Origin of the sequence: Klebsiella sp. 10-1, assembly GCF_009758445.1 — a bacterium.
In the GTDB taxonomy this organism is placed as follows: domain Bacteria; phylum Pseudomonadota; class Gammaproteobacteria; order Enterobacterales; family Enterobacteriaceae; genus Klebsiella; species Klebsiella scottii.
The window spans coordinates 227,459-688,831 of sequence record NZ_WQRE01000001.1; the positions used below are offsets into that span (position 1 = coordinate 227,459).

General features: G+C 58.0%; 416 protein-coding genes, 13 tRNA genes, 8 pseudogenes and 1 riboswitch (2 of these 438 only partly in view). Of the genes and pseudogenes, 203 read left to right on the plus strand and 234 right to left on the minus strand.

All coding sequences use genetic code 11. The features are described 5' to 3' along the window. Both ybbP and GO007_RS01070 read left to right on the plus strand, forming a co-directional pair. Positions 1–1,368 carry the 3' portion of a putative ABC transporter permease subunit YbbP gene (gene ybbP / locus GO007_RS01065; protein WP_095094544.1) on the plus strand. It extends 1,047 nt beyond the left edge of the window, so only the last 1,368 of its 2,415 coding nucleotides appear in the window; the start codon falls outside the window, past its left edge; the stop codon is at positions 1,366–1,368. A gap of 334 nt (positions 1,369–1,702) precedes the next feature. Then, entirely contained in the window at positions 1,703–2,848 is a 1,146-nt protein-coding gene (locus tag GO007_RS01070) for a porin (protein ID WP_095094546.1), read from the plus strand. Between the two features lie 60 nt (positions 2,849–2,908). On the opposite strand, the gene mnmH is transcribed toward GO007_RS01070, so the two are convergent. The 5 genes from mnmH to ppiB form a co-directional block, all read right to left on the minus strand. Further along, complete coding sequence (gene mnmH / locus GO007_RS01075) at positions 2,909–3,985, minus strand: tRNA 2-selenouridine(34) synthase MnmH (RefSeq protein ID WP_095094548.1); 1,077 nt, start codon at positions 3,983–3,985, stop codon at positions 2,909–2,911. A 111-nt stretch (positions 3,986–4,096) separates the two neighbouring features. Further along, a complete protein-coding gene (gene purK, locus GO007_RS01080; protein WP_095094550.1) occupies positions 4,097–5,164 on the minus strand; it encodes a 5-(carboxyamino)imidazole ribonucleotide synthase in 1,068 nt (355 codons plus the stop codon). Next, entirely contained in the window at positions 5,161–5,670 is a 510-nt protein-coding gene (purE, locus tag GO007_RS01085; RefSeq protein WP_095094553.1) for a 5-(carboxyamino)imidazole ribonucleotide mutase, read from the minus strand. The genes purK and purE overlap by 4 nt, the downstream gene beginning before the upstream one ends. A 119-nt stretch (positions 5,671–5,789) precedes the next feature. Further along, the gene (lpxH, locus tag GO007_RS01090; protein ID WP_095094555.1) at positions 5,790–6,512 is read right to left on the minus strand and encodes a UDP-2,3-diacylglucosamine diphosphatase; all 723 of its coding nucleotides are present in this window, start codon (positions 6,510–6,512) and stop codon (positions 5,790–5,792) included. Positions 6,513–6,515: 3 nt separating this feature from the next. Beyond that, the gene (ppiB, locus tag GO007_RS01095) at positions 6,516–7,010 is read right to left on the minus strand and encodes a peptidylprolyl isomerase B (RefSeq protein ID WP_095094557.1); all 495 of its coding nucleotides are present in this window, start codon (positions 7,008–7,010) and stop codon (positions 6,516–6,518) included. Between the two features lie 173 nt (positions 7,011–7,183). On the opposite strand from ppiB, the gene cysS reads away from it, so the two are divergent. After that, entirely contained in the window at positions 7,184–8,569 is a 1,386-nt protein-coding gene (gene cysS / locus GO007_RS01100) for a cysteine--tRNA ligase (RefSeq protein WP_095094559.1), read from the plus strand. 121 nt (positions 8,570–8,690) lie between these two features. On the opposite strand, the gene ybcJ is transcribed toward cysS, so the two are convergent. Both ybcJ and folD read right to left on the minus strand, forming a co-directional pair. After that, on the minus strand, positions 8,691–8,903 hold the full coding sequence (gene ybcJ, locus GO007_RS01105; protein WP_095094561.1) for a ribosome-associated protein YbcJ: 213 nt from the start codon (positions 8,901–8,903) through the stop codon (positions 8,691–8,693). Between the two features lies 1 nt (position 8,904). After that, complete coding sequence (folD, locus tag GO007_RS01110; protein WP_041144398.1) at positions 8,905–9,771, minus strand: bifunctional methylenetetrahydrofolate dehydrogenase/methenyltetrahydrofolate cyclohydrolase FolD; 867 nt, start codon at positions 9,769–9,771, stop codon at positions 8,905–8,907. A 353-nt stretch (positions 9,772–10,124) separates the two neighbouring features. Between folD and GO007_RS01115 the strand changes: the two genes are divergently transcribed. After that, positions 10,125–10,201 (plus strand) — tRNA-Arg (locus GO007_RS01115). Positions 10,202–10,219: 18 nt separating this feature from the next. Here GO007_RS01115 and GO007_RS01120 read toward each other — a convergent pair. Next, positions 10,220–10,561, minus strand: a pseudogene (locus GO007_RS01120) (site-specific integrase); the annotation flags it as partial. On the opposite strand from GO007_RS01120, the pseudogene GO007_RS01125 reads away from it, so the two are divergent. From GO007_RS01125 to GO007_RS01165, 12 genes and pseudogenes are all read left to right on the plus strand, one after another. Beyond that, positions 10,562–10,909, plus strand: a pseudogene (locus tag GO007_RS01125) (ead/Ea22-like family protein); the annotation flags it as partial. Further along, positions 10,910–11,221, plus strand: coding sequence for an ASCH domain-containing protein (locus GO007_RS01130; protein ID WP_095094563.1), 312 nt, complete (start codon positions 10,910–10,912; stop codon positions 11,219–11,221). It begins immediately after the preceding pseudogene. Further along, entirely contained in the window at positions 11,218–12,036 is an 819-nt protein-coding gene (locus GO007_RS01135; protein WP_095094565.1) for a hypothetical protein, read from the plus strand. The genes GO007_RS01130 and GO007_RS01135 overlap by 4 nt, the downstream gene beginning before the upstream one ends. Next, complete coding sequence (locus tag GO007_RS28885) at positions 12,036–12,176, plus strand: hypothetical protein (protein ID WP_189339810.1); 141 nt, start codon at positions 12,036–12,038, stop codon at positions 12,174–12,176. The genes GO007_RS01135 and GO007_RS28885 overlap by 1 nt, the downstream gene beginning before the upstream one ends. Next, the gene (locus tag GO007_RS29375; RefSeq protein WP_255430868.1) at positions 12,176–12,298 is read left to right on the plus strand and encodes a hypothetical protein; all 123 of its coding nucleotides are present in this window, start codon (positions 12,176–12,178) and stop codon (positions 12,296–12,298) included. Before GO007_RS28885 ends, GO007_RS29375 begins: the two co-directional genes overlap by 1 nt. A gap of 38 nt (positions 12,299–12,336) precedes the next feature. Continuing rightward, positions 12,337–12,786, plus strand: a complete 450-nt coding sequence (locus tag GO007_RS01140) for a DUF1367 family protein (protein ID WP_095094567.1) — start codon at positions 12,337–12,339, stop codon at positions 12,784–12,786. Between the two features lie 6 nt (positions 12,787–12,792). Further along, positions 12,793–12,972: a NinE family protein gene (locus GO007_RS01145; RefSeq protein ID WP_095094569.1), complete on the plus strand. Its 180-nt coding sequence runs from the start codon at positions 12,793–12,795 to the stop codon at positions 12,970–12,972. A 218-nt stretch (positions 12,973–13,190) separates the two neighbouring features. Beyond that, positions 13,191–13,802: a recombination protein NinG gene (locus GO007_RS01150; protein ID WP_095094573.1), complete on the plus strand. Its 612-nt coding sequence runs from the start codon at positions 13,191–13,193 to the stop codon at positions 13,800–13,802. Next, positions 13,799–13,933, plus strand: coding sequence for a YlcG family protein (locus GO007_RS29465; protein ID WP_143350126.1), 135 nt, complete (start codon positions 13,799–13,801; stop codon positions 13,931–13,933). The genes GO007_RS01150 and GO007_RS29465 overlap by 4 nt, the downstream gene beginning before the upstream one ends. Positions 13,934–14,084: 151 nt before the next feature. Beyond that, positions 14,085–14,180, plus strand: a pseudogene (locus tag GO007_RS29015) (antitermination protein); the annotation flags it as partial. Beyond that, positions 14,173–15,666, plus strand: a pseudogene (locus GO007_RS01160) (DUF927 domain-containing protein); the annotation flags it as partial. The pseudogenes GO007_RS29015 and GO007_RS01160, both read left to right, overlap by 8 nt. 181 nt (positions 15,667–15,847) lie before the next feature. Beyond that, positions 15,848–16,251, plus strand: a pseudogene (locus GO007_RS01165) (single-stranded DNA-binding protein). A gap of 26 nt (positions 16,252–16,277) precedes the next feature. Here the strand turns inward: GO007_RS01165 and GO007_RS01170 are convergent. The 4 genes from GO007_RS01170 to GO007_RS01185 form a co-directional block, all read right to left on the minus strand. Continuing rightward, positions 16,278–17,126 carry a hypothetical protein gene (locus GO007_RS01170; RefSeq protein ID WP_095094575.1) on the minus strand — a complete coding sequence of 283 codons (849 nt, stop codon included), beginning with the start codon at positions 17,124–17,126 and terminating at the stop codon, positions 16,278–16,280. A 9-nt stretch (positions 17,127–17,135) separates the two neighbouring features. Next, positions 17,136–17,795: a helix-turn-helix domain-containing protein gene (locus GO007_RS01175; protein WP_143350127.1), complete on the minus strand. Its 660-nt coding sequence runs from the start codon at positions 17,793–17,795 to the stop codon at positions 17,136–17,138. A gap of 11 nt (positions 17,796–17,806) precedes the next feature. Beyond that, a complete protein-coding gene (locus GO007_RS01180; RefSeq protein WP_095094579.1) occupies positions 17,807–18,616 on the minus strand; it encodes a TIGR04255 family protein in 810 nt (269 codons plus the stop codon). Between the two features lie 483 nt (positions 18,617–19,099). Next, positions 19,100–19,645, minus strand: a complete 546-nt coding sequence (locus tag GO007_RS01185) for a hypothetical protein (protein ID WP_095094581.1) — start codon at positions 19,643–19,645, stop codon at positions 19,100–19,102. Positions 19,646–20,083: 438 nt separating this feature from the next. On the opposite strand from GO007_RS01185, the gene GO007_RS01190 reads away from it, so the two are divergent. The 3 genes from GO007_RS01190 to GO007_RS01195 all read left to right on the plus strand — a co-directional run bounded on the left by GO007_RS01190 (position 20,084) and on the right by GO007_RS01195 (position 21,796). Further along, positions 20,084–21,223 carry a hypothetical protein gene (locus tag GO007_RS01190; protein ID WP_095094583.1) on the plus strand — a complete coding sequence of 380 codons (1,140 nt, stop codon included), beginning with the start codon at positions 20,084–20,086 and terminating at the stop codon, positions 21,221–21,223. A 166-nt stretch (positions 21,224–21,389) separates the two neighbouring features. Beyond that, positions 21,390–21,560, plus strand: a complete 171-nt coding sequence (locus tag GO007_RS28890; RefSeq protein ID WP_189339811.1) for a hypothetical protein — start codon at positions 21,390–21,392, stop codon at positions 21,558–21,560. After that, positions 21,560–21,796 carry a hypothetical protein gene (locus tag GO007_RS01195; RefSeq protein ID WP_223261738.1) on the plus strand — a complete coding sequence of 79 codons (237 nt, stop codon included), beginning with the start codon at positions 21,560–21,562 and terminating at the stop codon, positions 21,794–21,796. The genes GO007_RS28890 and GO007_RS01195 overlap by 1 nt, the downstream gene beginning before the upstream one ends. Positions 21,797–22,206: 410 nt before the next feature. Here the strand turns inward: GO007_RS01195 and xisR are convergent, their stop codons facing one another. The 9 genes from xisR to GO007_RS01240 all read right to left on the minus strand — a co-directional run bounded on the left by xisR (position 22,207) and on the right by GO007_RS01240 (position 31,995). Next, positions 22,207–22,473, minus strand: coding sequence for an excisionase family protein (gene xisR, locus GO007_RS01200; RefSeq protein ID WP_223261739.1), 267 nt, complete (start codon positions 22,471–22,473; stop codon positions 22,207–22,209). 975 nt (positions 22,474–23,448) lie between these two features. Continuing rightward, entirely contained in the window at positions 23,449–25,182 is a 1,734-nt protein-coding gene (locus tag GO007_RS01205) for an ABC transporter ATP-binding protein (RefSeq protein ID WP_095094585.1), read from the minus strand. A gap of 7 nt (positions 25,183–25,189) precedes the next feature. Further along, a complete protein-coding gene (locus GO007_RS01210; protein ID WP_095094587.1) occupies positions 25,190–26,137 on the minus strand; it encodes an acetamidase/formamidase family protein in 948 nt (315 codons plus the stop codon). 58 nt (positions 26,138–26,195) lie between these two features. Then, positions 26,196–27,800, minus strand: coding sequence for an ABC transporter substrate-binding protein (locus GO007_RS01215; protein WP_095094589.1), 1,605 nt, complete (start codon positions 27,798–27,800; stop codon positions 26,196–26,198). Positions 27,801–27,812: 12 nt separating this feature from the next. Then, entirely contained in the window at positions 27,813–28,733 is a 921-nt protein-coding gene (locus tag GO007_RS01220) for an ABC transporter permease (RefSeq protein WP_095094593.1), read from the minus strand. After that, entirely contained in the window at positions 28,733–29,581 is an 849-nt protein-coding gene (locus GO007_RS01225) for an ABC transporter permease (protein WP_095094595.1), read from the minus strand. Before GO007_RS01225 ends, GO007_RS01220 begins: the two co-directional genes overlap by 1 nt. Next, positions 29,578–30,171: an ANTAR domain-containing response regulator gene (locus GO007_RS01230; protein WP_095094597.1), complete on the minus strand. Its 594-nt coding sequence runs from the start codon at positions 30,169–30,171 to the stop codon at positions 29,578–29,580. Before GO007_RS01230 ends, GO007_RS01225 begins: the two co-directional genes overlap by 4 nt. Continuing rightward, positions 30,168–31,295, minus strand: coding sequence for a transporter substrate-binding protein (locus GO007_RS01235; RefSeq protein WP_095094599.1), 1,128 nt, complete (start codon positions 31,293–31,295; stop codon positions 30,168–30,170). The genes GO007_RS01230 and GO007_RS01235 overlap by 4 nt, the downstream gene beginning before the upstream one ends. Before the next feature lie 316 nt (positions 31,296–31,611). Then, positions 31,612–31,995: a hypothetical protein gene (locus tag GO007_RS01240; protein WP_095094601.1), complete on the minus strand. Its 384-nt coding sequence runs from the start codon at positions 31,993–31,995 to the stop codon at positions 31,612–31,614. A gap of 308 nt (positions 31,996–32,303) precedes the next feature. Here GO007_RS01240 and GO007_RS01245 point away from each other — a divergent pair, with 308 nt between their 5' ends. Next, a complete protein-coding gene (locus GO007_RS01245) occupies positions 32,304–34,238 on the plus strand; it encodes a TonB-dependent receptor domain-containing protein (RefSeq protein ID WP_095094603.1) in 1,935 nt (644 codons plus the stop codon). On the opposite strand, the gene GO007_RS01250 is transcribed toward GO007_RS01245, so the two are convergent. Together GO007_RS01250 and GO007_RS01255 are read right to left on the minus strand one after the other, a co-directional pair. Continuing rightward, complete coding sequence (locus tag GO007_RS01250) at positions 34,228–35,592, minus strand: ATP-binding protein (RefSeq protein WP_223261740.1); 1,365 nt, start codon at positions 35,590–35,592, stop codon at positions 34,228–34,230. The two genes, GO007_RS01245 and GO007_RS01250, sit on opposite strands and share 11 nt — an antisense overlap. Then, entirely contained in the window at positions 35,580–36,332 is a 753-nt protein-coding gene (locus GO007_RS01255; protein WP_095094605.1) for a response regulator transcription factor, read from the minus strand. The genes GO007_RS01250 and GO007_RS01255 overlap by 13 nt, the downstream gene beginning before the upstream one ends. 220 nt (positions 36,333–36,552) lie before the next feature. Between GO007_RS01255 and GO007_RS01260 the strand changes: the two genes are divergently transcribed. Both GO007_RS01260 and GO007_RS01265 read left to right on the plus strand, forming a co-directional pair. Beyond that, positions 36,553–36,918, plus strand: a complete 366-nt coding sequence (locus GO007_RS01260; protein ID WP_223261741.1) for a hypothetical protein — start codon at positions 36,553–36,555, stop codon at positions 36,916–36,918. 64 nt (positions 36,919–36,982) lie between these two features. Further along, positions 36,983–37,321, plus strand: a complete 339-nt coding sequence (locus tag GO007_RS01265) for a hypothetical protein (RefSeq protein ID WP_095094607.1) — start codon at positions 36,983–36,985, stop codon at positions 37,319–37,321. Positions 37,322–37,500: 179 nt separating this feature from the next. Here GO007_RS01265 and GO007_RS01270 read toward each other — a convergent pair whose 3' ends face one another. The 9 genes from GO007_RS01270 to GO007_RS01310 all read right to left on the minus strand — a co-directional run bounded on the left by GO007_RS01270 (position 37,501) and on the right by GO007_RS01310 (position 47,565). Beyond that, positions 37,501–39,432 carry a BglG family transcription antiterminator gene (locus GO007_RS01270; protein ID WP_095094609.1) on the minus strand — a complete coding sequence of 644 codons (1,932 nt, stop codon included), beginning with the start codon at positions 39,430–39,432 and terminating at the stop codon, positions 37,501–37,503. A gap of 24 nt (positions 39,433–39,456) precedes the next feature. Further along, the gene (locus tag GO007_RS01275; protein WP_095094611.1) at positions 39,457–40,368 is read right to left on the minus strand and encodes a DMT family transporter; all 912 of its coding nucleotides are present in this window, start codon (positions 40,366–40,368) and stop codon (positions 39,457–39,459) included. Next, the gene (locus tag GO007_RS01280) at positions 40,365–41,807 is read right to left on the minus strand and encodes a glycoside hydrolase family 1 protein (protein ID WP_095094613.1); all 1,443 of its coding nucleotides are present in this window, start codon (positions 41,805–41,807) and stop codon (positions 40,365–40,367) included. Before GO007_RS01280 ends, GO007_RS01275 begins: the two co-directional genes overlap by 4 nt. A 67-nt stretch (positions 41,808–41,874) precedes the next feature. Then, complete coding sequence (locus tag GO007_RS01285) at positions 41,875–43,095, minus strand: PTS sugar transporter subunit IIC (RefSeq protein WP_095094615.1); 1,221 nt, start codon at positions 43,093–43,095, stop codon at positions 41,875–41,877. 16 nt (positions 43,096–43,111) lie between these two features. Continuing rightward, complete coding sequence (locus tag GO007_RS01290) at positions 43,112–43,429, minus strand: PTS sugar transporter subunit IIB (protein ID WP_095097948.1); 318 nt, start codon at positions 43,427–43,429, stop codon at positions 43,112–43,114. Positions 43,430–43,592: 163 nt separating this feature from the next. Next, positions 43,593–45,227, minus strand: a complete 1,635-nt coding sequence (ptsP, locus tag GO007_RS01295) for a phosphoenolpyruvate--protein phosphotransferase (RefSeq protein WP_095094617.1) — start codon at positions 45,225–45,227, stop codon at positions 43,593–43,595. Positions 45,228–45,247: 20 nt separating this feature from the next. Further along, positions 45,248–45,505 carry an HPr family phosphocarrier protein gene (locus GO007_RS01300; RefSeq protein WP_095094619.1) on the minus strand — a complete coding sequence of 86 codons (258 nt, stop codon included), beginning with the start codon at positions 45,503–45,505 and terminating at the stop codon, positions 45,248–45,250. A gap of 52 nt (positions 45,506–45,557) precedes the next feature. Continuing rightward, on the minus strand, positions 45,558–45,905 hold the full coding sequence (locus GO007_RS01305; RefSeq protein WP_095094621.1) for a PTS lactose/cellobiose transporter subunit IIA: 348 nt from the start codon (positions 45,903–45,905) through the stop codon (positions 45,558–45,560). A gap of 742 nt (positions 45,906–46,647) precedes the next feature. Further along, complete coding sequence (locus tag GO007_RS01310; RefSeq protein ID WP_095094623.1) at positions 46,648–47,565, minus strand: LysR family transcriptional regulator; 918 nt, start codon at positions 47,563–47,565, stop codon at positions 46,648–46,650. A gap of 116 nt (positions 47,566–47,681) precedes the next feature. On the opposite strand from GO007_RS01310, the gene GO007_RS01315 reads away from it, so the two are divergent. After that, complete coding sequence (locus GO007_RS01315; protein WP_095094625.1) at positions 47,682–48,875, plus strand: serine hydrolase domain-containing protein; 1,194 nt, start codon at positions 47,682–47,684, stop codon at positions 48,873–48,875. Continuing rightward, complete coding sequence (locus GO007_RS01320; RefSeq protein ID WP_095094627.1) at positions 48,872–50,044, plus strand: MFS transporter; 1,173 nt, start codon at positions 48,872–48,874, stop codon at positions 50,042–50,044. The genes GO007_RS01315 and GO007_RS01320 overlap by 4 nt, the downstream gene beginning before the upstream one ends. A 119-nt stretch (positions 50,045–50,163) precedes the next feature. Here GO007_RS01320 and GO007_RS01325 read toward each other — a convergent pair whose 3' ends face one another. Further along, positions 50,164–50,667 carry a hypothetical protein gene (locus tag GO007_RS01325; RefSeq protein ID WP_198389031.1) on the minus strand — a complete coding sequence of 168 codons (504 nt, stop codon included), beginning with the start codon at positions 50,665–50,667 and terminating at the stop codon, positions 50,164–50,166. 534 nt (positions 50,668–51,201) lie between these two features. On the opposite strand from GO007_RS01325, the gene acuR reads away from it, so the two are divergent. Continuing rightward, complete coding sequence (acuR, locus tag GO007_RS01330) at positions 51,202–51,864, plus strand: acrylate utilization transcriptional regulator AcuR (RefSeq protein WP_095094629.1); 663 nt, start codon at positions 51,202–51,204, stop codon at positions 51,862–51,864. An 80-nt stretch (positions 51,865–51,944) separates the two neighbouring features. On the opposite strand, the gene acuI is transcribed toward acuR, so the two are convergent. Continuing rightward, positions 51,945–52,928, minus strand: a complete 984-nt coding sequence (gene acuI, locus GO007_RS01335; RefSeq protein WP_095097952.1) for an acrylyl-CoA reductase (NADPH) — start codon at positions 52,926–52,928, stop codon at positions 51,945–51,947. A gap of 342 nt (positions 52,929–53,270) precedes the next feature. On the opposite strand from acuI, the gene GO007_RS01340 reads away from it, so the two are divergent. Further along, positions 53,271–54,440, plus strand: a complete 1,170-nt coding sequence (locus tag GO007_RS01340; protein ID WP_095094631.1) for a MalY/PatB family protein — start codon at positions 53,271–53,273, stop codon at positions 54,438–54,440. A gap of 113 nt (positions 54,441–54,553) precedes the next feature. On the opposite strand, the gene egtB is transcribed toward GO007_RS01340, so the two are convergent. From egtB to GO007_RS01370, 6 genes are all read right to left on the minus strand, one after another. Then, on the minus strand, positions 54,554–56,710 hold the full coding sequence (egtB, locus tag GO007_RS01345; protein ID WP_370525507.1) for an ergothioneine biosynthesis protein EgtB: 2,157 nt from the start codon (positions 56,708–56,710) through the stop codon (positions 54,554–54,556). 73 nt (positions 56,711–56,783) lie between these two features. Further along, entirely contained in the window at positions 56,784–57,365 is a 582-nt protein-coding gene (locus GO007_RS01350; RefSeq protein WP_095094635.1) for a DUF308 domain-containing protein, read from the minus strand. A gap of 680 nt (positions 57,366–58,045) precedes the next feature. Beyond that, entirely contained in the window at positions 58,046–58,354 is a 309-nt protein-coding gene (locus GO007_RS01355; protein WP_095094637.1) for an ArsR/SmtB family transcription factor, read from the minus strand. Between the two features lie 107 nt (positions 58,355–58,461). Next, positions 58,462–59,586 (minus strand): alkene reductase, encoded by a 1,125-nt coding sequence (locus tag GO007_RS01360; RefSeq protein WP_095094639.1) that lies wholly within the window; start codon positions 59,584–59,586, stop codon positions 58,462–58,464. A 48-nt stretch (positions 59,587–59,634) separates the two neighbouring features. Next, positions 59,635–61,125: an aldehyde dehydrogenase family protein gene (locus tag GO007_RS01365; RefSeq protein WP_095094641.1), complete on the minus strand. Its 1,491-nt coding sequence runs from the start codon at positions 61,123–61,125 to the stop codon at positions 59,635–59,637. A 334-nt stretch (positions 61,126–61,459) separates the two neighbouring features. Beyond that, positions 61,460–62,233, minus strand: a complete 774-nt coding sequence (locus GO007_RS01370; protein ID WP_095094643.1) for an SDR family oxidoreductase — start codon at positions 62,231–62,233, stop codon at positions 61,460–61,462. A gap of 126 nt (positions 62,234–62,359) precedes the next feature. Between GO007_RS01370 and GO007_RS01375 the strand changes: the two genes are divergently transcribed. The 5 genes from GO007_RS01375 to GO007_RS01395 all read left to right on the plus strand — a co-directional run bounded on the left by GO007_RS01375 (position 62,360) and on the right by GO007_RS01395 (position 68,092). After that, positions 62,360–63,274, plus strand: coding sequence for a LysR family transcriptional regulator (locus GO007_RS01375; RefSeq protein WP_095094645.1), 915 nt, complete (start codon positions 62,360–62,362; stop codon positions 63,272–63,274). A 232-nt stretch (positions 63,275–63,506) separates the two neighbouring features. Then, complete coding sequence (locus GO007_RS01380; protein WP_095094647.1) at positions 63,507–64,859, plus strand: LLM class flavin-dependent oxidoreductase; 1,353 nt, start codon at positions 63,507–63,509, stop codon at positions 64,857–64,859. A 7-nt stretch (positions 64,860–64,866) separates the two neighbouring features. Further along, entirely contained in the window at positions 64,867–65,820 is a 954-nt protein-coding gene (locus tag GO007_RS01385) for a glycine betaine ABC transporter substrate-binding protein (RefSeq protein WP_095094649.1), read from the plus strand. Beyond that, complete coding sequence (locus GO007_RS01390) at positions 65,817–66,629, plus strand: ATP-binding cassette domain-containing protein (protein WP_095094651.1); 813 nt, start codon at positions 65,817–65,819, stop codon at positions 66,627–66,629. Before GO007_RS01385 ends, GO007_RS01390 begins: the two co-directional genes overlap by 4 nt. Further along, positions 66,626–68,092, plus strand: coding sequence for an ABC transporter permease (locus GO007_RS01395; RefSeq protein WP_095094653.1), 1,467 nt, complete (start codon positions 66,626–66,628; stop codon positions 68,090–68,092). The genes GO007_RS01390 and GO007_RS01395 overlap by 4 nt, the downstream gene beginning before the upstream one ends. Positions 68,093–68,129: 37 nt before the next feature. Here GO007_RS01395 and GO007_RS01400 read toward each other — a convergent pair whose 3' ends face one another. The 7 genes from GO007_RS01400 to GO007_RS01430 all read right to left on the minus strand — a co-directional run bounded on the left by GO007_RS01400 (position 68,130) and on the right by GO007_RS01430 (position 74,089). Further along, complete coding sequence (locus tag GO007_RS01400; protein WP_095094655.1) at positions 68,130–69,188, minus strand: tyrosine-protein phosphatase; 1,059 nt, start codon at positions 69,186–69,188, stop codon at positions 68,130–68,132. Between the two features lie 9 nt (positions 69,189–69,197). Beyond that, positions 69,198–70,055, minus strand: a complete 858-nt coding sequence (locus tag GO007_RS01405; RefSeq protein ID WP_095094657.1) for a PTS system mannose/fructose/sorbose family transporter subunit IID — start codon at positions 70,053–70,055, stop codon at positions 69,198–69,200. After that, positions 70,052–70,846, minus strand: coding sequence for a PTS mannose/fructose/sorbose/N-acetylgalactosamine transporter subunit IIC (locus GO007_RS01410; RefSeq protein WP_095094659.1), 795 nt, complete (start codon positions 70,844–70,846; stop codon positions 70,052–70,054). Before GO007_RS01410 ends, GO007_RS01405 begins: the two co-directional genes overlap by 4 nt. Before the next feature lie 41 nt (positions 70,847–70,887). Then, on the minus strand, positions 70,888–71,361 hold the full coding sequence (locus tag GO007_RS01415) for a PTS sugar transporter subunit IIB (RefSeq protein ID WP_095094660.1): 474 nt from the start codon (positions 71,359–71,361) through the stop codon (positions 70,888–70,890). A gap of 10 nt (positions 71,362–71,371) precedes the next feature. Then, positions 71,372–71,803 carry a PTS sugar transporter subunit IIA gene (locus tag GO007_RS01420; RefSeq protein ID WP_095094662.1) on the minus strand — a complete coding sequence of 144 codons (432 nt, stop codon included), beginning with the start codon at positions 71,801–71,803 and terminating at the stop codon, positions 71,372–71,374. Between the two features lie 273 nt (positions 71,804–72,076). Then, positions 72,077–72,928, minus strand: coding sequence for a MurR/RpiR family transcriptional regulator (locus GO007_RS01425; RefSeq protein WP_095094663.1), 852 nt, complete (start codon positions 72,926–72,928; stop codon positions 72,077–72,079). A 171-nt stretch (positions 72,929–73,099) separates the two neighbouring features. After that, positions 73,100–74,089, minus strand: coding sequence for a GlxA family transcriptional regulator (locus tag GO007_RS01430; RefSeq protein WP_095094665.1), 990 nt, complete (start codon positions 74,087–74,089; stop codon positions 73,100–73,102). Between the two features lie 253 nt (positions 74,090–74,342). On the opposite strand from GO007_RS01430, the gene GO007_RS01435 reads away from it, so the two are divergent. The 4 genes from GO007_RS01435 to GO007_RS01450 all read left to right on the plus strand — a co-directional run bounded on the left by GO007_RS01435 (position 74,343) and on the right by GO007_RS01450 (position 78,216). Then, on the plus strand, positions 74,343–75,179 hold the full coding sequence (locus GO007_RS01435; RefSeq protein ID WP_095094670.1) for an alpha/beta fold hydrolase: 837 nt from the start codon (positions 74,343–74,345) through the stop codon (positions 75,177–75,179). Between the two features lie 201 nt (positions 75,180–75,380). After that, a complete protein-coding gene (locus GO007_RS01440; protein ID WP_189339812.1) occupies positions 75,381–76,082 on the plus strand; it encodes a response regulator in 702 nt (233 codons plus the stop codon). Between the two features lie 20 nt (positions 76,083–76,102). After that, on the plus strand, positions 76,103–77,347 hold the full coding sequence (locus GO007_RS01445; protein ID WP_157349057.1) for a sensor histidine kinase: 1,245 nt from the start codon (positions 76,103–76,105) through the stop codon (positions 77,345–77,347). An 89-nt stretch (positions 77,348–77,436) separates the two neighbouring features. Continuing rightward, the gene (locus GO007_RS01450) at positions 77,437–78,216 is read left to right on the plus strand and encodes a MipA/OmpV family protein (RefSeq protein ID WP_095094674.1); all 780 of its coding nucleotides are present in this window, start codon (positions 77,437–77,439) and stop codon (positions 78,214–78,216) included. A 368-nt stretch (positions 78,217–78,584) separates the two neighbouring features. Here GO007_RS01450 and GO007_RS01455 read toward each other — a convergent pair whose 3' ends face one another. Further along, complete coding sequence (locus GO007_RS01455; RefSeq protein WP_095094678.1) at positions 78,585–78,935, minus strand: DUF1304 domain-containing protein; 351 nt, start codon at positions 78,933–78,935, stop codon at positions 78,585–78,587. Between the two features lie 307 nt (positions 78,936–79,242). Between GO007_RS01455 and GO007_RS01460 the strand changes: the two genes are divergently transcribed. Then, positions 79,243–79,746 (plus strand): hypothetical protein, encoded by a 504-nt coding sequence (locus GO007_RS01460; RefSeq protein ID WP_095094681.1) that lies wholly within the window; start codon positions 79,243–79,245, stop codon positions 79,744–79,746. A 9-nt stretch (positions 79,747–79,755) separates the two neighbouring features. Beyond that, on the plus strand, positions 79,756–80,202 hold the full coding sequence (locus tag GO007_RS01465) for a DUF421 domain-containing protein (protein WP_095094683.1): 447 nt from the start codon (positions 79,756–79,758) through the stop codon (positions 80,200–80,202). A 32-nt stretch (positions 80,203–80,234) separates the two neighbouring features. On the opposite strand, the gene GO007_RS01470 is transcribed toward GO007_RS01465, so the two are convergent. The 4 genes from GO007_RS01470 to GO007_RS01485 all read right to left on the minus strand — a co-directional run bounded on the left by GO007_RS01470 (position 80,235) and on the right by GO007_RS01485 (position 84,202). Next, a complete protein-coding gene (locus tag GO007_RS01470) occupies positions 80,235–80,861 on the minus strand; it encodes an IbrB-like domain-containing protein (RefSeq protein WP_095094685.1) in 627 nt (208 codons plus the stop codon). Then, positions 80,861–82,072 (minus strand): phosphoadenosine phosphosulfate reductase, encoded by a 1,212-nt coding sequence (locus tag GO007_RS01475; RefSeq protein ID WP_095094687.1) that lies wholly within the window; start codon positions 82,070–82,072, stop codon positions 80,861–80,863. Before GO007_RS01475 ends, GO007_RS01470 begins: the two co-directional genes overlap by 1 nt. Before the next feature lie 50 nt (positions 82,073–82,122). Next, the gene (locus GO007_RS01480; protein WP_143350128.1) at positions 82,123–82,785 is read right to left on the minus strand and encodes a helix-turn-helix transcriptional regulator; all 663 of its coding nucleotides are present in this window, start codon (positions 82,783–82,785) and stop codon (positions 82,123–82,125) included. A gap of 550 nt (positions 82,786–83,335) precedes the next feature. After that, entirely contained in the window at positions 83,336–84,202 is an 867-nt protein-coding gene (locus GO007_RS01485; RefSeq protein ID WP_095094691.1) for a GNAT family N-acetyltransferase, read from the minus strand. A gap of 856 nt (positions 84,203–85,058) precedes the next feature. On the opposite strand from GO007_RS01485, the gene cadC reads away from it, so the two are divergent. The 5 genes from cadC (at position 85,059) to lysS (ending at position 93,811) form a co-directional block, all read left to right on the plus strand. Further along, a complete protein-coding gene (cadC, locus tag GO007_RS01490; RefSeq protein WP_095094693.1) occupies positions 85,059–86,570 on the plus strand; it encodes a lysine decarboxylation/transport transcriptional activator CadC in 1,512 nt (503 codons plus the stop codon). 365 nt (positions 86,571–86,935) lie between these two features. Next, the gene (gene cadB / locus GO007_RS01495; RefSeq protein WP_095094695.1) at positions 86,936–88,273 is read left to right on the plus strand and encodes a cadaverine/lysine antiporter; all 1,338 of its coding nucleotides are present in this window, start codon (positions 86,936–86,938) and stop codon (positions 88,271–88,273) included. Between the two features lie 82 nt (positions 88,274–88,355). Beyond that, positions 88,356–90,503 carry a lysine decarboxylase CadA gene (gene cadA, locus GO007_RS01500; RefSeq protein ID WP_095094697.1) on the plus strand — a complete coding sequence of 716 codons (2,148 nt, stop codon included), beginning with the start codon at positions 88,356–88,358 and terminating at the stop codon, positions 90,501–90,503. Between the two features lie 59 nt (positions 90,504–90,562). Beyond that, entirely contained in the window at positions 90,563–92,035 is a 1,473-nt protein-coding gene (dtpD, locus tag GO007_RS01505) for a dipeptide permease DtpD (protein WP_095094699.1), read from the plus strand. 258 nt (positions 92,036–92,293) lie between these two features. Beyond that, positions 92,294–93,811, plus strand: a complete 1,518-nt coding sequence (gene lysS, locus GO007_RS01510; protein ID WP_095094701.1) for a lysine--tRNA ligase — start codon at positions 92,294–92,296, stop codon at positions 93,809–93,811. A gap of 55 nt (positions 93,812–93,866) precedes the next feature. Here lysS and GO007_RS01515 read toward each other — a convergent pair whose 3' ends face one another. The 6 genes from GO007_RS01515 to GO007_RS01540 all read right to left on the minus strand — a co-directional run bounded on the left by GO007_RS01515 (position 93,867) and on the right by GO007_RS01540 (position 100,799). Further along, positions 93,867–95,270 (minus strand): amidohydrolase family protein, encoded by a 1,404-nt coding sequence (locus GO007_RS01515; protein ID WP_095094703.1) that lies wholly within the window; start codon positions 95,268–95,270, stop codon positions 93,867–93,869. Positions 95,271–95,294: 24 nt separating this feature from the next. Then, positions 95,295–96,245, minus strand: coding sequence for a carbamate kinase family protein (locus tag GO007_RS01520; protein WP_095094705.1), 951 nt, complete (start codon positions 96,243–96,245; stop codon positions 95,295–95,297). Between the two features lie 90 nt (positions 96,246–96,335). Next, a complete protein-coding gene (locus GO007_RS01525) occupies positions 96,336–97,754 on the minus strand; it encodes a YlbE family protein (RefSeq protein WP_095094707.1) in 1,419 nt (472 codons plus the stop codon). Then, positions 97,754–99,301, minus strand: coding sequence for an acyl-CoA synthetase FdrA (gene fdrA, locus GO007_RS01530; protein WP_095094709.1), 1,548 nt, complete (start codon positions 99,299–99,301; stop codon positions 97,754–97,756). The genes GO007_RS01525 and fdrA overlap by 1 nt, the downstream gene beginning before the upstream one ends. Further along, positions 99,291–100,154, minus strand: coding sequence for an oxamate carbamoyltransferase subunit AllH family protein (locus tag GO007_RS01535; protein WP_095094711.1), 864 nt, complete (start codon positions 100,152–100,154; stop codon positions 99,291–99,293). The genes fdrA and GO007_RS01535 overlap by 11 nt, the downstream gene beginning before the upstream one ends. A gap of 39 nt (positions 100,155–100,193) precedes the next feature. Then, a complete protein-coding gene (locus GO007_RS01540; RefSeq protein ID WP_095094713.1) occupies positions 100,194–100,799 on the minus strand; it encodes an ankyrin repeat domain-containing protein in 606 nt (201 codons plus the stop codon). Between the two features lie 265 nt (positions 100,800–101,064). Between GO007_RS01540 and GO007_RS01545 the strand changes: the two genes are divergently transcribed. The 3 genes from GO007_RS01545 to GO007_RS01555 all read left to right on the plus strand — a co-directional run bounded on the left by GO007_RS01545 (position 101,065) and on the right by GO007_RS01555 (position 103,130). Beyond that, positions 101,065–101,559 carry a DUF1097 domain-containing protein gene (locus GO007_RS01545; protein ID WP_095094715.1) on the plus strand — a complete coding sequence of 165 codons (495 nt, stop codon included), beginning with the start codon at positions 101,065–101,067 and terminating at the stop codon, positions 101,557–101,559. A 159-nt stretch (positions 101,560–101,718) separates the two neighbouring features. After that, positions 101,719–102,651, plus strand: coding sequence for a LysR substrate-binding domain-containing protein (locus GO007_RS01550; protein WP_095094717.1), 933 nt, complete (start codon positions 101,719–101,721; stop codon positions 102,649–102,651). A gap of 65 nt (positions 102,652–102,716) precedes the next feature. Then, a complete protein-coding gene (locus GO007_RS01555; RefSeq protein ID WP_095094719.1) occupies positions 102,717–103,130 on the plus strand; it encodes a DNA breaking-rejoining protein in 414 nt (137 codons plus the stop codon). A 39-nt stretch (positions 103,131–103,169) separates the two neighbouring features. On the opposite strand, the gene GO007_RS01560 is transcribed toward GO007_RS01555, so the two are convergent. Beyond that, positions 103,170–103,703: a phospholipase D family nuclease gene (locus GO007_RS01560; RefSeq protein WP_095094721.1), complete on the minus strand. Its 534-nt coding sequence runs from the start codon at positions 103,701–103,703 to the stop codon at positions 103,170–103,172. 533 nt (positions 103,704–104,236) lie between these two features. Here GO007_RS01560 and GO007_RS01565 point away from each other — a divergent pair. The 3 genes from GO007_RS01565 to GO007_RS01575 are packed head-to-tail and all read left to right on the plus strand — an operon-like array spanning position 104,237 to position 107,720. Beyond that, positions 104,237–105,160 carry a sugar ABC transporter substrate-binding protein gene (locus tag GO007_RS01565; protein WP_095097958.1) on the plus strand — a complete coding sequence of 308 codons (924 nt, stop codon included), beginning with the start codon at positions 104,237–104,239 and terminating at the stop codon, positions 105,158–105,160. Between the two features lie 33 nt (positions 105,161–105,193). Further along, positions 105,194–106,678: a sugar ABC transporter ATP-binding protein gene (locus GO007_RS01570; protein WP_095094723.1), complete on the plus strand. Its 1,485-nt coding sequence runs from the start codon at positions 105,194–105,196 to the stop codon at positions 106,676–106,678. Between the two features lie 19 nt (positions 106,679–106,697). Then, positions 106,698–107,720: an ABC transporter permease gene (locus GO007_RS01575; protein WP_189339832.1), complete on the plus strand. Its 1,023-nt coding sequence runs from the start codon at positions 106,698–106,700 to the stop codon at positions 107,718–107,720. Positions 107,721–107,768: 48 nt separating this feature from the next. On the opposite strand, the gene GO007_RS01580 is transcribed toward GO007_RS01575, so the two are convergent. The 7 genes from GO007_RS01580 to GO007_RS01610 are packed head-to-tail and all read right to left on the minus strand — an operon-like array spanning position 107,769 to position 114,185. Beyond that, positions 107,769–108,995 carry a Zn-dependent hydrolase gene (locus tag GO007_RS01580; RefSeq protein ID WP_095094727.1) on the minus strand — a complete coding sequence of 409 codons (1,227 nt, stop codon included), beginning with the start codon at positions 108,993–108,995 and terminating at the stop codon, positions 107,769–107,771. After that, positions 108,992–109,474, minus strand: coding sequence for an L-2-amino-thiazoline-4-carboxylic acid hydrolase (locus GO007_RS01585; RefSeq protein ID WP_095094729.1), 483 nt, complete (start codon positions 109,472–109,474; stop codon positions 108,992–108,994). Before GO007_RS01585 ends, GO007_RS01580 begins: the two co-directional genes overlap by 4 nt. Before the next feature lie 17 nt (positions 109,475–109,491). Further along, on the minus strand, positions 109,492–110,649 hold the full coding sequence (locus GO007_RS01590) for a branched-chain amino acid ABC transporter substrate-binding protein (RefSeq protein WP_095094731.1): 1,158 nt from the start codon (positions 110,647–110,649) through the stop codon (positions 109,492–109,494). Between the two features lie 27 nt (positions 110,650–110,676). After that, the gene (locus tag GO007_RS01595) at positions 110,677–111,396 is read right to left on the minus strand and encodes an ABC transporter ATP-binding protein (protein ID WP_095094733.1); all 720 of its coding nucleotides are present in this window, start codon (positions 111,394–111,396) and stop codon (positions 110,677–110,679) included. Continuing rightward, complete coding sequence (locus tag GO007_RS01600) at positions 111,389–112,156, minus strand: ABC transporter ATP-binding protein (RefSeq protein ID WP_095094735.1); 768 nt, start codon at positions 112,154–112,156, stop codon at positions 111,389–111,391. Before GO007_RS01600 ends, GO007_RS01595 begins: the two co-directional genes overlap by 8 nt. Beyond that, positions 112,153–113,262 carry a branched-chain amino acid ABC transporter permease gene (locus GO007_RS01605; RefSeq protein WP_095094737.1) on the minus strand — a complete coding sequence of 370 codons (1,110 nt, stop codon included), beginning with the start codon at positions 113,260–113,262 and terminating at the stop codon, positions 112,153–112,155. The genes GO007_RS01600 and GO007_RS01605 overlap by 4 nt, the downstream gene beginning before the upstream one ends. 8 nt (positions 113,263–113,270) lie before the next feature. Next, entirely contained in the window at positions 113,271–114,185 is a 915-nt protein-coding gene (locus GO007_RS01610; protein ID WP_223261742.1) for a branched-chain amino acid ABC transporter permease, read from the minus strand. A gap of 207 nt (positions 114,186–114,392) precedes the next feature. On the opposite strand from GO007_RS01610, the gene GO007_RS01615 reads away from it, so the two are divergent. Beyond that, positions 114,393–115,322: a LysR substrate-binding domain-containing protein gene (locus GO007_RS01615; RefSeq protein ID WP_095094741.1), complete on the plus strand. Its 930-nt coding sequence runs from the start codon at positions 114,393–114,395 to the stop codon at positions 115,320–115,322. A 4-nt stretch (positions 115,323–115,326) separates the two neighbouring features. On the opposite strand, the gene GO007_RS01620 is transcribed toward GO007_RS01615, so the two are convergent. The 6 genes from GO007_RS01620 to GO007_RS01645 all read right to left on the minus strand — a co-directional run bounded on the left by GO007_RS01620 (position 115,327) and on the right by GO007_RS01645 (position 122,483). Beyond that, complete coding sequence (locus tag GO007_RS01620) at positions 115,327–115,869, minus strand: hypothetical protein (protein ID WP_095094743.1); 543 nt, start codon at positions 115,867–115,869, stop codon at positions 115,327–115,329. 54 nt (positions 115,870–115,923) lie between these two features. Then, on the minus strand, positions 115,924–116,937 hold the full coding sequence (locus GO007_RS01625; RefSeq protein WP_095094745.1) for a LacI family DNA-binding transcriptional regulator: 1,014 nt from the start codon (positions 116,935–116,937) through the stop codon (positions 115,924–115,926). Between the two features lie 21 nt (positions 116,938–116,958). Continuing rightward, positions 116,959–118,368, minus strand: coding sequence for a sucrose-6-phosphate hydrolase (locus tag GO007_RS01630; RefSeq protein WP_095094747.1), 1,410 nt, complete (start codon positions 118,366–118,368; stop codon positions 116,959–116,961). Then, positions 118,368–119,738 (minus strand): sucrose-specific PTS transporter subunit IIBC, encoded by a 1,371-nt coding sequence (locus GO007_RS01635; protein ID WP_095094749.1) that lies wholly within the window; start codon positions 119,736–119,738, stop codon positions 118,368–118,370. Before GO007_RS01635 ends, GO007_RS01630 begins: the two co-directional genes overlap by 1 nt. Before the next feature lie 136 nt (positions 119,739–119,874). Continuing rightward, a complete protein-coding gene (locus GO007_RS01640; RefSeq protein ID WP_095094751.1) occupies positions 119,875–121,392 on the minus strand; it encodes a carbohydrate porin in 1,518 nt (505 codons plus the stop codon). 167 nt (positions 121,393–121,559) lie between these two features. Beyond that, positions 121,560–122,483, minus strand: a complete 924-nt coding sequence (locus tag GO007_RS01645; RefSeq protein WP_095094753.1) for an aminoimidazole riboside kinase — start codon at positions 122,481–122,483, stop codon at positions 121,560–121,562. 146 nt (positions 122,484–122,629) lie between these two features. On the opposite strand from GO007_RS01645, the pseudogene GO007_RS29470 reads away from it, so the two are divergent. Then, positions 122,630–122,823, plus strand: a pseudogene (locus tag GO007_RS29470) (hypothetical protein); the annotation flags it as partial. Between the two features lie 55 nt (positions 122,824–122,878). On the opposite strand, the gene GO007_RS01650 reads toward GO007_RS29470, so the two are convergent. Genes GO007_RS01650 through GO007_RS01660 form a run of 3 tightly spaced genes read right to left on the minus strand, consistent with a single transcriptional unit; the run spans position 122,879 to position 125,883 of the window. Continuing rightward, positions 122,879–123,682, minus strand: a complete 804-nt coding sequence (locus tag GO007_RS01650) for an ABC transporter ATP-binding protein (protein ID WP_095094755.1) — start codon at positions 123,680–123,682, stop codon at positions 122,879–122,881. Beyond that, positions 123,679–124,707 carry a FecCD family ABC transporter permease gene (locus tag GO007_RS01655; RefSeq protein WP_189339833.1) on the minus strand — a complete coding sequence of 343 codons (1,029 nt, stop codon included), beginning with the start codon at positions 124,705–124,707 and terminating at the stop codon, positions 123,679–123,681. Before GO007_RS01655 ends, GO007_RS01650 begins: the two co-directional genes overlap by 4 nt. Positions 124,708–124,764: 57 nt before the next feature. Beyond that, positions 124,765–125,883: an ABC transporter substrate-binding protein gene (locus GO007_RS01660; RefSeq protein WP_095094759.1), complete on the minus strand. Its 1,119-nt coding sequence runs from the start codon at positions 125,881–125,883 to the stop codon at positions 124,765–124,767. Positions 125,884–126,153: 270 nt separating this feature from the next. Between GO007_RS01660 and GO007_RS01665 the strand changes: the two genes are divergently transcribed. Next, positions 126,154–126,549, plus strand: coding sequence for a hypothetical protein (locus GO007_RS01665; RefSeq protein ID WP_095097961.1), 396 nt, complete (start codon positions 126,154–126,156; stop codon positions 126,547–126,549). A gap of 186 nt (positions 126,550–126,735) precedes the next feature. After that, positions 126,736–127,227, plus strand: coding sequence for an RcnB family protein (locus tag GO007_RS01670; RefSeq protein WP_095094761.1), 492 nt, complete (start codon positions 126,736–126,738; stop codon positions 127,225–127,227). A 154-nt stretch (positions 127,228–127,381) separates the two neighbouring features. On the opposite strand, the gene GO007_RS01675 is transcribed toward GO007_RS01670, so the two are convergent. Further along, positions 127,382–127,561, minus strand: a complete 180-nt coding sequence (locus GO007_RS01675) for a hypothetical protein (RefSeq protein WP_095094763.1) — start codon at positions 127,559–127,561, stop codon at positions 127,382–127,384. A 253-nt stretch (positions 127,562–127,814) separates the two neighbouring features. Between GO007_RS01675 and GO007_RS01680 the strand changes: the two genes are divergently transcribed. The 11 genes and pseudogenes from GO007_RS01680 (at position 127,815) to GO007_RS01725 (ending at position 141,536) form a co-directional block, all read left to right on the plus strand. After that, entirely contained in the window at positions 127,815–128,993 is a 1,179-nt protein-coding gene (locus tag GO007_RS01680) for a M20 aminoacylase family protein (protein ID WP_095094765.1), read from the plus strand. A gap of 19 nt (positions 128,994–129,012) precedes the next feature. Next, on the plus strand, positions 129,013–129,789 hold the full coding sequence (locus GO007_RS01685) for an ABC transporter substrate-binding protein (protein ID WP_095094767.1): 777 nt from the start codon (positions 129,013–129,015) through the stop codon (positions 129,787–129,789). Between the two features lie 181 nt (positions 129,790–129,970). Then, positions 129,971–130,924, plus strand: a complete 954-nt coding sequence (locus GO007_RS01690) for an aldo/keto reductase (protein WP_095094769.1) — start codon at positions 129,971–129,973, stop codon at positions 130,922–130,924. A 78-nt stretch (positions 130,925–131,002) separates the two neighbouring features. Beyond that, positions 131,003–131,106 (plus strand): annotated as a pseudogene (locus tag GO007_RS29025) (aldehyde dehydrogenase family protein); the annotation flags it as partial. Positions 131,107–131,440: 334 nt separating this feature from the next. Then, on the plus strand, positions 131,441–132,745 hold the full coding sequence (locus tag GO007_RS01695) for an NAD(P)/FAD-dependent oxidoreductase (RefSeq protein WP_095094771.1): 1,305 nt from the start codon (positions 131,441–131,443) through the stop codon (positions 132,743–132,745). 354 nt (positions 132,746–133,099) lie between these two features. After that, positions 133,100–134,185 (plus strand): YncE family protein, encoded by a 1,086-nt coding sequence (locus tag GO007_RS01700; RefSeq protein WP_095094773.1) that lies wholly within the window; start codon positions 133,100–133,102, stop codon positions 134,183–134,185. Positions 134,186–134,247: 62 nt separating this feature from the next. After that, complete coding sequence (locus GO007_RS01705) at positions 134,248–136,446, plus strand: TonB-dependent receptor (RefSeq protein WP_095094775.1); 2,199 nt, start codon at positions 134,248–134,250, stop codon at positions 136,444–136,446. A 127-nt stretch (positions 136,447–136,573) separates the two neighbouring features. Next, on the plus strand, positions 136,574–137,950 hold the full coding sequence (gene pheP / locus GO007_RS01710) for a phenylalanine transporter (RefSeq protein ID WP_095094777.1): 1,377 nt from the start codon (positions 136,574–136,576) through the stop codon (positions 137,948–137,950). 150 nt (positions 137,951–138,100) lie between these two features. Further along, positions 138,101–139,342: an MFS transporter gene (locus GO007_RS01715; RefSeq protein ID WP_095094779.1), complete on the plus strand. Its 1,242-nt coding sequence runs from the start codon at positions 138,101–138,103 to the stop codon at positions 139,340–139,342. Between the two features lie 17 nt (positions 139,343–139,359). Continuing rightward, positions 139,360–140,388, plus strand: coding sequence for a sugar phosphate isomerase/epimerase family protein (locus tag GO007_RS01720; protein WP_095094781.1), 1,029 nt, complete (start codon positions 139,360–139,362; stop codon positions 140,386–140,388). Continuing rightward, positions 140,385–141,536 (plus strand): Gfo/Idh/MocA family protein, encoded by a 1,152-nt coding sequence (locus GO007_RS01725; RefSeq protein ID WP_095094783.1) that lies wholly within the window; start codon positions 140,385–140,387, stop codon positions 141,534–141,536. The genes GO007_RS01720 and GO007_RS01725 overlap by 4 nt, the downstream gene beginning before the upstream one ends. Before the next feature lie 40 nt (positions 141,537–141,576). Here the strand turns inward: GO007_RS01725 and GO007_RS01730 are convergent, their stop codons facing one another. After that, positions 141,577–141,993 carry an Exc2 family lipoprotein gene (locus GO007_RS01730; RefSeq protein WP_095094785.1) on the minus strand — a complete coding sequence of 139 codons (417 nt, stop codon included), beginning with the start codon at positions 141,991–141,993 and terminating at the stop codon, positions 141,577–141,579. Positions 141,994–142,300: 307 nt separating this feature from the next. On the opposite strand from GO007_RS01730, the gene GO007_RS01735 reads away from it, so the two are divergent. Then, positions 142,301–143,281, plus strand: a complete 981-nt coding sequence (locus tag GO007_RS01735) for a LacI family DNA-binding transcriptional regulator (protein WP_095094787.1) — start codon at positions 142,301–142,303, stop codon at positions 143,279–143,281. A 2-nt stretch (positions 143,282–143,283) separates the two neighbouring features. Here GO007_RS01735 and GO007_RS01740 read toward each other — a convergent pair whose 3' ends face one another. After that, positions 143,284–144,528, minus strand: a complete 1,245-nt coding sequence (locus GO007_RS01740; RefSeq protein ID WP_095094789.1) for a mechanosensitive ion channel family protein — start codon at positions 144,526–144,528, stop codon at positions 143,284–143,286. A 77-nt stretch (positions 144,529–144,605) separates the two neighbouring features. Then, on the minus strand, positions 144,606–146,033 hold the full coding sequence (locus GO007_RS01745) for an MFS transporter (protein WP_095094791.1): 1,428 nt from the start codon (positions 146,031–146,033) through the stop codon (positions 144,606–144,608). A 109-nt stretch (positions 146,034–146,142) separates the two neighbouring features. On the opposite strand from GO007_RS01745, the gene GO007_RS01750 reads away from it, so the two are divergent. Next, the gene (locus GO007_RS01750) at positions 146,143–147,009 is read left to right on the plus strand and encodes a helix-turn-helix transcriptional regulator (RefSeq protein WP_095094794.1); all 867 of its coding nucleotides are present in this window, start codon (positions 146,143–146,145) and stop codon (positions 147,007–147,009) included. 100 nt (positions 147,010–147,109) lie between these two features. Here GO007_RS01750 and nfsB read toward each other — a convergent pair whose 3' ends face one another. The 3 genes from nfsB to GO007_RS01765 all read right to left on the minus strand — a co-directional run bounded on the left by nfsB (position 147,110) and on the right by GO007_RS01765 (position 148,852). After that, positions 147,110–147,763, minus strand: a complete 654-nt coding sequence (gene nfsB / locus GO007_RS01755; RefSeq protein ID WP_095094796.1) for an oxygen-insensitive NAD(P)H nitroreductase — start codon at positions 147,761–147,763, stop codon at positions 147,110–147,112. A 139-nt stretch (positions 147,764–147,902) separates the two neighbouring features. After that, a complete protein-coding gene (locus GO007_RS01760; RefSeq protein WP_095094798.1) occupies positions 147,903–148,271 on the minus strand; it encodes an MmcQ/YjbR family DNA-binding protein in 369 nt (122 codons plus the stop codon). After that, positions 148,271–148,852, minus strand: coding sequence for a TetR/AcrR family transcriptional regulator (locus GO007_RS01765; RefSeq protein WP_095094800.1), 582 nt, complete (start codon positions 148,850–148,852; stop codon positions 148,271–148,273). Before GO007_RS01765 ends, GO007_RS01760 begins: the two co-directional genes overlap by 1 nt. 192 nt (positions 148,853–149,044) lie before the next feature. On the opposite strand from GO007_RS01765, the gene GO007_RS01770 reads away from it, so the two are divergent. Both GO007_RS01770 and GO007_RS01775 read left to right on the plus strand, forming a co-directional pair. Beyond that, on the plus strand, positions 149,045–150,145 hold the full coding sequence (locus GO007_RS01770; protein WP_095094802.1) for an MBL fold metallo-hydrolase: 1,101 nt from the start codon (positions 149,045–149,047) through the stop codon (positions 150,143–150,145). 32 nt (positions 150,146–150,177) lie between these two features. After that, positions 150,178–150,519: a RamA family antibiotic efflux transcriptional regulator gene (locus tag GO007_RS01775; protein WP_041144482.1), complete on the plus strand. Its 342-nt coding sequence runs from the start codon at positions 150,178–150,180 to the stop codon at positions 150,517–150,519. A 36-nt stretch (positions 150,520–150,555) separates the two neighbouring features. On the opposite strand, the gene GO007_RS01780 is transcribed toward GO007_RS01775, so the two are convergent. Beyond that, a complete protein-coding gene (locus GO007_RS01780) occupies positions 150,556–152,700 on the minus strand; it encodes a TonB-dependent siderophore receptor (protein WP_095097964.1) in 2,145 nt (714 codons plus the stop codon). A 154-nt stretch (positions 152,701–152,854) separates the two neighbouring features. Between GO007_RS01780 and GO007_RS01785 the strand changes: the two genes are divergently transcribed. Then, positions 152,855–154,477, plus strand: a complete 1,623-nt coding sequence (locus GO007_RS01785; RefSeq protein WP_095094805.1) for an alpha/beta hydrolase-fold protein — start codon at positions 152,855–152,857, stop codon at positions 154,475–154,477. On the opposite strand, the gene GO007_RS01790 is transcribed toward GO007_RS01785, so the two are convergent. After that, entirely contained in the window at positions 154,406–154,654 is a 249-nt protein-coding gene (locus tag GO007_RS01790) for a DUF1158 domain-containing protein (protein WP_095094806.1), read from the minus strand. The genes GO007_RS01785 and GO007_RS01790 overlap by 72 nt on opposite strands. Before the next feature lie 498 nt (positions 154,655–155,152). Between GO007_RS01790 and GO007_RS01795 the strand changes: the two genes are divergently transcribed. Genes GO007_RS01795 through GO007_RS01805 form a run of 3 tightly spaced genes read left to right on the plus strand, consistent with a single transcriptional unit; the run spans position 155,153 to position 162,121 of the window. Then, positions 155,153–157,876 carry a cation-transporting P-type ATPase gene (locus GO007_RS01795; protein WP_189339813.1) on the plus strand — a complete coding sequence of 908 codons (2,724 nt, stop codon included), beginning with the start codon at positions 155,153–155,155 and terminating at the stop codon, positions 157,874–157,876. Between the two features lie 59 nt (positions 157,877–157,935). After that, the gene (locus tag GO007_RS01800) at positions 157,936–159,015 is read left to right on the plus strand and encodes an efflux RND transporter periplasmic adaptor subunit (protein WP_095094810.1); all 1,080 of its coding nucleotides are present in this window, start codon (positions 157,936–157,938) and stop codon (positions 159,013–159,015) included. A 13-nt stretch (positions 159,016–159,028) separates the two neighbouring features. Then, positions 159,029–162,121, plus strand: coding sequence for an efflux RND transporter permease subunit (locus tag GO007_RS01805; protein ID WP_095094811.1), 3,093 nt, complete (start codon positions 159,029–159,031; stop codon positions 162,119–162,121). Positions 162,122–162,129: 8 nt separating this feature from the next. On the opposite strand, the gene GO007_RS01810 is transcribed toward GO007_RS01805, so the two are convergent. Together GO007_RS01810 and GO007_RS01815 are read right to left on the minus strand one after the other, a co-directional pair. Further along, positions 162,130–162,858, minus strand: a complete 729-nt coding sequence (locus tag GO007_RS01810; protein ID WP_095094814.1) for a phosphodiester glycosidase family protein — start codon at positions 162,856–162,858, stop codon at positions 162,130–162,132. A gap of 49 nt (positions 162,859–162,907) precedes the next feature. Next, a complete protein-coding gene (locus tag GO007_RS01815; protein WP_095094816.1) occupies positions 162,908–164,023 on the minus strand; it encodes a YbdK family carboxylate-amine ligase in 1,116 nt (371 codons plus the stop codon). A 362-nt stretch (positions 164,024–164,385) separates the two neighbouring features. On the opposite strand from GO007_RS01815, the gene GO007_RS01820 reads away from it, so the two are divergent. Genes GO007_RS01820 through GO007_RS01850 form a run of 7 tightly spaced genes read left to right on the plus strand, consistent with a single transcriptional unit; the run spans position 164,386 to position 172,426 of the window. Beyond that, positions 164,386–166,050, plus strand: coding sequence for an ABC transporter substrate-binding protein (locus GO007_RS01820; RefSeq protein ID WP_095094817.1), 1,665 nt, complete (start codon positions 164,386–164,388; stop codon positions 166,048–166,050). A gap of 18 nt (positions 166,051–166,068) precedes the next feature. Continuing rightward, the gene (locus GO007_RS01825; RefSeq protein WP_045854382.1) at positions 166,069–167,022 is read left to right on the plus strand and encodes an ABC transporter permease; all 954 of its coding nucleotides are present in this window, start codon (positions 166,069–166,071) and stop codon (positions 167,020–167,022) included. 2 nt (positions 167,023–167,024) lie between these two features. Next, on the plus strand, positions 167,025–167,918 hold the full coding sequence (locus tag GO007_RS01830; protein WP_095094819.1) for an ABC transporter permease: 894 nt from the start codon (positions 167,025–167,027) through the stop codon (positions 167,916–167,918). A 3-nt stretch (positions 167,919–167,921) separates the two neighbouring features. Next, positions 167,922–168,965 (plus strand): ABC transporter ATP-binding protein, encoded by a 1,044-nt coding sequence (locus tag GO007_RS01835; RefSeq protein ID WP_095094821.1) that lies wholly within the window; start codon positions 167,922–167,924, stop codon positions 168,963–168,965. Beyond that, a complete protein-coding gene (locus GO007_RS01840) occupies positions 168,955–169,965 on the plus strand; it encodes an ABC transporter ATP-binding protein (protein WP_095094823.1) in 1,011 nt (336 codons plus the stop codon). Before GO007_RS01835 ends, GO007_RS01840 begins: the two co-directional genes overlap by 11 nt. A gap of 18 nt (positions 169,966–169,983) precedes the next feature. Further along, positions 169,984–171,168, plus strand: a complete 1,185-nt coding sequence (locus GO007_RS01845) for an amidase (protein ID WP_095094825.1) — start codon at positions 169,984–169,986, stop codon at positions 171,166–171,168. After that, a complete protein-coding gene (locus GO007_RS01850; RefSeq protein WP_095094827.1) occupies positions 171,158–172,426 on the plus strand; it encodes a Zn-dependent hydrolase in 1,269 nt (422 codons plus the stop codon). Before GO007_RS01845 ends, GO007_RS01850 begins: the two co-directional genes overlap by 11 nt. A gap of 28 nt (positions 172,427–172,454) precedes the next feature. On the opposite strand, the gene pdxR is transcribed toward GO007_RS01850, so the two are convergent. After that, a complete protein-coding gene (gene pdxR, locus GO007_RS01855) occupies positions 172,455–173,921 on the minus strand; it encodes a MocR-like pyridoxine biosynthesis transcription factor PdxR (protein WP_095094829.1) in 1,467 nt (488 codons plus the stop codon). A 232-nt stretch (positions 173,922–174,153) separates the two neighbouring features. On the opposite strand from pdxR, the gene GO007_RS01860 reads away from it, so the two are divergent. Genes GO007_RS01860 through GO007_RS01875 form a run of 4 tightly spaced genes read left to right on the plus strand, consistent with a single transcriptional unit; the run spans position 174,154 to position 177,127 of the window. After that, on the plus strand, positions 174,154–175,005 hold the full coding sequence (locus tag GO007_RS01860) for a transporter substrate-binding domain-containing protein (RefSeq protein WP_095094831.1): 852 nt from the start codon (positions 174,154–174,156) through the stop codon (positions 175,003–175,005). A gap of 47 nt (positions 175,006–175,052) precedes the next feature. After that, positions 175,053–175,694 (plus strand): amino acid ABC transporter permease, encoded by a 642-nt coding sequence (locus tag GO007_RS01865; protein ID WP_095094833.1) that lies wholly within the window; start codon positions 175,053–175,055, stop codon positions 175,692–175,694. 13 nt (positions 175,695–175,707) lie between these two features. Further along, on the plus strand, positions 175,708–176,373 hold the full coding sequence (locus tag GO007_RS01870) for an amino acid ABC transporter permease (protein WP_095094835.1): 666 nt from the start codon (positions 175,708–175,710) through the stop codon (positions 176,371–176,373). Further along, complete coding sequence (locus tag GO007_RS01875; RefSeq protein ID WP_095094837.1) at positions 176,366–177,127, plus strand: amino acid ABC transporter ATP-binding protein; 762 nt, start codon at positions 176,366–176,368, stop codon at positions 177,125–177,127. The genes GO007_RS01870 and GO007_RS01875 overlap by 8 nt, the downstream gene beginning before the upstream one ends. 50 nt (positions 177,128–177,177) lie before the next feature. Here the strand turns inward: GO007_RS01875 and GO007_RS01880 are convergent, their stop codons facing one another. Next, positions 177,178–177,942, minus strand: a complete 765-nt coding sequence (locus GO007_RS01880; RefSeq protein WP_095094839.1) for an SDR family NAD(P)-dependent oxidoreductase — start codon at positions 177,940–177,942, stop codon at positions 177,178–177,180. A gap of 180 nt (positions 177,943–178,122) precedes the next feature. On the opposite strand from GO007_RS01880, the gene GO007_RS01885 reads away from it, so the two are divergent. Further along, complete coding sequence (locus GO007_RS01885; protein WP_095094841.1) at positions 178,123–179,460, plus strand: aspartate aminotransferase family protein; 1,338 nt, start codon at positions 178,123–178,125, stop codon at positions 179,458–179,460. 65 nt (positions 179,461–179,525) lie between these two features. On the opposite strand, the gene GO007_RS01890 is transcribed toward GO007_RS01885, so the two are convergent. The 5 genes from GO007_RS01890 to GO007_RS01910 form a co-directional block, all read right to left on the minus strand. Beyond that, positions 179,526–180,230 carry an ABC transporter ATP-binding protein gene (locus tag GO007_RS01890; protein WP_095094843.1) on the minus strand — a complete coding sequence of 235 codons (705 nt, stop codon included), beginning with the start codon at positions 180,228–180,230 and terminating at the stop codon, positions 179,526–179,528. Beyond that, positions 180,217–181,053 (minus strand): ABC transporter ATP-binding protein, encoded by an 837-nt coding sequence (locus tag GO007_RS01895; protein ID WP_095094845.1) that lies wholly within the window; start codon positions 181,051–181,053, stop codon positions 180,217–180,219. Before GO007_RS01895 ends, GO007_RS01890 begins: the two co-directional genes overlap by 14 nt. Beyond that, positions 181,046–181,879, minus strand: a complete 834-nt coding sequence (locus GO007_RS01900; protein ID WP_095094847.1) for an ABC transporter permease — start codon at positions 181,877–181,879, stop codon at positions 181,046–181,048. Before GO007_RS01900 ends, GO007_RS01895 begins: the two co-directional genes overlap by 8 nt. Continuing rightward, the gene (locus GO007_RS01905) at positions 181,879–182,928 is read right to left on the minus strand and encodes an ABC transporter permease (RefSeq protein ID WP_223261743.1); all 1,050 of its coding nucleotides are present in this window, start codon (positions 182,926–182,928) and stop codon (positions 181,879–181,881) included. The genes GO007_RS01900 and GO007_RS01905 overlap by 1 nt, the downstream gene beginning before the upstream one ends. A 92-nt stretch (positions 182,929–183,020) precedes the next feature. Then, positions 183,021–184,589 (minus strand): ABC transporter substrate-binding protein, encoded by a 1,569-nt coding sequence (locus GO007_RS01910; RefSeq protein WP_095094849.1) that lies wholly within the window; start codon positions 184,587–184,589, stop codon positions 183,021–183,023. A gap of 210 nt (positions 184,590–184,799) precedes the next feature. On the opposite strand from GO007_RS01910, the gene GO007_RS01915 reads away from it, so the two are divergent. Next, positions 184,800–185,459, plus strand: a complete 660-nt coding sequence (locus tag GO007_RS01915; protein WP_095094851.1) for a GNAT family N-acetyltransferase — start codon at positions 184,800–184,802, stop codon at positions 185,457–185,459. 122 nt (positions 185,460–185,581) lie between these two features. Here the strand turns inward: GO007_RS01915 and GO007_RS01920 are convergent, their stop codons facing one another. The 8 genes from GO007_RS01920 to GO007_RS01955 all read right to left on the minus strand — a co-directional run bounded on the left by GO007_RS01920 (position 185,582) and on the right by GO007_RS01955 (position 194,541). Continuing rightward, the gene (locus GO007_RS01920) at positions 185,582–186,367 is read right to left on the minus strand and encodes an SDR family oxidoreductase (protein WP_095094853.1); all 786 of its coding nucleotides are present in this window, start codon (positions 186,365–186,367) and stop codon (positions 185,582–185,584) included. A gap of 116 nt (positions 186,368–186,483) precedes the next feature. Next, positions 186,484–187,281: an SDR family oxidoreductase gene (locus tag GO007_RS01925; RefSeq protein WP_095094855.1), complete on the minus strand. Its 798-nt coding sequence runs from the start codon at positions 187,279–187,281 to the stop codon at positions 186,484–186,486. Positions 187,282–187,347: 66 nt separating this feature from the next. Continuing rightward, positions 187,348–188,415 carry an ABC transporter permease gene (locus GO007_RS01930; protein WP_095094857.1) on the minus strand — a complete coding sequence of 356 codons (1,068 nt, stop codon included), beginning with the start codon at positions 188,413–188,415 and terminating at the stop codon, positions 187,348–187,350. A gap of 17 nt (positions 188,416–188,432) precedes the next feature. After that, positions 188,433–189,977: a sugar ABC transporter ATP-binding protein gene (locus GO007_RS01935; protein ID WP_095094859.1), complete on the minus strand. Its 1,545-nt coding sequence runs from the start codon at positions 189,975–189,977 to the stop codon at positions 188,433–188,435. 1 nt (position 189,978) lies between these two features. Beyond that, entirely contained in the window at positions 189,979–190,599 is a 621-nt protein-coding gene (locus GO007_RS01940; protein ID WP_095094861.1) for a DUF2291 family protein, read from the minus strand. Between the two features lie 43 nt (positions 190,600–190,642). Next, positions 190,643–191,578, minus strand: a complete 936-nt coding sequence (locus GO007_RS01945) for a D-ribose ABC transporter substrate-binding protein (RefSeq protein ID WP_095094863.1) — start codon at positions 191,576–191,578, stop codon at positions 190,643–190,645. 132 nt (positions 191,579–191,710) lie between these two features. After that, positions 191,711–193,231 (minus strand): FGGY family carbohydrate kinase, encoded by a 1,521-nt coding sequence (locus GO007_RS01950; protein ID WP_095094865.1) that lies wholly within the window; start codon positions 193,229–193,231, stop codon positions 191,711–191,713. 359 nt (positions 193,232–193,590) lie between these two features. Further along, positions 193,591–194,541 (minus strand): sugar-binding transcriptional regulator, encoded by a 951-nt coding sequence (locus GO007_RS01955; protein WP_041144517.1) that lies wholly within the window; start codon positions 194,539–194,541, stop codon positions 193,591–193,593. 462 nt (positions 194,542–195,003) lie between these two features. Between GO007_RS01955 and GO007_RS01960 the strand changes: the two genes are divergently transcribed. Together GO007_RS01960 and GO007_RS01965 are read left to right on the plus strand one after the other, a co-directional pair. Then, complete coding sequence (locus GO007_RS01960) at positions 195,004–195,834, plus strand: transketolase (protein ID WP_095094867.1); 831 nt, start codon at positions 195,004–195,006, stop codon at positions 195,832–195,834. Then, entirely contained in the window at positions 195,827–196,762 is a 936-nt protein-coding gene (locus tag GO007_RS01965; RefSeq protein WP_095094869.1) for a transketolase family protein, read from the plus strand. Before GO007_RS01960 ends, GO007_RS01965 begins: the two co-directional genes overlap by 8 nt. Positions 196,763–196,804: 42 nt before the next feature. Here GO007_RS01965 and entD read toward each other — a convergent pair whose 3' ends face one another. Both entD and fepA read right to left on the minus strand, forming a co-directional pair. After that, entirely contained in the window at positions 196,805–197,446 is a 642-nt protein-coding gene (gene entD, locus GO007_RS01970; protein ID WP_095094871.1) for an enterobactin synthase subunit EntD, read from the minus strand. Positions 197,447–197,513: 67 nt separating this feature from the next. Continuing rightward, a complete protein-coding gene (gene fepA, locus GO007_RS01975) occupies positions 197,514–199,754 on the minus strand; it encodes a siderophore enterobactin receptor FepA (protein WP_095094873.1) in 2,241 nt (746 codons plus the stop codon). Between the two features lie 238 nt (positions 199,755–199,992). Here fepA and fes point away from each other — a divergent pair, with 238 nt between their 5' ends. Genes fes through entF form a run of 3 tightly spaced genes read left to right on the plus strand, consistent with a single transcriptional unit; the run spans position 199,993 to position 205,368 of the window. Continuing rightward, positions 199,993–201,213, plus strand: coding sequence for an enterochelin esterase (gene fes, locus GO007_RS01980; protein WP_095094876.1), 1,221 nt, complete (start codon positions 199,993–199,995; stop codon positions 201,211–201,213). Between the two features lie 59 nt (positions 201,214–201,272). After that, positions 201,273–201,476 carry an MbtH family protein gene (locus GO007_RS01985; RefSeq protein WP_095094878.1) on the plus strand — a complete coding sequence of 68 codons (204 nt, stop codon included), beginning with the start codon at positions 201,273–201,275 and terminating at the stop codon, positions 201,474–201,476. Positions 201,477–201,486: 10 nt separating this feature from the next. Next, positions 201,487–205,368, plus strand: coding sequence for an enterobactin non-ribosomal peptide synthetase EntF (gene entF / locus GO007_RS01990; RefSeq protein ID WP_095094881.1), 3,882 nt, complete (start codon positions 201,487–201,489; stop codon positions 205,366–205,368). A 112-nt stretch (positions 205,369–205,480) separates the two neighbouring features. Here entF and fepC read toward each other — a convergent pair whose 3' ends face one another. From fepC to fepD, 3 genes are read right to left on the minus strand one after another with little or no spacing between them, the layout of a single operon-like run. Then, on the minus strand, positions 205,481–206,275 hold the full coding sequence (gene fepC, locus GO007_RS01995) for an iron-enterobactin ABC transporter ATP-binding protein (protein ID WP_095094883.1): 795 nt from the start codon (positions 206,273–206,275) through the stop codon (positions 205,481–205,483). Further along, positions 206,272–207,264 (minus strand): iron-enterobactin ABC transporter permease, encoded by a 993-nt coding sequence (fepG, locus tag GO007_RS02000; RefSeq protein WP_095094886.1) that lies wholly within the window; start codon positions 207,262–207,264, stop codon positions 206,272–206,274. The genes fepC and fepG overlap by 4 nt, the downstream gene beginning before the upstream one ends. After that, positions 207,261–208,268 (minus strand): Fe(3+)-siderophore ABC transporter permease, encoded by a 1,008-nt coding sequence (gene fepD / locus GO007_RS02005; RefSeq protein ID WP_095094889.1) that lies wholly within the window; start codon positions 208,266–208,268, stop codon positions 207,261–207,263. Before fepD ends, fepG begins: the two co-directional genes overlap by 4 nt. A 284-nt stretch (positions 208,269–208,552) precedes the next feature. On the opposite strand from fepD, the gene entS reads away from it, so the two are divergent. Then, positions 208,553–209,794 carry an enterobactin transporter EntS gene (gene entS / locus GO007_RS02010; RefSeq protein WP_095094892.1) on the plus strand — a complete coding sequence of 414 codons (1,242 nt, stop codon included), beginning with the start codon at positions 208,553–208,555 and terminating at the stop codon, positions 209,792–209,794. Between the two features lie 42 nt (positions 209,795–209,836). Here entS and fepB read toward each other — a convergent pair whose 3' ends face one another. Next, positions 209,837–210,796 (minus strand): Fe2+-enterobactin ABC transporter substrate-binding protein, encoded by a 960-nt coding sequence (gene fepB, locus GO007_RS02015; protein WP_095094895.1) that lies wholly within the window; start codon positions 210,794–210,796, stop codon positions 209,837–209,839. A 187-nt stretch (positions 210,797–210,983) separates the two neighbouring features. Here fepB and entC point away from each other — a divergent pair, with 187 nt between their 5' ends. From entC to GO007_RS02050, 7 genes are all read left to right on the plus strand, one after another. Beyond that, complete coding sequence (gene entC, locus GO007_RS02020; RefSeq protein ID WP_095094898.1) at positions 210,984–212,159, plus strand: isochorismate synthase EntC; 1,176 nt, start codon at positions 210,984–210,986, stop codon at positions 212,157–212,159. Positions 212,160–212,168: 9 nt separating this feature from the next. Further along, a complete protein-coding gene (gene entE / locus GO007_RS02025) occupies positions 212,169–213,776 on the plus strand; it encodes a (2,3-dihydroxybenzoyl)adenylate synthase EntE (RefSeq protein ID WP_095094901.1) in 1,608 nt (535 codons plus the stop codon). A gap of 13 nt (positions 213,777–213,789) precedes the next feature. Continuing rightward, positions 213,790–214,641 carry an isochorismatase gene (locus GO007_RS02030; protein ID WP_095094904.1) on the plus strand — a complete coding sequence of 284 codons (852 nt, stop codon included), beginning with the start codon at positions 213,790–213,792 and terminating at the stop codon, positions 214,639–214,641. Beyond that, positions 214,641–215,396, plus strand: coding sequence for a 2,3-dihydro-2,3-dihydroxybenzoate dehydrogenase EntA (gene entA / locus GO007_RS02035; protein WP_095094907.1), 756 nt, complete (start codon positions 214,641–214,643; stop codon positions 215,394–215,396). The genes GO007_RS02030 and entA overlap by 1 nt, the downstream gene beginning before the upstream one ends. Next, positions 215,397–215,810 (plus strand): proofreading thioesterase EntH, encoded by a 414-nt coding sequence (entH, locus tag GO007_RS02040; protein WP_095094910.1) that lies wholly within the window; start codon positions 215,397–215,399, stop codon positions 215,808–215,810. It begins immediately after the preceding gene. A 256-nt stretch (positions 215,811–216,066) separates the two neighbouring features. Beyond that, on the plus strand, positions 216,067–218,172 hold the full coding sequence (gene cstA / locus GO007_RS02045; protein ID WP_095094913.1) for a pyruvate/proton symporter CstA: 2,106 nt from the start codon (positions 216,067–216,069) through the stop codon (positions 218,170–218,172). Between the two features lie 62 nt (positions 218,173–218,234). Further along, a complete protein-coding gene (locus GO007_RS02050) occupies positions 218,235–218,432 on the plus strand; it encodes a YbdD/YjiX family protein (protein WP_095097970.1) in 198 nt (65 codons plus the stop codon). 142 nt (positions 218,433–218,574) lie between these two features. Here the strand turns inward: GO007_RS02050 and GO007_RS02055 are convergent, their stop codons facing one another. Then, complete coding sequence (locus GO007_RS02055) at positions 218,575–219,672, minus strand: oxidoreductase (protein WP_095094916.1); 1,098 nt, start codon at positions 219,670–219,672, stop codon at positions 218,575–218,577. Positions 219,673–219,835: 163 nt separating this feature from the next. Between GO007_RS02055 and GO007_RS02060 the strand changes: the two genes are divergently transcribed. From GO007_RS02060 to GO007_RS02075, 4 genes are read left to right on the plus strand one after another with little or no spacing between them, the layout of a single operon-like run. Further along, positions 219,836–221,338 carry a sugar ABC transporter ATP-binding protein gene (locus GO007_RS02060; RefSeq protein ID WP_095094920.1) on the plus strand — a complete coding sequence of 501 codons (1,503 nt, stop codon included), beginning with the start codon at positions 219,836–219,838 and terminating at the stop codon, positions 221,336–221,338. Beyond that, the gene (locus GO007_RS02065) at positions 221,335–222,333 is read left to right on the plus strand and encodes an ABC transporter permease (protein ID WP_095094922.1); all 999 of its coding nucleotides are present in this window, start codon (positions 221,335–221,337) and stop codon (positions 222,331–222,333) included. Before GO007_RS02060 ends, GO007_RS02065 begins: the two co-directional genes overlap by 4 nt. A gap of 20 nt (positions 222,334–222,353) precedes the next feature. Then, positions 222,354–223,418, plus strand: coding sequence for a sugar ABC transporter substrate-binding protein (locus GO007_RS02070; protein WP_095094925.1), 1,065 nt, complete (start codon positions 222,354–222,356; stop codon positions 223,416–223,418). 9 nt (positions 223,419–223,427) lie between these two features. Next, entirely contained in the window at positions 223,428–224,672 is a 1,245-nt protein-coding gene (locus tag GO007_RS02075) for an LVIVD repeat-containing protein (protein ID WP_095094928.1), read from the plus strand. 71 nt (positions 224,673–224,743) lie between these two features. On the opposite strand, the gene mtnK is transcribed toward GO007_RS02075, so the two are convergent. Beyond that, on the minus strand, positions 224,744–225,943 hold the full coding sequence (gene mtnK, locus GO007_RS02080; RefSeq protein WP_095094931.1) for an S-methyl-5-thioribose kinase: 1,200 nt from the start codon (positions 225,941–225,943) through the stop codon (positions 224,744–224,746). Positions 225,944–226,046: 103 nt separating this feature from the next. Between mtnK and mtnA the strand changes: the two genes are divergently transcribed. After that, positions 226,047–227,075, plus strand: coding sequence for an S-methyl-5-thioribose-1-phosphate isomerase (mtnA, locus tag GO007_RS02085; RefSeq protein WP_095094934.1), 1,029 nt, complete (start codon positions 226,047–226,049; stop codon positions 227,073–227,075). On the opposite strand, the gene codA is transcribed toward mtnA, so the two are convergent. From codA to GO007_RS02105, 4 genes are all read right to left on the minus strand, one after another. Next, on the minus strand, positions 227,072–228,325 hold the full coding sequence (gene codA, locus GO007_RS02090) for a cytosine deaminase (protein WP_095094937.1): 1,254 nt from the start codon (positions 228,323–228,325) through the stop codon (positions 227,072–227,074). The genes mtnA and codA overlap by 4 nt on opposite strands. Continuing rightward, positions 228,322–229,557: a PucR family transcriptional regulator gene (locus GO007_RS02095; RefSeq protein ID WP_095094939.1), complete on the minus strand. Its 1,236-nt coding sequence runs from the start codon at positions 229,555–229,557 to the stop codon at positions 228,322–228,324. The genes codA and GO007_RS02095 overlap by 4 nt, the downstream gene beginning before the upstream one ends. A 2-nt stretch (positions 229,558–229,559) precedes the next feature. Continuing rightward, positions 229,560–230,822 (minus strand): cytosine permease, encoded by a 1,263-nt coding sequence (gene codB / locus GO007_RS02100; RefSeq protein ID WP_095094942.1) that lies wholly within the window; start codon positions 230,820–230,822, stop codon positions 229,560–229,562. Between the two features lie 117 nt (positions 230,823–230,939). After that, on the minus strand, positions 230,940–231,254 hold the full coding sequence (locus tag GO007_RS02105; protein WP_143350129.1) for a hypothetical protein: 315 nt from the start codon (positions 231,252–231,254) through the stop codon (positions 230,940–230,942). Between the two features lie 134 nt (positions 231,255–231,388). Between GO007_RS02105 and GO007_RS02110 the strand changes: the two genes are divergently transcribed. From GO007_RS02110 to GO007_RS02120, 3 genes are read left to right on the plus strand one after another with little or no spacing between them, the layout of a single operon-like run. Then, the gene (locus GO007_RS02110; protein ID WP_095094944.1) at positions 231,389–232,000 is read left to right on the plus strand and encodes a methylthioribulose 1-phosphate dehydratase; all 612 of its coding nucleotides are present in this window, start codon (positions 231,389–231,391) and stop codon (positions 231,998–232,000) included. Between the two features lie 25 nt (positions 232,001–232,025). Further along, complete coding sequence (locus GO007_RS02115) at positions 232,026–233,522, plus strand: FGGY-family carbohydrate kinase (RefSeq protein ID WP_095094946.1); 1,497 nt, start codon at positions 232,026–232,028, stop codon at positions 233,520–233,522. Next, on the plus strand, positions 233,519–234,547 hold the full coding sequence (locus GO007_RS02120) for a 2-hydroxyacid dehydrogenase (protein WP_095094949.1): 1,029 nt from the start codon (positions 233,519–233,521) through the stop codon (positions 234,545–234,547). The genes GO007_RS02115 and GO007_RS02120 overlap by 4 nt, the downstream gene beginning before the upstream one ends. A gap of 15 nt (positions 234,548–234,562) precedes the next feature. On the opposite strand, the gene GO007_RS02125 is transcribed toward GO007_RS02120, so the two are convergent. Genes GO007_RS02125 through GO007_RS02145 form a run of 5 tightly spaced genes read right to left on the minus strand, consistent with a single transcriptional unit; the run spans position 234,563 to position 240,032 of the window. Then, positions 234,563–235,507: a carbohydrate kinase family protein gene (locus GO007_RS02125; RefSeq protein WP_095094952.1), complete on the minus strand. Its 945-nt coding sequence runs from the start codon at positions 235,505–235,507 to the stop codon at positions 234,563–234,565. 10 nt (positions 235,508–235,517) lie between these two features. After that, on the minus strand, positions 235,518–236,519 hold the full coding sequence (locus GO007_RS02130) for an ABC transporter permease (protein WP_095094955.1): 1,002 nt from the start codon (positions 236,517–236,519) through the stop codon (positions 235,518–235,520). Then, entirely contained in the window at positions 236,516–237,505 is a 990-nt protein-coding gene (locus tag GO007_RS02135; protein ID WP_095094958.1) for an ABC transporter permease, read from the minus strand. The genes GO007_RS02130 and GO007_RS02135 overlap by 4 nt, the downstream gene beginning before the upstream one ends. Further along, on the minus strand, positions 237,502–239,007 hold the full coding sequence (locus GO007_RS02140) for a sugar ABC transporter ATP-binding protein (protein ID WP_157349112.1): 1,506 nt from the start codon (positions 239,005–239,007) through the stop codon (positions 237,502–237,504). The genes GO007_RS02135 and GO007_RS02140 overlap by 4 nt, the downstream gene beginning before the upstream one ends. Before the next feature lie 44 nt (positions 239,008–239,051). Continuing rightward, positions 239,052–240,032 carry a sugar ABC transporter substrate-binding protein gene (locus GO007_RS02145; protein ID WP_095094964.1) on the minus strand — a complete coding sequence of 327 codons (981 nt, stop codon included), beginning with the start codon at positions 240,030–240,032 and terminating at the stop codon, positions 239,052–239,054. A 415-nt stretch (positions 240,033–240,447) separates the two neighbouring features. On the opposite strand from GO007_RS02145, the gene GO007_RS02150 reads away from it, so the two are divergent. Then, positions 240,448–242,769 (plus strand): molybdopterin-dependent oxidoreductase, encoded by a 2,322-nt coding sequence (locus GO007_RS02150; protein WP_095094967.1) that lies wholly within the window; start codon positions 240,448–240,450, stop codon positions 242,767–242,769. Positions 242,770–242,813: 44 nt separating this feature from the next. Here GO007_RS02150 and GO007_RS02155 read toward each other — a convergent pair whose 3' ends face one another. Then, complete coding sequence (locus GO007_RS02155) at positions 242,814–243,356, minus strand: 1,2-dihydroxy-3-keto-5-methylthiopentene dioxygenase (protein WP_095094970.1); 543 nt, start codon at positions 243,354–243,356, stop codon at positions 242,814–242,816. Further along, complete coding sequence (gene mtnC / locus GO007_RS02160) at positions 243,353–244,042, minus strand: acireductone synthase (RefSeq protein WP_095094973.1); 690 nt, start codon at positions 244,040–244,042, stop codon at positions 243,353–243,355. Before mtnC ends, GO007_RS02155 begins: the two co-directional genes overlap by 4 nt. Before the next feature lie 223 nt (positions 244,043–244,265). Here mtnC and GO007_RS02165 point away from each other — a divergent pair, with 223 nt between their 5' ends. Further along, complete coding sequence (locus GO007_RS02165) at positions 244,266–245,411, plus strand: pyridoxal phosphate-dependent aminotransferase (RefSeq protein WP_166646131.1); 1,146 nt, start codon at positions 244,266–244,268, stop codon at positions 245,409–245,411. Between the two features lie 150 nt (positions 245,412–245,561). Here the strand turns inward: GO007_RS02165 and citR are convergent, their stop codons facing one another. After that, positions 245,562–246,458 (minus strand): DNA-binding transcriptional repressor CitR, encoded by an 897-nt coding sequence (citR, locus tag GO007_RS02170; RefSeq protein WP_095094979.1) that lies wholly within the window; start codon positions 246,456–246,458, stop codon positions 245,562–245,564. Positions 246,459–246,665: 207 nt separating this feature from the next. Then, the gene (gene dsbG, locus GO007_RS02175) at positions 246,666–247,412 is read right to left on the minus strand and encodes a thiol:disulfide interchange protein DsbG (protein WP_095094982.1); all 747 of its coding nucleotides are present in this window, start codon (positions 247,410–247,412) and stop codon (positions 246,666–246,668) included. A gap of 403 nt (positions 247,413–247,815) precedes the next feature. Here dsbG and ahpC point away from each other — a divergent pair, with 403 nt between their 5' ends. Together ahpC and ahpF are read left to right on the plus strand one after the other, a co-directional pair. Beyond that, entirely contained in the window at positions 247,816–248,379 is a 564-nt protein-coding gene (ahpC, locus tag GO007_RS02180; RefSeq protein ID WP_095094985.1) for an alkyl hydroperoxide reductase subunit C, read from the plus strand. A 246-nt stretch (positions 248,380–248,625) separates the two neighbouring features. Further along, a complete protein-coding gene (gene ahpF / locus GO007_RS02185; RefSeq protein WP_095094988.1) occupies positions 248,626–250,191 on the plus strand; it encodes an alkyl hydroperoxide reductase subunit F in 1,566 nt (521 codons plus the stop codon). Positions 250,192–250,296: 105 nt separating this feature from the next. Here the strand turns inward: ahpF and uspG are convergent, their stop codons facing one another. Beyond that, entirely contained in the window at positions 250,297–250,725 is a 429-nt protein-coding gene (gene uspG, locus GO007_RS02190; protein ID WP_045854448.1) for a universal stress protein UspG, read from the minus strand. Positions 250,726–250,912: 187 nt separating this feature from the next. After that, positions 250,913–251,323 carry a nucleoside diphosphate kinase regulator gene (gene rnk, locus GO007_RS02195; RefSeq protein ID WP_095094991.1) on the minus strand — a complete coding sequence of 137 codons (411 nt, stop codon included), beginning with the start codon at positions 251,321–251,323 and terminating at the stop codon, positions 250,913–250,915. A gap of 245 nt (positions 251,324–251,568) precedes the next feature. Between rnk and GO007_RS02200 the strand changes: the two genes are divergently transcribed. Then, a complete protein-coding gene (locus tag GO007_RS02200; protein WP_095094994.1) occupies positions 251,569–252,399 on the plus strand; it encodes an alpha/beta fold hydrolase in 831 nt (276 codons plus the stop codon). A 31-nt stretch (positions 252,400–252,430) separates the two neighbouring features. Here GO007_RS02200 and rna read toward each other — a convergent pair whose 3' ends face one another. Both rna and dcuC read right to left on the minus strand, forming a co-directional pair. Next, positions 252,431–253,228 carry a ribonuclease I gene (rna, locus tag GO007_RS02205; protein WP_095094997.1) on the minus strand — a complete coding sequence of 266 codons (798 nt, stop codon included), beginning with the start codon at positions 253,226–253,228 and terminating at the stop codon, positions 252,431–252,433. Between the two features lie 81 nt (positions 253,229–253,309). Further along, positions 253,310–254,683 carry an anaerobic C4-dicarboxylate transporter DcuC gene (gene dcuC, locus GO007_RS02210; protein WP_095095000.1) on the minus strand — a complete coding sequence of 458 codons (1,374 nt, stop codon included), beginning with the start codon at positions 254,681–254,683 and terminating at the stop codon, positions 253,310–253,312. A gap of 292 nt (positions 254,684–254,975) precedes the next feature. Between dcuC and pagP the strand changes: the two genes are divergently transcribed. Then, positions 254,976–255,551, plus strand: a complete 576-nt coding sequence (pagP, locus tag GO007_RS02215; protein WP_095095003.1) for a lipid IV(A) palmitoyltransferase PagP — start codon at positions 254,976–254,978, stop codon at positions 255,549–255,551. 194 nt (positions 255,552–255,745) lie between these two features. After that, positions 255,746–255,955 (plus strand): transcription antiterminator/RNA stability regulator CspE, encoded by a 210-nt coding sequence (gene cspE / locus GO007_RS02220; protein ID WP_004859511.1) that lies wholly within the window; start codon positions 255,746–255,748, stop codon positions 255,953–255,955. A gap of 57 nt (positions 255,956–256,012) precedes the next feature. Here the strand turns inward: cspE and crcB are convergent, their stop codons facing one another. Next, a complete protein-coding gene (crcB, locus tag GO007_RS02225; protein ID WP_045854454.1) occupies positions 256,013–256,396 on the minus strand; it encodes a fluoride efflux transporter CrcB in 384 nt (127 codons plus the stop codon). A gap of 90 nt (positions 256,397–256,486) precedes the next feature. On the opposite strand from crcB, the gene GO007_RS02230 reads away from it, so the two are divergent. After that, the gene (locus GO007_RS02230; protein ID WP_095095006.1) at positions 256,487–257,275 is read left to right on the plus strand and encodes a deaminated glutathione amidase; all 789 of its coding nucleotides are present in this window, start codon (positions 256,487–256,489) and stop codon (positions 257,273–257,275) included. A gap of 127 nt (positions 257,276–257,402) precedes the next feature. Next, the gene (gene tatE / locus GO007_RS02235) at positions 257,403–257,609 is read left to right on the plus strand and encodes a twin-arginine translocase subunit TatE (protein ID WP_041144572.1); all 207 of its coding nucleotides are present in this window, start codon (positions 257,403–257,405) and stop codon (positions 257,607–257,609) included. Positions 257,610–257,848: 239 nt separating this feature from the next. Here tatE and lipA read toward each other — a convergent pair whose 3' ends face one another. The 15 genes from lipA to leuS all read right to left on the minus strand — a co-directional run bounded on the left by lipA (position 257,849) and on the right by leuS (position 273,258). Continuing rightward, complete coding sequence (gene lipA, locus GO007_RS02240) at positions 257,849–258,814, minus strand: lipoyl synthase (RefSeq protein ID WP_095095009.1); 966 nt, start codon at positions 258,812–258,814, stop codon at positions 257,849–257,851. Positions 258,815–258,999: 185 nt separating this feature from the next. After that, positions 259,000–259,944: a YbeF family transcriptional regulator gene (locus GO007_RS02245; protein WP_095095012.1), complete on the minus strand. Its 945-nt coding sequence runs from the start codon at positions 259,942–259,944 to the stop codon at positions 259,000–259,002. A gap of 136 nt (positions 259,945–260,080) precedes the next feature. After that, positions 260,081–260,725 (minus strand): lipoyl(octanoyl) transferase LipB, encoded by a 645-nt coding sequence (lipB, locus tag GO007_RS02250; RefSeq protein ID WP_095095015.1) that lies wholly within the window; start codon positions 260,723–260,725, stop codon positions 260,081–260,083. A 94-nt stretch (positions 260,726–260,819) separates the two neighbouring features. Continuing rightward, positions 260,820–261,083: a DUF493 family protein YbeD gene (gene ybeD / locus GO007_RS02255; RefSeq protein ID WP_041144576.1), complete on the minus strand. Its 264-nt coding sequence runs from the start codon at positions 261,081–261,083 to the stop codon at positions 260,820–260,822. Positions 261,084–261,197: 114 nt separating this feature from the next. Continuing rightward, positions 261,198–262,397: a D-alanyl-D-alanine carboxypeptidase DacA gene (dacA, locus tag GO007_RS02260; protein WP_045854459.1), complete on the minus strand. Its 1,200-nt coding sequence runs from the start codon at positions 262,395–262,397 to the stop codon at positions 261,198–261,200. Positions 262,398–262,539: 142 nt separating this feature from the next. Beyond that, positions 262,540–263,661 (minus strand): endolytic peptidoglycan transglycosylase RlpA, encoded by a 1,122-nt coding sequence (rlpA, locus tag GO007_RS02265; RefSeq protein WP_095095019.1) that lies wholly within the window; start codon positions 263,659–263,661, stop codon positions 262,540–262,542. 11 nt (positions 263,662–263,672) lie between these two features. Further along, entirely contained in the window at positions 263,673–264,785 is a 1,113-nt protein-coding gene (gene mrdB / locus GO007_RS02270; RefSeq protein WP_095095022.1) for a peptidoglycan glycosyltransferase MrdB, read from the minus strand. Then, on the minus strand, positions 264,785–266,686 hold the full coding sequence (gene mrdA / locus GO007_RS02275) for a peptidoglycan DD-transpeptidase MrdA (RefSeq protein ID WP_095095025.1): 1,902 nt from the start codon (positions 266,684–266,686) through the stop codon (positions 264,785–264,787). Before mrdA ends, mrdB begins: the two co-directional genes overlap by 1 nt. A gap of 27 nt (positions 266,687–266,713) precedes the next feature. Beyond that, positions 266,714–267,181, minus strand: a complete 468-nt coding sequence (gene rlmH, locus GO007_RS02280) for a 23S rRNA (pseudouridine(1915)-N(3))-methyltransferase RlmH (RefSeq protein WP_041144581.1) — start codon at positions 267,179–267,181, stop codon at positions 266,714–266,716. Between the two features lie 4 nt (positions 267,182–267,185). Continuing rightward, positions 267,186–267,503 carry a ribosome silencing factor gene (gene rsfS / locus GO007_RS02285; RefSeq protein ID WP_004859547.1) on the minus strand — a complete coding sequence of 106 codons (318 nt, stop codon included), beginning with the start codon at positions 267,501–267,503 and terminating at the stop codon, positions 267,186–267,188. Positions 267,504–267,712: 209 nt separating this feature from the next. Next, positions 267,713–268,342, minus strand: a complete 630-nt coding sequence (locus GO007_RS02290) for an adenosylcobalamin/alpha-ribazole phosphatase (protein WP_095095028.1) — start codon at positions 268,340–268,342, stop codon at positions 267,713–267,715. A gap of 54 nt (positions 268,343–268,396) precedes the next feature. Further along, positions 268,397–269,047, minus strand: coding sequence for a nicotinate-nucleotide adenylyltransferase (gene nadD / locus GO007_RS02295; protein WP_189339814.1), 651 nt, complete (start codon positions 269,045–269,047; stop codon positions 268,397–268,399). Beyond that, positions 269,040–270,071 (minus strand): DNA polymerase III subunit delta, encoded by a 1,032-nt coding sequence (gene holA / locus GO007_RS02300; protein ID WP_095095030.1) that lies wholly within the window; start codon positions 270,069–270,071, stop codon positions 269,040–269,042. The genes nadD and holA overlap by 8 nt, the downstream gene beginning before the upstream one ends. Beyond that, positions 270,071–270,661 carry an LPS assembly lipoprotein LptE gene (gene lptE / locus GO007_RS02305; protein WP_095095033.1) on the minus strand — a complete coding sequence of 197 codons (591 nt, stop codon included), beginning with the start codon at positions 270,659–270,661 and terminating at the stop codon, positions 270,071–270,073. Before lptE ends, holA begins: the two co-directional genes overlap by 1 nt. Positions 270,662–270,675: 14 nt before the next feature. After that, positions 270,676–273,258, minus strand: a complete 2,583-nt coding sequence (gene leuS, locus GO007_RS02310) for a leucine--tRNA ligase (protein ID WP_095095036.1) — start codon at positions 273,256–273,258, stop codon at positions 270,676–270,678. A gap of 225 nt (positions 273,259–273,483) precedes the next feature. Here leuS and GO007_RS02315 point away from each other — a divergent pair, with 225 nt between their 5' ends. Then, positions 273,484–273,966: a zinc ribbon-containing protein gene (locus GO007_RS02315; RefSeq protein WP_095097976.1), complete on the plus strand. Its 483-nt coding sequence runs from the start codon at positions 273,484–273,486 to the stop codon at positions 273,964–273,966. Positions 273,967–274,021: 55 nt separating this feature from the next. On the opposite strand, the gene GO007_RS02320 is transcribed toward GO007_RS02315, so the two are convergent. The 9 genes from GO007_RS02320 to miaB form a co-directional block, all read right to left on the minus strand. After that, a complete protein-coding gene (locus tag GO007_RS02320; RefSeq protein ID WP_041144587.1) occupies positions 274,022–274,747 on the minus strand; it encodes an amino acid ABC transporter ATP-binding protein in 726 nt (241 codons plus the stop codon). Then, positions 274,747–275,421, minus strand: coding sequence for a glutamate/aspartate ABC transporter permease GltK (gene gltK, locus GO007_RS02325; RefSeq protein WP_041144588.1), 675 nt, complete (start codon positions 275,419–275,421; stop codon positions 274,747–274,749). The genes GO007_RS02320 and gltK overlap by 1 nt, the downstream gene beginning before the upstream one ends. Before the next feature lie 2 nt (positions 275,422–275,423). Next, positions 275,424–276,164, minus strand: coding sequence for an amino acid ABC transporter permease (locus GO007_RS02330; protein WP_095095039.1), 741 nt, complete (start codon positions 276,162–276,164; stop codon positions 275,424–275,426). Positions 276,165–276,327: 163 nt separating this feature from the next. After that, positions 276,328–277,239 carry an amino acid ABC transporter substrate-binding protein gene (locus GO007_RS02335; protein ID WP_095095041.1) on the minus strand — a complete coding sequence of 304 codons (912 nt, stop codon included), beginning with the start codon at positions 277,237–277,239 and terminating at the stop codon, positions 276,328–276,330. Positions 277,240–277,602: 363 nt separating this feature from the next. Beyond that, a complete protein-coding gene (lnt, locus tag GO007_RS02340) occupies positions 277,603–279,141 on the minus strand; it encodes an apolipoprotein N-acyltransferase (RefSeq protein ID WP_095095044.1) in 1,539 nt (512 codons plus the stop codon). 22 nt (positions 279,142–279,163) lie between these two features. Further along, entirely contained in the window at positions 279,164–280,042 is an 879-nt protein-coding gene (corC, locus tag GO007_RS02345) for a CNNM family magnesium/cobalt transport protein CorC (RefSeq protein ID WP_095095048.1), read from the minus strand. A 98-nt stretch (positions 280,043–280,140) separates the two neighbouring features. Further along, positions 280,141–280,608: an rRNA maturation RNase YbeY gene (ybeY, locus tag GO007_RS02350; protein ID WP_041144593.1), complete on the minus strand. Its 468-nt coding sequence runs from the start codon at positions 280,606–280,608 to the stop codon at positions 280,141–280,143. Further along, positions 280,605–281,651: a PhoH family protein gene (locus tag GO007_RS02355; RefSeq protein ID WP_095095051.1), complete on the minus strand. Its 1,047-nt coding sequence runs from the start codon at positions 281,649–281,651 to the stop codon at positions 280,605–280,607. The genes ybeY and GO007_RS02355 overlap by 4 nt, the downstream gene beginning before the upstream one ends. Positions 281,652–281,831: 180 nt before the next feature. Continuing rightward, a complete protein-coding gene (gene miaB, locus GO007_RS02360; RefSeq protein WP_095095054.1) occupies positions 281,832–283,256 on the minus strand; it encodes a tRNA (N6-isopentenyl adenosine(37)-C2)-methylthiotransferase MiaB in 1,425 nt (474 codons plus the stop codon). Between the two features lie 273 nt (positions 283,257–283,529). Between miaB and ubiF the strand changes: the two genes are divergently transcribed. Further along, the gene (ubiF, locus tag GO007_RS02365) at positions 283,530–284,705 is read left to right on the plus strand and encodes a 3-demethoxyubiquinol 3-hydroxylase (protein ID WP_095095057.1); all 1,176 of its coding nucleotides are present in this window, start codon (positions 283,530–283,532) and stop codon (positions 284,703–284,705) included. 121 nt (positions 284,706–284,826) lie between these two features. On the opposite strand, the gene GO007_RS02370 is transcribed toward ubiF, so the two are convergent. The 12 genes from GO007_RS02370 to nagB form a co-directional block, all read right to left on the minus strand. After that, positions 284,827–284,901 (minus strand) — tRNA-Gln (locus GO007_RS02370). A gap of 35 nt (positions 284,902–284,936) precedes the next feature. Further along, positions 284,937–285,011 (minus strand) — tRNA-Gln (locus GO007_RS02375). Positions 285,012–285,055: 44 nt separating this feature from the next. Further along, positions 285,056–285,132: transfer RNA gene (locus tag GO007_RS02380), tRNA-Met, on the minus strand. Positions 285,133–285,153: 21 nt separating this feature from the next. Continuing rightward, positions 285,154–285,228: transfer RNA gene (locus GO007_RS02385), tRNA-Gln, on the minus strand. 37 nt (positions 285,229–285,265) lie between these two features. Beyond that, a tRNA-Gln gene (locus GO007_RS02390) sits at positions 285,266–285,340 on the minus strand. 22 nt (positions 285,341–285,362) lie between these two features. Next, a tRNA-Leu gene (locus tag GO007_RS02395) sits at positions 285,363–285,447 on the minus strand. Positions 285,448–285,456: 9 nt separating this feature from the next. Beyond that, positions 285,457–285,533 (minus strand) — tRNA-Met (locus tag GO007_RS02400). A gap of 227 nt (positions 285,534–285,760) precedes the next feature. Continuing rightward, positions 285,761–287,425: an asparagine synthase B gene (gene asnB / locus GO007_RS02405; protein ID WP_095095060.1), complete on the minus strand. Its 1,665-nt coding sequence runs from the start codon at positions 287,423–287,425 to the stop codon at positions 285,761–285,763. A 278-nt stretch (positions 287,426–287,703) separates the two neighbouring features. Next, positions 287,704–288,456, minus strand: coding sequence for an HAD-IIA family hydrolase (locus tag GO007_RS02410; RefSeq protein WP_095095063.1), 753 nt, complete (start codon positions 288,454–288,456; stop codon positions 287,704–287,706). Positions 288,457–288,507: 51 nt separating this feature from the next. Continuing rightward, positions 288,508–289,728: a DNA-binding transcriptional regulator NagC gene (nagC, locus tag GO007_RS02415; protein WP_095095066.1), complete on the minus strand. Its 1,221-nt coding sequence runs from the start codon at positions 289,726–289,728 to the stop codon at positions 288,508–288,510. A gap of 8 nt (positions 289,729–289,736) precedes the next feature. Next, positions 289,737–290,885 carry an N-acetylglucosamine-6-phosphate deacetylase gene (nagA, locus tag GO007_RS02420; RefSeq protein WP_095095069.1) on the minus strand — a complete coding sequence of 383 codons (1,149 nt, stop codon included), beginning with the start codon at positions 290,883–290,885 and terminating at the stop codon, positions 289,737–289,739. A 142-nt stretch (positions 290,886–291,027) separates the two neighbouring features. Continuing rightward, positions 291,028–291,828, minus strand: coding sequence for a glucosamine-6-phosphate deaminase (gene nagB, locus GO007_RS02425; protein ID WP_045854476.1), 801 nt, complete (start codon positions 291,826–291,828; stop codon positions 291,028–291,030). Positions 291,829–292,140: 312 nt separating this feature from the next. Between nagB and nagE the strand changes: the two genes are divergently transcribed. The 4 genes from nagE to GO007_RS02445 all read left to right on the plus strand — a co-directional run bounded on the left by nagE (position 292,141) and on the right by GO007_RS02445 (position 298,163). After that, complete coding sequence (gene nagE, locus GO007_RS02430) at positions 292,141–294,093, plus strand: PTS N-acetyl glucosamine transporter subunit IIABC (RefSeq protein ID WP_095095072.1); 1,953 nt, start codon at positions 292,141–292,143, stop codon at positions 294,091–294,093. A 178-nt stretch (positions 294,094–294,271) separates the two neighbouring features. Continuing rightward, on the plus strand, positions 294,272–295,939 hold the full coding sequence (glnS, locus tag GO007_RS02435; RefSeq protein WP_095095074.1) for a glutamine--tRNA ligase: 1,668 nt from the start codon (positions 294,272–294,274) through the stop codon (positions 295,937–295,939). A 440-nt stretch (positions 295,940–296,379) separates the two neighbouring features. After that, entirely contained in the window at positions 296,380–297,783 is a 1,404-nt protein-coding gene (chiP, locus tag GO007_RS02440) for a chitoporin ChiP (RefSeq protein WP_095095077.1), read from the plus strand. A gap of 47 nt (positions 297,784–297,830) precedes the next feature. Next, complete coding sequence (locus GO007_RS02445) at positions 297,831–298,163, plus strand: ChiQ/YbfN family lipoprotein (protein ID WP_095095080.1); 333 nt, start codon at positions 297,831–297,833, stop codon at positions 298,161–298,163. A gap of 79 nt (positions 298,164–298,242) precedes the next feature. Here the strand turns inward: GO007_RS02445 and fur are convergent, their stop codons facing one another. The 4 genes from fur to ybfF form a co-directional block, all read right to left on the minus strand. After that, complete coding sequence (gene fur, locus GO007_RS02450) at positions 298,243–298,695, minus strand: ferric iron uptake transcriptional regulator (RefSeq protein ID WP_095095083.1); 453 nt, start codon at positions 298,693–298,695, stop codon at positions 298,243–298,245. Between the two features lie 292 nt (positions 298,696–298,987). Then, complete coding sequence (fldA, locus tag GO007_RS02455; protein ID WP_148250773.1) at positions 298,988–299,518, minus strand: flavodoxin FldA; 531 nt, start codon at positions 299,516–299,518, stop codon at positions 298,988–298,990. Positions 299,519–299,668: 150 nt separating this feature from the next. Continuing rightward, positions 299,669–299,962, minus strand: coding sequence for a LexA regulated protein (gene ybfE / locus GO007_RS02460; RefSeq protein ID WP_095095086.1), 294 nt, complete (start codon positions 299,960–299,962; stop codon positions 299,669–299,671). Positions 299,963–300,095: 133 nt separating this feature from the next. Further along, positions 300,096–300,869 carry an esterase gene (ybfF, locus tag GO007_RS02465; RefSeq protein WP_095095090.1) on the minus strand — a complete coding sequence of 258 codons (774 nt, stop codon included), beginning with the start codon at positions 300,867–300,869 and terminating at the stop codon, positions 300,096–300,098. Positions 300,870–301,052: 183 nt separating this feature from the next. Between ybfF and seqA the strand changes: the two genes are divergently transcribed. Further along, complete coding sequence (gene seqA, locus GO007_RS02470) at positions 301,053–301,601, plus strand: replication initiation negative regulator SeqA (RefSeq protein ID WP_095095093.1); 549 nt, start codon at positions 301,053–301,055, stop codon at positions 301,599–301,601. Between the two features lie 33 nt (positions 301,602–301,634). Beyond that, positions 301,635–303,275: a phosphoglucomutase (alpha-D-glucose-1,6-bisphosphate-dependent) gene (gene pgm / locus GO007_RS02475; protein ID WP_095095097.1), complete on the plus strand. Its 1,641-nt coding sequence runs from the start codon at positions 301,635–301,637 to the stop codon at positions 303,273–303,275. A gap of 99 nt (positions 303,276–303,374) precedes the next feature. On the opposite strand, the gene potE is transcribed toward pgm, so the two are convergent. The 9 genes from potE to kdpF all read right to left on the minus strand — a co-directional run bounded on the left by potE (position 303,375) and on the right by kdpF (position 315,347). After that, complete coding sequence (potE, locus tag GO007_RS02480) at positions 303,375–304,694, minus strand: putrescine-ornithine antiporter (protein WP_095095101.1); 1,320 nt, start codon at positions 304,692–304,694, stop codon at positions 303,375–303,377. After that, positions 304,691–306,889: an ornithine decarboxylase SpeF gene (gene speF / locus GO007_RS02485; RefSeq protein WP_095095102.1), complete on the minus strand. Its 2,199-nt coding sequence runs from the start codon at positions 306,887–306,889 to the stop codon at positions 304,691–304,693. The genes potE and speF overlap by 4 nt, the downstream gene beginning before the upstream one ends. Positions 306,890–307,145: 256 nt before the next feature. Next, positions 307,146–307,250 carry a leader peptide SpeFL gene (gene speFL / locus GO007_RS02490; RefSeq protein ID WP_143350131.1) on the minus strand — a complete coding sequence of 35 codons (105 nt, stop codon included), beginning with the start codon at positions 307,248–307,250 and terminating at the stop codon, positions 307,146–307,148. 277 nt (positions 307,251–307,527) lie between these two features. Further along, a complete protein-coding gene (gene kdpE / locus GO007_RS02495) occupies positions 307,528–308,205 on the minus strand; it encodes a two-component system response regulator KdpE (RefSeq protein WP_095095103.1) in 678 nt (225 codons plus the stop codon). A 28-nt stretch (positions 308,206–308,233) separates the two neighbouring features. Beyond that, on the minus strand, positions 308,234–310,921 hold the full coding sequence (gene kdpD / locus GO007_RS02500) for a two-component system sensor histidine kinase KdpD (protein WP_095095104.1): 2,688 nt from the start codon (positions 310,919–310,921) through the stop codon (positions 308,234–308,236). Between the two features lie 2 nt (positions 310,922–310,923). Next, complete coding sequence (gene kdpC, locus GO007_RS02505; RefSeq protein ID WP_095095105.1) at positions 310,924–311,499, minus strand: potassium-transporting ATPase subunit KdpC; 576 nt, start codon at positions 311,497–311,499, stop codon at positions 310,924–310,926. A 10-nt stretch (positions 311,500–311,509) separates the two neighbouring features. After that, positions 311,510–313,558, minus strand: coding sequence for a potassium-transporting ATPase subunit KdpB (gene kdpB / locus GO007_RS02510; protein WP_095095108.1), 2,049 nt, complete (start codon positions 313,556–313,558; stop codon positions 311,510–311,512). A 20-nt stretch (positions 313,559–313,578) separates the two neighbouring features. Beyond that, positions 313,579–315,258, minus strand: a complete 1,680-nt coding sequence (gene kdpA, locus GO007_RS02515) for a potassium-transporting ATPase subunit KdpA (protein ID WP_095095111.1) — start codon at positions 315,256–315,258, stop codon at positions 313,579–313,581. After that, positions 315,258–315,347, minus strand: a complete 90-nt coding sequence (kdpF, locus tag GO007_RS29040; protein ID WP_015584874.1) for a K(+)-transporting ATPase subunit F — start codon at positions 315,345–315,347, stop codon at positions 315,258–315,260. The genes kdpA and kdpF overlap by 1 nt, the downstream gene beginning before the upstream one ends. 309 nt (positions 315,348–315,656) lie before the next feature. Between kdpF and GO007_RS02525 the strand changes: the two genes are divergently transcribed. The 3 genes and pseudogenes from GO007_RS02525 to phrB all read left to right on the plus strand — a co-directional run bounded on the left by GO007_RS02525 (position 315,657) and on the right by phrB (position 317,924). Further along, complete coding sequence (locus GO007_RS02525; RefSeq protein WP_095095114.1) at positions 315,657–315,863, plus strand: DUF2517 family protein; 207 nt, start codon at positions 315,657–315,659, stop codon at positions 315,861–315,863. Positions 315,864–315,965: 102 nt separating this feature from the next. Further along, positions 315,966–316,454: pseudogene (locus GO007_RS02530) on the plus strand (DUF1722 domain-containing protein); the annotation flags it as partial. A 27-nt stretch (positions 316,455–316,481) separates the two neighbouring features. After that, positions 316,482–317,924: a deoxyribodipyrimidine photo-lyase gene (gene phrB, locus GO007_RS02535; protein ID WP_095095120.1), complete on the plus strand. Its 1,443-nt coding sequence runs from the start codon at positions 316,482–316,484 to the stop codon at positions 317,922–317,924. Here phrB and dtpD (GO007_RS02540) read toward each other — a convergent pair. Next, entirely contained in the window at positions 317,896–319,374 is a 1,479-nt protein-coding gene (gene dtpD / locus GO007_RS02540) for a dipeptide permease DtpD (protein WP_095095123.1), read from the minus strand. The genes phrB and dtpD (GO007_RS02540) overlap by 29 nt on opposite strands. Before the next feature lie 270 nt (positions 319,375–319,644). Here dtpD (GO007_RS02540) and GO007_RS02545 point away from each other — a divergent pair, with 270 nt between their 5' ends. From GO007_RS02545 to nei, 6 genes are read left to right on the plus strand one after another with little or no spacing between them, the layout of a single operon-like run. Continuing rightward, complete coding sequence (locus tag GO007_RS02545) at positions 319,645–320,388, plus strand: type 2 GTP cyclohydrolase I (RefSeq protein ID WP_095095125.1); 744 nt, start codon at positions 319,645–319,647, stop codon at positions 320,386–320,388. Positions 320,389–320,402: 14 nt separating this feature from the next. After that, positions 320,403–321,059: a 5-oxoprolinase subunit PxpB gene (pxpB, locus tag GO007_RS02550; RefSeq protein ID WP_095095128.1), complete on the plus strand. Its 657-nt coding sequence runs from the start codon at positions 320,403–320,405 to the stop codon at positions 321,057–321,059. Further along, positions 321,053–321,985: a 5-oxoprolinase subunit PxpC gene (gene pxpC / locus GO007_RS02555; RefSeq protein ID WP_095095132.1), complete on the plus strand. Its 933-nt coding sequence runs from the start codon at positions 321,053–321,055 to the stop codon at positions 321,983–321,985. The genes pxpB and pxpC overlap by 7 nt, the downstream gene beginning before the upstream one ends. Next, a complete protein-coding gene (gene pxpA, locus GO007_RS02560; RefSeq protein WP_095095134.1) occupies positions 321,975–322,721 on the plus strand; it encodes a 5-oxoprolinase subunit PxpA in 747 nt (248 codons plus the stop codon). Before pxpC ends, pxpA begins: the two co-directional genes overlap by 11 nt. A 49-nt stretch (positions 322,722–322,770) precedes the next feature. Then, positions 322,771–323,415, plus strand: a complete 645-nt coding sequence (gene pcp / locus GO007_RS02565) for a pyroglutamyl-peptidase I (RefSeq protein ID WP_095095137.1) — start codon at positions 322,771–322,773, stop codon at positions 323,413–323,415. Positions 323,416–323,430: 15 nt separating this feature from the next. Next, complete coding sequence (gene nei, locus GO007_RS02570) at positions 323,431–324,222, plus strand: endonuclease VIII (RefSeq protein ID WP_095095142.1); 792 nt, start codon at positions 323,431–323,433, stop codon at positions 324,220–324,222. A 99-nt stretch (positions 324,223–324,321) separates the two neighbouring features. Here the strand turns inward: nei and gltA are convergent, their stop codons facing one another. Further along, the gene (gltA, locus tag GO007_RS02575) at positions 324,322–325,605 is read right to left on the minus strand and encodes a citrate synthase (protein ID WP_095095145.1); all 1,284 of its coding nucleotides are present in this window, start codon (positions 325,603–325,605) and stop codon (positions 324,322–324,324) included. A 180-nt stretch (positions 325,606–325,785) separates the two neighbouring features. Next, positions 325,786–325,917, minus strand: a complete 132-nt coding sequence (locus GO007_RS29690) for a hypothetical protein (RefSeq protein WP_421672170.1) — start codon at positions 325,915–325,917, stop codon at positions 325,786–325,788. 324 nt (positions 325,918–326,241) lie between these two features. Here GO007_RS29690 and sdhC point away from each other — a divergent pair, with 324 nt between their 5' ends. The 26 genes from sdhC (at position 326,242) to pnuC (ending at position 349,844) form a co-directional block, all read left to right on the plus strand. Next, on the plus strand, positions 326,242–326,646 hold the full coding sequence (gene sdhC / locus GO007_RS02580) for a succinate dehydrogenase cytochrome b556 subunit (RefSeq protein ID WP_045854497.1): 405 nt from the start codon (positions 326,242–326,244) through the stop codon (positions 326,644–326,646). Beyond that, positions 326,640–326,987 carry a succinate dehydrogenase membrane anchor subunit gene (gene sdhD / locus GO007_RS02585; protein WP_041144632.1) on the plus strand — a complete coding sequence of 116 codons (348 nt, stop codon included), beginning with the start codon at positions 326,640–326,642 and terminating at the stop codon, positions 326,985–326,987. The genes sdhC and sdhD overlap by 7 nt, the downstream gene beginning before the upstream one ends. Further along, positions 326,987–328,753 (plus strand): succinate dehydrogenase flavoprotein subunit, encoded by a 1,767-nt coding sequence (sdhA, locus tag GO007_RS02590; RefSeq protein ID WP_095095151.1) that lies wholly within the window; start codon positions 326,987–326,989, stop codon positions 328,751–328,753. Before sdhD ends, sdhA begins: the two co-directional genes overlap by 1 nt. Before the next feature lie 15 nt (positions 328,754–328,768). Further along, the gene (gene sdhB / locus GO007_RS02595) at positions 328,769–329,485 is read left to right on the plus strand and encodes a succinate dehydrogenase iron-sulfur subunit SdhB (RefSeq protein WP_095095154.1); all 717 of its coding nucleotides are present in this window, start codon (positions 328,769–328,771) and stop codon (positions 329,483–329,485) included. A gap of 507 nt (positions 329,486–329,992) precedes the next feature. Next, positions 329,993–332,800 carry a 2-oxoglutarate dehydrogenase E1 component gene (gene sucA / locus GO007_RS02600; RefSeq protein ID WP_045854500.1) on the plus strand — a complete coding sequence of 936 codons (2,808 nt, stop codon included), beginning with the start codon at positions 329,993–329,995 and terminating at the stop codon, positions 332,798–332,800. 14 nt (positions 332,801–332,814) lie between these two features. Then, the gene (gene odhB, locus GO007_RS02605) at positions 332,815–334,035 is read left to right on the plus strand and encodes a 2-oxoglutarate dehydrogenase complex dihydrolipoyllysine-residue succinyltransferase (RefSeq protein ID WP_095095157.1); all 1,221 of its coding nucleotides are present in this window, start codon (positions 332,815–332,817) and stop codon (positions 334,033–334,035) included. A gap of 121 nt (positions 334,036–334,156) precedes the next feature. Next, positions 334,157–335,323, plus strand: coding sequence for an ADP-forming succinate--CoA ligase subunit beta (gene sucC / locus GO007_RS02610; protein WP_095095160.1), 1,167 nt, complete (start codon positions 334,157–334,159; stop codon positions 335,321–335,323). Then, positions 335,323–336,192 (plus strand): succinate--CoA ligase subunit alpha, encoded by an 870-nt coding sequence (sucD, locus tag GO007_RS02615; protein WP_041144638.1) that lies wholly within the window; start codon positions 335,323–335,325, stop codon positions 336,190–336,192. The genes sucC and sucD overlap by 1 nt, the downstream gene beginning before the upstream one ends. A 1,290-nt stretch (positions 336,193–337,482) precedes the next feature. Further along, positions 337,483–339,051, plus strand: a complete 1,569-nt coding sequence (gene cydA / locus GO007_RS02620) for a cytochrome ubiquinol oxidase subunit I (protein ID WP_095095162.1) — start codon at positions 337,483–337,485, stop codon at positions 339,049–339,051. Positions 339,052–339,066: 15 nt separating this feature from the next. Further along, positions 339,067–340,206 (plus strand): cytochrome d ubiquinol oxidase subunit II, encoded by a 1,140-nt coding sequence (cydB, locus tag GO007_RS02625; protein ID WP_095095165.1) that lies wholly within the window; start codon positions 339,067–339,069, stop codon positions 340,204–340,206. 17 nt (positions 340,207–340,223) lie between these two features. After that, positions 340,224–340,337 (plus strand): cytochrome bd-I oxidase subunit CydX, encoded by a 114-nt coding sequence (gene cydX, locus GO007_RS02630; protein WP_004100325.1) that lies wholly within the window; start codon positions 340,224–340,226, stop codon positions 340,335–340,337. 130 nt (positions 340,338–340,467) lie between these two features. Continuing rightward, the gene (ybgE, locus tag GO007_RS02635) at positions 340,468–340,752 is read left to right on the plus strand and encodes a cyd operon protein YbgE (protein ID WP_095095170.1); all 285 of its coding nucleotides are present in this window, start codon (positions 340,468–340,470) and stop codon (positions 340,750–340,752) included. Between the two features lie 285 nt (positions 340,753–341,037). Further along, positions 341,038–341,442, plus strand: coding sequence for a tol-pal system-associated acyl-CoA thioesterase (gene ybgC, locus GO007_RS02640; RefSeq protein WP_041144642.1), 405 nt, complete (start codon positions 341,038–341,040; stop codon positions 341,440–341,442). Continuing rightward, the gene (tolQ, locus tag GO007_RS02645) at positions 341,439–342,131 is read left to right on the plus strand and encodes a Tol-Pal system protein TolQ (protein ID WP_095095173.1); all 693 of its coding nucleotides are present in this window, start codon (positions 341,439–341,441) and stop codon (positions 342,129–342,131) included. The genes ybgC and tolQ overlap by 4 nt, the downstream gene beginning before the upstream one ends. 3 nt (positions 342,132–342,134) lie before the next feature. Then, positions 342,135–342,563, plus strand: coding sequence for a colicin uptake protein TolR (tolR, locus tag GO007_RS02650; protein WP_015367661.1), 429 nt, complete (start codon positions 342,135–342,137; stop codon positions 342,561–342,563). A gap of 102 nt (positions 342,564–342,665) precedes the next feature. After that, complete coding sequence (gene tolA, locus GO007_RS02655; protein ID WP_095095176.1) at positions 342,666–343,988, plus strand: cell envelope integrity protein TolA; 1,323 nt, start codon at positions 342,666–342,668, stop codon at positions 343,986–343,988. A gap of 129 nt (positions 343,989–344,117) precedes the next feature. Then, positions 344,118–345,410: a Tol-Pal system beta propeller repeat protein TolB gene (gene tolB, locus GO007_RS02660; protein ID WP_041144645.1), complete on the plus strand. Its 1,293-nt coding sequence runs from the start codon at positions 344,118–344,120 to the stop codon at positions 345,408–345,410. A gap of 34 nt (positions 345,411–345,444) precedes the next feature. After that, positions 345,445–345,969 (plus strand): peptidoglycan-associated lipoprotein Pal, encoded by a 525-nt coding sequence (pal, locus tag GO007_RS02665; protein ID WP_004859700.1) that lies wholly within the window; start codon positions 345,445–345,447, stop codon positions 345,967–345,969. Between the two features lie 9 nt (positions 345,970–345,978). Continuing rightward, on the plus strand, positions 345,979–346,776 hold the full coding sequence (gene cpoB / locus GO007_RS02670; RefSeq protein WP_095095179.1) for a cell division protein CpoB: 798 nt from the start codon (positions 345,979–345,981) through the stop codon (positions 346,774–346,776). A 162-nt stretch (positions 346,777–346,938) separates the two neighbouring features. Further along, positions 346,939–347,014, plus strand: a tRNA-Lys gene (locus GO007_RS02675). A gap of 140 nt (positions 347,015–347,154) precedes the next feature. After that, a tRNA-Val gene (locus GO007_RS02680) sits at positions 347,155–347,230 on the plus strand. 3 nt (positions 347,231–347,233) lie between these two features. After that, positions 347,234–347,309: transfer RNA gene (locus GO007_RS02685), tRNA-Lys, on the plus strand. A gap of 144 nt (positions 347,310–347,453) precedes the next feature. Then, positions 347,454–347,529: transfer RNA gene (locus tag GO007_RS02690), tRNA-Lys, on the plus strand. Positions 347,530–347,660: 131 nt separating this feature from the next. Continuing rightward, positions 347,661–347,736: transfer RNA gene (locus GO007_RS02695), tRNA-Lys, on the plus strand. A gap of 311 nt (positions 347,737–348,047) precedes the next feature. Continuing rightward, on the plus strand, positions 348,048–349,091 hold the full coding sequence (gene nadA, locus GO007_RS02700) for a quinolinate synthase NadA (RefSeq protein WP_095095182.1): 1,044 nt from the start codon (positions 348,048–348,050) through the stop codon (positions 349,089–349,091). A gap of 33 nt (positions 349,092–349,124) precedes the next feature. Beyond that, positions 349,125–349,844 (plus strand): nicotinamide riboside transporter PnuC, encoded by a 720-nt coding sequence (gene pnuC, locus GO007_RS02705; RefSeq protein WP_095095185.1) that lies wholly within the window; start codon positions 349,125–349,127, stop codon positions 349,842–349,844. Here pnuC and zitB read toward each other — a convergent pair. Together zitB and GO007_RS02715 are read right to left on the minus strand one after the other, a co-directional pair. Then, positions 349,841–350,779: a CDF family zinc transporter ZitB gene (zitB, locus tag GO007_RS02710; RefSeq protein ID WP_095095188.1), complete on the minus strand. Its 939-nt coding sequence runs from the start codon at positions 350,777–350,779 to the stop codon at positions 349,841–349,843. The two genes, pnuC and zitB, sit on opposite strands and share 4 nt — an antisense overlap. Positions 350,780–350,888: 109 nt before the next feature. Then, the gene (locus tag GO007_RS02715) at positions 350,889–351,236 is read right to left on the minus strand and encodes a YbgS-like family protein (protein ID WP_095095191.1); all 348 of its coding nucleotides are present in this window, start codon (positions 351,234–351,236) and stop codon (positions 350,889–350,891) included. Between the two features lie 318 nt (positions 351,237–351,554). On the opposite strand from GO007_RS02715, the gene aroG reads away from it, so the two are divergent. Further along, positions 351,555–352,607: a 3-deoxy-7-phosphoheptulonate synthase AroG gene (gene aroG, locus GO007_RS02720; RefSeq protein WP_095095194.1), complete on the plus strand. Its 1,053-nt coding sequence runs from the start codon at positions 351,555–351,557 to the stop codon at positions 352,605–352,607. A gap of 93 nt (positions 352,608–352,700) precedes the next feature. Here aroG and gpmA read toward each other — a convergent pair whose 3' ends face one another. The 7 genes from gpmA to modE form a co-directional block, all read right to left on the minus strand. Then, positions 352,701–353,453 carry a 2,3-diphosphoglycerate-dependent phosphoglycerate mutase gene (gpmA, locus tag GO007_RS02725; RefSeq protein ID WP_041144652.1) on the minus strand — a complete coding sequence of 251 codons (753 nt, stop codon included), beginning with the start codon at positions 353,451–353,453 and terminating at the stop codon, positions 352,701–352,703. Positions 353,454–353,787: 334 nt separating this feature from the next. Then, entirely contained in the window at positions 353,788–354,831 is a 1,044-nt protein-coding gene (gene galM, locus GO007_RS02730) for a galactose-1-epimerase (RefSeq protein WP_095095197.1), read from the minus strand. After that, entirely contained in the window at positions 354,825–355,973 is a 1,149-nt protein-coding gene (gene galK, locus GO007_RS02735) for a galactokinase (protein WP_095095200.1), read from the minus strand. Before galK ends, galM begins: the two co-directional genes overlap by 7 nt. A gap of 2 nt (positions 355,974–355,975) precedes the next feature. After that, positions 355,976–357,022, minus strand: coding sequence for a galactose-1-phosphate uridylyltransferase (gene galT, locus GO007_RS02740; protein WP_095095201.1), 1,047 nt, complete (start codon positions 357,020–357,022; stop codon positions 355,976–355,978). A 9-nt stretch (positions 357,023–357,031) separates the two neighbouring features. Beyond that, positions 357,032–358,048, minus strand: a complete 1,017-nt coding sequence (gene galE, locus GO007_RS02745) for a UDP-glucose 4-epimerase GalE (protein ID WP_095095203.1) — start codon at positions 358,046–358,048, stop codon at positions 357,032–357,034. 206 nt (positions 358,049–358,254) lie between these two features. Beyond that, positions 358,255–359,730 (minus strand): molybdate ABC transporter ATP-binding protein ModF, encoded by a 1,476-nt coding sequence (gene modF, locus GO007_RS02750; RefSeq protein WP_095095206.1) that lies wholly within the window; start codon positions 359,728–359,730, stop codon positions 358,255–358,257. 67 nt (positions 359,731–359,797) lie between these two features. Then, positions 359,798–360,586, minus strand: coding sequence for a molybdenum-dependent transcriptional regulator (gene modE / locus GO007_RS02755; RefSeq protein WP_095095209.1), 789 nt, complete (start codon positions 360,584–360,586; stop codon positions 359,798–359,800). Between the two features lie 152 nt (positions 360,587–360,738). Between modE and GO007_RS02760 the strand changes: the two genes are divergently transcribed. From GO007_RS02760 to modC, 4 genes are all read left to right on the plus strand, one after another. Beyond that, complete coding sequence (locus tag GO007_RS02760; RefSeq protein ID WP_041144659.1) at positions 360,739–360,888, plus strand: AcrZ family multidrug efflux pump-associated protein; 150 nt, start codon at positions 360,739–360,741, stop codon at positions 360,886–360,888. Between the two features lie 139 nt (positions 360,889–361,027). After that, positions 361,028–361,804 carry a molybdate ABC transporter substrate-binding protein gene (gene modA / locus GO007_RS02765; RefSeq protein ID WP_095095211.1) on the plus strand — a complete coding sequence of 259 codons (777 nt, stop codon included), beginning with the start codon at positions 361,028–361,030 and terminating at the stop codon, positions 361,802–361,804. Then, a complete protein-coding gene (gene modB / locus GO007_RS02770; RefSeq protein WP_095095212.1) occupies positions 361,801–362,490 on the plus strand; it encodes a molybdate ABC transporter permease subunit in 690 nt (229 codons plus the stop codon). The genes modA and modB overlap by 4 nt, the downstream gene beginning before the upstream one ends. 2 nt (positions 362,491–362,492) lie before the next feature. Beyond that, a complete protein-coding gene (modC, locus tag GO007_RS02775; protein ID WP_095095215.1) occupies positions 362,493–363,551 on the plus strand; it encodes a molybdenum ABC transporter ATP-binding protein ModC in 1,059 nt (352 codons plus the stop codon). On the opposite strand, the gene GO007_RS02780 is transcribed toward modC, so the two are convergent. Next, positions 363,552–364,370 carry a pyridoxal phosphatase gene (locus GO007_RS02780; RefSeq protein ID WP_095095217.1) on the minus strand — a complete coding sequence of 273 codons (819 nt, stop codon included), beginning with the start codon at positions 364,368–364,370 and terminating at the stop codon, positions 363,552–363,554. Positions 364,371–364,543: 173 nt separating this feature from the next. Between GO007_RS02780 and pgl the strand changes: the two genes are divergently transcribed. Further along, entirely contained in the window at positions 364,544–365,539 is a 996-nt protein-coding gene (gene pgl / locus GO007_RS02785; protein ID WP_095095219.1) for a 6-phosphogluconolactonase, read from the plus strand. Between the two features lie 89 nt (positions 365,540–365,628). Here the strand turns inward: pgl and GO007_RS02790 are convergent, their stop codons facing one another. From GO007_RS02790 to GO007_RS02805, 4 genes are all read right to left on the minus strand, one after another. Beyond that, positions 365,629–366,426: an anti-sigma factor family protein gene (locus GO007_RS02790; RefSeq protein ID WP_095095223.1), complete on the minus strand. Its 798-nt coding sequence runs from the start codon at positions 366,424–366,426 to the stop codon at positions 365,629–365,631. Continuing rightward, positions 366,423–366,938, minus strand: coding sequence for a sigma-70 family RNA polymerase sigma factor (locus tag GO007_RS02795; protein WP_223261764.1), 516 nt, complete (start codon positions 366,936–366,938; stop codon positions 366,423–366,425). The genes GO007_RS02790 and GO007_RS02795 overlap by 4 nt, the downstream gene beginning before the upstream one ends. A gap of 22 nt (positions 366,939–366,960) precedes the next feature. Further along, on the minus strand, positions 366,961–367,512 hold the full coding sequence (locus tag GO007_RS02800) for a tetratricopeptide repeat protein (protein ID WP_095095226.1): 552 nt from the start codon (positions 367,510–367,512) through the stop codon (positions 366,961–366,963). A 203-nt stretch (positions 367,513–367,715) separates the two neighbouring features. Further along, positions 367,716–368,999 (minus strand): putative acyl-CoA thioester hydrolase, encoded by a 1,284-nt coding sequence (locus tag GO007_RS02805; RefSeq protein ID WP_095095229.1) that lies wholly within the window; start codon positions 368,997–368,999, stop codon positions 367,716–367,718. Positions 369,000–369,274: 275 nt separating this feature from the next. On the opposite strand from GO007_RS02805, the gene hutI reads away from it, so the two are divergent. From hutI to GO007_RS02835, 6 genes are all read left to right on the plus strand, one after another. Further along, positions 369,275–370,534 carry an imidazolonepropionase gene (gene hutI / locus GO007_RS02810; protein ID WP_189339815.1) on the plus strand — a complete coding sequence of 420 codons (1,260 nt, stop codon included), beginning with the start codon at positions 369,275–369,277 and terminating at the stop codon, positions 370,532–370,534. After that, positions 370,531–371,487, plus strand: a complete 957-nt coding sequence (hutG, locus tag GO007_RS02815) for a formimidoylglutamase (RefSeq protein WP_095095235.1) — start codon at positions 370,531–370,533, stop codon at positions 371,485–371,487. The genes hutI and hutG overlap by 4 nt, the downstream gene beginning before the upstream one ends. Positions 371,488–371,543: 56 nt before the next feature. Then, entirely contained in the window at positions 371,544–372,269 is a 726-nt protein-coding gene (locus GO007_RS02820) for a histidine utilization repressor (RefSeq protein ID WP_095097985.1), read from the plus strand. Positions 372,270–372,411: 142 nt separating this feature from the next. Next, the gene (hutU, locus tag GO007_RS02825; protein WP_045854530.1) at positions 372,412–374,097 is read left to right on the plus strand and encodes a urocanate hydratase; all 1,686 of its coding nucleotides are present in this window, start codon (positions 372,412–372,414) and stop codon (positions 374,095–374,097) included. A gap of 1 nt (position 374,098) precedes the next feature. Continuing rightward, entirely contained in the window at positions 374,099–375,631 is a 1,533-nt protein-coding gene (hutH, locus tag GO007_RS02830; RefSeq protein WP_095095239.1) for a histidine ammonia-lyase, read from the plus strand. 100 nt (positions 375,632–375,731) lie between these two features. Next, entirely contained in the window at positions 375,732–377,120 is a 1,389-nt protein-coding gene (locus GO007_RS02835; RefSeq protein WP_095095242.1) for an amino acid permease, read from the plus strand. 50 nt (positions 377,121–377,170) lie between these two features. Here GO007_RS02835 and GO007_RS02840 read toward each other — a convergent pair whose 3' ends face one another. Together GO007_RS02840 and bioA are read right to left on the minus strand one after the other, a co-directional pair. Next, on the minus strand, positions 377,171–377,647 hold the full coding sequence (locus GO007_RS02840) for a kinase inhibitor (protein ID WP_095095245.1): 477 nt from the start codon (positions 377,645–377,647) through the stop codon (positions 377,171–377,173). A 69-nt stretch (positions 377,648–377,716) separates the two neighbouring features. After that, positions 377,717–379,006: an adenosylmethionine--8-amino-7-oxononanoate transaminase gene (gene bioA, locus GO007_RS02845; protein ID WP_095095248.1), complete on the minus strand. Its 1,290-nt coding sequence runs from the start codon at positions 379,004–379,006 to the stop codon at positions 377,717–377,719. Positions 379,007–379,091: 85 nt separating this feature from the next. Here bioA and bioB point away from each other — a divergent pair, with 85 nt between their 5' ends. Genes bioB through bioD form a run of 4 tightly spaced genes read left to right on the plus strand, consistent with a single transcriptional unit; the run spans position 379,092 to position 382,740 of the window. Then, complete coding sequence (gene bioB / locus GO007_RS02850; RefSeq protein WP_095095251.1) at positions 379,092–380,132, plus strand: biotin synthase BioB; 1,041 nt, start codon at positions 379,092–379,094, stop codon at positions 380,130–380,132. Then, a complete protein-coding gene (gene bioF / locus GO007_RS02855) occupies positions 380,129–381,286 on the plus strand; it encodes an 8-amino-7-oxononanoate synthase (RefSeq protein WP_095095254.1) in 1,158 nt (385 codons plus the stop codon). Before bioB ends, bioF begins: the two co-directional genes overlap by 4 nt. Continuing rightward, entirely contained in the window at positions 381,270–382,025 is a 756-nt protein-coding gene (gene bioC / locus GO007_RS02860; RefSeq protein WP_095095256.1) for a malonyl-ACP O-methyltransferase BioC, read from the plus strand. The genes bioF and bioC overlap by 17 nt, the downstream gene beginning before the upstream one ends. Next, positions 382,018–382,740, plus strand: coding sequence for a dethiobiotin synthase (bioD, locus tag GO007_RS02865; protein ID WP_095095259.1), 723 nt, complete (start codon positions 382,018–382,020; stop codon positions 382,738–382,740). The genes bioC and bioD overlap by 8 nt, the downstream gene beginning before the upstream one ends. On the opposite strand, the gene GO007_RS02870 is transcribed toward bioD, so the two are convergent. Next, the gene (locus GO007_RS02870) at positions 382,682–383,404 is read right to left on the minus strand and encodes an ABC transporter ATP-binding protein (RefSeq protein WP_095097988.1); all 723 of its coding nucleotides are present in this window, start codon (positions 383,402–383,404) and stop codon (positions 382,682–382,684) included. The genes bioD and GO007_RS02870 overlap by 59 nt on opposite strands. A gap of 737 nt (positions 383,405–384,141) precedes the next feature. Here GO007_RS02870 and uvrB point away from each other — a divergent pair. Beyond that, entirely contained in the window at positions 384,142–386,157 is a 2,016-nt protein-coding gene (uvrB, locus tag GO007_RS02875) for an excinuclease ABC subunit UvrB (RefSeq protein ID WP_095095262.1), read from the plus strand. Positions 386,158–386,425: 268 nt separating this feature from the next. Here uvrB and pmrB read toward each other — a convergent pair whose 3' ends face one another. From pmrB to yvcK, 4 genes are all read right to left on the minus strand, one after another. Next, entirely contained in the window at positions 386,426–387,523 is a 1,098-nt protein-coding gene (pmrB, locus tag GO007_RS02885; RefSeq protein ID WP_095095268.1) for a two-component system sensor histidine kinase PmrB, read from the minus strand. Positions 387,524–387,525: 2 nt separating this feature from the next. Then, positions 387,526–388,200, minus strand: a complete 675-nt coding sequence (gene pmrA, locus GO007_RS02890; RefSeq protein WP_095095271.1) for a two-component system response regulator PmrA — start codon at positions 388,198–388,200, stop codon at positions 387,526–387,528. After that, the gene (gene eptA / locus GO007_RS02895; protein ID WP_095095274.1) at positions 388,197–389,843 is read right to left on the minus strand and encodes a phosphoethanolamine transferase EptA; all 1,647 of its coding nucleotides are present in this window, start codon (positions 389,841–389,843) and stop codon (positions 388,197–388,199) included. Before eptA ends, pmrA begins: the two co-directional genes overlap by 4 nt. Positions 389,844–389,955: 112 nt before the next feature. Beyond that, on the minus strand, positions 389,956–390,861 hold the full coding sequence (gene yvcK, locus GO007_RS02900; protein WP_095095277.1) for a uridine diphosphate-N-acetylglucosamine-binding protein YvcK: 906 nt from the start codon (positions 390,859–390,861) through the stop codon (positions 389,956–389,958). 209 nt (positions 390,862–391,070) lie between these two features. After that, positions 391,071–391,209: riboswitch (molybdenum cofactor riboswitch) on the plus strand. Here yvcK and moaA point away from each other — a divergent pair. From moaA to GO007_RS02930, 6 genes are all read left to right on the plus strand, one after another. After that, the gene (moaA, locus tag GO007_RS02905; RefSeq protein ID WP_095095283.1) at positions 391,197–392,186 is read left to right on the plus strand and encodes a GTP 3',8-cyclase MoaA; all 990 of its coding nucleotides are present in this window, start codon (positions 391,197–391,199) and stop codon (positions 392,184–392,186) included. It overlaps the preceding riboswitch by 13 nt. Before the next feature lie 22 nt (positions 392,187–392,208). Continuing rightward, positions 392,209–392,721, plus strand: coding sequence for a molybdenum cofactor biosynthesis protein B (gene moaB / locus GO007_RS02910; protein ID WP_095095286.1), 513 nt, complete (start codon positions 392,209–392,211; stop codon positions 392,719–392,721). 3 nt (positions 392,722–392,724) lie between these two features. After that, positions 392,725–393,213 (plus strand): cyclic pyranopterin monophosphate synthase MoaC, encoded by a 489-nt coding sequence (moaC, locus tag GO007_RS02915; protein ID WP_095095289.1) that lies wholly within the window; start codon positions 392,725–392,727, stop codon positions 393,211–393,213. Further along, positions 393,206–393,454, plus strand: coding sequence for a molybdopterin synthase sulfur carrier subunit (gene moaD, locus GO007_RS02920; RefSeq protein ID WP_095095292.1), 249 nt, complete (start codon positions 393,206–393,208; stop codon positions 393,452–393,454). The genes moaC and moaD overlap by 8 nt, the downstream gene beginning before the upstream one ends. A gap of 1 nt (position 393,455) precedes the next feature. Further along, positions 393,456–393,908: a molybdopterin synthase catalytic subunit MoaE gene (gene moaE, locus GO007_RS02925; protein ID WP_095095294.1), complete on the plus strand. Its 453-nt coding sequence runs from the start codon at positions 393,456–393,458 to the stop codon at positions 393,906–393,908. Positions 393,909–393,952: 44 nt separating this feature from the next. Continuing rightward, complete coding sequence (locus tag GO007_RS02930; RefSeq protein WP_095095297.1) at positions 393,953–394,657, plus strand: Bax inhibitor-1/YccA family protein; 705 nt, start codon at positions 393,953–393,955, stop codon at positions 394,655–394,657. Positions 394,658–394,741: 84 nt separating this feature from the next. Here the strand turns inward: GO007_RS02930 and GO007_RS02935 are convergent, their stop codons facing one another. Genes GO007_RS02935 through GO007_RS02945 form a run of 3 tightly spaced genes read right to left on the minus strand, consistent with a single transcriptional unit; the run spans position 394,742 to position 397,709 of the window. Continuing rightward, a complete protein-coding gene (locus GO007_RS02935) occupies positions 394,742–395,707 on the minus strand; it encodes a lysylphosphatidylglycerol synthase domain-containing protein (RefSeq protein WP_095095301.1) in 966 nt (321 codons plus the stop codon). Beyond that, positions 395,707–396,951, minus strand: a complete 1,245-nt coding sequence (gene clsB / locus GO007_RS02940; protein ID WP_095095304.1) for a cardiolipin synthase ClsB — start codon at positions 396,949–396,951, stop codon at positions 395,707–395,709. Before clsB ends, GO007_RS02935 begins: the two co-directional genes overlap by 1 nt. Beyond that, positions 396,948–397,709 carry an endonuclease/exonuclease/phosphatase family protein gene (locus GO007_RS02945; protein ID WP_095095306.1) on the minus strand — a complete coding sequence of 254 codons (762 nt, stop codon included), beginning with the start codon at positions 397,707–397,709 and terminating at the stop codon, positions 396,948–396,950. Before GO007_RS02945 ends, clsB begins: the two co-directional genes overlap by 4 nt. 131 nt (positions 397,710–397,840) lie before the next feature. On the opposite strand from GO007_RS02945, the gene GO007_RS02950 reads away from it, so the two are divergent. After that, entirely contained in the window at positions 397,841–398,278 is a 438-nt protein-coding gene (locus tag GO007_RS02950; RefSeq protein ID WP_095095307.1) for a YbhQ family protein, read from the plus strand. A gap of 196 nt (positions 398,279–398,474) precedes the next feature. Here the strand turns inward: GO007_RS02950 and GO007_RS02955 are convergent, their stop codons facing one another. The 5 genes from GO007_RS02955 to cecR form a co-directional block, all read right to left on the minus strand. Next, on the minus strand, positions 398,475–399,581 hold the full coding sequence (locus GO007_RS02955) for an ABC transporter permease (protein ID WP_095095314.1): 1,107 nt from the start codon (positions 399,579–399,581) through the stop codon (positions 398,475–398,477). Between the two features lie 82 nt (positions 399,582–399,663). Further along, positions 399,664–400,785 (minus strand): ABC transporter permease, encoded by a 1,122-nt coding sequence (locus tag GO007_RS02960; protein ID WP_095097991.1) that lies wholly within the window; start codon positions 400,783–400,785, stop codon positions 399,664–399,666. 1 nt (position 400,786) lies between these two features. Beyond that, a complete protein-coding gene (locus GO007_RS02965) occupies positions 400,787–402,526 on the minus strand; it encodes an ATP-binding cassette domain-containing protein (RefSeq protein ID WP_095095320.1) in 1,740 nt (579 codons plus the stop codon). Further along, positions 402,519–403,514 (minus strand): secretion protein HlyD, encoded by a 996-nt coding sequence (gene hlyD / locus GO007_RS02970; RefSeq protein ID WP_095095326.1) that lies wholly within the window; start codon positions 403,512–403,514, stop codon positions 402,519–402,521. Before hlyD ends, GO007_RS02965 begins: the two co-directional genes overlap by 8 nt. After that, on the minus strand, positions 403,511–404,188 hold the full coding sequence (gene cecR / locus GO007_RS02975; protein ID WP_095095329.1) for a transcriptional regulator CecR: 678 nt from the start codon (positions 404,186–404,188) through the stop codon (positions 403,511–403,513). The genes hlyD and cecR overlap by 4 nt, the downstream gene beginning before the upstream one ends. A gap of 258 nt (positions 404,189–404,446) precedes the next feature. On the opposite strand from cecR, the gene rhlE reads away from it, so the two are divergent. From rhlE to ybiB, 3 genes are all read left to right on the plus strand, one after another. Further along, positions 404,447–405,817 carry an ATP-dependent RNA helicase RhlE gene (gene rhlE / locus GO007_RS02980; protein WP_095095332.1) on the plus strand — a complete coding sequence of 457 codons (1,371 nt, stop codon included), beginning with the start codon at positions 404,447–404,449 and terminating at the stop codon, positions 405,815–405,817. Between the two features lie 207 nt (positions 405,818–406,024). Next, a complete protein-coding gene (dinG, locus tag GO007_RS02985) occupies positions 406,025–408,169 on the plus strand; it encodes an ATP-dependent DNA helicase DinG (RefSeq protein ID WP_095095335.1) in 2,145 nt (714 codons plus the stop codon). A gap of 125 nt (positions 408,170–408,294) precedes the next feature. Next, positions 408,295–409,263 (plus strand): DNA-binding protein YbiB, encoded by a 969-nt coding sequence (gene ybiB, locus GO007_RS02990; protein WP_095095338.1) that lies wholly within the window; start codon positions 408,295–408,297, stop codon positions 409,261–409,263. A gap of 250 nt (positions 409,264–409,513) precedes the next feature. Here the strand turns inward: ybiB and ybiJ are convergent, their stop codons facing one another. The 6 genes from ybiJ to GO007_RS03020 all read right to left on the minus strand — a co-directional run bounded on the left by ybiJ (position 409,514) and on the right by GO007_RS03020 (position 414,866). Then, the gene (ybiJ, locus tag GO007_RS02995) at positions 409,514–409,774 is read right to left on the minus strand and encodes a DUF1471 family protein YbiJ (RefSeq protein ID WP_095095340.1); all 261 of its coding nucleotides are present in this window, start codon (positions 409,772–409,774) and stop codon (positions 409,514–409,516) included. 285 nt (positions 409,775–410,059) lie between these two features. Further along, positions 410,060–410,326, minus strand: a complete 267-nt coding sequence (locus GO007_RS03000) for a DksA/TraR family C4-type zinc finger protein (RefSeq protein WP_095095343.1) — start codon at positions 410,324–410,326, stop codon at positions 410,060–410,062. Positions 410,327–410,519: 193 nt separating this feature from the next. Further along, positions 410,520–411,197, minus strand: coding sequence for a PKHD-type hydroxylase YbiX (ybiX, locus tag GO007_RS03005; RefSeq protein ID WP_095095346.1), 678 nt, complete (start codon positions 411,195–411,197; stop codon positions 410,520–410,522). Positions 411,198–411,242: 45 nt separating this feature from the next. Further along, entirely contained in the window at positions 411,243–413,531 is a 2,289-nt protein-coding gene (locus GO007_RS03010) for a catecholate siderophore receptor Fiu (RefSeq protein ID WP_095095349.1), read from the minus strand. Between the two features lie 289 nt (positions 413,532–413,820). Beyond that, positions 413,821–414,084: a YdgH/BhsA/McbA family protein gene (locus GO007_RS03015; RefSeq protein WP_095095352.1), complete on the minus strand. Its 264-nt coding sequence runs from the start codon at positions 414,082–414,084 to the stop codon at positions 413,821–413,823. Between the two features lie 167 nt (positions 414,085–414,251). Beyond that, on the minus strand, positions 414,252–414,866 hold the full coding sequence (locus GO007_RS03020) for a flavin reductase family protein (protein ID WP_095095371.1): 615 nt from the start codon (positions 414,864–414,866) through the stop codon (positions 414,252–414,254). Positions 414,867–414,961: 95 nt separating this feature from the next. Here GO007_RS03020 and rlmF point away from each other — a divergent pair, with 95 nt between their 5' ends. Then, on the plus strand, positions 414,962–415,876 hold the full coding sequence (rlmF, locus tag GO007_RS03025; protein ID WP_095095378.1) for a 23S rRNA (adenine(1618)-N(6))-methyltransferase RlmF: 915 nt from the start codon (positions 414,962–414,964) through the stop codon (positions 415,874–415,876). Positions 415,877–415,934: 58 nt separating this feature from the next. Here the strand turns inward: rlmF and ybiO are convergent, their stop codons facing one another. From ybiO to rhtA, 6 genes are all read right to left on the minus strand, one after another. Further along, the gene (ybiO, locus tag GO007_RS03030; protein ID WP_095097994.1) at positions 415,935–418,151 is read right to left on the minus strand and encodes a mechanosensitive channel protein; all 2,217 of its coding nucleotides are present in this window, start codon (positions 418,149–418,151) and stop codon (positions 415,935–415,937) included. Positions 418,152–418,260: 109 nt separating this feature from the next. Continuing rightward, positions 418,261–418,983 carry a glutamine ABC transporter ATP-binding protein GlnQ gene (glnQ, locus tag GO007_RS03035; RefSeq protein ID WP_045854565.1) on the minus strand — a complete coding sequence of 241 codons (723 nt, stop codon included), beginning with the start codon at positions 418,981–418,983 and terminating at the stop codon, positions 418,261–418,263. Continuing rightward, positions 418,980–419,639, minus strand: a complete 660-nt coding sequence (gene glnP, locus GO007_RS03040) for a glutamine ABC transporter permease GlnP (protein WP_095095381.1) — start codon at positions 419,637–419,639, stop codon at positions 418,980–418,982. Before glnP ends, glnQ begins: the two co-directional genes overlap by 4 nt. A 168-nt stretch (positions 419,640–419,807) precedes the next feature. Beyond that, complete coding sequence (gene glnH / locus GO007_RS03045; protein ID WP_095095384.1) at positions 419,808–420,554, minus strand: glutamine ABC transporter substrate-binding protein GlnH; 747 nt, start codon at positions 420,552–420,554, stop codon at positions 419,808–419,810. Between the two features lie 402 nt (positions 420,555–420,956). Next, on the minus strand, positions 420,957–421,460 hold the full coding sequence (gene dps, locus GO007_RS03050) for a DNA starvation/stationary phase protection protein Dps (protein ID WP_095095388.1): 504 nt from the start codon (positions 421,458–421,460) through the stop codon (positions 420,957–420,959). Positions 421,461–421,704: 244 nt separating this feature from the next. Continuing rightward, positions 421,705–422,592 carry a threonine/homoserine exporter RhtA gene (gene rhtA / locus GO007_RS03055; RefSeq protein WP_095095391.1) on the minus strand — a complete coding sequence of 296 codons (888 nt, stop codon included), beginning with the start codon at positions 422,590–422,592 and terminating at the stop codon, positions 421,705–421,707. Positions 422,593–422,945: 353 nt separating this feature from the next. Here rhtA and ompX point away from each other — a divergent pair, with 353 nt between their 5' ends. Further along, entirely contained in the window at positions 422,946–423,455 is a 510-nt protein-coding gene (gene ompX / locus GO007_RS03060) for an outer membrane protein OmpX (protein WP_045854570.1), read from the plus strand. A gap of 104 nt (positions 423,456–423,559) precedes the next feature. Here ompX and GO007_RS03065 read toward each other — a convergent pair whose 3' ends face one another. Continuing rightward, positions 423,560–425,137 (minus strand): phosphoethanolamine transferase, encoded by a 1,578-nt coding sequence (locus GO007_RS03065; RefSeq protein ID WP_095095394.1) that lies wholly within the window; start codon positions 425,135–425,137, stop codon positions 423,560–423,562. 268 nt (positions 425,138–425,405) lie between these two features. Beyond that, positions 425,406–425,531 carry a manganase accumulation protein MntS gene (mntS, locus tag GO007_RS03070; RefSeq protein ID WP_095095397.1) on the minus strand — a complete coding sequence of 42 codons (126 nt, stop codon included), beginning with the start codon at positions 425,529–425,531 and terminating at the stop codon, positions 425,406–425,408. A gap of 183 nt (positions 425,532–425,714) precedes the next feature. Here mntS and mntR point away from each other — a divergent pair, with 183 nt between their 5' ends. The 6 genes from mntR to GO007_RS03100 all read left to right on the plus strand — a co-directional run bounded on the left by mntR (position 425,715) and on the right by GO007_RS03100 (position 432,135). After that, a complete protein-coding gene (gene mntR, locus GO007_RS03075; RefSeq protein ID WP_095095400.1) occupies positions 425,715–426,188 on the plus strand; it encodes a manganese-binding transcriptional regulator MntR in 474 nt (157 codons plus the stop codon). Further along, positions 426,185–427,297 carry an anion transporter gene (locus tag GO007_RS03080; RefSeq protein ID WP_095095403.1) on the plus strand — a complete coding sequence of 371 codons (1,113 nt, stop codon included), beginning with the start codon at positions 426,185–426,187 and terminating at the stop codon, positions 427,295–427,297. Before mntR ends, GO007_RS03080 begins: the two co-directional genes overlap by 4 nt. Positions 427,298–427,404: 107 nt before the next feature. Continuing rightward, complete coding sequence (locus tag GO007_RS03085) at positions 427,405–428,442, plus strand: aldo/keto reductase (RefSeq protein WP_095095406.1); 1,038 nt, start codon at positions 427,405–427,407, stop codon at positions 428,440–428,442. Between the two features lie 158 nt (positions 428,443–428,600). Beyond that, entirely contained in the window at positions 428,601–429,977 is a 1,377-nt protein-coding gene (locus tag GO007_RS03090; protein ID WP_095095409.1) for a glycoside hydrolase family 1 protein, read from the plus strand. Between the two features lie 112 nt (positions 429,978–430,089). Beyond that, a complete protein-coding gene (locus GO007_RS03095; RefSeq protein WP_095095412.1) occupies positions 430,090–431,409 on the plus strand; it encodes a PTS sugar transporter subunit IIC in 1,320 nt (439 codons plus the stop codon). 12 nt (positions 431,410–431,421) lie between these two features. Next, positions 431,422–432,135, plus strand: coding sequence for a GntR family transcriptional regulator (locus GO007_RS03100; protein ID WP_076945013.1), 714 nt, complete (start codon positions 431,422–431,424; stop codon positions 432,133–432,135). Positions 432,136–432,198: 63 nt separating this feature from the next. Here the strand turns inward: GO007_RS03100 and ldtB are convergent, their stop codons facing one another. Further along, on the minus strand, positions 432,199–433,119 hold the full coding sequence (gene ldtB / locus GO007_RS03105) for a L,D-transpeptidase (protein WP_045855429.1): 921 nt from the start codon (positions 433,117–433,119) through the stop codon (positions 432,199–432,201). Positions 433,120–433,488: 369 nt separating this feature from the next. Between ldtB and GO007_RS03110 the strand changes: the two genes are divergently transcribed. After that, positions 433,489–435,084 (plus strand): ABC-F family ATPase, encoded by a 1,596-nt coding sequence (locus GO007_RS03110; RefSeq protein ID WP_095095416.1) that lies wholly within the window; start codon positions 433,489–433,491, stop codon positions 435,082–435,084. A gap of 78 nt (positions 435,085–435,162) precedes the next feature. On the opposite strand, the gene GO007_RS03115 is transcribed toward GO007_RS03110, so the two are convergent. Both GO007_RS03115 and GO007_RS03120 read right to left on the minus strand, forming a co-directional pair. Then, positions 435,163–437,529: a glycoside hydrolase family 31 protein gene (locus tag GO007_RS03115; RefSeq protein ID WP_095095419.1), complete on the minus strand. Its 2,367-nt coding sequence runs from the start codon at positions 437,527–437,529 to the stop codon at positions 435,163–435,165. Positions 437,530–437,543: 14 nt separating this feature from the next. Further along, entirely contained in the window at positions 437,544–438,845 is a 1,302-nt protein-coding gene (locus tag GO007_RS03120) for an MFS transporter (RefSeq protein WP_095095422.1), read from the minus strand. A gap of 301 nt (positions 438,846–439,146) precedes the next feature. On the opposite strand from GO007_RS03120, the gene GO007_RS03125 reads away from it, so the two are divergent. Then, a complete protein-coding gene (locus tag GO007_RS03125) occupies positions 439,147–440,220 on the plus strand; it encodes a LacI family DNA-binding transcriptional regulator (protein ID WP_095097996.1) in 1,074 nt (357 codons plus the stop codon). Here GO007_RS03125 and GO007_RS03130 read toward each other — a convergent pair. From GO007_RS03130 to moeA, 6 genes are all read right to left on the minus strand, one after another. Beyond that, positions 440,217–441,482: a DUF1479 domain-containing protein gene (locus GO007_RS03130; RefSeq protein WP_095095425.1), complete on the minus strand. Its 1,266-nt coding sequence runs from the start codon at positions 441,480–441,482 to the stop codon at positions 440,217–440,219. The two genes, GO007_RS03125 and GO007_RS03130, sit on opposite strands and share 4 nt — an antisense overlap. A gap of 140 nt (positions 441,483–441,622) precedes the next feature. Then, positions 441,623–442,438, minus strand: a complete 816-nt coding sequence (locus tag GO007_RS03135; RefSeq protein ID WP_095095428.1) for a Cof-type HAD-IIB family hydrolase — start codon at positions 442,436–442,438, stop codon at positions 441,623–441,625. Between the two features lie 192 nt (positions 442,439–442,630). After that, positions 442,631–445,063 carry a formate C-acetyltransferase/glycerol dehydratase family glycyl radical enzyme gene (locus GO007_RS03140; protein ID WP_095097999.1) on the minus strand — a complete coding sequence of 811 codons (2,433 nt, stop codon included), beginning with the start codon at positions 445,061–445,063 and terminating at the stop codon, positions 442,631–442,633. A 4-nt stretch (positions 445,064–445,067) separates the two neighbouring features. Continuing rightward, positions 445,068–445,967 (minus strand): glycyl-radical enzyme activating protein, encoded by a 900-nt coding sequence (locus tag GO007_RS03145; RefSeq protein ID WP_095095431.1) that lies wholly within the window; start codon positions 445,965–445,967, stop codon positions 445,068–445,070. 154 nt (positions 445,968–446,121) lie between these two features. Beyond that, complete coding sequence (gene moeB / locus GO007_RS03150; RefSeq protein WP_095095434.1) at positions 446,122–446,877, minus strand: molybdopterin-synthase adenylyltransferase MoeB; 756 nt, start codon at positions 446,875–446,877, stop codon at positions 446,122–446,124. Continuing rightward, the gene (gene moeA, locus GO007_RS03155) at positions 446,877–448,112 is read right to left on the minus strand and encodes a molybdopterin molybdotransferase MoeA (protein WP_095095437.1); all 1,236 of its coding nucleotides are present in this window, start codon (positions 448,110–448,112) and stop codon (positions 446,877–446,879) included. Before moeA ends, moeB begins: the two co-directional genes overlap by 1 nt. A gap of 253 nt (positions 448,113–448,365) precedes the next feature. Here moeA and iaaA point away from each other — a divergent pair, with 253 nt between their 5' ends. From iaaA to gsiD, 5 genes are all read left to right on the plus strand, one after another. Continuing rightward, on the plus strand, positions 448,366–449,307 hold the full coding sequence (gene iaaA / locus GO007_RS03160; RefSeq protein WP_095095440.1) for a beta-aspartyl-peptidase: 942 nt from the start codon (positions 448,366–448,368) through the stop codon (positions 449,305–449,307). 13 nt (positions 449,308–449,320) lie between these two features. Next, complete coding sequence (gene gsiA / locus GO007_RS03165; RefSeq protein WP_095095443.1) at positions 449,321–451,177, plus strand: glutathione ABC transporter ATP-binding protein GsiA; 1,857 nt, start codon at positions 449,321–449,323, stop codon at positions 451,175–451,177. A 37-nt stretch (positions 451,178–451,214) separates the two neighbouring features. Then, complete coding sequence (gene gsiB, locus GO007_RS03170) at positions 451,215–452,756, plus strand: glutathione ABC transporter substrate-binding protein GsiB (protein ID WP_095098002.1); 1,542 nt, start codon at positions 451,215–451,217, stop codon at positions 452,754–452,756. Positions 452,757–452,855: 99 nt separating this feature from the next. Further along, positions 452,856–453,776, plus strand: coding sequence for a glutathione ABC transporter permease GsiC (gene gsiC / locus GO007_RS03175; protein WP_095095446.1), 921 nt, complete (start codon positions 452,856–452,858; stop codon positions 453,774–453,776). A 1-nt stretch (position 453,777) separates the two neighbouring features. Beyond that, a complete protein-coding gene (gsiD, locus tag GO007_RS03180; protein WP_095095450.1) occupies positions 453,778–454,689 on the plus strand; it encodes a glutathione ABC transporter permease GsiD in 912 nt (303 codons plus the stop codon). A gap of 87 nt (positions 454,690–454,776) precedes the next feature. Here gsiD and rimO read toward each other — a convergent pair whose 3' ends face one another. Beyond that, entirely contained in the window at positions 454,777–456,102 is a 1,326-nt protein-coding gene (gene rimO, locus GO007_RS03185; RefSeq protein ID WP_095095453.1) for a 30S ribosomal protein S12 methylthiotransferase RimO, read from the minus strand. A gap of 305 nt (positions 456,103–456,407) precedes the next feature. Between rimO and GO007_RS03190 the strand changes: the two genes are divergently transcribed. Next, positions 456,408–456,887 carry a hypothetical protein gene (locus GO007_RS03190; RefSeq protein WP_189339834.1) on the plus strand — a complete coding sequence of 160 codons (480 nt, stop codon included), beginning with the start codon at positions 456,408–456,410 and terminating at the stop codon, positions 456,885–456,887. Positions 456,888–457,204: 317 nt separating this feature from the next. On the opposite strand, the gene GO007_RS03195 is transcribed toward GO007_RS03190, so the two are convergent. Next, on the minus strand, positions 457,205–457,483 hold the full coding sequence (locus tag GO007_RS03195) for a hypothetical protein (protein ID WP_095095458.1): 279 nt from the start codon (positions 457,481–457,483) through the stop codon (positions 457,205–457,207). A gap of 1,211 nt (positions 457,484–458,694) precedes the next feature. Between GO007_RS03195 and bssR the strand changes: the two genes are divergently transcribed. Both bssR and GO007_RS03205 read left to right on the plus strand, forming a co-directional pair. Further along, a complete protein-coding gene (gene bssR / locus GO007_RS03200; RefSeq protein ID WP_095098005.1) occupies positions 458,695–459,078 on the plus strand; it encodes a biofilm formation regulator BssR in 384 nt (127 codons plus the stop codon). Positions 459,079–459,181: 103 nt separating this feature from the next. Further along, on the plus strand, positions 459,182–460,294 hold the full coding sequence (locus tag GO007_RS03205; RefSeq protein WP_095095465.1) for a PQQ-dependent sugar dehydrogenase: 1,113 nt from the start codon (positions 459,182–459,184) through the stop codon (positions 460,292–460,294). 2 nt (positions 460,295–460,296) lie between these two features. On the opposite strand, the gene GO007_RS03210 is transcribed toward GO007_RS03205, so the two are convergent. After that, positions 460,297–460,917, minus strand: coding sequence for a glutathione S-transferase family protein (locus GO007_RS03210; RefSeq protein WP_095095468.1), 621 nt, complete (start codon positions 460,915–460,917; stop codon positions 460,297–460,299). Positions 460,918–461,173: 256 nt separating this feature from the next. Between GO007_RS03210 and dacC the strand changes: the two genes are divergently transcribed. Further along, positions 461,174–461,373: the beginning of a serine-type D-Ala-D-Ala carboxypeptidase gene (gene dacC / locus GO007_RS03215; protein WP_095095471.1), read on the plus strand. 1,003 nt of this gene lie beyond the right edge of the window; only the first 200 of its 1,203 coding nucleotides appear in the window; it begins with the start codon at positions 461,174–461,176; its stop codon lies off the right edge, out of view.

Genomic DNA, 461,373 nt, shown 5'->3' on the forward strand with positions numbered 1-461,373 from the left:
CTGGTGGGCCTGCGGCCCTATCGGCTGCTGCTGGCGACGCTGCCGCTGCGGGTACTTCGTCAGGACGTGGTGGCTAACGTCTGGCCGCTGAAGGTCTATATTCCGCTGGTGTGCGCGGTGGTGGTTATCCTGCTGGCGTGGCTGATGGGCGGCAGCCCGCTGCTGTGGGCGGTACTGGCCGGCGCGGTGGTGCTGGCGCTGCTGTGCGGCCTGCTGGGATGGGGGCTGCTGTGGCTGCTGAAGCGGGTGACGCTGAAGGCGCTGCCGCTGCGCCTGGCGGTCAACCGACTGCTGCGCCAGCCGTGGTCGACGCTAAGCCAGCTGGCGGCGTTCTCGCTGTCGTTTATGCTGCTCGCCCTGCTGCTGGTGCTGCGCGGCGATCTGCTGGATCGCTGGCAGCAGCAGCTGCCGCCGGAAAGCCCCAACTACTTCCTGATTAATATTGCCCCGGATCAGGTCGCGCCGGTCAAAGCTTTCCTCGCCGGGAACCAGACGGCGGCGACGGAGTTCTACCCCATCGTCCGCGCGCGCCTGACGCAGATTAACGGCCAGGCGACGGAGGGCAATAAGGATGAAGCGCTGAATCGCGAGCTGAACCTGACCTGGAGCGACGACAGGCCGGATCATAATCCGCTGGTGGCCGGCGCCTGGCCGCCAAAAGCGGGTGAAGTGTCGATCGAGGAGGGGCTGGCGCAGCGCCTGGGGGTTAAGCTCGGCGATAGCGTCACCTTTACCGGCGATACCCAGGACTTCAGCGCTAAGGTGACCAGCGTGCGCAAAGTTGACTGGGAGAGCCTGCGGCCAAACTTCTTCTTTATCTTCCCGCCGGGCGCGCTCGACGGACAGCCGCAGAGCTGGCTGACCAGCTTCCGCTGGGATAACGGCAGCGGCATGTTGACGCAGCTGAACCGAGAATTCCCGACCGTCAGCCTGCTGGATATTGGCGCCATTCTGCGTCAGGTGGGTCAGGTACTGACTCAGGTCAGCCGCGCGCTGGAAGTGATGGTGGTGCTGGTGACCGCCTGCGGTATTTTACTGCTGCTGGCGCAGGTTCAGGTCGGGATGCGCCAGCGCTATCAGGAGCTGGTGGTCTGGCGCACGCTGGGGGCCGGAAAGTCGCTGCTGCGCACCACTCTATGGGCGGAGTTTGCCCTGCTGGGCGTGGTGTCCGGGATCGTGGCGGCGATAGGGGCTGAGGTGGCGCTGGCGATGCTGCAAACCAAAGTCTTTGATTTCCCCTGGTCTCCGGACTGGCGATTGTGGGTGATGCTGCCGCTCTGCGGGGCGCTGCTGCTCTCCCTGTGCGGCGGCTGGCTGGGGCTGCGTTTGTTAAAAGGCAAAGCGCTGTTCCGCCAGTTTAGCCAATAATTCAGCGCTCTTAGCATCTGCAGGCCCGGGGTTGAGTACCAACGCCCCGGGCTTTTTACTGCGTTCCGTTTAAGCCTGACGCGCGGTTAGCGGTTCATTCATTGCTCTGCGACGGCAAAGCGCGCCCCTGAAAGCGTGGCGGCGGCGCGACGGAGATAGTGCATTTGCATGACGGTTTGATGAAATTCGCGGCGGCTTTCTTTTAACGGCACAAAATGATAAGTCACTGATTTTTAAGAGCACGAAAGCTTAAAAACGCGACAACACGACGCTCGTAATCACGGTTAATATTCACCTTGCAAATATAAGGTTGCTTATTACTCAAGGAAAAAGCATGGCACATAAAATAAAAGCGCTGGCGATGACGATCGGCGCAGTACTGGCAGTGACTTCTTTTGCTTCCCAGGCTGAGATTACGCTGCTGAAACAAGATCCGCAGGCCGGCGACCCGTTAAGCCGCCTGAACTTCACCGTCGGCGGAAGTATTCGTCCGCAGTTCAACATGATGTCCGGCGATGGCGATAAAGGCTCCTATAAGCGTAACGGTTTCGACGGCGGTACCCGTTTCCGCTTCGCCGCTGATTATTATCTGTTTGATGATATTAGCTGGATCAGCTATTACGAACTGGGGGTCAATATTCCGGCGCTGTTCGACTGGGATAATCACTATGCGGAAGGCGCTAATAACACCTCTCGCCGTATGCTGTATACCGGGCTGAAGAGCGACACCTGGGGGACGCTAACCTACGGTCAGCAAAACAGTATTTATTACGATGTGGTCGGCGCTAAGACGGATATTTGGGATTACGACATGATCGCCCAGGCGCCGGGTAACGGGATCAACGGCGATTACGATGGTTCTTACCGCTCGCGCAATATGCTCAAGTATAAGAAATCTGCCGGCGACGTCGATCTTTATGCTTCTTATCTGTTTGAAGATAATGAGTATCTGCCGGGGAATGGCCTGCGCTATAAGCGTAAAGGCGGGGGCTCCGTTGGCGTGGATTACCACATCATGAAGGACCTGACCTGGGGTACGGCGTGGAACTATACGCGTGCCGAAATGCGCGATCCTTCCAGCGCTGAGAATAAAACCTATGACCAGAATATCCTCGGTACCGCCCTAAGCTGGACGCCGGATAACTGGACCTTCTCCTTCGGCGGCGGCTGGTATCAGAACTTCCTGACCACCAAAAAAGCCGATGTGAATAATTACTTCGCCGGCGATGCCTGGGGTATTGAGTACTTTGCGGGCTATAAAATCCCGGTTGGCCAGTACGCGCTTAAATCCGTTCAGCCGTACTTTATGGGCGACCGCCTGGAATACGTGAACGGACGTAACTACCAGCGCATTGATAACGGTCTGGGGATCAGCTTCCAGCTGGATTATGGCTTCCGCGTTGATTACGAACACGTCTTTACTTCGAGCACCGACAACCTGGGCGATATGAACCTGGTGCGTCTGCGCTACGACTTCTAAACCGCGACCTCCCGCGCAGCGCGACGCCGAAAATCCCGGCTTGCGCTGCGTTTACGCGGGCTACCGCGCCAGCCAGGAGGCGACGTCCTGCCAGGTTCCGCGAAAGATAATCTTCTCTGCCTTTTTACCCAGCTGATAGCGATACATTGGGTCGTAGTACTCTTTCAATAGCGGAACAAGCCACGCAAAATGCGCATCGGTGCTCGCCGTACGCAGCTGTTCAGCCAGCGCGTCATCAAGCAGGGCGGTGAGCTGAGCAAAACGCTGGAGCCCCAGGCGACGGCGGATAGCGAACAGGCCGTGGTGCAGATACGCGCTGTACTCCTGCCAGCCCCGATCTTCGCCGTACGCGGCTATAAAGTCGCGGTGCATCCGGTCAAAATACTCCTCCCGCAAGCGCGCCAGGCGGACGTCAAACGGGTCCTCCACCACCGCCAGCGGCGATTGCGCCATGCGCTCGCGCAGGCATTCCGGCAGATGGTTGGCGCCTATCATATGCCCTTCATCCTCCAGCACCCAGCGGCGCTGGCTGGCCGCTTTTTTCAGCATTGCGACCGCGAGGTGGTTTTCAAACGTCGCCTGAGCATGCTGGTCGCGCAGCGTCCGCCCGAACGATGAGCCGCGATGGTGGGCGAGCCCTTCGAGGTCGATTCCGTCGGGCCGCGTGCCGACCAGCTGAGTTTTACCGTTGCCGGTGCAGCCGCCGATAAGCACTATCGAGCGCTGGACCAGCTCCTGCGTCAGCTGGATGGCGGCCTGGCGCAGCGCCTTATAGCCGCCGACGATCAGCGGATAATCGACGCCCGATTCGCGCAGCCACTGCTGAACAATGTGCGAGCGCTGGCCGCCGCGGGCGCAGCAAAGATAGCCCTGAGGATTGCGTAAGCAGGCTTCACGCCACGCCCGCATGCGTTGGGCGCGAATGTCGCCATTGACCAGGCGATGGCCGAGCGCCAGGGCGGCTTCTGCCCCCTGACGTTTATAGCAGGTGCCGACGGCGGCGCGTTCTTCATCGTCCATCAGCGGCAGGTTGAGCGCTGCGGGGAGAGCGCTTTGGCTGAATTCAACCGGGGCGCGTACGTCAATGAGTGGGGTATCCGCGGCGAGAATTGCGCGGTAATCCGTCCCATTATTCATGGGTCTTCCTTTTGCAGTGAAACCGAGATTTTCTGTAAAGCGAAGGAGGGATTCTACGCGCCTGAAGGCGTGCCGGGGAAGGAATAACGCGCTTCCCCCGGCACGAAAGGCTTAGTTAAGCTGTGACTGCGCCCAGAAAATACCGCTGGCGTACTCCGGCGGCAGCAGCGGCTTTAACGCTTCGAGCGTGGCGCTCAGGCGGTCGGTATCGCTGTCGGTGAGGTTCAGGTGGCCCACTTTGCGGCCCGGACGAACCTCTTTGTCATACCAGTGCAGGTGCACCAGCGGCAGCTTCAGCCAGTCGTAATTGAGATCGGTGCCGATCAGGTTGATCATCACCGACGGGCTGTTGACCACCGGCGGCGGCAGCGGCAGGTCGGTAATGGCCCGCAAATGCAGCTCAAACTGGCTGATGGAGGCGCCGTTCTGCGTCCAGTGGCCGCTGTTGTGCACGCGCGGGGCCAGCTCGTTGATCAGCAGACCATCGGCGGTGACGAAGCACTCCATCGCCATGACGCCGACGTATTTCAGCTCTTCCATAATGGCGGACAGCATGCCTTCGGCCTGATCCTGCTGGCGGGCATTGGCCTGCGGGAAGGCCACGCTGGTGCGCAGAATCCCGTCCTGATGCAGGTTGCGGGTCAGCGGATAGAACACCGTGCTGCCATCCTGAGCGCGGGCGCCAACCAGCGACACTTCGCCGGAGAAGTTAATTCCCCGTTCGACGATGCATTCGCCGTAGTTATCGTCGGGCAGCTGCGCGCAGTCGTTCTCACGCAGACGCCACTGGCCGCGCCCGTCGTAGCCGCCCACGCGGCGTTTAACGATAGCCAGCTCGCCCAGGGTCGCGAAAATCTCCGGCCACTGGTTTTTATCCGCCAGCAGCTGCCACGGCGCGGTGGCCAGGCCCAGCCTGTCGAACAGCTGCTTTTGCGTCAGGCGATCGGCAATAATGGGAAACACGTCGCGGTTAACAAACGCCGGGTGACGTGCCAGTTCGCGGGTGAGGGCCGTTTCCGGCCAGCGCTCGATTTCAGCGGTGATGACGCTTTGCTGAAACGGCACCGCTTCAGGATCGGCCTCAAGGCCAACCGGCCAGACCGCGATACCCAGCGGCTCTCCGGCCTGGCGCAGCATGCGGCCGAGCTGGCCGTTGCCGAGGATACAAACCTGCTTCATGCCGCACCCCGTGGGTCCGGATTATCCAGCACTTCATCGGTTTGCGCCTGGCGCCATGCGCTCAGGCGCTGGTGCAGTTCGGCGTCGTGCACCGCCAGAATCTGCGCCGCCAGCAGGGCGGCGTTGGCGGCGCCGGCTTTACCTATGGCCAGGGTGCCGACCGGGATCCCGCGCGGCATCTGGACGATGGAGTAGAGGCTGTCAACGCCGCTCAGCGCAGCGCTCTGTACCGGCACGCCTAAGACCGGGACCAGCGTTTTCGCCGCAATCATGCCCGGCAGATGCGCCGCGCCGCCCGCACCGGCAATAATCACCTGATAGCCGTTGCTTTCCGCGCCTTCGGCGAAGCTGAACAGCTTATCGGGAGTACGGTGCGCGGAGACCACTTCAACATGGTACGGAACGTTCAGGGCATCAAGGATTTCTGCGGTAAACTGCATGGTAGCCCAGTCGCTTTTGGACCCCATCACGATGGCGATACGCGCCGAATTATTGCGGGAAGACATGCGTCTTAAAACTCCTGTGGGTGTGCTTCACACTGCTTTAGAGGCCACAGAGAATAACACGATATACGGGCGAGGAAAACGGTTGCGTAGGCTGATGTCGGCGGAAAATAGCGCGATAATTAAAACGGGAAAGGGATCAGTTCAACGTCGTCTTTGGTGACTTTGACCATCGAACCTTCGCTGTGCCACGCGCCGAGGACCACGCGAAAAGCCGGCATGCCGTTAGCCTCCATTTGGTGGATGGCCGGGCGATGGGTATGACCGTGGATCAGCCACTGTACGCGATGCTTTTCCAGGGTCGCCACTACCGCCTGTTGGTTAACGTCCATAATCTCCATCGACTTACTGCTGTTGGCCGCGGTGCTGTTGGCGCGCATTTTAGCGGCGATACGGCGGCGAATAAACAGCGGCAGGGCAAGGAAAAGACGTTGGATCCACGGTGTATGCACCTTAGCGCGAAACGCCAGATAGCCGGCATCGTCGGTACAGAGGGTGTCGCCATGCATAATTAAAACGCGGCGACCGTAGAGATCGAGCACGTTCTCTTCCGTCAGCAGCGTCATACCGCAGGCGCGGGCAAAGCGCTGGCCGATAAGAAAATCGCGGTTGCCGTGGACGAAAAAGCAGGGGACGCCGGAGCGGGTCAATGCGCTGAGCGCGGCGGCGATTTCCTGATGCAGCGGGTTAGGATCGTCATCGCCGATCCAGGCTTCAAACAGGTCGCCGAGGATATAGAGCGCGTCCGCCTCGCGGGCCTGGCCGCGTAAAAAGCGGAGAAAACCGGCGACGATCGCCGGTTCTTCGGTTTGCAGATGCAGGTCTGCAATAAAAAGTGTCGCCACGAATTATTCGCTGACGCTGACGCTTTTGATCACCACATCTTCTTTCGGCACATCCTGATGCATGCCGCTGCGGCCGGTAGAAACCGCTTTGATTTTGTCTACCACGTCCATGCCTTCAACGACTTCAGCAAATACGCAGTAGCCCCAACCCTGCAGGTTTTCACCAGAGAAGTTCAGGAAGTCGTTATCAGCCACGTTGATGAAGAACTGCGCGGTGGCGGAGTGCGGCGCCTGAGTACGGGCCATCGCCAGAGTACCGCGGGTGTTTTTCAGACCGTTGTTAGCTTCGTTCTGGATCGGAGACTTGGTTGTTTTCTGCTCCATGCCCGGCTCAAAACCGCCGCCCTGGATCATAAAGCCGTTGATAACACGGTGGAAAATGGTGTTGTTGTAGAAACCTTCGCGGCAGTAGTCCAGGAAGTTTTTAACTGTTTCCGGCGCTTTTTCGTCAAAGGTTTTGATTACGATATCGCCATGATTAGTGTGGAAAGTAACCATTTTTGCATCCTGTTCCGATGATTGTGGTGCTTGAACCCAAGGTTGGGCGTGACATAGGGGGCTGTTATAGCATAACCGCGGGGTTGGATCACCTTGCATTGTGTGCTGCTTCGGGGTTGAATTCAGGTTAGAATACGCGGCTTATCACTACACACGTTTACACGGAATCTTCGATGTTAAAAATTTTTAATACACTGACGCGCCAAAAAGAAGAGTTTAAACCTATTCATGCCGGGGAAGTTGGCATGTACGTGTGTGGTATCACCGTTTACGATCTCTGTCACATCGGTCACGGCCGTACTTTTGTCTCTTTTGACGTGGTGGCTCGCTACCTGCGCTTCCTCGGCTATAAGCTGAAGTATGTTCGCAACATTACCGATATTGACGACAAAATCATTAAGCGTGCGAATGAGAACGGCGAAAGCTTCGTGGCGCTGGTCGATCGCATGATTGGCGAAATGCATAAAGATTTTGATGCGCTGAATATTCTGCGCCCGGACCTTGAGCCGCGCGCGACGCATCATATTGCGGAAATTATTGAAATCACCGGGCAGCTGATCGCCCGCGAGCACGCCTACGTGGCGGATAACGGCGACGTGATGTTCTCGGTTCCGACCGATCCGAACTACGGTCAGCTGTCGCGCCAGGATCTGGAGCAGCTGCAGGCGGGCGCTCGCGTTGACGTGGTTGACGTCAAGCGTAACCCGATGGACTTCGTGCTGTGGAAGATGTCGAAAGAGGGTGAGCCGAGCTGGCCGTCTCCGTGGGGCGCAGGGCGTCCGGGCTGGCACATCGAATGTTCGGCGATGAACTGCAAACAGCTGGGCAACCATTTTGATATTCACGGCGGCGGTTCGGATCTGATGTTCCCGCACCACGAAAACGAGATCGCGCAGTCTACCTGCGCGCACGACGGTGAATACGTGAACTACTGGATGCACTCCGGCATGGTGATGATTGACCGCGAAAAGATGTCGAAATCGCTGGGCAACTTCTTTACCGTGCGCGATGTGCTGAAGTTCTACGATGCCGAAACCATCCGCTACTTCCTGATGTCCGGCCACTATCGTAGCCAGCTGAACTACAGCGAAGAGAACCTGAAGCAGGCGCGTTCTGCGCTGGAGCGGCTGTACACCGCGCTGCGCGGTACCGACAGCAGCGTAGCCCCGGCCGGCGGCGAGGCGTTTGAAGCGCGCTTTGTGGAAGCGATGGACGATGATTTCAACACCCCGGAAGCCTATTCGGTGCTGTTCGATATGGCGCGCGAAGTGAACCGTCTGAAAACCGAAGATGCGCAGGCGGCGAACGCGCTGGCGGCGCATATGCGTAAGCTCTCCGGCGTGCTGGGCCTGCTGGAGCAGGAGCCGGACGTGTTCCTGCAGAGCGGGGCGCAGGCGGATGATGGCGAAGTGGCTGAGATTGAAGCGCTGATTCAGCAGCGTCTCGATGCGCGTAAAGCGAAGGACTGGGCCGCAGCGGACGCCGCGCGTGACCGTCTCAACGAGATGGGTATCGTGCTGGAAGATGGCGCTCAGGGCACCACCTGGCGCCGCAAGTAGGCCTGGAGCCGTACCCCGGGCGAGGCGTCCGGGGATATCAGAGTCTTGCGCGAAATAAATTAAGCGAAATAAAAATGCCGGACCTTCAGGGGCCCGGCATTTTTTTATTCAGCGACGGCAATCAGGCGGTGATGGTTACGCTCTGGCCTTCAAAGCTCACAGTCTGGCCGGCAACGATCTTGCAGCGCTTGCGGGTTTCAACCGCCCCGTCGACTTTAACCAGACCGTCGGCAATGACGATTTTTGCCTGCGCGCCGCTTTCGCTCCAGCCTTCCAGCTTCAGCAGATCGCACAGCTCAACGTGCGGGTGTTTACCCAGAGAAAAAGTCGCCATCTTAGGCCTCCTGAATGTCGTGATACTCTTCGCACGCCTGCAGCGTGTTCTGAATTAGGGTGGCAACGGTCATCGGGCCGACGCCGCCAGGGACTGGCGTGATGTATGACGCGCGCGCGGCGGCATCTTCATAGACCACATCGCCAACCACTTTGCCGCTTTCCAGGCGGTTAATCCCGACATCGACCACAATCGCGCCTTCTTTAATCCATTCTCCCGGAATAAAGCCCGGTTTACCGACCGCGACGATCAGCAGATCGGCATTTTCGACGTGCTGGCGCAGGTTTTTGGTAAAGCGGTGGGTAACGGTGGTGGTACAGCCTGCCAGCAGCAGCTCCATGCTCATCGGGCGGCCGACGATGTTAGAGGCGCCGATCACCACCGCGTTCAGGCCGTAGGTATCGATGTTGTAGCGCTCAAGCAGCGTCACAATACCGCGCGGCGTGCACGGGCGCAGACGCGGAGCGCGCTGGCACAGGCGGCCGACGTTGTAGGGATGGAAACCATCGACGTCTTTGTCCGGCGCAATGCGTTCCAGTACTTTCACATTATCGATCCCGGCAGGCAGCGGCAGCTGCACCAGGATACCGTCGATAGCCGAATCGGCATTCAGCGTATCGATAAGCTCCAGGAGCTCCGCTTCGCTGGTGGTTTCCGGAAGATCGTATGAGCGGGAGATGAACCCCACCTCTTCACACGCTTTGCGCTTGCTGCCGACATAAATCTGCGATGCCGGGTTGCTGCCAACCAGCACGACGGCTAACCCTGGAGCGCGTTTTCCGGCCGCAGTGCGCGCCTTCACTTTTTCCGCGACTTCAGAGCGCACCTGCTGCGCAATCGTTTTACCGTCAATAATTTTTGCTGCCATCAGAGAGAGGATTCCATCTGTATCTTAACGAAAGGGGGATGCGGATATTTTGTCAGAAGCCAGCCTCCCTGTCAGTCCTCGTTTGATTTTTTATCGCTTTTCGGCGCGAGGGGGGACGATAAACCATATCGTTGAGGCGGGTTTAAGATGAATAAATGGCGGACCAGCACGCATTTAAGCCGATGTTATGCTGGGAAATGACCGCGAGGATTGGATAATCCTTAGGCATCGCCTGTCGCATAAGTAGACAAGTGACCTACAGAAAACAGTTTGATGGCAAAATGCATTGACTCATCAGGCGTGCACCGTATAATTCCCGGCGATTGCACATCATGAAGCTCCCGCTTCTCAGTGCGCCCTTAGCTCAGTTGGATAGAGCAACGGCCTTCTAAGCCGTAGGTCACAGGTTCGAGCCCTGTAGGGCGTACCATTTAAAATCAACCACTTATCAACTTCCTCCAGCCGCTGATTTTTCCGTGTGGGACATATTTGGGACATTTTCCTCAAAAATAGAGTCAATTTGTCGCGCATGTTCCGTTAAGTGGTTGGGTGCCAGGTGAGCATATCGCCGCACCATCTCAATGCTCTCCCAGCCTCCCATTTCCTGCAGGACAGATAGCGGTACGCCGGACTGAATTAACCAACTGGCCCACGTATGTCTCAGGTCATGAAAACGGAAGTCTTCAATTCCTGCTCGTTTGCATGCCGAGTTCCACGCGCGGTTATCATCAACCCGCATCTTCCTAACCGCGGGTGTTAGTGACCTGTCTGGTCGATGCCATGCTTTCGTGAGAAGGCGCAGGCCAAAAACGCACTCGTTGCCGGCGGCATTGAAGCTGCGGCAAAGCTGCATGGGCGCATCGCCGAGCTGGAACCTATCAACGCAGCAGCCGAAAAACTGGTCCGCTGCAAAGGTCGCTATCACAGCGAGCAGAACTATCGCGCTCTGGCGGCGCTGTTTGGCGTAACGGCTCCAGACCTGCCGCCGCTGGATGGGGAGTCCCGCACCTTCACCGTGAAGCTGCCGCCCCGGGTTGATATCTCAAATGTCCCATTTGCAGCGCTCACCTGGAATTGCTGCCTGGACGAGATCGAGAAGCGTCTTACTGCCGCTGGCATCAAGTGGGAGGCTGAGTAGATGGCTAACCTTCAGCTTGCAGTGAACGGTGAGTATTTCGACGCAATGAAGCGAGGCGAGAAAACAGAAGAGTATCGCCTCTTCAATGAGTATTGGCGGCGCCGGCTGGTCTGTGAGGCCTGGGAAGATTTCCCAAGGAAATTTGACCGCCTGATTATCACGCGGGGCTATCCGCGAGCAGACGACCACGACCGCCGCATTGATATCCCATATGACGGATTCGAAATCAAAACCATTACTCACAAACATTTCGGCGACGAGCCTGTGAAGGTATTCGCCATCAAGGTGAATATCGAAGGAGCCAACCAATGACCAGCAAATTAACCAGAGAGTGGTTACAGCATCAAATTTCTGCAATTGAGGCTGTTGGCATTACTGACAGCAATACGTTGTTAGCGTTCAAGCTGGCGCTGGCCGCAATGGACAGCGAGCCTGTATATCAGGTTTTCGAGCCAAGCGACGGCCGATGGATGGATGTTAATGACGAAGAGGAAATGATTCGTCTGAGAAGTATTGGCGGAGAAACTCGCACGTTATACACCGCGCCTCCAACGCCAGTGGCGGACAGTAAGCAGGTAACCTATGACAACATCAAGGCTATTGAATTGGCTGTTAAGTCATTAGAGGACACCATAAAGCGAGCTAATCGTTTCAGATATTGCCTTGGGGCATTGATGAATCTCTATGAGGAGGTTGCTTTGCTGAAAAACCGCATGGGGATAGTCGGTGAGCCGGTGGATATCACTGACGATATGGCCCACGCATTCCACCATGCGTTAACAGATAGCATGATTGGTGCTGACGACGTAGAGGAAATTAAGACCGGATTACGAGTTGTTTTCGCTAATCTGACGGCTCCCATAGTAAGTGCTAAATACCCTGAAAGACTGCCATGCTCCGTGCTTTTAGAGCCTGGGTTGCGTTTCGGAAAGGGCATTAAAACCAGTACAGTTCTGGCCGTGGCGATGATTAACGCTGCCAGAGATATCACGGTGGCAAAAATTAATGCCAAAGGCGCAAAGTTCGACGGTTATGTAAACCATGTAAACTGGTTTGATCGTTCAATGAAAGAGGTCAGCGAAGCCGTTAAAGCGGTTATCCCTAACGTTGAGCGGGAGGTGAAGTGATGTCCAGGCTAACTTTCGTCGTTGAGTTCGAAGATGGCAAAGAGCCACCGGTACACGTGCACATGGAAGTGTTAGGCGGGAAGGTTGTCGCGGTGGCGTTTCGTGATGCTCTGGAAGAGCCAGAAGAGGATGGTGACTGATGTCTAAATGCAGCGTCCTGCTTTACGCAATGGTGGTTGGCTTCGGCCTGGCTGCAGGCATCCGGGTTTACATTGCCTGGGAATCGTTAATCAATCTGGCGTGGGGTGCTATCAGTGGCTAAATCCCCCGCAGAACGCAAAGCCGCGCAGGAGGTAGTTATTGCAAATCGACCTAGTTAAACACCCAGGCGGTGTATTCTCCCCAGCAAATGAAACAGACCTCGATCGACTCCAGCGATTCAAAAACGGCGAAACCTACGTAGCCGAAATCAAACTCACCAGAAACCCCGCTTTTCATCGAAAGGTGATGGCCTTCTTTGGCTTCTGTTTTGCTCACTGGTGCGCAAACAGAGCGGGGCTTGAGCATATGGACGAGCACAGCCAGTTCGATAGGTTCCGCAAGGACCTGACGATTCTGGCTGGCTTCTATGTGCAGACGGTGAGACTGAACGGCGAAATCAGGACTGAGGCCGAAAGCCTCGCGTACGCCAAAATGGATCAGGAGAAATTCGAGAGGGCCTACAAAGCGCTGATTAACGCCGCCATAAAACACGTATTCGCCGGCACAACCGACCCGACAATCCTCAACCGATTACAGTCATTTTTCTGAGGTGATATGAATCGACGAAGTCCCACCCAAATAGTTTTAGACAGCCTCATATTTACTCCCACCAGGCGAAGTAGAAACAAGACCAAGCCGACCCCCACGGCATCCGAAGTAAAGAGCTACGACCCAACATATCCGCTACTGGCTAAGCGCTGGTTGCGAGTTAAAGCGAGGAGGAGACATGGCTAAGCCCAGAACGTGCAACAAGGTTTATTCGCAGCTAGAGCAGGACTACATCCGCCGCGTTGCCGGCCGGGTTCCGGCTCTCATAATCGCACGCCAGCTAAAGTGCTCACAGAGTGGCGTACAGCAGTGGGCTCAGCAGCACGGCGTTAAATTGCGGGTTCCGCACCGGGTATTACTGAAGCACTGGCCGGAATGTATCGAACACATAACCAAGCGGAGTGATGGATATGGCGAGCAGGCGTCGATGCAAAAATGAAGAGTGCCGGGAATGGTTTATCCCAAAATTTGATAATCAGTGGTGGTGTAGCGCTGATTGTGGCGTAAAGCTGGCGCTGGATGGACGAAGACGAGTCAGGGAAAAAGCAGAGAAGGCCGCCGATAAGAAACGACGACGAGAGGAGCAGCAGCAGAAAGACAAACTCAGGATTCTAAAACTCGCCTTAAAGCCCCGCAGTTACTGGATTAAACAAGCCCAACAAGCCGTTAATGCCTTCGTCAGAGAGCGAGATCGTAATTTGCCCTGCGTTTCTTGCGGCACGTACACATCAGCGCAGTGGGATGCCGGGCACTACAGAACAACTGCGGCCGCGCCACAGCTGAGGTTTGATCCCCGGCAAATACATAGACAATGCATCGTATGCAACCAGCACAAAAGTGGAAATCTGGTTCCGTACCGCATTGAGCTGATACGGAGGATAGGGCAGGGGGCGGTTGACGACATCGAATCGAACCACGATCGACATCGCTGGACTATCGAGGAGTGCAAGCGGATTAAAGCCGAGTATCAGCAGAAGCTGAAAGACCTTCAGAGAGAAAGGGGTGAGGCGGCATGAAGCAAAAAGTCATCGAAGCGCTACGCGTCAGGTGGATCCGGCTTCAGCTATTTCCACGCGGCAGAACCTTTCCAGATAACTACATCCTTCTTCGTCAGTTTTACCGGTTATACAGGGGGCCAGAATGCTGACTGCATTTCTCGTATTTTATTCGTTTATGGCAGGGATGATGGCTGAGTGGTCTCACACAAGGCAGATGGAGCTAGGAATCAATACTCACCTGATTAAAGTGGCTCTGACGGCGGGGTTATTTTGGCCAGTAATGCTATGGAGGATAGCCAAATGAGGCTTGAAAGCACTGTTAAATTCCACGCCCCAAAATCCCCACAACTATCCGACTCTCCACGAGCTACAGCCACCGAAGCGCTAAACCGTACAGGCGATACCCCTTGCTGACATTGGTGAGCGCGAAGGCTGGCGAACGCTCAAAGCTGGTGGTGTGAATGTAACAACCAAGAGCGGTTTACGCGCAACGCTAGCCGACTGGCTGCAGAGCTGTGCCAATGGAGAGGTATGGCGCATTGCGCATGCTACGGGTTGGCAGTGTGGCGCCTATATCATGCCTGATGGTGAGATCATAGGTACGCCAGAACAACCTGTGCTGTTTAACGGGCGGAGTTCTGCCGCGTCCGGTTACACCACCAGCGGTACCGGGCAGAGCTGGAGGGAGAGCGTAGGGCGTCTGGCCTTTGGCAACTATTCCATGATGACTGGCGTGGCCGCAGCTCTGGCAGCTCCATTGATTGGTCTTGCTGGTGCTGATGGATTCGGTATCCACCTCTACGAACAGTCGAGTGCGGGTAAGACCACCACTGCTAATGTGGCATCCAGTCTCTACGGAAACCCGGATGTACTGCGCCTTACCTGGTACGGCACCGCGCTTGGGCTGGCGAATGAGGCCGCCGCACATAATGACGCGCTGATGCCGCTTGACGAAATCGGGCAGGGGGCTGACCCGGTGGAGGTCTATAAATCGGCCTACGCGCTGTTTAACGGCACGGGAAAACTGCAGGGAGCGAAGGAAGGGGGGAACCGCGACCTGAAGCGCTGGCGTACTGTGGCCATCAGTACCGGTGAGATGGATCTGGAGACCTTCATTGCCAGTGCCGGCCGTAAGGCTAAAGCGGGCCAACTGGTTCGCCTGCTGAACATTCCAATGCGTCGGGCAGTGCGTTTTCATGAACATGCCAATGGTAAACACCATGCCGATGCTCTGAAGGATGCATATCAGCATCACCACGGAGTGGCCGGGCGTGAGTGGGTTAAGTGGCTGGCGGACCACCAGCACGAGGCTGTAGGCGCTGTCAGGGCAGCGGAAGAGCGCTGGCGCAGCCTGATCCCACCGGATTACGGAGAGCAGGTCCATCGCGTCGGCGCCCGGTTCGCGATTCTGGAAGCCGCACTACTGTTGGGTAAGGTGATCACCGGCTGGGATGAGCAGACGTGTCGGGATGCTATCCAGTACAGCTATAACGCCTGGCTGCGCGAATTTGGTACCGGCAATAAAGAACATCAGCAAATTATCGAGCAGACAGAGGCATTCCTGAACGCTTACGGGATGAGCCGCTTTGCACCGTTCCCGTATGACCCGACCAGCCTCCCTATCTCCAACATGGCGGGATACCGGCAGAAAGGCGGGCACGAGACTGACCCGATAGTGTTCTACACCTTCCCCGCAGCCTTCGAAGGGGAGATTGCCCGCGGCTTTAACTCCCGTCAGTTTGCGGAGGTATTGAAGAAGGCTGGCATGTTGACACCACCGACTTCAGGCCGGGGGTTCCAGAGAAAGTCACCACGCATTGATGGGCGACAGATTCGGGTTTATGTCCTGCAGTATCTGCCGGACGACGACCAGCCAGAGTAAAAGCATTCTTTCATGTGTGTAGTTTAGGTGTTGGTTCAGTTGGTTCAGTTGCCTCAGTAGTTATATATATCTGTTTAATAAGGTTTCATGTTTGAAAAATGAACCAACATTGAGGCAACAAACTACCATTTTGAACCAACACTAAATCAGGTACAGGGCATCAGAAGAGAGGATCACAGCGATGACAGCTCAAATTTCAGCATATGGCCGGCTGGTGGCCGATCCGCAGACCAGAACAACGGGAAAAGGCACGAACATGGCTATGGCCCCTCTGGCGGTGGTGCTGCCCTGTAATACGGCAGATAATAGAGAGGCTACCTTCTGGCTGGGCGTTATTGCCTTTGGCAAGTAGGCTGACACGCTGGCCAGGTACCGTAAAGGCACCTTGTCAGCGTGGCGGGCAATATGCTACTCAATCAGTGGACGGGTCAGGATGGCGGTACCCAGCAAGGCTTTCAAGTCATTGCGGACAGTGTCGTCAGGGCCAAAACGGTACGCGGTAAGGCAGGACAACAGGGACAAGCTACAGATGCCCTGCGCCGGGCTCATGAACAGCAACTTCAGACTACAGGTGATAGCAGGTAAATTTTCTTCTTATGCATTTAGCAATTTTATAAACCTGTACCGATGAAATCGCCATGAGTTTCATCTTCAAGACTGATATATTCAACTCTCCATTGATCCATTCTTCTTAGGGCATGAAGTGAAAAATGTGTGTCTGCAATTGCTATACACTTATCCAATTCGATAAGTTCTGAGTGGCCTAATTTCGGATCGCCGTAAAATTTAAAAAATAGATCAACTAGTTCAGTGCAGGCCTTTTCTGCAGATTCTCGTGCAATCGGACCACCTTCTGTCGCGTCGTACACAACACTGATGGATAGCTCGTATGGAGAGCCCTCCTCAAGATCATCAAACCTGTCTTCGCCCAAATCAAAAAAAACGCCGATAAGGTGCTCCGCGTTTGTTGCAATGATAGAAGCAACTTCTTTTTCGAAGATGAATTTTTTTCCATCATCATAAGCACGCAAACGGTCTTCAAAAACATTGGGGAAAGCAGGACGCCCATACTTAGCAGCCAGCCACTGCTTTAGCCCTTGCTTTTCTTCTACTGAAATAGCAAAGGCTGGATCACTCTCTTCACAATGAAAAGCTTCCTTTGGCAGAATTTTTTTCCTTTCGTGTCGTAGTTCTATAGCGTTTCTTTTGGGGCTTTCTGGGTTTTCGAAACATAAATCAAGAATTCGCGGGTGTTTAGCCCTTTTCATCTGGTTGGACCCCTTTTTCAAGGGGCCAATAATGATCTCAATATTTTTCTCGGATTTGCTCTGTAAATCACAGTCATGGGTAATCACTACCGCTTTACAGTCTGTTTCTTCAGGATTTAGCAAGTTAAGTGAAACAGCATCATCATGCTTAAGAACATGGCCCTGACGCCATGATGTACCTGGTTCCAGCATAAGTCTAATTTAGTCCTCTACTGTTCCTGGGATAGAAACAGATGATTTCCATCCATCTGTTGGTTTGGCCTTGCTAACAGAAAAATTGGCAGACTCTGCTGCGGCATTCATTGCCCGTGCTTCGTCAATCAATACTTGTACTGGTTGATGCCAATCTTTCCCATTCCTGATGATATCCATTAATGAGCGGCCATCGAACGCTTTCATCTTTATCAGTAGCTTCACGTTGTCTAAGCAGGCTTTAGAGAAAGCATCAGCCACACCACTGAGGTTGAGGATAAATTCTGTTTTTGACTGATCGTCTGGTTGGTTTTCTCCCGACAGCCATTTATAAAGTGCTTGTCGGGTTATACCTAAATCTTTTGCCAATTCAGACATTGATGGAGACAGAACCTCTCTGATGTTGGCTAAATGTTGCGCAACATTTCTTACATCAAGCTCAGTCACAAAAACTGGTGAATGATTATCTTCAAAAGCAAATTGTACTCGTGGCTGAACATATTGGCGCCATGACTGATACGAATCGACTGGATATGAAGCCCCCGTACCAACTAACAAGCATGAAACAACGGCGGCAGCTTTCTGGGTTGTAGTGCCAAAAGTCGGTGTAGGTAAATAGCGTTCAGTCGTTCTAACGCTTCCAGTTGGAGTAGCATACATTTGATTCATCTCCCCCACGTTTAGTTCCATTTTGAACGGGCAAAATCTGAAACCATCCCTTGAAATGCCTCTTTCACTTTACCATGTAAGGATAACAGCTGTTTTTCGATTAATTCTAAGTTTGGCTGCATATTACCTTCTACGTAGTGATCTGTGTCGATAATTGCATGCCAACGATGTTCTGTGTTGGTAAATCTTGGCAAAGGGGCTATCCCGTTAGGAACCATGTCTGGTGGAAAACCTAGTTGAGAATTCATTTTATGAATGCGTGATATCATAAAACCCTGTGGTATCAGAGGCTCAACAGAGGTTTGAAAAACAGACTCTTGAATAGCCTGAATAGGTGTTAGCCCAAACTCTACGCCATGTAATTCTTTAGCCAGATAACTTTCTAACGACTCATCCCCTTGAGGAATGATCGCATCAAGATAACGGAGTCCTATTCGGCTGACAAATGTTGGCTTGGCGAACTCCAGAACTTTCCCTAACCCTAAAAGCAAGGATGCGATAAATGGTTTGTGGGTAACATAGTCAGTTGTATGATAAGTAATAAAATCATTACCTAACACGAAACCGGCTGTTTTTTCCGCATTCATCATTAGCCATTGGGTTACTGACTCAAATGAAGGAATCGGTGGTTCATTTGGGCTCCGCATTTCAAATTTTAGTTGAGTAGACGCGTTAACCTCAAATAGTGGAAACCCTTCAACTCTTAGGGCATCCTGTATGTCAGCAACATACTTGTTCATTGCAGCAATAGGCGTAAATTTCACCTGAATCAGAGCATAGTATACGGGCGCATTACTCATACGTTCATTAGTAGTGCTCATGACGCCCTCCTTGATTGGCTTCATTATGTGTGATGTGTGGCTCTCTCGATAGTGTAGCTAGTTTACACTTAGGTTGACACATTCTCCATCTGTAAGTTCATATTTACATCAATAGTATGAGCAACTAGTGCTATTGCTAAATAGATATATCTAAAGCTCAACGCAGGGTTTGGCCTTGATGGGAAGAAGGTGACGTATCTTTGCTTGGCTGTCATTGGGCATGAAACGCTGAATGCTCGGCGTGATACAGTTTATCCTCTTCATGCGTGGTGACTGTTGCTGCGTGGCAGTTTGAGCGTTTCACGTAGAATCATACCGCCCCATGAAAGTGCCCATATCTTATTTATAGGCAGAAACGGTGTGTTCTGGCTATGTATGGCAGAAATGGTGTGTTCTGCCTATAGATAGGCAAGTTGGATGTGTTCTGGCTATGTATAGGCACAAGTGATGTGTTTTGCCCATGAGTGTTGATATCTCTTAGTGTTAACTTGCTGCGCTGGGAGGGATCGGGTATCTCAGGTCTATTTGTGGCGCATCACTTAGAAGACGGCCAGATTTTGCCATCAGGTATCCGGCGATTTCTTCAGGCGTCAAATCTACATGAAGCATGTCTTCATCCTGGAACCATTCATTAGGCCAGTAGATGAGATCGGACGGATTGGCGTTAAAGTTTTTCTCCAGCAATCCCAGAGCGTAGCTTTGTTCAGATTCCTTGCCTTCAGCATTGCACACGAAACTAATTATCTGAACTAGTTCATCCCAGGCTAAATCCGCAAAGTATTTTTCCTGATTAAATGCCATCCGGGTAAAGTTCTTTGCGTCGGTCCATGAGGAAAAGTCACGGAAATCAGAGAATTCATACGGATTAACGGCCTGCCTGTTCCAGTCATCAATCAACGCTTTTAGCCCTGCATCATCTTCGTCGGCGCCGTTATCAATTTGCGAAAGTATCTCTTCGGCTACATCCGCCAGTTCCTTAAGTTTCTGACGGCTGATTTTGGCTGGTTTCATGCGTTCAGGTAATGGCATCGGGGTCTTCCTTGTTAGGTTGAGGCATGGCTGCGGCAGGTCGTTAGACAATCTTCGCCAAAGGTTCATTCAAAGTCCATAAACAATCGATTCCATTTCTGATAACGACCTGGAGTGGTTAAAGTGACGTTGTGATGAATGCCTGGAGAAGGTAAACGCCAACCAGTCCGTGCTGAGGATTTCGGTGGCCTTCACAAGGCAGCAAATGAGGCCGGCACAGTAGGGACGATCGTAGCTTGGAAAGGAGACATTATTCTTCCTGCCTGTCCTTGTGCCAGCTTTGGCTAACATTCATGGGTGTCTTTATTTGAATGCTGTGGATGTATACGAGGTCTATGTTTCTCGCGATATTCTGGTCGTTCTTTGTACTGACGGCTATCGTGGCATGATACGCCCTATGTTAGGATTAATCCTGGTTAACGTAATGGGATTAGGGATATGAAAAAGGCACTTTTAGCGTGTGTTATTGCCACCAGTCTCTTGGCTGGATGCGGCCCGAAGGAGCTAACTCCTGAGCAAAAACAGGAGGTTGGTAATCTTCGGAGTGAACTGGCTCAGACAGAAAAAGAAATAGCCGAGGCGACAGCGTTGCAGGAGCAGTATTCTGGTGGATTAATCAAAAATCTAACAGTTGCTAGACTTGAAGTCTTGGGAACAAACAAGGCTTTGTTAGAGCAGCGTATTAATGCCATAGAGGCGGGGGCTAAAATTGAAGTATCAATAAGCAGTGTAAAACCAAACCCTGAAGCAGCTACGGCTTTAAAAGCAGAAATTGATAACCTGGACAACCAGATTGCTGATGCAAAAAAAGAAGCAAGCCAATATAGCGGTGGTCTACTGCAGGCGCTGAAATTGTCTGCTATTGCGACGCAGGAACAAACGAGGGCGATGCTCCAGCAACGATATCTTTCTGCTACGTATGGCTTAGCTGAAGTGAAAGTACCTAGTGAGCAAGCAAGCGAAGTAACAACAGAGAAACAAACAGATAAAGTAGTACCTAATCCCACCAGCACGCCGTTACTCCCAGCAGGTGAGGGGCCATTTGGTTTAGAAGTCGGTTTATCTAAGAAAAATATTGAAGATATGATCGGAGAAGAACTTAAGCTAATGGCGAATAATGTAAATCTTTATACTGCTAATTCTTTACCAAAAAATAATTCCAGTTTTGAAGCATACGGATTGTTAATTTCACCAACCGTAGGTCTATGCCAGATAAGAGCTCTTGGAAAAGATATTGATACAGATAGTTATGGCTTTGCTATTAAATCAAGATTTAAAGAGCTCAGTGAATCACTATCTTCTATCTATGGTAAAGCAGCGCAAAATGATTTTCTCCTTTCTGGTTCAATATGGAAAGACCCTAGAGACTGGATGATGGGATTGTATAAACATGAGCGATATTTGTCAGCAGAATGGAAAGGTACAGCAGATGCCCCACTAAAGAATAAACTAAGTTCTGTATCTATCGAGGCTAGAGCAAATAGTTCTGATAAAGGGTACATTTTCCTTCAGTATAATTTTAATAACTATAATGTCTGCGAAACAGAAATTGAAGCGTCGAAAAAAAGCTCGCTCTAAAATACCTATTAAATTGTGAGCCCCGCTTTGACGGGGCTTTTTATTGTCTGAAGATAAGAAAAATCGATCGTGATGATAAAATGATCGTTTCATATTTTGCAGTAGATGTGATGAGTGTTGATAAAATTGCAAGTATAATCACTGTATAAATATCAGGAGGTACGCAATGGCAACACCATCCGTAAAACCCGTTCTCCTCAGCCTGGAAAAGATCGAGAAACTCCGTACGCTGCAGGAAAATGAACGGAAGAAATCACCGTTGGGAATTGCTCCAACCATCCACGTTATCGCGCGTCAGTTGATGGAACGCGCTTTAAGCACGCAAATGGAGGCGTAATGGAACAACTACAACGACTGGCAGAGGCTATCGCTGAAACCTACATCCGCGATCTGCGCCGGGAAACGGGAGATAATGTCATTACCGTTGATGGCGTCAGCGGCAATGTTGAAACGCACCTTTTAGCTGCGGGGCTGGTGGATAACTCAGTTTCAGCAGCCAAAAACCAATACGGGGCGACATTTGAACGTGAAGCGTATCAAATGTTACTGCGGTTACCGTATACCACTGTATAACGATGTTATACGGAGGGGGTTTCGCATAACTGACTGTTTTCTTCATCCATCCTCACCTTGGGTATGTGGCGCTGGTGGTCATAAATTTTGGAATGCTTTGGAAATTTGAGAGCTACCGCTGGCCGCAGGATCACGCTGGCGATAGTCTGAAGTTGAAATGCTTGCTTGGGGCATCCAAAAAAGATGCTTGTTAAATTTATACTGTTTGATACGGATTTGGATTGCGCTGCTTGGCAAACGTGCGGCGTGGTTGGCGCTGCATACTATAGGGGCGATCGGGCGTATTAAATTTGCCGGTTCTACATACGGGATATTCCCGTATGTAGAACCGGCTCACTAGCTTCGCGAGACAGTATCCAAACGTGAAGTATCCAGGATGGTATCCACCGAAAAACTAACTTTTCGAAGACTTATCTATATCGCCGGGGCCGAGCAATGGACTGTCGTTCAATCCATCGATCAATTTCGTCAATGTTATAAAAGCATGGGCTGTTATCCCAAGGTTTTCCATCGAATGCCACATGCTTGTACTCTCTTCCCTCGATGAAGGTATTCTCTCGAGCTTTCTTCAGCGTCCCTTTTTTGATTCCCTTCAGTGCTATTAACTGCTCCTCCGCAACCCATTTCCCAGGGTAGGCGATTAAATTTATGATTTGTGGCTCTGAGTCTTTTCCCACAGCTATCTCCTGTTTTAAATGCTTTCTTGAGTGTTTATGTAAGGTTCATCGTTGACCTACCTTTTGTAACAGGGCGCAGCATGCCGTTGTGCAAGATCAATATTGACCAATGTTTCAACGAATACCTTCGTTGTTCACTACATCTCAGAGATGGTCAAAGAATGGCATCAACAGAATCTGTATCGGTAATGACCGGCTGAATTTGTGATTTTGCTATTTGAATCACAGCGAATGTTGGTTCAACTCGCCAAATGTTGGTTCAAAATGAAGTAGTGTTGGTTCAGTTTTTGGGGAAATATATAAATAAAACAAAGGTCTTTACGTTTTGAGGCAACTGAACCAACCGAACCAACACATTTTGCATGTATATAGAGAAATTTTTCCGCACATAAATTTAGGCGTGATTTTGTACCGGTGGATATTACCGACATGTGAGAAGGTACCCTGAGACCCAAATTGCGCGATAAATAGTCAATTCTCATCCGCAGAAAAATATATGGGGGTACATTTGGGGGTATGTGCGATTTTCGTAACCTATGTAGTTAAATAAAATCAATTTGTTACGTGTTTATATCGAATCCTGTAGGGGTACCATTTTCACTTCTCTTAACGTCTCCTGAAGTCTACTAAATCCAGCATACACGCGGCATTCGCCAATATCCCATTACCTCAACGCCTGCTATCGTCTACTGAAATCGCCATTCATGTGGGGTAGATTCCGGCTCAATGAAATGAGATACCCCAAAATGAAGCTACCATCCCGCCGGGTCGATATATCTAAACTTAAAGATAAATCCTCCAGGTCATTGCGGACAGCGTCCTCAGCCGCCAGAACGGTACGTCCTGGAGGCTGGTCAGGGCCGCAGGGAGAGGCAGCAGATGCGCTGGGTCCGGGAACCGCAACCCGGCAGAAAAAGCGTTGTTGCCTCGTCTGAATCACCGGTGGAAAACCCGACGGCTTAACGCTTTCGTCGATCAGCAGGCGGCGAGGTGTCCGCCGCCAAAATCAGTAAAGCGCTGCCGGACGCTCTGCCAGCCCAGGGGTTTGATGGGGTCAGGGCGCTCCGGTATTGCGCTGGCGACGCGGGGTTCGCGCTTGCGCTGCACGTCCGGCATAGGAACGGCGCTGAGCAGGTGTCTGGTATAAGGATGCTGCGGATGGTGCAGTACCCGATCGCGCGGGCCGATCTCCACGATCTGGCCGCCAAACATCACCGCCACCCGATGGCAAATGCGTTCCACTACCGCCATATCATGGGAAATAAACAGATAGCTGAGCTGGTAGCGCTGGCGCAAATCCTCCAGCAGCGTCAGCACCTGCGCCTGTACCGACACATCCAGCGCCGAGACCGATTCATCGGCGATAATCACTTTAGGGTTCAGCGCCAGGGCGCGCGCGATGCAGATGCGCTGGCGCTGGCCGCCGGAAAACTGGTGCGGATACCGCCGCATCGCGTCAGCAGGCAGGCCTACCTGCTGCAACAGCTGCGCCACCCGCTCCGTGCGCTGTGCCACAGGCATCTGCTCATGAATCAGCAGCGGTTCCCCCATCAGATCGAAAATGGTTTTGCGCGGATTAAGCGCCGCAGAGGGATCCTGAAACACCATCTGCAAATCACGCCGTATCGCTCTTAACGCCTCACCCTGCAGGCCGTGCATCTCCTGCCCGCTGAGCTGCGCGCTGCCGCTAAACGGCACCATATTCATCAACGCCTTCGCCGTCGTTGATTTACCGCAGCCGCTTTCCCCGACGATGCCCAGCGTTTCGCCGGGGAAAAGATCGAAGCTGACGCCATCTACGGCATGAACTTCGCGGCGCATGCGCAGGCCGTCGCCGCGCACCGGAAAGCGTACGCAGAGGTCGCGGACGCTGAGCAGCGGTTGGGTCTGTTCAACCGGCGCCAGCGCGGGCGCCTGGCCCAGCACCGGCACCGCCTGCAGCAGCTGGCGGGTATAGGGCGCCTGCGGCGCGGTAAACAGCGTTTTTACCGGGGACTGCTCCACGATTTTGCCGTGATTCATGACCAGCACGTCATCGGCCATTTCCGCTACCACCCCCATATCGTGGGTGATCAGCAGCAGGCTGGTGGAAAACTCCTGCTGCAGCTCGCGCATCAAATCGAGAATTTGCGCCTGAATAGTGACATCAAGGGCCGTCGTCGGCTCATCTGCAATCAGCACCTGCGGTTGACACAGCATCGCCATGGCGATCATCACCCGCTGGCGCATGCCGCCGGAAAGCTCGTGCGGATACTGCTGCAGGCGCTTCTCCACCTGGCCGATTTTGACCGCGTCCAGCATCGCGCCGATCCGCCCGCGCCGCTCGCGGCGGCCCAGCGCTTCGTGCCGTTGCAGGGTCTCTTCCAGCTGCTGGCCTACCGTCATCAGCGGGTTGAGCGAGGTCATCGGCTCCTGAAAAATCATGGCGACCGCTTTGCCGCGCAGCTGTTGCATTTGCCGCTCCGGCAAGCTGAGCAGATCCTGATCAGCAAAAATCACGGCGCCGCCAGGAATATGCGCTTCCTCAGGAAGCAGTCCCATGATCGCCAGCGAGGTCAGCGACTTACCGCTGCCCGACTCGCCGGCGATGCACAGGGTTTTTCCTGGCCAGAGCGCAAAGCTGACGTCATCCACCACCCGCTGTGTACCAAACTGGATCGACAGGCGCTCCACCGAGAGTAGCGGCGCCGGGAACATGGCTGCTGACATAACGCTCCTAATTAAACACGCTGTTGGGAAAATAGAACGACACCACCCAGTTAGGCCGATCGACGATTTCGCTGATGCGCAGATCGCCGCACACGGAACAGAGCATATAGGCCTCTTCTGCCGACATTCCCTGTTCGCGGCACAGGGCATCGATGGTGTAGCTTACCGCGTCGCGGGCGGCGGTCATCAGATCCGGGCCAATGCCGGTGAAGGCGCTGTAGCCTTGCCGATCCAGATGACGGGTCACCGGACCTGGGGTGGTAAAACGCGGCGTTTTCAGCGGCATATCCTTAACCACCTCCAGCTTTACCACCACATCCATGGCGCTTTCGATCGCCGTGCCGCAGACTTCGCCATCGCCCTGTGCGGCGTGGGTGTCGCCAATTGAAAACAGCGCGCCTTCTACTTCCACCGGCAGCCATAGCGTGCAGCCGGCGGCCAAATCGCGAATATCCAGATTGCCGCCGACGCGGCGCGGCGGCACCACCGAATGATGGCCGGCGGCGGCGGGGGCGACGCCGATGGTGCCGGCGAAGGGCTTCAGCGGCACGCGGCCATAGCGGCCAAAGGCGCAGGGGGATAAGTTCTGTCTGTCATACTGCCAGAGCGTCAGCGCCGGCTCGGGAAACGCATCGGCCAGCAGACCGAAGCCCGGGATATTGGCGGTCCAGCCGAAGCCGCTGGGATGAAATGATTCCAGCGTGACCTTCAGCGCATCGCCCGGCCGGGCGCCCTCCACATAGACCGGCCCGCTGACCGGGTTGAGCTTATCAAAAGGCAGCGTCGGGATATCCGCTGCGGTTGAGCCGGCGCTGAACCAGCCGTTAGCGGCATCCAGGCAGTGAAACTCCAGCTGGCTGCCGGAAGCCACGCGCAGCGCCGGGCTCAGGCTGTTGTCCCAGCCGAAATGGTGTTGCATATGATGAATGGTCTTCACCAGACAATTTTGGCACATCTTGAATCCCCTTTAAGCAGCGGCACCGTTCCGGCAAACGCGGCACGATGCCGGCAGATTATTTCAGCCCGATATAGTCGTAGTTGACCGGTACATGGACCGGATCCACATAGAGGGCATCCTCGCCGCCCATACGCGCGGAGTGCACGGTGTAACGCTTCTCGTTGAATACCGGCACCCAGGGCGCGTCGCTCATCGCCGTGGTAAAGATTTTGCGCCAGGCTTCAATACGCGCGCCCTGCTGGTCAGGTTTCACCATGTTGTCCGCCGCGGCCGCCTGTGCGTCCAGCGCCTTGTTACAGTAACGCGCCCAGTTCCATCCGCCCTCTACCGCCCCCGCGCAGCCGAGGATCGGGCCATAGAAGTTGGAGGGGTCCGGAAAGTCGGCGATCCACGCCATGCCGCCGGACCAGACCATCGGCGCCTGGCTAGCGGAACCGCCCGCCGCAATCACGTTCGCCTGGGCCAGGGATTTGATGCTGGCGCGAATGCCCACTTTAGCCAGATCCTGCTGGATGGACTGGGCAATACGCGGCTGCGGATCGGTATTCATCACGTACAGTTCGGTCGCAAAACCGTTGGGAAAGCCCGCTTCGCTGAGCAGCTGCTTCGCTTTTTCCGGATCGTAGCTGAAACCCTGATAAGCCTTGTCGTAGCCGGGCATAGCGGGCGGCAGCGGCTGATTGGCCGGCGCCGCGCGTCCGTTGATGATGCGCACGATGCGGTCTTTGTTGACCGCCATGTTCACCGCCTGGCGAACCTTGAGGTTATCGAAGGGGGGCAGCGTGGTTTTCATCGTCACGTAGCCGGTCTGCAGCTGGTCGCCGGTGACCATCAGGCCCTTATAGGCCGGGTTGTTTTTAAACGCCAGAAACTGCGCGGGCGGCACGCCGTCGCCGGCGATATCCACTTCGCCTTTTTCCAGCCGCAGCAGGGCGACCGAGGGATCCTGGCCTATTTCAAACTTAATGCGATCCAGCCGCGGCACGCCGGCTTTAAAGTAGTTCGGGTTCTTGCGGAAAATCAGCTCCTGGCCCAGCTTCCACTCCTGCAGCTCAAACGCGCCGCTGCCGACCGGATGCTTGCCGAAGTCCGGGCCCCATTTCGCCACCTCCTCATGCGGCACCACCGAGGCGAAGTTCAGCGCCAGCACGTGCAGGAAGGTGGCGTTGGGCTCTTTCAGGGTGATCTTTACGGTATGATCGTCCACGACCTCGATGCCGCTCAGGGTTGTGGCTTTACCGCTGGCCTCTTCGTCATAGCCCGCGATGGGGCTGAAGAATCCGGCGCCCGGGCTCTGGGTTTTCGGGTTGACGGTACGCTCCAGCGAATATTTCACGTCCGCCGCCGTGACCTCGCGGCCGTTGTGGAATTTAACCCCTTTGCGCAGCACAAAGGTGTAGACCTTGCCATCGTCGGAAACGGCGTAGCTTTCCGCCAGATCGTTCACCAGCTCGGTGGTGCCGGGGCGGTAGTCCATCAGGCCGTCGAACAGGCTTTTGATCATCGACCAGTTTTGCCAGTCATAGCCAATGGCCGGATCCAGAGTCGCCACGTCGTTCTGGTATGTCACCACGATATCGCCGCCGGTCTTCTCGTCAGCCTGCGCGCCATAAGAGAAACAGGCTGCGGCCACCGCCATTGTCAGTAACGCTTTTTTCATCATTTTCCCCTGCTACTTTTTGACATCAATGCGCGGATCGACCCACGGCAGCACCAGATCCGCAATAAGGTTGCCGCCAACAATGGCAACCGCTGAGACGGTGGTGACCCCGACAATAACCGGAATATCCACCTGTTGAATCGCCTGCCAGGCCAGCTGACCGATGCCTGGCCAGCCAAAGACCGACTCGACCACCACCAGCCCGCCCATAAATATGCCGATATCAATGCCGATCATCGGAATCAGCGGCAGCACGGCATTTGGCAGCACGTGGCGCAGCAGCACGCGGGTTCTGCCGAGCCCTTTTGCCCGCGCGGTGCGGATAAAATCCTGGTGCAGCACTTCAATCATCGATGAGCGCAGCATGCGCGAGTACCAGCCGCTGCCGAGCAGGCCGAGGGTGAGCGCCGGCAGCGCCAGATGGCTGAAGCCGCCGTAGCCCCCCATCGGGAACCAGTTGAGCACCACGGCGAAAAGATAGAGAAACAGCATCGCGGCGATGAACTGCGGTGCCGAGACGCCGATAAAGGAGAGCGCCATCAGCAGCCGGTCCGCCAGCCCGCCGCGCTTTAGCGCCGCCAGGGTGCCGAGAGCGATCCCCAGCACCAGCTCGCAGAAAATCCCCGCCGCCATCAGCTGCAGCGAAGGCCCGATACGGGCGGAAATCAGTTCGCTCACTTCGCTGCGCTGAATAAACGAGCGACCCAGATCGCCGTGCAGCAGCCCGTTCAGATAGCGCAAATATTGCTGATAAAACGGCAGATCCAGCCCCAACTGATGGCGGATGTTTTCGACCACTTCCGGCGTGGCGCTGCGTCCGGCGATTTGGCGTGCCGGATCGGCGGGCAGCATAAACAGCAGCAGGTAGCAGATCAGCGTAACGCCAAGCAGGATCAGCCCGGCATGCAACAGACGTTTTCCCAGAAACAGCATCAGCTTCTCCGTTTTAAACCAGGGTCGAGGGCGTCGCGCAGGGCGTCGCCGGCGATATTGAAAGCGAGCGACAGCAGCACGATCGCCGCACCGGGAAAGAACACCAACCACGGGGCCGAGGTGAACCAGGTCTGGCTTTCAAAGATGATATTGCCCCAGCTCGCGGTCGGCGGCTGTACCCCCACCCCGAGAAACGAGAGGGTGGCCTCCAGCAGTACCGTGGTGGAGATGCCCAGGGTGGCCCAGACCAGTACCGTAGGCACCAGATGCGGAATTAGATGCACGCCGAGAATGCGTAAGGTTCCGGCCCCCAGGGTACGTTCCACGGCGATAAAGTCGCGGGCGCTGAGGGCGCTGGTTTCGGCGTAGATAACCCGGGCGATCTGCACCCAGTTCACCATGGCGATCACCATCGCCACGATCCAGACGCTGGGCTGGAAAATCGCCGCCAGCGCAATCGCCAGCAGCAGCGCCGGAAACGCCATCATCAGATCGGTAAAGCGCATCAGCAGCCCTCCGATACGCCCCTGCATATAACCGGCGCTCAGCCCCACCAGTACGCCAGTCAGTACCGCAATACCGTTGGCGACCACGCCGATCAGCAGCGAAGTTCTCGCGCCGTAAATCAGCCGCGAGAACAGATCGCGCCCCAGCAGATCGGTTCCCAGCCAGTAAGTAGCGTTGGGCGGGAGCGGGGCGCCCTCAAGGCTCAGCCCCTCGACAAACTGTTCATTGGGATCGAAGGGCGTGAGCCAGGGGGCGAACAGCGCGGCCAGCACCACCAGCAGAATAAACAGCAGCGAGAGCAGCAGCGCGGGCCGCCGCAGGAGATACCCCATCCGGCTCATTGCGCCCCCCGTTCGCCGGGCGCCATCCGCAGCAACCACTGCTGCGCCACCTGCGCCACCGGCTGGTTGGTGCGCATCGATTCCGTGCGCAGGCGAACCCAGGCCTGTTGTTCATCAATATTTTCCGCCATCATCAGGGCCGCCAGCGCCCTGGTAATCTGCGGCATCGCCGCCAGACGCTGGCGCAGAAGCGCCTGCTGCTGCCGGCCGTCATTCTGCTGCTGACGCAGCCCTACCGCCATCATCAGGGTGGTATAGATGGCCCGCTGGGTAATGGGTTTGGCGAGGATCGCCGTGGCTCCCAGCTCCAGCGCGCGCTGTACCTGGGAAAGCCCCTCGTGCGAGGTCAGCGCAATCACCGGTATCCCCGCCAGATTGACCTGTTGCAGGGTCAGCGGGCTGGCGAACGCCTCCAGCTCCACCAGCACCGCGCAGGGGGTAAGCGGCGGCGCGGCCTCATCCGCCGTCAGGTGATGCCAGCGAATGCCCATCCGCGTGAGATTCTTTTCCAGCGCTTCACGGCTCCTCGCTTCACAATCCACCAGCAGGAGCGGCTGAGCATCAAAATCCGGGGACAGTAGCGTTTTCATTTCACAATCCTCAGGGTAGGTCTGGCCGAAACCGTCCGACCGTGGCGCAGGTCGGTCGCAGAAAGATAGGGGTCGGGCATCACCGGCTGCGGTTCGCTATGCAGCAGCTGAAAGCGGGTTTGCTGCAGCTCGGCGATATGGCAGGGCAGGCAGGCGTGGTTGTTTTGCGCCAGCACCGAGCGAGCGCCAGGCGACCGCGCGTCATGCTGGCGATACAGCGCCGCCAGCACCGCTTCCGGCTGGCTGTCTCCGGCCTGACGCAGGCTGTCGGCAAACAGCCTTACCGCCCGCCAGGCGCCGATGTAGTAGTGGGAGATGCGCTGCGCGCCGTGCAGCAGGCGCTGCCGCGCGCAAAAGTCGGGGTCGACGCTTTCAAAAAACGGGCCGCAGGAGAGCAGGCGCACCGCCCGCAGCGGGGCAACCTCATCGACTTCCGCTTCGGTAAAGTTACAGCTGAGCACTGCTAGCGTTCGCCGCTCGCGAACACAGGCCGCGTCCAGTGCGCGCAGAAAAGCGTAAGAGCTTTCGCCCACCAGGTTGTTGAGCACAAAATCGACATCTGTGCTGAGAATCGCCTCGACCAGCTCCGTTACGCTGCTGTTTCTCAGGTGCAGATATTTTTCACCCGCCACCGTGCCGCCGGAGGCTTCCACCACTTCGCGGGCGATGCGGTTGCTCTCCCAGCCCCAGACGTAGTTGGAGCCGGTCAGCCAGGCGCGGGTTCCGAACGTATCCAGCGCCAGCCGCAGCAGCGGCAGCAGGGTCTGGTTCGGGCAGCCGCCGAGATACACCACCTGCTCGCAGCTCTCGAACCCTTCGTAAGGACAGCCGTACCACAGCAGCAGGTTATGCTGCTCCAGGTCAGGGATTATCTCCTTACGGCTGGCGGAGGTTATGGTGCCGAAAATATGGCGGATGCCGCGATCGATAAAGTCGCTCACCGCTTCGCCGTAGGCCGCCAGCTCGCCCGCCGGGTTGATATGCCGGGCCCGGAGCTGAAATGGGGAAGCGGGATCGGCATTGATTTCCGCCAGCGCATGGCGCGCGCCGGACAGCGCGCTGTTCGCCATATGGCTATAGGTCCCTTCCGTTGACAGCAGAATGCCGATATCAATGGTTTGCACGTGCTTTGCTCTCCGCCTCAATAAAAAAAGCCCGATCGTCCTTAGCAGGACAATCAGGCTTCATTACCTGTCGATATTTAATGGGAACAAGGCTTAAGGGTTGCCCCGGCTTGTATATAACCGGCATGAAAAATTCATGCCATCTTTAAAGTTCTGCGAGATCATCAGGTTAGAATTTTTGATTTTGCGGCATTGCACTACGAGGATGCAGATTCCCCAGCATAGTGCAGGGTTCTACTGCATGGAACAGGAAGATCTCTCGATCAATATTGCGGGATATAGCTGCTAGCTTTAGCCCAAAGGGCAGGGATAATGCTTATTCGTCCTCACCCTCGGAGAGGTCTGTGTAATCATAATAACCGTTGTGACAGTTAAGAATGACGTACGCTGAGTATCGACTCTTTTCGCCAATAACCAATAATTTCCCGGACCAGGCGTTGTCTGAAAAGGAGGGCGTTGTAATGAATGCCACCTTAGATAACCCCATCTTTTCCAGACGATCGTCCTTTGCCGCCATCCTGAACCACGACTGAATGAATTTTGTTTTTATCTCTTCAGCATCAAACTTTCGACAGGATTGTTGAAATTCATCGCTGGCTGGGAAAACCCGAGAAAACGCCATCATCACGAAAATGGCGGAAATCGTCAAAACGGCCCCACATAATATCATCAGTAAGCTATACGCTAGTTTTCTCATCATTATCCATCTCCCTGTGAAAGTTTTTTCACTTCAGCCATCGCGTATTTATGCCGGGTCTGCACTATGCAGCTGGCAAAGATCTGGATGGTTCAATCTATTGATGCATCAGTATAGCGATCGGCCCGATCCGTCCAAACTTTTTCAAAGAACGATCGGTAAACAGAACGCTCCCCCGGCAGCATTGCCGATAGTCGGTGCCATACGCGGGCCATCATGGGTCCGGAAGTCATTTATCTGTCTCACTTTGTCCAATTTTCACAGATGCGGATGATTACTATTAGCGTTTTTGTCGGGGGCGTTAATCAATCATGTGCAACTCAATCATTAAATTTAAACGAACTGAATTAGCCAGTCTGATCCTGCTATTCACCTCAGCGGCCAGCGCAGCAGAGTCAGAGACGATGGTGGTCACAGCATCCGGATTTGAACAGCGGCTGGAAGATGCACCCGCGTCAGTGACCGTGATTTCAGGCGAGGATCTCCGTAAACGTTCTATCCAAAACCTGGCTGATGCCGTTCGCGATGTCGAAGGTGTAGCCGTCATCGGCGGCGCCAATGAAAATGACATCTCCATTCGCGGCATGCCGGGAGATTACACGCTCATCCTTGTTGACGGAAAGCGCCAGAGTGGTCGCGATTCCCGGGTGAATGGCAATGCCGGTTATGAGCAGAGTTTTATCCCGCCGGCGGCCGCCATCGAACGTATTGAGGTGATTCGCGGGCCAATGTCATCGCTTTACGGGTCAGATGCGATTGGCGGAGTCATCAATATCATTACCCGTAAGGTCAATAAGCAGTGGGGCGGGTCGCTCTCCTGGGACTATGCTGCTCGCCAGCATGACGACCAGGGCAATGCGGCAAACACGCAGTTTTACCTGGCGGGTCCCTTGGTCGATGACAAGCTGGGCTTACAGCTATGGGGGCGCTATCTGGATCGTCAGGCCGATGATGATGTGCAGAACACCAATGGCTTCAGCAAAGCCGACCATAAGGACGTAACCGGGAGGCTGTCATTCGCGCCAACCGATAATCAGGAGCTGCAGCTTGAAGGCGGCGTCAGTCGCCTGAAAAACGGTGACGGCGAGAGTGCAAACTGGGCGACGCGTGAACAAAAAAATAACCGCGATCACTGGTCTGTCAGCTACGACGGCCGCTGGGACTGGGGAACATCGACGGTTTCTTTTGCTCAGGAAAAAACCAGCCGTGAAGGATTAGCCAGCCCTTCACAGAGTGACGTTTACGGCCGTAAACCCACCATCAAAAATAGCGTGCTGGATGCAAAACTGATCGTGCCAACCATGTACCATACCGCCACGCTGGGCGGACAGTGGCAGGAAAATGAGCTAAAAGACTGGAACCAGGGAGATGGTACACGCCAGGATCATCGCTATAGCGTGGTGCAACGAGCGCTGTTCATCGAGGACGAATGGCGGCTCGCTGAATCGTTCTCGCTCACCGGTGGATTACGCCTTGATAATCACGAACAGTACGGCAATCACTACAGCCCGCGCTTATATGGCGTTTGGTATGTCAGTGATGAGTGGACCCTGAAAGGCGGCGTCGCGCGAGGCTTTAAGGCGCCGGAAATTCGCGCGGTGATTGACGATTACGCGGTACTGCGCCGCAATACCTGGGCCATGCTCGGTAATCCCAATCTGAAGCCTGAAACCAGTACCAATTACGAGCTTTCCGCGATGTGGTCGAATCGTGACGATCTTTCTGCCAGCGCTACGCTCTTCTACAACGACTTCCAGGACAAGCTTTCCACGCTAACGACGGATCGACGCTGGAACGGTTATATCGTGATGGAGCGTATCAATATTGATAAAGCGATCATCAGAGGCGCGGAATTAACCGGCAGCTGGAAGATAACGCCTGAGCTATCGTTAAAGGCTAACTATACCTTCCTGGATTCAGAGCAGAAAAGCGGCAGCAATAAAGGGGCGCCGCTGGCTTTAACTGCTAAGCATAAAGCCAGCCTGCGCAGCGAATGGGATTACACGGGACAAACGCAGTTTTGGGCAGCGGCTAACTATTACGGTAAAGAGTACGGGACCTCCGTTACCGCTGAGCCGGCCCCCGATTACCTGACGGCAGATGTTGGCGTGTCGCATCAGCTTAGCCGGAATCTGGCCCTCAATGGCGCTATTTACAACATTGGCGATAAGCGTCTGAACGACGAAACCTACGGTACGGTCAACTACGGTCGAACCTTCTGGGGGGGAGTGACGCTCAGCTTCTGATCGCTCCTGGCAGCAAAATCGTTGCACATAAACCGGCGGGCGAGCGATTCTTCAGGCTCAGCTCGCCGCCGTGGGCATGGACGCAAGCACGGGCAATCGATAAACCTAAACCCAGCCCGCCGCCAAAGTGGTGTCGGGCGGCGCGATTATCATTCAAGCGAACGAAGGGTTCGAAGACCTGCTCAAGCTGTTTCTCCGGGATACCCGGACCGCTGTCCAGAACATCTATCCTTACCATGTTGCTCTCCGTTGTGAGTATGACGGATGCCTCGCCTGCATAGCTCAATGCGTTCTCAATAAGATTGCTTAGTACCCGTTTTATCGCCAGCGGTCGGCAGTTGATCGTAATCTCTGCCTCTCCCTGCCAGTTAACTGACTCGCCTTTTTGGCCGTAACGATGCGTCAGATCGCTCAGTAACTTGCTCAGGTTGCAGCGGCAGGTTTTCTCCTGCGGCGTTTCATCACGGATAAAGTTCAGCGTTTCACTGACCATACTCTGCAATTCAATGAGACTTTCCAGCATGTCATCACGAGCCTCTCCGGCGTCCATGAGTTCTATCTGCAGGCGCAGTTCTGTCAGCGGCGTGTTGAAGTCGTGGCTCATTGAGGCCAGCATACGGGTCTTGCCTTCCAGATGTCGGGCAAGACGTTGCTGCATCAGATTAAAGCTACCCGTCAGGTCTTTCGATTCCCGCGGGCCAACGAGAGGTAGACTACCGGTCCAGTCTCCCCGACTAAGGGCATCAGCGGCGGCGGCAAGTCGCTGAATCGGCCTGACAACGCGGTGGGTGAAGTAAAGACTCAGCAGGATCAGCGGAACCGTCATGATGACCAGTGACAGTGAGAGCAGCTGTATCCATGCATATGCCGGATCAAGCGGCTGTATGCCGTTCAGATAAGTCCCGTCAGGCAAAGAGAGCGTCGATCGCAGCCTTAAAGGGTCGCTATTTTCCGTACTAAAGAGATGCCAGCGCGCCGGCCCACCGTTGGAACGCTCGAGCTGAAACGTCACCTGCATGTCCGGCGCAAATCCCTTTAACTTCAAAATAGCGTCACGCAGGCGCCGCTCTTCACGCCGCATGGGGAAAGGCGTCACTTCAGCATGATCGGCAATCCAGAACCTGGCGCCATCCTCACGAAGAATATGTAACGGAGAACCAGCCGCCAGCTGGCTGGTAAGATAGGCCAGCTCAATACGTTCCACAGCCAGATTACGCGTGGCAGGAGAGAGCAAATTACCGATCAGCTGAAGGCCGCCCACCGCGAGCAGATTGGCAATCACAATTGCCGAAACCATCAGCAAACCAAGCTGGCTCATCATTCTCTGCGGCAGCAGGCGTTTTAGCTGAGGCATTCGTCGCGCGCCTCAACCTGCGAAGCCAGACGGTAGCCCTCTCCCCATACCGTATCCAGCAGAACAACGCCCGGAAGCAACTGCTGCAGGCGGTTTCGTAGGCGGCTGACCTGTCGATCGATTGCCCGGTCAAAAACCTCATTTCCGGGCGTTATGCAGCGATCCATCAGCACTTCCCGGCTGAGTACAGCACCCGGGCTGGAGAGAAAAGCGGTCAGGAGCCTGGCTTCCACAGTACTCAGCTTCAGCGTTATCCCCTGTGGATTGGTGACCGTGCGGCTGACCGGCCGGTAGATCAACCCGGAAAAATTCATCGTACGATCGGGCCGTTGGTGAGCAGTATGCTGTGGCCCATCCGTTCTCCGGGCACGCCTCAGCACGGTATGGATGCGGGCAAGTAGCTCACGCGGCTCGAATGGCTTTACCACGTAATCATCAGCCCCCATCTCCAGCCCACTGATGCGGTCGTCAAGCGCGTCCTTCGCAGTAAGCAGGATGACAGGCGTTTTGTATTTGCGCTGAATCTGCTGGCAAAGCAGCATGCCGTCACCGTCAGGCAGCATGACATCCAGAACGATCAGGTTAAAGGTGTTTGAACGCAGCATTGACCACATTGAGGTGGCATCATCAGCCGTGATGACATTGAGGCGCTGACGCCGCAGCCATGCAGCAAGCGGTTCGCGAATTTTTCGGTGATCATCAACGACTAAGATACTGACAGGAAAAGAAAAGTTATCCATTATTACTGACGACTTAGACGCGGCGGAGGGAAGAATAGCATAACAATATAATGAGAATGAGTGTTATTTTCAATAATCGTGTTGGCCTCTTTATCGCAAATGGTTGGCTGCCAGTTTGCCGTGTTTCAGTTCAAACCAGACGTTCAAGGTTAAGATACTATTGAGCCTGTGTATAAGAACGCCCGGTTAATATGAGCGGCATTTATTCGAAGGAGGACTTATGGCGATGAATAAAACCGCTATAAGCATTATCGCCGTTATGCTTTGTGGTTGCGTGGATCCTGGTCGTGTTGGCATTCACCCGGAATTAAAAACGGTATATTTCGCCGGGCAAAAGCCCGCTGTAGAGAATTGTCTGTATTCAGCAGCGCTCTCGCAGAAATTGTCCTTAATGAAGGATGACCCTTTGCCTGGAGGGACGCAACGCTACAATTTGCAGGACGCCAACTATGAAGATGTGGCGTGGGTTGATGTCTCATCCTTTGGTAAAAAACAAACAAGCGTAGATTTTTATTATGCCCCTCATGCTCCGGACGTACAGAGGGCCATTTTGTCTATGATATCCAGCTGCCAAAACGACCTTTAATTACACGTTCTGCCGTGTAGCGGTTATCCGGAAGCAAATATTACGTCAGCGCGAGAAAATCAGTATGACATTCAAATTAACGGTGGCGATTGGTGTAGTTCTGGTAGCGGTAGCGACAGCCCTGTTTTTTCCCAAAATATTTCGGGAGTTGCAAACCAATAGTGAGTTAGAAAAAATGTTGCAGCAACCCGACAATACTTATCTCCTTTTCAGCCAGTGCAAAAAGGACGTTTCGGATGTTGATCGCTGCTACAACGCTTACAGTGCTGCGGTACAGCTAGCTGACTCAAAAAACTGTACTCCGTCCGGTATTGAGCTCAAGCGTAAATTTAAACGACTGGTAGAGCACTCGAAAGATCGAGATATTGAGAATGAAATAAACAAAGAGTGCCGCCTGAAGTGAGCGTTCCTTATGCAACCAGATGCCCTTCTTAACAGGGCAGCATCGACTGCGTTACCCTCAAAGGACCCCAAAAGCCGTTTTCCGGCATGTAGCGTAGCGTTTCCATGTCCATAAATATCCCAAGGCGCGAATACGGCGTATCGGCTACGGGCTGTCAAATATGCGGGTATTTTTTAGATTTAAAAACATTCAATAATAGTGGTGACAAACTCCTGCCACGTGCGGCATTCGCTGGCCTTTTTCAAATTCGGCGGCTCGAGGAGCAGTACGATAAGGTTATCGAAGATATCGTAGAACAGGGCCCTCTCGGCCTGATTAATCGAAAATAGCAGCACTACATTGACCATGTTATTGCCCCACGGGAAGCTTTTCTCGCTAATCACGACGCATAGCCCGGTTTTGTCCGCATTCATCTTCATTGAATGCGGAACGGCGATATTGCCAAAGGTGGTGGAGTAGTTGTGCTCCCGCTGGAAAACATCGTGCACGAAATCCGCATCCACGTAGCCGTGGCGGTGCAGCGCATCCGCCATAAACGGAATCGCTTCGTTTTCATCCGCCAGCTGCGGATTGTGGAAAAACAGTTTTTCGTTGGAGATAAGCTGCAGGTTTTCCAGCAGCCGGGCCCGTTTCTTCTTCTGCCGTACGCGCTCGATTTTATACTGCAGGGCCGAAATATCCCTGTCGGTCAGAAACGGATTAATATAAACCCATTCCATCAGGGTTTGCGGGATCCGCAGCGTGGAGATCAGAAAGTCAGGCGCCGGCAGGTTGGCAAACTCTTCATAGGAGGTAATTATAGCCCGAATAATAAGCTGCTGGCCGAACAGGCTGTCAATCTGCGATATTAGCTGGTTGGTATGGTTATGATAGTGCGGCACCAGCAGCACGCAGCTCACCTTATTTTGTCCGGCGATCTGGTTGCCCAAAATGCTGCCAATATGCAGCGCAATATAGGCAATTTCATGCTCGTCCACGGTGAAGCCGGTGGCCTGGCGAATTTTTTCCGAAATCGCCACCGCGCAGTCAAAAATAAGCGGGCAGGATGTCCGAATCTGTTCAGTTAGGGGATTACGGGTAACGTGCCCATGCTGAAGCCGCACCAGCAAATTTTTAATATGGATGGTGAATCGCACCAGGAACTGCTCGCTGTCGCCATCAATAAAATCATAGCGCCGCATTTCTTTGCACAGTATCGCCACCAGCTCCATGCACTCTTTGCCGGCCAGCACCTCGATATTCCCGGCGTGGATTTCGTCCATGTCGATTCTGATAAGACTGCTGAGCAGAACCACGGTGAGCGCTTCGGCTTCCTGTTCGCTATAAATCACCTCGAAGTGCTGCTCAATTTCGTTAATGACGTGGCGCGCCAGCGTTGTTTCACGCTCATCATATTTTCTTTCACCGGCAGCGGGCGAGGCGGCGGAACACGGATTAAAGGTGTGGTCGTTCCGAATGCGATCAATACTGATAACGACATCCAGCACCAGGCTTAGCAACGCATATTCGTTGATGAAGTAGTGCCAGGATTTACATGATTCGACCAGAATAGAGACCAGCTGGTCGATATCGTAGCGGGGAAATATCCGTCCGATTTCCGTCAGGCTGAGAATATTCGCGCTAAATTCCGCGTACAGAATGCTGGAAAACATCCGCCGTTTGTCCTGCTCCAGCCCCTCAATAGCCAGACAATCGTTGGTCACGGTGAGGTACAGATTAAAATCTTTCAGTTTTTTTCTGACCAGCAGCAGATCTTTTTTGACGGTTTCATAGCTGACGCACAGCACATCGCTCAGACCGTACAGGTCGGGCAGTTGCGCCGTCGGCTGGCGGCTGTTGAGGAGCTGGGTCAGCAGGTAGTTAATTCTTTCTTCCGGCGTTTGCGGCATTTTATGGGCATGGCTGGAGAGCACGCGCATGATGCGCTCTTTATCCACCGCATAACCGCGATGCGAAGACTGGATAAGCCCTGGCTCATGCGCGTTTATCTCGGCAATGTAGTTCTTCACGCTGCGATCGCTGACGGCCATATTCATAGCCAGCATCTGTGCGGTTTGCGCGTCAGCGCCGTCGAGAAACAGCCGCAGCAGTTTCAGATGCTTATTTTGCATTTCCTCTCCTTTGTCTGACGCGTTTCAGCGCGGATCTGAGCCTGCCGACAGGGCGTCTTTCCGCCGCGGCGAGCGGTTCATCACCGTGAGCCCGGCGATCGTCAGCAGCATACCCAAACATGCCCACAGCCCCAGCGTTTCATGGAAAAATATCATTCCTGACAGCGTAGCCACTACCGGTTCTATCGAGGCCATCATCGCCGCCTTGCCTGCTTCTCCCTGGCCGATCGCCTGAGTATAAAGCAGATAGGGGAGCGCCGTATTCAGTATGCCGATAACGGCTATCCAGACCACCGACCCGGGCGCCGCGTACAGGATGGCAAGTCCATGAGGTATATCGACCGCACACAGCGCGGCCGCGGTGCCGAAGATAAAACACCAGGCGGTGATCGTCAGCGGATTGCCGCGCCGCGCCTCTATTTTCGCCAGCACGGCGTAAAGCGCATACAGCAGCGCGGCGAGAAGACCAAAACCGATCCCGCGTGCGGAATAGTGCTGAGCCGCGGGGGAGACGCCGGCCGCAAGGCAGATCCCGCCTAAAGTTAGCCTCAGCGCCACCGTTTTACGCGGCGTCAGCGGCTCACGAAATACCCGGACTGAAAGCAGCATGACGATGGCCGGAGACGTATAAACCAGCACCGCGGTCAGCGAGAGCGAAAGTTCCCGTACCGACAGCACGTAGCACAGCGAGTAGAAAAACAGGCATCCTGCGCCCATTATCGCCAGCGAGGGAAGCTGGCGCAGACGGATATGCATTCCGCCGGGGCGGCGCAGCGCAATGATGCTCACCGCTGCGGCGGCAACCGTCAGGCGCAGGGCACCGATTTCGGCCGCCGTGAAGCCATAGGCGCCAAGATGGCGCATTACCAGGCCAGACGTACCCCAGCAAATGCCGGCGCCCAGCGCCAGCAATGCGGGTTTTTCTGATGCTATCAAAGCTCTTCACCGTGGCTGGCAATCGCCCGCTGATACCAGCTATAGCTTTTCTTCGGACTCCGCGCGGCGCTACCCCGGCCGTAATCGTCTAAATCAACATAGATAAAGCCGTAGCGTTTGCTCATCTCCGAGGAGGAACAGCTGACGATATCAATAGGCCCCCAGGGGAAGTAGCCAATGACATCAACGCCGTCACGGACCGCTTCTTTCACCTGCGCCAGATGCGCGCTCATATAATCGATGCGATAGTCGTCGTTAACCTCGCCATTCTCTTCTTTCGTGTCGAATGCGCCAATCCCATTTTCGGCAATCATGACGGGAACCTGATAGCGATCCCAGTAGAGGTTGAGCTTGGTACGCAGGCCGATGGGATCGATGCCCCATCCCCAGTCGCTGGCCTGAATGTTTGGGTTAGGGTAGGACGTTTTATGCTTCAGCACGCTCTGCGCGTCGCTTATACGGGTGTAGTAATATGAGATAGCGAGAAAGTCGGCCGTATTGCGTAAAGCCTCTTCGTCGCCGGGATAGAAATGCAGCTGAATATTATGCTCTGCAAAATAGCGGAACGCATATCCCGGATAGCGGCCCCGCAGCAGCACATCGCCGTAAAAATACTCCATTTGATTGCGACGCACGGTCGCCAGCACGTCTTCCGGCTTGCAGGTCGCGGGGTAGCTAATGCCGTCGGCAAACATCATGCCGATACGAAATTCCGGATTGATGCGGCGCGCAATCTCGGTAGCTTTTGCGCAGGCGACCATCTCGTTATGCACTCCCTGATATTTTGCTTCATGAAGATTGGCTACTTTATCTTCCGCAATCCCGAGGTGGTTGAATGACTCATGAACGATCAGGTTTATCTGGTTCACAATAATCCAGTACTTCACCTTGTGCTGATAGCGGGTAAAGACCGTCTCACAGTAGCGGACGAAGAAATCAACCAGCTCTCGTGAATACCAGCCGCTATAGGCGGTAGTCAGATGCAGCGGCATTTCATAGTGGGAGAGGGTGATCACCGGCTCCATGCCGTTGGCGATAATCTCATCGATCAGGTTATCGTAAAACTGCAGTCCGGCCTCGTTTGCGACCCGATCGTCGCCGTTAGGGTAGATTCTCGACCAGTTAATCGAGGTACGGAAAGCATTCATGCCGGTGGCGGCTAGCAGCTGCAAATCTTCTTTATAGGTATGATAAAAATCGATGGCATTACGTTTTGGATAAACGCCCTGGTCATCCGTCATCGCATTGCGGATATATTCGGTCGTGATCTCTTCGTTGTATTTTTTTTCGAGCGCAACATCATTACGAAAAAGATTAATATCCGCCACACACCATCCTTTACCATCCTCCTGCCAGGCTCCTTCACATTGATTAGCGGCTACCGCGCCGCCCCAGAGAAAGTTATTGGGAAATCCATCAGGAACGCTTTTACTGGTCAAAATAGGTCACTCCTTTTATTAAGCGGCCGGCTGGCCGCTGCTCGGGAACAGGGTATAAAGTACGGTTTCAGGATGCCGCAGCTTCCGATTCAACCTGCTGTTTTTCATACATTTTGAAAAAGGGATACCAGATCAACGTACTGACGGTTGCCACGACGGCGAACAGCACCAGCCCGCTTAAATCTTGCGATACAATCCACGTCGAAATAGGGAACGGGCAGTACCACATATCAAAGACGGCGGCCGGGATATTGACGACTCCCATGTCGAGAACGACATAGGTAATTAGCGGTAAAATAATGCCCTGGAGCCACAGCGGGACCATTAATATTGGGTTCCACGCTACCGCGCCAAAAATGACCGGTTCATTAATATTAAAGATTCCCGGAACCAGCGATGCCGACCCTAGCGCTTTCAATCTTTTAGATTTCGATCTGACCAGCATAATCACCAGCGGTAGGGTTGCGCCTATCCCACCGATCGCTACCCACCCGGAATAGAGCACTTCTGCCGTCACAATGTTTTTGGCTACCCCACCGGCGGCCACCGCTGCCATATTGGCGGTAATACCGGCGAGAAAAATAGGCTTGGTTATAGGGAACAGCACCCAGCCGCTGATCCCCATCGAGTAGAGAAATACGCCTAAAAAGGTAATCAGTAAAAATCCTGGCAGCGTCTGCGCGAAGCTGGTGATCGGCATAAAAATATTAAGTAATATTTGATACAGATCCAGCTGCAGTACGTATACCGCCAGCCATCCGGTCACCGTCACCACCAGGATTGGAATAATCGCATCAAACCATACCCTGACAAAATCTGGAATCGCGCTGTCTTGTTTAAAGAATGAATACCTGCCGGCAATCCCCATAATAAAGGCAACATAGATCCCGGCAATAATAGAAACAAACATCCCGCCGGCGCCAAAGTATTTAAATTGCAGGACTGAAACCTCCTGCAGTTTGACAATAATCATAAACAGGGCAATTCCGGACATACCGGCAATTAAGCGCATTTTGTTGATTTTCTTTTTTTCCATATAGTTAAATGGAATCAAAAATGCAATAAATACGGAAAGCAGCCCCATCGTGTAGCTGGATATTGTCGATAGGTTGGGGAACCACGGCAGAAAATTTTTCAGAATCGATAAAACGGTTACCAGCGAGCCAACCAGAATCATCGGCAGCACCTGCATGATTGAGTCTTTGAGCGTTAAAACCCAAACATTGCGGTTGACCTTGTTCATTGGCGGTGCAAAATGCACCTCCATCCAGTCGATAAATTTTTGCATATCGGTTATGCCTCGCTTAACCTTTCTTTAATTCGCCAAGAAGATGATCCAGCGCTTTAGCGCCATCCAGCAGTGAATAATAAGATTTATCCATTAAGATGACTTTGATGTTCATGGTTGCCACTTTTTCTTCCAGTTCCGGAATTAAATATTTGAGGTGTGGCCCAACCATCAGGCAGTCGATTTCCTGTAAAAAGCTTTCAACTTCGGCTTCGCTACGAGCAACGACGCTACAGTCGAGCCCGCGCTTTGCCGCTTCCTTGCGAATGTTCGCGGCAAGAAAACCGCTGGATGCTCCCGAGCCACAAATCAGCAATACGTTTAATTTCTTCATTTGCGTATAAACCTTTATATAAGTGTTGTGATGTAGGGTCATTTTATTATGGTCATCATTATTGCCGGCATTCAAATATGCTATTTCACTGTCGAAGTGAAAATATTTACTTACGCCGGCAGAGATGAAAATAAGTGATCGCCATCACGCTGAGTGAACGTTTTTATTTAAAAATAATTTGCTGAATCGCTTTTTTTAACGGCAATAGTCCCGGTGGTGATACTGAAAGTTCAGCAACACCCAGACGAATAAAATATTCGCTCAGCGCTAAGTCTGCCGCCAGTTCGCCGCAAACGCCCACCCATATTCCATGCTGATGCGCATGGGCGCAGACCTGCTCGATCAGGCGTAATAGCGCCGGGTGCGTCGGATCGCCGTAGGGGGCAAGCGCCTGGTTCTGGCGATCGACCGCCAGGGTGTACTGCGTTAAATCGTTGGTGCCGATACTAAAGAAATCCACCTCAGGCGCTAACAGGTCGCCGGTCAGTGCGGCCGCGGGCGTTTCGATCATTATCCCCAGCTCAATATCCGCCCGGTAGGGGACTCCTTCCGCATCCAGCTGCTGGCGACACTGCTGGTAAAGATCTTTCAATGCCCGCACTTCCCAAAGCGACGCCACCATCGGGAACATAATGGCAATGCGTCCCCAGGCGCTGGCCCGTAAAATTGCGCGGAGCTGGGTTATCAGCAGTTCTGGTTGCGACAGGCACAGGCGAATTGCCCGGCAGCCCAGCGCCGGATTTTCTTCTTTCTCCAGGCGCAGCGCTGCGGTCTGTTTATCCGCGCCGAGGTCCAGCGTACGAATAATCACCCGTTTGCCGTTCATGCCTTCGGCAACGGCGCGATAGGCGGCAAACTGCTCCTCCTCGCCGGGTAGATCCTGGCGCCCGAGGTAGAGAAATTCGCTACGAAACAGGCCGATGCCTTCTGCTCCGTTGTCCAGGGCCGACGCCAGTTCCTGCGCTGAGCCGATATTCGCGTACAGCGCGATGCGGCGTCCGCAGCGCGTGATGGCCGGTTCGTCTTTGGCGGTGAGCAGAATCTCGCGCTGCCGGGCCTGCTGTTCCAGCTCCTTACTATAACGCCGACGCGTTTCATCATCGGGCGTCAGGCAGAGGCGGCCGCTATTGCCGTCAATCACCGCCTCCAGGCCGTCCCATGCGGAGGGGAGTTCCGCCAGATCCAGGCCGACGAGCGCGGGGATCCCCATTGCGCGAGCCAGAATAGCGGTATGGGAATTGGCTGAGCCCTGGCGGGTGACGATGCCGGCGACGCGCTGCCTGTCGAGCTGTACGGTCTCGCTGGGGGTCAGATCGTCGGCAAGAAGAATTGCCTCTCCGTCGGGCTGCCGTAGCCCGGGGGCCTGATGGCCGCAGAGAATGGCAACCAGTCGCCCGGAGACATCCCGCACGTCCGCGGCGCGCGCCTGGAAATAGGCATCTTCCATGGCGGCCAGCTGGTTGGCAAACAGCTCTCCGGCCTGCTCGACGGCCCAGGCGGCGTTGAGCTTCTGCTCGCCGATCGCCTCGCGTATTTCCTGCTGGAAATCGTCGTCCAGCAGCATTAGCTGATGAGCTGCGAACAGCTGGGCGGTTTCTTCTCCGCTCTCCGCGCGGACCTTATCCTCCAGCGCCTGTAGCTGTATTAGCGCGGTACTGCACGCGCGCTCCAGTTTTGCCAGTTCCTGCTGCGGGCTGTCGATAGGCTCCGGGCTGACGTGCGATTTTGCTGGCCGGTAGCACCATATTTGCCCCCGTGCGATACCTGATGAAACGGCTTTACCTGCTACGATCTGCATGAACTTTCCTTAAGCGATAATCAAAGATGCTGCTGGAAAAAGTCGTGCAGCGCGGCGATCGCCTGCTGCTCATCCGCGCCGCTGGCGCTGATCGTCACCGTATCGCCGACCTTCACGTTCAGGCCCATTACGGTGAAGATTTTTTTCAGGCTGACCTGCCGATCTTGCCTGGCAATATGCAGAGTGGAGCTGTAGCCCAGCGCCAGCCGCACCAGCAGACCCGCCGGTCGAGCGTGGATGCCGAGATCGTCGCGGATAGTGTATTGAAATTGTTCCATTAACGTTTCCTGTTAAAAGGGAGGCGGGTAGTTTTATCGCATGCTTTTACCGCTATCTATGTGGTTCCAGCTCGCCTATGCGCTTATCAAGGGTGCGAAAGATTTTGAGCAGATGACGGCTCATCAGCAGCTCGCTATTAATGGTCATCAGCGTATCCTGCGCGTGGGTAAATAGCAGAGATGGCGGGAAGACTTCACCGTGGATTTCGCTCTGCACAATATCGGTCTGGTTGCCGTGGGCTGTTTTTATTTTCTGCTGGGCCTGGGTGATTTTTTCATCCGCGAGGCTAAACTGGTTTTTTTCAATGGCAGAGAGCGCATCGGTAATTAAAGCGCGGGCATCGCCGGCATCCATAATAATATTCATTGCCGTACTATTAATCTGTTCTGTTTTATCCATTGGTTATCTCACTATGCAGTTAATCTCTTTATTGCCGTTGTTTATTAGCTTCGGATGGAGAGAGAAAATGAACTCTTGCTGAAGAGCAGTTCACCACAGGCTTTCGGTGAGCAACAAATAAATAATTTCCCACCCGCAAGGAAGACTTTTACTTTTTTTGGCTTATATATTGTAACTTGTTGTTTTTGTTTTTTTTAATTTTGAGTGTGGTGGTGTTTTTTACTATTTATTATAGTTGGGTTGAGTCGATTTTAATTTAATTGTGAAGTGTGTCACATTATTAGACTATCGTATGTAGGTGACTGCTGCTCCGATCTTTTTCTATCGCCGCTTAATAACGCTAGTATCCGCATGGAAATGATGATCCTATCGCTATTGAATGGAATGCAAGGTGGTTTTTATCGAGCAGTATTCCAGCCAGGCTATTTAGCATTACCGTTCCTGGCAATAAATTAGCGGTGTTCAGCATTGAAACCGATGAAATCACTGCCTTAACCAATAAGAGTGATGAGCTAAGGTATGCAGATATTATCGCTACCAATATCTAATATGGCCGGATACCGGCAGAAGGGCGGACATGAGTCTGAGCCGATGGCGTTTCACTCCCGCCGCTTTTGAGGGGGAGATTGCCCGTGGTTTAATTCACGCCCGTTTGCGAAGGCATCGGAAAAGGCCGGCATACCGATGCCGGAGGGGGGAGCTTGCGGTTCGTATCCTTCCGTCCACTGCCGCCGAAAGCTCATCATCTGCTCCGGGTCGACTGCCCGCTGGCGGAGGGCGGAAACACCCGAGCGCACAGAAAATCGACCATAGCCCGAACTTTCGGCGAGGGATGCCTGCTGGCGGGCCAGAGCACGTGGAATACGCCAGCGCGTTCCACGCGATCGGCCAGAATGGCGCACAAGCGTCCATCCGCCAGCGCTTCCCCGATCGAGAATTCCGGCAGATAGGCGATGCCCAGGCCTTGAAGAGCAAAGCACACCCGCGTCTCAATGTTGTTGCAGATCATCGAGGTGGGAAGCTGCAGCTCGGGGTCTCCAGGCGCCTGCCGTAGCGCCCACGGCTCCAGCTTGCCGCTGTTGGGAAAGCGGTAGTGCAGGCAGGTGTGCTCCAGCAGATCGGCAGGCACTTTGGGTATACCTCGCCGCGCCAGGTAATCGGGAGAGGCGACCAGCATCGAGCGGAAGGTGCCCAGTCTCCGCGCCGACAGGCGCGAGTCCGTCGGGTTTCCCGTTCTCACCACCACGTCGAAACCTTCTTCGATCACATCGACCAGCCGGTCCGTGAAGTCGAGATCCAGCTCGATGGCCGGGTACTGGCGCATGAACTCGCCGAGCACCGGCAGCACCAGCGAGCTGACCAGAGGCAGGCTGACCCGCAATCGGCCGCGCGGCGCAGCCGTCGCCTGCGACAGCTCCAGTTCCGCGGCCTCAATCTCGGCAAGGATGCGGCGGCTGCGCTCCAGGAACAGCGTACCCTCGGCCGTCAGCGTGACGCTGCGGGTGCTGCGATGAAACAGACGCACGCCGAGCTTCTCTTCCAGCCTCGCCACGCTTTTGCCGATGGCCGATGCCGATACGCCCAGCAGCCGGCTGGCCGCGACGAAGCTGCGCGTCTCGGCGACCCGCACGAACACCACGAAGCCGTTAAGGTTGTCCACTTCACCCCTCCATTACGGACAAATAGTTCCGCTAAGAAAGGAACTGTACCCTACTTTTTCTTTAATAGCTGCGTTTCTATCATGGCGGGAATGTTCACTGATGAAAGGAATTTCCCATGTCGGTTCCCGCATTTTCGCTGCAGGCAGGCGTCCCGCTTGCGCCTCTGTCCGCCCGCATTCAGGCCGTTGTGCAACAGGCGCTGGACGAGCGGCGTCTGGTCGGTGTCGTGGTCCTGGCGGCCCGCGACGGCGCGCTTATTCACCGCCAGGCCGCCGGCTGGGCCGATCGCGAAAGTCGTCGGATGATGACCGCGGATGCGCTCTTCCGCCTGGCATCGGTGAGCAAGCCTATCGTCTCAACGGCGGCGCTGGCGCTGGTGGCGCAAGGCAGGCTCAGCCTGGACGACAGCCTCGATCGCTGGTTGCCCGAGTTCAGGCCACGATTGGCCGACGGCCAACCTGCGCGGATCGCCGTATGGCAGCTGCTAAGCCATACGGCAGGGCTGGGCTACCGATTCTTCGAGGCTGATGCCAACGGGCCCTATGCGCAAGCCGGCGTGTCGGACGGCATGGATGCGTCCGGGATTAGCCTGGCGGAGAACCTGCGCCGTATCGCCAGCGTGCCGCTGCTGTACGAACCAGGCACGAGCTGGGGTTATTCGCTGGCCACCGATGTGCTGGGCGCCTTGATCGAGCGAGTGCATGGCGAACCGCTTGACGCAGCCGTGCGCCAGCTCGTGACCGGCCCGTTGGGCATGGCGGATACCGGTTTTGTCGCGCCGGATGCGCAGCGCGTAGCGACCGCCTACGTGAGTGATGCGCCTCAGCCGCACCCGCTGGCGGAAGGTGAAACCGTTTCGCCCTTCGAGGGGGCGGTCGGCATTCGCTACAGCCCTGCACGCATCTTCGATCCGCAGGCATTCCCTTCGGCTGGCGCGGGCATGGCGGGCACGGCCGAAGACTTTCTGCGCCTGCAGGAAGCCCTGCGTCAGGGCGGCGGTGCGATTCTGCCCAACGCATTGATTGCGGAAATGGCGCGCGATCGGACGGGGGATCTGGAGCTGCCCAATGCGCCGGGATTCGGCTTTGGGCTGGGGTTTTCGGTCTTGCGCGATCGGACGCTGGCCGCTTCGCCCGAGTCGGAGGGCACCTGGCGTTGGGGAGGCGCCTACGGCCACTCCTGGTTCGTGGATCGGGCGCTGGGGCTTAGCGTCGTCGCTTTCACCAACACCTTATACGAAGGGATGTCGGGTCGTTTCGTCAGCGATCTGCGCGATGCGGTCTACGGTGCCCTGGAGGCTGAGCGATGAGTTCGACTCCTCAGGATCGCATGCCTGTCGCATCGCTACTGGCGCTTGCGATGGCGGCTTTCATCACTATTCTGACCGAAGCGCTGCCGGCCGGCCTGCTGCCCCAAATGGCGCAGGGCCTGGCCGTCTCCGAGGCGTGGGTCGGCCAGACGGTCACTATCTATGCCATCGGTTCGCTGGTGGCGGCCATTCCGCTGACCGCCGCGACGCAAGGGGTCCGTCGCCGGCCGCTGCTGCTGGCCGCCATCGCCGGCTTCGCCATCGCCAACACGGTGACGACGCTTTCCGCCAGCTATGCGCTGACGATAGTGGCACGCTTCCTGGCGGGCGTTTCTGCTGGGCTACTGTGGGCTCTGCTGGCCGGCTATGCGGCGCGGATGGTGCCAGAACATCAGAAGGGCCGCGCCATTGCTATCGCGATGGTGGGCACGCCGCTGGCGCTTTCTCTGGGGGTACCTGCCGGTACTTTGCTTGGCAATCTGCTGGGTTGGCGCATCTGTTTTGGCATCATGAGCCTGATGGCGCTAGTGCTGATGGGCTGGGTGAGGCTGAAAGTGCCGGACTTCGCGGGGCAGTCGGTGGAAAAACGCCTGTCGCTGGGGCACGTGTTCACCCTGCCGGGTATTCGCCCGGTGCTGTTCGTCGTGCTGGCCTTCGTTCTCGCGCATAACATCCTCTACACCTACATTGCTCCGTTTCTGCTGGCGGCGGGAATGGTGGAGCGCACGGATTTGGTACTGCTGGTTTTTGGTATTACGTCGGTATCCGGTATCTGGATCATCGGTGTGCTGATCGACCGGTATCTGCGGGTGCTGACTCTGGCAAGTACGGTCTTATTCGGCGTTGCGGCGCTGATGCTGGGCATAGCCGGCACCGAGCCCATCGCGGTCTATGCGGCGGTGGGTACCTGGGGGCTGGCTTTCGGTGGCGCAGCGACCTTGTTCCAGACCGCGCTGGCCAGAACCGCCGGCGATGCTGCCGATATCGCGCAGTCCATGCTGGTTACAGCCTGGAACGCGGCGATTGCCAGCGGAGGTATTGTTGGCGGCGTGCTGTTAGATCGTCTTGGCGTAGGGGCATTCTCTCCTGCGCTCCTGGTGCTACTGCTGGCTACGCTCCTGGTGACCTGGTCGGCCAGATATCACGGCTTTCCCGCGTCAGTGGGATGAGATCAGATGGAGCCGCGCCATCTTTCTTATTTCCTTGCCGTAACGCTCACGCGGCCATCAGCGTGAGCGTTACATGGTTCGGCGCAACCGGCTGAGCGCTATTAGGCAAATCCAGCCTGTTACAGCATTTTTGCCCACGCGTGGCCAGGGTGCAGGCGATCGAGACAATCCCGCAGCCATAAGCGCTCAGACGGAAGTAATCCCGGCGCGGCCTTCGCGAAATCTTCCTCGTCCTTCGCCCGGCGGTATCTGGCCTTGAACAGCAGCACGGCAGAAGGGGTGAGGTAAGGGACTCCTTCCGCGGTCAGCGCGACCATTTCGCTGCGGGGGCGCGTGATTTGCCGATCCCGCTTATAGACCCAATGCTCATCCGTTCCCGGCTCAATCATCATATCCGCCCGCCAGCGGTCAGCGGGGCGATCGAAACACCAGATCTGGGCAATCTCCGCCTTCGGTTCCCGGTCGGCCGCCAGCCGTTCGAGCACACCGTCATTAACGGTGTAAAATTCCAGATCGCGCAACTCATCGCGGAAAATGCGCAGATCTTCGCGCAGGATCGTGAACTCGAGATCCTCATGCTCGCGCGTCTTCTCCCCGTGCCACAGGTCGAGAGCAGCCGCCAACGACGCACCAGGGCCTCGATACGCGGCTCAGCCGACCAGATAGCTCGGCGGGGCTCCAGGGCTCCCACTTTTCCTCGTCCGGTACAACCTGTCGATCGTTCATGCTATCGGTTCCCATTATCTGGTTGTCATCGGCCGGCTTTGGCTTTGCTGACGCCGGATCGCCGCCTCGGTTACGCCGTCAGAAACACTACCGCAGCGATGAAGACAATCACAGGAAAAGTAATCCCTGTTTTATCATCCCTCATTGTGGTGCTGGCCTGATAAATTCCCGTTTTTTTCCCGGATGGCGTTGTAACAGAAGTCTTTTTTATTTTTTAAGTTCAGCTGGCTGGATGATTTTAGCGCGTTGAAATTCTTCTTTACTCTACCGACATCAACCGGCATCAAGTAGTATCTGTTGGTATATGTGATGGTACGCCTGTTCCATGAAACCCTGTACCAGCAGCCAGCAACTAAACGGCAGGTCGCTAATGGCATTGGCCTTAGCGAACAGAAACAGGCTTGCTTGATTATTTATGCAGGAGATGAGATATGACAGATGCGCCACGCGGGCGGGGAAGGCCCCGGAAAACGGAGAGTACATATTCAGATACGCGTAATGATTTGATCCGCAGCGGGCTCGAACTTCTGACGCAAAATGGTTTTCTTTCTACCGGCGTCGATGCCATCGTCAAGAACGCAAATGTCCCTAAAGGCTCATTTTATTACTACTTTCAAAGCAAAGAAGAATATGTGCAAACCGTGCTGGGCGCATATGACAGTTTTTTTGAACACAAACTAAAAAAACATCTTCATAATAAATCCGGTACCCCGATGGAGCGCATGGAAAGCTTCATCAACGACGCCTGCGAGGGGATGAAAAAATACGAATTCACCAGAGGGTGCCTTGTTGGCAATATGATGCAGGAGAGCCCGGGGCTTCCGCCATCATTTATAAAGCAGCTTCAGGATATTTTAGATAGCTGGCAAAACATCGTTTCCTCCTGTCTCTACGATGCGCTATTAGCTGGTGATATCACCTCCGATGTTAATGAAAAACAGCTGGCGGCTATTTTCTGGAGCGGTTGGGAAGGGGCCGTGATGCGGGCGAAGCTTTATTGTTCAACGCAACCCATTCACGACTTCTGGGACTATTTTAAAATCTCCGTCAGATATCGCCATGAGCAGAATGAATTCAGTGAGAAGCTGGTTTAAGGGCCCGGAAGCGAGCCCTTGGCAAAGTTTGATACTTAGCTATCCGTCTGCTTTTCTCTCAGGATATATTGGCAGCGGCCTTAGTTGCACTGAATAACCGCGCGCCCGCGGATTTCGCCATTAAGCAACTTTTCAGCGACATTGATTGCTTCACTGAGAGGGTAAACGGTGGTCATGCTCTCCAGCTTAGCGAGCGGTAAATGTTGTAAAGCTTTCAGCCAGATGCCCGCTCTTTTCTCTTTAGCGAACATGACGCTGTCAACGCCCTTTAAGGTGATCCCGCGGAGGATAAACGGCGCCACGTTGCCCATCAGCTCCATACCCTGAGCCATACCGCAGGCAGCAACAATTCCGCCATATCGTACCCCGGCACAGGCGTTGCAGAGGGTGTGGCTACCAACGGTATCAATGGCCGCCGCCCAGCGTTCTTTTTGCAGCGGCTTGCCTGGGTTTGAGAGTTCTGCACGATGAATAATGTCGTTTACGCCTATCGTTTTATAGAGCCAGGGCGCCTCTTCAGGACGGCCGGTAGAGGCCGTAACGTGGTACCCCATAGACGATAGGATCATCGCCGCGATGCTTCCTACCCCTCCGCTGGCGCCGGTAACCAGTATCGGGCCATCTTCAGGCTTAACGCCATGATTGAGAAGCGCGTCCACGCACAGCATCGCGGTGAAGCCTGCGGTCCCAATGGCCATGACGTGTTTGCTGCTTACCCCAGCCGGAACAGGGGTCAGCCAGTCGCCATTAACCTGGGCCTTCTCTGCAAGTCCGCCCCAGTGTTTTTCGCCAACGCCCCAGCCGGTCAGGAGGACCTTATCGCCAGCCTGATAGTCGGGATGAGAGCTGGCGGAAACCGTACCGGCGAAGTCGATGCCCGGCACCATCGGGAAATGGCGGACGATAGGGCCGCGTCCGGTGATGGCCAGGGCATCTTTATAGTTGATGGATGAGTAGTCGACATTGACGGTCACATCCCCCTCGGGTAGCTCACTTTCCGCTATTTCAGCAAATAGTGCGGCGTAGCGATTTTCTACTTTATTGATTAATAATGATTTAAACATTTTCACCTCGTGTGTCTGGTTGTATGACAGTCAGGTATTCAGGAGTATATAAAAAATATTGACCGATCGTCTAATAATCATCATTACTATCCCTGTGCTGTCCGATATTCAAGAATTGTTCGACTTGTCATCGCCTTATCGAAGGCGTTCTTGATAAATATCAACGTGAGGTCAGATTTGTCGTGTCTGAAACGGGGAGGCATTCAGGGCTAAGCGAGCACCCGATACCGCCGAACGGTGATGGACGACCTCCACTCCGGTCGTCGTCACGTCCGTTGCGGCGGTAGTACCTTTATGCTAATGCTCTTAGGAAAATCAGCGTAAACTCGGGGCCTGTTAACGATGGCAGAAGAAGACGGTATTTTTGATACGATTATTAACCGGGCCGATTCTCCATCAATCAAATGGGGAGGTTCCCGGCAGGCTGAAGTCATTTCGTTTGGCATAGCTGATATGGATTTTCAGTCCCCATCCTGCATTCGCAATGCATTAATAAACAAAGCTAAAAGCGGTCTCTATGCGTACGAGTATAAAACGGATGGTTACTACCAGGCGATTAGCGGTTGGTTCAACGATCGTCACCACTGGACAATTGAAAAAGAGTGGCTGACCGACGGCCCCGGAAGCTGGGCCATGCTCGCTCTGTGCCTTCAGGCATATACGATGCCAGGAGATAACATCCTCATCCACGCTCCCCATTTTCATCCTGCGGTTAGCGTCATAGAAAGCGCAGGGCGAAAGATTGTCGCGCAAGCGCTCGCTTTCGATGGCGTCAGATACATTTTTGACCCGCGTATCTTTGAGGAAACCCTCGTCAGACAAAACGTCAGACTGTTTTTCCTTATGAATCCTCATAACCCAACCGGCCTGATGTTCAGCAGAGCAGAGTTATCCGTTATCGCAGAGATCTGTGAAAAGTACGGCGTGCTGGTGGTTTCAGATGAAATCAACGGCTATCTGACCTACGACGATGCCGTATTTGTTCCCTACGCCAGTCTATCTTCGGTTAGTCGCCTTAATTCAATCACGCTTACCTCCCCGTCCAAGGCCTTCAATCTGCAGGGGCTGACCTATGCGATCGGCATCATCCCCGACAAAGTAAAGCGGCAGAAACTGCAACAAGTCCGGGTCGGTATGGGCGTTGATTTTGCGACTAATGTATTTAGCATTGCGGCAGCCGAAGCCGCTTATCGCTATGGAGGAGAATGGCTCATTTGCCTTAACCGCTATCTCCAGGGCAATCTGGATTTTATGGATAGCTATCTGAAGACCAACCTGCCGCAGGTAAAACTGATCAGACCGCACGGCGGTTATATCGCCTGGCTGGATTTCACCGCGCTTCGCCTCACTCCTGAGGCACTCAGAAACATCATCCTCGAAAAAGCCAAGGTAAACCTGACATGGGGAGAATCGTTCGGTCACGAAGGCGAGGGATTCGAGCGTATCAATTTTGCCTGCCCCAGAGGAACCCTGGCGAAAGGGCTTGAGCGAATCAAAAACGCATTTTCCTGACTCAGGTACCGCAGACCGGCCCTGGATTAAAACGGTGCCTGGTTTTGCCTCAGGATCGTTCCTTTGCCAGCCTGCGGGCCTGCCCGTTCACGTCAGCCACGCCCGGCGCGCGATTACGCAGTAAACAGCAAGAAAATAGCGAACTGCGGGTCCGGGCTGATCCACCGTCGGGCCACCGTCCAGCCCTCGCGTTCCACCAGGGTTGTAAAGGCCGCGGGGGTGAATTTATACGAGTTTTCCGTGTGCAGGGCTTCCCCCGCCGCGAAGTGGAAGACCCGGTCGAGAACGCGTACCTCCTGTTCGCGCCGGCTGACCAGCCACATTTCCATCCGGCTCGCCGCGGCGTTCCACACCGCACGATGCTCGAAGGCGTCAGGGTCGAAGTCGCCGCCCAGTTCGCGATTGATCCGCGCCAGCAGATTCCGGTTGAACGCCGCGGTGACGCCGCCGGCGTCGTCGTAGGCGGAAAGCAAAGTCGCTTCATCTTTCACCAGGTCGACGCCGACCAGGAACTGCGATCCGGCGCCGAGCAGCAGTCGCACGCGGCTCAGAAACGCAGCCGTGTCGCCGGGCGAGAAGTTGCCGATGGTCGAGCCGGGGAAGAAACCGATGCGGGGACGACCGTGAGCGTCCGGAGGCAAGGACAGCGCGGAGGTGAAGTCCTCCGCCAGCGGGCAAACCGCCAGGCCGGGATAGTCGTCGCGGATCGCCGCCGCGGCCCGCTCCAGCGCATCTACGCTGATGTCCACCGGCACGTAGGCAGCGAGCCGAGGCGCGGCGTCAAGCAGCACGCGGGTCTTCAGGCTCGCGCCGCTGCCGAACTCGACCAGCACCGCGTCATCGGCAATGCGGTCGGCTATTTCGGCAGCGGCCGCGCGCAGCAGCGCAAGCTCGATTCGCGTTGGGTAGTACTCGGAAGTCTGGCAGATGGCTTCGAACAGACGCGAACCCGCATCGTCATAGAAATATTTCGGCAGGAGGTACTTGTCCGGTCGCGCAAGCCCTGCGAGCACGTCCTCGGCAAAAGCCGACGGCAGTCGCGCGTTCTCCCCGGCGGCGTCCCCGGCAAGCCGCACGCCGCTGAACATCCACCGCGCCTCTGGCGGGAAAAAATTGCGATAGGTCGCGCGCGTATGGCCGGGGGGCGTGATCGACGAGCCGCCGCGCAGGCTCATCTGCCCGACCATGAACTTGCCGTTGTACTCGCCGACGGCTCCGGGCTGCGGATGGAAGCCCGGGTAGGCGTCGTAAGCGCTGCGGGTCCATTGCCAGGCTTCGGTATACAGATCACGCAGGCCCGCGGCGGTCACCGCCGCATGCTCCCATTCCGCCTCGGTCGGCAGGCGTGCGCCCGCCCATTCGGCGTAGGCGACCGCTTCGTAGTAGCTGACGTGCAGGACCGGCGCGCCGGGATCGACAGGAGCTCGTCCTTGCAGGCCAAACTCAGCCCAGCCATCGGATTCGCGACGCCAGTATAGCGGCGCCTGCCAGCCCTCGGCCTGTACCGTAGCCCAGCCACTGGCCAGCCAGAGCTCCGGCCGGCGGTATCCGCCATCGGCTATGAAAGCCATCCACTCTCCGTTCGTCACCAGGCGGTCGGCCAGCGCATAGGGCTGCAGATAGACCCTATGACGCGGGGTTTCATTGTCGAAGGCAAAGCGGTTCCCGACGGCGCCAATCTCGACGATCCCTCCCTCGACCCGGCACCATTTCAGCGGGGCGGCTGGCGGATACGTTCGCGCCGGTCCCGGCCGATAGGCCGGAGTGAGCGGCGAACGTGAGAACAGGTGCAGCACATCCATCAGGATGAGCTCCTGGTGCTGCTCCTCGTGAGCCAGACCCAGCTCAATCAGCGGTGCCAGGGCCGGGGAAATCGAGCGCAGCAGGCGCGCCATACCCGCATCGACGTAGGCCCGGTAGCCCAGCACATCGCGGGCAGAAGGGCGGGTAATAAGGCCTCGTTCGGGGCGGGGCTGGCGCGGCCCCACGGCCTCGTAGTAGGAGTTGAACAGATAGCCGAAGGACGGGTCGAATGCGACGTAGTCCGCCAGGTGCGGCAACAGCAGAAAGGTCTCGAAGAACCAGCTGGTGTGGCCCAGGTGCCATTTGGTCGGACTGGCATCGGGCATCGATTGTACCACCTGATCCTCGGGGCTCAACGGCGCGGCCAAAGCCTCGCTCCTGGCACGCACCCGGCAATATAGCTGATAAAAATGGTCCCCGTTGTCGACGGGGACGGGGGCATTGCAAAGTTGTCTCATTTGGGTCATTCCTGAACGTCCAAAGACAGGGAGTCATATCGCCCTGGCTCAGGCGATGCTGCTGTCCAACGGGTAGAACCGATCAGTCGGCGAGCACGGCGCGCTGGCGGACATTCTTGACGGTCAGCCAGATCGCAGAGACGAGAAAGTAGAACGCGCCGAAGGCCGCATAGGGAGCAACCGTGGTCACGTCCAGCGCCATGCCGCTATGAGCCTGCTTGAACATGAAAGCGCCGGCGAGCGCGGACTGGGCGCCGCTGAGGATCATCGGCCATTGGCCGCTCGTCGTTTTCCAGCGCCGCACGCCCGTAGCCAGCTGCAGCAGGCCGGAGAAGATCGCCCAGGCGCCGAACACCGTAATCACCATAGGCATGCCGACGGTAAGCGCTCCGCAGACGGCGAGGGCGATGATGATGCTGACGATGAAGTTGAACTTTTGCGATGGATTCGCGCCCAGGCCGCCGCTTCTGCGCGCGTCCAGATAGTTAGCAAAGGCGTCCCAGGCCGGATACAGGATCAGCAGGGCCGCACCGACGGCGGGGTTGTGCTTGCCGACGAAAGCGGCAAGAGCGATCCAGACAATCGACACCCCGGTGCGCAGGAAGTAGTAGGTCTGGAGCCATTGGTTCAGCGACCGATTAGCGGTGGCAGCGGTATTTGGCATGTCAGTTCTCCCGGTCGTCAGGCCATCAAAACCGTTAACGACCTATTAGTAGGTAGAATGTAAGGGTGGTTGTGTCCCTGCCATACGCGCGGGGACTGACTTGAGTACAGGGCAGCAAAGTGACGGCTGGATGAGACGGTTCGTCTAATGATGTTTCTGCTCAAGTGAACAGACATTAACCTACTAGTAGGTAGGTGGTCAATGTGTTATCTTGCATAACCGTGGGGGCTGGCGCGAGGGAGTGATAGCTATGGCAGGGTTTATGCGAACTTTAACAAGTATTCAGGTGATAAACACTCTGCTTTTAGGCGCAATCGTGGGCTTTAAGCCGGCCTGTTAAGCTTTTCCGGTCATAGAAAAACCGATCCGCAGCCTGACCGCGGACCGTGTGAGAATATCCCTCCAGCCAGGAATGTTTCCTTGCTGATGACGCTGCGATTCTGAGACAACACATGCCATATAAACCACAGGATATAGGCCATCTGGCTGCCGGTTTGCCATCCATTGAGTGGCTTTTTATGGCGTCGGTGACTTTAGATATCAGCGTAGGTGGGACATCGGCGACGCTGCTTTAAACGCGCTGACGATTGCGTGCGCGGCCATGCCGCTGGCGTACAGGCATTAATTTGGCCGGCCATTTGGCGTGATGTGGGGCAGGATCTTCTTAATCAGCCGGCGATTCAGATCTCTTTTTTCAGCAGCTGGAAAAACTCTGCGATTTTCTCATTATCACGCTTGTAGTATGTCCAGGGGCCGATGCGCCGGGATGTGACAAGCTGCGCTCGCTGCAGGGCGGCAAGATAAAGCGATACGGTAGACTGCGACAATCCCACCTTTTCCTGGATAATGCTTACGCACACGCCAACCTCATCTGCATCAGCATCTGGCTGATGAAAATGTTTTTTAGGTTCTTTAAGCCACTGGAGAATTTCTTTTCGCACTGGATTGCTTAGCGCTTTCAGAACCTCATTTAGTTTGATTTCAGACATTCTCGCTAAGCTCCTGTAGATAAGTTGTCATATCCCAATATTACAATACTTAGATATGATATGCATCATCTCTGCCTGGGCGGCAGAGATGATGTTTTACCAACTGATCATTTGTAAAGAGGATAGTCGGTATAACCTTTTGCTGAGCCGCCATACATAGTAGAAGGATCGACTTCATTGAGCGCCCAGCTATTTGCCAGCCGGGCTGGTAAATCAGGATTCGCGATGAAGGGGCGGCCAAACCCAAAAATGTCTCCCCAGCCGGCATTCAGGATCCGCTCAGCACGCTCTTTTGTATAACGACCGGCATACATTATGGTGCCGCTGAAAATGCTGCGCACCTGCTGGTAGAACAATTCCGGCAATTCAGGCGCGTTATCCCAGTCGGCCTCAGCGAGGGAAAGGTAGGCGATGCCGATTTCCTGAAGAATTTTAATCGCTTCAGTGTAGGTTTCGTGCGGATTGTCCTCCACAAGCCCGAGATATACGCGCTCTTCATTGGTGCTGGCAAACAGAGGAGCAAAACGCACTCCTACGCGATCTTTACCGACCACGTTTGCCACCGCTTCAGTCACTTCGCGCAGAAATCGCAGGCGATTCTGCAGCGAACCGCCGTACTCATCATCGCGTTTGTTGCTATGAATGGACATGAACTGGTTAACCAGATAGCCATTTGCGCAGTGGATTTCTACCCCATCAAAACCGGCGTTCAGCGCATTTTGCGCGGCGCGGGCATACATGCGGACAATCTCCTTTACCTCGCCGGTTTCGAGGGCGCGCGGCATCGACGCGACGGCCAGGGTGCCGGTTCCAGGCCCGGTTTCGATGAAAACTTTAACGTTATTACCGGCGGGAATCGCGGAAGGTGCGACGGGGGCTGCACCTCCTGGCTGCAGGGACGTATGGGATATCCGCCCGACGTGCCACAGCTGGGCAAAAATAATCCCTCCTCTGGCGTGTACGGCGTCGGTGACTTTCCGCCAGCCCTCTACCTGCGCGGCGTTGTAGATCCCCGGAGTCCACGCATAGCCCTGTCCGCGAGGCTCAATCTGCGTCCCTTCAGTCACCATAAAGCCCGCTCCGCTTCGCTGGGCATAGTATTCAGCCATCAGCTCATTGGGGATATCGCCCGGCTGCGAGCTGCGTGAGCGGGTCAACGGCGGCAGGACGACGCGGTTTTTCAGCGTAAAATGGCCAATCCTGGCGCTGGTGAAAAGGCTATTCGATTTCATTAAATACCTCGATATATAGAAATTTAGATATTGGTGGTTAAAGTAAACTCAGAACAGATTGAAAGGCTGTTCAGCCAGACTGATGTAAATGTTTTTCTTCTGCGTATACGCATCGAGGATAGATTTATGGGTTTCACGACCTAAACCGGATCTCTTATAGCCGCCAAACGGGGCATGAGCCGGGATCTCATGGTATGTATTTACCCAGATACGACCGGTTTCTATCGCCCGGGATACGCGTAGTGCCCGGTTGATATCCTGCGTCCATACCCCACCGGCCAGTCCGTATTCGGAATCATTTGCCAGCCTGATAACTTCTGCTTCGTCGTCAAACGGGATGACGCACAATACCGGACCAAAGATTTCTTCGTATGCAACCCGCATGTCGTTGCGCACGTCCACCAGGATGGTGGGTTCGATGAAATATCCGTTGTCGTATTTTTCACCCTGGAGACGTTTACCGCCGGTCAGAATGGTGGCTCCTTCCTCTTTCGCGATCGCAATGTAGCCGAGGATGCGATTCATCTGGGTTTCGCTGATCTGGGCGCCCATCTGAGTCTGCTCGTCAAGCGGGTTACCGACGCGGACGTGGGTGAAATGCTTCATGAGTCGTGCCAGGAAATCCTGGTACACCGAACTGTGCACAAACAGGCGGGCGCCTGATTCACATACCTGACCCTGATTCCAGAGAATGGCCAGCGCGGCCCCTTCAACGGCACGATCCATGTTGGCATCAGGGAAGACAATGTTGGCAGACTTGCCGCCCAGTTCCAGCGTGGCCGGAATGATTTTCTTCGCTGCTGCCGCGGCGACAATTTCGCCGACGCGGGTAGAACCGGTAAAGGCCAGCTTACGGACGTCCGGATGATCGAGCAGAGCCTGGCCGGCAGTCGCTCCCAGCCCGGTCACGATGTTGACCACCCCGGCCGGAAGAACCCGGGCAAAGATTTTTGCCAGTTCCATAATGGTGACGGGGGTCATTTCTGACGGTTTGATCACCACGGTATTGCCGGCGGCAATCGCCGGGGCAATTTTCCACGCGGCCATCAGCAAGGGGAAATTCCACGGAATAACCTGACCGACTACGCCCAGCGGTTCGCTGAGAACGATGCTAAGGGTATTTTCATCAAGCATCGTCGCTTCATCGGACTGGCTGCGGATAACGCCGGCAAAATAGCGAAAGTGGTCAATGGCGCCAGGGATATCAATCATCCTCGATTCCCGAATCGGTTTGCCAACGTCAAGGGCCTCCAGAATGGCAAAGCGTTCAGCCTGTTCTTCAAGCTGGTCTGCAATTTTAAGAAGGGCGAGGGATCTCTGTGCGACCGTTGTTTTTTTCCAGGATTCAAATGCCTGTGTCGCAGCCTGAACTGCACGGTCGATATCGCCGGCAGTCGCATCCGGGATGCGGGTAATGAACTCGCCGTTAGCAGGATTACGGCTTTCAATAGTTCGCCCGCTTTCTGAATTAACCCACTGATTATTGATGAATAAACCGTACTCCTGGTCTGGTTTGAACGGCGTTTCGGTGGTGTTCATCTATAGCTCCATATGACGTTGTTTTGCGATGTTGTAAATACACTATTCTACATATTTATATTTATCAATATGTATATGTAAAAAATTTAAGCGCAACGAGCGGGGATTTTTAAAAATCCATTAAAAACAAATGATTAATTTTTTTGCGTGAAGTGGTCTGAGCGCTGTGTATAAAAAAGGGTCTCAGCTGATTGGATCGGATCTTCGGAGAAGGGCGTTATACAGAAAAGCCCGGTTTTCGGTCAGGAAAAGCGGCATCATCGGGGGGCCTCCTAAGGAAGGGGAAGAGGAAAACGGAAGCCCCTCGAAATCGGAGGGGCGATTAGCCAATGATTTATTTCGTGGTGTAGCCACCGTTGACCAGAATCGTCTGTCCGGTCATCCACCAGCCGTCGCTAACTAAAAAACGGATCCAGGGAACGATGTCACTGATATCCGTCAGGCCAGTTTTACTGAAGGGGGACAGGGCTGCTGCTGTTTTATGATAGGCGACGGCATCGGCACCTTCGGCGGGGTAGAAGAAGGGCGTGTCCATGGGGCCTGGGCCGATGGCCGTGACGGAAATACCGCGTTCACCCAGCTCTTTAGACGCCGCTCGCGTGAAGTGTTCAACCGGCGCTTTCATACCGGCATATGCCGAATAGAATGGCGTGTAAGCCCCAAGAAGCGAGGTCACTAACGTACAGATTTTTCCGTTATCTTTAACGTGTTTACCCGCTTCTTTCAGGAAAAAGAAGGCAGTTTTAGCGTTAACGGCGCTCATTTCATCGAACTCCGCCTCGCTGATTTCAGCCATCGGTTTCTTGAGAACTTTACCTACGGTATTGATGGCAATATCGGGTTGCCCCACCGCTGCCGTGGCATCAGCAAAGAGTTTTTCCATCGCGGCGGCCGAAGTCAGATCGGCCTGCAGCGCAACGGCTTCGGCACCGACGGATTTGATCCAGGCAACGGTAGCTTCGGCCTCTTCACGCGTCGCATTACTGTTGTAGTGGATAGCGATGGCGCGGGCGCCCTGCTGGGCGAAGTCTCGGGCAATGAGTCCTCCGAGATTCTTTGCCCCGCCGGCGATGAGAACGGTTTTACCTTTGATAGCGTGATCTACCATGGTTTAGCTCCTGTTTCGGTTATTGTCCGGGCGAATCCCGTCAATAGCAGCTTAATACCTGCCGGTTATGTATAAAGGGGCTAATCCTGCATACACTATCCAGAATTAACGAATAGTGAGGCGAAAATGGATACGATCGATCTTTTCCGGATATTTATCCGAGTGGCGGAAAACGGCAGCTTTATTCGCACCGCTGAGACCTTGAACCGACCGGCTTCTACTATCTCTGCCGCTATTCGGGAGCTGGAGTCCCGCCTGGGAACTCGTCTTTTACACCGCACCACGCGCAGCGTCTCCCTGACCTCTGACGGGAACGCGCTGTATGCGCGCTGCCTGGTTGTGGTACAGGACGTAGAGGAGACGGAAAACCTTTTCCGGCAGTCCAGCGGGCAGGTGAGGGGGAAAATTAAGGTTGATGTTCCGGGCCGGGTTGGAAGCCGCATCGTTATTCCTGCGCTACCGGAATTTTTTGCCCGCCACCCGTCGATTCAGGTGGATCTCGGCATAACCGATCGCAGCGTTAATCTCCCGGAGGAGGGGGTGGATTGCGCCGTTCGCGTCGGCGTGCTGAACGATTCAGGAATGGTGGCGCGTCGGGTGGGCGAGCTGAAGTTTATTAACGTGGCTTCTCAAGGCTACATCTCTTCCTTTGGCTCGCCGGCATCGCCGGAACAGCTCGATAGTCACGTGGCCGTAGGATACGTCTCGCCGACCACCGGGCGCAGGGAGCGCTGGGAGTGGGCGCGGGACGGGGAGATATTCGGCGCCGACGTCAACAGCCACCTGACCGTAAACAGCGCTGAGGCCTATATTGCGGCCTGCGTAGCAGGAATGGGCATGATTCAGATCCCTGAATATGATGTGAGCGAATGGCTGTCCGCGGGGATACTATGCGAAGTGATGCCGTCCTGCTTACCGCAACCGCTGCCGGTAAGTATTTTGTATCCCAGCCGACGGCATCTGTCGCGGCCACTTCAGCTATTTATTGCCTGGCTTGAGCCGCTTTTACGGGAAAAAATGCGCCTCAGCGCCGGAGCGTAATCGATGCGCCGGGCGCCTGCTCGCGCGGTGGCGGCAGGATATCGGCGGCGAACAGCGCCACCGCGGAAGGTACCGTCATCGGCCCCTTTCCGGCTGCCGATGCTGCCTGCTGATGGCATATAAAATATGCCAAAATGGTATTTGAATGGCGTTTCTTATTCCAATAAGTTTAGCTGATTGTTTAGCCTCACGCTGCCGTGTCTACGGCAGTTAACAATCGGAATTCGCTTCTATGAACCGCGTGAAAAAGCCGTTGGTGCTTTCGCTGTTGCAGTACCCAAGCGGCCATCATGTCGCCGCGTGGCGCCATCCGGAGACGGACCCAAAGGCCAATATCTCCGTCGATCGCTATATTGCCAGCGCGCGCGCCGCCGAGGAGGCAGGGTTTGATATCACCTTTATTGCGGACCGCCTTGGCATTCCCGAAGGCCCTCTCGAGGCTACGCGGCGCGTGGATGAATGGTCGCATGGCTTTGAGGCGCTGACCCTGGCCGCGGCGATTGCGGCCACCACTCAGCGCATCGGCATTGTGGTCACCGCCAGCACCACCTTCAATGAACCTTACACCCTGGCGCGCCAGCTGGCTTCGCTCGATCTTATCAGCGGCGGACGTCTGGGCTGGAATATCGTGACGTCGGGCCTGTCGAGTGAAGCCACAAATTTTAACCCGACGGAGTTTCGTCACGATAAACGCTACGAGCGCGCAGAGGAGTTTATTGCGGCGGTGCGGGCGCTGTGGGGCTCCTGGGATGTCACAAAATTTCCGCGCGATAAGCAAAGCGGCGTTTTTTTTGAAGCCGATGCGCTGCGTGAGCCTGGCTTTCAGGGCCGCTGGTTCCGCGCGCTGGGCGGGCTGAATGTCCTTCCCTCGGCGCAGGGGCAGCCTGTGCTGCTGCAGGCAGGGGCTTCGCCCGCGGGACGGGATCTCGCCGCCCGCCATGCCGAAGCGATCTTCGTCGCGGCGCCCACGCTGGAAGAGGCGGTTGCCTATCGTCAGGATCTGCACGCCCGTCGTAAAGCGGCAGGCCGCAGCAGCGACGACCTTTATATTCTGCCCGGCATTTTTCCGGTGATTGGCAAAACCGCAGCCGAGGCCCAGGCGAAGTTTGACCAGCTACAGGGGCTGATCGCCGAAGACGTCGCGCTGGCGCTGCTGGGGAGCTATCTCGGAGATATTGATTTAACGGATGTCGATCCCAATGGCCCTCTGCCACCACTTCCCGCGTCCAATTCCATTGCCAGCCGCCAGCAGCTGCTGCGGGAGCTGGCGGAGCGCGAAAACCTCACCGTGCTGCAGCTGGCGCGGCGCATTGCCGGCGCGCGCGGCCACCTGCAGATCGTCGGCACCCCGGAGCAGGTGGCGGCGGAGATGATCCGCTGGTACGAAGCGGGCGGGGCGGACGGCTTTATGCTGCTGCCTCCAACCTTCCCGGAAGGGCTGGATCTCTTTATTTCCGATGTTGTTCCCCTGCTTCGCGAGCGCGGTCTGCTGACGCCGCTGGAATTTAGCGGCACGCTGCGCGAGAGGCTCCGTCTGCCCGTCCCGCAACCTCATCTCACACACAATATTGACCCGGAAGGATGATAACCAGATGAAATTTTTAGCTAAAAAAATGATTGTCGCCCTTCTGCTGGCGACACCCGCAGCCCACGCCGTAAGTATCGTGGATGCCGGCTATGCCACCGCTCAGGGCACGGCGTATGTCGTCAAACTGCTGCTCGCAGATCAAACGGGGGCGGAGACCAAAATTGTGCCCGTCTCTTCCGTGCCGGTTATCTGGGAAGGGCTGAACCGCAACAACGGCGAGATCGATATCTGGACAGACGTCTGGCTACCCAATCAGGATGCGCTGGTGGCGAAATACGCCGGGGCCGGCAAGAACGTCACCCTGGCGAAAAACGCCTATGCCGGAACGCAGGGTTACTGCACCCTGACGGCGACCGCCGAGGCGCACAACATTCATTCCGTCTATGACCTGACCGACCCTGACAAAGCAAAAGTTTTTGCACCGAAAGGTTCGGAACGCGGTCAGATCTGGCTGGGCGCGGCGGGCTGGCTGTCCACTAATTATGAAGAGATCCGCGCGCGGACCTATGGCTTCGCGCCGTTCTTCGACCTGACCCGTTCCGATGAGGCGGTGGCGACGGCGGCGCTGGATAACGCCGCGAAAACGGGCGGCGCCTGGATTGGCTACTGCTACGCGCCGCATCAGAACTACGTCCGCTACAAGCTCACGAATCTGCAGGAGCCTGAACATAATCCGGCGACCTGGCAGGTTGCGGATCAGTCGGACCCGGACTGGTTAAAGAAATCGCGGATCAGCACCGGTTATGGCGATGCGGCGATCCACATCGCCTACAGCAATCACTTTGCCCAAACGAACCCTGACGGAGTGAAAATCGTTGAAGCTATCCACTTCAACACCCAGGATGTCAGCGCCCTGGCGTATGCGATTGCCGTTGAAGGGAAGACGCCGGAACAGGCTGCACGCGGCTGGCTGGATGCGAATAAGGCGCGCGTTGCTGACTGGCTGAGTGCGAAATGATCCAGCTGGAAAATGTCTGGAAGGTATTCGGTTGCGATCCGCAGCATGCCATCGCTACGCTGCGGCGCGACCCCGACGCCCGCCTGCCCGCAGGCGGCCTTGCCGCAGTGCGCGGTATCGATATGAGCGTCGAGCGCGGCGAGTTGTTATGTATTTTAGGTCTCTCCGGGTGCGGCAAATCCACGCTGCTGCGCATGGTTAACCACCTGATCGCACCCAGCATCGGCTGCGTGCGAATCGCCGGGGAGCCGATTGCCGATCTCTCGCCTGCCAGGCTGCGTGAGCTACGCGCTCGCCGCATCGGCATGGTGTTCCAAAGTCATGCTCTCATTGAACATATGAGCATTCAGGAAAACGTGGCATTACCTTTGGAAATCCTCGGGGTCGCCCGCGCCCGGCGCGAAACGCGAGCGGAAGAGCTTCTGGAACGATTAGGACTCGCCGGGATGGGGCAGCGCGGGATCGACACGCTATCCGGCGGGATGAAGCAGCGGGTTGGGCTGGCGCGCGCGCTGGCCTCAGATCCGGACGTTTTGTTGATGGATGAGCCCTTCAGCGCTCTGGACCCGTTAATCCGCGATGACCTGCAGGCCGAGTTTCGCAGCCTGTCGCGCGATCTTAATAAAACCACGCTGTTTATTACCCATGATGTCGCCGAGGCGCTGCGCATCGCGGATCGTATAGCCGTTATGCGGCAGGGCAGATTTGAGCAGTTGGCCACGCCGGCGGAGCTATTGGCCAGTCCGGCCAATGAGTATGTCGCCAGATTTATCCGCATTGGCATGGCGAAAGCAGAGGAAATCACATGATGCACCAGCCGGATGTCGTGACGCCGTTTTACCAGCGCGCGTTTAGCCAACTGCAGGATGGATCGCGCAGGCTGCCGCCTTTTCATGCCAAAGCGGCGTTGTTCGGCAGCTTCTGGCTTGGCGCACATCGGTTTCGGGGGCTGTTCTGGCTATTTTTAAGCGCGGAACTTATTGGGGCGGCGCTGATCGTTCTTGCCCTGAGCCACGGCCTGTCGCGCGACCAGCAAGAGCGCGTGACCACTCTGGTCGAACTCGCGAGCCAGCGTGCGCAGGAGGCCGCCGTGGCCCACAAACAGGACCCGCAGAGTGCGATGACGCAATCCCTGGAACGATCCGCCGCGTCGCTGAGCAAAGCCGCCAGCGATGCGCGGACGGCGCTTGAGGCCGAGCGGGGAGGGCGCGGTCTTATCCTCGGCGGGCTGGCCGCGCTGCTGGGGACGCGCGTCATTTTGGGATTCATGGCCGTGCCGTTGATGGCCGGGCGTTTGCGCAGAGCGCGCCTGACGGAGGATTTTAGCGGTATGGCCTGTTCGACCGGCTCCGCCATCTTCGCGGCGCTGATTTGGTTGGCTATTGTGCCGATGGCGCTCTTAAACTATGCCGGAATGATCCCCGCTCAGATTTTCAACCCCGCCGGGTTACCCGATCTGGCGTCGAACGCATCGCGGTGGATTGATGAGGCGATGGGCGCGTTGGCCGCGGCCCTTGCTCCCGCTGCGCAGCATATATCCCGGGTGATTGATGCGCTGCTGAGTGGCCTGGAATATGCTCTGATTGCCACGCCGTGGCCCGTGGTGTTTATCGTACTCCTCGCCTTTGCTGCGCAACGCGGCGGCTGGCGTTTGGCATTTGGCGTCGGGGTAGGGCTGGCCTATATCCTCGCCTTTGGTTACTGGATCAAAGCGATGCAGACGGTAGCTTTGCTGGGCACGGCGTCGTTTATCGCCATCGCGATCGGCATCCCGCTCGGCATCTGGAGCGGTTATAACCGGCGCGTGGCGTCCGTTATCAGGCCGGTCCTTGATTTTATGCAAACCACGCCCGCTTTCGTATACCTGATCCCGATCATTGCTCTGTTTGGTATCGGTAAGACGGCTGGGATTATTGCCACCATCATCTTCGGCATCGCCCCGGTGATTCGCCAGACGGCCTTTGGTATTGCCAACGTTCCGGCCGCCGTGCGGGAGGCGGCTCTGGCTTTTGGCGCCGGGAGGGGGTTTATGCTATTTAAAGTCGATTTGCCGATTGCCCGCCCGGCGATTCTGGCGGGCGTCAGCCAGACGGTGCTGATGAGCCTGTCGATGGTGGTGATTGCCGCGCTAATCGGCGCAAAAGGTTTAGGCGAGGATGTCCTTTCCGCGCTGCAGTACGCCGCCCAGGGGAAAGGCATTCTGGCAGGGCTGGCGATCCTGATCTGCGCGATCGTTATTGACCGGATGGTGCAGTTCCGGCGGCGATCCTGAGCCAGCGCCGCGGGCGCGTTTACGCATAGCGGACCCGTTAATCATCGGTTAAATAGTTCTGCCGCATCTTATCAAAGGCCTGTTGTGAAAAACCCAGCTCGCTGTGGATATAGTTAGCGACGCTACCGGAAAGGGCTTTGATGGTGTTAAGCACTTCAATAATAAATGATTCACGGGTATCGATTAACGTATGAAGATAGGCAAGGACATCCTCATCGTCGGTTATTTTGCGGTAGGCGTCCATTTTTATAGCGTTACGCTCCATGCGATTAGCCTGCGTGACCATATAATCGGCGATGATATCCTCTTCGGATACGCCGAGCATCGATAGCGCCAGAAGAACGCCATAACCTGTGCGGTCTTTTCCCCCACGACAGTGCTGGATATTAGGCGCGTTATGGGGATCGAGCAGCACATCGATCATGCGCTTAAATGCGCGCTTAGATTTTTCGCTGGTCACAAAGTGGCGATATTGCTCTAAAACCTGCGCGCCTCGGCCATTAATTAATTCCGCGGGGATGTCGCGCATCACGCTTTCGATTAACGCGCGATCTTCATTGCTGGGTTCCGCAGAAAACTGTGCCGCCAGCTCCGCCGTTTGTGCCGTTGCGTTTAAATGGTAGGTTCTCTCTTCGCCGACGCGGTCGTTCGGGCTTTTGGCGATTTCATTGTCGCTTCGGTAATCGATGATGGATCGAATATTAAGGCGTTGGATGTAGGATAACGCCTGCCGATCGAGTTTGTACAAATGGTTGGAGCGAAATAGCACGCCCCATTTTACGGTTTTCCCCCCGGCTGCGGGATACCCCCCAAAATCGCGGAAGTTATTTAATCCAGAAACCGGCAGCGTTCGCTCGGCGAAAAGGATCGACCGGCCGCTGTGCTCCAGAATAAAATAGATACGCTGTTCGGCCCGTAAAGGGTCCTCCAGTTCATACGGGCTGGCGGCATGTTGGGTAATAAGGTAGCGCTCTTTTGTTTTGACATCATTATCTTTGGTCCAGTACAGCGCTGCGTTTTCCGCGGGAGCGGTAAAAGAAAGCGTGAGATAATTTTTATTATTTCTAGATACTGACGGGATCTGACATAAACGCATTTTTTATCCTTAAGCTAAAATACCGAAGGTCGAACAAACAACGCCGAGCACTATCATCGAAATAATGAGCGTTACGGTATATTTCCCGCGCAGCCTTTTGACGAGGAAAAACACGCCTAAAGAAAAAAGCAGGGTTAATAAATTAGGCGTAACTTTATCAAACATCTCCTGCACTTTGATGGACTGTTGACCCACCGCAATGACCAACGGCGTTGATATTTTGACCGTCGTGGCGATTAAAGAACCGAGCACCATAACCCCAACAACGTTGGCGATGTTGGTGATACGTTGAATAATGTTGGAATTTTTCGACTGCTCGATTAAATCTACGCCCTTGTTATAGCCATAGTGGATAAAGAAGTATTTGGTACCAATGTTGACGATATTAAATAACAGAAACATCAGCACCGGGCCAATGAGATTACCCTGTAGCGCAAAGGCCGCGCCAATACTTCCGCAGATGGGTAGCCAGGTAAACTTTAACAGGCTGTCGCCCAGGCCGGCCAGCGGCCCCATTAATCCGGCTTTTACGGAAACAACGGCGTCCTTTTCTTCTTCGCTCGTTTTTTCTTCCAGCGCGGCGGTGATGCCTAAAATAAGAGCGCCGGTGTTTATTTGCGAGTTAAAAAACTCGAAATGGCGCTGCATTGCCTTAATTCGTGTCTCTTTATCGGCTTGCGCGTAGAGTTTATCAAGAACGGGGATCATGCAGTGCGCAAAGCCGATGGTCTGCAGCTTTTCATAGTTATATGAAAAGGACATTGTTTGCAGATTCCAAAAAATACGATTCAGATCTTTTTTATTCAGCTTGCGCGGATGGGAAGCGTGCTCTTCACTGACGTCTGTACGGATATTTTCGGTATTCATAAGTCGTACTCTTCTTCAGATGTCGCGGCGGAGTTTTTTTCGTCCGGCGTCGCATTGTTAGCGTTGTTAATTCCGTTGGTGTAGGCCATGTCATACAAAACGGCAAACGCCAGGGCAATAAAGGTGATAGGAATAATTGGCAGCTTCAAATACGTTGTCAGGATGAAACCGAGCAAGAAGAAAAACCACATTCTGCCTTTTAATAACATCAATAGCAGGATACATACGCCGACGGCCGGGATCATTTTTGATGCGACGCCCATACCGGTTAAGACGTTTTCAGGGATCGCCGCTAAAATTTTACTTACCAGATCGCCGCCGAAGTAGATCGCCAGAAAGCAGGGGATGGCGCGAATTAAAAACCACAGCGGAGTGGAGAAGTAATGCACTTTAACCAGCCCTCGGTAGTTGCCATCATGGATAGATTTTTCTGCCCAGAGGTTAAGAAAGCTGGCGAAAGAGCGCCATACGATAAGCAGCTGCTGGCATAAAATAGAGACCGGAACCGCAAGCGCAATCCCTGCGGCAATCCCCCCTTTGGAGGCAATCCCCAAAGCGACGCCGATGATAGAGCCGGCAATAATGTCGGGGGCGGAGTAGGCGCCAACGTTGCCGATGCCCATCCACATCAGCTCCAGCGTGGCGCCGATCGCCAGTCCCTGAACCGTATCGCCCATGATAATACCGGCAACGGTGCCGGTTAGCAGAGGCCGGCGGAGCATCTGCGGGCCCACGTCATCCATTGAGCAAATGCCTGCCCAGATAGCGACTAAAAGCGCTTCAATTAACATTTGATATTCCTCATTTATTATAAAATAAATGTTCCAGGTACTTATTTAAGTAACGTGTGAAGCTCAATGACGGGGTCTTTAGGCACCATTTGTACTTCTACGGCAATATCTTTGGCGATAAGGGATTTAAACGCCGCTTCTTCTTCCGGCGTAACGGCAACCGCGCGGGTCAGGCTTTTGCGCCCCTCCTGCATGCGCATGCCGCCGACGTTGAGGGTGGTAATGTTTAAACCGTTTGCCACCAGAATATTGACGTCGACGCTATTGGTGAATAACAGCATCGTGCGTTTCTTTATTTCCGTTTTTTTCAGAACATCTATGAATTTTTGTACCCCAAAAACGAGGACCTTCAGCTCAGGCGGCGCGGACATGGTCAGCACGGACTGCTGAACTTTATCGCCTGCGACCTTATCGTTAATAATCAGCACCTGCTCGATATCATGATTTTTTACCCAGGTCGTAATTACCTGGCCGTGGATAAGGCGGTCGTCTATTCTTGCAACATTAACTGGCATGATATTCCCCTTAGAGATCGGCGGCTTGCTGCTGTTCTTCATTTAAAATATCCCCGACGTTGAAACAGCTTTGCGGAAATACTTCAGCAATAAGTTTGCTAACCGCAGGCAGCGGCAGGTCGCGGTTGTTAAAGACTTCAAGCAGCGTTGGAATGTTAAATCCGCAGAATAAAACAACGTCATCATAGGTTAATACCAGCTCGCTGGCTAAATTACAGGGCGAACCGCCCAGCATATCAACCAGAATGAGAACGCCATTTTCTTTATTCAGCGCACGATAGGCCTCGGCCAGCCGCGCGCGCACCTCGTTGATATTGCTCTCTTCCTCAATGGAAATAACCAAAACATGACTTTGCTTACCAATGAGCATCTCCGCGCAGGTGAGGGCTCCCTGGGCAAAGGGGCCGTGGCTGATCAAGATGACGGGAAGTTCGGCTGACATAGCTTTCCTTTTTTGTAATATTGTTACTATGATTAATTTTAATTATAGTAATACTATTACTTTTTGCTTAAGGAAATACCGTGAAACACTATTTTGACCGATATGTGATAACGATCGCTCTTTGGCAATGAGCCAGCTTGAGCTTTCAGAGGCCGTTTTCCGGCCGGGGAGTGAGGAGTAGGGGCGAGCTTAAGACGCGGAGATGAGCGGAACACCGCCGGCGCTGGGAGAGATGCTCAGCCGCGCAAGGCGATCGGCTGAGCGGCGGCAGCTTCAGGGCTTATGATTTTGACGATAAAAACGCTCGGCGCGCATCTGGATTTGTTTGAGCAAGCGCTCGTCATATTGCTGGACGAAAAGGTTGGTCACCAGCATGTTAATCACCGCCAGCTGCGACATTTTGGAGCGGATGGGGATCAGGCGTGAGACGCTCTCCGTAGAAACCGTGTGCAGGACGATGTCGGCTAAGGCGGAAATGCGGCTTTGCCCCATTTTAGTCACGGCAATGGAGGGGACGCGGAGCTGCTGTGCCAGGGTCAATAGCATCACGCCCTCCTGGTTTTCGCCAGAATGCGAGATAATAATCAGCAGATCGTTTTCATCCAGGGTATTAACAATACTAAACTGAATGCTGTAGTCCAGATGGCAGCTGACATCCTTTTTAATTTTGATTAGCTGATATTCAAGTTCTTTCCCTACAAGGCCGCTGCTGCCTGCGCCATAAATAACGATTTTATGGCTTTTCCTGATCAGCGCATTGGCTTCAAGAAGCGTACCGGCATTAGCAAGAGCGTGCGTCTCATCGATTGATGATTTCTCTATCTGCAGGATTTTAGCATTAACGGCCTCTATTGAGTCATCAAGGCAAATATCCTCCTGGAGAAATTTATTATTGTTTAGCGTGCTGGATGAGGTCATCAAATCAATTTTCAGATCGCTGAACCCCTGATAACCTAGCTTGTGGCATAAGCGTAAAATAGTGGTGGTGCTCACGCCATTTACCTTAGCCAGCATCTGAATACTCATACTTTTCAAGGACTGTTTGTTTTCAATGATATAATTGGCGACATTCCGTTCTTTGGCCGATAGTTCGTGACTAACTTCACGGATTTTTACGTCGAACATTTAACAGCCTTTATCATATTAAGAATATTATTGCGATAATCATACAATTGAAAAAAGAAAACATCAAGTTATAAACATTTCTGCTTAATTCCTTACGTGGCGGCAATTAAATAATATGCCGGGTGCCTTTGTTCGTTAATTAAAATTAAGCCGGGGCAGCGGCAGGCCGCTTTATTCCAGACCAAAACGCTGCCGGTACTGTCCCGGCGTTACGCCGGTGATTTTGCGAAAAATCTTGCGGAAGGCTGAGGGATCGGTATATCCCACTTCCCAGGCAATACGGTCGGCCGAACGCCCGGTTAACTCCAGGGCATCCCGCGCTTTCATGATGCGAACCTGCTGCAGATACTCCGTTGGCCGCACGCCCGTCGCTTTCTGAAAGCGGCGGAGAAAAGTCCGCGGGGTCATCCCCGCCAGCGCCGCCATTTCATCGATGCTTTGCTGTTCAGAATATGTCGCATGGAGGTGATGCTGGACGCGCAGAATGACGGGGTCGCCGTGGTCGAAATGCGGAATAAATGCCGAATAGGTGTTTTGCTTGCGGCGGGGAGGGTCGATAAGTAAAAAACGCGCTGTGGCCAGCATGGTACCGTTTCCCAGCAGCTTCTCTATCAGCGTCAGGCCGAGATCTGTCCAGGCAAGAATGCCGCCAGCGGTGATAATATCGCCGTCGTCGATAACCATATTTTCCGCCGCGACGTCAATCTCCGGGAAACGCTCCGACAGGGTCTGAGCAAACGCCCAGTGCGTCGTTGCGCGACGATGATCGATAAGCCCGGTCTCCGCTAGTACGAACGCTCCGGCGCAGACCGAACAGAGCGTCACGCCGTCATGGTACAGGGCGCTCATCCAGGCGGCAGGGGCCGCCATCGGCTTCATCTGAGCGGGCATGACCAGGCTGGGTGGGGCTATCGCGTGGCTCAGGCGATGCGGCTCATCCGGATGGCTGTCCCAGACGCACGCCACCGTATCGCCGTCGGGCATGACCTGCCAGTGCGACACCCGGATCGCGCGAACGCGCTCCTCGCCGGAAATGCTCACCGCCCAGTCCGCCGCGATCCTGAACATATCCGTCAATCCATATACCGCCGCCAGCTGGCACTCGGGATAAATCAGCAGACCCACTTCCGCCACGATGCTCTTTTCAACAGAAGGCTTCATTTGTCATTTTTGCCTCTTATAGTGTCATTTTTGACAATTCTATCTCCCGACGTATTCCATAACAATAGCTCCATCGGCCAACAACAGCGATGACCTGAACGATAAAGGAGCGGATATGCCAGACGAACGGTTTGCGATTTCACGGCGGCGTCTGCTGATCCTCAGCGGTACGTTGTCTGCCGGTATCGGGCTGTCACTTTCGCCCTTAGCCCGGGGTATGACATCATTCTCATCACAGACAGGAGATATTCCTATGAGCAACGGCATTATTACTACCAAAGACGGTACCCGAATTTTCTATAAAGACTGGGGCCCTAAAAACGCGCAACCCGTCGTTTTCCACCACGGCTGGCCGTTAAGCGCTGACGACTGGGATAATCAGATGCTGTTCTTTTTATCGCAGGGGTATCGGGTGATTGCTCACGACCGTCGCGGTCATGGGCGTTCCGACCAGACCGATACCGGCAACGAGATGGATACTTATGCCGCCGACGTCGCTGAACTTGCCCGCGCGCTGGATCTGAAAAATGCTATCCATATCGGCCACTCTACCGGCGGTGGAGAAGTGGCACGCTATGTCGCCAGGGCCGAAAAAGGGCGCGTGGCGAAGGCGGTGCTGATGGGCGCGGTCCCGCCGATTATGCTAAAAACGGCCGCTAACCCGGAAGGGCTCCCGCTATCCGTGTTTGATGGCTTCCGCTCCGCGCTTGCCGCCAACCGCGCGCAATTCTTCATTGACGTGCCGTCGGGTCCGTTCTACGGCTTTAACCGCCCGGGGGCCAAAATCAGCCAGGGCCTGATCGATAACTGGTGGCGTCAGGGCATGGCAGGCGGCGCCAAAGCGCAATATGACTGTATCAAAGCGTTCTCTGAAACCGACTTTACGCAGGATTTACTGGCGATTGATGTACCGGTACTGGTAATGCACGGCGAAGACGATCAGGTGGTGCCTGTCGATGACGCCGCGCGCAAATCAATCAAGCTGCTGAAGCACGGGACGCTGAAAACCTACCCGGGGCTCTCGCACGGGATGTTTGCCACCCATCCTGAGGTAATAAACCCGGACCTGCTGGCGTTCGTTAAATCTTGAGCCTATACGCCGGACCCAGCCTACGCTGCGGGTCCGGCTTTTATCCGTGAGCGGACAGGCATCGCCGTCGGGTCGCATGCGGAGGGCGCTGGGCCGCCCGGGCAAAGTAATTATCGGGCGCCGCGCTGCTGCCTGAAACTAACTGATAGCTGACGCTGTCTTTAATTCATTGGCGCAATGCTTTTGGTGTGGAAGATAAAGATGACGTCCGTTTTGTTGATTGAGGATGATAACCGGCTGGCCGGCATGCTGATGCCGTACCTTGCCCAGTACGAATTTAGCGTGGTACACAGCGCCAGCGCGCAGGACGCGCAAAATAAGATGAAGCAACGCAAGTTCGATGTCGTGCTGCTGGATTTGATGCTGGGCGACGCCGACGGCCTGGCGCTGTGTCGGCAGATTCGCACCCGGTTCCAGTACGACCCGGCGATTATTATGGTGACGGGCCGGGGAGATCCGGCGGATCGTATTATCGGGCTCGAAGTGGGGGCCGACGACTATCTGGCAAAACCCTTTGAGCCGCGCGAGCTGCTGGCGCGCATGCGCGCGGTGTTACGGCGTATGAAGCCCGGAGCGGCGTCGGGCGGCGACAGCGTCATTCGTTCCGGCGCGCTGGAAATTGATACCGCAGCGCGCAGCGTCACGCTTAACCAGCAAGCCTGCAGCCTGACCTCCTTACAGTTTGACCTGTTGGTCTCGCTGGCGCGCAATGCGGGCCGCGTACTCAACCGCGAACAGATCTGGCAGTCAGTGCGCGGCGAAAGCTATGACAGCTTCGATCGCGCCATCGATGTCCATATCGGGCGTATCCGACAGGCTATCGAGGACGATCCGCAGGTGCCGAAGCGCATCATTACCGTGCGCGGCGTCGGTTACGTCTTCTCAGCACTACCGAACTCATGAAACGGCTCGCCTGTTTTCCCATGCACCTGCAGATCTTTTTTGCCTTTAGCTGCGCCCTTGCGCTGGTGGTGATCTGCACTATCGCCCTGTGGCTATGGAACAACGATAACAACCGTCATTTGAACGCCTTCGCCACCTTCTCCGAGCTGGTGGAACAAAATCTTCCGCCAGCTTCCGCTCCGCGCGCCGTGCAATTCCAGGCCATCGATAGTTGGATCCAGCGCACCCATACGCGCTTCTCCCTGTACGCCGCCGATGGCTCTCCGCTTAGCCGCCCGCTTAATCCGCCGCTCTCTTTCCCGCTGCGCGTGGCGTCAGGAGGATTATTTGATGACTGGTACGGCACGCGTTTTGTCTGGCAGCTCAAGGATAAGCGCGTGCTGGTCATTCAGCTAAGCAGCGACCGGCAAAAGCGCCCGTGGCTGTTTATTCTGATGCTGCTGGCCATGACGACCAGCGTGGTGCTGGTGTCGTTTCCGGTGATCCGTCGCTTAACGGCCCGCCTGGAGTCGTTACAGCAGAGCGTCGAGTCGCTCGGCAAAGGCAATCTTGGCGCGCGCGTGCAGGTTACCGGGCGCGATGAAGTGGCGCAGCTCGCGGCCAGTTTTAACCGTGCTGCCACACAGATTGAGCAGCTGGTTCAATCACAAAAAACGATGCTGGCTAATGCCTCGCACGAGCTGCGTTCGCCGTTGATGCGTATTCAAATGGCGGCGGCGTTATTAGTGCAGAAGGAGTCGCCCGCCTCCCGCGAGCTGCGGCGCAGCGTCGGTGAGCTGGATGAGCTGGTGGAGGAGATTTTGACGCTGAGCCGCCTGACGCTGGCGACCAGCGTCATTACCGGCGATTTCCAGCCGGCTGATATAACCGCCATTGCGGCCGAGGAGTGCGCCAGCGCGCAGGTGGAGTTACGGGCTGAGCATGTGACAGCCGAGGTGGATGCGCGGTTAATACGGCGCCTGCTGCGCAACCTGATTGAAAATGCGCGGCGCTATGCGGGTCATGATATTTCGGTCGTCCTGAAGCTTACCGACCGGGAGCACTTCACCCTCGAGGTGAAAGATCGCGGCCTCGGCATTCCGGAAGCGGAAATGGAGCGTATCTTCGAGCCATTTTATCGGCTCAGCAGCAGCGGAAACGGCTACGGGCTTGGCCTGGCGCTGGTTCGTTCAATCACCGAATACCACCGGGGCGCCCTTTCGGTACGCAACCGTAGCGGCGGGGGAGCCTGTTTTCAGGTGCGTATGCCTGTCGCAGTTACATAACTTTACCGGAGGTAAAAAGAGGGGTTACAGGAGCCTGTTCTAATAAGCCAACTCATTGTCGGCTTCCTGTAACGGTAAGGATCATCTACATGCTATCCACGTTGGCTAAACCCTTTACGCTCCTGTGCCTGCTCTCTACGGCAACTTTTCCCGCCATCGCCGAGCCGTCTGATAACGGACTTTCCGGTTTTATCGGCGGCGGCGTGGGAGTAAAGCCGAAGTACTCCGGCGCTAAAGAGTCCAAAACGACGTTCGTACCCGCATTAAAGCTGGCTTACGGGCCGTTTTTTGTCGGCGGAGTGGACGATCTTACGGCGCTGGGGTGGGAGTTTGCCCGCACCGAAAGCTGGACTTTTTCGCTTGGCGTGGGCGCGGATCTCTCTCCCCGTCAGGAGTCTGATGATGAACACCTCAGAGGGCTGGGCGATATTCGCTTCTCGCCGCGCGCCTTTAGCTCGGCTGTGTATGAAAATAGGCTCTTCAACGGCGGCGTGATTTTGACCCAGGATATCGGGGGGAATCAGCAGGGCTTTAAGCTCATCTCCTGGGCGCATCTTCAGTGGCGGCCGCTGGAGAGCCTGCGCTTTTATACCGGCCCAAGCCTGAGCTGGGGGGACAGCGATTACATGCAGACGCAGTACGGCGTCACCGCCGCTCAGTCGGCGCGCAGCGGCCTGTCACGCTACGACAGCGGGGCCGGGCTGGAGAAAGTAGGCTGGCAGCTGGGTATGGACTATTCGGTGACGCCGGCATGGCTGATCGGCGCCCGGATCAGCGCGCAGCATCTGCAAAACGATGCCGCCGACAGCCCCGTTACGCAAAAGTCAGGGCAGGTTAACGGCGTCCTGTTTGCCGCATGGCGCTTCTGATAAGCGCGGACCTTTTCCGCTCAGGCGGGGGATCGCGCATCAAATGCCGTACGGCGCGCTCGTTTTAGCCGCTGGTCGGGGCGTTTTTCCGGCGTCCCGCTAAAGCGACATTCCAATCACCGCGTTGACAACGGCGGAGGACATCAGCACGCCGCCAACGATAAAGCACGCCCGGTTCTTCCTGGTCGCGCCCAGGGTTAAGAGAACAACGGCAAGAGTGAAAAAAGGTATGGCAATAATGCTGAACGTGTTCAGGATGACCTCCGCGAAGAGTAAGAAAAGCCGGCCGTAATTAAGGAGTGGCTGATTATTAAGCAACTTAGCGTAATTTGCAGCAGGCCGGTAGCGCCGGCTTATTTTATCCGCCGTCAGCCGATGAGCAGAGCAGCCAGCGCCGCGATGGCCGGGAAAGCCTGAACGTAGAGTATTTTCCTGCTTGCCGTAATCGAACCGTATATCCCGGCAAGCAGAACGCAGCACAGGAAAAAGACTTTAAACTGCAAGCCGCTCTCTCCCGCCCATAACCCCCATAGTAAACCCGCCGCTAAAAAGCCGTTGTACAGTCCCTGGTTAGCGGCCAGCACCCGAGTGTCGCGAGCAAAATCAGCGCTCAGGTTAAAGGCTTTGTGACCAGTTTTTGTATCCCATAGAAACATCTCGAGGATCAGTATGTAGAGGTGGATGGCGGCCACCAGGGCGATAAGGAGATTGGCTAACACGACAGGCCTCGCTGAAAATGTAGGTGCTGGGTGATTATAGTTAAAACTCGTTTGCGCCGCTGCCCGTTATTTCTCAGGGGGAGCGGCGCCTTTCCGCAGACCTTCGCGATCGCAGCAAATACGCCTGGATTAAAACCGGCACAATACTGGTATCGAGAATAGCCTCATGCTGACTTCATCGCGCCATCAGCTTGACATATTAAGCGTGCTTGCTATTGCTTAATCAGGCAATAGGCTGAGCCTTAAAGCAATGTTTCCTTGTAAATCATCGGCCTTATAGTTTACAGGCGAAGCGGCGGGGTGATGAATGGCAGGTAATAAGGTGAAGTTGCCCGGTATAAAAGAGAGTCAGCGCTTGCTGAATTTTGAGGCGGCCTCAAGGACGGTGGGGCTGGTTATTCTGCTGGCTATTATCTGCGCTGCATTAGCCGGTGGATTTTCTGTCGGGTATTTTAGTGAGGCTGAAAAAGTCAATGCGCCGCGAACGGTAAAAGTCGACTATGAATATTTTGGTCGGTTACAAAAAGAGTTTCGCCTCAAAATCACGGCACTTCCGCTCCCGGCTGATAAATATGTATTCAGCCTCGGCGGCGATTTTATTGAAAATTATGAGCCGGGCAGCATCTGGCCACAGCCGGACGGTATGTATAGCCAGGGAAAGACGCTGTATCTGATTTATAACAATGTGAAAAATAAAGGTGATTTCTCCATCTGGCTGTACGTCACGCCGGCGAAGCCGGGGAGAACGGAGAATTCCATCCAGGTGAACGCCGAGCCTGAAATCCGCTTTTGGCAGTTTATTTATCCTTAGGGGGCTGGTATGGAGATGGTTTTCCGGGCGTTAGCCATTTATTTAATCCTGCTGGTGGTATTTAAAATTGCCGGACGCCGTGCATTATTACAAATGACCAGTTTCGATCTGATCCTGCTGCTGATTATCAGCGAGGCGACGCAGCAGGCCCTGCTAGGCAACGATTTTTCGGTTACCGGGGCAATGCTGACGATTATTACGCTGGTGGTGGTCGATATTCTGTTTGGGTTAATGAAAAAGTATATTTCTGGCGCGGAGTCGGCGCTTGACGGCTCCCCTGTTGTGCTGGTGGCCGACGGGGTGCCGTTAACCGATAACCTGAAAAAGGTCGACGTCTCTTGCGACGACATCCTGGTCGCCGCGCGTCAAAATCAAGGCATTACGGAATTTCGCAAAATAAAATATGCCATTCTGGAGCGTAACGGCCATATATCGGTTATCCCGGCAGAAAAGTAGGGAGCGCATCATGGCGGGCTCAGGCCATCGAGCTATTCAACCGTCCAGGCCTGGCTGAAGTTATCATTGATAAAAATCTCCGCCAGCCCGCTAATCTGCTTCAGGCGTAAAACCTCATCTTTGTCCATTCCCAGCTCCTGGCCGATGCGCATATCGTCCCAGCCCAGGCGGTAAAGATCGCGCACAATATCCGACATCGCGGCGATCTGGTGTTTCCCTCTGGCGCGGTTGTGGCGAATGGTCGCGGCGATACGCTCTTTCTTCCCCTGACGCGATGAGTTAATCAGCGTAACCGGCAGATAGCCATGAAGGCGATGGTGAATCTGCGGGTTGGAAGCGCTTATCAGGTGGCGATGAAAGCCATCGACAACCAGATACTGCTCCTGCTGGCGAGCGACCACCACCGGCTGGGTGAATCCATCCATTTCTACCGAGCGTTCCAGCAGCTTTTTTTCCGTTGCGCTCATGCTATTGGGATTATAGTCATTGGCCGTGACTGATTCGGCGTCGACCCACAATACGCAGTCCACGGGCTCATCGCAGAAGGGACTGTGCCGGTGGATGAGCATTTTAAGCTGGTTAATGGCGTCAATCTTACTTTCTGTATCTGAGAAAGAGTCAAGGTATTCGGCCACGACCTTGTTGATATCCGTTGACATTACAGCGTCCCCCATGTCTTTCGTTTGTTACTGATATTGTTGCAGTATCTCTTATAATGCTGGGATTGGGTCGGGCTGAATGACAGCGTCCGGCACCAGTAATCATTCTTGAGAATCGTTTTGCAGATCCTGCGCCAGGAGGGGATATCGCGGAAGCCAAGATCCTTCTCCTGGGCATCGGGAATATCCTGCGGAAAGCCGCGCGTCTGATACCAGCGCAGGTAGATGGCGATCTTGTTGCGGTAATGCTCCGCGGTTTTATCCGGCATGCTTTCAAGCAGGAACAGCGCGTAGCTGCGCCAGGTATGCTGCTCCGGTTTACGCATTTGCGTCCTGAGGGCGAAATAGTCGCCGCTTTCGTTCGCATATTTCGCCGCGCCGTGCGCGCCGCATACCCGGCGACACATCTTCTCCCATGTTTCTGGTTCGAGCGTGTGGTACAGCCACAATCCGCGACGCTGCTCCGGGCCAAAAGGCTCGCAAACGCGCATGTTTTTCAGCGTGACGCCGGCGCGGTACATCAAATCGTACAGCGGGTTATAGGGCAGCTTTGATTTCGCATTGAAGATCCAAATATCCTGAGTTCGCCAGTCGTACAGCGGATAGCAGGTGTAGCTGTCGCCCCCCGGCAGCGCGGTAGTCCAGGGTTTTTCATTATCAAAGCGCGATTTTGTCTGCGATGTCAGCGCCATATAGCGGTGCAGCGATTCGTCGGTACGAATGCCGATCAGCGAGGCCAGGCTGCGTCCGGCGGCCAGCCACTGAATAAATGCCGGCACAAAGGATTCGAAGGTCATCGGATATTGGTAGAAGGGAAGGTCGGCGCTGCGGGTCACAGCCCCAGCCGGCGGCTGGCGCACCCATTCGGCGCCGGGTTCCCAGCAGATCCATTCCGGCTGGTGCTGCGATACGCCGCTTACCGTGGTCAGCGGCAGGGCGATCCAGTAAAACTTGCTGATTACGTCCTGATAGAGCGCCCGCATTTTTTCCACATGCTCAATAGTTAATAGATACTGCGCCTCCCAGTCAATAAACAGAACCACGAACTTTTTCCGCTTCTTGCGCGCCACGGTTGCCGCCAGGTGAAATAAGACGGTTGAGTCCTTGCCCCCGGAGAAAGACAAACAAACCTGCTCAAATGATTCAAATACCCAATCCAGGCGGAGTAGCGCCGCGTCAAAAACGTCCATGTCGAGCTTTATTTTCTTCACCAGGCCTCCTGGTTGTTAAACGTAGGTGTAGGGGGGCAGGCCCAAATTGGTTAAGGGAATAACCAGCCAATATAGTTGAGCAGAGCGATTTTATTATTTACGCCGAGCTTATCTTTAATTCTCAGGTAGTAATGGGAGACCTGTTTATTGCTCATGCAGAGTATGCGTTCGACGCCACCGCGGGTCGGCGAGGTATATGCGGCACGAAGAACGTCATACTCTCTTTTTGTTAAATGGCCGCCGCTGCGCATTTGGCTATAATATCTCAGGAGCTTACCAATGCTGGCGACATTGTTGCTCTTGAGCTTTCTACGCCATTCCCGTAAGCCGGCCTGTTTAGAGATGAAAAAATCAGCCATGCCGTCTTTTATTTGGCGATCGCTGATAATTAAAACCGAAGCGTTGCCGCGAATGATCAGCACCTGAATAACCGCGAGAAGAGCGCAGATATTAGGAAAGTAGCTTTCTTCAAGAACAAAGAGATCCCCGGCGCCGCAGGGCCTTATCGACGCTTTTAGCGTCTCAAGGCCGTCGCTTACGTACTGGTTCGCCATATATGAATAAGAAGAGATCTCCGTTGACGGCGGGATATCCGTAAGGCGACCGCCACTATAGTTTTTTAATAATAATTCAAGATCCAGGTAAGCGTAGTGTTCGGTATCGGGTTTAATTATCTTACTCTGCCGATCGGGTGAGCTTATTTGTTCATGCATAGAAAATGCCCGCAATTTTAATTGTTCACAGGGAGCGTCTGAACTCATGGTGAAAATGATAAGGCGGGTTGTGTTGTTTTTGGTAGTTAATTTATCTTAAGTAATCTTTAGTACGGAAGGTTGCCATTTTAATCATTGAACCTCAGATCTTTTTATTTCTTATTTTTCTTTAGGTTCTGACTTATATCATTGACATTTTTAATTTATTTCATTGCTGGTTTCGACAGGGCGCGATCTAAAGACGGGAGGGCTCTATTTTTGCCCGTGCTGAAGCGGAATAAATGCTTAACTTTCGCCGCCGCCGCAAAAGATCGTTATAAGTAAGGGATCCTCTATCAGGCCGGAGATGAAGTCAACACTATTCACCCCTTCCTGAACGGCTATTTAAAACAATGTGTAGCGATAAAGTAAAAATAAAGCGATGTCATTAATGCTGGCGATAAATAATAAAGGAGAGCGGAGTGCCATTCATCCGCCGTTTTGTCCCCTCATGAGGGCTCATAAGGGGATTTTCCGGTGCGTAAAGCCAACGGCCAGCCGCCGCCGCGGCTCAGGCATGCGATAGCGTCGGGAACATCAGCTTGTTGCCCTTAAAAATGTTCTCTTTTGCGGTATAGATAAATAAAAAGTCGTCACCCTCGATTTTTTCATACTCGCCGATTCGACCTTCGATCGGGGTGAAGCCTAAAATCGCCAGCTGAGTTTGTTGGTCGGCGAGCTCATTGACGATCGCTGACATCGAACGGGTGGCGTCGCAGAAAATATCGAAGCAGATTAGCGCGCGATCGTTTTGCATCGCGATCGCCACGGCACCATTTTTTTCCGAATAGTAGACGAAGTGCTTCATAAACGCGGAGCAATAGAACATCAGCAGGCCGAAGTTATCGTGCGCCGAGAGCTGAGAGAAGGGATTGGATTTTTGATAATAGTGCTTCAGGATCGCCACATCGCTCTCTTTATCCATATCAAGCCGGCGGAAGTCTCCCGGGGTTGGAGTCACCGGCAGGGTATATTGATACTCATCGTACTGCTCGAAACCAAATCGTGGATAGAAATCCACGGTAGTAGAGTTAGCAAACAGAAAGATCGCATCAGCTTTATCTTTCCAGTCATCCAGAATGTGGTTAATCAACCGCGTCGCGAGGCCTTTATCGCGATGGTCGGTATCGGTCATCACGGTGCCGATCTGAATATAATGGACGATCTTTCCTTGCCACTTCAGATCGATGACGTTGGCGGAGGCATTAGCGATAACTCTATTATTATCAACGAAAGCGTAGGGAATATATGACCCGGTCCAGTAGCCTTTTTTGTACCAGTCCTTAAATGAGAGATCAAAGGTCTTAATAGCCAGGTCAATGAAGCTGTTCCTTAACGCATCATTATCCATAACCTGTTTGACTAATTTGTATTTCATTGGCCGGTCTTCCTTTTTATTTATTGTGCTACACGACAGTGCTAATACTAAATTAATATTAAAAATCAATGACTCATCTATACAGTTAAGTATGAACGGTTCACGATATTTGTACACCCCGCAGCCCGCAGTCATTTCTCAGGACGTTGGCTCGGTCACAGTAAATAAGGGGAAGCGGGCTCTTTGCCGACTTTGCGGAGGTTGTTGCGCGAGGGGACGGCGATTACCGCCGGAGCAGTGGTGACCAAAGACGTGCCGCCGTATGCTGTGGTGGGTGGTAATCCGCCAAATTTATCAAATACCGCTTTGCGGAGTCAGATATTCAGCGTCTGCTTGCGCTGAACCTCTACGTTTTGCCGGAAGACGACCTGCTGGCGCTGCTGTCCGGCGAGGATATTACGGCGCTGGAGCAGGCGGTGCGGCGCTATCGCTAGCTCGTCAGGCGCGAAAAGGCCCGGAGCAAAAGGGCTCCGGGCGAGTCCCGGTTTACTTCGCCGCGACGGGGGGGAGTCGAGATAGCCCTCCTGGCCCCCGCCTTTCAGCGCAGCGCGGATAAAGGGTAGCGATTAAATAGCATGATGCGTCTCCCAGGAGTCCGTTCGCCGCCGGCGCGTAAACCCTCGCGCCCCCCGGAACGGACCTTGAATAAATGATGGACGCAGAATAGTCCCCGGCTATTTTTAATGAAATGACAAAAGTGTTAATAGACTATTGCTGATTTTGTCTAAAAACAAAAAATGGCTAAACTTAATAAATGCAGAGTGATATAACGCGCTCAAGGTCATGACCCCTATCATAAATAGGTAGGGGAAATGTGGTATCATCCCGCCTTTCCCTTTTCGTTTGGGCTCTTTTTATGCAACAACCTGTTGTTCGCGTTGGAGAATGGCTGGTTACCCCCTCTGTTAACCAAATTAGCCGGAAGGGACGCCAGCTTACCCTTGAACCGCGCTTGATCGATCTTCTGGTTTTCTTTGCCCGCCACCCTGGCGAGGTGCTCAGCAGGGATGAACTTATTGATAATGTCTGGACGCGCAACGTTGTGACCAGCCATGTTGTCACCCAGAGCATTTCTGAACTGCGCAAGTCGTTGAAGGATGGCGACGACGGTAGCCTCGAATATATCGCAACGGTACCGAAGCGCGGCTATAAGCTGACGGTGCCGGCTATCTGGTGTACGGAGGAGGGGGAAGAGCTGACGCCGCTCGCGCCGCAGGCGATGCCGGAAGCCACTGCGCCATCTTCGCCCGCCGCGCCCGACGTTCAACCCCCAACCAGAACCGAGAAACGTAAGCGGATCAGCACCTTTATTGTCTGGGGTCTGTTCCTGCTGGCGCTGGGAACCTGCGTGGCGCTGGTGGCGCTGTCGAGCATCGAATCGCGCGCGCCGGTCAATAAAGCCCGCCTGCTGTTAAACCCGCGCGATATCGATATCCACCTGCTTGACGGCAACTCCTGCACCAACTGGGCGTCCCAGCACTCCTACGCGGTGGGGCTTGGCAGCCTGGTCACCACGTCGCTGAATACCTTCTCCACCTTTATGGTGCATGATAAAACCAACTACAACATCAACGAACCGAGCAGTTCCGGTAAAACCCTGACCATCGAGTTCGTCAACCAGCGGCACTATCGCGCCCAGCAGTGCTTTATGTCGGTGCAGATGGTGGATAACGCCGACGGCTCCACCATGATGGACAAGCGCTATTTCATCACCAGCGACAACCAGCTGTCGATTCAAAACGACCTGCTGAACAGCCTGTCGGAAGCGCTGAAGCAGCCGTGGCCGGAGCGTATGCAGACCATGCTTAAGCAGTACCAGCCGTCGCAAAGCATAGCGCTGACCCATTTCTATCAGTCGCATCAGCTATTAATGAATGGTGATGTCGATTCATTAGGGAAAGCCAGTGCGCTGCTTGATGACGTGATTAAACAAGCCCCTGACTTTTCCTATGCGTATGCGGAAAAGGCGCTGGTAGATGTATTACGCCATTCGCAACAGCCGCTGGATGAACAGCAGCTCGCGGCGCTGTACGCAGAAATAAACCGGGTTGGCGATATGCCGGGTATTAAAGATCTGGCGGTGTTTTATCAAATTAAAGCCGTCGATATGCTAGGGCAGGGGAAAGTAGACGAAGCGTACCACGCGATTAATACCGGCATCGACCTGGAAATGTCGTGGATGAATTATGTGCTGCTGGGTAAAGTCTACGAAATGAAGGGGGAGAACCGGGAAGCCGCCGATGCTTACCTGACCGCCTTTAATTTACGTCCGGGCGAAAACACTTTTTACTGGATTGAAAACGCGGTATTCCAGACCTCGGTTACGCGCGTTGTGCCATATCTCGATAACTTCCTCTCTTCAGAATAAGTAAACCCTCACCGCGCGAATGGTTTCGGGCCTGGTGAGGTTAAACTTATGTTTCTCATGAGGCCGGTGGTTGTTATATTTATGCGGTAATTTAACTGCCGGTTGCAACACATTTTCAACACTGAGAGCGTATTGTAACTGACTGTAATTTAATGATGTTTATCTTTTTATGATATCAACATGTCATCCTGATATGTTAATCCAAAAAGGTCAAAGTATCATTTGTCTGACGTTTGCTGTTATTTCACTTTATCTTTAGGACTTATCTCGTATGAGTCAGTAATCTTATTGGCAGTTGGTCGGGTCAATAAAAGATTCACTATCATGATCTGTACCTCCCAAATAAACTTAGGAGAAAAGCAAACATGAGTTCTGCCAAGAAGATCGGGCTATTTGCCTGTACCGGCGTGGTCGCCGGTAATATGATGGGGAGCGGTATTGCATTATTACCCGCGAACCTCGCCAGTATCGGTTCAATTGCTATCTGGGGGTGGGTGATTTCTATTATTGGCGCAATGTCTTTGGCTTATGTTTATGCCCGACTGGCGACCAAAAATCCGCAGCAGGGGGGGCCAATTGCGTACGCTGGTGAAATATCTCCGGCGTTCGGTTTTCAGACCGGGGTGCTTTATTATCATGCCAACTGGATTGGTAACCTGGCGATCGGGATTACCGCCGTATCTTATCTGTCGACATTCTTCCCAATATTAAATAACCCGGTTCCGGCCGGTATCGCCTGTATCGCGATCGTCTGGGTATTTACCTTCGTTAATATGCTCGGTGGGACCTGGGTTAGCCGCCTGACGACAATTGGTCTGGTGCTGGTATTAATTCCGGTGGTCATGACGGCGGTTGTCGGCTGGCACTGGTTTGACGCTGCAACCTATCAGGCCAACTGGAACACCTCCACCACCCCCGACAGCCACGCGGTAATCAAAAGTATCCTGCTGTGCCTGTGGGCTTTCGTCGGGGTTGAATCCGCTGCCGTCAGTACCGGGATGGTGAAAAACCCGAAACGTACCGTGCCGCTGGCCACCATGCTGGGTACCGCGCTGGCAGGTATCGTTTATATCGCCGCAACTCAGGTGATTGCCGGGATGTACCCTGCAGCCCAGATGGCCGCATCGGGCGCACCGTTCGCCATTAGCGCTTCAACTATCCTCGGCGGCTGGGCGGCTCCGATGGTTTCCGCCTTCACCGCCTTTGCCTGCCTGACGTCTCTCGGTTCCTGGATGATGCTGGTTGGACAGGCCGGCGTACGTGCCGCCAACGACGGCAACTTCCCGAAAATCTACGGCGAGCTTGATAGCAACGGTAACCCGAAAAAAGGCCTGCTGCTGGCGGCGGTGAAAATGACCGTGCTGATGGTGCTGATTACCCTGATGAACTCCAGCGGCGGTAAAGCATCTGACCTGTTCGGCGAGCTGACCGGCATCGCGGTACTGCTGACCATGCTGCCTTACTTCTACTCCTGCGTTGACCTGATTCGCTTCGAAGGCATCAACATCCGTAACCTGGTTAGCCTGATTTGTTCGGTGCTGGGCTGCGGCTTCTGCTTCATCGCCCTGATGGGGGCAAGCTCCTTCGAACTGGCCGGTACCTTTATCGTCAGCCTGATTATCCTGATGTTCTACGGCCGCAAAATGCACCAGCGCCAGCATGAAAATGACCCTGCTGACAACTCTACCGCTGGCGCGCATTAATCAGTAACCCCTTTTCCTGGAGCTCCTTCCTGCACCTGTCACCACGCGACGGGAGGGGCTTTCTATATCTGGAGATTTGACTATGAACGTTATCGCAATCATGAATCATATGGGCGTCTACTTTAAAGAAGAGCCTATCCGTGAGCTGCATCGCGCCCTTGAACGCCTGGACTTCCGTATTGTCTATCCGAACGACCGCGAAGATTTACTGAAACTTATCGAAAATAACTCCCGCCTGTGCGGCGTTATCTTCGACTGGGATAAATACAATCTTGAGCTGTGCGAAGAGATCAGCAAGCTGAACGAATATATGCCGCTGTACGCTTTCGCCAACACCTACTCCACGCTGGACGTAAGCCTCAACGATCTGCGCATGCAGGTTCGCTTCTTCGAATATGCGCTGGGCGCGGCCGACGACATCGCCGACAAAATCAAACAGAACACCGATGAATATATCGATGCTATTCTGCCGCCGCTGACCAAAGCGCTGTTCAAATACGTGCGTGAAGGCAAATACACCTTCTGTACCCCAGGCCACATGGGCGGTACCGCCTTCCAGAAAAGCCCGGTCGGCAGCATCTTCTACGATTTCTTTGGCCCGAACACCATGAAATCGGATATCTCCATCTCGGTTTCTGAGCTCGGCTCCCTGCTGGATCACAGCGGCCCGCATAAAGAAGCGGAAGAGTATATCGCCCGCGTATTTAACGCTGAACGCAGCTACATGGTGACCAACGGGACCTCTACCGCCAACAAAATCGTCGGCATGTACTCCGCTCCGGCCGGCAGCACCGTGCTGATTGACCGTAACTGCCACAAATCGCTGACCCATCTGATGATGATGAGCGACATTACGCCAATCTACTTCCGCCCGACCCGTAACGCCTACGGTATCCTCGGCGGTATCCCGCAGAGCGAATTCCAGCACGCGACCATCGCGAAGCGCGTTAAAGAGACCCCGAACGCCACCTGGCCGGTGCATGCGGTGATCACCAACTCCACCTACGACGGTCTGCTGTACAACACCGACTTCATCAAGAAAAACCTCGATGTGAAATCCATCCACTTTGACTCTGCGTGGGTGCCTTACACCAACTTCTCGCCAATCTATGCCGGTAAATGCGGGATGAGCGGCGGTCGTGTGGAAGGGAAAATCATCTACGAAACCCAGTCCACCCACAAGCTGCTGGCGGCGTTCTCCCAGGCTTCAATGATCCACGTGAAAGGTGATATCAACGAAGAAACCTTTAACGAAGCCTACATGATGCACACCACCACCTCCCCGCACTACGGGATCGTGGCGTCCACCGAAACCGCCGCGGCGATGATGAAAGGTAACGCCGGTAAGCGTCTGATCGACGGCTCTATTGAACGTTCTATTAAGTTCCGTAAAGAGATCAAACGTCTGAAAGGCGAGTCCGAGGGCTGGTTCTTCGACGTATGGCAGCCGGAGCATATCGACGGGGCTGAATGCTGGCCGCTGCGCTCTGACAGCGCATGGCACGGTTTCAAAAACATCGATAACGAACACATGTACCTCGATCCGATTAAAGTCACTCTGCTGACTCCGGGGATGAAAAAAGACGGCACCATGGACGAGTTCGGTATTCCGGCCAGCATCGTGGCGAAATACCTCGACGAACACGGCATCGTGGTGGAGAAAACCGGTCCGTACAACCTGCTGTTCCTGTTCAGCATTGGTATCGACAAAACCAAGGCCCTGAGCCTGCTGCGCGCGCTGACCGACTTCAAACGCGCGTTCGATCTGAACCTGCGTGTGAAAAACATGCTGCCGTCTCTGTACCGTGAAGATCCTGAATTCTATGAAAACATGCGCGTTCAGGAGCTGGCGCAGAACATTCACAAACTGGTTGAGCATCACAACCTGCCGGACCTGATGTTCCGTGCGTTCGAAGTGCTGCCAAAAATGATAGTAACGCCGTACGCCGCGTTCCAGAAAGAGCTGCACGGTCAGACGGAAGAAGTCTATCTCGAAGAGATGGTCGGTCGCGTCAATGCCAACATGATCCTGCCGTATCCTCCGGGAGTTCCGCTGGTTATGCCGGGTGAAATGATCGCCGAAGAGAGCCGTCCGGTGCTGGAATTCCTGCAGATGCTGTGCGAAATCGGCGCCCACTACCCGGGCTTCGAAACCGATATCCACGGCGCATACCGTCAGGCGGATGGTCGCTACACCGTTAAGGTGCTGAAAGACGAAAACAACAAGTAACTGAAGCACCGAAGGGAAGTGGCCTGCCGCTTCCCTTTTTCACGCTGCAAGGAGACCTCATGAAAACACCCTCACAGCCGCGCGCGATCTATTACATCGTGGCGATTCAAATCTGGGAATACTTCAGCTTTTATGGCATGCGTGCCTTACTTATCCTCTATCTCACCCATCAGCTTGGCTTTGATGACAGCCACGCCATCAGTCTGTTTAGCGCCTACGCCTCTCTGGTTTACGTTACCCCCATTCTTGGCGGCTGGCTTGCCGACCGCCTGCTCGGCAATCGCACGGCGGTCATTGCCGGCGCGCTGCTGATGACGCTCGGCCACGTGGTGCTCGGCGTCGAATCCGACTCAACCTGGAGCCTGTACCTCGCGCTGGCGATCATTATCTGCGGCTATGGCCTGTTCAAATCCAACATCAGCTGCCTGCTCGGCGAGCTGTATGCCGTTGACGATCATCGTCGCGACGGCGGTTTTTCGCTGCTCTACGCGGCGGGGAACGTCGGCTCAATCGCCGCGCCGATTGCCTGCGGGCTGACCGCCCAGTGGTACGGCTGGCACATTGGCTTTGCGCTGGCGGGGATCGGCATGTTTATCGGTTTGCTGATTTTCTTAAGCGGCAGCCGCTACTTCAGCCACACCCGCGGCGTCGACAAGCAGGCGCTGCGGGCGGTGACGTTTGTGCTGCCAGCCTGGGGCTGGCTGGCGGTGATGCTATGCGTGGCGCCGGTGTTCTTTACGCTGCTGCTGGAAAATAACTGGTCCGGCTATCTGCTGGCGATCGTCTGCGTGTTTGCCGCCCAGATGGTGGCGCGGATTATGATCCGCTCTCCGCAGCACCGCCGGGCGCTGTGGCAAATCGTTCTGCTGATGCTGACCGGCACGCTGTTCTGGGTTCTGGCGCAGCAGGGCGGCAGCTCGATCAGCCTGTTTATCGACCACTTCGTTAACCGGCGCCTGCTGAATATTGAAGTGCCGACGGCGCTGTTCCAGTCGGTCAACGCGGTGGCGGTGATGGCGGCGGGCGTAGTGCTGGCGTGGCTGATGCGCCCGGAAGGCGCAGCCCGCTCCGCGCTGCGGGTATGGCTGAAATTTGCCTTTGGCCTGGTGCTGATGGGCTGCGGATTTATGCTGCTGGCGCTTAACGCCCGCCACGCAGCCGTCGACGGCCAGGCCTCAATGGGGCTGATGGTCGGCGGGCTGGCGCTGATGGGATTTGCCGAGCTGTTTATCGACCCGGTGGCGATGGCGCAGATTACCCGCCTCAACATGCCCGGCGTGACCGGGGTGCTGACCGGTATTTACATGCTCGCCACCGGCGCGGTCGCCAACTGGCTGGCGGGGATGGTGGCGCAGCGGACCACCGAATCGCAAATCAGCGAAACGGCCATTGCCGCTTATCAGCACTTTTTCTCCCAGATGGGCGCATGGACGCTCGGCTGCGTGGCGGCGATCGTGGTGCTGGCGTTTGCCGCAACCTGCAGCCTCGGCAAACGTCGCGCCGCCGGCGAAATTCCCGGCGGCGGCGCGTAAGCCATGAGGCTATCGCAAGTGCGGGAGCGGCATACGCTCCTTGCACCGTTCAATAATCAGGAGGAGGATATTCTGGCTGGTGCGGAAGCCGAAGACTAAAAATCGTTAGTGAAGCGATGGCTGAGTGAGATCGGCCGGAAGTGAAGCCAGGTTCGTTAAGATTGTTCTCCGGTGATGACGCCCGAGACGGGCCGCGCCGGATGGTGACCTGGTTCAATTATCGAAGCAAGTTTGAAAGCAGGGTTATGAGGAACCAACATGTCTGAACAACAAGCACAAAGTGCCGATGAGGCAATTGACCTTAATAATGAACTGAAAAGCCGTCGCGAAAAGCTGGCTGCGCTGCGCGAGCAGGGTATCCCGTTCCCGAACGATTTTCGCCGTGACCATACCTCTGACCAGCTGCACGCTGAATTTGACGGCAAGGACAACGAAGAACTTACCTCCTTGAACGTTGAAGTCTCCGTGGCTGGCCGCATGATGACCCGTCGTATCATGGGTAAAGCCTCCTTCGTCACCTTGCAGGACGTCGGCGGCCGTATCCAGCTGTACGTGGCGCGTGACGATCTGCCGGAAGGCGTCTACAACGAGCAGTTTAAAAAGTGGGACCTCGGCGACATCATCGCCGCCCGCGGCAAGCTGTTCAAAACCCAAACCGGCGAACTGTCGATCCACTGCACCGAGCTGCGTCTGCTGACCAAAGCCCTGCGCCCGCTGCCAGACAAATTCCACGGCCTGCAGGATCAGGAAGCGCGCTATCGCCAGCGCTATCTGGATCTGATTTCCAACGACGCCTCGCGTCACACCTTTAAAGTGCGCTCGCAGATCCTCGCGACGATGCGTCAGTTCATGGTGGCTCGCGGCTTTATGGAAGTCGAAACCCCGATGATGCAGGTGATCCCCGGCGGCGCCTCCGCCCGTCCGTTTATCACCCACCACAACGCGCTGGACATGGACATGTACCTGCGTATCGCGCCGGAACTGTATCTTAAACGGCTGGTTGTTGGCGGCTTTGAACGCGTGTTCGAGATTAACCGTAACTTCCGTAACGAAGGCATCTCCGTGCGCCATAACCCCGAGTTCACCATGATGGAACTCTATATGGCGTACGCGGATTACAAAGACCTGATCGAACTCACCGAGTCGCTGTTCCGCACCCTGGCGCAGACCGTGCTGGGTAAAACCGAAGTGCCTTACGGCGACCAGGTTTTCGACTTCGGCAAGCCGTTTGAAAAGCTGACCATGCGCGAGGCTATCAAGAAATATCGTCCGCAAACCGAGATGGCGGATCTGGATAACTTCGATGCGGCGAAAGCGATTGCCGAATCTATCGGCATCAACGTTGAGAAGAGCTGGGGCCTGGGCCGCATCGTCACCGAAATCTTTGACGAAGTGGCGGAAGCGCACCTGATTCAGCCGACCTTCATCACCGAGTATCCGGCAGAAGTTTCGCCTCTGGCGCGGCGTAACGACGTCAATCCGCAGATCACCGACCGCTTTGAGTTCTTTATCGGCGGACGTGAAATCGGCAACGGCTTCAGCGAGCTCAACGATGCCGAAGACCAGGCGCAGCGTTTCCTCGATCAGGTGAACGCTAAAGCCGCCGGCGACGACGAAGCGATGTTCTATGACGAAGACTACGTGACCGCGCTGGAGTATGGCCTGCCGCCGACCGCCGGTCTGGGCATCGGCATCGACCGGATGGTGATGCTGTTTACCAACAGCCATACCATCCGCGACGTGATCCTGTTCCCGGCAATGCGTCCGCAGAAATAAGCGGCCGTAAAAAGCAAAGCCCCGAGGCGCGTCGGCATCCCGGGGCTTTTTTATGTCAGCTGGCCGACGATCGGGCGCGGCCCACGCTCCCCCAGACCATCCGGCCCCGGTGGAAGGTTGCGGTGCGCGGCGAAATGCGCGCCACCGCTTCGGCGGAGCAGGAGGCGTCAACCAGCACGAAGCTGGCGTCGTCCTGGACTTTTGGCCACACGCGCTCGCCCTTATCGTTCAGCGGCAGCACGTCGCCGGTGGCAATCGCCAGCGAGCGGGAGAGCGTCTGCTCATTTGGGCGAATGTAGAGCTGGGCGTAGAGATTGGCTTTTTCCAGCATATCGCCGAGGCCGTACGGCGACCAGTGATCGATGACGCTGTCGGTGCCGGTCATCACAAACACGCCTTTCTCACGCAGCTGGCTCAGCGGCATATGCAGGGTGCCGATCGGCACGGTTGAGGCGATGGTTATCCGCGCCGCCGCCATGCGGTCAGCAATCGCATCGACCTGCTGTTCGTTGAGGGTCGCCAGGGCAAAGGCGTGGCTGATGGTCAGCTTGCCTTTCAGCTGCGGGGTTTTCTCCACGGTTTCTACCATGTAGTTTATCGCCGCCACGCCCGCCGGGCTGGTTTCGTGCAGATGAATATCCACCCCTTTGTCATAATCCAGCGCGATCTGGAACATGGTATCGAGTGACTTCTCCATCGCGCCGTCAACGTTGGTCGGATCGAGCCCGCCGACATAGTGCGCCCCGGCCTGCATCGCTTCGCGTACCAGCGACTCGGAGTGCGACAGCAGCAGGCCGTGCTGCGGGAAGGCGACGATTTCACATTCGAATCCCGGACTGCGCCGCGCCAGCACCGCCTGCAGGTTTTCGAGGTTTTTTAGCCCCGAAGTCGGTTCGATATTGCAGTGGCTGCGGGCGACGGTGGAGCCTTTGGACTGGATCAGATCGATCAGCTTCTCCGCGTGCTGCTGGGTATAGGGCTGCAGCTCCGGCAGGAGCTTCTGCTCAAGCTTAATCATATCCTGAATCGTGGTGCCCGCCGGGCGGTTCAGGGAGCGCCACGGGCCGCCGTAAAAGGTTTTATCGAGGTGGATATGCATGTCGCGCATCGCCGGGAGCATCAGCATTCCCGCCGCGTCATAGCGGGGAAGGGTGGCATCGGGATGGCTTTTATTGGGCCGCAGGGCCGCTATCTTCCCGTCGCGAATCTCCAGGGTCTGCAGTTCGGTGCGGGTATGGACCACCGCTCCGTTTTCATAGCCGAAGCCGCTCTCCAGCAGCACGTTATCGAGGTAATAGTGTTTATCGCTGAGGCTCATGGTCCCCTGAGGATCGCTGCAGGCGGCCGCTGCGCTGCTGTCCGCGTAGGCGGACGGCGCCGCGGCGCCGAGCAGGGCCGCGGCGGCGGCTATTTTTCCACTGCGGGTGATAAATTCCCGGCGGCTATTGTCTTTGTTCATCTTTCTTCCTTTAGTCATGCACAGTTAGTCATGCACAATGTGGGTGCCCGTTTCCCCGCGCAGCGCGGCGGGCAGGCGCTCCGGGGTGGTAATAATGACCCGGCTGCCGCCGTGGGCTAAAAATGCCAGGCTGGCGACGATTTTCGGCAGCATGCTGCCCGCCGGAAAGTGGCCCTCCTGCATATAGCGGGTCATCTCTCCGACCGTCACCGTTCCCAGCGCCTGCTGGTTGGCTTTGCCAAAATGAATGCACACCTTTTCAACGCCGGTGGTAATAACCAGCACGTCGGCGTGGATCTCACGCGCCAGCAGCGCGGTGGAAAGGTCTTTATCGATGACCGCATCCACGCTCTGATAATCGCCCTGTTCGCCGCGCACCACGGGAATGCCGCCGCCGCCGGCGCCAATCACCAGGAAGCCCTGGCGGGTGAGGGTTTGAATGGCCTCGGCCTCGACGATGCGCTTTGGCTCCGGCGAGGCTACCACCCGGCGATAGCCGCGTCCGGCATCTTCGACGAAGCGCCAGTCGGGATGAGCCCGCTGCAGCTCGTCGCGCTGGGCTGCGCTAAAAAATGCGCCAATCGGCTTGGTGGGATGAGCAAACCCCGGATCGTTTTTATCCACCTCAACCTGGGTGACGATCGTGACCGCCTTTTGCTCGCCGCGATGGGCCAGGCGATTATTGAGCGCCTGCTGGATCAGATAGCCGATGCCGCCCTGGGTATCGGCGACGCAGTTGGCCAGCGGCGTTAGCGGCAGGCCTTCGCGCTCGTGGGCGATTTCGGCGCGACGTAAATCCAGCCCGACCTGCGGCCCGTTGCCGTGGGTGAGCACGATGTTATAGTCCGATGCCAGCATCTCCAGCACCGTATCCGCCACGGCTTTCACGGCTTCGGCCTGATGCTCAATCGACTGGCTGGCGTTATCTTTTATGATGCTGTTGCCGCCAATGGCAACGACCACGAGTTCTTTCATTGTCCAGATTCCGCTACAGAGGGTAAGAGAGCTATTGCTGTTCACCGTTGCCCGGACGCGGCGCCTGCGCCGCTCCCGGACAACTCTTTGCTACGCGAGGTAGCGCTCGCTCCAGCGCAAAATCGCCTTTTCAAAGCAGGCGAACGGCGGGTGGACAATGCCGGCGCCGATCATGCCGATCCCGGCATCTTTATGCGCGATGGCGGTATTGATCACCGGTAGAATGCCGCTGCTGCCGACGCGGGTGATATCGATAGCGGTCGGGATGCCCATAAAGCCGAGCAGCGGAATGGTGACGTTGGGGTTTTCACCGAGGGTGATTTCGCGCATCTGGCGTGAAAAATCGATAGCCTCCTCAACCGTGCCGCCAACCAGCGCGACGATAGCGGGGGCCGTCGCCATCGCAAAACCGCCGATGCCGTAGGTTTCGGTAATCGCGCTATCGCCGATATCCAGCCCGGAGTCTTCCGGTTTATAGCCGGCAAACATCGGGCCGATAACCTGCTGGGCCGGGCCGGTAAACCACTCTCCCGGCAGGCCGCTGACGCGCAGGCCGAACTCGACGCCGTTGCGCGCCATGGTGGTGACCACGGTGCTGTACTCAATGCCGTGGGCCGCATCCATCGCCGCTTTACACATCGCCATCCACGTCGGGCCGGAGAAGTAGTCGCTGCTGGCGACAAACTCGAAGACTTCGCGCTGCTGCTCGACGGAATAGCCGGCCTGAATAATGCCCGGCGTCAGCGCCTGGATCAGCAGGGTGGTGCCCGCATTGTTGCGGTTGTGGCACTCGTCGCCCATATGCAGAGCCTGAGCCAGCATCAGGCGCAGATCGATTTCGCCAACGATCTTCATTGCGTCCCGCAGCATCGGCCCCTGAACGTCGCGCATCCAGTTGAGGCGATCGATCACGCTCTGGTCGTTGGCCCCCATGCGCAGGATCTTCGCCATCTGCTCGCTCATGTTGGTAAACGCCACGTTGCCGTAGGTTTTATTCTCGACAATATGCATAAACATTGAGGCCGAGGTGACGCCCGCCATTGAGCCGACGCAGTCGTGCTCGTGGCACGGCGAGAAGATGATCTCCCCGGAAGCCGCCAGCTCTGCGGCCTCATCCAGATCCTGTGCCAGGCCTTCAAACACCAGCGCCCCGGTCACCGCGCCCTTCATTGCGCCGCACATCTGCTCCCACTGCACCGGCGGCCCGGCGTGGAGGATGGTTTTGGCGGTCATGCCGGGAACCACGTTAATGGCCTGGTCGAAGCCGGTCAGCACCGGGTGCGACTGAATAATGCGCTCCAGCGCCTGCTGGTTGGCGGCGGCGATTTTGTCGGCCAGCGCGGAGTCGGCGATGGCGTCCAGCGCCTGTACTATCCGCATATTTCCCTGGCCCGGCGGCGTCCAGTCGAGCTGAGTAACGGCGGCGTGCTGCTTTTTCAGATCGTCGCTGAACAGGGCGATCCCAACGTTAATCACGTTCAGCGGCTGGTTGAATAGTGGCTGGCTCATCAGGCTTTCTCTCCTTTGCAGATAAACTCGCGCGCCAGCAGGCCGGTATGGCTGCTGCTGCTGGTCAGAATGACGCCCGCATCGCTAAGCATGCGGCGCTGTTGCTCCAGGGAAGGGGCGTCGAGGTCGGTGCCCAGCACGTAGCCGAGGATCGCCAGTGGGCGCCCGTCGGCGGCGGCAATAGCCTGCGCCTGCTTAATCGCCTCCAGCATCGCGCCGGCCGGGTCTTCATGGGAGCCGAAGCCGAGCACGAAATCCATGACGATGACGCCGACCTGCGGATCGCGGGCCTCCTGCAATAGCCGCTGGATGCGGTTGGTCGGGTCGATCATCGGGTGCGGCTTGCCGTTGGTGAAGTCGTCGTCGCCAAAATCGAGGAAGGTATGCTTAATGCTGCGGTTGATATCCGTCAGGCGCAGGGCCGGATCGGGCTGGATATTGCTGTAGACCTCGGCCTCTTTTTCCAGCAGCGCGAACATCGTTTCATCGCACAGGGTGCCGCCGCAGAACAGGCCGCGAATATACTTCTGCTGCGGAGTCAGGCGCCCGCGAACCTCGGCAATCAGCGCCCGATCGGCAGCCTGGCGATCGTCGTCTGCGGGCGTAATGCCGCAGAGCGCGACCGCTTTCAGCGCCGCTTCGTAGGTGCCGCGGGCAAACTGCAGGCCGCTCTCATCCGCAGGCGTTTCGGCGCGACCGAGGAAGCAGGCCACCACCGGCTTGCGGCAGGCGCGGGCGCGCTCAACGACCTTCCGCGCCACCGCCGGAGCCGGGGGTTTGGAGATCAGGACGATGATTTCGGTCTGCGGATCGTTTTCCAGCATCCCGATGGCGTCCAGCATCATCAGGCCGCCGATTTTTTCGCTCAGATCGCGGCCGCCGGTGCCGATAAGCTGCGACACGCCGCCGCCGAAATCGTGGATCCTGACGCTCAGCTCCTGGCTGCCGGTGCCGGAAGCGCCGATAATCCCGATATTGCCGCGGCGCACCGCGTTGCCAAAGCACAGGGCGGTGCCGTTAATAATGGCGGTGCCGCAGTCCGGCCCCATCATCAGCAGACCTTTTTCATGGGCCAGCTGCTTAAGCGCCAGCTCCTCTTCTACCGTGACGTTATCGGAGAACAGCATAACGTTAAGGTCGTTTTGCAGCGCCTGGCGGGCTTCCCGGGCGGCGAACAGGCCGTTGACCGAAATCACCGCGAGATTGCTCTCGGGAAGATGCTTTTTGGCGCTGGCAAGCGTGGCATAACGGGCTTCATGCTGGCCGCTCTGCGCCTTGTTGTGGAACAGCTCTTCGATGGCCGCCAGGGTTTGTTCGTTGTCCGCGCCGTCGCGACCCTTAATGACGATCATCAGGTCGCCGTTTTTCGCTGCCGCCAGCTCCGGCGTCAGCAGCCCGAGATTTTTCAGCACCCCTTTGTTCATTTCCGTGGCCATCGCCACAAACGCCTGCTCGACGCCGTCGAGCTTATTAGCCCGCGTCGAAATCGACATCAGCGAAACGGAATCAAAATAGGTATTTGGCTTAACGATTATTTTAACTGACATCATTTCCTCCATACGCCTGGCTCAGGGCGCAGGCGTCCGCCATGCCGTACAGCATGTCGCAGCCGGAACTTGAGCCAATATTTTTAATATCGCCAATAGCGTCGACAGAAAAAGATTCTGGTTCATTCAGTAAATAATGAATAAAGCGCGCAATACTTTCTCTGTAACGCTGGTTTAATGCAGCCTCTAAGGTTATGGCGCTGAGCGTCGTGGTATTATTCCCGGTGCGCTGGAGGGCCAATAAAAAATCTTCCCGGTATTTTTCTGCCGGGTGTCCTGGGAGCAATAAAATAGTGCTCATGCCAACCAGGTAATCATCCGCCGAGGGCGTCAGGCCAATACCCAACCCCAGCATCGAGGATACCGCAGGCGTAATTTCTTCTCCCTGCTGCAGGGCCGCTAGTAAAATGCGGCGGCGTTGCCGTAATTGCCGGCTAATTTCCTGATGAAAAGGATTATTGCCGCGATAGAGAAATAAAGTTTCATCTTCGCGCAGCTGCTGGCGGAGCGTTTGGCTCCAGCGCCGCCACGGAATATGCCGCAGGCGGTCGACGCTCAGCGTCGGTTTGGCCATTTGCCAGCGCCGGCATAGCGATGTCTCTATCCATCCGCTATCGCCGAACGCGATGCCTGAATCAAGAAAGCGAACCGGCTGGCCGGGCCGCAACAGATTGTCAAAGTGTGTGAGTGCCAACCTACAGCTGTTGGGCGCGTTATCGTAATCCGCGCAAAGCAGCGTCAGCATCCGCTGCGGACCCGGAACAAACAGATTTACCGCCCGGGAAAAGAGCTGTTCAACCCGCCCGCTGCCGCGCTGTGCGAGAAACCGTTCGTCCGCAGTTAGCGCTTGCACACACCGCCGTCCGGAGGTGTCGATAGCGGTTCTCCTCGGCTAGGCGCCCGCGGCAATCAGCAGCCGGGCTATTTCGCTAAAGCCTTTATCCCGCGCCAGCTCCAGCGGAGTTCGGCCATATTTATCGGTCATATGCGGGCTGGCGCCGTGCTCCAGCAGCAGCGCAACGATCGCCTGCTGCGTGTCGCCGCCGTCGTTGAGCACGATGGCTTCCAGCAGCGGCGTCCAGCCGACAAAGTTGGTGTGATTAACGTTAATCGCGGTGTGCGTCAGCAGCTCTTTGACGATCGCCAGATGGCCTTTTTCACAGGCTGGGGTCAGGCCGACTCCGCCGAAACGAGTTAAACAATTCAGGTCCGGAGCGGCGGGAAGAATTAAACGCAGCAACGTTAAATCATTATTCAGGCAGCTTAGCAGGAAGGGGTTAAAACAGGTCTGGTCCTGTTTATTAATATCGATTCCCGCATCGATAAGCTGCGCCACGCAGTCATAGTGTTGATGGAGGCTGGCAAGGACAATTGCCGTCTGGCCGAGGCGGTTAGTGCTGTTAATATTAACGCCCTGGAGCAGGCACTGTTTTAATTGTGCGAGGTTTCCTTGCTCCGCCGCTAACAGGTATTCAGTGATGAGATTTTCCCTGGACATAAACCGGCTCCGGATAAATTTGCGCTGATGCTTTTGGTCGATGGGCTGAGAATAGCAATGAAAAAATGATAAAAGAACCCGCTTAAAATTTATTCGCCGGAAAGCGGCCGATTGTTGAATGTTATTTAATAATGGATGCAGACTGTGCGGTGGCGCACCCTTTGCTGGTTTCTCCGTATTCCCCTTAATGCAATCGGGTTTTATTTATATATAGTTGCCGAACGTAATAACGACTCCTGGAAACGGTTAACCGGAGGAGGACAAGATGAACGGACTCACGGCTACGGGGATTACTGTCGGAATTAGCGCCGGCGTCTGGCAGCTGATCTCCTCGCAGGTTGGGCTTGAGCACGGCTGGGAATTATTAGGTACGATTGGCTTCGTCGCCTTCTGCAGTTTTTACGCCGCGGGCGGGGGAAAAGAGGGGTTTATCAAAAGCCTGTTTGTTAACTATTCCGGGGCGGTGTGGGCGTTTCTTGCGGCGCTGGCCTCGGGATGGGTCGCCGCGCTGAGCGGCATATCGGGCTTCTGGGCCAGCGTCATCGTCACGGTGCCGTTCTCGGCCGTGATTGTCTGGCAGGGACGGTTTGCTCTGACTTCGTTTATCCCCGGCGGCTTTCTCGGCATGACGCTATTCTTCGCCTCCGGGCTGAACTGGCCGGTGACGCTGCTGGGCTTCTTTGCCGGCAACTGCGTCGGCCTTATTTCCGAGTATACCGGCCGTCGGCTGAGCGAAGCGACGTCGAAACCCGAGGCCTGAAACGACGCCGCTGGCCGAAGGAACCGGGAGCTCCTTCGGCCAGGCTGTCAGCATGGCGTTAAAAGTTATTCAAAAATGGTTGCCCAATCATCAGCGCAGCAAATACATTCAGCGTGAGGATCTAACGGATGGCCGGTTGACGAGAGCAGGAGCGGGCGCATGAACTCAATTTTTACCGAAGAGAATCTTCTGGCGTTTACCACGGCGGCGCGCTTTGGCAGCTTTAGCAAGGCGGCGGATGAGCTGGGGCTCACGACCTCCGCCATCAGCTATACCATTAAGCGGATGGAGACCGGGCTGGACGTGGTGCTGTTTACCCGCAATACCCGCAGCATTGAGCTCACCGAATCCGGCTACTACCTTTTTCGCAAAGCCACCGACCTGCTGAATGATTTCCACGCCATCAAGCGCAGCATCGATACCATCGCCCAGGGCATCGAGGCGCGGGTGCGGATCTGCATTAATCAGCTGCTGTATACGCCGCGCCACACCGCGCGCCTGCTGCAGGTGCTTAAAAAACAGTTTCCCACCTGCCAGATAACCGTCACCACCCAGGTTTATAACGGCGTCTGGGACGCCATTATTAATAATCAGGCCAACATTGCCATCGGCGCCCCGGATACGTTGCTTGACGGCGGCGGCATTGATTACACCGAAATCGGCGCGATTCGCTGGGTATTCGCCATTGCCCCGGATCACCCGCTGGCGTTTATGCCGGAGCCTATCTCCGAAAGCCAGCTGCGCCTGTATCCGAATATCATGGTGGAAGACACCGCGAATACGATTAATAAAAAGGTCGGCTGGCTGCTGCATGGTCAGGAGGCGATCCTGGTGCCGGATTTTAATACCAAGTGCCAGTGCCAGATCCTCGGCGAGGGAATTGGCTTTCTGCCGGATTATATGGTCCATGAAGCGATGGACGAGCGGCTGCTGGTGACGCGCCAGATCCACAACCCGCGCCAGGATTCGGGAATGCTCCTCGCCACCCAGCACGCGGCGACCGGGCAGGTGACCCAGTGGATTAAAAAGGAGTTTCGTCCGGGCGGCCAGTTGACCGCTATTTATCAGGATTTACTCCATCGGGGGAAATAACGGGAACGGACCCGGCCACTTTATGTGATATAACAGCGGGTATAAAAACATAAGGTGTTAATTAAATGAGAAAATTAAAGCTAATTGTTGGCGGCTTGATCTGTGCTGGTTGTTTATTAACGCCGGTATTATCGCTGGCAAATTATAAAATAAATACCCAGCCGATTCATTTCGCTAAAGGCACCAGCGGCGCCACGCTCCATAATGCGGTGAGCGGGGCCGATGTGAAAGACTATACGCTGGTGGCTAAAGCGGGCCAGACGATGCGCGTCAGTATGAAAAGCAGCGCCCACCATCCCTATTTCAACGTCATTAACCCGGCTAATGAAACGGTTTTTAATGGCTCCATGCGTGAAGGCGATTTCGAGCAGCGCCTGGCGACCGGCGGGAAATATACCGTTCGCGTGTACCAAATGGGCGGCGCGCGCGATGAGGGTAAAACCAGCCCCTATAAGCTGACGCTTAAAATTATCCACTAGCCTGCCGGCAAACCGCCTGCGGGCGGCTATTTAGTGCGCTTATAGCCCGCCGGCGGGAGTACCCTGCGCCCACCGCGATCGCCAGTGTGCGATATACTTCCTCGCAATCTCCGGCCGGTTACGAATAACCACTACGTTTTCGCTATTCATCGTTTCCGCCGAAGGGGCGTAGTTAAATGACCCGGTTTCCACCGTTGCGCCATCGGCGATAATCGTCTTGTCGTGCTGAATGTGATAGTGGCCATCGACGCGGAGCGGCACGCCATGTTGCACCATATATTGCATCATGAGCCGGCTGGCTTTCGCGCGGTTGCGCTTTTTATCCACCACGATCCGCACGTCAACGCCGCGATCCCTGGCGGCCACCAGCGCACGGGCAATATCCGGAGCCTGAAAGGCGTAGGCGATCATGCGGATCGAGATGTGGGCCTGATTAATCGTTTGTAGAACCAGCTGCCGGGCCGATCCCTCCGGTGAAAAGCCCACCTCGACATCAGGCGCGGCCTGGGCGAAAGCGGACAGCGATAGCGCCGTTGCGAATATCAGCGGCTGATAGATTGAGGAGCGCAGCATAACTGTCCTGTCGAGATCGGGAGAACCGGAAGGGCGCAGTCTACGCTCCCGGCGGCGCATCGTTCCAGTGTCTATCCATGATAAAGCATGTCCATCCATGAATGATTCCCCAATGAAACCATCTCCTGCTGAATGCCAGTCCCGCCCTATCGGCTCGTGAGCAAACTGCTGGCCGCCTCTCATTTTTCGCTCGTTTATGCAGCAATGTTAGATATCTGTCAAAGTTCTGTTACTACGTGGTTTTAAAATTTTCATTTCAGTTATTTAATTATAAAAGTTTCAAATAAGTTGTTAATGAAACAAACTGACTGAAATGTGATGACCGCAAGCGTAGATGATTAATGAACTGCTGTTTTAATAATTCATTATAAATCAACTGATTTTAGCGGTTTTTAGCGAAGGGTGAGCCGACGGCGCTGGCAGAGACGCGTGCTCTGGCCGAAGGACAGGCAGGTGTTTGCCCCGTTATTTATGAAATGAATTTTTCATTTATCTCAATAAACTGGCGTATCAACGACGCTCAAGGATCAACTGTGAATATCAAGAAAACGATTGTTGCCTCTTTGTTAGCCTGTATGTTGCCTGCGGTTGTTATGGCAAAAGATATTTCCGTCGGCGTTTCGATGGCGCTTTTTGATGATAACTTTCTGACGATCCTGCGTACCGCAATGCAAAAAGAGATGCAAAAAGATGGCGTCAAGTCGCAGGTTGAAGACGCCAAGGGCGACGTGGCGCAGCAGCTCCAGCAGGTTCAGAACTTCATCGGCCAGGGCGTTGATGCCATCATCGTTGCCCCGGTCGACACCAACGCGGTGAAACCGATTATAGATCAGGCGACCAAAGCCGGTATTCCGCTGGTGTTCGTTAACCGTCGCCCGCAGCTGCCGCTGACGGACAAAATGGCCTACGTCGGCTCGGATTCAGTCCTCGCCGGTCGTCTGCAGATGGAAGCGCTGGCGAAGGCGATGAACGGTAAAGGAAACGTCGCGATTCTGCTGGGCGATCTGGCGAATGAATCGACCCGCGACCGCACCAGGGGCGTGGAAGAGGTGGTGGCAAAATACCCGAATATTAAAATTGTGCAAAAGCAGACCGCCAAATTCATGCGTAATGACGCGGTGGACGTGGTGAGCAACTGGATGACCAGCGGGGAAGATATCCAGGCCATTGCGTCAAACAATGATGAAATGGCTATTGGCGCGCTGCAGGCGCTGGGCAGCAATCCAAACCATATTCTGATCGCCGGCGTTGACGGCACCCCCGACGCGCTGCAGATGCTCAAAAACGGCAAGATGATCGCCACGATTTTCCAGGACGCGAAAGGTCAGGGTGAAGGCGCGGTCAACGCCGCCATCAAGCTGGCTAACGGTGAGAAAGTAGAAAAATTCATCGACGTCCCTTACCAGCTGATTACCAAAGAAAACATGTCTGATTTCGTCAGCCGCAACCAAAAATAACCATTCCAGGCCCAGCGGTACGGAGGTTGATGTATGAACGCTTTTGCCCTAGAAGCCGAAGGTATCAGCAAGTTCTTTCCCGGCGTGAAGGCGCTCGATAATGTCTCATTACGCGTGCGCCCGGGAACGGTGCACGCGCTGATGGGCGAAAATGGGGCCGGTAAATCCACGCTAATGAAATGCCTTATCGGGATTTACCGGCCCGATAAGGGCGCAATAAGAGTCAAAGGCCAGCCGGTTCAGTTTCAGGACACGATGGATGCGCTGCGATCGGGGATCTCGATGATCCACCAGGAGCTTAATCTGGTGCCGCATATGACGGTGGCGGAAAATATCTGGCTGGGCCGCGAGCCGATGAAGTATGGCTTTGTCGATCATCGCCAGCTGATTAGCCAGACCCAGGCGCTGCTGAATAAACTCAATATTCGCCTCGCTGCCGATCGGCTGGTGGGCGATCTTAGCATCGCCGCCCAGCAGATGGTCGAAATTGCCAAAGCGGTCTCGTGGAACGCCGATATCGTCATTATGGATGAGCCGACCTCGGCATTAACCGAAGGGGAGGTCGCGCACCTGTTTACGATTATTCGCGACCTCCGCGCGCAGGGTAAAGCCATCATCTATATCAGCCATAAGATGGATGAGATTTTTGCTATCACCGATGAAGTCAGCGTCTTTCGCGACGGCAGCTGGGTGGACAGTAAACAGACGGCGGAGTACACCCGCCAGTCGTTAATTACCCAGATGGTCGGGCGTGAATTAACCCAGCTGTTCCCAAAATTCAATAATACGATTGGGGAGGATGTCCTGAGCGTGCGGAATCTGTCGCGAAAGGGCTATTTCGATGACATCAGCTTCAGCGTGCGTCGCGGCGAAATCCTCGGCGTTGCCGGGCTGGTCGGGGCCGGACGCAGCGAAGTGATGGAGTGTCTGTTCGGCATGGAGAGCTTTGACGACGGAGAGGTCCTGATTGATGGCGTCCCGGTGAAGATCGATTCTCCTTCCGTGGCCATCGAAAAAGGGATGGCGCTGCTGACCGAGGATCGTAAAAAGTCAGGCCTGTTCCTCGTCCTGTCGGTGCTGGAGAATATGAGCATCGTCAATATGCCGGAATATGTCGGCAAAAGCGGGTTCGTGAAACATATGAAAATGGCGGAAGACTGTATGGCGCAGATCCGCCGCCTGAATATAAAAACTCCGACGATGGATCAAATTATTAATAACCTCAGCGGCGGTAATCAGCAAAAAGTACTGATTGCCCGCTGGCTCTTAGCCCAGCCCAAAATATTAATTCTCGATGAGCCGACCCGCGGTATTGATGTGGGAGCGAAGGCTGAAATTTACCATCTGATTAGCGAACTGGCGAACCGTGGCGTCGCGGTGATTATGGTTTCTTCTGAACTACCGGAAATTCTCGGGATGAGTGACCGCGTGATGGTCATGCACGAAGGGCGTATTACCGGCATCCTTGAAAAAGATGAGGCCGATCAGGAAACCATTTTGTCGCTGGCATCCAATTGAGGCGTAGAGAATGAGCAATATGAAATTGACCGCAGCTCCCGTAAATGAGAAACCCTCTTTCTTTCGTCATCTGCGGCATAAAATGCCGAAAGATACCGGGATATTTATCGTCATGGTGGTGATTGCCCTGACTTTTGAAATTGCCGGCTGGTTCGTTCGCGACCAATCATTTTTAATGAATAGCAACCGCCTGGTGCTGATTGTTTTACAGGTGGCAATTATCGGTATTATCGCCGTTGGGGTGACTCAGGTGATTATTACCACCGGGATTGACCTCTCCTCCGGTTCGGTTATCGCCCTTGCGGCGGTGGTGGCGGCGAGCCTGGCGCAGACCTCGGACAGCCTGACGCCGATGTTTCCGTCGCTGGTCAACCTGCCGGCGGCGATCCCCGTTTTGGCCGGGATCGGCGTCGGCCTGCTCTGCGGATTGACCAACGGTTTTCTGGTGACCCGCACCGGGATCCCGCCGTTTATCGCCACCCTCGGGATGATGGTCTCCGCCCGCGGTCTCGCGCAGTATTACACCCAGGGCAACCCGATTAGCTTCCTGTCCGACAGCTTTACCGCCGTGGGGCAGGGGGCGATGCCGGTCATTATTTTCTTTGTGATCGCCGCGCTGTTCCATGTCGCGCTAAAGCATACCCGCTACGGTAAATACGTCTACGCCATCGGCGGCAACATGACCTCGGCGAAAGTTTCCGGCATCAACGTCAACAAGTATCTGGTTATCGTTTATACCATTGCCGGCGCGCTCTCCGGCCTCGCCGGCGTGGTGCTGGCGGCGCGCGTCAGCAGCGGCCAGTCGAGCATGGGGATGTCCTATGAGCTGGATGCCATTGCCGCCGCGGTGATCGGCGGCAGCAGCCTGATGGGCGGCGTCGGGCGGATTACCGGAACGCTGATAGGGGCGGTGATCCTGGGGCTGATTAAAAGCGGCTTCACCTTCGTCGGGGTGGATGCCTACGTGCAGGATATTATTAAAGGCATCATTATCGTGGCCGCGGTGACCATCGATATGCGCCGCAACCGTAAAAAAAACTAGGTTTTAAAAATGGCCCGCCGCGGGCCATTGGTTTTCATACGCGGGGGGCTACGCCTCGTTTGCCGCCAGCAGCAGGCTGTGCAGCAGGACGTTGGCCCCTTTTTCGGCCCAGGCGGGCAGAATATTTTCGGCCTCATTATGGCTAATCCCCTTCTCGCAGGGGATAAATATCATGCTGGCGGGGGCTACCTTGCTGATATAGCAGGTATCGTGCCCGGCGCCGGAAACCATCCGTTTAGCGCTGTAGCCGAGCGCCTGGGCGGCCCGCTCGCTGCGCGCCAGGCAGTTGGGATCGAAGGCGATGGGCGCGTAGTCAAAAATGCGCTCGACCTCTGCCGTCACGCCGCGCTGGCCCAGCGCCGCGGCGGCGCGGCGCAGCGCGAGCTCCATCGCTTCGAGGGCGTCGCTTTGCGGATGGCGAAACTCGACGCTGCACTCCACGCGGCCGGGCACCACGTTGCGCGAACCCGGCGTCACCTGCACGGTGCCGACCGTCGCGCGGCCGTCTGGCTGGTGGGCAAGACCGATCTCTTCCACCGCCAGCGCCAGCTCGGCAAAAGCGGTTAGCGCATCGCGACGGCTGCCCATCGGCGTGGTGCCGGCGTGCGCGGCGAAACCGGTCAGGCTGACGTTGAACCAGCGCTGGCCCATTGCCGCGTGCACGAGGCCGATATCAATTCCTTCGTCTTCCAGAATCGGCCCCTGTTCGATATGCACCTCGTAGCAGGCGTGCAGGGGAAATGCGGCCGTCGGGTGCTGGCCGCGATAGCCGATAGCCTCCAGCGCCGCGCCGACGCTGACGCCGGTGCGATCTTCGCGGGCAAGGGCCCACTCTTCGCTGAACTGCCCGGCCCACACGCCGGAGGCGAGCATCGCCGGGGCAAAGCGCGCGCCCTCTTCGTTGGTCCAGTTCACCAGCACGATATCGCGCTCGGTTTCGCTGCCGCGTTCGTTAAGCGCCCGCAGCGCCTCCAGCCCCGCCAGTACGCCGTAGATACCGTCATAGCGGCCGCCCAGCGGCTGGGAGTCGACGTGCGAACCGGTCAGCACCGGCGCCAGCGCCGGGTTTTTACCCGCCCGGCGGATAAACATATTGCCCATGCTATCGACCCGGTAGCCAAATCCCGCCTCCTGCGCCCAGTCGCGCAGCAGATCCCGGGCCTGGCGGTCCTCTTCGCTCAGCGTCAGCCGGGTGACGCCGCCGGCGGGCGTCGCGCCGATGGTCGCCATTGCGTTAAGCGTTGCCCACAGGCGCTCGCCGTTGACGGTTATCATGATGGGTCCTTCTTTACGCGATAGCGGAAATCACAGCACGGCGCGCCCTGCATAATGGTCGTCGTGCGGGTCAGCTCAACCTCCGGCGCATAGCCGACGATAAACTTGTCATCGCGGGCGCAGGAGAGCAGGTGGCCAATCTCGCCGAGGCCCATCTGGTGATACATTTCGGCATAGCGGCAGCGGTTAACGTTGTAGTTGTACTGCCGATCGTCGGCATCCAGCACGGTGACCTCCAGCGCGTTGTCCTTTTCCCACAGATACTGCAGGGCGATAAAGCTCTGTATATCCGCGCCGTTGGGCTCTTTGGCGGCGAAGGTTTTCCCCGCCTCAATGGCGGCGTTTTCAATCGCCTCGCCGATGACCGCCTGGGCGCGAGCTTTGCCAATCTCGCGGACCAGGATGTCGTAAATCGGCTTAATAATCTCTGCTTCAATTTTGCGGCGGGCGAGAATGCCCAGCTCATTATTGTCACTCATCACGTTGCCTCACTGCGTTACTTCGTGGCGCCGCCGCCGAGTACGGTTTGCGGCTGCCATTTACCGTCGACGACTTTGTAGACGGTAAAGGTTGGCGACTTCAGGTTGCCCTCTTTATCAAAGGCGATCTGCCCGGTGACGCCTGAGTAGCTGATGGCGCGCAGGGCGGGCAGGTAGACGGCCGGATCGACGGAGTCGGCTTTTTCCATCGCCGCGACCAGCACGCGCGTAGCGTCGTAGGCGAACGGCGCGTGCAGCTCGATATGGGTGTGATAGCGCGACTGATAGGCCTGCTCAAAGGCCTTGCCGCCCGGCATCTGCTCTACCGGCAGCCCCGGCTCCAGCGCCACCACGCCGTTGCCCTCTTTTTGCGCCAACTGCAGGAAGGTCTGGCTGACGAAGCCGCCTGCGCCCATCAGGGTGGCGCTGAGCCCCAGCTGCTTGATGCGGCGCGCCAGCGGTGCGGCCTGGCTGTCGACGCCGCCGAAGAAGATCAGATCGGCGTTTTTGCTGCGAATCGCCGTCAGCACGGCGCTGAAGTCCACCGTTTTGTCATCGACGTACTGGCGATCGACGATATCGATCCCCTGGGCCTTCAGCGACTTAATAAACTCATCCGCCAGGCCCTGGCCGAAGGCGGTGCGATCGTCGATCACCGCAATGCGTTTGGCCTTCAGGGTCTGCACCGCGTACTGGCCGGCAAACTGGCCGCCGTCATCGTCATGGCCCATCACCCGGAAGCTGGTATCGAAGCCCTGTTTGGTATACGCATGACCGGTCGCCACAGGCGCAACCTGGGCGATCCCTGCGTCGTGATAGACCCGCGCCGCCGGAATGCTGGTGCCGGTATTCCAGTGGCCGACCACGCCCGCCACGCCGCTATCCACCAGGCGCTGAGCCACGGCTACCGCGGTGCGCGGGTCAGACTGGTCGTCTTCTGATTGCAGCTTAAAGGTTACCGCCTTGCCGCCGATCGTCGGGTGCTGCTTGTTGATATCGTCAATGGCCAGCCGGGCGCCGTTTTCCAGGTCCTTGCCGATACGCGCGGAAGGGCCGGTTAGCGGGCCGGCAAGGCCGATAGTGACGGTTTCGCCGGCGGCGGACCATGCGGCGGTTGAGGCAAAACCGCTGAGCACAATAGCGGCGCTGAGCGCACTGATTTTTGCTGTTTTCATTGTTTTTCCCTGATGTTGGTTGGTGTGTTAAACGGGCATTTCGCCCAAATAAATCTGTGCAATGCGGTCGTCGGCCAGCAGCGCCTGCGATGCGCCGCGCTCAACGATGCTGCCGCTGTCCATCACCCACGCGCTGTCGGTGGCCTCCAGCGCCAGGCGCGCGTTCTGCTCAATGAGCAGCAGCGCCACGCCGCGCTGGCGCAGGGTGGCAATAACGCGAAAAACATTCTCCACCATCAGCGGCGCCAGCCCCATCGACGGCTCGTCGAGGATCAGCAATCGCGGGCGGCTGAGCAGGGCGCGGTTCAGCGCCAGCAGCTGCTGTTCGCCGCCGGAGAGCAGCCCGGCCAGCTGATGCTGGCGCTCGCCGAGGCGGGGAAACTGGCTGAAGATGTCGTCCATCTCCCGCTTAACCGCCGCGCCGTCGCGGCGCAGCCAGGCGCCCATCTGCAGATTTTCCAGCACCGTCATGCGGGCGAAAATGCCGCGGCCTTCCGGCACCATCACCAGCCCTTCACGCAGCAGCGTTTCGGCCCGGCGTTTGCGTACCGGCCTGCCGTTGAAGAAGATGTCGCCGCTAAACGGCTCCAGGCCGGTAACGGCGCGGACGGTGGAGCTTTTGCCCGCGCCGTTGGCGCCGATAAGCGTCGTCTGCTCGCCCTCCTGGACGCTAAACGACACCTCGCGTACCGCCTGGATGCCGCCGTAGTGCACCCCAAGACCGCTGACGGTTAACAGATCAGACATGCGCATTTCCTCCCAGCCAGGCGGCGATAACCGCCGGGTCGCGACGTACGGTTTCAGGCGTGCCGCTGGCCAGCGTTTTGCCATAGTCCAGCACCATCAGGCGATCGCAGATCCCCATCACCAGCTTGACGTCATGCTCAATCATCAGCAGCGTTTTGCCGTCGTTACGGATGCGCAGCAGCAGCTCGCCAAGCGCCACTTTTTCCGCGGCATTCATCCCGGCGGCCGGCTCATCCAGCGCCAGCAGACGCGGATCGGTAGCCAGCGCGCGGGCAATCTCCAGACGCCGCTGGTGGCCGTAGGCGAGGTCGCAGGCGCGGTAGTGGGCGAACTGCGCGATGCCGGCATACTCCAGCCAGTGCCACGCCAGCTCGCGGGTTTGCGCCTCTTCGGCGCGGGCGCGGCGGTGGCGGCTCAGCGCCGCCCACAGGCCGTTGCGGGTACGTACGTGGCGGCCGACCATCACGTTTTCCAGCACCGACATCTGGTTAAACAGCCGCACGTTCTGGAAGGTGCGGGCGATACCGGCGGCGGTGACTTTCTCAATGTTCTTCGGGAAGTAGGGCTGACCGGCAATGGCGAACTCGCCGCTGTCCGCCGGATAGAGCCCGGTTATCAGGTTAAAGCAGGTAGTTTTACCCGCCCCGTTGGGGCCGATAAGACCGTAGATTTCGCCCTCGTTGATGGTGAGCGAGACGTTATCGACCGCCGTCAGGCCGCCGAAGCGCTTTGACATATGGCTGACGCTTAGCAGGCTCATGCTTTGGCTCCTTTATGTCCGGCGGGCCAGATGCCCTGCGGGCGCAGCAGCATCACCAGCACCAGCGCCAGGCCGTAGAACAGCTGGCGCAGAATTTCCGGGTCAATCAGCACTTCGCCAAACAGCGCCTGCTGCAGCGGGGCGGCCTGGCTGCGCAGCAGCTCGGGCAGGGCGGTCAGCAGCACGGCGCCGAGGATAACGCCTGGGATATGCCCCATTCCGCCGAGCACCACCATCGCCAGGACCGCAATCGACTCCTGCAGGGTGAAGGATTCGGGGGAGACAAAGCCCTGGAATGCGCCGAACAGCGCCCCAGCGACGCCGCCGAACGACGCGCCGATGGCGAACGCCAGCAGCTTATAGTTACGCAGATTAATGCCCATCGCCCGGGCAACGTCCTCATCCTCACGGATGGCGTGCCAGGCGCGGCCGATCCGCGAGTGCTGCAGGCGCAGGCAGACGAAAATAATCGCCACAATCACCAGCATTAGCAGGTAGTACCACAGCCACAGCGCCGGAACCTTAACGCCGAACCAGTGATAGACGCCGCTGAATTTAAGACCAAACAGGCTGAGCGTATCGATGCCGGAAATGCCCTTTGCGCCGTTGGTAATATTCACCGGGCGATCGAGGTTGCGCATCAGAATGCGGATAATCTCGCCAAAACCGAGCGTGACAATGGCCAGGTAGTCGCCGCGCAGCTTGAGGGTCGGCGCCCCCAGCACGATGCCGCAGCCCGCCGCCACCAGCGCGGCGAACGGAATAATCAGCAGCCAGGAGGTGTGCAGGCCGTCCGGGAACCAGGCCAGCAGCTGCGGGAACGCCTCCAGCAGATGCGGGGAGGCCAGCAGCGCCGCCAGGTACGCGCCGACGGCGTAAAAGGCGATAAAGCCCATATCCAGCAGGCCGGTGTAGCCGACCACGATGTTGAGACCCAGCGCCAGCATGATGTACAGCAGGGCGAAGTCGATGACCCGCACCCAGTAGTTGCCGCCGAGCTGGCTGGCGACCATCGGCGCCACCAGCAGCGCGCAGATAAACAGGGTCATGCCGGACCAGAAGCGACGGGAGGCGGCGGGGGCCGCGACGAGTTGTGCCGTTGTCATATTTTTTCCTATGCCCGATGCGCGACGCGCTCGCCGAGTAAACCGGCGGGACGGAACACCAGCACCACAATCAGCACCATAAAGGCGAAAATATCCTGATAGTTGCTGCCGAAGACGCCGTGGGTCAGGTCGCCGAGATAGCCGGCGCCCAGCGATTCGATGATCCCCAGCAGCAGGCCGCCGAGCATCGCGCCGCGAATATTGCCGATGCCACCGAGTACCGCCGCGGTGAAGGCCTTAATGCCGGGGAGAAAACCCATTGAGAAGCTGGCGCTGCCGTAGTTGCTGGCCATCATGACGCCCGCCAGCGCCGCAAAAGCGCCGCCAATCGCGAAGGTGAGGGTGATAATGGCGTTGGGGTTCACCCCCATCAGCGTGGCGATGCGCGGGTTCTCCGCCACCGCGCGCATGCCGCGGCCTAAGCGGGTAAATTCCACCAGCAGCCACAGGCCGAGCATGACCGCAAAAGCCAGCGCAACGGTGACGATGCCGGTCACGGTGACGATCGCCGGCGGATGCGCTTCGCTGCCGTGGGTAATGGCGATCGGCTCCATCGGCAGGATCTGCGGGAACATCTGCGGGTTGCGGGTCCAGATAATCATCGCCGCGGTTTGCAGCAGCACCGATACGCCGATCCCCGAGATCAGCGGCGCCAGGCGCGGAGCGTTGCGCAGGCGGCGGTAGGCAAAGCGCTCAACCGCCATCGCCAGCAGCGCGCATACAGCCATAGCCAGCATCAGCGCCAGGATCAGCTGGGCCAGCGGCGGCAGGTTGGGAAAATGGGCGTTCAGCGCGTTCATTGCCGACAGCGTCGTCAGCGCGCCGATCATCAGAATATCGCCGTGGGCAAAGTTAATGATGCGCAGGATGCCGTACACCATGGTGTAGCCGAGCGCGATAAGGGCATAGATGCTTCCCAGCATGATCCCATTGATGAATTGTTGTATGAGTGTGTCCAACCGAGTTACCCGACAATTTGCTCAAATTACGGCTACCATCCAATAAATGAATTAAATTGTAAAATACGGATATATTCTTTCTTATTATGAACGCGAATTTATCTATATTTATGATATTTAATATAATTAAATACCGTATCGGATCTCATTTAGCGCTAAGAAAATCAATATATGAAAAAAACAGAACAGTCAGCGGAGCGGGAAGTATGGACGGAAAGCGGCCTGGTCAACGATCCGCCGCTGCGGGCAGTGCGCGCATTTGAAGCTATCGCCCGTCTCGGCAGCATCACCCTGGCCGCCCGGGAGCTGGCGATATCGCCGTCGGCGGTCAGTCATCAGCTGAAGGTGCTGGAAGGATACCTGCAGATCCCGCTCACCGAGCGGCAGGGGCGACGGCTGACCCTCAGCCTGCAGGGGCGCGAATACTACCGCTCCATTCGCGCGGCGTTTAACGTTCTGCGCCAGGCCACCGAGCATCTGGTCGATCAGGTCCAGAGCCAGCAGGTGACGATCAGCCTGATCCCGCTGTTTGGCATGGGCTGGTTTATTCCTCGCCTGCCGTCATTTGTCCACGCCAACCCGCAGACCGAAATCAATGTGGTTTACGCCAACCACCGTAACTACCTCAGCGACGCCTCGGATATGTCGATTCGCTTCGGCAACGGGCAGTGGGCGGGATATCAGAGTGAAAAGCTGATTTCCGGCCGAATGGTGGCGGTGTGCAGCCGGGCGTTTATCCGCCTGCACGGGCATATTGATACGCCGGAGCAACTGCTGCAGATGCCGCTGCTTCATGACGAGGAGCGCAGCACCTGGAACCAGTGGTTTGTGCAGCAGGGGGTGAGGCGCCCGCCGCGATCGACGGGGCCGCTGTTCGAGGACGGGCTGTTAACCCTCGCCGGCGTGCAGGCCGGGCTGGGCTGCGCGCTGATGCGCGAACCGCTGATCGCGCCGTACCTCAACAGCGGCGAGCTGGTGAAAATCTTCGACGCGGCGATCGATGACGGCCGGGATTACTATCTGTGCGTGCGCCAGGACAGCGAAATGACGCCTAACGGCAGGCTGCTGCAGAGCTGGCTGCGCAGCGAGGCGCTGGGATAGCCCACTAGTCATCGACCGTTGACGTTTGCGCATACAGGATCACGATGCCCAGCGCGTTGCTGCGTTTTATAATCGTAATCCGGTTGTCACCGGGATAGTAGCCAAAGGGGTAGCAGATGCGGATCTCTTTTTGTAGCTCCGGTTCTTCAACGTACGCCCCGGAGCAGCTGCGCGAGCCGCCGGAGGCATACTGGTAGGGGGCGGTATAGGTTGATACTTCACCGGGCTGCAGCCAGGTCAGGGTGATCAGTATCACATGCTGAATTAACATGGCGAGGGCAAACGTCACCACAAAACTGCCGACTATGGCGTTGAACAGCTGGCGAGGAGGCATATTGCTGACGACGCCCTTACGGATGATTAACCAGATAAACAGGGCCATGATAAGCAGGGCCAGCGCTAAGGCGGCATACAGCATGCCGCGAATCACGACCGGATTGAGAAATGTTTCACGGTCGATTTCAACGCTCCACGCCACGGCAAAAAAAATCACCAGCAGCGTAGAAACGGTGACGGATATTAACCACGGATATGAATATTTCTTCACTGACTAGCCTCCCTGCTGCAATCAGTATGCGCTTAAGAATTTACCCAATGCCGCTCATATTTTTGCCTGGTGACGAATTTGCAGCGTCGCCGGCAGGTAGCGCTGCAGCGGCTCCGGGGCCGCGCCGTCGATTAGCTGGCTGATGAGGTCATAGCAGTGCCAGGCCAGCTGGCGATTATCCTGCTGGACGGTATCAATGCGCAGCGACAGCGAGTCATACAGATAGTGGTCATCAAAGCTGGCGAGGTGGATGCCGGAATCCAGTAAATTATGCTGGCTCATATAGCGCAGCACCCCTTCCAGCAGGCCGCAGGCGGCGGTGAACAGCGCCTTCGGCGGTCGCCCCAGCCGCGCGCAGAGCGCGGCAAACATTTCGTAGCCGGAGCTGGGATGATAGTTGCCGTTAATCACCCATTCGGGGCGGAGCTCAACGCCCGCCTGCGCCAGTCCCTGGGTGAAGCCGGCCAGCCGGTCCCGCGAAGGCGAAAGCCGCGGCTGGCCGCCGAGAAACCAGAACTCGTCGGCGTGTTGGGGGGCGATCCGTGAGATCAGCTCGGCGGTGGGGGTGATGGAGTCGGTCATCACCAGCGGCAGGCTGCTGCCGCTGGGGCTGCGGTCAAACAATACTACCGGCAGCTGTTCGCTGAGCTTGAGATAATCCGCGTCGTTGTGCATGCAGGAGGCGACGATCAGCCCGTCAACCTGGCGGGCAATCATATTATTGACCACCATGCTTTCCTGAGCCGGGTTTTCGTCGGTGCAGGAGATCAGCAGCTGAACGCCCGCCTCGCGGCACAGCATCTCCAGCTCATGGGAGAAGACCGCGAAGCCGTAGTTGGTGATTTCAGGCACCACCAGTCCGATGGTATGGCTGCGGTTATCGCGCAGGGAGCGGGCGTGAATGCTCGGCTGATAGTGCTGCTCGCGGGCTATGGTCTGGACGCGTTCGCGGGTTTCCTGAGCCACGCGCAGCTCTTTGCCACGACCGTTCAGCACGAGGCTGGCGGTCGCTTTCGAGACGCCCGCCAGCTCGGCGATATCTTTAATGGTAACGCGTTTGGTTTTCATCACGACAGCATACGCCCGAAATTAAAACGCTGATTCTACCATGCATGGCCGCAGCGGCCAGTAGCAGAATGCAGCCGGCGTCGCACCGCTGAAAATCATTTGTCCGGGATACTGTGGGAAATAGCGGCTGCTCATCACGCCTTCCCCTCCGTTGATGAAAACCTCAACGCTTGAGCTGTCGCATAAAATCCGCAGGGCATGCACCTCTCCCCGCCAGTAGCGGTAGAGCGCTTCGTCGGAGGCCAGGCTGCGCCGTTCGAGGCGAATGCCGTCGGCGTCGAGAGTGAGCTTGAGGGCGCCGCCGAAATCAATCGCCAGCTCGTCGCCGGGCGCGACCTCAAAGGCGATGTCCACTGGCGCCAGCGGCAGGGTTGGCCCCTGCCAGCTGCGGGCTTCACCGCGCAGGTCCGTCAGTTCGCGCACCGGATGCTGGTAGAGTTTTCCGTCGCGTAGCTCCAGCTCCCGCAGGCAGGTCATCTGGTGGATCCAGCCGTGGGCGAGGGTCGGCTGGCGCATCTCTTCGCCGTCCGGAACCCCCATCCAGCCGACCAGCAGCCGACGGCCGTCGGCGGCCTGCATGGTCTGCGGGGCGTAAAATTCGAACCCGGCATCCAGCTCATTAAGCGCGCCGTGGTCAAAGCTGGCGCTGGCGTAGTCGAAGCGGCCCGCCATCCACACGGCGGGGTAGGTGTTGAGGTAGCGGTCGGCCTCGCGGGCGATGCCCTGGGGGCAGCAGATCAGGATATGCTGGTCAGCGAGCGGGAACAGATCCGGACACTCCCACATATAGCCGGCATCGTGCAGGCCGTTGACGTCGCTGCCGGCAATTTCGCCTTCCGCCTCCCACTGGTGCAAATCCGCGGAGCTGAACAGCAGCACCTTACCGCGCTTTTGCAGGTCCTGGGCGCCGAGGACCATGTACCAGCGGCCTTCGTGCTGCCAGACCTTCGGGTCGCGGACGTGGCCGGTATAGCCCTTCGGCAGCGGCAGCACCGGGCCGGTTTTGCTAAAGGTACCGTCGCTGTTTTCCGTTGCCAGGCACTGCCACGCGGTTCTGCTGCCGTCTTCAAACTTCACGTTGCCGGTGTAGCACAGGGTCAATTTTCCGTCGTTATCGACGGCGCTCCCCGAGTAGCAGCCGCTGCGGTCGTACTCTTCGTCCGGCATCAGCGCGATCGGCTCATGCTGCCAGTGCAGCAGGTCGGCGGAGCTCCAGTGCCCCCAGCACTTGAACTTATGATCGCAGGCTATCGGGTTCCACTGATAAAACAGATGATAGCGCCCGGCAAATTCGATAAAGCCGTTAGGATCGTTCATCAGGCCGGTGGTCGGGGCCAGGTGCCACTGCGGATAGTGGCTATCGCGCAGCGCGCGCGGCTGGCCCTGCATTACGGCCCGTAAAATTGCCGGCAAACGTGAAGGAAGTGACATTATTCAGCGTCCGTTTTGTATTTCAGCAGCAGGGAAACGGTGAAGGCCACGCCGAAGGCGATAACCATCCCGATGATGTAGTTCAGCAGCGAGCTGGCCTGCACGATAGCCATGCCGGGGATCGCCGTCAGCCCGACCGCCGTCATGTAGACGTGCATCGAAACCACCCACGCGCCGCCCGCCGCGCCGCCGATAAGGGCCGCGATAAACGGCTTCACGAAGCGTAGGTTAATACCGAATATCGCCGCCTCGGTGATCCCCAGCATAGCGGAAAAGGCTGAGGGCAGGGTGATGGCTTTGATTTTGGCATCTTTGGTTTTAAACCATACCGCCAGACAGGCGCCGCCCTGGGCGACGTTGGCCATGGCCCAAATCGGCAGCAGGAAGTTGACGCCGATCGACGGGTTGCCCAACAGCCCTGCCTCAATGGCGTGGAAGCTGTGGTGAATGCCGGTGATCACGATAACCGAGTAGAGGCCGCCGAACAGCAGCCCGGCCAGCCAGCCGGCGTGGGCGATCAGGGTGCTAAGAATAAACGAGATGCCATCACCCAGCGCGCGGCCGGCGGGGCCGATAATCAGCAGAGCGATAAAACCGGAAATGATAACCGTCAGGAACGGCGTCAGGATCAGATCGAGGGCGTCAGGGATCACCCGGCGCAGCTGTTTCTCGACGATGCTCATAAACCATACCGCCAGCAGCACCGGGAATACCGTGCCCTGGTAGCCGATCATGGCGATTTCCAGACCGAAAAAGTTCATCGAATGGAAACCGGCGGCCACGCCCCAGGCGTTGGTGAGCGCCGGGTGGGTTAAGATGCCGCCCAGGGTTGCGCCGAGATAAGGGTTGCCGCCAAATTCGCGTGCGGCGGTGAAGCCAATCAGGATCGGCAGAATGATAAATGCCGCCGAGCTGCACATATCGAGAATGATATAGATGGCGTTGCTCGGATCGACCCAGCCGTAGGTTTTTACCATCCCCAGCAGGCCCATCAGCAGGCCGGAGGCGACGATAGCCGGGATAATGGGGACGAAGATGTTCGACAGCAGGCGCGCAATGCGCTGGAAGGGGTTGAGCTTTCTCGCCGCAATATTGGCGGCTTCCGACTTGCTGGACTCGCCGATCCCGGCGGCCTGGATAAACGCGGCGTAGACTTTGTTCACGATGCCGGTGCCAAAGATAATCTGCATCTGGCCGGCGTTATTAAAGCAGCCCTTCACCCCTTCGATTTCGCCGATGGCCTTCTTGTCGGCCAGCGAATCATCGACCAGCACCAGACGCAGGCGCGTGGCGCAGTGCGCGGCGCTGGCGATATTTTCCTTACCTCCCAACAGCGGAAGCAGCGAGCGGGAAATGTGTTCGAAATCCATAGTACCCTCTGAATGCGTAATGATTTGCGTGTTTGGTCCCGTGGTGACGGGGGCGCAGTCTCTGCGTTGTTATTGTGTCCGGGGCGATGAAACGCGCTTTGTCGCCCCGGTTGTTTCTGTCGTCAGGTGTTAACCATCAGAACCAGGTTTCCATTTGCATACCGAACGACCATTCGCCGCCCGATTTAAAACCGCTGCTGCCTAAAGCGTCATCGCTGGCGTAATTATCCAGTTTTTTGCTCCAGTCCATCCACGAGGTGTAGAGACGGATCTCCGGACGACTGAAGAAATCACCGATGCTGCCGACCTTAAAGGTCGGTGCGAAGGTGAGCTTATAGAAGCTACCGTTCACCGCATGACGGTCGTTATAGCCCTCGGGTTTGAGATCCATGTATTGGTAGGTGCCTTCGTAAGCGAGGGCGAAGTTCTGGTTGATCTCCTGAATCAGACGCATGTTGAGGGTCGCCCACTGATAGCTGTCGCCATCGACATAACGGTCTTTACTGCTCTGCGCCAGTACCGCCGGGGCGATAAACCAGTTCTCGCTGAGCGGCGTGGTGCCGTAGCTGGCGAAGCGCCAGGTATTGGCTCCCGGACGCAGTGCCCCGTCGGAACCGAGGCCTTTCACCTCTGCGCCCAGACCGTGCCCGTAGAGCAGGGCCGTTTTGCTGCTCCCTTCCCGTAGGCCGTAAAAACTGTCGTTGTGCAAACCGAGTAGCGTATGTACCCCGGTATTTGCCGCATCGCCTTTGACCAGATTGCCGTTGGTATCTTTCCGCTCGTCATTATCTTTCGCCCGCATCCCGCTGACCATCACCTGCACCGGGCCGATGAAGTTGTTCATGCTGAGGATGTAGTTCTGCACGCTATTGCTCGAATCATCAATATCGCCGAAGTTGCGTCCGTATAGAGAGAAGTTACTGCGCAGACTGTCGTTCCACTTCACGTCGTAAATACCGCCGCCGGTACCCGCGAGGAATACCACGTCGGAATCGACCCAGTGAATATCAAAGTTGTCGCGGTCAAAGCGTTTCCCGGCCCACAGGGTTGAACCTTTGAACGGTCCTTCGAAGGTCGGCAGGTTGCCCAGTTCTACGAAAGCCTGGCGAACGTTCAAATCGCTGGTGCTTGCCGTCCAGTCGTTGTAGGTGGTTTGTCCGTCGGCCACCATCACTTTGAAGCGGGTCGTCGCGCCGTTATCCAGGGTCTGCTTATGTTCAAGATTCATTTCAACATAGGTGTCGGCCTGGTTCCCCAGGCGGCCGATAGCCCCACCGGTTTCCCCCGCAGGCGTCATATATGCGCCGGATTTAGTACTGGAGGCTGAGTCGTTCATGATTACGCCGGAGCGGGCGTAGCCGTGGAACTCAAAGCCGCTCTTTTCATCGGCTTTCTTCTCCAGCTGGGCGGTGCGCTGGGCTACCTGCTGGGTGTTGTCCTGGGTTTTCTGCTGCTGCGTGGTGAGCTGCTCGACTTTCTTCTCGGCCGACTCGGCGCGGTTTTCCGCGGTCTGCGCCCGGTTTTCCGCGTCCTGCAGGCGTTTTTCCAGGGCGATCAGACGGGCTTCGATGGTGCTTAAATCCGTTTGCGCATGGGCCGATCCGGCACCGGTTAGCAAAGCAATAAGGACGGCAAGTGTGCGTTTTTTATACATGCTGTTCGCATCCCAAAGGTAAATTGAATGGTGTGTTGTTTTTGCTAAACCGGTTTAAGTCATATGTTAAACACGACTGATAACATCTTGAAATGAATTTTGCTAAACCGATTTAATAATTGTGACGGAGGCAACAAAGCGGGCCGTTGAGGACGGCCCGCGGGGGATCAAAACTGGCGATTGAGATCGTGCTGCCAGGGGAGGGCGGTCATGGCGCCTTTGGCGGTGGTCGCCAGCGCGCCGCAGGTCTGCGCCAGCAGCAGCGCGGGCTCCAGCGACGCCAGGTCGGTGGGTATTCCGTTGGCGGCGAGGCTGGCGAGCAGCCCGGCGACGAAGGCATCGCCAGCGCCGGTGGTGTCGACGCTGACCACCGGTTTCGCCGCAAAGTGGATCGTCTGCTGCTGGAAAGCCGCCAGCACGCCGGCTTTACCCTGGGTGACCAGCAGCAGCTCCGGGCGGTAGCGCTGGGTTAAGATGGCGATACCCTGCGCCAGATCGCTGCTGCCGCTGATAAGGACCAGCTCCTCCTCTGAGAGCTTCACCACGTTGGCAAGCGACAGCGCCCTGTCGAGGCAGGCCTGCAGCAGCGCCGGGTCCTGCCACAGGTCCTCGCGAATATTGGGGTCGAAGCTCACCCAGCCGCCGACGCTTTTTATCTTCTCCATCGCCGAGAAGGTTGTGCTACGGCTTGGCTCAGCGCTGAGGGCAATAGAGCAGACGTGGAGCCACTGGCGGGGCGCGAAGAGCGGTAAATCCTCCGGCTGCAGGAAAAGATCGGCGCTGGGGCGCACCATAAAGGTAAAGGTTCGCTCGCCGTAGCTGTCGAGGTCGACCACCACGGTTGACGTTCTCTGCTGCGGGTCGAGGCGCATATGGCTCACGTCGACCCGTTCCTGACTCAGCGTCTGGTACATAAAGCGGCCGAAGGGATCGTCGCCGACGCGACCAATAAATCCGCTCTCTCCGCCGAGGCGGGCAATGCCTACCGCGACGTTGGCCGGCGCGCCGCCGGGACACTGCAGCAGCCGCCCTCCGCTCTCCGGCAGCAGGTCCACCACCGCATCTCCGACCACCCAGACTTTTGCGTTCATGCTCATTTCACCTCATTGCTAAACTATATTAAACCGGTTTAGCTTTATTAAAGCATAGCCCTGTGCAGATCGAAACGCCGTGATGCGTAAAGTGGGAGACAGGACAAAAAAACGCGGCGCCAGGATTGACGCCGGAAAATGGCCGCCGGGCGCGGCGGGAATATGCCCGTTTTGCGATCGGGGATGAAAAGGGCGACTTTTCCGATCGAATGGTCGATACCCGTCGCCGGACGTGGAAAGCGGGCGAAGCCGCGTAGCGGCAGCAAAAGAGAACGTTGTTCAGGCGCGTAATGCCTTGCACTCCGCGGTTGGCGGGGAAAATACCCGGATTGCCTCGCTATCTCTCTCGATCGCTCATTCCCGCACCAGGCCGGCGCTGTTTAACATTCCCCCGCCTACGTCGGCACCGCGCTACCGACCAGACCGTCAATAATCACCTGCATGACCCCCTGGGAGCAGGGCTCAATGCGTCCCCGCACGCCGTACACCTCGGCTAATATCTGCGGAGTAATAACCTGCGACGGAGCGCCTTCGGCCAGCAGAAGCCCCTCTTTTAACATCAGCACGCGATCGGCATGGCGTAGGGCGATATTAATGTCATGCACCACCACCAGGGTGACGATGTTGCGCCTTCGGGTCTCTCTGCGCACCAGATCCATCACGTGAAACTGATAGTTTAAATCCAGCGCGCTGAGCGGCTCATCGAGCAGCAGCAGCGCAGGCTGGCGGATAAGCGACTGGGCCAGGCCGACGAGCTGCTTCTGCCCGCCGGAAAGCCTATCGAGGTAGCTTAGCGCCAGATGTTCAATGCCCAGCTGGCGCAGCAGGGACATCACCTGCGCCTCGCTTTCCGCGCCGTGCAGCCCGCCGGCCGCGCGCTGGGCGACGATAATCGACTCCAGCACGTGCAGGTGGACGCCCGCCGGCAGCGTTTGCGGCAGATAAACCACCTTTTCCGCCCGCCGGGCAAACGGCAGCGCCAGCAGATTTTCCCCGTCAAGCGACAGCTCGCCCGTCGAGGGGCCCAGACCGGCCATCGCCCGCATCAGGGTCGATTTACCGCTGCCGTTGGGGCCCAGCAGGGCGGTGATTTTACCGCGCGGCAGCTGCGGTACCGTCAGGTCGCGGATAACCTGGCGCTTCGGATAGCCGGCGCTAAAGCGCGACAGCGCCAGTCCGGTACAGGTGTGCGGATTCATACGTTCCCCCGATGGCGTAAAATGATGCTCAGAAAGAACGGAACGCCAACCAGGGAGGTGACGATCCCTACCGGAATAATGGCGCCAGGGATCAGATTCTTCGACGCCACGGACGCCAGCGACAGCACCAGCGCGCCGATCAGGGCGCTGGCCGGGAGATAAAAGCGATGGTCTTCGCCGAAAATCAGGCGCGCGATATGCGGGGCCACCAGACCGATAAAGCCAATTGGACCGACGAACGCCACCGAAATAGCCGACAAAATGCTGATCCGCAGCAGGGTGGTTAAGCGCAGGCGACGCACGTTAATCCCGAAGCTCATGGCCCGATCTTCGCCAAGGCGCAGCGCCGTCAGCTTCCATGAGCTCAGCATCGATAGCGGCATCACCACCGCCAGCACCGCGAGTAAAATACCGACCTTCTGCCACGAGGCGCGGTCAATACTGCCCATAGTCCAGAACACCAGCCCCTGCAGCGTGTCTTCGTTGGCGACAAACTGCAGCATCGAGACCAGCGCGTTGAAGGTAAAGACCAGCGCGATACCGAACAGAATCACCCCGGAGGAGGCCACCTGCGTCCAGCGGGTAATGCCGTCCAGCAGCAGCGCGGCCAGCAGCGCGAAGATAAACGCGTTGGCCGAGATAAACCACTGGCTGGGGATACCCGGAATGCCGATCCCCAGCACGATGGCCAGCGCCGCGCCGAACGCCGCCGCCGATGAAACGCCAAGGGTAAAGGGGCTGGCCAGCGGATTGTTGAGGATGGTCTGCATCTCCGCTCCGGCGAGGCCGAGCGCGAGGCCCACAATAATCGCCATCAGGGCGTACGGCATGCGGATATCCCAGACGATGACCCGCGTTCCGGCGCTGGCGCCGGCAGGATCGATCAGGGTTTGCCACAGCGTATGCAGCGGCATCCCGGACGGGCCCATCATAAAATCGAGCAGCAGCGAGGTGACAATCAGCACCACCAGCAGCAGCATAAAACCCACACGGCGGCGCACGATGCGGCGATAGTTTGCCATCACCTCCCGTCCGGCGCTGAGGACGCCGATGGCGGATTCAGTCGTCGAGCTCATGGGCACTTACTCACCTTGTTTCCAGGAAAAGACGAAGGGCAGATCGGGCAGCGAGGTGAAATGGCGCACGATATAGCGGTAACTATCATCCGGATTAAGACTGTTAAACGTCTGCGGATAGATATCTTTCGCCAGATACTCCATGCCGACGATATTCCACGGATGGTTGTAGAAGTGGTGATAAATCCCGTAGGCCCGGCCGGCCTTCACCGGCGGAATGTCGCTGACCCCGGTCCGCGACAGCAGAACCTGAGCCTGAGCGTCCACCTCCTGCTGATTAACCCGGTAGCCCAGCGGCAGAACCTGGCTGTTGCCGCGTTTTGAGCCGGTCATGATATAGGCGTCGGGCTTCATGCTGATAACCTTCTCCAGCGCCACAAAACCGGAGGCGCCGGGCAGCACCTGCGCGCCGATGTTGTTGGCCCCGACCGCTTCAACCAGCCCGCCCCAGCCGCTGTGTCCGTGGGTAAAGCAGCAGGCGTCGCTATTGCCTGCCAGTGCCTCCACGAAGACATTCGCCTTTGGCTCGATGGCCGCGGTTTTCTGGCGAATGGCCTGCAGCTGCTGGCGATAGTAGTCGGTATAGGCTTTAGCGTTGTTTTCACGGTTGAGCACCTGGCCCAGCAGGTCGATGCTCGGGGCGGTATCTTTCGCCGGATTCACTTCGTAATCGACAAACAGCACCGGAATATTGAGCGCGCCGAGCTTGCTGATAATGCCGCTCTCTTCCAGCGCCGGCTTCGCGCGCAGCTGGGCAATCATCAGGTCCGGCTGGCGGGAAATCACGCTTTCAAGGTCAATATTGCCCTTGTCGCTAAAGCCCATATCAAGAATGCTCGCCGACTGCGGCCACTTCTGCTGCAGCATTTTCCAGGTTTCAACATCTTGTTTTTTCGCCAGATTATTCCAGGCGACCAGCCGCCTGAAGGGATTATCCCGGTCCAGAAGCGCCAGCGCCATAATATCCCGGCCATCCTGCAGGATGATGCGCTGCGGCTCGTGCTGGAGAGTAATGCTGCGGCCGTCGAGGTCGGTTACGGTGAGCGGATATTGGGTGGCATGGCCGTATAGCGGAGCGGAGATTAGCGCAGTGAAAATAAGCGAACCTACTGATTTTATTGCCATAATGTGAGTTCCGTTTGCTAATTATAAATATAATGATTTTGATAATTATTCTCGTGTGAAAATAAACGGCAGATATATGAATCGTTGATTTCATAAAATGTAACAACTTTACTGGAATTTATAAGAGTGGCCGGAACCCGCCATTCGCTGCTTAAAAAACAGGCAATTAACGTTAAAGGAAGTTTTAAGAACTATCCCTAAAGCCAAACGGCAGCATCTTGTGCCATGCTGAATGCGACTCATAACAATAAGCACGTTAGAGAGGATATTATGAAAAAGGCAATGATTGCGTTATCTGCGATTCTGGTAGCAGCTCCTGTTTTTGCTGCGACAACCACCACACACGCAACTGATGAAACCGTCGCGGCGGCCCATGAAGGGGCAAACACGGCGAAAGAAAAACTGCATAAGGCCCAGAATGAGGGCGATGAGCTGAAGCTCAAATCCCAGCACGCGGCTGAAGGCAAAAGCGATAGCTTAGGCAGCAAGGTCAGCGAAGGCACGCAGAAAACCTGGAACAAGACCAAAGAAGGGACTGAGAAGGGTTGGGATAAGACCAAAGAAGGGACTGAAAAAGGCTGGAATAAAACCAAAGCCGCCACCGAGAAAGGCTGGGATAAAACCAAGCAGGGTGCTGAAGATTTAAAAAAGAAAGTCACTGAGTAATCACTGACTGTTCCACATAAAAGGGCCGCGCAAGCGGCCTTTTTATTTTGCTATTTCAGGCGTAATCCCCACAGTTCGATTAAGGTAACTGCCCCGGTAATATGCCAGGAATACTCCTGGTTATCCCGATACTCACCGTTTCTCCACATTCTGGCGGTAAAAAGGAAATACATCAGGAGGTGGACAATGAAAAAGATTATTTCTCTGGCGGTTATTTTATCCTGCACGTTAACGTCTCTGGCCTATGCCGATGGCCCGAACGGCAACAACAACCCCGGCCAGCAGCAGGTATGGCAAAATGAGTCCGGGCACGGAAAAACGGACGGCAATCGTCAACAGGGCCCCGGCAACGGGCCGCAGGGAAAGCAGGCGAACGGCCATCAGGATAGTGGCAATAATCGCGGACCGAATCGCGGCGAGCAGGAGCGCGGTAAGGCTTCGCAGGCGCGCCATGAGCAGGAGCATTTTGCCTGGAACGGCCATGACTTCCGCAAAGGACAGCCCGCGCCTGAGCGCTTCCGCGGCAATGCGTATCGGATTAATGACTGGAACGATCGCGGCCTGCCGGCGCCTCCTCAGGGGCAGCACTGGTCCTATATTGACGGCAACTACGTCCTGATTGCGGCGGCGACCGGGATCATCACCTCAATTCTGGTGAATGGTCTTCTCAACCACTAGCAGTCGATATCCCGGAGCGGTATTCCGTACCGTCTCCGGGAATGCCCGCCGTCAAGCCAGGGACGACGCTGCTCCCTGTCCCCGAACCCGATCCCGATCCGTGCGGCCTGTTCTCTATTTAGCCCATCATCCGGCCAGTCGCTGTAGCCGTTAATCATAAAAGGCCACGACGGTTCGCCGCCGCTTTCTGCGAAAGGGAAATAGCCCGCTCGTTGGCGCGCTTTTTTAATGCGTCGGGCGGCGGCGTATTTTCCCGGGCCGCTTGATAAACCGCTGAATAATCATTAGTAAATAAGATGACGCCCCCCTCAGGAATTAGAAATCCTGCTTGCATTAAACGCTTATCCAGATAAGTTATTCAGTCTGAGTATATTCTTCGTCCTTCAGGTTTTCAGCGCCGCTGGAGCGTGAATTATTGAAGATATCTTTACCCAATGGCTTTTGAGTTGCGGCAAGGCGGCAGCGCATCCCCCCGGAGCTGACATAAGCAAGCGGCCGTACGCCGCGCCCGTCGGGGCGAAACCTGGTATTGCCAACGCAGATGCGGCCTGAAAGACAGGGGTATATCTTATTTCCCGGAGACCGGCATGACAGATTTTGTAATTCCAGAAATAAAAGCAGCTGAAGATGAAATGATTGCGATCCGTCATTATTTACATGCCAATCCGGAATTAAGCCTGGAAGAGTTTAATACCAGCGAGCTGGTGGCCGGAAAACTGGCGGAGTGGGGCTATCAGGTGACCCGCGAGCTGGGAAAAACCGGGCTGGTAGGCTCATTAAGCAAGGGCGACTCGCCGCGCACCATCGGGCTGCGCGCCGATATGGACGCGCTGCCGATTTTTGAAACCACCGACCTGCCCTGGGCCAGCACCGTTGCGGGAAAAATGCACGCCTGCGGCCATGACGGCCACACCACCATTCTGCTGGCGGCGGCGAAGTATATCGCTTCTCCGGCCTGCGAATTTAACGGTACCGTGCACCTTATTTTCCAGCCCGCGGAAGAGGCCATCGGCGGGGCGGATTTAATGATCAAAGACGGGCTGTTCGAGCGTTTCCCCTGCGATCGTATTTTTGCGCTGCACAACATGCCGGGGCTGCCGGTCGGCAAGCTGGGCTTTTACGCCGGGAATTTTATGGCCTCGGCGGATACGGTCAAAATCACCGTTCATGGCTACGGCGGGCACGGCGCCCACCCGGACCGCACGGTTGACCCCATTCTTGCCGGCGCGGCGCTGGTCATGGCCCTGCAAAGCATCGTCGCCCGCAACGTGCCGCCGGGAGAAACCGCCGTTGTCACCGTCGGGACCTTCCAGTCGGGCATCGCCTCCAACGTCATTCCGGAAAGCGCGGTCATGGAGCTGACCGTGCGGGCGATGAAGCCTGAAGTGCGCGATCTGCTGATTAAACGCATCCACGAAATCACCGAGTTCACCGCCAAAAGCTACGGCGCAACCAGCGAGATCGAGGTTTATGACTCCTATCCGGTGCTGACGAACAGCGTTGAGGAGACCGCGTTTGCCAGGGAGCTGGCGCTGGAGGTCTTCGGCAGCGAGAAGGTGCTGCCATCGATCTCGCCGATGAACGCCCGCGAAGATTTTGCCTTTATGCTGCAGGCGCGTCCGGGCTGCTACTTCCTGCTGGGCAACGGCGAGAAGGGCGGAAAGGGCAGCTGCATGGTGCATAACCCGGGCTATGACTTTAATGATGACATTATTAGCACCGGCGCGACGCTTTTCGCCCGGTTAGTTGAAACGTACTGCCGCTGATCTCTGGAGCTCGTAAATAATGAAAAAATCTCTTCTGCTGTGGGTTGCGCTGATGGCCTCAACGTCGGCGCTGGCCGCAGAAAATAAGGAAATTCGCTTTGGCGTCGATCCGACCTTTGCGCCGTTTGAATGGAAGGACCCGCAGGGCAAGCTGGCGGGTTTCGATATTGATTTAGGCAACGCCATCTGCCAGCAGCTGCAGGCCAAATGCGTGTGGGTGGAAAGCAACTTCGACGGCATTATTCCGGCGCTGAAGGCGCGTAAATTTGATGCCATTCTGTCCGGTATGTATATGACCGAGAAGCGCAAAGAGCAGATTGGCTTTAGCGATAAGCTCTATAACGGCCCGGTGTTCCTCGTGGCGCGCAAAAATACGCTGAGCGGCAATACGCCGGAGCAGCTGAAGGGCAAAACCATCGGCGTGGAGCAGGGCTCGGCGCAGGAAACGTACGTTAATCAGCACTGGCGTCCGGCGGGAATTAATATCGTGGCCTATCAGGGCGCCGACAGCGTGGTTCGGGATCTGGAGTCCGGGCGTATCGACGGCGCGGTGCTCTCCGGGATGATGGCGGACTATAGCTTCCTGCAGCAGCCGCAGGGCAAAGATTTCGCCTTCGTTGGCGGTCATTTGCAGGACGATAAGCTGTTTGGCGCCGGGGCGGCCATTGGCCTGCGCAAGGACGACGAAGCCTTACGTCAGGAGATTAACGGCGCGATTGCCAAAATTCTTGCCGACGGAACCTATAAAAAACTGGCCGGGAAATATTTTAGCTTTGACGTCTATTCCGGGACATAATGCGGTTATGCATTCGGCGGGCACGGAAAGCCCGCTTCAGGCTTCCTTTCTCTACTATCATTTCTGACCCTGGCTCGATTTCTCAGGACGCAGAATATAAACGAGACCCTAACTAATTCGAGTTGAACCAGGCCGGGCGCGGGCAACCTGAAGGATGACGGGTCAATAAGGAGTGAACGGCATGATGACACGTCCATTGGGCAAAACCGGATTTTCCATTGCGCCGCTGGTTTTTGGCGGCAACGTTTTCGGCTGGACCTGCGATGAAAAAAACAGTTTTACCATTCTTGATGCTTTCGTTGACCACGGCTTTGACGCTATCGATACGGCGGACGTTTACTCCCGCTGGGCGGACGGCAATCAGGGCGGAGAGTCGGAAACGATTATCGGTCGCTGGCTGCAGGCGCGGCCAGGGATGCGCGACAGGGTCAAAATCTTCAGCAAGGTCGGTTCAGATATGGGGCCTGCCGGGCAGAAGGGACTGGGTAAAGCCTGGGTCCAGCAGGCGGTAGAAAACTCGCTGCGCCGCCTGAATACCGATTATATCGATCTCTATTTTGCCCACTGGCCGGATCCGCAAACCCCGCTGGCGGAAACCCTGGAAGCGTTCCAGGCCCTGCAGCAGGCCGGAAAAATTCGCGCGACGGGCGCGTCAAACCTCGATGCGCAGCAGCTTTCAGCGGCGCTGGAGGTGGCGCGTAAGGGCGGCCTGCCGGCCTGGCAGGTGCTGCAGCCGGAATATAATCTTTATCACCGCTCCGCTTTTGAAGGCGCGCTCTGCGATCTCTGCATCAGCCGCGAGATTGGCGTGGTGACCTACTACAGCCTGGCCTCCGGCTTTTTGAGCGGCAAATACCGCCAGCAGGCTGACCTGACGCAGAGCCAGCGCGGCGGCGGCATCGCTAAATACCTCAATCCGCGCGGTATGCGCATTATCGATACCCTGGAAGAGGTCGCCGGGCAGCACCATGCTAAACCGGCGGAAGTGGCCCTCGCCTGGCTGATGAGCCGGGAAGGGGTGACCGCGCCGATCGCCAGCGCGACCAGCGTAGCCCAGGTTGAAAGCTTTGCTCGCGCCGCCGGGCTGACGCTCAACGCCGCGCAGCTGGCGCGGCTCGAAATTGCCAGCGCCTGACGGCCGCCCGCCGGAGCCGTCGGGCTCCGGTTTTTCCCCGGCTAGCGGTGCGTCGTAACGTTCAGCACCTGCGCGCTGGCGCTCCCCTTTGGCGGCATAAAGGGTCAGGCATCGGCCGTGAGTCTGGCCGCGCGTTTATCGATAATTACGCCGAACTTAAATCCGTCATGGTGCGTTATTAAGGCGGGGCTGACCTGACGAAATATACTCGTTAGGGCTTACCTGTCGTCGGGAATAAAATAATACTTTTGGTTTATATTTAAATCACCCTCCCTCCGGCCGCTAACTAACAATTTAGTGGCCGTTTTATTTACCTCATATATGTCTGCCGGTTAATTCACCGAAAACTTGTACAATAATAAGCTGGTTGGAAATTGGCGCTTATCCATTTTGACCTTATTACTACAGGCTGCGGAATTATTTCTTTTGCTTATCGCTTCTCGGCGAACTGTTGTTAATTAAATATTAATTAATGATTTTTAATTAACATTTGTTTTTTATTTTCAGGAGGTCGCAGTGACTGCGCCATTAAAAAAAATTGTCATTGTCGGCGGCGGCGCCGGCGGGCTGGAGCTGGCCACGCAGCTGGGGCATAAGCTTGGCCGCCGTAATAAGGCTCAGATTATCCTCGTCGATCGCAGCCAGAGCCACCTGTGGAAGCCGCTGCTGCATGAGGTGGCGACCGGATCGCTGGATGCCGGCGTGGATGCCCTGAGTTTTATGGCGCATGCCAGTAAGAATTATTTTGAGTTCCAGCACGGTTCCGTTATCGATATTAATCGCGACGCGAAAACCATCGTGCTGGCGGAGCTGCGCGATGAAAGCGGCGAGCTGCTGGTTGCCGAACGCACGCTTGGCTGGGACACCTTAGTGATGGCGCTGGGCAGCACCTCTAACGACTTTAATACCCCGGGCGTGAAGGAGAACTGTATTTTCCTCGACAGCGCCGAACAGGCAAAGCGCTTCCATCAGCAGATGCTTAACCTGTTCCTCCGGCATTCGGCTAACCCGCAGAACCTCGGCAAGGTGAACATTGCGATTGTCGGCGGCGGGGCGACGGGCGTCGAACTGTCGGCCGAGCTGCACAATGCGGTGAAAGAGCTGCGGCGCTACGGCTATAAGCGCCTGACCAACGAGGCGCTGAACGTCAGCCTGGTTGAAGCCGGGGAGCGTATTCTCCCGGCGCTGCCGGAGCGCATCTCCTCGGCGGCACGCGACGAGCTGACGAAGCTGGGCGTCAAGGTGCTGACCCAAACCATGATCACCCGCGCCGACGAGCGGGGCCTGCATACCAAAGACGGCAACCTGATTAGCGCGGACCTGATGGTGTGGGCTGCCGGCATCAAGGCGCCGGACTTTATGCGCGAGATTGCGGGCCTTGAGACCAACCGGATCAATCAGCTGGTTGTTGAGCCGACGCTGCAGACGACGCGCGATGCCAATATTTTTGCCTTCGGCGACTGCGCCGCCTGCCCGCGTCCGGAGGGCGGATTTATTCCCCCGCGCGGCCAGGCGGCGCACCAGATGGCCCTCTTCACGGCGAATAATATTATTGCGCAGATGAAAGGCCGGCCGCTGAAATCGTTCGTCTACCGCGACCGCGGCTCGCTGGTCTCGCTCTCCGGCTATACCACTCTGGGGAGCATTATGGGCCATCTGCCGGTGGGGCCGATGATGGTGGAGGGGCGTCTGGCGCGTTTGGTCTACGATTCGCTGTACCGTATGCATCAGGTGACGCTGCACGGCTATGTGAAAACCGGCCTGCTGATGCTCTCCGGCGGGATCAACCGCATCATTCGTCCGCACCTCAAGCTGCACTAAAGGTGAGATAACCTCCCGGACGGCGGCGCAGGCGGCGGTCCGGGAGGCGTTAAATCCGGCTGCCCGTCCCGGCGCTAATCCGGCGACAAAACCCTTCGCGTATCATCCTCTAAAATCAGCCGATTACTGTTTTTGCCCTCGGCGGAGGCGATTGCGCTTGCCTGATTTTCGATAATGAGTATAGTTCTCATTCTTCTTTTTGTTTGCAGGCTAAGTAGGGAATGACCTGCGTTAGTGAGTCGCTCACAGGGAAACAGCGAAGGCGTAGGGTGGGGCTCAGTACGATAAGGCTGAAGAAAACAATATCGGCCAGGAGCTACCATCAGGTCATTGATTTTGTAAAGGATACCTCCTGTGAAATACGCTATCCCGGCCCTCGCGCTGGCTATCTCTGCGGTCTTAAGCGGCTGTGCCGCTACCCATACTCCTCCTGTTACTCAACCGGTTGCCGAAAGCGCCGCCGCTGCCGCCGTGGCTCAGCCGCTGAAGCGCGAGCTGGCCGAAGGTCTCTACGAAATGGCGCTGAGCCCGAAAGGCGATGCGCTGTATGTCGCCAGCGCGGAAGGTTTTAAAGACGTGCAGGGCGGGGCGGTATATAAGCTCGACCCGAAAACGCTGAAAACCATCGGCCTGAGCTACACCGACCTGAAAAACTTTGCCGTCCAGATAACCCCGGATGGCGAAACGCTGTTCGTCACCAACTCGCTTGACGGCGGCATCAGCGCCATTGACACCGCCACCGGCAAAGTCAAAAAGCGCCTGCTGTTTAGCGAGCGCAACGAGAAGGGGCTGCCGTACGGCGCGCGCCAGATCCTGCTGCTGAATAATACCCTCTACGTGGGTGCCGTTGCCGATCCGGCGCAAATCTGGGTGGTTGATGCCAATACGCTGAAGCTGAAAGCCCGGATTAAAAATACCGGCAAATGGATGACCGGCCTGCACTATTCCTCGCAAACCGGGCGTCTGTATGCGGCCAACGGCGGCGGGGAAATCCTCGTAATCAACCCGCGCAATAACCGCATTGAACAGCGCTGGAAGCCGCTGGGCGACAAGCCGGCGCTGCTGCTGAATATCGCCGAAGATAGCGAGACCGGCCGCCTGTTCGTCACCGATAACTCAAAAGCGAAAACCACCCTGGTGCTGGATATTCACAGCGGCAAGGTGATTAAGCAGCTCGACGTGGGCGACTCGCTGGCGGTGCTGTTCAACCCGAAACGCAATGAGATTTATATCTCCCAGCGCGAGTCCGGCAAGGTTATCAGCCTCGACGGCACCAGCTACGCGCAGAAACATCAGTGGGATATTCCGGCCAACCCGAACAGCCTGCTGCTCTCAGCCGATGGTCAGACGCTGTTTGTTACCGTCAAGCAGCCGTTTAATAAAGATCATTCGACCAAAGGTCCGGACAGCGTTGCCCGCATCGACCTGACGAGTAAATAAATAAAATTGGCCCGGCAGCGGGCCCTTTGTTTCACTTCTTTTTCTCCTCCACGGGACAAATTATGCACGTCACTCATACTTCATCTTTCCCGCTACGTAAAACGCTGCTGGCGTTAACGATTGGCGCCATCACCCACGGCGCTGCGGCGGCGGACGACGCGGCCGGCAGCAAGAAAAGCGAAGAGGTTATGGTCATCCAGGCGAGCGAAGGCGGCGACTTTAAAGCCGGCGGCGACCTGGTGGTTCCGGCATTCCTTGATGGGCAGATTGCCCACGGCGGCCGTCTGGGCATGCTGGGCGAACAAAAGGCGATGGACGTCCCCTTTAACGTCATCGGCTACACCGCCAAACTGATCCAGGACCAGCAGGCGCGCACCATTGCCGACGTGGTCAGCAACGATGCGGGGATCCAGACGGTCCAGGGCTACGGCAACTTTGCCGAAACCTATCGCATTCGCGGCTTTAAGCTCGACGGCGACGATATGACTATGGGCGGCCTCGCCGGGGTGGTGCCGCGTCAGGTGATGGATACCCAGATGCTGGAGCGCGTGGAGGTCTTTAAGGGCGCCAACGGCCTGCTTAACGGCGCCGCCAGCAGCGGCGTCGGCGGGATGATTAACCTTGAACCGAAGCGGGCTGAGGATCTTCCCACCGCCCGGGTGGGCGTCGACTATACCTCCGATTCTCAGATCGGCGGCAGCCTCGACCTCGGCCGTCGTTTTGGCGACGATAACCAGTTCGGCGCGCGCGTAAACCTGGTGCATCGCGAAGGCGAGGCGGCGGTGGAGAACGACCGCCGCCGGACGACGCTGGCCTCCCTGGGGCTGGACTATCGCAGCGACCGCTTGCGCTCCTCGCTCGATTTTGGCTACCAGAAAAAGACCTTCCACGGCGGCGAGATGGGGGTTAACGTCAGCGGCGTCGACTTCGTGCCCGCGGTGCCGGATAACCGCAAAAACTACGGCCAGAAGTGGGGCTACAGCGATATCGAAAACGAATTCGGGATGGCAAAGGCGGAGTACGATCTCAGCGACAGCTGGACGCTGTACGGCGCCCTCGGCGGCCAGCATGCGCACGAGACCGGCACCTACAGCACGGCGAAGCTGCTGAATAAAAACGGCGACGCCACCGCCGGGCGTCTGGATACCAACCGGATTATCGACGCCTTCAGCGGCATGGGCGGCGTGCGCGGCAATTTCAACACCGGCGCAATTTCCCATCAGATCAACGTCGGCTACTCGGCGCAGATCAAGCGCGATAAAACCGCGTGGCGGATGTCGACGAAAAACCCGGCCATCAATATTTATGACGGCCACGACGTGCCGATGCCGGATAACACCGCTTTTGGCGGCAACTACTTCGACCCGCTGACCACTTCGCGCAGCCGTACCCAGGGCTGGCTGCTGAGCGATACGCTGGGCTTCTTCAACGACAAGGTGCTGCTGACCGCCGCCGCCCGTCATCAGAAGGTGGTGGTGCGTAACTACAGTAATAAAACCGGCGTGGAAGATCCCACTTCGCTCTATACCCAAAGCCGCTGGACGCCGACGGTGGGGCTGGTCTACAAGCCGTGGGAATCCCTGTCGCTGTATGCTAACCATACCGAAGCGCTGCAGCCGGGCAGCGTGGCGCCGAATTCCGCCGCCAACGCCGGGCAGAGCACCGGGATCGCGCACTCGAAGCAGGATGAAGTGGGCGTGAAGGTTGACTACGGCACCGTCGGCGGGTCGCTGGCGCTGTTTCAAATCAAAAAGCCGAACGCGATTTCCGATGCCAACGGCTACTACGGGCTGGACGGCGAACAGCGCAACCGCGGCGCCGAGCTGAACGTCTTCGGCGAGCCGATGCTGGGGCTGCGCCTCAACGGCAGCACGCAGTGGCTCGATCCTGAGCAGAGCAAAACGGCTAAGGGCGCCAACGACGGTAAAGACGCGGTGGGCGTCGCGCGCTTCTATGCGGTGCTGGGGGCCGAATATGATATCAAGCCGGTCGAGGGCCTGACGGCGACCGCCCGCGTTAACCACACCGGTTCGCAGTACGCCGATGCGGCTAACACGAAAAAGCTCGATAGCTACACCACCCTCGATCTGGGCGTTCGCTACCGCATGCGCCTCAACGCCGATCGTAACGAGATGGTCTGGCGCGCGGGCGTCACCAACGTGACCAACGAGAAGTACTGGTCCGGCGTCGATGATTCCGGCACCTATCTGTCGGTGGGCGATCCGCGCACCCTCCGCGTATCGATGAGCTACGATTTCTAAGGCCAAAGCGCGGGGCGGGCCCGGACAGCTCGCCCCTCGTCGCCGGCAACAAACGCAACTGCGGCTTGAAGTCGGACGAGCATAAGTGTAAAAGGACCCCCTTCACTAAAACTGACAGGGGATCGACGTGAAAGACGCGTCAACGCAGTCGGATACCGTAGAACAAAGCGGTCCGATGCTTCATCGCGGTTTACAGAACCGACATATCCAGCTCATCGCCCTCGGCGGCGCTATCGGCACCGGCCTGTTTCTCGGCATTGGCCCGGCGATTCAAATGGCGGGACCGGCAGTTCTGATCGGCTACGCCGTCGCCGGGATCATCGCCTTTCTCATCATGCGCCAGCTTGGCGAAATGGTCGTGGAAGAGCCCGTCTCCGGCTCGTTTGCCCACTTTGCCTATAAATACTGGGGCCCGTTTGCCGGCTTTCTTTCCGGCTGGAACTACTGGGTGATGTTCGTGCTGGTGGGCATGGCGGAGCTGACCGCCGCCGGCATCTACATGCAGTACTGGCTTCCGGACGTGCCGACCTGGGTGTGGGCCGCGGTCTTCTTTATTGTCATCAACGCCGTTAACCTCGTGAACGTTCGCCTGTACGGCGAGGCGGAGTTCTGGTTTGCGTTGATTAAAGTGCTGGCGATTGTCGGGATGATCGGCTTCGGCCTGTGGATGCTGTTTGGCGGCCACGGCGGCAGCAACGCGGGATTCGATAACCTGTGGCGTCACGGCGGCTTCCTGGCCACCGGCTGGCATGGCCTGGTGATGTCGCTGGCGGTGATTATGTTCTCCTTTGGCGGCCTCGAACTGATCGGCATTACCGCAGCGGAAGCGCAGAACCCGGAAAAGAGCATTCCGAAAGCGGTGAACCAGGTGGTCTACCGTATCCTGCTGTTCTATATCGGTTCGCTGGTGGTGCTGCTGGCGCTCTATCCGTGGGTGGATATCAAATCTGACAGCAGCCCGTTCGTGATGATTTTTCATAATCTCGACAGTAACGTGGTAGCTTCTGCGCTCAATTTCGTCATCCTGGTGGCCTCGCTGTCGGTCTATAACAGCGGCGTGTATTCCAACAGCCGGATGCTGTTCGGCCTGTCGGTGCAGGGCAACGCGCCGAAGTTTCTCGCCCGGGTCAGCAAGCGCGGCGTGCCGGTCAACTCCCTGATCCTCTCCGGGGTGATCACCTCCCTGGTGGTGCTGCTCAACTACCTGCTGCCGCAAAAGGCGCTGGGCCTGCTGATGGCGCTGGTGGTGGCGACGCTGCTGTTGAACTGGATAATGATCTGCATGGCGCATCTGAAATTCCGCGCCGCGCAGCGTCGTAAGGGGCGGGAGTCGAAGTTTAAGGCGCTGCTGGCGCCAGGCGGAAACTACCTCTGCATCGCCTTCCTGGCGCTGATTCTGGTGCTGATGTGCACTATCGACGGAATGCGGCTGTCGGCCATTCTGCTGCCGGTGTGGATCCTGTTCCTGTTTATCGTCTTCAGGCTGCTGCGCCGCCCGGCGTAACGCCCGCGGCTCCGTCGTCCGGCGGAGCCGTTACCCTTTATTGTGATCTTCTTCGCGCTTAGCGCATTTGCTTAAGGATCTTCTTTTTGTAATCGATTACTTTGTTTGTCGAGCGGTTTTGTAATCGATTACTTTTTGAGGGCGGTCAAAATGGTATCAACAGCTGAAGGTCGTGAAAGTGCCCGCGTACAGCACCGGTTTCTGGTGCCGCGCCTGTCGTTAATGATGTTTATGCAATTCTTTATCTGGGGGAGCTGGTCGGTCACCCTCGGCCTGGTGATGACGCGCTACGATATGGCGCTGCTGATCGGCGATGCGTTCTCTGCCGGGCCGATTGCCTCAATTTTATCGCCGTTTGTGCTGGGGATGCTGGTCGATCGCTTCTTCCCGTCGCAGAAGGTGATGGCGGTGATGCACCTGGCGGGGGCGGCGATCCTGTGGTTTGTCCCGCAGGCGCTGGTTGCGCAAAACGGCGCGCTGCTGATCGGCCTGCTGTTTGGCTATACGCTGTGCTATATGCCGACGCTGGCGCTGACCAATAATATCGCTTTCCACAGCCTGGCGAACGTCGATAAAACCTTCCCGGTGGTGCGCGTCTTCGGCACCATCGGCTGGATTATCGCCGGGATCTGTATCGGCGTCACCGGTATTTCCAACACCACCGCCATCTTCAGCCTTGCGGCGCTGTGCTCGGTGGCGCTGGCGCTCTACAGCCTGACGTTGCCCCATACGCCGGCGCCGGCGAAGGGGATGCCGGTAAAGCTGCGCGATCTGCTCTGTGCCGACGCCTTTGCGCTGCTGAAAACGCGCCACTTCTTTATCTTCTGCCTGTGCGCCACGCTGATCTCCATTCCGCTGGGGACCTACTACGCCTACACCGCCTCATACCTGGCGGATGCCGGCGTGGCTGACGTCAGCACCGCGATGTCGTTCGGCCAGATGTCGGAAATCTTCTTTATGCTGGTGATCCCGCTGCTGTTCCGCCGTCTCGGGGTGAAATATATGCTGCTGGTGGGGATGATGGCGTGGTTCGTACGCTACGCCTTCTTTGCCCTTGGCGTCAGCGAAGAGGGGCGCTTCCTGCTTTATCTCGGCATCCTGCTGCACGGCGTGTGCTACGACTTTTTCTTTGTCGTCGGCTTTATCTATACCGACAGGGTGGCGGGGGAAAAGGTAAAAGGCCAGGCGCAGAGCATGATCGTGATGTTCACCTACGGCATCGGCATGCTGCTCGGTTCGCAAATCTCCGGGGCGCTGTATAACCAGCTGGTTGCCGGACAGGCCGTACCGCAGGCGTGGGTCACCTTCTGGTGGATCCCGGCGATCGCGGCGGCCGTTATCGCACTGATTTTCCTTTTCTCTTTCCAGTATCGTGAGAAAGAGCAGCATTAATTATTTCGGAGGTGGTGATGAGAACTATCAAGGGGCCGGGCATTTTTCTGGCGCAGTTTATCGGCGCGCAGCCGCCGTTTAACACCCTCGACGGGCTGGCGGAGTGGGCCGCGGGTCTGGGCTATCGCGCGCTGCAGATCCCGTGCAATCATCCGGCGATCTTTGACCTTGAGCAGGCGGCCGCCAGCCAGACCTACTGCGACGACGTTAAGGGGCGGCTGGCGGATCGCGGGCTGGTGATTAGCGAGCTGTCTACGCATCTGGAAGGGCAGCTGGTGGCGGTGCATCCGGCGTACGACGCGGCGTTTGATGGCTTTGCGCCCTCGGCGCTGCGCGGAAATCCGCAGGCGCGTCAGCGGTGGGCCAGCGAAAAGGTGAAACAGGCGGCGATCGCTTCCGGGCGATTAGGCCTGGCGGCGCACGCCACGTTTTCCGGGGCGCTGGCGTGGCCCTATTTTTACCCCTGGCCGCCGCACAACCCGCAGCTGCTTGAAGACGCGTTTAGCGAACTGGCCCGCCGCTGGCGGCCGATCCTCGATTGCTTTGACGAGCAGGGGGTGGATCTGTGTTACGAAATTCATCCCGGCGAAGATCTGCACGATGGCGTGACCTTTGAGCGTTTTCTGCAGCTGGTTGATAACCACCCGCGCTGCAATATGCTCTATGACCCCAGCCATCTGCATTTACAGCAGATGGACTATCTGGCCTACATCGACATCTATCATCAGCGGATAAAAGCCTTCCACGTCAAAGACGCGGAGTTCCGCCGCGACAGCCGCTGCGGCGTTTACGGCGGCTACCAGAACTGGCTCCAGCGGGCGGGGCGCTTCCGCTCGCCGGGGGACGGGGAGATCGATTTTAAGCGTATTTTTAGCAAGCTCGCCGAGTATGACTATGCGGGCTGGGCGGTGCTGGAGTGGGAGTGCTGCCTGAAAGAGGCGGAAGCCGGCGCCCGTGAGGGCAGCGAATTTATCCGCCGCCATATCATTCCGGTCTCCGGGCGCGCGTTTGACGATTTTGCCGCAGGAAGCGAGGTGCAGGGATGATTCAGGTCGGCATTATTGGCAGCGGGTTTATCGGCCCGGCGCATATTGAGGCGCTGCGCCGGGTAGGCGATATAGAGGTGGTGGCGCTGGGCGACCATAGCCTGGCGCAGGCGGAGCAAAAGGCCCGGCAGCTGAACGTAGCCCATGCTTACGGCAGCGTCGAAAGCCTGCTGGCTCATCCGGGCCTGCAGGTGGTGCATAATTGTACGCCGAACCATCTGCATGCTGAGATTAATCGCCAGATCCTGCGCGCCGGGCTGCACGTATTCTCGGAAAAGCCGCTATGCATGCTGCCGGAAGAGGCGCGCGAGCTGGTGGCGCTGGCGGAAAAGGCCGGGGTGGTGCACGGCGTGAGCTTTGTCTACCGCCAGTATGCGATGGTTCAGCAGGCGGCCAGCATGATCCGTGAGGGCCTGGTCGGGCGGCTGTTTTCGGCGCACGGCGGCTATTTACAGGACTGGATGCTGCTGCAAACGGACTACAACTGGCGGGTGGAGTCGGCGCTGGGCGGGGCGTCACGGGCGATGGCGGATATTGGCTCGCACTGGTGCGATACGGTGCAGTTTATGACCGGACGCCGCATCACCGAGGTGATGGCCGACCTCTCTACGGTATGGCCGACCCGCCGGGCGGCTTCGCAAGGCGATGCGACCTTCGGCCAGCAGGATGACGGCCAGGGCGACGAGGAGCGGGCGGTGGATACCGAAGATCGGGGATCGGTGCTGGTGCGCTTTGATGACGGCAGCAAAGGCTGCTTCAGCGTCTCGCAGGTGAGCGCCGGCAGGAAGAATCAGCTGACGGTTGAAATCAGCGGCAGCGCCTGCGCCCTGGCGTGGGATCAGGAGATCCCCCAGCGGCTATGGGTCGGCCAGCGCGGGCAGCCAAACCAGATCCTAAGCGATGACCCGGCCTTGATGCAGCGGGACGTTGCCGGCAGCGCGCACTTCCCCGCCGGTCATATCGAAGGCTGGCCCGACGCCTTCAAAAACATGATGCTGAGCTTCTACCAGGCGGTGCGCGTCGGGGCAATGCCGGATGCGCGCTCCCGGCGGTTCGCATCGTTTTATGAAGGGGCGGACGTGATGTATATCGTTGATGCTATTTTGCGCAGCCATCAGCAGCAGCGCTGGGTCAGCGTCGAGAGGTAGCGTGGGGATAATGCGCCGCCTGAGGCGGCGCATTGACGGGCTATTTCACGCCGAGATAGCCATCGAGATAGGCGGCGGAAAGCTCGCGGCCAAACAGCTGCGCGTCTTTATCCTCCATCGATGAAGTCCACTTATCGTCAGACTTACGGTCAAAAGAGTGCTCGGTCTTCGTCCCCTGGCTGGCCTGCTGCTTAATCTGCTCGGCCCTGCTTCTGGCGTCGCTTTCACTCATTCCCGCCGCGCGATCCTCTTTGCCGAGCTGATAGATTTTACTGAACGTCGGCAGATTTAAGCGGTAATTATCCTGGACATTGACGGCAAAATTACCGCCGACAAAATCGGAGCGATGGGAGACAAAATAGTAGGCGTGGCGCTCGGGGGAAGGCTTTGAGGCGCTGCAGCCGGAAAGAACGGCCGCCGCGCAGGCGATGGCGATAATCGTTGATTTTAATTTCATTGTAACATCATCCCTAACTATGAGTGGTTTAACTATTTGAAACTTAATAATTATTAATTAATCGGAGGCGTAAATAACGCTCTGTTTTTATCTTCTTTTGGACCTATTTTGCATAAAAAAAAGACAGCGTAAACGGCAGAAGAGAATAGCCCTGATAATTGATAGTTTTTCGCCGCAGCCGCAGCGGCGAACGATTTTACGGCCCGGGCGGGCCATCGCGCCGTTCCCGACGATGCTGGATGCCTGCGGCACGCTCATTTATGATAGCCTGCGTCATATTACGCTTATCGCAGGAAGTGCAGCCCCTATGTCAATTCAGAAAATTGCTCGTCTGGCGGGCGTCTCGGTGGCGACGGTATCGCGCGTGCTCAATAACAGCGAGACCGTTAAAGAGAAAAATCGCGAGCGCGTGCTGCAGGCAATTGCGGAAAGCAACTATCAGCCCAATCTGCTGGCCCGCCAGCTGCGCACCGCCCGCAGCTATATGATCCTGGTGATGGTCTCAAATATCGCCAATCCCTTTTGCGCCGAGGTGGTGAAGGGGATAGAAGAAGAGGCCGAAAAGCACGGTTATCGTATTTTACTCTGCCATTCCGGCTCCGATTTGGCGCGCTCGACCTCCGGATTACGGCTGCTCTCCGGGAAAATGGTTGATGGCGTCATTACGATGAACGCGCTCGCCAGCCTGCCGGAGCTGACCACGCTTATCGGCGACGCGCCCTGGGTGCAGTGCGCCGAATACGCCGATGCCGGCAATATCTCCTGCGTGGGGATTAACGATCTTGATGCGGCCCAGGGGGCGGTGCTGCGCCTGGCGGAGAGCGGTCGTCAGCGTATCGCCCTGATTAACCACGATCTGAGCTATCGCTACGCCCGCCTGCGCGAGCGCGGCTATAAAAGCGTGCTGCACGTGCGGGATCTCAGCTATCAGCAGGTGGCCTATGCCAGCGAACTCAGCGCGGCGGCCGGCAAAGCGGCGATGGAAACCCTGCTGGCGGCGAAAGAGCGGCCTGATGCGGTTTTCGCGGTGGCGGATTCACTGGCCGCCGGCGCGCTGCGGGCTATTGCCCAGGCCGGGCTGCGGGTTCCGGAAGATATTGCGGTGATCGGTTTTGATGGGACCGAGCTGGCGGAGATGGTCTCGCCCCAGCTGACCACCGTTGAGCAGCCCTCGCGCGATATTGGCCGCACGGCGGTGACCCTGCTGCTGAAGAAAATCGATAACCCGACGGCGGAAGCCGAGCGGGTGATGATGGACTGGCGCGTGATTATCCGCGCCAGTGCCTGAGGTCAGGAGCCGATGCTCCCGGCCAGCGAGCGAATGTCGTTGCCGGTAGGCGACTGGTGAATGCGCAGGCCAAACTCGTCGACCACGGCGAAGATGTGGTCGAAGATATCGGCCTGAATGCTCTCATATTCCGCCCAGACCACGGTGTTGGTGAAGCAGTAGATCTCAATCGGCAGGCCGTTGGCATCCGGGGCCAGCTGGCGCACCATCATCGTCATATCTTTACGCAGCCGCGGATGGTTGCGTAAGTACTCCTGCAAATAGGCGCGGAAGGTGCCGATATTGGTCATCTTGCGCAGGTTCAGCACCGAGAGATCGGCGGCATTTTGCTGATTCCACAGGCTGATCTCCTCATGCCGCGAGTTCATATAGGGTTTCAGCAGCTTTGCCTGAATTAACCGCTGCTGCTCCTGCTCATCGAGAAAATGGATGCTGGTGGTGTCAATATTCAGGCTGCGCTTAATTCGGCGACCGCCGGAGGCTGACATTCCGCTCCAGTTTTTAAAGGAGTCAGAAACCAGCGACCAGGTCGGCACGGTGGTGATGGTATTATCCCAGTTGCGGACTTTTACCGTCGTCAGGCCAATATCGATAACCGCGCCGTCGGCGCCGTATTTCGGCATTTCCAGCCAGTCGCCGAGCTTGAGCATGTCGTTGGCGGAGAGCTGGATGCCGGCGACCAGGCCGAGAATAGGGTCCTTAAATACCAGCATCAGGACCGCGGCCATTGCGCCAAGGCCGCTAATCAGAATAGCCGGCGACTGACCAATCAGCAGTGAAATCACCAGAATCCCGATGATAATGGCGCTGACCAGCTTAATGCCCTGGAATATGCCCTTCAGCGGCAGCTGCGACGCGGTGGCGAATTTTTGCGAGAGATTGAATACCACGTCCAGCAGCGAAAAGAAGGACAGCAGGGCATATATCATCACCCACAGCTGAGCGCAGGTGGTTAATATGTCGGCGGCTTCGCTGCCTTTTTGCAGCCACAGAACCGCCTGCACGTTGACGATAATCCCCTGGAGGGTAAAGGCCAGCCGGTGAAACAGCTTGTTCTGGGTAATGATTTGCAGCCACAGGTGGCTGCTGGCCTGCGCGCGCTTTTCGAAGGTCCGTAGCACTACCTTATGCAATATAAGATGGACGATGATTGCGGTCAGAAAAATAATGCCGAAGATAATAATGAGCGAGGTCGTAGGGGTAATTTTGATGCCTGCTGCGGCGATTTGCGATATTAATTCCTGCATAACGTCTCCTTTACATCCAGCGGTTATGATGACCGCTGGATGTCTATTATGCAAATCTCCGGTTACGCGCCGATGAACTATGAGGCGGCGACCAGCGGGCGAATATTAAGATGGTGACGCAGGCGCAGCGCGATGGCGCCGAGTAGCAGCATCATCACGACCTCAACCGCCAGAAAGTCGATCAGCGCCAGCGCGTAGTCGCCGCCGCTGCGCCGGGCGAGGGCTAAAAAGAGCGAACCCAGCAGCGCCGGGCCCAACCCCAGCGAGGCCTGCTGAAGCGTGCTGAGGATCGCGCTGCCGGCCCCCGCGTCGCTGGCGCTAATATCGCGCATCCCGATACGGTAAAAGCTGTTCACGATCAGCGCCTGGCCATAGCCGACCAGCACGGTGGAAGGGACCAGCGCCAGCGCCGAGGTGCGGGTGCCGAAATGATAAAAGGTCGCCATCAGCAGCAGCAGGCCGATAATCTGCACAGTCAGGCCGATCAGCAAAATTCGCCCCATGCTGTAGCGGGCAATCAGCTTTGGCGCGTACAGCGCGGAGACGAAATAGGCCACCCCAAGGGCGATAAAGCTGTTGCCCGACTGCCACGGCGCCATGCCCATTCCGGCCTGCATGGTCAGCGCCATGCAGAACATAAAGCCGGACCAGGCGCTGAAAAACAGCAGGGCGGTTGCCATGCCGAAGCGGATGCTGGTGAGCCTGAGCAGGCGAGGAGGCAGCAGCGGCTGCTCGCCGCGACGCTGTTTGCGCAGCGCGCTTACGCGCATCCATGCCAGCAGCGGCAGCACCGCCGCCAGCATCAGCTGCAGCGTCCACGGCCAGTGCAGCTCCGGCCCCAGCGCCATCGGGAACAGCAGGCAGCAGAGGATCAGCGCCAGGCTGAAGGTGCCCTGCCAGTCGATTCTGGAGCGCCCTTCGCGGCGCGTTTCCGGTACGTAGCGGCGGCTGAAAGCCAGCACCAGCAGGCAGATTGGCACGTTGATAAAGAACGCGTTGCGCCAGCCCAGCCCGGCAATATCCGCCGACACCAGCCAGCCGCCGCCCATCTGGCCGACGATAAACGCAATCCCGCCGATGCCGCCATAGAGGCTGATGGCGCGCGCGTGGGCGGTGCCCTTGAGGGTTACGTGCAGGGTGGCGAGGATCTGCGGGACGATCAGCGCCGCCCCGGCGCCCTGCAGCGTACGGGCCGCCAGCAGCGCGCCGATGGAGTTGGCCATCCCGCAGAGCAGCGAAGCGACGCCAAACAGCGTCACGCCCCACATAAACAGGCGCCGGCGACCGTAGTTATCGCCAAGCTTGCTGCCCATCGCCAGGCACACGGCAAAAGCGACGCCGTAGAGCGCGACGATCAGCTCCAGCTGGGTGGCGCTGGCGTCCAGCGAGCGGGTGATTGAATCCAGCGCGACGTTGGTAATTGAGGTATCGATCAGCGGCAGCATCTGACCGGTCAACAGCAGAAATAAACCGGCGCGGCCGGGTGAAACAGCAGACGAATTCATTGGATCTCTCCATTGCGTCATTCAGCGGATGGACGTAGCATCAACGATAAATTAAACGGGTACCAGTTCCTGCTTATACTGGTATTGGCACTACCATGCTGGAGGTCATATGACCGTAATGCCGCAACGCGCACCGCTGCCGGTCGCGCCCGATGACAGCCGTAAGCAGCTGGGCGCCTTTCTGCGCGCCCGCCGTGAGAGCCTCGATCCGCAGCGTCTCGGCCTGCCGCGCGTCGGGCGGCGGCGAACGCCCGGCCTGCGCCGCGAAGAGGTGGCGATGCTCGCCGACGTCGGCGTCACCTGGTACACCTGGCTGGAGCAGGGGCGGGACGTTAATCCCTCTGAATCGGTGCTGGCCGCGGTGGCGAATGCGCTGCAGTGCAGCCCGCTGGAGACCCGGCATCTGTTTGTGCTGGCGGGAGTGACGCCGCCGGAAGCCGCCCAGGTTACGGTTTGCGAAGGGATCAGCCCCGGCACCCGGCGGATGCTCGATAGCCTGATGCCGCAGCCGGCCAGTATCCAGAAACCGAACTTTGATATCGTGGCGTGGAACGAGAGCTTTTGCCGGCTGATGGGCCTCGATTTCGCCACCCTCCCCGAGGAGGACCGCAACTGCATCTATCTCTATCTGACCAACGAAACCTGGCGCAGCCGGATCGAAAACCGCGACGTGCTGGCGACGTTTGTCTCCTATTTCCGCGCGGCGATGGCCGAGCATCGGGGCGATCCGCTATGGGAAAATAAGCTGGCGCGATTTTTCGCCGCCTCGGCGGAGTTTGAGGCGCTCTGGCACCAGCGCTACGAGGTCCGCGGCGTGGAAAATCAGGTGAAAAACTTCAACCATCCGCAGCTGGGGCGCTTCAGCCTGCAGCAGATGTACTGGTACTCGGCGCCGCGCAACGGCTCGCGGCTGCTGGTCTATCTGCCGATGGATGAGGCCGGCGAGCGGGCGCTGGCGTGGCTGGATAACCAGTAGGGCCGGCGGATTTCAGACGCCTGAAGTCGGCGTCGGGGGCGTGAAGCCGGCCCGGGCGAGGGCGCAAGAGCGCCGCCCCCGGGCTTTCTGCGGGGCGAGATTAAATCTCGGTAATGGTGGTCGCCTGCGGCAGGCGTGATTTTGGCAGCGCGGCGTTGAAGTCTTCGACGCTATGATGGCCAACCGGCACCACCACCAGGCTGGTATAGCCCTGCGCTTTGAGGTCAAACTCAGCATCAAGGATCGCGAAATCGACGCCTTCAATCGGCACCGCATCGAGGCCCATTGCGGCCACGCCGAGCAGGAAATTACCGACGTTCAGATAGACCTGTTTGGCCATCCAGTGGTTAGCGTCTTTAAAATCTTTGCGGTGCATATCGGCAAAGAAGGTGCGGCCTTTGTGATTACCCGCTTTCGCTTCCGGCGTCGCGAAACGGCCGTCGGCCTCCTCCTGATCGACCACGCGTTCCAGCCAGGCATCGTCCAGCTCGGTTTTTGCGCAGAAAACAACCACGTGAGAAGCATCGAGAATTTTACGTTCGTTGAACACGTAGGTGCCGCTGGCCGCTTTAGCTACCCGCGCTTTGCCTTCATCGGTGCTGGCAACGATAAAGTGCCACGGCTGGGAGTTGGTGCTCGACGGGCTGAACTGCAGCAGCGTTTTCAGGTTTTCCGCCTGTTCTGCCGTCAGTTTTTTGCTGGCGTCAAATGCTTTGGTGGAGTAGCGCTTTAGGGCGACAGAAACGATATCCATAACTCTTCCTCAGGTTTAATCTCAAGATAATTTGAGTTTACAGCCCCTTACGGAGCGTTCGGTGAAGGAAGAGTACAGCGATGCCGGGGAAATGATAAGAGACAAAAATGCGATAACACTTATCGCGCTGCGCTGAAAATCATTCAGGGCGCAGCCGCTGCTGGACTTTTTTCGGCAGTTTGTTCACCACCTGGTTCCACGAGTCGTCAATCAGCTCCGCCAGCAGATCTTCGCTGATGTCGGCGCCGGGAACTACGGTAATCCAGTGCTTCTTGTTCATGTGGTAGCCCGGCTCAATGCTGCGATAAATCTCCTGATTAAGCAGCGATTTTTGCGGCTCGGCCTTCAGATTCACCAGCGCCCGGCCGCGAATGTGCGTGGTCAGCATAAAAATGCGTCCGCCCACTTTAAACACGTCGTACTCCGGGCCGAACGGCCAGCAGTGCTCGGTAAACGGGTAGGCCAGCGCCATTCGGTGGGCGCTGGCGTGCAGTGACGCAGGTGTCATCAGGCGGCATCCTCATGCAGCGCCTGCCACATGGCTTCAAACCCGAGCGCGATCAGCTCCCGGGCGCGGTGCGGGTCGTGGCTGGCAAATTCGATAGTCGTTTCCGCCAGCGACAGAAACAGCGCATCGCAGAAGGCGCGATAGGCGTCGCTCTGAAAGATAGCCTTTATCGACAGCTGGCACATCTCGTTGAGTTCGGGGAACATCTCTTTAACGCGAGTGCGGGTTTCGTCGGTGATCCTTTCGCTAAGCGCCATCCGGCGGATGGCCTTGTGCTCCATCGGGCTGCGAATACCCCAGTCGATATAGCTGTTCCAGATATTGCGCGCGTTCTCTTTTGGACGCTTCTCGTTCGGCGTCAGCCCGGCCACCATCGAGGCAACCAAACCCGATTTGATAGAGAGGTACAGTTCGTTGAGCAGATCGTCCTTGGTGGCGAAATAGCGGAACAGCGTCCCCTCGGCAACCCCCGCGCTGCGGGCTATGGCCGACGTTGAGGCGGCAATACCTGACTGGGCGAAGGCGGCGGTTGCGGCCTCCAGTAACGCCTGCTTTTTATCTTCACTCTTAGGACGAGCCACTGCGCTTTACCTCGCACGTAATTAAACCCGGATCTAAGCATGCCTGGTCATGGCACTGCAACGGTGTATGTCAAAAATTGAAAATCGTCTTGACGACTTTCGTCTTCTTCCTAATAATGAGTGCTTACTCACTCATAATCAAGTCTTATAGTAGCAAAACCTTTGGGACAGAGGGTTGAGCCTGGTCCGAATATGAACCGTGTCATTGTCAGCGTGGTCGCCATCATGTTATTAGCCTCAGCAACAGCTTTACCGTTTGTGTTAAATGCCGGGTTTGGTAAGGCGCCACAGGGCGCACAGCTTAGCCTCGTTGAACAATCGCCGCACTACCATGACGGCCAGTTTCATAACCAGCTGTCCACGCCGAGCTTTACCGGACAGAAAAATATGCTGGCCGCGATGTGGGATTTTCTGGTGACTAAACGCGAAAACGCCAGGCCACAGCAGCCGCTGCCGCTGGTCAATACCGATCTTGCCAGCCTTCCGGCAGGGCAGGACGCGATGGTGTGGCTCGGCCACTCCTCCTGGTTTTTGCAGCTGGCGGGCAAACGTATCCTGATTGACCCGGTCTTCAGCAACTATGCCGCGCCGTTTTCGTTTATCAACAAAGCCTTCCCGGGTGACTACCCGTGGCGCGCCGAGCAGATGCCGGAAATCGATCTGCTGATTATCTCGCACGACCACTACGACCATCTCGATTACGCAACCATCAAAGCGCTGATGCCGAAAATTAAGCGCGTGGTTACGCCGCTTGGCGTCGGCTCACACCTGCGCTACTGGGGAATGGACGGGGCGATTATCAGCGAGGCGGACTGGAACGAGTCGGTGAAGATCAGCGATGAGTTCACCGTGCACGTGCTGCCGGCCCGCCACTTCTCCGGGCGCGGCCTCAAGCGCAACCAGACGCTGTGGGCCAGCTTTATGCTGGTGACGCCGCAGCAGAAAATTTACTACAGCGGCGATAGCGGCTATGGCCCGCATTTCAAGGCCATCGGCGAGCGGTTTGGCGCGGTGGATCTGGCGATTATGGAAAACGGCCAGTACGACCAGGACTGGAAATATATTCATATGATGCCGGATGAGACGGCGCAGGCTGCCGACGATCTCGGCGCTCGCGCGGTATTGCCGGGACATGCCGGGCGTTTCGTGCTGGCAAAGCACAGCTGGGACGACCCCTATAAACGGCTGGCTGCGGCCAGTGAAAAACGCGCATGGCGTTTGCTGACGCCAATGCTGGGCGAGCCGGTTTGGGTCGCTGATAAGACACAATCATTTAATGCCTGGTGGCAGTAATCGCCAGTATGGTTCAAGAGGAGAGAGGACTTATGACTATTTCCGCTCAGGTGATTGAGACTATCGTCGGGTGGATTGATGACAATTTGCATCAGCCGCTGCGTATTGATGATATTGCTCGCCACTCCGGTTACTCAAAATGGCATCTGCAACGACTGTTTTTACAATATAAAGGGGAGAGTCTGGGGCGCTATATTCGTGAACGTAAGCTGCGGCTGGCGGCGCGCGATCTGCGCGATACCGACCAGCGGGTTTACGATATCTGCCTGAAATACGGCTTTGATTCGCAGCAGACGTTTACCCGCATTTTTACCCGGACGTTTAACCAGCCGCCGGGCGCCTACCGTAAAGAAAACCACCATCGCGCCCATTGAGACGCATCCGCCGGGGGAGACCGGCGGATGCTTTTCTTACCAGGCGTAGTTCACCGTCGCCGTTACCGTTCTGCCAATACCGTAGAAACATGCGCTATCGCTGGCGCATGATGCGACGTATTTGGTATCGGCGATATTATTCACGTTGAACTGCACCTTCGCCCCCTGCAGGCGCGGGCTAAGCTCGCCTAACTCATAGCTCACCATCGCGTCATACAGATCCACCGACGGCACCTTGAAGGTGTTTTTGGCGTCACCGTAGCTGGTGCCGATATAGCGCATGCCTACCCCGGCGGTCAGGCTTTTCAGCGCGCCGCTCGGCAGCGTGTAGCTGGTGAAGGCCGACGCCATATGCGTCGGGATACGCGCCGGCGTTTTCCCTTCGGTTCCCGCCACGGTGGTGCTGACGGTTTCGGCGTCCGTCCAGGTGTAGGACGCAATCAGGTTCAGGTTGTCGAATACCGTGGCGTGCGCCTCGGCCTCAATCCCTTTCGAACGCACTTTGCCGCTGTTTTCAAACCATCCCGCCGCGCTGTTGTAGGTGGCGACGTTGCTCTGCGTCAGGTCGTACATCGCCAGGGTCATCAGCGCATTCTGGTTTGGCTGATACTTCAGGCCCACCTCCAGCTGCTTGCCCACGCTAGGGTCGAACGGACCGACTCCCGGCGCCCGGTTGGTTTGCAGGTTAGGTTCAAAGGAGGTGCTGTAGCTGATATACGGAGAGAGGCCGAAATCAAAGGCGTACAGCAGGCCGGAGCGCCAGGTGAACTTGCTGTCGTTTTTCTGGCTGCGGCTGGCGTCGGTAAAATCGGTCGTCCGCACCTCCGCCCAGTCATAGCGGCCGGAAAGCAGCAGCTCCCAGTTCTCCCAGCTCAGCTGATCCTGCAGATAGACGCCCAGCTGGTCGAGATTCTGCTGCTCATCGCTGGCGGTGCTGAAGGTACTTTCGTCGACGTTAACGCCGTACTCCGGATGGCGCCAGTCGAGATCGTACTGCGATCCGCCGGCGCGGCCGAGGTACTGTTTATCCTTGCTGGTCTTATAGTCCAGCCCGCCGATGGCGGTATGCGTCAGCTGGCCGCTGGTAAACTGCGCCTCAAGCTGGTTATCAATGCCGAACTCATCGGTCTGCCGCTCCTCGCGCTGGGCGCGGCGCGACAGTACCGAACTGTTGGCGTCGCTGGTGGTGTACACCAGGTAGCGATACTTCTGCTTGATGGTGGCGTAGCGCGCGTTCTGGCGCAGCGTGAAGGTGTCGTTAAGCTGATGCTCAAACTCATAGCCGATCATCGTTTGCTCGCGCCACGACTGATTATAGTTAGGGTCGCTGACGTTAAAATCGCGCGGAATATAGCTGCCGTCGACGCTGCTGACGGTGCCGTAGCGCGGCAGGAAGTTACGGTAGCCGGCATCGGGATCTTTTTGATAGCTGGTGAGCAGCGTGAAGCGGGTGGCCTGGTTTGGATACCAGGTCAGCGCCGGCGCAATCGCCATCCGCGTCTCTTTGTAGTCGTCGATCTGGTTATTCTGGCTGCGGCCGATACCGTTCAGGCGATACAGCAGGCTGCCGTCATCGTTCAGCGGGCCGCCAAAATCGAAGGCCCCTTCGGCCAGATTGTTATTGCCGGTGCGGAACTGCACTTCGTGAACCGGCTGGCTGGTAGGGCGTTTGCTGGTCATGCTGATAAGCCCGCCGGGATTGACCTGACCAAACAGCACCGAGGCCGGGCCGCGCACCAGCTCCACGCGCTCCAGCAGCCACGGGTCGAAGGTGCCGGTTTGCGATGAGGCGGTGGCGCCGTAGCTCAGGCCATCGAGATATTTTGGCACGTAGCTGAAGCCGCGAACGAAGACTTCGTCATTGCGGTTGGAGGACCCGCGATACTCGGTAAAGACGCCGGCGCTGTAGCGCAGCGCCTGGGATACCGAGGTAACGTCGAGGGCCTTCATCTGATCGCGGGTGACCACCGAGACCGACTGCGGCGTTTTGATAAGCTCGGCGGCGGTTTTGGTGGCCGATAGCGTTTTTGTCGCCACGATGCCCCTGAGCGGCGCGGTAGGATCTTCGCCGCTGCCCGCGGTGACCACCAGCGTCTCCTCCGCCGCCCGTACCTGCCCCGCGCATGAAGCCAGCGCCAGACCCGTGACCCAGATTTTTGTTATATTATTATTTTTAAACATATTTTCTGCTATATCCTTGGTTTTAATTGCCATAGAAATCCGTTTTTCCGCTAAGGGAAAATCTAACGGTCATCACTAACCTCCTGGATGTTATTGCAAATCATTCCCATTTGCATTAGCGTTGTTAACAAATTCTTACAGGGATAATCGGGCAATGAAGATGGCATGGAGTGGTCTGCTGGTGGGGATGAGCGCGCTACCGGCGGCGGCAATGAACTGCGAGTCTCCCTCGCTGCAGGGAGAGTTGCAGGGAAAATTCGATGCCAGCGGTGAGGTCTGTTTTGACCTGCCGACGTTGGGTGAAAACTACGTCACCGCGACCCTTTCCGGGGTGACGGATGCCCGTCTGCTCGATGAGCACAGCCGCCGTCTGCGCACGCTGCTGGCGGGCGGGCCGGCGGACGGCGAACAGACGCTGCTGTTCTCTCTGCCGGTCAACCGCCCTTCGGCGCTGGTGCTGCACGGCGAAGAGGGCACCCGCTGGCGCTTTCAGTGGCGGATGAAGGAGACGACCGCGCTGGCAAAAAACCAGCCTCTGGACCCCGTTAGCCCGCGTCTACAGCTGCTGATGCGGGAGCTGGCGGCGGGAGGCTCAACGGCGGGCTTCTGGCAGGAGCGCGAGCAGGAGGGGACGCCGATGGTTGAGGCGCTGGACGCGAGCCATAAGCGCGTCACCTTCCTGTGGCGCGGGGCAAGCCGCAACGTGTTTATTCTGGGATCGCCGGCGGGCGATCACGATCCGCTGTTTCGTCTCGGCAGCTCCGACGTCTGGTTCCGCAGCTACGTCGTTCCGGCGGATACGCTGATGCAGTACAAGCTGGCGCCGGACGTGCCGGTGATTGACGGCAGCGCGCGCGACCAGCGGCGGGCGATTCTGGTCAGTGCCCAGGCCGATCCGCTGAATCCGCAAAGCGTCAACGCCGCCAGCGATCGCTGGAACCGCTATTCGCTGCTGGCCCTCAATCCGGCGCGTTTCTGCACCCCGCAGCGGATGGCTCAGCCGCTGCGCTACGGCACCTTGACCCGCCATCAGCTGTACAGCGACTTTTTGCAAAATAGTCGAGAGGTATCGATCTATCGCCCGCGCCTGCCGCAGCCGGCGCGCTGGACGCTGATGCTGTTTGATGGCAAAACCTACCAGGATGAATACCACTTCGCCAACGTCCTCGATAGCCTGATCGCCAGCCACGCGCTGCCGCCGGTTAACGTGGTGTTTATCGATAGCCTCGATCACCCGCGGCGGGCAAAAGAGCTGCCGCCCAACCCCTTCTTCGCCGACTTTATGGCCCATGAACTGCTGCCCTGGCTGCGCCAGCAGGGGCTGAGCCTGACGCGGCAAAAAACCGTGGTCGCCGGTTCGAGCTACGGCGGCCTGGCCGCTTCATGGGTGGCGCTGCGCTATCCGCGCCAGTTCGCCAACGTGCTCAGCCTGTCGGGTTCGTACTGGTGGGCGCCGAAGGGGGAGGAGGCGAGCTGGCTGACGCGGCAGTATCAGCAGTCGCCGCGCTATCCGGTGCGCTTCTGGCTGCAGGCGGGTAAGTTTGAGACCTCGGGGCCTGACGGCGGAATTTATGCCAATACGCTGGAGTTTGAGCAGGTGCTGCGCGACAAAGGCTATCGCGTCAGCTTCCACCCCTCCTCCAGCGGCCACGATTATGCCGCATGGTGCGAGGCGCTGGTGGCGGGGATGCGCGATTTTACCGGACTAACGCTCAAGGGAAAACCAGCGGCGCCAGATCCAGCGCAGCACCACGTATTCAATCGCGCCAAGCGCTAAAAACCACAGGCAAAACAGCAGGGTGTAGAGCTGGTTGAGATCGAGCAGGTGAAAGGTCGCAACCAGCTTCTGCGCCAGCGTTAGCCCAAGGGAGGGGGCCGGCAGCAGCAGGCAGGAGAGCAGAGCCAGCAGCAGGATACCGGCGGCAGAGATCAGCGTTTCAAGCGGATGTTTCATTACTTGTTAATCGTCAGTTAAAAAACATATTGTCGGGCAAAATATTCTTTAACGCAATATTCTTTCGCCGGCTATTATTTTCTCCTCTCTGTATTATATCTGATACTTCAATTTTAATTTTTCTGTTAATTTAAATGGAGACTTTTGTGATTAAGTTAATAACACTTTAATGTAAATTAAAGTCATTATTAGATCGTCGCTTTTACAAAACTATAGGTGCTGTAGCCCACCAGAGTGGCGATAATGATAGCCAGCAGGATGTACAGCACCAGGCGGCGTCCGCGGTAGATTCCAAACATAATAGGCCTCGTTTAATATAGGTTTATTAATCTTCTGTAATAGTTGCTTAGAGAAATAACTTATCATATATTTTGATTTTTGCGAGAGATTAAAAATTGCCCTTGGGTAATCTCTTGCACCCCGTGAAATTATAATCGTTCATTGGCCAGAAATGATTTCAGGCTTTCCGAATCACGGAGTTTATAAGGAAAATTTAATTTGACCAGAATGATAAATCCCCGCAACGCGCCCCTTTCGGGAGAGGCCGCATCCCGTCAGGCTTATCAGCAGACCGTGGCTGATGTTCTGGCGCAGAAAGAGAGCCGTGCCGACGGCCTGACCTCCGCCCAGGCCGCAGAGCGCCTGGAAACCTATGGCCCTAACGCGCTGCCGGAAAAGAAAGGCAAGCCGGGCTGGCTGCGCTTTCTCGCGCATTTTAACGACGTCCTGATCTTTGTCCTGCTGGCCGCCGCCGCGCTCACCGCGGTGATGGGCCACTGGGTGGATACGCTGGTTATTCTTGGCGTCACCGTTATCAACGCCCTGATTGGCCACGTGCAGGAGAGCAACGCCGAAAAATCCCTGCAGGGCATTCGCAATATGCTCTCCAGCGATGCGCGGGTGCAGCGCAACGGCAGGCACGAAACCGTGGCGACCCGCGAGCTGGTGCCGGGCGATATCGTTATTCTGCGCGCCGGCGACCGCGTCCCGGCGGACATGCGCCTGATTGAAACCCACAGCCTGCGGGTGGAGGAGGCGATCCTGACCGGCGAATCGACGGTCGTGGATAAGACCACCGACGCGCTGCAGGGCGAGCTGCCGCTGGGCGATCGCACCAATATGCTGTTCTCCGGCACCACCATCAGCGCCGGCGCCGGCGTTGGCGTGGTGACCGCCACCGGCCAGGAGACCGAGCTCGGCCATATCAACCAGATGATGGCGGGGATTGAGAAGCACCGCACGCCGCTGCTGGTGCAGATGGACAAGCTCGGAAAAGCGATTTTCGTCATCATCCTGGCGATGATGGCCGCGCTGTTCATCTTTAGCCTGGCGCTGCGCGACATCCCGATTGGCGAACTGCTGCTGTCGCTGATTAGCCTGGCGGTGGCCGCGGTACCGGAAGGTTTACCGGCCATCATCTCGATTATTTTATCGCTGGGCGTACAGGCGATGGCGCGGCAGCGGGCGATTATCCGCAAGCTGCCGACCGTCGAAACCCTCGGGGCGATGACCGTGGTGTGCTCGGATAAAACCGGCACTCTGACGATGAACGAAATGACCGTCAAAGCGATCGTTACCGCCGACTGCTGCTACCGCGTCGAAGGTGACAGCTACGAGCCGCAGGGCGATATCTGCCTCGAAGGCAGCGACGAGCCGGTGCAGATTAAGCCGGGCAGCGTGCTGGAAAACTGGCTGCGGACCATCGACCTGTGTAACGACAGCCAGATCGTCAAGGACGAGCGCGGGCTGTGGGGCATTACCGGCGGGCCAACCGAAGGCGCGCTGAAGGTGCTGGCGGCGAAAGCGCAGCTGGCGCCGGTTGACACGCGTCTGATTGCCAAAATTCCGTTCGACTCGCAGTACAAATATATGGCCACCCTGCAGCAGATTGGTGATGAGGCGCGGGTGCTGATTACCGGCGCGCCGGACGTTATTTTCGCCATGTGCCGCCAGCAGATGAGCAAGCAGGGCGCGGTACCGTTCGAGCTGCAGTACTGGGAAGATGAGATGGCGCGCTTCGCCCGTCAGGGCCTGCGTATGGTTGCCGCCGCCAGCAAGCCGGCGGCCGCCGGCAGCGCGACGCTGACCCACGATGATCTGCGCGAAGGACTGGTGTTCCTCGGCATCGCCGGGATGATGGACCCGCCGCGTCCGGAAGCCATCGACGCCATTCACGCCTGCCAGAACGCGGGGATCCGCGTGAAGATGATCACCGGCGATCACCCGCAGACGGCGATGAGCATCGGCCAGATGCTGGGGATCACCAACAGCAGCCAGGCGATGACCGGCTACCGGCTGGAGCACATGGATGATGCCGAGCTGACAAAAGTCGCCGCAGAGTACGATATTTTCGCCCGCACCAGCCCGGAGCATAAGCTGCGCCTGGTGAAGGCTCTCCAGGATAACGGCGAAGTGGTCGGGATGACCGGCGACGGCGTTAACGACGCGCCGGCGCTGCGTCAGGCCGACGTCGGTATTGCGATGGGGATTAAAGGGACGGAAGTCACCAAAGAAGCCGCCGATATGGTGTTGACCGACGACAACTTTGCCACCATCGCCAGCTCGGTAAAAGAGGGGCGTCGGGTCTACGACAACCTGAAGAAAACCATCCTGTTTATCATGCCCACCAACCTGGCGCAGGGGCTGCTGATTATCATCGCCCTGCTGGCGGGGAACATTATTCCGCTGACGCCGGTGCTGATCCTGTGGATGAACATGGCGACCTCCGCCACGCTCTCCTTCGGCCTCGCCTTTGAAGCCGCCGAGCGCAACGCCATGAACCGTCCGCCGCGTAAAACCGGCCAGCACGTGATGGATGCCTTCGCCGTCTGGCGGGTGGCGTTCGTCGGCACGATGATCGCCGTCGCCGCCTTTATCCTTGAGGCCTGGCTGGCGCCGCGCGGCCACAGCCCGGAGTTTATCCGTACCGTGCTGCTGCAGATGCTGGTGACCGCCCAGTGGGTGTATATGATTAACTGCCGCAGCAGCGACAGCTTCTCGCTGAACATGGGCCTGCTGCGTAATAAAGGCATCTGGCTGGTGAGCGGCGTGCTGCTGCTGATGCAGCTGGTCATCATCTACGTCCCGGTGATGCAGACGATGTTTGGCACCGAAGGGCTGCCGCTGCGCTACTGGTTTATCACCCTCGTCATCGGCATGGTGATGTTCCTGGTGGTGGAGGTTGAGAAACGCCTGACCCGCCGTTGGCGTAAAACCGCCTGAACCTTCGCGTCCCTCCCCGTCCGGGAGGGACGCGATAACGTCAGCAAGGAATTCCCCTCATGAAAAAAATACTCCGCTGCGCCTTACTGGCCTGCGGCCTGGCCGGCTGCACCCTCAGCGCCGCCGCCGCGCCGGCGATCCCGGTCCGCGTGGCGACCGTCGAACGCACCGCCCATGTCGATGAACGTCAGCTTCCCGGACGCGTCGAGGCGATTCACGCGGTCGAGATCCGCGCCCGTACCGAAGGCGCGATCGTCCAGCGCCATTTTGCGGACGGACAGTACGTCAAACAAGGCGACCGCCTGTTTACCCTCGATGACGCCCAGCCCCGCGCCGCGCTGGCGCTGGCGCAGGCCGAGCTGAAAAGCGCGCAGGCTTCGCTGCGCCAGGCCGAACAGCTGCTTAGCCGCTATCAGCGCCTGAAAAACAACCACTCGATTAGCCGCAACGATGTCGATAACGCGCAGATGCAGCGCGATGTCGCCGCCGCCGCCGTGGAGCAGGCGCGGGCGCGCGTTGCCGCCGGACAGATTACGCTCGGCTACACCCGTATTGATTCGCCGGTGACCGGGCGCGTGGGCCACAGCCTCTTTCACGTCGGCAGCCTGGTGAATCCGGCCAGCGGCATGCTGGTGGATATCGTGCAGCTTGATCCGATCCGCGTCTCTTTCGCCTTAGATGAAAGCGCTTTTTATAGCAAGGCGGGGCAGCACGACGATATTGGCGCGCTGAAGCAGGCGTGGCAGGCGCAGATCGCCCCGGGCGGCGAGCGCGAAGAGGGCGTGCTGACCTCGGTTGATAACCGCATCGACAGCCGCACCGCCAGCGTCGTGATGCGCGCCGAATTTGCCAATCCGCAGCATCGCCTGCTGCCGGGCGGCAGCATGACGGTGATTTTGCGCCCGCGCCAGCAGCAGGAAAGCCTGACGATCCCGCTGGCGGCCGTGCAGCAGGACGTGGAGGGCTTTTACTGCTGGGTGCTGACGGCAAATGACACCGTCGCGCTGCGTCGGGTAACGCTGGGCGAGCAGCAGGGGCAGCGCTACGCGGTAGCGCAGGGGCTGGATGTCGGCGAGCGCGTGGTGACGGAAGGCGTACAGCGCCTGCGTGACGGTGCGGCCGTGCGGCTACTGAAATAAGGAAGGAGAAGGGATGCTGACGTTTTTTATCCGTCGCCCGCGCTTTGCGATGGTGATTGCGCTGCTGATAACCTTTATCGGCGCGGTGTCGCTGAAGCTGATTCCGGTTGAGCAATATCCACAAATTACGCCGCCGGTGATCAGCGTCAGCGCCAGCTGGCCGGGCGCCAGCGCGGGAGATGTGGCCGAGGCGATCGCCGCGCCGCTGGAAACCCAGCTCAACGGCGTTGACCATATGCTGTACATGGAGTCCACCAGCTCCGATGAGGGGACCTACAGCCTGAGCCTGACCTTTGCGGCCGGCACCGACGCCGACCTGGCGGCGATCGATGTGCAAAACCGCGTCTCGCAGGCGGTGGCGCAGCTGCCCGCCGAGGTGCAGCAGAACGGGGTGCAGGTGCGCAAGCGGGCGACCAATCTGCTGATGGGGATCAGCCTCTATTCGCCGACGGAAACGCTCTCGCCGCTGTTTGTCAGCAACTATGCCAGTACCCAGGTGCGCGAGGCGCTGGCCCGGCTGCCGGGCGTCGGCGAAGTGCAGATGTTCGGCGCCCGCGACTACAGCATGCGCGTCTGGCTGCGTCCGGATCGCATGAATGCGCTGAACGTCACCAGCGAAGATATTGCCCAGGCGCTGCGGGAGCAGAACGTGCAGGGCGCCGCCGGGCAGGTGGGAACGCCGCCGGTGTTTAACGGCCAGCAGCAAACGCTGACCATCAACGGTATCGGGCGCCTGAGCGATGCGGCAAGCTTCGGTCAGATAGCGATCCGCAGCGGCGAGCAGGGGCAGCTGGTGCGCCTTTCCGAGGTGGCGACTATTGAGCTCGGCGCGCGCAGCTACAGCTCCGGCGCGCAGCTCAACGGTCGCGACTCGGCCTATCTCGGGGTTTATCCCACGCCGACCGCCAACGCGCTGCAGGTTGCCAGCGCGGTGCGCGCCGAGCTCACGCGGCTACACGCGCGCTTCCCGCCGGATCTCACCTGGGAGGTGAAGTTCGATACCACGCGCTTTGTGTCGGCGACCATCAAAGAGATTGGCGTTTCGCTGGTGCTCACCCTGCTGGCGGTAGTCGCGGTGGTTTCGCTGTTCCTGCAAAGCTGGCGGGCGACGCTGATTGTCGCCCTGGCGATCCCGGTATCGCTGATCGGTACCTTCGCGGTGCTCTATCTGCTGGGCTACAGCGCCAATACCCTCAGCCTGTTTGCCGTTATCCTCGCCCTGACGATGGTGGTGGACGACGCCATCGTGGTGGTGGAGAGCGTCGAAAGCCAGATGGCGGAAGGCGCGGGCCGCCTGGAGGCGACCGCCCAGGCGCTGCGTCAAATCGCCGGGCCGGTTATCGCCACCACCCTGGTGCTGCTGGCGGTGTTTGTGCCGGTGGCGCTGCTGCCGGGCATTGTCGGCGAGCTCTATCGCCAGTTTGCGGTCACCCTCTCCACGGCGGTCACGCTGTCGAGCATCGTGGCGCTGACGCTGACGCCGGCCCTCTGCGCGCTGCTGCTGCGCCCGCGTCCGGCGCAGCCCGCGGCCGTCTGGCGGCTGTTCAATCGCGGTCTCGATCGTCTGCGCGACGGCTACGGGGCGATCGTCGCTCGCATGAACCGCCGTCCGTGGCTGGCGCTGACGGCGGTCGCGCTGGCCGCCGGGGTGGTGGCGTTCAGCTTCAGCACCATGCCGAAGGGCTTTCTGCCCGAGGAAGATCAGGGCTACTTTTTCGCCAGCGTTCAGCTGCCGGAGGCGGCTTCGCTGGAGCGCACCGAAGCGGTGATGGCCCAGGCGCGCGAGCTGCTGCTGGCCAATCCGGCGGTGGAGGACGTCATTCAGGTGTCGGGCTTCAATATTTTGAACGGCACCAGCGCCTCAAACGGCGGGTTTATCTCGGTGATGCTGAAAGATTGGCACCTGCGGCCGCCGCTGGAGCAGGTGATGAGCAAGCTGCAGGGGCAGCTGCTGGCTCTGCCGGAGGCGACGATTATGGCCTTTGCGCCGCCGACGCTGCCGGGGTTGGGCAACGCCTCGGGCTTTAACCTGCGCATTCTGGCCCAGGCCGGACAATCGTCGGCGGAGCTGGAGCGCGTGGCGCTGCAGGTGCTGCAAATTGCCAATCAGAATCCGCATTTGAGCCGGGTCTTTACCACCTGGAGCAGCAACGTGCCGCAGCTGACGCTGAGCGTCGATCGCGATCGCGCCGCCCGGCTGGATGTCCCGGTTTCGCGGATCTTCAGCAGCCTGCAAACGGCATTTGGCGGCACCCGCGCCGGGGACTTTAGCATCAATAATCGGGTCTACCACGTGGTGATACAAAACGAGATGCAGTGGCGCGAGCGGGCGGAGCAGATAAGCGAGCTCTACGTGCGCAGCAACCACGGCGATCGGGTGCGCCTGAGCAATCTGGTCACCGTCACCCCGGCGGTGGGGGCGCCGTTTATCCAGCAGTACAATCAGTCCCCGTCGGTATCGATAAGCGGCTCGGCGGGAGAGGGCGTCAGCAGCCGCGCGGCGATGGCCGCAATGGCGGAGATTCTGCAGGCCAATTTGCCGCAAGGTTACGACTACGCCTGGAGCGGGATCTCATGGCAGGAGCAGCAGACCGGTAATCAGGCTATCTGGATCGTGCTGGCGGCGGTGGCGATGGCGTGGCTGTTCCTCGTCGCGCAGTATGAAAGCTGGACGCTGCCGGCGAGCGTGATGCTGTCGGTGCTGTTCGCCATCGGCGGGGCGCTGCTGTGGCTGTGGATCGCCGGCTACGCCAACGACGTGTACGTGCAGATTGGCCTGGTGCTGCTCATCGCCCTTGCGGCGAAGAACGCGATCCTGATCGTCGAGTTCGCCCGGGCGAAGCGCGAAGAGGGGATGTCGATAGCCGACGCCGCCCGGGAAGGGGCTATCCGCCGCTTTCGCGCGGTGCTGATGACCGCGGTCTCTTTTATTATCGGGATCATGCCGATGATGTTCGCCACCGGCGCCGGGGCGCAGAGTCGGCGGATTATCGGCACCACCGTGTTCAGTGGCATGCTGGTGGCGACGCTGATTGGCATTCTGTTTATTCCCTCGCTGTTCGTGCTCTTTCAGCGCCTGCGCGAGTGGGGACACCGCCGGATGTAGGTCCGGCGCTACCGGGCTTCCACCGTAATCATGCTGACGAACGGATGGTACTGCCAGGGTACGCCGCCGCCCCGCTGGTACATTTTCGAAATGGTGCCGTCGAGGTAGAGCATCTGCCGGACGTTGAGCTTTGACTGCGCGTAGCAGGCGAAATCGTAGAAATTGGTTTCCCGCTCGCTGAGCATGAATATTACCTGTCCCTCGCGGGTGAGGCCGACGCCGTTGCGCAGCTTGCGCGAGGCGGCCGACGGCTTCAGCCGCCAGTTTATCCTGCCGTTTTCGATCAGCATCGGGCCGGACTGCACGGCGTAATCGATGGCCGGCGACGGCCGGTATTTATCGATGCTGACAATCCCCGCCTGCTGGCCTTTAACAAAAAAGACCCCGCCGGGACGAATGAAAAAGTTGCCGCCGCCGGAGGCGCGGTTGAGCGCGGTCAGCCGTTTGCCCTTTTCGATATACAGCCCCAGCGGGGCATAGGCTTTATCGTAAATCCCGCCGTTCATCGCCATCCGCACGCGGCCGTCGCGATTGATATCCGCCAGCAGCGATCGCAGGGAGCCCCAGGCGCTACCGTCGCCGTTTTTCCAGTACATGGCGATCCGCTCCTGCTGCGGATTGACGGCGTAGCTTTGCAGCGTCAGCGACGGGTCGGTGAGGGTGCATTTTCCGGCGGCAAAGGCCGAAAACGGTAACAGCATCAGCGCGACGAGTCGCGGAGAGAGGCGCGGGAGCATGGGCATTCCTTGAAGCGGCTAAGGCGGGCAGTATACCTTTTTGCCGGCGCTACGCCGCCCAGATCTCGCAGTGCTTTTGCACCAGGCCGATCAGCGAGCCGCCGTTGGCGACAAATTCGCGCATGCGCCGGGCTTCGCTGCGATCCTGCTGCGCCTGGCGGACGATGGCGTCGAGGGCGCTGGTGGCATTGAGCCTGTGGGCGAAGGGGACCAGGCGATCCGCCAGGCGTAAAATCTCCTCCCGGACGGTGCGCCGCTCGCCGGAGCGGACGTCGGTGACGATCCCCGCGAGGCCGTAGCGGCAGGCCTGGTAGCGGTTGAAGGGATAGAGCAGATAGTCTTCGGGCTGCGGGGTAAAGGGCCTTTCCGTCAGCAGCCAGCAGGCAAGGATCTGAATATAGCCGGCAATATTTACCGCCTGCGCAACGGTCAGCGGGGTATCCATCACCCGCACCTCAACGGTGCCGAAGCGCGGACTGGGACGAATATCCCAGTGCAGATCCTTCATGCTGTCGATCATGCTGGTATAGCTGAGGCGCCGGAACAGCCCGTTAAACGCCTGCCAGCCGGTGACCCACGGCATCGGACCGTTGTCAGGGTAGGCGGAAAAGAGGTTCAGGCGGGCGGTGGCGAATCCGCTGTCGGCTCCGTCGAGCCAGGGAGATGCCGCGTTAAGCGCAATAAAATGCGGCACGTAGCGCGACAATCCGTGGACAAGATAAATCGCATCGTCGCCGTTTTGGCAGCCGACGTGGACGTGCTGGCCGAACACCGTTGACTGCTGCGCGAGGTAGCCAAAGTGCTCGACGGTCTTCAGGTAGCGCGGGTTGCTGCTGATCTGCTGGCGCTGCCAGGCCTGAAACGGATGAGTGCCGCCGCCGCATATTTGCAAATGCTGCTGCGCGCCGGCGCGCAGTATCTCCTGCTGAATAGTGGTCAGCTGCGCCATCGCCTGGTGAATGTCGTGGCAAATCCCCGTCGCCACCTCAAGCATGCTCTCGGTGATATCGTGCTTAACCTCCCCGGCAGGAATGGCGTCCTCCACGGCCGCAATCAGCGCCGAGGAGTCCTGGCTCAGATCGTATCCCGGCGGGTTGACCACCTGCAGCTCCAGCTCGATACCGAGCGTAAAAGGGGCCGAAACGTGAAAATCAGGTAATGACATGGCGATTCCTTGCGTACGGATATGCCAAAAGTATAGGTAAAATTTTTCCGGCTTAGAGCCTGTCCCGTCGGATGAGTGGGACAAACGCTTATAAATTGAGGGGGATTATGAATTTATTTTATATAAGCTTCCGCTGCGTTATTATTACCTGCCGCGACAAAATAAGCTGGTGCAGTTCTGCAACATATTTCACGATGGCGGTGCGGGAGAATAAGCTGTTATTATTTTATTAATACATATCATGTAGATAACATAATTTATTCTTATTTTATAAGCGCTTTCACACTTATTTTCGTGACGTTCAGATGTGGTATGCATCTTGCCTGTTAAATAACGACTTTTTATTTAACAGGGACATTGTGATGCTCAAAAATACCTTACCCATGCGTAAACTCCGCCCCGTGGCCGCGGCGGTTGGGGCGCTGGCGCTGCTGACCTCCCTGCAGGCGACCGCCTCAACGCTGCGAATTGCGATGACCGCGGCCGACATCCCGTTAACCCTCGGCCAGCCTGACCAGGGCTATGAAGGCAACCGCTTCACCGGGATCCCGCTGTACGATGCGCTGGTGGAATGGGACCTCTCACAAGGGGAGAAACCGAGCGGGCTGGTACCGGGCCTGGCGACGGAGTGGCACGTTGACCCGCAAAATCAGACCCGCTGGATCTTTACCCTGCGCCCCGGCGTGAAGTTTCATGACGGTACCGACGTTAACGCCGACGCCATCGTCTGGAACGTCGATAAGGTCTTAAACAAAAATGCGCCGCAGTATGCCCCAGGGCAGATCGGCAATACGCTGTCCCGTATGCCGACGCTGACCGGGGCCGAAAAAATTGACGATCGCACCGTCGCGCTCACCACTTCCGAAGCCGATGCCCTGCTGCCGTACAACATTACCAACCTGTTTATCGTCTCGCCGACGGCATGGCAGAAACTGTATGCCGCGGTACCGGCCAGCGCCGGCGATACCGCCGCGCGCGGCAAGCTGGCGTGGACGGAGTTCGCCGCCCATGCTGTGGGCAGCGGCCCGTTCAAAATGGAAAAACTGGTTCCTCGCCAGCAGCTGATCCTCGATAAAAACCCGGACTACTGGAATAAAGACCGCATCCCGCGGGTCGATAAGGTGGTGCTGATCCCGCTGCCGGAGGCCAATGCCCGCACCGCGGCGCTGCTGTCGAAGCAGGTGGACTGGATTGAGGCTCCGGCCCCGGACGCGGTGGATCAAATCAAAGCCCAGGGCTTTAAAATCTACGCCAACACCCAGCCGCACCTGTGGCCGTGGCAGTTCTCATTCGAAGAGGGCTCGCCGTGGAAGGATATTCGCGTGCGCAAGGCGGCCAACCTGTGCCTTAACCGCGCGGAGCTGAAGAGCTACCTTGGCGGCTATATGACCGAAGCGACCGGCGTCTATGAGGCCGACAGCCCGTGGCACGGCAAGCCCTCCTTCCAGATCAAATATGACCCGGAAGCCGCCCGTAAGCTGATGACCGAAGCGGGGTACAGCACCGGCAAACCGCTGCACGTTACCGTCGCCACCTCGGCGTCCGGCTCCGGACAGATGCAGCCGCTGCCGATGAATGAGTACATTCAGCAGAGCCTGAAAAGCTGCTTCTTTAACGTCGACATCAAGGTGACCGAATGGAACACCCTGTTCACCAACTGGCGCCTCGGGGCAAAAGACCCTTCGGCAAAAGGCATTGATGCCATCAACGTCAGCGCGGCGGTTAACGACCCTTACTTCGGCATGATCCGCTTCTCAACCGCCAAAGCGTTCCCGCCGGTGGCGACGAACTGGGGCTATTTCTCCACCCCGGAAACCGAAAAGCTGGCAACGGCGGTGAAGCACGCCTTTACCCCCGAAGAGATGAACAAAGCGGCCGGCGAGCTCCACGCCGCGCTGGTGGACCAGGTCCCGTTCCTGTTCGTCGCGCATGACGTGGGACCGCGGGCAATTTCGCCGGCGGTTAGCGGCGTGGTGCAGCCGCAGAGCTGGTTTATCGATCTCAGCCTGGTGAGTAAGAAAGAGTAATCGTGACGGGAGCCAAAGATGATCAATACGCTGCTGTACCGCGTTCTGCTGGCCGTGCCGACCATGCTCGGCGTGGCGGTAATCTGTTTCATGCTGGTGCAGATTGCGCCGGGGGATCCGCTGGTGTCGGTGATGCCGCCGGACGCCTCGGAGGCGCTGCGCCAGACGCTGATGCAGGCCTACGGTTTTGATAAACCGCTGCCGCTGCAGTTCGTTCACTGGCTGTGGCGGGCGCTGCACGGCGACTTAGGGATGTCTGTAGCCACCGGACGACCGGTGATCGGCGAAGTGATGACCGCCGTCAGCTACTCTCTGCGCCTGGCGCTGCTGGCGACGATTATCGGCTTCGTGCTCGGCAGCCTGTTTGGCTTTGTCGCCGGCTATTTTCGCAACAGCATCATCGATCGTCTGGCATCGGTGCTCTCGGTGTTTGGCGTCAGCGTGCCGCACTACTGGCTGGGAATGCTGCTGGTGATTGCCTTTAGCGTCAAGCTGGCGGTCTTACCCGCCACCGGCGGCGGGCCGATCGGCGAAATCGGCTGGCAGTGGGATTGGGATCATCTGCAGTTTATGCTGCTGCCGGCGATCACCCTGTCGGTGATCCCGACCGGGATCATTGCCCGCACCGTGCGTTCGCAGGTCGCCGACATTCTGAGCCAGGAGTTTATCGTCGGGCTGCGCGCTCGCGGGCTGGGCGAATCGCGCATTTTCCTCCACGTGGTGAAAAATGCCGCCCCGACCGCGCTGGCGGTCATGGGGCTGCAGGTGGGGTATCTGATGGGGGGCTCGATTCTGGTGGAAACGGTGTTCTCGTGGCCCGGCACCGGTCTGTTGCTCAACACCGCTATCTTCCAGCGCGATCTGCCGCTGCTGCAGGGCACCATCTGGGTGCTGGCGCTGTTCTTTGTGCTGCTCAATCTGCTGGTGGATATTCTGCAAACCGCCCTCGATCCGCGCATTAAGAGGAGCTGACAATGGTGGATACCTTGACGACGAAAGCGCGACCCGCTTCCCCGGCCATTCCCGCCCGGCAGGGCTACTGGCGCGGCGTATTCCGCCGCCTGCTGCGCGATCCCGGCGGCGTGGCGGTCGGGTCAATTATTCTGCTGCTGCTTATTCTGGCGCTGTTTGGCCCGTGGCTGATAATGAAAGACCCTTACCAGACGTCGATGTTTCTGCGCCTGAAGCCGATTGGCACCGACGGCTTTCCGCTGGGCTCCGACGAGCTGGGCCGGGATATGCTGTCGCGGCTGATTCTCGGCACCCGGCTGTCGCTGTTTATGGGAATTGTCCCGGTGGTCTTCGCCTTTTTCATCGGCGGAGCGATCGGCATCGTCGCCGGCTACGCGGGCGGTAAAACCAACACCATCATCATGCGCACCATCGACGTGTTTTACGCCTTTCCCTCCGTCCTGCTGGCGATTGCGCTCTCCGGCGCGCTGGGGGCGGGCATTGGCAACGCGCTGCTGTCGTTAACGCTGGTTTTCGTCCCGCAGGTGGCGCGCATCGCCGAAAGCGTCACCGCCCAGGTGCGGCACATGGACTATATCGACGCCGCCCGGGCAACCGGGGCCAGTGCTTTGACGATTATCCGGGTTCAGGTGTTAGGCAACGTGCTGGGACCGATCTTCGTCTTCTCAACCGGTTTAATTTCGGTCTGCATGATCCTCGCCTCCGGGCTCTCGTTCCTTGGGCTGGGCGTGCGTCCGCCTGAGCCGGAGTGGGGATTGATGCTCAACACGCTGCGCACGGCGATTTATACCCAGCCGTGGGTGGCGGCCCTGCCGGGATTGATGATTTTTATCACCTCCATTTCGTTCAATATCCTCGCGGACCGCCTGCGCGCGGCGATGGCGATCAAGGAGTAAACGATGCAACCTTTTGTCAATATTGACCTCGGCGGCCCGGCCCAGCCGCTGCTGCAGGTCAACAATCTGTTGAAATACTTTCGCGCCGGCGGCGGGAAGGGACATGAAGTGGTGCAGGCGGTGGATGACGTCAGCTTTACGGTGGTCAAAGGCGAAACGCTGGGCGTCGTCGGAGAGTCGGGCTGCGGGAAATCAACCACCGCGCGGCTGCTAATGCAGCTCCTGAACCAGGATCGCGGAGAGCTGGTTTTCGACGGACTTGAGGTGGGATCGTCCCGCCTGCCGATGAAAGAGTACCGTCGCCAGGTGCAGATGGTGTTTCAGGATAGCTACGCCTCGCTCAACCCGCGGATGACTATGGAGGAGAGCATTGCCTTCGGCCAGCGCGTGCACGGGGTCAGCGCGAAGGAGGCCAGCGAGTACGCGCGCTATCTGCTGGCGCACGTTGGCCTTGAGCCGGGGCGCTTTGCCCACCGCTATCCGCACGAGCTTTCCGGCGGCCAGCGCCAGCGGGTGAATATTGCCCGCGCGCTGGCGATGAAGCCGCGGCTGGTGATCCTCGACGAAGCGGTCTCGGCGCTGGATAAATCGGTGGAGGCGCAGGTGCTGCAGCTGTTGCAGGAGCTGAAGCGCACGCTGGAGCTGACCTACGTATTTATCAGCCACGATCTGCACGTGGTGCGCTGGCTGTCGGATCGGATCCTGGTGATGTATCTCGGCGAGGTGGTGGAAATCGGGCCAGCGGAGCAGCTGTTTACCGCCTCGGCCCATCCCTATACCCGGGCGCTGCTGAGTTCGATGCCGTCAATGGACCCGAAAAACCGCACCCTGACCTCGCCGCTCAGCGGCGATCCGCCCAGCCCGATTTCACCGCCAGCGGGCTGCCGCTTCCATACCCGCTGCCCGCACGCCAGAACGGTCTGCGCCGAGGTGAAACCCGCCCTCGAAAGCGTGGGGGAGGGGCATCAAAGCGCCTGCCTGATGGCGCAGCCGGCGTCGCCCTGGCATCACGCTATCGCCGTACGGGAGGTACGCCATGTCGCATGAAGCCTTTGTCCATATCCGCGATCTGCGGGTTGAATTCCGCCGCGACGGTCAGACGATCAATGCGGTAAACGGCGTCTCTTTTGATGTGCAAAAGGGCGAGGTGCTGGCGCTGATTGGCGAGTCCGGCTCCGGAAAAAGCGTGACCCTCAGAGCGCTGATGCGCCTGCATCCTCCCAAAAGCAGCGTCCTTTCCGGAACCCTGCGGGTGGATGGCGAAGCGGTGCTGGAGATGAGCGCTTCCCGGCTGCGGCGCTATCGCGGCGCGCGCTGCGCAATGATATTTCAGGAGCCGCTGCTGGCCTTCGATCCGGTGTATACCGTCGGCCAGCAGATCGTCGAAGGCCTGCGCCGCCATGAAGGGCTTTCGCGCCCGGCGGCAAGGGAGCGGGCGCTGGAGGCGCTGCGTCAGGTGCGCATTCCGAGCCCCGAGCGGCGGCTGGATGCCTATCCGCACGAGATGTCCGGCGGGATGCGCCAGCGGGCGATGATCGCCCTCGCGCTGTCGTGCAACCCGCAGCTGCTGCTGGCGGATGAACCGACCACCGCCCTCGACGCGACGGTGCAGATCCAGATCCTGATCCTGCTGCGCGAGCAGCAAAAGGAGCGCGGGCTGTCGATTATCTTTGTTACCCACGACATCGGCGCCGCGGTGGAAATTGCCGACCGCGTGGCGGTGATGTACGCCGGGCGCATCGTCGAAGAGGCGTCGATGGAGGATATTCTCTACCGTCCGCGCCACCCTTATACCCAGGTTCTGCTGGGCAGCCGCCCGAAAGAGGGGCTTAAAAAAGGCGATGCGCTGCGCTGCATCCCCGGCTCGCCGCCGGACTTAGCGCGCCTGCCGGCGGGCTGCGCGTTTGCCGACCGCTGCCCCCATGCGAGGGCGGTCTGCGGGCAAAGCCAGCCGGCGACGGAGCAGGTTGGTCAGCGTCACGTGGTGAGCTGCCATCGCTGGCGGGAGCTGGCCGCCAGCGTCGAGAACCAGGCGCAGTACGCCTGAAGCAATAAGGAGACAAGCATGCAGGATGATATTCGCGCGTTTATGCCCTATCCGGCGCACCCGGTTCCGCACGCGCACAGCGGGCCGCTGAGCGGCATGACCTTTGCGGTAAAAGATCTGTTCGACGTGGCGGGCTACCCGACCGGCGGCGGTAATCCGCATCTGCTGGCGCTCTCCGGGATTAAAAGCCGCACCGCGCCGGTCGTGCAGACGCTGCTGGATAGCGGCGCGCGGTTTATGGGCAAAACCCACACCAGCGAGCTGGCCTATTCGATGAGCGGCCACAACGTTCATTACGGCACCCCGCGCAACGGCGCGGCGCCGAATCATATTCCCGGCGGCTCCTCCTCGGGCTCGGCCTCGGCGGTCTCCAGTGCGGCCTGCGATTTTGCCCTCGGCACCGACACCGGCGGTTCGGTACGCACGCCGGCGAGCTACTGCGGGCTGTTCGGCCTGCGGCCAACCCACGGGGGGATCTCCCTCGACGGCTGCCAGCCGCTGTGCGCCACGATGGACACCTGCGGCTTCTTTGCCCGTTCGGCGGAGGTCTTTAGCGTCGTCGCCGGATGCCTGCTCGGCGGCGAGCGCCCGGCGGTCGATGACGTCAGGCTGGCCTGCCACGAGGCGCTGTTTTCACGCCTGCCGCTGCGCAGCCAGCAGGCGCTGCTGCCGGTACGCCAGCGCCTGAGCCGCGCTTTTGGCGAAATAGCCTCGCTTAGCGCGCCGCTGCCGGACGTCGACGATATCTATCTCGCCTTCCGCCAGATTCAGGGTTATGAAGCCTGGCAGGCGCAGGGAGAGACGATTGAGCGCTACGGGCTGCAGCTGGGGCCGGACGTGCGCGAGCGGTTCCTGTGGGGGAAAGCGGTGACGGCGGCGCAGTTCGACAGCGCCTGCCAGCAGCGGGCCCGCTTCAGCGCCTGGTGGGATCGGCAGCTGGGCGAGGCCATCTTAGTGCTGCCGACGGTGCCTGACGGCGCGCCGCTGCTGACGGCGCAGGCCGATGAAATTGAGGCGGTGCGCCGCCTGTCGCACGATCTGTTGCTGATTTCCGTTATGACCCGGCGCCCGCAGGTGACGCTGCCGGTCGCCCTGGTGGGCGGCCTGCCGCTGGGTATTTCATTCCTGGGGCCGCGCGGCAGCGATCGTCTGCTGGTGGAGCTGGCCGCCGCTTTTGTGCAAGGAGAAGACAATGAGCAGTGATGTCCTTTTTACCCCGGTCGCCGGGGTTGACGCCGATCGGGTCAACGGCGAACGGCTGTGGGATTCGTTAATGGCGCTGGCGGAGATTGGCGCGACGCCGAAAGGCGGCTGCTGTCGTCTGACCTTAACCGATCTCGACAGGCAGGGGCGGGATCTGGTGATCGGCTGGGCGAAAGAGGCCGGGCTGAGCGTCACCGTTGATAAAATCGGCAACGTTTTTATGCGCCGGGAAGGGCGCAACCCTCAGCTGCCGCCGATCGTTTCCGGCAGCCATATCGATACCCAGCCCACTGGCGGCAAGTTTGACGGCAACTACGGCGTGCTGGCGGCGCTGGAGGTGGTGCGCACGCTGAACGACCTCGATATCGAAACCGAAGCGCCGATTGAGGTGGTGTTCTGGACCAACGAGGAGGGCTCGCGCTTTGTACCGGTGATGATGGGCTCCGGGGTCTTTGCCGGCGTGTTTGCGCTGGAAGATATCTATGCCGTGCAGGATGCGGAAGGGAAAACGGTGGGCGAAGAGCTGGCGCGAATTGGCTATATCGGCAGCCAGACGCCGGGGGATCGGCCGGTCGGCGCCTATTTTGAAGCGCATATTGAGCAGGGCCCGATCCTCGAAGCCGAAGAGAAGGTGATTGGCGTGGTGCAGGGCGTGTTGGGCATTCGCTGGTACGACTGCGTGGTCAGCGGCCAGGAGTCTCACGCCGGGCCGACGCCGATGCGCCTGCGAAAAGACGCCCTGCAGGTGGCAACCCACATTATGCAGGAGGTGGTGGCGATCGCCGGGCGCAGCGAAGAGGGGCGCGGGACCGTTGGCCGGGTGCAGGTGTATCCGAACAGCCGCAACGTGGTGCCGGGCGAAGTGGCCTTCTCTATTGATATGCGCAATCTCAGCGACGAGCTGGTGGATGAGATGGACCGCCAGCTGCGGGAGTTTATCGCCAAAGTCGAACAGGAGAGCGGCCTCGCGGTGGCGCTGAAAGAGGTCAGCCACTATCCGGCCGCGCCGTTCAATCCGGATTGTCAGGCCGCGATTGCCGCAGCGGCGCAGCGGCTGGGCTATCCGGCCCGGGCGATCGTCTCCGGCGCCGGGCATGATGCGGTGTACATGAGCTATCTGGCGCCAACCGGCATGATTTTTATCCCCTGCAAGGACGGCATCAGCCATAACGAAATCGAGTACGCCTCGCCGGAACACGTCACCGCCGGCGCTAACGTGCTGCTGCAGGTGATGCTGCAATACGCCCGGGCGGTATAGTCCTGCGCAACGGTAGCCCTTAGCCGGGCTACCCCATCTGCTCCAGCTGGCCGCACAGCACCTCAACCCCCTGTTCGATGGCGTCGGGGTTGATGGCGTGGAACCCCATACGAAAGAAGTTATCCGGCGGAGCGTCGCTGAGAAAATGGCGCGCGCCGGGCTCAATCAGCACTCCCGCATGGGCGGCGCGCCAGGTGAGCTGCTGGGTATTGATATGTTCCGGCGTCGCCAGCCAAAAGGCGTTGGCGTACTCGCTGCCGGGTATGATCCGGCAGTCCGGGAGATGGTTCTGCAGGGCGCTATTGAGCCGATCCCAGCGCTGGGCCGAATCGTAATGGTAGCGCCGCAGGTGCGTTTCATAGTGCCCCTGGGCGAGGAAGTGCGCCATCTGATACTGAATATTGGTGGGCGGATGGCGATAGATCAGGCGCCGCAGCGCCCGCGCCTCGTCGATAAGATCCGGGTCGGCCACCATAAAGCCCAGGCGCAGCCCCGGCGACAGCGCTTTTGACAGGCTGCTGACGTACACCACGCGCCCGCTACGATCGCTGGCCTTCAGCGCCGGCAGCGGGTTGAGCATAAAGTTACTCTCCGAATCGTAATCATCCTCAACGATCACCGCGTCATGGCTCGCGGCGTACTCCAGCAGCTGGCTGCGCCGGGCCTTACTCATCGCCACGCCGGTGGGGACCTGGTGGCCGGGAGTCACGTAGTAGTAATCGCAGGGGGCGTCGTTGAGCACAATCCCTTCGTCATCCACCGGATGCGGCACGATGTCGGCATCCGCCAGCAGGAAAGTATTAATCGCTTCGCGAAAGCAGGGATTCTCCACGCCGACCCGGGTCGCGGAGGACATCAGCAGACGGGTGAGCAGGTACAGCGCGTTCTGCGAACCGAGGGTGATCAGGATTTCATCCGCAGCGGCCACAATTCCGCGCTTCGGCAGCACCCGGGTGCGGATTTGCTCAATCAGCATCGGCACGTCCTGGTCAACGTGATCGACCACCCATGCCGGATCGCGCACGCCGCCGTGCAGCCAGTTGGCCGCCGAGCGCCAGGTCGCCAGCGGGAACTGGCGGGTATCCGGCTGGCCGTAGATAAACGGATAGCGGTAGTTCATCCAGCCGGCGGGTTTGAGGATCGACTCCTGCTGGCTGGGCGTCATCTGCAGCCGGGTGCCCCAGCGTGGTGCAGCGGCCTCGTCTTCCGGTGCACTCTGAACGGCGGCGCCGGCGGTGGGCTGCGGATAATCCGGGTGCAGATAGAACCCGCTGCGCGGCCGGCTGATGAGATAGCCTTCGTTGACCAGGCTTTCAAAAACCAGGGCCGTGGTATTGCGCGAGACCCGCAGCTGGCTGGCCAGCTGGCGGCAGGAGGGGAGCGGGGTATCGGCGGCGAAGATACCGCTCAGAATGGCGTTAATCAGCGTCTCTCGTACCTGTTCCTGCAGCCCGCGATGCGGGTCGAAATCGACGTGTAAAAGGTGACGGATCATGCTCAGCTCCTTACGCAAAAACGGTATCGGGCATGTTGCAAACTCCATACCACCCTGAAAATGACTGACACATCTACGCGGCGAATCTGGCTCTATGGAGAAATTGAAAACGCTCCATACAGTAAGAAACCATCTATCGGTCGTGGACCGGAACGTCCGTCGGCACATATTTTGCAAAACCTTTCCGTGTTCCGGAGTGAACCAGTCTGGCGAATTAATGAGGGGTAGATTGATGAACAAATCATTGGGTTCAGTTTGTCTGGGCGCCGTTATGGCAATGGCCTTTTCTTATCACGCAGCCGCCGCCGATCTTCCGGCAATCGAAAAAGCGGGTACCCTGAAAGTCGCGACCGAAGATGATTACGCGCCTTTTAACTTTATGAATAATGGCCAGGCAGATGGTTTTAACAAAGATATGCTCGATGAATTGCGTAAATATGCGAAATTCAACGTCGACCAGAGCATCCTGCCGTGGACCGGCCTGCTAGCGGCGGTCTCAACCGGCCAGTACGATATGGCCCTCACCGGCGCGGTGATTACCGACGACCGGCTGAAGGTGTTTGACTTCACTCCGCCGTGGGCATCGGCGCAGCACTATTTCGTGAAACGCGCCGGGGATAACTCCCTCGATACCATCGCCGCGCTTAGCGGCAAAAAGGTTGGCCTGCAGGCCGGCAGCGCGCTGCTGGCGCGGCTGCCGGAGCTGAAAGCGATGCTGGAGAAAACCGGCGGCAAGCTCGGGCCGGTGGTGGAGTATCCCTCTTACCCGGAAGCCTACGCGGATCTTGCCAACAAGCGCCTTGATTACGTGATTAACGTGGTGATTTCGGTGAACGACCTGGCGAAGTCTAAGCCCAAGGTTTTTGCCAAAGGGCTGGCGGTTTCCGGTCCGGGCTATATGGCGTGGCCTATTCCTAAAAACTCACCGCAGCTTTTGGCCTATATGACCAAATTTATCAACCATATGCGAGAAACTGGCCGCCTCGCAGAGCTGCAGAAAAAATGGTTTGGTGAAACCTACGACAACCTCCCGACGGAGGCGATAACCAGCCCTGAGCAGTTCCATAAGCTGGCGGGTCTGTAACATGTCGCGGCGGGCAACCGCCGCCTGTTGATGCGAAGGAGGGCCACATGGATGCAATTTCCTGGCAGTTATTGATTGAAGGCGCGTGGACGACCCTCTGGATTTCGGCTATCGCCATCGCCCTCGGGGTGGTGATTGGCCTGCTGATCGCGCTGGTACGGATGCTGCGAATTCCGCTTATCGATCAGCTGCTGGTCGTCTATATCAGCCTTGCCCGCGCCACGCCGCTGGTGACGCTGGTGCTGTTTCTGTTCCTTTCGCTACCGACGGTGGGGATCAATCTCGATAAGAACCTGTCGGCAATCGTGGCGCTGACGCTGAATACCTCGGCATTTAACGCCGAGATCTGGCGCAACGCGTTTCGCACCTTTCCCCGCGAGCAACGCGAGGCCGCGGAATCCGTCGGCATGCGGCGCTGGACCTACTTCCGCTACATCATGCTGCCGCAAATGTGGATCGAGAGCCTGCCGGCGCTGGTTAACGAAATGTCCTTTCTGATCAAAGGCAGCCCGGCGATTGCGGTGATTGGGGTGGTGGACTTAACCCGCGTCACAAACCGTATCTCCTCGGTGACCTACGAACCTTTATCGCCGATCCTCGCCGCGGGGCTGCTGTATGTGGTCATTATCGGGCTGCTGCTGAAGCTGCAGAGTATGGCGGAACGCAAAGCTAAACGCCTGGCGCGCTAAAACAGGAGATCCTATGAATCAGTGGGCCGTTATCTGGTCGGTGCGCGACAGCTTTATTGCCGGTTTGTTTGCCACCCTTGAACTATTTATCATCGCGGCGCTGGCCGGTTTATTTATCGGGATTGTGCTGTGCTATCTCACCGAATATCAGAAGAAGTTCCTTAACCGGCTCATTATCGGCTTCGTCAGCCTGATGCGGGCCATTCCTTTTTTAATTCTCGCGTATCTGCTTTATTACGGACTGCCCGAAATCGGTATCAGCCTGGAGGCCTGGACGGCAGGGCTGGTGGCTCTGATTATTTATCATGGCGCCTATTTCTTTGAAATACTGCGCAGCCAGCGGCGGGTCTTCTCCAGCGGCTATATTGAGGCGGCGGTGGCCCAGGGCTTTTCGCGCTACAAAATATTTATCCGCATTATTCTGCCCAATATCGTTTCATCATCGCTGCCGCTGATGGGCAACCAGCTGATTATTTGCCTGAAAGATACCGCGTTTCTGAGCATTATCACCGTCCAGGAAATTACCGCCGCCGCTAACAGCGTCCAGGCGACCTATTTTATCCCGTTTAACGCGTTTATCGTCGCCATTGCGCTCTACTGGGCGATCGGCATTCTGCTGGAGCTGCTTGTTAAGCGGCTGAGCGCCTGGGGAGCGAAAAGAGGAATGAGCCATGCCTGATTCAACCGCTGTCAGCATTAAAAATGTCTCCAAACAGTTTGATAATATTGAAGTGCTCCGCGACATCAACCTGACGGTTGAAAAAGGCACGGTGGTCAGCATTCTGGGGTCGTCGGGGTCCGGAAAATCGACGCTGCTGCGCTGCATGAACTGGCTGGAGCAGCCGGATCGCGGCGAGATCCATATCGGCGGCCTGCGCCTCGGGGTTGATGAACGCAGCGGCCGGGCCATGTCCCACCGCCAGCTGTCAAAGGTGCGAGAGCGGGTGGGCATGGTATTCCAGAGCTTTAACCTGTGGCCGCACCTGACCGTGCAGCAGAACGTCAGCGAAGCCCTGCTGCACGTGAAGGGAATGAAGCGCGGCGAAGCCAATGAGATGGCCCTGCGTCAGTTGGAGAAAGTCGGCATGGCGCACAAAGCGGATGTCTATCCGATCACCCTGTCAGGCGGGCAGAAGCAGCGGGTGGCGATTGCCCGCTCGCTGGCCATGTCGCCGGAAGTGATTCTCTTCGATGAGCCCACCTCGGCGCTGGACCCTGAGCTGGTCAACGAAGTGCTGGGGGTGATGAAAGCGCTGGCGGCCGAGGGCTACACGATGGTGGTGGTGACCCACGAGATGGACTTTGCTCGTCAGGTATCCGATGAGGTGGTGTTTCTTGAGAAAGGGCTGCTGATTGAGAAAGCGCCGCCGGAGAAGTTCTTCACTAATCCGGACTCCGAGCGGGTACGGCAGTTTTTGCAGAGCAGCCGCTAGCACTAAAAAGCCCGGTCGGCTGGCCGACCGGGCCTGTTCAATACGCTGTTTTAATCGCGATCGATGGCGAACGGCTGCCAGGCCTGACGTACCGGCATCACCTCCACGCGGTTGATATTCATATGATCCGGCAGGGTGGCGATATAGAACATCTGTTCGGCAATATCCTGCGCGCTCAGCGGCGTGGTGCCGCGATAGAGGTTATCGGATGCCGCCTGGTCACCTTTGGTGCGTACCAGGGTGAATTCGGTCTCGGCGATCCCCGGCGCGAGGTCGGTGACCCGCACCCCGGTCCCCAGCAGGTCGCAGCGGAGGTTATAGCTGAACTGCTTCACGAACGCTTTGCTTGCGCCGTAGACGTGGCTGCCGGGATAGGGCCACTGGCCGGCGATAGAGCCGATGTTGATAATCGAGGCCCCGGCGCCGTGCTTAATCAGCGTCGGCAGCAGCGCGTGGGTGACGTTGACCAGCCCGGTGACGTTGGTATCGATCATCGTTTTCCAGTCCTGCAGGTCAACCTTTTGCGCCGGCTGCGGCGACAGCGCCAGCCCGGCGTTGTTAATCAAGGTTTTGATATCGGCGAAGGCCGCCGGCAGCGCGGCCACCGCCGCCTCCACCGCATCGCTGTCGCGCACGTCGAGCTCGATAATATGCACCGGCACCTTTTGGCTCAGCGCATCCTTCAGCTTCTCCAGCCGCGCCAGACGGCGGCCGCTGAGCACCAGCGACCAGCCCGCCTCGGCAAAAACCTGCGCCGCCGCTTCGCCAAAACCCGAGGTTGCCCCGGTAATAAATACCACGTTGTTGGTCGTCATTTCATTCTCCTGTGTGCCTGGTTCACCCACTATAAAAATCCGCGGCGGGCGCGCACAGGGCCAGTCGTCATGCGGCGATGTGACACCGTGTCACATCGCCTGCCGCGCACTGGCTCTATCCCTTTTTCGGCAATGCGCCCAATGATAGGGACAACAACAACGCCATCAGAGGGGCAGGGTATGAAGCTGGCACTACAAGACGATGTATCGGTAAGCAACGATGACGTACGCCAACTGGATCGCGCTTATGTATTTCACTCATGGTCGATGCAGGGCAATTTAAACCCGCTGGTGATTGCCGGAGCCAAAGGCTGCGAGCTGTGGGATTACGAAGGTAAAACGTACCTTGATTTCAGCAGCCAGCTGGTCAACGTCAATATCGGCTATCAGCATCCTCGGGTGCTGGCGGCGATGAAGGCGCAGCTGGAGGAGCTGGTGACCATCGCGCCGGCTACCGCCAACCTCGCCCGCGGCGAAGCGGCGAAGCGCATCGTTGAGCTGGCGCCGGAAGGCTTTAGCAAGGTGTTCTTCACCAACGCCGGCGCGGACGCCAACGAAAATGCGATCCGCATGGCGCGGCTGTATACCGGGCGCGATAAGGTGCTGTCCGCCTACCGCTCCTATCATGGCAATACCGGCAGCGCGATTGCCGCCACCGGCGACTGGCGTCGGGTGCCGAACGAGTATTCGCGCGGCCACGTTCACTTCTTCAACCCGTACCTCTATCGCAGCGAATTTAATGCCGCCAGCGAAGAGGAGGAGTGCCAGCGCGCGCTGGCGCACCTGCGCAGAATGATCGAGTGCGAAGGCCCTGGCGCTATCGCCGCGATCCTGCTGGAGTCTATTCCGGGCACCGCCGGGATCCTCGTGCCGCCGGATGGCTATATGCAGGGCGTGCGGGCGCTGGCCGACGAGTTTGGCATCGTGCTGATCCTTGATGAAGTGATGGCCGGCTTTGGCCGCACCGGCAGCTGGTTCGCCTTTGAACAGGATGGCGTTGTGCCGGATCTGGTGACCTTCGCCAAAGGGGTTAACGCCGGCTACGTGCCTGCGGGGGGCGTGCTGATTAGCGAGCCGATAGCCCGTCACTTTGACGATCATTTCTTTGCCGGCGGCCTGACCTACTCCGGCCACCCGCTGGCGATGGCGGCCATTGTGGCCACTATCGACGCGATGAAAGAGGAAAAGATCGTCGAAAATGCGGCGACGATTGGCAACGGCGTGCTGCGCCAGGGGCTGGAGGCGCTGGCGCAAAAGCACGCTATCATCGGCGACGTGCGCGGGCGCGGGCTGTTCCAGGCGCTGGAGCTGGTCAGCAGCCGCGCGCAGAAAACGCCGCTGGCCGCCTCCGATATGGCGGCGATTAAGGGCGCATTAACCGAGGCCGGACTGCTGGCCTTCGTGGTGGAAAACCGGATCCACGTGGTACCGCCCTGCACCATCAGCGCCGAGCAGGTCGAAAAAGGGCTGGCTATTTTTGACGCGGTGTTCGCCCGGTTTGCCGATCTGGCGAAGTAGAACACGCGCCGCGGCCGCCTCCCGGATTGGGCATTTACGCCGGGGCGGCCTGCGGATCGACAACCTCAGTTCATTCGATGCTCGCCGTTGACCAGCGCTTCGCGGTTGAAGAAGCGCTGGATCGCCCCTTCCGCCATAAACGCCGCCCGGTCCGACATATGGGCCACCACGTCCGCGTCGTGACTGACCAGCAGGTAGGTCATACCGTGTTCCTGCTTCAGCCGGTTCAGCAGGTTGAGGATCTCCGCCTGTACCGACATATCCAACGCCGACGTCGGCTCATCCAGCAGCAGAATCTGCGGGCGCAGCAGCAGCGCGCGGGCAATCGCCACGCGCTGGCGCTGGCCGCCGGAAAGCTGGTGCGGATAGCGGCGCGCGGCATCGGCGGGCAGCCCTACCTGCTCCAGCGCGGTGGTGACCCGCTGCTCAATATCGCTGATGCCGTGAATTTTCAGCGGCTCCGCGAGGGTGCGCCACAGGGTATGGTTTGGATGCAGCGAGGCGTACGGGTCCTGAAACACCATCTGCACGTTGCGCCGCAGCTGGCCCTGAAAGCGAACGCCCGGCGTAATGGCTTTGCCGAACAGCGCGACGTCGCCGCTCCAGTCGCGCTGCAGGCCGCCGAGTACCCGCAAAATGGTGGATTTTCCGCAGCCGGAAGCGCCGATCAGGCTGAAGGTCTCCCCGGCGTCAACGCTAAAGCTGGCGGCAGAAACCGCCGTTTTATCGCCGAAAATAACCTGTAACGCTGCGAGATTAACGACCGTCATGCGCCGCCTCCGTAAAGGATTGATTTCTGTCGAGGGTCGGCAGCATCTGGCCGTAGGTCTGCGCGTCGGGACGGCAGGTCCACAGCGTGCGGGTATACGGGTGGGTGGCCGCAGGCAGGTCGCGCGCCGCCATCTCGTCGACCTGCGCCCCCTGATACATCACCAGCACCCGATGGCAGTGTTCGGCCACCAGCGGCAGGTCGTGGCTGATCAGCAGCATCGCCATCTGCCGCTGCTCGCACTGTTCAACCAGCAGTTCGAGGATCTGGCTGCGCAGGCGGGCGTCGAGGGCCGAGGTTGGCTCATCGGCAATCAGCACCTTCGGGTTGTTGAGCAGCGCCAGGGCAATCATCACCCGCTGGCCCATGCCGCCGGAGAGCTCCCCCGGATAGCGGCCGAGCACCGGTAAATCGAGGCCCACGGCGGCAACGGCGGCTTTTACCGCCTCCAGCCGCTGGCGGCGGTTCAGGCGCTGGTGCAGCGTTAGCGCCTCCTCCAGCTGCGCCTGGATGCTGAGCACCGGGTTTAGCGCATAGCGCGGGTCCTGCAGCACCAGCGCCATATCGTTGCCGCGCAGCGCGCGCCAGCCGCGGTTGTTGAGGGTTAGCGCGTCGCGGCCCAGCACGTTGAGCGCGCCGGCGCTGACCACGCCCGGCCTGCGCACCAGCCCCATCAGGGCGCGGGCGGTCATCGATTTCCCGGAACCCGATTCGCCAACCAGCGCCAGGCGCTCGTTGCCGAGCGTAAAGCTTAAATCGTTCACCACCCGGGCGCCGGGGTAATCAATGGAGAGCCCCTGGACGTTGAGTCGGATATCAGTCATGTTGCGGCTCCAGAACGTCGCGCAGGCCGTCGCCCAGCAGGTTAAACGCCAGGCTGGCGATCAGGATCGCCGCCCCGGGCGCGGCGGCGATCCACCATTGGTCGAAAATCACCTGCATTCCATCGGCGATCATCGCCCCCCATTCCGCCATCGGCGGGCGGGCGCCGAGGCCAAGAAAGCCCAGCCCGGCGGCGGCGAGGATAATGCCCGCCAGATCCAGCGCCAGGCGCACGATGGCCGAAGGCAGGCACAGCGGGAGAATATGGCCCATCAGCAGCCGCCAGCCGCGAATGCCCATCATTTCCGCCGCCGCCAGGTAGTCGCTATGGCGCAGGCGCTGAATTTCGCTCCGCGCCTGGCGGGCGTAGGCCGGCCAGGTGGTGAGCGCCAGCGCCAGCGCGCCGTTGACCAGACCCGGGCCGAGCATGGCGACAAAGGCAAAGGCCAGAATCAGCCGCGGCATCGACATCACCACGTCGGTAAAGCGCATCAGTCCGCGTTCCAGCCAGCCGCCGTAGTAGCCGGAGAGAATGCCCACCAGCAGGCCGGCTGGAAGGGTAATCAGGGTGACCAGCGCGACCAGCCCTAGCGCCGGCCGGGCGCCATAGATCAGGCGCGAAAGCAGGTCGCGGCCGTAGCTGTCGGTGCCGAGCCAGTGTTGGGCTCCCGGCCCCTGCAGGCGGGCGGCGGCATCCTGCCAGTTGGGGTCCAGCGGCGCCAGCCACGGCGCGAACAGCGCCACCAGCACCAGCAGCAGAATAATCACCAGCCCGCAGAAGGCGGCGGGGGAGCGGCGCAGGCGGCGTAAAAACAACCAGGTCGGCATCAGCGCACCCTCGGGTCGGTTAACCGTACCAGCAGGTCGGTGAGGTTATTAATCAGGACGAAGCTGGCGCCAATCAGCAGCGTGCCGCCCATGATCGCCGTGGTGTCGCCGGCAAACAGCGCGGTGGTCAGATAGCGCCCAATTCCCGGCCATGAGAAGACGGTTTCGGTGAGCACCGCGCCTTCAAGCATGGCGGTGTAGGCCAGAGCGATCACCGTCAGCAGGGTGCCGCGAATATTGGGCAGCACGTGGCGCAACAGGATCGTCATTTCGCTGGCCCCTTTGGCGCGCGCCAGCAGGATGTACTCTTTGTTCATCTCGCTCAGGCATGCGGATCGCGTCAGGCGGGTGATGCTGGCCAGCGAGTAGTAGGCCAGCAGCAGCACCGGCAGCAGCAGGTGGCCGACGGCATTTTTAAACGCCTCTTTGTCACCCGACAGCCAGGTGTCAATCAGCGCAAATCCAGTGCGCGGCTCGACGCTGTACTGATAGATATCGTCCAGCCGCCCCGGGCCAGGCGTCCACTGCAGCCTGGCGTAGAACAGCGCCAGCATCAGCAGGCCGAGCCAAAAAATCGGCACCGAGTTGCCGAGCAGGGTAAAGGTGCGTACCGCCAGGTCCCACGGCGAGCCGACGTAGCGGGCGCAGAGCACGCCGGCAATGACGCCAAGCAGGGCGCCAATAATCAGCGCCAGCGTCGCCAGTTCGAGCGTCGCCGGGAAGGTGGAGAGCAGGTCGTGAAGCACCGGCTGACCGGTGGCGCTGGCGGTGCCAAGATCGCCGTGCGCGAGCCGGGTGAGATAGTGCCAGAACTGTACCGGCAGCGGCCGGTCAAGGCCGAGCTGGTGGCGTACCTGATCGTAGGTGGACTGGCTGGCGTGGTCGCCGACGATTTGCAGAACCCGGTCAACCGGCGACAGCGCCGAGAGCGCGAAGGTCACCAGCAGCAGGCCGAGCAGAGTTAGCGCCAGGGTGAGCAGCCCCTGAAATAGCGCGAGCAGAGGGCGCTTTGCGCGCCGCTCCGCTCCGGTGGGTGAAACAGCAGACATGGTTATTCCGTAGGTAAAGAGTGCAGTGTAACCGTTGCGGGTAAAATCCCCGGACCGCGGCGTAACGCCGGTTCCGGGTGACTAAAATATCGCTATTTGCTTACCCGATCGTACCAGACCATATCGGCGTTCAGGCCCTGCTGGTAACCCTTCACGTTGTCGCGGACCACAATCTGCGTTTTTCCCTGATCGACAAACACGTACGGCGAGCTGCGCTGCAGCTCTTCCTGCATCTGTTTATACAGTCCGAGGCGTTTGGCGGCATCCGGCTCGGCAACTGCCGCGAGGGTGGCTTTATTCAGCTCCGGGATTTGCCAGCCGTTAAGACCGGCCACGGTGCTCGACTTCCCGTCGTTGTAAGCAAAGGCGCTGGCGTTGGAGTGGGCGTCGAAGTAGTCGGGGATCCACAGGCGAATCGCCGCCTGATGCTGCTTCGCCCGCACGCGGGCGTACACCTGGCTACCGGCCGCCGGCAGCAGATCGATCTTCACGCCGCCCTGGGCGAAGCTGGCCTGCATGGACTGGGCGATAGTGATAAACGGCGGTTTGTTTTCGACATCGAGGGTGAAGTGGGCGTCTTTAATTCCGGCTTTGGCGAGGATCGCTTTGGCTTTCGCCGGGTCGAATTTAAACGGATTGTTGTCCAGCGCCCCCGGCAGACCGACCGGCAGGAAGCTCTGATGGACAAAATACTGGCCTTTGAGCAGGTCCTTCGTGATGCCGTCGTAATCCACCAGCCAGCGCGCGGCCTCCCACAGCGCCGGGTTTTTCAGCAGCGGGTTGGCGGCGTTGCCGGTGTTAAACGCCAGATAGTTTTGTTCCGCCGACGGGATGCTCAGCACCTTCACGCCGGGCTTGCCCTGCAGGGCGGCAATCTGATCGGCGCCCAGATCGCGCGCCACGTCGGCGTCACCCTGCTGGATCAGCAGGCGGCGGGAGGCCGGATCGGGCACGTTTTTGATGATGATGCTTTTCAGCTTCGGCGCGCCGGTGGGCGAGCTGTCGTTGGCCTCCAGCACGATGGCCTGATGCGGTTGGTAAACGCGCATTTTAAAGGCCCCGCTGCCCGCCGAGTGCATCTTCAGCCAGCCGTTGCCGAAATCGTTATCTTTGGCATTCGGCGCCACCAGCTTTTCATCGACGATAGAGGCGATAGGCGTGGAGAGAATATTCAGCGCCACCGCCGGGCTCACCTCGGCGGTCCAGTGCAGCGCCAGCGTGTGGTCATCCACCTTCTTCAGCTGGTCGGCAATGTTGTCCGCCTGCCAGCCGAGGACGTTGAGGATAAAGGCCGGTGATTTATTCAGGGTCACCGCGCGGGTGTAGGAGAAAATAACATCTTCCGGGCGTACCGGGTTGCCGGAGGCGAACTTCGCCTCGGGCTTGAGCTTAATGGTCAGCGTTTTCGCCGCCGGGTCCGCCTGCCAGCTCTCTGCCAGAATAGGGGTGATTTTTTCAGGGTTGTCGCGGTCCGGCTGCACCAGACGCTGGTAGAGGCTCGGTACCGTCTGGATGCTGGAAAGTTCGTTGGCTTCCGCCGGGTCGAGGCTGACGATGTCGTCGAGGCCTTGGGCAACGACCAGGGTAGTTGGCGGCGTGGCGGCATGGACGGCGGCGGATAGCGCGGTCAGCACCAGTAATGACAGCAGTTTTTTAGTCATGAGCAATCCCTGAAAAATGATGTTTTGATTATTTATGTGTCGCTAAATTAGGCCCCTTCATGAAAGGCGTAAAGTCAAAATGCGGATAAGCTTATGCTTAAAAAGCATAATCAATATCATCGGGCTATGAGTGAAAAATAACGCGGTCGTCTTTCTGCGCGTTGCGCTTCTTGATATAACGATTTGATCACAATTTAACGGAACTTAAAGATGCCGGAAATCAATCAGTATGGCCAGCAGGTGAACGATGTGGTCGTTGGCTGGCAGGGCGCCAGCGTGCTAAAGCGAAGCGCGTTAACGGGACGCTATTGCCGGCTTGAACCGCTGGATACCCGGCGACACGCCGCCGATCTGTTTGCCGCCTACGCGCTGGGCGACGGCAGCGACTGGACCTGGCTTGCCAGCACGCGTCCCGAAACCGTGGAGGCCACGGCGCACTGGGTGGCAGGTAAAGTTGGCGACGACGCGCTGGTCCCCTTTGCGGTTATCGATCTTGGCTCCGGTCAGGCGGTGGGGCTGGTGAGCTTTATGGCGATTGAACAGGCTATGGGCTCGGTCGAAATCGGCCACGTCACCTGGTCGCGAAAGATGAAAAATACCCCGCTGGGAACCGAGGCGGTTTGGCTGCTGCTGAAGTACGCGTTCGCAGCCGGCTACCGGCGCCTGGAGTGGAAGTGCGACTCGATGAATATCGCCTCCCGGCGGGCCGCCGAGCGGCTGGGCTTTACCTGGGAGGGGCGCCTGCGCCAGAAGATGGTGCGCAAGGCGCGCAGCCGCGACAGCGACATGCTGTCGATTATCGATGGCGAATGGCCGCAGCGCGACGCCGAACTGCGGGCGTGGCTGGCGGCGGACAATTTTGATGCCTAGGGGCGGCAGATAAAGCGGCTGGATGAGTTCCGGGAAGCCATTTCCCCCTCCTGAATAACCGGAGGGGGAGGCGCATAGCGGGCGGCGCCAAAGGGCTGACGCGGTCGAAGAGGCGGCGCGGTTTACCAGCAGATAAATCCGCCATCGACCACCAGGTCGACGCCGGTGCAGAATGACGCGGCGTCGCTGGCGAGGAACAGCGCCGGGCCCGCCATCTCCTCGACTCTCGCCATCCGCTGAACCGGCGTCTGGCTTTCGAATTCGCGGGTCTGATGGACCATTTCCGGACGGGTGTTCATCGGGGTGGCGGTATAGCCGGGGCTGATGGAGTTCACGCGGATCCCTTTACCGACCCACTCCATCGCCAGGCTTTTGGACAGATGGATGACGCCCGCTTTAGAGCTGTTGTAATGCGCCTGCTCAAGGCCGCGGTTAACGATAATGCCGGACATGGAGGCGATATTAATGATCGAGCCGCCGCCGGATTCCAGCATCAGCTCCGCCTCGGCTTTACAGGAGTTCCACACCCCGGTGAGGTTGATATCAATCACGCGCTGCCACTGCTCGGTTTCCATCTCCAGGGCCGGGTTGGCGTTGGCGATACCGGCGGCGTTAACGGCGATATCCAGGCGTCCGAAGCGGCTTTTCGCCAGCGCTACGGCCGCGCGGAGATCGCTGAGCTGGCGTACGTCCCCGGTGTACAGGCAGGCCTGCCCGCCGATGGCTTCGATATGATTCACGGTATCGGTGAGCCCGCCGTCTTCCCGCAGATCGAAGCACACGACCCGCGCACCCGCGCTGGCAAGTCCGTAAGCAATGGTCTGGCCGATCCCGCTGCCCGCGCCGGTTACGAAGGCGACGCGTCCCTGCAGATTAAACAGCTGTTGAGCAAAATCTTTTGCGATCATAGTTATCACTCTTTTAATGAATGTCCCGTAGCCCGGAGCGGCGCAACGCGCGGCCTCGGGGCTATCTGTTATGAACCATCGCTGAACGGCGCTGCCCGACAATCCCCTGAGGGGCATCAGGACATAATCAGGCCGCCGTCGATGTTAATCGTTTGTCCGGTGAGGTATCGCGCGTCGTCGGAGGCGAGAAACGCCACCAGCCCGGCGACATCCTCCGGTTTCCCCGCGCGCTTCATCGGAATACCCTCAACCCACTCGGCCATCAGCTCGCCTTTGGCGTAGCGTTTCCGATCGCTGCTGAGGACCTCCCCCCACACGCGGTCGTTGTAGTCCCACATTTCGCTCTCGATGATCCCGGGGCAGAAGGCGTTAACGGTGATATTCCACGGCGCCAGTTCATGGGCCAGGCTTTGGGTGATCCCGATAACGCCCATCTTGCTGGCGGCGTAGTGCGGGGTATAGATAAAGCCCTGGCGGCCCTGACCCGAAGAGGTATTAATCAGGCTGCCGTGGTTTTGCTTGATCATGTATTTAGCCGCTTCGCGGCAGCACAGCCAGACGCCGGTGGTATTTACCGCCAGCACCTTCTCAAAATCAGCCTTTGGCATACGGTCGAAGTAGTCGATAGTGATCACCCCGGCATTTTGAATGGAGACGTCAATGGTGCCGAAACGCGCGGCGGCCTGTTCATAAAGAGACTGAACCTGGGCTTCGTTGGTCACATCGACCTCCAGTGACAAAATGTCCGCCTGGTAGCGCTGACGCAGGGTTTCCGCGGTTTCATGAACGCGGTCGGCGTTAGAGACCATCACCAGCCTGGCGCCATCGCGCGCAAAGCGCTCGGCGATCCCCGCGCCAATGCCGCGACAGGCTCCGGTAATAACAATCGTTTTGTTGTGAAAATTTCTGTTCATATTATTTTCCCTTTAGCGAGGCCGGGCGGTGTACGCCCGGCGCAATGATCGTTGTCTGTCGGCGTATTAGCTGGAGGCGGCGCCGCCAGGCAGCGCGGTGGTCTGCTTTTCTTCATGACGACGCATCAGGATGACTTTGTTCTGTAGTTTTTGCTGGAACTGGTCAACGACGACGGCGGTTACAATCACCACGCCTTTAATGACCATCTGCCAGAAATCGCTGACGCCCATCATGACCATGCCGTCGGCGAGGAACACGATAACGAAGGCGCCAATAATGGAGCCTGTGACCCGGCCTCGGCCGCCTGCCAGCGCCGTGCCGCCAAGCACGGTGGCGCCGATGGCGTCCATTTCAAACATATTGCCGGTCATCGGGTGGGCGGTTTGCAGCTGAGAAGCAACGATCAGCCCAACGAACGCCGCGCAGAGGCCGGAGAAGGCGTAGACGAAGATCTTCGCTTTCACGATGGGCACCCCGGCGAGGCGGGCAGCGGACTCGTTGCCGCCGATCGCGTAGATGTAGCGACCGAGCGGCGTTTTTGTCGTCAGCCAGTAGCCGAGCACAAGGAAGGCGATCATCAGCCAGATGGGCAGATAAATGCCGAGCACGGTGCCGGAACCGAGGATCGAGAAACCGGTATTTCCCAGCGCTTCCATGCCGTTGAGGTTAGGGTAGGTGCTGCCGTCATTAAACAGCAGCGCAGAACCCCTGGCGACGTACATCATCCCGAGCGTGCAGATAAAGGGAGCGACGCCAAAGCGGGTGATCACGGCGCCGTTAATAAAGCCGACCAGGATGCCAAAAATGGCCACGCAGAGGATCACTTCAGGCACGTTGAAGAAGATCACGCTGCCGTTCCATAGCGGCAGCCCGTTGGTCAGCAGCGCGCCGGCGACCATGCCGCAGATCCCGGCGACGGCCCCGACCGAGAGGTCGATACCGCCGGTAAGGATCACCAGCGTCATCCCAATGGCCAGCAGGCCGGTAATCGCCACGTGCTGGGTCATAATCAGCAGGTTAGAGGTGGTCAGGAAATTCGGTACCATCACGCTGAAGAATGCAATTACCAGCAGCAGAGCGATAAACGTTCTGGCCTTCAGCAGGTACATATAAATCATATATTTCTGGTTCATGATGGATTCCAGCCTGATTAATCTTGGGGTGTTGAAGCCGCGATGAGCTTTTCGCGGGTAACCGCATGGCGCGGTAAATCGGCGGTAATACGGCCATCGGCCATCACCAGAATGCGGTCCGCCAGGGCCATCACTTCATCCAGTTCCGAGGAGGAGAACATGACGGCCAGCCCCTGATGCGCCATTTTGCCGATCAGGTGATAGACGTCCGTTTTGGCACCGACGTCAATCCCGCGGGTGGGTTCATCGAGAAACACCACCTGTGGCTGCGTCATAAGCGCTTTACCCAGCACGACTTTCTGCTGGTTGCCGCCGCTCAGGGAGGTAATGGGCAGCTCGGGGTCGCTGACCTTGATGGCGAGCTGGCGGATCATCTCCTTCACGCTGGCGCTCTCTTTCTGCGGATTCAGCCACTTCCACGCCCGGCGAAAGCCCTGCAGGCTAAAGTCAGAGAGCGTCATGTTGGATTGAATGGACATCATCTGCACCACGCCTTCGCCCTGGCGGTCTTCTGGTACCAGCGCCAGACCCTTTTTTAAGCGGGTTTGAAAGTGGGCTTTGCCGATATTCTCCCCGTTGAGATGGATGCTGCCGGTCTGGCAGGTCATCAATCCGATCAGGCCCTTAAACAGCTCGGTGCGCCCGGCGCCCAGCAGGCCATAGATGCCGATGACCTCGCCTTTATTCAGCGTGAAGGTCACGTCATTAAGCTTGTAGCCGCCGCTGTGATGCAGCGCGGTCAGGCCCTCGACGGCAAGAACCGCCTCGCCCTGCGGGGCCGGCTGATAGTCGAAGTGCTTTTTCTTATCCCCGACCATCTGCTCAATGATCCAGGGAATGCTGGCATCGCTGACGGTGCGTTCGCTGATAAAGCGGCCATCGCGGAAAATAGTGATGTGGTCGCCAATCTCCATCAGCTCTTCCAGGCGATGGGAGATATAAATAATGGTGACGCCGCGTCGTTTTAGCTGCTCAATGACGTTAAACAGGACCTTAACTTCCGACTGGCTGAGCGCTGAAGTGGGCTCATCCATGATCAGGACCCGGGTGTCCTTTGAGAGCGCGCGCGCGATTTCCACCAGCTGCTGATGGCCGATCCCCAGCTCTCCCAGCGGGGTGTAGGGATCGACATCAAGCTCCAGTCTTTCCAGCAGCGATTTCGCCAGTTCATACTGATATTTTTCGTTAATCCGGCCTTTCTGGAAAAATTCGTTCGCCATGAAAATATTATCCATGACGTTCATATTGGGGAATAAATTGAGCTCCTGGAAAATAATGCTAATGCCCTGACTTTCCGCCTGATGAGTGGAGCTTAATGACACTTCGGCACCGTCGAGAATAATCTGTCCGGAGGAGGGCGTTTCGACACCGGCAAGCATTTTCATCATGGTGGATTTACCCGCACCATTTTCTCCGATCAGAACGTTTACTTTATTTCGATATACCCGGTAATTGACATTATCTAAGGCGATAACGCCCGGATAAACCCGCGACAGCTCGCGCGTTTCGATAATAACTTCAGATTCGACTGGTTGGGGAGCGACGATAGGTTGCGACGGCATCTTATTGTCCTCCGGAACGTTCGATTTTTGCTGGCGTAATGTCGGGTAGCGTCTGCGGAATATCCCAGGCGGAGAAGACGCCGTATACCTGGGTCATTTCGCCGCTTTTCACCTGCGCGGCCTGGATCATTTTCACCGCCTGTTCATTAATGGCCCGGCCGTATTCGCCAAACAGCACCTGGTCATTAAAATCCTGATAGCTGGCGCCTTTATAGCCATCCCGCAGCTGGGTGCCGCGAAGCGTCGGGCCAATTTGCACGACAGCCGGGCCGCCGGCGCTATCTTCGACCGTCATTTTTCCGCTGCGGGAGGCTGAGTCGATCCCGGTGATTTTACCTGCTACTTTGACGTAAAAAATGCAGGGATTCTCCTCCTGGGCGCGATAGCCCAGAGCCTGACAGGCGCTATCGAAATCTTTAGCCGCGCGCAGTGCGGCCATCAGTTCGCTGACCGGGCGGGCCTGCGCCACAACCTGCGGCACGATTTTGTTCTGCCACGTTTGATCGATATTTGCCATGTGCGGATTGGGCGGGGATTTAAGATCGGCCAGCTCCTGCTGGGAGACGATACGACAGCCCCCGAGAGCAAGAACGGCCAGTGCCAGCCAGGTTTTTTTGTACATATCACTCTCCTACGCGCCCCCGAAGGGGCGCAACAACCCGAACTCAGGATTTGATGTTGAAGTCCTGAACTTTATCTGCGTTATCTTTGGTTATCAGAATTCCGCGGAACATGACGCGTTGCTTCGCGGGCTTCACGCCTTTTTGCAGGTAGTTATCGAGGTCGGTAACGCCCTGCGCCGCAATAGCCTGAGCCTGCAGCATGACGGTTGCCTGCAACGTGCCGGCCTTAACCGCATCGCGCTCGTCGTTGCTGCCGTCGATGCCGACCACCACGACGTCAGTACGGTTGGCCGCCTTCAGGGCGGCGATGGCGCCAAGAGCCACCGGGCCGTTGCCGCAGATCACGCCTTTGACATCAGGGTGGGCCTGCAGAATGCTGTCCATGATGCGCTTGCCGTCAATTAACGTACCTTTGGCATCCTGTTTAGCTACGCTGACCATATCCGGATACTGGTCAATAACCTGGTGGAATGATTTAGAACGCGTGACGCAGTTATTATCTGCAAGATTGCAGGTCAGTTCGGCGTATTTTCCTTTTTCCGCCATTTTCTCGACAAATACGTTGGCGACTTCCGAACCAGCCTGGAAGTTATTATGCGTAATCTGCTCAAGGGCCACGTCATCGACAGGAATTTCCCGGTTAATTAATATAATCGGAATGCCTGCTTGTTTCGCTTTTTCAATCGCCGCGACGCTGGCGGTTGAGTCGGCGTTATCCAGAATAATACCCTGAACTTTTTTGCCGATGGCTGTATCAATCAGTTCGTTCTGTTTTTTTACATCTTCGCCATGAGACAGAATGGTTGTTTTATATCCGAGTTCTTTTGCTTTCTCGCTGGCCCCTTTGGCTTCAGAAGCGTAATACGGGTTATCCAGCGAGTTAACCATGATCATGATGGTGCCTTTTTCTACTGCCTGAGCAGTAAAAGAAAGCGCGGTCAGGGTTGCAACAGTCAAAAGCGTTAAACGTAATTTCATGACAATGTTCTCTCTATGTTGTTATTGTCGGGTACGGTGAAACAACGTAAGGCCGGAAAGGCGGTTGTATGGGCCGGAATTCTCCTTCTGTTAATGATTAAGGTTCGTCACCTTCGTTTTCCCTGGTGGGCGTCAGGCGGACGTAGCCGGTTTCCATAATGTTCTGTCCACCGCATGGCGCCACTCCTGCCACCTTGCCTGCAGGCGCTGATGGCGGGCCATGTCGGGGCTAAATTCACTGTGTTCGGTTAAAAAGGCCGTCAGGTCGACGGGCGTATCGGGATTGAGCGCCTTGCGGGCAAGCAGGGCTGCGCCGATGGCGGAGAGTTCAGGCACATCGCTGCGCATGACCGGGCATCCCAGCAGATCCGCCTGGTACTGCATGAGCCAGTCGTTTTTGGTCGGTCCGCCGTCGACCATCAGCGCCGACAGGCTGAAATCATCATGCTGGCGCATGGCGACCACCACATCGGCTATCTGATAGGTGATGGATTCCAGCGCGGCGCGGATCAGGTGCGCGCGCTTAACGCCGCGGCTCAGTCCACAAATCACGCCGCGGGCGCTATCGTCCCACCACGGAGCGCCAAGCCCGGTCAGCGCCGGCACAAAATAGACTCCCATCGTCGAGTCAACCGAAGCGGGCAGGGTGTTAAGTTCGTGGGCCAGCTCGTCGGCGGAGAGTTCGCTCAGGCCGGTGCTGTCAGCCATCCACGCCACGGCATCGCCGGTATGGGGAATATTGCCTTCCAGTCCATAGGTGATGCGCTCACCGTCATGCCAGGCAATGGTGGTGGCCAGCGCGTCAATATCGCACTGCGCTGATTTAACCGGCGCCATCACCGACGAGCCGGTACCGTACGTGGCTTTCACGCACCCGAGTTCCCCTAATGCATGGCCAAAAAGCGCGGCGTGAGAGTCGCCGACCATCGCCATGATCGGTATGCCGTCAGGTATCGCCGCGAGCCCGCGGGTGTAACCAAATAATCCGCTGGATGGCTTAATTTCCGCCAGCGCGGCGCGGGGGATCTGGAACAAGGCCAGCATGTCGTCATCCCACTGCCCGCTCTGCAAATTGAGCAGCTGGGTACGCGCGGCGTTGGAGTAATCGCAGCAGAAGGCGTCGCCGTGGGTTAAATTCCACAGCAGCCAGCTATCAATGGTGCCGAGGCAGATCTCACCGCGTTCGGCGAGAAGGCGACCCTCGGGGATAGACTCCAGCAGCCAGCGCATTTTGGAGGCGGAAAACAGAGGAGCAATCGGCAGCCCGGTCGTGGTTTTAATCTGCTGCTCTTTGCCCGCATGGCGCAGATCGTCGCAAAAAACGGCGCTGCGGGTGCATTGCCAGGTGATGGCGGCGTTAACCGGCTTTCCGCTATGGCGATACCAGCCGATGGCGGTTTCCCGCTGGTTGCTGATGGCTAATGCGGCAACATTTTCCGCGCCAACGTGCTCAACCGCTTTGGCAATCACCTCAAGCGAGGCCTCGATCAACGTCTCGCCAGATTGCTCTACCCAGCCATCGCGAGGGGTTTGAATCGCCAGGGGTTGTGAAAATTTCACAATAACGTTGCCGCGGCCGTCGAGCACCACCGCTTTTGCATTGGTCGTCCCTTCGTCGAGCGCAATAATGAACTCTTGTTGTGTTGCCGGCATTAGATAGTCTCCTGAGTCACACTTCGTCCTGGCGCTGAGGGGGCGAACATTCCTCGCTATCGCGTTGCTACTTAGCAGGCCATGATGTGACATTTCGTTATCACTTTTGTAATCACTGAATATATATTCGATAGTGATTATTTATTTAATACCTTAGCCAGAAACTTTCCCCGGGGCTAGAGGAAAAGTTATCAATTGTGCTGGCAATCACACTTATCTGCATGGACAAATGCGCGGAGGGCTGGAGGGGGAAGCGCCAGGAAATTTAATCAGGATATTGAAATATAAATGTTTATTTTGCACGCCTCGGCATCAGAAAAGGTGGCGCAAAGGCATGCAAAAAGATGTCTGATGGAAAATTAGCCGGTGACCAGCAGCCTCGCGGTTGGATAATCGGTGATTAAAACATCGATATAGCCGCCGGAGAGGGCGCCTTTGATCGCCGCAACCTTATCGCTACCGCCGGCCAGCGCCACGACGTTGGGACATTTTTTTACTTTTTCCAGCGCCATGCCGATAACAGGATCTTCATCATCGCTTAACACGGCCTGGCCTTTTTTGTCGTAATAGTGCAGGCAGATATCCCCCACCGCGCCGCGCTCGGCGAGCACCTGCAGCATATCTTCGTGGTAATAGTTACCTGACGTTTTCAGCAGCTGAGAAGGTTCGAGAATACCAATCCCGACGATGGCAATATCGACCTCGTCGAAACGCGAAACCACATCGGCGACGTCCTGGCTGGCGATGAGACGGTTTTTCTCCGCCATCGAGCCCTCAATGCTCTGCGAAGGAAGCAGCCAGGCCTGGCAGTTAAGATGCTGAGCGAGCGTCTGGGTCAGGATGGTTGCCTGTACGTTGCCGTTCGGCCCCACGCCGCCGAGCAGCTGGATAACTCCGCTGGCCTTCAGGTTTTGCGCGTGGACCTCATCGACCATGGCCCTGATGGTCGAACTCCATGAGGAGACGCCGATCAGATCTTTTGGTCGCAGGCGGGTTTCCAGATAGTGGGCCGCAGCGGACCCAATCGCGCGTTTGAGGGTGTGATCGCTGGCATCCTCTTCGGTATCGACGACGATAGCCTGCTTAATTCCGTAGCGATCTTCGATGCCTTTTTCGAGGTTAAGAAAAATATTCGAGGGCTGAACGACGCTAATTTTTACCACCCCTTCTTTCTGGCAGCGGGTGATGGCACGGGAGACAAATGACTGGGAAAGCGAAAGAAGTTGTGCAATGTCGGACTGCTTTCGTCCTTCAAGATAGTAAAGTGTGGCAATCTTAACTAACAGCCTTTGTTCATCCTGCTTAGCCATATATATCCCCGAAAATCATTAACGTATATCCATTATGTTATACCCGTCATGCCGAAAACTACATGTCCGCTGGCTGCGTGCGTCTACCGCGCCGGCCCCTGCCTGAGCAGACTGCAATTCGAATAATTCAGGGTATAGAGGCTTTTATCATACGTGAAAAAGAAAGAGAACTAAGTGTGATGAAACTCTAACTTTTATCAATCCTCAAAATCAGCTATGGACAAAAACAGAACAGCTGTCGCATAATTGAATAAAGAATCATTGTTGAATATATATTCATGGTGATATCAAGTCAACTGAAAACTTATCCAGGCACAGACATGCCTGATAGTAAGGAGGCAGAATGTTCCTGAGTATGATGCAGCGGCGGAAGCCTGATGATGCGCTGCCTGGGGATGTCTGGTTTTTTTAGTCCCTTGTGGAATAAATATTCCAAGTTGAAATTAAATTCAGAGGTATTAAATGAATCCCTATAGCTACGATGTCCAGGCACTTGAGCGTAAAGCTCGCGCGGTACGCCGCCATATTATCAGATTGAATGCCAACAGCCCGGCCGGGGGGCATACCGGCGCCGATTTGTCGCAGGTAGAGCTATTAACCGCCCTCTATTTCCGCGAGCTAAACGTCTCCCCGGAGCAGATTGCCGACCCGGAGCGGGATATTTATATCCAGTCTAAAGGCCACGCGGTGGGGTGCTACTACTGCGTGCTTGCGGAAGCCGGCTTTTTCCCGGTCGAGTGGCTGGCGACCTATCAGCACGCGAACTCGCACCTTCCTGGCCACCCGGTTCGTCAAAAAACCCCCGGCATCGAACTGAATACCGGTGCATTGGGCCACGGTTTGCCTGTTGCGGTGGGGCTGGCGCTGGCTGCAAAGAAAAGCAACAGCACCCGCCGCATCTTTTTAATTACCGGCGATGGCGAACTGGCCGAGGGCAGCAACTGGGAGGCGGCGCTGGCTGCGGCGCATTACGAGCTCGATAACCTGATTATTATCAACGATAAAAACAACCTTCAGCTCGCCGGGCCGACCCGCGAGATTATGAATACCGACCCGCTTGCCGATAAGTGGAAAGCGTTTGGCATGACCGTGACCGAGTGTCAGGGAAACGATATGGCCTCAGTAGTGGCCGCTCTGGAAGGGTTGCAGCAGGCAGGTAAACCTAACGTCATTATCGCAAATACGACAAAAGGCGCCGGTATTTCCTTTATCCAGGGGCGTCCGGAATGGCACCACCGGGTACCGAAAGGCGAAGAGATTGAACTGGCACTGGAGGAACTGAAAGATGAGTAATGCAGAACACCTGGCGAGCGTAATGGTGCAAGCGTTTATTGACGCGGTAGAAAGCGGTGTTGATCTGGTGCCGGTCGTTGCTGATTCCACTTCGACGGCGAAAATTGCGCCCTTTATTAAACAATTTCCCGGCCGTCTGGTTAACGTCGGGATTGCCGAACAAAGCATGGTCGGCATGGCGGCCGGGCTGGCGCTGGGCGGGAAAGTTGCGGTGACCTGTAACGCCGCGCCCTTCCTGATTTCGCGCGCCAATGAGCAGATCAAAGTCGACGTCTGCTACAACAACACCAACGTTAAGCTGTTTGGTCTGAACGCCGGGGCCAGCTACGGCCCGCTGGCGAGCACCCATCACTCCATTGACGACCTTGCCGTGATGCGCGGGTTCGGCAATATCCAAATCTTTGCCCCCTCTACGCCGCGCGAGTGCCGGCAGATAATCGACTACGCCATCCAGCATCAGGGGCCGGTCTACATCCGCCTTGACGGCAAGGCGCTGCCGGAGCTGCACGACGAGAGCTACCGCTTTGTGCCGGGGGCGGTGGTTACCCTGCGCGAAGGCCGGGATATTGCGCTGGTTGCTACGGGGTCGACGGTGCATGAAATCGTCGACGCTGCGCAACTGCTGGCGGAACAGGGCATTGAAGCGAAGGTGGTGAGCGTTCCGTCGATTCGCCCTTGCGACACTCAGGCGCTGCTGGCGGCGCTGGAGGGCTGTAGCGCGGTCATCACGGTTGAAGAGCACAACGTGAATGGCGGACTCGGCAGCCTGGTTGCCGAAGTGCTGGCCGAAGGCGGCGCCGGTATCCCCCTGAAGCGCCTGGGGATCCCGGACGGTGAGTATGCGGCGGCGGCAGACCGCGGCTGGCTTCGTCAGCACCACGGTTTCGATGCGCCGGCGATCGCGGCGCTGGCGCCTACGCTGCTCTAACCGTAGCCAGATAACCCGTGCGGGCAGCCCGCGCGGGTGATGCTATTTTGGCAACCCGCAGAGCGTGATGACCCGCGCGTCGCTTTGCATCCAGTGAACCTGAACTATCTCATCATCAATTTGCATCCGCAGCATTCCTTCCTCTATATACGTCACCCGCATGCGCAGAAAATCCATCCCGAGCTGGCGGGGGAGGGAGAGCGCCTTAAACCCGCTCTCTTTTGCCGAGAACGCCAGCGTCAGCGCCAGCGCAAAGGGCAGCCCGCTGGCCGCCAGCAGCGTTTTTTCCGCCGGGTTGATAATGCTGCTGGCAAGTTCCTCCGCGAGGATTGGAGTAAAGCGCCGCTCAATATCAATCCCTATCGGTCGAGAAGAGACTACCGCCAGGGCGCTATTTTCACAGTGACTGATGCTGCCGAACCACGGCGCGGGCCACAGCGGCTGGCGCTGCTCGCCGGGCGGCGGCGGCATTTTTTCGCCAACTTTTTCGCCAACTTCGCGCAGGGCGTGAACGGCGGCGATGCGTCCGGCAAGATGTTCGGCCTGGCGCTTACGGCCGCCTGCGGCGAGCAGGGCGTGATGGGGCAGCCACAGCAGATCCGCAGGCTGGAAGCTGGCTGGGTCGAAATCAATCCGCTGGAGAGGATGGCCGGCAAGTAAAAGGGTGCTGTGATGTGTCTGCATGAAAGGATGTTAACCGATTTCCCGGCCGCCCTCTATGGCTGGAGGGCGGCGGGATTCAGGCGAGCAATCAGAAGTGAGTGTTGACGCCCATATACCAGGTACGGCCCGATTCGTTATAGGTTTCGGCGCCCGCGCCGTACATATAACCGGTGGTACCGCCGGTGGTCTGGGCGTTACCCGCACGCCAGTGGCGCTTGTCGAAGACGTTATCCACGCCGCCGGTCAGGCTGACGTTTTTGGTGACGTCCCAGGTCGCGCTCAGGCCGAGGATGCTGTATGGGCTAACCTCGTTCTTCTCGCTGCCGGTAACCGGTTCGCCCTTGTAGTTATACTTTTTCGGCTCCTGCTTGCCATACCAGGTAAAGGTCGACTGCACGGAAACGTCCTGGTATATCTGCCAGCTGAGGGTCGAGTTGAGCGTATATTCCGGGATAATCGACAGGCGATCGCCGGTCTCTTTGTTCTTACTCTGCAGCATGTAGGTGATGTTGTTGGTCCAGTTAACGGTTTCGCTCACCGGAACGTTTAACGTCCCTTCCAGGCCCTCAACCACCGCTTTCGGCACGTTCTCCCACTGGTAAATATCGGTTTTCACCTTACCGCTTGATGTAGAGGAGAGCGGCGCGTATCCCGCTTCGATTTTGTCGCGGTAATCGTTGCGGAACCAGGTCACCCCGGCCAGCCAGCCGTCTCGTTTAAACTCAAGCCCAATCTCTTTGTTGATGCTGGTCTCTGCCTTCAGGTCATCGTTACCCACCATATAGCAGCCGGTGCCGGTTGCGCTGGCGTAGCAGCCCTGGCCCTTACTGTACAGGATGTAGTTCGGGTTGGTCTGATACAGGCTCGGCGCTTTATAGGCGCGGGCAATACCCATCTTCAGGGTAAAGTCGTCGCCCAGGCCCTGGGACAGGTTCAGCGATGGGCTCCAGTTATTGCCGACGATGCTGTGGTGATCGAAACGCAGCGCCGGCGTCAGCATGGTGGAGTCGGTTAGCTCAACGTTGTCTTCGGCAAACAGCGAGAAGATCTCCGCCTGTGAGTACGGGCTGCGGTTGGTACTGCTTGCGCCCGGAATATCGCCACCCATAAAGGTCTGGGTATTGGAGGCGTTATCCTTCATCCGCTGCTGGTTCCATTCGCTCCCCAGGGTCAGGTTCTGATTGACCCACAGGTCGAACGGAATGCTGATTTCGCTGTGCAGCATCACGTCGGAAAGGTCGGTATCGGAGAACAGGTTGCTGTTGAAGATACCTTCTGTGCCCCCGGCCAGGCCTTCGCCCTTACGCGAGTTGCGGGTGTGCTCGTACTGCGCCCAGTTGCTGGTGGTGATACCATTATCCCAGCCGCCGTTCCAGGTGACGGAGTAGGTCTGACGATAGAGACGGTTGGTCTCTTTACCGTAGTTCTCTTTCACCAGGTCGTTGGTGTTGGTGTTCTGCGTGTCGCCCGCGTAGAGGTTGCCCTGGCGGCTGTAACCTGACTCAAACTCCAGCGACTGCATCGGCGCGAAGTCCCAGCGCACGACGCCGTTGATACTTTTGTTTTTAACCCCTTCACGCCCGGCAGGCATGGTATCGGCGTAGATGCCGGTACGCTCGGACTGATGCCCCTGGTTAATATCCCAGGCATCGGCCTGCGTCTTCTCAAGGTTGCCGAACAGGCGGAAGCTGAAATCGCCGCCCAGCGGACCGTTGAGGCTGAAGTTAGTGCGCTTGGTGGAGCCCTCGTCTTTATGTTCCGGAGCGTTCATGTAGGTATTCCATGAACCGTGCCACTCGTTGCCGCCTTTTTTGGTGATGATATTGACCACGCCGCCCGCCGCGCCGTTGCCGTAGCGCGCCGCAGCAGGGCCGCGAATGACCTCAATGCGTTCGATCATTTCCGGCGGCACCCAACTGGTATCGCCGCGGGTGTCGCGCTCGCCGCGCCAGCCGAGACGAATAGAGTTGCGGCTGGTGACCGGCTTACCGTCAATCAGGATCAGGGTATTTTCCGGGCCCATGCCGCGAATATCAATCTGGCGGTTGTTGCCGCGCTGGCCGCTGGTGGAGTTGCCGGTCAGGTTAACGCCCGGCATAGTGCGGATAATTTCTGAGACATCGCGGGCCGGTGGACGCTTACGAATTTCATCGGCGGTGATGGTGGAGACGCCGGGAGCCTGCAGATTCTGTTCCGCCGCGGTAACGACCATAGTCTCTTCGGCGGCCGCTTTTTTGCTGTCTGTGGTCTCTTCCGCGCACAGCGGGAAGGCAACACCATAAATTCCCAGATTGACCAGCAAGGCCAGGGATTTGATCCTGTTATTCATTTTAAATCCTGCTGTCTGTTGCCGCTTTCCCCAAAGGCCCCTTCCCACCGGGAGAGGAGACGGCATACACCAATGTTGCCAGTAGAGGACAAATGGGTTCCATCTCTGGCATGTTTTTAGAAGTTACTCTTACCAACGCGCGGTAATACGCTATTGCAAATGCAAATAGTTATCAATAATATTATCAATAAAATATTACGTTTATTGATAAATATCACGATAAACATAGGGTTATTGAATGCTCAAGACAGGAAGCGATGACTGGTGGCAGATTCTTACCGGCCCGCAGTCAGAGGCGTCTGGCGATGCATACCGGGTGACGTTCTGGTGGCGGGACCCGGCGGGCAGCGAGGCCACTTCGGCGACGCGGCGGGTGTGGATTTACATCACCGGCGTCACCGACCACCACAAAAATGCCGTCCCGCAAACCCTGCGGCGCGTCCCGGGCACCGATGCCTGGCAATGGCAGACCACGCTCTCGTCGACCTGGCGCGGCAGCTACTGTTTTATCCCCTCCGAACGCGATGACGATTTTGCTCCTGAGATTTTTAACGGCGACAGTCCGGACCGCACGCTGCTGCGCGAGGGCTGGCGACGTCTGCTGCCGCGTGCGGTTGCCGACCCGCTCAACCCGCAAAGCTGGAAGGGCGGGCGCGGCCACGCGGTCTCCGCGCTGGAGCTTCCGCAGGCGCCGGAGCAGCCCGGCTGGGCGCTGCGCGATGAAAATTACGCCCCGCCGGTCTGCATTCAGTGGCGCAGCGCGCGGCTTGGCAACAGCCGTCGGGCGTGGGTTTATGCCACCGGCGAGGGCGCGGCGGAAGAGCGCCCGCTGGCGGTGCTGCTGGACGGCCAGTTCTGGGCCGAGAGCATGCCGGTATGGTCGCCGCTGGCCGGACTCACCCGCGAGGGCCGGCTGCCGGCGGCGGTATATCTGCTGATCGACGTGATTGATAACGCGCACCGCGGCCGCGAGCTGCCCTGCAACCGCGATTTTTGGCTGGCGGTACAGGAGGAGCTGCTGCCGCAGGTGCGTCAAATCGCGGCCTTTAGCGACCGGGCCGAGCGTACCGTCGTGGCCGGGCAAAGCTTTGGCGGCCTGGCGGCAATGTTCGCCGCCCTGAACTGGCCGCAGCGTTTTGGCTGCGTGCTCAGCCAGTCCGGCTCCTACTGGTGGCCGCACCGCGGCGGCACGCAGGATGGCGCGCTGATTGAAGGTCTGAGTTCGGGCGAGCTGCGCGCCGAGGGGCTGCGAGTCTGGCTCGAAGCCGGCGAGCGGGAGCCCCTAATTTTCCGCGCGAATCAGGCGCTTTTATCCCGGCTGCAGCGCCCTGAAGGGACGGTGTTCTGGCGCCAGGTTGACGGCGGACACGATGCGCTGTGCTGGCGCGGCGGGCTGACGGCGGGACTGATTCAGCTGTGGCAATCTACAGAATCCGCCCCTTCGCAACCCAATCATTGATCATGCGCCAGGGCTGCCGACGCGGCCAGCAGGATAGCGAGTATTAACAGGAGTTTGAAATGCAATTCAGTAACCCCTTCGATAATCCGCAAGGGCAGTTTTACATTCTGCGTAACGAGCTGCAGCAGTACAGCCTGTGGCCCGATCACTGCGCGCTGCCGGAGGGCTGGACGGTAGAGTGTCCGCCGCAGTCGCTGGAAGCGTGCAATGCCTGGCTGGCGGCGAACTGGTCAACCCTCACCCCCGCGCACTACGCGTCCTAAGGAGCCGATGATGACCACTCGTTTACCGCTGGTTGCAGCGCAGCCGGGGATCTGGATGGCGGAGCGGCTGTCTACGCTGCCCGGCGCCTGGAGCGTCGCTCACTACGTCGAGCTCAGCGGCAGCCTCGATCCAGCGCTGCTCGGCAGGGCGATCGTTGCCGGTCTGAGCCAGGCCGATACGCTTAGCATGCGCTTTTGCGAAGACAACGGCGAAGCCTGGCAGTGGGTTGATGAGGCCCGGGCCTTCGACGAACCGCAGTACCGCGACCTGCGCGAGGCGGACGATCCGCACGAGGCCGCGCTGGCAATTATGCGGGCCGACCTCGGACAGAATTTGCGCGTCGATAGCGGGAATTCGCTGGTCTGCCACCAGCTGCTGCGCACGGCGGATAATCGCTGGTACTGGTATCAGCGCTATCATCATTTACTCGTAGATGGCTTTAGTTTCCCCGCTATTACCCGCCAGATCGCCGCCATTTACCGCGCCTGGCAGCGCGGCGAGGCGACGCCGGAGTCGCCGTTTACGCCGTTCGCTGAGGTGGTGGAAGAGTATCAGCGCTATTACGGCAGCGACGGCTGGCAGCGGGACAAGCAGTTCTGGCAGGAGCAGCGCAAGGCGCTGCCGGCGCCGGTCTCGCTCTCCGCCGCGCCGCTGGCGGGACGGGCTACGGGCACGGAGATCTGGCGCCTGAAGCTTGACGCTGACGCCGCGACGTTCAGCCGTCTGGCCGCCGGCGCCCCGCAGTGCCAGCGCGCCGACCTGGCTCTGGCGCTTACCGTGCTGTGGCTGGGGCGCCTGTGCGGCCGTATGGACTATGCCGCCGGCTTTATCTTTATGCGCCGCATGGGATCGGCGGCGCTGACCGCGACCGGGCCGGTGCTTAACGTCCTGCCGCTGGCGATAAACATCGATGCCCAGGAAACCCTGGCCGAGCTGGCGCTCCGCCTGGCCGGACAGCTGAAAAAAATGCGTCGCCACCAGCGCTATGATGCGGAACAAATTGTCCGCGATAGCGGCAAGGCCGCGGGCGATGAGCCGCTGTTTGGCCCGGTATTAAATATCAAAGTCTTTGATTACGTTCTCGATATTGACGGCGTGCAGGCGGTGACGCATACCCTGGCGACCGGCCCGGTTAACGATCTTGAGCTGGCGCTGTTCCCGGACGAAGCCGGCGGCCTGTCGCTGGAAGTGCTGGCCAATAAGCAGCGCTACGATGAGGCCACGCTGCGCGCGCACGTTGAGCGCCTCTCCGCGCTGCTGGCCCAGTTTGCCGCCGACCCGGCGCTGCGCTGCGGCGAAGCGAACATGCTGTCAGCGCGGGAAACGCAGCGGCTGGCGGAAATCAATAATACCGGCATCGCGCTGCCCGCCACGACGCTGAGCGCGCTGGTCGCAGAACAGGCGATGAAGACCCCGGATGCGCCCGCGCTGGCGGACGCCAGCTGGCAGTTCAGCTACCGCGAAATGCGCCAGCAGGTTGTGGCGCTCGCCGAGGTGCTGCGCGCGCGCGGGGTTAAGCCCGGCGATAGCGTGGCGGTGGCGCTGCCGCGTTCGGTCTTCCTCACCCTGGCGCTGCACGCCATCGTTGAAGCGGGCGCCGCCTGGCTGCCGCTCGATACCGGCTATCCTGACGATCGCCTGCGCATGATGCTCGAAGATGCGCGCCCGACGCTGCTGCTGACCTCTGACGATCAGCTGGCGCGCTTTAGCGATATCCCCGGGCTTGCCAGCCTGTGCTATCAGCAGCCGCTGGCGGCGGGGGATGACGCGCCGCTGGCGCTCTCAATGCCGGAGCATACCGCCTATATCATCTTTACCTCCGGCTCGACCGGACGCCCGAAAGGGGTGATGGTGGGGCAGACCGCGATCGTCAACCGCCTGCTGTGGATGCAAAATCACTATCCGCTCGGCGCCGATGACGTGGTGGCGCAGAAAACGCCGTGCAGCTTTGACGTCTCGGTATGGGAGTTCTGGTGGCCGTTTATCGCCGGCGCTCGCCTGGTGATGGCGGAACCCGAAGCGCATCGCGACCCGCTGGCGATGCAGCAGTTCTTCGCCCGCTACGGCGTGACCACGACCCACTTTGTGCCGTCGATGCTGGCGGCGTTCGTCGCTTCGCTCGACGCGGAAAACGTCACCGCCTGCCAAACGCTGCGGCGGGTATTCTGCAGCGGCGAAGCGCTGCCGACCGGGCTGTGCCGCGAATGGGAGGCCCTGACCGGCGTGGCGCTGCATAACCTCTACGGTCCGACCGAAGCGGCGGTAGACGTCAGCTGGTACCCGGCCTGCGGCGCGGAGCTGGCGGCGGTGACCGGCAGCAGCGTGCCGATCGGCTGGCCGGTGTGGAACACCGGATTACGTATTCTTGATGCCGCGATGCGCCCGGTACCGCCCGGCGTCGCGGGCGATCTGTACCTTACCGGCATCCAGCTGGCGCAGGGCTATCTCGGACGACCGGACCTGACCGCCGGCCGCTTTATTGCCGACCCGTTTAGCGCCGGCGAGCGCATGTACCGCACCGGGGACGTGGCGCGCTGGCTCGATAACGGGGCGGTGGAGTATCTGGGGCGCAGCGACGATCAGCTGAAAATTCGCGGCCAACGCATTGAGCTGGGCGAAATAGATCGCGTCATGGCGGCGCTGCCGGAGGTGGCTCAGGCGGTCACCCACGCCTGCGTCTTTAATCAGGCGGCGGCGACCGGCGGCGATGCGCGCCAGCTGGTCGGTTACCTGGTGTCTGAATCCGGGCTGCCGCTGGATACCGCGGCGCTGAAAGCGCGTCTCGGCGAGCAGCTGCCGCCGCATATGGTGCCGGTGGTGCTGATCCAGCTGCCGGCGCTGCCGTTGAGCGCTAACGGCAAGCTGGATCGTAAAGCGCTGCCGCTGCCAACGCTGAGCCAGGAGCGTCGCGGCCGGCCGCCGGAGTCAGAGAGCGAGCGTGCGGTTGCCGAGGCGTTCAGCCAGCTGCTGGGCTGCGAAGTGAACGATATTGAAGCGGATTTCTTTGCGCTTGGCGGCCACTCGCTGCTGGCGATGCGCCTGGCGGCGCAGCTGAGCCGCCGGTTTGCGCGTCAGGTGACGCCGGGACAGGTGATGGTCGCCTCGACGGTAGGGCAGCTGAGCGCGCTGCTGGCGTCCGATCTGAGCGACGAGCAGGCGCAGCGCCTGGGCTTTGATACGATTTTACCCCTGCGTAAAAGCGACGGCCCGACGCTGTTCTGCTTCCATCCGGCCTCCGGCTTTGCCTGGCAGTTCAGCGTGCTGGCTCGCTATCTCAATCCGCGCTGGTCAATTACCGGCATTCAATCGCCGCGCCCGGAAGGGCCGATGGTGAGCGCCGCCAGCCTTGATGAAGTCTGCGAATCTCATCTGCAAACTTTACTGGCGCAGCAGCCGCACGGGCCATATTACCTGTTCGGTTATTCCCTCGGCGGCACCCTGGCGCAGGGAATTGCCGCGCGCTTACGCCAGCGTGGCGAAGCGGTAGCGTTCCTCGGGCTGCTGGATACCTGGCCGCCGGAGTCGCAAAACTGGGCGGAAAAAGAGGCCAACGGCCTCGACCCGCAGGTGCTGGCCGAAATTGATCGCGAGCGGGAAGCGTTCCTCGCCGCGCAGCAGGGTCAGCCGTCCGGCGAGCTGTTTAGCGTGATTGAGGGCAACTACGCCGACGCGGTGCGCCTGCTGACCACCGCGCACAGCGCGAAGTTCGACGGCAAGGCGACCCTGTTCGTTGCGGAAAAAACGCGCCAGCCGGGGATGGACCCGCGGGCGGTGTGGGGGCCGTGGATCGGCGAACTGGAGGTCTTCAGCCAGGCGTGCGCGCACGTCGAGATCATCTCTCCGCAGGCCTTTGAGTCGATAGGTCCGGTGGTGCGGGAGATTCTGGGATAGGTAGAGCGTCGCCCGGAGTTATCCGGGCGACCCCGGCGCATAATCCTGTAACCCCGGTAAGCGTAGCGCGACCGGGGTTTTTTTATGCTTTAGCCTGGGAGAAAAGGGGAGGCTAGCGTCGGCCCAGCGGCACCACCAGCGGCGTATGGGCGACCGGATCGTCGATGATCGTGCAGCGCAGGCCGTAAATCCGCTCGATAAGCTCGGCGGTAACGATCTCTTTCGGCGCCCCTTCGGCGATAATTTTGCCGTCGCGCAGGGCGATCAGATGGGTGGCGTAGCGGCAGGCCTGGTTGAGATCGTGCAGCACCGCCGCCAGGGTATAACCCTTCTCGCGATTCAGCTCGCTCAGCAGCTCCAGGAGATCGATCTGATGGCTGATATCCAGCCAGGTCGTCGGCTCATCGAGCAGCATGATGGCGGTTTCCTGCGCCAGCACCATCGCAATCCACGCGCGCTGACGCTGGCCGCCGGAGAGCGTGTCAACGCTCTGCAGCGCAAGGTCGGTGATGCCGGTGGCCCTCATCGCCTGATTGACCGCGTCATCGTCTTCTTTACGCCAGCGGGTGAACATCGGCTGATGCGGATAGCGACCGCGGGCAACCAGCTCCTGGACGGTAATATCGCCCGGGGTGGTGGCGTTTTGCGCCAGCAGGCCGATCCGCCTGGCCACGTCCTTGCTGGCGTAGCGCTGGATCTGCTCACCGTCGAGATAAACATGGCCGCTGGCCGGAGTCATCAGGCGGCTGAGGGTGCGCAGCAGCGTCGATTTGCCGCAGCCGTTGGGGCCGATAATGGCGGTGAAGTGGCCGTCGGGAATGGTCACGTTCAGCGATTCGGCGATGATCTTTTTGCCGTATGCCAGGGTCAACTGGTCGCCGCGCAAACGGGGGGTTACAGCGGTCATTTTTTGCGGGACTCCTGAATTAACAGTGCGATGAGATAGATACCGCCGAGGCTGACGGTGACGACTCCCACCGGTAGCTGATAGGGCATAAACAGACGCTGGGCGCTGTAGTCGGCCAGCGCCAGCAGCAGCGCGCCGCACAGCGCCGACTGGGTCAGACCCCAGCGCGCGGTGCCGCTGAGGCGGCGGGCGATATGCGGAGCTACCAGCGCAATAAAGGAGATCGGACCCGCCAGCGCGGTGGCGGCGGCGGTCAGCACGACCCCCACCAGCATCAGCAGCAGGCGAGAGCGCTCAACCCGCACGCCCAGCGCGCAGGCGGTGTCGTCACCCATTTCCAGCAGGCGCATACGCCGCGCCAGCAGCACGCTGCACGCCAGCATCAGCACAATAAGCGGCGCCGATGGCCAGGTTTTACTCCACGTCAGCCCGTTGAGCGAACCGGCGTTCCATAGCCCGGCGGAAAGCGCGGTTTCCAGCGACGCGCGCAGCAGCAGCCAGGTATTGAACGCCACCAGCATCGCGCGGATACCGATGCCGATAATAATCAGCCGGAAGGTTTCAATCCCGTTACGCCAGGCCAGCAGCCAGACCAGCAGGGCGGTAAGCACGCCGCCGACCATCGCCGCCAGCGCGATAGCCGTCAGGTTCTGGCCAAAGATCACCATCGCCACCAGCACGCCGCTCCACGCGCCGGTGTTGAAGCCCATGACGTCCGGGCTGCCCAGCGGGTTGCGCATCAGCGACTGAAAAATCGCGCCGCTGACGCCCAGCGCCGCGCCGATCAGCAGCGCCATCAGCACCCGCGGCAGCCGCCATTCGGTGACTACCATCGTAATATTACGCGGGGCATCGCCCAGCAGAGCGGAGATAACCTGCTCCACCCGCAGCGGCACCAGGCCGCTGCCGAGCCCCCAAAGGGAAACCAGCACGCTGGCGACGATCAGGATAAAACAGCTGAGCAGCAAACGACGGGAAGGGGCGATCACATTGCACCTCCGCGCGGCTGACGACGCACCAGCCAGATCAGCACCGGCGCGCCGATAAAGGCGCTGACTACCGATACCCGCAGCTCTCCGGGAACCAGCAGGCGGCCAAGAACATCGGCAAACAGCAGCAGCGCCGGGGTTGCCAGCAGGGTGACCGGTAGCGACCAGCGGTGGTCGGCGCCCACCAGCCAGCGCGCCATATGCGGCATCATCAGGCCGATAAAGGCGATTGGGCCGACCACCGCCGTGGCGCTGCCGCAAAGGACGGTTATCGCCAGCAGGCCGATAAACTGCGTGCGCGCCACCCGGCTGCCGAGCGCGGTGGCGGTATCGCTGCCGAGGCTCAGGCTGTTCAGGGCCCGGCTGAGCAGCAGCGTTACGGCGCCGGCGATCAGCACCGGGATCAGGACAATTTTAAGCGTTTGCAGGGTACGGATATCCAGCGAGCCGGCCTGCCAGAACCGCAGCTGGTCGTATACATCGGGGTTAAGCAGCGCAATGCCGTTAGAGAGGCCTTCGAGCACCGCCGCCAGCGCGACGCCGGCCAGCGTCAGGCGCACCGGGCTAAGCTGACCCCCGCCCTGGCTGCCGGTGAAGGCCACCAGCAGCGAGGCGGCAAAGGCGCCGCAAAAGGCCATCAGCAGCTGTTCCTGCGGAGAATGAATGCCGAACAGCGCGGCGCCGAGGACGATCGCGAAGCTGGCGCCGGAGTTGACGCCCAGAATGCCGGGGTCGGCCAGCGGATTGCGGGTGAGGGTCTGCATCAGCGCCCCCGCCAGGCCCAGCGCGACGCCGGCGAGCAGTCCGGCAAGGGTGCGCGGCAGTCGGGCATCGAGCACGATGGTGCAGTCAGCGCTCTGGCAGGTGCCGGTAAAGGCATCCACAACGACGTTGAGTGGCAGAGGTTTGGCGCCGACCAGCAGGCTGAGCGCAATCGCAACGGCTAAAACCAGCAGCAGACCAGGCACGGCAACGGCGCGCACCGTGGTCGTAGAAAACGACATAGTTCACATCCCTGACATGATAATGATAGTAATTATCGTTATCGATTCTATCCAGTTATGTTAGCATGGCGGCCCCTAAGAATGGTATACGCAAATCATTCGGGATGCATCGCGACGGCAGGGCGTGGGCGCCCAGGCGCTGACGCACAGCGCCGCTCGGGCGAAGAGTCAATCCGCCCGCAATGGCCCGAGGTGCAGCGAGGCGGGGTCGTTCGGTCGCCGCCGGCGCATCTGCAGCCCGACGTATGACGAGTATTGATGGAAAATAATAACAAGGTGTTGTAATGAACCGACAATCCCGGCTGCTGGACCTGAGCCTGCTGAAAACGCATCCGGCGTTTCGCGCCGTCTTTATCGCCCGCTTTATCTCTATCCTCTCGCTTGGCCTGCTGGGCGTTGCGATCCCGGTACAAATCCAGATGATGACCCACTCCACCCTGCAGGTGGGACTCTCGGTCACTCTGACCGGCGGCTCGATGTTTATCGGCCTGATGGTGGGGGGCGTGCTGGCGGATCGCTACGAGCGTAAGCGCCTGATCCTGCTGGCGCGCGGTACCTGCGGGATCGGTTTTGTCGGCCTGTGCCTGAACGCGCTGCTGCCCGAGCCTTCGCTGATCGCCATCTACCTGCTGGGCATCTGGGACGGCTTCTTTGCCTCGCTGGGCGTGACGGCGCTGCTGGCGGCAACGCCCGCGCTGGTCGGGCGGGAAAATCTGATGCAGGCCGGGGCGATTACCATGCTGACGGTGCGCCTGGGCTCGGTGATTTCGCCGATGATCGGCGGCCTGCTGCTGGCGACCGGCGGCGTGGCCTGGAACTACGGCCTGGCGGCGGCCGGAACCTTTATCACCACCTTGACCCTGCTGCGCTTACCGCAGCTACCTCCGCCGCCGCAGCCGCGCGAGCATCCGCTGAAGTCGCTGCTGGCGGGGCTTAAGTTCCTCTTTAATAGCCCGCTGATTGGCGGTATCGCGCTGCTTGGCGGCCTGCTGACGATGGCGAGCGCGGTGCGCGTGCTCTATCCGGCGCTGGCCGAAGGCTGGCGGATGTCGGCCTCGCAAATCGGCCTGCTGTACGCGGCGATCCCGCTGGGCGCAGCGCTCGGGGCGCTAACCAGCGGCCAGCTGGCGCAAACCGCCAGGCCTGGCGCGCTGATGCTGGGCACCACCGTCGGCTCCTTTGTCGCCATCGCGCTGTTTAGCCTGATGCCGCTGTGGCAGCTGGGCGCGCTGTGCCTGGCGCTGTTTGGCTGGCTGAGCGCCATCAGTTCGCTGCTGCAGTACACCCTGATTCAAACCCAGACGCCGGAGGCGATGCTTGGGCGCATTAACGGCCTGTGGACCGCGCAGAACGTCACCGGCGATGCCGTTGGCGCCGCGCTGCTGGGCGGCCTCGGCGTGATGATGACCCCGGTCGCTTCGGCAAGCGCCAGCGGCTGGGTGCTGGTTATCGTTGGTGCGATTTTGATTGGGCTGCTGAGTGAATTACGCCGCTTTCAGCGTCCGGAGACGGTGAGCGAAAGTTGAGCCTGCTTCCCGGCCAGGCGTTGCGCCGGCCGGGAACAGGGTTTAGCCGAAGAAGGTTGCGAGACGCTGCAGCACCAGCATGGCGCTGTAGTAGTCGAGACGGAACGTTTCGATGCCCAGCGGATAGACGCGTTTGGCTTCGACCGCAGGCAGGTGGGCCAGCAGCGGATTAGCGTAAATCGCCTTAACGTCCTTCTCGTCTCCGGCGAACAGGAACAGGCTTTGACCATTGAGTCCGGCGGCTAAATTCTCCCCGCCAAGCTGGACGATATCGTGACGTTTACCCTGACTCTGGCTGGCATGCAGCCCGGCGGGCAGGGTGGCCAGCGTAAAGCCCAGCTGTTCGAGCATCTGGCCCTGAGCCGACTCCGGCGTCCACAGATTGGCGCTATGGGCCGCGGCGGTATAAACCAGCGCGCTAACCGGCTGCGGCGGCAGCTTCATCTGCTGCTTCAGCGCCGCCAGCTGTTTATCAAACTCAGCAATGCGCACCGAAGCCTGTTGTTCCTGACCGGTAATCTGCCCGAGCTGGGTGAGCAGCGCCTGCCAGCTTTTGTCGTCGTAGTTGATGATAAGCGTTGGCGCAATAGTAGAAAGCTGATCGTACAGCGCCAGCGCGGAATCGCCCCCGGTGGCGCTAATCAGGATCAGGTCCGGCATCTGTGCGGCGACGGCTTCAGCGCTCGGCTCGCCGATATAGAGTCGCGCCAGCTTACGATCCCGGGCGACTGTGCTCCACTGACGCAGAAATCCCTGAGCATCGGCCACGCGGTTATTCGGCGTGGTGGCCCCGCTGGCTACCACCGGGGCATCAATCGCCAGCAGCGAGCCGGTGAGGGTGACGCTGGTGGAAACAATGCGCAGCGGCTTGTGTTCGAGGGTGTGCGCGCCGCGGCTGTCGGTAATCTGACGCGGCCAGTCGGCGGCGAGCGCTGAGGTAATTCCTAAATACGCCAGCCCGCAGGCCAGCAGAGTACGGCGGCACAAAGTGGAGAAATTCACGAATTTGCATCCTGATTGAGTTGAGATAAATGCGTCTCATTTTCAGCTTTGTGCCGCATGGATGCAAGCCAAAGTAGCACAACATGCTGTTTATACGGTTGACATGTAGAGCAATACCTTTTAGGTTAGCCAACCAAAATATAAATGATAATTATTCGTAATATCTTTATCGTTTTTGGAGGATGATATGGAAACGTCACTGGCCGAGGATGTACGGGAACAAAAAATGACTCTGGCACCAGAAAGCTTCTTCTTTATGTCGCCGTACCGCAGTTTTAGCACTTCAGGCTGTTTCAGGCGCTTCTCCCATTCCGCCGCCGACGGCGATGCGCTGACCGGTGAATTCCAGCAACAAATGGCCGCCGCGTTCCGGGAGGCGAAAGCCGCCGGGATCCACAAGCCGGTGATGGTCGGTGCGATCCCCTTTGATACCCGCCAGCCGTCCGAACTGTTTATTCCCGAGCGCTGGGAAACCTTCTCCCGCACCGGCAAGCAGCAGTCTGCGCGCTACGCGTCAGGCCAGGCGGCGATGGACGTCGTGGCCCGGCAGGAGATCCCCGAGCAGGACGCATTTATGGCAATGGTCGAGCGCGCCGCCGAGCTGACCGCTACGCCGGAAGTCGATAAGGTCGTACTGTCGCGCCTGATTGATATCACCACCCGCGATCGCGTGGACAGCGGTGCGCTGCTGGAGCGCCTGATTGCGCAAAACCCCGCCAGCTTTAACTTCCATGTGCCGCTCTCGGACGGCGGCGTTTTACTCGGCGCCAGCCCGGAGCTGCTGCTGCGTAAAGAGGGCGATAGCTTTAGCTCCCTGCCGCTGGCGGGATCGGCCCGGCGCCAGCCGGACGATGTGCTGGATCGCGAAGCGGGCAATAAGCTGCTGGCTTCCGGCAAAGATCGCCACGAGCACGAGCTGGTGACCCAGGCGATGAAAGCGGTGCTCGCGCCGCGCTGCCGCGAGCTGTCGCTGCCGGACTCTCCGCAACTGATCACCACCCCAACTTTATGGCATCTGGCGACGCCAATCGCAGGGACCGCCGCGGCCGGGGAAAACGCCATGTCTCTGGCGTGCCTGCTGCATCCGACGCCGGCCCTCAGCGGTTTCCCGCACCAGGCCGCCACGCGCCTGATCCGCGAACTGGAACCATTCGATCGCCAGCTGTTCGGCGGCATCGTCGGCTGGTGTGATGATGAAGGCAACGGTGAGTGGGTTGTGACCATTCGCTGCGCCCGCCTGCATCAGCACACGCTGCGCCTGTTTGCCGGCGCAGGGATCGTTCCGGCCTCCTCTCCGCTGGGGGAGTGGCGCGAAACCGGCGTCAAACTGACCACTATGCTGAACGTGTTCGGCTTGTATTAAGAGGCGATGATGATTGCATTTAACCGCTGGCCGGAAAGTTTTGCCGCCCGCTACCGTGAAAAAGGCTACTGGCAGGATCTGCCGTTAACTCAGCTGATTACCCGTCACGCGGCGAGCGATGCCGTGGCGATTATCGACGGCGAAGTCCAGTACAGCTATCGCCAGTTCAACCAGCTGGTGGATAATCTCGCCTGCTCCCTGCAGGGCATGGGGCTCAAACGCGGTGAAACCGCGCTGGTGCAGCTGGGCAACGTCGCCGAATTCTATATCACCTTCTTTGCGCTGCTGCGCATCGGCGTGGCGCCGGTCAACGCGCTGTTCAGCCATCAGCGCAGCGAGCTCAACGCCTACGCCACGCAAATTGAACCCGTGCTGCTGATTGCCGATCGCCAGCATGCGCTGTTTGCCGACGATAGCTTCCTTAACGGATTTATCGAACAGCATCCGTCGGTGCGGGTGGCGCTGCTGCGCGGCGATAGCGGTGAGTATGACCTGGCCGCGGCGATCGCCCAGCCGGCCGCAGGCTTCATCCCTAACCCGACGCCTGCCGATGAGGTGGCTTTTTTCCAGCTCTCCGGCGGCAGCACCGGTACGCCAAAGCTGATCCCGCGTACCCACAACGATTACGAATACAGCATTCGCCGCAGTAATGAAATTTGCGCTATCAGCGCCGATACGCGCTATCTCAACGCGCTGCCCGCGGCGCATAACTATGCGATGAGCTCGCCGGGATCGCTGGGGGTGTTTCTTGCCGGAGGACGGGTGATCCTTGCCGCCGATCCGAGCGCCACGCTGTGCTTCCCGCTGATTGAAAAGCATCAGATTAACGTTGCCTCGCTGGTGCCGCCGGCGGTCAGCCTGTGGCTGCAGGCGATCCACGAATGGGGCAGCAATGCGCAGCTGCAGTCGCTGCAGCTGCTGCAGGTTGGCGGAGCGCGCCTGTCCGCGACGCTCGCCGCGCGCATTCCGGCCGAGATTGGCTGCCAGCTGCAGCAGGTTTTCGGCATGGCGGAAGGGCTGGTGAACTATACCCGCCTCAACGATAGCCAGCAGCGCATTATCAATACCCAGGGCTGCCCGATGAGCCCCGACGACGAAGTGTGGGTCGCGGATGCCGAAGGCAACCCGCTGCCGCGCGGCGAAGTCGGCCGCCTGATGACCCGCGGGCCCTACACCTTCCGCGGCTACTATAAAAGCCCGCAGCATAATCTGGAGGCGTTTGACGCCGACGGGTTCTACTGCTCAGGCGATCTGATCTCGATCGACGAAGACGGCTATATCACCGTGCAGGGGCGTGAGAAAGATCAGATCAACCGCGGCGGGGAGAAGATCGCTGCGGAAGAGATTGAAAACCTGCTGCTGCGCCACCCGGCGACGATCCATGCCGCGCTGGTGAGCATGGAGGATAGCCTGCTGGGCGAGAAAAGCTGTGCGTATCTGGTAGTCAAAGAGCCGCTGCGCGCGGTCGCGGTACGCCGGTTCCTGCGCGAGCAGGGCGTAGCTGAATTTAAGCTGCCGGATCGCGTGGAGTGCGTGGACGCGCTGCCGCTGACGCCGGTGGGCAAAGTCGATAAAAAACAATTACGTCAGTGGCTGGCTGAACGCAAGCTGGGCTGAAGGAGAAGACAGAATGGCCATTCCTCAATTACAGGCTTACGCGCTGCCGGAAGCCAGCGATATCCCGGCGAACAAAGTAAGCTGGGCCTTTGAGCCGTCCCGCGCCGCGCTGCTTATCCACGATATGCAGGAGTATTTCCTCAACTTCTGGGGTGAAGATAGCGCGATGATGGCGAAAGTGGTCGCCAACATTGCCGCGCTGCGCGATTTCTGCAAGCAGCACAATATTCCGGTGTTTTACACCGCGCAGCCGAAAGAGCAGAGCGAGGAAGATCGTGCCCTGCTGAACGATATGTGGGGGCCGGGCCTGACCCGCTCGCCGGAGCAGCAGCGGGTGATTGCCGCCCTGGCGCCGGACGAAAACGACACCGTGCTGGTGAAGTGGCGCTATAGCGCGTTCCACCGTTCGCCGCTGGAAGAGATGCTGAAAGAGAGCGGACGTGACCAGCTGATCGTCACCGGCGTGTATGCCCATATCGGCTGCATGACGACCGCTACCGATGCGTTTATGCGCGACATCAAGCCGTTCTTCGTTGCCGATGCGCTGGCGGACTTTAGCCGCGAAGATCATCTGATGGCGCTGAAATACGTCGCCGGACGCTGCGGTCGGGTGGTCATGACCGAAGAGCTGCTGCCGCTGCCGGCGTCAAAGGCGGCGCTGCGCGCGCTGATACTGCCGCTGCTCGATGAGTCAGACGAGCCGATGGATGATGAAAATCTGATCGACTACGGCCTGGATTCGGTGCGCATGATGGCGCTGGCCGCGCGCTGGCGCAAAGTGCACGGCGATATCGACTTCGTCATGCTGGCTAAAAATCCCTCTGTTGACGCCTGGTGGGCGCTGCTGTCCCGCGAGGTGAAATAATGGCCGCTCTCGATTTTCAGGGCCAGACCGTATGGGTTACCGGAGCGGGTAAGGGCATCGGCTATGCCACCGCGCTGGCCTTCGTCGAGGCCGGCGCGCAGGTAACCGGTTTTGACCTCGCGTTCGCGGGCGAAAGCTATCCGTTCGCCACCGAGACGTTGGACGTGGCCGACGCACCGCAGGTGGCTGAGGTGTGTGGGCGCCTGCTGAACGGCATTGAGCGTCTCGACGTGCTGGTTAATGCGGCCGGTATTTTACGCATGGGCGCGACCGATGCGCTGAGCGTTGAAGAGTGGCAGCAGACCTTCGCCGTTAACGTTGGCGGCGCGTTTAACCTGTTCCAGCAGACGATGCCCCAGTTCCGCCGCCAGCGGGGCGGGGCGATTGTCACCGTGGCGTCCGACGCCGCGCATACGCCGCGGATCGGGATGAGCGCCTACGGCGCGTCGAAGGCGGCGCTGAAGAGCCTGGCGCTGACCGTCGGACTTGAGCTGGCGGGCAGCGGGGTGCGCTGTAACCTGGTCTCGCCGGGTTCGACCGACACCGATATGCAGCGCACGCTGTGGGTTAGCGATAACGCCGAGCAGCAGCGCATTCGCGGTTTTGGCGAGCAGTTCAAGCTCGGCATTCCGCTGGGTAAGATCGCCCGGCCGCAGGAGATTGCCAGCACCATTTTGTTCCTCGCCTCCCATCACGCCAGCCATATCACGCTGCAGGATATCGTGGTCGACGGCGGCTCGACGCTGGGGGCATAAATGGCCTGGAAACGTCAGCTGACGCTGGACGAGCTTAACGCCACCAGCGCGAATACGATGGTGGCCCATCTGGGCATTGTCTATACCCGGCTGGAAGAGGGAGTGCTGGAGGCCGAAATGCCGGTCGATGCCCGCACCCATCAGCCCTTTGGCCTGCTGCACGGCGGCGCGTCGGCGGCGCTGGCGGAGACGCTGGGTTCGATGGCCGGCTGGCTGATGACCGAAGAGGGCCAGTGCGTGGTCGGGACCGAACTGAACGCCACCCACCATCGGGCGGTCTCCAGCGGTAAAGTCCGCGGCGAGTGCCGTCCTCTGCACCTGGGCCGCCAGGGGCAAAGCTGGGAAATTGCCATCTTCGACGCCCGCGGACGGCGCTGCTGCACCTGCCGCCTGGGCACCTCGGTACTCGGCTAAGTCGCCGCTTTCCCCGGCTCGCGCTGCGCCCGTCCGGGCTACGGTCTCATTTCTGTAGCCTGAACAGGCACCGCGCGAACGCCTTTATGACGCCACGGTTTTCATCCATTTTCCTGCCAGAAGTGATCTCGCTAGCAATGTGAGATAAATCCCTGCCCCTGGGCGACATCTACACGGTTCCGAAGTTGTTAAAATCTGCGTTGTGTTCTAGAAACAAAATGTAACAGATTGATTACCCTACCCGTGGAACCCGATAATGAATAATTCAGGGAAATACCTCATCTGGACACTGCTCTCCGTCATTGGAGCCTTTGCCCTCGGCTACATAGCTTTAAACCGCGGTGAACAGATTAATGCGCTATGGATTGTCGTGGCGGCAGTCTGCATCTATCTGATTGCCTATCGCTTCTATGGCCTCTATATCGCCAAAAACGTGCTGGCGGTTGACCCGACGCGGATGACGCCCGCGGTGCGGCACAACGACGGCCTCGACTACGTTCCGACCGATAAAAAAGTGCTGTTCGGTCACCATTTTGCGGCAATTGCCGGCGCCGGACCGCTGGTCGGGCCGGTGCTGGCGGCGCAGATGGGCTACCTGCCGGGGATGATCTGGCTCCTCGCCGGCGTGGTGCTGGCCGGCGCCGTGCAGGACTTTATGGTGCTGTTTGTCTCGACCCGCCGCGACGGGCGCTCGCTCGGTGAGCTGGTGAAAGAGGAGATGGGGCCGACCGCCGGGGTGCTGGCGCTGGTGGCCTGCTTTATGATCATGGTGATCATCCTCGCGGTGCTGGCGATGATCGTGGTTAAAGCGCTGACCCACAGCCCGTGGGGAACCTACACCGTCGCCTTCACCATCCCGCTGGCGGTCTTTATGGGGATCTACATTCGCTATCTGCGTCCTGGGCGCATTGGCGAAGTGTCGGTGATTGGCCTGGTGATGCTGGTGTTTGCCATCGTTTCCGGCGGATGGGTTGCGGAAAGCCCGACCTGGGCGCCGTGGTTTGACTACACCGGCGTACAGCTGACCTGGATTCTGGTGGGCTACGGCTTTATCGCCTCGGTGCTGCCGGTCTGGCTGCTGCTGGCCCCGCGCGACTACCTCTCGACCTTCCTGAAAATCGGCACCATCGTCGGGCTGGCGATTGGTATTCTGATCATGCGCCCGACGCTAACCATGCCGGCGCTGACCAAATTTATTGATGGCACCGGCCCGGTGTGGAGCGGCAGCATGTTCCCGTTCCTGTTTATCACCATCGCCTGCGGCGCCGTTTCGGGCTTCCACGCGCTGATCGCCTCCGGCACCACGCCGAAAATGCTGGCCAACGAAGGACAGGCCTGCTTTATCGGCTATGGCGGCATGCTGATGGAATCATTCGTCGCCATTATGGCGCTGGTGGCGGCCTGCGTTATCGACCCCGGCGTCTACTTTGCGATGAACAGCCCGATGGCGGTGCTGGCGCCTGCCGGAACCACCGACGTGGTGGCGTCCGCCGCGCAGGTGGTCAGCAGCTGGGGCTTTAGCATCACCCCGGATACGCTGCGCCAGATAGCCAGCGAGGTCGGCGAACAGTCGATTATCTCCCGCGCCGGCGGCGCGCCGACGCTGGCGGTCGGGATGGCCTACATCCTGCACGGTTCGCTTGGCGGCCTGATGGACGTCGCTTTCTGGTACCACTTCGCCATTCTGTTTGAAGCGCTGTTTATTCTGACGGCGGTGGATGCCGGCACCCGCGCGGCGCGCTTTATGCTGCAGGATCTGCTCGGCGTGATAAGCCCGGGGCTGAAGAAAACCAGCTCGCTGCCGGCGAACCTGCTGGCGACGGCGCTGTGCGTACTGGCCTGGGGCTACTTCCTGCACCAGGGGGTGGTGGACCCGCTCGGCGGGATTAACACTCTGTGGCCGCTGTTCGGCATCGCCAACCAGATGCTGGCAGGGATGGCGCTGATGCTCTGTGCGGTGGTACTGTTTAAAATGAAACGTCAGCGCTATGCATGGGTCGCGCTGCTGCCCACGTCGTGGCTGCTGATTTGTACCCTGACCGCCGGTTGGCAGAAGTCGTTCAGCCCGGATACCAAAGTCGGCTTCCTGGCCATCGCCAATAAGTTCCAGGCGATGATCGACAGCGGCGCCATCCCGCCGCAGTACACCGAATCCCAGCTGGCGCAGCTGGTCTTTAACAACCGTCTGGATGCCGGTCTGACCATCTTCTTTATGGTGGTGGTGGTAGTGCTGGCGCTGTTCTCAATCAAAACCGCGCTGGCGGCGCTGAAAGAGGACCAGCCAACGGCCAAAGAGACGCCGTACGAAGCGATGCCCGCCGATGCCGAGCGCCTGGTCACTCAGGCGAAACGCGCGCATTAGCGAGCCGCTTTTTGTTAGCCAAATCCTCTCCCGTAAGGGAGAGGATGATGTGAGAGATGAAAATGTTCGATAGCCTTTCGAAAGCGGGAAAATACCTAGGCCAGGCGGCAAAAATGATGATTGGCGTGCCTGATTACGATAACTACGTCGAGCATATTCGCCAGACTCACCCTGAGCAGACGCCGATGACCTACGAAGAGTTCTTCCGCGAGCGCCAGGACGCGCGCTACGGCGGCAAGGGCGGCGCTAAGTGCTGCTAGGCCGCTCCCTCAGGCGTTAAACCCGCCACCTACGTCCAGACCGGCGCCGGAAATCTTCCCGGCGGCCGGGCTTGCCAGAAAGATCGCCGCCGTGGCCATGAGGTCCTGCCAGCAATAAGCTGGCCGCTGGCTCTTCTCGCGCTCAGTGTATCTGGCGGCGGAAATTTTCCACTTTCTCAAAGGCGGCCATCAGGGTCTGCGGGGTCAGCTCCACCGGCAGGAAGTGGATCGATTCCACCGGGCGCAGCGTATGGGCAATCACCTTCTGCAGCTCGGCCTGGTTGTGGATATCCACGTCGAGCTCCGCGAGGGTGGTCGGCAGGTTAAAGCGCTGATAGGCCGCCACCAGCTGAGCCAGTACCGCATCCTGGCCGAGCAGGGCGCTCTGCACCAGAATGCCGTAGGCGACCTTGGTGCCGTGGAGAAATTTATCCGTCTGCGGCAGCACCGTCAGGCCGTTGTGCACCGCGTGGGCGGCCGCAACCCGGGTGTAGCGCTCGCCCAGGCCGCCGACCATCCCGCCGCCGGCGATAATCGCATCGACAACGTCCAGAAGCGGCTGGCTCAGCTCGCCGCGCTGCCGGTCGGCGAGCGCCGTTTCGCTGCTCTCCAGCAGGACGTCGCGGATCGCCAGCGCGCCGTTAATCCCCAGGCGTACGGTCAGCGGCAGGGTTTCCGGACGCGGCGCCAGCACCACCGCCTCATACCATTTCGCCAGCGTATCGCCGATCCCCGCCAGCAGATACTCCTCCGGCGCGTTGAGGATGATCCTCGGCTCCACCAGCACCAGGAAGTTGGTGTCGTCGAAAATTTCAAAATGCAGCGCCTGGCCGGCGTCGTTGTACCACACCGATAGCGGCGTCCACGCCGCGCAGGTGGCGGCGATGGTCGGGATCGCCACCACCGGTAGCGCAAGCCGCCTGGCCACCGCTTTGGCGGTATCCAGCAGCGCGCCGCCGCCGACGCCAATCACCACGGAGCGGTCTTCACCCGCCTCGCGAACCAGTCGGGCGACGTCGCTTTCGCTGCAGTGGCCCTTAAAGAGGATTTTTTTGGTGCCGGGCGCATTGAAGGCCTCGGGTAAAAAGGGTTCTGCGCCGGCGATTGCCCGCTCGCCGTAGATCCACAGCGCCCGGGAAAGCTGCTCTGCGCTGTAAAAATCATGCAGCCGAGCGAGGCTGCCGGGATGGGAGAAGTAGTTGGCGGGGCCGGGGACCACGCGGATATCGCTGTTGCTCATAGAAGCTGACCTTATTGTCGTTTCGCTAACCTGATGTTATGTCTGGACATCCGGATGGCTAATATTATTTCGTTTTATCTTATGCCTTTTACGCAGTTGTCAGTCAAGGGCGGCTGTGAAAAATTCATTAAATCAAAATATTAATCGTAAAGGGTAGCAGGGGATGACAGCCAATCGCCTCGAGATGCACAACATTAACCTGGCCTTTTCCGGCTTTCGGGCGCTGAACAACGTGGCGTTTTCCCTGAAGGGGGGGACCGTGCACGCGCTGACCGGCGCCAACGGCGCGGGAAAATCGACGCTGATGGCGGTGCTCTGCGGGACGCACGCGCATTATGAGGGCGAGATTGTCATCAATAATCAGCCGGTAAATATTCGTTCTCCACGCGATGCAAAGCAGCTTGGCATTCATCTGGTGCAGCAGGAAGTCGACGTGGCGCTCGTTCCCGGCCTGAGCATTGCCGAGAACATCATGCTGGACCGGCTGGCGCTGCCGGGCCAGGGCTTTAGCTGGCGGCGGGTCCGCGAGCAGGCCCGGGCCGCGCTGGCCCAGCTGGATATCGTTCTTGACGTGCGGCGCTCTATCGATAGCTGCTCTCTGGCCGAGAAGCAGCAAATTCTGCTGGCGCGGGCCCTGTCGCACCACTGCCGCTTCCTGATCCTTGATGAGCCGACGGCGCCGCTGGACCGCCACGAAAGCGAACGCCTGTTTACCGTGGTGCGCCGCCTGCAGCAGCAGGGGATCGGCGTGGTGTTTATCTCCCACCGCATTCATGAGCTGAAGGCCATTTGCGACACCTTAACGGTGCTGCGCGACGGACGGCTGATCGAAAGCGGCCCGATGGCGGAGCTCAGCGGCGAGCAGATCGTGGAAAAGATGCTCGGCCATGAGCTTAGCGATATTTTTCCGCCGAAGCGCCCGCCGCACGGTGAAGAGGTGCTGCTCCAGGTGGAAGGGCTGCACGACGAGGGGCTGCTGCAGGATATCTCTCTGCGCCTGCGCAAAGGCGAAATTCTCGGCATCGCCGGGCTGGCGGGAGCCGGTAAAACCGAACTATGTAAGGCGCTGTTCGGCGCCAGTAAAAGCCGTCTGGCGCGCGGCGAGCTGAATAGCCAGCCGTGGCGCCCGCGCGACCCGGCGGACTCCGTTACCCGCGGGCTGGCGCTGGTGCCGGAGGAGCGGCGCAAGGAGGGGATTTTTATCGAAGAGCCTATCGCCATGAACCTCGCGGTGAGCGCCGATAGCAGCTTTTCGCGCTGGAGCCTGTTTGGCCATCGCCAGGCCTGGCGCTGGGCGGAGGAGGTGGTGGCCCGGATCGGTATTCGCACCACCGGCCCGGGCCAGACGCTGCGTCGTCTCTCCGGCGGCAATCAGCAGAAGGTGGCCATCGGTAAATGGCTGCGCGGCAGCGCTAACGTGCTGATTTTTGATGAGCCGACCAAAGGCGTCGACGTGAAGGCAAAGACCGACCTGTTCAACCTGATCGACGGGCTGGCGCGAGAAGGCAAAGGGGTGATCTACGCCTCGGGCGAATTCTCGGAGCTGGTTGGATTGTGCGACCGCATTTGCGTGCTGTGGGATGGCCGCATTGTGGCAGAAATAGCGGGCGCAGAGGCCCGCGAAGAGACCCTACTTTATTACTCCACCGGAGGAGCAGCAGCGTGAGCAAGGCCCTGACCGCTACCGCGACGGCATCGAGCCGTCAGCGATTTTTCGATTTTCTCTACAAATGGGGCATGTTGCTGACCGTTGTGCTGCTGATCGCCGTTTTTGGCCTCGCATCGGATAACTTCCTCGACCCGTTCAATATCATCAACATCCTGCGCTCGATTGCCATCGTGACGGTGATCGCCATCGGGGTGTCGATTTCGCTCACCATCGGCGGATTCGACCTGTCGGTCGGCTCGACCGCCTCGCTGGCGAACGCGCTGGTGATTTCGCTGTTCGTCTGGCACGGATTTGGCACCACCGAGGCGATTCTGATCACCCTGGCGCTGTGTACGCTGGTGGGGCTGTTTAACGCCTTTCTGATCGTGGTGCTGCGCATTCCCGACATGCTCGCGACCCTCGCCAGCCTGTTCGTGATTCAGGGCGTGGCGATGACCTACAGCTACGGCGGCTCGATTACCGAGAACATGGTGCTGCCGAGCGGCGAGATGGCGGAAGGGACCATTCCGGCGGCGTTCGGCCTGCTGGGGCAGGTTCCGACGATTGTCATCATTATGCTGGCGGTGACCGTGGTTGCCCAGCTGGCGCTCTCTTTCACCACCCACGGGCGGCGGATGTACGCCATCGGCGGCAACCCGGAGGCCGCGCGCCTCTCCGGCCTGCGCATCACGCGCTATAAGGTGGCGGCGTACGTTATCGCCTCGCTGCTGGCGGGCCTCGGCGGCATCCTGCTGGCGTCGCGCATCGGCTCCTCCCAGGTTAACGCCGGCGGGGGATACCTGATGGACGCGGTGGCGGCGGCGTGGATCGGCTTCTCGCTGGCGGGCTCGGGCAAACCGAACGCGCTGGGCACGCTGGTGGGGGCGGTGATCCTCGGGGTGCTCTCCAACGGCCTGGTGATGCTCTCGGTTCCGTACTACGCAATGGACATTATTAAAGGGCTGGTGCTGGCTGGCGCGTTAGCACTGACCTATTTTCAGCGCCGCACCTAATTATAAACAGGGTAAACATGATGAAAAAAATAACGCTTTCTCTTATTGCGCTGGGGCTGCTCAACTCCGTAGCCGCCTATGCTCAAACCCCCACGCCGGTGCCGGCCGCTATCGCTGAACACAGCGGGCCGATCCGCATTGCGGTGATCCGTAACCTGGGTTCCGATGATAACACCACCCAGTTTGTGTCCGGGGCTATCCAGGAAGGCAAGAAGCTCGGCTTTAAAATGAGCACCTTCCTGAGCAACGGCGACGACGCGAAATTCCAGGACTTCGTCAATCAGGCCATTAGCCAGAAATATGACGGCATTATTCTCTCCCAGGGGCGCGATCCCTACTCGACCGCGCTGGTGAAGAAGGCGGTGGACGCCGGGATTAAGGTCGCGGTATTCGACACCGCCGTCAGCGGCGAGATCCCGGGCGTGACCGTGACCCAGCAGGATGACGCCTCCCTGACCGATCTCTCTTTTGGTCAGCTGGTGAAAGATTTCAACGGTAAAGCCAACATTATCAAGCTGTGGGTCGCCGGCTTCCCGCCGATGGAGCGCCGTCAGGTGGCTTACCAGGCGCTGCTCAAGCAGAACCCGGGCATCAAAGAGCTGGAGTCGATCGGCGCCGTCTCCTCCGACGTGCAGGGCGATACCGCCAACAAAGTCGGGGCGATCTTAGCGAAATACCCGAAAGGCAAAATTGACGCGATTTGGGGTACCTGGGACGCCTTCAGCCAGGGGGCTTATAAGGCGCTGAAAGAGAACGGCCGTACCGAAATTAAGCTCTACAGCATTGATATCTCTAACCAGGATCTGCAGCTGATGCGCGAATCCGGCAGCCCGTGGAAGGTGAGCGTGGCCGTCGATCCGAAGCTTATCGGAGCGACCAACGTACGTCTGGTGGCCAACAAGATTGCCGGGGAGCCGACGCCTGCAACCTACGATTTTAAAGCCGCGGCAATCCCTCAGGCGCTGCTGGCCGCGCAGCCGGGGGCGGTAAACGTGGCGTCGCTTGGCAAAATCATTCCGGGCTGGGGCCAGACCGAAGACTTTATCGCCCCGTGGTTCGCCACCCTGGAAGCTAAAAACAAGTAAGGAGCAGGTATGGCGACGGAACTCCCGCGTCCCGATTACAGCCGCAATATGCGGCTGATTGGGCATAGCGATCAGGGCGGACGCCCGGATGGCGTCCAGCTGATGGTGCATCGTGGTTTTGCCTATATCGGCCACATGGTGTCCCAGGGTTTTTCGGTGGTGGACGTTCGCGACCCGAAAAACCCCAAAGCGGTGAACTACGTCGCCGCCCCGCCCGGCACCTGGAACGTCCACCTGCAGGCGCATGACGACCTGCTGCTGGTGATCAACGCCCGGGATCTGTTTGCCGACGCCCGCTTTGCCGACGAGAAGGTCTACTACACCCGTTCGGTGGGCGAGACGGTCAGCGACGTACGGGAGAAGGGCTGGAGCGCCGGGCTGCGTATTTTTGATATCTCCGTTGCGGATAAACCGCGTGAAATCAGCTTTCTGTCGCTCGACGGGATCGGCATTCACCGGATCTGGTACGTCGGCGGCCGCTGGGCCTACGTTTCCGCGCTGATCGACGGTTTTAGCGACTATATCTTCCTGACCATCGATCTCGCCGATCCGCGCAAGCCGCAGGTCGCCGGGCGCTGGTGGCTGCCGGGGATGAACCAGGCGGCAGGGGAGACGGCGAGCTGGCCGCAGGGTAAACGCTACGCCCTGCATCACGCCATTATCGCCGGAGATACCGCCTACGGCAGCTGGCGCGACGGCGGTCTGACCCTGCTCGACGTCAAGGACCGCACCCAGCCGAAGCTGATTAGCCACCGCAACTGGAGCCCGCCGTTTGGCGGCGGCACCCATACCGCGCTGCCGCTGCCGGATCGCGATTTACTGGTGGTGCTGGACGAGGCGGTGCTCGACAACCAGCAGGATGGCGAGAAGCTGATCTGGCTGTTCGATATCCGCGACCCGGCGAATCCGGTCAGCATCTCGACCTTCCCGCAGCCGCGGGAGAGCGACTATGTGGCGAAAGGGGCGCATTTTGGCCCGCATAATCTGCATGAGAATCGCCCCGGAAGCTTCGTCAGCTCGACGCTGATTTTCGCCACTTACCAAAACGCGGGCGTGCGGGCCTACGACATCTCCGACCCGTACCGGCCGGTAGAAACCGGGGCGCTGGTGCCCGCGGCGCCGGAGAAGATGATGGATACCCGTCCGGGTCGCCCGCGGGTGATCCAGTCCTGCGATGTGTTCGTTGACGCGCAGGGGATTATCTACAGCACCGACTATAACGGCGGGCTGTCGGTGATTGAGTATTTGGGGTAGGGAAGTGCGGTGAGCGGGTAGCCCGGGCAAAGCAGCGCTAGCGCCGCGCCCGGGAATACACGGGGAACGGCTTAGCTGTACTGGCGAATGCGGGCGATCAGCTCGTCGACGCTGTCGATACGTTCGGCAATCACGATCAGCGCTTTGCCGAGCGAAATCGCATGGCGCAGACATTCATGGCGCATGGCCCGATCCTCAATGCTGTCGATATCGGCAACGTGCGACAGGCCGACGCTGCGGCGAATCAGCTCGGTTCCACAGAAGCCAATCGCATCCGCCCACACTTTTTTCAGGAACGCTGAGGCATAGCCGGGATAAGCCAGCGCCGCATCGCGGCTCTTCTCCGCCGCCAGCGCCTGGAAGCGTTCGGCAAAGGTCGTCCACAGCGCCTGAATATCGTTCAGGCGCTGTTCGCGCGCGGCGGCGGCGTCGCGAATGCCCAGATGGCCCGGCAGGCTGCAGTAGTTCAGCAGCAGGTTGCCGATGGCGGTGCCGACATCAAAGCCAATCGGGCCGAAATAGCCGAACTCGGCGTCGATGGCTTTAAAGCTGCCCTCGGCAACGAAAATTGAACCGCTGTGGATATCGCCGTGCAGCAGCGCTTCCGCCTGGGAGAAGAAGCGGTGCTTGAGCGAGGCCACCGCCAGCCTGAGCTGGCTATCGTGGCGCAGGGCGGCAATATCGTCCTCCAGCTCCGGCGGATAGCTGTTGCGTTCATGAACCTGGTAGGGGTCGTTGAAGAACAGATCCTCGGTTATTTCACACATCTCCGGGTTAATAAAGCGCGCGACCTGGGCTTTTTTATCGTGAGGATGGAGATAAAAATCGCTGGTATGGAACAGCGCCTGGGCCAGGTATTCGCCCAGCTGGCTCGCCGCCTGCGGATAGTAAACGTTGGCGATAAGCTCGCCGCGCCAGATACGGTGATCGGAAAGATCCTCCATCACCATCACCGCCAGTTCAGCATCGAAATGGTGAATTTTTACCGTGTGCTGCGGGCAGTGTTGATAGTGGGTCACCAGCGTCTGCGCCTCGAGTCGGGCGCGATCGAGCGTCAGCGGCCAGGACTCTCCGACGCAGCGGACGTAGGGCAGCGCCTGCTTAACGACAATGCGGCTCACGCCCTGGGTATCAAAAATTTTAAATACCAGGTTGAGGTTACCGTCACCCACTTCCTGCGCGGACACCAGTTCCGACGGGTCGTCGAGACCGCCAAATTGTTGTGCATAAGCCACCGCATCGCTGGCCGTGAAGGTATGGTATTGCGACATTGCCTCGATCCTCAAAAGTTCCGGTTAAGCCGTTCAGACGTCTATACTTCTGGATTCCATCCTGACACAATGTGATACAACAACGCAACAGGGATTTAACGACATGCAGACACTACAGACCACCAGCCTGCGGGTAAGCGAAAATCAGCTTTTTATTCTTGACCAGCAGGCATTGCCGCAGGAAAAACGCTGGCTGGCGGCAGATAACGTTTCGTTACTGGTTGACCATATTCACGCTCTGCGGGTGCGCGGCGCGCCGTTAATCGGTCTCTCTGCCAGTCTGCTGTTAGCGCTTCTGGCGCAGCGCGGCCTGACCCGCGATGAGCTATCGCAGGCGCTGGATACGCTGCGCGCCGCGCGTCCGACGGCGGTCAACCTGATGAATAACCTCGACCGCATGAAGCTGGCGCTGGCGAAAGAAAACTATATTCCGGCTCTTGAAGAAGAAGCGCTGCGCCTGATCGCTGAAGATAAGCAGCTGTGCGCCAGCATCGCGGAAACCGGCGTCAGCCTGGTCAAAGCGGGCAGTCGCCTGCTGACCCACTGCAACACCGGCGGGCTGGCGACCGCAGGGGTGGGCACGGCGTTAGGGGTGATCGCGCTGGCCCATCAGCGCGGCCTGGTGGCGAACGTGTGGGTCGACGAGACGCGCCCGCTGCTGCAGGGCGGCCGTCTGACCGCATGGGAGCTGGGTGAGCTGGGGGTGCCCTATCAGCTGATTACTGATTCGATGGCCGCCAGCCTGATGGCTAAAGGGCAGGTCGATGCGGTGTGGGTTGGCGCCGATCGCATTGCCGCCAACGGCGACGTGGCGAACAAAATCGGTACCTATTCGCTGGCGGTGCTGGCGAAATATCACGGTATTCCGTTCTATGTCGCCGCGCCGCAAACCACGCTCGACCGCGGCTGCCCGAACGGCGAGGCCATTCCTATTGAACAGCGCGCGGCGGCGGAAGTGACCGGCGTGGCCGGCAGCTTCGGCGCGGTGCAGTGGGCGCCGGCGGATGCATCGGTTTATAACCCGGCGTTTGACGTCACGCCTGCGGCATTAATCAGCGGCTGGGTGCTGGACAGCGGCGTCGTTACCCGCGAGCAGGTGGCGGCCGGAGCATTTGCGCCAAATATTGGCTAACGGCGCGGGTCTGCCGCCGGATAGCGGATCTGCTCCGGCTGGCGCTGCAGAATGATTTTGCCGCGGCGAATGGAGGTCAGCACTTTGGCCTGACGCCGCACGGCGTCATAGTCATTTTCCGAATCGAGGATCAGCAGGTTCGCCGGGCGGCCTTCGGCGATACCGTAATTATCGCCGAGGCACAGCGCCCGGGCGCTGTTATCGGTAATCAAATCGAGACAGCGCTGCAAATCTTCATACCCCAGCATATGGCAGATGTGCAGCCCGGCATCGAGGATGCGCATGATGTTGCCGTTGCCCAGCGGGTACCAGGGGTCCTGAATGGAGTCCTGGGCAAAGCAGACGTTAATCCCGGCGCGGTCCAGCTCCGCCACCCGCGTCACGCCGCGGCGTTTTGGCCAGCTGTCGAAGCGCCCCTGCAGGTGAATGCTTTCGGTTGGGCAGGAGATAAAGTTGATGCCCGACGCCTTGAGCAGGCGGAACAGCTTCGAGCAGTAGGCGTTATCGTAGGAACCCATCGCGCAGGTATGGCTGGCGGTGACCTGCGCGCCCATGCCGCGTACCCGAGCCTCTTCCGCCAGCACTTCCAGAAAGCGCGACTGCGGGTCATCGATTTCATCGCAGTGCACGTCCACCAGGCAGCCGTGGCGCTGGGCCAGGTCCATCAGAAAGGCCAGCGAGCTGACGCCCTTGTCGCGGGTGTTCTCGTAGTGCGGAATGCCGCCCACCACGTCGGCGCCCATTTCGATGGCGCGGGTCATCAGCTCTCGTCCGCCGGGGAACGACTCGATCCCCTCCTGCGGGAAGGCGACGATTTGCAGGTCGATAAGATCGGCAGCCTCTTTTTTCACCTCCAGCATCGCCTCCAGCGCCGTCAGGGAAGGGTCGGTGACATCAATGTGAGTGCGCACGTGCTGCACGCCGTTATCGCGCAGCATACCGATGGTCTTCAGCGCGCGCTGGCGCGTATCTTCTACCGTGACGCTCTCTTTACGCTGGCTCCAGCGGGTGATGCCCTCAAACAGCGTGCCGCTCATATTCCACTCCGGCTCGCCCGCCGTGAGGGTGGCGTCAAGGTGGATATGCGGCTCGACAAACGGCGGGATAACCAGCTTTTGCTGCGCGTCGATATCGCTGGCGTCAGCCGCCCGCGCGGCGGCCTGCGGGGCGATGCTTTTAATCATGCCGTCCTGTAACTCAAGGGTATAGAGCGCTTCTTTATGGCGCAGGCGCGCGTTGATAATTTTCATGGTTGTTCCCGTAAATGGTTTTGCGACATACGCCAGATCGCTAAGGCGACCGAGGCGTTGAGATGAAACTGCGGATGGCTGACCGGATAGCGGGTCAGCTTTTCAATACGTTGGATACGCTGATGCAGGGTGTTGCGGTGAATGCCCAGCCGCTCGGCGGCCCTCATCACGTTGCCGTTCTCCTGGAGCAGGGTTTCCAGGGTCTCCATGAGCAGCCACGGGCTTTTACGATCGGGTTCGATCAGGCAGCCAAGGGTGTCGTGCATAAAATCGCTCAGCAGCGTGGGATCGCCGACGGCGGAGAGCAGCTTGATAAAGCCCAGCTGCTGATAGTCGCTGATGCGCTGAGCCGGGCGCAGGGTATCGCTGAGATCCAGCGCCTGGCGCGCCTGCGACAGCGCCCGCTGATAGCCCTGCAGCTCCTGCACCGGCGCGGAGAGGCCGCACAGCAGCGACAGCCCGTCATCGCCCTCCGCAAGCTGGAGCAGCCACTGCTGTAGCCGCTTTTTCTGCTGATAAAATTCGCCTTCCTCATCCGGGAGCAGGAAGAGAAACATATTGCTGCGCTCAACCAGCGGAAAGGGGTTGCCCTGCTGGTTAAGCTGCTGCTGCAATCGCTGGCGCACGGTGCGACGGGCCTGCTGCAGCCAGGCTTCGGCCTGCTCCGGCGGAAACTGGCGAAACAGGCGCTGAATCCCCTCAAGGCGCAGCGCCGCCACCCGCAGCGGGCGGGTAAAATCCAGCTGCTGATGAAGCGCGCGTTGATGCAGGATCTGCAGGTCGGGATAGTCGCCGGTTAACAGCTGCAGCAGAATATCGCGCTGCGACTGCAGCGCGTTTTCGCTGCGCACCAGCGCGGTACCGATGCGCTCGGTGACGATCACCATTTTGAGCAGATAGGGCTGTTCGATCAGCGGAATGCCCAGCTCGTCGGCCAGCGCGATCAATCGCGGAGGGATCGTCTGGATATAGGCGTCGCCGGTCAGGATCACCATGCCGGCGATCCCGCGCTGCTTGCCCTCCATCAGCAGATGGATCAGGTTCTCCTCATTGCGGGGATGGTTGATCCCGGTGATAAACACCAGCTCTCCGCCCATGATCCACTCGGCGATATTTTCATTTTCCGCGACGTAGTACCAGCGCACCGCCAGCTGGAGCCCCTGCCGCCCCGCGCGCAGCCGCATCGCCGAGAGTCCCTCCAGCGCGAGGATTTCGCTGACCGTCAGGCTCATGGCTACTGCTCCGCAGCCGCGTCAGCCGCGGGCTGGCGTTTGCTCAGGCGGGTCAGGATGATATAGACCAGCGCGGAGACGGAGATGCCCACCAGCGGCGCAACCCACGGCGACAGGTAAGCCACCAGCGCGCCGACGGCATAAGCGCCCAGGCCCAGCCAGTTGAAGCGCGGTAAGCGCGCGGTTTGCAGCAGAGGATAGCGCCCGCCGCGATAAAACCAGTAGTCGGCGAGGATCACGCCGCCGATGGGCGGGATGATGCTGCCCAGCAGAACCAGGAACGGGATCAGCATTTCGTACATCCCGCCAATGGCCAGCAGAATGCCGACGCCGGCGGCGACAACGGTCAGGGTCCGGCGGCGTTCGCTGCGCAGCAGGTGACAGGCGGCGGCCGAAACGTTATAGATTGTCGGCCCCTGAATCGTCAGCAGATTGAGGCACAGCATGACCACCGCGGCGACGGAGAGCCCCTGCAAAATCAGAACTTCCACGATATCGGCCTGCTGATAAACGATGGCGCACCAGGCCCCGGCCACAATCATCAACCCGTTACCGATAAGGAAGCTGCCCATGCTGGCGAGGATGGCGGTGCGGCTGGAGTTAGCCAGCCGCGTCCAGTTCGTCGCCTGGGTCGCGCCGCTGGCGAAGGTGCCAAATACCATGGTGATGGCCGCCGACCAGGTCATGGTTTCGCCCGGCTCGATTTTGGTCATCGCCTGCCAGCCGCCGGCATGGTGGGCGGCAAGGTACATGGAGACCACCAGCAGGATAAACATCAGCGGGACCGAAACCCTCGATAGCGCATCCAGCCCCTTATAGCCCACCAGCGCGGTGACGCAGAACAGGATGCCGAACAGCACCATCAGCGGAATGGTCATCGCCTCGGGCAGGGCAAGGATTTTGACCAGCGAAATAGCCACCGTGGCGGTACCCCAGGCGTACCAGCCCAGCTCGGCGAAACCGAGAATAAAATCGGCGAGCCTGCTACCGATCTCGCCGAAGCAAAAACGCCCCATCAGTACGGTGTTCAGCCCGCTGCGGGCGGCAATCCAGCCGAGCGACGCCGCGTACAGGGCCAGCAAAAAGTTGCCGATAACCGCAATCCACAGCAGGTTAACGATGGAAAAAGAGACGCCGAGCTTACCGCCCGCGAACATCGTGCCGGTAAAAAAGGTAAAGCTGAACAGAACCATGGAGATTGAAAACAGGCCCTTGCGCCCTGAGGCCGGCGCTTCGACGAGCGGGAAATCGTTGCTGTTTGACATAGTGGAACCTCTGAGTGGTCACCCGAATGGCGATGCCAGAGGGGTAGCAAGAGGTGTGCCAAAAAAAGCGGGGCAACGGGAACATATTGGGGTGTGCAGTGTGCACATAAAAAGGCGTTAAACGGCGCCGTTTTGCCAGAATGGTGTGCAGGGTGCAAAGTTTTGCACCAGCGTGGAGCAGCCGTTCGGACTTTGCCATCGCGCGCGGTCGCTATCGCCGGCGCTGAAATTTACGCCAGCCGCACGCAGAACGATCCCCCGTCTTTTTAGCGACCCGCAGCGGGTAATGTTGGTGTTATGAAAACGTTCAGTTGTATCACTGTTAAAAACGGTAATTTCATATGCGTTTCTGATATAACCATTCTTAATGTAAGCCTTTCCTGAAATATTGTTCAGCCGGGCAGGCGGTGTTAGTATCGGATAAATAGCCATTTAGACGGCTAAAGAACGTTGTCTCGGGATACCCTGTTTACCATTTTGAGTCACAGCAGCGCCCACGCTGCCAGCAACAACGGCGCCCGAGCGTCAAGGTTCTCAAAATACCATCGCTAAACTAAGGAACTGCTATGTGGCAAGAAAGACTCGCGCAACTGGTCACCACCTGTCATTGGATCGGTGCGAAGGGCTGGGCGCCGGCGACCGGCGGCAATATGTCCGTGCGCCAGGATGAGACCTGGTGCTGGCTCAGCGAGTCGGGACGCGATAAGGGCAGCCTGACCAGCGAAGATTTTCTGCAGGTTGATATTGCCAGCAATACCGCGCCTTCCGGGCGTAAGCCCTCGGCGGAAACCGGGCTGCATACCCTGGTCTATCGCCTGTTCCCCGAGGCCAACGTCGTGCTGCACGTCCATACCGTCAACGCGACGGTGCTGTCGCGCATCGAGAAGAGCGGGACGCTGGCGCTGCAGGGCTACGAAATGCAGAAAACGCTGACCGGCCAGCACAGCCATCTCGACACCGTCCCGGTGGCGATTTTCGATAACGATCAGGATATCGACGCCCTGGCGGCGCGCATCGAAGATTATGCGCAAACCCGCCCGCTGCGCTACGGCTTCCTGCTGCGCGGCCACGGTCTGACCTGCTGGGGGAAAGATATTAACGAGGCGCGCCGTCAGCTGGAAGGTCTGGAATTCCTGTTCGAGTGCGAGCTGATGCGTCGCCGCTACGAGCGCGACTAATTTTCAATAAGCGATCGGATCAGGCATGGATTTTTATCTGGGTATCGATATCGGCACCTCGCGCGTCAAGGCGGTGCTGTTTGATGAGCATTTTCAGGCGCGGGCCAGCGCGGCGGAGAATACCGGGCCGCGTCTGTCGGCTAACGGCTACGCCGAGCAGGATATGGCGCAGCTGTGGCAGTCGGTCATCGCTATTTTGCGCCAGATTGCGCAACGCCCGGAGCTGCAGAGCGGGCGCTTAAGAGCCATTGGCCTTGCCGGGCAGGGCGAAGGGGTGTGGCTAAGCGATGCCGAGGGCGAGCCGGTCGGGCCGGGGATCCTGTGGAGCGATACCCGCAGCCGGGAGCTGATGAGCGATCTGCTGCGCCGCCCGGGCTTCGATCGCCGCTTTTTTGCCGAGACCGGCACCCACCTGCAGCCGTGCAATACCAGCATGCAGCTATGCTGGCTCCGGCATTATCAGCCGGAGCGGCTGGCGGCGGCGCGCTATCTGTTTTTTGCCAAAGACTGGATCCGCTTTCGCCTGACCGGCGTCGCGGCGCTGGATATCACCGATGCCAGCACCTCGCTGCTCAATCAGCAGAGCGGGGAGCTGTCGGCGGTGGTGCTGAATGAAATGGGGCTTGCCGACCTGCATCATCTGTTCCCGCCGCTGCTGGCGCCGGATGCGCAGGCCGGCGCCCTGCGCGACGAGGTGGCGGAGCTGACCGGGCTGGCGGCCGGTACGCCGGTGGCCGCCGGCGCGCTCGACGTGTGCAGCGCGGCGCTCGGCTGCGGCGCGGTGAACGACGGCGATATCTATACGATCCTCGGTACGACCTGCTGTACCGGCATCGTGTGCCACGGTCGTCAGACGGTGAACGAAGGAACGCGCTACGTCACCCATACCGAAGCGGGGAGCTTTATTAACCTCTTTCCGATGCAGGCCGGAACGCCGAATATCGACTGGCTGCAGCAGCATATCTCCCTGAGCCCGGATCTCCAGCAGCTTGAGCGGGCGATTGCCGACGTCGAGCCGGGCAGCGGGGGCGTGTTCTGGCAGCCCTATCTGAACGGCGAACGCGCGCCGTTTTATAGCCCGGATGCGCGGGCCGGCTATTTTGGCATCAGCCAGCATACCACCCGCGCCGAGCTACAGCGGGCGGTCTTTGAGGGGCTGGCTTACGCCATCGTCGACTCGCTGCAGGGCTATCCGCAGGGCGGAGAGCTGTACCTGACCGGCGGCGGCGCGGCCTCCGCGACCTGGCTACAGATTATTGCCGACTGCAGCGGCAGAACGGTGGTCTCCAGCACCTTTAACGAACTCAGCGCCCGCGGGGCCGCGATTCTGGCAGCCCGCAGCGTTAACGAACTCTCGCACTACCCGCAGCTGGAGCAGACGCGCTATCAGCCAGATCCGCGGGCGCACGCCCGCTACGCCGCGCTCTATCCGGTTTATCGCCTGCTACGCGAACAGATGCTGCCCGTCTGGCAGGCCAGGCAGGAGGCGCTTCAACGTATTTCTCAGGAATCAGACCAATGAAAATTGTATTTACCGCTGAACACTCCGGCGATCTTGCGGCGTTCCACCAGCTGGGCGATCTGCGGGTGGAGGGATGGGCGCTGGGCAAACCGAAGCTCAGCGCCGGCCAGCTGATCGATCTGGCTCACGATGCCGAAGTGCTGGTGACCAGCTACGACGACGTGACGGAAGAGGTGATCGCCGCCTGCCCGCGCCTGAAGGTGATTGCCTGTACCCGCGCCAATCCGGTGAATATCGATGTTAAAGCTGCGGCGGCGCGCGACATTCGCGTGCTCTACACGCCGGGCCGCAACGCCGACGCGGCGGCGGAGCTCACGCTTGGGCTGATGCTGAGCCTGGCGCGGCATATCCCGCAGGCGCACGCGGCGCTGAAGCGCGGCGAGTTTACCAACGCCGACAATGCGGCGGCGGTCACTCAGGCCGGGCTGCGCCGCGACGTGGTGTGGGACGTGAGCCCGCAGAGCCCTTACGAGGTGTTTAAAGGCAGCGAGCTGCGCAATAAAACGCTGGGGCTGATTGGCTACGGGAATATTGGTCGCCGGGTGGCGCGTATCGCCCGCGCGTTCGGCATGGCGGTGCTGGTGGTGGACCCGTTCGTGGCGGGCGAGGATATCAACGAGCCGGGGCTGCGCAAAACCACTCTCGAAGCGCTGTTCCGCGAGGCGGATATCGTCAGCCTGCATCTGAGCAGCGGCGCCGGCAGCGACGGCCTGGTAAACGCGCCGCTGCTGAACAGCATGAAGCCCGGCGCGCTGCTGATTAACACTTCCCGCGCGGCGGTGGTTGACGAGGAGGCGCTCATTCACGCTCTGCGCCACGGGCCGCTGGGCGGCGCGGCGCTGGACGTTTATCATCGCGAACCGCTGTGGCGCGATCACCCGTTTGTCACCGAGTTTGCTAACGTGATTATCACCCCGCATATTGCCGGCGCGACCCGCGAAAGCATCAGCAAGCATACGGCGATGATTGCCGCCGATCTCCAGCGCTACGTCGCCGGCGAGCCGCTGTTATACCAGTGGCGCTAAGCGCGGGGCCGCAGGCTATCCGGCCCGATTCGCGGCCATAAATGCCAGGGTGTGGTCCCAGTCGATCACGCCCGCATCCGATCCCAGGCCGGTGGCGACCAGCGCCGCCACGGCCGATGCCACTTCGCAGGCCTCTTTTTCGTTCAACCCGCGGGCCAGTGCGGCAATAAAGCCGCCGCAGTAGCTATCGCCGCAGCCGGTAGTATCTACCGCCTCTACGCGCCACGGGGCGATATGCTCGACGCGACCGTCGCGGGTCAGCAGCCAGGAGCCGTTGGCGCCGTCTTTCAAAATACAGGTCCCCACGCCGAGGTCGAAGAAGAAACGGGCGATTTCGGCGGGCTCGCTGCGTCCCGACAGATAGGCGGCCTCCTCCAGCGAGGGCATAAAGTAGTCTACCGACGGCAGCAGCGGGCGCAGCAGATCCAGGGTTCGCTCATCGGGGGCGATCAGGTCGAAGCTGGTGGTGACGCCGCGCGCCCTGGCCGCCGCCAGCAGTCGCGCGCTCTGACCCTGGTCCATTGCCGCCAGCAGACCCGTGCCGCCGTGATGCAGGAAGCGGCAGTCGAGAATCGAGGCGAACGCCTCTTCGCCGACGAACAGCGCATCGGAGGCGCCGCGACAGTGCAGCGCGGGCCGCTCGCCGTTCGGGCGGATAGGCAGGATCGTTGCCGAGGTCTCCTTTTGCGTCGTGCGCTGGATCAGCGAGCAGTCGATTCCCAGGCGCGCGTAGCTGGCGAGAATAAAATCGGCTTTTTCATCGTGGCCGAGGCAGGCGACGGCGGCGGTGCGAACGCCGAGCTTCGCGGCGTTGATATTCGCTCCGGCGGCGGTGCCCGCCGGGTTCAGGCGAATTTGTTCGATAAAGGCCACCCCGCCGCGGGGCGGGATGTCGAGAACCGGGCGACCGGCGATATCAAGGATCGTCAGGCCGACAAAAACGGCGTCAAAGGCTGCCATAGATACTCCGTTAACGATGCTGCTGACGCAGACGCGCCTGCCAGAAAGAGAGGGCCAGCGCGACCACCAGAATGACGCCGACCAGCGCGTCTTTGACCAGGTAGTTAAGACCCATCAGGTTCAGGCCGTTATCAATGATGGCGAGGAACAGTACCCCGCCGAGGGTACCGGCGATGCTGGCCCGGCCCTGGCGGTTAAAGGCGGTGCCGATAAAGACGGCGGCAATCGCATCCATCAAATAGGACTGGCCGGCCAGCGGCGTAAACTGCCGCAGGTTAGCGGAGAGGATCACGCCGCCGATGGCGCACAGCGCTGAGGCCGCGACCAGCACCCATAGCATGGTCAGCCGATCGCGGATCCCGGCGATGCGCGCCGCTTCCCCGTTCTGGCCAATGGCGCGAACGTACTTGCCGAAGAGCGTGCGCTCGGTAATCAGCCAGGCCACCAGCCACAGCGCCAGCACGATAACCACCGGCGTCGGAATACCGGCGATATTTCCCACTGCCAGATCGTGGTACTCCGGCGCCATCCGGCGATAGGCGATCGAGCCGCCGCCGTCGGTATAGATCCGCTCCACGCTGCTGGCAATAAACCAGGTCCCGAGGGTGGCAAGGAACGGACGGATCTGGCAAATCAGGATCAGAAAGGCGTTCAGCAGACCGATGATCGCCCCGCCGAGCAGGGCATAGCCCACCGCGGCCTGCCACGGCAGGTGCCAGGTTTTCAGGGCCACCAGCGCAAAGGCGGCGCCAAAGTCGAGCGCGACGCCAACCGAGAGATCGATGGCGCCCGCGCTGACGATGAGGGTCATCGCCATCGCCACAATCAGCAGAATCGCGCTGCCCTGGAGCAGGTTTGCCCAGTTATCAACGGTCAGAAATACCGGGTTAGCCCAGCCGAACAGGGCAATAGCCAGCAGGGTGATAATGCCGAAGCCCGCCCGCGACAGATAGGCCAGCGGGCCGCCGGCGGTCTGCTCCGGCGATGAGGATTTGAGCGTCAGCTGGCTCATTGATTGCCTCCGTGATGTCTGACCGCAGAAGCCGCCAGCACGATAAGGATCAGGGTGCCTTTGATGGCGCCCATCCAGAAAATATTGACCCCCAGCAGCCCGAGGCCGTTGGAGAGGGCGTTGACCAGCACCGCGCCAAGCAGCGCGCCCCAGATGGTGACGACGCGCCGGCGCGAGAAGGCGGCGCCGATAAAGGTCGCCAGCACGGTCTCCAGCAGCAGCGGCGTGGCGGTACCGCTGGAGCTGCCCGAGCCCTGGCTCAGCAGCGGCAGAATCGCCAGACCGGCGGCGATGCCTGCCAGCAGCCAGACGTAAACCGTCAGCCGGCGCACGTTAAGCCCGCTCATTTGCGCCATATCGCGGTTGCCGCCGACCGCCTGCAGATGCTGGCCGAAGCGCGAGTGGTGCACCAGCAGCTGGAACAGGACGAAGACCGCCAGCAGATAGATCAGCGGCCAGGGGATGCCGAGCAGCGTCTGGTCGCGAAAAGCCACCATCAGCGGATCGCTGACCGCAATGCGCCGCTGGCCGGTGAGTAAATCGGTCAGGCCGGTAAAGGCCACGGAGGTTGAGAGCGTTGCCAGCAGCGGCGGCAGCCCGGCGACCAGCACCAGCCCGGCGTTGATCGCCCCGCAGGCGAGGCAGACCACGAGCGGCAGGAGCAGCAGCCACAGATAGGACATCTGCCACTCCACCATGCCGAGGCTCAGAAGCGCGACCCCGAGCACCGCGATGGCGGGAAGCGAGAGGTCGATCCCGCCGGTGACCACGTCATCGCCGCCGACGGCAATCACGCAAACCAGTCCGAAGCAGAGAATGGCCAGCGGCACGCTCTGCACCAGCATCATGCTGATATTCTGCCAGCTTAAAAAGAAGGGCGACTGGAGGCTAAGCCAGACCAGCAGGGCAAAGAAGAGAATCAGCGGAAATTTTTCGATAAGCGTCGTTATGCCCGGCAGGCCGCGGCGTTGGATACCCGTACTCATAGCTGTTGTTCCTGTCCACCGTTAATCGTTGCCAGCAGGGCGTCGAGCGTCAGCCCCTGGGTGGTGAGATTCGCCACCAGCTCGCCGCGCCACATCACGAGGATCCGATCGCATAGCCCCAGCAGCTCCGGCGCATCGCTGGAGGAGACCAGCACCGCGCGTCCGCGATCCGCCAGCTGACGGGTTCGCTGATAGATATCGCTGCGGGCGCCGATATCGACCCCGAGGGTCGGTTCATCGAGAATAAAGAGCCGCGCATCGGTGCCCAGCCAGCGGGCCAGAATCGCCTTTTGCTGGTTGCCGCCGCTCATCAGCCGCACCGGCAGCTCCGGGCGGCCGGGGCGGATAGAGAGCTGCTCAATCCAGCTGCGGGCTTTCTCCAGCGCCAGCCCTCGGTGTTCCCAGCCGAAGGTGGCGGTGTCCGACAGGGAGGCCAGATTAATGTTATCGGCGGTGGTGAAGGGGAGGATCAGCCCCTGATGGCGGCGGTCGCGGGGCACCAGCGCCATGCCGGCGCGAATCGCCTGCTTCGGCGTGCGTATGCGCTTCGGCTGACCGTCGATGCTAATCACGCCGCTGTCCACGCGCTTCAGGCCGTAGAGAAGGTCGACCAGCACGTCCCGCCCGGCGCCCAGCAGGCCGGCGACGCCGACGATTTCTCCGGGCTGGATATCAAAGGTAATGTCGCGCAGCTGATGGCCGTCGCCGAGCCCGCGCACCGACAGCAGCGGCGCGCTGGCGTCGGCTTCAGGCGGCGCGGACTGGCGCGGGGTATAGAGCTGTTCTATTTCCCGGCCGACCATCATTTTGATCAGCGCATCGGTATCCTGCAGCAGCGAGCGGTCAGGGTAGCCCACCACCTCGCCGTTGCGCAGAACGGTTCCGCGATCGCAGAGGGCGGCGATTTCGTTCAGATAGTGGGAAATATAGAGAATGGCGATCCCCTGCTCGCGCAGGCGCAGGATCGCCGAGGAGACCAGGCTGGCCTCCTGCGCTTCCAGCGGCGCGGTGGGTTCATCAAAGACCACCAGCTTCGCGGCGCCGTCGATCAGCGCCCGGGCGATTTGCACCAGCTTACGTTCGGCAAGGCTGAGATCGCGAATCAGCCGCCGCGGGTTAATGCTCAGCTGCCAGCTATCGCGGAAAAAGGCCTCGGTGGCGGCGTTCATGCGCCTTCTGTCCAGCGCGCCCCAGCGGTGGCGATACTCCTGGCCGAGAAAAACGGATTCCGCCACCGTGAAGTGGGCAATCAGGTTGAGTTCCTGGTGGATAACGCGGATGCCCATTGCTTCAATGGCCGCAGGGTTGCCGAACGGGATCGCCGCGCCATCGAGGGTGGCGCTGCCGCTATCGGCCTGGTACACGCCGGCAAGGATCTTGATCAGGGTGGATTTTCCCGCCCCGTTTTCGCCGATCAGACCGTGAATTTCACCGGGGTTAAGAAGCAGCGTGACCGCATTTAATGCAGTCACGTTGGCAAAGCTTTTGCCGATCTGGCTCATGACCAGACCAGCGGCGGGGCGCTCCCCGCCGAGGGGTTGATTAATCACTGCAGTTCGCCATATCCCAGCTGTTTGTAGACCGCTTTCGCTTCCTGCGGGCCCTTCACCGGGACCACCGGAATAAAGGTTTGCAGCGGCAGAACCTGTTTAGCGAAGTAGTGCGCGACGTTGTCGGCCGACGTCTGGCCAATCAAGTGCGGCTGCTGAGCGACGTTAGCGACGAACGGGCTGCCGGGTTCGGCCATAATCTCCAGCGTTTCCGGGCCGGCATCGATGGCGGTGACCTTCACGTCTTTGTCGCGTCCGGTCTCTTCCAGAGCCTGCACGATCCCGATGGCCGGCTGATCCCAGCAGGCGACGTGGATGGCATCCAGTTTGCCTTTCGGATACTGGCTGAGCAGTTCGAGGGTTTTCTTACGCGCATCTTCCGGAGAGTTGGCAAACTGTTCGGCCAGCTCCGGCTGAATAATATGAATATCCGGGTAATCCTTAAGGACATATTTCCACTGGTCGTAGCGGATGCCGCAAATTCGCAGCGAGCTGGAGAATGCATTAAATACCGCAACGTTACCTTTGCCGCCTAATTCATCAGCCATATAGCGGCCAATGGTTGAACCTAGCGTGTAGTTGTCGGAGGTTGTGTTATTGACGGAGTATTTTGACACGTGGTCCACGGTAAATACCGGGATGCCGGCATCGCGCAGCGCTTTAAATTTAGGTTCAACGGCGCTGTCGCCGAGAATACTAATTACGGCATCGACCTTGCGTGATAATAAAATATCGTGGTTATTGGCGTGTACCTGATTATCACGACCGCCGTCGACGCCGATGACTTTACCACCCAGTTTTTCAACCTCTTCGGTGGCGCCTTTATAGGCTTCGCGATCCCAGAAGTGCTGGGTACCGACAACGGCGACGCCGATGGTTTTCCCCTGCAGCGACAGGGGCTCTGCGGCGGAGGCGCTGACGGAGACGAGCGTCATCAGACCCAGCGCGGCGGGCAGTAATTTTATTCTCTGCGACATTCTTATTATAGTCCTGTGATAAAGGTGTTTGCGGATTCGTAGCATGACAATAACGACCACGCAACCTCAAATACAAAATATGTCTAAGTTATACCAATAATGGTATATCGACGGAATAGGGCAGGAAAACTTAATTTTACCCGCTATAACCTGAAAATATTTCATGATGCTGAAATTAAGGCATGTTTATATTGTGGGTATAAGGTAAAAGCGCTGACTTTTATTGCAAACGGTAATTGCTGCTTAATGATGGCTATATTTATGGTGGGATATGGTGAATATAACCCAGGGCTCGCGTCATGCGGATGGTTATCGGCTAAAGTGACAGGATATTATAGTGTCATTGGCATTTTATCTTCAGCCAGCTCCCGACTTATTATAGCGGCCTCTATCGGGTGACAAAAAAACGGGCAACATGAATAAACAACATAATCTGGCGGTGATGCACTGGGGAACCTGGCAGGTGCAAACCCGCGATGGCGCCATTGATGCCGTTGTACCGGTCGCCTGGGATAAAAATCCCTCGCGCATCGGTCAGTCCCTCACCGATGCGGTCACCGGCAAAACGCGCATTCGTCGTCCGGCGGTGCGGGCCGGCTATCTGAAAAATGGCCCCGCGTCGCGGGAAGGTCGCGGCAAAGAGCCCTTTGTAGAGGTGAGCTGGGAGGTCGCCCTCGACCTGCTGGCCCGTGAACTCACCTCGGTGAAGGAGCGCTGCGGGAACGAAGCCATATACGGCGGCTCCTACGGCTGGGCCAGCGCCGGACGTTTTCATCACGCCCAGAGCCAGCTGCATCGTTTCCTGAAATCTTTCGGCGGCTACACCGCCAGTACCAATACCTACAGCAGCGCCGCCGGCGAGCGTATTTTGCCGCATGTGCTGGGGCCGCTTAGCCCGCTGCATCGTCAGCATACGCACTTCTCTGAGCTGGCGCGGGAGTGTCAGCTGTTCGTGGCGATTGGCGGCCTGCCGCTGCGTAACTCTCAGGTTAACGGCGGCGGCGCCAACGACCATATGCTGAAGCACTGGCTGGAGAAGATGCAGGCCAACGGCACGCGCTTTATCAATATCAGCCCGGTCAGCAACGATCTGAGCGCCGTCGACTCCGCGCAGTGGCTGGCGGTGCGTCCGGGGACCGATACCGCGCTGCTGCTGGCGCTGTGCTACGTCCTGATTACCGAATCCCTGTACGACAGTGACTTTGTGGCCAGCCACACGGTGGGCTTTGCTCCCTACCGCGCCTATCTGCTGGGAGAGCGTGACGGGGTGGCAAAAACGCCGCGCTGGGCGGCGGCGATCGTGGGGATTTCCGCGGAGCAGATTGTCTCCCTGGCGCGCGAGATGGCCAGCCAGCGCACGATGGTCAATATCTCCTGGTCCATTCAGCGCGCCCGCCAGGGGGAGCAGGCCTACTGGGCAACGGTCGCCCTGACCGCGCTGCTGGGGCAGATTGGTACCCCGGGCGGAGGGCTGGGCTTCGGCTACGCCTGTACCAACCTGGCGGGCGCGGCGCGCAAAGCCTTTTCCGGCCCCCGTCTGCCGGCGGGGAAAAATGCGGTTAACAGCGCGATCCCGGTGGCCCGGCTGGCGGACATGCTGCTGCACCCCGGCGGCGAATATGAGTTTGATGGCCAGCATCTGCGCTACCCCGATATCCGCCTGGTCTACTGGGCGGGGGGCAATGCTTTTCACCATCATCAGGACCTTAACCAGCTCTGCGAGGCGTGGCGACGGCCGGAAACGGTGGTGGTGCATGAGCAGTACTGGACCGCGCAGGCGAAGTTTTCCGACATTGTGCTGCCGGTGACCACCTCCCTGGAGCGGGAGGATATTGGCAGCGGCGGGCATGACGGATTTATGATTGCCATGAGCGCGCAGATCCCGCCGGTTGCCGAGGCCCGCGACGACTACGCGATTTTCTGCGATCTTGCCGCCCGGCTAGGCTGCGGCGAGCGCTTCAGCGAAGGGCGCAGCGTCGGGCAGTGGCTGCGGCATATTTATGATGAGTCGCGCCCGCGGGCCCGGGAAGAGGGCATTGAGCTGCCGTCGTTTGAGGATTTCTGGCAGCAGGGGGTGCTGGAGTACAGCGCGCCGGAGCAGCCGCAGGTCTTCCTGGCCGATTTTCGCGCCGACCCGCTGGGCTCTCCGCTCTCCACGCCGTCCGGCAAGATTGAGCTCTTCTCGCAGACCGTCGCCGACTTCGGCTACCGCGAGTGCCCGGGCCATCCGTGGTGGGATGAAGAGGAAGCGAGCTGGCAGCGGGAAGAGGCCAGCCGCTGGCCGCTGCATCTGCTGTCCAGCCAGCCGCGCACGCGTCTGCACAGCCAGTACGATCATGGCAGCGTCAGCCGGGCGACCAAAATTCAGGGGCGCGAGCCGCTGTGGATGCATCCCCAGGATGCGCAGGCGCGGGGAGTAACCGAAGGCAGCGTGGTGAAGGTGCATAACGCCCGCGGAGCGATTCTGGCCGGGGTGCATCTCAGCGAAGGGATCCGCCAGGGGGTAGTGCAGATGGCCACCGGCGCCTGGTACGATCCGCTGAACCCCAGCGAAAAAGGCTCCCTGGATAAGCACGGTAATCCTAACGTGCTGACCGAAGATCGCGGCAGCTCGCGGCTGGGCCAGGGCTGTAGCGCGCAGAGCTGCTGGGTCGAGATTGTCCCGTGGCGCGAGGCGCTGCCGCCCATTACCGCGTTCGATCCGCCGGCGTTTATCAGCGCGGACGCGTTGCCCTGAACGGCAGCCCGGCGGCGCAGGGCCGCCGGGCTGGATGAAGGAGATTACGCCAGCCGTGGGTAGGCGTCGGCAATATCATCCCCGGTAAACTTCGCCACCCAGCCTTCCGGGTTATCGAAAATTCGGATGGCGGTGAAGTTCGGTTCCGAGCCCATATCAAACCAGTGCGGCGTGTCGGCGGGGACGGAGATTAAATCGTTCTTCTCGCACAGCACCTGGAACACCTCATTGCCGATATGCAGGCAAAACAGCCCGGCACCCTCGACGAAGAAACGCACCTCGTCCTCGCCGTGGGTATGCTCGTTGAGAAACTTCGCGCGCAGCGCCTCTTTCTGCGGGTTGTCCGCGCGCAGGCTGATAACGTCCCAGCTCTGGTAACCCTTTTCGGCAACCAGCTTATCAATCGCGTGCTGGTAGGCCTCAAGCACCGTTTCCGGCGTTGGCGCGACGCCTAAATCGCGGTCGGCCTGCCAGCGCTCAAAGCGTACGCCTTTCGCCTTTAGCTGCTGCTGAATTTCGTCGGCGTCGGTGCTGTGCCAGATGGCGTTCCCGGCGTCCTGGTCAGAAAAAATCGTTAATGCGCTCATGCAGGTATTTGCTCCGGATGAATGTCGTCAAAACGCTGAATCTGCGGATGATGGCTGGCGGGGTCGCGATCGCCGCGCACCAGCTGCAGGGTGCGAAAACCGGCCTCCTCGGCGGCATCCAGCTCCTGATGGATATCGGAAAGGAACAGGATGGCGGCAGGGTGGTGACCCAGCTGTTCAGCAATGTTGCGGTAGGACTGCGCTTCGCGCTTCGCGCCTACCAGAGTATCGAAATAGCCGTTGAACAGATGAGTAATATCACCTTCGTCGCTGTAGCCAAATAACAATTTCTGCGCAGCGACCGAGCCTGAGGAATATACATATAAATCAATTCCCTGCGACTTCCACTTTTCCAGCGCCGGCAGAACATCGGGATACAGATGGCCGGTAAAGTCGCCGTTAAGGTAGCCATCGCGCCAGATAATCCCCTGCAGCGCCTTCAGCGCGGTGGATTTGCGATCCTCCTGCATAAAGGCAAATAGCGTATCGATAAGCTCGGCGGTGCTGGCTGCGGGAGCGGCGATTTCGTGGCGGAGGTTATCAAGGATCGTTTTGACCGGCTCAGCGTACTGCTGGGCGGTCACGAAGCCTGCTAATCGTTCACGGGCGTACGGAAACAGAATGTTATGTACGAAGCGAATGTCGCTGGTGGTACCTTCAATATCGGTCACGATGGCGCGGATCATGGTTTCTCCAGAGTGGGCGTTACGCCGCATTGATGGTGGCGGCAGACCATAGCCGGCCTGACATCATCATTTATACACGTCATTGCGCAAAGCGCGTTGCGGCTTTTTTGCATAACGGCGCATATAGACGTCTAAGCGTCTCGATTGCCAAATATTAACATCGTGTTATAGTGGCTTCAACAACAGCATTACAATCGGTAATAACAAAATGAGCAATAAGCCACTGATTCCTGAGAGTAAACTCCCTTCACTGGGCACCACTATTTTTAGCCAGATGAGCGCTCTTGCGCAGCAGCATCAGGCGATAAATCTTTCACAGGGCTTCCCGGATTTTGACGGGCCGCGCTACCTGCAGGAGCGACTGGCTTTTCATGTCGCCCAGGGCGCCAACCAGTACGCCCCGATGACCGGCGTACCGGCGCTGCGCGAAGCCATCGCCGATAAAACCGCCGAGCTTTACGGCTACCGACCGGACGCCAACAGCGATGTGACCGTTACGGCGGGCGCAACCGAGGCCCTGTATGCGGCCATTACTGCCCTGGTGCGTAGCGGGGATGAGGTGATCTGCTTTGACCCGAGCTACGACAGCTATGCCCCGGCGGTTGAGCTGTCCGGCGGCGTGCTGAAGCGCATTGCCCTGCAGCCGCCGCATTTTCGCGTTGACTGGCAGGAGTTTGCCGCCGCGCTGAGCGAGCGTACCCGGCTGGTGATCCTCAATACCCCGCACAACCCGTCGGCGACGGTCTGGCAGCATGAGGATTTCGCCGCGCTGTGGCAGGCGATTGCCGAGCGTGAGATTTACGTGGTCAGCGATGAAGTCTACGAGCATATCTGCTTTGCGGCGCAGGGACACGCCAGCGTGCTGGCCCATCCGCAGCTGCGCGAGCGGGCGGTAGCGGTCTCTTCCTTTGGTAAAACTTTCCATATGACCGGCTGGAAGGTCGGCTACTGCGTCGCCCCTGCGGCGATCAGCGCCGAGCTGCGTAAAGTGCATCAGTATCTGACGTTCTCGGTGAACACGCCGGCGCAGCTGGCCATCGCCGATATGCTGCGTCACGAACCGGAGCACTATCGTCAGCTGCCTGCGTTCTATCAGCAGCGTCGCGACCTGTTTATCGAGGCCCTGCGCGCCAGTCGCCTGGAGATATTACCCTGCGAGGGCACCTACTTCCTGCTGGCAGACTACAGCGCGGTTTCCGATCTCGACGACGTCAGCTTTTGCCGCTGGCTGACGACTGAAATCGGCGTGGCGGCGATCCCGCTGTCGGTGTTCTGCGCCGATCCGTTCCCGCACAGGCTGATTCGGCTGTGCTTCGCCAAGCAGCCGGCAACCCTGCTGGCCGCCGCGGAGCGTCTGCGCCAGCTGTAGCGCGCCGGCGTCGGGTCGCTGAGTGAATTGATGGTCGCCGGACGTTTTAAGTCGACCATTAATTTTCTCCGATGGCTGTTTTCGCTATTTTATTTTTCTGATTTATGTGCGGATATTCACGTGGTCGATAATTAGCGGCGGCCACTTTTATTATAATGCCGCCTCTTTAATAAGAGAGGCTAAAACAGGGTGGTCCATCTGCACCCGATTATAAATCATATGAATCATCGCCCGGGGAATATCCGCCGGAGCAGGTATTATTCTCAGCCTGAGGTCGAAGAGCTGCGGGGTTGACGCAATTTTTGGCATAAAGCCGATAAAATCAGTCTGGCTAATAATATTGAGGATGGCAATGTGTGAGTCGCTGCTGAAGGCAATATTTCGTTCGGGGAACAGTTTTTCAAGCCAGTAGTCAACCGCCTGCATCCCCGCCTCTTTGGTCAGATAGTCAGTAAAGCTCTCCCGCGCAATGGCTTCTGCGGAGGTGAATTCGGCTATTCGCGGATGATTCTGCCGGCAGACCAGCACCATCTCTATTTCCTGAAACGGCAGGCATACGGTGGTCGGGCTGGCAAGCGGTGAAAGGCTAAAAATCAGATCGGCTTTGCGGTAGGCGAGCAGGCTCTCCGCCGACTCCGAGGCGAGCTGAAGGTCGTGGTGCTCCACCTGCAGGTTGGGGTCACGGTAGAGCGTGCTGATGAGCGTTGCGGAGGAGGGCGAGAGGAAAAACTGCGGGCTGTAGATAACAAAGCGTTTTCTCAGTTCGGCGCCGTGGACGATATTGATCGTCTGCTCTAGCTGGTTGAGATTTTTTTCCAGATGATGATGAAGGTTAACCGCCAGGGTGGTGGGGCTCATCCCTTTACCGGTGCGGATAAACAGCGGATCGTTGAGCTGATTGCGCAGGCGCTGCAGCGACTGGCTGACGGCTGAAGGGGTAATAAATAAGGTTCCCGCGGCCTGGCTTATACTTAAATGCTGATAGATACATTCAAAAATAACCAGTAGGTTAAGATCGAACTTTTTAAGTTCGTAAAGTTTAGCCATTGCTAGCATCCTGTCCGTTGCTGTGTCTGGTGCGAATTATTATCTTTTTATTCTATTTGTTTATTATATTTAATTTGCGCAGCGATTGATGGGCTGAATTATTTAAGGCCGGTTTTATTAATGACTCTGAATGTATACGACGAAAAGTGATTTAGCCAGACTCTTTTTGGGCGAGTAGTCCGGCTAAAAAGGGTCTGACGGGACGCTTTATTTTTCGCCCATCATCACCTGGAGCTTATCCGCTTCCGGTAAGCCGACAACCTGCTGCAGCATATTTTCTTTATTCATATAGTAAATAGCCGGCGTGGCGTTAGCCCCTAGCCGATCCATCAGCTGCTGGTTTTGGTTGAGGATGCGCATTTTTTCCGCCGGGATGTCCGCCGGGATCTCAACTTTCATTTTCCCGGCCGATTTTTCGTAATCGTGCCAGGTTTTTGCCGGATCGCGGCTGGCGAGAATGGCGGCGGCCACCGGCGTACTTTCCGGTTTGATAACGCCTACCAGCAGCGTGCGAATCTGCACTTTCCCCGACTCCACCCAAGGTCGAGCCTGTTGCCAGAACTGCTTGCAGTACGGGCAGAAGGGATCGGCGAAGACGTACAGGATAATCGGCGCCTCTTTTTTACCGTCAAGCAGCCAGCTGGCGGCCTCCATTTGCTTCCACATCTGCTGGCCTGCCGGAGTATAGAGCTCTTTCTGGAACAGCTGTTCGCTAAGATTGGTGCCGTTTTCGTCATACATGTAGCCGGAGATGGCGTGCTTGCCGTCAGGCGTCAGATAGATAGCGACGCCCATATCCTGATATTTACCCAGCCAGCCTTTCACTCCGCCCGGCGCTTCGAAGGGTTTAATGATGGTAATACCCTGTTTTTCTATCGCTTTTACGGGGGCAGGGAGATCTTCTGCATAGCTGCAAATGGGCAAAAGGCTCAGGAAAAGCAGACGTTTTAACATGATTATTCCTTGTGAAATCAATGTATAAGGCACAGCAGATGATGGAACCTATCGCAGCTATAGGCAAGACCTGCGCCCGGGCAGATTGCCCTTTGCTGAGGCGGGTGGTGTAATCGCCCATGCTGTTACATTAAGGTAATGTAGAGCGCAACGCATAGCCAGCTTGCCTGGCGCTGAAGCTACCTGCGGGTATTTCAGGTAATAGGGCCGCCTGAGAGGGCGGCCTTTTTACTTTATCGGCTTAGCGGGTGCGTTCGGCGGCGCGACTTGTCCCGACGGGTTCACAAAGTTGTCTTGTTGCGGTTGTTAGATATTGCTTATTGATTTGATAATGCAAACGCATTGGTCGGGTCAGGAAAAATTAGTTACCTTAGACCTCAACGAAAACACGGAGGAAGTATAGATGTCCTTAATTAACACTAAAATCAAACCTTTCAAAAACCAGGCGTTCAAAAACGGTGAATTCATCGAAGTTACCGAGAAAGATACCGAAGGCCGCTGGAGCGTTTTCTTCTTCTATCCGGCTGACTTCACCTTCGTATGCCCGACTGAACTGGGTGACGTTGCTGACCATTACGAAGAGCTGCAGAAACTGGGCGTAGACGTCTATTCCGTCTCCACCGATACCCACTTTACTCACAAAGCATGGCACAGCAGCTCTGACACCATCGCTAAAATCAAGTATGCGATGATTGGTGACCCGACTGGCGCCCTGACCCGTAACTTCGAAAACATGCGTGAAGACCAGGGCCTGGCCGACCGCGGCACCTTTATCGTTGACCCGCAGGGCATCATTCAGGCGATCGAAGTTACCGCTGAAGGTATCGGCCGCGATGCGTCTGACCTGCTGCGTAAAGTGAAAGCAGCTCAGTACGTTGCTTCTCACCCAGGCGAAGTTTGCCCGGCTAAATGGAAAGAAGGCGATGCGACTCTGGCTCCGTCCCTGGACCTGGTCGGCAAAATCTAAAATTTCCATGTCTTTCACGCCATGGCGGCGTTGGCTTCACCTGCTCACCCCGGTCACTTACTTATGTAAGCTCCCGGGGATCCCCAGGCTAGCCGCCTTGCCCTGACGCGAAATCCAAAGGGAAATTGATACCGAATAACGGGTGTTTTATTACGCCCGTTTTTCTTCCAAACCCCATGATGCAAGCCGCATTCAGGCAGCCGTGAGGCCGCTTGCATGATGACGTTTTAAGAGAGGGATAACGAGATGCTCGACGCAAATATGAAAACCCAGCTCAGGGCCTACCTTGAGAAACTGACCAAACCTGTTGAGCTGATTGCTACGCTGGACGACAGCGCTAAATCGGCAGAAATCAAAGAGCTGCTGGCGGAAATCGCTGAGCTGTCTGAGAAAGTGACGTTTAAAGAAGACAACACGCTCGCCGTGCGCAAACCGTCTTTCTTGATAACTAATCCAGGTTCTACCCAGGGGCCGCGCTTTGCCGGTTCACCGCTGGGGCATGAGTTTACCTCTCTGGTTCTGGCGCTGCTGTGGACCGGCGGTCATCCGTCGAAAGAGACCCAGGCCCTGCTGGAACAGATCCGCGACCTTGACGGTGATTTTGAGTTTGAAACCTACTACTCGCTCACCTGCCATAACTGCCCGGACGTGGTGCAGGCGCTGAACCTGATGGCGGTGCTGAACCCGCGCATTAAGCATACGGCGATTGACGGCGGGACGTTCCAGAATGAGATTACCGATCGTAACGTGATGGGCGTTCCGGCGGTCTTTGTCAACGGCAAGGAGTTTGGCCAGGGGCGCATGACGCTGGCGGAGATCGTCGCGAAAGTTGACACCGGCGCGGAGAAACGTGCCGCAGAAGAGCTGAACAAGCGTGATGCTTACGACGTGCTGATTGTCGGCTCCGGCCCGTCCGGCGCGGCGGCGGCGGTTTACTCGGCGCGTAAAGGGATTCGTACCGGCCTGATGGGCGAACGTTTCGGCGGCCAGGTGCTGGATACCGTGGATATCGAAAACTACATTTCGGTACCTAAAACCGAAGGTCAGAAGCTGGCCGGGGCGCTGAAGGTTCACGTCAATGAATATGATGTCGACGTCATTGACTCACAGAGCGCGTCGAAACTGATTCCGGCGGCGGTAGAAGGCGGCCTGCATCAGATTGAAACCGCCTCCGGCGCGGTGCTGAAGGCGCGCAGTATCATCATCGCCACCGGCGCTAAATGGCGTAACATGAACGTGCCTGGAGAAGACCAGTACCGGACGAAAGGGGTGACCTACTGCCCGCACTGCGACGGCCCGCTGTTTAAAGGCAAGCGCGTGGCGGTGATCGGCGGCGGTAACTCGGGCGTCGAGGCGGCAATCGATCTGGCGGGCGTGGTGGAACACGTTACGCTGCTGGAATTCGCGCCTGAAATGAAGGCGGACCAGGTGCTGCAGGACAAAGTCCGCAGCCTGAAAAACGTCGATATCATTCTTAACGCGCAGACCACGGAAGTGGTCGGCGATGGCAGTAAAGTGACCGGATTGCAGTATCGCGATCGGCTGAGCGGTGATGAGCATCACGTCGAGCTGGCGGGGATCTTCGTACAGATTGGTCTGCTGCCTAATACCACATGGCTGGAAGGCGCGATTGAACGTAATCGGATGGGTGAAATTATCATCGATGCGAAGTGCGAAACTAACGTCAAAGGCGTGTTCGCGGCGGGCGACTGCACCACCGTACCGTACAAGCAGATTATTATCGCCGCCGGCGAAGGGGCAAAAGCATCCCTGAGCTCGTTCGATTATCTGATTCGGACAAAAACCGCATAATAAAAGAGAGTAAGATCGACCTGCACAGCAAAGAGGCTACCCACCGGTAGCCTCTTTTTTTATCGCCTTTCTTCACGCCGTCGGCAGGCGAGCGGCGTCTCCCGCTTATCGGACAACCATTACCGGGATATGCGCGTGGCGAATGACGCTTGAGGCATTAGAACCGAGCAAATGGGTGCTGATAGACGGATTGCGTGAACCAATGACGACCACGTCGGCGTTAATTTCGTTAGCCAGCTCGTTCACCATATCCCGCACGTTGCCGAAGCGTACGTGCTTTTTAATTCGTGAGGGATCGATGCTGAAGTGCCCGGCCATGGTGGTTAGCCGCGTTTCCGCCTCATGCTGCAGATGCTCTTCAAAGCGGCGCAGGTCGGCGGTGAATCGACTCATGGTGAAGCTGGATGAGCCTGGCAATACGTGGAGCAGGTGAATAATTCCGTCCTGCTGGGCCAAAAACTCCGCATGGCGGACGGCTTTGTCGCTTAACTCCATCTCAAAAACGTCAACCGGCATAATGATTGTTTTATACATATGCATTCCTCCTTGTTCGACTGTTTCTATATCAACATATTATACGAAGATATTGTGCCATTCAGGTCGCAAAACTGTCAGCTGAGGCTCAGGGCGGCGTAAAAGTTTGTCAGAGCAGGGAGGGGCAGAAAGAGGATGCGAAGACACCCTCTGAATAAAGCGCAGAACGCCTCAGGCGGCGGGAGGGTTAGCGGTGAAATTCACCCGCGGCTTCCGGCTGGTACAGCAGCTCCAGGACTTCGAGGTGCGCAGAGGCGCCGCCCGGTAATTCCCAGTGAATGGCGCTGCCGACCTTCAGGCCCAGCAGCGCGGCGCCGACGGGGGCGAGTACCGAAAGCTGGGTGGCGCTATCGGTTACCTGCGAGGGGAAAACCAGCGTCCGCACGCGCTCTTCGCCGTTGGACAAATCACGGAATCTGACGGTGCTGTTCATGCTGACGACATCATGCGGCATCGCTTCCGGCGCCAGCATTTGTGCGCGATCCAGCTCGTCGTTCAGCGCATCGGCGACCGGTGAACTGGCGAACGCCGGCTGCTCGAGCAGTCTGTCGATGCGTTCGGCATCGAACTCATTGATGATGATTGCGGGTCTGGTCATTGCGTACTCCATGTTATCCAGGAACCTGTCCGTAAAAGAAAACCCTCACCGAAAATGGCAAGGGTTAATGTCTTCCCATCATACTGAGACTTGTCGGCGGTTTGAAGTGATTAAACGCACATTAAGCAACGATCGCGAACGGCATCATATGAAATTTATGCTGCTGCCGTCGCAGTAAGAAAAATTGTCTTATCCTTTTTAGGCGATATCAGGCACGTCCTTTCCAATACATGCAGGAGGACTCTATGAGCGGTTTTGACAAACTTACTCTCGATGACGGCAGCTATCTCTATTTTAAAGACTGGGGGAGCGGGCAGCCGGTTGTATTTAGCCACGGCTGGCCGCTAACGGCTGACGCTTTTGAAGATCAGATGCTGTTTCTGGCCGATAACGGATTTCGGGCGATAGCGCACGATCGCCGTGGTCATGGCCGATCGGCCCAGCCCTGGGACGGCCACAACATGGATCGCTATGCTGACGATCTGGCTCAGCTGACGGCACATCTCGACCTGCGTGATGCGGTGCACGTCGGCCATTCGACCGGCGGTGGCGAGGTGGCGCGCTATATCGGGCGCCACGGGACCGAAAGAGTGGCAAAAGCGGTGCTTATCAGCGCCGTGACGCCGATAATGATCCGCACGGATTTTAACCCGGACGGCGTGCCCAAAGAGGTATTTGACGGCATCAGAGAGGGCGTTATCGAGGATCGCGGCGCGTTCTTCTATGAGCTGACCGCCGCGTTCTATGGCTACAACCGGGACGGGGCTAAAGAGTCAAAAGCGGTACGCGAAGGGTTTGTCGAACAGGGGCTGCAGGGATCGATTAAGGCGCTCTATGACTGTATCAAAGCTTTCTCGGAAACCGATCTGCGCGAGGATCTGCGCAAGATGACCATTCCGACCCTGGTTATCCACGGCGATGACGACCAGATCGTACCTTTCGAAACCTGCGGTAAAGCGGCGGCGCAAATATTGCCAGACGCCAGATTAACCGTCTATAAAGGCGGGTCGCACGGGATTTGCACGACCCACAAGCATCAGATAAATCAGGATTTACTGGCGTTCATTCGCGAATGAAGCCTCTGTGGCGGCTGGCGCCGCCGCATGATTAATTACCGACCTTATCCAGAACAAACTGCTTACCGCAGTTGCCCGGATGGGGTTGGGGCAGGAAGGCATCGGCGGAGAGCGGCGTATTGATAGCCGCGGCCTTAATGGCGATCTGTATTTCGGTTAAATAGGCCGGATTGCCGTTGCAGGTCAGCTTGAACGCCTTAACGCTCTGTTTTCCGTAGGCCTGGGCGATGGCCGCATCGAAGTCGTCGCGGCTGACGCTCTGCCCGTAGCGTTGCGCCAGGAATGTCCCGAGGGCGCTGCGCTTCACTTCACCGCCGAGGCGGACCATCGTGCCGAAGTAGCTGTCAGGATCGAAGCCAAAACAGACGCCGTGTTTCGCGTACTCGTAGCGCTCAAGGCAGGAGTTGCCGCCGGCACCGGGCATCACGCTGTTGAGCTTATTGGCCATCTCCAGCGACAGGCCGGTTTCCGCTGCCTGGCATTTCCGCCCGGCTTTGACTTCCGGCATATTGGGTATCGGGCGCGTGGCGCAGCCAAAACGCATCCAGCGGCGATCGTCCACGCCGCGAGCGGCGATGGATTTCGGCAGGCCCGGCCACAGGCCGTGCACGGTAAGATGATCGGTTTTGTTGGCCGTCTCCTGCTGCAGACGGCACTCTTCCGGCTCGCTGCGGTTTCGGTCATGCATGCTCTGGCAGAAACCGGTTTGCCAGGATAAGGCCAGAACGTAGCGGTCGAAATCGCCGTATTGTGTTGCGGTGAGCGGTTCAGCGCCGACCTGAGTTGCCGTTAGCAAGAGGGCAATGGCGACGAAATCCTTCCTGAACATTTTTATTCCTGATAGTGGATGGTAATGAGTTCCTCGAATTATTAAAGCATAAAAAAGGCGCCTGCTGGCGCCTTTTCACGTTTATTGAACGGTGGTTCCGGGCACCAGAATCTCGGTGGCGATAATCACCACCAGCAGGCCAACAAGAACCGGTACCGAGGTCCGTTTCACCACTTCAAATGGCGAGATTTTTGCCATCCCGGCGACGGCGACCACCACGCCCGATACGGGGGAAATGGTACGCCCGAGGTTCGACGCCTGCAGCATCGGGATCGACAGGTAGGCCGGGTTAATACCCGATGAGTGCGCCAGCTTGGGGATCATCTCAACGAAGGCGTAAAACGGCGCGTTGCCTGAACCGGTTGTCATGGCTGCCAGCATCGTCAGCACGACCAGCACCAGCATCAGAATGATGCTGGCGGAGCCAAACGAGGTCGCAATCGAAATCAGGCTATTGATAAAGCCGATGGTGCTCAGGCCCTGGGCAAAAACGCCGGCGGCGACCAGCAGCATGACCACGCCGGCAAAGGCGTCGGCCATGCCGCGATAGGCGGCTTCCAGTCCGCTAAAGACGTTTTTGGTGTTAAAGCCGCGGCAGAATTCCAGCACCGCCGCCAGCAGCATGCAGATAACCAGGATGGCAATAATATGCAGCTCCGGGCCCCATTTCCCGTCGAAAATCAGCACGCCGATAATGGGCGTGAAGGGCAGAATGGCATAGAAGGAGGGGGCGGTAGTGGTTATCTCGTTCACATCGAGCATTTCGTGGGAGGCGTTCTCTTTTTTATCCAGATAGCGCTGCCAGAAAAAGTGGGCAATCGCCATACTGACAATCGCCACGATGGAGATCGGCAGGGTGGTTTTAAAGGCAAAGTCGATGAGCGGCATTTCGGCGGCCTTCGCGGCCAGGACGACATCGCCGGAGGTCGGGGAGAGGATAATGGCCGCCGGGGAGGCGCAAATGGCCGCCGCCGCGCCGCGGCTGATGCCGACGTTCACCATCACCGGGAACAGCGTTGCCATCAGCAGGACGCCGAGGCCGGTCGCCGAAGAGACGGCCAGCGACATCAGGCAGGCGACAAAATAGGCGGCGATCATCAGCAGGTAGGGGGAGTTAATGTAGCGTAGCGGCCTTGAGGCCAGTTTGACCACCATATCGTTGGCGCCAATATGCGTCATATAGGTGGCAAATCCGCAGAGCATCATGATCATCATGCCGAGGTCGCCGCCGCGGCTCATCAGCAGAATTTTGATATATTCGATGATGTCGGTTGCGGAATACCCCGTGCTTTTCGCATCGCCGGGTAAAATTTTATGTCCCATCAGCGCGCTGACGATAAGCAGCGTCAGACCACCAACAAAGAGTACGCCGGTGGCGGAGTACCCTTTGATGATATAGCGGGCGACGCCCACAATGACCACAATCCCGATAAGGATCTCAACTAGCGTAAGCATTATTTTACCCCTGAACCATTAACCCAAAGAATCTGCTGATAAATAAGGTTGTGCAAAAATTAAGTCAGGGAATGTGCCGAATAAATCGACGAAACATGCTGATGCAAATCAATAAACTGATGAGAATTATCTAATCATCAGCCGGTGCGGGGGCGCTATCACAAAGTCGACGGGCAGGGTTGTTGCGATTTGGTAGGCGGTAAATCAAGACTTTGCCGTATTTCGTTAAGGTTATATTAAGATTATATTTGCTACTTTATTCCGCTTTAAAATCGATATTGGTAATTGAGAAGTGTTAAGACTACGTTATGTTGTACTGTTTTTGCTCAGTTTTTCCGGGCTGCTGCTCTCCAGTGGGATAGCAAATGCGTCATTCAGCTCGACGATTCGCGATGGCTATAGCACCTTAAGCGATAACGTCGTTGAGACCTGGCAGGAGCCTGAACACTACGACCTGTATATTCCCGCGATCACCTGGCACGCCCGTTTTGCCTATGACAAAGAAAAAACCGATGCGTATAACGAACGTCCCTGGGGGGCGGGTTTCGGCGTGTCGCGCTGGGATGATAAAGGCAACTGGCATGGCCTGTATCTGATGGCGTTTAAGGACTCGTTTAACAAATGGGAACCGATCGCCGGCTACGGCTGGGAGAAAACCTGGCGTCCGCTCGCCGACGATAACTTTCATCTTGGACTCGGCTATACGCTCGGGGTGACCGCGCGCGATAACTGGAACTATATTCCGCTACCGGTGGTTTTGCCGATGGCGTCTATCGGCTACGGCCCGGCGACGTTCCAGATGACCTATATCCCCGGCACCTATAACAACGGTAATGTTTACTTCGCCTGGGCACGCTTTCAGTTTTAAATCCGCAATAGCTTAGTGATAAAAGATATGAGCACTATGTTGTGTGGAAAAACAATAACTAAAGCGCAACCACTAAAAAAGATAGCGACTTTTGTCACTTTTTAGCAAAGTTCGACTGGACAAAAGGCACCACAATTGATGTACTGGATCGCGACACAGTATCAGTGTCTTTTTTTCATATAAAGGTAATTTTGATGTCTAAGATTAAAGGTAACGTTAAGTGGTTTAATGAGTCCAAAGGATTCGGTTTCATTACTCCGGAAGATGGCAGCAAAGATGTATTCGTACATTTCTCTGCAATCCAGTCCAACGGTTTCAAAACTCTGGCTGAAGGTCAGCGCGTAGAGTTCGAAATCACTAACGGTGCCAAAGGCCCTTCTGCTGCAAACGTAAACGCTATCTAAGCAACGCGTCAGTAGAATATAAAAACCCGCAATTTGCGGGTTTTTTTTTGCCTGTTTTTAACGACTGGCGGCATGAGAAAACAGCCAGAACGCCGCTGCCGTCATGGCGAATGAACCCAGTAGATTGACCAGGATATTGAGCAGGGCCCAGCTGAAACGTCCCTGCTGCAGCAGAAACACCACTTCCGCTGAGAAGGTGGAGAAGGTTGTCAATCCGCCGCAAAAGCCGGTGGTGATGAGCAGCTTCCACATCGGGTCGATATCGGTCAGTCGGTTAAACCAGGCCAGGCCGGCACCAATGATAAATGCGCCCAGTAGGTTGGCCGTTAGCGTGCCAACGGGAATGGCATGGTGCATTGGATTAAACTTCATGCCTAACCACCAGCGCAATACGCTGCCGGTGCCGCCGCCAAGAAAAACGGCTAAAAGTAGTTGTGACACTCTCATTCCCTGCTATTTGGTTAATACCGGGAATTGAGTGTAGCGCGCAAAATGCGTCGCTGGCTATGAATTCGCGAACGGGAGATTAAGATGCTGGTTGCTGCTGGACAATTTGCCGTCACCTCGGACTGGCGGACGAATGCGCTGACCTGCGTAGCGCTGATGGCTCAGGCCGCCGGGCAGGGAGCATCGCTACTGGTGTTGCCCGAGGCGCTGCTGGCGCGTGACGATAACGACCCTGATCTATCGGTTAAATCGGCGCAGGAGGTGGATGGCGGCTTCTTACAGCTGCTGCGCGAGGAGAGCCGTAATAATGGCTTAACCACGATTTTGACGATTCACGTACCTTCTGGCGAGGGACGAGCGGCTAATACGCTGGTGGCGATACGCCGCGGCGAGGTTATCGCGCAATACCAGAAGCTACACTTATACGATGCGTTTAATATACAGGAGTCGCGGCGCGTTGATGCCGGCCTGCAGATCCCGGCGCTGATTGACGTCGACGGGGTTCGGGTTGGCCTGATGACCTGTTATGATTTGCGCTTCCCGGAGCTGGCGTTAAGCCTCGCGCTGAGCGGCGCCGAGATCCTGGTTCTCCCCACCGCATGGGTAAGAGGGCCAATGAAGGAGCATCACTGGGCGACGCTGCTGGCCGCTCGGGCGCTGGATACGACCTGCTATATCGTGGCGGCGGGCGAGTGCGGCAGCCGTAATATTGGCCAAAGCCGGATTATCGATCCGCTCGGCACGACGCTGGCCGGCGCGGCGGACCGGCCGCAGATGATTTTTGCCGACGTTTCCGTGGATTATCTTCGCCAGGTGCGCGAGCGCTTGCCGGTGCTGCAGAACCGCCGCTTTGCGCCACCGCAATTATTGTGACGTTTTTTTAAACAGAGCTTGATTCACCTTGTTACAGATTGCTATTGTGTCCGCGCGTCAAATAGCCGTTAATTGTTCGCGTGTATGATGGCGTATTCGCAGATTGTTTTAGAGAAGAAGGTTAGCTATGGGTGAGATTAGTATTACCAAACTGCTGGTTGTCGCAGCGCTGATTATTTTAGTGTTTGGTACCAAAAAACTACGTACGCTGGGTGGAGACCTGGGTTCGGCTATCAAAGGCTTTAAGAAAGCCATGAACGACGACGACGATAGCGCGAAGAAAACCAGTGCGGAAGAAGAAACTCCGGCACAGAAGCTCTCTCATAAAGAGTAATTAAACGCCTGCTCCCCGACAGCGGGAGCAGGCTGCCGCCAGGCGTCAGCCTGCACGGATAAGAGGCCGCAGCGATTATCGTTGCGGCCTCTTTTTATATCCAGCAATGTTATTGGCAGAAAAAATGCAACTGACTGTAACCGCGCCGGCGGATTCGCTGTTGGCAAAAAGATGGCGTAACGGAAGGAGAGCTGACCGCCGCACGCGGGAAACGTGCAGCGGTCGAGGTTGTGAGTGAATTACTTCACTTCCATCCCTTTGGCCTGCAGATCGGCGTGATAGGACGAACGGACGAACGGGCCGCAGGCGGCGTGGGTGAAGCCCATCGCCATCGCTTCGGCTTTCATCTCTTCGAACTCGTCCGGGCTAACGTAGCGCTGTACCGGCAGGTGGTGACGGCTCGGCTGCAGATACTGGCCTAAGGTCAGCATCGTGACGCCGTGGCGACGCAGGTCGCGCATAACTTCAACGATTTCAGCGTTAGTTTCGCCGAGACCGACCATCAGACCTGATTTGGTTGGGATCTCCGGATGCGCTTCTTTGAAGTTTTCCAGCAGCTTTAACGACCAGTTGTAATCGGCGCCTGGGCGTACCTGGCGATAGAGACGCGGCACGTTTTCCAGGTTGTGGTTAAAGACGTCCGGCGGCGTAACCTTGAGGATTTCCAGCGCGCGATCCATACGGCCGCGGAAGTCCGGAACCAGAGTTTCAATCTTAATCGACGGGCTTTTCTCACGGATAGCGCTGATGCAATCGGCGAAATGCTGAGCACCGCCGTCGCGAAGGTCGTCGCGGTCGACGGAGGTCACGACGACGTACTTCAGGCCCATGTCGGCGATGGTTTGCGCGAGCTTCTGCGGTTCATTTGCATCAGGCGTCACCGGACGACCGTGTGCGACGTCGCAGAACGGGCAGCGGCGGGTGCAGATAGCACCGAGGATCATAAAGGTTGCCGTTCCGTGGTTGAAGCATTCCGCAAGATTCGGGCAAGAAGCTTCTTCGCACACGGAGTGCAAACCGTTCTTACGCATCGCTGCTTTGATACCCTGGATACGGGACGAGTCAGCCGGAAGTTTGATTTTCATCCATTCCGGTTTTCTGAGCAGAGCTTCACGCTCAGTTGCCACGTTTTTCACCGGGATAAGGGCCATTTTATCGGCGTCGCGGTACTTAACACCGCGTTCCATCACAATGGGTTTACTCATAGCGTGCGTGTTCCAGTTGCGAGTACGAAGGAAAACGAATTAATTCAAGTAAATGTTGTATTTATCAACTATTTTTGAATCAAGGACAGGCAGTATACCATTGATATGGGACAGAAAGCAGCCTACCTGTTCGGCAAATTGTAAAATAGTTGTTGTTTTATGCTTTCCCTCACGTGCGGTATGGTTTAAAAAGCCTGACGAATCGCCTCAATGACCTCATTTAGCAACGGTTCCTGGGCGCTGAGTTTGTTGTAATGCAGTGAAATATCGATATTTTCATCCGCGAGCGGCGGGTAGTCCAGCGCCGCCAGGGGCCACGTTTTGGCCAATAGCGAAAACATTCGCTTCGGCATCAGCCCCAGCATATCGCTCGCGCTAACCAGCGCTGCCTGAGTTAACAGATTGTAGCTGCTAAAACCGCAGCGGCGCTCCCCTGGCAGCTCCTGCAGCCGACGGTGCAGCGCCGCATAGCGCTGGCCCTCGGGCAGCAGCAGGGAAAACTCGTACTGACGAAGATGCTCTTCGTTGTACGGCATACCCAGCGCCGGATGCGCCTCACGGCAATACATCATCACCCGATCCTGAAACAGGACGTGATGCACGATCGACAGGCCGCTGTGCGCGTAGCTGTCGATCAGTAAATCCACCTGGCGCTGATTGAGCTGGCTGGTGGCGTCGATAATGGCGACATTATGCAGCAGCACCTGCGGGAAGCGAGGCTTCAGGGCTTGCGCAATTGTCGGCATGACCAGCGCGCCGACGGTGGGCGAGGTGGCGATGGTGATGACCCGCTGCTGATGCGGGCTACCGGTTAAATCCAGCGCGCTCAGGAAGGCTTCCATGCCCTGACTGATGTACTGATGGAGGTGCGTCGCGTAAGCGGTCGGCGTCACCCCCTGACCCTTGCGGATAAACAGCGGGTCGGGAAACAGCGCGCGGAGTTTATTCATCGACTGGCTAATGGCCGAGGGGGTGATATTCAGCACCCTGGCCGCATTCACGATGCCTTTGTGCACGTATACGGCTTCGAAAATAGTCAGTAAATTCAGATCAATATTACGCAGAATGCGGAATACCTGGCGATCGTTGAGCCGTTCGGTGGGTTCCGGTTGCGGATGATTTTTTTCCACTCTGCGCCTCCTGTCATAGCGAATAGCGCAAGTATAGCGGTCAGCGACGCCGCCGTTTGTGGCAATTAATTGCAAATATAATGGCTTAACAGAAGTCAGGCGCAAAACGCGCCCCGGGAAGCCGGGACGCGCGGATTTACCCTGCGGGAACGTACTCGTGAGGCGGGTTGTTGAGCAGCGCCAGCAGGTTGGCGACCAGGCGCGGCGCCACGATTTGCGGCACCGCTTCGGGCTGCCACTGGCGCATTTGCGCCATTTCCATTCCGGCGTAGCCGCAGGGATTAATCCGCAGGAACGGCGAGAGATCCATCGCGATATTTAGCGCCAGGCCGTGGAATGAGCACCCTTTGCGAATGCGTAAGCCCAGCGAACAGATCTTTTGCTCGCCGACGTAAACGCCGGGCGCATCGGCACGCGGATGGGATTCAATGCCATACTCCGCCAGCGTATTAACCACGGTCTGCTCGAGCAGCGTCACCAGTTCGCGCACGCCCAGCTTGCGGCGTTTGAGATTTAGCAGCACGTACATCACCTGCTGCCCCGGCCCGTGATAGGTCACCTGGCCGCCGCGATCGCTTTGAATGACCGGAATATCACCCGCCACCAGAACGTGTTCCGCTTTTCCCGCCTGGCCCTGGGTAAAGACCGGATGATGTTCAACCAGCCAGATTTCATCGAGGGTTGTCTCATCGCGCGAGTCGGTAAAGTCATGCATTGCCTGAGAGACAGGAGCGTAAGGCTGCAGGCCGAGTTGCCGAATGAGGATTTTATTGTGCTGCAAAACAACGTCTCCGCACAGAGAAGTGATTTAAGGCAGCGAGTATATCACAGCGGGGAAGGGGATTACCCGGCGCGGGGCCGGGTAACGGGATGGGTTACAGCACCATCCGGACGATCTCGATATTACCCAGCTCTTCGTACAGGGTTTCGACCTGTTCGATATGGGTGGCGTTGATGGTGATAGAAACCGAGTGGTAGTTACCTTTGCTGCTCGGCTTTACCTGTGGAGAGTAATCACCAGGCGCATGGCGCTGTACCACTTCCACCACCTGATCAACCAGCTCAGGCAACGCCTGCCCCATTACTTTGTAAGTAAATGGAGTAGGGAATTCAAGCAGTTCGTTAAGTTTGGTTTTCATGTCAGCTCCGGTGTTACGACAAAAAATAATAACTCCCACAAGATGTGGGAGTTATCAGGTTACTTTGATAGTTAGTATATGGGGATGTAAATCACACTTTCAAGCGTTCGATTTTTAACCAAACCAGTGGTGGAACATTAACTTAATGTAATCAATCATTTTGCCGAAGAAATTGCCTTCCGGGATCTCCTGCAGCACAACCAGCGGGCGCTGATCGATAGTTTTGCCGTCCAGCTGGAAGTTAATGGTACCGACAACCTGGTTTTTCTGCAGCGGTGCGTGCAGCTCGGTATTGTTCAGTACGTAGCTGGCTTTCAGATCTTTCATCCGACCGCGCGGAATGGTCAGATACACGTCCTTATCGACGCCCAGCGATGCGCGATCGCTATCGCCAAACCAGGCCGGCTCGGAAGAGAACTCTTTGCCCGCTTTCAGCGGATTCACGGTTTCAAAGAAGCGGAAGCCCCAGGTCAGCAGCTTTTTGCTTTCTGATTCACGGCCTTTATAGGTGCGACCCCCCATCACGGCGGAGATCAGACGCATCTGGCCTTCGGTCGCCGATGCGACGAGGTTATAGCCCGCTTTATCCGTGTGGCCGGTTTTAATACCGTCGACGTTGAGGCTGTTATCCCACAGCAGCCCGTTACGGTTGAGCTGGCGGATACCGTTGAAGGTGAACTCTTTTTCTTTGTAGATGGTGTATTCGTTCGGCACATCGCGGATCAGCGCCTGGCCAATCAGCGCCATATCGCGCGCGGAGCTGAACTGACCTTCGGCATCCAGGCCGTGAACGGTCTGGAAGTGGCTGTTTTTCAGGCCGAGGGCGTTGACGTAGCTGTTCATCAGGCTGACGAAAGCGTCCTGGCTACCGGCAACGAAGTCCGCCATCGCGACGCAGGCATCGTTCCCTGACTGCAGGTTGATGCCGCGGATCAGCTGAGAAACCGGCACCTGCATGCCTGGTTTGAGGAACATCAGGGAGGAGCCTTTAAATACCGGGTTACCGGTTGCCCACGCGTCGTTGCCCACGGTGACCAGATCGGACTCTTTGAATTTACCCGCTTTCATGGCCTGACCAATAACGTAGCTGGTCATCATTTTGGTCAGACTCGCCGGGTCGCGGCGTGAATCGGCGTTATTTTCCGCCAGCACTTTGCCTGAATTGTAATCGATAAGTATCCAGGATTCGGCGTCAATCTGCGGCGCGCCAGGGATCATGGTTTTGAGATTCAGGTCATCGGCGTGGGCTGCGGAGGAGAGCGCGGCAACGGAGAGGGCCGTAACGAGTAAACGTGCGGTGAAAGAGATCTTCATGGTCTGAACAACGGCATCCGTGATGGAGTTAAAAAAGTGCCTTACTATAACAAATGCTCTGCGGACCGGCATCCGACATTGCGCATGACTTTGTTAACGATTTTGTCATGCCCAATGCGATACGGACGGCGGTCCGACGCGTTTAGTTGGCGTGAGTAATAAATGACTGCAGCTGAGCTTCGCTTTGCAGGCGCTGCTGGACGGTACTGGCCTGCGGTTTGCTGCCGAATGGACCCAGCTGAATACGCCACACCGCGCCGTTTTGCACCACGCGGCCGGGAACCGAGAACTGCTGGCTCAAGCGCTGCTGGTACTGTCGGGCGCGCGCCTGGTCGCTAACGGCGCCAACCTGCACCACATAATCACCGCTGGCAGCAGCGCTGGAGCTGGTAGAGGCGGCGGCAACCGCAGTCGTCGCGGCGGCGGCTGGCGCAACGCTGCCCTGGATGGACCCGGGAGCGGTGACCGGCGCGGTTGATGCCGCAGCCTGAGCGACGGGTTCACTGCCTTCCAGCACGCCGTTATTCAACGGCGTAGGGGCGCCAAGGAAGCCGCTGCTGTTGACCGGTGCGCCGACGCTATCGTCTGATTTCAGCGTCGAGTTGCTGATGGCGCGCACGTCGGTTTGCACCGGCTGATCGGCTGAGACGCTGGTGCCGCCGTCCAGATCCGGACGCGCCGGTAGTGCATAGGTTTGTTTGGCGACGGTGGTACAGGCCATTCCCGGGCCTGAGAGCGAGCCGTCCGGCGCGACGACGATCGGGTCGATGCGCACTTTGGTATTATTCGAGGTGTTCAGGCGATCGGCGGAGGCGCGCGAAAGCGATATCACGCGATCGTTGCCGTACGGGCCGCGATCGTTAATGCGCACCACGATCATCCGGCCGTTGGCGACGTTAGTAATACGCGCGTAGCTAGGGATCGGCAGCGTAGGATGCGCAGCGGTGAGCTGGGTAGGATCGAAGGCTTCACCGGATGCGGTCAGGTTGCTGTTGGGCTCAGCATCATAAATCGCCGCCAGGCCGGTCTGGGTGAAATTAGACGGGTCCTGCACGATTTTATAGCTTTTACCGTCGCGTTCGTAATCCTGATTCGCCGTCGGATTCGGCGCTTCATAATGCGGATCGGCGCCGCTGATTTCTACGCTTGGGCCATTACATACCGCCGGCTGCGGTGTGCTGACGGTTTTTTGTTGAACGTCTTCACCCGAACATGCCGCCAGCAGCCCTGCTGCTATGCAGATCCCCAGCCATTGCTTACGCATTGCGAACCCCTTTAAACGCTTTTCGACAACATTTTTCTGTGGGTGTGGATCGACATTACGATACCAAACCCGGCCATCAAGACGATCAGGGCTGAGCCCCCGTAGCTGACCAGCGGCAACGGTACCCCCACCACTGGCAAAATACCACTCACCATACCAATATTTACGAAGACATAAACGAATAAAATCAACATTAAACCACCGGCCATTACCCGGCCAAAGGTGGTTTGCGCCTGGGCGGCAATCCACAGCCCGCGCATAATGAGCAGGATATAGAGCGCCAGCAGCACCAGCACGCCAATCAGCCCAAGCTCTTCAGCCAGTACCGCGAAGATAAAATCGGTATGTCGTTCCGGCAAAAATTCCAGCTGCGACTGGGTACCGTGCAGCCAGCCTTTCCCGCGCAATCCGCCGGAGCCAATAGCAATTTTAGACTGAATAATATGATAGCCGGCGCCCAGCGGGTCGGTTTCCGGGTCGAGCAGCATCATAACGCGCTGACGCTGATAGTCGTGCATCAGGAAGAACCACAGAATAGGGATAAACGCGGCGACCAGCACCACCGCTACGCCGATCAGGCGCCAGCTCAGCCCGGAAAGGAACAGCACAAACAGGCCGGAGAGGGCGATAAGAATAGAGGTCCCGAGGTCAGGCTGAGCCGCAACCAGCAGGGTCGGCAGGAAAATCAGCACCAGCGCAATGGCGGTATTTTTCAGCGAGGGCGGGCAAACGTCGCGGTTAATAAAGCGCGCCACCATCAGCGGAACGGCGATTTTAGCGATTTCCGAGGGTTGGAAACGAACGATGCCGAGATCCAGCCAGCGCTGGGCGCCTTTCGAGATAGCGCCGAAGGCATCCACCGCCACCAGTAAAATAATACAGAATATATAGAGATAGGGCGCCCAGCCTTCATAAACGCGCGGCGGGATTTGCGCCATGACGATCATAATCACGAAACCCATCGCGATCTGGCCGATTTTACGTTCCATCATCCCGATATCCTGGCCGCTCGCGCTCCAGATAACCAGCGCGCTGTAGGTCAGCAGCGCCAGCAGTATCAGCACCATCGTCGGGTCGAGATGGATTTTATCCCATAGCGATTTTTTGTTTGGATTATCGGTCATTATTGATCCTCCCCCGCCGTCACCGCCGGGTTTTCACTCGGCAGATTCGTGTTGTTATCACCCAGCATAATGTGATCGAGAATCTGGCGCATAATCGTACCGACAGCCGGGCCTGCGCCGCCGTTCTCGAGAATGATCGCCACGGCAACCTGGGGGTTGTTGTAAGGAGCAAACGCCGTCATGAGTTTATGGTCACGCAGGCGCTCAGCGATTCTGTGCGCGTTATAGGTTTCATTGGCCTTCAGGCCAAAGACCTGTGCCGTACCGGATTTCGCCGCGATTTTATAAGGCGCGCTGGCGAAGTACTTATGCGCGGTACCGTTGCCGCGGTTGGCAACGCCGAACATTCCGTCTTTGGCTATCTCCCAAAAACCGGAGTGAATATCGCCGACCGGCGGCTCGTGCGGCTGAACCCACGGCACCTGCTTGCCGTCTTCCACGGTGCTTTGCAGCAGATGCGGCACTTTTACCACGCCGTCGTTAATCAGGATCATCAGCGCCTTGTTCATCTGAATCGGCGTTGCGGTCCAGTAGCCCTGGCCGATACCGACCGGAATGGTGTCCCCCTGATACCAGGGCTTTTTAAAGCGCTTCAGCTTCCATTCACGGGTGGGCATATTCCCGGAGCGCTCTTCCGACAGGTCGATGCCGGTATAGTGGCCGTAGCCGAATTTATTCATCCATTCCGACAGGCGGTCGATGCCCATATCATAGGCAACCTGATAGAAATAGGTATCCGCAGACTCTTCCAGCGCTTTGGTCACGTTCAGGTGCCCGTGGCCCCATTTTTTCCAGTCGCGGTAGCGTTTATCGGAACCGGGCAGCTGCCACCAGCCGGGATCGAACAGGCTGGTATTGCGGGTGATAACGTTGGCGCTCAGCGCCGAGACGGCAACGTAAGGTTTCACCGTCGAGGCAGGCGGGTAGACCCCCTGGGTGGCGCGGTTGACCAGCGGCGTATTCGGATCGTTTAGCAGCCCGGAGTAGTCCTTGCTGGAGATCCCGTCAACGAACAGGTTCGGATCGTAGCTCGGGGTGGAAACCAGCGCCAGAACGCTGCCGGTGCGCGGATCGGTCACTACCACCGCGGCGCGGCTGCCGGCCAGCAGCGTTTCAATATACTGCTGCAGCTTGAGATCGAGGGTTAAATAGATATCGCGCCCGGCCTGCGGCGGTACCTCTTTGAGCTGGCGAATGACGCGGCCGCGGTTGTTGACCTCTACCTCTTCGTAGCCGGTCTGCCCGTGCAGGACGTCTTCATAGTAGCGTTCGATACCCAGCTTGCCGATATCGTGGGTTGAGGCGTAGTTAGCCAGCTTGCCTTCTTTATCCAGGCGATCGACGTCTTTATCGTTAATTTTTGAGACATAGCCGATAACGTGGGTGAGGGCGGAGTTGTAGGGATAATAGCGGCGCTTATAGCCTTTAACTTCGACGCCGGGAAAGCGGTACTGGTTGACCGCGAAACGGGCAACCTGCACTTCCGTCAGGTTAACCTTGACCGGAATAGAGGTGAAGCGATGGGAACGCGAGCGCTCCTTTTTAAAAGCGGCGATATCATCATCCGTGAGATCAATGACGTTACGCAGCGCGTCCAGCGTCTGCTGCACGTTATCGACTTTCTCCGGCATCATTTCAAGCTGGTAGATGGTGCGGTTCAGCGCCAGCGGCGTGCCGTTACGGTCATAGATAATGCCGCGGCTTGGCGGGATGGGAACCAGCTTGATACGGTTTTCGTTCGAGCGCGTCTGATAGTCCGTGTAACGGACTATCTGCACGTTATAAAGATTGGCAACCAGTATGCCGGTAAGCAGCAAAATCCCCAAAAAAGCGACCAGCGCCCGGCGCACAAACAGCGAGGATTCAGCCGTATAGTCGCGGAAAGAATTCTGTAATTTCATTCGCTGCTTAGTCTACCCTGGTCATCATTATTCACGGTGGTAAGGGTGGTTGGTTGTAATACTCCACGCCCGATACAGGCTCTCCGCAACCAGTACGCGTACCAGCGGGTGAGGCAAGGTCAGGGTGGAGAGCGACCAGCTCTGTTCCGCCGCGGCTTTACACGCCGGAGAAAGCCCCTCCGGGCCGCCGATCAGCAGGCTGACATCGCGGCCATCTTGCTTCCAGCGCTCCAGCTCGCGCGCGACCTGCGGCGTATCCCACGGTTTCCCCGGAATATCCAGGGTCACGATGCGGTTTTTACCCGCCGCCGCCAGCATCATTTCCCCTTCTTTTTCGAGGATACGCTTGATATCGGCATTTTTACCGCGTTTACCGGCGGGGATTTCCAACAGCTCGAACGGCATATCTTTTGGAAAACGACGCAGATACTCACTAAAGCCGGTCTGAACCCAGTCCGGCATTTTGGTGCCAACGGCCACCAGCTGCAGCTTCACGCCATTAACTCCAGAGTTTTTCCAGCTCGTACAGACGACGGCTCTCTTCCTGCATGACGTGAACCATGACGTCGCCAAGATCGACAACAATCCAGTCGGCGGCGCTTTCGCCTTCAACGCCCAGCGGCAGCATGCCGGCGGCGCGAGACTCTTGTACCACGTGGTCGGCGATGGACATTACGTGGCGCGTAGACGTGCCGGTGCAAATAATCATGCAATCTGTAATGCTGGATTTGCCATGAACGTCAATGGCTACGATGTCCTGACCTTTCAGGTCATCAATTTTGTCGATAACAAAATCCTGGAGTGCTTTACCCTGCAAGAGTTCCCCCTGGGTGAGTGAAGAGTGACAATAATAAACAGCCTGGCAGTATACCTGAACTCATAAAGAAGTCGGGATAAATGTCTGCCAACGGGCGTTGGAGGCGGCTATCATCCCATCCATCGCCGTCGATTGCATCGCCATTTTTGTAAAACATCTGTATGGCGGATACCTTCAGGCTGCGGAGAATAACAGCCTGCTCTGACCTGTCAATGGTCTGGGCTGAATTCTTCTTCCGCCCGCCAGATGGCCCGGCTATTTAGTACCCGCAGCGTGGTGAAATCTGCGCGAAGATCGAGCATGCTCCACGCGCCGTGCTCGATGGGGAAATGCCACATCGCCGCCGCTGGCATCTCCAGCAGCAGGGCGGTTAACAGGCTAAGCACGCCCTGATGGCCGACGATGAGCAGATGGTCAAGATGCTGATACTGCGCCAGCTCCTCGCTAAATACCGCTACCCGGCGGGCAAAATTCTGAAAACTCTCGCCGTTGGTCGGCGCCGCGTGCTGCCAGTCCGCGCACCAGGCGGCATAGTTTTCCGCATCTTCGTGCTGCAAATCCCGATGGTGGCGCATTTCCCAGTCGCCGAAGAACATCTCATTGAGGCCAGGAATAATCTCGCGGGGGATCTCTCTGCCGTCCAGCAGCAGGCTGGCGGTGCGCTGGGTACGCTCAAGCTCGCTGCAAAGAACGTGGTCGAATGGAACCGCCTGCAGGCGTTGACCAAGCCAGCTGGCCTGGGCCTCGCCGCGTTCGGTCAGGGGGGTTGGGGCCCGTCCGCTGTACAGACCGGCGGCGTTAGCCTGGGTTTCGCCATGACGAACTAACCATAATCTCATGATCATCCTCACTGAGCCGAAAGGGGAGCGCTGGCCGGGCACCCGCGCTGAGGGTTAGCAATAAAGCTTTTGCTGATGGATGTAATCCAGGACGGCTGCCGGCAGCATATCGGCACAGGATTCGCCTTGTTCAAGCCGCTGGCGAATGAGGGTGGCTGAAATATCAAACCACGGCGTTTCCGCCAGATAGATAGCCCCGGCGGGACGGCGGTGCAGCTGCTCGACATCGTGCGTTAAATGCTTATCAAGCCACTGCTGGTCCTCCGGGCGCTGCATTACCAGCGGATAGCCCGGACGGCGGCAAACGATCAGGTGCACGTTATCAAGAATGCTGGCGTAGTTGTGCCAGGTCGGGAAGGTGAGCAAAGAGTCCTGGCCGATGATAAATGCCAGCGACGGCTTTGGCCCCTGCTCCTGGCGCCACTCCTGCAGCGTTTGCGCCGACCAGGAGGGCGTCTGGCGCTGCAGTTCGCGCTCATCCAGCACGAACAGCGGATTGTCAGCGATAGCCAGTTCGAGCATATGCTTGCGCTGGGCGCTGGTTGCCTCGGGCTGTGGACGATGCGGCGGCACGTTGTTAGGAACGATAATCACTTTTCCCAGGCCGATCTGATTTGCCAGAATCTCGACCGGTTTGAGGTGACCGTAATGCACCGGATCGAAGGTACCACCGTACATTGCCTGCAGCTGCGCCATATCAACCATCAATAAACACGTCCGCCAGCGCTTTGTGGCAGAGCAATAAGGAAAGACTCTCTAACTCGGGCCAGATGCTGGTTCCGTAATCCTGCTTGAAGGTGAGCTCTGTGCGGGTAAGCAGGGTGACGGCCTGACGCAGCTGATCGCTACCGAGGCGCGTGAGCGCGTCAGTCAACAGCGGCCGGCGGTTTTGCCACACGCGATGCTTATCGAACAGCGAGCGCAGCGGCGTATGGGCCGACTGGCGCTTCAGGTTCACCAGCAGCAGCAGCTCTCGCTGCAGCGTACGCAGCAGGATTGCGGGTTCGCTGCCTTCGAGCCGGAGCTGCTGCAGAATATGCAGCACGCGCTTGCTTTTGCCTGCCAGCAGCGCATCGACCCAGTGATACGGCGTAAAGTGGGCGGCATCGTTTACCGCCTGCTCTACGCGCGGCAGCGTGAGCTTGCCGTCTGGCCACAGCAGGGACAAACGCTCCAGCGCCTGCGACAGCGCCAGCAGGTTGCCTTCGTAGCAGTAGCACAGCAGCTGGCTGGCCGCGTCGTCAAGCTGCAGATTGTTCTGCTTTGCGCGCGCGGCGAGCCAGCGCGGCAGCTGGGCATATTCCGGCGTTTGACAGCTTACCTGCACCGCGCGGCTGGCGAGGGCGGTGATCCAGGCGGCGTTCTCCTGCGCTTTGGTCAACTTACTGCCGCGTACAATCAGCAGCAAATCGTCATGCAGCATGCCGATAAGCGTCGCCAGCTGTTCGTTAATGGCCGCATTGGGGCCATTTTCAGGCAGGATCAGGAGCAGCGTCTGACGGCTGGCGAACAGGCTCATGGCCTGACTCAGCGAGAAGAGAGCGTGCCAGTCGGTGCTGGCGTCAATCGTAGCGGTATGGTGTTCGATAAAGCCCTGAACGGCAGCGGCTTCGCGAATGGCATCCTGACTTTCCTGCAGCAGCAGAGGATCGCCACCCAGCAGTAAATAGGCTGCGCGCAGCCCTTCATTGAGCTGCGCGCGGAGCTGTTCCGGGTACAACCGAATCATCAGTTACCCAGCGTGGTGGAGACGCGATTGCCGGAGGTGGAGGAGGCTGGGGTCGTGGTGACCGGCTTCTCCTCGCCTTTGGTGGCTTCGACATCCGCAACGTGGACGCTTGGCAGCTTACGAATCAGCTGCTCTGCCGCTTTGTCGTACATCTCCTGGATTATCATATCCTGCTCGGCATCTTTCGCTAACGCCGCCTGCGGGTTATCGAAGAACGAGCGGTAGACTTTCGTCGTGATCGGATAGATATCATGGCCCGGGATCAGCACGCTGGCATGAACCGTCATCACCATCTGGTATTCCGCGGTACGCCCGTCCTGGAAAATGGAGGCCGTATCTTTCTGAATAGATGATGATTCCAGACGCAGAGAAGGAACATCCTTACGCAGCGTGCTGCCATCGATCAGTTCAACCCCGTTCAGGCGCAGCTGGTTACGCACCGAACGGCTCAGCGGGCCATTCGGATCGCCCGACTGGAAGATCATGGTTTTCATTGCGGTTGGGACCTGGGTAGTACTCCGCAGGTGCCAGCCGCATCCGGCGGTGATTAACACCGCCAGAGATAACAACAATGTTGCCAGATATCGCACGCTTCCTCCTGCGCTTAGCCAACGACCAGATTGAGCAGTTTGCCCGGAACGTAGATCACTTTACGTACGGTGACGCCGTCGAGATACTTCGCGACCAGATGTTCCTGACCCGCGCGGGCGCGGACCTGATCTTCGGTGGCATCGACCGGTACGGTAATTTTACCACGAACCTTACCATTAACCTGGACGACGACCAGAGTGGTATTTTCCACCATGGCGCTGTCGTCGGCGACCGGCCACGGCGCGCTGTCGATATCGCCTTCGCCGCCCAGCTCTCGCCATAAGGTGAAGCAAGCGTGCGGGGTGAACGGGTTGAGCATACGCACTACCGCCAGCAGCGCTTCACGCATCAGCGCGCGATCCTGCTCGCCTTCCTGCGGCGCTTTCGCCAGCTTGTTCATCAGCTCCATGATCGCCGCGATCGCGGTGTTGAAGGTCTGACGACGGCCGATATCATCGGTGACTTTAGCAATCGTTTTGTGCACATCGCGACGCAGCGCCTGCTGATCTTCGCTCAGGCTGGCAGCGTCGAGGGCGATGGCCGGACCCTGAGTGGTGTGCTCGTAAACCAGTTTCCAGACGCGCTTCAGGAAGCGGTTTGCCCCTTCAACGCCGGACTCCTGCCATTCGAGGGTCATATCAGCCGGAGAGGCGAACATCATGAACAGACGCACGGTATCCGCGCCGTAGCGTTCAACCATCACCTGCGGGTCGATGCCGTTGTTCTTCGACTTGGACATTTTGCTCATGCCGGTATACACCAGCTCGCGGCCCTGCGGATCGAAGGCTTTAACGATACGGCCTTTCTCGTCGCGCTCGACGGTGGCATCAACCGGGGAGACCCAGTTACGCTCGCCGTTTTCGCCGACGTAGTAGAACGCGTCCGCCAGAACCATCCCCTGACACAGCAGCTGCTTAGCCGGCTCGTCAGAGTTAACCATGCCCGCGTCGCGCATCAGCTTGTGGAAGAAGCGGAAGTACAGCAGGTGCATGATCGCATGTTCAATACCGCCGATATAAATATCAACCGGCAGCCAGTAGTTCGCCGCTTCCGGGTCCAGCATGCCCTGGTCGTACTGCGGGCAGGTATAGCGCGCGTAGTACCAGGAGGATTCCATAAAGGTATCAAAGGTGTCGGTTTCACGCAGCGCAGGCTGGCCGTTGACGGTGGTTTTAGCCCACTCAGGGTCGGCCTTAATCGGGCTGGTGATGCCATCCATGACCACGTCTTCCGGCAGAATAACCGGCAGCTGATCTTCCGGGGTCGGCATTACGGTGCCGTCTTCCAGGGTAACCATCGGGATCGGCGCGCCCCAGTAGCGCTGACGGGAAACGCCCCAGTCGCGCAGACGGTAGTTCACTTTACGCTCGCCAACGCCCATCGCCGCCAGCTTGTCGGCGATGGCGTTGAAGCCCGCTTCAAAGCTTAGCCCGCTGAATTCGCCGGAATTGAACAGCACGCCTTTTTCCGTCATCGCCTGCCCGGAGAGGTCAGGTTCAGAGCCGTCTGCCGCGAGGATAACCGGTTTGATGTTGAGGCCATATTTGCTGGCAAACTCATAGTCGCGCTGGTCGTGGCCTGGAACCGCCATCACCGCGCCGGTACCGTACTCCATCAGCACGAAGTTGGCCGCCCATACCGGAATAGCTTCGCCGGTCAGCGGGTGAATCGCTTTAAAGCCGGTGTCGACGCCTTTTTTCTCCATCGTCGCCATTTCAGCTTCTGCGACTTTGGTATTGCGGCATTCGTCGATAAATGCAGCCAGCGCCGGGTTATTGGCCGCCGCCTGCTGTGCCAGCGGGTGGCCCGCGGCTACGGCCAGGTAGGAGCAGCCCATAAAGGTATCAGGACGAGTCGTGTAGACGGTCAGCTTGTCGGCGTAGTCGTTGACGTTGAAGGAGATTTCTACCCCTTCAGAACGGCCGATCCAGTTGCGCTGCATGGTCTTGACGGTATCCGGCCAGTGATCCAGATTATCCAGATCTCTCAGCAGTTCGTCGGCGTAGGCGGTAATTTTGATAAACCACTGCGGGATCTCTTTACGCTCAACCTTGGTATCGCAGCGCCAGCAGCAGCCGTCGATAACCTGTTCGTTGGCGAGAACGGTCTGGTCGTTAGGGCACCAGTTCACCGCGGAGGTTTTTTTGTACACCAGGCCTTTTTTATACAGTTCGGTGAAGAACTTCTGCTCCCAGCGGTAGTATTCCGGGGTGCAGGTCGCCACTTCACGGCTCCAGTCGTAGCCGAAGCCCAGCTTTTTCAGCTGGTTTTTCATGTAGGCGATGTTGTCATAGGTCCACGGCGCCGGCGACGTATTGTTTTTCACCGCCGCGCCTTCTGCAGGCAGGCCGAAGGCATCCCAGCCGATTGGCTGCAGGACGTTTTTGCCGAGCATACGTTGGTAGCGGGCAATCACATCGCCGATGGTGTAGTTACGCACGTGGCCCATGTGTAGTCGGCCAGAAGGATAAGGTAGCATCGACAGGCAGTAGTACTTCTCTTTGCTCTCGTCTTCAGTGACTTCAAATGTACGATTATCGTCCCAGTGAAGCTGGACTTTCGATTCTATCTCTTCCGGGCGGTATTGCTCTTGCATGGCAGCCAGTGGTCCTGTTTTCAATACAGCTACATATGTAGCCAATGGATGTGTTATCTCAGATCGGCATAGCATAGCCCAAACGCCCACGTCAAAACAGCCTTTCGCACATTAACATCGGCAAAAGCGGCGGAGAATATTTAGCGACTCTGTGGCCTGGATGGCAAAGCAGCCGGCAGATAACGTCTATTATTAGAATAAGTTAACCACACTGGAGGCGAAATGATGAACAAGGTTGCTCAATTCTACCGCGAGCTGGTGTCAACGCTCAGCGAACGGTTACGCAGTGGAGAGCGTGATATAGACGCGCTGGTGGAGCAGGCGCGGGTGAAAATCAGCCAGTCTGGTGAGTTAACGCATCGCGAAGTTGAGACGCTGACTAAGGCGGTAAGGCGCGATCTGGAAGAGTTTGCCCGCAGCTATGAAGAGAGCCAGGATGAGCTGACGGACAGCGTATTTATGCGGGTCATAAAGGAGAGCCTGTGGCAGGAGCTGGCCGATATTACGGATAAAACTCAGCTGGAGTGGCGCGAGGTGTTTCAGGACCTGAACCACCACGGCGTGTACCATAGCGGCGAGGTGGTCGGGCTGGGTAATCTGGTGTGCGAGAAGTGCCACTACCATCTGGCGGTTTACACCCCGGACGTGCTGCCGCGCTGCCCGAAGTGCGGCCACGATCAGTTCCAGCGCCGGCCGTTCGAACCTTAATATTGCGTTGAGAATTGCCGTGAACAGCGCGCACGGACCCGTGCGCGCCTGACCGTTAGTGGAGGATTTTGGCGAGGAAGTCTTTTGCGCGTTCGGACTGCGGGTTGGCGAAAAATGCTTCTTTATCGGCATCTTCGACGATCTTCCCTTCATCCATAAAGATCACCCGGTTGGCGACCTTGCGCGCGAAGCCCATTTCGTGGGTCACCACCATCATGGTCATCCCTTCGTTTGCCAGTTCGACCATGACGTCCAGCACTTCGTTGATCATCTCCGGATCCAGCGCCGAGGTCGGTTCGTCAAACAGCATGGCAATCGGATCCATGCACAGCGCGCGGGCGATAGCCACGCGCTGCTGCTGGCCGCCTGAAAGCTGCGCCGGATATTTTTCCGCGTGGGCGGAAAGCCCCACGCGCTCCAGCAGCTTCAGCCCTTTGGCGCGGGAAGCGGCCTTATCGCGGTTGAGCACTTTTACCTGCGCCAGCGTCAGGTTGTCGATAATCGACAGATGCGGAAACAGTTCGAAGTGCTGGAATACCATCCCGACGCGGGAGCGCAGTTTGGCGAGGTTGGTTTTTTTATCGTTCACCCTGGTGCCGTCAACGGTTATCTCGCCCTGTTGAATCGGCTCCAGGCCGTTAACGGTTTTAATCAGCGTTGATTTTCCCGAGCCGGACGGCCCGCAAACCACTACCACTTCACCTTTTTTCACTTCCGTGGAGCAATCGGTCAGCACCTGAAAGTGACCATACCATTTTGAAACGTTTTTCAGGGTAATCATTACACAGTCCTTTTCTTCAACCAACTGACCAACAGCGATGCGCTGAGACTAATTGCAAAATAAACGGCACCTGCGAACAGGATCATTTCGACCTGGGTTCCGTCACGCTCGCCGATAGTGGACGCGGTGCGGAAGAAATCTGCCAGGCTCAGAACATAGACCAGCGAGGTATCCTGGAACAGGACGATCCCCTGGGTTAACAGCAGCGGCACCATCGCGCGAAAGGCCTGCGGCAGGATAATCAGCTTCATCGACTGCCAGTGGGTCATCCCCAGCGCCAGCGCGGCGCTGGACTGCCCGCGGGAGATGCTCTGGATTCCCGCGCGGATAATTTCCGAATAGTACGCCGCTTCAAACATGGAGAACGCAATCATGGCCGAAATGAGCCGGATATCGGTCTTCGGCGACAGGCCAAGCACGTTCTGTAAAAAGCCGGGAACAATCAGATAAAACCACAGCAGCACCATCACCAGCGGGATGGAGCGGAATACGTTGACGTAGGTTTTGGCAAACCACGCCAGCGGTAAAAAGCTCGACAGACGCATAACCGCCAGAAGGGTGCCCCAGACAATACCGATAACGATGGCGATAACGGTAATTTTCAGGGTGATGACCAGTCCTGCCAGCAGATACGGCATGGATGGAACGATGGAACTCCAGTCAAAATCGTACATTATTATTTGCCCCCCAAATTGCCCGGCAGGCGAACTTTGCGCTCAACCACATACATAATCAGCATAATCACCGCGTTAATGAACACATAGGCGAGGGTAATTGCGGTAAACGACTCCCAGGCGTGGGCGGAGTAATCCAGCAGCTTGCCCGCCTGCGCCGCCATATCCGCCAGCCCGATGGTGGAGGCGATAGCCGAGTTTTTTACCAGGTTCATCATTTCCGACGTCATCGGCGGGACGATAACCCGATAGGCGTTGGGCAGCAGCACGTAGCGATAGGTCTGCGGCAGGGTGAGGCCCATTGCCAGCCCGGCGTTTTTCTGCCCGCGCGGCAGCGACTGGATCGCCGCCCGCACCTGCTCACACACGCGGGCGGCGGTAAACAGCCCGAGGCAGAGCATGGAGGAGATAAAGAACTGAATATTTGGGTCCAGCTCGGACTTGAACCACATGCCGATATTTTCCGGCAGCAGTTCCGGCACGACCAGGTACCAGGTAAAGAACTGCACGATCAGCGGAACGTTACGGAACAGTTCGACGTAGCAGGTGCCGATGCTGGATAACAGTCGATTAGGCGCGGTACGTAAAATACCGAAGAGCGAGCCGACGAGAAAAGCGATAACCCAGGCGGTAACCGACAGGGCGACGGTGACCTGAAAGCCGCTCCATAGCCAGCCCAGATAGGTGGTGTTGCCGAACGGGGCCTGTTGCAGGAATATCCCCCAGTTCCAGTCTATTGACATAAATGACTCCTGGAAAAAAAAGGGTAGCAGCGCTACCCTCGAAGATCCTTGTCCAGCGTACTTCGGTATTCGCGGCGGCTGGGGAACGACCAGCCACCGTATAGTCTGTCCGTGCTGTGACAACAATCGGGAGGGCAGGATGTCCTGCCCCTTGTTTTTTTAATTAGTTAAGAGCCTTGTCATTAGGTGATTTGAACAGCGCCTTCATATCTTCAGAGAGTTCGAAGTTCATATTCAGGTTCTTCGGCGGGATTGGGTTTTTGAACCACTTGTCGAACCATTTTGCCGCTTCGCCAGAGGTCTGCGCCTTGGCGACGGTGTCGTCTACCAGAGTTTTGAACTGCGGATCGTCTTTACGCAGCATACAGCCGTAGGCTTCCTGGGACTGCGGCGTGCCGATGATTTCCCAGTTGTCCGGTTTCTTGGCCTTAGCGCGTTCGCCGGCCAGCAGCGCGTCATCCATCATAAAGGCCACCGCGCGGCCGCTTTCCAGAGTACGGAAGGAGTCGCCGTGATCCTTGGCGCTGATGATGCGCATATTCATTTTTTTCTCATCGTTCAGCTTATGCAGCAGAATTTCTGAGGTTGTCCCGGAAGTGACCACGACGGCTTTATCTTTCAGGTCAGCAAAGTCTTTGATCGCGCCACCTTTTTTCGCCAGCAGGCGGGTGCCGACGACAAAAATGGTGTCAGAGAAAGCAGCCTGTTTCTGCCGCTCCAGGTTGTTGGTCGTGGAGCCACATTCGAAATCGTAGGTCCCGTTTTGCAGCAGCGGAATACGGTTCTGCGAGGTGACCGGAATCAGTTTTACCTGCAGGTCAGGTTTGTTCAGCTTCTTCTTGATAGCATCGACAATGGCGTTGGAGTAATCCTGCGAGTAGCCGACGACCTGCTGCTGGTTATCGTAGTAGGAGAACGGTACGGATGATTCGCGATGGCCAACGACGATCACGCCGTTTTTGGCAATTTTATCCAGAGTGCTCTGGCCTGTAGCCGGTGCGGCATCTTCCGCGTGCGCCAGGCCGGCGGTCATACCCATGACCAGCATAGCTGTGGCCAGTTTACGTAATTGCATATCCAACTCCTTATCCGCAGCGCCAGGGACGCCATTGATGCCCATTGTGAGTGTGTCTGTGTTTTATTATCGCTGCTGCCTTTAAGTGCAGCGTTTGTATGTGTTTGTTAGCATTTAGTTTGGCTTAATGTAAAGATTTTGCTGTTATATTGTTTATTTTTGCGAAGTGGTCCGCACCATTTAAAGGCAAAAATCGTTCATTGCACCAAAATAGCGCGCAGCAGGTTTACCTGTGGTGCAACCCGGTTGTACCAGCAGCCATAGCGGCGCGATGTAAGTATATTAAGCAATGGGCGTGCCAGATTAGGCGGGAAGAGAAAAATCCCCGGCGATGCGTCTCACCGGGGCGGGGCGGAGAAGGGCTTAGCGGCGGCGTTGACGCAGGCTCATCAGCAGCGCGCCGAAACCAAACAGCGCGGTCAGCGACCACAGCGGCCAGTTGCCGGTACGGGCGTATGGGGTCAGGCCCGTCGTCGGCGTCACCTTCGTGGTTAACACGGCGCGGGTGAACTGCGGGATCATGTCCTGAATTTCCCCCCGAGGACCAATGACGGCGGTAATGCCGTTATTGGTGCTGCGCAGCAGCGGGCGCGCCAGCTCCAGCGCCCGCATGCGCGCCATCTGGAAGTGCTGCCAGGGGCCTATCGACTTGCCAAACCAGGCGTCGTTGGAGATGGTCAGCAGGAAGTCGGTATCCGGGCGGAAATTATCGCGCACCTGCTCGCCGAGAATGATCTCGTAGCAGATGGCGGCCGTCAGCTTCAGGTTGTGCGCCACCAGCTGCGGCTGAACGTACGGGCCGCGGCTGAAGGAGGACATCGGCAGATCGAAGAACGGCGCCAGCGGACGCAGAATCGATTCCAGCGGTACAAACTCGCCAAACGGAACCAGATGGTTCTTGTTGTAGCGATCGGTGGAGCCGTAGCTGTAAGGGTTATCCTTGCCCAGCGTAATGATGGTGTTGTAGGTATCGTATCGATTCTGCTTGTTCAGCCGGGCATCGACGATGCCGGTCACCAGCGAACTGTTTTTCGACCGCAGCAGGTCATCCATCATGGTGAGGAAATTCTGCTGATTGATCTCCAGATCCGGAATGGCGGATTCGGGCCAGATAATCAGCTGGGATGAGCCCATATGCGGCTGGGTCAGATCCAGATAGGTCTTCAGCGTGTTGAACAGCTGTTTTTCATCCCACTTCAGGGCCTGAGGAATATCGCCTTGCACCAGCGACACTTCGGTCGCGCGCTCCGGCAGCAGCTGATACCACTGGATGTAGCGCAGCGGGAAGGGCAGGGCGAAGAGCACCGCGGCGACGATCAGCGGTTTCCAGCTGCGCCGGACGACGGCCAGCGCCAGCAGGCCGCTGACCACCATCAGCAGGAAGTTAATCGCCTCGACGCCCACGATCGGGGCTAAGCCTTTCAGCGGGCCGTCAATCTGGCTGTAGCCAAACTGCAGCCACGGGAAGCCGGTCAGCACCCAGCCGCGCAGGAACTCGGTGATTTGCCAGACTACCGGCGCGGCGATGGCGACGCGCAGCCAGCTGGTTTTCGGCCACAGGCGGGAGAGCAGGCCGGCGAACAGCCCGGTGTACAGCGACATATACGCCGCCAGCAGCACCACGAGGAACACGTTGACCGGGCCAGGCATGCCGCCAAACTGCGCGATGCTGACGTAGACCCAGTTAATCCCCGAACCGAACAGCCCCATGCCCCAGAAGAAACCAATCCAGGTGCTCTGCAAAGGACGACGGTTAAGGGTTAAGCCCTGCAGGCCGATGAGCGAAATAATCGCCGCGGGCCAGATGTCATAAGGAGAAAAAGCCAGCGTTCCGCTGGCTCCGAATAGTAGCGCCAGCAGCAGGCGTACGCGCTGGCGTTCGAGAAGAGAGGCAAATACCATTTAGGTTAATCGTCCCGTGTGATTAGTCTTCCAGCTTCGGCTGCGGCGCGTCGTCAGGAAGTTTGACATGTACCTGGATAATACGTCGGCTATCGGCCATTGCGACCTTGAATTGGTAACCATCAATGTCGATAGACTCGCCGCGAGCCGGCAGATGGCCAAAGGCCTGCATCACCAGTCCGCCAATGGTATCAACTTCTTCATCGCTGAAGTGGGTGCCGTAGGCTTCGTTGAAGTCTTCAATGGAGGCCAGCGCGCGGACCGTCCAGGTGTGGCGGCTCAGCTGACGAAAATCGATATCTTCTTCTTCATCGTATTCGTCTTCGATCTCACCGACGATAAGTTCAAGGATGTCTTCAATGGTCACCAGACCGGAGACGCCGCCAAACTCATCGATAACGATAGCCATATGATAACGCTGGGAGCGGAACTCTTTCAGCATTCGGTCGACCCGCTTGCTTTCAGGCACGACAACCGCCGGGCGTAACACTTTTTCCATGCTGAAGGCTTCGGAGTCGCTGCGCATAAACGGCAGCAGATCTTTGGCCATCAGAATCCCTTCGATGTGATCTTTGTCTTCGCTGATCACCGGGAAACGCGAGTGGGCGGATTCGATGATGACATCGAGGCACTCGTCCAGGGTCTGGTTGCGTTTCAGGGTAATCATCTGCGAGCGGGGGATCATAATATCGCGGACGCGCTGGTCGGCGATGTCCATTACCCCTTCGAGCATATCGCGCGTATCTTCGTCGATAAGATCGTTCTGCCCGGAATCACGGATCAGCGCCAGCAGTTCATCACGGTTTTTGGGTTCTCCGTGAAAGAGCTGGCTGAGTAACAGGGAGAAGAATCCCTTTTTGCTGTTTACTGTGTCACTACTGTGTGAGTTGTCGTCGCTCATGGCGTCGTGTGGGTTCTCATGTTAGTTAAATCGTCGCACGTCGCGCGTATACTCAGCGCCCGGCATAGCGGCCAGTCGCCGGCAAAGCCGGCGGCAGGTTATTCCTTCTCGGCAATGTACGGATCCTCATAGCCCAGAGCAAGCATTATCTCTGTTTCGAGGCTTTCCATCTCTTCCGCTTCTTCATCAACGATATGGTCATAGCCCAGCAGGTGCAGGCTGCCATGAATAACCATATGCGCCCAGTGCGCTTCCAGCGGTTTTTCCTGCTCTTTCGCTTCCTGCTCAACCACCTGGCGGCAGATGATCAAATCGCCGAGCAGCGGCAGCTCGATACCCGGCGGCGCTTCGAAGGGGAATGACAGGACGTTGGTCGGCTTATCCTTGCCGCGATAGGTCAGATTTAGCTCGTGGCTCTCGGCTTCGTCTACCAGGCGAACGGTAACTTCCGACTCTTCCTGGAACTGCGGGATCACGGCATCCAGCCAGCGCTGAAACTGCGCTTCATCCGGCAGCCCGCCGTTCTCTTCGCAAGCCAGCTGTAAATCGAGAATGACCTGACTCATTTCTGCTCCTGTTCCTGGGCTTCGCGTTTGCGCTCGGCGGCCAGTTCTGCTTTACGTTTTTGATCCGCTTCTTCCCACGCTTCATAGGCATTGACGATACGGGCAACCACCGGGTGGCGCACCACGTCTTCGCTATTGAAGAAGTTGAAGCTGATTTCATCGACTTCCGCCAGAACTTCGATGGCGTGGCGGAGGCCGGATTTGGTGCTGCGCGGCAGGTCAATCTGGGTGACGTCGCCGGTGATCACCGCTTTAGAATTAAAGCCGATACGGGTCAGGAACATCTTCATCTGTTCGATGGTGGTGTTCTGGCTTTCATCGAGAATGATAAAGGCGTCGTTCAGCGTACGGCCGCGCATGTAGGCCAGCGGCGCGACTTCAATCACGTTGCGCTCGATCAGTTTCTCAACTTTCTCAAAGCCCATCATTTCGAACAGCGCATCGTACAGCGGGCGCAAATAGGGGTCGACCTTCTGGCTCAGATCCCCCGGCAGGAAGCCCAGCTTCTCACCGGCCTCAACGGCGGGGCGGGTCAGCAGAATACGACGCACGTCCTGACGTTCAAGAGCATCGACCGCGGCGGCAACCGCCAGATAGGTTTTCCCGGTACCGGCAGGGCCGACGCCGAAGGTGATATCGTGGTCGAGAATATTAGCGACGTACTGCGCCTGGTTTGGCGTACGGGGCTTGATAACGCCACGCTTGGTCTTGATATTAATGGCCTTGCCGTACTCAGGGACGCTCTCGGCGCTCTGCTCCAGCACGCGGGCCTCTTTGATGGCAAGGTGAATCTGTTCCGGCTCGATATCGTTAATCTGCCCGCGCATTGGGGCGGTATCGACGTACAGGCTGCGCAGAATATCCGCAGCCGCGTTCACGCATATTGGGCGTCCGGTCAGCTTAAAGTGATTGTCACGGCGGCTGATTTCGATGCCCAACCGGCGCTCAAGCTGTTTGATGTTGTCGTCAAACGGGCCGCACAGTCCAAGCAGGCGCGCGTTGTCCGCTGGCTCCAGGGTGATTTCACGGGTTTCTGTGTTCAAGCTGTTCCTCTTATCTGCGTTTTGCCGGGCGGTAAAAAGGTATACCCGCCTTCATGCAGGCGTTACCCCGGCGGGTAAGGAAATTATTCACGTCACGGGAATATGGCGCAAGCATTGCTATGAATATTGGGTCCGGGAGAGGAAATACAAGGCCTGCCGGAGCCGGCAGGCCTGAACGGATTAAGGCTGATAAAGCGTGACGCCCGAATCGTTTTCTTTACGGGTCCGCGCGATGACGGATTGCGGTGATTCCACAATGCGCAGCCCCATTTCCTCTTCGGTACGCACGATTTTTCCGCGCAGCGAGTTGGTGTAGACGTCGACGATCTCGACATCGACAAACTTGCCGATCATATCCGGCGTCCCTTCGAAGTTGACGACCCGGTTATTTTCGGTGCGCCCGGTGAGCTCCATAATGCTCTTGCGGGAGGTCCCTTCGACCAGAATACGCTGGGTGGTGCCGAGCATCCTGCGGCTCCAGGCCATCGCCTGCTGGTTGATGCGCTCCTGCAGAATATACAGGCGCTGTTTCTTATCTTTTTCCGGAACGTCGTCGACCATATCCGCCGCCGGCGTCCCCGGCCGCGCGGAGAAGACAAAGCTGTAGCTGACGTCGAGATTAACATCGGCAATCAGCTTCATGGTCTTTTCGAAATCGTCGTTGGTTTCGCCAGGGAAGCCGACGATAAAGTCGGAGCTGATCTGGATATTCGGCCGCGCCTCGTACAGCTTGCGAACGATGCCTTTATATTCCAGCGCCGTGTGGGTGCGCCCCATCAGGTTCAGCACGCGGTCAGAGCCGCTCTGAACCGGCAGATGCAGGAAGCTTACCAGCTCCGGGGTGTCGCGATAGACGTCGATAATGTCATCGGTAAATTCAATCGGGTGGCTGGTGGTGAAGCGAATGCGATCGATCCCGTCGATCGCCGCGACCAGACGCAGCAGATCGGCAAAGCTGCCGGTGGTGCCGTCGTAGTTTTCACCGCGCCAGGCGTTAACGTTCTGTCCGAGCAGGTTGACCTCGCGGACGCCCTGAGCCGCCAGTTGGGCAATCTCGAACAGGATATCGTCAGAAGGACGGCTGACCTCTTCGCCGCGGGTATAGGGCACCACGCAGTAGGTACAATACTTGTTGCAGCCTTCCATAATGGAGACGAACGCCGTCGGTCCGTCGGCGCGAGGTTCCGGCAGACGGTCGAACTTTTCGATTTCCGGGAAGCTTACGTCGACCACCGGGCGGCGGTTGCCGCGCACCGAGTTAATCATTTCCGGCAGGCGATGGAGCGTCTGCGGGCCAAAAATAATGTCGACATAGTGGGCGCGCTGACGGATGAGCTTGCCTTCCTGCGAGGCGACGCAGCCGCCGACTCCGATAATCAGGTTGGGATTTTTTTCTTTCAGTAATTTCCAGCGGCCCAGCTGGTGGAAGACTTTTTCCTGGGCCTTCTCACGGATTGAGCAGGTATTGAGCAGCAGTACATCCGCTTCTTCCGCGATTTCAGTGAGCTGATACCCGTGCGTGGCATCCAGCAGATCGGCCATCTTTGATGAATCGTATTCGTTCATCTGACAGCCCCAGGTTTTAATATGGAGTTTTTTTGTCATCGACATGCTCATGCTCAATTATAGATATCCAAAATGACGGGTACAGATGCCCTATGAATTTCGAATTGCAGGCGGCAGGCCGCAAAATCGCAGCTCGCCAGGGGACCGGGCGCTGCCAGGGCACCTGCAATTTGAAAAACGACGAGTATAGCCAGGATTGCAGGGGGCATATTGTAATGCTTTGGTCGTGCCCTGACCAGTGCGAGCGTAATCGCCGCAGGGCGCCTGAAAATCCGGTAAACTGAACGGATTGAGGTTTTAAGGATAATTGCCATGACAACTCACGCAACGGATATCGCCATTATTGGCGGTGGAATGGTCGGCGGCGCCCTCGCGCTGGGGCTGGCGCAGCGCGGTTTTACGGTGACGGTGATCGAGAAGGCCGCGCCCGCGGCCTTCGATCCGGCGCTACCGCCGGACGTGCGCATTTCGGCGATCGGCTCTTCTTCAGTCGGGCTGTTGAAAAGCCTCGGCGTCTGGGAGGCGATACGCGCGATGCGCGTGCATCCCTATCGTCGTCTCGAGACCTGGGAGTGGGAAGCGGCCCACGTCTCCTTCGATGCCGCGGAGCTGGCGCTGTCTGAGCTGGGCTATATGGTCGAGAATAACGTGCTGCAGCTTGCTCTGTGGCAGGCTCTGGAAGCGCATGAGCAGGTCACGCTGCGGGTTGGCGTTTCGCTGCAGGCGCTGCTGCGCGAATCTGGGCATACGCAATTGCGCCTGAGCGACGGCGGCGAGTGCGCGGCCCGGCTGGTTATCGGCGCCGACGGCGCAAACTCCGAGGTGCGTCGGCTGGCCGGTATTGGCGTACATGCGTGGCAGTACCAGCAGTCCTGCATGCTGATTAGCGTCCAGTGCTCCGACGATCCCGGCGATAGCACCTGGCAGCAGTTTACGCCGTCCGGGCCGCGCGCGTTTCTGCCGCTGTTCGATCGCTGGGCCTCGTTGGTCTGGTATGACACCCCCGCGCGAATTCGTCAGCTGCAGGGGATGAGCATGGCGCAGCTCAGGCAGGAGATCGGGCGCCACTTTCCGTCGCGCTGTGGCGATGTCACGCCGCTAAGCGCCGGCGCGTTTCCGCTGACCCGCCGCCACGCGCTGCAGTATGTGCAGCCGGGTCTGGCGCTGGTGGGCGACGCCGCGCATACCATTCATCCGCTGGCGGGGCAGGGCGTCAACCTCGGCTATCGCGACGTTGATGCGCTGCTGGATGTCTTAACGCGCGCGCGGGATCGCGGTGAGGAGTGGGACAGCCTGCCGGTGCTCAAACGCTATCAGACGCGGCGGAGAGCCGATAATTTCATTATGCAGTCGGGGATGGATCTGTTTTACGTTGGCTTCAGTAACGATCTGGCGCCGGTGCGCGCGCTGCGCAATATCGGCCTGATGGCGGCGGCGCGGGCGGGCATTTTAAAGCGTCAGGCGCTGAAGTATGCGCTGGGGCTGTAGCTAAGCACCTCCCCGGCCTGCGCTGCGCGAAGCCGGGGAGGTGCTTGATGCTAGCGTGCGCTGAAAACGGCGGACGATAAAAACAAAAAAGCTCGCCGAAGCGAGCTTTTTTGTTACTAAGTGGCTGGGGTACGAGGATTCGAACCTCGGAATGCTGGTATCAGAAACCAGAGCCTTACCGCTTGGCGATACCCCAACGGGTGCGCTCACAAGTGAGCGACTTTTTTAAATTGGCTGGGGTACGAGGATTCGAACCTCGGAATGCTGGTATCAGAAACCAGAGCCTTACCGCTTGGCGATACCCCAACAATTTTTTTGGATTTATCGAACTGAATCAATAATTCCCTATCTGGTGGCTACGACGGGATTCGAACCTGTGACCCCATCATTATGAGTGATGTGCTCTAACCAGCTGAGCTACGTAGCCAAATCTTATCATATTCTTCGATGGCTGGGGTACCTGGATTCGAACCAGGGGATGCCGGTATCAAAAACCGGTGCCTTACCGCTTGGCGATACCCCAATAACCGTCGCGGTGAACCGCTAACCTCGAAGAAATATGGCTGGGGTACCTGGATTCGAACCAGGGAATGCCGGTATCAAAAACCGGTGCCTTACCGCTTGGCGATACCCCATCCGCGCAACGCTTTCGGTGAATGGTGCGGGAGGCGAGACTTGAACTCGCACACCTTGCGGCGCCAGAACCTAAATCTGGTGCGTCTACCAATTTCGCCACTCCCGCAAAAAAAGATGGTGGCTACGACGGGATTCGAACCTGTGACCCCATCATTATGAGTGATGTGCTCTAACCAGCTGAGCTACGTAGCCATCTTTTTTTTCGCGTTACCTTATCGGCGTTGCGGGGCGCATTATGCGTATTGGGCCTGCGAGCGTCAACCTCTTTTTCAAGGAAAATCGCCGGAATGTGACTGTTTGGTTAGGTTGCGAACAGCGTGGTGGAATAATCGGCAATTATTGGTTATTTATCGCTTTTAAGCCGTAAATAAAGGCATAAAAAAACGGACCCCGCGGGGTCCGTTTGTCGTCTGGCGTGATTATTTATAGGCCGACTGGTGCACGCCTACCGCGCGTCCTGACGGATCGTTCATGGTTTTGAAGGTTTCATCCCATTCGATCGCTTTAGCCGAAGAGCAGGCGACTGACGGGCCACCGGGGACACACTCCGCGGCGCTTGGCAGCGGGAACAGCTCTTCGAAGATTTCACGGTACAGATACGCCTCTTTCGACGATGGCGTGTTGTACGGGAAACGGAAGCCGGCGGTTTCCAGCTGCTGGTCGGAAATCTGTTTGGCCGCAACTTCTTTCAGCGTATCGATCCAGCTGTAGCCGACGCCATCAGAGAACTGCTCTTTCTGACGCCACGCCACGCTTGCCGGCAGGTAGGATTCAAAGCATTCGCGCAGGATATGCTTTTCCATTTTACCGTTGCCGCACATCTTATCCTGCGGGTTGATGCGCATCGCGACGTCGAGGAACTGCTTGTCGAGGAACGGCACGCGGGCTTCCACGCCCCACGCGGACATCGCTTTGTTCGCACGGGCGCAGTCAAACATATGCAGCGCCTGCAGCTTGCGCACGGTTTCTTCATGCAGCTCTTTGGCGTTCGGCGCTTTGTGGAAATAGAGATAGCCGCCAAAGACCTCATCAGAACCTTCGCCTGACAGCACCATCTTAATGCCCATCGCTTTGATTTTACGCGACATCAGATACATCGGGGTCGACGCGCGGATGGTGGTCACGTCGTAAGTTTCGATGTGATAGATCACGTCGCGAATGGCGTCGAGGCCTTCCTGCACGGTGAAGTGGATCTCGTGGTGGACGGTACCCAGATGGTTGGCCACTTCCTGCGCGGCTTTCAGATCCGGCGACCCTTCAAGGCCGACGGCAAATGAGTGCAGCTGCGGCCACCAGGCTTCGCTACGCTCCTGATCTTCAACGCGACGGGCGGCGAACTTTTTGGTGATTGCGGAAATGACCGAAGAGTCCAGACCGCCGGAAAGCAGCACGCCGTAAGGAACGTCGGACATCAGGTGGCTTTTCACCGACTCTTCCAGCGCCTGACGCAGTTCGTTTTTATCGGTAACGTTGTCTTTTACCGCGTCGTAATCAAACCAGTCGCGCTGGTAGTATTCGCGGATTTCGCCATCTTTGCTCCACAGGTAGCTGCCGGCCGGGAACTCTTTAATGGTGCGGCACACCGGAACCAGCGCCTTCATTTCTGATGCGACGTAGAAGTTACCGTGTTCGTCGTGACCCATATACAGCGGAATAATACCGATATGGTCGCGGCCGATCAGATAAGCATCCTTCTCGCTGTCGTACAGCGCGAAGGCAAACATTCCCTGCAGATCGTCGAGGAAGGCCGGACCTTTTTCCTGATACAGCGCGAGGATGACTTCGCAGTCCGAACCGGTCTGGAAGGTATAGCGGTCGCCGTATTCTGCGCGCAGCGCCTGGTGGTTATAAATTTCGCCGTTTACCGCCAGGGCGTGAGTTTTTTGTTGGTTATACAGCGGCTGAGCGCCGGCGTTAACGTCAACGATAGACAAACGTTCATGTACCAGAATGGCTTTATCGCTGGCGTAGACGCCGGACCAGTCCGGCCCGCGGTGGCGCATCAGGCGGGAAAGCTCCAGTGCCTTTTTACGCAGTTCTACCGCGTCAGTTTTAATATCCAGTACGCCGAAAATTGAACACATAGCCTTCTCCGTTACCCTGTCGTATTTGATGTTGTGCAGACGTCGTCTTGTTGCGAGGTCTTAGTGCGTGCTTAAGAAAATGCCGCAAAGGAGAGGGCGGTGCAAGGGATTTACGGGGCTAACAGGAAAAAACGCAATTGTGATTGTTGAATATTAAAAAAAGAGCATGTTTTGAGCGGCTTTATTGATGGATGTTCAAAAATAAGCTGATTTTATTAGATGAGGGTTTTTAATTGCCGGTGATAAATGAAAAACCACGTCCTGGGACGTGGTTTGGCTTAGAAAATATCAATTTCGGCGACCGACGGATAGATCCACGACGGCCGGAACGGCAGGCTGTCGATATCGTCGAGCGTCGAGACGCCGGACAGCACGAGGATCGTTTCCAGTCCGGCCTGGAAGCCTGCCAGAATATCGGTACGCAGGTTATCGCCGACAATCACGGTTTGCTCGGAGTGCGCCTGCATCTTGTTCAGCGCGGAGCGGATAATCCACGGGCTCGGCTTGCCGACGTAAAACGGCTTGCGGCCGGAGATCTTCTCAATGCCCGCGCACAGCGCGCCGCAGGCCGGGTAGAAGCCGCGGCCGTGGGTGTCCGGATTGGTGGCAATAAAGCGCGCGCCGTTTGCCACAAAGAAGGCCGCTTTGTGCATCATCTCCCAGTTGAAGGAGCGGGTCTCGCCGACGATGACAAAATCCGGGTTGACGTCGGTGATGGTGAAGCCAGCCTTATAAAGCTCGTGGATCAGCGCGCCTTCACCCACAACGTAGGCTTTTTTGCCTTCCTGACGGCGCAGAAAGTCGGCGGTCGCCATAGCTGAGGTATAAAAGGCGCTATCCGGGACTTCAATGCCCGCCGTGGCGAAGCGGTTTGCCAGATCCTGGCCGGTCTGGGACGGATAGTTGGTCAACATCACCAGCGGCATATCTTTTTCGAGAATGCGTTTGATAAATTCAGCAGCGCCCGGTACGGCCACATTGTCGTGCATCAGCACGCCGTCAATATCACAAATTACGTTTTGAATGGTCATGGACAGTCCGACATCGTTGAAGAAAAGCAGAAATTCGTGAACCAGAATACGCTAACTTTCCAGCAAACGCTGGAGCAGGATCCCGTTGAGCATCGCGCGTTTCACCAGCGCAAAGGCGCCGATCGCCGAACGATGGTCGAGCGTGGAACGCACCACCGGCAGATTTTTACGAAACGCTTTTAGCGCCTGGGCGTTAATACAGCCTTCGATGGCCGGCAGCAAAACCTTTTCGGCTTCGATGATTTCACCGGCGATCACCACTTTCTGCGGGTTGAACAGGTTAATGGCGATGGCGATGGTTTTCCCCAGGTGGCGACCGACGTGTTCGATAACCTCGCAGGCCAGCGTATCGCCCTTATTGGCGGCTTTGCAGATGGCTTTTATATTGCACTCATCGACGCTAAGGCGACTCTGATAGCCCTGTTCCAGCAGGTGGCGCACCCGCTGTTCGATGGCCGCATTCGCGGCAACGGTCTCCAGGCAGCCGAAGTTGCCGCAGTGGCAGCGTTCGCCGAGCGGGTCGACCTGGATATGGCCGATCTCGCCCACGTTACCGTTGCGGCCGATAAAAATGCGTCCGTTGGAGATGATTCCTGCCCCGGTGCCGCGGTGGACGCGCACCAGAATAGAGTCCTCGCAGTCCTGACTTGCCCCAAAGTAGTGCTCAGCCAGCGCCAGGCTGCGGATATCATGGCCGACAAAACAGGTGACTTTAAAGCGTTTTTCCAGCGCCTCTACCAGACCCCAGTTCTCTACCTGAATGTGCGGCATGTAGCGGATGACGCCGCTTTCCGGATCGACAAGGCCGGGTAAAATCACCGAGATAGCGATGAGTTCGCGGATCTTGCGCTGGCAGCGTTCGCTAAAGGCGGCGATGATGTTCAGCAGCGCGTGTTCGAGGGTTTCCTGGGTGCGTTCCGGCAGCGGGAAGTGCTCCTCTTCCAGCGTCTTGCTGCTTAAATCGTACAGGGTCAGCGTGGCGTCGTAGCGGCCGAGGCGTATGCCGATGGCCTGGAAGCTGCGGGTCTCCGCAATGATGGAGATGGCGCGGCGGCCTCCGGTGGAGGCCTGCTGATCGACTTCTTTGATCAGCCCGCGTTCAATCAGTTGACGCGTGATTTTAGTCACGCTGGCAGGGGCAAGCTGGCTTTGTTCCGCGATCTGAATGCGCGAGATAGGGCCATGCTGGTCAATCAGGCGGTATACGGCCGCGCTGTTCAGCTGTTTTACGAGATCAACGTTACCAATTTGAGCATGTCCGCCTGCTGTCATACTTTTACTTACTCAGTGACGACCTCGTTACCATTAACGATGGTCTTGATGATTTTATAGTCGCGGGTAAAGGCGGTCAGGTTAGCGACCATTCCCGGCGCAATGCTGCCGAGCTGCTTTTCCACGCCAATGGCACGCGCAGGGTAGAGGGTTGCCATCCGCAACACTTCTTCCAGCGCGATACCGCAATGTTCAACGAGATTACGCACGCCTTCAATCATGGTCAGCGAAGAACCACTGAGGGTACCGTTTTCATCTACGCACAGTCCGTTACGGTAGTATATTGTTTTACCAGCAAAAATGAACTGCTCAATATTGGCACCCGCCGGCGCGGTCGCATCGGTTACGAGGCACAGCTTGTCGCCCTTCAGGCGCTTCGCATTGCGTACGTTAGCATAATCAACGTGCATACCGTCGACGATAATACCGCAGTAAACGTCCGGCTCGTCAAAAATAGCGCCCGCCAGGCCCGGCTCGCGTCCGGTAATATACGGCATGGCGTTATACAGATGGGTCGCAAAAGTGATGCCCGCGCGGAAACCGATTTTGGCTTCCTTAAGGGTGGCGTTGGAGTGCCCTGCGGAGACGACAATCCCGGCGTTGACCAGCTGGCGAATCACTTCTGGCCCGACGCGCTCCGGAGCAAGGGTCACCTTGGTGATGACATCGGCATTTTCGCACAGGAAGTCCACCAGCGCGGCGTCCGGTTTACGCACGTAGTCCGGGTTGTGAGTCCCTTTTTTTACGATGTTCAGCCACGGGCCTTCAAGGTGCAGGCCCAGCGCCTGGTTAGGATATTTTTGTAGGTACTCGCGCATGACGCGCACGCCTTGTTTCATCAGATCGTCGCTGGAGGTAATCAGCGTTGGCAGATAGCTGGTGCAGCCGGATCGTTCGTTGGCCTTCTGCATGATTTCCAGCGTTTCGACGGTCACCGCATCCGGGCTGTCGTTAAACTGCACGCCGCCGCAGCCGTTCAGCTGGACGTCGATAAAACCGGGGGCGAGAATGGCGCCATTGACCGAGCGTTGCTCAATCTCGGACGGTAAATCAGCCAAGGAACAGATTCGTTCGATAAGGCCATCAGCGATAACTATCGCATGGTCATCCAGAATTTCATGACCGGTATAGATCCGGCCTTGGGTTAATGCATACATACGACCCCCGGTTTACGCACGCTATCCTTCAAGCCAGCCTCTTTAGCAGACCGTTAATTGACCGTTTTACTGCCGCCTGAATGATTTTGTGCATCAGAAAAAAAGAAATGTCCCGCGGGGGTAGCCGCAGGACGGGACCAGATTACAGCCCTTTGACGTTTTCGGCTTCTAATTCGTTGAAGTATTTCAGCGTCTTCACTTTCAGTTCCATGGTGGACGGCTCGTCGCAAACGATCACTGCTTTCGGGTGCAGCTGCAGACAGGTAATGGTCCACATGTGGTTGACGTTGCCTTCTACCGCCGCCTGCAGCGCCAGCGCTTTCTGATGGCCCAGCACCAGAATCATCACTTCTTCGGCATCCAGCAGGGTACCAACGCCAACGGTCAGCGCATATTTCGGTACCAGGTCAACGTCGCCGTCGAAGAAGCGGGAGTTTGCCACGCGGGTGTCATGGGTCAGGGTTTTAATACGGGTACGGGAAGCCAGAGAAGAAGCCGGCTCGTTGAACGCGATGTGACCATCGTTACCTACGCCCCCCATAAACAGATTAATTTTGCCGTAGGAGCGGATTTTTTCTTCATAGCGACGACATTCTGCATCGATGTCTGGCGCATTACCGTTGAGCAGGTTAATGTTTTCTGCCTGAATATCAACGTGATCAAAGAAGTTGCGGTGCATAAAGCTATGATAGCTTTCCGGGTGCTCCTTCGGCAGGCCAACGTACTCATCCATGTTGAAAGTAACAACGTGTTCGAAGCTGACCTGGCCCGCTTTGTGCATCTCAACCAGAGCTTTGTAGGCGGTAAGAGGTGTACCACCGGTAGGCAGACCCAGTACAAACGGACGGTCCGCAGTCGGTTTGAACGCATTAATGCGGTTAACGATGTGGCGAGCAGCCCATTTGCCTACTTGTTCAGCTGTTACCAGGGGAATCAGTCTCATTCTTCACCTCTATAGTTAAATTATAACCTGGCGGATTGGCGCCAGTACTCTATGAAGAGTATTGCAGTAACTACGCCGACCGGGTCAATCCGTGTTGATTTTTTGAATGATAAAATAAGTTTTCGTTGTTAGCCAGTCCAGGGGAGGGGTTAATACGATATTTGGTGATTATAGTCACAAAAAATACGCGTTTAATTTGCGATACGAATTAAATTTTCACACACTTTGCGGGTAAGTTAAAAAACTGACCTTTTTACACAATAAAAAAATGGCTTTGAGTGAGCCTCATCGGGGTCTCATAGGGGGAATAAGATGAATATTTTAGGTTTCTTTCAGCGGCTCGGTAGGGCGTTACAGCTCCCTATCGCGGTGCTGCCCGTCGCGGCGCTGCTGCTGCGATTCGGTCAACCCGATCTGCTTAACGTGGCGTTCATCGCGCAGGCAGGCGGGGCGATCTTTGATAACCTGGCGCTGATTTTTGCGATCGGCGTGGCGTCCAGCTGGTCTAAAGACAGCGCCGGCGCCGCGGCATTGGCCGGTGCGGTAGGTTATTTCGTATTAACAAAAGCAATGGTCACCATCAACCCTGAAATCAACATGGGCGTGCTGGCGGGTATCATTACCGGTCTGGTCGGCGGTGCCGTTTATAACCGCTGGGCTGGCATTAAGCTGCCTGATTTCCTGAGCTTCTTCGGTGGGAAACGTTTTGTTCCTATCGCTACCGGCTTCTTCTGCCTGGTGCTGGCGGCCATCTTTGGCTACGTCTGGCCTCCGGTACAGCACGCTATTCACGCCGGCGGCGAGTGGATCGTGGCTGAGGGCGCGGTGGGTTCCGGTATCTTCGGTTTCATCAACCGTCTGCTGATCCCAACCGGTCTGCATCAGGTGCTGAATACCATTGCCTGGTTCCAGATTGGTGAGTTCACCAACGCGGCAGGCGCGGTGTTCCACGGCGACATCAACCGCTTCTACGCCGGCGACGGCACCGCGGGGATGTTCATGTCCGGCTTCTTCCCGATCATGATGTTCGGTCTGCCGGGTGCGGCGCTGGCGATGTACTTCGCTGCGCCGAAAGAGCGTCGTCCGATGGTTGGCGGTATGCTGCTGTCGGTCGCTATCACCGCGTTCCTGACCGGTGTGACCGAGCCGCTGGAATTCCTGTTCATGTTCCTGGCTCCGCTCCTGTACCTCCTGCACGCCATCCTGACCGGCATCAGCCTGTTTGTGGCAACGTCGCTGGGTATCCACGCGGGCTTCTCCTTCTCCGCAGGGGCCATTGACTATGTTCTGATGTACAGCCTGCCGGCAGCCAGCAAAAACGTCTGGATGCTGATTGTCATGGGCGTGGTGTTCTTCTTCATCTACTTCCTGCTGTTCAGCGCGGTTATCCGCATGTTCAACCTGAAAACGCCGGGTCGTGAAGATAAAACTGACGACGTGGTGACTTCGGAAGCCAACAGCAACACCGAGGAAGGTTTGACTCAGCTGGCTACGCAGTACATTGCGGCCGTCGGCGGGACTGACAACCTGAAGGCGATTGATGCCTGTATTACCCGTCTGCGTCTGAGCGTTGTGGATTCCGCGCGCGTTAACGATGCAGCCTGTAAACGCCTCGGCGCTTCCGGCGTGGTTAAACTGAACAAACAAACCATCCAGGTTATCGTCGGTGCGAAAGCAGAGTCCGTCGGTGATGAGATGAAAAAAGTGGTAGCACGTGGCCCGGTAGCCGCTACTGCCGCCGCAACCGACAGCGCGCCTGTCGCCGCCGCGGCTGCGAAACCGCAGGCTGTGGCTAACGCGAAAACTATCGCCGCGCTGGTTTCACCCGTTACCGGTGATATCGTGGCGCTGGAGCAGGTCCCGGACGAAGCGTTCGCCAGCAAGGCCGTCGGTGACGGCGTGGCGGTGAAACCGACCGATAAGATCGTTGTCTCCCCGGCTGCGGGTACCATCGTTAAGATCTTCAATACCAACCACGCGTTCTGTCTGGAAACGGAAAACGGTGCGGAAATCGTCGTCCATATGGGTATTGATACCGTCGCGCTGAACGGCCAGGGCTTCAAACGCCTGGTGGAAGAGGGCGCGGAAGTGAAGGCCGGTCAGCCGATTCTGGAAATGGATCTGGACTTCCTTAACGCGAACGCCCGTTCGATGATTAGCCCGGTAGTCTGCAGCAACAGCGATGATTACAGCGCGCTGGTGATTCTGGCGACCGGTAAAGTTATCGCCGGCCAGACGCCGCTGTATGAGATTAAAGGCAAGTAAGGCTCCTGAGTAGAGTTTATGCCTGTGCGGCGGGGGGAAACTTCCGCCGCTTTTTTTTGCAGCAAATGACCCCATAATCTCCTTCAGATACGTATTTTCAGTAACTAATAGTTGTCTCCACGTCCTGCTTGTAAGATCATGTCCCGTTATACGTTGTTTACGCTTTGAGGAACCCACGATGAGTGAGGCAGAAGCCCGCCCAACTAACTTTATTCGTCAGATCATTGATGAAGATCTGGCTACTGGTAAGCACACCACCGTTCATACGCGCTTCCCGCCGGAGCCGAACGGTTATCTGCACATTGGCCACGCGAAATCGATTTGCCTGAACTTCGGCATTGCTCAGGATTATCAAGGCCAATGCAACCTGCGCTTCGATGACACCAACCCGGTGAAGGAAGATATCGAATACGTTGAGTCGATTAAAAACGACGTGCAGTGGTTAGGTTTCCACTGGTCCGGGAAAGTTTGCTACTCGTCTGATTATTTCGACCAGCTGCACAGCTACGCCGTTGAACTGATTAATAAAGGCCTGGCATACGTTGACGAACTGTCGGCGGAAGAAATTCGCGAATACCGCGGTTCGCTGAAAGCGCCGGGCAAAAACAGCCCGTACCGCGATCGCAGCGTAGAAGAGAACCTGGCGCTGTTTGAAAAAATGCGCGCCGGTGGTTTTGCGGAAGGTAAAGCCTGCCTGCGTGCGAAAATCGATATGGCCTCGCCGTTTATCGTTATGCGCGACCCGGTGCTGTACCGCATTAAATTCGCCGATCACCATCAGACCGGCAGCAAGTGGTGCATCTACCCGATGTACGACTTTACCCACTGCATCAGCGATGCGCTGGAAGGCATCACGCACTCTCTGTGTACGCTGGAGTTCCAGGACAACCGTCGCCTGTACGATTGGGTGCTGGATAACATCAGCATCCCGGTTCACCCGCGCCAGTACGAATTCTCGCGCCTGAATCTCGAATATACCGTGATGTCCAAGCGCAAGCTGAACCAGCTGGTGACCGAGAAGCATGTGGAGGGCTGGGACGATCCGCGTATGCCGACCATTTCCGGCCTGCGTCGTCGCGGCTATACCGCCGAATCGATTCGCGAGTTCTGTAAGCGCATCGGCGTGACCAAACAGGACAACACCATTGAAATGGCGTCGCTGGAGTCCTGCATTCGCGAAGATCTTAACGAAAACGCCCCGCGCGCAATGGCCGTTATCGATCCGGTAAAACTGGTTATCGAAAACTATCCGCAGGGCGGCAGTGAAAATGTGACCATGCCGAACCACCCGAGCAAGCCGGAGATGGGCAGCCGCGACGTGCCGTTCAGCGGTGAGATCTGGATCGATCGCGCTGACTTCCGTGAGGAAGCCAACAAGCAGTACAAGCGTCTGGTGCTGGGCAAAGAGGTTCGCCTGCGCAATGCCTACGTGATCAAAGCCGAGCGCGTAGAGAAGGATGCAGAGGGCAATATCACCACTATCTTCTGCACCTATGATGCCGATACGCTGAGCAAAGATCCGGCGGACGGCCGCAAGGTGAAGGGCGTTATCCACTGGGTGAGCGCGGCGCACGCGCTGCCGGTAGAAATTCGCCTGTACGACCGTCTGTTCAGCGTGCCGAATCCGGGCGCAGAAGAGGACTTCCTTGCCGTAATGAACCCTGAATCGCTGGTTATCAAGCACGGCTTCGCCGAGCCGAGCCTGGCGCAGGCGCAGGCCGGTAAGGCCCTGCAGTTCGAGCGTGAAGGCTACTTCTGCCTCGACAGCCGCTATGCAAGCGCCGACCGTCTGGTGTTCAACCGCACCGTTGGCCTGCGTGATACCTGGGCGAAGATCGGCGCATAAACCCGCGTCTCCGCATCGTCATCAAAAACGCCGCATCGCGCGGCGTTTTTTTATTTCCGCATTTAGCTGACTCATTTGGTTATTTTCGCGATGCGAATTAATCTTGTTTACAGCTTGTAATATATCCCGCCAGGCGCGTCTGTTATTTTTGTGTAAAAAACCGCTGTAAGCGTTTCCATCTCATCTTTTATCCTGATTTTGCAAATACTTCCGCGCTAAATGTACGAAATCCCAGGCTGTAACAAAAAGACATAGATTATGTGCGCTTTGTCATAATCTTAAGCTTTGGTCGGCGAAAGAGATTGATAATTCGCGTCACGAAAAATAGTCTATCCAGAGTGGATATGCGGATTTTTACCGCACCGCTTTTTAGCAGTCTTATTTATTTTTCGCGGCTTGCCTTTGGCTCCGCGTTTTAAAACGTCAAAGAGGATATGCACATGCGTACGTTTAGTGGCAAACGTAGTACGCTGGCGCTGGCTATTGCCGCCGTCACCGCGATGTCTAGCTGGATCGTTGTTCCGCAGGCCAGCGCAGCAGGTTTTATTGATGATTCCACGTTAACCGGCGGTATCTATTACTGGCAGCGTGAGCGCGACCGTAAAGACGTCACCGACGGCGATAAGTACAAAACCAACCTTTCGCATTCAACCTGGAACGCCAACCTGGATTTCCAGTCCGGCTATGCTGCCGATATGTTTGGTATTGACGTGGCTGCCTTTACCGCAATTGAAATGGCGGAAAGCAGCGAAAGCGGTCACCCGAACGAAATTGCCTTCTCCTCAAGAAATAAAGCTTACGACGAAGATTACTCCGGCGACAAGAGCGGGATTAGCCTCTATAAAGCGGCGGCAAAATTTAAGTATGGCCCGGCGTGGGCGCGCGCTGGCTATATTCAGCCAACCGGGCAAACGCTGCTGGCTCCGCACTGGAGCTTTATGCCGGGCACTTATCAAGGTGCCGAAGCCGGAGCCAACTTTGATTACGGCGACTCTGGCGCGCTGAGTTTCTCCTACATGTGGACGAACGAATACAAAGCGCCGTGGCACATTGAGATGGATGAGTTCTACCAGAACGATAAGAAGACGAAAGTCGATTATCTGCACTCTCTGGGCGCCAAATATGATTTTAAAAATGACCTCGTGCTGGAAGCCGCGTTTGGCCAGGCTCAAGGCTATATCGACCAGTATTTTGCTAAGGCCAGCTATAAATTTGACGTCGCCGGCGCGCCGTTAAGCACCAGCTATCAGTTCTACGGTACCCGCGATAAGGTCAGCAACGGCGGCGCGAACGATATTTATGACGGCACCGCCTGGCTGCAGGCGCTAACCTTTGGCTACAAGGTTGCCGACGTGCTGGACCTGCGTCTGGAAGGCACCTGGGTGAAGGCTGAAGGTCAGCAGGGCTACTTCCTGCAGCGTATGACTCCAACCTACGCATCCTCTAACGGTCGCCTGGACGTGTGGTGGGATAACCGCTCAGACTTCAACGCCAACGGCGAAAAAGCCGTGTTCTTCGGCGCCATGTACGACATGAAAAACTGGAATATGCCGGGCTGGGCGTTTGGCGCGTCTTACGTTTACGCGTGGGATGCGAAACCAGGCAAAATGGCGACGCCCGATGCGTACTACAACGCGGACAAACGTCTGGAAGAGTCGGCCTACAGCCTCGATGCCATGTATACCGTGCAGGACGGCCGGGCGAAAGGAACGCTGTTCAAACTCCACTTCACTCAGTACGACAACCACTCCGATATTCCAAGCTGGAGCGGCGGTTACGGCAACATCTTCCAGGATGAGCGCGACGTGAAGTTTATGGTTATTGCCCCGTTCACTATTTTCTGATGCCGCAGCGGCGGGCGTAAGCCTGCCGCCAGCCCGTGAGGTTGATTATGAAGAAGCTATTGCTCATCGCCATCATGGCATCGGGTCTGGTGGCCTGTACGCAGTCACCGGCGCCAAAAGAAGATACTAAATTGAAGGATGCCTACAGCGCCTGCATCAATACGGCAGAAGGGAATCCGGATAAAGTTCAGGCGTGCCAGAGCGTGCTGAACGTTCTTAAAGAGGATAAGCAGCATCAGCAGTTCGCTAATCAGGAAAGCGTGCGCGTGCTGGATTATCAGCAGTGTATCCTGGCGACCCGCACCGGCAACGATCAGGCGGTGAAAGCCCGCTGCGACCAGATCTGGAAAGAGATCCGCAGCAACAATACCCGGCCCTGATTTCCCTCGTACTCCGTATTTGCGGGCATAAAAAAAGCCAACCTGCGGGTTGGCTTTTTGCTGCTTACGCTGCGGGAAACTATTTTTCCACCGCGTCGTGCGCGTGTTCATCTTCGCGGCAATCGCCTTCTGCACAGTGGCCGTACAGGTACAGGCTGTGGTTGGTCAGGCGGATACCGTGACGGTGGGCAATTTCACGCTGACGCGCTTCGATGGAGTCATCGCTGAATTCGATCACTTTGCCACAATCGAGGCAAATCAGATGATCGTGATGATGCTGCTGCGTCAGTTCGAAAACGGATTTACCGCCTTCAAAATTATGGCGGGTAACAATGCCGGCATCATCAAACTGGTTCAGTACGCGATAAACGGTAGCCAGACCGATCTCTTCACCCATGTCGATCAGGCGTTTGTATAAATCTTCCGCGCTGACGTGATGGTTATCCGGCCCCTGCAGCACTTCCAAAATTTTTAATCGTGGAAGTGTGACTTTCAGGCCAGCCTTCTTCAATGCGGTATTGTTGTCAGTCATGCGGAATCTGTCCTGTTGCTAAACGATCTACTTCCATTAGCGGAAGTAATACAGAGAATCACCCGATGTAATGCGTCTCATTATAGAACTGCCATGATGAAATGAAAACCGCAAGCATCGAGCCTTGTATGCTGTCAAAAACGAGGCACACGCTACAAACTGTGTCACGTCTCCTCGTTAAATCAGAGGACATTGTACAGATATGTGATTAAAAGTTAAAAACTTGTAGCTATTAGTTTTATTGCTTTTACCTATCAATACGGCGATACCCGAAGGTAGCGCCGTTTAACGATCAGGCGTTTTTGATTTCTTCGAGATGCAGTTCTTCAGAAATCTGTTTAACCCACTTCTCTACGCGCTCGTTGGTCAGCTCAGGCTGACGGTCTTCATCGATAGCCAGACCGACGAAATGGTCGTCATCGGCGAGACCTTTAGAGGCTTCAAAATGGTAGCCTGCAGTCGGCCAGTGGCCGACGATGGTTGCGCCGCGCGGTTCGATGATGTCGCGAATGGTACCCAGCGCGTCACAGAAGTATTCAGCGTAGTCTTCCTGGTCGCCGCAGCCAAACAGGGCTACCAGCTTACCGTTGAAATCGACCTCTTCCAGCGTCGGGAAGAAATCATCCCAGTCACACTGCGCTTCACCGTAGTACCAGGTTGGGATGCCCAGCAGCAGAATATCATGACCTTGCAGGTCTTCTTTGCTGCTTTTGGCAATGTCGTGAACATCAGCAACATCTTTACCAAGCTGCTTTTGGATCATTTTTGCAATATTTTCGGTGTTGCCGGTGTCGCTGCCAAAAAAGATGCCGATGATTGCCATGAGTAAAATAACCTCTTGAAACTTAATGATGTGGTAGTGGCGTAATGCCCGCAGATAACGGCAATCATAGCAGAACAGGGAAGGGCGCGGAAACAGCAATCACACCCGACTGCACACTCTGCTACATGAAAGTGTTGTTTTTGAGGTTTCTCAGACTTTACCCTGGCTATGCAGGGCTGCCAGCTGGTTCATCAACATCTCTTCAATCAGATCGCTACGGTTCATATTACGGGCATCAGCTAACTCGTTGAGCGCATCAACCGCTTCAGCGTTGAGCTTGAGCTCCACGCGCCTTAAGCCGCGAACTTTGTCGCGTTTAAGCTGGTTGCGTTTATTGATGCGCAGCTGCTCGTCGCGCGAAAGCGGATTGGTCTTTGGTCTACCCGGGCGACGCTCGGTTGCGAACAAATCTAATGTCGTACGGTCCGTTTGTTCTTTTGCCATGATTCAGAGTGACTTCGGGGAAACGAGTTGTCGGGCCATTGCCGACACAGATAGCGCGCCATAATACATCAGGCGAACCGCTGCGCCAACGACCGCAGGCATTCTGCGGCGCGGTCGGGCAGTTTTTAGCCAGTTATGCCGCTAAAGAGGAGAGATATCGGCGAATTGCGCGCAATACCGCTTCCGGTTTCTCCGCATGGACCCAATGGCCCGCGCCGGCAATCACGTGCGCGCGGGCGTGAGGGAACTGAGCCAGCAGCGCGTCGCGATATTCATCGGTCACGTAGGGAGAGTTGCCGCCTGGGATAAACAGGGCCGGATGCGGCCACGCGGGAACCGGCTGCCAGCCGACGATATGGCTATATTGATCCCACAGAACCGGCACGTTAAAACGCCACTGGCCGTCAACGAAGGATTTCAGCAGAAACTGAATGACTCCCTCTTCCTGCAGATGCTCGCGCATAATTGCCGCCGCCTGCTGACGGGTTGCGGCGCCGGCAGCGGTCACGGCGTTGATGGCGGCAAAGATTTCGTCATGGCGGCGGACGTGATAATCCACCGGCGCGATATCAATAGCCACCAGGCCGTCGATGCGTTCCGGGGCCAGGGCGCTCAGCGCCATCACCGCTTTACCGCCCATTGAGTGGCCGATAAAGGTCGCTTTTTCCAGCTGAAGATCGTCAAGGGTGTCGAGCAGATCCTGAGCCATAGCGGCGTAGGTCATCTGCGGATCGCGCGGGGAAAGACCGTGATTGCGCATATCGACCTGCAAAATATCGTAGTCGGCGACCAGGTCGCGTGCGAGGATACCGAGGTTATCAAGGCTGCCAAACAGACCGTGAACCAGGACCACAGGGGAATTATTGTGCGGATTTTGTGCAGATTGCGCGCGGCTATTTAATTTCATGGCAAAGTTCTTTTTTTCGCTCCGTCGGGTTAGGGTATTATGTTGGACATTCTGCCATCCGGCTGCAAGACCCAGAGCTATCTGAGTTTTACCGCCATCCTGGTTTGACGCTATCCGCGGTTAGGATTTGTCCTTATAATCCTGACAACTTGTATTCAGAATAAGATATCGCACTGGATTAAGATGAAAACAATTGAAGTTGATGATGATCTCTATCGCTATATTGCCAGCCACACCCAGCATATTGGTGAGAGTGCATCCGACATTTTACGGCGCATGCTGAAATTTTCCGCCGCTTCCCAGACTGCCACCTCCGTCGCGAAAGCCGCGCCGGCTCCGGCTCCGACCGCTGTTGTTGAGGCCAGGCCCGCGAATCCGGTGAAGGATAAGGTCCGCGCCGTGCGCGAGCTGCTGTTATCTGATGAATATGCCGAACAAAAGCGCGCGGTAAACCGTTTTATGCTGGTACTGACGACGCTTTACTCGCTTGACGGCAAAGCGTTTGCTGCGGCCACCGAGTCTCTGCACGGACGTACGCGTACCTATTTCGCTGAAGACGCCCGCATCCTGCTGAAAAGCGGCAATCAGACCAAACCTAAGCAGGTCCCCGGCACGCCGTGGTGGGTGATTACCAATACCAATACTGGCCGTAAATGCAGCATGATTGAACATATCATGCAGTCAATGCAATTCCCCGCGGAGTTGATTGAGAAGGTTTGCGGCACGATCTAGCTTTATTCACCCTTGCATCAGAAGGATCAGGCAATGGCAATCGATAAGCGTGCGGGGCAGCCTGCACAACAGAGTGATTTGATTAACGTCGCCCAGCTGACTGCCCAGTACTATGTACTGAAGCCGGAAGCAGGCAATGCGGAGCATGCGGTGAAGTTCGGGACCTCTGGCCATCGCGGCAGCGCAGGTCGCCATAACTTCAACGAGCAGCATATTCTGGCGATTGCTCAGGCAATTGCGGAAGATCGCGCGAAGAACGGTATTACCGGTCCATGCTACGTCGGTAAGGATACCCATGCGCTCTCCGAGCCGGCCTTTATTTCCGTACTGGAAGTACTGGCAGCTAACGGTGTTGATGTGATCGTGCAGGAAAACAACGGCTTCACCCCGACGCCGGCGATTTCCAACGCTATTCTGGTGCACAACAAAAATGGTGGTCCGCTGGCGGATGGCATCGTGATTACGCCGTCGCATAACCCGCCGGAAGATGGCGGTATCAAGTACAACCCGCCGAACGGTGGTCCGGCTGATACCAACGTCACCAAAGTGGTGGAGAACCGGGCTAACGAACTGCTGGCTTCCGGCCTGCAGGGCGTGAAGCGCATCTCCCTCGATGCTGCTCTGGCCTCCGGCCACGTGAAAGAGCAGGATCTGGTTCAGCCTTTTATTGAAGGGCTGGCGGATATCGTCGATATGGCGGCGATTCAAAAAGCGGGCCTCAAGCTTGGCGTCGATCCGCTGGGCGGTTCCGGGATTGAATACTGGAAGCGCATCGCAGAGTACTACAAGCTGAATCTGACCATCGTTAACGATCATGTCGATCAAACTTTCCGCTTTATGCATCTGGATAAAGACGGCGCCATCCGCATGGACTGCTCGTCCGAGTGTGCGATGGCCGGCCTGCTGGCGCTGCGCGACAAGTTTGATCTGGCCTTCGCTAACGATCCGGATTACGACCGTCACGGCATCGTTACCCCGGCCGGTCTGATGAACCCGAACCACTATCTGGCGGTGGCGATTAACTATCTGTTCCAGCACCGTCCGCAGTGGGGCAAAGAGGTTGCCGTCGGCAAAACGCTGGTCTCTTCGGCGATGATCGACCGCGTGGTCGGTGACCTTGGCCGTAAGCTGGTGGAAGTGCCGGTAGGCTTTAAATGGTTCGTTGACGGCCTGTTTGACGGCAGCTTTGGCTTCGGCGGTGAAGAGAGCGCGGGCGCTTCGTTCCTGCGTTTTGACGGCACGCCGTGGTCCACCGACAAAGACGGGATCATCATGTGCCTGCTGGCCGCGGAAATCACCGCCGTCACCGGTAAAAACCCGCAGCAGCACTATGATGAGCTGGCCGCACGCTTCGGCGCGCCGAGCTATAACCGCCTGCAGGCATCGGCAACCTCCGCGCAGAAAGCGGCGCTGTCGAAGCTGTCGCCGGAGATGGTCAGCGCAAGCACGCTGGCGGGCGATCCGATCACCGCTCGCCTGACCGCCGCGCCGGGCAACGGTGCGTCGATCGGCGGTCTGAAAGTGATGACCGATAACGGCTGGTTTGCCGCTCGTCCGTCAGGCACGGAAGACGCCTACAAGATCTACTGCGAAAGCTTCCTCGGCGAAGAGCATCGCAAGCAGATTGAGAAAGAGGCGGTAGAAATTGTCAGCGAAGTGCTGAAAAACGCCTAAACGAAAAAGGAGCCGCAGGGCTCCTTTTTTATATCACTGTACTCAGATTACCTCACCAGCCGCTCCTGCGCATCGCCGATAATCCGGGTTCTCCAGGTATCAGCCGTGTTTGTTTTTCAGCTCAAAACGTGGCGATACCAGACCATAAAGCGTCCAACCGAGGAAGGTGACGATCGAGCCGTACAGCATGGCTTCTTCGCCGGAGGAGTAGAGCGCGTAAAAGCTATACAGTGCGCCGATAAAGGCCACAACGTTGGCGGATTTGGCTTTCGCCGGATTGACGTTCGCCATTTTCTGAATAATCACCAACGCGGCCATCGACAGAATATACGGGATGATATTGGTCACTACCGCCAGGTTTACCAGTACATTGAACTGGCTGTTCAGCGACGGACTGATAGTCATCAGCGCGAGTCCGCTCTGGATGATCACGATGGTCAGCATACCCTGAACCGGAGCGTCCACTTTTGTGACCCGAGAGAAGATTTTCGGGAAATAGCCTTCATCGGCCGATGATTTAAAGACCTGGGCGATAGTGAACTGCCAGCCGAGCAGCGAACCGCAGCAGGACATCACCATCAGGGCCATGATGACCTTGCCTGCTTCCGGAGTAAACATCTGCGCGAAGGCCAGCCCGAACGGCGCCGTGGAGTTAGCTAAATCCATATTTGGCACAATCCCGGCAATCACGTTGGTTGAGATGATATAAATTACCGCTGCACCCAGCGTACCTCCCAGCACCGCAATCGGCACGTTGCGTTCCGGATTTTCCACGACTTCGGCGTTGGCGCAGGCCGACTCCAGCCCGAGGAAGGCCCACAGCGTCATCGCAATGGAAGAACCAACTGCCGAGAAGAACGGCACGTGGTGCGGATTCCATGAGCTGGCGTAGAGGGTTGGACTAAACCAGAACCAGCCGATGACGCACAGGCCGACAACCGGAATGATCACCCCCCAGACGGTGATACTACTGATCTGTCCGGTAATGCGCGCGCCGCCAAAGTTGGCGACGGTGCACAGCCACAGCACGCCGATGGTTGCGAGACCGATCTGTACCGGCGACAGCGCGGCGCCGAACAGCTCGGTGCCGTAGCCGACGGCGGAGATCGCGATTGCGACGTTGGCAATCAGCAGCGAAACGCCATAGGTATAGTTGGCCATAAAGTTGCCGGATTTACCGAACGCATACTCGGCGTAGCCGCCCATCCCACCGGATTTACGGCTGAACATCCCGCACTTAGCGAATGCCCATGCCAGCGCCATTGAACCGACGGCGGTCACCAACCATGAAATGATCGAGATGGTACCCACCTCCGCAAGCTTGGTCGGCAGCATAATGATCCCGGAGCCCATCATATTCACGATGGTCAGAATAGTGAGCTGGACAACGCCCATTTTGTTGGACTTAGGCTTGCTCATAGTTTTTCCCCTTTCAGCAGAGCGTGCCTGGGGGCGCATTGCTGAATGACGTAGCACCATACCTGCTTACGGCCGTCCTGTTCTTCGATATACACACCCTGCAACTCAGGTGCAAAACCTGGCAACAGATTGATCCCTTCTTCCAGCGCGCTGAAATAACGCAGCGCTGAGCCGCCCCAGACTTCACCGGGGACAACGCAAAGAACGCCCGGTGGGTAAGGAAGCGCGCCTTCCGCCGCAATTCTTCCTTCCGCATCCCCAAGGCGAACCAGCTCAACCTCTCCGCGCAGATAGGCGTAGTTGGCCTGTTGAGGATTCATACTGACGCGGGGAAAGTGCGTTTTGCGGAACATCTCTTTTTGCAGCTGTTTCACATTGTTGCGGGAATACAGATCGTGCATCTCCTGGCACAGCTGGCGCAGGGTGTAACCGGCATAACGCGCTTCATGTTGCCGGTAGATTGATGGCAGAACGTCGGTCAGCGGCACGTCGGACGCCAGCAGGCTTTCGAAACGCACCAGCAGGGCAACGAGCTGCTGCAGCTTGGCCATATCTTCCGCAGGCGTCAGCAGAAAAAGGATCGAGTTGAGGTCGCATTTCTCCGGGACAACGCCGTTTTCACGCAGAAAGTTGGCGAGAATGGTTGCCGGTACGCCAAAGTCATCATATTCGCCGCTGCGTGCATTGATACCTGGGGTGGTGAGCAGAAGTTTGCAGGGATCAACGAAATATTGCTGTTCCGCGTAGCCCTCGAATGCATGCCACTGTTCGCCGGGGACAAAGTGGAAGAAACGCAGATCGTTGGCGATTTGCGCGGTGGGGTAAGATGCCCAAGGTTTTCCATCGACCGTTTCCGGTACAAACGGTCGAATATGCTGACAGTTATCGAGGATCAGCTTGCGCGCATCAATGCCGTTCGCCACACAATTCATCCACATGTTACGCCCGCCGATCCCCTCATGCATTTTGGCGTTGATATCAAGTGCCGCGAAGAGCGGGTAGAACGGGCTGGTGGAGGCGTGCATCATGAAGGCGTTATTCATGCGTTTATGCGGCACGTAGCGCGGCTGTCCTTTGATATGGCTATCTTTTTTATGGATCTGCGAGGTCTGGGAGAAGCCGGCCTGTTGCTTGTGCACGGACTGGGTGACCAAAATACCCGGATCGTTCTCATTCAGTTCTAATAACAGCGGAGAGCAATCGGCCATCATCGGAATGAACTGTTCATAACCCACCCAGGCGGAGTCAAACAGAATGTAGTCGCATAGATGGCCAATCTTATCAACGACCTGACGGGCGTTATAAACAGTACCGTCATAGGTTCCAAGCTGAATGACCGCCAGGCGGAAGGGGCGCGCGTCCGTGGCCCGCTGCGGCGCGACTTCGCAAATAAGCTCGCGCAGGTAGCCCTCTTCAAAGCAATGGGCGTCAATCCCGCCGATAAAACCATAGGGGTTACGCGCTGTCTCCAGGTAGACCGGCGTGGCGCCGGCCTGTAGCAAGGCGCCGTGATGGTTGGATTTATGGTTATTACGGTCAAAGAGCACCAGGTCACCCGGCGTTAGCAGGGCATTAAGCACAACCTTGTTGGATGATGACGTCCCGTTGAGGACAAAATAGGTTTTATCCGCGTTAAAGACTTTCGCCGCGTGCTGCTGGGCGATGCAGGGCGCGCCTTCATGGATAAGCAGATCCCCCATGGCTACATCGGCGTTGCACAGGTCGGCGCGGAAAAGCGTCTCTCCAAAGTACTCAACGAACTGATTTCCCGCCGGGTGGCGTCGGAAAAACTCGCCTCCTTGATGACCGGGACAATCAAAAGCGCTGTTACCCTGATTGACATAGTCGACCAGGGCGCGGAAGAAAGGCGGACGCAGCTGGGTTTCATAGTGACTGGCTGCGGTTTCCAGCTGGCGGCCGTAGAATGCGCTGCGCGCTTCGTTGTGTTCGAAAACACCCGATATACGCGGTAAATATTCCGCCGGCACCCGCTCTTCGCCATGCGTCGTAACGAAGACCGGGATGCCGTAGCCTGTTGCATCGATTTCGTCGAGTTTTCCTTCTTCAATATCATTGATGGAAAGTACCACTGCAGCAATATCAATAAAACTTGTTTCATTAACATTAATGATGCTGCGTTGCGTCGAAAAACTATCCGGGCAGAGACGACTTACGGCTATTTTTAATTTTGACATTTTTTAACTCTTTATTTTTGGTAATGGCTGGCCCTCAACTTCTCGCATGAGAAATTGATATCTCCGGAAAAAAAGCAAAACCGTCTCGCTGATAATAAAATCAGTAAATTGCTTTTTTTAGATACAATAAACCCTACCGCATCCGGTCATGGTTAATTCAGGGTTTATGTGGGTGAGCACCACGCGGAGTGCAGGAATTCCCCCGTATCACAAGGGATCGGGAAGACCTGCATACTGAGTGCCCGAAGTCAGAAGACTATCGGGCATTAAAGAAATGAAAATCGAAGCTATTGCGGTGAGAGAACATCATAATATGCGTTGTACGCCTTATATGAGGCATTAGTCGGTTATTGTTTTCCATTTTTAACGTTCCTTTCATTTTCTGTTGAAAGTGCAGTCATTTTATTTGTAAAACTGATAGTTTCCGTGAAGTTGATCAATAAAACAGATCAATGGCAATATATTTGACTGGTTTTTGTTGCGTTTTTGTTATGATTATCTTTATTGTTCTTGTTGAGTTGATTTTTTGTTACATTATGAGAGTGAAATGATTCGTTGCCGGGGAAATATTATTTCCTCAGCAATGAGATTTTTTCTGCAAATAAAATTATTTTTATTAAAAATAAATGAAAAAGAATTTACGGCATAAACCGGTAGCCAATGCCGGTCTCGGTCAGCAGATGCTGCGGCCGCGCGGGATCAACCTCCAGCTTTTGCCGCAGATGCCCCATATAAATTCGCAGATAGTGGCTGTGCTCCACCGCGTTCGGCCCCCAGACGTGATTCAGCAGATGGCGCTGGGTCAGCACTTTGCCGGCATTATTCAGCAGCGCAGCCAGCAGGCGGAACTCAATCGGAGTCAGATGCACTTCCTCCTCGCCGCGAAGGATACGCCGCGCCGGGATATCAACCTGGATAGTGGAAAAGCGGACGATGGGTTCATCGGCCTGGGCGCCGGCGTGGCGGCGCAGCGCGACCCGCAGCCGCGCCTGCAGCTCGCCAATGCCAAACGGCTTACTCAGATAGTCATCGGCGCCGGCATCCAGCGCGGCAATCTTATCCTGTTCTTCCGTACGCGCCGACAGCACGATAATCGGCATCTGGCTCCACTGGCGCACTTCGCGAATAAAATCGCTGCCGTCGCCATCGGGGAGGCCAAGGTCAAGGATCGTCAGGTCAGGCTTGCGGGTTGCGGCTTCGAGAAGACCGCGCTGCAGCGTTTCGGCTTCAAATACGCGCATGCCGTCGGCTTCCAGCGCGGTGCGCAGAAAGCGACGAATAGCATGTTCATCTTCAATAATAAGAACGTTGATCACGGTTCCTCGGCTAGTGCTTGCAGTCAGGTCAGGCGTCGCCGCACCACTCATCCAGCTCCGGCGGCGCTTCTCGCGGCAGTGTAACACGGAAGCAGGCGCCGCCCTCAGGGCGCGTTTGCGCGGCGATGGTGCCGCCGTGGACCTCGACGATCGCCTGGCAGATTGCCAGCCCCAGCCCTACGCCTGGGATCGCGGACTCTTTATGACCGCGGGCGAACTTATCAAAGATAGCCTGCTCCTGGCCCAGGGGGATCCCCGGGCCATTATCCCACACGTTGAGCAGCAGCTGGCGATCGTCGGCCTGCGCCGTAATGCCGATTTGCGCCTGCGGTCCGGCGTACTTCAGCGCATTCTCCAGCAGATTGATCAGCACCCGCTCAAACAGCGGCCCGTCAACGTGAACCAGTAGCAGCGGGTCGGGTAGCGCCAGCTGAATATGCTGGCCGCCGAGACCCGGCTCCAGCATCCGCAGCGCGCTGCCGACCACCTCTTCGAGAGTGAGCCACTCTTTGTGTAAATTAAAGCCGCCGGACTGGATCCGCGCCATATCCAGCAGATTATTCACCAGCCGGGTGGTGTTGAGCACGTGCTGGCGAATTTCGTTGGCCTGCGGCGCGTGCTTCGATCCTTCGCTCGCCAGGTCGAGGGTCAGAATCTCCGCCTGACCGAAGAGGATCGTCAGCGGGGTGCGTAAATCATGCGACAGCGCCGCCAGCAGGGAGTTACGCAGGCTTTCGCGTTCGCTGTTAAGCCGGGCCTGCTCTTCGCTGGCGGTGAGCGTCAGCCGCTCAAGGGCGCTGGCGACCAGCAGGGTAAAGGTCTCCAGCAGGCGCTGCTGCTCGGGGATCATCAGCTGGCGCAGGTTATCCGGCTCAACCACCAGCAGCCCCCAGCTGCGGGCGGCGCTTTTCAGCGGCAGAATCTGATAGGGAACGCCGGGCAGCGTATCGGTACCCGCGCCGGCGGGCTGGCCTTTATCGAAACTCCAGCGCGCAATCGCATCATCCCACGAGGTGAGCCCCGTCTGCTGTGTCAGCGGCCGCAGAGCTCCGCTATCGTCGGGCAGCAGGAGCTGGCCCCGGGCCTGGAAAGTAGAGGCGATAAAGCGCTCGCTGGTCAGCGCAATATCTTCCCGGCTGCGCCCGACCGCCAGCGCTTTTGACATCTCATACAGGTGGCGGGTGCGCTGCTCGCGGTAGCGGGCCACGCGGGCCTGGTAGCGCACGCCGGCGGTAAGGTTGCCGATCACCAGGCCAACGGTGAGCATGACTCCGAAGGTCAGGAGATACTGGACGTCGGAAACCGCCAGCGTCCCGCGCGGGGCGATAAAGAACAGATCGAAGCTGACGACGTTGATAACCGTCGCCAGCACCGACGGCCAGCGGCCGTACAGCAGGGCGATAACCACCACCCCGAGCAGGTAGATCATCACCAGGTTAGCGGCCTCAAAGGCCACCAGCCACTGCATGGCGACGAGCGTAATTACCGCGCATATTGCCACCGCGACGCAGCAGCCTTGCAGCTGCAGACGCCACTTATCCATTGTGGTGCGGCTATCGCCGGCGCGGGCGGGCAGGGGAGCGCTCTTTTCATCAAGGGCGATAACCACCAGATCGAGATCCGGCGCGTGGCGGGCCAGGCGGTCGGCAAAACCCTGCCGATCCCACCAGCGGCGCTGACGCTGACGGCCAATAACGATCTTGCCGAGGTTATGTTCCCGCGCGTAGTGCAAAACCGCTTTCTCTTCCGAAGGATCGGACAAGGTGGCGGTCTCCGCGCCCAGTTCCTGGGCGAGCCTGAGCGCCGCGAGGATCGCCCGCCGCCTGGCTTCCGGCAGGCGATGCAGCGAGGGGGTTTCAACGTAGACCGCGTGCCAGACGCTGCCGAGCCTGGCCGCCAGGCGGGCGGCGGCGCGTACCAGCTTCTCGCTGCCGGTATTGTGGCCAATGCACAGCAGGATGGCGTCGCGGGTGTGCCAGACCTTCTCCTGACCCTGGCGGTCGCGCCAGGCGCGCATCTGCTCATCGACCCGGTCGGCGGTGCGGCGCAGCGCCAGCTCGCGCAGGGCAATCAGGTTACCTTTGCGAAAGAAGTTTTCGATGGCGCGTTCGGCCTGGCCGCCGATATAAACCTTCCCCTCGTTGAGGCGCTGGCGAAGATCGTCGGGCGGGAGATCGACCAGCACCACGTCATCGGCGGCATCAAAGAACGGGTCGGGGACGGTTTCGCGGACCTGCACGCCGGTGATGCCGCTGACCACGTCGTTCAGGCTTTCCAGATGCTGGACGTTAACGGTGGTAAAGACGTCGATTCCGGCTTCAAGAAGCTCTTCGACGTCCTGCCAGCGTTTGGGGTGGCGTGAGCCGGGGGCGTTGCTGTGCGCCAGCTCATCGACCAGAATCAGCGCCGGGCGGCGGGCCAGGGCGGCGTCGAGATCGAATTCGTGAACGTAGCGCCCGCGGTGGGAGAAACGGCGCGGGGGGAGGGTGCTCAGCCCCTCCAGCATCGCCGCCGTCTCTTTACGCCCGTGGGTTTCCGCCACGCCAATCAGAATATCGAGCCCCTGGGCACGCAGCCGCTGCGCCTCCGCCAGCATCGCCCAGGTTTTACCGACGCCCGCGCAGGCGCCAAAGAACACCTTCAGCTTCCCGCGATGCGGGTCGGCGGCGTGTTGCAACAGACGGTCAGGGTCCGGGCGCAGCGGCTCGTCACTCATTTTTAGTTATCCTTCAGGGCATCCAGCGCCATATTCAGCTGCAGTATATTTACCACAGGTTGGCCGAGAAAACTGACCAGCGGTTTTTGCGTCGCCTCATTCACCAGCCGGGTGACCTGCTCCGCGCTCAGACTGCGGGCTTTGGCGATGCGCGGAACCTGCCACAGCGCCGCCGCCGGAGTCAGGCCGTTATCCAGCCCGCTCGCCGAGGCGGTGACCAGCTCCACCGGCACCCGTGGGCTGGCGTCCGGGTTGGCGCGGCGTAGCGCCGCGACTCGTTCGCTGATGGCTTTATCCAGCGCCGGGTTGCTGGCGGCGAGGTTGCTTCCGCCGGACGCCAGCGGACTGTCCGCCGTCTGGGCGATGGCCGAAGGTCGTCCCTGGAAATAGCCTGCGGCGGTAAAATTTTGCCCAATCAGGCTGGAGCCGCGCACTTCGCCATTGAGGAGGATCGGCGAACCGTTCGCCTGCTGGGGGAACCACCACTGCCCCAGAGCGGTGGTGAGCAGCGGATAGAGCCCGCCGGTGAGCAGCGTTAACAGGATAAATAGCACAACGGCCGGACGAATGAATGACATGGTATTTTCCTCACACCAACCCGGTCAGGGTCAGCAGCAGATCGATGATTTTGATGCCGATAAACGGCACCAGCAGCCCGCCAAGACCGTAGACCCACAGGTTACGGCGCAGCATGGCCGATGCCGACAGCGGGCGATAGCTCACGCCCTTCAGCGCCAGCGGGATCAGGAAGACGATAATCAGCGCGTTAAAGATAACCGCGCTGAGGATCGCCGATGACGGCGAGTGCAGGCGCATCACGTTGAGCATGGCGAGCTGCGGGTAGACGGCGGCAAAGGCGGCCGGAATAATGGCAAAATATTTCGCCACGTCGTTGGCGATACTGAAGGTGGTTAACGAACCCCGGGTCATCAGCATCTGCTTACCGATATGCACCACCTCAATTAATTTGGTCGGGTTGGAGTCGAGGTCGACCATATTTCCGGCCTCTTTTGCCGCCTGGGTACCGGAGTTCATCGCCACCGCGACGTCGGCCTGGGCCAGCGCCGGGGCATCGTTGGTGCCGTCGCCGGTCATCGCCACCAGCCGGCCCTCTGACTGGTACTGGCGAATCAGCGCCAGCTTGGCTTCCGGCGTGGCTTCGGCGAGAAAATCATCGACGCCCGCTTCGGCGGCAATCGCCGCCGCGGTCAGGCGGTTATCGCCGGTGATCATCACCGTTTTGATGCCCATCTTGCGCAGCTGGGCAAAGCGCTCCTTGATCCCGCCTTTGACGATGTCTTTCAGCGAAATAACCCCCAGCACGCGCTCGCCTTCGGCCACTACCAGCGGCGTGGCGCCCAGACGGGCGACCTCTTCCACCTGTTTGTCGACGTCCGCCGGGAAGTGGCCGCCGTTGGCCTCGACGTGGCGACGAATGGCATCGACCGAGCCTTTGCGGATCATGCGCTGATCGATGTTGATGCCGCTCATCCGCGTTTGGGCGGTGAACGGAACGAAGGTCGCCTGCAGCGACTGCAGGTCGCGTTCGCGGAGATTGAACCGCTGTTTAGCCAGCACCACGATGCTGCGGCCTTCGGGCGTCTCATCCGCCAGGGAGGAGAGCTGCGCCGCGTCGGCGAGGGTTCGCTCCTCCACGCCGCGGGCTGGCAGGAAGGCCGAGGCCTGACGGTTGCCGAGGGTAATGGTGCCGGTTTTATCCAGCAGCAGAACGTCAACGTCGCCGGCGGCTTCAACCGCGCGCCCGCTGGTAGCGATAACGTTCGCGCCCAGCATGCGGCTCATCCCGGCGACGCCGATGGCCGACAGCAGGCCGCCGATGGTGGTGGGGATCAGGCATACCAGCAGCGCCACCAGTACCGTTACGCTGACCGCATTGCCGCTCCATGCGGAGAAGGGCCAGATAGTGGCGGTGGCCAGCAGGAACACCAGCGTCAGGGCGATCAGCAGGATCGTCAGCGCGATCTCGTTCGGCGTTTTGCGCCGCTGGGCGCCTTCCACCATCGCGATCATCCGGTCAAGGAAGGTTTCGCCGGGATTAACGCTGCAGCGGATCACCAGCCAGTCGGAGAGAATGCGCGTCCCGCCGGTGACCGACGCGAAGTCGCCGCCGGATTCGCGGATCACCGGCGCCGATTCCCCGGTAATGGCGCTCTCATCTACCGAAGCGCCGCCTTCAATCACTTCGCCATCGCAGGGAATGATATCGCCGGCTTCCACCAGCACCACGTCGCCTTTGCGCAAATCCTCGGCCGGAATATGGTCGATCCGGGCATCGTGCTGCGGGGCGCGTAGTTTACGGGCGAATGAGGTCTTTTTGACGCCTTTCAGGCTGTTGGCCTGGGCTTTACTGCGCCCCTCCGCCATCGCTTCGGCAAAGTTAGCGAACAGCACGGTAAACCACAGCCAGATGCTAACGGCGGCGGTAAAACCGGCGCTGCCGGCAATATGCCCGCTGGTCATGCCGATGGCGAGCAGGGTGGTGACCAGGCTGCCGATCCAGACAATGAACATCACCGGGTTACGCCACTGCACCGAAGGGTTCAGCTTTTTCACCGCGTCCAGCAGCGCCTGGCGCACCAGCGTCGGCTCCAGCAGGGCTAATTGTTTGCGACTCATAACAGGTTGCTCCGCATCGCTTAAAGTAAGGAGAAGTGTTCCGCCAGCGGGCCGAGTGCCAGCGCTGGGATAAAGGTCAGGGCGCCAACCAGCAGCACGGTCCCGATCAGCAGGCCGATAAACAGCACGTCATGGGTGGCGAGCGTGCCGGTGCTGGCGGGCTGAATTTTCTTGCCGACCAGCGAGCCGGCAATCGCCATCACCGGAACGATGACCGCGAAACGACCGATCAGCATGCAGAACGCCAGCAGCAGGTTCCAGAACGGGGTGGCCGCGCTCAGGCCGCCGAAGGCGCTGCCGTTGTTATTGGCCGCCGAAGTGACGGCGTACAGCACTTCGCTAAAGCCGTGCGGGCCGGGGTTAAACATCGCTGCCCGTCCGGCATCGGTCATCATCGCCAGCGCGGTGCCGAGCAGAACCAGGGTCGGGGTAACGAGGATCGCCAGGGCGATCATTTTCATCTCGCGCACGTCGATCTTTTTACCCAGATACTCCGGCGTCCGGCCGATCATCAGTCCGGCGATAAACACCGCCAGCATGACGAACAGCAGCATGCCGTACAGCCCCGATCCGACGCCGCCGAAGACCACCTCGCCGATCTGCATCAGCCACATCGGCACCATGCCGCCCAGCGCGGTAAAGGAGTCATGCATGGCGTTCACCGCGCCGCAGGAGGCGGCGGTAGTCACCACCGCAAACAGGCTGCTGGCTAAAATGCCAAAGCGGCTCTCTTTGCCTTCCATATTCGCGCTGCTATCGGCGCCAAGCGCCAGCAGATGCGGGTTGCCGTGGGTTTCCGCCCACATTACTACCGCCGCGCAGACGATGAAGATAAGCGTCATGGCCCACAAAATTGCCCGACCCTGACGGCGATCGCCCACCGCCTCACCGAAGGCAAAGCACAGCGCCGCCGGGATCAGGAAGATCGCCAGCATCTGCACCATATTGCTTAGCGCCGTCGGGTTTTCGAACGGATGCGCCGAGTTGGCGTTAAAGAATCCGCCGCCGTTAGTCCCCAGCATTTTAATGGCTTCCTGCGACGCCACCGGCCCCATCGGCAGCGTCTGGCGTACGCCTTCCAGGGAGGTGAAAGCCTGGTACGGCAGCAGATTTTGCGGCACGCCCTGCTGAATAAAGAACAGGGCGAGCAGCAGCGAGATCGGCAGCAGCAGCCAGAGCGTGATGCGGGTGAGGTCGACCCAGGCGTTGCCGAGAGTGCTCACCTGCTGGCGTGACCAGGCGCGGGTGAAGGCGAAGATCACCGCGATACCGGTTGCCGCTGAGAGGAAGTTCTGCACCGCCAGGCCCACCATCTGGCTGAGATAGCTCATGGTGGTTTCACCGGCGTAGGCCTGCCAGTTGGTGTTACTGACAAAGCTAACCGCCGTGTTCAGCGCCAGGTCCCAGGAGAGGCCGGGCAGATGCTGAGGGTTAAGCGGCAGCGATCCCTGCAGCATCAGCAGCGTAAACAGCGCCGCCATCCCGAGGGCGTTAAACAGCAGAATGGCGAAGAGATACTGATACCAGTTCATCTCCTGTGAACGAATACCTGCGACGCGCCAGATCCCGCGTTCGATCCCGGCCAGGCCGGGCAGCGGGGTATCGGCGATCATTCTGGCAAGCACCGTTCCCAGCGGGCGGGCCAGAACCATCAGCAGCCCAATAAAGCTGGCGATAAGTAAAAATCCTTGAGCGGCCATCAGAATGCCTCCGCGTTGATCAGGGCATAAACCAAATAAGCCAGCAACAGGAACACCAGCGCCACGCCAGCGATTACGCCTGCACTCACAATCCACCTCCGGGTGTATTTACGATTTACCCGCAGGATAGGAATTACGGCGCAAAGATTTTGCAAAAATCGGCGGGGGCGGTGTAAAAAAAGTATAAAAATGCCAAAGACCATTATTTAACTAATGGTTAGTATTAATTTAACTTTTCTGTAACTCAATTACCGGATGAATGTAAATAAAGGCTAAATAAGCCGCTTTTAGTGGTCGGATGAGTAGTAAAATTACAACCAAAGCGCTATTATTTTGCGCAGAGAGACATTGATAATTTACCGGCGTTAATTGCCGGCCTGACATAAGGGAGAGAAATTATGGCGTTATACAAAACTTATCCTGCTCACGTAGTCTTCTTACGTCGCGCTTTCGCCGTCGTGGCCGGCGTTGCGGCATTTCCGGTGATGCTGTTCTGGAAAGACAGAGCCCGCTATTACAGCTGGCTGCACCGCGTATGGGCGAAGACCAGCGAACAGCCGGTATGGATGGCGCAGGCCGAAAAGGCCGCCGCTGATTTTTACTGATCGCCATCCCGTCGACTGACAAAGCAACCGCCGGTTTTCCGGCGGTTTTTTTTCGCCCGTTGTGGCTTACACTGATAGCTCTTTAACGATAAAGGAGCCGTCATGAGCGATAACTGGCTAGAGGATGATGACAAAACCCGTTTTTACACCCTGCGCGAGCTGGATAATCTGCGCCGCGATGGGCTGACCCGGGGCCGGCTGATGGATTTTCACAGCCGCTATAAGCTGTTGCTGCTGGCCCATTCACAGCCTGAATACCGCCAGATTGGTCCCTTCATGGCGGAGATCGCCCGATGGCCGTCGCTGGAGGAGTTTTTTGTTGCCTATCGCGAGCGGCTGGTGAAGCTGCTGGCCCATCCGTCCACTCGCGCCAATCACACCAACGTGCTGATGCACGTTCAGGGCTACTTCCGCGAACATTTGACTGCACAGCAGAAGCAGGAGCTGACGTCGCTGATTGACGAATATCGCCGCGGCCAGCAGCCGCTGCTTGCGCCGGTGAGCCTCCTCCAACACTATATGAGCGAATTTCCCGATCCCTGGCTCGCCGGCCAGCGCTATTTCAACCCCTGGCCTGAGTTGCAGGACTAACGAGACGCTATTAAGAGCAGGAGTTTTATGGCCACCCATCTGGTCTGGTTTCGCGCGGATCTGCGCATTCACGATAATCTGGCGCTGGCTGCGGCCTGCCGCGATCCCGACGCCAACGTTCTGGCGCTATTTATCGCCACGCCCGAACAGTGGCGTCAGCACGGGATGGCGCCGCGTCAGGCGGCGTTTATGGTCAGCCATTTGCGGAGCCTGCAGGCCGCGCTGGCCGAGCGCGGTATCGCGCTGCAGGTGGCGCAGGCGACCGATTTTGCCGCCAGCGTCGCGCTGCTGGCCAGGTTCTGCGAGGAGCAGCAGGTCAGCCATCTGTTTTACAACTATCAGTATGAAATCAATGAGCGCCAGCGCGACGCGGCGGTGGAGAAAACGCTGGGCCGCGTGGTGTGCCAGGGATTTGACGACAGCCTGCTGCTGGCGCCTGGCAGCGTGCTGACCGGCAGTCGTGAAATGTATAAGGTGTTCACGCCGTTCAAAAACGCCTTTATCCGCCGTCTGCGCGAGATGCTGCCGGAGTGCGTGGCGGCGCCGAAGGTGCGTAAAAACGGGCCGCTGACGCCGGCTGCCCTCGCGGAGATTGACTACCCGCAGACGGCGTTCGACCCGCTGCTGTTTGCCGGCGATGAAAAAGCCGCCATCGCCAGCCTGCGCGCTTTTTGCCAGCAGAAGGCCGCCGATTATGACCAGCAGCGCGACTTTCCGGCGCTGGAGGGTACCAGCCGGCTTTCGCCGTGCCTGGCGATTGGCGCGCTCTCGCCGCGCCAGTGCCTGCATCGTCTGCTGGCGGAGCAGCCCGGCGCGCTGGACGGCGAGGGCGGGGCGGTGTGGCTCAACGAGCTTATCTGGCGCGAGTTCTATCGCCACCTGATGGTTTACTACCCGGGGCTGTGCAAGGGGCGGCCGTTTATCTCCTGGACCGACAGGGTGGCGTGGCTCGACGATGAGCCGGGGCTGGAGGCGTGGCAGGAGGGGCGTACCGGCTTTCCGATTGTCGATGCCGCTATGCGTCAGCTCAACGCGACGGGCTGGATGCACAACCGCCTGCGGATGATTGTTGCCAGCTTTCTGGTTAAGGATCTGCGCGTCGACTGGCGCGCCGGCGAGCGCTATTTCATCAGCCAGCTGATCGACGGCGATTTAGCCGCCAATAACGGTGGCTGGCAATGGGCGGCGTCTACCGGCACCGATGCGGCGCCCTATTTCCGCATCTTCAACCCCACGACCCAGGGCGAGAAGTTCGATAAAGCGGGAAGGTTTATTCGCCAATGGCTGCCGGAGCTGGCAGCGGTGCCGGAAAAGGCCCTGCACCAGCCGTGGGTCTGGGCCGATAAGCAGGGCGTAACCCTGGCGTACCCGCGCCCGCTGGTCGATCACAAGCAGGCGCGGCTGGAGACGCTGGCCGCCTGGGAGGCCGCCAGCAAAGGCGCTACTCCAGCGCCAGGCGGCGGGTCCTGACCCGCAGCGAGTGATAGAGCCAGATTGCCAGCACCAGGCCGACGCAGGCCAGCGAGCCCCAGGTAATCTGGCTGAACACGTCGATGTAGGCCTCAATCGCGTAGTGCGCCGCCCCGGCCGAATCGAACGAAGCCTGCGACGTCTGATCGGCGATAACCCCCGCCAGATAGTTGGCGATGGCGCCGGAGAGCAGCATGTAGATGCCGGTCAGCACGCCGGTGACGCCGGGTATTTCAATCCGCGTAATCTGCGACATCGCCACCGGATCGATAAACAGCTCGGCAAAGCCCATTACCGCCAGCCCCAGCACCATCAGCGGCATTGAGGAGTGGCCGTAGGTGGCCGACCAGCGGGCGCTCAGCGTCAGGATACAAAAACCGGCGCTCATCAGGCCAAGGCCCAGCGCAAATTTGCCCCAGATGCGCACGGTGCGGTTGCCGCTGATATTCTCTTTGACCAGCCACGCCAGAACCATCCCGCAGAGCATCACCGCAAAGGCATTCACCGACTGGAACATCGCGGTCGGGACTTCGTAGCGCATAACATGGCGGTTAACGAAGCGGTCGATGTACAGGCTGATGGAGCTGCCGCCCTGCTGGGCAAAGGCCCAGAACAGCAGGCTGAAGCCGGTCAGGATGATAATCAGCCGCAGATCCCGGCGCTGTTTGGCGGTTTCCGCCCGCAGATAGATTCTTGCCAGCACCGCCAGGCCAATGACGGTGGCGACAATCAGCGCATAGACCGACCACTCCTGCCAGAACAGCACGGTAATCAGCAGCGGGGCGGCCACCAGCAGCACCAGCAGCCAGCCCCAGTTCGGCAGCATGAAGCGGCGGGCGCGCAGCGCCTGACGGTTGACGCCGGAGGTATGGCGAAAATGACGGCTGCCGCAGAGGAAAATCACCAGCCCGGCGATCATGCCGATGGCCGCCAGCGCGAAGCCCATCGCCCAGCTGTACTCTTCCTGCACGTATCCGCAGGCGATAGGCGCGATAATGGAGCCGATGTTGCCCGCGGCGTACATCAGCGAGAAACCGCCGTCGCGACGCGGATCGGTCGGCTCGTATAGCTCGCCGAGCAGGCAGCTGACGTTGGACTTAAACAGTCCGTAGCCGCAAACGATAATGGCCAGCGACAGGTAGAGGAAGGTGGGGGCGATTTCGCTGGCGCCGAGCACCAGGTGGCCAATAGCCATCAGCAGCGCGCCGATCATCACCGCCATGCGGTTGCCTAACAGCTTATCAGCCAGAAAACCGCCGAGGATCGGCGTAACGTAAACCAGGGAACAGTAGGCGCTGAAGAGGGCGTAGGCGTGGTTATCATCATACTTAAGCTGATTGGTGAGATACAAAATCAGCAGCGCCCGCATACCGTAAAAACTGAAATATTCCCAGATTTGCAGCGCGACGACGTAGTAGATGGCGCGTGGCTGCGATGATTGTGTATTCATGTAACGCTCAGTTCCTGCCGTAAAGCGAAAGTCGATCTTCCTGCATGAATAGCGCTTTAGTAGTGGAATTCATGGTCTTAAAGGCTTTCTGATTATTTAATATGCTGTAATAGTGCATAAATATACACGAATGCGCGATGGGGAAGGTAGACAAATTGCGGCTTTAAGCTAAAAGTCAAAATAGAGGGCGTCGCGAGCGTGCTATCGACGGTCAGCGCGGTTATCGTTATGTTATCTTCGCAGATAACCTGACGACCTGATGGAGCGGCAATGAAAAATAGCGAACTGGAACAACTCATTAACGAAAAGCTTAACAGCGCGACGTTCAGCGACTATGCGCCGAACGGCCTGCAGGTGGAAGGACGCGAGACGGTGCAAAAAATTGTCACCGGCGTGACCGCCAGCCAGGCGCTGCTGGATGAGGCCGTGCGCCTGCAGGCGGATGCGGTGATTGTCCATCATGGCTATTTCTGGAAGGGAGAGGCGCCGGCTATCCGCGGCATAAAACGCCAGCGCCTGAAAACCCTGCTGGCCAATGATATCAATCTCTACGGATGGCACCTGCCGCTGGATGCTCATCCTGAACTGGGCAATAACGCGCAGCTGGCCCAGCTGCTGGGTATCACCATTATGGGGGAGATTGAGCCCCTGGTGCCGTGGGGCGAACTGTCGATGCCGGTCTCCGGCCTGGAGCTGGCCTCGTGGGTTGAAGCGCGTTTGGGACGTAAACCGCTGTGGTGCGGCGATACCGGGCCGGAAAAAGTCTCGCGGGTGGCGTGGTGCACCGGCGGCGGTCAGGGCTTTATCGACAGCGCGGCGCGCTTTGGCGTCGATGCCTTTATTACCGGCGAAGTTTCGGAACAAACCATTCACTCGGCGCGCGAGCAGTCGCTGCATTTTTATGCCGCCGGGCACCATGCAACCGAGCGCGGCGGCATTCGCGCCCTTAGCGAATGGCTGACGGAAAATACCGATCTGGACGTCACGTTTATTGATATCCCTAACCCGGCCTGAAGGGAGAGAGAAAAGTGCAGCGAGCGCGTTGTTATCTGCTAGGCGAAACGGCGGTAGTTCTGGAGCTGGAGCCCCCGGTTACGCTGGAAAGTCAAAAGCGCATCTGGCGCCTGGCCCAGCGGCTGGTGGATCATGAAGATGCGGTGGACGTTATACCGGGCATGAATAATATCACCGTGGTGCTGCGCCACCCGCAGCTCATGGCGTGGGATGCGATTGAACGTTTGCAGCGCTGGTGGGAAGAGAGTGAAGCCCTTGAGCCTGAGTCGCGGGAGATTGCGATCCCGGTCATCTACGGCGGAGAAGCGGGGCCCGACCTCGCCGAGGTGGCGCGCCACTGCGGGCTGACGGAGAAGCAGGTGGTTGAGCTGCACTCGTCGGTGGAGTACGTGGTGTGGTTCCTCGGCTTCCAGCCGGGTTTTCCCTATCTCGGCGGCCTGCCGGAACGGCTGGCAATGCCGCGCCGCGCGGAGCCGCGTCTGCAGGTCGCGGCGGGTTCAGTCGGTATCGGCGGCGCGCAAACCGGCATCTATCCGCTGGCGACGCCCGGCGGCTGGCAGCTGCTGGGGCGGACGCCGCTGGCGCTATTTGATGCGCAGCGCAAGGAGCCGGCGCTGCTGCGGTCTGGGGACAGAGTACGCTTCGTGCCGCAAAAGGAGGGCCTATGTTGAAGATGATTCGCGCAGGGATGTATACCTCGGTGCAGGACGGCGGCCGGGAAGGGCAGCGCCAGTCGGCTATCAGCCGCTGCGGCGCGCTGGATAAGCCGGCGCTGACCATCGCTAACCTGCTGGTGGGGAATGACGCCAACGCGGCCGCTCTGGAGATCACTCTTGGGCAGGTGGATATTGAGTTTGAACAGGACTGCTGGTTTGCGCTGACCGGCGCCGCCTGTGAGGCGACGGTGGGCGGCAAGCCGGTTTGGATCGGCTGGCGGACGGCGGCGCAAGCCGGCCAGCATCTGGTGCTAAAGAACCCTCAGCACGGCATCCGCAGCTATCTGGCGGTGGCGGGGGGCATCGACGTGCCGCTGGTGCTCGGTTCTCGCAGCACGGACCTGAAGGTCGGGATCGGCGGGCTGGAGGGGCGGCGCCTGAAGGACGGCGATCGGCTGACGTCGGGCAAGCCGTCCCGCCATTTCAGCGGCCCGCAGGGCGTCAAACAGCTGCCCATCGGCAACCGCATTCGCGCGCTGCCCGGGCCGGAATATCATGAGTTCGACAGTACCTCGCAGGCCTCTTTCTGGCGTTCGCCGTGGCAGCTGAGCGCGCAGAGCAACCGGATGGGCTACCGCCTGCAGGGACAGCCGCTTACGCGCACGACCGATCGCGAAATGCTCTCTCACGGCCTGCTGCCCGGCGTGGTGCAGGTGCCGCATAGCGGCCAGCCGATTGTGCTGATGAACGATGCGCAAACCACCGGCGGCTATCCGCGTATCGCGAGCATCATTGAGGCGGATATGTACCAGCTGGCGCAAATTCAGTTGGGTCAGCCGATTCACTTTGTTTCCTGTTCGCTGGAGGAGGCGCTGAAAGCGCGCGCCGACCGCCAGCGTTACCTGGACCAGCTGGCGTGGAGGCTTAACGATGAAGATTGACCTTAATGCCGATCTTGGCGAAGGCTGCGCCAACGATAGCGCTCTTTTGCAGCTGATCTCTTCCGCCAATATCGCCTGCGGCTTTCACGCCGGCGATGCGCTGCTGATGCATCAGTGCGTGCGCGAGGCGCTAAAAAACGGCGTTGCGATTGGCGCGCATCCGGGTTATCCGGACCGACAAAACTTTGGCCGTACCGCGATGCAGCTACCGCCGGAGACGGTTTACGTCCAGACGCTGTACCAGATTGGCGCCCTGGCCGCGATTGCCCGCGCCGAGGGCGGCGATCTGCAGCACGTCAAGCCGCACGGGATGCTGTACAACCAGGCGGCAAAAGAGGCTCCGCTGGCGGATGCGATTGCCAGAGCCGTGCGTGATTTTAATCCCGAGCTGGTGCTGATTGGGCTGGCGGGAAGCGAGCTGATTCGGGCAGGCCAGCATTACCGGCTATCCACCCGCCAGGAGGTTTTCGCCGATCGGGGATATCTGGCCGACGGCAGTCTGGTGCCGCGTTCACAGCCCGGCGCGATGATTGCCGACGAGGAGCAGGCGCTGGCGCAAACGCTGGAGATGGTGCAGCACCAGCGGGTGCGCAGCGTGACCGGCGAGTGGGCGCACGTCATGGCTGAAACCGTTTGTCTGCACGGAGACGGGGAGCACGCGCTGGAGTTTGCCCGCCGTTTACGCGCGGCGTTTGCCGGACGCAACATTCAGGTCAGCGCGGCGTTGGAAGAGTAGCCAGATAGTGACAACCTACGATGACGATGCAGGGAGAGGAAAAGGGAGCATGGCTGGCGTATTGATTACCGGTTTCGAGCCATTTGACGGCGAAGCGCTTAACCCTTCATGGGAAGTGGTAAAGCGACTTGATGGCGCTATTATTGCCGGAGAGCGCGTCGTGGCGCGACGGCTGCCCTGCGTTTTTAACGAGGCGCTGACGGTGCTTCACGCCGCGCTGGATGAGCTCAACCCCGCGTTGACCCTTGCCGTTGGCCAGGCGGGAGGGCGGGCTGATATTACCGTTGAACGCGTGGCGATAAACATCGACGATGCGCGGATCCCGGATAACAAGGGCCAGCAGCCGATCGATCTGCCGATCGTGGCCGGCGGTCCGGCCGCCTGGTTTAGCAGCGTGCCGATCAAAGCGATCGTCGCCGCGCTGCGCCAGCAGGGCATTCCCGCATCGGTATCACAAACGGCGGGGACGTTCGTGTGCAATCACGTGATGTACGGTTTGCTGCACCGGCTGCAGGGTAAAGCTGGCGCAAAAGGCGGCTTTATTCATATTCCGTATCTGCCGGAGCAGGCTGCGGCCCATCCCGGCGAGGCGAGTATGGCGCTGGAAACGATACGAGCGGCGCTGGAAACGGCGATTGCCGTGGCTCTGACCCACGACGACGATCTCAGCCTTACCGGCGGCGCGACGCACTAACAGAAGGACGACATTATGCCGGAAGGTCCGGAAATCCGCCGCGCGGCGGACAGCCTGGAATTGGCGATTAAAGGCGAGCCCCTGACCGAGGTGTGGTTTGCCTTCCCGCAGCTGCAGCCCTGGCAGCCTGAGCTGGTGGGCCAGTGGGTGACGCATATTGAGACGCGCGGCAAAGCGCTGCTGACGCATTTCTCCGGCGGGCTGACGCTGTACAGCCACAATCAGCTGTACGGCGTGTGGCGCGTGGCGGCGGCAGGAGAGCAGCCGTCGACCAACCGCATTTTGCGCGTCAGGCTACAGACGGCGGAGAAGGCGGTGCTGCTCTACAGCGCTTCGGATATTGAAATATTGACCCCGGCGCAGCTGGCAGTACACCCTTTCTTACTCCGGGTGGGCCCCGACGTGCTGGATATGACCCTGACGCCTGAAGAGGTAAAGGCCCGTCTGCTATCGGCAAAATTCCGTCAGCGTCAGTTTTCCGGCCTGCTGCTGGACCAGGCATTCCTCGCCGGGCTGGGCAACTATCTGCGCGTCGAAATCCTCTGGCAGGTGGGGTTGACCGGGCGGCACAAGGCCTCGGAGCTGACGGACGGGCAGCTTGATGCTCTGGCGCAGGCGCTGCTGGAGATCCCGCGTTTATCCTACAGTACCCGCGGCCAGGTGGATGACAATCTGCATCATGGGGCGCTGTTTCGTTTTAAGGTTTTCCACCGCGACGGCGAGCCCTGCGAACGCTGCGGCACGCTTATCGAGAGAACCATGCTCTCATCCCGACCGTTCTACTGGTGCCCCGGCTGCCAGCTTTAAAGCGCTTGCTAACCCTGCGCGTAGACGGGCAAGCGCCTATCGCGAGCAGCCATAAAAAAACGCGCCCTGAAGGCGCGTTTTTTGTTGCCGAAATCTGGCTTAGTGCTTGATGTCGCACTTGAAATCGCGTTTGTCGTAGCCGGTGTACAGCTGACGCGGACGGGCAATTTTCATGCCGTCGCTGTGCATTTCGTTCCAGTGGGCAATCCAGCCTACGGTACGCGCCATCGCGAAGATAACGGTAAACATGGAGGACGGAATGCCCATCGCTTTCAGGATGATACCGGAGTAGAAATCGACGTTCGGATAGAGTTTCTTCTCGATGAAGTACGGGTCGTTGAGCGCAATATGCTCAAGCTCCATCGCCACTTCCAGCAGATCGTCTTTGGTGCCCAGCTCTTTCAGCACTTCATGGCAGGTTTCACGCATTACGGTGGCGCGCGGGTCGTAGTTTTTGTACACGCGGTGGCCGAAGCCCATCAGGCGGAAAGAGTCATTTTTATCTTTCGCGCGACGAACAAATTCCGGAATGTGTTCAACGGAGCTGATCTCTTCCAGCATCTTCAGCGCCGCTTCGTTTGCGCCGCCGTGCGCCGGTCCCCACAGGGAGGCGATGCCCGCAGCGATACAGGCGAACGGGTTCGCGCCTGAGGAGCCTGCGGTACGGACGGTTGAGGTCGAGGCGTTCTGTTCGTGGTCAGCGTGGAGGATCAGAATACGGTCCATTGCGCGTTCCAGTACCGGATTTACCTCATAGGTTTCACACGGCGTGGAGAACATCATGTTGAGGAAGTTACCCGCGTAGGAGAGGTCGTTGCGCGGATAAACAAAAGGCTGGCCGATTGAATATTTGTAACACATGGCTGCCATTGTCGGCATTTTGGACAGCAGACGGAACGCTGCGATATCACGGTGGCGCGGATTATTAACGTCCAGGGAGTCGTGATAAAACGCCGCCAGCGCGCCGGTAATACCGCACATCACCGCCATCGGATGCGAGTCGCGACGAAACGCATGGAACAGACGGGTAATCTGCTCATGGATCATGGTGTGGCGGGTAACGGTGGTTTTGAACTCTTCGTACTGGGCCTGATCCGGTTTTTCACCGTTCAGCAGGATGTAGCATACTTCGAGGTAGTTGGACTCGGTCGCTAGCTGATCGATCGGGAAACCACGGTGGAGCAGAATACCTTCATCACCGTCGATAAAAGTGATTTTAGATTCACACGATGCGGTTGAAGTGAAACCAGGGTCAAAGGTAAATACGCCTTTTGAACCAAGACTACGAATATCAATAACATCCTGGCCGAGCGTGCCTTTTAGCACATCCAGTTCGATAGCAGTATCACCACCTAGGGTGATTTTTGCTTTTGCATCAGACATTTATGGTCTCCTTAGCGCCTTTATTGCTTAAGACTGCCGGGGGGGATTTGCCTTCGGCTCGTGCCTGATTACGTTACCAGTTTGTTATGTTGCACACAGCTCTGCGACAGCGGAATTGGCAGGGTACAGAGCAAAGGCGCTTGATGGAACGTTTTCAGTTTACGACGAAATAACAGCAAATCAGCGTTTTAGCAGCCCGAATTTGAAAATCGTTATACCACTAATAACCGTCCTGATTACATTGGTCAATACCGTCACACTGTTGCATAACTTATTCTCAGGTGAAAGAGTGACCCCATAACTTTTGAGCATTATTGCATTTATCTGGTGATGGTTGTAACAAGAATGTTTAATATTTGTCAAATCAGGTGATTAAATTTTAAAATAATGTTGTTATCGTGATATTGATCACTGTTCGGGACAAAACCCGACAAACTATATGTAGGTTAATTGTAATGATTTTGTGAACGGCCTATACTGCCGCCAGGTCTCCGGAACACCCTGCAATCCCGAGCCACCCAGCGTTGTTTGGTCACGTTTTCGCTCCTGGAAAGGGGGTTATTCATGACTACAGGTTATAGAAAGGACGCTGTCTGACCCGCAAGCAGACCGGAGGAAGGAAACAATAAGAACAGCATGTGGGCGTTATTCATGGTAAGAAATGTGAAAAAACAAAGACCTGTCAATCTGGATCTGCAAACGATCCGGTTCCCAATCACGGCGATAGCGTCCATTCTCCATCGCGTATCCGGTGTGATCACCTTCGTGGCGGTCGGGATTCTGCTTTGGCTGCTGGGCACCAGTCTTTCCTCTCCCGAAGGTTTCCTCACTGCAGCATCCATTATGGATAGCTTCTTCGTGAAATTCATTATGTGGGGCATTCTGACCGCATTGGCTTATCACGCTGTGGTTGGTATCCGCCACCTGATGATGGACTTTGGCTACCTGGAAGAAACCCTCGAAGTAGGGACACGCTCCGCCAAGATTTCTTTTGTTATTACTGTCGTGCTTTCACTTCTCGCAGGAGTCCTCGTATGGTAAGCAACGCCTCAGCACTGGGACGCAACGGCGTACATGACTTCATTCTGGTTCGTGCCACCGCTATCGTTCTGACCCTCTACATCATCTATATGGTCGGCTTTTTTGCCACCACGGGTGAAATTTCATGGGAAGTCTGGACGGGTTTTTTCTCCTCCGCGTTCACTAAAGTCTTCACCCTGTTGGCCCTCGTCTCCATCCTGATCCACGCCTGGATCGGTATGTGGCAGGTACTGACGGACTACGTTAAACCACTGGCTGTGCGCCTGGTTCTGCAACTGCTTATCGTTGTTGCGCTGGTGGCTTACGTTCTTTATGGATTTGTTGTGGTGTGGGGTGTGTAATGAAATTGCCTGTCAGAGAATTTGATGCTGTTGTGATTGGTGCTGGTGGCGCAGGTATGCGCGCGGCGCTGCAAATTTCCCAGAGCGGCCAGTCCTGTGCGCTGCTCTCCAAAGTGTTCCCTACTCGTTCCCATACCGTTTCCGCTCAGGGTGGCATCACCGTTGCGCTCGGTAATACCCATGAAGATAACTGGGAATGGCACATGTACGACACCGTAAAAGGGTCGGACTATATTGGCGACCAGGACGCCATTGAATATATGTGCAAAACCGGTCCGGAAGCGATTCTCGAACTGGATCATATGGGCCTGCCGTTCTCGCGTCTCGAAGATGGCACCATTTATCAACGTCCGTTTGGCGGCCAGTCGAAAAACTTCGGCGGCGAGCAGGCGGCACGTACCGCGGCGGCGGCTGACCGTACCGGCCACGCCCTGCTGCATACCCTGTATCAGCAAAACCTGAAAAACCACACTACTATCTTCTCCGAATGGTACGCGCTGGATCTGGTGAAAAACGCCGACGGCGCGATCGTTGGCTGTACCGCGCTGTGTATCGAAACCGGTGAAGTGGTCTACTTCAAGGCCCGTGCGACCGTGCTGGCTACCGGTGGTGCAGGTCGTATTTATCAATCAACCACTAACGCCCACATCAACACCGGCGACGGCGTTGGGATGGCTATCCGCGCCGGCGTTCCGGTGCAGGATATGGAAATGTGGCAGTTCCACCCGACCGGTATCGCCGGAGCCGGGGTGCTGGTCACCGAAGGCTGCCGCGGTGAAGGCGGCTATTTGCTGAATAAACACGGCGAACGCTTCATGGAGCGCTATGCCCCGAATGCGAAAGACCTGGCGGGTCGTGACGTGGTGGCGCGTTCCATCATGATCGAAATCCGTGAAGGCCGCGGCTGCGATGGTCCGTGGGGCCCGCACGCCAAGCTGAAGCTTGATCATCTGGGCAAAGAAGTTCTCGAATCCCGCCTGCCGGGTATCCTCGAACTGTCGCGTACCTTTGCGCACGTTGACCCGGTTAAAGAGCCGATTCCGGTTATCCCAACCTGCCACTATATGATGGGCGGTATTCCGACCAGAGTAAGCGGCCAGGCGCTGACCGTTAACGAGCAGGGCGAAGATGTCGTTATCCCTGGGCTGTTCGCCGTCGGCGAAATTGCCTGCGTATCGGTCCACGGCGCTAACCGTCTGGGCGGCAACTCGCTGCTTGACCTGGTGGTGTTCGGCCGCGCGGTCGGCGTGCATCTGCAGGAATCTATCGCCGAGCAGGGCGAGCTTCGCGACGCGACGGAAGAAGAAGTTGATGCTTCTCTGGCGCGCCTGAACCGTTGGAACGGCAACCGTAACGGCGAAGACCCGGCCGAAATCCGCAAAGCGCTGCAGGAATGTATGCAGCACAACTTCTCGGTATTCCGCGAAGGCGATGCGATGGCGAAAGGGCTTGAGCAGCTGAAGGCGATCCGCGAGCGTCTGAAAAACGCGCGCCTCGACGACACCTCCAGCGAGTTCAACACCCAGCGCGTTGAGTGCCTGGAGCTGGATAACCTGATGGAAACCGCATACGCAACGGCGGTCTCTGCCAACTTCCGTACCGAAAGCCGTGGCGCGCATAGCCGCTTCGACTTCCCGGAACGTGACGATGAAAACTGGCTGTGCCATTCCCTGTATCTGCCAGAGTCGGAAGCCATGACGCGTCGTAGCGTCAACATGGAACCGAAGCTGCGCCCGGCATTCCCGCCGAAGATTCGTACTTATTAATGCGGAGACAGGAAAATGAAACTCGAGTTTTCAATTTATCGTTATAACCCGGACGTTGACGATGCTCCGCATATGCAGGATTACAGCCTGGAAGCGGAAGACGGTCGCGACATGATGCTGCTGGACGCCCTGATGCAGCTGAAGGAAAAAGACCCGTCGCTCTCATTTCGTCGTTCCTGCCGTGAAGGGGTCTGTGGCTCCGACGGTCTGAACATGAACGGTAAAAACGGTCTGGCGTGCATCACGCCGATCTCCGCGCTGAATAAGCCGGGTAAGAAAATTGTTATCCGTCCGCTGCCAGGTTTACCGGTTATCCGCGATTTGGTTGTAGACATGGGGCAATTCTATGCACAATATGAGAAGATTAAGCCTTACTTGTTGAATAATGGGCAAAATCCTCCGGCTCGTGAGCATCTGCAGATGCCTGAGCAGCGTGAGAAACTCGACGGGCTGTACGAATGTATTCTGTGCGCATGTTGTTCAACGTCCTGCCCGTCCTTCTGGTGGAACCCGGACAAATTTGTCGGCCCGGCAGGATTACTGGCGGCGTATCGCTTCCTGATCGATAGCCGCGATACCGAAACCGACAGCCGCCTGGAAGGGTTGAGCGATGCTTTCAGCGTATTCCGCTGTCATAGCATTATGAACTGCGTCAGTGTTTGTCCTAAGGGGCTGAACCCGACGCGCGCCATCGGCCATATCAAGTCGATGCTGCTGCAGCGCAGTGCGTAAGTAACCCGGTCTGTCCCGGATGGCGCTATCGCTTATCCGGGCTACCCGAAGCAGTAGCCCCGGCAGCGTTTGTGCCGCCGGGAAATGAATACCCTAAATAATTCGAGTTACAGGAAGGCGGCGACGCCGCGAATCCCCAGGAGCTTACTCAAGTAAGTGACTGGGGTGAGTGAGGAAAGCCAACGCACATGTAACTTGAAGTATGAAGGGGATGGCAGGAAATCTTTAAAAACCGCCAAATATGTACCAGTAATCAAGGCGTTCAGAGCGAGGTAAGGCGGCAACTGAACGCATCCCCGGGAGCATAGTGAACTATGTGACCGGGGTAAGTGAAGGCAGCTAACGCAACCGCAGCCTGAACGCCGAAGATTAATGGCAGTTTTTAAAGGTTCCTTCGCGGATGCAGAAGCCACAACTCGTCCGCAACAAGTGAACCCCGGCACGTACAATCCATGTGCGTGGTAGTTTCTACGGCGAAATAAGCATATAAATGCTTAAGGGATCACGATGCAGAACGGCGCAATGAAAGCCTGGCTGGACTCTTCTTACCTCTCTGGTTCGAACCAGAGCTGGATAGAACAGCTCTATGAAGACTTCTTAACCGATCCTGACTCTGTTGACGCCAACTGGCGTTCTATGTTCCAGCAGTTACCTGGCACCGGAGTCAAACCGGATCAATTTCATTCCAAAACGCGTGATTATTTCCGTCGATTGGCGAAGGATGCCTCACGTTACACTTCTTCGATTTCCGACCCTGACACCAATGTGAAGCAGGTTAAAGTCCTGCAGCTCATCAACGCCTATCGCTTCCGCGGCCACCAGCACGCGAATCTCGATCCGCTGGGACTGTGGAAACAGGATAGAGTGGCGGATTTAGACCCGGCATACCACGATTTGACCGAGGCCGACTTCCAGGAAAGTTATAACGTAGGTTCTTTTGCCATCGGCAAAGATACGATGAAGCTGGGCGAGCTGCTGTCAGCGCTCAAACAGACCTACTGCGGCGCTATCGGCGCGGAATACATGCATATCACCTCTACTGAAGAGAAGCGCTGGATCCAGCAGCGTATTGAATCGGTAGCAGGGAAAGCCAGCTTTACCGCTGAAGAGAAAAAACGCTTCTTAAGCGAACTGACCGCCGCTGAAGGTCTGGAACGCTACCTTGGCGCGAAATTCCCGGGCGCGAAACGCTTCTCGCTGGAAGGCGGCGATGCGCTGATCCCGATGCTGAAAGAGATGATCCGCCACGCTGGCAAAAGCGGCACCCGCGAAGTGGTGCTGGGCATGGCGCACCGCGGCCGTCTGAACGTGCTGGTCAACGTCCTCGGTAAAAAGCCGCAGGATCTGTTTGACGAGTTCGCCGGCAAGCATAAAGAACATCTCGGCACCGGCGACGTGAAGTACCACATGGGCTTCTCTTCCGATATGGAAACCGAAGGCGGTCTGGTACACCTTGCGCTGGCGTTTAACCCGTCGCACCTTGAGATCGTCAGCCCGGTGGTTATCGGTTCCGTGCGCGCCCGTCTGGATCGTCTGGACGAGCCAAGCAGCAATAAAGTGCTGCCGATTACCATTCACGGCGACGCCGCGATAACCGGTCAGGGCGTGGTTCAGGAAACGCTGAACATGTCGAAAGCCCGCGGTTACGAAGTGGGCGGTACCGTACGTATTGTTATCAACAACCAGGTGGGCTTCACCACCTCGAACCCGCTGGACGCGCGCTCTACGCCGTATTGCACCGATATCGGTAAAATGGTTCAGGCGCCGATCTTCCACGTTAACGCGGATGACCCGGAAGCCGTGGCTTTTGTTACCCGCCTGGCGCTGGATTTCCGCAATACCTTCAAACGCGATGTTCTGATCGACCTGGTGTGCTACCGCCGTCACGGCCATAACGAAGCCGACGAGCCGAGCGCAACCCAGCCGCTGATGTACCAGAAAATCAAAAAACATCCGACTCCACGCAAAATCTATGCGGACAAGCTGGAGCAGGACAAAGTGTCGACGCTGGAAGACGCCACCGAGCAGGTTAACCTCTACCGTGATGCGCTGGATGCCGGCGAATGCGTGGTAGAAGAGTGGCGTCCGATGAACCTGCACTCCTTTACCTGGTCGCCGTACCTCAACCACGAGTGGGATGAGAGCTACCCGAGCAAGGTGGAGATGAAGCGCCTGCAGGAGCTGGCTAAGCGTATCAGCACCGTGCCTGAAAGCATTGAAATGCAGTCTCGCGTCGCCAAAATCTACGGCGATCGTCAGGCGATGGCTGCCGGCGAGAAGCTGTTTGACTGGGGCGGTGCGGAAAACCTGGCTTATGCGACGCTGGTCGATGAGGGTATTCCGATTCGTCTGTCCGGTGAAGACTCCGGTCGCGGTACCTTCTTCCACCGCCACTCGGTTATTCATAACCAGGTGAACGGCTCAACCTATATTCCGCTGCAGCACGTGCATAACGGCCAGGAGCATTTTAAAGTCTGGGACTCCGTGCTCTCTGAAGAAGCGGTTCTGGCGTTTGAATACGGCTATGCAACCGCTGAACCGCGCACTCTGACCATCTGGGAAGCCCAGTTCGGCGACTTCGCCAACGGCGCCCAGGTTGTTATTGACCAGTTCATCAGCTCCGGCGAGCAGAAATGGGGCCGGATGTGTGGCCTGGTGATGCTGCTGCCGCACGGCTACGAAGGCCAGGGCCCGGAGCACTCCTCCGCGCGTCTGGAACGCTATCTGCAGCTCTGCGCCGAGCAGAATATGCAGGTCTGCGTACCGTCGACCCCGGCTCAGGTTTACCACATGCTGCGTCGTCAGGCGCTGCGCGGTATGCGCCGTCCGCTGGTGGTGATGTCACCGAAATCGCTGCTGCGTCACCCGCTGGCGGTTTCCAGCCTCGATGAGCTGGCAAACGGCACCTTCCTGCCGGCGATCGGCGAAGTGGACGATCTTGACCCGAAAGCCGTGAAGCGCGTGGTGCTGTGCTCTGGTAAAGTTTATTACGACCTGCTGGAGCAGCGTCGTAAAAACGACCAAAAAGATGTCGCTATCGTGCGCGTAGAGCAGCTCTATCCGTTCCCGCATCAGGCGGTACAGGAAGCGCTGAAGCCTTATGCGCAGGTGCATGATTTTGTCTGGTGTCAGGAAGAACCGCTCAACCAGGGCGCGTGGTACTGCAGCCAGCATCACTTCCGCGAAGTGATTCCATTTGGGGCCTCTCTGCGCTATGCAGGCCGCCCGGCCTCCGCCTCTCCGGCGGTAGGATATATGTCCGTTCACCAGAAACAGCAACAAGATCTGGTCAATGACGCGCTGAACGTCGATTAATTAAAGGATACATAATGAGTAGCGTAGATATTCTGGTTCCCGATCTGCCTGAGTCCGTAGCTGACGCGACCGTTGCAACCTGGCATAAAAAACCGGGCGATAGCGTCCAGCGTGATGAAGTGCTGGTGGAAATCGAAACTGACAAAGTGGTACTGGAAGTACCGGCATCAGCGGACGGCATTCTGGAAGCAGTGCTGGAAGATGAAGGCGCGACCGTGCTTTCTCGTCAAATTCTTGGTCGTCTGCGCGAAGGCAACAGCGCGGGCAAAGAGTCCGGCGCGAAAGCCGATGCTAAAGAGTCCACCCCGGCTCAGCGTCAGCAGGCTTCTCTGGAAGAGCAGAGCAACGATGCGCTCAGCCCGGCGATCCGTCGCCTGCTGGCTGAACATAACCTCGATGCGAGCGCGATTAAAGGCTCCGGCGTTGGCGGCCGTCTGACCCGTGAAGATGTTGAAAAACATCTGGCGGCAGCGCCGGCTAAAGCGGAAACCAAAGCGCCGGCTGCGGCCGCTGCTCCGGTTGCTCAGCTGGGCCACCGTTCTGAAAAACGCGTTCCGATGACCCGCCTGCGCAAACGCGTAGCCGAGCGTCTGCTGGAAGCGAAAAACTCCACCGCCATGCTGACGACCTTCAACGAAGTCAACATGAAGCCGATTATGGATCTGCGTAAGCAGTACGGCGACGCGTTTGAAAAACGTCACGGCATCCGTCTGGGCTTTATGTCCTTCTACGTGAAAGCGGTTGTGGAAGCGCTGAAGCGCTATCCGGAAGTGAACGCCTCCATCGATGGCGACGACGTGGTTTATCACAACTACTTCGACGTCAGCATGGCCGTATCGACGCCGCGTGGCCTGGTAACGCCGGTTCTGCGCGATGTTGATCTGCTGGGCATGGCGGATATCGAAAAGAATATTAAAGAGCTGGCAGTGAAAGGCCGCGACGGCAAGCTGACCGTAGAAGATCTGATTGGCGGTAACTTCACCATTACCAACGGCGGCGTCTTCGGGTCTCTGATGTCTACGCCAATCATCAACCCACCGCAGAGCGCAATTCTGGGTATGCATGCTATTAAAGATCGTCCGATGGCGGTCAATGGCAAGGTGGAAATTCTGCCGATGATGTACCTCGCGCTCTCCTACGACCACCGTCTGATCGATGGGCGTGAATCGGTAGGCTTCCTGGTAGCGATTAAAGAGCTGCTGGAAGACCCGACTCGTCTGCTGCTGGACGTGTAGCGAACATGGCCCGGCAGCGTTCAGCTTACCGGGCCAATAAAAACATCATCAGCGCTGTAAACCGCGATTTATCGCCTTACAGACTAAATGATAACGATTACCTGAAGGATGGACTGAACACATGAACTTACATGAATATCAGGCGAAACAACTGTTTGCCCGCTATGGCTTACCGGCGCCGGTGGGTTATGCCTGTACTACTCCGCGTGAAGCAGAAGAAGCCGCTTCAAAAATCGGTGCGGGTCCGTGGGTAGTGAAATGTCAGGTTCACGCTGGTGGCCGCGGTAAAGCGGGCGGTGTGAAAGTAGTTAACAGCAAAGAAGACATTCGCGCATTTGCTGAACATTGGCTGGGCAAACGCCTGGTGACCTACCAGACGGATGCGCACGGCCAGCCGGTTAACCAGATCCTGGTTGAAGCTGCGACCGATATCGCCAAAGAGCTCTATCTTGGTGCGGTAGTTGACCGTAGCTCCCGTCGCGTAGTGTTCATGGCTTCCACCGAAGGCGGCGTGGAAATCGAAAAAGTGGCGGAAGAAACTCCGCACCTGATCCACAAAATTGCCATCGACCCGCTGGCGGGCCCGATGCCTTACCAGGGTCGTGAGCTGGCGTTCAAACTGGGTCTGGAAGGTAAGCAGGTTCAGCAGTTCACCAAAATCTTCATGGGCCTGGCGACCATCTTCCTGGAGCGCGACCTGGCGCTGATCGAAATCAACCCGCTGGTAATCACTAAGCAGGGCGACCTGATCTGCCTCGACGGCAAGCTGGGCGCCGATGGCAATGCCCTGTTCCGTCAGCCGGATCTGCGTGAAATGCGCGACCAGTCTCAGGAAGACCCGCGTGAAGCTCAGGCGGCGCAGTGGGAGCTGAACTACGTTGCTCTGGACGGCAACATTGGCTGTATGGTTAACGGCGCAGGCCTGGCGATGGGCACCATGGACATCGTTAAGCTGCACGGCGGCGAACCGGCTAACTTCCTTGACGTTGGCGGCGGCGCAACCAAAGAGCGCGTTACCGAAGCATTCAAAATCATCCTTTCCGACAGCAATGTTAAGGCCGTACTGGTTAACATCTTCGGCGGTATCGTTCGTTGCGACCTGATCGCCGACGGCATCATCGGCGCGGTAGAGGAAGTTGGCGTTAACGTTCCGGTGGTCGTTCGTCTGGAAGGTAACAACGCCGAACTGGGCGCGAAGAAACTGGCTGACAGCGGCCTGAATATTATTGCAGCGAAAAGTCTGACGGACGCAGCACAGCAGGTTGTTGCCGCAGTGGAGGGGAAATAATGTCCATTTTAATTGATAAAAATACCAAGGTTATCTGCCAGGGCTTCACCGGTAGCCAGGGGACTTTCCACTCCGAACAGGCGATCGCTTACGGTACGCAAATGGTCGGCGGCGTTACGCCGGGCAAAGGCGGCACCACGCATCTGGGCCTGCCGGTGTTTAACACCGTGCGCGAAGCCGTTGACGCAACCGGCGCTACCGCGACCGTTATCTATGTACCAGCTCCGTTCTGCAAAGACTCCATTCTGGAAGCTATTGATGCGGGCATTAAGCTGATCATCACCATCACCGAAGGTATCCCGACGCTGGATATGCTGACCGTGAAAGTGAAGCTTGATGAAGCTGGCGTACGCATGATCGGCCCTAACTGCCCGGGCGTTATCACCCCAGGCGCATGCAAAATCGGCATCATGCCGGGTCACATTCATCAGCCGGGTAAAGTGGGCATCGTTTCCCGTTCCGGTACGCTGACCTATGAAGCGGTTAAGCAGACTACTGACTACGGCTTCGGCCAGTCTACCTGCGTCGGTATCGGCGGTGACCCGATCCCGGGTTCTAACTTCATTGATATCCTGAAGCTGTTCCAGGAAGACCCGCAGACCGAAGCGATCGTGATGATCGGTGAGATCGGCGGCAGCGCTGAAGAAGAAGCGGCAGCCTACATCAAAGAGCACGTGACCAAGCCGGTGGTAGGTTACATCGCCGGTGTGACCGCGCCGAAAGGCAAGCGTATGGGCCACGCTGGCGCCATCATCGCTGGCGGTAAAGGTACGGCTGACGAGAAGTTCGCTGCCCTGGAAGCGGCCGGTGTGAAAACCGTCCGTAGCCTGGCAGATATCGGCGAAGCGCTGAAATCTATCATTAAGTAAATGTAATAAACGGCCCCTGCTATTTGATGGTTGCTATTGAATAGACCGGGGCTGGTCCAGTTTCGACATGGTTGGCCACCTTCCGGTGGCCTTTTTTACGCCAGCCTCTCTGCTATCCTCGAATTTTTCGATCACGCCGGCTATGATGCTCAGCGGTAATAATACGAATAACACGGATTAGTTTTTTTGAGCCACCCTCGGGATCGCCGACGATCGAAAAGAACGATGGCTTTATACTTGAATAACCCCTGTTAAATCAATAGCAATCAAAGGGTTACTTCCGTTTTTGTTTGCGGAGTGCGGGCGATGAACAGCGCTTTAAATAAGCATGAATTTATATTTATAGGCGGGCTGTTATTTTACCGCCGAGGTGAAATCAATATTTAATAACGTCGCGGAATTGCTTTTTAATTATGTGATAAACGGCGTGAAGAAATTTCCAAAGGGAATTACGTTTTTCGGTAGATACATTTTTTAATGTAGGTAATAACAGCGAAAACGTCTGTTATATATTCATTTTTGTTGGCAGGCGCTGAAGGCGAGAGGGTAGGCCAACGCGCGGAATTATTCTTTGCGCCATCAGCGGCGGTGCGCTACGCATTTGCGGAACTGAGGAGCCGGCGGCGGGGCGGTATCCCGATTTTGTCGATTCGGCGATAGTTTCCCTGCGGTGTTAAGTGTAAGTAAAAACAATGATAAATAAAATAAGTAGAAATTAAACGGGTAATAACTTGATAAAAAAAATCCGTGAGCTACGCGACATTATTTGCCGATAGTGGCCAACCCCGGCACTGTTTCCCCGGCTTAAAAGGCGATCCGGCTTTAAATAAATCGACTATCATTTTTTAGTAACTGATGACACCTTCACAAAACATATCTTTAACCTGCCGTTTACTAGCGTTGTACATAGTAAACATAATTAACATTCAAAATGAAAATTGATTTAAATCAATGTTTAACTGTTGGAAAAAAATGAGAAATGGAGTTAAATTGTCGCCGATCAAATTGGCTGAAAACCGGTATTTTCGCTATAAATTGATCGCTGTCGAAAAGCGCAAATTTATCTCAATAAAAACCTATTTATTGTAAGGGATTTGCAGCGTAATATAACCACGGGATCAATTTGGGTGTTTTTTTAACATGTTTGTAACTTTTCACCATTACCGTTTCCTCTTAAAGGAAGAAAGGGTGCGGCGAAAGGGCGCAAATAAATTTGTATTGGGGCATGTGTGTGACCCTTTCTAACGGGGTTCACTCTCGGAGTCTTCATGCGATGAGCAAGGAGTCATGATGTTAGATATAGTCGAACTGTCGCGCTTACAGTTTGCCTTGACCGCGATGTACCACTTCCTTTTTGTGCCACTGACGCTTGGTATGGCGTTCCTGCTGGCCATCATGGAGACGGTTTACGTCCTTTCCGGCAAACAGATTTATAAAGATATGACCAAATTCTGGGGCAAGTTGTTTGGTATCAACTTTGCGCTGGGTGTAGCAACCGGTTTGACCATGGAGTTCCAGTTCGGGACAAACTGGTCTTATTACTCTCACTACGTGGGCGATATCTTCGGTGCGCCGCTGGCCATTGAAGGGCTGATGGCCTTCTTCCTTGAATCTACCTTTGTCGGTCTGTTCTTCTTCGGCTGGGATCGTCTGGGCAAAGTACAGCACATGGCGGTGACCTGGCTGGTGGCTCTGGGGTCCAACCTTTCCGCATTGTGGATCCTTGTTGCTAACGGCTGGATGCAAAACCCGATCGCCTCGGACTTCAACTTCGAAACCATGCGTATGGAGATGGTCAGCTTCTCCGAGCTGGTCCTGAACCCTGTCGCTCAGGTGAAGTTTGTCCACACCGTCGCCTCTGGTTACGTCTGCGGCGCGATGTTCGTGCTGGGCATCAGCTCCTACTATATGCTGCGCGGTCGTGACTTCGCCTTTGCTAAACGCTCCTTCGCCATCGCGGCAAGCTTCGGTATGGCCGCTATTCTCTCCGTTATCGTACTCGGCGATGAGTCCGGTTACGAAATGGGCGACGTGCAGAAGACTAAACTCGCGGCTATCGAAGCCGAATGGGAAACGCAGCCGGCGCCAGCCGCCTTCACCCTGTTTGGTATTCCCGATCAGGATGCGCAGCAAAACCGCTTCGCGATTCAAATCCCGTATGCGTTGGGGATTATCGCCACCCGCTCCGTGGATAAGCAGGTTACCGGTCTGAAAGAGCTGTTGGTGCAGCACGAAGCGCGTATTCGCAACGGGATGAAAGCCTACACCCTGCTGGAAGAGCTGCGTGCCGGTTCGAAAGATCAGGCCGTTCGTGATGAATTCAATAGCATCAAAAAAGACCTTGGCTACGGTCTGCTGCTGAAACGCTATACGCCTAACGTCTCCGACGCGACGGAAGCTCAGATTGCACTGGCAACGAAGGACTCGATCCCTCGCGTGGCTCCGCTGTACTTTGCCTTCCGTATCATGGTTGCCTGCGGCATCCTGATGCTGGGTATCATTGCGGCCTCGTTCTGGACGGTTATCCGCAATCAGGTCGGCGAGAAAAAATGGCTGCTGCGCATCGCGCTTTACGCGATTCCTCTGCCGTGGATTGCCATCGAATCCGGCTGGTTCGTTGCTGAATACGGCCGTCAGCCGTGGGCGATAGGTGAGGTGTTGCCGACCGCCGTGGCGAACTCCTCGCTGACCGCCGCTGACCTGATCTTCTCGATGTTGCTGATTTGCGGTCTGTACACCCTGTTCCTGGTGGCGGAGCTGTACCTGATGTTCAAATTCGCACGCCGTGGCCCAAGCAGCCTGAAAACCGGTCGCTACCATTTTGAGCAGTCTTCCGCGACTACTCAGCCGGCACGCTAAGACAGGAGTCGTCAAATGATCGATTATGAAGTATTGCGTTTAATCTGGTGGCTGCTGATCGGCATTCTGCTGATTGGTTTTGCCGTCACCGATGGCTTCGACATGGGGGTGGGGATGCTCACCCGCTTCCTCGGTCGTAATGACACCGAGCGTCGAATCATGATCAACTCCATTGCCCCGCACTGGGACGGAAACCAGGTATGGCTGATTACCGCGGGCGGCGCGCTGTTTGCCGCCTGGCCGACGGTCTATGCCGCAGCGTTTTCCGGCTTCTATGTGGCAATGATTCTGGTGCTGGCGTCTCTGTTCTTCCGTCCGGTGGGTTTCGACTACCGCTCGAAGATTGAGGACACCCGCTGGCGTAACATGTGGGACTGGGGCATCTTCATCGGTAGCTTCGTGCCGCCGCTGGTGATCGGCGTTGCGTTCGGTAACCTGCTGCAGGGCGTGCCGTTCCACATGGATGAATATATGCGCCTGTACTACACGGGTAACTTCTTCCAGCTGCTGAATCCGTTTGGTCTGCTGGCCGGCGTGGTTAGCGTGGCGATGATCCTGACCCAGGGCGCGACCTATCTGCAGATGCGTACCGTCGGTGAACTGCACCTGCGCGCTCGCGTAACCTCACAGGTTGCGGCACTGGTGACGCTGGTCTGCTTCCTGCTGGCAGGCGTTTGGGTGGTCTACGGTATCGATGGTTACGTAGTGACCTCGGTTATCGATCGCGCAGCGCCGTCTAACCCGCTGACTAAAGAAGTCGCTCGTCAGGCCGGCGCGTGGATGGTCAACTTCAATAACATGCCGTCGCTGTGGGCGATCCCTGCGCTGGGCGTCGTGCTGCCGCTGCTGACTATTCTGACCTCACGTATGGAGAAGGGCGCTCTGGCGTTTGTTTCTTCCTCCATCACGCTGGCGTGTATCATCCTGACTGCGGGCATCGCTATGTTCCCGTTCATCATGCCTTCCAGCACGATGATGAACGTTAGCCTGACCATATGGGATGCGACCTCCAGCCAGATGACGCTGAACCTGATGACCTATGTGGCGATTGTCTTTGTGCCGATTATTCTGGGCTACACCAGCTGGTGTTACTGGAAAATGTTTGGCCGCATCACCAGAGAAGACATCGAAAAGAACACCCACTCGCTGTACTAAGGTAAGGAGCTATATATATGTGGTATTTCGCATGGATTTTGGGAACGCTTCTTGCCTGTGCTTTTGGGGTTATCACCGCGCTGGCGCTTGAGCACGTGGAAGCCACCAAAGCAGGTAAAGAAGAACACTGATGATAGTTATCGCAACGCGATATACGAAATCAGTCGGGTTGCATCAAGGCGGCAAGCCAGGGAATCCCCGGGAGCTTACGGTGGTAAGCGACTGGGGTGAGCGGGCATAGCCAACAAGGAGGCAACACGAATGATAAAATATATCTATGCGATAATGGATAAGCGCCCGCTCAGGGCGCTTTCTCTGCTGATGGCGCTGCTGCTGGCGGGCTGCATTTTCTGGGACCCGTCGCGCTTTGCGGCGAAAACCAGCGAGCTTGAAATCTGGCATGGTTTCCTGCTGATGTGGGCCGTTTGCGCCGGCGTTATCCACGGCGTGGGCTTTCGTCCGCGCGCCGTCTTCTGGCAGGGGATTTTCTGTCCACTCATCGCTGACATTGTCCTCATTACAGGGCTTTTCTTTTTCTTCTTTTGAACGATAAAAGTATAAGAGAACTCTGGTAACCTCATGGGCTTGCATAAGCCCATAAAAATTTACTCGCCGTTTACTTTCTCCCATTCCAAACCACGATTCCCGCGCGTATAGTAGCGAAGTTTGAAAGCACTAATCTTTTTTTGCATTACCGGGATGTAAAGTGAACACAACGCGATATACAACGGCATTCTCAATGCATCGCGGCGGCAGGTACGCAACTCACCGGGAGCTTACAAGAGTAAGTGACTGGCGTGAGCGGACGAAGCCAACAAAGAGGCAGCAGGAATGAATAAGTATATGTTTCGATGGCCGGTTCGGGTCTACTACGAAGATACCGATGCCGGTGGTGTGGTTTACCACGCCAGCTACGTCGCTTTTTATGAAAGAGCACGTACGGAGATGCTGCGTCACCATCACTTCAGTCAGCAGGTTTTGTTGGCTGAGCGAGTTGCCTTCGTGGTTCGCAAAATGACGCTTGAATATTTTGCGCCCGCCAGACTCGACGACATGCTCGAAATCCAGACGGAAATATCTTCGATGCGAGGCACCTCATTGGTCTTCACGCAGCGAATCGTCAACGCCGAGAATACAGTGTTAAACGAAGCTGAGGTTCTCATTGTGTGCGTTGATCCACTCTTAATGAAGCCTCGTGCGCTTCCCAAGTCTATTGTCGCGGAGTTTAAGCAGTGACTGACATGAATATCCTTGATTTGTTCCTGAAGGCCAGCCTTCTGGTTAAACTTATCATGTTGATTTTGATTGGTTTTTCTATCGCTTCCTGGGCTATTATTATTCAGAGAACGCGTATCCTCAATACCGCAACCCGCGAGGCTGAGGCCTTTGAAGATAAGTTCTGGTCGGGTATTGAGCTTTCTCGCCTGTATCAGGAAAGCCAAGGGCGTCGCGATAATCTGGTCGGTTCGGAACAGATTTTCTACAGTGGTTTCAAAGAATTTGCCCGCCTGCATCGCGCCAACAGCCATGCGCCTGAGGCGGTGGTCGAAGGGGCCTCGCGCGCTATGCGCATCTCCATGAACCGCGAACTGGAAACCCTGGAAACGCATATCCCGTTCCTGGGAACAGTCGGCTCCATCAGCCCTTATATCGGCCTGTTTGGTACCGTTTGGGGGATTATGCACGCCTTTATCGCTCTCGGGGCGGTGAAACAGGCGACTCTGCAGATGGTTGCGCCGGGTATCGCCGAAGCGCTTATCGCCACGGCAATCGGTCTGTTTGCCGCAATCCCGGCGGTAATGGCCTATAACCGTTTGAACCAGCGGGTGAACAAACTTGAACTGAACTACGACAACTTTATGGAAGAGTTCACCGCGATTCTGCACCGTCAGGCTTTTACCAGCAGCGAAAGCAATAAGGGGTAAGCCATGGCCAGAGCACGTGGACGCGGACGTCGCGAACTGAAGTCCGAGATCAACATCGTTCCGCTGCTGGATGTCTTGTTGGTGCTGCTGCTGATCTTTATGGCAACAGCGCCGATCATTACGCAGAGCGTAGAGGTCGACCTGCCGGATGCTACCGAATCGCAGGCGGTTAAAAGCAACGACGAACCGCCGGTGATCGTTGAAGTTTCCGGCGTCGGGCAGTACAGCGTGAAAGTTGGCCAGGAAACGCTGTCGCAGCTGCCGCCGGAGCAGGTTATTGCCGAAGCGAAGCGCCGACTCGAGGCCAATGAGAAAACGGTGTTCCTGATCGGCGGTGCGAAGGACGTACCTTACGATGAAATTATTAAAGCGCTTAACCTGTTGCATAGCGCAGGGGTTAAATCGGTTGGCTTAATGACCAAGCCTATTTAATCGCTTCAGATATGTGCGCCCGCAGGACGCAGGCGACGAGAGAAACAGGCTCGTCGCCTGCGAGAAGAGCGGGAACAGGCGAACAGTTTTTGGGAACCGATAGTGTCAAAGGCAACCGAACAAAACGACAAGCTTAAACGAGCCATCATAGTTTCAGTCGTGCTGCACATCTTTCTGATCGCGCTGCTGATCTGGAGTTCGTTCGATGAGCATCTGGATACCTCATCCGGTGGAGGAGGAGGCTCTTCTATTGATGCGGTGATGGTCGATCCTGGGGCGGTCGTTAACAACTACAACCGTCAGCAGCAGCAGCAGGCCAGTTCGCGCCGCGCCGCAGAGCAACGCGAAAAGCAGGCTCAGCAGCAGGCCGAAGAGCTGCGTGAAAAACAAGCCGCAGAGCAGGAGCGCCTGAAGCAGCTGGAGCAGGACCGCCTGCAGGCTCAGGAAGCGGCTAAAGAAGCGAAAGAACAGCAGAAGCAGGCTGAAGAAGCCGCAGAGAAAGCGGCTTCAGCGGCGAAAGCGAAGGCTGACGCTCAGGCGAAAGAAGCGCAGGAAGCGGCTGCGAAAGCCGCCGCCGATGCAAAAGCGAAGGCGGATGCTCAGGCTAAAGTAGCGGAAGCTGCCGCAGCCAAGGCCGCCGCTGATGCGAAAAAGCAGGCGGAAGCGGAAGCGGCGAAAGCTGCAGCGGACGCGCAGAAGAAAGCCGAGGCGAAAGCTGCGGCAGACGCGCAGAAGAAAGCTGAAGCCGACGCGGCGAAAAAAGCGCAGCAGCAGGCTGAGAAGAAAGCACAGCAGGACGCGGCTAAACAGGCCGCCGCCGAGAAGGCTGCGGCAGAGAAAGCGGCTGCAGCCAAAGCCGCCTCTGAAAAAGCCGCGGCAGATAAAGCTGCAGCGGCTGCAGAGAAAGCAGCGGCAGCCAAAGCCGAGGCCGCGGAAAAAGCTGCCGCAGAAAAAGCGGCTAAGGCCGCCGCAGCGAAGGCCGCAGCCGGTAAAGCCGCCGCCGCGAAGAAAGCCGCGGCAGCTAAAGAAGCTGACGGCGTTGACGACCTGCTCGGCGATCTGAGCTCGGGTAAGAATGCGCCGAAAGGTGGCGGAGCGAAAGGTCAGGGGCAGCCGGCGAATGCAACCGGCACTTCGGGCAGCAACGGCGGGGCGTCTGGCGCAGATATCAGCGGCTACGCATCGCAGATTCGTAATGCTATTCAGAGCCGTTTGTACGGTGCTGATTTGTATGCAGGAAAGTCTTGTGTGCTGCATATTAAGCTGGGGCCTGATGGTCAATTGCTTGATATACAACAGGAAGGTGGGGATCCGGCTCTTTGCCAGGCTGCATTGACGGCGGCCAAAACGGCGAGGATTCCGAAACCACCTAGCCAGGCAGTTTATGAGAAAATAAAAGATGCCAAACTAGACTTTAAACTGTAATAGTTTTCCCCGTGCAAACGGGGCAAAACAATCTATGGTTGTCACCGGGTTTTGGTAGTTTTGTGTATTTGAGTTTGTTAACATTCTGCTAAATTATCGTGGGCTTTCCGCCCGGATAAGGGAGATATGATGAAGCAGGCATTACGAGTAGCATTTGGTTTTTTAATGCTGTGGGCGGCTGTGCTGCACGCAGAAGTACGTATCGAGATCACCCAAGGGGTGGACTCGGCACGCCCGATCGGCGTTGTACCGTTCCAGTGGGCCGGGCCGGGTGCTGCACCTGAAGATATTGGCGGTGTGGTGGCGGCTGACCTGCGCAACAGCGGTAAATTCAACCCGCTGGATCGCTCGCGTCTGCCTCAGCAGCCGGGAACCGCGCAGGAAGTTCAACCTGCCGCATGGTCCGCGCTGGGCATTGACGCCGTAGTCGTCGGCCAGGTTACGCCAAACCCGGACGGTTCTTACAACGTAGCCTACCAGCTGGTCGACACCGGCGGTGCGCCGGGCACGATTCTGGCGCAGAACTCCTATAAGGTGACTAAACAGTACCTTCGCTATGCGGGTCATACCGCCAGCGATGCGGTATTTGAGAAGCTGACCTCGATTAAGGGCGCGTTCCGTACCCGTATTGCTTACGTTGTCCAGACCAACGGCGGCCAGTTCCCGTATGAGCTGCGCGTTTCCGACTACGACGGCTACAACCAGTTTGTCGTCCACCGTTCTCCGCAGCCGCTGATGTCTCCGGCATGGTCTCCGGACGGTTCTAAACTGGCTTACGTCACTTTCGAAAGCGGTCGTTCTGCGCTGGTCGTGCAGACTCTGGCCAACGGAGCGGTGCGTCAGATTGCCTCGTTCCCGCAGCATAACGGCGCGCCGGCATTCTCGCCTGACGGTAGCAAGCTGGCCTTCGCGCTGTCGAAAACCGGTAGCCTGAACCTGTACGTGATGGATCTGGGCTCTGGTCAGATTCGTCAGGTGACCAACGGTCGCAGCAACAACACCGAACCAACCTGGTTCCCGGACAGCCAGAACCTGGCCTTTACTTCTGACCAGGCCGGTCGTCCGCAGGTGTACAAAGTCAGCGTCGGCGGCGGTACTCCGCAGCGTATTTCCTGGGAAGGTTCGCAAAACCAGGATGCGGATGTCAGCAGCGACGGTAAATTTATGGTAATGGTGAGCTCGGCCAGCGGCCAGCAGCACATTGCCAAACAAGATCTGGTAGCGGGTGGCGTACAAGTTCTGTCGTCAACGTTCCTGGATGAAACGCCAAGTCTGGCACCTAACGGCACTATGGTTATCTACAGCTCTTCTCAGGGGATGGGATCCGTGCTGAATCTGGTTTCTACAGATGGGCGTTTCAAAGCGCGTCTTCCGGCGACTGATGGACAGGTAAAATTCCCTGCCTGGTCTCCGTATCTGTGATAATAAATAATTGATTATTAAAGGAATCAAAGAAATGCAACTGAACAAAGTGCTGAAAGGGCTGATGATCGCTCTGCCGGTTATGGCAATCGCGGCGTGTTCTTCCAACAAGAACGCCAGCAACGACCAGAGCGGTGAAGGCATGCTGGGTGCCGGCACTGGTATGGATGCTAACGCTAACGGCGGCAACATGTCTTCTGAAGAGCAAGCTCGTCTGCAAATGCAGCAGCTGCAGCAGAACAACATCGTTTACTTCGATCTGGACAAGTACGATATCCGTTCTGACTTCGCTGCAATGCTGGATGCGCACGCTAACTTCCTGCGTAGCAACCCGTCCTATAAAGTGACCGTTGAAGGTCACGCGGATGAGCGCGGTACTCCGGAATACAACATCGCTCTGGGCGAGCGTCGTGCTAACGCCGTTAAGATGTATCTGCAGGGCAAAGGTGTTTCTGCTGACCAGATCTCCATCGTTTCTTACGGTAAAGAAAAACCTGCAGTACTGGGCCATGACGAAGCGGCTTACGCTAAAAACCGTCGCGCCGTACTGGTTTACTAAGAGAATTGCATGAGCAGTAACTTCAGACATCATCTGTTGAGTCTGTCGTTACTGGTTGGCATAGCGGCCCCCTGGGCCGCTTTTGCTCAGGCGCCAATCAGTAGTGTCGGCTCAGGCTCGGTCGAAGACCGCGTCACTCAACTCGAGCGTATTTCTAATGCTCACAGTCAGCTTTTAACCCAACTTCAGCAACAGCTCTCCGATAACCAGAACGATATTGATTCCCTGCGCGGTCAGATTCAGGAAAGTCAGTATCAGCTTAATCAGGTTGTTGAGCGCCAGAAACAGATCCTGCTGCAAATTAACGGGATGAGCAGCGGCGGGGCGGCGACGGATGCGCAGACGCCGGCGGCATCGTCTGGCGACGGGCAGGGCGCAGCGGCCGCTACGGCGGCACCAGCGGCGAACTCTGGCGTTCCGGCGCTGACCGGAGATGCGAACACCGATTACAACGCCGCTATTGCGCTGGTGAAGGATTCGTCCCGCCAGGATGACGCCATGGCTGCGTTTCAGAATTTCGTCAAGAAGTACCCGGACTCAACGTATCAACCGAACGCCAACTACTGGCTCGGTCAGTTGAATTACAACAAGGGGAAAAAGGACGATGCGGCCTACTATTTCGCTTCGGTGGTGAAGAATTACCCTAAATCCCCAAAAGCGCCGGATGCGATGTTCAAAGTCGGCGTGATCATGCAGGACAAAGGTGATACCGCAAAAGCGAAGGCAGTTTACCAGCAGGTAGTCGGTAAATTTCCCGGTACCGATGGCGCGAAACAAGCTCAGAAACGCCTTAACGCGCTCGGATGATTATGCCATGACCAGAAATTGCAGTATTTCTGGTCGTGTCGCATGAATCCTAAGCAGTCAGATGTTTTTTATCGAAATACTTGTTGCGCTGAATTCTTAAATCAGTAATATATGCCGCCGTTGCCACGGGATATCGAACAAGCCTGAAGCGACGAAAAAAGTGGGTCGTTAGCTCAGTTGGTAGAGCAGTTGACTTTTAATCAATTGGTCGCAGGTTCGAATCCTGCACGACCCACCAATCGTTCTGGTGGAACACGATAGTAAAACGTGAAGGATAACGTTGCATTAGCAACGGCCCGTAGGGCAAGGCGAAGCCGAGTCATCCTGCACGACCCACCACTAACTCGCTTAGTTAGTAGCAGTATCCAGCGTAGTATCGGGTGATTAGCTCAGCTGGGAGAGCACCTCCCTTACAAGGAGGGGGTCGGCGGTTCGATCCCGTCATCACCCACCACTCGGGTCGTTAGCTCAGTTGGTAGAGCAGTTGACTTTTAATCAATTGGTCGCAGGTTCGAATCCTGCACGACCCACCAATTTTAACGTCTTACTCAGATGTTAAGCGTGAAGGATAACATTGCGCAGCAATGGCCCGTAGGGCGAGCGTAAGCGAGTCATCCTGCACGACCCACCATTTTTTATTGGTGACGAGTGAAGAATGATTCAGGTAGTACCCGAGCGGGTCGTTAGCTCAGTTGGTAGAGCAGTTGACTTTTAATCAATTGGTCGCAGGTTCGAATCCTGCACGACCCACCAACGCTTAAGGTATTTAGCGGTAGAGAAAGTGAAGGATAACGTTGCGCGGCAACGGCCCGAAGGGCGAGGCAAAGCCGAGTCATCCTGCACGACCCACCAACCTGAATGATTTAAAGTAGTAAACCCGCAAGGGGTCGTTAGCTCAGTTGGTAGAGCAGTTGACTTTTAATCAATTGGTCGCAGGTTCGAATCCTGCACGACCCACCAATTTTAATGTCTTACTCAGATGTTAAGCGTGAAGGATAACGTTGCACGGCAACGGCCAGTAGGGCGAGCGCAAGCGAGTCATCCTGCACGACCCACCAGTGTAAAAAGGCGCCCTAAAGGCGCCTTTTTGCTATCGGCAATTTATAATATTCAACCCGCAGCTTTATCCCTTTTCCCGCAGATAAATTCCCCACGACATTTTCTGTACAATCGGCTATCTTGTTTAGCATATAAAACACTACGGCCGTCCCGGTGCCGCGTGAAGGCATTTTAACGGTCTTTGAGTTAAGCCAGTAAAACGAGATTGCATGATGAGCGTAATGTTTGACCCTGAAACGGCGATTTATCCTTTCCCGCCCAAGCCGATGCCGTTGAACCGCGATGAAAAGCACTTTTATCGTGAAAAGATCAAGCGCCTGCTGCGCGAACGGGATGCGGTCATGGTTGCCCACTACTATACCGACCCTGAAATTCAGCAGCTGGCGGAAGAGACCGGCGGGTGCATCTCTGATTCTCTTGAAATGGCGCGCTTTGGCGCCCGCCACCCGGCATCCACGCTGCTGGTTGCCGGCGTGCGTTTTATGGGCGAAACGGCAAAAATCCTTAGCCCGGAAAAAACGATCCTGATGCCGACGCTTCACGCCGAGTGCTCCCTCGATCTGGGCTGTCCCATTGACGAGTTCAGTCAGTTTTGCGATGCGCATCCTGACCGCACCGTGGTGGTCTACGCTAATACCTCCGCGGCGGTTAAAGCCCGCGCTGACTGGGTGGTGACCTCCAGCATTGCGGTTGAGCTGATCGAGCATCTTGATAGCCTGGGCGAAAAAATCATTTGGGCGCCGGACCGCCACCTGGGCAATTACGTACAGAAACAGACGGGCGCAGACGTTCTGTGCTGGCAGGGCGCCTGTATTGTGCACGATGAATTTAAAACCCAGGCGCTGAGCAGAATGAAGGCGCTGTACCCTGACGCCGCGGTGCTGGTTCATCCTGAATCGCCGCAGTCGATTGTGGATATGGCCGATGCCGTGGGGTCAACCAGCCAGCTAATCAATGCGGCCAGAACGCTACCTCAGCGCCAGCTGATTGTCGCCACCGACCGCGGTATCTTCTATAAAATGCAGCAGGCAGTGCCGGAGAAAGAGCTGCTGGAAGCGCCGACGGCCGGCGAAGGGGCAACCTGCCGCAGCTGCGCCCACTGCCCGTGGATGGCGATGAACGGTCTGAAGGCGATTGCTGAAGGTCTGGAACATGGCGGAGCAGCGCACGAGATTCAGGTTGATGAGCAGCTGCGTACCGGCGCATTAATTCCGCTTAACAGAATGCTGGATTTTGCGGCTACACTACGGGGATAACCGACAACGCGTGCAATACGCTCTGGGGAAAAGATGGATTTTTTAAGTACACAGAATATTTTGGTACATATACCCATTGGCGCCGGGGGATATGACTTATCCTGGATTGAGGCCATAGGGACGATTGCCGGGCTGCTGTGCATCTGGCTGGCGAGTCTGGAAAAGATCGGCAACTATGCCTTTGGGCTGATTAACGTCACCCTGTTCGCCATTATCTTCTTTCAGATCCAGCTCTATGCCAGCCTGCTGCTGCAGGTATTTTTCTTCGTGGCTAACGTCTACGGCTGGTACGCCTGGTCGCGGCAGACCAGCAGCCATGAGGCCGCGCTGCAAATCCGCTGGCTACCGCTACCCAAAGCGCTGGGCTGGCTGGCGGCGTGCGTGGTGGCGATTGGCCTGATGACGGTATTTATCGATCCGGTATTCGCGTTCCTGACGCGGGTGGCGGTGACGCTGATGCAGGGGCTGGGACTGCAGGTCGCCATGCCGGAGCTACAGCCGGATGCCTTCCCGTTCTGGGACTCCTGCATGATGGTGCTGTCGATCGCAGCCATGATCCTGATGACCCGCAAATACGTTGAGAACTGGCTGCTGTGGGTGATTATTAACGTGATCAGCGTGGTCATTTTTGCGCGGCAGGGCGTCTACGCGATGTCGCTGGAATACCTGCTGCTGACCTTTATAGCCGTCAACGGCAGCCGGATGTGGATCAACAGCGCGCGTGAGCGGGGTTCTCACGCGTTTTCTCGCTAGTGATGATGCTGATGGGCGTGCCCGGAGTGAGTCATGTTAAGACGGCATTCCGGGCCGCTGCAGGGCTGATACTCCATCTGCACGGTCGCGTGCTCAACATTGTACTTGTGGTGCAAAAATGCCTGGATACGATTCAGCAGGGCGTCGTGATCGTGCGGAGGGACGACCTGTACGTGCAGCGTCATCACCGTTTTTTCCCCGACCAGCCAGACGTGAACATGGTGCACGTCGCGGACCTCGGCAACCGAACGGCGTAAATCACGCTTCAGACCGTCAACATCCAGCGAACGCGGCGCCCCCTCCAGCAGCTCGTTCAGGCTCTCCTGCAGCAGCCGCCAGGCGCTGCGCAGCACCAGGCAGGAAACCAGCACCGACAAAATCGGGTCAATCGGCGTCCAGCCGGTGGTTAAAATCACTATCGCGGCGATAATCGCGCCCACCGAACCAAGTAAATCGCCCAGCACGTGCAGCGCCGCGGCGCGAACGTTAAGGTTGCGCTCCTCGCTGCCGCGGTGAAGGATCCAGAAGGCCAGAATATTGGCCAGCAGCCCGGCAACGGCGATGATCATCATGGCCGCCCCGGCGACGGGCTGCGGATGATTAAAGCGCTGAATCGCTTCCCATACGATAAGGATGGTAATGACCACCAGCGCGATGGCGTTAACGAAGGCGGCGAGGGTCGTCAGACGCAGCCAGCCAAAGGTATGCCGGGCGTTAGGTGGACGGCTGGCAAAACGGACGGCCAGCAGGGCGAAGAGCAGGGCGGCGGAGTCGGTCAGCATATGGCCGGCGTCGGCCAGCAGCGCCAGAGAGCCTGAGAGCGCGCCGCCAACGGCTTCAACCACCATAAAGCCGGCGGTGACGATAAAGGCCAGCAGCAGGCGGCGAGCGTTATTATCCTGCGGCTGCTGAGGTGAATTATGCGAGTGCGCCATGGTGTCATCCCCTGATTATTCTCATTATTACTGTATGACATCATACCGATTTTCGGTGAATAAAATAAAAAAGGAGAGCCGCGGCTCCCCCTGTTTTCAGGCGCGGATGCTACTGCGTCGTCCCGTCCGTTTTGCTACCGTTATCGCCTGGGGTGCTTTCCGGGCAGCGGCCGTCCTTGCACATCGCATTTTTATGGGCTTCGTCGCTGGTCATTCCGTCATGGTTCATGGTTGAACCGTCGGAGTTGAGCATCTTGTCGCCAGAGTTGATCTTATCGTTATCAACCTTGTTTGGCGCGACGTTGGCGCGGGCATCAGGCGCGACCTGCCCGGCATCGGCGGAAGCGTTGGCCTGTCCGTTGTTGGACTGGGCGCCCGTATCTGCTGCCAGCGCGGCGGCGCTGCTCAGGCCAAGGGTAGCGGCTAAAAAGAGTGGGGTGAGGATGGTCATTTTCATAGGATGCTCCTGTTATGGTCGATATGTCGGATAACCTCTTCCAACAGTGCATGTGCCAGAGTTCACGCGCTCTCTACGGTTAAAAGCTTCACATCAATAAGTTACATCAGCACGGAATACTGATTAGTGGCGTGAAGATTGGTCTTAACAGTTAAAAATTGTAGTTCATGACCTGTTTTTCGCTGCTTTATTGCGTTTTTTAATCTATTTTCAGGATTAATCTGTTGTCACTGTAAAATCACGTTTACACTTTTTGAATGAAGAGATAGATTGGGGGGATTGCATTTAAATAGATAAGATGGCAGAGCTGGAAAGAAAATGAATTATCAGAACGACGATTTACGCATTAAAGAGATCAACGAATTACTCCCTCCCGTTGCGCTTCTCGAAAAATTCCCCGCGACCGAAAATGCTGCTAATACCGTGGCGCATGCTCGTAAAGCGATCCACCAGATCCTCAAGGGCAACGACGATCGTCTGCTGGTTGTTATTGGGCCCTGCTCTATTCACGATACGGCGGCGGCGAAAGAGTACGCTGAGCGCCTGCTGACCCTGCGAGAAGAGCTGAAAGGCGAGCTGGAAGTGGTGATGCGCGTCTATTTCGAGAAACCGCGCACTACCGTCGGCTGGAAGGGGCTGATCAACGATCCGCATATGGATAACAGCTTCCGCATCAACGACGGTCTGCGCATTGCGCGTAAGCTGCTGCTGGAGATTAACGACAGCGGTCTGCCGGCGGCGGGCGAATTCCTTGATATGATCACCCCCCAGTACGTCGCTGACCTGATGAGCTGGGGCGCAATCGGCGCGCGTACCACCGAATCACAGGTTCACCGCGAGCTCTCCTCAGGCCTCTCATGCCCGGTTGGATTTAAAAACGGTACCGACGGGACGATTAAAGTCGCTATTGATGCCATCAACGCCGCCGGCGCGCCGCACTGCTTCCTGTCGGTGACCAAGTGGGGTCATTCGGCGATTGTGAACACCAGCGGCAACAGCGACTGCCATATCATTCTGCGCGGGGGTAAAGAACCAAACTACAGCGCGAAGCACGTTGCTGAAGTGAAGGTTGGGCTGGCGAAAGCGGGTCTGCCGGCGCAGATCATGATCGATTTCAGCCACGCCAACTCCAGCAAACAGTTTAAAAGACAAATGGACGTGGGGAGCGATGTCTGCCAGCAGATTGCCGGCGGCGAGCAGGCGATTATGGGCGTGATGATTGAAAGCCACCTGGTGGAAGGTAGCCAGAGCCTGGAGAGCGGAGAGCCGCTGACCTATGGTAAGAGCGTGACCGATGCCTGCATTGGCTGGGAAGACACGGATATTATCCTGCGCCAGCTGGCGGATGCGGTGAAAGCCCGCCGCGGGTAGCGTGTTCATTGCCCGACCGCGCGTCGCGACGCCGGGATTAAGGGCAAATAAAAAAGCGTGGAGCAATCCACGCTTTTTTTATACCGGCGAAAATTACTTCGCTTTACCCTGGTTCGCTACCGCCGCCGCTTTGGCAGCGATTTCATCAGCATTGCCCAGATAGTAATGTTTGATCGGCTTAAAGTTTTCATCGAACTCATATACCAGCGGCACGCCGGTCGGGATATTCAGTTCGAGGATCTCTTCTTCGCCCATGTTGTCGAGGTACTTCACCAGCGCACGCAGGGAGTTACCGTGAGCGGCAATAATGACGCGCTCACCGCTTTTCAGACGCGGCAGAATGGTTTCATTCCAGTAAGGCACCACGCGCTCGATGGTCAGCGCCAGGCTTTCAGTGACCGGCAGCTCGGCATCGGTCAGTTTCGCATAACGCGGATCGTGGCCCGGGAAGCGCTCGTCGTCTTTGGTCAGCTCTGGCGGCGTAATGGCAAAACCACGGCGCCACTGCTTAACCTGCTCGTCACCGTATTTCTCAGCGGTTTCGGCTTTGTTCAGACCCTGCAAAGCGCCGTAGTGGCGTTCGTTCAGTTTCCAGGATTTCTCAACCGGCAGCCAGGCTTGATCCAGTTCGTCCAGCACGTTCCACAGGGTATGGATGGCACGTTTCAGCACAGAGGTATAAGCAAAGTCGAAGCTGAAGCCTTCCTCTTTCAGCAGTTTACCTGCCGCTTTTGCTTCACCCACGCCTTTTTCGGACAGATCGACATCGTACCAACCGGTGAAACGGTTTTCGTTGTTCCATTGGCTTTCGCCGTGACGGACCAGTACCAGCTTAGTTACAGCCATTCTCTCACTCCTCAATACAACACGCCGTCCTTCGCGCTGTGGCTCAGCGGCCGCCTTCGTTCCCCCTGCGAGCATAGCGAGACTATGTTTTGCGGGACTCACTCAGCGGCCGAATCGATACAACCCGAATGCTGCGGTGTATGCGTTTATTGATTGATAACTATTCTCATTATATTGCTGTGATTTACCTCACGGCAACGCTTATCCCTAACCATAGCGAAAATAGTGGCTCAGTGTAAGATGCTTGTAAATCAGCGGTTATATTTTTGTCGGCAGGTGGCGTAATTTACGCCAAAGTGGCGAAAAAAAGCCCTCCATCAGGAGGGCGGGGGCATTATCTGGCGATGAACTGGTATTCCGTCAGGCTGACGTACTCCTCGCCCGGGCGTAATACGCAATCCGGCTGCGGCCAGTGCGGGTGGTTTGGCGAGTCGGGCAGGAATTCGCTCTCCAGCGCCAGGCCTTGCCAGTCTGCGTACGGTTGTTCCGTGCGCGACGGCGTGCCGCCGAGGTAGTTGCCGGAATAAAACTGCAGCGCCGGGGCGGAGGTGTACACCGTCATCTGCAGCTTTTCATCCTGCGACCAGACGTGGGCCGCCGGCTGGCCGGCATCGCCCTGCGCCTGCAGCAGAAACGCATGATCGTAGCCTTTCACCTTGCGCTGATCGTCATCGCTCAGGAACCGCTCCGCCAGCACCTGAGGTTCGCGGAAGTCAAAGCTGGTTTCGCTAACGTCGCGCAGATCGCCGCCGGGGATGCCGTCGCTCTCTACCGGCAAATAGCGGTCGGCGAAGAGCTGCAGCCGATGCTGACGAACGTCGGTCTGCTGACCATCAAGGTTGAAGTAGACGTGGTTGGTCAGATTCACCGGGCAGGGCCGATCGACGGTGGCGCGATATTCGATGGCAATACGGTTATCGTCGGTCAGGCGATAGCGCGCCGTAGCCTGCAGATCTCCGGGGAATCCCTGGTCGCCGTCGGCGGAAGAGAGTGAAAACAGCGCCTGGCGTTCGTCGGCGCTGACTATCTGCCAGCGGCGCTTATCAAATCCGTCCGGCCCGCCGTGCAGCTGGTGGCCAGCGTCATTGGACGGCACCAGGTTGACGGTATGGCCATCGAGAACGAACCGGCTGTCGGCGATGCGGTTGGCATAGCGACCGACCGAGGCGCCGAGATAGGCCGCCTGGCGGGTATATTGTTCCGGCGAGGCGCAGCCGAGCAGGGCTTCGCGGACGCTGCCGTCAGCCAGAGTGACCTGGGCGGAGAGCAGCGTAGCGCCCCAGTCCATCAGCGTGACCACCATCCCGGCGTCATTGCGCAAGGTAATGAGCTGCCACGGCTGGCCATCCGGCGCGCGTTCTGTTGTTTGATTTAGCACTGTCCGGCTCCCTGCGAAGGTTTGCAAACGTAGAAGGTCTCTTTAATACCGGTTTTCGCTTCATACTGCGCGGCAACGGCCTGCTGAACGGTATCCACCAGCTCTTCCGGCACCAGCGCCACAATGCAGCCACCGAAGCCGCCGCCGGTCATGCGTACGCCGCCTTTGTCGCCGATGGCGGCTTTGACGATCTCGACCAGGGCGTCAATTTGCGGGACGGTAATTTCAAAATCATCGCGCATCGAGGCGTGAGACTCTGCCATCAGTTCGCCCATACGCTTCAGGTCGCCTTTCTCCAGCGCGCTGGCGGCTTCGACGGTGCGGGCGTTTTCGGTCAGCACGTGGCGAACGCGCTGAGCAACGATCGGGTCCAGCTCAGCGGCCACGGCGTTGAATTCGGCAAGGGTAACGTCACGCAGCGCCGGCTGCTGGAAGAAGCGCGCGCCGGTTTCGCACTGTTCGCGGCGGGTATTGTATTCGCTGCCGACCAGGGTGCGTTTAAAATTACTATTGATGATCACCACCGCCACGCCTTTCGGCATCGAGACGGCCTTGGTGCCCAGCGTGCGGCAGTCAATCAGCAGGGCGTGGTCTTTCTTGCCCAGCGCGGAGATCAGCTGGTCCATAATGCCGCAGTTACAGCCGACGAACTGGTTTTCCGCCTCCTGACCGTTCAGCGCGATTTGCGCGCCGTCCAGCGGCAGATGATAGAGCTGCTGGAATACGGTTCCAACGGCAACCTCCAGCGACGCCGAGGAGCTTAAGCCGGCGCCCTGGGGAACGTCTCCGGCAATGACCAGATCCGCGCCGCCGAAATGGCTGTTGCGCTTCTGCAGATGCTTCACCACGCCGCGCACGTAGTTGGACCACTGTTGGCTATCGTGGCTGACAATTTTCGCATCCAGCGAAAACTCGTCGGACTGATTTTCATAATCCGCGGCGATCACGCGTACCACGCGGTCCGTGCGCGGCGCGCAGCTGATGACCGTTTGATAATCAATGGCGCAGGGCAGCACGAAACCGTCGTTATAGTCGGTATGTTCGCCGATCAAATTAACGCGACCCGGAGCCTGAATGGTGTGGCTGGCAGGGTAGCCAAATTTCTCGGCAAACAGGGCTTGGGTTTTTTCTTTCAGACTCATTGTTATTCTCCGGATTCGCGAAAATGAACGTCGCTGACCGCGCGCAGACGCTCGGCGGCTTGCTCCGCCGTCAGGTCACGCTGGGTTTCGGCCAGCATTTCGTAGCCGACCATAAATTTGCGTACCGTAGCGGAACGCAGAAGCGGCGGATAAAAGTGGGCGTGTAGCTGCCAGTGATTATTGTCTTCACCATTAAACGGCGCGCCGTGCCAGCCCATAGAGTAGGGGAACGAGCACTGGAACAGGTTGTCGTAACGGCTGGTCAGCTTTTTCAGCGCCAGCGCAAGGTCGGTGCGCTGTGCGGCGGTTAAATCGGTCAGGCGCAGGATGTGCGCTTTCGGCAGCAGCAGGGTCTCAAATGGCCAGGCCGCCCAGTAGGGAACAACGGCCAGCCAGTGTTCAGTTTCGACAACCGTGCGGCTGCCGTCGGCGAGTTCACGCCGGGCGTAATCCACCAGCATCGGCGAACCGTACCCGGCGTAGTGCGCCTTCTGCAGGCGATCTTCGCGTTCGGCTTCGTTCGGCAGGAAGCTGTTGGCCCAGACCTGGCCGTGCGGATGCGGGTTGGAGCAACCCATCGCGGCGCCTTTATTCTCAAACACCTGCACCCACGGGTAGTGCTGGCCGAGATCGGCCGTCTGTTCCTGCCACGCTTTAACCACGCCGTCCAGGGCTTCAACGCTCAGCTCAGGCAGCGTTTTGCTGTGGTCTGGCGAGAAGCAGATGACCCGGCTGGTCCCGCGCGCGCTTTGACAGCGCATCAGGGGATCGTCGCTTTCCGGTGCATCCGGGGTATCGGTCATCAATGCCGCAAAGTCGTTAGTAAACACGTACGTGCCAGCGTAATTCGGGTTGGTATCACCGGTGACGCGGGTGTTACCCGGGCACAGGAAACAGTCCGGATCGTGCGCTGGCAAGGTCAGTTTTGCCGGCGTTTCCTGCGCCCCCTGCCAGGGGCGCTTGGCGCGATGCGGGGAAACCAAAATCCACTGCCCGGTTAACGGGTTATAGCGACGGTGCGGATGGTCGACGGGGTTAAATACGCTCATGACGGTTCCTTAGTCTGGGTAACCCTGCGGATGACGGGACTGCCAGTGCCAGGTGTCCTGTGCCATCTCGTCAAGGTTGCGCGTGACGCGCCAGTTCAGTTCACGGTCGGCCTTTTCGGCGTCAGCCCAGTAGGCCGGGAGATCGCCTTCACGGCGCGGCGCGAAGTGGTAGTTAATCGGTTTGCCGCAGGCTTTGCTGAAGGCATTAATGACGTCAAGGACGCTGCTGCCAACGCCTGCGCCAAGGTTATAAACGTGCACGCCTGACTTACCGGCCAGTTTTTCCATCGCCGCAACGTGACCGTCCGCGAGGTCCATAACGTGGATATAGTCGCGCACGCCGGTGCCGTCTTCGGTCGGATAGTCGTTACCGAATACCGCCAGCGATTCGCGACGGCCCACCGCCACCTGCGCAATGTACGGCATCAGGTTGTTGGGGATGCCCTGCGGATCTTCGCCCATATCCCCGGACTGGTGAGCGCCAACCGGGTTGAAGTAGCGCAGCAGCGCAATGCTCCACTCGGGCTGGGCTTTCTGCAGGTCGGTAAGAATTTGTTCGACCATCAGCTTGCTTTTGCCATACGGGCTTTGCGGAGTGCCGGTCGGGAAGCTTTCAACGTAAGGGATCTTTGGCTGGTCGCCGTAGACGGTAGCGGAGGAGCTGAAAATAAAGTTTTTAACGCCGGCGGCGCGCATGGCGGAAACTAACTTTAACGTGCCGGTCACATTATTGTCGTAGTATTCCAGCGGTTTAGCGACGGATTCGCCGACGGCTTTCAGTCCGGCAAAGTGGATCACCGCCTCAATGGCGTGATCGTGCAGGATCTCGGTCATCAACGCTTCATTGCGGATATCGCCTTCAACAAAGGTCGCTTTTTTCCCGCCAAGACGCTCAATCACCGGCAGCACGCTGCGCTTACTGTTGCAGAGGTTGTCGAGAATAATCACTTCATGTCCCTGCAGCAGCAGCTGTACGCAGGTATGACTTCCAATGTAACCGCTACCACCTGTAACCAATACTTTCATGACTCGCTCCAATAGGCTTATCGTATGTGAAGACGATAGCATATCAAAGAACGAAAAAGTGTGACACAGACCAAATTGGTGGTATCGCTTACACTAAAATACACAAACGCGATGTTTAAATAAATACTATTTTAAAACATGATGTTAGTGGTTATTTGTGAACTTTATCTGAAAAAATACAGGGATCTGCAGACCCCTGGATTGGCTTATTTTGCCAGCGGACCGATCCGGTAAGTGTAACCGTCTCCACTCGGAATAAACTCCAGGCGGTGGGTGATGCAGTCCGGGGCGTCTTCGGCATGGTGGGAAACAAACAGCAGCTGGGTGGCCCCTTCGCTAATCAGCACGTCAACAAAGCGGCGTACCAGCTGGCGGTTGAGAGGGTCGAGCCCCTGCAGCGGCTCGTCGAGGATCAGCAGCGTCGGGTGTTTCACCAGCGCGCGGACAATCAGCGCCAGACGCTGCTGGCCCCACGACAGGCTGTGGAACGGGGCGTCGGCGGTGCGGCCGTCAATACCCAGAATATCCAGCCAGGTTTGTACCAGCTTGCGCTGCTTATCGGAAACGGCCTGATAGATGCCGATCGAGTCGAAATAGCCCGACAGAATGACGTTGCGCACGGTGGTGCTGACGCGATACTCCAGGTGCAGGCTGCTGCTGACGTAGCCGATATGCTTTTTGATATCCCAGATGGTTTCACCGCTGCCGCGACGGCGGCCAAAAAGGGTCAGGTCGTTGCTGTATCCCTGGGGATGGTCGCCGGTGATCAGGCTGAGCAGCGTCGATTTCCCGGCGCCGTTGGGCCCGACTATCTGCCAGTGCTCGCCGGGGTTTACCTGCCAGCTGAGGTGATTGATGATTGGCCGGTCATTGTATGACACCACGCCATCGTTGAGGATAATGCGCGGCGTATCGGCAGCGAGAGAGTGGCGGGCGGCGGGCGCATCCGGTTCCGGTAACGCGATCCCGTCAAGCTGCTCGCTGTGGGCCAGCTGGGCGATCAGCGCCTGCTGCAGCAGGGTCTGTTTCTCACCGATCTCGCTTAGCGTACAGTCCGCCAGCACGCCGGCAAACTGGACGAATGCGGGGATTTCATCGAACCGGTTGAGTACCAGCACCAGGGTGATGCCTTCTCCGTTCAGGGTTGCCAGCAGTTCGGCCAGCTGGTGGCGGGAGGCCACGTCAAGGCCGTCGAAAGGCTCATCAAGGATCAGTAAATCCGGTTTGGCCATCAGCGCCTGGCACAGCAGCGTTTTGCGCGTCTCGCCGGTGGAGAGATATTTAAAACGGCGCTGCAGCAGGCTGGAAATGCCAAACAGCCCGGCAAGATGAGCGCAGCGGGCGGCATCCTTATATTCATCCTGGATTATCTCATGCGTAAAGCGGCCGGTATCTTCTTCGCCAGGGCTGAGCAGATCGGTGTTGTTGCGCTGCCACTCGTCGCTGACCAGCTTCTGTAGCTGTTCAAAGGAGAGGCGGGTGATGCGGGTAAAATCACTTTCACGCCGGCCGGAGAGCAGGGTGAGTTCGCCGGATAGCGCGCGGGCCAGCGCGGATTTACCGCTGCCGTTGCTACCGACGAATGCCCAGCTTTCGCCGGCGCCAACGGTGAGGTGTTCAATATTTAGCGTTTTTGTGTCGCTCAGGCGGAACGTGCCTTGCGATATTTGCAATGATGACATTGTGTATCCCACTTTTTGCAGCAAAGTGCTTCAGGGATACGTCTTCAGGCGAATAATGTCAATCCCGTCAGCACAAGGTGGCAAGAATGATGCGATCGGCATTGAAATAGGCGATCGCCTCGGCACCTTCAGCCAGATCGCGAATCTGCTCCCGAGGCAGGGTCGCACACAGGTTCTGGCCGTCCGGCAGCGTCATCAGCACTTCGCACTGCTCCGGCCCGTATTCGATATGACCGATCCGTCCCGTGAGCTGGTTGTCCGCTTCTGCGGCCACCGCCGGGTCCTGGGTCATACCGACCCACGGCGCTTTCAGCAAAACCAGTACCTCCTGGCCTTCATCCAGGCCGAGCCGTTCGGCGCTTTGGGCGGTGATCGCGACTTTAAAGCGGGTCTGTCCGTCGGCCAGCAAAACCTCCACATGCTGCTGCACCTGCTGATGGTCGCGGCCGGTGATGGTGCCAAACCACTGGTTACGGGCGCTGGTTTGCAGGGAGAAGCGGGAGATGGCGGCGAGCAGGCTGTCGAGAGGCAGCGCGTCGTCGTCGCTCAGGACGTCAAAAGCTTTCTGTTGAATCTGCGCCAGCAGATCGTAAAGCTGAATCAACCGCTGGCCGTAGCGGGTCAGCACCGCGCCGCCGCCGCCTTTACCGCCGGTCGCGCGGTCAACCAGCGCCTGCTCGCTGAGCTGATTCATTTCGTTAATGGCATCCCACGCGCTTTTATAGCTGATGCCGGCATTTTTCGCGCCCTGGCTAATTGAACCCGTCTGGTCAATCTGTTTCAGCAGGGAGATGCGGCGAGGGTCGGCGAACAGGCGCTGCTGTAATTTCAGGGTGAGGAGAATTTCGGCCTGCATAATAATATCCTGGCAAAAAGGGTATTGTGACCGATAGCGAGCATCTTGCAAGATAGATCTATGACCGTAGTCGGCGAGGCATCGCACAAATGGGGCGTGTTTTTCCTGCTGAAACGGTTACAATTAAGCATTCGTACTTTCTGGAGCCAACTATGTTAGAGCTATTGAAAAGTCTGGTTTTTGCCGTGGTCATGGTCCCGGTGGTGATGGCTATCATCCTCGGTCTGATTTACGGTCTGGGCGAAGTGTTCAACATCTTCTCCGGCGTCGGTCATAAAGATCGCGGCCAGCAAAAAAACTGATTTCCTGACGCCCGGTTTCTCCGGGCGTTTTTTTATCCCTTCCTTTTGATCCTCCTCTATTTACCACCAATTCGCACTGGGAAAACCCTGTTCACATCGTTATATTGTTTCGTACATAACGCACGCACAGGAGTTTCAGATGGCACGTCAATGGTTACGTTTTTTTGTCGGAGCAACGTTAACGCTCTCCGTCGCCGGGCAGGCGCTGGCAGAAGAGGGGAAGATAACGGTCTTCGCGGCGGCTTCATTAACCAACGCGATGCAGGATATCGCTAAGGCGTATAAGCAGGAGAAAAAGGTTGATGTAGTCTCATCCTTTGCCTCCTCTTCAACGCTGGCACGGCAAATTGAAGCGGGCGCGCCTGCTGACCTGTTTATCTCCGCAGACCAGAAATGGATGGATTACGCGGTTGAGAAAAAAGCGATTGATACCGCCTCACGCGAAACGCTGCTGGGAAACAGCCTGGTTGTCGTTGCGCCAAAGGCCAGCGCGCAGGGCGATATTACCATCAACAGCAAGACTGACTGGACCAGCCTGCTGAAGGGCGGCCGTCTGGCGGTGGGCGACCCGGAACATGTACCGGCCGGGATTTATGCTAAAGAAGCGCTGCAAAAGCTGGGGGCATGGGACACCTTGTCAGCAAAACTGGCTCCGGCGGAAGACGTGCGCGGGGCGCTGGCATTGGTTGAACGTGACGAAGCGCCGTTGGGCATCGTTTACGGCTCCGATGCGGTTGCCAGCAAAGGTGTTAAAGTAGTGGGCACCTTCCCGGAAGATTCGCATAAGAAGGTTGAGTATCCGCTGGCCATTATTGACGGGCATAAAAATGCAACCGTCAGCGCATTCTATGACTACCTGAAAGGGCCTGAGGCGTCAGCTATCTTCAAACAATACGGATTTACCACGCGCCAATGATTTTAAGCGATCCCGAATGGCAGGCGGTGCTGCTGAGCCTCAAAGTATCATCCCTGGCGGTGGTGTTTAGCTTACCTTTTGGGATCTTTTTTTCCTGGCTGCTGGTCAGGCGCAGCTTCCCCGGAAAAGCGCTGCTCGACAGTATTCTCCACCTCCCGCTGGTGCTGCCGCCGGTGGTGGTCGGCTATTTACTGCTGGTTGCGATGGGAAGACGCGGTTTCATCGGCAGCTGGCTGTACGACTGGTTCGGCCTGACATTTGCCTTTAGCTGGCGCGGCGCGGTGCTGGCGGCGGCGGTGATGTCGTTTCCTCTGATGGTGCGGGCGATTCGCCTGGCGCTTGAAGGGGTCGATATCAAGCTGGAGCAGGCGGCGCGAACCCTCGGCGCCGGGCGCTGGCGGGTGTTCTTTACCATCACCCTGCCGCTGACGCTGCCGGGCATTATTGTCGGCACCGTGCTGGCCTTCGCTCGCTCGCTGGGCGAGTTTGGCGCGACCATCACCTTCGTTTCCAATATCCCCGGCGAAACGCGCACGATCCCCTCGGCAATGTATACCCTGATCCAAACGCCGGGCGGCGAGGGCGCCGCCGCGCGTTTATGCTTAATTTCGATCGTCCTGGCGCTGATCTCGCTGCTGGTTTCCGAATGGCTGGCTCGCCTCAGCCGCGCGCGGATGGGTAAATAACGATGCTTGAACTCGATTTTACCCAGACGCTGGGAACCCACTGCCTGAACATTCAGGAGACGCTGCCCGCCAGCGGTATTACTGCGATATTTGGCGTATCCGGAGCCGGTAAAACCTCGCTCATCAATGCCATCAGCGGCCTGACCCGACCGCAGAAAGGACGGATCGTGCTCAACGGCCGGGTGCTGAATGATGTCGAAAAGCGCATCTGCCTGGCGCCGGAAAAACGGCGGATTGGCTACGTTTTCCAGGATGCCCGTCTGTTCCCGCACTACAAAGTGCGCGGCAATTTGCAGTACGGCATGGCGAAGAATATGGCCGGTCAGTTCGATAAGCTGGTGGCGCTGCTGGGGATTGAGCCTCTGCTCGAGCGCCTGCCGGGCGGCCTCTCCGGCGGCGAGAAGCAGCGGGTGGCCATCGGTCGGGCGCTGCTGACCGCCCCCGAGCTGCTGCTGCTCGATGAGCCGCTGGCATCGCTGGATATTCCCCGTAAGCGTGAGCTGCTGCCCTACCTGCAGCGGCTGGCGCGCGAAATCAATATCCCGATGCTGTACGTCAGCCATTCGCTGGATGAGATCCAGCATCTGGCGGATAAAGTGCTGGTGCTGGAAAACGGCAGCGTGAAGGCGTTTGGCGATCTCGAAGAGGTGTGGGGCAGCAGCGTGATGCACCCGTGGCTGCCGCAGGACCAGCAGAGCACGATACTGAACGTTTCGGTTGTCGCCCAGCATCCGCAGTATGCGATGACCGCTCTGGCCCTCGGCGAGCAGCGGCTGTGGGTCAACCAGCTCGAGCGGCCGCTGGGCGAGTCGGCGCGCATTCGCGTTCAGGCGTCCGACGTGTCGCTGGTGCTGGAGCTCCCGCAGCGAACCAGCATTCGTAATATTTTACGCGCGCAGGTGGTGCAGTGTATTGAAACCAACGGACAGATTGAGGTGCAGCTGGAGGTCAGCGGCCGCACTCTATGGGCGCGCATCAGCCCGTGGGCCAGAGATGACCTGGGGGTTACGCCAGGTCAGTGGCTGTACGCGCAAATCAAGAGCGTGTCGATTACCGCCTGATCACAGCAGGTTGCGGTTGATAAAGTCGGCAATGCTGTTGCTTTCGTTCTCGCCAATCACCACGTTCGCGCGCGCTTTGACTTCGTCGACCGCGTTACCCATCGCCACGCCGGTACCGGCGGCTTCCAGCATGCTGAGATCGTTATAGTTGTCGCCGAAGGCCACCACGTCCTGCATCGACAGCCCCTGGGCTTCAACCCACTGCGCCAGGCGCTTGCCTTTGCTGTTGCCGGCGCGGGCGATATCGACCTGATCGTGCCACGACCATTCGCACTCCAGCCCCAGCGTCTGGCCGACGTGCTGCGCGAACTGCTGCAGTTTGGGAATGTTTTCATCGGTGAGGGCAAACTTCCACACCGCCTTCACCTCGCGCGCCGCCTGCGCCAGGGAGTCAACCTGGGTGAAGACCGGACGCTGGTCCGGCGGCAGCGACTCTGCCCAGCGGGCGGTACGGATGACGTGCCCGGTCGGTTGCTCGTAGAGCATGGCGTCGTCGACGTACATCAGGCCGTGAACGTCGTGCTCGGCCAGCATCCCGGCGAGGCTTAGCGCCTTATCTACCGCCATCGGATCGGCTTGCAGAACCTTTTTTGCCTGATAATCATACAAATAAGTGCCATTACAACAAATTGCAGGTGTATCCAGAGCCAGTGCCTGATAAAAAGGATGGATCGCGACGTGATGTCGACCCGTGACGACGATCACCTGGTAGCCTGCCGCGCGGGCACGCGCCAGCGCCTCAAGTGAGGCGGGCAGGATCGTCTTGCTTGAGGTCAATAAGGTGCCGTCTAAATCCAGGGCAATCACGCGTGAGGTCATGTGTTGTTTCCGGTTAATGGTGAAAAGTGAGCAGGCCATGATGGTACACCGCTGTGCCTCAGGGGCAAATTTTTCAGCATCTACCGTTAAAAGAGTCTATACATTGCATCGAACAAGCAGCTTGCTGAATGAAATGTATAAGTTTTCCATGCGCAGTGAGGAAAGGAGTATTCATGAAACAAACCGTTTATACCGCCAGCCCGGAAAGCCAGCAGATTCACGTCTGGAGTCTGGATCTTGCGGGAAATTTGACCCTGGTACAGGTTGTTGACGCCCCGGGTCAGGTGCAGCCGATGGTGGTTAGCCCGAATAAAGAGTATCTCTACGTCGGCGTGCGTCCGGAGTTTCGCGTACTGGCTTACCGCATTGCGCCAGATAATGGGGCGCTGACTTTCGCCGGTGAAGCCGCGCTGCCGGGGAGCCCGACGCATATTTCGACCGACAGGCTGGGCCGCTTCGTGTTCAGCGCCTCCTACAATTCGGGCTGCGTTAGCGTCACGCCGCTGACCGACGGTCTGCCGGGTGAAACGGTGGCTGTGGTTGAAGGGCTGGAAGGCTGCCACTCGGCCAATATTGCCCCGGATAACCGCACGCTGTGGGTACCGGCGCTGAAGCAGGATCGCATCTGTCTGTTTACCCTCAGCGATGACGGTTTCCTGGCGGCGCAGGAGCCGGCGGAAGTCACCACCGTTGAAGGCGCGGGCCCGCGTCATATGGTGTTCCATCCGAACCAGCAGTACGGCTACTGCGTTAACGAGCTGAACAGCTCCGTCGACGTCTGGGAGCTGAAGGACCCGCACGGCAAAATTGAGTGCGTGCAGACGCTGGATATGATGCCTGCCGACTTTACCGGCGTGCGCTGGGCGGCGGATATCCACCTGACTGCGGACGGCCGTCATCTGTACGCCTGCGATCGTACTGCCAGCATTATCACCATCTTCAGCGTCTCCGAAGACGGCAGCGTGCTGGCGATTGAAGGCTACCAGCCGACCGAGGCCCAGCCTCGCGGCTTTAACCTCGATCACAGCGGCAAATACCTGATTGCCGCCGGGCAGAAATCCCACCACGTCGCGGTGTATGAAATCAGCGGCGAGCAGGGTCTGCTGCAGGAGAAAGGGCGCTATGCCGTAGGTCAGGGGCCGATGTGGGTTGTGGTTAACGCTCACTAAGCCGCAGAGGCTGATAAAACCTCGCTGCGGCGAGGTTTTTTTATGCGTCGAGCAGACTTAAGCTGCCCTCCGAGCGGGCGGTATGGCGCTTATGACAGCGCCGCCTGTAGCGCCTGGGCGCTATTGTGCAGCTGTAGGCCAGGGTTGCGGCCAATTAATACGAACTGATATCCCCGATCGTGCCACCAGGCGAGATTCATCCCGTGGCGCTGCTCGCTGCTAATCTCCGCGCTGCCCGGCTGGCGCAGCGGAGAGATGCACAGCGCCATGGGGCCATATTCGGCATGCATCCAGGCAATCTGCGCTATCGAGGTGCTGTCGTAGCGCAGTATGCGGACCATTTTAAGCTCCGCGCCCTGCAGCCTGAGCTGCTGTTCATTGAGATGCAGGCCGATATCCTCGGCGGTGCGCGTCAGGCCGCGCTGCAGCAGCGGCGACGAGCTGTCGAGATCGAGCAGCGTTTCGGCGCTGTAGAGCGACATGTAGCGGGCTTCAAGATCGCGAATATTTTCGCTCTCGTCGGGCTCGCCCGCCGGAGCGCGCGCCAGATAGCCTAACCCGGAGCCAATCAGCAAAAAGCTGAGCGAGGCGGCAATCATCGAGCGGCGGCTAAACGACGGCCGTGGCGCGCGGCTATCCTCGTCCTCCGCCAGCTGCGCTTCCAGCCTTGCCTGCATGCGCTCCAGCGGAGCCTCATCGAGCAGGGGCGCAAAGGCCTGGCGATAGTTCTGATTGCTGCTCATCAGCTCGGCGGTGCGGGCGGCAAGCTGCCCATCGCTCTTGAATGCGGCTTCGAACCTGCGGGCGTCGGCGTCGCTCATCTCGCCATCCAGCCAGGCAACGATGGCCTCATCATTATAGGGAGGCGTAAAACTTAAGGGTTTCAAGAGCGTTTCTCCTTCGCAGAGGGCGGGGTAGCTATCGATTTTGCCAGCGTCAGCCTTGCCGCCGCCAGCCGGCTCATAATGGTACCAACCGGCACCGACAGGGTGTCCGCCGCCTCCTGATAGGTAAAGCCTTCGACATACACCAAAAATACGGCATTGCGCTGCGCTTCCGCCAGCGCGCCCACGCGCCGCATAATTTGCCGGTACTGCAGGCTATCTTCCGCCATTTCACGGGAATCCGGCGCAACCAGCTCTTCGCTGTCAACGAATCCTTGCCCCATCCGCACGTGGCGCGCGCGCAGCTCTGAGATCCAGATTGAGTGGAGAATAGAAAACAGCCATCTGTCTATACGCGTGCCCGGCGTATACTGCGCGCTCTTTTCGAGCGCGCGTACGCAGGTGGATTGTACCAACTCTTCGGCTACATCGCGGCTGCGCGACAGTATCAGCCCGTAGCGCCAAAGGCGGGCCAGATGCGCGGCAAGCTGTGAGCGAACTTCACTGGTTGTGATTTTCTTACCCTCGTGACGATAATCAGGATTCAGGATGCCCGTTAATGGCCGCCTGCAGATCGCGATACTCCTCGCAGCCCTGGCCGCAGATCCCGGCAATCACCTTCAGCTGCTCCTTCGCCAGATCCGCACGACCTTTTATCATCCATGCTTCACCCAGATACTCCCGGGCTTTGGCATAGTTCGGCTCAAGCGCCAGCGAACGCTGATAGTAACCGATGCCTTCGTCCGTGCGTCCGAGCTTGCGGGTCGCGTAGCCGCGGTAGTTCCAGGCCTCGGCCGTATTGCCGTTTTTTAACGAATCCAGCAGGTTCAGCGCCGTCTGGTATTCGCCTTTTTTCGCCAGATGGTAGGCGTAGTTGGTTTTATCCTGGTCGCTGAGGCTGCTGGTTTTCTCCGGCACGCACTGTTTGGTGGCGCTGTCATAAACCTGTCCGCTCGGGCAGTCAGGGGTTTTACTCTCGGTACTATTATCGCCCATGGCAAAAACCGGCGGCACGGACAGGAAAAATAGCAGTGCCGGAACGGCCATGCGGCGCGAAGCGGGGCGTAATGCAGAGGAAAGTGCGTTCATTTTAGTCTCCAGAGTGGGCGAATGCGCGACCAGGCGTACAGGCGAACCGCAAGGGTTAAGCGCCGTCATGGTCTTGCATGGTGTAAACGCGCCAGCGGGAGTTTTTATTCGCCTAAAAAGCGTATTTTTTTGCGGCCGGGAAAGCCCGTCGGGAAGAGGGGGAAGTAAAGGGGGAGCGGCGTCCCCCTTTTAAGCTGCGGCGGTTACTGCTTAGGCTCGGCTACGATAAAGCTTCCCACGCCGCGGTTGTTGTATTCCCACATGCGGTTGAAGCCGTTGTCGTTGAGATTACGCTGCGCAACGCCTTTAGCGTCCACCGCGCCGGTATCACCGCTGAATGCGCGGTTAGATACTGCCGCGTCGGCCCACGGCTTAGCGACATTAAAGCCTTCGTTAATCACGCTATCGCGGATAACAACCTGACCGTTGGTGTTGCTATCAACGTCCAGAGAGCGGCCCAGCTGAGCGAAGCCGTCGCCGGAAGCGGTGAAGCGGCTGTTGATGGCCAGGAAGCCGTAGGTGACGCTCTTCAGCGTAGCCGGAGCAAAGACGTAGCCCTCTTTTTGCGTGCGGGAATTCACGACGCGGAAATCGGTATTATCAAATACGACGGCGCCGCGGCCGGCAACGATATCGACGTCGCCTTCAATATAGCTGTTGCTGACCAGCGTGCGGGTCTGGCGATCGTTCTGCAGGCGGTTCTGCACGCCGCTGTTGGTCACGAAGAAGGTGTTCTGGCGGCCCAAAATATTGACGTTGTTAATCTGGACCTGGTCGCCATCGCTGCGCAGGGCTACGGCCTGGTGGGTACCGGCATCAACGCTATCGCCGAGGTTATTAGCGATGGTCAGGTTCTGCAACTGCAGGCCGTTATTCTGCGACCAGAAGACCGCAGAGCACATCATGCCAACGGTGGCCGTACGCTTGCTCTGGCAGTTGTCGAACATATACCACGCCGGTTTGCCTGGCATATATTTTCCGGCCGGATTGACCAGGTGGCGCCAGCTGGTGACGTCCATTTCAGAATCGATCGCCTGGCTAATTTTCACATCCAGCGGCTTCTCGCCGGTACCGTACAGGGTCAGCGCGCCGGGGGCGGCCGGAACATAGACGGTACCGGTATATTCACCCGGCATAATCGCAATGAACAGACGGCGGTCGGAATGGCGGGCGATTGCCGCATCGACGGCAGCCTGAATCGTGGTGTGGGTAACGCCTTGAGTGCCCGCAGGCCCGACGACGAAGTCAGGCTGGGCCGGCACGGCAATGGCTGCCGGCTTCCACGCTGCGGCGTTCGGGTCCAGCGACTGGAAATAGCTCGTCGGCAGGAAGTTCTTCGCTTCATCGGCGCTTAAAACCGGGCGAGAGGCGGTACCCGGCGCTGCCTGGGTAGAGGGTTGCTGATCTGCAGGGGTTGAGCTGCAGGCGGATAACGTCACGCCGAAGGCCAGCGCCAGCGCCAGTCGGGAAACTGAGAATGTGTTCATGTTGCTCCGGGCAAGAATCAATTAGCTATACCCGCCATACTTCAAGCCGCTTCTTTGCTGGCAGCGTGCGCCTGCCATCTCGATACGGGCCGAATTATTTGGGGTGTGTGAATAGATAAGCTCTTTAAAACCTGCTTTTTTATACTAAGTTGAGCAAAACGGGAAGACGCTGAGCTAAAAAGTTAGCGTAATGCTGTTTTGCATCCTGAAGCGGGGCCGCTCGCAGTCACAAAAAAATAACAATTCCGCCTGCTTTTATTGACATTCTCGGTGGAATGAAAATAAATGTCTATACAACCCATGACAAGTTGACTGGTATGACTAAAGCCACTTCCGATCTCGTTATCTGGCGAAACGCCCGCCTCGCCACGCTGAACCCTCACGACTCGCGGCCTTATGGCCTGCTGGATCGCCACGCGCTGCTGGTGCGCGATGGCCGGATTGAGGCCGTGATCCCTGAAAGCGACGCCCCGGCCGGGCGGAGTATTGACCTTGGCGGCAGGCTGTTGACGCCGGGGCTGATTGATTGCCATACCCACCTGATCTTCGGCGGCAGCCGGGCGCAGGAGTGGGAGCAGCGGCTAAACGGCGTCTCTTACCAGACGATTAGCGCTAACGGCGGGGGAATTAACTCGACGGTGCGCGCCACCCGCGAGAGCAGCGAAGCGCAGCTGCTGGCGCTGGCGCAGCAGCGCCTGGATCGCCTGCTGCGTGAAGGGGTGACCACGGTTGAAATTAAGTCCGGCTACGGGCTGGATCTGGAAAACGAACGCAAGATGCTGCGCGTGGCGCGAAAGCTTAGCGAAAGCAACGCGGTGGAGCTGTCGGCCACGCTGCTCTCCGCCCACGCCACGCCGCCGGAGTATAAAGATGACCCGGACGGCTACATCGCGCTGGTCTGCGAAACCCTGCTGCCGACGCTGTGGGAAGAGGGGCTGTTTGAAAGCGTCGACGTGTTCTGTGAAAACGTCGGCTTCAGTCCGCAGCAGACCGAACGGGTATTCCAGGCGGCGCAGGCCCGCGGAATCCCGGTGAAGGGCCACGTCGAACAGCTGTCATCGCTCGGCGGCGCCGAACTGGTCAGCCGCTATCGCGGGCTCTCTGCTGACCATATCGAATATCTGACGGAAGAGGGCGTGGCGGCGATGAGCCACAGCGGGACGGTCGCGGTGCTGTTGCCCGGCGCCTTCTATTTCCTCAACGAGACCCGCCGGCCGCCGGTAGAACTGCTGCGCCAGCACCGGGTCCCGATAGCCGTCGCCACCGACTACAACCCGGGCACCAGCCCGTTCGCCAGCCTGCATCTGGCGATGAATATGGCCTGCGTCAAGTTCGGCTTAACGCCGGAGGAGGCATGGGCCGGCGTGACCCGCCACGCGGCCCGGGCGCTGGGGCGCCAGGCGAGCCACGGCCAGCTGGCGGCGGGATTCGTCGCCGATTTTGCCATCTGGGACGCCGAACATCCGGTAGAGATGGTGTATGAACCGGGGCGCAGCCCGCTCTGGCATCGCGTGGTTCGAGGAGAGATGCAATGAAGCTGTGGCAACCGACGCCCGCCGGGCTGTGGCAAGGGCGCGACGACAGCGGCGAAGCCGCCAACGCGCTGCGCCTGTTTCAGACGATAGCGCGGGTGGACCGTTTCGCTCCCGACGAGCAGCCGGGCGAGATTGCGCTGCTGGGGTTTGCCTGCGACGAGGGCGTGCGGCGCAACCGCGGGCGCACCGGGGCGGAAAAGGGGCCCGAGACGCTGCGGCGGGCGCTGGCGAATATGGCCAGCCACGACGGCCACGACCGCTGCGTGGATATGGGCAGCATTAGCGTGATGGGCGACGCGCTGGAAGAGGCTCAGCAGGCGCTGCGCGAGGCGGTAACTGCCTGCCAGCGCGCCGGCAAACGCACCCTGGTGCTGGGCGGCGGCCACGAAACCGCCTTTGGCCACGGCGCCGGCGTGCTGGACGCGTTCCCCGACGAAAAGGTCGGCATTATCAACCTCGACGCCCATCTCGATTTACGCTTTGCCGACCGGGCCAGCTCGGGAACGCCGTTCCGCCAGCTGGCGCTGGAGTGTGAAGCGCAGGGGCGCGGTTTTCACTACGCCTGCATCGGCGCCAGCCGGGCGGCGAATACCCAGGCCCTGTGGGATGAGGCGGCGCGTCGCGAGGTGCGGGTCATTGAGGATCTGGACGTGCTGCAGGCCTATGAAGAACGGGTTGCGCCGGAAATCGCGCGCCAGATAGCCCTCTACGATCGCCTCTACCTGACCATCGACCTTGACGTCATGCCGGCGGCTGAAATGCCGGCGGTGTCGGCTCCTGCTGCGCTGGGCGTGCCGCTGACGACGCTGCTGCGCATCGTCGAGCCGCTGTGCCGCAGCGGCAAGCTGCAGGCGGTGGATCTGGTGGAGTTTAATCCGCAGTTTGACCTCGATAGCCGGGGGGCCCGCACGGCGGCCCGGCTATCGTGGCAAATCGCCCATTGGTGGCGCTGACGATTCAGTATATTCTGATCGTTTCGCCGCCCATTGAGTATAAGGAAAGCCAGGCTATGTTTTCACAGCAATCTCTCTCCGCGCCGGCACCGTTCTATGAAAAGGTGAAGCAGGCGATCAGCGAAAAGATCCAAAGCGGCGTCTGGCGCCCGCACGATCGCATCCCTTCGGAAGCGGAGCTGGTGGCGCAGTTTGGTTTTAGCCGGATGACCATCAACCGGGCGCTTCGCGAGCTTACCGATGAAGGCCTGCTGGTGCGCCTGCAGGGCGTGGGGACCTTTGTGGCGGAGCCGAAAGGACAGTCGGCGCTGTTTGAAGTCCGCAGCATCGCCGATGAAATCGTCTCCCGCCAGCATCAGCACCGCTGTGAGGTGCTGCTGCTGGAAGAGACCCAGGCCGATCTTATTCAGGCGGCGGCGCTCAACGTCGCCGAAGGCACGCGGATATTTCACTCCCTGATGGTGCATTTTGAAAACGACGTTCCGGTACAAATTGAGGACCGCTGCGTCAATGCCACCGTGGTGCCGGACTATTTACGCCAGGACTACACCGCCACCACGCCGCACGACTACCTGTCGCTAATTGCCCCGCTAACCGAGGGGGAGCATATTGTGGAAGCGGTGCAGGCGAGCGCGAAGGAGTGCGAGCTGCTGCACATTCATGCCCACGATCCCTGCCTGATGATTCGCCGCCGCACCTGGTCGACGACGCATATTGTTTCCCACGCCCGCCTGCTGTTTCCCGGCAGCCGCTATCGCCTGCAGGGGCGTTTCGGATCCTGATCCTCCGCGCGTCGGCAAAAGCGTGATTGCTGACGCAATATAACAAAATTGTATAATTTCTGTTAAATCCTGGCTTGCGTAGAGTTGTATAGACAAGTATATGTATCTACGTAAACAACGTTAATTGTCAGGAGAAACCCCGATGTCGCAAAGCAAATATCGCCAGCTGGACGTACGTGCACCGAGAGGCACCACGCTGAGTGCGAAGAGCTGGTTGACCGAAGCGCCGCTGCGTATGTTAATGAATAACCTCGATCCGGACGTCGCCGAAAACCCGCATGAGCTGGTGGTTTACGGCGGTATTGGGCGCGCGGCGCGTAACTGGGAATGCTATGACGCTATCGTGAAGGCGCTGAAAAACCTGGAAAACGATGAGACCCTGCTGGTGCAGTCCGGCAAGCCGGTGGGGGTGTTCAAAACCCATGAAAACTCACCCCGCGTGCTGATCGCCAACTCTAACCTGGTGCCGCACTGGGCGACCTGGGAACACTTCAACGAACTCGACGCCAAAGGTCTGGCAATGTACGGCCAGATGACCGCCGGGAGCTGGATTTATATCGGCAGCCAGGGCATCGTGCAGGGAACCTACGAAACCTTCGTCGAAGCCGGCCGCCAGCACTACGAAGGCAGCCTGAAAGGGCGTTGGGTCCTGACCGCCGGTCTGGGCGGCATGGGCGGCGCTCAGCCGCTGGCCGCGACCCTGGCGGGCGCCTGCTCGCTGAACATTGAGTGCCAGCAGAGCCGTATCGATTTCCGCCTGCGTACCCGCTACGTTGACGAGCAGGCGACGTCGCTGGATGACGCCCTGGCCCGCATCAAAAAATATACCGCCGAAGGCCGCGCCGTCTCTATCGCGCTGTGCGGCAACGCCGCCGACATCGTGCCGGAAATGGTTAAACGCGGCGTGCGCCCGGACATGGTCACCGACCAGACCAGCGCCCACGACCCGCTGCACGGCTATCTGCCGAAAGGCTGGAGCTGGGAAGAGTATCAGGAAAAAGCGGTCTCCGACCCGCAGGGCACTATTCAGGCCGCCAAACGCTCGATGGCCGACCACGTTCAGGCCATGCTGGCCTTCCATGAGATGGGCATCCCGACCTTCGACTACGGTAACAACATTCGCCAGATGGCCCAGGAAATGGGCGTCGACAAGGCCTTCGACTTCCCGGGCTTCGTTCCCGCCTATATTCGCCCGCTGTTCTGCCGCGGTATCGGCCCGTTCCGCTGGGTGGCGCTCTCCGGCGACCCGCAGGATATTTATAAGACCGATGCCAAAGTGAAAGAGATTGTCAAAGACGACAAGCATCTGCACCACTGGCTGGATATGGCGCGCGAGCGCATCAGCTTCCAGGGCCTGCCGGCGCGTATCTGCTGGGTTGGCCTCGAGTGGCGCCAGAAGCTGGGTCTGGCCTTTAACGAAATGGTTCGCAGCGGCGAAGTTTCCGCGCCGATCGTTATCGGTCGCGACCACCTTGACTCCGGGTCGGTTGCCAGCCCGAACCGTGAAACCGAATCCATGCGCGATGGTTCTGATGCGGTTTCCGACTGGCCGCTGCTCAACGCTTTGCTGAATACGGCCAGCGGCGCGACCTGGGTTTCGCTGCACCACGGCGGCGGCGTAGGCATGGGCTTCTCTCAGCACTCCGGGATGGTTATCGTCTGCGACGGGACCGACGAAGCGGCCGCGCGAATCGCTCGCGTTCTGCATAACGACCCGGCAACCGGCGTGATGCGTCACGCGGATGCGGGCTATGAGATTGCGATTGAATGCGCAGCGGAACAAGGACTGAATCTTCCTATGGTGTCAGCAACGCAGGGGCAACGCTGAAATGAAAACTTTAACTCTTATTCCCGGCCAGCTGAGCCTGACGCAGCTGCGCGATATTTATAGCCATCCGCTGAACGTCGTGCTCGATGAGAGCGCCTTTGCGGCGATTGACGAGAGCGTGGCCTGCGTCAACGCGATCCTCGCGGAAGGGCGCACCGCTTACGGTATTAACACCGGTTTTGGCCTGCTGGCACAAACCCGTATCTCAACCGAGGACCTCGAAAACCTCCAGCGCTCGCTGGTGCTGTCCCATGCCGCCGGCATCGGCGAGCCGCTGGATGAGGCGATGGCGCGGCTGATTATGGTGCTGAAGATTAACAGCCTCTCCCGCGGCTTTTCCGGCATTCGTCTGAGCGTGATCCAGGCGCTGGCGGAGCTGGTGAACAAAGGCGTTACGCCGTGGATCCCGGCGAAAGGCTCCGTTGGGGCATCCGGCGACCTGGCGCCGCTGGCGCATATGTCGCTGACGCTGCTGGGGGAAGGGAAAGCCCGCTGGCAGGGGGAGTGGATGCCGGCAGCGCAGGCGCTGGAAAAAGCGGGCCTCAAGCCGATTACGCTGGCGGCCAAAGAGGGGCTGGCGCTGCTTAACGGCACGCAGGCCTCGACGGCATTCGCGCTGCGCGGCCTGTTTGAAGCCGAAGACCTGTTTACCTCGGCGGTGGTGTGCGGCGCGCTGACGACCGAAGCGGCGCTAGGCTCGCGTCGTCCCTTTGACTCACGTATCCATGAGGCTCGCGGCCAGCGCGGACAGATTGACGCCGCCGCGCTCTATCGCCACGTTCTGACCGACGATAGCGCGATTTCTCAGTCGCACCACGGCTGCACCAAGGTACAGGACCCGTACTCTCTGCGCTGTCAGCCGCAGGTGATGGGCGCCTGTCTGACGCAGATCCGTCAGGCGGCGGAAGTTTTATTGGTTGAAGCCAACGCGGTCTCCGACAACCCGCTGGTGTTCGCCAGCGAGAATGAGGTGATTTCCGGCGGCAACTTCCACGCCGAACCGGTGGCGATGGCGGCGGACAACATCGCCCTGGCGATAGCCGAAATCGGCTCGCTGTCGGAGCGTCGCATCGCGCTGATGATGGACAGCCATATGTCGCAGCTGCCGCCGTTCCTCGTGAAAAACGGCGGCGTCAACTCCGGCTTTATGATCGCCCAGGTGACCGCGGCGGCATTAGCCAGCGAAAACAAAGCGCTTTCGCACCCGCATAGCGTTGATAGCCTGCCGACTTCAGCAAACCAGGAGGATCACGTCTCGATGGCGCCGGCCGCAGGTCGCCGCCTGTGGGCGATGGCTGAAAATACGCGCGGCGTGCTGGCGGTCGAGTGGCTGGCTTCCGTCCAGGGGCTGGATATGCGCGAGGGCCTTGCCAGCAGCCCGCTGCTGGAAAAGGCGCGCCATCTGCTGCGCGAACGCGTGCCGCATTACACCGAAGACCGCTTCTTCGCGCCGGATATTGAAAACGCTATTGAGCTTTTGGCCGCGCGTCACCTGACGCGTCTGCTGCCTGCCGTACTGCCCGATCACAACTAACCATTCGCTGTTCTCTGTACCCGCGTCGGGGGGATACCTTCCCCCCGGCCGTCCTACACGCATATTTGTCGTCGTATAAAAATTATCAGGACACTTGCATATGCAACAACAATCGCAACAAAAGCCACATCTGCTGCGCGGGCTGAACGCTCGCCATATTCGCTTTATCGCGCTCGGTTCCGCCATCGGCACCGGGCTGTTCTACGGATCGGCCGCCGCCATCAAGGCCGCCGGTCCTGCGGTGCTGCTGGCCTATCTTATCGGCGGCGCGGCGGTCTTTATCGTGATGCGGGCGCTGGGAGAAATGGCGGTGCGCAACCCCGTCTCCGGCTCCTTCGGCAGCTACGCGCGGCAGTATCTCGGCCCGCTGGCCGGGTTTATCACCGGCTGGACCTACACTTTCGAAATGGTGATTGTGGCCCTCGCCGACGTGACCGCGTTTGGGATTTATATGGGGCTGTGGTACCCCGACGTGCCGCGCTGGATTTGGGTGCTGAGCATTATCTTTTTCATCGGCGCGATGAACCTGTGCCACGTGCGAATTTTTGGTGAGATGGAGTTTTGGCTCTCGCTGATTAAAGTGGTGGCCATTATTGCGATGATCGTTGCCGGCGGCAGCATCATCTTCTTTGGCTTCGGCCACGCGTTTCCGGCGACGGGGCTGGAAAATCTGTGGAGCCACGGCGGATTTGCCCCCAACGGCTGGCAGGGGATTATCGCTTCGCTGGGGATTGTGATGTTTGCCTTCGGCGGGGTCGAAATCATTGGCGTCACCGCCGCGGAGGCGCAGGACCCGAAAAAGGTTATTCCGCAGGCAATCAATACCATCCCGCTGCGCATCGTGCTGTTCTACGTCTGCACGCTGGCGATCCTGATGGCTATTTTCCCGTGGAACAGCTTTGGCGAGCAGGGCAGCCCGTTCGTGCTGATCTTCAGCGGGCTGGGGATTCCGGCGGCGGCGACCATCCTCAATATTATCGTCATTAGCGCCAGCATTTCGGCCATCAACAGCGATATATTTGGCGCGGGGCGCATGATGTACGGCATGGCGAAAGAGGGCATGGCGCCGAAAAGCTTCCAGCGTATCGCCAGCAACGGCGTGCCGTGGATGACGGTGGTGGTGATGGGCGTGGCGCTGCTGGCGGCGGTAGTGCTGAACTACCTGATGCCGGAGCAGATCTTCGTGCTGATCGCCTCGCTGGCGGCGTTTGCCACGGTATGGGTCTGGCTGATGATCCTGCTGGCCCACTTTGCGATGCGCCGGGGCCTGTCGGCGCAAGAGCGGCGCAATATCGAGTTCCCGGTGCCGTTCTGGCCGCTGGCGCCGCTGCTGACCCTGCTGTTTATGGGGCTGGTGATTGCGGTGCTGGGGATGGTGGAAGAGACGCGTATTGCGCTGATCGCCGGCCTGGTCTGGCTGGGCCTGCTGACCGTGGTGTGGTATGCGCGGGTGCGAAAAAGTGCGGTCATCGCGGTGACGGAGCAGTAATCAGACATCCCCGGGTCAGGCGTGAGCCCCGGCCCGGGGATGTTCCGAAGTTAGCTAAACAGGGCGGTTATCGAGGCGCTGCCGAGGCTGTGGAAATGCACGTTAAAACCGACCATCGCACCGCTTGCGCCTTCATCGACGTCAATTTTGTCGACGTCCAGGGCGTGCACGGTAAAGATATAGCGATGGCTTTCACCCTTCGGCGGCGCCGCGCCGCCGTAACCCGCCTGGCCGAAATCGGTCCGGGTCTGAACCGCCTCTTCCGGCAGCGCCGCGAGGCCGGAACCGGCGCCCTGGGGCAGCACGCGCGTATCGGCAGGGAGATTCGCCACGATCCAGTGCCACCAGCCGGAGCCGGTCGGCGCGTCCGGGTCGTAACAGGTCACCACAAAGCTTTTGCTGCCCGCCGGAACATCATCCCACGCCAGATGCGGTGAAATATTGTCCCCCGCGTAGCCCATGCCGTTGAATACATGACGATTGGGCAGTTTTTCACCATCCTGCAAATCATTACTGATGAGTTTCATCGTCTCTCCTCAAGTTAATCTACTGATTCGCAAAGAAGTGTAGCGCGTGAGGCGCGGCATTACCGTCTCTTAATCGCTAAAAAATGTTTCTTCCAGCACCGCCGCGTTAACCGCCCGGGTCAGGCGCGTCAGCTGTTCTGAGGTAATGATATACGGCGGCATCAGGTAGATAAGCTTGCCGAACGGGCGGACCCACACGCCTTGCTCGACGAAAAAGCGCTGCAGGGCGGCCATATTCACCGGCCGACGGGTTTCAACCACGCCAATGGCGCCAAGCACGCGCACGTCGGCCACCAGCGCGGAGTCGCGCGCGGGAGCCAGCTCGGCTTTCAGCTGCGCTTCTATGGCGGCAACCTGGGCCTGCCACTCGCCGCTTGCCAGCAGGTTCAGGCTCTCAGCGGCCACCGCGCAGGCCAGCGGGTTGCCCATAAAGGTCGGGCCGTGCATAAAGCAGCCGGCCTCCCCGTTGCTGATGGTTTCCGCGACAGAGCGGGTCGTCAGCGTCGCGGAGAGCGTCATGGTCCCGCCGGTCAGCGCTTTGCCGAGGCACAGTATATCCGCCGCAATGCCCGCATGTTCACAGGCAAACAGCTTACCGGTACGGCCAAAGCCGGTGGCAATCTCATCGGCAATCAGCAGGATACCTTCGCGATCGCACATCTTACGGATGCGCCTTAACCACTCGGGATGGTACATCCGCATCCCGCCGGCGCCCTGTACGATGGGCTCAAGGATCACCGCCGCAATTTCATGGCGATGGGCGGCCATCAGGCGCGCAAAGGGCACCATATCCAGCTCGTCCCACTCGCCGTCAAAGCGGCTTTGCGGCGCCGGCGCGAAGAGGTTGTCCGGCAGATAGCCCTGCCACAGGCTGTGCATGGAGTTGTCCGGGTCGCACACCGACATCGCGCCGAAGGTGTCGCCGTGATAGCCGTTGCGGAAGGTGAGAAAACGCCGGCGCGGTTCGCCCTTTGCCTGCCAGTACTGCAGAGCCATTTTCATCGCCACTTCGACCGCCACGGACCCCGAGTCGGCGAGGAACACGCACTCCAGCGATTCCGGCGTCATCGCCACCAGCTGGCGGCAGAGCGCGACCGCCGACGGGTGGGTTATCCCGCCAAACATCACGTGCGACATCTCGTCGATCTGCGCTTTCATCGCCGCATTCAGCCGCGGGTGGTTATAGCCGTGGATCGCCGCCCACCATGACGACATGCCGTCAATCAGCCGTTCGCCGCCGGCCAGAGAAAGCTCGCAGCCGTGAGCGGCCGCCACCGGGTAAACCGGCAGGGGGGAGGTCATGGAAGTGTAGGGGTGCCAGATGTGGCGCCGATCGAAGGCGAGATCGTCCATTGTCATAAGCGACTTGTAAACCATTTTGAAAACATTTAGGTTTACGAGTATAAACCGAACCGACAGTTAACAAAACCCTTTGGAGAAGCCAATGGCTCACCACGCACGCTGGAAAATGTCGCAAGTCACTGAGTTATTTAATAAACCATTGCTGGATCTGCTGTTCGAAGCCCAGCAGGTCCACCGCCAGCACTTTGACCCGCGCCAGGTTCAGGTCAGCACGCTGCTGTCGATTAAGACCGGCGCCTGCCCGGAAGATTGTAAATACTGCCCGCAAAGCGCGCGCTATAAAACCGGCCTGGAGTCCGAGCGCCTGATGGAAGTTGAACAGGTGCTGGAGTCGGCGCGACAGGCTAAAAATGCCGGTTCGACCCGTTTCTGCATGGGCGCGGCGTGGAAGAATCCGCACGAACGCGATATGCCGTATCTTGAGCAGATGGTCAAAGGGGTTAAGGCGCTGGGGCTGGAGTCCTGTATGACCCTCGGCACCCTCACCGATAGCCAGGCGCAGCGCCTCGCCGGTGCCGGCCTCGACTACTACAACCACAACCTGGATACCTCGCCGGAGTTCTACGGCAATATCATCACCACCCGTACCTACCAGGAGCGCCTCGATACCCTTGGTAAAGTGCGCGGCGCGGGAATTAAGGTGTGCTCCGGCGGTATCGTCGGGCTGGGCGAAACGGTAAAAGATCGCGCCGGACTGCTGCTGCAGCTGGCCAACCTGCCGACGCCGCCGGAAAGCGTGCCCATCAACATGCTGGTGAAGGTGAAGGGCACGCCGCTGGCGGACAACGACGACGTCGACGCGTTTGAGTTTATCCGCACCATCGCGGTGGCGCGGATCATGATGCCGACCTCCTACGTGCGCCTCTCCGCCGGCCGCGAGCAGATGAACGAACAGACCCAGGCGATGTGCTTTATGGCCGGGGCCAACTCCATTTTCTACGGCTGCAAGCTGCTGACGACGCCGAACCCGGAAGAGGATAAGGACCTGCAGCTGTTCCGCAAGCTGGGGCTTAATCCGCAGCAGACGGCGGTGCTGGAAGGCGATAACGAGCAGCAGCAGCGCCTGGAGCACGCGCTGAATAACCCGGATACCGAGGAATATTACAACGCGGCGGTGCTATGAGCTGGCAGCAACGCATCGAGCAGGCGCTGAGCGAACGGCGGCAGGCGGATGCCTTTCGCTCTCGTCAGCCGGTAGCGCAGGGTGCCGGGCGTTGGCTGACCCGCGAGGGGCAGCGCTGGCTCAACTTTTCCAGCAACGATTATCTCGGCCTGAGCCAGCATCCGCAGATCGTTGCCGGCTGGCAGCAGGGCGCCGAACGTTACGGCGTCGGCAGCGGAGGTTCGGGTCACGTCAGCGGCTACAGCGACGCGCATCGCCAGCTGGAGGAGGCGCTGGCCGACTGGCTGGGCTATCCGCGCGCGCTGCTGTTTATCTCCGGCTTTGCCGCTAATCAGGCGCTGATTGCCGCCCTGCTCGGCAAGGACGATCGCGCGGTAGCGGACCGTCTGAGCCACGCCTCGCTGCTGGAGGCAGCCAGCCTCAGCCCGGCGCAGCTGCGGCGCTTTCAGCACAACGACGTTCAGCAGCTGAAAACGCTGCTGGAGAAACCGCTGGCGGGCCAGCAGCTGGCGATCACCGAAGGCGTCTTCAGCATGGACGGCGATAGCGCGCCCCTCGGCCCGATCCAGCAGGTGACCACCGAAGCCGGCGGCTGGCTGCTGGTCGATGATGCCCACGGCATTGGCGTGCTCGGCGACGAAGGGCGGGGCAGCTGCTATGCGCAAAACGTCCACCCTGAACTGCTGGTGGTGACCTTCGGGAAGGCCTTTGGCGTCAGCGGCGCGGCGGTATTGTGCAGCGAGGCGCTGGCGGACTACCTGCTGCAGTTTGCCCGCCACCTGATTTACAGCACCGCCATGCCGCCGGCCCAGGCCGTTGCGCTCATCGCCGCGCTGCGGACTATCCGCGGCGATGAGGGCCAGCAGCGGCGGGAAGCGCTGGCCTGCCGGATTGCGCAGTTCCGCGACGGTATGCGCGACTGCCCGGGGCAGCTCACCGAATCGGTCAGCGCCATTCAGCCGCTGATTGTGGGAGACAATACGCGCGCCCTGCGCCTGGCGGCACGCCTGCGCGAGCAGGGCTGCTGGGCGACGGCGATCCGTCCGCCGACGGTGCCGGTCGGCAGCGCCCGGCTGCGGCTGACCCTGAGCGCGGCGCATGAGTCTGCGGATATCGATCGCCTGCTGGAGGTTCTGCATGCCGGCGGTGAATAAACGCGCGGTGGCCGCCGCCTTCGGCCGGGCGGCGAGCCGCTATACGCAGCACGATGAGCTGCAGCGGCGCAGCGCGGAGCTGCTGCTGCGTCAGCTTAACGGCCAGCGCTTTGCCGAGGTTCTGGATGCGGGCTGTGGCCCCGGCGGCATGAGCCGCTACTGGCGCGAGGCGGGCAGCCGCGTCACCGCGCTGGATATCTCCGTCGAGATGCTGGCGGAGGCCCGGCGTCAGCAGGCCGCGCACGGCTACGTGGAGGGCGATATTGAATCCCTGCCGCTGCCGGAGGCCTGCGTGGACCTGGCGTGGAGTAATTTGGCCGTGCAGTGGTGCGACGACCTCAGCGCCGCGCTTGATGAGCTGTATCGGGTCGTGCGTCCCGGCGGGCGGGTGGCCTTCAGCACCCTGCTGGCCGGCTCGCTCCCCGAGCTCAATCAGGCCTGGGAGGCGGTTGACCGGCATCCGCACGCCAATCGTTTCCTCAGCGAGCAGGCGGTACGGAGCGCGCTGAGCGGCCGGCGGGTCGAGACGCAGGTTGATGCCGTGACGCTGCCGTTCGCCGACGCCCTGAGCGCGATGCGTTCGCTGAAGGGCATCGGCGCCACCCATTTACACGAGGGGCGCAGCGCGGCGCCCCTCAGCCGCGGGAAGCTGCGCCAGCTTCAGCTGGCGTGGCCCAAACTGCACGGGCAGTGCCCGCTGACGTACCATCTTTTTACAGGAGTGATTGAACGTGATTAAACGTTATTTCGTCACCGGAACGGATACCGAAGTCGGCAAAACGGTGAGCAGCTGCGCCCTGCTGCAGGCGGCGAACCTGCGGGGCCTGAAAAGCGCCGGCTATAAGCCGGTGGCCTCCGGCAGTGAGTACACGGAGCAGGGCCTGCGCAACGACGACGCGCTGGCCCTGCAGCGCAACAGCCGCGTGCCGCTGAGCTATGAGCAGGTTAACCCGTTAACCTTTGCGGAACCCACTTCGCCGCATATTATCAGCGCCGATGAAGGCCGCCCCATTACCGCCGCCGCGCTCTCCGCCGGGCTGCGCGAGCTGGAGAGTCTGGCAGAATGGCTGCTGGTGGAAGGCGCGGGGGGCTGGTTTACGCCGCTGTCCGAAACGCTGAGCTTTGCCGAGTGGGTGCAGGAGGAGCGGCTGCCGGTGATTCTGGTGGTGGGGATAAAGCTGGGCTGCATTAATCATGCCCTGCTGACGGCTCAGGCGGTACGCCAGGCAGGGCTGCCGCTGGTGGGCTGGGTTGCCAACGACGTCCAGCCGCCGGGGAAGCGGCATAGCGAATACCTCGTGACCCTCAAACGGCTGCTGCCAGCGCCCCTGCTGGGTGAGATCCCGTGGCTGGAGGAGGCGTCGCAGCGGGAGGATCTCGGCCGGTATCTCGATCTTAGCGCGCTGGATCGGGCGTCATCCACTGCGCCAGCAGCGGTTCATCCAGCTGTATAACGTCGCCTTGCGCCACGCTACGCCCGCGGTGCAGCAGGCAGAAGCGGTCTGCCACCCGGCGAATAAACGGCAGGTGCTGCTCGGCGAGCAGCACCGTTAAACCGATATCCCGGTTCAGGCGAACCAGCAGGTCCCCCAGCTTATGCATAAAGTGCTGTCCGCTGCCGCGCGACGGCTCGTCGAGTATCAGCAGGCGCGGCCGGACGATCAGCGCCCTCGCCAGCGCCAGCTGGTACCTGTCGTCTTCCGAGAGCGCGGCGCCTTTGCTCTGGCGAAGGGCGTACAGCTGCGGAAACAGATCGTAAATCTCGCTATTCACCACGGCGCCGGGCGTTCCTCCGGCCGCCAGCGCAATATGCAGATTCTCTTCTACGCTAAGCTGCGAAAAGATGCGTCGGTCCTGCGGCACGTAGCCGATACCTATAACGCTGCGTGAATGGGCGGAGAGCGGCATCAGGTCGCAGGGCGGCGCTCCGCGCTCCTGCCAGGTGATGCTGCCGCTGGCGACCGGGAGATTCCCGGTAATGCAGTTAACCAGCGTGGTTTTCCCCATTCCCTGACTTCCCATCACGCAGGTGCACTCTCCTGGCCTGAGCTCAAGATCAACGTTCCACAGCGTGTGCTGGCTTCCATAGTACTGATTGACGGCGCGTAGACTCAACATAGGCGTTTTCTCCTTTTTGGCGATAGCGAGCGAGACAAACATTCTGCAAATCTCTTGCCAGGAAAAAGAAGTGACGGCATTTTTCCGCCAGAGCAGGTCGCGGCTGGAACCATGAGCAGGGGGCAGCGAAGCGGCTGCACTTTCCCGGTGCTAAACGACGTGAAATGTGGTGCAGAAAGCAACAAAAAGGCGGGCGCCCTTAGCTGATAAATATCAAAAATAATTCAATAATATTTTTTAGCGGCGCGTTTTCCGACGGCGGGCAATTTCTGCCGGGTGGCAGAGGTCATGGCCTGCAGCGAGTTATCCACTATTCCTGTGGATAACCTTGTGTATTAGAGTTAGAGAACTTGCGGTAAGCTAGAGATTACGCGGCCTGCGGCGGAATTGGCGCGAAACCCGTCTTTTATTAAATTCTATTTAATATCAATTGGTTGGATAAAATCAATGGCTGTAAGGAAAGTGTCACCTGCTGCCATAAAAGATTCACCACCTTGCTTGACAAATGTTAAATGACAAATTTTTCTGGGGATAACCTTACACAGTGGCGGATTATTCCACAAGGCGGCGTTTTTTTGCCCAAATGTGGCGGCATAGCGCAAGGTTTACAGGGCAAACAATAATACGGTACTGGTTTTATATCCAGTATTATTTATTGGCAAAAGCCACGGCGACGGGTAGAATTAAACACCTGCCGTCTCGCGCCGGGCGCTTCATCCTCCTTCAGGGTCAGACATATGAGTAAAACGTTCACGCTGCATTCCGCTTTCCGTCCCTCTGGCGATCAGCCGGAAGCCATTCGCCGCCTCGAAGAGGGGCTGGAAGATGGCCTGGCGCACCAAACGCTGCTGGGGGTAACCGGGTCGGGTAAAACCTTCACCATCGCTAACGTCATTGCCGACCTGCAGCGCCCGACGATGGTCCTTGCGCCTAACAAGACGCTGGCGGCACAGCTGTATGGCGAAATGAAGGAGTTTTTCCCGGAGAATGCCGTCGAGTACTTCGTCTCCTACTACGACTACTACCAGCCTGAAGCCTACGTGCCGAGTTCGGACACCTTCATCGAGAAGGACGCCTCGGTCAACGAACATATTGAGCAGATGCGTCTGTCGGCAACCAAGGCGCTGCTGGAGCGTCGTGACGTCATCGTGGTGGCCTCGGTCTCCGCCATTTATGGCCTGGGCGACCCTGACCTGTACCTGAAAATGATGCTGCATCTGACTACCGGCATGCTGATTGACCAGCGGGCCATTTTGCGTCGCCTCGCGGAGCTGCAGTACACCCGTAACGATCAGGCTTTCCAGCGCGGGACCTTCCGCGTGCGCGGTGAGGTCATTGACGTCTTCCCGGCGGAATCGGACGATATTGCCCTGCGTATTGAGCTGTTTGACGAAGAGGTTGAGCGCCTGTCGCTCTTTGACCCGCTTACCGGGCAGGTTGAATCGTCCATTCCGCGCTATACCATCTACCCGAAAACGCACTACGTTACCCCGCGCGAACGTATCGTTCAGGCGATGGAAGAGATAAAAGTCGAGCTGGCGGACAGACGTAAAGTGCTGCTGGAAAACAACAAGCTGCTGGAAGAGCAGCGCCTGAGCCAGCGTACCCAGTTTGACCTCGAAATGATGAACGAGCTGGGCTACTGCTCGGGCATTGAAAACTACTCGCGCTATCTTTCCGGGCGCGGGCCGGGCGAGCCGCCGCCGACGCTGTTCGACTATCTGCCGGCGGATGGCCTGCTGGTTATCGATGAATCCCACGTCACCATTCCGCAAATCGGCGGGATGTATCGCGGCGACCGGGCGCGTAAAGAGACGCTGGTGGAATATGGTTTCCGCCTGCCGTCGGCGCTGGATAACCGTCCGATGAAGTTTGAAGAGTTTGAGGCGCTGGCGCCGCAGACCATTTACGTTTCGGCCACGCCCGGCGCCTATGAGCTGGATAAATCCGGCGATGAGGTGGTCGATCAGGTTGTTCGTCCGACCGGTCTGCTTGACCCGGTTATCGAAGTGCGCCCGGTGGGAACCCAGGTCGACGATCTGCTTTCGGAGATTCGCCTGCGCGCCGCCATCAACGAACGCGTGCTGGTGACGACCCTGACCAAGCGGATGGCCGAAGACCTAACCGAGTACCTCGAAGAGCACGGCGAGCGCGTGCGCTACCTGCACTCGGATATCGATACCGTCGAACGTATGGAGATTATCCGCGACCTGCGCCTCGGCGAGTTTGATGTGCTGGTCGGGATCAACCTGCTGCGCGAAGGGCTGGATATGCCGGAGGTTTCGCTGGTGGCGATCCTTGATGCGGACAAAGAAGGGTTCCTGCGCTCCGAGCGTTCGCTGATCCAGACCATCGGCCGCGCGGCGCGTAACATCAACGGTAAGGCGATTCTCTACGGCGACAGGATCACCGCCTCGATGGCGAAGGCCATCGGTGAAACCGAGCGGCGCCGTGAGAAGCAGCAGCGCTATAACGAAGAGCACGGCATCACCCCGCAGGGCCTGAACAAGAAGGTGGTCGATATCCTGGCGCTGGGCAGCGGCCTGGCGAAGACCAAGGCCAAGGGGCGCGGCAAGTCGCGTTCACCGGTTGAGGCGGATACGCCAGTGCTGACGCCAAAAGCGCTGCAGCAGCGAATTCACGAGCTGGAAGGGCAGATGATGCAGCATGCGCAGAACCTGGAGTTCGAAGAGGCTGCCGAGATCCGCGACCAGCTGCATAAGCTGCGGGACCTGTTCATCGCCGCGTCGTAGGCCCGGCGCGCGTCACGCCTCTTGCTGCGGCCAGTTTAGGCCCGGACAGCGCGCAACAGCCGCAGCGTACGGGCGGCAGGTGACGATGCGCGCGCTTCCCGGATCAAAACGGCAAATAAAATAGCCCTGGGGCTGGATCTTAATATCCGCTTAATCTTGTTCAGGGACACTATCTTCATTCTAATGAGGATAGCGTCATGCAAAAACTACACTTTCGCGAATATCTGGCCATCACCTGCGCCTTTATTATCGTCGTCGCCTTCTTCCATCAGTGGGTGCTGACCTTCTGACGTGAAGGCCTGGGAAAGAGTACCCAGGCGCGAACGCCGGGACCCGGCTGGCGGTTATGCAAAAAAAACTGGGTATCGTGCAGCTGGACGATACGGGTGACGATGCTTAATCCCAGGCCAATGCCGCCGTAGCGGCTGTCCATGCGGACAAAAGCTTTGCTCAGCTCGCCGCTTTTCGCCTCATCAATTCCCGGACCTTCATCTTCCACCGCCACGATCGGCGTTGGCCCCGCCTGAATCGAGACTCTGATCGTTGAGTCCGTGGGGCTATAGCGGTGCGCATTCTCCACCAGATTCCGCAGCACCACGCGCAGCAGCGTGGCGTCGCCGGAAACCATCACCTCCTCGTCCGGGCTGACGATCTCAAGCTTTTGCCGGCGCGGCGCCAGCATCGCCTCCAGCTCCTCCTCAAGCGGTTTTACAACATCCTCCATCAGCTGCACCTGCTGGTAGCTACCGGCGGAAAACGACTGACCCACACGGGCCAGCTGCAGGAGCTGGGAGATGCTGTTGGTCATCTGGTCGAGGCGCTGAATAAGCGGATCGACGCCGACTCCGTGCACTTTGGCCAGCAGTTCGAGGTGCAGGCGCAGCCCGGCCAGCGGCGTGCGCAGCTCATGGGCCACATCGGCGGTAAACAGGCGTTCGCGGTCGAGCGTCAGGTTCAGGCGCGATACCAGCTGGTTCAGCGCGGTGGTTACGGCGGTCACTTCCGGCACCGACTCGCTGAGCTCGATGGGCTGGAGGTTATCCGGGGTGCGGTTCTCCAGCTCGCCCTGCAGGCGGGAGAGCGGGCGGGTTATCTTTTTCACCGCCAGCAGGCTGAGATACAGCGCGAGGCCGATAATCAGCAGGCTTGGGATCAGCAGGCTGGCGACCGCTTCCCGCACCTCGTGCTCAACGTGCTTCTGGTTGTTGTGCCCCTCGATGGCGCTGGCCACCAGCAGCTGAATTTGCTCTTTGCTTTCATGCCATAGCCAGAACACGCTGATAATCTGGCAGACCACCAGAATCGTGCCGATGGTCAGCAGCAGGCGAAAGCGCATGGTCCATTTTTCGGTGGCTAATAGCGGCATCTTTATGACTCCGATTCGGTATTGTTCACCAGCATATAGCCGAAGCCCCTGACGGTGCGGATCCGCGCTTTACCGACCTTATCGCGCAGGTTGTGGATATGAACCTCCAGGGTATTGGTCGCCGGTTCGTTATCCCAGCTGTAGATATCGTTGTAGAGAATTTCCCGATGTACCGGACTGCCTGCCTTCATCATCAGGCGCGACAGCAGGGAGTACTCTTTCGGCGTCAGCTCCAGCGAATCCCCGCCAAGCCACACCTGCCGGCGGGTGATATTGAGGCGTAGGTTGCCTACCACCATTTCGCTATCGCCCTGGTTATTGTGGCGGCGGAGCAGCGCGCGGATGCGGGCGTTGAGCTCTTCCAGCGCAAAGGGCTTCACCAGATAGTCGTCGGCGCCGGTATCGAGACCGTCAATGCGGTCTTCGACGGTATCGCGAGCGGTGAGGATCAGCACCGGCTGGCTGAATTTCTCCCGCCGCATCCGCGCCAGGAAGTGCAGGCCGTCCTCATCCGGCAGCCCGAGGTCGAGGACCACCAGGCTGTAGTGGTTGCTGGCCAGAGATAGCGCGGCCTCATGAGCGCTGGAGACGCCGTCGCAGGCGTATCCCTCGCTCTGCATAGCCAGAATTAATCCCTGTAACAGGAGCGCGTCGTCTTCAATGACTAAGATTTTCATCTGCCGGCCTCGCTTTGGCATGGCGTTAAAATATCATCTGTCGCCTGGTATTCACGGGTATTGACCCCGAACAGGCCGAGCAGGGTGGAGAACAAATTATCCTGCGAATAGGGCGCCGTTTTTGCTTTTTGCTGCAAGCATTCGCTGGAAATACCGTAGCGCCGCTGATAATCCTGCGACAGCCACATCAGCATCGGGACGTGCTTTTGCGTATCCGGCGCGATGGACCACGGCAGCCCGTGCAGATAAACGCCGTCTTCGCCCAGCGACTCGCCGTGGTCGGAAAGATACACCAGGCTGGTGGTAAATTTATCCTGCTTTGACTGCAGCAGCTTTATGGCCTTATCCACCACGTAATCGACATACAAAATGGTGTTGTCGTAGGTGTTGGTCAGCTGCTGCTGCGTGCAGCTCTGGATTTCATTGGTATCGCAGGTCGGGGTGAATTTTTTAAATTCAGCCGGGTAGCGATTGTAATACGTCGGGCCGTGGCTACCGATAGTGTGCAGAACGATAATGCCGTCCTGTTGCAGATTGTCGATGTAGCTTTCCAGATTATGGAACAAGACCTCATCGTAGCACTCGCCATCGATGCACTGACCCGTCAGCTTCAGGTCGGTGACGTTCTGATGCGGCACGCGATCGCAGGCGCCTTTACAGCCGCCGTCGTTGTCGTTCCACAGCACCTGAATACCGGCGCGCTGCAGAATATCCAGCACGCCTTCCTGGTGATGCGCCAGCTCTTCATCATAGTGCGCGCGAGGCATGTTGGAGAACATGCACGGAACGGAGACGGCCGTCGCGGTGCCGCAGGAGGTGGTATCGGGGAAATAGATAACGTTATCCTGCTGCAGGCGCGGGTTGGTTTCGCGGGGGTAGCCGCCCAGGGAGAAATCTTCCGCCCGCGAGGTTTCGCCCAGCACCAGGATGGTCAGGTTTTTCCGCGGCCCGTCGCGCATTTGCGACTTCTGCAGCGCATCTTCGCCAATTTTGACCAGCGGCAGATTGTCCATCTTATTGTGCGCATACCAGGAGTTGATCGCCACGATGCTGTTTGACGGACTCAGCGACTTCACCAGCTCTTTATTGTTGCGGAACACCGAGGCGTAATCTTTATAAAACAGGGCGGCAATCAGCATGATAAGGATCGCCGAGAGCGCAACGTTCAGCAGCCGCACGGCGACGCCGCGCGCGAACGTTTTCGGCTTACGCACCTTGATCCACCAGGCCAGCGCCACCGCCAGCACGCCGGAAAGGCCGAGGGTCAGTACCATTCTGCCCGACAGCAGGGCGAAGCTTTCCGCCGGCGTGGTATCAAGAATATTGGTTATCATCGCCCGGTCGATAATGACGCCGAAGGTCCAGATAAAATACTGCGCTGAGGCGCTGAGCAGAATAAACAGGCTGATAACGACGCGGTCCAGCTTCAGGAAAGAGGCCAGGGTGGTGAGGATATTCATGACGCTGCAGGCGACCAGCGGCATGCTGAGAAACACCAGCCAGCTATGCAGGCTATTGACCGGCAGCAGGACGAAGACCTGGCGGTAGAAGGCGATATTGAGGCATAGCCCAACGTAGGCGGCAAAGAGAAGCAGGTAAGTCGTACGGCTCACTACCGGCCGACGCAATGGAAATAACGACATAGCAAAAATCCTGGTGAAAACATGCTCGCTATGCTGCCACTTCTATTTTAAGACAACCTTAAGATTTTAATGTGGGGAGCGGAGGCTCCCCACGGTATCAACCGGTGTGGAATTAGCCCGGTATCTGAATTGCCTTTTCCAGCGCGTTGCGCAGCAGCTGGCGATCGTGGCGATAGGGCACGTCGCTGGCGTCCAGCGGCGTCTGGATCACCATCCGTTTCTCAAGGCCGCGGGTATCGGCTTTCGGCCCGATGACCACGGCGTCAATCACCCGCTTGCCCACGTAATGCTCCATGATCGCGATGCGGTCTGCCAGCGTCAGGCTGGCGGCCGGGCTGTGCTCTTTGCCGAGGTTGTCGATAAAAACCATCGGCGCCGGCGTGCGGCGCAGCGCCTGCGCCATCTCGTCGAGCAGTAAAATAGGCAGCAGGCTGGTGTAAAAGCTGCCGGGCCCGATCAGGATCAGATCGGCTTCGGCGATCGCCGCAACCGCTTCGCGAGTGGCGGGAACCGGCGGGGTCAGCATCAGCTCACGCGGCACCCGGGGAAGCTGGTCGATATTGACTTCGCCATAAACTTCGTGACCTTCGTCGTCAATCGCCATCAAATCCACCGGTTGTTCAGACATCGGTATCAGTAACGCGTCAACTTTTAGCAGGTTTCTGATTAAATTAATCGCCTCTAAGGGCCTGACGCTGAGGTGGTCAAGGGCCTTTAACATCAGATTTCCGAGGTTATGTCCGGAAAGTTCGCCATTACCGGCAAAACGGTATTCAAACATGGCGGATGCTACGCTGGGTTCGGCGATCAGCTGGTTAATACAGTTGCGCATATCCCCCCAGGCAATGCCGCCTTCAGCACGGCGAATACGCCCCGTGGATCCGCCGTTATCGGTGGTGGTGACGATGCCGGTCAGGCGCGATCCGAGCGATGAGAGTGACGACATCACCCTGCCCAGACCATGCCCTCCGCCAAGTGCCACTACCCGATCGAGGTCGGCGAAAGTCCGATTGCGCATACAAATTCCTTATCTCAAATGAACGGGCTCACAGTAACCGATCTACCCCTAAAAGACGATGCCCGCATCCTGACAAACTGACCGACATCAATGCAAAATTGTGAATTTTGGCTATTCTGTAACGAAAATGCACGATCGTAGCGATATATACATAATTATATAGCGAAATCGAAAATGGCGAAATAGCCGTTTCCGCGCTACTATCGGCATAAACCAGTTAACACTCTAGCCTCTGTGCCTGTGTCGCAAGATATGGTGCTTTGGCCGTGACGGCTCAGCTAGTCACCAGGGCGTGGGAAGAAATGACCGCGTCTCCCGTATTTGGAAAGGTGTATATGGCTTCACAGCTTACCGATGCATTTGCGCGTAAGTTTTACTACTTGCGCCTGTCGATTACCGACGTGTGTAACTTCCGTTGCACCTACTGTCTCCCGGACGGCTACAAGCCCGGCGCGGTGACCAATAAAGGCTTTCTCAGCGTAGATGAAGTGCGTCGCGTGACGCGCGCGTTTTCCGCCCTCGGGACCGAAAAGGTTCGTCTGACCGGCGGTGAGCCCTCGCTACGCCGTGATTTCGCCGACGTCATTGCCGCCGTACGTGAAAACAGCGCCATCCGGCAGATTGCGGTCACCACCAACGGCTATCGCCTGGCGCGGGACGTCGAGCGGTGGCGCGACGCCGGGCTGACGGCAATCAACGTCAGCGTGGACAGCCTCGACGCCCGCCAGTTTCACGCCATCACCGGGCAGGATAAATTTCAGCAGGTGATGGACGGTATCGATGCCGCCTTCGCCGCCGGCTTTGAGAAAGTGAAGGTCAACACCGTGCTGATGCGCGATGTTAACCACCATCAGCTCGACACCTTCCTCGCGTGGATCCAACCGCGCCGCATCCAGCTGCGCTTTATTGAACTGATGGAAACCGGTGAGGGCAGCGACCTGTTCCGCCGGCATCATATCTCCGGCATGGTGCTGCGCGATGAGCTGCTCCGACGCGGCTGGATCCACCAGATTAGCCAGCGCAGCGACGGCCCGGCGCAGGTCTTCTGTCATCCGGACTATGCCGGAGAGATCGGCCTAATCATGCCCTATGAAAAAGATTTCTGCGCCACCTGCAACCGCCTGCGCGTCTCCTCCGTGGGCAAGCTGCATTTGTGCCTGTTCGGCGACGGCGGCGTAGATTTACGCGATCTGCTGGCCGAGGACTGTCAGCAGGCGGTGCTGGAAGCGCGCATCTCCGAAGCGTTAACCCATAAAAAACAAACCCATTTCCTGCATCAGGGCAACACCGGTATTACGCAAAACCTGTCGTATATTGGCGGATAATTGATTCTAAAGGAGCGAACAGATGAGTCAGGCCAGCGCTGAGTTTATCCCGACCCGTATTGCTATTCTCACCGTTTCCAGCCGCCGTGGTGAAGAGGATGATACCTCTGGCCACTGGCTGCGCGACGCGGCGCAGGAAGCGGGGCACGTGATTGTTGATAAGGCGATTGTTAAAGAGAACCGCTACGCCATTCGCGCCCGGGTGTCGGCGTGGATCGCCAGCGACGACGTTCAGGTGGTGCTCATTACCGGCGGGACCGGTTTTACCGAGGGCGATCAGGCCCCGGAAGCGCTGCTGCCGCTGTTTGACCGGGAAGTTGAAGGTTTTGGTGAGGTTTTCCGCATGCTCTCTTTTGAAGAGATCGGCACCTCGACGCTGCAGTCCCGCGCCGTTGCCGGCGTGGCCAACCGCACGCTAATTTTTGCGATGCCCGGCTCGACCAAAGCCTGCCGCACCGCGTGGGAAAATATCATTGCGCCCCAGCTCGATGCCCGCACCCGCCCGTGTAACTTTATCCCTCATTTGAAGAAATAATTTATGTCACAACTGACCCATATTAACGCCGCCGGCGAGGCGCACATGGTCGACGTCTCGGCGAAGGCCGAAACGGTTCGCGAGGCGCGCGCTGAAGTTTTTGTCGAGATGCAGGCGACCACGCTGGCGATGATTATCGACGGCAGCCATCACAAGGGCGATGTTTTCGCCACCGCCCGCATTGCCGGGATCCAGGCGGCGAAGCGGACCTGGGAGCTGATCCCGCTGTGCCATCCGCTGATGCTGAGCAAGGTGGAGGTTAACCTGCAGGCGCAGCCTGAACATAGCCGGGTGCGGATCGAATCCCTGTGCCGGCTGACCGGGAAAACCGGGGTTGAGATGGAGGCGCTGACCGCAGCCTCCGTGGCGGCGCTGACGATTTACGATATGTGCAAAGCCGTGCAGAAAGATATGGTGATTGGCCCGCTGCGCCTGCTGGCGAAGAGCGGCGGCAAATCCGGCGACTTTAAGGCGGACGAGGCTCATGATTAAGGTTCTGTTTTTTGCCCAGGTGCGCGAGCTGGTGGGTACCGATACGTTAACCCTCGAGGCGAGCGAAGCCTCGACGGTGGAAGCCGTTCGCCGCCAGCTTATCACCCGTGGTGACCGCTGGGCGCTGGCGCTGGAGGAGGGCAAGCTGCTGGCGGCGGTGAACCAGACGCTGACCGCCTTTGACCATCCGGTCACCGCCGGCGACGAAGTGGCGTTTTTTCCACCGGTCACCGGAGGCTAAGATGACGCAAACCCGCATTATCGTTAGCCCGGCGCGTTTTCGCGTTGGCGACGAATATCCGTGGCTTGCCGAGCGCGATGAGGACGGCGCCGTCGTCACCTTCACCGGCAAAGTGCGTAACCACAATCTCGGCGAGAGCGTTAAGGCGCTGACCCTCGAACACTACCCGGGCATGACCGAAAAATCGCTGGCGGAGATTGTCGACCTGGCGCGGGAACGCTGGCCGCTGGGGCGGGTCACGGTGATCCACCGCATCGGTGAAATGTGGCCGGGCGAAGAGATTGTGTTTGTCGGCGTCACCAGCGCGCACCGCAGCAGCGCCTTTGCCGCCGGTGAATTCATTATGGATTATCTGAAAACCCGCGCGCCGTTTTGGAAGCGTGAGGCCACTCCGGAAGGCGATCGTTGGGTTGACGCGCGTGACAGCGATCGTCAGGCGGCAGAGCGCTGGTAGTATGATACGCTTAAAGGGTTAATTTCGTTAATCAGGAGATAGTCATGGACAGATTCCCCCGTTCCGATTCCATCGTCCAGGCGCGCAGCGGCCTGCAAACCTATATGGCCCAGGTGTACGGCTGGATGACGGTTGGGCTGCTGCTAACGGCGTTTATCGCCTGGTTCGCCGCCAACACGCCGGCGGTGATGATGTTTGTTTTTTCCAGCAAAATTACCTTCTTCGGGCTGATTATTGCCCAGCTGGCGCTGGTATTCGTGCTCTCCGGCATGGTTCAGCGTCTGAGCGCGGGCATGGCGACGACGCTATTTATGCTCTATTCGGCGCTGACGGGGCTAACGCTATCCAGCATTTTCATCGTCTACACCTATTCGTCGATTGCCAGCACCTTTGTGGTCAGCGGCGGGATGTTTGGCGCGATGAGCCTCTACGGCTATACCACTAAACGCGATCTCAGCGGCTTTGGTAATATGCTGTTTATGGCGCTGATTGGTATCGTTCTGGCCTCGTTGGTGAACTTCTGGCTGAAGAGCGAGGCGCTGATGTGGGCGGTGACCTATATCGGGGTCATTGTGTTCGTGGGCCTCACCGCCTATGACACCCAGAAGCTGAAAAATATCGGCGAACAGATCGACACCCGCGATACCTCGACGCTGCGCAAATACTCGATCCTCGGCGCGCTGACGCTGTATCTGGACTTTATCAACCTGTTCCTGATGCTGCTGCGTATTTTCGGCAACCGCCGTTAAGAGCTAAAAACCCCGGCAGGCCTTACGCCGCCGGGGTTTTCTTGTTCTCTCTTGTACTCTCTTCTTTTCTCTTCTTCTCTCTTTTCATCCGCCCGCCAGCCTGCGCTGATTTTTCTCCCGCAGCTTTTTGGCCTGACTTTCCAGAATCAGATAGCCCATCGTGGCGATAGCCAGCGGCAGGAAGTAATAGAGCAGGCGGTACGCGAGCAGGGCGGCAATCACCGCTCCCCGGGAGATCGGCTCCGCTGAGAGCATCGCGATAAACACCGCCTCCAGCACGCCAATACCGGCGGGGATATGCACGACCACCCCGACGATGCTGCTCACCAGCAGCGCGCCGAGCACGAGGAAATAGCTGACTTCCTGACCCAGCAGCAGCCAGATAATAACCCCCATCACCAGCCAGTTAGCGCCGGAAAGCGCGGCCTGCAGCAGAGCGAATCGCCAGGAGGGAAGCACCAGCCGCTGCCCCTTCACTGTTAAATGGCGGCGTTTGGCGAACGCGCAGGCCCACAGATAGAGGGCCGAAACCAGCAGCATCGCAATACCGATGATGCGCAGCGACTCCTGGCTGATATACCAGCGCGCGGGAAGCTGCACCAGATTGGCGCTGAAAATCACCCCGCCGAGCACCACGTAGCCGAGCCAGTTGGTGGTAATGCTCAGCGAAAAGATGCGGGTAATGGTTCCGCCGCGCAGGCCGAGGCGAGAGTAGAGGCGATAGCGCATCCCAATACCGCCGATCCAGGTGCTGAGGGTCAGGTTAAAGGCGTAGCAGATAAACGACACCAGCATGACCTGGCGTTTAGCCAGCCTGTGCCCGCAGTACGCGCGCCCGAGCAGATCGTAGCAGCCGTAAATCAGATAGCTGACGATGACCAGGCCAAACGCGCCGAGCAGCGCCACGCGGTTATAGCCGCGAATTACTTTCCATACCTCCGGCCAGTCTATTTTTTGCGCATAGACCACCAGCAGTCCGGCAACGGCGATAAAAAAGAGCCCGCTGAGGATACGTTTGACCAGCCGCCAGCGAGGATGAGATTTGGCCATCAGGATTTTACCTCCGGGCTGTCCGTCTGCGTCCGATCCTGAGTTTCCATTTCCGGCTGCGCCGGCGGTTTGACCTGCGCCATCTTCGGCGTATGGGCGGGCAGCCAGCCTACCCACGCCGGGAAGTGGCGCAGGAAGTGGAAGGCCAGTACGCTGCGGCCCAGATTCCACCAGCTGCGCCTGGGCAGCATGGATCGGTCTACCTGCCTGCAATCCTGCTGGATCAGCGTATTAAGATTATCCCGCAGGGTTTGGTTGAAATCCCGGTCATGAACGATCAGGTTGGCTTCGAGGTTTAATGACAGGCTGAGCGGGTCGAGGTTGCTGGAGCCGACGGTGGCCCAGTGGTCATCCGCGAGGGCAACTTTGCCGTGCAGCGGGCGGCGGTGATACTCAAAAATCTGCACGCCTCCCTTCACCAGATAGTTGTACAGCAGGCGAGCGCCAACCTTGACGATGGGTATATCGGGCTCGCCCTGCACGATAAGCTTCACCCGCACGCCGCGCCGGGCGGCGCTGCGCATCGCGTGCAGCAGCCGATAGCCGGGGAAGAAATAGGCGTTGGCGATAATCACCTCCCGACGCGCGTTGGCCAGCATTTTCAGGTAGTGACGCTCAATATCATCCCGATGATCGAAATTATCCCGCCAGACGAACAGCGCCTGCGCTTCTCCGGGATGCTGGTTAACCTCCGGCTGATGGCGACGTCGCCGCCAGTGACGGCGTCCGCTTTCGCTGGCGGGCAGGTTTTGCTGCACAAATTGCGCAATATCCAGCACCACCGGCCCCTCCACCTGCACGGCGTAGTCCTGCTTAGCCTCCGGGCCGTAGCTGGTCATATGCTCTGCGGAGTAGTTAATCCCGCCGACAAACGCGGTGGTTTCGTCCACGACGACAATTTTGCGGTGCATACGGCGAAACAGGTTGGTGCGCATCCCCAGCAGGCGCGGACGCGGGTCGTAGTAGCGAAAGATCACTCCCGCCGAGCTGAGCTCGTGAACGAAGCGATCGCTCAGATCAGGGGAGCCGTAGCCGTCGAGCAGCACCTCAACCTCGACGCCACGGCGCGCGGCTTTCAGCAGCACCGCATGGAGCTGCCAGCCCACGTCATCCTCGAACCAGATGAAGGTTTCAAGGGTAACCTTCCGCTGCGCGCGGTCGACGGCGCGAAACAGCGCCGGATAGTAGCTATCGCCGTTCTCCAGAAGCTGGATCCGGTTTCCATTTTGCCAGCTGCATTTCACAGATGAAGCTCCACGCTAAGCGGGGCGTGATCCGAAAGATGACGCCATTGCTGAAGATCCAGCGCCTGTGGCTGACCGGCGTGGACGTTTTTGACATAGATGCGGTCAAGGCGCAGCAGCGGAAAGCGCGCCGGGAACGTGCGTGCCGGGCGACCGCGGGCGCGGGTGAAGATCTCCTCCAGCCCGGCCAGCGCCTTGAGCGGACGGTTGGCCTGCTGGCGCCAGTCGTTAAAATCGCCCGCCACCACCACCGGCTCTCCCGCCGGCAGGCTGTTAACCCGCTCAGCCAGCATCGCCAGCTGAGCTCGCCTCTGGCCCGCGCTGAGCCCTAAATGGGCGCAAATCAGATGCAGATTGACGTCGCTTTCCGGCGCCACGATCCGACAGTAGAGCAGGCCGCGCTTTTCGCTCTTACCGACGGAGATATCGAGATTCTCATAATATTCAATGGGGAATCGGGAGAGCACGGCGTTGCCGTGATGTCCCTGCGGGTATACCGCGTTGCGCCCGTAGGCGTAATCGCTCCACATCGCATCGGCAAGAAACTCATAATGGGTGGTGTCCGGCCAGTTTTCGATATGCAGCGGGTGAATCTCATGCGCGCCCATGACCTCCTGGAGGCAAACAATGTCGGCGCCGATGCTGCGTACCGCGTCACGGAGTTCGGGCAGAATGAAGCGTCGGTTAAACGTCGTAAAGCCTTTATGAGTGTTAATTGTCAGCACGTTTACTGAGAATAAAGGGTTTTTCTCGGCCATATTTCTCCGGTTAACATCTCTTTCCTGAATGAAATAGTGTAGTAGCTGTCACAAAAAGATGCGGTGATACGGAATTTTCCGTAAAGTGCGGTACTCTGAGTTACAGATAAAGATCCTTCAGGAGAGAAGCCATGAAGTGGCAACAACGTGTACGCGTCGCAACTGGCCTCAGTTGCTGGCAGATTATGTTGCATCTACTGGTCGTGGCAGTACTGGTGATGGGTTGGATGGGCGGCGCGCTGGTTCGCGTCGGATTAGGGCTGTGCGTGCTGTACGGCGTTACGCTACTGTCGATGCTGTTTTTACAGCGTCACCACGAAGAGCGCTGGCGTGATGTCGGTGATTTCCTTGAGGAGCTCACCACCACCTGGTACTTTGGCGCCGCGGTTATCGTGCTGTGGCTGCTGTCACGAGTGCTGCACAATAACCTGCTGCTGGCGCTCGCCGGGCTGGTTATTCTGGCCGGTCCGGCGGTGGTATCGCTGCTGGCGAAAGATAAAAATCGCTACCCTAAAGCGTTCGGACTGCATCAGGGCGGCAGCGCCGCGAACCCGCCGAAGCATAGATAATAGCTATGTGGCCGGGGGCAAAGAAAGGCAAGCCAACGCCGAGGCAGCCTGAGCAATGGCGGGGATCCCCTAAAGCGTTCGGGTTGCATCAAGGCGGCGACGCAGCGAATCCCCGGGAGCATAGATAGCTATGTGACCGGGGTGAGTAAGGAAAGCCAACGCCGAGGCAGCCTGAACGATGACGGGGATCCGGGGATCAGGCGATCTTTCTGCGAAACATCGCATACGCCGCTGACCCCGTGGTGGCCGCTATGACCAGTAGCGGCCACAAACTTCCCCACACGATTTCCAGACTCGCGTCCTTCAAATAAATCTGCTTGGTAATATCGGTAAAATGACGAATAGGGTTTATCCACGTCACGTCCTGCAGCCATTGCGGCATGTTTTCTACCGGTGAAACGTAGCCGGAGAGCAGGATTGCCGGCATCATAAAGACAAATACGCCAATAAACGCCTGCTGCTGAGTCGAGCACAGAGATGAAATCAGCAGGCCAAATCCCACCAGCGAAAGCCCGTAAATCAGCATCGTAAAGTAGAACAGCAGCAGCGAGCCGGCGAAGGGGATCTGGTAGGCCCAGATCCCGACCCCCAGCACGATGCTGGCCTGCAGGGTGGCAACGATCAGCGCCGGTATCGCTTTGCCGACGAAAATTTGCCAGGTCGCCAGCGGCGAGACCAGCAGCTGATCGAGGGTGCCCTGTTCGCGCTCGCGGGCAACCGATAGCGAAGTGACGATCATCACGCCAATAGTGGTGATCATGGCGATCAGCGATGGCACCACGAACCACTTATAGTCGAGGTTGGAATTATACCAGTTGCGTACGACCAGCTCGCTGTTGTTGGGCTTCGCTTTCCCCTCCAGCAGCTCCTGCTGATACTCTTTGACTATTTGCTGCAGGTAGTTGGCGGCGATTTGCGCGCTGTTTGAGTTGCGGCCGTCCAGCAACAGCTGGAGCGGGGCGGTCTGATAGTTATCGAGGTTGCGCGAGAAATCCGCCGGGAAGCGGATCAGCAGCAGCGCCTTCTGTTCATCAATGGTGGGCTGGATCTCCTGCGGGTTTTTGAGGATCAGGATATGGGTGAACGCCCTGGCTCGGGCAAAACGCTGCGTCAGCTCAACCGCGTGCCTGCCATTATCTTCGTTATAGATAGCAATGGTGGCATTGGTCACCTCCAGCGTCGCGGCGAAGGGGAACAGCAGCACCTGAATCAGCACCGGCATAATCAAAATCGCCCGCGTCTGCGGCTCGCGCAGCAGCGATTGTAGTTCTTTGCGAATCAACGTCCATAAGCGATGAAACATCTTCAGTTCTCTCTTTACGCTGCCCCGGATAGAGACCGCTGGGTGCCCCGCAACCGCCTCGCAGCAGGGAATGGCTACTGCCCTAATCTAAGCGCCGTTTGGTTTTCAGCCACGTCAGGCCGATAAACATCGCCGCCGAGGCGATCAGAAACATCACGTTTACCAGCAGCACCACCGGAATATTGCCCGCCAGGAACAGGCTTTGCAGGGTGCTGACAAAATAGCGCGCCGGGATGACGTAGGTCACCGCGCGGATTATCGCGGGCATGCTGTCTATCTGGAAAATAAATCCGGACAGCATAATCGATGGCAGAAAGGCGGCGTTGAGCGCCACCTGGGCGGCGTTAAACTGGTTGCGGGTAATGGTCGAAATGAGCAGCCCCATCCCCAGGGTGCTGAGCAAAAACAGGCTGGTGATGAAAAAAAGAATTAACAGCGAGCCGCGGTAGGGCACATTGAGAATAAACACCGCCACCAGCATGCACAGCAGCATCGCCAGCATGCCGAGAAAATAGTAGGGGATCAGCTTACACAGCAGCAGTTCGACGCGGGTAATTTCGGTGGAGAGCAGCGCCTCCATAGTGCCTCGCTCCCACTCGCGGGCGATAACCAGCGAGGTGAGAATCGCCCCAATCACCGTCATAATGATGGTGATCGCGCCGGGAATAATAAAATGCTGGCTGATCGCCGCCGGGTTAAACCAGTAGCGGGTTTGCACATCGATCAGCGGTTCAAAGGTTTCACCGCGATCCTCTGCCCGCTGCTGCTGCCAGATCTGCCAGATACCTTCGATATAGCCCTGGGCGAAGTTGGCGGTATTGGGCTCGCTGCCGTCGGTGATAAGCTGAATGGGGGCATCGTCGCCGGGGCGAGCCATCTTCTGGTCAAAATCCACCGGAATGGTCACCAGCGCGCGGATCCGCCCGGCCTGCATGAGCTGAATCAGCTGCTGGCGGTTATCGCTGATGGTGGCGTCGATATAGGGCGAGCCGGTCATGGTATGGACGAAATCCAGCGCCTCATCGCTCTGCTGCTCCAGCAGCACGCCGACCCGCAGCCTGCTGGAGTCGAGGTTGATGCCGTAGCCAAAGATAAACAGCAGCATCAGCGGGATCACCACCGCAATCAGCCAGCTGCTGGGATCGCGCACGATCTGCCGCGTCTCTTTGACGCACAGGGCGCGCACGCGCCGCCATGACAGCATTTTAGCGCTCACTGCTATTCTCCTTATCCCAGTCGTGAATCAGGGTGATAAACGCCTGCTCCATAGTGGGATCCGGCTGCTCATCGTTGGCCGCCAGCGCTTTTAGCGCATCCGGCGTGCCGCTGGCGATAAGCTTGCCGCGATAGACCAGCCCGATCCGGTCGCAGTATTCGGCCTCGTCCATAAAGTGGGTGGTGACCATCACCGTCACCCCTTTATCCACCATGCTATTGATATGCAGCCAGAACTCGCGGCGGGTAAGGGGGTCGACGCCGGAGGTGGGCTCATCGAGAAACAGGATATCCGGTTCGTGCATCAGCGAGCAGGCCAGGGCCAGCCGCTGCTTGTAGCCCAGCGGCAGCTCGTCGGCGGCGTGGTTGGCGATCTCCTTCAGGCCGAAAGCTTCGCTCATGCGCTCGATTTTTTCGTTCTGTACCCGGCCGCGCAGGCCGTAAACGCCGGAGAAGAAGCGCAGATTTTGCTCCACGCTCAGGTTGCCGTACAGCGAGAACTTCTGCGCCATATAGCCGAGATGCTGGCGCGCCTTGCCGGAGCTGAGCTTCAGATCCATGCCCAGCACCAGCGCTTTACCGGAGGTTGGCACCAGCAGGCCGCACATCATTTTAAAGGTGGTCGATTTGCCCGCGCCGTTAGGGCCGAGGAGGCCGAAAATTTCCCCGCGCTTAACCTTGAAATCAACGTGGTCGGTGGCGGCGAAATCGCCGAATTTTTTGGTTAAGGTTTGCGCTTCGATCACCGTTTCATCATGGGAGCCTTCGACGCTGTGAATAATCGCCCCCAGCGGCGATTCCGAGGTGCCGGCGCCGCCCAGCAGGTCGATAAACGCATCCTCAAAGCGCGGCGCGGTTTCGGCGATCTCCAGCGGCGGCAGGCTGGCGTGATTGCGCACCTCATCAATGCTGGACTCCTTCTTGAGGATCAGACGCACCGATTTGCCCTGAATCACGCCGTCGCTGATTTGCGGCAGCTTCAACGCCCGCTGCAGGAGGCGGCGGTTGTTCTCTTCGCGGCTGGAGACCAAAAAGCTGCGTCCGGCCATCGTTTGGGTCAGGGAACGGGGTTCTCCCTGATACAGCAGCTGGCCTTCGTTCATCAGCAGCACCTCGCGGCACTGCTCCGCTTCATCAAGGTACGATGTGCTCCAGAGGATCAGCATTCCGTCCCCCGCCAGCTCGTGGACCATTTGCCACAGCTCGCGGCGCGAGATGGGATCAACGCCGACGCCCGGTTCGTCGAGCAGCAGCACCTTCGGCTCGCCCACTAACGTACAGGCCAGCCCCAGCTTCTGCTTCATCCCGCCGGAGAGCTTACCGGCCAGCCGGTCGGTAAAAGGGCCGAGGGAGGTAAACTCGAGCAGGCGGTCGAAAATTTTTTGCCGCGCTTCGCCGGTCACGCTGCGCAGATCGGCATACAGCGTCAGATTCTCCATGACCGTCAGGTCTTCATACAGGCCGAACTTTTGCGGCATATAGCCGAGCACCGCGTGCAGGGCGCTATCGTCGGCAATCGGATCAAAGCCGATCACCCTGGCGCTGCCGCTATCCGCTTTGAGCAGCCCGGCAAGCATGCGCATCAGGGTGGTTTTCCCCGCGCCGTCGGGGCCTACCAGCCCGGTAACGTAGCCGGAGCGAACGGTGCAGCTGAGCGGGGCGACGGCGGGCCGCGTCATGCCGGCGAAGCTGCGGGTCAGCCCGTCAAGCGTGATGAGGTCCTCACTCATGTCCGTTTCCGCTGCTGAAGGCGACGGTTACCGGCATCCCCTGGCGCAGCGCGTCGTCGGCATCGGTTACCACGATACGCAGGCGGTAGACCAGGTCGGTTCGCAGGTCCGGCGTTTCTACGGTCTTCGGCGTAAATTCAGCCGTGGGCGAGACGAAGCCAATCCTGCCGCGATAGGGCTGATTGGGACGGCTATCGGTATACAGCAGCACTTCGCGTCCGGGCTGCGCGTTGCCGAGATTTTTTTCATCAATGTAGGCGCGAACCCACACCGGGCGGGTTAACGACAGCGTCATTACGGTAGCTCCGGCGCTGAGCATGCTGCCCGGCTCAACGGCGCGGGTCATCAGCGTGCCGTCGGAAGGCGCGGCCAGCGTGGTATCGTGCAGATCGAGCTTCGCCTGCGCTAAGGCGGCCTGCGCCTGTTCAAGGTTGGCTTTGGCCTGGGCGATCTCCTGCGGACGGTTACCCGCGCGATACTGGCGCAGCTTATCCTGCGCCGATTTCAGCGTAGCCTGGGCCTGGTCGCGGGCGGATCGCGCGTTGTCGAGATCGTTGACGGATATGGCGCTGCTTTTGCGCAGCCCCAGCTGGCGCTGGTAGAAGTTCTGCGCGTATTCATAGGCGGCCTGCGCCTGGTTGACCGCCGCCGCGGCCTGGGCAATCTCTTCCGCCCGGTAGCCGGCCATCATCAGGTCATACTGCGCCTGGGCGGTTGAGACGTTGGCCTGCGCCTGCTGCAGCGCGTTTTCGTAAGGGGCGCGGTCGAGCTGGCCCAGGGTTTGCCCGGCCTTGATAGCATCGCCCTCGTCCACGCTCAGCGAGGCCAGCCGCCCGCCGACGCGAAAGCTCATATTTACGGTACGAATATCGACGTTGCCATATAGGGTCAGCCCCTTCGGCTGGCTGCTTTGATACCACCACCAGCCGCCGCCTGTAGCAACGATCAGCAGCAGCACCACCAGGACGACGATGAGCGGTTTTTTCATGATCCCAAACTCCTTTGCGATAACCCTTGCAGGACGAAATCGATATGGCAGGTAATAACCTGATAAATTTGCTCGGTTTTTTCGGTATCAAACTGCGCCCATCCGGTGCGCAGCAAAATGGTCTCTCGCCCGAGGCGAAAGGCGAGGATCTCCCCCAGCAGCGCGTGGGTATGCAGGACCATCCGCGTGTCGTCCGCCTCAAGCCCGGTGAAGGCGGCGATTAAGCGCGTCAGGTAGCAGTGCAGCGGAGCGATAACCTGGTCATGGATTAACTGGTACGCCGGGGTAGGCGACAGCTGCTCCCGGGAGATAAATTTGCTCAGGTTTACCGTGTCATCCTGGGTCAGCAGCAGGATCATATTGCGGCAGGCGCGCAGGATCAGCGTCCGCAGGGCCTCTTTATCCGGGTGCGGTTCGGCAAGCAGCCGCTCCGCCGCTTCGGCGTGAGGGCGGAAATTATGGCCAATAAAATCGGCTATCCACTGCGCGCAGGCGAGATAGAGATCGTCTTTTGAGCCGAAGTAGTAGGGGATAGCGGCGATGTTTTGCCCGGCCAGGGCGGCAATATCGCGGGTGGTGGCATGCAGGCCATATTCGCCAAACTGGGCGATAGCCGCGGTAATCAACTGGCTTTTTGCCTGTTCGCCTTTGCTGGTTGCGGGAGTGGTATTCATCGCACCTGAAAAAATTAATCAATCGATTGATTAAGAATATGACCAATTCGCGGAGCTGTCCAGAATAGTGAATACTCTATTTATCGTCGAAGAGAGTATCTTGATTTCGCAGAAAAACCCCGAGGGGATATTTTATGCGATACGTCACAAAACCTGCTAGACTGCGCCCCTTCATGGCATTGTGGTTTTTGCCATCTCTTTCGCAATAATCTCCCTGAAAACTACGCCTGTAAAAGGCCGGGGCGGTTTGGAGTTGTTATGTCTTTTGATTCCCTTGGCCTGAATCCTGAAATCCTGCGTGCTGTCGCCGAACAGGGTTATGTTGAGCCAACCCCCATTCAGCAGCAGGCGATCCCTGCGGTGTTGCAGGGGCGCGATCTGATGGCCAGCGCCCAGACCGGCACCGGCAAAACGGCGGGCTTCACCCTGCCGCTGCTTCAGCATCTGATCCAGCAAGAACCGCACGCTAAGGGCCGTCGCCCGGTGCGCGCGCTGATCCTTACCCCAACGCGTGAGCTGGCCGCTCAGATTGGCGAAAACGTCCGTGATTACAGCAAGTATCTGAACGTTCGCTCGCTGGTGGTTTTCGGTGGCGTGAGCATTAACCCGCAGATGATGAAACTGCGCAGCGGCGTCGATATCCTGGTGGCAACGCCGGGCCGCCTGCTGGATCTGGAACACCAGAATGCCGTCAGCCTGGATAAGGTCGAAGTGCTGGTGCTGGATGAAGCCGACCGCATGCTGGACATGGGCTTTATCCATGATATTCGCCGCGTGCTGTCGAAGCTGCCGGCGAAGCGCCAGAACCTGCTGTTCTCGGCAACCTTCTCCGACGAGATTAAATCGCTGGCGGAAAAGCTGCTGCATAACCCGCTGGAAATCGAAGTCGCCCGTCGCAACACGGCTTCCGAGCAGGTAAGCCAGTACGTGCATTTTGTCGATAAGAAGCGCAAGCGCGAACTGCTGTCGCAGATGATCGGCGAAGGCAACTGGCAGCAGGTGCTGGTCTTTACCCGTACCAAGCATGGCGCAAACCACCTGGCGGAGCAGCTGAACAAAGACGGCATTCGCAGCGCCGCTATCCACGGCAACAAAAGCCAGGGCGCGCGTACCCGCGCATTAGCTGATTTTAAATCCGGCGGCATTCGCGTGCTGGTGGCGACCGACATCGCCGCGCGCGGCCTTGATATTGAAGAGCTGCCGCACGTGGTGAACTACGAGCTGCCGAACGTGCCGGAAGATTATGTCCACCGTATTGGCCGTACCGGCCGCGCCGCCGCTACCGGCGAAGCGCTGTCGCTGGTTTGCGTTGATGAGCATAAGCTGCTGCACGACATCGAGCGTCTGCTGAAAAAAGAGATCCCACGCATTAGCGTTGCCGGCTATGAGCCGGATCCGTCCATCAGAGCGGAGCCGATTCAAAACGGTCGCCAGCAGCGCAGCGGCGGTGGCGGCGGTCGCGGTCAGGGCCAGGGTCGTGGCGGCCAGAGTCAGGGTCGCGGCGGTCAGAGCCAGGGTCGTGGTCAGCAGTCTTCACCGCGCCGCAGCGACGGTGACGCGCCGAAAGCGCGTACTCAGGACGGCAAACCGCAGCGTCGTCGCTCCCGTAAGCCGGCGGCCGCTGAGTAACAGCACTTCCGCAAACCTGCTATCCCTGCGGCAGCCCGGCGCTGCCCGCGGATACAGGTTTGCCTCTCCGGGCGGGTTTTCCTGCCCGGAACTCTCCCGCCTGATGCTAAACCTCGAGCACGATCCCCGTTTGCTCAGAAAGAAATTCCTCCAGCCAGGCAAAAAGTGTCACAATAGTGGCTGTTTATACAGTATTCAGGTTTTCTCATGGCTTTGACCACTGCGCTAAAAACGCAAATCGCCGCCTGGTATAAGGCGCTCCAGGAACAGATTCCTGACTTTATTCCCCGTACTCCGCAGCGGCAGATGATTGCTGACGTGGCGAAAACGCTCGCCGGGGAAGAGGGAAGGCACCTGGCGATTGAGGCGCCGACCGGCGTCGGGAAAACCCTGTCGTACCTGATCCCCGGTATCGCCATCGCCCGCGAAGAGCAAAAAACGCTGGTGGTCAGCACCGCCAACGTTGCGCTGCAGGACCAGATCTTCAGCAAAGACCTGCCGCTGCTGCGTAAAATTATTCCCGACCTGCGCTTCACCGCCGCCTTTGGCCGCGGGCGCTACGTTTGCCCGCGTAACCTCAACGCGATGGCCAGCACAGAGCCAACGCAGCAGGACCTGCTGGCGTTTCTTGACGACGATCTCACGCCGAATAATCAGGCGGAGCAGAAGCTGTGCGCCACTCTGAAGACCGATCTTGATAGCTATAAATGGGACGGCCTGCGCGATCACAGCGACAAGGCCATCGATGACGCGCTGTGGGGCCGTCTGAGCACCGATAAGGCAAGCTGCCTGAACCGCAACTGCCACTACTATCGCGAATGTCCGTTCTTCGTCGCCCGGCGTGAGATTCAGGAGGCCGAAGTGGTGGTGGCAAACCACGCGCTGGTGATGGCGGCGATGGAGAGCGAAGCGGTGCTGCCGGAGCCGAAAAATCTGCTGCTGGTGCTCGATGAGGGCCACCACCTGCCCGACGTCGCCCGGGATGCGCTGGAGATGAGCGCCGAAATTACCGCCCCCTGGTATCGGCTACAGCTCGATCTTTTCACCCGCCTGGTGGCGACCTGCATGGAGCAGTTTCGCCCCAAAACGACGCCGCCGCTGGCGAACCCCGAGCGCCTGAATGCCCACTGCGAGGAGCTGTCCGAGCTTATCTCTTCGCTGAATGATATTTTGAATCTGTATATGCCCGCCGCTCAGGAAGCCGAATATCGTTTCCCTATGGGGGAGCTGCCGCAGGAGGTGATGGATATCTGCCAGCGGCTGGCCAAACTGACCGAGACGCTGCGTGGCCTGGCGGAGCTGTTTCTTAACGATCTCAGCGAAAAAACCGGCAGCCATGACGTGGTTCGCCTGCACCGGGTGCTGCTGCAAATGAACCGCGCGCTGGGCATGTTTGAAAGCCAGAGCAAGCTGTGGCGACTGGCGTCGCTGGCGCAGTCATCCGGCGCGCCGGTCACTAAATGGGCCTCCCGCGTTCTGCGCGACGGCCAGGCGCACATCTGGTTCCACTGCGTCGGGATTCGCGTCAGTGAACAGCTGGAAAGGCTGTTGTGGCGCAGCGTGCCGCATATTGTCGTCACCTCCGCCACCCTGCGTTCGCTGAACAGCTTTTCTCGCCTGCAGGAGATGAGCGGCCTCAAGGAGAAGGCCGGCGATCGCTTCGTCGCCCTGGATTCTCCCTTCAACCACGTTGAGCAGGGAAAAATTATCATCCCGCAGATGCACTATGAGCCGGTCATCGACAACGAAGAGCAGCATATTGCCGAAATGGCGGCCTGCTTTCGCGAGCACGTAGAGAGCAAAAAGCACCTCGGGATGCTGGTGCTGTTTGCCAGCGGGCGGGCGATGCAGCGTTTTCTCGAGCACGTCACCGATCTGCGCCTGATGCTGCTGGTTCAGGGCGATAAGCCCCGCTATCGGCTGGTGGAGCTGCATCGTAAAAAGGTGGAGAGCGGCGAGCGTAGCGTGCTGGTCGGGCTGCAGTCGTTTGCCGAGGGGCTGGACCTCAAGGGCGAGCTGCTCAGCCAGGTCCATATTCACAAAATTGCCTTCCCGCCGATAGACAGCCCGGTGGTGATCACCGAAGGCGAGTGGCTTAAAAGCCTGAACCGCTACCCCTTCGAAGTGCAAAGCCTGCCAAGCGCCTCTTTCAACCTGATTCAGCAGGTAGGCCGTCTGATCCGTAGCCACAGCTGCTGGGGGGAGGTGGTGATTTACGATAATCGTTTGTTGACCAAAAATTACGGCAAGCGTTTACTGAATGCATTACCCGTGTTTCCGATAGAGCAGCCTGCCGTCCCGGAGGTTATAGTAAAAAGTAAAACAAAACAGACGCGTCGCAGACGTCGTTAGCGGCGCAGGTCGGCAATGTGAGCAGCACGACTCGTCTTCCTTCACGCCGTCGGTGACGGGTTGCCGGAATAATACGGCGGCAATCTGTGTATCGCGTGAAGCAGGGCGGATAAGAGGAATCTTCGATGGATTACACCAAGATCATTAAAGAAGTCGGACGGGGGAAAAATCACGCCCGCGACCTGGATGTGGAGACCGCCCGCGCGCTGTACGCACGGATGCTAAGCGGTGAGGTTGCGGAGCTTGAGCTCGGCGCGATCCTGATTGCCCTGCGTATTAAGGGTGAAGGTGAAGCGGAGATGAAGGGCTTCTATGAAGCGATGCAGCAGCAAACTCTGCGCCTGACGCCGCCGGTAGCGCGGCCGATGCCGATTGTGATCCCGAGCTACAACGGCGCGCGTAAGCAGGCCAACCTGACGCCGCTGCTTGCCGTCCTGCTGCATAAGCTCGGCTTCCCGGTGCTGGTGCACGGTGTCAGCCACGATCCAACCCGGGTGCTGACGGAGACGATTTTTGCGCTGATGGGGATCCCGGTTACGCAACACGGCGGTCAGGCCCAGGCGCGTCTGGATGGCCACGAACCGGTCTACGTCCCCGTTGGCGTCCTGTGTCCACCGCTGGAGAAGCAGCTGGCTCTGCGCTGGCGGATGGGCGTGCGCAACAGCGCGCATACGCTGGCTAAGCTGGCGACGCCGTTTGCTGAAAATGCGGCGCTGCGGTTGTCGAGCGTGTCGCATCCGGAATACATCGGCAAGGTGGCAAAATTCTTTAGCGAAACCGGCGGTCGTGCGCTGCTGATGCACGGTACTGAAGGCGAAGTCTATGCCAACCCTCAGCGCTGTCCGCAAATTAGCCTGATTGACGAGAGCGGAACGCGGGCGCTGTACGAGCGGCAGAATGATGCGCCGACGCAGCCGGTAGCGCTGCCGGAATCAAAAGATCCTGCGGTGACCGCGCGCTGGATTGAGCGCTGTGTGGCCGGGATCGAGCCGCTGCCGCTGCCGCTGCGGATCCAGCTGGCATGCTGCCTGCTGGCGACCGGAGAGGCTGCGTCCCTGGAGCAGGGGCTGGCTAAGGTTGCAGAACGCTGGTAGCGCGCGGAGGCTTACTCGCAGAGGGAATCATCAAGGAGCGCGGGGTAATAGTGAACGGAACATTCCGCCTACCCGAGCATGTACAGAAGTTAATCGCGCGATAAGGCTTCGCAAAACCACCGCCTGAATGCATCACTCGACCCTGCGAGAACCCAAAAAAAAAGCCCGTCCGGTGGCACGGACGGGCAAAACAAGGGTATTAAAGGGTATTTCAGGGGTAATACAGTGGCATTACAGGGTCGGGCGGCGATTATTTATAGATAACCGCGGTACCGCTAACTTTGTTGTTGGTGTTAGCGGAGGTGATGCTGTAACCAGTCGCGCCAGCGGCATCCGCTTTAGCAGCCAGTTTGGCTTCCAGGCCATCCAGAGTCGTTGCGCCTTCCGCAGAAACGACGCCGATTTTATTCATGCTTTCTGCCTGAGACGGGGTTACCGACTGAGCGGCGAAAGCGCCAAAGGACAGAGCGGACAGGGCGATAGCAGCGGCAGCATATTTGATGGTTTTCATAGTTAATCTCTCGCAGGTTATTCTGTTAAGGTGACGATGTTCCGTCGATGTGATAAGTATCACGTTTTTTTGCGAGATATAAAATCGAAGGAAATTAACAGTCTCCATCGAATTTTTTGAATGATTATTAATTTATTGATTATTAATAAATTATTTATAAGAAACGGGGCGCCGGATTCTGCAGCGGGGTTCTGCGGGCTTTCAGGGCACATTTTGCTACTTTATTCGCCAAAAAACGTGCGCGAAAAGATAACGCGATCTGTGGTAATGAACGGTAAAGGAAGGTCAACGTAGCTGGCTATCCTTGGAGCCACGCCGATTATATCCTGAAAATGTATTGTTATGTAAGTCTTTATCCTGCTGGCATTTCACGCAGAACCTGACCCCAGGGATCGCCTTGCGCCGGGCCTCCGGAATGGGCTCTCCGCATTCATCACAAAATTTGTGGCTCTCGCCGGCCGGTAGCTCGCTTCGCGCCCGCGCCACCGCATCGTCAATCGTGCTGTCGATCTGCTGCTGCACCGCGTCATCATTTGCCCAGCCTGATGCCATGATATATCCCCCATCTGATGCTGTATCAATTAACCGAGTGTCTAAAACGTTCGAACTGCCGCCAGGCGGCGGGAGCCGCGTTCTCGTGGATCGTGGAAAGCGGCGCGGCGTGAGCGCGCTTTATCAGCGCGACGGCCGCCGGAAATTAAGAAGAGTATAGATAAGATGGGGGCAAAAAAGGGCCAGACAAGGCTTAGATCTCCGACCATTCCCGCAGCAGGTTATGGTACAGATTGAGCAGCGATAAGACCTCTTCACTCTCGCCGTGGCGGCTCTTCAGCGCCTGGATAGTGCCGTCCAGTTCGAACAGCATCGCGCGCCGTTTATCATCGCGGATCATCGACTGGACCCACAGGAAGGAGGCGACGCGCGCGCCCTGAGTCACCGGGGTCACGCAGTGCAGGCTGCTTGAAGGGTAGAGCACCAGATCGCCCGCCGGGAGTTTAACCGCATGCTGGCCGTAGGTATCGTTGATGACCAGCTCGCCGCCGGTATAGTCGTCCGGGGTGCTAAGAAACAGGGTGGCGGAAAGGTCGGTGCGCATCCAGCCGCCCTGGGCCTGGCTGCGCACCGCGCCGTCAACGTGAAAACCGTAGGTTTCGCTCTGCTGATAGCGGTTGAACAGAGGGCTGGAGAGGGTTTTTGGCAGCGCGGCGGCGAAAAACAGCGAGCTGCGGTTGAGCGCCGCCAGCACCTTGCCCTGCAGTTCGTCGTAAAGCGCGCTGCGGGTGTCTACCTGCTGATTATTTTTTACCTGGGCGCCCTGATCGCCGGTGGTTGCGCGTCCGTCAACCCACTCGGCCTGCTGCAGCCGCCCGGTAAAATAGTCAACTTCCTGTGGGCTGAGGACGGCGGGAATATGGTACATCATGGTTATTTCTCCTGAACAGACGGGGCGCAAGCGCCCCGCTGCGGATTAGAAGTGCATATTGGCGGTCAGCAGGAACGTACGCGGTTCGCCCGGATGATAGCGGTAGCCGCTCTTGTTGATTGAGGCGACATAGTTGGTATCAAACAGGTTATAGACGTTCAGCTGCAGATCGAGGTTACGGTTAATGCGATAGCCGATCTTCGCATCTGCCACCCAGTAGCCTTCGGTGTAGGACGGCGTGCCGACGGCGCCATCGCTGCCGCGGTGCATACTGCCGATATAGCGCGCGCCGGCGCCAAGGGCAAGAGCATCGGTGGCCTGGTACTGGCTCCAGACGGTAAAGGCGTGCTCAGGCGTGTACGGCAGCGCGCTGGTGCCGTCCTGGGCGACGTTCTTGCCTTCTCTGATGCTGGCGTGCTGCTGGGTATATCCGCCGATGACCTGCCAGTCCGGGGTGATGTTACCGGCCAGCGACAGCTCGTAGCCTTCGACGCGCTTTTTGCCGTACTGGGAGTAGGTGCCGTCGTCGTTTTGCTCGACTTCGTTTTCAATATCGGTACGGAACAGGGCCGCCGTCAGCAGCAGGCGCTTATCCATCAGCTCCCACTTGGTGCCCACTTCGCTGGTTTTCGCTTTCTGCGGCTGGAAATCGGTGCGGTTGGCGCTATTCCCCGTTCCGCTCTGCGCCAGCGCGAAGTTGCTGCCGCCCGGAGGCTGCTGAGAAATGGCGTAGTTGACGTAGACGTTGCCGTTATCGGTCAGATGATACAGCGCGCCGGCCTTCCAGTTAACCAGGTTGCCGCTGGTTGAAGTATCAACGGTGGTCACCGGCGAGTTTTTCGCCACGCCGTCCGGACAGGCAATCGCGCCACGACCGCTACCGCCGCACAGGCTCGCGCTGTCGTATTTAGTCTGGTAGTTATCCAGACGAATGCCGCCGTTGATCTCAAAGTCACGGGTAATCTGCAGGGTATCAAAGGCATAGACCCCGAAGGTGTCGGTCTGTCCGTTGGCGTTGGCGCCGCTGCGATCCAGGCCGCCGATGGAGATCGCGCTGTTCGGGTGGTAGATATTCACCGCCGGAGGCGTGATGGGATAAACCCCGTAGTTAGTTTGAGTTTCGCGGGTCAGCTCGAAACCGGCGCTGATGTCATGACCGATCGATCCGGTATAGAACTTTGAGGTCAGGTTGGTCTGGTTGGTCAGAATTTTATTGCTGACGTCCTTGGTGTTAGCCAGGCGTGACCAGCTCCAGGTGCCGACATCGTTCGGGTTCGGCTGGGTGATGTTTGTTGCGCCGCCCATCACCGCGGTGAGTAAATAATCCTGCTTCACGCGCGACCAGCGGGTGGTGTTGCGGATGGTCGTGGTATCGCTCAGATCGTGCTCGAAGCGCATGGTCACCGTGTCGGTCGTGGAATCGTCGTAATCCGAATCGGTACCGTAGAAGTTGCTGGTCGCGACTTTACCGGAGTGATTCAGGGCCGCGGTACCTGCGCTCGGTGCGGAGTATCCCGGCAGGCCGATGGTAGGAATACCGCCGTCCGGAGTGTTGTGCTGGGTTACGTGGAGATAGTTGAGATACAGGCGGTTCTCCGTGCCGAGGCCGAAGGCGGCCGATGGCGCAACCCCGTAGCGCTCATTTTTAACGTTGTCGCGGCCGGCATCATGGGTTTTCTCGCCCATCAGGTTCAGGCGCACCGCGCTGGTTTCGCCGACCGTCTGGTTGATATCGAGCGTGCCGCGGCGGAACCAGGCGCTGCCGACGCTGGCGGAGGCGTCAATGCCGGAGTCCAGGCGCGGCTGCTTGCTGATCATATTGATGGAGCCGGTTGGCGCGCTGCGGCCGTAGTCAGAACCCGATGGGCCCTTGATGACTTCGACCTGTTCGGTGTTAAAGGTGTCGCGGGTCACGCTGCCGATATCGCGAACGCCATCAATATAGATGCTGTTTGACGTATCGGCACCGCGCATATAGATGGAGTCACCGGTAGATGAGCTGCCGTTTTCACCGGCATAAAAGGCCCCGACGCCCGGCACGTTTTTCAACGCATCGGTAAGGTTGGTGACGCCCTGATCTTTCATCACCTGTTCGGAAACCACCGTTACCGTACGGGTCGTATCGACCAGCGGTCGGGAAAACTTGGGATCGGCGGATTGGGTTGGGGCATACAGCGAGGGCGCCTGCGCCTCTACCACCAGCGTTTCGCCGCCATTTTTTTCAGTGCCATCCGCTGCCAGCACCTGGCCTGTCGGCGACAGGCTCAGACACAGGCCGGTAAAGATCGTCAGCGAGCCAAAACTGCTGAACGGTAAATTATGTTTTTTATCCATTTCAATGAGCAACTTATAGTTTTAATTTGAGCCATTAAGACCGCAGGCAAAGCGATGCCGTGCCCCCGACCACTGCAGGTGTTTGTTACAACAACAATGCTTTTGATAATGATTGTGATAAGCATTATCAAACAACGGCAGATTTTCTATCACTCATTTATAAAAAAATAAATACATTTATTTACATTAGCTGCATTTTTTCTACATAAACCGATTTTGTCAGCAGAGAACGGCGCGAACGTGGGCGAAGGCGGTTGGAACTCCGCTTCCGACCCGAGCGGCCGGCGCGCTATTTATAGATGATGGCGGTCCCCGACATCCTGTTTGTGCCGCCGGCAGAGTTGATACGCCAGGCTATCGCCCCCTGCTGATGCGCTTTTTGCGCCAGCTGTGCCTGCAGATCGTCGAGATTGCTGGCGCCAGAGGCGGAGACGGTGCCTGAAGGCCGCAGCGGGCCGAGGTCGGCGGGAGCGGAGAGGGGAGCTGCGGCCTGCGCGGTAAAAGAGGCGGCGGCAAGCGCGATAGTCGCGAATAGCAGCAGAGATTTTCTCATGAGCATATCCTCATTAACGGCATGGGACATACTCTAAGTTTAGGCCTTTGCCGGAGGATATTCAGGATAAAAAATTGAAGCTAAACAACGATTTTTTTGCGCAAACGCCGCTCGCCGGCGCGAATAACGTCGTGGCGAACGAACGGCGAGCCAGCGCTGAGATGGCGCTAGCGGGCGTCGGGGCGGATCAGATCAAAACGCTGGCTTTCATCAATACCGTAGTAGGCGCTCGGGCCACCGGCACGCAGGATCGGCTGGGCTTTGGCGGTCTGATAGACCCCCTCTTCCAGCAGCGACTCGTCGATATGGACCGCAACAACTTCGCCAAGTACCAGCCAGCTGTCGACGGGGGTGCCATCGGCGGTCGTTAAGCGGACGCACTGCGAGAGCCGACACTCAAAGTTCACCGGGCTTTCCGCTACCCGCGGGGCGGCGACGATCCGGCTGGCGGCGGCGGTCAGCCCGGCGCGGATGAATTCATCTTCGTGGCGCGGGAGGCTGGCAGAGGTCTCGTTCATGGCTTCGGCCAGCGGGCGGGTTGCCAGGTTCCAGACAAATTCTTTAGTTTCGACAATATTCTGTACGCTATCCTTCCAACCGCTGCTGGCAAAGCCGATAATCGGTGGCCGGTAGTTGAAGCAGTTAAAGAAACTGTAGGGCGCGAGATTGCGCTGTCCTGCCGCATCCAGCGAGGCGATCCAGCCGATAGGACGCGGCCCGATAATAGCGTTAAGCGGGTCGTGCGGCAGACCGTGTCCCTGTGAAGGTTGATAGAAATACATAGAATACCCGTAACGGAAGAGGAGATATCCAGACTCCCTTATTTACCGCGCCGCCGTCAACGGGTATCTTACGCGGCTGTTCAAAGGAGATTGCCATGAAAGCCCAGAAACCGGGGTTACACCCGCGTAACCGTCATCATCAACGCTATGATTTGCCCGCGCTATGCCTGGCTCACCCCGAGCTACAGGGCTTTATCACCCTGAATCCGCTGGGCGAGCAGACCGTTGACTTTGCCAACCCGCTCGCGGTGAAGGCGCTGAATAAGGCGCTGCTGGCGCACTTTTACGCGGTGAAACACTGGGATATTCCGGATGGCTTCCTGTGTCCGCCGGTGCCGGGAAGGGCGGATTATATCCACCACCTCGCCGATCTGCTGGCGCTGGGTACCGGCACTATTCCTGAGAATGCGAGCATTCTCGATGTGGGCACCGGCGCAAACTGTATCTACCCGCTGATCGGCGTGCATGAGTATGGCTGGCGCTTTACCGGCAGTGAAATCAGCCAGGAAGCGCTCTCCAGCGCCCAGGCCATTATCGCCGGCAACCCGGGAATGAGCCGCCAGATTCGCCTGCGTCGTCAAAAAGACGCCACGGCGATTTTTGCCGGCGTGATTCATAAAAACGAATGCTTTGACGCGACGCTATGCAACCCGCCGTTCCACGATTCCGCCGCCAGCGCGCAGGCGGGCGGCGAGCGCAAACGGCGTAACCTGGGCCTGGGCGCCGATAGCGTGATGAACTTCGGCGGCCAGCAGCAGGAGCTGTGGTGTGAAGGCGGAGAGGTGGCTTTCATCACCCGGATGATCCAGGAGAGCCAGCAGTTTGGCCGTCAGGTGAAATGGTTTACGTCGCTGGTTTCTCGCGGCGATAATCTGCCGCCGCTGTATCGTGCCCTGACCGAAGTCGGCGCGGTGAAGGTGGTGAAAAAAGAGATGGCGCAGGGGCAGAAGCAGAGCCGCTTTATCGCCTGGACATTTATGGATGAAGCAAAGCGCCGACGCGCGTTTTAAGCCGTTCGGCGGCCGCGTTTCTTCTTAGCGCCCCGGTCTGCTCCGTGCAGCCGGGGCGCTATAGCGTTGGCTCCGCGGGGGCCGGCGGCCCGGCGGCGACGGAGGGCGTCATCGGCAGCACCTGGTAGGTTTGCACCGGGGCGCGCACGCCGGCAAGGTCGAAATGCCTTTTGACCTGCGTATCCAGCGCAAAACGTACCGTCCACTGCTTCAGCGGCAGCGTGGTAAACGTCACCCGTAGGGTAAAGGCGGTATTGCTCAGACCGACAAGCCCGGCAAACGACGGCTCGCCAATCACCAGCCCGCGGACCTCCTCCTGGGCCATTACGTCCGCAACCGCATCCTTCAGCGCCTGGTTGGCCTTATCCAGATCCTCCTGACGATCGACATCATAGTTAGCCACCACCGAGCCTATTCCGCGCACGAAGTTGGCGAAAGTGGTGATCGAAGACCACGGAATAATATGGTAGGCGCCGGTATCCTGGCGCACCCCGACCGAGCGAATCGACATCCGTTCCACCGTGCCGGTTAACGGCCCGATCGTCACCAGATCGCCGGTGTTCATCCCGTTTTCAAACTGGATAAAAATGCCGGTGATAATATCTTTCACCAGCGTTTGCGCGCCGAAAGAGATAGCCAGCCCCAGCGCCCCCGCGCCCGCCAGCAGCGGGGCGATATTCACCCCCACTTCGGAGAGCAGGATCATCACGGTGATGGTACTGATGATCACCGCCAGCGCGTTGCGAAACAGCGTCAGCAGCGTTCTCGCCCGGGCGCCCGGCAGCGGACGGCCGTGAATATCCGAGGCGAGGCGGTTTTCTATCAGGCTGGCGAGCAGCGTCCAGCCGATGGCGGAAAAGAACAGGATGAGCGCGATGCGGATCATGACATCCACCGCCTTCTGCCCGGCGCCGTTATGCATCCAGTTCCAGAAGTCGAACAGCCCCCAGGCGCTGAGCAGCAGCATAATGGCGACGGCGACCACTAGAATGCGCGCCACCTTCAGCGCCACGGAGATCCAGCCGTTGAGCCGTTTCTGCAGCTCAGGGTAGCTGCGCTGGGTTTGCGGCGACAGGGTGATGGTTTTGGCTATCCAGCGCGACAGAATGCCGGAGATCAGCGCCGCGGCGCCGACGATCGCCAGGCTGCGCACCGTGGCGCCCATCATAAACTTCAGGCTGTTGCCGGGATCGAAAAGCGAGAAGAAAAACAGCACGATGAAATAGGCGCAGGCCAGCCAGTGCCACACCAGCGCGAAGGCGCGGATAAACAGGCTGAAGAAGGCCAGCGAGCGATCCGCCAGATGAATCAGCCCTTCGGTAATCACGTGCTTGTTATGAAAAATCAGATACAGCGCCCACAGGGTGATGCACAGCATAATAGTCACGTTGGCCAGCGCGCCGACCTGGACGTTGACCTGGTTGGAGATAATCGGCACGGCGACGATCAGGCCGTAGCCAATCAGGCTGCTGAGCGCGCTCAGGCGTAGGTTCCAGTATTTCGCACTGTCGTCGCTGAGGTTAAACGGCCGCAGCTCCGCCACCCGTGGGCAGAAGATCAGCCGTAGAATGGCTTTGAAGAACTCGATCAGCGCGAAGGCGTTCAGAAACAGGCTTTGCTGGAAGGCGATGGTGCGGTTGCCTCCGTTCAGCCTGTCGCTGAGGAGCTGGCCAACGAACAGCGTGAGCGCCAGCAGGATCAGATCGAAAATAAAGGCGCCGGCAATCGTGGCCGGCAGCTGCAGCCAGTTGCTGCGATCGTGGTTTTTATGCCGTCCCCATTGGCCCATTTTGCGATACAGCGGCAGCGCGGCCAGCCGCACCAGCCACCAGAAGGTAAAGACCAGCGCCGCCAGCAGCAGGAAGGTGCTCGCGGCGTGGCGAAAGGTATCGGCATGGAAAGGCTTATGCGGCGCGCCGGTGATATTGCGCCACAGCTGCGAGAAACGCGACGAGAAGCGCTCGCCGTATTCACGGCTGATGTGGGTAACGTTTTCCAGCACCGTCGGCTGATCTTCCTCTTTCGGCGGCGTGAGCGTTGGCGCGCTGGCCGGCGGCGGCGTGGCGGCGGCGGTGCGCAGCTGGTCGATGAGCTCCTGACGGGCGGCGTCGTTATCCAGCACATCGGCCAGCGCCGCGTAAGCGGCCTTTTTCTTCTCAAGGTCAGGTTCATTGCTGCCGGACTGCTGCGGGGTAGCGGTCGGGACGCCGGCCAGGCCTGCGGCGGAAAGCGGGGCGGTAAATAGCGCGGCAAGCAGTAACAGGATCCACGGCACGAGCACCTCCATTGCGTCTCAAACCAGTAAGTATAGAAGACGATGTCAGGAGGGAGGGGGTGGGATGAATCTGGAAAGCGGCTCCCCGCGCCGGGGGAGCCGTTGGCTATCAGGCAACGTGCTGCAGGAATTCGCGCAGGCGCGGGCTCGGCGGGTTCTTAACCAGAACCTGCGGATCGCCATCTTCCGCAATACGACCTTTATCAATGAAGATCAGGCGGGAGGCCACTTTTTCGGCGAAGCCGATTTCGTGGGTAACGATAACCATCGTCATCCCTTCCTCTGCCAGGTCCTGCATTACCTTCAGCACTTCATGACGCAGCTCCGGATCCAGCGCGGAGGTGGGCTCATCGAACAGCATCATTTTCGGCTTCACCGCCAGCGCGCGGGCGATGGCCACACGCTGCTGCTGGCCGCCGGAGAGCTCTGAAGGATAGTGGTGCGCCCGTTCAGCCAGCCCCACTTTTTCCAGCAGATCTTTCGCCAGCTTCTCGGCCGCCTCTTTCTTCGCGCCGCGCACGCGCAGCGGCCCGAACATCACGTTCTCCAGCGCCGTCAGGTGCGGGAAGAGATAGAACTGCTGGAACACCATGCCGGCTTCCTGGCGGATCAGGCGATCGTCTACCTTCGGATCGTTGACCTTCAGGCCGTCGACAATCAGCTCGCCGCTGGTTATCTCTTCCAGCTTGTTGATGCAGCGCAGCAGGGTTGATTTACCTGAGCCGGAAGGCCCGATAATCACCACGACTTCACCTTTGTTAATCTTCAGATCGATATCATGCAGCACCTTGGTTGGGCCAAAGTGCTTGGAAACGTTTTTAAATTCAATCACAGGATTTTCATCCTTCTTTCAAGACGGCGCAGAATAAAGCTCAGGACCAGGGTGATAATCAGATAAATAACGGCAACGGCGCTCCAGATCTCCAGCGCGCGGAAGTTACCGGCAATAATCTCCTGTCCCTGGCGGGTCAGTTCGGCAACGCCGATGACGATAAAGAGCGAGGTGTCTTTGATGCTGATGATCCACTGGTTGCCCAGCGGCGGCAGCATACGGCGCAGCGCCAGCGGCAGGATCACGTGGCGAATCGTTTCGCCTCGGGACAGGCCGAGCGCCAGGCCGGCTTCGCGAAAGCCCTTGTGGATAGAGAGCACCGCGCCGCGGGTAATTTCCGCGATGTAGGCGCCGGAGTTGATCATGATCGTCACCACCGCGGCGGAGAACGGATCGATGCGCAAATCATTAAACGCCATCGGCAGGGCGAAGTAGATAAACATGACCTGCACCACGATTGGGGTGCCGCGAATAATTTCAATAAAGACCAGCGCGATGTGGTTCGCTATCCAGCCGCCAAAGCAGCGGGCGAAACCGGCGACGAGGCCGATTATCAGACCGCCAGCCAGGCCGAGGACCGAGATCCACAGCGTCATTTTGGCGCCTTCCAGCAAAATCGGAATGGCGGGCCAGATGGCACTCCAGTCAAACTGCATAATTCGTTCCTGTTACCGTGTCGAAAAACAGAGGATGGCCCTCTGAGAAAAAATGACTCAGGCCTGCTGCGAGGTGATTCCCGGCAGAGGGCGCAAGCGCCGGTGCCGGGCTACCAGACCTCAGCAGGCCTGTAAGAGATATATCCGTGCGGATACGGGCTCTGATTATTATTTTGGCTCAGTACCGAACCATTTTTTATAAATTTCGTTGTAAGTGCCGTTTTCACGCAGGGTTTTCAGCGCTCCGTTCACTTTTTCACGCAGTTCGTCGCTGCCTTTCGGGAACGCGATACCGTAGTTCTGCGCTTCCAGCGATTCACCTACCGCTTTGAACTGGCCGTGGCCGGCGGTTTTGATGAAGTACAGGATGTTTGGCGTATCGTGCAGCACGGCATCGGCGCGGCCGGTACCCAGCTCCATATAGGCGTTATCAATGTTCGGGAACTGGCGCAGGTCTTTGGTTTTGATGTTGGCCTTGGCGTAGTCAACGGAGCCGGTGCCGCCTTTAACCGCGACCACTTTACCGTTCAGATCCTTCACGTCTTTGATATCGTTGTTGTTCGCTTTCACCATCACCAGCAGGCCGCTTTTATAGTAGCCATCGGAGAATTCGATCGCTTTTTTACGCTCTTCAGTAATGGTAATACCCGCCAGCGCGAGGTCGATGTTTTTAGTTTGCAGCGCCGGGATGATGCCGCTGAAATCCATTGGCTTCAGGGTATAGTCCAGTTTCAGCTCTTTGGCGATGGCGGCCCACAGGTCGACATCGAAGCCAACGTACTTATCGCCTTGCTTAAATTCAAACGGAACAAACGCCGTATCGGTCGCAACAATCAGTTGTTTTTCAGCGGCCTGGGAAGAAACCGCAAAAGCCAGGGTCAGTGCAGCCAGTGAAACTTTTAATACAGACTTCATAGCATTTCCTTTTTTATCCACGGGACGATCCCCTGCGAGAACGAGTAACCCTATGAAAAAATCGTGCCAGTTTTACAACTTGTTGTTTTATAACAACCAGAGTCGATCCTGTTGCACGCTTTCGGGTCTGGCAAACGGAATCTGCACCACGACGGGGCGTCATTTTGGTGCGTCATAAATATGCCGAATAACAAGAGCATTTTTAACGCAAACACCGATGGGAAAACAATCTTGCTGTAACGATTGTGTGAGGTGATTATTACATTTGATTTACTTTAGTACGCATTTTGTACATTGTGGTGCACTAAAGTGGTGCGTGTAAGCGTGGGTGAGAAAAAAGTGGGAAAGGCGAGGGGAAAGAGGCAGTGCCGCCAGCGGGGCTGACGGCAGTCGGTTTGCCGATTATTCGATATTAGATTCGATAAACCACAGGAATTTATCCAGATCGCGAGAAGCGGCGGTGAAGATATCGGCAGTATCTTCGTCTTTTGCCTCACTAATCGCTTTGCGCACGTCGTTGGCGACAATCGCGTAGCGGTCGGCCAGCTCTTTCAGGTGGTCCTGGACGCTATGGATGTCCAGCGGATAGCTTTTCAGCGGAGTTTTGCTGTTGATAACCTGAGTGGTGCCCAGCGCAACGCCGCCGAGCTGTACGGCACGTTCGGCCATCGTATCGAGGTGTTCGGTCAGCGCCGTGCGGAAGCCATCCAGCATTTCATGGACGGCAATAAAGTTGGCACCGCGCATATTCCAGTGAGCCTGTTTGGTAATCAGCGACAGGTCGATGAACTGGATAACCTGACGATTGAGCAGCTCTACGGTGGCTTTCTTCTCGCTGTCGGTCACATCGTTGCGGGTATAGAGCAGGTTAGACGCTTTAGTTTTAACCAGTTTTGCGGTACTCATAGTTTCATATCCTCTTGATATTTATACTCGTCATACATCAAATTCGAATTATATGGAGCGCTTGTCCCCGGTAACTCATGGGGACAAGTATAGCAACGGATCCGCAGAAGGCGGTGTCGGTAGTCTCTATCGGTTTGATAGCGCAGGCTTGTTGATAATTTATAAGGTAATTTAAATCAAATGCTTGTAGGCGTTTTAGGCCAGTTCTGCACGGCGCGACGGCGATGCAGAACTGTCTGACAATTTAGCCAATATCCACTTTTTTCAGCTTCGTTTCCCGCCTCATCGTCAGCGTCGACCCCATCGAGGCGAGAATTATTGCCCCCAGCGCCAGCGTCTGCGTGAAGGTCAGCGTCTCGCCAAGGAACACCATTCCCGACAGCGCGGCAAGGGCGGGCTCCATGCTCATCAGAGTGCCAAATGTTTTCGTCGGCATGCGGGTGAGGGCGATCATTTCCAGCGAATAGGGCAGCGCGGTGGAGAGCACGGCGATCCCCAGCCCCAGCGGCAGCAGCGACCACTGGAACAGCGTATCCGTTGCCTGCAGCATACCCAGCGGCACAAAAATCACCGCGGCAATCAGCGAGCCCATCGCCACCGTTGCCGGGCCGTGCTCTTCGCCCGCGCGCTGGCCGGTGAGAATGTAGACCGCCCAGCAGGCCCCGGCGCCCAGCGCCAGCAGCGCGCCGGTGAGATCCACCTGCGACACGTCTTGCCCCAGCGGCAGGAGATACCATAGCCCCAGCACCGCAAGCACCACCCATACAAAGTCGAGCGGACGCCGCGAGCCAAACAGGGCCACCGCCAGCGGGCCGGTAAACTCCAGGGCTACCGCAATGCCCAGCGGTATGCGCTGAATGGATAAATAAAACAGATAGTTCATCGCCCCCAGCGAGAGGCCGTAGAAGAGCAGCGGCAGGCGCTGTTCGGGGGCAAAGCGCAGCCGCCAGGGTTTGAAAATGACCACCAGAATCAAGGTGCCTAGCGCCAGGCGCAGGGCTGTCACGCCGGGCGCGCCGACTAACGGGAAGAGTGATTTCGCCAGCGATGCCCCGCTCTGAATAGAGATCATGGCGATTAAAATAACTGCTGTCGGCAACCATGCCGGGACCTTACGGGACGAGCCGGGCATCCTTTCTCCTGTCAAAATTTGTCAAACGCGGTAAAGGATCCAGTGTAAATGAATTAGCCAACGGCAGTTGAGCTATTGTTGAAAAAATCCCCGCAGAGGGGAGTACAATTGGGAGAGAGGCGCTGAAATACTCATCTGGCGATTAGGAATAGTCTGGATGCTTGTCCGGCGATCGGCGGGCATTAATATGATGGTATTCGTTAAAACCGGTTGTTTTCCAGTTTGTTATAGTTTTGTGGAAACTTTTGGTTACATGAAAAAGTATGTTAGACACTGTAAAGTGAAAAGAGTTTCCCGAAAGTTTTTGATATATTTAAGACTTAGGACTTATTAGAAACACATTTGAGGTGGTTATGAATAAAATTGCACGTTTTTCAGCACTAGCTGTTGTACTGGCTGCATCCGTAGGTACCGCTTTCGCTGCAACTTCTACCGTTACCGGTGGTTATGCTCAGAGCGACATGCAGGGCGAAGCGAATAAAGCAGGCGGTTTCAACCTGAAGTACCGTTACGAGCAAGACAATAGCCCGCTGGGTGTTATCGGTTCCTTCACTTACACTGAAAAAGATCGTACCGAATCTGGCGTATACGAAAAAGGCCAGTACTACGGCATCACCGCTGGTCCGGCTTACCGTCTCAACGACTGGGCAAGCATCTACGGCGTAGTGGGCGTTGGCTACGGTAAATTCCAGGACAACAGCTACCCGAACAAAGCTGACATGAGCGACTACGGTTTCTCCTACGGCGCTGGTCTGCAGTTCAACCCGATCGAAAACGTTGCTCTGGACTTCTCTTACGAGCAGTCTCGCATTCGTAACGTTGACGTTGGTACCTGGATCGCGGGCGTTGGTTACCGCTTCTAATCACTTCGGTGATATAAAAAATCCGCCTCACAGGGGCGGATTTTTTTTGCCTGTCATTCGGCAAAACCCGTCGCCATCAGCTTCCCGATGGCGAATGAGGCGGCCTACTGGGTGGTGAACAGGTCGCTGCCCAGATGGGTATAGTCCACTTTCTGCAGCTGGAAGTTGGTGATGAAAACCGGCCCGGCCTTTTGCTCAGAGATAAAGCGATAGCGCGGCTTTATTTCCTCGGCGCTGATCCCGGTCCACTGTGAGAAGAAGCTGAGGAAATCGTTGGCCGAGCGGCGCGCTTTGATAACCTTGTGCGCTTTATCATCGCTGGACAGCACCATGAACGGTACCTGGAAGTTTTGCTGGAACTTATCGTCGTGCGCCAGATACTGAACCGCTTTGCCGCGCTCTTTAAAGGCGAGGCCGTGATCGGAGAAATAGGTCATTGAGAAGCTATCGCCGGAGTTCTGCAGCTGGCTATACAGTTTGCCCAGCAGCGCATCGGTTTGCGTCATGCTGTAGAGATAGCAGGAGGTCTCTTTTGATTGCACAAAGACGGTATATTTTCCTTTGGTGCGGTCACAGGCCTGAGGGTGCGAGCCCATCAAATGCAGGACGATCAGCTGCGGCTGAGTACGCTGGGTCGAAAGGACCTGCTCGGTTAGCTTCAGCAGCTGCTCATCCTGGGTATTTTTATTGGCCTCAAAATCGCCGTTTTTGAGGAACTGCACTTCGTCGGCGCGTTTGGCAATACTGGCAATCGCCGTATCGTACTCGCCGATTTGCCCCTGATTCGAGAACCACCAGGTCTGGAAGCCCGCGCGGTTGGCCAGCGTGACGAAGTTGTCCTGGTACTGCGGCTTGCCGTCGACCACCCGGTTAAGCGTCAGGCCCAGCGACTTTTGCGTTGAACCGCTGGCCGCAATGTAGTCATTGAACAGATAGCCGTTCACCGAACTGGCGAAAGGGGTGTTGTCCCAGTGGCCGCCGAAGGCGCCGAGCGCGTCGCGGCGCGCGCTTTCACCAATAACCACCACGTAAAGATGATATTTGGGCTTCACCGCCACGACGTGCCAGCTATCTTTCATATTCGCCAGCTGCGCCATGCGCGCCTGCTCATCCAGCACCTCATTGTTATTGACCACCACGTCTTTGACGAAGCGCAGGGCCGGATAGCCGGTATCAATCACTTTGAAGACGCCGCCCCACGCCAGATTCTGCACCGGCTGCAGGAAGAAAATGCCGATGCTGAACAGCAGGCCCAGGCTCTCCATTTTGCTCCAGCGCCTCGGTTCTTCCGGCTTGCGACGCACGGCAATCACGCCCAGCGCGAAAATAAACACCGCCAGCAGATAGCTGTACCACGGGAAGATGGTCAAAATTTCGGTGGATTCTTCAACGTTGGTGGCGTGCAGCGCCAGCAGGGTATTGAAATTGGGCGCGCCGTATGCCTGACCAAACGGATAATAGAGCGCGGCAAGCAGCGAGTAGCCGCCGACCACCACTTTCTGCGCGCGCGGGAAGCTGCGCCACAGCAGATGTAGCACGCATGTAAAGGCGACGGCATAGAGCAGGCTAAAATCATAGCCAAGGGCCAGGTTAATCAGCAGGGACTGTAAAAAGTAGAATCCGGTCCACGGGTTCAGGACCAGTCCACGAGCGACCAGCGTTTCTTTCAGGGTGAGATTCATAGTTAACAATCAAAAAGACGCCATGTGCATCCCCTGGCATCAAGGGGTAAAACCTGCTGGACAGTGCCGGAAGAGGGTCTCTGCGAGCCGCAGTAGTGGCAGGGCTGACAAAAGATAGGGCTTGCAAATGCTAAGGTCAACTAGCCATAACAGATTGTTTTGGGAGAAAGCTTACAAAACTTGAAAAAAGTCCGGGAAAGGAGGGCAAACGGGCCAGTATGACGAGGAATTATGACCGAAAAATGAAGCGGCGTACCGCGACGCCGCGTTAGTTGCCCGGTTTGTCCTGCTCTTTTTTGCCGTTAAGCAGATCGCACAGCATGCCGAGTAGCATTAAGCGTACTTTAAATGGGGAGTGGGTAAACACCTGTAAGCACCTCTTGAGTTCGTTCATCGTAACCTCCTGTGATTTCGCCCTTCGCTCCTTGAAGGATGTTTGCATTACATACAGATATAGCACAGGCTATATTTTATAGCTATGGCTAAAAAGTTAATTTTTTGTGCTACGGGCCCAATCATTTACAATGGCCCTCTTTGAGATGACGCTTGCTGCGTCACACGTATTTGAGGAAGCACAATGAACCGTCGCGCAGGCAAACAAATAACAAAAAAAGTGACGCAGCTAGTGAATGTTGAAGAGCACGTTGAGGGGTTTCGTCAGGTGCGTGAGGCGCATCGTCGCGAGCTGATTGACGACTACGTTGAGCTGATTTCCGACCTGATCCGCGAGGTGGGTGAAGCGCGGCAGGTCGATATGGCCGCGCGCCTGGGCGTCTCGCAGCCGACGGTCGCTAAAATGCTCAAGCGCCTGGCCAGCGTCGGATTGATTGAGCAGATCCCGTGGCGCGGCGTCTTTTTAACGCCGGAAGGCGAGAAGCTGGCGCACGAGAGCCGCGAACGTCATCAGATTGTGGAAAACTTCCTGCTGGTTATCGGCGTCAGCCCGGAGATAGCCCGTCGCGATGCCGAAGGGATGGAGCATCACGTGAGCCAGGAGACGCTGGAGGCCTTTAGCCAGTTTACGCTCAAATACGGGCAGCAGGGAAAATGAACCTGCCCCTTGTTCAGTCGCTGGCGGGTGACCGCTTTTTGCATTTACTGCTGATTATTGCCGGCGTATTAAGCATTTTTGTGCCCTTTGCCCCTGCCAGCTGGCCTCAGGCTATCGACTGGCAGACGATTATTACCCTAAGCGGGCTGATGCTGCTGACCAAAGGGGTCGAACTGAGCGGCTATTTTGACGTGCTGGGCCGGAAAATGGCGCGGCGGTTTGTGACCGAACGGCAGCTGGCCATCTTTATGGTGCTGGCCGCGGCGCTGCTTTCCACCTTCTTAACCAACGATGTGGCGCTTTTTATCGTCGTTCCGTTAACCCTGACGTTAAAAAAATGGTGCGCCATTCCGGTTAACCGGCTGATCATTTTCGAAGCGCTGGCGGTCAACGCCGGCTCGCTGCTGACGCCGATCGGCAATCCGCAAAATATTCTGCTTTGGGGGCGTTCAGGCCTCAGTTTCCCGGCGTTTATTGGCCAGATGCTGCCGCTGGCGGCGGCGATGATGATAACGCTGCTGGCGCTGTGCTGGTGCTGTTTTTCCGCCGTACGCCTCACTTATCAAAGCGGCGAACGGGCGCCCTCCTGGCGGCCGAAGCTGGTCTGGAGCTGTCTGGCGTTTTATCTGATTTTCCTCACGGCGTTAGAGATGAAGCAGGAGCTTTGGGGGCTCGCGCTGATCGTCATCGGCTTCTTGCTGCTGGCGCGCGCGGTGATTATCAACGTTGACTGGTCCTTGCTGCTGGTCTTTATGGTGATGTTTATTGATGTTCACCTGCTGATCCAGCTGCCGGCGCTGCATCAGCTGCTGAGCGGCGTCGGCCAGCTCTCCCCCGGCGGCCTGTGGCTGACGGCGATCGGCCTGTCGCAGTTCATCAGCAACGTCCCGGCAACCATTCTGCTGCTCAACTACGTCCCCCCGTCAACGCTGCTGGCCTGGGCGGTTAACGTCGGCGGCTTTGGCCTGCTTCCCGGCTCGCTGGCCAACCTGATTGCCCTGCGCATGGCGGCGGATCGGCGGATCTGGTGGCGCTTTCATCTTTACTCTCTGCCGATGCTGCTGTGGGCGGCGCTGCTGGGTTATGCCATGCTGCGCTACGGGTTCTGATATTTAGAGGATTGGGCAAGAAACGGACAGGATCCCCCCATTCGCGCTCGTGCTGCGGGGGGTATAACTATAGCGCTGACGTTAATTATCCTGATGAGGAGAGTCCGATGCGTTATAAAAAACTCGGAAATACCGGTCTGTTTGTCTCTGAACTGTGCCTTGGCACCATGACCTTTGGCGGCGAAGAGGGGATGTGGGGCAAAATTGGCCAGCTGCGCCAGGCGGAAGCCGAGCAGCTGGTGGGCAGCGCCCTGGATGCCGGCATCAACTTTATCGACACCGCTAACGTCTATTCGGAAGGGCGTTCGGAAGAGATAACCGGCCAGGCGCTAAAAAATCTTAAGATCCCGCGCGAAAACGTGGTGGTCGCCACCAAAGTGTTTGGTGAAACCGGCACCGCCGGCGTTAACTCCCGCGGCAGCTCCCGTTACCACATTCTCGGCAGCGTCAAAGAGAGCCTGCGACGCCTGCAGCTCCATCATATCGATCTCTACCAGCTGCACGGCTTCGATCCGGCAACGCCCGTGGAAGAGACCCTCTACGCCCTGGATACCCTGGTTCGCCAGGGGCACGTCCGCTATATCGGCATTTCGAACTGGGCGGCCTGGCAAATCGTCAAGGCGCTGGGGATCGCCGAACGCCTTGGGCTGGCCCGCTTTGCCTCTTTGCAGGCTTACTACACCATCGCCGGGCGCGACCTGGAGCGTGAGCTGGTGCCGATGATGCAGAGCGAAGGGCTGGGGCTGATGGTCTGGAGCCCGCTGGCGGGCGGATTGCTGAGCGGCAAATACACCCGCGACGGTCAGGGGGAAGCGGGCGGCCGTCGGCTGGAATTTGATTTCCCGCCGGTGAATAAGGATCGCGCGTTTGATTGCGTGGACGCGATGCGCGAGGTGGCCGAAGCTAAAGGCGCGACGGTCGCGCAGGTCGCGCTCGCGTGGCTGCTCCATCAGCAGGCGGTGACCAGCGTGATTATCGGCGCCAAACGCGCGGAGCAGCTGGCGGATAATATTGCCGCAACCCAGATCCAGCTCAGCGAAGAGGATCTCAGGCGGCTTGATGCGGTGAGCGCGCTGCCGCGCGAATATCCCGGCTGGATGCTCGAGCGCCAGGGCGAATATCGCCGCAATCAGCTTAACGATTAATCCTGTCCGATCCTCAACGGCGGGCGCTGTCCCGCCGCTTTCTATCCTCTCTTTTCGAAATCGCTCACAAAAACGACACAACTCCTTTGCGTGATTTATCATTTCATTCTATATGACTAGTCATGAATTTTTAATGACTAGTCATAGTAGCGGAGTGAATGATGAAGACACTGGCAAAGGATTTTTTATGGGGCAACTCGGTTTCCAGCATGCAGACGGAAGGTGCGTGGAATGAAGGCGGAAAGGGGATGTCGGTATACGACATTCGCGAGCCCTCAGAGTTTGCCTCTGACTGGAAGGTGGCGACCGACTCCTACCATCGCTATGAGGAAGACTTTGATTTAATGCAGGATCTAGGGATGAACTGCTACCGCTTCCAGATTTCGTGGAGCCGCATTTGCCCGACCGGCGATGGCGAGTTCAACGAAGAAGGTATCGCCTTCTACCACCGCTTTATCGACGCTCTGATTGCCCGCGGCATTGAGCCGATGATTTGCCTGTACCATTTTGACATGCCGCTGGCGCTGGCGAATGAGTATAACGGCTTTATCGATCGCCGCGTGATGGAGGCGTTTGTGCGCTACGGCAAGAAAATGATCGACTGCTACGGCGACAAGGTGAAGTACTGGCTGACCTTCAATGAGCAGAATATTTTCCACATGCCGATTGCGTTCCGCATTGCGGGATATATGCATGGCGATGAAACGCTCCGCGAGCTGTACGAGATCCAGCATTACACCATGATGGCGCACGTCCATCTGACCGCTTACCTGCATGAAACCCAGCCCGGCAGGCTGATGGGGGGGATGCTGGCGCATCAGCTTATCTACCCGGCGACCTGCCAGCCGCGCGATATTTTCTGCGCTCAGCAGCATGATGAGTTTCTCAACCAGAACCTGCTGCGCGTCTATGCCGGCCAGGGCTACAGCCCCGAGGTGATGGCCGTGGTCGCCCGTGAAGGCTTCGAGGATATCTATCGCGCAGAGGATTTAGCCCTGATTGCGCAGAATAAAAATGACTATATGGCCTTTAGCTACTATGCCAGCCGCACGCTCAGCAGCGATCCGATCCCCGAAGGCACCGAGGTGAACTACTACATGCAGTTCGGCGATAAGGACAACCCGTACCTGAAGTCTACGGAATGGAACTGGCAAATCGATCCGCTCGGCTTTCGTACCATCATCACCCGCTACTACAACGACTGGCGCCTGCCGGTATTCCCGATTGAAAACGGTATCGGGGTGATTGAGTCCTGGGATGGCGAAAACATGATTGCCGACGATTATCGTATCGCCTATCACCGCGACCATATCAACGCCATGAAAGAGGCGATTTTTGAGGACGGCGCGAAGGTGATCGGCTATCTCGGCTGGGGGCTGATCGATATTCTCAGCTCCCAGGGCGATATGCGTAAACGCTACGGGGTGGTGTACGTCAACCGCGAAAACCACGATCTTAAAGACCTTAACCGCGTGCCGAAGAAAAGCTATGCATGGCTGAAACGAGCGATCCACAGCAACGGTGAAGAGATGTAGTTCGCGCGGGCCGCACCGGGTTATCGCCGTCAGATTTCAGGCCGCGGGCGCGCTGCCTGCAACCTGAAGCCTGGCGGGGAATACGGGTAAGTGATGAAGAGGATTCTGCAAAATGTCTGATAATACAACGTCCAGTATGCAGTCTTTGACCGATCGCTTTGTTGAGTTTTCCGCGCGTATCGCCAACCAGGTACACCTGCGTTCGCTGCGCGATGCGTTTGCCGGGGTGATGCCGATTTTCATTCTGGCAGGGCTGGCGGTACTGGTGAACAACGTGGTGTTTCCCTGGATACTGGAGGGCGACACGCTGGTGCGCTTTAAGGTATGGGGCGATGCGATTATCAACGGGACGTTGAATATCGCCGCGCTGCTGATTGCGCCGATGATCGCGTGGTCGCTGGCGCGTAACAAAAACTTCGCTAACCCGGTTTCGACCGTCGTCATCGCTATTTGCAGCTTTATTATTATGATGCCGATGCAGGTGGATCTGGTGCCGGTTGGCGGGAAGGCGACGGTCAGCCTGACGTCGGTACTGACCTTCGCCAACATCGGCTCTACCGGCATTTTCGCCGGCGTGCTCATCGGCCTGGTGGCGACAGAAATCTTTATGCGCATCGCCGGAATCAAGCGCCTGACCATCAACCTTGGAGAGAACGTGCCGCCGGCGGTGGGCCAATCGTTTTCGTCGCTCATCCCGGCTATCCTGACGCTGTCGATGTTTGCGGCGCTGGCCGCCCTGCTGAATAACCTGCTGCACACCGATCTTATCCATCTGATCACCACGCTTATCCAGCAGCCGCTGCGATTGATTAATACCAGCCTGCCGGGGACTATTTTTATCTACAGCTTCGGCAACTTCCTGTTTACGCTGGGTATTCACCAGTCGGTTGTGAACAGCGTGGTGCTGGAGCCGTTCCTGCTGATTAATACCAATGAGAATATGCTGGCCTACGCCAGCGGCCAGCCGATTCCGCATATTATTAACAATATTTTCGTGCCGACCTTCGGCATGGTGGGCGGTACCGGCAGCACCATCTCTCTGCTGATCGCCATCTTTCTCTTCTCGCGCCAGCAGGCCTCGAAGCAGGTGGCGCGCCTGGCTATTACCCCGGGGCTGTTCAATATCAACGAACCGGTGATTTTCGGCCTGCCGATCGTTTTCAACGTGCCGCTGATGATCCCGTTCGTGCTGCTGCCCGCCATCGGCATCTTTTTCGCCTGGCTGTGCACCACGCTCGGGCTTATGTCGCGCTGCGTGGTGATGATCCCGTGGACCACGCCGCCGGTGCTCAGCGCCTGGCTGGCGACGGCGGGGGACTGGCGGGCGGTGGTGGTGCAGTTGATAATCATCACCTTTGGTGTATTCTTCTACCTGCCATTCCTCAAAATATCTGAGAGAGTGGCGTTAAAAAACAATGGGATAAATGAATAATAAGGAAGGGCGATGGCGGCGAAGTATCTTTTGATCGCGCGGGAAATTAAAAAGCGGATTATCAGCCAGCAGTACCCCGCCAGCATGCCATTACCCGACCAGTTTGCGCTGGCGGCGGAGTTTAACACCAGCAGGATGACCATCCAGCAGGCGATGCGCCAGCTTATTGTTGAAGGATTGATTTATACCCGCAAGGGGCAGGGCACCTTCGTGCGTAAAAACTTTCTTCAGCTTTCGCAGTGGGATCTTCCGGGAAGCGACTATTTTGGCGCCACCAAAACCTGGGCCCATCTGGGGGCGGTTAGCAGCAAGGTGGTGCGCTTCGAGCTGCGCTTTCCCAGCGAGAAGGAGCAGACTTCGCTGCTGATTAATGCCGATTCGCCGGTTTATGACTTCGTGCGCCTGCGGCTGCTCAATGACGAGCCGATGTCGCTGGACGCCACGGTGATGCCGGTGAATCTGGTACCCGGCCTGAATAAAAGCCACCTCGAAAGCTCCGTATTCCAGTATGTTGAGACGCTTGGGCTGAAGATAATGGGGTCGTACCGCGTGGTGCGCGCCATTAAGCCCGGCGAGCTCGAACAGCAGCACCTGGTATGCGAAGCCGGCGATCCGGTGCTGGAAGTTGAGCAGGTTATCTACCTGGAGGACGGTACGCCGCTGGAGTACGCCCACTGTCACTACCGCTACGATCACGGCGGCATCGTTATCGTTAACAACGGCTGACGTCAGGCGAAAAGAAAAGGGCGAGGTTTTCACCTCGCCCTTTTTTGTGCATGGCGCTCAGGATCAGTTCAGACGAACCGGCATACCGGAACGGTTCTGCACCGCCTGCTCAACCACGCTCTGATCGACGTCGGACTGGCCGGTAACGGCCTGTACGGATTTGTTCAGCGTAATCGGGACGATTTCACCGCCCTGGAACTGGGCTTCAGTGGTCGACAGCGGGTTATGGACTTCAACGTAACGGCTGCCGTCCGGCTCGCTGGTGGCTTTCACCGGCTCATCGATAAATTCGACGCGGGTGCCGACCGGCACATTCTCAAACAGGAATTTGATATCGTCGTTACGCAGACGGACGCAGCCGTGGCTTACGCGCAGGCCGATACCGAAGTTGGCGTTGGTACCGTGGATCGCGTACAGACGACCGATATACAGCGCGTACAGGCCCATCGGGTTATCAGGGCCGGCCGGCACCACGGCCGGCAGCGGGTTACCGGCTGCGATGTATTCGGCGTGCATTTTCGCCGTCGGCGTCCAGGTCGGGCCGGCTTTCTTGCGCTCAACCTTGGTCACCCAGTTGATCGGCGTATCTTTGCCGAGCTGGCCGATACCAATCGGCAGCACGATCACGGTGTTAGTGCCTTTCGGGTAGTAGTAAAGACGCATTTCCGCGCTGTTGATGACGATACCTTCATGCACGGTGTCCGGCAGAATCAGCTGCTGCGGGATATTCAGCACGGTGCCGCCTTTCGGCAGATAGGTATCCACGCCCGGGTTCGCTTCCAGCATGTTGGACAGACCCATCTGATATTTGGCGGCGAAATATTCCAGCGGCTGTTTGTTGTCGTCCGGAACCGTAACAACCTGGTTCTGGCCAATCAGTCGGCTACCGTCAGTCGGCAGGGGATAGGTTACCGCGGATGCGGTATTGCAAAAGCCCACGATGGCGAAGGCTGCCGCAAGGAGTGTCGATAATTTCATATTCATCATGTCGTGTGCGATGTTAAAGCCACACAGGCCTTTGTTTGATTTTTCAGGGAGTAGATGGGAGCGCATTATATGTGCATTCCCGCCAACAGGGAAATGAGATGTGTACGAAATCACACTTTTTTGCCGGTTGTTTCAACTGTCGTCCTTTGGCTGCTCAGGCTGCGTCGTCGGAGGGGCGATCGCACGGCATACCTGGTGCCGCCGGGCCGCCGCTGAGGCCTGCCGGACGCCGCCGGCTGAGGTCAAAAGGCGCCGAACGCGGCGCCAGCGGTAAGGGAATTCACCGCAGACCGTGAAAAGAGATGGTTTTGCTGGCATAATGTCCGATGTGTCACACTTCTCATTCTCTTTTTTCAGGATAACCCCGTGCTAGTATCCAGCAACGTCACCATGCAGTTTGGCAGTAAGCCGCTGTTCGAAAACATTTCCGTCAAATTTGGCGGCGGCAACCGTTACGGCCTGATTGGCGCCAACGGTAGCGGTAAATCTACCTTTATGAAGATCCTCGGCAACGACCTGGAGCCAACGCTGGGCAACGTCTCCCTCGATCCGAACGAGCGTATCGGTAAGCTGCGTCAGGATCAGTTTGCGTTCGAAGAGTTCACCGTGCTGGATACGGTCATCATGGGCCACGGCGAGCTGTGGGAAGTGAAGCAGGAGCGCGATCGCATCTACGGCCTGGCGGAAATGAGCGAAGCCGACGGCTATAAGGTGGCGGATCTGGAAGTGACCTACGGCGAGATGGACGGCTACTCCGCCGAAGCCCGCGCCGGCGAGCTGCTGCTCGGCGTCGGCATCCCGGTTGAACAGCATTACGGCCCGATGAGCGAAGTCGCTCCCGGCTGGAAGCTGCGCGTACTGTTAGCCCAGGCGCTGTTCTCCAACCCGGATATCCTGCTGCTCGACGAACCGACGAACAACCTCGACATCGATACCATTCGCTGGCTGGAGCAGACGCTTAACGAACGTGACAGCACCATGATCATCATTTCGCACGACCGTCATTTCCTCAACATGGTGTGTACCCACATGGCGGATCTCGACTACGGTGAACTGCGCGTGTATGCCGGTAACTACGACGAATACATGACCGCGGCCACCCAGGCCCGCGAGCGTCTGCTGTCTGATAACGCCAAGAAAAAAGCGCAGATTGCCGACCTGCAATCCTTCGTCAGCCGCTTTAGCGCCAACGCCTCTAAATCACGTCAGGCGACTTCTCGCGCCCGTCAGATTGATAAAATCAAGCTCGATGAAGTGAAGGCCTCCAGCCGTCAGAACCCGTTCATCCGCTTCGAGCAGGACAAGAAGCTGTTCCGTAACGCGCTGGCTGTCGAAGAGCTGGCGAAAGGTTTTGATAACGGCCCGCTGTTTAAAAAATTCAATCTGCTGCTGGAAGTGGGCGAGAAGATTGCCATTCTGGGTGCCAACGGCGTGGGTAAAACCACCATGCTGAAAACCCTGGTGGGTGAACTGACGCCGGATAACGGTAGCGTTAAATGGTCTGAGAATGCGCAGATTGGCTACTACGCGCAGGATCACGCCGAAGACTTCGATAACGATCTGAGCGTGTTCGACTGGATGAGCCAGTGGAAGCAGGATGGTGACGATGAGCAGGTTGTGCGCAGCTTCCTCGGCCGCCTGCTGTTCAGCCAGGACGATATCAAAAAGCCGGCAAAAGTGCTGTCAGGTGGCGAAAAGGGCCGCATGCTGTTCGGTAAGCTGATGATGCAGAAACCCAACATTTTGGTGATGGACGAACCGACCAACCACCTGGATATGGAATCTATCGAATCGCTCAACATGGCGCTGGAGATGTATCAGGGCACCCTGATTTTCGTCTCCCACGACCGCGAGTTCGTCAGCTCGCTGGCCACCCGGGTGATTGAAATTACGCCGGAGCGCGTCGTCGACTTTAGCGGTAATTACGAAGATTATCTGCGCAGCAAAGGCATCGACGGCTAACCGTCTGCCGTCCCGGCGCTGCCGGGAGTGAAACAGAAGCCCCGGCCAGCCTCGCGCGACCGGGGTTTTTTATTGCCCTTAGTCCAGCAGCCACTCGCCGACGTCTTTACCATTCACCGACAGCCGGCGCTTTTCACCGGCGGGGAGCGTTATCTTCAGCGCCTTCCACGCCGGGCGGTAGCGGCCGCGCGCGTTCACCTGCAGGCTGATGGCGCTGGCGCTGCAGGTCATTTCCCACCCCAGCCACAGCGCGTTGCCCTGCCGATAGCCCCAGCTCTCGCCGTCGTCTTCAAAGAGCAGGCCGCTTGTCGAGCCTGCTCCCTTCAGCGGAAACAGCTTCAGCTCGCGGCTATCGTCTTTTTTGGCGTCGACGTGGACGATCCTTTCGCTGACCGGCAGACCCGCCCCGGCGCGCACCATCAGCGGCAGTTTTTCCAGCGGCGCATCGAGCGTTATCCATTGGCCGCCGGCGAACCACTCCCCGCTATAAAAGTCGTACCAGCCGGACTCGTTTTCCGGCAGCCACGTCGGGCGCTGGCGCTGGCCGGGCTCCACGACGCTGGCGACGAGGAGATCGCGGCCGAGCAGGAAGTCGTCGCACTCCTCGAAGGTCTGCGGGTCATGCTGGTGATCGAGGAAGGTCGGGCGCAGCATCGGCTCATCGTCAGCGTGCGCCTGCCACAGCAGGGTGTAGAGGTAGGGCAGCAGGCGATAGCGCAGCTCAATCGCGCCGCGAATCGCCGGCAGGACCGCCGGATACATCCACGCCTCGTTAACCGTCCGATCGTCGTTCCATGAGTGGATCGTGAAGCGCGGATGCATCACCCCGTTCTGCACCCAGCGGACGAACAGTTCGGCATCCGGCTTATCGCCGGAGAAGCCGCCGACGTCGTGACCGACGTTATAGAGGCCGGAGAGGCTCATCCCCAGCCCCATGCGGGTGTTGTAGCGCAGGGTATCCCAGCTGGTGCGGTTATCGCCGCTCCAGGTTTGCACGTAGCGCTGCATCCCGGCGCAGCCGGAGCGCGAGATCAGGTACGGGCGTTTCTCCGGGGCGAAGCGCTGCTGGGCCTCCAGCGACGCGCGCATCATCAGCAGCGGCATCACCGGACGGATATGCTTGATGGCAATCTCCTGGCCAAAACCGTGGCAGCGCGCCTCGCCGTCCCAGACTTCAAATTCATTATTGTCGTTCCACGTCGAATCAATCCCCATCTCCAGCAGCTGAGCGGTGACCCCCTCCTGCCACCAGGCGACGGTTTGCGGGTTGGTGAAGTCGAGGTGGGAACCTTCGTCATCCCAGAAGCTGGAGCGCTCCGGGGATTCGCTTTCGGAGTCCTGAATAAACAGCCCGCGCTCCGCCACCTCGCTATAGCGCGGGTGATCCTGCAGCAGGCAGGGCTTGATGTTGGCCGCCAGCTTGATGCCCGCGTCGTGGAAGCGCTGGCTCATCACCTTCGGCTGCGGAACCTTGTCGTAATTCCAGTTAAAGACGTAGCGCTTACCGCCGATCGAGGTATAGCCGGAGGAGAGCTGGAACGAGTCGCACGGAATGGCGTGCTCTTCGCAAAGGCGGATAAAGTTCATCAGCTGGTTTTGCGCATCCGGCGCATCGGTGTAGTGCATCGTCGAGCCGCTGTAGCCCAGGCTCCACTTCGGCCCGAACAGCGTTTTTCCGGTCAGGCGGACAAAGGCTTTGGTGACGTCCAGCACGCGTTTGCCGGTAAACATGTAGTAATCAATATCTCCCGCCTCGGCCTGCCAGCGGCGATAGGCGGTGTGATAGTTGTCGATTTCGTTGCCCAGATCCAGCCAGCAGCTGCTGAGGTTATCGTAGAACAGGCCGTAGCTAATATCGCCGCGCTGGGTGATGGTGAAGGGGATGTGCTTATACAGCGGATCGGTGCTGACGGCGTTATAGCCCATCGCATCCAGGTTGCGCATCTCGTAGCGATTCCCGTTGCGCAGCAGGTTGCCCGCCTTCTCGCCAAGACCGTAGAAGCGTTCATCTTGACGTCGGCTCTGGTAGTGCGCGACGCCATCGCCGTGCGCGTTCACCAGATAGGCGCTGGTCGGGCGGTCGTTGGCCAGCGGTTGCCATTCTCCGGCATCGTCGCGGTAGCTCCACTCCAGCCACAGCGGCTGGTGGACGGTGACGCGCAGCCGTTCGGTGGCGACCGTCAGGGTCTCCTGCTGCTGCTCCAGGCTCCAGGCGGGAAGGGTAAAGCCGCTGACGTCGTCGCGGCTGCGTCCCTCCCAGGGGACGTCCTGCTGCGGAGCGATGCTCCAGGTACGATCCAGCGCCAGCTCCCCTCTGCGCTTAAGCAGGACGCGGAACAGGTTTTCTTCCAGTACGTACAGGCACAGGGTGTGCTGCCCGTCGACCGCCAGCTCTACGTGGTGGGCCAGCTGCTGTTGCAATTTCCAGTGTTTCAACGTTTTCATTTTTACATCCACTCTCAGGCGCGCTTGGCGCGACGTTCAGCAATAAAAGCCACCAGGAAAACCGCGCCAATCAGGTCAAAGAAGCCCATGGCGACGAATAGCGGGTTGAAGCCAATCTTGTCGGCGGTCACCCCGATTAATAGGGAGAACAGGAAGCTGGCGATCCAGGCCGCGGAGCCGCGCATGCCGTTGACGGTCGCCATCTGGCCCTTATCGAACGACTCCACCACCAGCGCGCTCAGCATGCAGGAGATAATCTGGTGGCCGAAGCCGCCGATGGAGATCAGGATGATGGTGATGTAGGGGTCGCGGGTAATGGCGACGAGGGCCAGAGAAATCATCAGGAAAGCGCCGGTCAGCGAGCTTGCTACCACGGAATTAACCCGTGAACAGCCGAACCAGCGGGTGTACAGTTTGGTCAGATAGCCGCTGACCACGCTGCCGAGATCGGCGGCGAGGAACGGCAGCCAGGCGAACATGGCAATTTGCTTCAGGTCCATGCCGTGCTCTTTGGCGAGGTACAGCGGCACCCAAAAGCTCAGGACCGCCCAGGCGGGCTCCGCCATAAAGGCCGGGATCGCAATACCGTAGAAACGCTTATTTTTCGACACGGTTTTCAGCGCGGTAAAGAACGGCAGCTTCACCGCCGGCGGCTCGTTGTCCTGACGAATGAACTCCAGCTCGGTCTTGCTCAGATTCGGATGCTTCTCCGGATTGTTGTAAAACACCCACCACAGGATCACCCACAGCAGCGCCAGCACCCCGGTGAACATAAACGCGCCCTGCCAGCCGAAAGAGGCGTGGGCAAAATAGATGATCGGCGGCGCCAGCATCGCGCCGACGGAGAAGCCGACGCCGGCCCAGCCGGCGGCAATTGGGCGTTCAGATTTTGGAAACCATTCGCCGATGGTTTTGGCGTTGGCCGGGGTTGCGGCGGCTTCTGCTCCGCCCATGAAAAAACGCAGGATCGCCAGATGCAGCCAGCTGCCGGCACCGGCGTGGGCGATACAGGCCACGGCCCACAGGGTGGCGCAGATCATAAAGCCGAGCTTCAGGCCAATAACGTCAATAAGCCAGCCGCAGAGTGGCTGGAAGAGGGTGTAGGCCAGCTGAAAAGCGCCGACGATCCATGAATACTGCTCGGTGGTTATGCCCAGCGTCACCTTCAGCTCGGGGGCGATAATGCCTAAGGAGTTGCGGGTAATGTAGTTAACGGTGACGCCGAGTAAGAACAGGGTCAGCATCCACCAGCGTAGGTTTTTGACTACGCGGCGCGATTTACTGACCGCCATATCGTTGTTGAGGCCTTGGCTCATAGAACTCTCCACAAGAATTTTGTAGGGGGAAATGACCGATGCTCAGTCCCTGAGTTGTCATACCTGTTTTATTAACGCTATGAATATTATTGTTTTATTTATCTGGTTTTCCGTATAACTAGTATGGAAGTTATCGGACCAATTCAGGTTAAGATAGAAAATGAGCGGCCAATAGTCTTATTTATGCAACTTTTTTCATGAGATGAGGAAAAGCTCACGACAGATAGCGAATCTGGCTTGATAAACTGCTTTTTAGCGCCATGAAAATTCTTTCATTTGCAAGATGGAGCTGGATCACAAAATGGATAAAAAGCTGAGAATTGCCGAAATCGCGGCCCGCACGGGGATGTCGGCGAGTACCGTTTCCCGGGTGCTGGCGGGCAAAGCGAACACCAGCGAAAAGGCGCGCCAGCGGGTCCTGCAGTGCGCCCGCGAAATGGGGGTGATGGAGGGGCTCGCCGCCGGACGCATGCTGCTGAACAGCCTGGTGGTTTTCGCCCCTTCCCGGGCGTTTGATGAGCGCTCCGATATCTATTACTACCGCGTGATTCAGAGCATTAATAATGCGCTGGCGCCGCATGAGGTCCGCCTGCGAACCTGCGCGCTGGAAGAGAACGACAGCGATGCCAACCTGTTTTTGGCCCGCATGAACGAGGCGGAGACCGAGGCGGCCATTCTGCTGGGCATTGACGATCCGCATATTCACGATCTGGCCGCCGATTTCGCCAAACCCTGCGTGCTGATCAACTGCCGGGATGAGGGCATGCGCCTGACGTCGATCGCCCCGGATCACCGGCTGATTGGCCAGTTTGCCGCGCGCTATCTGTTTGAGATGGGGCATCGGGCGGTCATGAACGTGATGTGTCTGCGGCGCTACACCATGGAGCTGCGGCTGGTGGGCATCAAGGAGGCCTGGCGGGCGCGTAACCTACGTTTCCTCGACGGGCGAGATCTGATCGGCGTGGCGAACTTCAGCGCCAGGGAGACGGAGGAGCAGGTAGGAGAGTGGCTCAATGCTCAGGCGGGTAAGCCGCTGCCGACGGCCTTCCTGGTTGGCGGAGATTATATGGTGGTGGGGACCGTGAACGCCTTGCAAAAGCGCGGCCTGCGGGTTCCTCAGGACATCTCGGTCATGAGCATCGACGGGTTTAACCTCGCGGCTATCCAGGATGTGCCGCTTACCGCCGTCCACGTCCCGCGCGATGAGCTCGGCACTGAGGCGGTGCAGCTCCTGCAGCAGCGGCTGATCCGTCCCCACGCCCCGCGCGGTTCGCTGCTGCTAAACGGGACGCTGGTGGTTCGGGATTCGGTACGGCGGATACGGCCCGGCAGCCGCCGCACCGCCGTTGAGCAACAGGGGCTGTACGACGATTAAACGTCGATACCCAGCGCGCGTTTGCCGTGAACGTTGAGATCGTCGAGGGTAAAGCGCGCCTGCCAGTCGGTTTCGTAGTCTTCGCGCGGGAAATCGCCCGGCGATGCGCCTTTCTCTAGCGCGATTTTAACCTTGTGCGCGTAGGCGAGATTCTTCTCGCACAGCGGGGCGGCGGGGATATACATCACGTTGCCCCAGCCCTGCTGGTTTTCGACCGGCGCCACCGAGTGGATCACGTCGCAGTGCCACCACACCGAATCGCCGGCGCTGATGGCCGGGATCGCGCTTAGCGCTTTGATCAGCAGCGGGTGCCATTTCTCGGAAATCGGCAACACTTTACCCGGCGCCACGCCGCACAGCTCATCGTCAGGGACGTCGTCGAGCAGCGGACGCAGCAGAACGTAGGCCATCGCCTCCGGAATCGGCACCACGTGCAGCAGGCCCTGATCCGGGATCATATCGGAGAGCGCCGTCCAGCCCTGGAAGGTGCGGAATACCGAGCATTTGGTGGTGTTGTCGACGGTGTACTCTTCCACTTCGGTCCGGTGCGCCGCATCCCACGGGTCGTAAGCGTCAATATTGCCGTTAAAGACGTTGGCGAATACCTGCTGATAGGCGGGCAGCAGCCAGCGCTCGAGGGCGCCTGAATCGGTGTGCGCCCCCAGCCCCTTCGAGGTGGTGCCCGGCGGGCGGCGGCGGATGCGGTCAGGATAGATAACGCTGACGTCCGGGTCGAACCACTGCTTGCCGTCATGGCTGAAGGTCCACAGGCGGTTAAGGAACGACTGCACCGCGGCCATCTCGTCGCTCTGCCGCGCCTGCATCTGCGCCTGCGACCAGTAAATCGGGTAAATCTCCGGACGCGAGGCGTCGAGCGAGCCGAAGAAGGTATCGCCGGGGCCTTTGTAAACGTCGTCGAAGCGGTTGAGATCGAGGTATTCCAGCATCGAGTTATCCCACGCCAGCGCCCGCTCGCGTGAGAAGTGACCTTTGATCACCGCGCAGCCGCGGCGTCTGATGGCCTCGCGCTGGGCATCGCTCACTTTGCCCTGCGCAATATCGCTGAACGGGATAATCGGCCAGACCTCTTCCCCGCGCGCCTTGATGGCGTCAATTTCGTCCAGACGTGCGCTAATCCGCGCCGTCAGCCGATCGAACACGGCCTGCACATCGCCAATTTGCGCGCGCAGATCCTGTTTTATTTGTCGAATCGCCGCTTTGTGGTCGGCGGGGAGCGTTTCGCTGGTATGGATAACCGTCATGATAGCCTCACTTTGCTTTCATTCGAAAGTATTAAATCTTACAAACGTTAATTTAAGTTAAATTTAAGTTAATGCAAGTTTAAAAATTGGATGAGGTGCACAAAATGGAAAAAACCGGGGCAGGAGGCCCCGGCGGCAGGCTATTCGTTGAAGGGGGCGGCGTGGTCCACAACGGCCTGAATCACATTCAGCGCGCCGTGGTGGTTATTGTCATCGGTCGCAAAGCGGGAGATGGCCTTGATGCTATCGGCGGCGTTGCCCATAGCGAAAGAGTACTTCACCAGCTTCAGCATTTCGGCGTCGTTGCCGCTGTCGCCAATCGCCACGCACTCCTGCGGCGAGATGTGCCAGCGTTTCAGCAGGCGGCTGATACCGTTAGCTTTATGCAGGCCGGGGATAATTAAATCGACGAAGCCAAAGCCGCTGGTCACCGGCTTCATGATGCCGTCCAGCGAGACGTGCAGCTTATCAATAAGCTGCGGGATATCGCTGTCCGGCAGGTTAAGCGAGAACTTAAACAGCGTGTCGTCGATATCATGGTAACTGGCGATGCGCTGCAGACGATGATAGTGCTTTGACATCAGCGCGACGAAGCTGTCGGGCGCGCGGTCGCTGACGTAGGCGCTTTCAAGGCCGCAGGCGACGAAGTTGAGCTGCGGGTCTTTGAGCAGCTCGCCGATCACAATCTGCGACTCATGGCGGGTCAGCTCGCCGTGAAACAGCTGCCGGCCGTGCTCGTACACCAGCGCGCCATTCTCGGCGACGAAGGAGATCTGCTCGCGAATTTCCGGGAAAAAGGAGATCAGCTGGTAGTACTGATTGCCGCTGGCGACAACGAATTCAATACCCTGCTTATTGAGCTGCGCGAACTGCGCAAGAAAACGCGAGCGGTCATACTGCTTGGCGTCATTGAGAAAAGTTCCGTCCATATCAGTGACGATAACTTTAATGGTCATACCTATGCTCCTGGCTTAACTGCGACCAGTAACATTCTAATTACAATGTGACCCAAAGCACAAATTTATTTCGAATGAAAGGCTACCCGCCGTCTTTGCGGCTTCCTGCCGCGCAAAATCCAAAACCGGCGAGGAGCGGGTAGCCCGGCCAGGCGTAGCGCCAGCCGGGTGTTGTGTGATGCGGGGTCCGCTCTACAGCGTATGCTCGGTACGGGCGATAATATCGTCCTGGGCATCCGGCGACAGGGCGGTAAAGAACGCCGAGTAGCCGGCGACGCGAACCACTAAATCACGATACTGGTCAGGGTGTTTCTTCGCGTCCAGCAGCGTTTCGCGCGAGACGATGTTGTACTGGATATGCCAGCCTTTGTGCACCTCGAAGAAGGTGCGCAGCAGCACCATCAGCTTCTGCTTATCGGACTCGTTCTCCAGCGTCGCCGGGTTGAGCTTCTGATTCAGCAGCACGCCGCCGAGAATCGCCCCGGTGGGGAGCTTACCGACCGAGCTAATCACCGCGGTTGGCCCGAGGTGGTCGGTGCCGGAAGCCGGGCTTGCCCCTTCGGCCAGCGGAGAGTGGGCTTTGCGTCCATCCGGGGTAGCCATCGTCTGGGCGCCAAACGGCACGTTGGCGGAAATAGACGAGGTCCCGGCGTAGTAGTTCCCGCCAATCGGGCCGCGGCCGTAGCGCGGGTTATGGTAATGCTTCAGCTCGTCGATATAGGTTTGATAGGCGCGGGCCAGCAGGGCGTCGACGCTGTCCTCATCGTTGCCGTACTTCGGTGCGCCGTTGATTAAGCGCTGGCGCAGCTGCTCGTGGGTCAGCCCTTCGAAGTCCTCCGCGAGGGCTGTCGCCAGCTGCTGCTGGCCGATGGCGCCCTGCTCAAAGACCAGCTTTTTCACCGCCACCAGGCTATTACCGAGGTTGGCGATCCCGACCTGCAGACCGGAAACCCAGTCATACTTCGCGCCGCCCTGTTTGATGCTTTTCGCCCGCTCGATGCAGTCATCCACCAGCGCGGAGCAGAGAATATCGTGTACGTTCTCTTCCAGCATGGTATCGACGACGTACTCAATTTCGATCGACTTACGCGTGTAGTAGCGGATCTGGGTATCCCAGTCGGCCAGCACCTGCTCGAAGCTGCCGAAGTTGCCTTTCGATAGCGCGTGCTCCTGCGGCAGAAACACCTGGCCGCTGGTGGCGTCGCGGCCGCCTTCCAGCGCGGCCAGCATCACGCGGGCGAAGTTGATAAAGCTCATCCCGGTGCAGCGATAGCCCCATTTGCCGCCCACGGCGGTTTCGATACAGCCAATCGCCGCGTAGTCGTAGGCATCCTGAGGCTCAATCCCGAGCTTGATGAACTCTGGAATAACGATCTCATCGTTATTGAACGCCGGCATGCCGAAGCCGCAGCGAATGACCTGCACGCAGGCATCGAGGAAGTCGTTGCTCATCCCGGCGTGGTAGCGCACGCTGAGGTTGGGCTGAGTCGAGCGCAGACGCCCGCAGGATTCGAGGATCGCGTACGAGAGCGGGTTCACCGCATCCTGCGGCTGGCCGTCGCGCAGGTTCTGGCCGCCGATGGTGACGTTCTGATACAGCGGGCTGCCCGCGGATGCTTTGGAGTGCGAGCCGGAGCGGATCTTGTTCACTTCCAGCAGCTTCAGCCAGCAGCTGTGCAGCAGCTCGATGGCATGCTCGCGGTCCAGCGACTGCTGGAGCTCGACGTCGCGACGGTAGTAAGGATACAGGTACTGATCCATACGGCCGAAGGAGACCGAATGGCCGTTGGATTCAATCTGCAGGATCAGCTGAATGAAGTAGCACAGCTGCAGCGCCTGCCAGAAGGTTTTCGGCGGCTCGTGGGCAACGATCTCGCAGCCTTCGGCGATAGTCAGCAGCTCGTCGCGGCGGGAGGCGCGGGTTTCTTCCGCCGCCATGCTGCGCGCCAGTTCGGCAAAGCGCGTGCTGTGATTGCTGACCGCCTCCAGCACGATATCAATGGCCTTAAGGAACTGCTCGCCGTGCAGATCCTCCAGCACGGTCAGGTTAATACGCGAGCGGCGTTCGGCGACCTTAGCGCGCATGCCGTCGAGGCCTTTTTCCAGCAGCAGCGGATAGTTCACCGCGAGGTGAGCATCGCCGGAAGTCATGTTGCCTTCCGCTTTAATAATTCCGGCGGCGAGCAGCGCTTTTTGTTCATCGGTGAACATCCCGTAGCAGCGATCCTGCACGGTCTGACCGCGCCACCACGGGCAGATTTCATGCAGGATGCGCTTGTTCTCTTCGCTGACCGCGAAACCGGCGCCGGGACGATCGGCGAGATCGTCAATCTCCTTCTCAATCCAGCTGACGGTGTATTCCGGGAAAATTGGCGCCGCGCGCACTTCGCTGGCCTGGTTGCCGACGATCAGCTCGTCGTGTTTGATCCAGATGGTGCGTTCTGCCAGATGGTGGGCCAGCGCCAGCGCGCGGCGTACCGGGATCGGCTTATCCAGGTGCTGCTGATAAGCGGCGGTATAGTGCCGCGCCCGTTCGGTGCAGACCGGCGGCTTAACGATATGTACCAGCGCGGTTTTATGCGCCTGAATGCGGGGGCTTAGCGTATCCAGTTTCAGAGTGGTCATCATTTTATCCTCGTAGAGTAGCCGTTAAACCTTTGCTCTGAGCGTAGGTCTGCGCGAAGGCGAGCAGCTCGGGGGCAGCAAGGGGTTTGTCCGGAGCGGTATAGGGCTGACTGAGTAACTGATATTTGTTCATTCCCAGCGTGTGGTACGGCAGGAAGTGGATCTCGCCAACCTGCAGACGGTCGGCGGCAAAGTCGGTAATCGCGGCAATCGTCGCCTCATCGGCGTTGAAGCCCTGAATCAGCGGGACGCGGATGATGATTTTCTTCCCCGCCTGCGCCACGCGCTGCAGGTTATCGAGCACCCGGCCGGCGCTGCCGTCGGTCCACTCTTTGAAAATGGCTTCGTTGACGTGCTTGAGGTCGGCGAGGAACAGGTCAACATAGGGCAGCGAGGGCTCAACGTATTTCCACGGCACGTGCAGGCAGGTTTCGACCGCGGTATGAATCCCCGCCGCGCGGCTGGCCTGCAGCAGCTGCCGCGCCAGCTCGGGATTCATAAACGGCTCGCCGCCGGAAAGGGTCACGCCGCCGCCGCTGCGATCGTAAAAAGGCTTATCGCGCAGCACCGTGGCCATAATCTGCGCCACCTCTTTTTCTTCGCCGCATACGCTGAGGGCGGTTGTCGGGCAGCAGTCGCGCAGCCGCTCATAGCCTTCGGCGGTGAGCTTCTGGCGGTGGATAATCAGGCCGTCGAGTTTACGGGTTATCACATCCGGCGCGGCCTGCTGGCACAGATCGCAGCCCGCAAGGCACAGGCGGGCGTCGTACAGCACATCCGCCGTGCGGGAGCGGCTTTCCGGGTTTTGACACCAGCGGCAGCCCAGCGAGCAGCCTTTAAGGAATACGACGGTGCGGATCCCAGGGCCGTCATGGGTTGAGTAGCGCTGAATGTTGAAAATCATGAAGGCCCCCCTTTTTTTGCATATGAAGATTAAATGACTTTCGAATGAAAGTTGTATTGATGCAAATCAACAAGCGGGGCGGGCCGCTGCGGCGAAGAGGGGAAAGTCGCGGTCGATCACAAATTTTCCGGCGACGGCCGCCGCCGGAGAAGGGCTAGCGGCTGGCGCAAACCTCGCACTGCGGGTCGCGCATTAGCTTCATTTCGCGGAACTGACAGGTCATGGCGTCGTACATGACCAGCTTGCCCGCGGCAGGCGTGCCGTACTGAGTTAAGACTTTAATGGCCTCCATCGCCTGTAGGGAGCCAATGACGCCGACCAGCGGCGCCATCACGCCGGCCTCAACGCAGGTGAGGGCATTCTCGCCGAACAGCCGGCTCAGGCAGCGATAGCAGGGCTCGTTATCCTGATACATAAAGACGCTGATTTGCCCCTCCATGCGAATCGCGGCGCCGGAGACCAGCGGCGTTTGATGCTGAAAACAGCCCGCGTTGAGCTGATTGCGTATCGCCACGTTATCGGTACAGTCGAGCACCAGATCGTGGGCGGCGATCTGCGCCGCCAGCGCCTGCTGGTCCAGCAGCGCATTCAGCGGGGTGAGCCGTACGTGGGGGTTGATCCGCGCCAGCGAATCGCGGGCTGAGTCCACCTTCGGCAGACCGATAGCGGCATCGCTGTGCAGCGTCTGGCGCTGTAGATTGGAGAGCGAGACGCTATCGAAATCGAGCAGGGTAAGCTCGCCGACGCCGGCCGCCGCCAGATACTGGGCGGCAGCGCAGCCCAGGCCACCGAGGCCGACCACCAGCACCCGGGCGCCTTTCAGCCGCTCCTGACCGTCAAAATCGAAATTGCGCAGGATTATCTGCCGGTTGTAGCGCAGCATCTCCTCATCGCTCAGCTCGACGTCCATCACAGCCCTCCGAAGAGGTGGTTAAAGGGTTCGACTTCGACCCACTCGCCCGCTTCCACGTTACCGCGCTCGCGCTCCAGCACGATAAAGCAGTTACCCTGGCTAAATGAGCTGAAAATGTGTGAGCCCTGATGACCGGTGGAGGTCACCACCAGCTCGCCGTCCGGGTTACGCTGCAGCACGCCGCGCTGGAAGTCGAGGCGTCCCGGGGATTTTTTCAGTCGCGTCGCCGCCCGCACACGGAGGCGCATCGGCTGCGCGCCGCCCGCGCTGCCGCTCAGTTTTGCCAGCAGCGGCAGCACCAGCTGATAGAAGGTGAGGGTGGCGGAAACCGGATTGCCCGGCAGGCCGCAGAACCAGCTGTGGCTGAGCTTGCCGAAAGCAAAAGGTTTACCGGGCTTGATCGCCAGCTTCCAGAAGCCGATTTCGCCGAGCTCCTCAAGGATCTCTTTGGTGTAATCCGCTTCGCCGACCGAGACGCCGCCCGAGCTAATCACCACATCGGCCTGCTGGTCGGCGGCGATAAACGCCGCGCGCAGTTTTGCCGGGTCGTCGGCAATAATGCCGAGGTTGATCACCTCGCAGCCCAGCTGCTGGAGCATCAGGTGCACCGCCAGGCGGTTGGTATCGTAGATTTGCCCGTCGCCAAGCGGTTGGCCCGGCAGCTGCAGCTCGTCGCCGGTAGAGAATACCGCCACGCGAACTTTGCGCACTACCTCGACGTCGGCGATGCCCAGCGACGCCAGCACCGGCAGCTCCGCGACGGTCAGCGGCGTACCTGCCGGGAATACCACCGCGCCGTGAGCGATATCTTCGCCGCGACGACGAATATTCTGGCCGGGTTTTACCGCGGCGATGAAGCGAACGCCGTCGGCGGTTTGCTCGGTCTCTTCCTGCATCACCACCGCATCGCAGCCCTGCGGAACCGGCGCGCCGGTCATAATGCGAATGCAGGTTCCCGCAGGCCAGGCAGCGTGGAACGGCTGGCCGGCGAACGCTTTACCGGCGACCGGCAGCGCCGCGCCGTCGGCAAGATCGGCGAGGCGTACGGCGTAGCCGTCCATGGCCGAGTTGTCAAACCCGGGGACGTCCAGCGGCGAAACGAGATCATGGGCGGTCACGCGCGAAAAGGCCTGTAACAGCGGCACGGTTTCCACCGTATTCAGCGGCGTAATACGGTTGAGCATCTGGGTCAGGGCTGTGTCGAGAGGCATCAGTCCGGCGGTAAAATCCATGGGTTTCTCCTGCGGGCAAACATCGAAAACGCCTATTATGGCAGAAAAGTGCGGGCGGCTATATGCCACCTGGGTACAGGCTTTACATCACCGTCCGCTCTTTCTATATTCAAAAATTGTATAGGACAGTCAGCACGATAATGATATCTATACACTTTATTATTTAAGCTCGCTTTGCGGGGGCTGAGACCTGATGCGGCGTGAATAAATAGCGAACCCGCGGTGGATCGGTGCAGCATGAAGGAATGGCGGAATGAGCAAGGCGGTGATAGCAATTCACGGTGGCGCAGGGGCAATCACCCGATCGCAGCTGACGCCGGAGCGCGAACGGCAGTTCATGGCGGCGCTGTCGGCGATTGTCGATAGCGGGCAGAAAATGCTGGCGGCGGGCGCCAGCGCGCTGGACACGGTCACCGAGGCGGTGCGCCAGCTGGAGGAGTGTCCGCTGTTTAACGCCGGGATCGGCTCGGTGTTTACCCGGGACGCCACCCATGAGCTCGACGCCTGCGTGATGGACGGCAACAGCCTGCATGCTGGAGCGGTTGCCGGCGTTAAGCATCTGCGCAACCCGGTACTGGCCGCGCGGCTGGTGCTGGAACAGAGCCCGCACGTGCTGCTGATTGGCGAAGGGGCGGAAGCGTTCGCCGCCTCGCACGGTATGGCGCGGGTGGAAAACGATCTATTTTCGACGACCGAGCGCCGTCTGCAGCTACAGCAGGCGCAGGAAGACGATGAGGTCGTCCTCGACCACGGCGCAGCGCCGCTGGACGAGCGGCATAAAATGGGCACCGTCGGCGCGGTAGCGCTGGATATCGCCGGCAACCTTGCCGCCGCCACGTCCACCGGCGGGATGACCAATAAGCTCCCCGGGCGCGTTGGCGATAGCCCGCTGCCCGGAGCCGGCTGCTACGCCAATAACGCCAGCGTGGCGGTCTCCTGTACCGGCACCGGCGAGGTGTTTATCCGCACCCTCGCGGCCTACGATATCGCCGCGCTCATGGAGTACGCGAACCTGAGCCTGCATGAGGCCTGTGAGCGGGTGGTGATGGAGAAGCTTCCGGCGCTCGGCGGCAGCGGCGGGCTGATTGCCATCGACAGAGAAGGCAACGTGGTGCTGCCGTTTAACAGCGAAGGGATGTATCGGGCCTGGTGCTACGCGGGCGATACGCCCACTATTGGTATTTATCGGGAATAAGGGGGAAGGGACGTTGCCGCATAGTCAAGAAATCGACGCCAGTGATGTTCTGGCGGTGCGCGATCTGAACGTGGCGTTTAGCCAGGAGCAGCAGACTTTTTCTGCGGTGCGGCATCTTTCGTTCAACCTGCGGCGCGGCGAAACGCTAGCCATTGTGGGCGAGTCGGGCTCGGGTAAGTCGGTCACCGCGCTGGCGCTGATGCGCCTGCTCGATGACGCCGTCAGTCAGGTCAGCAGCGACGCGCTGTGGCTGCGTCGGCGCAATAATCAGGTCATTGCGCTTGGCGAACAGTCCGCTTCGGCAATGCGCCACGTGCGCGGGGCGGATATTGCGATGATTTTCCAGGAGCCGATGACCTCGCTGAATCCGGTGTTTACCATCGGGGAACAGATTGCCGAGTCTATTCGTCTTCACCAGCGGCTGGGTCATGACGAGGCGCTGCGCGAAGCGAAGAAAATGCTCGACCAGGTGCGGATACCGGAGGCGGAAGCGATGCTGTCACGCTATCCGCATCAGCTCTCCGGCGGGATGCGCCAGCGGGTGATGATCGCCATGGCGCTCTCCTGCCGTCCGGCGGTGCTGATTGCCGACGAGCCCACCACCGCGCTGGATGTCACCATCCAGGCGCAGATCCTCCAGCTGATTGCCGTGCTGCAAAAAGAGATGGAGATGGGGGTTATTTTTATTACTCACGATATGGGCGTCGTGGCCGATATCGCCGACCGCGTGCTGGTGATGTACCGCGGCGAAGCGGTGGAGAGCGGGACGGTCGAGGAGATTTTCCGCGCGCCTGAGCACCCTTACACCCAGGCGCTGCTGGCAGCCGTCCCGCGCTTAGGCTCGATGCGCGGCAGCGACCTGCCGCGCCGCTTCCCGCTGCTCAATCAACGCGCGGCTGATGAAGGCGAACAGGATACCGTCGTCGCCGGCGAGCCGATTCTGCAGGTACGCGACCTGGTGGCGCGTTTCCCGCTGCGCAGCGGCATTTTGAACCGGATTACCCGCGAGGTGCATGCCGTTGAAAAGGTGAGCTTTGACCTCTGGCCGGGAGAAACCTTGTCGCTGGTCGGCGAGTCCGGCTGCGGCAAATCCACCACCGGTCGGGCGCTGCTGCGGCTGGTGGCGACCGAGAGTGGGACTATCGTATTTAACGGCGAACGTATCGATACCCTGGCCGGCGGCAGGCTCCAGGCGCTGCGCCGCGATATTCAGTTTATTTTCCAGGACCCGTATGCCTCGCTCGATCCGCGGCAAACGGTGGGCTACTCGATTATGGAGCCGCTGCGCGTACACGGGCTGCTGGAAGGCGAGGCGGCCCGCCAGCGCGTCGCCTGGCTTCTTGAGCGCGTCGGCCTGCAGCCTGAACACGCCTGGCGCTACCCGCACGAGTTTTCCGGCGGCCAGCGCCAGCGCGTATGCATTGCGCGGGCGCTGGCGCTGAATCCAAAGGTGGTGATTGCCGATGAATCGGTTTCGGCGCTAGACGTCTCGATTCGCGCGCAGATTATCAACCTGATGCTCGATTTACAGCGTGAAATGGGCATCGCCTTTTTGTTTATTTCCCACGATATGGCGGTGGTTGAACGTATCAGCCATCGCGTTGCGGTGATGTATCGCGGGCGGATCGTTGAGATTGGCCCGCGTCGCGCCGTGTTTGAAAACCCGCAGCATCCCTATACCCGCAAGCTGATGGCCGCCGTACCGGTGGCCGACCCGGCGCATCGTCATCCGCAGCGCGTACTGCTCTCTGACGAGCTGCCGGGCAATATCTATAAGCGAGGGGAAGAGGTAGCCAGCGCGCCGCTACAACAGGTAGGGCCTGGGCATTTCGTTGCCCGGGAACCTGCCGCCGGCGTTCTGGGAAGATAACAACGACACCAATAACGCAGCATTTCAGGAGAACAACATGACACAACGCGTATCACGCAAATGGTTGCTGGCGCTGGGCGTCGCTTCGGCGCTGGCGACGGCGCCGGCGCTGGCCGCAAAAGATCTGGTGGTGGCGGTCGGCTCTAACTTCACGACCCTCGACCCTTATGATGCCAACGACACCTTATCCCAGGCCGTTGCCAAGTCGTTCTATCAGGGGCTGTTCGGCCTTGATAAAGAGATGAAGCTGAAAAACGTTCTCGCGGAAAGCTATACCGTTTCGCCCGACGGCCTGGTCTACACCATTAAGCTGCACCCGGGGGTGAAGTTCCAGGACGGTACCGATTTTAACGCCGAAGCGGTGAAGGCTAACCTCGACCGCGCCAGCAATCCGGATAATCATCTCAAGCGCTATAACCTGTACAAAAATATCGCCAGCACCGAGGCGGTTGATCCGACGACGGTAAAAATCACCCTCAGGCAGCCTTTCTCGGCGTTTATCAATATCCTTGCCCATCCGGCAACGGCGATGATCTCTCCGGCGGCGCTGAAAAAATATGGCAAAGAGATTGGTTTTCATCCTGTCGGTACCGGCCCGTATCAGCTCGATACCTGGAACCAGACCGATTTTGTGAAGGTGACGAAGTTTGCCGGCTACTGGCAGCCAGGCCTGCCGAAGCTCGACTCCATCACCTGGCGTCCGGTGGTGGATAACAACACCCGCGCCGCGATGCTGCAAACCGGCGAAGCGCAGTTTGCCTTCCCGATCCCCTACGAGCAGGCGCCGCTGCTGGCGAAAAACGACAAGCTGGAGCTGGTTGCCAGCCCGTCGATCATGCAGCGTTATATCAGCATGAACGTCACGCAGAAGCCGTTTGATAACCCGAAGGTGCGCGAGGCGATTAACTACGCCATCAACCGCCAGGCGCTGGTGAAGGTCGCCTTCGCCGGGTACGCCACCCCGGCGACCGGCGTCGTGCCGCCGTCTATCGCCTATGCCGAGACCTTTAAAGCGTGGCCGTACGATCCGGCTAAGGCCCGCGAGCTGCTCAAAGAGGCCGGTTTCCCTAACGGATTCAGCACCACGCTGTGGTCATCGCATAACCACAGCACCGCTCAGAAGGTGCTGCAGTTTACCCAGCAGCAGCTGGCGCAGGTGGGCATTAAAGCGCAGCTGACGGCGATGGATGCCGGCCAGCGCGCGGCGGAAGTGGAAGGCAAAGGACAGAAAGAGAGCGGAGTACGCATGTTCTACACCGGCTGGTCGGCCTCGACCGGTGAAGCCGACTGGGCGCTGTCGCCGCTTTTCGCCTCACAAAACTGGCCGCCGACCCTGTTTAATACCGCCTTCTACGGCAATCCGCAGGTGGATAAAGACCTGACCGACGCCCTGAAAACGACCGATGCGCAGGAAAAAACGCGGCTCTACAAACAGGCCCAGGACATTATCTGGAAAGAGTCGCCGTGGGTGCCGCTGGTGGTGGAAAAACTGGTCTCCGCGCACAGTAAGAATCTGAGCGGTTTTTATATTCAGCCGGATACCGGATTCAGCTTTGAGCAGGCGGATTTAGCCCAGTGACGGTTGTTACCTTTATCCCGACCCTCTCCCCCGCGGGGAGAGGCCGCCGGGCCTTGCTCCCTCTGCCATTCGCGCAGAGGGTTCGGGTGAGGAGAGGCGATGCTTAATTATGTGATTAAACGCCTGCTGGGACTGATTCCCACCCTGCTGATTGTGGCGGTGCTGGTTTTTCTGTTTGTACATATGCTGCCCGGCGACCCGGCGCGGCTGATTGCCGGACCGGAAGCCGATGCGCAGGTCGTCGCGATGGTGCGCGAGCAGCTGGGGCTCGATCGGCCGCTGCACGTCCAGTTCTGGCACTATATCACCAGCGTGCTGCAGGGGGATTTTGGCATCTCGATGGCGTCGCGTCGCCCGGTGAGTAGCGAAATCGCCAGCCGCTTTATGCCGACGCTGTGGCTGACGCTTGCCAGCATGAGCTGGGCGGTGGTGTTTGGTATGGCGGCGGGGATTGCCGCCGCGGTCTGGCGCAATCGCTGGCCGGACCGGCTGGGGATGGCGCTGGCGGTGACCGGTATTTCCTTTCCGGCTTTTGCCCTCGGGATGCTGCTGATGCAGGTCTTCTCCGTCGAACTTGGCTGGCTGCCGACGGTGGGCGCCGATAGCTGGCGGCACTATATTCTGCCCTCCGTGACCCTGGGCGCGGCGGTAGCCGCGGTGATGGCGCGCTTCACCCGCGCATCTTTCGTCGATGTGCTGCACGAGGACTATATGCGCACCGCGCGGGCGAAAGGGGTCAGCGAGACGCTGGTGGTGCTTAAGCACGGCCTGCGCAATGCGATGATCCCGGTGGTGACGATGATGGGGCTGCAGTTTGGCTTCCTGCTCGGCGGCTCGATCGTGGTGGAGAAAGTCTTCAACTGGCCGGGGCTCGGCAGGCTGCTGGTTGATTCGGTCGAGATGCGCGACTATCCGGTGATTCAGGCGGAAGTACTGCTGTTTTCGCTGGAATTTATTCTTATCAATTTAGTGGTGGACGTGCTGTATGCCGCCATTAACCCGGCTATCAGGTACAAGTAAGGTGCGATTGCTCAACTGGAGAAGGCAGGCGGTTATCAACGCCATGCCGGGGATCAAACCCGGTCAGATACGTACGCCGTGGCATGAGTTCTGGCGGCGCTTTCGCCGTCAGCCGGTGGCGATGGGCGCCGGCATTTTTGTTCTGCTGCTGATCGCGGTGGCCGTCGTGGCGCCGTGGGTAGCGCCGTTCGATGCGGAAAACTACTTTGACTACGATCGCCTCAACGACGGCCCGTCGATGCTGCACTGGTTCGGCGTCGATTCGCTGGGCCGGGATATCTTCAGCCGGGTGCTGGTCGGGGCGCAGATTTCGCTGGCGGCCGGGGTGCTGGCGGTGCTGATCGGCGCGGCAATCGGCACCGTACTCGGGCTGCTGGCCGGTTACTATGAAGGCTGGTGGGACAGGATAATTATGCGCATTTGCGACGTGCTGTTCGCGTTCCCGGGGATCCTGCTGGCGATCGCCGTGGTGGCGGTTATGGGGAGCGGGATGTCGAACGTGATCATCGCGGTGGCGATCTTCTCCATTCCGGCTTTTGCTCGCCTGGTGCGCGGCAATACGCTGGTCCTCAAGCAGCAGACTTTTATCGAGTCGGCGCGCAGCATCGGCGCCAGCGATGCGACGATCCTGTTCAGCCATATTCTGCCCGGCACGGTGTCGTCGATTGTGGTCTATTTCACCATGCGTATCGGGGTGTCGATAATCTCCGCCGCCAGCCTCTCATTCCTCGGCCTCGGCGCGCAGCCCCCGACCCCGGAATGGGGGGCAATGCTGAACGAAGCGCGGGCGGATATGGTGATGGCGCCGCACGTGGCGCTGTTCCCGGCGATTGCGATTTTCCTGACGGTGCTGGCGTTTAACCTGCTGGGCGACGGCCTGCGCGATGCGCTGGATCCGAAGATAAAGGGGTAGGGTGAGAGAGGAGTCCGGAGAGGGCGCGCCGCGCCGCCTCCGGAAAGCTCCGGCTGGCGCTGACGCGTAGCCGGAGTAAGAAGCGTATTAAACCCGGCTACCCCACAGGTCGTACTCGTCGGCATGCTCAACTTTGACCCGCAGCACGTCGCCCGGTTTCACTTTGGTTTCGCCGTTCAGATACACCGCGCCGTCGATTTCCGGGGCGTCGGCCATGCTGCGGCCAATGGCGCCTTCTTCGTCAACTTCGTCGATAAGTACCATGATTTCGCGGCCGACCTTCTCCTGCAGACGTTCGGCGGAAATCTGCTGCTGCAGCTGCATAAAGCGGTTCCAGCGCTCCTCTTTCACCTCTTCCGCAACCTGATCCGCCAGCTCGTTGGCGGTAGCGCCATCGACCGGGCTGTATTTAAAGCAGCCGACGCGGTCAAGGCGGGCTTCTTTCAGGAAGTCGAGCAGCATCTGGAAATCTTCTTCCGTTTCGCCCGGGAAGCCGACGATAAAGGTCGAACGCAGGGTCAGGTCAGGGCAGACTTCACGCCACTGCTTGATGCGCGCCAGCTGGCGATCGGCGGAGCCCGGGCGTTTCATCATCTTGAGGATCCGCGGGCTGGCGTGCTGCAGCGGGATATCGAGATACGGCAGGATTTTACCTTCCGCCATCAGCGGGATCACGTCGTCGACGTGCGGGTATGGATAAACGTAGTGCAGGCGCACCCAGATACCCAGTTTTGCCAGCTCTTCGCACAGGCTGACCATGCTGGTTTTCACCGGCATGCCGTTGTGGAAACCGGTGCGATGCTTCACATCGACGCCGTAGGCGGAGGTATCCTGAGAAATCACCAGCAGCTCTTTCACCCCGGCGTCGGCCAGGCGCTTAGCTTCAGACAGCACTTCGCCAATCGGACGGCTCACAAGATCGCCGCGCATGGACGGAATGATGCAGAACGTGCAGCGGTGGTTACAGCCTTCGGAAATTTTCAGGTAAGCGTAGTGGCGCGGCGTCAGCTTGACGCCCTGTTCCGGCACCAGGCTCAGGAACGGGTTGTGCTTCGGCTTCGGCGTGTAGTGGTGTACGTGCTCGAGAACCTGTTCGTAGCTGTGCGGGCCGGTGATCTCCAGCACTTTCGGGTGAACTTCGCGGATCTGGTCGACTTTTGCGCCCAGGCAGCCGGTAACGATCACTTTGCCGTTTTCTTTTAAGGCTTCGCCAATCGCTTCCAGCGACTCCTGAACGGCGCTATCGATAAAGCCGCAGGTGTTGACGATAACCATATCGGCGTTTTCGTAGGTAGGAACCACGTCATACCCTTCGGTGCGCAGTTCGGTCAGGATGCGTTCTGAGTCTACAAGGTTTTTCGGACAGCCAAGGGAGACGAAGCCGATCTTCGGCTGGTGCGTTACATTGCTCATAGCTTAAAAAGTGTTCAATTATTGGAATGGTCAGGGCAGGGATTCTACAGAGGTTGGTGGGAAAATTGTACTGGTATCTCCGTTTTCGCCATCGGTCGGGCGATATTTATCACCACCCGTTTCCCAGGAAGTGAAGAGGGGAAAGCATAGCCGGCGAAGGGCGGCTGAAGATGCGGTATAAAAAGTGATTGAGCATCGGTTTAGACGCGCTGTGCTAGCGTTATGCTTTTCTTTTCAGGTTATCCGTTTGCCGTTTTCTGAGTTGGTCCATGTTTAAAAAACGAAGTTGTATATTAGGTATTTCAATGATGGCCGCAGGGCCAGGGTATGCCGGGGAGCTTAATTTATATTCGATAAATACCGGTTCGTATGTCTACCACCTGACGGGAAATCATGGGCAGTATAACGAGCATTTTAATAATCAGTTTCTGTCAGTAGAGCGAAAGTTTTCGCCGGATTCCAGATATAGCGCGTTAGCCGGGACGATGAAAAATAGTTTTGACGATCGCTGCCTGTCGCTGGGTATGAGAAGAGACTGGGTTGCAGGCCAAAGCGGCTGGACGTTTAAAGGCGTATACGCCTACACCGGGGAATTCTTTTTTAAAGCGTTCAGCCACTGCGGCGACTCGGGGGCCTACCGGACGGCGAAGAAGTTAACCGGCGTAGGCTTCTCCCCGTATGTTTATCATGGCCTGCAATATAACTTTACGGATTATTTTGGCGTTGAGGGCGGAATTATTATTCCGGCGATTTTCGTTATGAGTGTTCAGTGGAGTTTCTGCTAAGCAGTATTATCCCCAGTCGCATGTAATAATATTATTTCGGCTTGTGCACTGCGGCCTGTTCAGCCGTATGTCGGGTAGGTCGTCCTCTTTTTTATCTAAAGGGTAGCAGCTGCAAAGTACCAAAATACAGCAGAGCATCAGCAAAGGGCGGAGCATATATTGATCCTGAAAGTGAGCGCCGGACGTTGATATCTGGCGTCATCCCTGTCCAGCGTAGAATATCGCCTGATAAGACGGGCATGCCCGGTAATACCGATACAACAGTTCGGGAACTTACCGGCCCTGGGCGCTGCCCGAACTGCCTTTATTCGTCGGGATTAAAGATTGCCGTACAGGCTAATCAGCACATTAATATGTACGGTGAGCGCCAGCATAATCAGCATGGCGATAAGGAACACAATCCCTAACCGCAGCACTCTGATCTTTTGCTCATTGATGCTTAAATCAGGGCAATGGCGGATTTTTTTACGCTGATACAAATACATAAGGCAGAGGGTGACGTAGATAACCGGTGACAGAATATGGAGGTAACTGTATGACCAAAGTAATAATTCACTGGTGCCCATAGCAATGAGCCAGACGAGGATAAATATCATGCTGCTTTCCGTAATAGGTAGAAGATTGGCGTGTTATTTTCTTTTGAAGAAAAAGTAAACTGAAAAAATGACATCGAAGAAAATCCACAGGCCGCTAAGAAAGAGGATGTGCTTGAATGCGCTAATCCAGAAGGTCGCGTCGCGGATAATTCTGTGATCCGCAAAGGGGGCCGCAGAGCTAAAATAGAGCACGTAGATGCTGACGGCCAGCATCAGAACGTTCATTACGATAAATAATGTAAATACGATGCTGCCAGTATGTGTTTTTTTACTATTTTTAAGTTTCATATTCTCTGTCATGGTCAGTGGATAAACAGGTTAATGGTCACCGGCTGATTTTACATTGCAGGCGATCTCAGGTTATTTTATGGGCTATTTAACGGGCGCTATTTTCCCTACGCTACCGGCAGTGGTTCCGCCATTTACGGGCTGTCTTTACAGGTTTCGTGGGAAGGCGCGAGGATTTATCTCTGGCTCCTGATGCCGGTCGTTAATGCTAACGTGGGATGTATCAAAATAATAATCATGATGCGTAACAGGCTCTGAATCCAGAGGGGTTATGAAAATAAAAATGAGTGCTGACAGCACAATTATTATCATCATTATTTTCATAAGAACGCCTGGTATGGTTTATAGGGATCTATATTCTGCTGCGTTGTGCCGGGTATGTATACTGTAAAAATAGTTTTCTCTCTTCCGTTTGCTATCCATTTAGCATCTTGTCCGAATGATGGGCTAATGTTAAATAAAAATAAATCACTATTTATATAGTTGTTAGCAGCTGCGGATGTAAAATATTTACCGGCAGGCCGGGATCGCGGCCTTAATATCCTGCTGATATCCGCAGATGCTTCGCGGATATCCGGTTTATTATGCCCACGGATCTTTTCTTATTTTCCGCCGACTCGACCGGCGTCTGTTCATATTGCGTCGGGGGAGCGGCCTTTCTCTTACCTCTATATTGGCCGTTTGCTCCCTTTGCGCGCCAGGTTTTGCGCTATATCGCCGCGGTTGCGCTATCGAACCGCTGAGCGGCGCGTCAATGTTCGCCGGATGGCATCCCGGCAGGCGGCGCATTTCGACAGATTTAAACATTATCGCAACATTGTAAATGATGTTAATTAACCGGGAATTATTGACCTCGCGCATGACTTTGCGCAAAAAACGACCATATTATAATTATGGTAATGGACGACAGAGGAGGAACCATGATGACCGTTGACAGACTGTACCGTAACCTTTTGAATAAGCTGATTAATGCCAACATTGATCTCGATGCTTATCTGCAGCTACGCAAAGCTAAAGGCTATATGTCAGTCAGCGAGAACGAGCATCTGCGTGATAACCTGTTTGAGCTTTGTTGTGAAATGCGTGAACACGCGCCGCGATTGCAGCACGCTGTTACGCCGGAGGAAAGGGAAGCTCTTCGCCTTGCGGGTGAATTCGTTGCTTCCGCAGCGGTTTGCCTGATGAGCGGGCATCACGATTGTCCGTCTTATATTGCGGTTAACGTAGAGACGCTAGAACGCTGCCTGGCAGGATTGTCGCTAAACATTCATAAACTGAATGCATCAGCGCCAATAACCCGCGTCTGAATTCAGGGGGGCATGCCCCCCCTGCTTAATGTTATGTAAAGCTCCCCCTGCCGATCCCCTTCGCTGGCTACCCTTATTTCATTGCTGATAAAAGGAGTGTGCCATGCGCCAGACCGTCGCCCTGATAGCCCTTACCGCTCTGCTGTTACCTGCCGCCGCCGTCGCCCAGAAGGTGCACGTTGAGGTTTTGCAAAATAAGCTCGAACATCCGTGGGCGCTGGCGTTTCTCCCCGACCGGCAGGGGATACTTATCACCCTACGCGGCGGCGAGCTGAAGCTCTGGCGCCAGGGGGAGGGGCTGTCGCCGGCTATTTCCGGCGTACCTCAGGTGTGGGCCAGCGGGCAGGGCGGGTTGCTGGACGTGGCGCTGGCGCCGGACTTTATCCACTCCCGGAAGGTGTGGCTGAGCTACGCGGAAGCCGGTGACGATGGCAAAGCGGGAACCGCGGCAGGATACGGCCGCCTGAGTGAGGATCGTCGGCGGCTGGAGAATTTTCGGGTGGTCTTTCGCCAGCAGCCGAAGCTCTCCACCGGCAACCACTTTGGCGGGCGTCTGGCGTTTGACGGTAAGGGGCACCTGTTTATCGGCTTAGGGGAGAATAACCAGCGGGCGACGGCCCAGGATCTGGACAAGCTGCAGGGCAAGGTGGTGCGTTTGACCGAGGCGGGAGAGGTTCCGGCGGATAATCCGTTTGTCGGCCGCGCCGACGCAAGGCCGGAAATTTGGGCCTACGGGATCCGTAACCCGCAGGGAATGGCGATCAATCCGTGGAGCGATACCCTGTGGCTCAATGAACACGGCCCGCGCGGCGGGGATGAGATTAACATCCCGCAGAGAGGTAAGAACTACGGCTGGCCGCTGGCGACGCACGGCATAAATTACAGCGGTCTGCCTATCCCGGAAGCTCAGGGAACGGCGGTGGACGGAACCGAAGCGCCGCTGTTTGTCTGGAAAACGTCGCCCGCGGTGAGCGGCATGGCCTTCTACGATTCCGCAACCTTCCCCCAGTGGCGGCACAAGCTGTTTATCGGCGCGCTGAAGGACCAGTCGCTGATTGTCCTCGACGTAAAGGGCAATAGCGTCAGCGAAGAGGCGCGAATTCTGCGCGATCGCGGCCAGCGTATCCGCGATGTTCGCGTCGGACCCGATGGCTATCTGTACGTCCTGACCGACGAATCCAACGGCGAACTGCTGAAGGTCAGCCCGCAGAGTTAGCCTCAGGTGACCGGGATCGCCACGACGCTGCGCCAGGCCGGGCGTTCGTTAATCTGCTGATACCAGCGCTGCAGGTTCGGGCGCGGTTGCCAGGTCGTTACGATGGTCATCAGGTTGTAGACGAACGGCGCAACGGCAATATCGCCGAGGCCAAACGACTCGCCGGACAGCCACGGGAATACCGCCAGCTCGGCGTCGAGGATGGCGAAGAGCGCTTCACAGGCGGCGATACCGGCGGCAATTGTCGCAGGGTCGCGTTTTTCCTCCGGCGTTCTCACCAGCCCCATCAATACCGGGCGGTGGGCGGGCGAGAGCGAGCCGTTGGCCCAGTCCATCCATTTGTCGCCCTGCGCCCGCTGGACCGGATCGTCAACCCACAGGCGGTTTTGCCCGTACTGCGCCGCCAGATAGCGAATAATGGCGTTCGACTCCCACAGCACGAGGTCATCGTCCTTCAGCAGCGGCACCAGACCGTTCGGGTTCATCGCCAGATACTCCGCGTCGTGATTCACACCAAACTCCAGCCCCGCCATAATCTGCTGATAGGGAAGGTCCAGCTCTTCCAGCACCCAGCGTACTTTTTTCACGTTAGTCGAATTGTTTCTACCCCATAGCGTAATCATATCGGTTCCCGTCAGTTATTGAGCCGTCGTTGCAGCAAGGTGAGTCATCATGTTGGAATAAAGTTAATATATAGGCAATCGCGATCAAAAAAATTGCTCTGTTTTCAGCAAGACGCGAGGTTATTGAGTAAACTTTAAAAACTTTACCAACTCGCTGTTTCTTTAAGGTCATTTGTACGCTTTACTCACCGGCTGCTGCTGCGCCGATAGAGTGCTGCGGCATATTTTGTTTGGAAAGGATACTTGGGTGGCTCTTATGACGCATGATGCTTTTTCCCTTCGCGGCCTCGCGGCAGGCTGCGCTCTTCTCGTTCTCGTTGCGCCTGCGGTTCAGGCTGCAGAACAACTCCCCGATGCCCCATCGATTGATGCGCGAGCCTGGGTCCTGATGGACTACGCCAGCGGCAAGGTGCTCAGCGAAGGCAATGCCGATGAAAAACTCGATCCGGCAAGTCT

Coding starts and splice junctions, on each gene's coding strand:
- GO007_RS01525 (WP_095094707.1), bottom strand. CDS start 97,754: ATGAGCCAGCCACTATTCAACCAGCCGCTGAACGTGATTAACGTTGGG.
- dsbG (WP_095094982.1), bottom strand. CDS start 247,412: ATGTTAAAACGTCTGCTTTTCCTGAGCCTTTTGCCCATTTGCAGCTAT.
- GO007_RS01550 (WP_095094717.1), top strand. CDS start 101,719: ATGAACTCAATTTTTACCGAAGAGAATCTTCTGGCGTTTACCACGGCG.
- GO007_RS02315 (WP_095097976.1), top strand. CDS start 273,484: ATGAACAAGGTTGCTCAATTCTACCGCGAGCTGGTGTCAACGCTCAGC.
- mntS (WP_095095397.1), bottom strand. CDS start 425,531: ATGAACGAACTCAAGAGGTGCTTACAGGTGTTTACCCACTCCCCATTT.
- asnB (WP_095095060.1), bottom strand. CDS start 287,425: ATGTGTTCAATTTTCGGCGTACTGGATATTAAAACTGACGCGGTAGAA.
- tatE (WP_041144572.1), top strand. CDS start 257,403: ATGGGTGAGATTAGTATTACCAAACTGCTGGTTGTCGCAGCGCTGATT.
- GO007_RS02320 (WP_041144587.1), bottom strand. CDS start 274,747: ATGATTACCCTGAAAAACGTTTCAAAATGGTATGGTCACTTTCAGGTG.
- GO007_RS01905 (WP_223261743.1), bottom strand. CDS start 182,928: ATGTCTGCTGTTTCACCCACCGGAGCGGAGCGGCGCGCAAAGCGCCCT.
- entC (WP_095094898.1), top strand. CDS start 210,984: ATGGAAACGTCACTGGCCGAGGATGTACGGGAACAAAAAATGACTCTG.
- GO007_RS01600 (WP_095094735.1), bottom strand. CDS start 112,156: ATGAGCCTGCTAAGCGTCAGCCATATGTCAAAGCGCTTCGGCGGCCTG.
- GO007_RS01675 (WP_095094763.1), bottom strand. CDS start 127,561: ATGCAAGCAGGATTTCTAATTCCTGAGGGGGGCGTCATCTTATTTACT.
- hutH (WP_095095239.1), top strand. CDS start 374,099: ATGAAAACTTTAACTCTTATTCCCGGCCAGCTGAGCCTGACGCAGCTG.
- speFL (WP_143350131.1), bottom strand. CDS start 307,250: ATGGAAAACAATAACCGACTAATGCCTCATATAAGGCGTACAACGCAT.
- GO007_RS03115 (WP_095095419.1), bottom strand. CDS start 437,529: ATGAAAACGTTGAAACACTGGAAATTGCAACAGCAGCTGGCCCACCAC.
- ybfE (WP_095095086.1), bottom strand. CDS start 299,962: ATGGCAAAAGAACAAACGGACCGTACGACATTAGATTTGTTCGCAACC.
- GO007_RS01450 (WP_095094674.1), top strand. CDS start 77,437: ATGCTATCCACGTTGGCTAAACCCTTTACGCTCCTGTGCCTGCTCTCT.
- bioB (WP_095095251.1), top strand. CDS start 379,092: ATGGCTCACCACGCACGCTGGAAAATGTCGCAAGTCACTGAGTTATTT.
- GO007_RS01480 (WP_143350128.1), bottom strand. CDS start 82,785: ATGCATGAACAAATAAGCTCACCCGATCGGCAGAGTAAGATAATTAAA.
- GO007_RS02945 (WP_095095306.1), bottom strand. CDS start 397,709: ATGGCCGAGAAAAACCCTTTATTCTCAGTAAACGTGCTGACAATTAAC.
- purK (WP_095094550.1), bottom strand. CDS start 5,164: ATGAAGCAGGTTTGTATCCTCGGCAACGGCCAGCTCGGCCGCATGCTG.
- GO007_RS01935 (WP_095094859.1), bottom strand. CDS start 189,977: ATGCCGTCGCAACCTATCGTCGCTCCCCAACCAGTCGAATCTGAAGTT.
- cspE (WP_004859511.1), top strand. CDS start 255,746: ATGTCTAAGATTAAAGGTAACGTTAAGTGGTTTAATGAGTCCAAAGGA.
- GO007_RS28885 (WP_189339810.1), top strand. CDS start 12,036: ATGTCCAGGCTAACTTTCGTCGTTGAGTTCGAAGATGGCAAAGAGCCA.
- GO007_RS01340 (WP_095094631.1), top strand. CDS start 53,271: ATGGCAGAAGAAGACGGTATTTTTGATACGATTATTAACCGGGCCGAT.
- GO007_RS03145 (WP_095095431.1), bottom strand. CDS start 445,967: ATGATTTTCAACATTCAGCGCTACTCAACCCATGACGGCCCTGGGATC.
- mrdB (WP_095095022.1), bottom strand. CDS start 264,785: ATGACCGATAATCCAAACAAAAAATCGCTATGGGATAAAATCCATCTC.
- GO007_RS01365 (WP_095094641.1), bottom strand. CDS start 61,125: ATGAACACCACCGAAACGCCGTTCAAACCAGACCAGGAGTACGGTTTA.
- GO007_RS02545 (WP_095095125.1), top strand. CDS start 319,645: ATGAAAAATAGCGAACTGGAACAACTCATTAACGAAAAGCTTAACAGC.
- hlyD (WP_095095326.1), bottom strand. CDS start 403,514: ATGAAAAAACCGCTCATCGTCGTCCTGGTGGTGCTGCTGCTGATCGTT.
- GO007_RS01595 (WP_095094733.1), bottom strand. CDS start 111,396: ATGTCTGATCTGTTAACCGTCAGCGGTCTTGGGGTGCACTACGGCGGC.
- GO007_RS01770 (WP_095094802.1), top strand. CDS start 149,045: ATGAACCGTGTCATTGTCAGCGTGGTCGCCATCATGTTATTAGCCTCA.
- GO007_RS03090 (WP_095095409.1), top strand. CDS start 428,601: ATGATGAAGACACTGGCAAAGGATTTTTTATGGGGCAACTCGGTTTCC.
- GO007_RS02330 (WP_095095039.1), bottom strand. CDS start 276,164: ATGTCAATAGACTGGAACTGGGGGATATTCCTGCAACAGGCCCCGTTC.
- dtpD (WP_095094699.1), top strand. CDS start 90,563: ATGAAAACACCCTCACAGCCGCGCGCGATCTATTACATCGTGGCGATT.
- entS (WP_095094892.1), top strand. CDS start 208,553: ATGAACCGACAATCCCGGCTGCTGGACCTGAGCCTGCTGAAAACGCAT.
- GO007_RS01225 (WP_095094595.1), bottom strand. CDS start 29,581: ATGAGCCGGATGGGGTATCTCCTGCGGCGGCCCGCGCTGCTGCTCTCG.
- gltK (WP_041144588.1), bottom strand. CDS start 275,421: ATGTACGATTTTGACTGGAGTTCCATCGTTCCATCCATGCCGTATCTG.
- GO007_RS01540 (WP_095094713.1), bottom strand. CDS start 100,799: ATGTCCAGGGAAAATCTCATCACTGAATACCTGTTAGCGGCGGAGCAA.
- GO007_RS01520 (WP_095094705.1), bottom strand. CDS start 96,245: ATGAAAGAACTCGTGGTCGTTGCCATTGGCGGCAACAGCATCATAAAA.
- GO007_RS02095 (WP_095094939.1), bottom strand. CDS start 229,557: ATGAGCCTGACGGTCAGCGAAATCCTCGCGCTGGAGGGACTCTCGGCG.
- GO007_RS01965 (WP_095094869.1), top strand. CDS start 195,827: ATGAGTAATGCAGAACACCTGGCGAGCGTAATGGTGCAAGCGTTTATT.
- GO007_RS01185 (WP_095094581.1), bottom strand. CDS start 19,645: ATGCCATTACCTGAACGCATGAAACCAGCCAAAATCAGCCGTCAGAAA.
- GO007_RS01210 (WP_095094587.1), bottom strand. CDS start 26,137: ATGTGCCAAAATTGTCTGGTGAAGACCATTCATCATATGCAACACCAT.
- GO007_RS01890 (WP_095094843.1), bottom strand. CDS start 180,230: ATGACGGTCGTTAATCTCGCAGCGTTACAGGTTATTTTCGGCGATAAA.
- galE (WP_095095203.1), bottom strand. CDS start 358,048: ATGAAAGTATTGGTTACAGGTGGTAGCGGTTACATTGGAAGTCATACC.
- GO007_RS01255 (WP_095094605.1), bottom strand. CDS start 36,332: ATGGATAACTTTTCTTTTCCTGTCAGTATCTTAGTCGTTGATGATCAC.
- pcp (WP_095095137.1), top strand. CDS start 322,771: ATGGCTGGCGTATTGATTACCGGTTTCGAGCCATTTGACGGCGAAGCG.
- galT (WP_095095201.1), bottom strand. CDS start 357,022: ATGAGCGTATTTAACCCCGTCGACCATCCGCACCGTCGCTATAACCCG.
- GO007_RS01825 (WP_045854382.1), top strand. CDS start 166,069: ATGATCAATACGCTGCTGTACCGCGTTCTGCTGGCCGTGCCGACCATG.
- nadD (WP_189339814.1), bottom strand. CDS start 269,047: ATGGTTGATATGGCGCAGCTGCAGGCAATGTACGGTGGTACCTTCGAT.
- nagE (WP_095095072.1), top strand. CDS start 292,141: ATGAATATTTTAGGTTTCTTTCAGCGGCTCGGTAGGGCGTTACAGCTC.
- ybiJ (WP_095095340.1), bottom strand. CDS start 409,774: ATGAAAACCATCAAATATGCTGCCGCTGCTATCGCCCTGTCCGCTCTG.
- gpmA (WP_041144652.1), bottom strand. CDS start 353,453: ATGGCTGTAACTAAGCTGGTACTGGTCCGTCACGGCGAAAGCCAATGG.
- corC (WP_095095048.1), bottom strand. CDS start 280,042: ATGAGCGACGACAACTCACACAGTAGTGACACAGTAAACAGCAAAAAG.
- GO007_RS01465 (WP_095094683.1), top strand. CDS start 79,756: ATGGAGATGGTTTTCCGGGCGTTAGCCATTTATTTAATCCTGCTGGTG.
- mrdA (WP_095095025.1), bottom strand. CDS start 266,686: ATGAAATTACAGAATTCTTTCCGCGACTATACGGCTGAATCCTCGCTG.
- nei (WP_095095142.1), top strand. CDS start 323,431: ATGCCGGAAGGTCCGGAAATCCGCCGCGCGGCGGACAGCCTGGAATTG.
- potE (WP_095095101.1), bottom strand. CDS start 304,694: ATGAGCAAGCCTAAGTCCAACAAAATGGGCGTTGTCCAGCTCACTATT.
- GO007_RS29690 (WP_421672170.1), bottom strand. CDS start 325,917: ATGCTCAAAAGTTATGGGGTCACTCTTTCACCTGAGAATAAGTTATGC.
- uspG (WP_045854448.1), bottom strand. CDS start 250,725: ATGTATAAAACAATCATTATGCCGGTTGACGTTTTTGAGATGGAGTTA.
- GO007_RS03095 (WP_095095412.1), top strand. CDS start 430,090: ATGTCTGATAATACAACGTCCAGTATGCAGTCTTTGACCGATCGCTTT.
- GO007_RS01725 (WP_095094783.1), top strand. CDS start 140,385: ATGATTCAGGTCGGCATTATTGGCAGCGGGTTTATCGGCCCGGCGCAT.
- GO007_RS03205 (WP_095095465.1), top strand. CDS start 459,182: ATGCGCCAGACCGTCGCCCTGATAGCCCTTACCGCTCTGCTGTTACCT.
- GO007_RS01720 (WP_095094781.1), top strand. CDS start 139,360: ATGAGAACTATCAAGGGGCCGGGCATTTTTCTGGCGCAGTTTATCGGC.
- nagA (WP_095095069.1), bottom strand. CDS start 290,885: ATGTATGCATTAACCCAAGGCCGGATCTATACCGGTCATGAAATTCTG.
- GO007_RS01190 (WP_095094583.1), top strand. CDS start 20,084: ATGAAAAAGGCACTTTTAGCGTGTGTTATTGCCACCAGTCTCTTGGCT.
- GO007_RS02120 (WP_095094949.1), top strand. CDS start 233,519: ATGAAAATTGTATTTACCGCTGAACACTCCGGCGATCTTGCGGCGTTC.
- GO007_RS01920 (WP_095094853.1), bottom strand. CDS start 186,367: ATGATCGCAAAAGATTTTGCTCAACAGCTGTTTAATCTGCAGGGACGC.
- GO007_RS01380 (WP_095094647.1), top strand. CDS start 63,507: ATGAACCGCGTGAAAAAGCCGTTGGTGCTTTCGCTGTTGCAGTACCCA.
- GO007_RS02835 (WP_095095242.1), top strand. CDS start 375,732: ATGCAACAACAATCGCAACAAAAGCCACATCTGCTGCGCGGGCTGAAC.
- ybeD (WP_041144576.1), bottom strand. CDS start 261,083: ATGAAAACCAAACTTAACGAACTGCTTGAATTCCCTACTCCATTTACT.
- modE (WP_095095209.1), bottom strand. CDS start 360,586: ATGCAGGCCGAAATTCTCCTCACCCTGAAATTACAGCAGCGCCTGTTC.
- GO007_RS02445 (WP_095095080.1), top strand. CDS start 297,831: ATGAAGAAGCTATTGCTCATCGCCATCATGGCATCGGGTCTGGTGGCC.
- eptA (WP_095095274.1), bottom strand. CDS start 389,843: ATGTCGTTATTTCCATTGCGTCGGCCGGTAGTGAGCCGTACGACTTAC.
- GO007_RS01370 (WP_095094643.1), bottom strand. CDS start 62,233: ATGGTAGATCACGCTATCAAAGGTAAAACCGTTCTCATCGCCGGCGGG.
- GO007_RS01735 (WP_095094787.1), top strand. CDS start 142,301: ATGTCAATTCAGAAAATTGCTCGTCTGGCGGGCGTCTCGGTGGCGACG.
- rhtA (WP_095095391.1), bottom strand. CDS start 422,592: ATGCCCGGCTCGTCCCGTAAGGTCCCGGCATGGTTGCCGACAGCAGTT.
- GO007_RS01845 (WP_095094825.1), top strand. CDS start 169,984: ATGCAGGATGATATTCGCGCGTTTATGCCCTATCCGGCGCACCCGGTT.
- GO007_RS01170 (WP_095094575.1), bottom strand. CDS start 17,126: ATGCTGGAACCAGGTACATCATGGCGTCAGGGCCATGTTCTTAAGCAT.
- GO007_RS01745 (WP_095094791.1), bottom strand. CDS start 146,033: ATGAATTCGTCTGCTGTTTCACCCGGCCGCGCCGGTTTATTTCTGCTG.
- GO007_RS01570 (WP_095094723.1), top strand. CDS start 105,194: ATGAACGCTTTTGCCCTAGAAGCCGAAGGTATCAGCAAGTTCTTTCCC.
- mntR (WP_095095400.1), top strand. CDS start 425,715: ATGAACCGTCGCGCAGGCAAACAAATAACAAAAAAAGTGACGCAGCTA.
- GO007_RS02780 (WP_095095217.1), bottom strand. CDS start 364,370: ATGACCTCACGCGTGATTGCCCTGGATTTAGACGGCACCTTATTGACC.
- GO007_RS01885 (WP_095094841.1), top strand. CDS start 178,123: ATGAAGCTGGCACTACAAGACGATGTATCGGTAAGCAACGATGACGTA.
- GO007_RS03120 (WP_095095422.1), bottom strand. CDS start 438,845: ATGAGCCAAGGCCTCAACAACGATATGGCGGTCAGTAAATCGCGCCGC.
- ldtB (WP_045855429.1), bottom strand. CDS start 433,119: ATGAATATGAAATTATCGACACTCCTTGCGGCAGCCTTCGCCATCGTG.
- moeB (WP_095095434.1), bottom strand. CDS start 446,877: ATGGACGTCGAGCTGAGCGATGAGGAGATGCTGCGCTACAACCGGCAG.
- ybfF (WP_095095090.1), bottom strand. CDS start 300,869: ATGAAATTAAATAGCCGCGCGCAATCTGCACAAAATCCGCACAATAAT.
- bioC (WP_095095256.1), top strand. CDS start 381,270: ATGCCGGCGGTGAATAAACGCGCGGTGGCCGCCGCCTTCGGCCGGGCG.
- tolR (WP_015367661.1), top strand. CDS start 342,135: ATGGCCAGAGCACGTGGACGCGGACGTCGCGAACTGAAGTCCGAGATC.
- fepA (WP_095094873.1), bottom strand. CDS start 199,754: ATGAATAACAGGATCAAATCCCTGGCCTTGCTGGTCAATCTGGGAATT.
- GO007_RS01555 (WP_095094719.1), top strand. CDS start 102,717: ATGAGAAAATTAAAGCTAATTGTTGGCGGCTTGATCTGTGCTGGTTGT.
- GO007_RS02955 (WP_095095314.1), bottom strand. CDS start 399,581: ATGTTTCATCGCTTATGGACGTTGATTCGCAAAGAACTACAATCGCTG.
- hutG (WP_095095235.1), top strand. CDS start 370,531: ATGAAGCTGTGGCAACCGACGCCCGCCGGGCTGTGGCAAGGGCGCGAC.
- GO007_RS01250 (WP_223261740.1), bottom strand. CDS start 35,592: ATGCCTCAGCTAAAACGCCTGCTGCCGCAGAGAATGATGAGCCAGCTT.
- GO007_RS01300 (WP_095094619.1), bottom strand. CDS start 45,505: ATGGAACAATTTCAATACACTATCCGCGACGATCTCGGCATCCACGCT.
- moaE (WP_095095294.1), top strand. CDS start 393,456: ATGACGCAAACCCGCATTATCGTTAGCCCGGCGCGTTTTCGCGTTGGC.
- ybiB (WP_095095338.1), top strand. CDS start 408,295: ATGGATTACACCAAGATCATTAAAGAAGTCGGACGGGGGAAAAATCAC.
- GO007_RS01580 (WP_095094727.1), bottom strand. CDS start 108,995: ATGATAACCGTCAACGGCGAGCGCCTGTGGGCAACGCTTAACGCAATG.
- ubiF (WP_095095057.1), top strand. CDS start 283,530: ATGACAACTCACGCAACGGATATCGCCATTATTGGCGGTGGAATGGTC.
- cstA (WP_095094913.1), top strand. CDS start 216,067: ATGAATAATTCAGGGAAATACCTCATCTGGACACTGCTCTCCGTCATT.
- rnk (WP_095094991.1), bottom strand. CDS start 251,323: ATGACCAGACCCGCAATCATCATCAATGAGTTCGATGCCGAACGCATC.
- dtpD (WP_095095123.1), bottom strand. CDS start 319,374: ATGAATACACAATCATCGCAGCCACGCGCCATCTACTACGTCGTCGCG.
- GO007_RS03000 (WP_095095343.1), bottom strand. CDS start 410,326: ATGGCATCAGGCTGGGCAAATGATGACGCGGTGCAGCAGCAGATCGAC.
- ahpC (WP_095094985.1), top strand. CDS start 247,816: ATGTCCTTAATTAACACTAAAATCAAACCTTTCAAAAACCAGGCGTTC.
- nagC (WP_095095066.1), bottom strand. CDS start 289,728: ATGACAGCAGGCGGACATGCTCAAATTGGTAACGTTGATCTCGTAAAA.
- ybcJ (WP_095094561.1), bottom strand. CDS start 8,903: ATGGCGACTTTTTCTCTGGGTAAACACCCGCACGTTGAGCTGTGCGAT.
- GO007_RS01610 (WP_223261742.1), bottom strand. CDS start 114,185: ATGCTGGGAAGCATCTATGCCCTTATCGCGCTCGGCTACACCATGGTG.
- GO007_RS01180 (WP_095094579.1), bottom strand. CDS start 18,616: ATGAGCACTACTAATGAACGTATGAGTAATGCGCCCGTATACTATGCT.
- bioA (WP_095095248.1), bottom strand. CDS start 379,006: ATGACAATGGACGATCTCGCCTTCGATCGGCGCCACATCTGGCACCCC.
- GO007_RS01785 (WP_095094805.1), top strand. CDS start 152,855: ATGAAGATGGCATGGAGTGGTCTGCTGGTGGGGATGAGCGCGCTACCG.
- GO007_RS02525 (WP_095095114.1), top strand. CDS start 315,657: ATGGCGTTATACAAAACTTATCCTGCTCACGTAGTCTTCTTACGTCGC.
- GO007_RS01440 (WP_189339812.1), top strand. CDS start 75,381: ATGACGTCCGTTTTGTTGATTGAGGATGATAACCGGCTGGCCGGCATG.
- GO007_RS01515 (WP_095094703.1), bottom strand. CDS start 95,270: ATGAACAAAGACAATAGCCGCCGGGAATTTATCACCCGCAGTGGAAAA.
- sdhA (WP_095095151.1), top strand. CDS start 326,987: ATGAAATTGCCTGTCAGAGAATTTGATGCTGTTGTGATTGGTGCTGGT.
- GO007_RS01150 (WP_095094573.1), top strand. CDS start 13,191: ATGGATATGGCGAGCAGGCGTCGATGCAAAAATGAAGAGTGCCGGGAA.
- GO007_RS01685 (WP_095094767.1), top strand. CDS start 129,013: ATGAAAAAATCTCTTCTGCTGTGGGTTGCGCTGATGGCCTCAACGTCG.
- GO007_RS01950 (WP_095094865.1), bottom strand. CDS start 193,231: ATGCCGGCAACACAACAAGAGTTCATTATTGCGCTCGACGAAGGGACG.
- GO007_RS02960 (WP_095097991.1), bottom strand. CDS start 400,785: ATGCTGTCATGGCGGCGCGTGCGCGCCCTGTGCGTCAAAGAGACGCGG.
- ahpF (WP_095094988.1), top strand. CDS start 248,626: ATGCTCGACGCAAATATGAAAACCCAGCTCAGGGCCTACCTTGAGAAA.
- GO007_RS02805 (WP_095095229.1), bottom strand. CDS start 368,999: ATGAACACATTCTCAGTTTCCCGACTGGCGCTGGCGCTGGCCTTCGGC.
- GO007_RS01355 (WP_095094637.1), bottom strand. CDS start 58,354: ATGTCTGAAATCAAACTAAATGAGGTTCTGAAAGCGCTAAGCAATCCA.
- cecR (WP_095095329.1), bottom strand. CDS start 404,188: ATGAATACCACTCCCGCAACCAGCAAAGGCGAACAGGCAAAAAGCCAG.
- GO007_RS01875 (WP_095094837.1), top strand. CDS start 176,366: ATGCCTGATTCAACCGCTGTCAGCATTAAAAATGTCTCCAAACAGTTT.
- pmrB (WP_095095268.1), bottom strand. CDS start 387,523: ATGCCGCTATTAGCCACCGAAAAATGGACCATGCGCTTTCGCCTGCTG.
- modA (WP_095095211.1), top strand. CDS start 361,028: ATGGCACGTCAATGGTTACGTTTTTTTGTCGGAGCAACGTTAACGCTC.
- cadA (WP_095094697.1), top strand. CDS start 88,356: ATGAACGTTATCGCAATCATGAATCATATGGGCGTCTACTTTAAAGAA.
- odhB (WP_095095157.1), top strand. CDS start 332,815: ATGAGTAGCGTAGATATTCTGGTTCCCGATCTGCCTGAGTCCGTAGCT.
- GO007_RS01245 (WP_095094603.1), top strand. CDS start 32,304: ATGTGCAACTCAATCATTAAATTTAAACGAACTGAATTAGCCAGTCTG.
- GO007_RS01240 (WP_095094601.1), bottom strand. CDS start 31,995: ATGATGAGAAAACTAGCGTATAGCTTACTGATGATATTATGTGGGGCC.
- GO007_RS03125 (WP_095097996.1), top strand. CDS start 439,147: ATGGATAAAAAGCTGAGAATTGCCGAAATCGCGGCCCGCACGGGGATG.
- GO007_RS01130 (WP_095094563.1), top strand. CDS start 10,910: ATGGCTAACCTTCAGCTTGCAGTGAACGGTGAGTATTTCGACGCAATG.
- yvcK (WP_095095277.1), bottom strand. CDS start 390,861: ATGCGCAATCGGACTTTCGCCGACCTCGATCGGGTAGTGGCACTTGGC.
- GO007_RS01545 (WP_095094715.1), top strand. CDS start 101,065: ATGAACGGACTCACGGCTACGGGGATTACTGTCGGAATTAGCGCCGGC.
- moaC (WP_095095289.1), top strand. CDS start 392,725: ATGTCACAACTGACCCATATTAACGCCGCCGGCGAGGCGCACATGGTC.
- GO007_RS01605 (WP_095094737.1), bottom strand. CDS start 113,262: ATGACAACGGCACAACTCGTCGCGGCCCCCGCCGCCTCCCGTCGCTTC.
- GO007_RS01435 (WP_095094670.1), top strand. CDS start 74,343: ATGAGCAACGGCATTATTACTACCAAAGACGGTACCCGAATTTTCTAT.
- sdhD (WP_041144632.1), top strand. CDS start 326,640: ATGGTAAGCAACGCCTCAGCACTGGGACGCAACGGCGTACATGACTTC.
- rlpA (WP_095095019.1), bottom strand. CDS start 263,661: ATGCGTAAGCAATGGCTGGGGATCTGCATAGCAGCAGGGCTGCTGGCG.
- GO007_RS02230 (WP_095095006.1), top strand. CDS start 256,487: ATGCTGGTTGCTGCTGGACAATTTGCCGTCACCTCGGACTGGCGGACG.
- GO007_RS01665 (WP_095097961.1), top strand. CDS start 126,154: ATGAAAAAGGCAATGATTGCGTTATCTGCGATTCTGGTAGCAGCTCCT.
- GO007_RS03135 (WP_095095428.1), bottom strand. CDS start 442,438: ATGACCATTAAAGTTATCGTCACTGATATGGACGGAACTTTTCTCAAT.
- rlmF (WP_095095378.1), top strand. CDS start 414,962: ATGAAAGCCCAGAAACCGGGGTTACACCCGCGTAACCGTCATCATCAA.
- GO007_RS01660 (WP_095094759.1), bottom strand. CDS start 125,883: ATGGCAATAAAATCAGTAGGTTCGCTTATTTTCACTGCGCTAATCTCC.
- GO007_RS01135 (WP_095094565.1), top strand. CDS start 11,218: ATGACCAGCAAATTAACCAGAGAGTGGTTACAGCATCAAATTTCTGCA.
- cydX (WP_004100325.1), top strand. CDS start 340,224: ATGTGGTATTTCGCATGGATTTTGGGAACGCTTCTTGCCTGTGCTTTT.
- pdxR (WP_095094829.1), bottom strand. CDS start 173,921: ATGATCCGTCACCTTTTACACGTCGATTTCGACCCGCATCGCGGGCTG.
- uvrB (WP_095095262.1), top strand. CDS start 384,142: ATGAGTAAAACGTTCACGCTGCATTCCGCTTTCCGTCCCTCTGGCGAT.
- lnt (WP_095095044.1), bottom strand. CDS start 279,141: ATGGTATTTGCCTCTCTTCTCGAACGCCAGCGCGTACGCCTGCTGCTG.
- acuI (WP_095097952.1), bottom strand. CDS start 52,928: ATGTTTAAATCATTATTAATCAATAAAGTAGAAAATCGCTACGCCGCA.
- ppiB (WP_095094557.1), bottom strand. CDS start 7,010: ATGGTTACTTTCCACACTAATCATGGCGATATCGTAATCAAAACCTTT.
- galK (WP_095095200.1), bottom strand. CDS start 355,973: ATGAGTCTGAAAGAAAAAACCCAAGCCCTGTTTGCCGAGAAATTTGGC.
- GO007_RS02130 (WP_095094955.1), bottom strand. CDS start 236,519: ATGAGCCAGCTGACGCTCAAATCCTCATCGCCGGAGCAGACCGCCGGC.
- GO007_RS01835 (WP_095094821.1), top strand. CDS start 167,922: ATGCAACCTTTTGTCAATATTGACCTCGGCGGCCCGGCCCAGCCGCTG.
- GO007_RS01930 (WP_095094857.1), bottom strand. CDS start 188,415: ATGAACCAGAAATATATGATTTATATGTACCTGCTGAAGGCCAGAACG.
- rimO (WP_095095453.1), bottom strand. CDS start 456,102: ATGAGCAATGTAACGCACCAGCCGAAGATCGGCTTCGTCTCCCTTGGC.
- sdhC (WP_045854497.1), top strand. CDS start 326,242: ATGTGGGCGTTATTCATGGTAAGAAATGTGAAAAAACAAAGACCTGTC.
- lipA (WP_095095009.1), bottom strand. CDS start 258,814: ATGAGTAAACCCATTGTGATGGAACGCGGTGTTAAGTACCGCGACGCC.
- GO007_RS29375 (WP_255430868.1), top strand. CDS start 12,176: ATGTCTAAATGCAGCGTCCTGCTTTACGCAATGGTGGTTGGCTTCGGC.
- GO007_RS01925 (WP_095094855.1), bottom strand. CDS start 187,281: ATGAACAGAAATTTTCACAACAAAACGATTGTTATTACCGGAGCCTGT.
- modF (WP_095095206.1), bottom strand. CDS start 359,730: ATGTCATCATTGCAAATATCGCAAGGCACGTTCCGCCTGAGCGACACA.
- GO007_RS02335 (WP_095095041.1), bottom strand. CDS start 277,239: ATGCAATTACGTAAACTGGCCACAGCTATGCTGGTCATGGGTATGACC.
- GO007_RS01485 (WP_095094691.1), bottom strand. CDS start 84,202: ATGAAATACAAATTAGTCAAACAGGTTATGGATAATGATGCGTTAAGG.
- GO007_RS03010 (WP_095095349.1), bottom strand. CDS start 413,531: ATGGATAAAAAACATAATTTACCGTTCAGCAGTTTTGGCTCGCTGACG.
- GO007_RS01220 (WP_095094593.1), bottom strand. CDS start 28,733: ATGCTGTTTCTGGGAAAACGTCTGTTGCATGCCGGGCTGATCCTGCTT.
- glnH (WP_095095384.1), bottom strand. CDS start 420,554: ATGAAGTCTGTATTAAAAGTTTCACTGGCTGCACTGACCCTGGCTTTT.
- GO007_RS01470 (WP_095094685.1), bottom strand. CDS start 80,861: ATGTCAACGGATATCAACAAGGTCGTGGCCGAATACCTTGACTCTTTC.
- moeA (WP_095095437.1), bottom strand. CDS start 448,112: ATGGATTTTACCGCCGGACTGATGCCTCTCGACACAGCCCTGACCCAG.
- GO007_RS03015 (WP_095095352.1), bottom strand. CDS start 414,084: ATGAGAAAATCTCTGCTGCTATTCGCGACTATCGCGCTTGCCGCCGCC.
- mnmH (WP_095094548.1), bottom strand. CDS start 3,985: ATGAATAATGGGACGGATTACCGCGCAATTCTCGCCGCGGATACCCCA.
- GO007_RS01410 (WP_095094659.1), bottom strand. CDS start 70,846: ATGTTAATTGAAGCGCTTTTAGTCGCTATCTGGGCAGGCATTTGCTCA.
- GO007_RS01305 (WP_095094621.1), bottom strand. CDS start 45,905: ATGGATAAAACAGAACAGATTAATAGTACGGCAATGAATATTATTATG.
- gsiB (WP_095098002.1), top strand. CDS start 451,215: ATGACACAACGCGTATCACGCAAATGGTTGCTGGCGCTGGGCGTCGCT.
- folD (WP_041144398.1), bottom strand. CDS start 9,771: ATGGCAGCAAAAATTATTGACGGTAAAACGATTGCGCAGCAGGTGCGC.
- zitB (WP_095095188.1), bottom strand. CDS start 350,779: ATGGCGCACTCGCATAATTCACCTCAGCAGCCGCAGGATAATAACGCT.
- GO007_RS28890 (WP_189339811.1), top strand. CDS start 21,390: ATGGCAACACCATCCGTAAAACCCGTTCTCCTCAGCCTGGAAAAGATC.
- mtnK (WP_095094931.1), bottom strand. CDS start 225,943: ATGTCGCAATACCATACCTTCACGGCCAGCGATGCGGTGGCTTATGCA.
- fepD (WP_095094889.1), bottom strand. CDS start 208,268: ATGTCGTTTTCTACGACCACGGTGCGCGCCGTTGCCGTGCCTGGTCTG.
- GO007_RS03190 (WP_189339834.1), top strand. CDS start 456,408: ATGATGGCCGCAGGGCCAGGGTATGCCGGGGAGCTTAATTTATATTCG.
- GO007_RS02070 (WP_095094925.1), top strand. CDS start 222,354: ATGAAAAAAATAACGCTTTCTCTTATTGCGCTGGGGCTGCTCAACTCC.
- cadB (WP_095094695.1), top strand. CDS start 86,936: ATGAGTTCTGCCAAGAAGATCGGGCTATTTGCCTGTACCGGCGTGGTC.
- cadC (WP_095094693.1), top strand. CDS start 85,059: ATGCAACAACCTGTTGTTCGCGTTGGAGAATGGCTGGTTACCCCCTCT.
- GO007_RS02870 (WP_095097988.1), bottom strand. CDS start 383,404: ATGTTGAGTCTACGCGCCGTCAATCAGTACTATGGAAGCCAGCACACG.
- citR (WP_095094979.1), bottom strand. CDS start 246,458: ATGGCTAAACTTTACGAACTTAAAAAGTTCGATCTTAACCTACTGGTT.
- GO007_RS01195 (WP_223261738.1), top strand. CDS start 21,560: ATGGAACAACTACAACGACTGGCAGAGGCTATCGCTGAAACCTACATC.
- kdpD (WP_095095104.1), bottom strand. CDS start 310,921: ATGAGTGACGAGCCGCTGCGCCCGGACCCTGACCGTCTGTTGCAACAC.
- ybiX (WP_095095346.1), bottom strand. CDS start 411,197: ATGATGTACCATATTCCCGCCGTCCTCAGCCCACAGGAAGTTGACTAT.
- acuR (WP_095094629.1), top strand. CDS start 51,202: ATGACAGATGCGCCACGCGGGCGGGGAAGGCCCCGGAAAACGGAGAGT.
- phrB (WP_095095120.1), top strand. CDS start 316,482: ATGGCCACCCATCTGGTCTGGTTTCGCGCGGATCTGCGCATTCACGAT.
- tolB (WP_041144645.1), top strand. CDS start 344,118: ATGAAGCAGGCATTACGAGTAGCATTTGGTTTTTTAATGCTGTGGGCG.
- chiP (WP_095095077.1), top strand. CDS start 296,380: ATGCGTACGTTTAGTGGCAAACGTAGTACGCTGGCGCTGGCTATTGCC.
- GO007_RS01415 (WP_095094660.1), bottom strand. CDS start 71,361: ATGCCAGTTAATGTTGCAAGAATAGACGACCGCCTTATCCACGGCCAG.
- GO007_RS01270 (WP_095094609.1), bottom strand. CDS start 39,432: ATGCAAAATAAGCATCTGAAACTGCTGCGGCTGTTTCTCGACGGCGCT.
- GO007_RS01400 (WP_095094655.1), bottom strand. CDS start 69,188: ATGCGTTTATGTCAGATCCCGTCAGTATCTAGAAATAATAAAAATTAT.
- lysS (WP_095094701.1), top strand. CDS start 92,294: ATGTCTGAACAACAAGCACAAAGTGCCGATGAGGCAATTGACCTTAAT.
- pxpA (WP_095095134.1), top strand. CDS start 321,975: ATGAAGATTGACCTTAATGCCGATCTTGGCGAAGGCTGCGCCAACGAT.
- fes (WP_095094876.1), top strand. CDS start 199,993: ATGCTCAAGACAGGAAGCGATGACTGGTGGCAGATTCTTACCGGCCCG.
- GO007_RS01425 (WP_095094663.1), bottom strand. CDS start 72,928: ATGTTCGACGTAAAAATCCGTGAAGTTAGTCACGAACTATCGGCCAAA.
- GO007_RS03130 (WP_095095425.1), bottom strand. CDS start 441,482: ATGACGGTTATCCATACCAGCGAAACGCTCCCCGCCGACCACAAAGCG.
- GO007_RS03210 (WP_095095468.1), bottom strand. CDS start 460,917: ATGATTACGCTATGGGGTAGAAACAATTCGACTAACGTGAAAAAAGTA.
- GO007_RS01840 (WP_095094823.1), top strand. CDS start 168,955: ATGTCGCATGAAGCCTTTGTCCATATCCGCGATCTGCGGGTTGAATTC.
- GO007_RS01265 (WP_095094607.1), top strand. CDS start 36,983: ATGACATTCAAATTAACGGTGGCGATTGGTGTAGTTCTGGTAGCGGTA.
- bssR (WP_095098005.1), top strand. CDS start 458,695: ATGACCGTTGACAGACTGTACCGTAACCTTTTGAATAAGCTGATTAAT.
- nadA (WP_095095182.1), top strand. CDS start 348,048: ATGAGCGTAATGTTTGACCCTGAAACGGCGATTTATCCTTTCCCGCCC.
- sucD (WP_041144638.1), top strand. CDS start 335,323: ATGTCCATTTTAATTGATAAAAATACCAAGGTTATCTGCCAGGGCTTC.
- ompX (WP_045854570.1), top strand. CDS start 422,946: ATGAATAAAATTGCACGTTTTTCAGCACTAGCTGTTGTACTGGCTGCA.
- pgl (WP_095095219.1), top strand. CDS start 364,544: ATGAAACAAACCGTTTATACCGCCAGCCCGGAAAGCCAGCAGATTCAC.
- GO007_RS02150 (WP_095094967.1), top strand. CDS start 240,448: ATGAATAAACAACATAATCTGGCGGTGATGCACTGGGGAACCTGGCAG.
- pgm (WP_095095097.1), top strand. CDS start 301,635: ATGGCAATCGATAAGCGTGCGGGGCAGCCTGCACAACAGAGTGATTTG.
- ybeY (WP_041144593.1), bottom strand. CDS start 280,608: ATGAGTCAGGTCATTCTCGATTTACAGCTGGCTTGCGAAGAGAACGGC.
- ybgE (WP_095095170.1), top strand. CDS start 340,468: ATGATAAAATATATCTATGCGATAATGGATAAGCGCCCGCTCAGGGCG.
- GO007_RS02935 (WP_095095301.1), bottom strand. CDS start 395,707: ATGGCCAAATCTCATCCTCGCTGGCGGCTGGTCAAACGTATCCTCAGC.
- GO007_RS02965 (WP_095095320.1), bottom strand. CDS start 402,526: ATGAGTGAGGACCTCATCACGCTTGACGGGCTGACCCGCAGCTTCGCC.
- glnP (WP_095095381.1), bottom strand. CDS start 419,639: ATGCAGTTTGACTGGAGTGCCATCTGGCCCGCCATTCCGATTTTGCTG.
- GO007_RS01445 (WP_157349057.1), top strand. CDS start 76,103: ATGCACCTGCAGATCTTTTTTGCCTTTAGCTGCGCCCTTGCGCTGGTG.
- GO007_RS01805 (WP_095094811.1), top strand. CDS start 159,029: ATGCTGACGTTTTTTATCCGTCGCCCGCGCTTTGCGATGGTGATTGCG.
- cysS (WP_095094559.1), top strand. CDS start 7,184: ATGTTAAAAATTTTTAATACACTGACGCGCCAAAAAGAAGAGTTTAAA.
- entD (WP_095094871.1), bottom strand. CDS start 197,446: ATGCAGACACATCACAGCACCCTTTTACTTGCCGGCCATCCTCTCCAG.
- cydA (WP_095095162.1), top strand. CDS start 337,483: ATGTTAGATATAGTCGAACTGTCGCGCTTACAGTTTGCCTTGACCGCG.
- seqA (WP_095095093.1), top strand. CDS start 301,053: ATGAAAACAATTGAAGTTGATGATGATCTCTATCGCTATATTGCCAGC.
- GO007_RS01945 (WP_095094863.1), bottom strand. CDS start 191,578: ATGAAATTACGTTTAACGCTTTTGACTGTTGCAACCCTGACCGCGCTT.
- miaB (WP_095095054.1), bottom strand. CDS start 283,256: ATGACAAAAAAACTCCATATTAAAACCTGGGGCTGTCAGATGAACGAA.
- GO007_RS01645 (WP_095094753.1), bottom strand. CDS start 122,483: ATGAACGCAAAAGTCTGGGTGGTCGGAGATGCGGTGGTGGACCTGCTG.
- GO007_RS01625 (WP_095094745.1), bottom strand. CDS start 116,937: ATGAAAACCAAACGCGTTACCATTAAAGATATCGCCGAGCTGGCGGGC.
- GO007_RS02030 (WP_095094904.1), top strand. CDS start 213,790: ATGGCCATTCCTCAATTACAGGCTTACGCGCTGCCGGAAGCCAGCGAT.
- GO007_RS01585 (WP_095094729.1), bottom strand. CDS start 109,474: ATGAGTGACAATAATGAGCTGGGCATTCTCGCCCGCCGCAAAATTGAA.
- GO007_RS01750 (WP_095094794.1), top strand. CDS start 146,143: ATGACCGTAATGCCGCAACGCGCACCGCTGCCGGTCGCGCCCGATGAC.
- GO007_RS01955 (WP_041144517.1), bottom strand. CDS start 194,541: ATGGCTAAGCAGGATGAACAAAGGCTGTTAGTTAAGATTGCCACACTT.
- GO007_RS02930 (WP_095095297.1), top strand. CDS start 393,953: ATGGACAGATTCCCCCGTTCCGATTCCATCGTCCAGGCGCGCAGCGGC.
- GO007_RS02110 (WP_095094944.1), top strand. CDS start 231,389: ATGTGGCAAGAAAGACTCGCGCAACTGGTCACCACCTGTCATTGGATC.
- GO007_RS01780 (WP_095097964.1), bottom strand. CDS start 152,700: ATGTTTAAAAATAATAATATAACAAAAATCTGGGTCACGGGTCTGGCG.
- GO007_RS02115 (WP_095094946.1), top strand. CDS start 232,026: ATGGATTTTTATCTGGGTATCGATATCGGCACCTCGCGCGTCAAGGCG.
- GO007_RS01820 (WP_095094817.1), top strand. CDS start 164,386: ATGCTCAAAAATACCTTACCCATGCGTAAACTCCGCCCCGTGGCCGCG.
- GO007_RS02155 (WP_095094970.1), bottom strand. CDS start 243,356: ATGAGCGCATTAACGATTTTTTCTGACCAGGACGCCGGGAACGCCATC.
- GO007_RS01810 (WP_095094814.1), bottom strand. CDS start 162,858: ATGCTCCCGCGCCTCTCTCCGCGACTCGTCGCGCTGATGCTGTTACCG.
- GO007_RS01760 (WP_095094798.1), bottom strand. CDS start 148,271: ATGACACCTGCGTCACTGCACGCCAGCGCCCACCGAATGGCGCTGGCC.
- dcuC (WP_095095000.1), bottom strand. CDS start 254,683: ATGCTTACGCTAGTTGAGATCCTTATCGGGATTGTGGTCATTGTGGGC.
- GO007_RS01880 (WP_095094839.1), bottom strand. CDS start 177,942: ATGACGACCAACAACGTGGTATTTATTACCGGGGCAACCTCGGGTTTT.
- GO007_RS01860 (WP_095094831.1), top strand. CDS start 174,154: ATGAACAAATCATTGGGTTCAGTTTGTCTGGGCGCCGTTATGGCAATG.
- GO007_RS02060 (WP_095094920.1), top strand. CDS start 219,836: ATGACAGCCAATCGCCTCGAGATGCACAACATTAACCTGGCCTTTTCC.
- glnS (WP_095095074.1), top strand. CDS start 294,272: ATGAGTGAGGCAGAAGCCCGCCCAACTAACTTTATTCGTCAGATCATT.
- GO007_RS01390 (WP_095094651.1), top strand. CDS start 65,817: ATGATCCAGCTGGAAAATGTCTGGAAGGTATTCGGTTGCGATCCGCAG.
- GO007_RS02145 (WP_095094964.1), bottom strand. CDS start 240,032: ATGTCGCAGAGAATAAAATTACTGCCCGCCGCGCTGGGTCTGATGACG.
- fdrA (WP_095094709.1), bottom strand. CDS start 99,301: ATGTCAGTTAAAATAATCGTTAAGCCAAATACCTATTTTGATTCCGTT.
- ybgC (WP_041144642.1), top strand. CDS start 341,038: ATGAATAAGTATATGTTTCGATGGCCGGTTCGGGTCTACTACGAAGAT.
- speF (WP_095095102.1), bottom strand. CDS start 306,889: ATGTCAAAATTAAAAATAGCCGTAAGTCGTCTCTGCCCGGATAGTTTT.
- fldA (WP_148250773.1), bottom strand. CDS start 299,518: ATGGCAATCATCGGCATCTTTTTTGGCAGCGACACCGGCAACACCGAA.
- sucA (WP_045854500.1), top strand. CDS start 329,993: ATGCAGAACGGCGCAATGAAAGCCTGGCTGGACTCTTCTTACCTCTCT.
- egtB (WP_370525507.1), bottom strand. CDS start 56,710: ATGACCCAAATGAGACAACTTTGCAATGCCCCCGTCCCCGTCGACAAC.
- rhlE (WP_095095332.1), top strand. CDS start 404,447: ATGTCTTTTGATTCCCTTGGCCTGAATCCTGAAATCCTGCGTGCTGTC.
- sucC (WP_095095160.1), top strand. CDS start 334,157: ATGAACTTACATGAATATCAGGCGAAACAACTGTTTGCCCGCTATGGC.
- rna (WP_095094997.1), bottom strand. CDS start 253,228: ATGTTCAGGAAGGATTTCGTCGCCATTGCCCTCTTGCTAACGGCAACT.
- GO007_RS02055 (WP_095094916.1), bottom strand. CDS start 219,672: ATGAGCAACAGCGATATCCGCGTGGTCCCCGGCCCCGCCAACTACTTC.
- GO007_RS02050 (WP_095097970.1), top strand. CDS start 218,235: ATGTTCGATAGCCTTTCGAAAGCGGGAAAATACCTAGGCCAGGCGGCA.
- GO007_RS01395 (WP_095094653.1), top strand. CDS start 66,626: ATGATGCACCAGCCGGATGTCGTGACGCCGTTTTACCAGCGCGCGTTT.
- GO007_RS03100 (WP_076945013.1), top strand. CDS start 431,422: ATGGCGGCGAAGTATCTTTTGATCGCGCGGGAAATTAAAAAGCGGATT.
- GO007_RS01775 (WP_041144482.1), top strand. CDS start 150,178: ATGACTATTTCCGCTCAGGTGATTGAGACTATCGTCGGGTGGATTGAT.
- GO007_RS02760 (WP_041144659.1), top strand. CDS start 360,739: ATGTTAGAGCTATTGAAAAGTCTGGTTTTTGCCGTGGTCATGGTCCCG.
- GO007_RS01420 (WP_095094662.1), bottom strand. CDS start 71,803: ATGTCAGCCGAACTTCCCGTCATCTTGATCAGCCACGGCCCCTTTGCC.
- ptsP (WP_095094617.1), bottom strand. CDS start 45,227: ATGCAGATCGTAGCAGGTAAAGCCGTTTCATCAGGTATCGCACGGGGG.
- GO007_RS01985 (WP_095094878.1), top strand. CDS start 201,273: ATGCAATTCAGTAACCCCTTCGATAATCCGCAAGGGCAGTTTTACATT.
- sdhB (WP_095095154.1), top strand. CDS start 328,769: ATGAAACTCGAGTTTTCAATTTATCGTTATAACCCGGACGTTGACGAT.
- GO007_RS03140 (WP_095097999.1), bottom strand. CDS start 445,063: ATGACCACTCTGAAACTGGATACGCTAAGCCCCCGCATTCAGGCGCAT.
- modC (WP_095095215.1), top strand. CDS start 362,493: ATGCTTGAACTCGATTTTACCCAGACGCTGGGAACCCACTGCCTGAAC.
- GO007_RS01590 (WP_095094731.1), bottom strand. CDS start 110,649: ATGAAAACAGCAAAAATCAGTGCGCTCAGCGCCGCTATTGTGCTCAGC.
- GO007_RS01690 (WP_095094769.1), top strand. CDS start 129,971: ATGATGACACGTCCATTGGGCAAAACCGGATTTTCCATTGCGCCGCTG.
- GO007_RS01230 (WP_095094597.1), bottom strand. CDS start 30,171: ATGAAAACGCTACTGTCCCCGGATTTTGATGCTCAGCCGCTCCTGCTG.
- GO007_RS01960 (WP_095094867.1), top strand. CDS start 195,004: ATGAATCCCTATAGCTACGATGTCCAGGCACTTGAGCGTAAAGCTCGC.
- cpoB (WP_095095179.1), top strand. CDS start 345,979: ATGAGCAGTAACTTCAGACATCATCTGTTGAGTCTGTCGTTACTGGTT.
- entA (WP_095094907.1), top strand. CDS start 214,641: ATGGCCGCTCTCGATTTTCAGGGCCAGACCGTATGGGTTACCGGAGCG.
- hutI (WP_189339815.1), top strand. CDS start 369,275: ATGAAAATAAATGTCTATACAACCCATGACAAGTTGACTGGTATGACT.
- entH (WP_095094910.1), top strand. CDS start 215,397: ATGGCCTGGAAACGTCAGCTGACGCTGGACGAGCTTAACGCCACCAGC.
- kdpB (WP_095095108.1), bottom strand. CDS start 313,558: ATGAGTCGCAAACAATTAGCCCTGCTGGAGCCGACGCTGGTGCGCCAG.
- GO007_RS01350 (WP_095094635.1), bottom strand. CDS start 57,365: ATGCCAAATACCGCTGCCACCGCTAATCGGTCGCTGAACCAATGGCTC.
- GO007_RS02200 (WP_095094994.1), top strand. CDS start 251,569: ATGAGCGGTTTTGACAAACTTACTCTCGATGACGGCAGCTATCTCTAT.
- dacA (WP_045854459.1), bottom strand. CDS start 262,397: ATGAAGATCTCTTTCACCGCACGTTTACTCGTTACGGCCCTCTCCGTT.
- modB (WP_095095212.1), top strand. CDS start 361,801: ATGATTTTAAGCGATCCCGAATGGCAGGCGGTGCTGCTGAGCCTCAAA.
- GO007_RS01315 (WP_095094625.1), top strand. CDS start 47,682: ATGTCGGTTCCCGCATTTTCGCTGCAGGCAGGCGTCCCGCTTGCGCCT.
- GO007_RS02820 (WP_095097985.1), top strand. CDS start 371,544: ATGTTTTCACAGCAATCTCTCTCCGCGCCGGCACCGTTCTATGAAAAG.
- pmrA (WP_095095271.1), bottom strand. CDS start 388,200: ATGAAAATCTTAGTCATTGAAGACGACGCGCTCCTGTTACAGGGATTA.
- GO007_RS01560 (WP_095094721.1), bottom strand. CDS start 103,703: ATGCTGCGCTCCTCAATCTATCAGCCGCTGATATTCGCAACGGCGCTA.
- pnuC (WP_095095185.1), top strand. CDS start 349,125: ATGGATTTTTTAAGTACACAGAATATTTTGGTACATATACCCATTGGC.
- GO007_RS03195 (WP_095095458.1), bottom strand. CDS start 457,483: ATGATATTTATCCTCGTCTGGCTCATTGCTATGGGCACCAGTGAATTA.
- GO007_RS01900 (WP_095094847.1), bottom strand. CDS start 181,879: ATGCCGACCTGGTTGTTTTTACGCCGCCTGCGCCGCTCCCCCGCCGCC.
- GO007_RS01430 (WP_095094665.1), bottom strand. CDS start 74,089: ATGAAGCCTTCTGTTGAAAAGAGCATCGTGGCGGAAGTGGGTCTGCTG.
- GO007_RS01915 (WP_095094851.1), top strand. CDS start 184,800: ATGCCGGAAATCAATCAGTATGGCCAGCAGGTGAACGATGTGGTCGTT.
- GO007_RS01405 (WP_095094657.1), bottom strand. CDS start 70,055: ATGAATACCGAAAATATCCGTACAGACGTCAGTGAAGAGCACGCTTCC.
- GO007_RS01290 (WP_095097948.1), bottom strand. CDS start 43,429: ATGAAGAAATTAAACGTATTGCTGATTTGTGGCTCGGGAGCATCCAGC.
- nfsB (WP_095094796.1), bottom strand. CDS start 147,763: ATGGATATCGTTTCTGTCGCCCTAAAGCGCTACTCCACCAAAGCATTT.
- GO007_RS03020 (WP_095095371.1), bottom strand. CDS start 414,866: ATGTATTTCTATCAACCTTCACAGGGACACGGTCTGCCGCACGACCCG.
- GO007_RS01940 (WP_095094861.1), bottom strand. CDS start 190,599: ATGTACAAAAAAACCTGGCTGGCACTGGCCGTTCTTGCTCTCGGGGGC.
- dps (WP_095095388.1), bottom strand. CDS start 421,460: ATGAGTACCGCAAAACTGGTTAAAACTAAAGCGTCTAACCTGCTCTAT.
- GO007_RS02075 (WP_095094928.1), top strand. CDS start 223,428: ATGGCGACGGAACTCCCGCGTCCCGATTACAGCCGCAATATGCGGCTG.
- purE (WP_095094553.1), bottom strand. CDS start 5,670: ATGTCTTCCCGCAATAATTCGGCGCGTATCGCCATCGTGATGGGGTCC.
- GO007_RS01830 (WP_095094819.1), top strand. CDS start 167,025: ATGGTGGATACCTTGACGACGAAAGCGCGACCCGCTTCCCCGGCCATT.
- aroG (WP_095095194.1), top strand. CDS start 351,555: ATGAATTATCAGAACGACGATTTACGCATTAAAGAGATCAACGAATTA.
- moaD (WP_095095292.1), top strand. CDS start 393,206: ATGATTAAGGTTCTGTTTTTTGCCCAGGTGCGCGAGCTGGTGGGTACC.
- pal (WP_004859700.1), top strand. CDS start 345,445: ATGCAACTGAACAAAGTGCTGAAAGGGCTGATGATCGCTCTGCCGGTT.
- leuS (WP_095095036.1), bottom strand. CDS start 273,258: ATGCAAGAGCAATACCGCCCGGAAGAGATAGAATCGAAAGTCCAGCTT.
- dinG (WP_095095335.1), top strand. CDS start 406,025: ATGGCTTTGACCACTGCGCTAAAAACGCAAATCGCCGCCTGGTATAAG.
- GO007_RS02950 (WP_095095307.1), top strand. CDS start 397,841: ATGAAGTGGCAACAACGTGTACGCGTCGCAACTGGCCTCAGTTGCTGG.
- GO007_RS01705 (WP_095094775.1), top strand. CDS start 134,248: ATGCACGTCACTCATACTTCATCTTTCCCGCTACGTAAAACGCTGCTG.
- GO007_RS01205 (WP_095094585.1), bottom strand. CDS start 25,182: ATGTCAGCAGCCATGTTCCCGGCGCCGCTACTCTCGGTGGAGCGCCTG.
- GO007_RS01630 (WP_095094747.1), bottom strand. CDS start 118,368: ATGTCACTTCCTTCACGTTTGCCGGCAATTTTACGGGCCGTAATGCAG.
- gltA (WP_095095145.1), bottom strand. CDS start 325,605: ATGTCTGATGCAAAAGCAAAAATCACCCTAGGTGGTGATACTGCTATC.
- codA (WP_095094937.1), bottom strand. CDS start 228,325: ATGAAAATTATCAACGCGCGCCTGCGCCATAAAGAAGCGCTCTATACC.
- GO007_RS01910 (WP_095094849.1), bottom strand. CDS start 184,589: ATGACTAAAAAACTGCTGTCATTACTGGTGCTGACCGCGCTATCCGCC.
- GO007_RS02125 (WP_095094952.1), bottom strand. CDS start 235,507: ATGGCAGCCTTTGACGCCGTTTTTGTCGGCCTGACGATCCTTGATATC.
- mtnA (WP_095094934.1), top strand. CDS start 226,047: ATGCAGACACTACAGACCACCAGCCTGCGGGTAAGCGAAAATCAGCTT.
- holA (WP_095095030.1), bottom strand. CDS start 270,071: ATGATTCGGTTGTACCCGGAACAGCTCCGCGCGCAGCTCAATGAAGGG.
- GO007_RS03085 (WP_095095406.1), top strand. CDS start 427,405: ATGCGTTATAAAAAACTCGGAAATACCGGTCTGTTTGTCTCTGAACTG.
- GO007_RS01575 (WP_189339832.1), top strand. CDS start 106,698: ATGAAATTGACCGCAGCTCCCGTAAATGAGAAACCCTCTTTCTTTCGT.
- GO007_RS01800 (WP_095094810.1), top strand. CDS start 157,936: ATGAAAAAAATACTCCGCTGCGCCTTACTGGCCTGCGGCCTGGCCGGC.
- GO007_RS01715 (WP_095094779.1), top strand. CDS start 138,101: ATGGTATCAACAGCTGAAGGTCGTGAAAGTGCCCGCGTACAGCACCGG.
- hutU (WP_045854530.1), top strand. CDS start 372,412: ATGTCGCAAAGCAAATATCGCCAGCTGGACGTACGTGCACCGAGAGGC.
- GO007_RS01360 (WP_095094639.1), bottom strand. CDS start 59,586: ATGAAATCGAATAGCCTTTTCACCAGCGCCAGGATTGGCCATTTTACG.
- gsiC (WP_095095446.1), top strand. CDS start 452,856: ATGCTTAATTATGTGATTAAACGCCTGCTGGGACTGATTCCCACCCTG.
- fur (WP_095095083.1), bottom strand. CDS start 298,695: ATGACTGACAACAATACCGCATTGAAGAAGGCTGGCCTGAAAGTCACA.
- GO007_RS01375 (WP_095094645.1), top strand. CDS start 62,360: ATGGATACGATCGATCTTTTCCGGATATTTATCCGAGTGGCGGAAAAC.
- GO007_RS01175 (WP_143350127.1), bottom strand. CDS start 17,795: ATGAATCAAATGTATGCTACTCCAACTGGAAGCGTTAGAACGACTGAA.
- moaB (WP_095095286.1), top strand. CDS start 392,209: ATGAGTCAGGCCAGCGCTGAGTTTATCCCGACCCGTATTGCTATTCTC.
- nagB (WP_045854476.1), bottom strand. CDS start 291,828: ATGAGACTGATTCCCCTGGTAACAGCTGAACAAGTAGGCAAATGGGCT.
- GO007_RS02715 (WP_095095191.1), bottom strand. CDS start 351,236: ATGAAAATGACCATCCTCACCCCACTCTTTTTAGCCGCTACCCTTGGC.
- GO007_RS01740 (WP_095094789.1), bottom strand. CDS start 144,528: ATGCAGGAATTAATATCGCAAATCGCCGCAGCAGGCATCAAAATTACC.
- entF (WP_095094881.1), top strand. CDS start 201,487: ATGACCACTCGTTTACCGCTGGTTGCAGCGCAGCCGGGGATCTGGATG.
- GO007_RS02840 (WP_095095245.1), bottom strand. CDS start 377,647: ATGAAACTCATCAGTAATGATTTGCAGGATGGTGAAAAACTGCCCAAT.
- GO007_RS01260 (WP_223261741.1), top strand. CDS start 36,553: ATGGCGATGAATAAAACCGCTATAAGCATTATCGCCGTTATGCTTTGT.
- GO007_RS01385 (WP_095094649.1), top strand. CDS start 64,867: ATGAAATTTTTAGCTAAAAAAATGATTGTCGCCCTTCTGCTGGCGACA.
- GO007_RS01870 (WP_095094835.1), top strand. CDS start 175,708: ATGAATCAGTGGGCCGTTATCTGGTCGGTGCGCGACAGCTTTATTGCC.
- GO007_RS02135 (WP_095094958.1), bottom strand. CDS start 237,505: ATGAGTACGGGTATCCAACGCCGCGGCCTGCCGGGCATAACGACGCTT.
- GO007_RS01895 (WP_095094845.1), bottom strand. CDS start 181,053: ATGACTGATATCCGACTCAACGTCCAGGGGCTCTCCATTGATTACCCC.
- GO007_RS01640 (WP_095094751.1), bottom strand. CDS start 121,392: ATGTATAAAAAACGCACACTTGCCGTCCTTATTGCTTTGCTAACCGGT.
- GO007_RS01670 (WP_095094761.1), top strand. CDS start 126,736: ATGAAAAAGATTATTTCTCTGGCGGTTATTTTATCCTGCACGTTAACG.
- GO007_RS03080 (WP_095095403.1), top strand. CDS start 426,185: ATGAACCTGCCCCTTGTTCAGTCGCTGGCGGGTGACCGCTTTTTGCAT.
- GO007_RS01650 (WP_095094755.1), bottom strand. CDS start 123,682: ATGAATCCGCACACCTGTACCGGACTGGCGCTGTCGCGCTTTAGCGCC.
- GO007_RS01865 (WP_095094833.1), top strand. CDS start 175,053: ATGGATGCAATTTCCTGGCAGTTATTGATTGAAGGCGCGTGGACGACC.
- GO007_RS01850 (WP_095094827.1), top strand. CDS start 171,158: ATGAGCAGTGATGTCCTTTTTACCCCGGTCGCCGGGGTTGACGCCGAT.
- GO007_RS01215 (WP_095094589.1), bottom strand. CDS start 27,800: ATGAAAAAAGCGTTACTGACAATGGCGGTGGCCGCAGCCTGTTTCTCT.
- moaA (WP_095095283.1), top strand. CDS start 391,197: ATGGCTTCACAGCTTACCGATGCATTTGCGCGTAAGTTTTACTACTTG.
- GO007_RS02105 (WP_143350129.1), bottom strand. CDS start 231,254: ATGGCTATTTATCCGATACTAACACCGCCTGCCCGGCTGAACAATATT.
- cydB (WP_095095165.1), top strand. CDS start 339,067: ATGATCGATTATGAAGTATTGCGTTTAATCTGGTGGCTGCTGATCGGC.
- GO007_RS01635 (WP_095094749.1), bottom strand. CDS start 119,738: ATGGATTTCGAACACATTTCCCGCTCGCTGCTTCCGCTGTTGGGAGGT.
- GO007_RS03065 (WP_095095394.1), bottom strand. CDS start 425,137: ATGAATCTCACCCTGAAAGAAACGCTGGTCGCTCGTGGACTGGTCCTG.
- GO007_RS01070 (WP_095094546.1), top strand. CDS start 1,703: ATGGCACATAAAATAAAAGCGCTGGCGATGACGATCGGCGCAGTACTG.
- GO007_RS02140 (WP_157349112.1), bottom strand. CDS start 239,007: ATGAGCCAGATCGGCAAAAGCTTTGCCAACGTGACTGCATTAAATGCG.
- iaaA (WP_095095440.1), top strand. CDS start 448,366: ATGAGCAAGGCGGTGATAGCAATTCACGGTGGCGCAGGGGCAATCACC.
- GO007_RS01145 (WP_095094569.1), top strand. CDS start 12,793: ATGAATCGACGAAGTCCCACCCAAATAGTTTTAGACAGCCTCATATTT.
- GO007_RS01285 (WP_095094615.1), bottom strand. CDS start 43,095: ATGCAAAAATTTATCGACTGGATGGAGGTGCATTTTGCACCGCCAATG.
- bioF (WP_095095254.1), top strand. CDS start 380,129: ATGAGCTGGCAGCAACGCATCGAGCAGGCGCTGAGCGAACGGCGGCAG.
- GO007_RS29465 (WP_143350126.1), top strand. CDS start 13,799: ATGAAGCAAAAAGTCATCGAAGCGCTACGCGTCAGGTGGATCCGGCTT.
- GO007_RS02290 (WP_095095028.1), bottom strand. CDS start 268,342: ATGAGATTATGGTTAGTTCGTCATGGCGAAACCCAGGCTAACGCCGCC.
- GO007_RS01815 (WP_095094816.1), bottom strand. CDS start 164,023: ATGTCATTACCTGATTTTCACGTTTCGGCCCCTTTTACGCTCGGTATC.
- GO007_RS02410 (WP_095095063.1), bottom strand. CDS start 288,456: ATGACCATTCAAAACGTAATTTGTGATATTGACGGCGTGCTGATGCAC.
- kdpA (WP_095095111.1), bottom strand. CDS start 315,258: ATGGCCGCTCAAGGATTTTTACTTATCGCCAGCTTTATTGGGCTGCTG.
- GO007_RS01790 (WP_095094806.1), bottom strand. CDS start 154,654: ATGAAACATCCGCTTGAAACGCTGATCTCTGCCGCCGGTATCCTGCTG.
- GO007_RS01460 (WP_095094681.1), top strand. CDS start 79,243: ATGGCAGGTAATAAGGTGAAGTTGCCCGGTATAAAAGAGAGTCAGCGC.
- pxpC (WP_095095132.1), top strand. CDS start 321,053: ATGTTGAAGATGATTCGCGCAGGGATGTATACCTCGGTGCAGGACGGC.
- fepC (WP_095094883.1), bottom strand. CDS start 206,275: ATGACCGCTGTAACCCCCCGTTTGCGCGGCGACCAGTTGACCCTGGCA.
- GO007_RS01320 (WP_095094627.1), top strand. CDS start 48,872: ATGAGTTCGACTCCTCAGGATCGCATGCCTGTCGCATCGCTACTGGCG.
- GO007_RS01730 (WP_095094785.1), bottom strand. CDS start 141,993: ATGAAATTAAAATCAACGATTATCGCCATCGCCTGCGCGGCGGCCGTT.
- entE (WP_095094901.1), top strand. CDS start 212,169: ATGATTGCATTTAACCGCTGGCCGGAAAGTTTTGCCGCCCGCTACCGT.
- codB (WP_095094942.1), bottom strand. CDS start 230,822: ATGTCAAACAGCAACGATTTCCCGCTCGTCGAAGCGCCGGCCTCAGGG.
- mtnC (WP_095094973.1), bottom strand. CDS start 244,042: ATGATCCGCGCCATCGTGACCGATATTGAAGGTACCACCAGCGACATT.
- GO007_RS01615 (WP_095094741.1), top strand. CDS start 114,393: ATGAAAAAAACAGAACAGTCAGCGGAGCGGGAAGTATGGACGGAAAGC.
- GO007_RS01680 (WP_095094765.1), top strand. CDS start 127,815: ATGACAGATTTTGTAATTCCAGAAATAAAAGCAGCTGAAGATGAAATG.
- GO007_RS02800 (WP_095095226.1), bottom strand. CDS start 367,512: ATGAACGCACTTTCCTCTGCATTACGCCCCGCTTCGCGCCGCATGGCC.
- kdpC (WP_095095105.1), bottom strand. CDS start 311,499: ATGTCATTCATTCGTCCGGCCGTTGTGCTATTTATCCTGTTAACGCTG.